Source organism: Leucobacter sp. L43 (genome assembly GCF_016597785.1).
Taxonomy (GTDB): domain Bacteria; phylum Actinomycetota; class Actinomycetes; order Actinomycetales; family Microbacteriaceae; genus Leucobacter; species Leucobacter alluvii.
Genome location: NZ_JAENJG010000003.1, coordinates 1 through 461,373, shown reverse-complemented (window position 1 = coordinate 461,373; position 461,373 = coordinate 1). Strand labels below are relative to the sequence as shown.

General features: G+C 67.9%; 404 protein-coding genes, 6 tRNA genes, 1 other RNA gene, 1 pseudogene and 1 riboswitch (1 of these 413 only partly in view). Of the genes and pseudogenes, 161 read left to right on the top strand and 251 right to left on the bottom strand.

Annotated features, from left to right (window positions below; translation table 11 throughout):
• A protein-coding gene (gene deoC, locus JE033_RS14085; protein ID WP_370567981.1) for a deoxyribose-phosphate aldolase crosses the window boundary here: on the bottom strand, nt 1-619 show its 5' portion. 83 nt of this gene lie to the left of the window's left edge; only the first 619 of its 702 coding nucleotides appear in the window; the start codon lies at nt 617-619; its stop codon lies off the left edge, out of view.
• A 152-nt stretch (nt 620-771) separates the two neighbouring features.
• On the opposite strand from deoC, the gene JE033_RS14080 reads away from it, so the two are divergent.
• The 3 genes from JE033_RS14080 (at nt 772) to nhaA (JE033_RS14075) (ending at nt 4,313) form a co-directional block, all read left to right on the top strand.
• Complete coding sequence (locus JE033_RS14080) at nt 772-2,676, top strand: glycosyltransferase (protein WP_200332456.1); 1,905 nt, start codon at nt 772-774, stop codon at nt 2,674-2,676.
• Between the two features lie 77 nt (nt 2,677-2,753).
• Nucleotides 2,754-2,885 (top strand): hypothetical protein, encoded by a 132-nt coding sequence (locus JE033_RS14835; protein WP_255537064.1) that lies wholly within the window; start codon nt 2,754-2,756, stop codon nt 2,883-2,885.
• A gap of 96 nt (nt 2,886-2,981) precedes the next feature.
• The gene (nhaA, locus tag JE033_RS14075; protein WP_200332455.1) at nt 2,982-4,313 is read left to right on the top strand and encodes a Na+/H+ antiporter NhaA; all 1,332 of its coding nucleotides are present in this window, start codon (nt 2,982-2,984) and stop codon (nt 4,311-4,313) included.
• Here the strand turns inward: nhaA (JE033_RS14075) and glf are convergent.
• The gene (glf, locus tag JE033_RS14070) at nt 4,310-5,449 is read right to left on the bottom strand and encodes a UDP-galactopyranose mutase (protein ID WP_200332454.1); all 1,140 of its coding nucleotides are present in this window, start codon (nt 5,447-5,449) and stop codon (nt 4,310-4,312) included. The two genes, nhaA (JE033_RS14075) and glf, sit on opposite strands and share 4 nt — an antisense overlap.
• 71 nt (nt 5,450-5,520) lie before the next feature.
• Between glf and JE033_RS14065 the strand changes: the two genes are divergently transcribed.
• Together JE033_RS14065 and JE033_RS14060 are read left to right on the top strand one after the other, a co-directional pair.
• Complete coding sequence (locus JE033_RS14065; RefSeq protein ID WP_200332449.1) at nt 5,521-7,203, top strand: trans-aconitate 2-methyltransferase; 1,683 nt, start codon at nt 5,521-5,523, stop codon at nt 7,201-7,203.
• Nucleotides 7,200-7,415: a hypothetical protein gene (locus JE033_RS14060; protein WP_200332447.1), complete on the top strand. Its 216-nt coding sequence runs from the start codon at nt 7,200-7,202 to the stop codon at nt 7,413-7,415. The genes JE033_RS14065 and JE033_RS14060 overlap by 4 nt, the downstream gene beginning before the upstream one ends.
• 31 nt (nt 7,416-7,446) lie before the next feature.
• On the opposite strand, the gene JE033_RS14055 is transcribed toward JE033_RS14060, so the two are convergent.
• The 5 genes from JE033_RS14055 to JE033_RS14035 form a co-directional block, all read right to left on the bottom strand.
• Entirely contained in the window at nt 7,447-8,400 is a 954-nt protein-coding gene (locus tag JE033_RS14055) for a Gfo/Idh/MocA family protein (RefSeq protein WP_200332445.1), read from the bottom strand.
• An 84-nt stretch (nt 8,401-8,484) separates the two neighbouring features.
• Entirely contained in the window at nt 8,485-9,792 is a 1,308-nt protein-coding gene (locus tag JE033_RS14050) for a glycosyltransferase (protein ID WP_200332443.1), read from the bottom strand.
• Nucleotides 9,789-10,997, bottom strand: coding sequence for a glycosyltransferase family 4 protein (locus JE033_RS14045; protein WP_200332441.1), 1,209 nt, complete (start codon nt 10,995-10,997; stop codon nt 9,789-9,791). Before JE033_RS14045 ends, JE033_RS14050 begins: the two co-directional genes overlap by 4 nt.
• A gap of 40 nt (nt 10,998-11,037) precedes the next feature.
• Nucleotides 11,038-12,225: a hypothetical protein gene (locus JE033_RS14040; RefSeq protein WP_200332440.1), complete on the bottom strand. Its 1,188-nt coding sequence runs from the start codon at nt 12,223-12,225 to the stop codon at nt 11,038-11,040.
• A complete protein-coding gene (locus tag JE033_RS14035; RefSeq protein ID WP_200332438.1) occupies nt 12,222-13,490 on the bottom strand; it encodes a hypothetical protein in 1,269 nt (422 codons plus the stop codon). Before JE033_RS14035 ends, JE033_RS14040 begins: the two co-directional genes overlap by 4 nt.
• A 113-nt stretch (nt 13,491-13,603) precedes the next feature.
• On the opposite strand from JE033_RS14035, the gene JE033_RS14030 reads away from it, so the two are divergent.
• The gene (locus tag JE033_RS14030) at nt 13,604-14,689 is read left to right on the top strand and encodes a glycosyltransferase (protein WP_200332436.1); all 1,086 of its coding nucleotides are present in this window, start codon (nt 13,604-13,606) and stop codon (nt 14,687-14,689) included.
• A gap of 31 nt (nt 14,690-14,720) precedes the next feature.
• Here the strand turns inward: JE033_RS14030 and map are convergent, their stop codons facing one another.
• Entirely contained in the window at nt 14,721-15,494 is a 774-nt protein-coding gene (gene map / locus JE033_RS14025) for a type I methionyl aminopeptidase (protein ID WP_200332434.1), read from the bottom strand.
• Between the two features lie 158 nt (nt 15,495-15,652).
• Between map and JE033_RS14020 the strand changes: the two genes are divergently transcribed.
• Nucleotides 15,653-16,468 (top strand): siderophore-interacting protein, encoded by an 816-nt coding sequence (locus JE033_RS14020; protein ID WP_370567980.1) that lies wholly within the window; start codon nt 15,653-15,655, stop codon nt 16,466-16,468.
• A gap of 27 nt (nt 16,469-16,495) precedes the next feature.
• Here the strand turns inward: JE033_RS14020 and JE033_RS14015 are convergent, their stop codons facing one another.
• Both JE033_RS14015 and JE033_RS14010 read right to left on the bottom strand, forming a co-directional pair.
• Nucleotides 16,496-18,331 carry an ABC transporter ATP-binding protein gene (locus JE033_RS14015; protein ID WP_200332430.1) on the bottom strand — a complete coding sequence of 612 codons (1,836 nt, stop codon included), beginning with the start codon at nt 18,329-18,331 and terminating at the stop codon, nt 16,496-16,498.
• 39 nt (nt 18,332-18,370) lie between these two features.
• Nucleotides 18,371-19,483 (bottom strand): DegT/DnrJ/EryC1/StrS aminotransferase family protein, encoded by a 1,113-nt coding sequence (locus JE033_RS14010; RefSeq protein WP_200332428.1) that lies wholly within the window; start codon nt 19,481-19,483, stop codon nt 18,371-18,373.
• Between the two features lie 171 nt (nt 19,484-19,654).
• Here JE033_RS14010 and JE033_RS14005 point away from each other — a divergent pair, with 171 nt between their 5' ends.
• Genes JE033_RS14005 through JE033_RS14980 form a run of 7 tightly spaced genes read left to right on the top strand, consistent with a single transcriptional unit; the run spans nt 19,655 to nt 29,300 of the window.
• The gene (locus JE033_RS14005; protein WP_370567979.1) at nt 19,655-20,353 is read left to right on the top strand and encodes a glycosyltransferase family 2 protein; all 699 of its coding nucleotides are present in this window, start codon (nt 19,655-19,657) and stop codon (nt 20,351-20,353) included.
• A gap of 6 nt (nt 20,354-20,359) precedes the next feature.
• The gene (locus tag JE033_RS14000) at nt 20,360-20,749 is read left to right on the top strand and encodes a DUF2304 domain-containing protein (protein ID WP_200332426.1); all 390 of its coding nucleotides are present in this window, start codon (nt 20,360-20,362) and stop codon (nt 20,747-20,749) included.
• Nucleotides 20,746-22,743 carry a DUF6541 family protein gene (locus JE033_RS13995; RefSeq protein ID WP_200332424.1) on the top strand — a complete coding sequence of 666 codons (1,998 nt, stop codon included), beginning with the start codon at nt 20,746-20,748 and terminating at the stop codon, nt 22,741-22,743. Before JE033_RS14000 ends, JE033_RS13995 begins: the two co-directional genes overlap by 4 nt.
• Before the next feature lie 30 nt (nt 22,744-22,773).
• A complete protein-coding gene (locus JE033_RS13990; RefSeq protein WP_200332422.1) occupies nt 22,774-23,505 on the top strand; it encodes a DapH/DapD/GlmU-related protein in 732 nt (243 codons plus the stop codon).
• A 40-nt stretch (nt 23,506-23,545) separates the two neighbouring features.
• Nucleotides 23,546-24,412 (top strand): ABC transporter permease, encoded by an 867-nt coding sequence (locus JE033_RS13985; RefSeq protein WP_200332420.1) that lies wholly within the window; start codon nt 23,546-23,548, stop codon nt 24,410-24,412.
• Complete coding sequence (locus tag JE033_RS13980; protein ID WP_234037533.1) at nt 24,396-25,541, top strand: ABC transporter ATP-binding protein; 1,146 nt, start codon at nt 24,396-24,398, stop codon at nt 25,539-25,541. The genes JE033_RS13985 and JE033_RS13980 overlap by 17 nt, the downstream gene beginning before the upstream one ends.
• Complete coding sequence (locus JE033_RS14980) at nt 25,542-29,300, top strand: glycosyltransferase (protein WP_200332418.1); 3,759 nt, start codon at nt 25,542-25,544, stop codon at nt 29,298-29,300.
• A gap of 1 nt (nt 29,301) precedes the next feature.
• Here JE033_RS14980 and JE033_RS13970 read toward each other — a convergent pair whose 3' ends face one another.
• Entirely contained in the window at nt 29,302-30,819 is a 1,518-nt protein-coding gene (locus tag JE033_RS13970; protein WP_200332416.1) for a polysaccharide pyruvyl transferase family protein, read from the bottom strand.
• A gap of 71 nt (nt 30,820-30,890) precedes the next feature.
• Nucleotides 30,891-32,867, bottom strand: a complete 1,977-nt coding sequence (locus JE033_RS13965) for a glycosyltransferase family 2 protein (RefSeq protein WP_200332415.1) — start codon at nt 32,865-32,867, stop codon at nt 30,891-30,893.
• A 109-nt stretch (nt 32,868-32,976) separates the two neighbouring features.
• Between JE033_RS13965 and JE033_RS13960 the strand changes: the two genes are divergently transcribed.
• The gene (locus tag JE033_RS13960; RefSeq protein ID WP_200332414.1) at nt 32,977-34,248 is read left to right on the top strand and encodes a nucleotide sugar dehydrogenase; all 1,272 of its coding nucleotides are present in this window, start codon (nt 32,977-32,979) and stop codon (nt 34,246-34,248) included.
• Between the two features lie 14 nt (nt 34,249-34,262).
• Here the strand turns inward: JE033_RS13960 and JE033_RS13955 are convergent, their stop codons facing one another.
• From JE033_RS13955 to JE033_RS13930, 6 genes are all read right to left on the bottom strand, one after another.
• Nucleotides 34,263-36,845 carry a glycosyltransferase family A protein gene (locus JE033_RS13955; RefSeq protein ID WP_200332413.1) on the bottom strand — a complete coding sequence of 861 codons (2,583 nt, stop codon included), beginning with the start codon at nt 36,843-36,845 and terminating at the stop codon, nt 34,263-34,265.
• Nucleotides 36,842-37,927: a non-hydrolyzing UDP-N-acetylglucosamine 2-epimerase gene (gene wecB / locus JE033_RS13950; protein ID WP_200332412.1), complete on the bottom strand. Its 1,086-nt coding sequence runs from the start codon at nt 37,925-37,927 to the stop codon at nt 36,842-36,844. The genes JE033_RS13955 and wecB overlap by 4 nt, the downstream gene beginning before the upstream one ends.
• An 11-nt stretch (nt 37,928-37,938) precedes the next feature.
• Entirely contained in the window at nt 37,939-40,143 is a 2,205-nt protein-coding gene (locus tag JE033_RS13945; RefSeq protein ID WP_200332411.1) for a hypothetical protein, read from the bottom strand.
• Nucleotides 40,140-40,967: a hypothetical protein gene (locus JE033_RS13940; RefSeq protein WP_200332409.1), complete on the bottom strand. Its 828-nt coding sequence runs from the start codon at nt 40,965-40,967 to the stop codon at nt 40,140-40,142. Before JE033_RS13940 ends, JE033_RS13945 begins: the two co-directional genes overlap by 4 nt.
• Nucleotides 40,964-42,841, bottom strand: coding sequence for a glycosyltransferase family 2 protein (locus JE033_RS13935; protein WP_200332407.1), 1,878 nt, complete (start codon nt 42,839-42,841; stop codon nt 40,964-40,966). Before JE033_RS13935 ends, JE033_RS13940 begins: the two co-directional genes overlap by 4 nt.
• 167 nt (nt 42,842-43,008) lie before the next feature.
• Entirely contained in the window at nt 43,009-46,143 is a 3,135-nt protein-coding gene (locus JE033_RS13930; RefSeq protein WP_200332405.1) for a glycosyltransferase, read from the bottom strand.
• A gap of 211 nt (nt 46,144-46,354) precedes the next feature.
• On the opposite strand from JE033_RS13930, the gene JE033_RS13925 reads away from it, so the two are divergent.
• Entirely contained in the window at nt 46,355-49,000 is a 2,646-nt protein-coding gene (locus tag JE033_RS13925; protein WP_200332403.1) for a CDP-glycerol glycerophosphotransferase family protein, read from the top strand.
• 152 nt (nt 49,001-49,152) lie between these two features.
• Here the strand turns inward: JE033_RS13925 and JE033_RS13920 are convergent, their stop codons facing one another.
• Together JE033_RS13920 and JE033_RS13915 are read right to left on the bottom strand one after the other, a co-directional pair.
• Complete coding sequence (locus JE033_RS13920) at nt 49,153-50,982, bottom strand: S-layer homology domain-containing protein (protein WP_200332401.1); 1,830 nt, start codon at nt 50,980-50,982, stop codon at nt 49,153-49,155.
• Between the two features lie 64 nt (nt 50,983-51,046).
• Nucleotides 51,047-52,132, bottom strand: a complete 1,086-nt coding sequence (locus JE033_RS13915) for an acyltransferase (RefSeq protein ID WP_200332399.1) — start codon at nt 52,130-52,132, stop codon at nt 51,047-51,049.
• Nucleotides 52,133-52,279: 147 nt separating this feature from the next.
• Between JE033_RS13915 and JE033_RS13910 the strand changes: the two genes are divergently transcribed.
• The gene (locus tag JE033_RS13910; protein WP_200332397.1) at nt 52,280-54,418 is read left to right on the top strand and encodes an acyltransferase family protein; all 2,139 of its coding nucleotides are present in this window, start codon (nt 52,280-52,282) and stop codon (nt 54,416-54,418) included.
• A gap of 68 nt (nt 54,419-54,486) precedes the next feature.
• Here the strand turns inward: JE033_RS13910 and JE033_RS13905 are convergent, their stop codons facing one another.
• Nucleotides 54,487-58,113: an FG-GAP-like repeat-containing protein gene (locus JE033_RS13905; RefSeq protein WP_200332395.1), complete on the bottom strand. Its 3,627-nt coding sequence runs from the start codon at nt 58,111-58,113 to the stop codon at nt 54,487-54,489.
• A gap of 110 nt (nt 58,114-58,223) precedes the next feature.
• Nucleotides 58,224-59,066 carry a glycosyltransferase gene (locus tag JE033_RS13900; RefSeq protein WP_090151855.1) on the bottom strand — a complete coding sequence of 281 codons (843 nt, stop codon included), beginning with the start codon at nt 59,064-59,066 and terminating at the stop codon, nt 58,224-58,226.
• Nucleotides 59,067-59,380: 314 nt separating this feature from the next.
• Here JE033_RS13900 and JE033_RS13895 point away from each other — a divergent pair, with 314 nt between their 5' ends.
• Nucleotides 59,381-60,412: a hypothetical protein gene (locus JE033_RS13895; protein WP_200332393.1), complete on the top strand. Its 1,032-nt coding sequence runs from the start codon at nt 59,381-59,383 to the stop codon at nt 60,410-60,412.
• A gap of 62 nt (nt 60,413-60,474) precedes the next feature.
• On the opposite strand, the gene rlmB is transcribed toward JE033_RS13895, so the two are convergent.
• From rlmB to phoU, 3 genes are all read right to left on the bottom strand, one after another.
• On the bottom strand, nt 60,475-61,473 hold the full coding sequence (gene rlmB, locus JE033_RS13890) for a 23S rRNA (guanosine(2251)-2'-O)-methyltransferase RlmB (RefSeq protein WP_090151861.1): 999 nt from the start codon (nt 61,471-61,473) through the stop codon (nt 60,475-60,477).
• On the bottom strand, nt 61,470-62,924 hold the full coding sequence (gene cysS / locus JE033_RS13885) for a cysteine--tRNA ligase (RefSeq protein ID WP_200332391.1): 1,455 nt from the start codon (nt 62,922-62,924) through the stop codon (nt 61,470-61,472). The genes rlmB and cysS overlap by 4 nt, the downstream gene beginning before the upstream one ends.
• A 132-nt stretch (nt 62,925-63,056) precedes the next feature.
• Nucleotides 63,057-63,698 carry a phosphate signaling complex protein PhoU gene (gene phoU, locus JE033_RS13880; RefSeq protein WP_090151867.1) on the bottom strand — a complete coding sequence of 214 codons (642 nt, stop codon included), beginning with the start codon at nt 63,696-63,698 and terminating at the stop codon, nt 63,057-63,059.
• Nucleotides 63,699-63,834: 136 nt separating this feature from the next.
• Here phoU and JE033_RS13875 point away from each other — a divergent pair, with 136 nt between their 5' ends.
• Both JE033_RS13875 and JE033_RS13870 read left to right on the top strand, forming a co-directional pair.
• Nucleotides 63,835-65,088, top strand: a complete 1,254-nt coding sequence (locus tag JE033_RS13875) for a cell wall metabolism sensor histidine kinase WalK (protein ID WP_200332389.1) — start codon at nt 63,835-63,837, stop codon at nt 65,086-65,088.
• Nucleotides 65,088-65,783, top strand: a complete 696-nt coding sequence (locus JE033_RS13870; protein ID WP_090151872.1) for a response regulator transcription factor — start codon at nt 65,088-65,090, stop codon at nt 65,781-65,783. The genes JE033_RS13875 and JE033_RS13870 overlap by 1 nt, the downstream gene beginning before the upstream one ends.
• Before the next feature lie 102 nt (nt 65,784-65,885).
• Here JE033_RS13870 and JE033_RS13865 read toward each other — a convergent pair whose 3' ends face one another.
• Nucleotides 65,886-66,503 carry a DNA modification methylase gene (locus JE033_RS13865; RefSeq protein ID WP_200332387.1) on the bottom strand — a complete coding sequence of 206 codons (618 nt, stop codon included), beginning with the start codon at nt 66,501-66,503 and terminating at the stop codon, nt 65,886-65,888.
• A gap of 163 nt (nt 66,504-66,666) precedes the next feature.
• Here JE033_RS13865 and JE033_RS13860 point away from each other — a divergent pair, with 163 nt between their 5' ends.
• Both JE033_RS13860 and ispD read left to right on the top strand, forming a co-directional pair.
• Nucleotides 66,667-67,152, top strand: a complete 486-nt coding sequence (locus JE033_RS13860; protein WP_200332385.1) for a CarD family transcriptional regulator — start codon at nt 66,667-66,669, stop codon at nt 67,150-67,152.
• A gap of 88 nt (nt 67,153-67,240) precedes the next feature.
• Nucleotides 67,241-68,523 (top strand): annotated as a pseudogene (gene ispD, locus JE033_RS14975) (2-C-methyl-D-erythritol 4-phosphate cytidylyltransferase).
• A gap of 219 nt (nt 68,524-68,742) precedes the next feature.
• Here ispD and purM read toward each other — a convergent pair.
• On the bottom strand, nt 68,743-69,852 hold the full coding sequence (gene purM, locus JE033_RS13845; RefSeq protein ID WP_200332379.1) for a phosphoribosylformylglycinamidine cyclo-ligase: 1,110 nt from the start codon (nt 69,850-69,852) through the stop codon (nt 68,743-68,745).
• 136 nt (nt 69,853-69,988) lie between these two features.
• On the opposite strand from purM, the gene purF reads away from it, so the two are divergent.
• On the top strand, nt 69,989-71,449 hold the full coding sequence (gene purF / locus JE033_RS13840) for an amidophosphoribosyltransferase (protein WP_200332377.1): 1,461 nt from the start codon (nt 69,989-69,991) through the stop codon (nt 71,447-71,449).
• 31 nt (nt 71,450-71,480) lie between these two features.
• On the top strand, nt 71,481-71,936 hold the full coding sequence (locus JE033_RS13835) for a MepB family protein (protein WP_090151885.1): 456 nt from the start codon (nt 71,481-71,483) through the stop codon (nt 71,934-71,936).
• An 80-nt stretch (nt 71,937-72,016) separates the two neighbouring features.
• Here JE033_RS13835 and JE033_RS14970 read toward each other — a convergent pair whose 3' ends face one another.
• The 4 genes from JE033_RS14970 to JE033_RS13815 are packed head-to-tail and all read right to left on the bottom strand — an operon-like array spanning nt 72,017 to nt 73,482.
• The gene (locus JE033_RS14970) at nt 72,017-72,424 is read right to left on the bottom strand and encodes a twin-arginine translocase TatA/TatE family subunit (RefSeq protein WP_200332375.1); all 408 of its coding nucleotides are present in this window, start codon (nt 72,422-72,424) and stop codon (nt 72,017-72,019) included.
• 33 nt (nt 72,425-72,457) lie between these two features.
• On the bottom strand, nt 72,458-72,631 hold the full coding sequence (locus tag JE033_RS13825; RefSeq protein WP_370567978.1) for a twin-arginine translocase TatA/TatE family subunit: 174 nt from the start codon (nt 72,629-72,631) through the stop codon (nt 72,458-72,460).
• Between the two features lie 51 nt (nt 72,632-72,682).
• Nucleotides 72,683-73,096 carry a hypothetical protein gene (locus JE033_RS13820; RefSeq protein WP_200332373.1) on the bottom strand — a complete coding sequence of 138 codons (414 nt, stop codon included), beginning with the start codon at nt 73,094-73,096 and terminating at the stop codon, nt 72,683-72,685.
• Nucleotides 73,093-73,482 (bottom strand): sterol carrier family protein, encoded by a 390-nt coding sequence (locus tag JE033_RS13815; RefSeq protein WP_200332371.1) that lies wholly within the window; start codon nt 73,480-73,482, stop codon nt 73,093-73,095. Before JE033_RS13815 ends, JE033_RS13820 begins: the two co-directional genes overlap by 4 nt.
• 37 nt (nt 73,483-73,519) lie before the next feature.
• On the opposite strand from JE033_RS13815, the gene purD reads away from it, so the two are divergent.
• On the top strand, nt 73,520-74,773 hold the full coding sequence (gene purD / locus JE033_RS13810; protein ID WP_200332369.1) for a phosphoribosylamine--glycine ligase: 1,254 nt from the start codon (nt 73,520-73,522) through the stop codon (nt 74,771-74,773).
• Nucleotides 74,774-74,889: 116 nt separating this feature from the next.
• Here purD and JE033_RS13805 read toward each other — a convergent pair whose 3' ends face one another.
• A complete protein-coding gene (locus tag JE033_RS13805) occupies nt 74,890-75,738 on the bottom strand; it encodes an SRPBCC domain-containing protein (RefSeq protein ID WP_200332367.1) in 849 nt (282 codons plus the stop codon).
• A 226-nt stretch (nt 75,739-75,964) separates the two neighbouring features.
• On the opposite strand from JE033_RS13805, the gene JE033_RS13800 reads away from it, so the two are divergent.
• The 3 genes from JE033_RS13800 to purQ all read left to right on the top strand — a co-directional run bounded on the left by JE033_RS13800 (nt 75,965) and on the right by purQ (nt 78,008).
• Entirely contained in the window at nt 75,965-76,885 is a 921-nt protein-coding gene (locus JE033_RS13800) for a phosphoribosylaminoimidazolesuccinocarboxamide synthase (protein ID WP_200332365.1), read from the top strand.
• Nucleotides 76,886-76,986: 101 nt separating this feature from the next.
• The gene (gene purS, locus JE033_RS13795) at nt 76,987-77,304 is read left to right on the top strand and encodes a phosphoribosylformylglycinamidine synthase subunit PurS (RefSeq protein ID WP_200332363.1); all 318 of its coding nucleotides are present in this window, start codon (nt 76,987-76,989) and stop codon (nt 77,302-77,304) included.
• Complete coding sequence (gene purQ / locus JE033_RS13790) at nt 77,301-78,008, top strand: phosphoribosylformylglycinamidine synthase subunit PurQ (protein ID WP_090151905.1); 708 nt, start codon at nt 77,301-77,303, stop codon at nt 78,006-78,008. Before purS ends, purQ begins: the two co-directional genes overlap by 4 nt.
• Before the next feature lie 42 nt (nt 78,009-78,050).
• Here the strand turns inward: purQ and JE033_RS13785 are convergent, their stop codons facing one another.
• From JE033_RS13785 to hemE, 7 genes are all read right to left on the bottom strand, one after another.
• Complete coding sequence (locus JE033_RS13785; protein WP_200332361.1) at nt 78,051-78,623, bottom strand: GNAT family N-acetyltransferase; 573 nt, start codon at nt 78,621-78,623, stop codon at nt 78,051-78,053.
• A gap of 98 nt (nt 78,624-78,721) precedes the next feature.
• Nucleotides 78,722-80,077 (bottom strand): glutamate-1-semialdehyde 2,1-aminomutase, encoded by a 1,356-nt coding sequence (locus JE033_RS13780; RefSeq protein ID WP_200332359.1) that lies wholly within the window; start codon nt 80,075-80,077, stop codon nt 78,722-78,724.
• 89 nt (nt 80,078-80,166) lie between these two features.
• On the bottom strand, nt 80,167-81,153 hold the full coding sequence (hemB, locus tag JE033_RS13775) for a porphobilinogen synthase (protein WP_200332357.1): 987 nt from the start codon (nt 81,151-81,153) through the stop codon (nt 80,167-80,169).
• The gene (locus JE033_RS13770; protein WP_200332355.1) at nt 81,150-81,989 is read right to left on the bottom strand and encodes a uroporphyrinogen-III synthase; all 840 of its coding nucleotides are present in this window, start codon (nt 81,987-81,989) and stop codon (nt 81,150-81,152) included. The genes hemB and JE033_RS13770 overlap by 4 nt, the downstream gene beginning before the upstream one ends.
• Nucleotides 81,986-83,011 carry a hydroxymethylbilane synthase gene (gene hemC / locus JE033_RS13765; protein WP_090151921.1) on the bottom strand — a complete coding sequence of 342 codons (1,026 nt, stop codon included), beginning with the start codon at nt 83,009-83,011 and terminating at the stop codon, nt 81,986-81,988. The genes JE033_RS13770 and hemC overlap by 4 nt, the downstream gene beginning before the upstream one ends.
• 25 nt (nt 83,012-83,036) lie before the next feature.
• The gene (gene hemG, locus JE033_RS13760) at nt 83,037-84,458 is read right to left on the bottom strand and encodes a protoporphyrinogen oxidase (RefSeq protein WP_200332353.1); all 1,422 of its coding nucleotides are present in this window, start codon (nt 84,456-84,458) and stop codon (nt 83,037-83,039) included.
• Nucleotides 84,448-85,560 (bottom strand): uroporphyrinogen decarboxylase, encoded by a 1,113-nt coding sequence (gene hemE / locus JE033_RS13755; RefSeq protein ID WP_200332351.1) that lies wholly within the window; start codon nt 85,558-85,560, stop codon nt 84,448-84,450. The genes hemG and hemE overlap by 11 nt, the downstream gene beginning before the upstream one ends.
• Nucleotides 85,561-85,674: 114 nt before the next feature.
• Here hemE and JE033_RS13750 point away from each other — a divergent pair, with 114 nt between their 5' ends.
• The gene (locus JE033_RS13750; protein WP_200332349.1) at nt 85,675-86,946 is read left to right on the top strand and encodes a glutamyl-tRNA reductase; all 1,272 of its coding nucleotides are present in this window, start codon (nt 85,675-85,677) and stop codon (nt 86,944-86,946) included.
• A 70-nt stretch (nt 86,947-87,016) separates the two neighbouring features.
• On the opposite strand, the gene JE033_RS13745 is transcribed toward JE033_RS13750, so the two are convergent.
• The 5 genes from JE033_RS13745 to JE033_RS13725 all read right to left on the bottom strand — a co-directional run bounded on the left by JE033_RS13745 (nt 87,017) and on the right by JE033_RS13725 (nt 92,282).
• Nucleotides 87,017-87,778, bottom strand: coding sequence for an ABC transporter ATP-binding protein (locus JE033_RS13745; protein WP_200332347.1), 762 nt, complete (start codon nt 87,776-87,778; stop codon nt 87,017-87,019).
• Nucleotides 87,779-87,818: 40 nt separating this feature from the next.
• Complete coding sequence (locus JE033_RS13740) at nt 87,819-88,847, bottom strand: iron chelate uptake ABC transporter family permease subunit (protein WP_200332345.1); 1,029 nt, start codon at nt 88,845-88,847, stop codon at nt 87,819-87,821.
• Nucleotides 88,840-89,862, bottom strand: coding sequence for an ABC transporter permease (locus tag JE033_RS13735; RefSeq protein WP_200332343.1), 1,023 nt, complete (start codon nt 89,860-89,862; stop codon nt 88,840-88,842). Before JE033_RS13735 ends, JE033_RS13740 begins: the two co-directional genes overlap by 8 nt.
• Nucleotides 89,859-90,851: an ABC transporter substrate-binding protein gene (locus JE033_RS13730; RefSeq protein WP_200332341.1), complete on the bottom strand. Its 993-nt coding sequence runs from the start codon at nt 90,849-90,851 to the stop codon at nt 89,859-89,861. Before JE033_RS13730 ends, JE033_RS13735 begins: the two co-directional genes overlap by 4 nt.
• 354 nt (nt 90,852-91,205) lie before the next feature.
• Nucleotides 91,206-92,282: a hypothetical protein gene (locus tag JE033_RS13725; RefSeq protein ID WP_200332339.1), complete on the bottom strand. Its 1,077-nt coding sequence runs from the start codon at nt 92,280-92,282 to the stop codon at nt 91,206-91,208.
• Between the two features lie 188 nt (nt 92,283-92,470).
• Here JE033_RS13725 and purL point away from each other — a divergent pair, with 188 nt between their 5' ends.
• Nucleotides 92,471-94,801 carry a phosphoribosylformylglycinamidine synthase subunit PurL gene (gene purL, locus JE033_RS13720; protein ID WP_200332337.1) on the top strand — a complete coding sequence of 777 codons (2,331 nt, stop codon included), beginning with the start codon at nt 92,471-92,473 and terminating at the stop codon, nt 94,799-94,801.
• A gap of 295 nt (nt 94,802-95,096) precedes the next feature.
• On the opposite strand, the gene tmk is transcribed toward purL, so the two are convergent.
• The 7 genes from tmk to JE033_RS13685 form a co-directional block, all read right to left on the bottom strand.
• Nucleotides 95,097-95,729, bottom strand: a complete 633-nt coding sequence (gene tmk / locus JE033_RS13715; RefSeq protein ID WP_200332335.1) for a dTMP kinase — start codon at nt 95,727-95,729, stop codon at nt 95,097-95,099.
• Nucleotides 95,730-95,765: 36 nt separating this feature from the next.
• Complete coding sequence (topA, locus tag JE033_RS13710) at nt 95,766-98,612, bottom strand: type I DNA topoisomerase (RefSeq protein WP_200332333.1); 2,847 nt, start codon at nt 98,610-98,612, stop codon at nt 95,766-95,768.
• A gap of 179 nt (nt 98,613-98,791) precedes the next feature.
• Entirely contained in the window at nt 98,792-99,592 is an 801-nt protein-coding gene (locus JE033_RS13705; RefSeq protein WP_200332331.1) for a M23 family metallopeptidase, read from the bottom strand.
• Nucleotides 99,589-99,945 (bottom strand): TadE/TadG family type IV pilus assembly protein, encoded by a 357-nt coding sequence (locus tag JE033_RS13700; protein WP_090151959.1) that lies wholly within the window; start codon nt 99,943-99,945, stop codon nt 99,589-99,591. The genes JE033_RS13705 and JE033_RS13700 overlap by 4 nt, the downstream gene beginning before the upstream one ends.
• A complete protein-coding gene (locus JE033_RS14715; RefSeq protein ID WP_234037531.1) occupies nt 99,945-100,244 on the bottom strand; it encodes a DUF4244 domain-containing protein in 300 nt (99 codons plus the stop codon). The genes JE033_RS13700 and JE033_RS14715 overlap by 1 nt, the downstream gene beginning before the upstream one ends.
• A 158-nt stretch (nt 100,245-100,402) precedes the next feature.
• On the bottom strand, nt 100,403-101,365 hold the full coding sequence (locus tag JE033_RS13690) for a type II secretion system F family protein (protein ID WP_370567977.1): 963 nt from the start codon (nt 101,363-101,365) through the stop codon (nt 100,403-100,405).
• Nucleotides 101,366-101,368: 3 nt separating this feature from the next.
• Entirely contained in the window at nt 101,369-102,337 is a 969-nt protein-coding gene (locus tag JE033_RS13685) for an ATPase, T2SS/T4P/T4SS family (RefSeq protein ID WP_346058044.1), read from the bottom strand.
• A 268-nt stretch (nt 102,338-102,605) separates the two neighbouring features.
• Between JE033_RS13685 and acs the strand changes: the two genes are divergently transcribed.
• Nucleotides 102,606-104,594: an acetate--CoA ligase gene (gene acs / locus JE033_RS13680; protein ID WP_200332327.1), complete on the top strand. Its 1,989-nt coding sequence runs from the start codon at nt 102,606-102,608 to the stop codon at nt 104,592-104,594.
• Nucleotides 104,595-104,708: 114 nt separating this feature from the next.
• On the opposite strand, the gene JE033_RS13675 is transcribed toward acs, so the two are convergent.
• Together JE033_RS13675 and JE033_RS13670 are read right to left on the bottom strand one after the other, a co-directional pair.
• Nucleotides 104,709-105,185, bottom strand: a complete 477-nt coding sequence (locus JE033_RS13675; protein ID WP_090151968.1) for a RidA family protein — start codon at nt 105,183-105,185, stop codon at nt 104,709-104,711.
• 1 nt (nt 105,186) lies between these two features.
• Nucleotides 105,187-105,360: a DUF4177 domain-containing protein gene (locus tag JE033_RS13670; protein WP_141653254.1), complete on the bottom strand. Its 174-nt coding sequence runs from the start codon at nt 105,358-105,360 to the stop codon at nt 105,187-105,189.
• A gap of 111 nt (nt 105,361-105,471) precedes the next feature.
• Between JE033_RS13670 and JE033_RS13665 the strand changes: the two genes are divergently transcribed.
• Together JE033_RS13665 and JE033_RS13660 are read left to right on the top strand one after the other, a co-directional pair.
• The gene (locus tag JE033_RS13665) at nt 105,472-108,126 is read left to right on the top strand and encodes a transglycosylase domain-containing protein (protein WP_234037529.1); all 2,655 of its coding nucleotides are present in this window, start codon (nt 105,472-105,474) and stop codon (nt 108,124-108,126) included.
• Between the two features lie 8 nt (nt 108,127-108,134).
• Nucleotides 108,135-109,073 carry a metallophosphoesterase gene (locus tag JE033_RS13660; protein WP_200332326.1) on the top strand — a complete coding sequence of 313 codons (939 nt, stop codon included), beginning with the start codon at nt 108,135-108,137 and terminating at the stop codon, nt 109,071-109,073.
• Between the two features lie 92 nt (nt 109,074-109,165).
• On the opposite strand, the gene JE033_RS13655 is transcribed toward JE033_RS13660, so the two are convergent.
• The 11 genes from JE033_RS13655 to JE033_RS13605 form a co-directional block, all read right to left on the bottom strand.
• Nucleotides 109,166-110,224: an aspartate-semialdehyde dehydrogenase gene (locus tag JE033_RS13655; protein ID WP_090151976.1), complete on the bottom strand. Its 1,059-nt coding sequence runs from the start codon at nt 110,222-110,224 to the stop codon at nt 109,166-109,168.
• Between the two features lie 39 nt (nt 110,225-110,263).
• Nucleotides 110,264-111,541, bottom strand: coding sequence for an aspartate kinase (locus tag JE033_RS13650; protein WP_200332325.1), 1,278 nt, complete (start codon nt 111,539-111,541; stop codon nt 110,264-110,266).
• Nucleotides 111,542-111,611: 70 nt separating this feature from the next.
• Entirely contained in the window at nt 111,612-112,208 is a 597-nt protein-coding gene (gene recR / locus JE033_RS13645) for a recombination mediator RecR (RefSeq protein ID WP_200332324.1), read from the bottom strand.
• 76 nt (nt 112,209-112,284) lie between these two features.
• The gene (locus JE033_RS13640; protein ID WP_370567976.1) at nt 112,285-115,176 is read right to left on the bottom strand and encodes a DNA polymerase III subunit gamma and tau; all 2,892 of its coding nucleotides are present in this window, start codon (nt 115,174-115,176) and stop codon (nt 112,285-112,287) included.
• 47 nt (nt 115,177-115,223) lie between these two features.
• Nucleotides 115,224-116,696 carry an NAD(P)/FAD-dependent oxidoreductase gene (locus tag JE033_RS13635; protein WP_200332323.1) on the bottom strand — a complete coding sequence of 491 codons (1,473 nt, stop codon included), beginning with the start codon at nt 116,694-116,696 and terminating at the stop codon, nt 115,224-115,226.
• A gap of 76 nt (nt 116,697-116,772) precedes the next feature.
• Nucleotides 116,773-116,869, bottom strand: an RNA gene (ffs, locus tag JE033_RS13630) — signal recognition particle sRNA small type.
• Nucleotides 116,870-116,954: 85 nt separating this feature from the next.
• Entirely contained in the window at nt 116,955-118,991 is a 2,037-nt protein-coding gene (locus tag JE033_RS13625; protein WP_200332322.1) for an ABC transporter ATP-binding protein, read from the bottom strand.
• The gene (locus JE033_RS13620; RefSeq protein WP_200332321.1) at nt 118,991-120,727 is read right to left on the bottom strand and encodes an ABC transporter ATP-binding protein; all 1,737 of its coding nucleotides are present in this window, start codon (nt 120,725-120,727) and stop codon (nt 118,991-118,993) included. Before JE033_RS13620 ends, JE033_RS13625 begins: the two co-directional genes overlap by 1 nt.
• A gap of 228 nt (nt 120,728-120,955) precedes the next feature.
• The gene (rplL, locus tag JE033_RS13615; RefSeq protein ID WP_010154996.1) at nt 120,956-121,333 is read right to left on the bottom strand and encodes a 50S ribosomal protein L7/L12; all 378 of its coding nucleotides are present in this window, start codon (nt 121,331-121,333) and stop codon (nt 120,956-120,958) included.
• 77 nt (nt 121,334-121,410) lie between these two features.
• Complete coding sequence (gene rplJ / locus JE033_RS13610; protein ID WP_058593907.1) at nt 121,411-121,920, bottom strand: 50S ribosomal protein L10; 510 nt, start codon at nt 121,918-121,920, stop codon at nt 121,411-121,413.
• 435 nt (nt 121,921-122,355) lie between these two features.
• Entirely contained in the window at nt 122,356-123,078 is a 723-nt protein-coding gene (locus tag JE033_RS13605) for a response regulator transcription factor (protein ID WP_234037528.1), read from the bottom strand.
• Between the two features lie 427 nt (nt 123,079-123,505).
• On the opposite strand from JE033_RS13605, the gene JE033_RS13600 reads away from it, so the two are divergent.
• Nucleotides 123,506-124,036 carry a YqaJ viral recombinase family protein gene (locus tag JE033_RS13600; protein ID WP_234037590.1) on the top strand — a complete coding sequence of 177 codons (531 nt, stop codon included), beginning with the start codon at nt 123,506-123,508 and terminating at the stop codon, nt 124,034-124,036.
• A 24-nt stretch (nt 124,037-124,060) separates the two neighbouring features.
• Here the strand turns inward: JE033_RS13600 and JE033_RS13595 are convergent, their stop codons facing one another.
• The 7 genes from JE033_RS13595 to JE033_RS13565 form a co-directional block, all read right to left on the bottom strand.
• Nucleotides 124,061-124,657, bottom strand: coding sequence for a PH domain-containing protein (locus JE033_RS13595; RefSeq protein WP_200332319.1), 597 nt, complete (start codon nt 124,655-124,657; stop codon nt 124,061-124,063).
• A gap of 41 nt (nt 124,658-124,698) precedes the next feature.
• Complete coding sequence (locus JE033_RS13590) at nt 124,699-126,390, bottom strand: flotillin family protein (protein WP_200332317.1); 1,692 nt, start codon at nt 126,388-126,390, stop codon at nt 124,699-124,701.
• The gene (locus JE033_RS13585; RefSeq protein ID WP_370567975.1) at nt 126,390-126,992 is read right to left on the bottom strand and encodes a hypothetical protein; all 603 of its coding nucleotides are present in this window, start codon (nt 126,990-126,992) and stop codon (nt 126,390-126,392) included. The genes JE033_RS13590 and JE033_RS13585 overlap by 1 nt, the downstream gene beginning before the upstream one ends.
• Before the next feature lie 77 nt (nt 126,993-127,069).
• Complete coding sequence (locus tag JE033_RS13580; RefSeq protein ID WP_200332315.1) at nt 127,070-129,634, bottom strand: ATP-binding cassette domain-containing protein; 2,565 nt, start codon at nt 129,632-129,634, stop codon at nt 127,070-127,072.
• The gene (locus JE033_RS13575; RefSeq protein ID WP_370567974.1) at nt 129,631-130,677 is read right to left on the bottom strand and encodes an ABC transporter permease; all 1,047 of its coding nucleotides are present in this window, start codon (nt 130,675-130,677) and stop codon (nt 129,631-129,633) included. The genes JE033_RS13580 and JE033_RS13575 overlap by 4 nt, the downstream gene beginning before the upstream one ends.
• Before the next feature lie 27 nt (nt 130,678-130,704).
• The gene (locus JE033_RS13570) at nt 130,705-132,378 is read right to left on the bottom strand and encodes an ABC transporter substrate-binding protein (protein ID WP_370567973.1); all 1,674 of its coding nucleotides are present in this window, start codon (nt 132,376-132,378) and stop codon (nt 130,705-130,707) included.
• Complete coding sequence (locus tag JE033_RS13565; RefSeq protein WP_200332313.1) at nt 132,375-133,592, bottom strand: amidohydrolase family protein; 1,218 nt, start codon at nt 133,590-133,592, stop codon at nt 132,375-132,377. Before JE033_RS13565 ends, JE033_RS13570 begins: the two co-directional genes overlap by 4 nt.
• A gap of 271 nt (nt 133,593-133,863) precedes the next feature.
• On the opposite strand from JE033_RS13565, the gene JE033_RS13560 reads away from it, so the two are divergent.
• Complete coding sequence (locus JE033_RS13560) at nt 133,864-134,232, top strand: DUF2568 domain-containing protein (RefSeq protein WP_200332311.1); 369 nt, start codon at nt 133,864-133,866, stop codon at nt 134,230-134,232.
• Nucleotides 134,233-134,330: 98 nt separating this feature from the next.
• Nucleotides 134,331-135,401 carry an LLM class flavin-dependent oxidoreductase gene (locus JE033_RS13555; protein WP_200332309.1) on the top strand — a complete coding sequence of 357 codons (1,071 nt, stop codon included), beginning with the start codon at nt 134,331-134,333 and terminating at the stop codon, nt 135,399-135,401.
• Nucleotide 135,402: 1 nt separating this feature from the next.
• Here the strand turns inward: JE033_RS13555 and JE033_RS13550 are convergent, their stop codons facing one another.
• The gene (locus JE033_RS13550; RefSeq protein WP_200332307.1) at nt 135,403-136,434 is read right to left on the bottom strand and encodes a LacI family DNA-binding transcriptional regulator; all 1,032 of its coding nucleotides are present in this window, start codon (nt 136,432-136,434) and stop codon (nt 135,403-135,405) included.
• A gap of 159 nt (nt 136,435-136,593) precedes the next feature.
• Between JE033_RS13550 and JE033_RS13545 the strand changes: the two genes are divergently transcribed.
• Nucleotides 136,594-137,856: a sugar MFS transporter gene (locus JE033_RS13545; protein WP_200332305.1), complete on the top strand. Its 1,263-nt coding sequence runs from the start codon at nt 136,594-136,596 to the stop codon at nt 137,854-137,856.
• Between the two features lie 13 nt (nt 137,857-137,869).
• A complete protein-coding gene (locus tag JE033_RS13540; protein WP_200332303.1) occupies nt 137,870-139,525 on the top strand; it encodes an amidohydrolase in 1,656 nt (551 codons plus the stop codon).
• A gap of 157 nt (nt 139,526-139,682) precedes the next feature.
• Here the strand turns inward: JE033_RS13540 and JE033_RS13535 are convergent, their stop codons facing one another.
• Genes JE033_RS13535 through JE033_RS13505 form a run of 7 tightly spaced genes read right to left on the bottom strand, consistent with a single transcriptional unit; the run spans nt 139,683 to nt 147,020 of the window.
• Nucleotides 139,683-140,789: a C45 family peptidase gene (locus tag JE033_RS13535; protein WP_200332301.1), complete on the bottom strand. Its 1,107-nt coding sequence runs from the start codon at nt 140,787-140,789 to the stop codon at nt 139,683-139,685.
• 10 nt (nt 140,790-140,799) lie between these two features.
• Nucleotides 140,800-141,873, bottom strand: a complete 1,074-nt coding sequence (locus tag JE033_RS13530) for an endo-type 6-aminohexanoate oligomer hydrolase (RefSeq protein WP_200332299.1) — start codon at nt 141,871-141,873, stop codon at nt 140,800-140,802.
• Complete coding sequence (locus JE033_RS13525) at nt 141,870-142,643, bottom strand: ABC transporter ATP-binding protein (RefSeq protein ID WP_090152053.1); 774 nt, start codon at nt 142,641-142,643, stop codon at nt 141,870-141,872. Before JE033_RS13525 ends, JE033_RS13530 begins: the two co-directional genes overlap by 4 nt.
• Nucleotides 142,640-143,518: an ABC transporter ATP-binding protein gene (locus JE033_RS13520; RefSeq protein ID WP_234037527.1), complete on the bottom strand. Its 879-nt coding sequence runs from the start codon at nt 143,516-143,518 to the stop codon at nt 142,640-142,642. The genes JE033_RS13525 and JE033_RS13520 overlap by 4 nt, the downstream gene beginning before the upstream one ends.
• Nucleotides 143,515-144,387, bottom strand: coding sequence for an ABC transporter permease (locus JE033_RS13515; protein ID WP_090152056.1), 873 nt, complete (start codon nt 144,385-144,387; stop codon nt 143,515-143,517). The genes JE033_RS13520 and JE033_RS13515 overlap by 4 nt, the downstream gene beginning before the upstream one ends.
• Nucleotides 144,384-145,355 carry an ABC transporter permease gene (locus tag JE033_RS13510; protein WP_090152059.1) on the bottom strand — a complete coding sequence of 324 codons (972 nt, stop codon included), beginning with the start codon at nt 145,353-145,355 and terminating at the stop codon, nt 144,384-144,386. Before JE033_RS13510 ends, JE033_RS13515 begins: the two co-directional genes overlap by 4 nt.
• A 12-nt stretch (nt 145,356-145,367) precedes the next feature.
• Entirely contained in the window at nt 145,368-147,020 is a 1,653-nt protein-coding gene (locus JE033_RS13505) for an ABC transporter substrate-binding protein (protein ID WP_200332297.1), read from the bottom strand.
• 211 nt (nt 147,021-147,231) lie between these two features.
• Between JE033_RS13505 and JE033_RS13500 the strand changes: the two genes are divergently transcribed.
• Nucleotides 147,232-148,251: a LacI family DNA-binding transcriptional regulator gene (locus JE033_RS13500; RefSeq protein WP_200332295.1), complete on the top strand. Its 1,020-nt coding sequence runs from the start codon at nt 147,232-147,234 to the stop codon at nt 148,249-148,251.
• 49 nt (nt 148,252-148,300) lie between these two features.
• Here JE033_RS13500 and JE033_RS13495 read toward each other — a convergent pair whose 3' ends face one another.
• The 7 genes from JE033_RS13495 to JE033_RS13465 all read right to left on the bottom strand — a co-directional run bounded on the left by JE033_RS13495 (nt 148,301) and on the right by JE033_RS13465 (nt 155,719).
• Complete coding sequence (locus JE033_RS13495) at nt 148,301-148,957, bottom strand: FMN-binding negative transcriptional regulator (protein WP_200332293.1); 657 nt, start codon at nt 148,955-148,957, stop codon at nt 148,301-148,303.
• A 312-nt stretch (nt 148,958-149,269) separates the two neighbouring features.
• Nucleotides 149,270-150,334: a C45 family peptidase gene (locus tag JE033_RS13490; RefSeq protein ID WP_200332291.1), complete on the bottom strand. Its 1,065-nt coding sequence runs from the start codon at nt 150,332-150,334 to the stop codon at nt 149,270-149,272.
• 68 nt (nt 150,335-150,402) lie between these two features.
• Nucleotides 150,403-151,278 (bottom strand): ABC transporter ATP-binding protein, encoded by an 876-nt coding sequence (locus JE033_RS13485; RefSeq protein ID WP_090152125.1) that lies wholly within the window; start codon nt 151,276-151,278, stop codon nt 150,403-150,405.
• Nucleotides 151,275-152,120 (bottom strand): ABC transporter ATP-binding protein, encoded by an 846-nt coding sequence (locus tag JE033_RS13480; RefSeq protein WP_200332289.1) that lies wholly within the window; start codon nt 152,118-152,120, stop codon nt 151,275-151,277. The genes JE033_RS13485 and JE033_RS13480 overlap by 4 nt, the downstream gene beginning before the upstream one ends.
• Nucleotides 152,120-153,055 (bottom strand): ABC transporter permease, encoded by a 936-nt coding sequence (locus JE033_RS13475; RefSeq protein WP_090152131.1) that lies wholly within the window; start codon nt 153,053-153,055, stop codon nt 152,120-152,122. The genes JE033_RS13480 and JE033_RS13475 overlap by 1 nt, the downstream gene beginning before the upstream one ends.
• The gene (locus tag JE033_RS13470; RefSeq protein WP_090152134.1) at nt 153,052-154,002 is read right to left on the bottom strand and encodes an ABC transporter permease; all 951 of its coding nucleotides are present in this window, start codon (nt 154,000-154,002) and stop codon (nt 153,052-153,054) included. Before JE033_RS13470 ends, JE033_RS13475 begins: the two co-directional genes overlap by 4 nt.
• Before the next feature lie 28 nt (nt 154,003-154,030).
• Entirely contained in the window at nt 154,031-155,719 is a 1,689-nt protein-coding gene (locus JE033_RS13465; protein WP_234037525.1) for an ABC transporter substrate-binding protein, read from the bottom strand.
• 202 nt (nt 155,720-155,921) lie between these two features.
• On the opposite strand from JE033_RS13465, the gene JE033_RS14965 reads away from it, so the two are divergent.
• Nucleotides 155,922-156,917, top strand: coding sequence for a LacI family DNA-binding transcriptional regulator (locus JE033_RS14965; RefSeq protein WP_336661791.1), 996 nt, complete (start codon nt 155,922-155,924; stop codon nt 156,915-156,917).
• Nucleotides 156,918-157,132: 215 nt separating this feature from the next.
• On the opposite strand, the gene JE033_RS13455 is transcribed toward JE033_RS14965, so the two are convergent.
• A complete protein-coding gene (locus tag JE033_RS13455) occupies nt 157,133-158,347 on the bottom strand; it encodes an NADP-dependent isocitrate dehydrogenase (protein ID WP_200332285.1) in 1,215 nt (404 codons plus the stop codon).
• Between the two features lie 264 nt (nt 158,348-158,611).
• On the opposite strand from JE033_RS13455, the gene JE033_RS13450 reads away from it, so the two are divergent.
• From JE033_RS13450 to JE033_RS13430, 5 genes are all read left to right on the top strand, one after another.
• On the top strand, nt 158,612-159,694 hold the full coding sequence (locus JE033_RS13450) for an ABC transporter ATP-binding protein (protein WP_090152476.1): 1,083 nt from the start codon (nt 158,612-158,614) through the stop codon (nt 159,692-159,694).
• 170 nt (nt 159,695-159,864) lie between these two features.
• The gene (locus tag JE033_RS13445; RefSeq protein ID WP_200332283.1) at nt 159,865-160,317 is read left to right on the top strand and encodes a GNAT family N-acetyltransferase; all 453 of its coding nucleotides are present in this window, start codon (nt 159,865-159,867) and stop codon (nt 160,315-160,317) included.
• Between the two features lie 3 nt (nt 160,318-160,320).
• Nucleotides 160,321-161,229, top strand: a complete 909-nt coding sequence (gene rarD / locus JE033_RS13440; protein ID WP_200332281.1) for an EamA family transporter RarD — start codon at nt 160,321-160,323, stop codon at nt 161,227-161,229.
• A 19-nt stretch (nt 161,230-161,248) separates the two neighbouring features.
• Nucleotides 161,249-161,563 carry a metal-sensitive transcriptional regulator gene (locus JE033_RS13435; protein ID WP_090152154.1) on the top strand — a complete coding sequence of 105 codons (315 nt, stop codon included), beginning with the start codon at nt 161,249-161,251 and terminating at the stop codon, nt 161,561-161,563.
• A 59-nt stretch (nt 161,564-161,622) separates the two neighbouring features.
• Nucleotides 161,623-162,261 (top strand): chlorite dismutase family protein, encoded by a 639-nt coding sequence (locus tag JE033_RS13430; RefSeq protein ID WP_200332279.1) that lies wholly within the window; start codon nt 161,623-161,625, stop codon nt 162,259-162,261.
• A gap of 30 nt (nt 162,262-162,291) precedes the next feature.
• Here the strand turns inward: JE033_RS13430 and ccsB are convergent, their stop codons facing one another.
• From ccsB to JE033_RS13385, 9 genes are all read right to left on the bottom strand, one after another.
• Nucleotides 162,292-163,233: a c-type cytochrome biogenesis protein CcsB gene (gene ccsB, locus JE033_RS13425; RefSeq protein ID WP_200332606.1), complete on the bottom strand. Its 942-nt coding sequence runs from the start codon at nt 163,231-163,233 to the stop codon at nt 162,292-162,294.
• A gap of 108 nt (nt 163,234-163,341) precedes the next feature.
• On the bottom strand, nt 163,342-164,334 hold the full coding sequence (locus JE033_RS13420; protein WP_090152161.1) for an SRPBCC family protein: 993 nt from the start codon (nt 164,332-164,334) through the stop codon (nt 163,342-163,344).
• Nucleotides 164,335-164,391: 57 nt separating this feature from the next.
• Entirely contained in the window at nt 164,392-164,772 is a 381-nt protein-coding gene (locus JE033_RS13415) for a helix-turn-helix transcriptional regulator (RefSeq protein WP_090152164.1), read from the bottom strand.
• 67 nt (nt 164,773-164,839) lie between these two features.
• Nucleotides 164,840-165,487, bottom strand: coding sequence for a DedA family protein (locus JE033_RS13410; RefSeq protein ID WP_090152167.1), 648 nt, complete (start codon nt 165,485-165,487; stop codon nt 164,840-164,842).
• 17 nt (nt 165,488-165,504) lie between these two features.
• Nucleotides 165,505-166,230 (bottom strand): VTT domain-containing protein, encoded by a 726-nt coding sequence (locus JE033_RS13405; RefSeq protein ID WP_200332277.1) that lies wholly within the window; start codon nt 166,228-166,230, stop codon nt 165,505-165,507.
• Nucleotides 166,231-166,345: 115 nt separating this feature from the next.
• Entirely contained in the window at nt 166,346-167,221 is an 876-nt protein-coding gene (locus tag JE033_RS13400) for a bifunctional methylenetetrahydrofolate dehydrogenase/methenyltetrahydrofolate cyclohydrolase (RefSeq protein ID WP_200332275.1), read from the bottom strand.
• Nucleotides 167,222-167,224: 3 nt separating this feature from the next.
• On the bottom strand, nt 167,225-168,508 hold the full coding sequence (gene glyA, locus JE033_RS13395) for a serine hydroxymethyltransferase (protein WP_200332273.1): 1,284 nt from the start codon (nt 168,506-168,508) through the stop codon (nt 167,225-167,227).
• Nucleotides 168,509-168,723: 215 nt separating this feature from the next.
• On the bottom strand, nt 168,724-168,927 hold the full coding sequence (locus tag JE033_RS13390) for a YbdD/YjiX family protein (RefSeq protein ID WP_346058274.1): 204 nt from the start codon (nt 168,925-168,927) through the stop codon (nt 168,724-168,726).
• Nucleotides 168,928-171,198 (bottom strand): carbon starvation CstA family protein, encoded by a 2,271-nt coding sequence (locus JE033_RS13385; RefSeq protein ID WP_200332271.1) that lies wholly within the window; start codon nt 171,196-171,198, stop codon nt 168,928-168,930.
• Between the two features lie 125 nt (nt 171,199-171,323).
• Between JE033_RS13385 and purU the strand changes: the two genes are divergently transcribed.
• Nucleotides 171,324-172,211, top strand: coding sequence for a formyltetrahydrofolate deformylase (gene purU / locus JE033_RS13380; protein ID WP_200332270.1), 888 nt, complete (start codon nt 171,324-171,326; stop codon nt 172,209-172,211).
• On the opposite strand, the gene JE033_RS13375 is transcribed toward purU, so the two are convergent.
• Nucleotides 172,208-172,912 carry a TetR/AcrR family transcriptional regulator gene (locus tag JE033_RS13375; protein WP_200332269.1) on the bottom strand — a complete coding sequence of 235 codons (705 nt, stop codon included), beginning with the start codon at nt 172,910-172,912 and terminating at the stop codon, nt 172,208-172,210. The two genes, purU and JE033_RS13375, sit on opposite strands and share 4 nt — an antisense overlap.
• Nucleotides 172,913-173,073: 161 nt before the next feature.
• Here JE033_RS13375 and JE033_RS13370 point away from each other — a divergent pair, with 161 nt between their 5' ends.
• Nucleotides 173,074-174,720 (top strand): amidohydrolase, encoded by a 1,647-nt coding sequence (locus tag JE033_RS13370; protein ID WP_200332268.1) that lies wholly within the window; start codon nt 173,074-173,076, stop codon nt 174,718-174,720.
• 38 nt (nt 174,721-174,758) lie between these two features.
• Entirely contained in the window at nt 174,759-176,171 is a 1,413-nt protein-coding gene (locus JE033_RS13365; protein ID WP_090152193.1) for an APC family permease, read from the top strand.
• 97 nt (nt 176,172-176,268) lie between these two features.
• Here the strand turns inward: JE033_RS13365 and JE033_RS13360 are convergent, their stop codons facing one another.
• Nucleotides 176,269-176,949, bottom strand: coding sequence for a TetR/AcrR family transcriptional regulator (locus JE033_RS13360; protein ID WP_370567972.1), 681 nt, complete (start codon nt 176,947-176,949; stop codon nt 176,269-176,271).
• Nucleotides 176,950-177,125: 176 nt separating this feature from the next.
• Here JE033_RS13360 and JE033_RS13355 point away from each other — a divergent pair, with 176 nt between their 5' ends.
• Nucleotides 177,126-178,559, top strand: coding sequence for an APC family permease (locus JE033_RS13355; RefSeq protein ID WP_200332266.1), 1,434 nt, complete (start codon nt 177,126-177,128; stop codon nt 178,557-178,559).
• Between the two features lie 73 nt (nt 178,560-178,632).
• The gene (locus tag JE033_RS13350) at nt 178,633-180,300 is read left to right on the top strand and encodes an amidohydrolase (protein ID WP_200332265.1); all 1,668 of its coding nucleotides are present in this window, start codon (nt 178,633-178,635) and stop codon (nt 180,298-180,300) included.
• 15 nt (nt 180,301-180,315) lie between these two features.
• Here the strand turns inward: JE033_RS13350 and JE033_RS13345 are convergent, their stop codons facing one another.
• Nucleotides 180,316-181,194, bottom strand: a complete 879-nt coding sequence (locus JE033_RS13345) for a biotin--[acetyl-CoA-carboxylase] ligase (RefSeq protein WP_200332264.1) — start codon at nt 181,192-181,194, stop codon at nt 180,316-180,318.
• A gap of 65 nt (nt 181,195-181,259) precedes the next feature.
• Between JE033_RS13345 and JE033_RS13340 the strand changes: the two genes are divergently transcribed.
• From JE033_RS13340 to JE033_RS13315, 6 genes are all read left to right on the top strand, one after another.
• Nucleotides 181,260-183,293 (top strand): TPM domain-containing protein, encoded by a 2,034-nt coding sequence (locus tag JE033_RS13340; protein ID WP_200332263.1) that lies wholly within the window; start codon nt 181,260-181,262, stop codon nt 183,291-183,293.
• A gap of 64 nt (nt 183,294-183,357) precedes the next feature.
• Entirely contained in the window at nt 183,358-184,092 is a 735-nt protein-coding gene (locus JE033_RS13335; RefSeq protein WP_090152208.1) for a PspA/IM30 family protein, read from the top strand.
• Between the two features lie 94 nt (nt 184,093-184,186).
• The gene (locus JE033_RS13330) at nt 184,187-185,524 is read left to right on the top strand and encodes a hypothetical protein (protein ID WP_200332262.1); all 1,338 of its coding nucleotides are present in this window, start codon (nt 184,187-184,189) and stop codon (nt 185,522-185,524) included.
• A gap of 85 nt (nt 185,525-185,609) precedes the next feature.
• Nucleotides 185,610-187,202, top strand: coding sequence for an acyl-CoA carboxylase subunit beta (locus JE033_RS13325; RefSeq protein WP_090152492.1), 1,593 nt, complete (start codon nt 185,610-185,612; stop codon nt 187,200-187,202).
• The gene (locus JE033_RS13320; RefSeq protein WP_370567971.1) at nt 187,199-187,555 is read left to right on the top strand and encodes an acyl-CoA carboxylase epsilon subunit; all 357 of its coding nucleotides are present in this window, start codon (nt 187,199-187,201) and stop codon (nt 187,553-187,555) included. The genes JE033_RS13325 and JE033_RS13320 overlap by 4 nt, the downstream gene beginning before the upstream one ends.
• Nucleotides 187,556-187,594: 39 nt before the next feature.
• Nucleotides 187,595-188,281: a CoA pyrophosphatase gene (locus JE033_RS13315; RefSeq protein ID WP_200332260.1), complete on the top strand. Its 687-nt coding sequence runs from the start codon at nt 187,595-187,597 to the stop codon at nt 188,279-188,281.
• A gap of 29 nt (nt 188,282-188,310) precedes the next feature.
• Here JE033_RS13315 and JE033_RS13310 read toward each other — a convergent pair whose 3' ends face one another.
• Entirely contained in the window at nt 188,311-188,949 is a 639-nt protein-coding gene (locus JE033_RS13310) for a class II aldolase/adducin family protein (protein ID WP_200332258.1), read from the bottom strand.
• The gene (locus JE033_RS13305) at nt 188,942-190,561 is read right to left on the bottom strand and encodes a deoxyguanosinetriphosphate triphosphohydrolase family protein (RefSeq protein WP_200332256.1); all 1,620 of its coding nucleotides are present in this window, start codon (nt 190,559-190,561) and stop codon (nt 188,942-188,944) included. The genes JE033_RS13310 and JE033_RS13305 overlap by 8 nt, the downstream gene beginning before the upstream one ends.
• Before the next feature lie 61 nt (nt 190,562-190,622).
• Between JE033_RS13305 and JE033_RS13300 the strand changes: the two genes are divergently transcribed.
• The 3 genes from JE033_RS13300 to JE033_RS13290 all read left to right on the top strand — a co-directional run bounded on the left by JE033_RS13300 (nt 190,623) and on the right by JE033_RS13290 (nt 193,102).
• Nucleotides 190,623-191,231 carry a hypothetical protein gene (locus tag JE033_RS13300; RefSeq protein WP_234037523.1) on the top strand — a complete coding sequence of 203 codons (609 nt, stop codon included), beginning with the start codon at nt 190,623-190,625 and terminating at the stop codon, nt 191,229-191,231.
• Nucleotides 191,232-191,265: 34 nt separating this feature from the next.
• A complete protein-coding gene (locus JE033_RS13295; RefSeq protein WP_200332254.1) occupies nt 191,266-192,222 on the top strand; it encodes a diacylglycerol kinase family protein in 957 nt (318 codons plus the stop codon).
• A 148-nt stretch (nt 192,223-192,370) separates the two neighbouring features.
• Nucleotides 192,371-193,102, top strand: coding sequence for a YceI family protein (locus tag JE033_RS13290; RefSeq protein WP_200332252.1), 732 nt, complete (start codon nt 192,371-192,373; stop codon nt 193,100-193,102).
• 20 nt (nt 193,103-193,122) lie between these two features.
• Here JE033_RS13290 and JE033_RS13285 read toward each other — a convergent pair whose 3' ends face one another.
• Nucleotides 193,123-194,316, bottom strand: a complete 1,194-nt coding sequence (locus tag JE033_RS13285) for a RimK family alpha-L-glutamate ligase (protein ID WP_090152235.1) — start codon at nt 194,314-194,316, stop codon at nt 193,123-193,125.
• Nucleotides 194,317-194,341: 25 nt separating this feature from the next.
• Between JE033_RS13285 and JE033_RS13280 the strand changes: the two genes are divergently transcribed.
• Nucleotides 194,342-194,821, top strand: a complete 480-nt coding sequence (locus tag JE033_RS13280) for a RimK/LysX family protein (RefSeq protein ID WP_090152239.1) — start codon at nt 194,342-194,344, stop codon at nt 194,819-194,821.
• A gap of 55 nt (nt 194,822-194,876) precedes the next feature.
• Nucleotides 194,877-195,974, top strand: a complete 1,098-nt coding sequence (locus JE033_RS13275; RefSeq protein WP_200332250.1) for an N-formylglutamate amidohydrolase — start codon at nt 194,877-194,879, stop codon at nt 195,972-195,974.
• Here JE033_RS13275 and JE033_RS13270 read toward each other — a convergent pair.
• Complete coding sequence (locus JE033_RS13270; RefSeq protein ID WP_200332248.1) at nt 195,971-196,393, bottom strand: META domain-containing protein; 423 nt, start codon at nt 196,391-196,393, stop codon at nt 195,971-195,973. The two genes, JE033_RS13275 and JE033_RS13270, sit on opposite strands and share 4 nt — an antisense overlap.
• 300 nt (nt 196,394-196,693) lie before the next feature.
• Here JE033_RS13270 and JE033_RS13265 point away from each other — a divergent pair, with 300 nt between their 5' ends.
• The 3 genes from JE033_RS13265 to JE033_RS13255 all read left to right on the top strand — a co-directional run bounded on the left by JE033_RS13265 (nt 196,694) and on the right by JE033_RS13255 (nt 201,752).
• Nucleotides 196,694-198,838: a hypothetical protein gene (locus tag JE033_RS13265; protein WP_200332246.1), complete on the top strand. Its 2,145-nt coding sequence runs from the start codon at nt 196,694-196,696 to the stop codon at nt 198,836-198,838.
• 191 nt (nt 198,839-199,029) lie between these two features.
• A complete protein-coding gene (locus tag JE033_RS13260; protein WP_200332244.1) occupies nt 199,030-200,388 on the top strand; it encodes a MalY/PatB family protein in 1,359 nt (452 codons plus the stop codon).
• Nucleotides 200,385-201,752, top strand: a complete 1,368-nt coding sequence (locus JE033_RS13255; protein ID WP_200332242.1) for an O-acetylhomoserine aminocarboxypropyltransferase/cysteine synthase family protein — start codon at nt 200,385-200,387, stop codon at nt 201,750-201,752. Before JE033_RS13260 ends, JE033_RS13255 begins: the two co-directional genes overlap by 4 nt.
• Nucleotides 201,753-201,755: 3 nt before the next feature.
• On the opposite strand, the gene panB is transcribed toward JE033_RS13255, so the two are convergent.
• From panB to JE033_RS13225, 6 genes are read right to left on the bottom strand one after another with little or no spacing between them, the layout of a single operon-like run.
• Nucleotides 201,756-202,601 (bottom strand): 3-methyl-2-oxobutanoate hydroxymethyltransferase, encoded by an 846-nt coding sequence (gene panB, locus JE033_RS13250; RefSeq protein ID WP_200332240.1) that lies wholly within the window; start codon nt 202,599-202,601, stop codon nt 201,756-201,758.
• Between the two features lies 1 nt (nt 202,602).
• A complete protein-coding gene (gene panC, locus JE033_RS13245) occupies nt 202,603-203,475 on the bottom strand; it encodes a pantoate--beta-alanine ligase (RefSeq protein WP_200332238.1) in 873 nt (290 codons plus the stop codon).
• Nucleotides 203,472-204,197: a DUF2520 domain-containing protein gene (locus tag JE033_RS13240; protein ID WP_200332236.1), complete on the bottom strand. Its 726-nt coding sequence runs from the start codon at nt 204,195-204,197 to the stop codon at nt 203,472-203,474. The genes panC and JE033_RS13240 overlap by 4 nt, the downstream gene beginning before the upstream one ends.
• A gap of 6 nt (nt 204,198-204,203) precedes the next feature.
• On the bottom strand, nt 204,204-205,394 hold the full coding sequence (locus JE033_RS13235) for a UDP-N-acetylmuramate dehydrogenase (RefSeq protein WP_090152278.1): 1,191 nt from the start codon (nt 205,392-205,394) through the stop codon (nt 204,204-204,206).
• Nucleotides 205,394-205,819: a MaoC/PaaZ C-terminal domain-containing protein gene (locus JE033_RS13230; protein WP_200332234.1), complete on the bottom strand. Its 426-nt coding sequence runs from the start codon at nt 205,817-205,819 to the stop codon at nt 205,394-205,396. The genes JE033_RS13235 and JE033_RS13230 overlap by 1 nt, the downstream gene beginning before the upstream one ends.
• A complete protein-coding gene (locus tag JE033_RS13225; RefSeq protein ID WP_336661816.1) occupies nt 205,816-206,271 on the bottom strand; it encodes a MaoC family dehydratase N-terminal domain-containing protein in 456 nt (151 codons plus the stop codon). The genes JE033_RS13230 and JE033_RS13225 overlap by 4 nt, the downstream gene beginning before the upstream one ends.
• 121 nt (nt 206,272-206,392) lie before the next feature.
• On the opposite strand from JE033_RS13225, the gene JE033_RS13220 reads away from it, so the two are divergent.
• Nucleotides 206,393-208,159 (top strand): biotin carboxylase N-terminal domain-containing protein, encoded by a 1,767-nt coding sequence (locus JE033_RS13220; RefSeq protein ID WP_200332232.1) that lies wholly within the window; start codon nt 206,393-206,395, stop codon nt 208,157-208,159.
• Between the two features lie 71 nt (nt 208,160-208,230).
• Complete coding sequence (locus tag JE033_RS13215; protein ID WP_200332230.1) at nt 208,231-209,220, top strand: LLM class flavin-dependent oxidoreductase; 990 nt, start codon at nt 208,231-208,233, stop codon at nt 209,218-209,220.
• Between the two features lie 182 nt (nt 209,221-209,402).
• Here JE033_RS13215 and JE033_RS13210 read toward each other — a convergent pair whose 3' ends face one another.
• The 5 genes from JE033_RS13210 to JE033_RS13190 all read right to left on the bottom strand — a co-directional run bounded on the left by JE033_RS13210 (nt 209,403) and on the right by JE033_RS13190 (nt 214,715).
• Nucleotides 209,403-210,518, bottom strand: coding sequence for an FUSC family protein (locus JE033_RS13210; RefSeq protein WP_200332228.1), 1,116 nt, complete (start codon nt 210,516-210,518; stop codon nt 209,403-209,405).
• Between the two features lie 95 nt (nt 210,519-210,613).
• The gene (locus JE033_RS13205; RefSeq protein WP_200332226.1) at nt 210,614-210,919 is read right to left on the bottom strand and encodes a biopolymer transporter Tol; all 306 of its coding nucleotides are present in this window, start codon (nt 210,917-210,919) and stop codon (nt 210,614-210,616) included.
• 33 nt (nt 210,920-210,952) lie between these two features.
• Complete coding sequence (locus JE033_RS13200; RefSeq protein WP_090152308.1) at nt 210,953-212,482, bottom strand: MFS transporter; 1,530 nt, start codon at nt 212,480-212,482, stop codon at nt 210,953-210,955.
• 70 nt (nt 212,483-212,552) lie between these two features.
• Nucleotides 212,553-213,050 carry a MarR family winged helix-turn-helix transcriptional regulator gene (locus JE033_RS13195; protein WP_090152502.1) on the bottom strand — a complete coding sequence of 166 codons (498 nt, stop codon included), beginning with the start codon at nt 213,048-213,050 and terminating at the stop codon, nt 212,553-212,555.
• Nucleotides 213,051-213,140: 90 nt separating this feature from the next.
• Nucleotides 213,141-214,715 (bottom strand): SDR family oxidoreductase, encoded by a 1,575-nt coding sequence (locus JE033_RS13190; RefSeq protein ID WP_200332600.1) that lies wholly within the window; start codon nt 214,713-214,715, stop codon nt 213,141-213,143.
• 1,059 nt (nt 214,716-215,774) lie between these two features.
• Between JE033_RS13190 and JE033_RS13185 the strand changes: the two genes are divergently transcribed.
• The 3 genes from JE033_RS13185 (at nt 215,775) to JE033_RS13175 (ending at nt 217,098) form a co-directional block, all read left to right on the top strand.
• A complete protein-coding gene (locus tag JE033_RS13185) occupies nt 215,775-216,014 on the top strand; it encodes a hypothetical protein (RefSeq protein ID WP_200332224.1) in 240 nt (79 codons plus the stop codon).
• A gap of 1 nt (nt 216,015) precedes the next feature.
• Nucleotides 216,016-216,480, top strand: a complete 465-nt coding sequence (locus tag JE033_RS13180; RefSeq protein WP_200332222.1) for a BLUF domain-containing protein — start codon at nt 216,016-216,018, stop codon at nt 216,478-216,480.
• 123 nt (nt 216,481-216,603) lie between these two features.
• Entirely contained in the window at nt 216,604-217,098 is a 495-nt protein-coding gene (locus tag JE033_RS13175) for a MarR family transcriptional regulator (protein WP_090152316.1), read from the top strand.
• A 29-nt stretch (nt 217,099-217,127) separates the two neighbouring features.
• Here the strand turns inward: JE033_RS13175 and JE033_RS13170 are convergent, their stop codons facing one another.
• Entirely contained in the window at nt 217,128-217,346 is a 219-nt protein-coding gene (locus JE033_RS13170; protein ID WP_090152320.1) for a hypothetical protein, read from the bottom strand.
• Between the two features lie 307 nt (nt 217,347-217,653).
• Nucleotides 217,654-218,913 carry a ferrochelatase gene (locus JE033_RS13165; RefSeq protein ID WP_234037522.1) on the bottom strand — a complete coding sequence of 420 codons (1,260 nt, stop codon included), beginning with the start codon at nt 218,911-218,913 and terminating at the stop codon, nt 217,654-217,656.
• A gap of 207 nt (nt 218,914-219,120) precedes the next feature.
• Between JE033_RS13165 and JE033_RS13160 the strand changes: the two genes are divergently transcribed.
• A complete protein-coding gene (locus JE033_RS13160; RefSeq protein ID WP_200332220.1) occupies nt 219,121-219,294 on the top strand; it encodes a CsbD family protein in 174 nt (57 codons plus the stop codon).
• Nucleotides 219,295-219,384: 90 nt separating this feature from the next.
• On the opposite strand, the gene JE033_RS13155 is transcribed toward JE033_RS13160, so the two are convergent.
• The 3 genes from JE033_RS13155 to JE033_RS13145 form a co-directional block, all read right to left on the bottom strand.
• Complete coding sequence (locus JE033_RS13155) at nt 219,385-220,779, bottom strand: aldehyde dehydrogenase family protein (RefSeq protein WP_200332218.1); 1,395 nt, start codon at nt 220,777-220,779, stop codon at nt 219,385-219,387.
• A gap of 86 nt (nt 220,780-220,865) precedes the next feature.
• Nucleotides 220,866-222,671: a thiamine pyrophosphate-requiring protein gene (locus JE033_RS13150; RefSeq protein ID WP_200332216.1), complete on the bottom strand. Its 1,806-nt coding sequence runs from the start codon at nt 222,669-222,671 to the stop codon at nt 220,866-220,868.
• 47 nt (nt 222,672-222,718) lie between these two features.
• Nucleotides 222,719-223,852: a Vms1/Ankzf1 family peptidyl-tRNA hydrolase gene (locus tag JE033_RS13145; RefSeq protein WP_200332214.1), complete on the bottom strand. Its 1,134-nt coding sequence runs from the start codon at nt 223,850-223,852 to the stop codon at nt 222,719-222,721.
• A gap of 230 nt (nt 223,853-224,082) precedes the next feature.
• Here JE033_RS13145 and JE033_RS13140 point away from each other — a divergent pair, with 230 nt between their 5' ends.
• Nucleotides 224,083-224,241: a hypothetical protein gene (locus JE033_RS13140; RefSeq protein ID WP_200332212.1), complete on the top strand. Its 159-nt coding sequence runs from the start codon at nt 224,083-224,085 to the stop codon at nt 224,239-224,241.
• Between the two features lie 32 nt (nt 224,242-224,273).
• Here the strand turns inward: JE033_RS13140 and JE033_RS13135 are convergent, their stop codons facing one another.
• Both JE033_RS13135 and JE033_RS13130 read right to left on the bottom strand, forming a co-directional pair.
• Nucleotides 224,274-226,652, bottom strand: a complete 2,379-nt coding sequence (locus JE033_RS13135; RefSeq protein ID WP_370567970.1) for a glycoside hydrolase family 65 protein — start codon at nt 226,650-226,652, stop codon at nt 224,274-224,276.
• Nucleotides 226,649-227,611 (bottom strand): TIGR03885 family FMN-dependent LLM class oxidoreductase, encoded by a 963-nt coding sequence (locus JE033_RS13130; protein ID WP_200332208.1) that lies wholly within the window; start codon nt 227,609-227,611, stop codon nt 226,649-226,651. Before JE033_RS13130 ends, JE033_RS13135 begins: the two co-directional genes overlap by 4 nt.
• A 393-nt stretch (nt 227,612-228,004) precedes the next feature.
• On the opposite strand from JE033_RS13130, the gene JE033_RS13125 reads away from it, so the two are divergent.
• Together JE033_RS13125 and JE033_RS13120 are read left to right on the top strand one after the other, a co-directional pair.
• Nucleotides 228,005-228,670 carry a DUF6766 family protein gene (locus JE033_RS13125; RefSeq protein ID WP_370567969.1) on the top strand — a complete coding sequence of 222 codons (666 nt, stop codon included), beginning with the start codon at nt 228,005-228,007 and terminating at the stop codon, nt 228,668-228,670.
• 56 nt (nt 228,671-228,726) lie between these two features.
• On the top strand, nt 228,727-229,191 hold the full coding sequence (locus JE033_RS13120) for an SRPBCC family protein (RefSeq protein WP_200332206.1): 465 nt from the start codon (nt 228,727-228,729) through the stop codon (nt 229,189-229,191).
• 12 nt (nt 229,192-229,203) lie between these two features.
• On the opposite strand, the gene JE033_RS13115 is transcribed toward JE033_RS13120, so the two are convergent.
• The 5 genes from JE033_RS13115 to JE033_RS13095 all read right to left on the bottom strand — a co-directional run bounded on the left by JE033_RS13115 (nt 229,204) and on the right by JE033_RS13095 (nt 237,755).
• On the bottom strand, nt 229,204-229,725 hold the full coding sequence (locus JE033_RS13115; RefSeq protein ID WP_200332204.1) for a DUF4190 domain-containing protein: 522 nt from the start codon (nt 229,723-229,725) through the stop codon (nt 229,204-229,206).
• Nucleotides 229,726-229,751: 26 nt separating this feature from the next.
• Nucleotides 229,752-230,483 (bottom strand): hypothetical protein, encoded by a 732-nt coding sequence (locus JE033_RS13110; protein WP_200332202.1) that lies wholly within the window; start codon nt 230,481-230,483, stop codon nt 229,752-229,754.
• A 34-nt stretch (nt 230,484-230,517) separates the two neighbouring features.
• Nucleotides 230,518-231,192 carry a DUF4190 domain-containing protein gene (locus JE033_RS13105; RefSeq protein ID WP_200332200.1) on the bottom strand — a complete coding sequence of 225 codons (675 nt, stop codon included), beginning with the start codon at nt 231,190-231,192 and terminating at the stop codon, nt 230,518-230,520.
• A 34-nt stretch (nt 231,193-231,226) separates the two neighbouring features.
• Entirely contained in the window at nt 231,227-232,006 is a 780-nt protein-coding gene (locus JE033_RS13100) for a hypothetical protein (RefSeq protein ID WP_200332198.1), read from the bottom strand.
• A 382-nt stretch (nt 232,007-232,388) separates the two neighbouring features.
• Nucleotides 232,389-237,755, bottom strand: a complete 5,367-nt coding sequence (locus tag JE033_RS13095) for an SdrD B-like domain-containing protein (protein WP_200332196.1) — start codon at nt 237,753-237,755, stop codon at nt 232,389-232,391.
• 693 nt (nt 237,756-238,448) lie between these two features.
• Between JE033_RS13095 and JE033_RS13090 the strand changes: the two genes are divergently transcribed.
• The 7 genes from JE033_RS13090 (at nt 238,449) to JE033_RS13060 (ending at nt 244,770) form a co-directional block, all read left to right on the top strand.
• Nucleotides 238,449-240,446, top strand: a complete 1,998-nt coding sequence (locus JE033_RS13090) for an LPXTG cell wall anchor domain-containing protein (RefSeq protein WP_200332195.1) — start codon at nt 238,449-238,451, stop codon at nt 240,444-240,446.
• Between the two features lie 68 nt (nt 240,447-240,514).
• Entirely contained in the window at nt 240,515-241,957 is a 1,443-nt protein-coding gene (locus JE033_RS13085; RefSeq protein WP_200332194.1) for a SpaH/EbpB family LPXTG-anchored major pilin, read from the top strand.
• Nucleotides 241,958-242,109: 152 nt separating this feature from the next.
• Nucleotides 242,110-242,985, top strand: coding sequence for a class C sortase (locus JE033_RS13080; protein ID WP_200332193.1), 876 nt, complete (start codon nt 242,110-242,112; stop codon nt 242,983-242,985).
• Nucleotides 242,982-243,155, top strand: a complete 174-nt coding sequence (locus JE033_RS13075; RefSeq protein ID WP_200332192.1) for a hypothetical protein — start codon at nt 242,982-242,984, stop codon at nt 243,153-243,155. The genes JE033_RS13080 and JE033_RS13075 overlap by 4 nt, the downstream gene beginning before the upstream one ends.
• 93 nt (nt 243,156-243,248) lie before the next feature.
• Nucleotides 243,249-243,578, top strand: a complete 330-nt coding sequence (locus tag JE033_RS13070; RefSeq protein WP_200332191.1) for a hypothetical protein — start codon at nt 243,249-243,251, stop codon at nt 243,576-243,578.
• A 328-nt stretch (nt 243,579-243,906) separates the two neighbouring features.
• A complete protein-coding gene (locus JE033_RS13065; protein ID WP_200332190.1) occupies nt 243,907-244,449 on the top strand; it encodes a hypothetical protein in 543 nt (180 codons plus the stop codon).
• Between the two features lie 90 nt (nt 244,450-244,539).
• On the top strand, nt 244,540-244,770 hold the full coding sequence (locus JE033_RS13060) for a hypothetical protein (RefSeq protein WP_200332188.1): 231 nt from the start codon (nt 244,540-244,542) through the stop codon (nt 244,768-244,770).
• Between the two features lie 74 nt (nt 244,771-244,844).
• Here JE033_RS13060 and JE033_RS13055 read toward each other — a convergent pair.
• Together JE033_RS13055 and JE033_RS13050 are read right to left on the bottom strand one after the other, a co-directional pair.
• A tRNA-Met gene (locus tag JE033_RS13055) sits at nt 244,845-244,918 on the bottom strand.
• Between the two features lie 35 nt (nt 244,919-244,953).
• A tRNA-Thr gene (locus tag JE033_RS13050) sits at nt 244,954-245,025 on the bottom strand.
• 130 nt (nt 245,026-245,155) lie between these two features.
• On the opposite strand from JE033_RS13050, the gene JE033_RS13045 reads away from it, so the two are divergent.
• Nucleotides 245,156-245,647, top strand: a complete 492-nt coding sequence (locus JE033_RS13045; RefSeq protein ID WP_370567968.1) for a hypothetical protein — start codon at nt 245,156-245,158, stop codon at nt 245,645-245,647.
• Here the strand turns inward: JE033_RS13045 and JE033_RS13040 are convergent.
• The 7 genes from JE033_RS13040 to lysA all read right to left on the bottom strand — a co-directional run bounded on the left by JE033_RS13040 (nt 245,632) and on the right by lysA (nt 253,498).
• The gene (locus tag JE033_RS13040; protein WP_200332186.1) at nt 245,632-246,948 is read right to left on the bottom strand and encodes a dipeptidase; all 1,317 of its coding nucleotides are present in this window, start codon (nt 246,946-246,948) and stop codon (nt 245,632-245,634) included. The genes JE033_RS13045 and JE033_RS13040 overlap by 16 nt on opposite strands.
• Nucleotides 246,945-247,727: an ABC transporter ATP-binding protein gene (locus JE033_RS13035; protein ID WP_370567967.1), complete on the bottom strand. Its 783-nt coding sequence runs from the start codon at nt 247,725-247,727 to the stop codon at nt 246,945-246,947. Before JE033_RS13035 ends, JE033_RS13040 begins: the two co-directional genes overlap by 4 nt.
• The gene (locus JE033_RS13030) at nt 247,724-248,536 is read right to left on the bottom strand and encodes an ABC transporter ATP-binding protein (protein ID WP_200332184.1); all 813 of its coding nucleotides are present in this window, start codon (nt 248,534-248,536) and stop codon (nt 247,724-247,726) included. The genes JE033_RS13035 and JE033_RS13030 overlap by 4 nt, the downstream gene beginning before the upstream one ends.
• Nucleotides 248,533-249,408: an ABC transporter permease gene (locus tag JE033_RS13025; protein WP_200332182.1), complete on the bottom strand. Its 876-nt coding sequence runs from the start codon at nt 249,406-249,408 to the stop codon at nt 248,533-248,535. Before JE033_RS13025 ends, JE033_RS13030 begins: the two co-directional genes overlap by 4 nt.
• Nucleotides 249,405-250,478: an ABC transporter permease gene (locus JE033_RS13020; RefSeq protein WP_200332180.1), complete on the bottom strand. Its 1,074-nt coding sequence runs from the start codon at nt 250,476-250,478 to the stop codon at nt 249,405-249,407. The genes JE033_RS13025 and JE033_RS13020 overlap by 4 nt, the downstream gene beginning before the upstream one ends.
• 58 nt (nt 250,479-250,536) lie before the next feature.
• Nucleotides 250,537-252,108 carry an ABC transporter substrate-binding protein gene (locus tag JE033_RS13015; RefSeq protein WP_200332178.1) on the bottom strand — a complete coding sequence of 524 codons (1,572 nt, stop codon included), beginning with the start codon at nt 252,106-252,108 and terminating at the stop codon, nt 250,537-250,539.
• A 76-nt stretch (nt 252,109-252,184) separates the two neighbouring features.
• Nucleotides 252,185-253,498: a diaminopimelate decarboxylase gene (lysA, locus tag JE033_RS13010; RefSeq protein WP_200332176.1), complete on the bottom strand. Its 1,314-nt coding sequence runs from the start codon at nt 253,496-253,498 to the stop codon at nt 252,185-252,187.
• A gap of 87 nt (nt 253,499-253,585) precedes the next feature.
• Between lysA and JE033_RS13005 the strand changes: the two genes are divergently transcribed.
• Nucleotides 253,586-255,232 (top strand): CdaR family transcriptional regulator, encoded by a 1,647-nt coding sequence (locus JE033_RS13005; protein ID WP_200332174.1) that lies wholly within the window; start codon nt 253,586-253,588, stop codon nt 255,230-255,232.
• Nucleotides 255,233-255,305: 73 nt separating this feature from the next.
• On the opposite strand, the gene JE033_RS13000 is transcribed toward JE033_RS13005, so the two are convergent.
• From JE033_RS13000 to JE033_RS12985, 4 genes are all read right to left on the bottom strand, one after another.
• A complete protein-coding gene (locus JE033_RS13000) occupies nt 255,306-256,151 on the bottom strand; it encodes a sugar phosphate isomerase/epimerase family protein (RefSeq protein ID WP_200332171.1) in 846 nt (281 codons plus the stop codon).
• An 11-nt stretch (nt 256,152-256,162) separates the two neighbouring features.
• Nucleotides 256,163-257,047, bottom strand: a complete 885-nt coding sequence (locus JE033_RS12995; protein ID WP_090152389.1) for a carbohydrate ABC transporter permease — start codon at nt 257,045-257,047, stop codon at nt 256,163-256,165.
• On the bottom strand, nt 257,044-257,931 hold the full coding sequence (locus tag JE033_RS12990) for a carbohydrate ABC transporter permease (protein WP_090152392.1): 888 nt from the start codon (nt 257,929-257,931) through the stop codon (nt 257,044-257,046). Before JE033_RS12990 ends, JE033_RS12995 begins: the two co-directional genes overlap by 4 nt.
• A 69-nt stretch (nt 257,932-258,000) precedes the next feature.
• Complete coding sequence (locus tag JE033_RS12985; protein WP_090152516.1) at nt 258,001-259,323, bottom strand: ABC transporter substrate-binding protein; 1,323 nt, start codon at nt 259,321-259,323, stop codon at nt 258,001-258,003.
• Nucleotides 259,324-259,620: 297 nt separating this feature from the next.
• Here JE033_RS12985 and JE033_RS12980 point away from each other — a divergent pair, with 297 nt between their 5' ends.
• From JE033_RS12980 to JE033_RS12970, 3 genes are all read left to right on the top strand, one after another.
• On the top strand, nt 259,621-260,616 hold the full coding sequence (locus JE033_RS12980) for an SIS domain-containing protein (protein ID WP_090152394.1): 996 nt from the start codon (nt 259,621-259,623) through the stop codon (nt 260,614-260,616).
• Between the two features lie 112 nt (nt 260,617-260,728).
• Nucleotides 260,729-261,649, top strand: a complete 921-nt coding sequence (locus JE033_RS12975) for a PfkB family carbohydrate kinase (protein WP_200332169.1) — start codon at nt 260,729-260,731, stop codon at nt 261,647-261,649.
• A gap of 31 nt (nt 261,650-261,680) precedes the next feature.
• Nucleotides 261,681-262,781, top strand: a complete 1,101-nt coding sequence (locus JE033_RS12970) for a LacI family DNA-binding transcriptional regulator (protein ID WP_090152400.1) — start codon at nt 261,681-261,683, stop codon at nt 262,779-262,781.
• 37 nt (nt 262,782-262,818) lie between these two features.
• Here the strand turns inward: JE033_RS12970 and JE033_RS12965 are convergent, their stop codons facing one another.
• The gene (locus JE033_RS12965; protein WP_234037519.1) at nt 262,819-263,562 is read right to left on the bottom strand and encodes a GntR family transcriptional regulator; all 744 of its coding nucleotides are present in this window, start codon (nt 263,560-263,562) and stop codon (nt 262,819-262,821) included.
• A gap of 166 nt (nt 263,563-263,728) precedes the next feature.
• Here JE033_RS12965 and JE033_RS12960 point away from each other — a divergent pair, with 166 nt between their 5' ends.
• On the top strand, nt 263,729-264,745 hold the full coding sequence (locus JE033_RS12960; protein ID WP_200332165.1) for an SIS domain-containing protein: 1,017 nt from the start codon (nt 263,729-263,731) through the stop codon (nt 264,743-264,745).
• Between the two features lie 71 nt (nt 264,746-264,816).
• Here JE033_RS12960 and JE033_RS12955 read toward each other — a convergent pair whose 3' ends face one another.
• Nucleotides 264,817-266,172, bottom strand: coding sequence for a nucleobase:cation symporter-2 family protein (locus JE033_RS12955; RefSeq protein WP_200332163.1), 1,356 nt, complete (start codon nt 266,170-266,172; stop codon nt 264,817-264,819).
• Between the two features lie 160 nt (nt 266,173-266,332).
• On the opposite strand from JE033_RS12955, the gene JE033_RS12950 reads away from it, so the two are divergent.
• Both JE033_RS12950 and JE033_RS12945 read left to right on the top strand, forming a co-directional pair.
• The gene (locus tag JE033_RS12950; RefSeq protein WP_200332161.1) at nt 266,333-268,456 is read left to right on the top strand and encodes a glycosyltransferase; all 2,124 of its coding nucleotides are present in this window, start codon (nt 266,333-266,335) and stop codon (nt 268,454-268,456) included.
• Entirely contained in the window at nt 268,453-269,757 is a 1,305-nt protein-coding gene (locus tag JE033_RS12945; protein WP_200332159.1) for a glycosyltransferase, read from the top strand. The genes JE033_RS12950 and JE033_RS12945 overlap by 4 nt, the downstream gene beginning before the upstream one ends.
• A 117-nt stretch (nt 269,758-269,874) precedes the next feature.
• Here the strand turns inward: JE033_RS12945 and JE033_RS12940 are convergent, their stop codons facing one another.
• The 4 genes from JE033_RS12940 to serS all read right to left on the bottom strand — a co-directional run bounded on the left by JE033_RS12940 (nt 269,875) and on the right by serS (nt 274,144).
• Nucleotides 269,875-271,491, bottom strand: a complete 1,617-nt coding sequence (locus tag JE033_RS12940) for a molybdopterin-dependent oxidoreductase (protein ID WP_200332157.1) — start codon at nt 271,489-271,491, stop codon at nt 269,875-269,877.
• Nucleotides 271,492-271,848: 357 nt separating this feature from the next.
• Nucleotides 271,849-271,939, bottom strand: a tRNA-Ser gene (locus JE033_RS12935).
• 56 nt (nt 271,940-271,995) lie between these two features.
• The gene (locus tag JE033_RS12930) at nt 271,996-272,868 is read right to left on the bottom strand and encodes an HAD family hydrolase (protein ID WP_090152417.1); all 873 of its coding nucleotides are present in this window, start codon (nt 272,866-272,868) and stop codon (nt 271,996-271,998) included.
• Between the two features lie 4 nt (nt 272,869-272,872).
• Nucleotides 272,873-274,144 (bottom strand): serine--tRNA ligase, encoded by a 1,272-nt coding sequence (gene serS / locus JE033_RS12925; protein ID WP_200332155.1) that lies wholly within the window; start codon nt 274,142-274,144, stop codon nt 272,873-272,875.
• A gap of 58 nt (nt 274,145-274,202) precedes the next feature.
• Here serS and JE033_RS12920 point away from each other — a divergent pair, with 58 nt between their 5' ends.
• The gene (locus tag JE033_RS12920) at nt 274,203-275,201 is read left to right on the top strand and encodes a diacylglycerol kinase family protein (RefSeq protein WP_200332153.1); all 999 of its coding nucleotides are present in this window, start codon (nt 274,203-274,205) and stop codon (nt 275,199-275,201) included.
• A gap of 3 nt (nt 275,202-275,204) precedes the next feature.
• Here JE033_RS12920 and pheA read toward each other — a convergent pair whose 3' ends face one another.
• The 7 genes from pheA to JE033_RS12885 form a co-directional block, all read right to left on the bottom strand.
• A complete protein-coding gene (gene pheA, locus JE033_RS12915) occupies nt 275,205-276,164 on the bottom strand; it encodes a prephenate dehydratase (protein WP_090152428.1) in 960 nt (319 codons plus the stop codon).
• A gap of 19 nt (nt 276,165-276,183) precedes the next feature.
• On the bottom strand, nt 276,184-277,824 hold the full coding sequence (gene pgm, locus JE033_RS12910) for a phosphoglucomutase (alpha-D-glucose-1,6-bisphosphate-dependent) (RefSeq protein ID WP_200332150.1): 1,641 nt from the start codon (nt 277,822-277,824) through the stop codon (nt 276,184-276,186).
• A gap of 64 nt (nt 277,825-277,888) precedes the next feature.
• Complete coding sequence (locus JE033_RS12905; RefSeq protein ID WP_200332148.1) at nt 277,889-278,272, bottom strand: RidA family protein; 384 nt, start codon at nt 278,270-278,272, stop codon at nt 277,889-277,891.
• Nucleotides 278,269-279,267 carry a dipeptidase gene (locus JE033_RS12900; RefSeq protein WP_090152439.1) on the bottom strand — a complete coding sequence of 333 codons (999 nt, stop codon included), beginning with the start codon at nt 279,265-279,267 and terminating at the stop codon, nt 278,269-278,271. Before JE033_RS12900 ends, JE033_RS12905 begins: the two co-directional genes overlap by 4 nt.
• On the bottom strand, nt 279,264-279,992 hold the full coding sequence (locus tag JE033_RS12895; RefSeq protein ID WP_200332146.1) for a hypothetical protein: 729 nt from the start codon (nt 279,990-279,992) through the stop codon (nt 279,264-279,266). The genes JE033_RS12900 and JE033_RS12895 overlap by 4 nt, the downstream gene beginning before the upstream one ends.
• Nucleotides 279,989-281,704 carry a hypothetical protein gene (locus JE033_RS12890; RefSeq protein ID WP_200332144.1) on the bottom strand — a complete coding sequence of 572 codons (1,716 nt, stop codon included), beginning with the start codon at nt 281,702-281,704 and terminating at the stop codon, nt 279,989-279,991. The genes JE033_RS12895 and JE033_RS12890 overlap by 4 nt, the downstream gene beginning before the upstream one ends.
• Nucleotides 281,705-281,730: 26 nt before the next feature.
• Complete coding sequence (locus JE033_RS12885; protein ID WP_090152449.1) at nt 281,731-282,489, bottom strand: IclR family transcriptional regulator; 759 nt, start codon at nt 282,487-282,489, stop codon at nt 281,731-281,733.
• A gap of 317 nt (nt 282,490-282,806) precedes the next feature.
• On the opposite strand from JE033_RS12885, the gene JE033_RS12880 reads away from it, so the two are divergent.
• From JE033_RS12880 to JE033_RS12855, 6 genes are all read left to right on the top strand, one after another.
• Nucleotides 282,807-284,408, top strand: a complete 1,602-nt coding sequence (locus JE033_RS12880; protein WP_090152454.1) for an ABC transporter substrate-binding protein — start codon at nt 282,807-282,809, stop codon at nt 284,406-284,408.
• Nucleotides 284,409-284,427: 19 nt separating this feature from the next.
• The gene (locus JE033_RS14960) at nt 284,428-285,510 is read left to right on the top strand and encodes an ABC transporter permease (RefSeq protein WP_370567966.1); all 1,083 of its coding nucleotides are present in this window, start codon (nt 284,428-284,430) and stop codon (nt 285,508-285,510) included.
• A complete protein-coding gene (locus JE033_RS12870) occupies nt 285,507-286,388 on the top strand; it encodes an ABC transporter permease (RefSeq protein WP_090152457.1) in 882 nt (293 codons plus the stop codon). Before JE033_RS14960 ends, JE033_RS12870 begins: the two co-directional genes overlap by 4 nt.
• The gene (locus JE033_RS12865; protein ID WP_090152460.1) at nt 286,385-287,191 is read left to right on the top strand and encodes an ABC transporter ATP-binding protein; all 807 of its coding nucleotides are present in this window, start codon (nt 286,385-286,387) and stop codon (nt 287,189-287,191) included. The genes JE033_RS12870 and JE033_RS12865 overlap by 4 nt, the downstream gene beginning before the upstream one ends.
• On the top strand, nt 287,188-288,018 hold the full coding sequence (locus JE033_RS12860; RefSeq protein WP_090152463.1) for an ABC transporter ATP-binding protein: 831 nt from the start codon (nt 287,188-287,190) through the stop codon (nt 288,016-288,018). Before JE033_RS12865 ends, JE033_RS12860 begins: the two co-directional genes overlap by 4 nt.
• A gap of 109 nt (nt 288,019-288,127) precedes the next feature.
• A complete protein-coding gene (locus JE033_RS12855; RefSeq protein WP_090152527.1) occupies nt 288,128-288,916 on the top strand; it encodes an HAD-IIA family hydrolase in 789 nt (262 codons plus the stop codon).
• 323 nt (nt 288,917-289,239) lie between these two features.
• Here JE033_RS12855 and soxR read toward each other — a convergent pair whose 3' ends face one another.
• Nucleotides 289,240-289,761 carry a redox-sensitive transcriptional activator SoxR gene (gene soxR / locus JE033_RS12850; RefSeq protein WP_200332142.1) on the bottom strand — a complete coding sequence of 174 codons (522 nt, stop codon included), beginning with the start codon at nt 289,759-289,761 and terminating at the stop codon, nt 289,240-289,242.
• A gap of 74 nt (nt 289,762-289,835) precedes the next feature.
• On the opposite strand from soxR, the gene JE033_RS12845 reads away from it, so the two are divergent.
• Nucleotides 289,836-291,302: an MFS transporter gene (locus JE033_RS12845; protein ID WP_200332141.1), complete on the top strand. Its 1,467-nt coding sequence runs from the start codon at nt 289,836-289,838 to the stop codon at nt 291,300-291,302.
• 137 nt (nt 291,303-291,439) lie between these two features.
• Here the strand turns inward: JE033_RS12845 and JE033_RS12840 are convergent, their stop codons facing one another.
• From JE033_RS12840 to JE033_RS12830, 3 genes are all read right to left on the bottom strand, one after another.
• Complete coding sequence (locus tag JE033_RS12840; protein WP_090152535.1) at nt 291,440-292,216, bottom strand: sulfite exporter TauE/SafE family protein; 777 nt, start codon at nt 292,214-292,216, stop codon at nt 291,440-291,442.
• 77 nt (nt 292,217-292,293) lie between these two features.
• Nucleotides 292,294-293,841 carry a gamma-glutamyltransferase family protein gene (locus tag JE033_RS12835; RefSeq protein WP_200332140.1) on the bottom strand — a complete coding sequence of 516 codons (1,548 nt, stop codon included), beginning with the start codon at nt 293,839-293,841 and terminating at the stop codon, nt 292,294-292,296.
• A complete protein-coding gene (locus JE033_RS12830; RefSeq protein WP_200332139.1) occupies nt 293,838-294,563 on the bottom strand; it encodes a FadR/GntR family transcriptional regulator in 726 nt (241 codons plus the stop codon). The genes JE033_RS12835 and JE033_RS12830 overlap by 4 nt, the downstream gene beginning before the upstream one ends.
• A gap of 253 nt (nt 294,564-294,816) precedes the next feature.
• Between JE033_RS12830 and JE033_RS12825 the strand changes: the two genes are divergently transcribed.
• Genes JE033_RS12825 through JE033_RS12815 form a run of 3 tightly spaced genes read left to right on the top strand, consistent with a single transcriptional unit; the run spans nt 294,817 to nt 297,410 of the window.
• Complete coding sequence (locus JE033_RS12825; protein ID WP_176698411.1) at nt 294,817-295,710, top strand: ABC transporter substrate-binding protein; 894 nt, start codon at nt 294,817-294,819, stop codon at nt 295,708-295,710.
• 60 nt (nt 295,711-295,770) lie between these two features.
• A complete protein-coding gene (locus JE033_RS12820) occupies nt 295,771-296,607 on the top strand; it encodes an amino acid ABC transporter permease (protein WP_090152548.1) in 837 nt (278 codons plus the stop codon).
• A complete protein-coding gene (locus JE033_RS12815; RefSeq protein ID WP_090152551.1) occupies nt 296,604-297,410 on the top strand; it encodes an amino acid ABC transporter ATP-binding protein in 807 nt (268 codons plus the stop codon). The genes JE033_RS12820 and JE033_RS12815 overlap by 4 nt, the downstream gene beginning before the upstream one ends.
• An 89-nt stretch (nt 297,411-297,499) precedes the next feature.
• Here the strand turns inward: JE033_RS12815 and pyrE are convergent, their stop codons facing one another.
• The gene (gene pyrE / locus JE033_RS12810; protein WP_200332138.1) at nt 297,500-298,054 is read right to left on the bottom strand and encodes an orotate phosphoribosyltransferase; all 555 of its coding nucleotides are present in this window, start codon (nt 298,052-298,054) and stop codon (nt 297,500-297,502) included.
• A 109-nt stretch (nt 298,055-298,163) separates the two neighbouring features.
• Between pyrE and JE033_RS12805 the strand changes: the two genes are divergently transcribed.
• Nucleotides 298,164-298,991, top strand: coding sequence for a Sir2 family NAD-dependent protein deacetylase (locus JE033_RS12805; protein WP_200332137.1), 828 nt, complete (start codon nt 298,164-298,166; stop codon nt 298,989-298,991).
• A gap of 22 nt (nt 298,992-299,013) precedes the next feature.
• Here the strand turns inward: JE033_RS12805 and JE033_RS12800 are convergent, their stop codons facing one another.
• From JE033_RS12800 to JE033_RS12790, 3 genes are all read right to left on the bottom strand, one after another.
• The gene (locus tag JE033_RS12800; protein ID WP_090152562.1) at nt 299,014-300,414 is read right to left on the bottom strand and encodes an FAD-dependent oxidoreductase; all 1,401 of its coding nucleotides are present in this window, start codon (nt 300,412-300,414) and stop codon (nt 299,014-299,016) included.
• A gap of 89 nt (nt 300,415-300,503) precedes the next feature.
• Complete coding sequence (locus JE033_RS12795; protein ID WP_176698417.1) at nt 300,504-301,517, bottom strand: polyprenyl synthetase family protein; 1,014 nt, start codon at nt 301,515-301,517, stop codon at nt 300,504-300,506.
• A 41-nt stretch (nt 301,518-301,558) separates the two neighbouring features.
• A complete protein-coding gene (locus JE033_RS12790; RefSeq protein WP_370567965.1) occupies nt 301,559-302,629 on the bottom strand; it encodes a class I SAM-dependent methyltransferase in 1,071 nt (356 codons plus the stop codon).
• A 97-nt stretch (nt 302,630-302,726) separates the two neighbouring features.
• Between JE033_RS12790 and JE033_RS12785 the strand changes: the two genes are divergently transcribed.
• Nucleotides 302,727-304,013: an isochorismate synthase gene (locus JE033_RS12785; RefSeq protein ID WP_200332136.1), complete on the top strand. Its 1,287-nt coding sequence runs from the start codon at nt 302,727-302,729 to the stop codon at nt 304,011-304,013.
• Nucleotides 304,014-304,082: 69 nt separating this feature from the next.
• Here the strand turns inward: JE033_RS12785 and JE033_RS12780 are convergent, their stop codons facing one another.
• From JE033_RS12780 to JE033_RS12770, 3 genes are all read right to left on the bottom strand, one after another.
• Nucleotides 304,083-304,955, bottom strand: coding sequence for a PPK2 family polyphosphate kinase (locus JE033_RS12780; protein ID WP_090152570.1), 873 nt, complete (start codon nt 304,953-304,955; stop codon nt 304,083-304,085).
• A 61-nt stretch (nt 304,956-305,016) separates the two neighbouring features.
• Nucleotides 305,017-306,807, bottom strand: a complete 1,791-nt coding sequence (menD, locus tag JE033_RS12775) for a 2-succinyl-5-enolpyruvyl-6-hydroxy-3-cyclohexene-1-carboxylic-acid synthase (protein WP_200332135.1) — start codon at nt 306,805-306,807, stop codon at nt 305,017-305,019.
• Nucleotides 306,804-307,403 (bottom strand): PLD nuclease N-terminal domain-containing protein, encoded by a 600-nt coding sequence (locus JE033_RS12770; RefSeq protein ID WP_200332134.1) that lies wholly within the window; start codon nt 307,401-307,403, stop codon nt 306,804-306,806. Before JE033_RS12770 ends, menD begins: the two co-directional genes overlap by 4 nt.
• Before the next feature lie 85 nt (nt 307,404-307,488).
• On the opposite strand from JE033_RS12770, the gene JE033_RS12765 reads away from it, so the two are divergent.
• On the top strand, nt 307,489-307,839 hold the full coding sequence (locus JE033_RS12765; protein ID WP_370567964.1) for a DUF4229 domain-containing protein: 351 nt from the start codon (nt 307,489-307,491) through the stop codon (nt 307,837-307,839).
• A 110-nt stretch (nt 307,840-307,949) separates the two neighbouring features.
• Here JE033_RS12765 and JE033_RS12760 read toward each other — a convergent pair whose 3' ends face one another.
• From JE033_RS12760 to JE033_RS12740, 5 genes are all read right to left on the bottom strand, one after another.
• Nucleotides 307,950-309,779 (bottom strand): ABC transporter ATP-binding protein, encoded by a 1,830-nt coding sequence (locus JE033_RS12760; RefSeq protein WP_200332130.1) that lies wholly within the window; start codon nt 309,777-309,779, stop codon nt 307,950-307,952.
• Entirely contained in the window at nt 309,776-311,689 is a 1,914-nt protein-coding gene (locus JE033_RS12755; protein WP_200332128.1) for an ABC transporter ATP-binding protein, read from the bottom strand. The genes JE033_RS12760 and JE033_RS12755 overlap by 4 nt, the downstream gene beginning before the upstream one ends.
• Nucleotides 311,690-311,984: 295 nt before the next feature.
• Complete coding sequence (locus JE033_RS12750; RefSeq protein WP_200332126.1) at nt 311,985-312,941, bottom strand: 1,4-dihydroxy-2-naphthoate polyprenyltransferase; 957 nt, start codon at nt 312,939-312,941, stop codon at nt 311,985-311,987.
• The gene (locus JE033_RS12745) at nt 312,938-314,260 is read right to left on the bottom strand and encodes an AMP-binding protein (RefSeq protein ID WP_370567963.1); all 1,323 of its coding nucleotides are present in this window, start codon (nt 314,258-314,260) and stop codon (nt 312,938-312,940) included. Before JE033_RS12745 ends, JE033_RS12750 begins: the two co-directional genes overlap by 4 nt.
• 382 nt (nt 314,261-314,642) lie before the next feature.
• Nucleotides 314,643-315,557, bottom strand: a complete 915-nt coding sequence (locus JE033_RS12740) for a 1,4-dihydroxy-2-naphthoyl-CoA synthase (RefSeq protein ID WP_090152593.1) — start codon at nt 315,555-315,557, stop codon at nt 314,643-314,645.
• Between the two features lie 60 nt (nt 315,558-315,617).
• On the opposite strand from JE033_RS12740, the gene JE033_RS12735 reads away from it, so the two are divergent.
• Nucleotides 315,618-316,652 carry an o-succinylbenzoate synthase gene (locus tag JE033_RS12735; protein WP_200332124.1) on the top strand — a complete coding sequence of 345 codons (1,035 nt, stop codon included), beginning with the start codon at nt 315,618-315,620 and terminating at the stop codon, nt 316,650-316,652.
• An 18-nt stretch (nt 316,653-316,670) separates the two neighbouring features.
• Here JE033_RS12735 and JE033_RS12730 read toward each other — a convergent pair whose 3' ends face one another.
• From JE033_RS12730 to JE033_RS12715, 4 genes are all read right to left on the bottom strand, one after another.
• Nucleotides 316,671-317,870 carry a cobalamin-independent methionine synthase II family protein gene (locus JE033_RS12730; protein ID WP_090152602.1) on the bottom strand — a complete coding sequence of 400 codons (1,200 nt, stop codon included), beginning with the start codon at nt 317,868-317,870 and terminating at the stop codon, nt 316,671-316,673.
• A gap of 112 nt (nt 317,871-317,982) precedes the next feature.
• Nucleotides 317,983-319,716: an AMP-binding protein gene (locus JE033_RS12725; protein ID WP_200332122.1), complete on the bottom strand. Its 1,734-nt coding sequence runs from the start codon at nt 319,714-319,716 to the stop codon at nt 317,983-317,985.
• Nucleotides 319,717-319,721: 5 nt separating this feature from the next.
• Nucleotides 319,722-322,823: a hypothetical protein gene (locus JE033_RS12720; protein WP_200332121.1), complete on the bottom strand. Its 3,102-nt coding sequence runs from the start codon at nt 322,821-322,823 to the stop codon at nt 319,722-319,724.
• Nucleotides 322,824-322,859: 36 nt separating this feature from the next.
• A complete protein-coding gene (locus JE033_RS12715) occupies nt 322,860-323,387 on the bottom strand; it encodes an adenine phosphoribosyltransferase (RefSeq protein WP_176698412.1) in 528 nt (175 codons plus the stop codon).
• A 113-nt stretch (nt 323,388-323,500) separates the two neighbouring features.
• Here JE033_RS12715 and JE033_RS12710 point away from each other — a divergent pair.
• Nucleotides 323,501-323,577, top strand: a tRNA-Arg gene (locus JE033_RS12710).
• Between the two features lie 151 nt (nt 323,578-323,728).
• Here JE033_RS12710 and JE033_RS12705 read toward each other — a convergent pair.
• Complete coding sequence (locus tag JE033_RS12705; protein ID WP_200332120.1) at nt 323,729-324,916, bottom strand: MFS transporter; 1,188 nt, start codon at nt 324,914-324,916, stop codon at nt 323,729-323,731.
• A gap of 56 nt (nt 324,917-324,972) precedes the next feature.
• Here JE033_RS12705 and JE033_RS12700 point away from each other — a divergent pair, with 56 nt between their 5' ends.
• Nucleotides 324,973-325,536: a TetR/AcrR family transcriptional regulator gene (locus JE033_RS12700; protein WP_200332119.1), complete on the top strand. Its 564-nt coding sequence runs from the start codon at nt 324,973-324,975 to the stop codon at nt 325,534-325,536.
• Nucleotides 325,537-325,539: 3 nt separating this feature from the next.
• Here the strand turns inward: JE033_RS12700 and JE033_RS12695 are convergent, their stop codons facing one another.
• Nucleotides 325,540-326,013 carry a small multi-drug export protein gene (locus JE033_RS12695; protein WP_090152629.1) on the bottom strand — a complete coding sequence of 158 codons (474 nt, stop codon included), beginning with the start codon at nt 326,011-326,013 and terminating at the stop codon, nt 325,540-325,542.
• A gap of 215 nt (nt 326,014-326,228) precedes the next feature.
• Here JE033_RS12695 and JE033_RS12690 point away from each other — a divergent pair, with 215 nt between their 5' ends.
• The 3 genes from JE033_RS12690 to JE033_RS12680 all read left to right on the top strand — a co-directional run bounded on the left by JE033_RS12690 (nt 326,229) and on the right by JE033_RS12680 (nt 328,373).
• Nucleotides 326,229-327,425, top strand: a complete 1,197-nt coding sequence (locus JE033_RS12690; protein WP_200332118.1) for a sensor histidine kinase — start codon at nt 326,229-326,231, stop codon at nt 327,423-327,425.
• The gene (locus JE033_RS12685) at nt 327,422-328,036 is read left to right on the top strand and encodes a DNA-binding response regulator (protein ID WP_200332117.1); all 615 of its coding nucleotides are present in this window, start codon (nt 327,422-327,424) and stop codon (nt 328,034-328,036) included. Before JE033_RS12690 ends, JE033_RS12685 begins: the two co-directional genes overlap by 4 nt.
• Before the next feature lie 121 nt (nt 328,037-328,157).
• On the top strand, nt 328,158-328,373 hold the full coding sequence (locus JE033_RS12680) for a hypothetical protein (protein WP_090152640.1): 216 nt from the start codon (nt 328,158-328,160) through the stop codon (nt 328,371-328,373).
• A gap of 84 nt (nt 328,374-328,457) precedes the next feature.
• Here the strand turns inward: JE033_RS12680 and JE033_RS12675 are convergent, their stop codons facing one another.
• Both JE033_RS12675 and JE033_RS12670 read right to left on the bottom strand, forming a co-directional pair.
• Nucleotides 328,458-329,252, bottom strand: coding sequence for an SDR family NAD(P)-dependent oxidoreductase (locus tag JE033_RS12675; protein ID WP_200332116.1), 795 nt, complete (start codon nt 329,250-329,252; stop codon nt 328,458-328,460).
• 53 nt (nt 329,253-329,305) lie between these two features.
• Entirely contained in the window at nt 329,306-330,703 is a 1,398-nt protein-coding gene (locus JE033_RS12670) for a TrkH family potassium uptake protein (protein ID WP_370567962.1), read from the bottom strand.
• A 230-nt stretch (nt 330,704-330,933) separates the two neighbouring features.
• Here JE033_RS12670 and nhaA (JE033_RS12665) point away from each other — a divergent pair, with 230 nt between their 5' ends.
• A complete protein-coding gene (gene nhaA, locus JE033_RS12665) occupies nt 330,934-332,322 on the top strand; it encodes a Na+/H+ antiporter NhaA (RefSeq protein ID WP_200332112.1) in 1,389 nt (462 codons plus the stop codon).
• On the opposite strand, the gene JE033_RS12660 is transcribed toward nhaA (JE033_RS12665), so the two are convergent.
• Genes JE033_RS12660 through JE033_RS12645 form a run of 4 tightly spaced genes read right to left on the bottom strand, consistent with a single transcriptional unit; the run spans nt 332,319 to nt 334,603 of the window.
• Nucleotides 332,319-333,077 (bottom strand): alpha/beta hydrolase, encoded by a 759-nt coding sequence (locus JE033_RS12660; RefSeq protein WP_200332110.1) that lies wholly within the window; start codon nt 333,075-333,077, stop codon nt 332,319-332,321. The two genes, nhaA (JE033_RS12665) and JE033_RS12660, sit on opposite strands and share 4 nt — an antisense overlap.
• Entirely contained in the window at nt 333,077-333,877 is an 801-nt protein-coding gene (locus JE033_RS12655) for a nitroreductase family protein (RefSeq protein ID WP_200332108.1), read from the bottom strand. Before JE033_RS12655 ends, JE033_RS12660 begins: the two co-directional genes overlap by 1 nt.
• Before the next feature lie 47 nt (nt 333,878-333,924).
• Nucleotides 333,925-334,263 carry a hypothetical protein gene (locus tag JE033_RS12650; protein ID WP_200332106.1) on the bottom strand — a complete coding sequence of 113 codons (339 nt, stop codon included), beginning with the start codon at nt 334,261-334,263 and terminating at the stop codon, nt 333,925-333,927.
• 10 nt (nt 334,264-334,273) lie between these two features.
• On the bottom strand, nt 334,274-334,603 hold the full coding sequence (locus JE033_RS12645; RefSeq protein WP_090152662.1) for a hypothetical protein: 330 nt from the start codon (nt 334,601-334,603) through the stop codon (nt 334,274-334,276).
• A 154-nt stretch (nt 334,604-334,757) separates the two neighbouring features.
• Here JE033_RS12645 and JE033_RS12640 point away from each other — a divergent pair, with 154 nt between their 5' ends.
• Nucleotides 334,758-335,117: a hypothetical protein gene (locus tag JE033_RS12640; RefSeq protein ID WP_200332104.1), complete on the top strand. Its 360-nt coding sequence runs from the start codon at nt 334,758-334,760 to the stop codon at nt 335,115-335,117.
• Between the two features lie 38 nt (nt 335,118-335,155).
• Here JE033_RS12640 and JE033_RS12635 read toward each other — a convergent pair whose 3' ends face one another.
• From JE033_RS12635 to JE033_RS12625, 3 genes are read right to left on the bottom strand one after another with little or no spacing between them, the layout of a single operon-like run.
• Nucleotides 335,156-336,034, bottom strand: coding sequence for an SMP-30/gluconolactonase/LRE family protein (locus JE033_RS12635; RefSeq protein WP_234037518.1), 879 nt, complete (start codon nt 336,032-336,034; stop codon nt 335,156-335,158).
• Nucleotides 336,034-336,930: an SDR family oxidoreductase gene (locus JE033_RS12630; protein ID WP_090152673.1), complete on the bottom strand. Its 897-nt coding sequence runs from the start codon at nt 336,928-336,930 to the stop codon at nt 336,034-336,036. The genes JE033_RS12635 and JE033_RS12630 overlap by 1 nt, the downstream gene beginning before the upstream one ends.
• A 55-nt stretch (nt 336,931-336,985) precedes the next feature.
• Complete coding sequence (locus JE033_RS12625; protein WP_200332100.1) at nt 336,986-338,785, bottom strand: glycoside hydrolase family 15 protein; 1,800 nt, start codon at nt 338,783-338,785, stop codon at nt 336,986-336,988.
• 113 nt (nt 338,786-338,898) lie between these two features.
• On the opposite strand from JE033_RS12625, the gene JE033_RS12620 reads away from it, so the two are divergent.
• The 6 genes from JE033_RS12620 to JE033_RS12595 all read left to right on the top strand — a co-directional run bounded on the left by JE033_RS12620 (nt 338,899) and on the right by JE033_RS12595 (nt 342,840).
• Nucleotides 338,899-339,405, top strand: a complete 507-nt coding sequence (locus JE033_RS12620; protein WP_200332098.1) for a metallophosphoesterase — start codon at nt 338,899-338,901, stop codon at nt 339,403-339,405.
• A gap of 125 nt (nt 339,406-339,530) precedes the next feature.
• The gene (locus JE033_RS12615) at nt 339,531-340,382 is read left to right on the top strand and encodes a hypothetical protein (protein ID WP_200332096.1); all 852 of its coding nucleotides are present in this window, start codon (nt 339,531-339,533) and stop codon (nt 340,380-340,382) included.
• On the top strand, nt 340,360-340,773 hold the full coding sequence (locus tag JE033_RS12610) for a phage holin family protein (RefSeq protein ID WP_200332094.1): 414 nt from the start codon (nt 340,360-340,362) through the stop codon (nt 340,771-340,773). The genes JE033_RS12615 and JE033_RS12610 overlap by 23 nt, the downstream gene beginning before the upstream one ends.
• The gene (locus JE033_RS12605) at nt 340,770-341,345 is read left to right on the top strand and encodes a DUF3618 domain-containing protein (RefSeq protein ID WP_200332092.1); all 576 of its coding nucleotides are present in this window, start codon (nt 340,770-340,772) and stop codon (nt 341,343-341,345) included. Before JE033_RS12610 ends, JE033_RS12605 begins: the two co-directional genes overlap by 4 nt.
• Before the next feature lie 232 nt (nt 341,346-341,577).
• On the top strand, nt 341,578-342,129 hold the full coding sequence (locus JE033_RS12600; RefSeq protein ID WP_200332090.1) for a TspO/MBR family protein: 552 nt from the start codon (nt 341,578-341,580) through the stop codon (nt 342,127-342,129).
• Between the two features lie 207 nt (nt 342,130-342,336).
• The gene (locus tag JE033_RS12595; protein ID WP_090152699.1) at nt 342,337-342,840 is read left to right on the top strand and encodes a CarD family transcriptional regulator; all 504 of its coding nucleotides are present in this window, start codon (nt 342,337-342,339) and stop codon (nt 342,838-342,840) included.
• 136 nt (nt 342,841-342,976) lie between these two features.
• Here JE033_RS12595 and JE033_RS12590 read toward each other — a convergent pair whose 3' ends face one another.
• Nucleotides 342,977-343,846: an SDR family oxidoreductase gene (locus tag JE033_RS12590; RefSeq protein ID WP_200332088.1), complete on the bottom strand. Its 870-nt coding sequence runs from the start codon at nt 343,844-343,846 to the stop codon at nt 342,977-342,979.
• A 97-nt stretch (nt 343,847-343,943) separates the two neighbouring features.
• On the opposite strand from JE033_RS12590, the gene JE033_RS12585 reads away from it, so the two are divergent.
• Nucleotides 343,944-344,324, top strand: a complete 381-nt coding sequence (locus JE033_RS12585; RefSeq protein ID WP_090152704.1) for a helix-turn-helix domain-containing protein — start codon at nt 343,944-343,946, stop codon at nt 344,322-344,324.
• Between the two features lie 38 nt (nt 344,325-344,362).
• Here JE033_RS12585 and JE033_RS12580 read toward each other — a convergent pair whose 3' ends face one another.
• From JE033_RS12580 to aztA, 4 genes are all read right to left on the bottom strand, one after another.
• Entirely contained in the window at nt 344,363-345,202 is an 840-nt protein-coding gene (locus tag JE033_RS12580) for an aldo/keto reductase (RefSeq protein ID WP_200332086.1), read from the bottom strand.
• 252 nt (nt 345,203-345,454) lie between these two features.
• Nucleotides 345,455-345,910 carry a DoxX family protein gene (locus JE033_RS12575; RefSeq protein ID WP_090152714.1) on the bottom strand — a complete coding sequence of 152 codons (456 nt, stop codon included), beginning with the start codon at nt 345,908-345,910 and terminating at the stop codon, nt 345,455-345,457.
• 348 nt (nt 345,911-346,258) lie between these two features.
• Nucleotides 346,259-347,392: an alanine racemase gene (gene alr, locus JE033_RS12570; protein ID WP_336661884.1), complete on the bottom strand. Its 1,134-nt coding sequence runs from the start codon at nt 347,390-347,392 to the stop codon at nt 346,259-346,261.
• Between the two features lie 87 nt (nt 347,393-347,479).
• Nucleotides 347,480-348,139 carry a zinc ABC transporter ATP-binding protein AztA gene (aztA, locus tag JE033_RS12565; protein WP_200332084.1) on the bottom strand — a complete coding sequence of 220 codons (660 nt, stop codon included), beginning with the start codon at nt 348,137-348,139 and terminating at the stop codon, nt 347,480-347,482.
• 55 nt (nt 348,140-348,194) lie between these two features.
• Here aztA and aztB point away from each other — a divergent pair, with 55 nt between their 5' ends.
• From aztB to aztD, 4 genes are all read left to right on the top strand, one after another.
• On the top strand, nt 348,195-349,049 hold the full coding sequence (aztB, locus tag JE033_RS12560) for a zinc ABC transporter permease AztB (protein WP_336661886.1): 855 nt from the start codon (nt 348,195-348,197) through the stop codon (nt 349,047-349,049).
• Between the two features lie 8 nt (nt 349,050-349,057).
• On the top strand, nt 349,058-350,335 hold the full coding sequence (locus JE033_RS12555) for an ABC transporter (RefSeq protein ID WP_200332080.1): 1,278 nt from the start codon (nt 349,058-349,060) through the stop codon (nt 350,333-350,335).
• Between the two features lie 68 nt (nt 350,336-350,403).
• Nucleotides 350,404-351,321, top strand: a complete 918-nt coding sequence (aztC, locus tag JE033_RS12550; RefSeq protein ID WP_200332584.1) for a zinc ABC transporter substrate-binding protein AztC — start codon at nt 350,404-350,406, stop codon at nt 351,319-351,321.
• A gap of 29 nt (nt 351,322-351,350) precedes the next feature.
• Nucleotides 351,351-352,577, top strand: a complete 1,227-nt coding sequence (aztD, locus tag JE033_RS12545) for a zinc metallochaperone AztD (protein WP_200332078.1) — start codon at nt 351,351-351,353, stop codon at nt 352,575-352,577.
• Nucleotides 352,578-352,653: 76 nt separating this feature from the next.
• Here aztD and JE033_RS12540 read toward each other — a convergent pair whose 3' ends face one another.
• Entirely contained in the window at nt 352,654-353,292 is a 639-nt protein-coding gene (locus JE033_RS12540) for a MarR family transcriptional regulator (protein ID WP_090152727.1), read from the bottom strand.
• A 35-nt stretch (nt 353,293-353,327) separates the two neighbouring features.
• Between JE033_RS12540 and JE033_RS12535 the strand changes: the two genes are divergently transcribed.
• From JE033_RS12535 to JE033_RS12500, 8 genes are all read left to right on the top strand, one after another.
• The gene (locus JE033_RS12535; protein ID WP_370567961.1) at nt 353,328-354,467 is read left to right on the top strand and encodes a polyprenyl synthetase family protein; all 1,140 of its coding nucleotides are present in this window, start codon (nt 353,328-353,330) and stop codon (nt 354,465-354,467) included.
• A 38-nt stretch (nt 354,468-354,505) separates the two neighbouring features.
• Nucleotides 354,506-355,357, top strand: a complete 852-nt coding sequence (locus JE033_RS12530; RefSeq protein ID WP_090152821.1) for a squalene/phytoene synthase family protein — start codon at nt 354,506-354,508, stop codon at nt 355,355-355,357.
• Nucleotides 355,354-357,012, top strand: coding sequence for a phytoene desaturase family protein (gene crtI / locus JE033_RS12525; protein ID WP_200332076.1), 1,659 nt, complete (start codon nt 355,354-355,356; stop codon nt 357,010-357,012). Before JE033_RS12530 ends, crtI begins: the two co-directional genes overlap by 4 nt.
• 1 nt (nt 357,013) lies before the next feature.
• Nucleotides 357,014-357,379 (top strand): lycopene cyclase domain-containing protein, encoded by a 366-nt coding sequence (locus JE033_RS12520; RefSeq protein WP_200332074.1) that lies wholly within the window; start codon nt 357,014-357,016, stop codon nt 357,377-357,379.
• The gene (locus tag JE033_RS12515) at nt 357,376-357,720 is read left to right on the top strand and encodes a lycopene cyclase domain-containing protein (protein WP_090152735.1); all 345 of its coding nucleotides are present in this window, start codon (nt 357,376-357,378) and stop codon (nt 357,718-357,720) included. The genes JE033_RS12520 and JE033_RS12515 overlap by 4 nt, the downstream gene beginning before the upstream one ends.
• Nucleotides 357,707-358,603, top strand: coding sequence for a prenyltransferase (locus tag JE033_RS12510; protein WP_200332072.1), 897 nt, complete (start codon nt 357,707-357,709; stop codon nt 358,601-358,603). The genes JE033_RS12515 and JE033_RS12510 overlap by 14 nt, the downstream gene beginning before the upstream one ends.
• Before the next feature lie 157 nt (nt 358,604-358,760).
• Nucleotides 358,761-359,954, top strand: a complete 1,194-nt coding sequence (locus tag JE033_RS12505; RefSeq protein ID WP_200332070.1) for a glutamate--cysteine ligase — start codon at nt 358,761-358,763, stop codon at nt 359,952-359,954.
• An 84-nt stretch (nt 359,955-360,038) separates the two neighbouring features.
• Nucleotides 360,039-360,389 carry a hypothetical protein gene (locus JE033_RS12500; RefSeq protein ID WP_200332068.1) on the top strand — a complete coding sequence of 117 codons (351 nt, stop codon included), beginning with the start codon at nt 360,039-360,041 and terminating at the stop codon, nt 360,387-360,389.
• Here the strand turns inward: JE033_RS12500 and JE033_RS12495 are convergent.
• The gene (locus tag JE033_RS12495) at nt 360,354-361,025 is read right to left on the bottom strand and encodes a GntR family transcriptional regulator (RefSeq protein WP_200332066.1); all 672 of its coding nucleotides are present in this window, start codon (nt 361,023-361,025) and stop codon (nt 360,354-360,356) included. The genes JE033_RS12500 and JE033_RS12495 overlap by 36 nt on opposite strands.
• Nucleotides 361,026-361,082: 57 nt before the next feature.
• Between JE033_RS12495 and JE033_RS12490 the strand changes: the two genes are divergently transcribed.
• The gene (locus JE033_RS12490; protein ID WP_200332064.1) at nt 361,083-362,321 is read left to right on the top strand and encodes an MFS transporter; all 1,239 of its coding nucleotides are present in this window, start codon (nt 361,083-361,085) and stop codon (nt 362,319-362,321) included.
• Nucleotides 362,322-362,459: 138 nt separating this feature from the next.
• Nucleotides 362,460-362,795, top strand: coding sequence for a hypothetical protein (locus JE033_RS12485; protein WP_090152757.1), 336 nt, complete (start codon nt 362,460-362,462; stop codon nt 362,793-362,795).
• Here the strand turns inward: JE033_RS12485 and JE033_RS12480 are convergent, their stop codons facing one another.
• From JE033_RS12480 to phnD, 9 genes are all read right to left on the bottom strand, one after another.
• Complete coding sequence (locus JE033_RS12480; RefSeq protein ID WP_200332062.1) at nt 362,796-363,305, bottom strand: DUF6328 family protein; 510 nt, start codon at nt 363,303-363,305, stop codon at nt 362,796-362,798.
• Between the two features lie 46 nt (nt 363,306-363,351).
• Nucleotides 363,352-364,107 carry an alpha/beta fold hydrolase gene (locus JE033_RS12475; protein WP_370567960.1) on the bottom strand — a complete coding sequence of 252 codons (756 nt, stop codon included), beginning with the start codon at nt 364,105-364,107 and terminating at the stop codon, nt 363,352-363,354.
• On the bottom strand, nt 364,104-365,084 hold the full coding sequence (locus JE033_RS12470; protein WP_200332060.1) for a diacylglycerol kinase family protein: 981 nt from the start codon (nt 365,082-365,084) through the stop codon (nt 364,104-364,106). The genes JE033_RS12475 and JE033_RS12470 overlap by 4 nt, the downstream gene beginning before the upstream one ends.
• 66 nt (nt 365,085-365,150) lie before the next feature.
• The gene (locus JE033_RS12465; protein ID WP_370567959.1) at nt 365,151-366,203 is read right to left on the bottom strand and encodes an alcohol dehydrogenase catalytic domain-containing protein; all 1,053 of its coding nucleotides are present in this window, start codon (nt 366,201-366,203) and stop codon (nt 365,151-365,153) included.
• Nucleotides 366,204-366,289: 86 nt separating this feature from the next.
• Nucleotides 366,290-367,021, bottom strand: coding sequence for a phosphonatase-like hydrolase (locus JE033_RS12460; RefSeq protein ID WP_090152775.1), 732 nt, complete (start codon nt 367,019-367,021; stop codon nt 366,290-366,292).
• Complete coding sequence (locus JE033_RS12455; protein WP_200332056.1) at nt 367,018-368,184, bottom strand: TIGR03364 family FAD-dependent oxidoreductase; 1,167 nt, start codon at nt 368,182-368,184, stop codon at nt 367,018-367,020. The genes JE033_RS12460 and JE033_RS12455 overlap by 4 nt, the downstream gene beginning before the upstream one ends.
• On the bottom strand, nt 368,181-369,920 hold the full coding sequence (locus JE033_RS12450) for an ABC transporter permease (protein WP_200332054.1): 1,740 nt from the start codon (nt 369,918-369,920) through the stop codon (nt 368,181-368,183). Before JE033_RS12450 ends, JE033_RS12455 begins: the two co-directional genes overlap by 4 nt.
• Nucleotides 369,917-370,774, bottom strand: a complete 858-nt coding sequence (gene phnC, locus JE033_RS12445) for a phosphonate ABC transporter ATP-binding protein (RefSeq protein WP_090152782.1) — start codon at nt 370,772-370,774, stop codon at nt 369,917-369,919. The genes JE033_RS12450 and phnC overlap by 4 nt, the downstream gene beginning before the upstream one ends.
• 35 nt (nt 370,775-370,809) lie before the next feature.
• Nucleotides 370,810-371,742, bottom strand: coding sequence for a phosphate/phosphite/phosphonate ABC transporter substrate-binding protein (gene phnD, locus JE033_RS12440; protein ID WP_200332052.1), 933 nt, complete (start codon nt 371,740-371,742; stop codon nt 370,810-370,812).
• Nucleotides 371,743-371,921: 179 nt separating this feature from the next.
• Between phnD and JE033_RS12435 the strand changes: the two genes are divergently transcribed.
• The gene (locus JE033_RS12435) at nt 371,922-372,680 is read left to right on the top strand and encodes a GntR family transcriptional regulator (protein WP_370567958.1); all 759 of its coding nucleotides are present in this window, start codon (nt 371,922-371,924) and stop codon (nt 372,678-372,680) included.
• A 14-nt stretch (nt 372,681-372,694) separates the two neighbouring features.
• Here the strand turns inward: JE033_RS12435 and JE033_RS12430 are convergent, their stop codons facing one another.
• The 3 genes from JE033_RS12430 to JE033_RS12420 form a co-directional block, all read right to left on the bottom strand.
• Nucleotides 372,695-373,660: an EamA family transporter gene (locus JE033_RS12430; protein WP_200332050.1), complete on the bottom strand. Its 966-nt coding sequence runs from the start codon at nt 373,658-373,660 to the stop codon at nt 372,695-372,697.
• Between the two features lie 220 nt (nt 373,661-373,880).
• Nucleotides 373,881-374,528, bottom strand: coding sequence for a PRC and DUF2382 domain-containing protein (locus JE033_RS12425; RefSeq protein WP_200332048.1), 648 nt, complete (start codon nt 374,526-374,528; stop codon nt 373,881-373,883).
• Between the two features lie 45 nt (nt 374,529-374,573).
• A complete protein-coding gene (locus tag JE033_RS12420; RefSeq protein WP_234037516.1) occupies nt 374,574-375,209 on the bottom strand; it encodes a hypothetical protein in 636 nt (211 codons plus the stop codon).
• A gap of 711 nt (nt 375,210-375,920) precedes the next feature.
• On the opposite strand from JE033_RS12420, the gene JE033_RS12415 reads away from it, so the two are divergent.
• Nucleotides 375,921-376,397 carry a hypothetical protein gene (locus JE033_RS12415; protein WP_200332045.1) on the top strand — a complete coding sequence of 159 codons (477 nt, stop codon included), beginning with the start codon at nt 375,921-375,923 and terminating at the stop codon, nt 376,395-376,397.
• A 6-nt stretch (nt 376,398-376,403) separates the two neighbouring features.
• On the opposite strand, the gene JE033_RS12410 is transcribed toward JE033_RS12415, so the two are convergent.
• From JE033_RS12410 to JE033_RS12400, 3 genes are all read right to left on the bottom strand, one after another.
• The gene (locus JE033_RS12410) at nt 376,404-376,664 is read right to left on the bottom strand and encodes a hypothetical protein (RefSeq protein WP_200332043.1); all 261 of its coding nucleotides are present in this window, start codon (nt 376,662-376,664) and stop codon (nt 376,404-376,406) included.
• A gap of 224 nt (nt 376,665-376,888) precedes the next feature.
• Nucleotides 376,889-377,914, bottom strand: a complete 1,026-nt coding sequence (locus tag JE033_RS12405) for a Gfo/Idh/MocA family oxidoreductase (RefSeq protein ID WP_200332041.1) — start codon at nt 377,912-377,914, stop codon at nt 376,889-376,891.
• A 256-nt stretch (nt 377,915-378,170) separates the two neighbouring features.
• Nucleotides 378,171-379,043, bottom strand: a complete 873-nt coding sequence (locus tag JE033_RS12400; RefSeq protein WP_200332039.1) for an Lrp/AsnC family transcriptional regulator — start codon at nt 379,041-379,043, stop codon at nt 378,171-378,173.
• Between the two features lie 196 nt (nt 379,044-379,239).
• Here JE033_RS12400 and JE033_RS12395 point away from each other — a divergent pair, with 196 nt between their 5' ends.
• Genes JE033_RS12395 through JE033_RS12380 form a run of 4 tightly spaced genes read left to right on the top strand, consistent with a single transcriptional unit; the run spans nt 379,240 to nt 382,512 of the window.
• On the top strand, nt 379,240-380,439 hold the full coding sequence (locus tag JE033_RS12395) for a sugar MFS transporter (protein ID WP_200332037.1): 1,200 nt from the start codon (nt 379,240-379,242) through the stop codon (nt 380,437-380,439).
• Nucleotides 380,436-381,266 carry a hypothetical protein gene (locus JE033_RS12390; RefSeq protein ID WP_200332035.1) on the top strand — a complete coding sequence of 277 codons (831 nt, stop codon included), beginning with the start codon at nt 380,436-380,438 and terminating at the stop codon, nt 381,264-381,266. The genes JE033_RS12395 and JE033_RS12390 overlap by 4 nt, the downstream gene beginning before the upstream one ends.
• Nucleotides 381,263-382,150, top strand: coding sequence for a hypothetical protein (locus tag JE033_RS12385; protein WP_200332033.1), 888 nt, complete (start codon nt 381,263-381,265; stop codon nt 382,148-382,150). The genes JE033_RS12390 and JE033_RS12385 overlap by 4 nt, the downstream gene beginning before the upstream one ends.
• Nucleotides 382,147-382,512, top strand: a complete 366-nt coding sequence (locus tag JE033_RS12380) for a cupin domain-containing protein (protein WP_200332031.1) — start codon at nt 382,147-382,149, stop codon at nt 382,510-382,512. Before JE033_RS12385 ends, JE033_RS12380 begins: the two co-directional genes overlap by 4 nt.
• 108 nt (nt 382,513-382,620) lie before the next feature.
• Here JE033_RS12380 and JE033_RS12375 read toward each other — a convergent pair whose 3' ends face one another.
• From JE033_RS12375 to JE033_RS12335, 9 genes are all read right to left on the bottom strand, one after another.
• Nucleotides 382,621-383,052 (bottom strand): GNAT family N-acetyltransferase, encoded by a 432-nt coding sequence (locus JE033_RS12375; protein ID WP_200332029.1) that lies wholly within the window; start codon nt 383,050-383,052, stop codon nt 382,621-382,623.
• Nucleotides 383,053-383,214: 162 nt separating this feature from the next.
• Nucleotides 383,215-383,913 carry a hypothetical protein gene (locus JE033_RS12370; protein ID WP_234037515.1) on the bottom strand — a complete coding sequence of 233 codons (699 nt, stop codon included), beginning with the start codon at nt 383,911-383,913 and terminating at the stop codon, nt 383,215-383,217.
• A 192-nt stretch (nt 383,914-384,105) separates the two neighbouring features.
• On the bottom strand, nt 384,106-384,285 hold the full coding sequence (locus tag JE033_RS12365; RefSeq protein WP_200332027.1) for a hypothetical protein: 180 nt from the start codon (nt 384,283-384,285) through the stop codon (nt 384,106-384,108).
• Between the two features lie 44 nt (nt 384,286-384,329).
• Nucleotides 384,330-384,659 carry a hypothetical protein gene (locus JE033_RS12360; protein ID WP_200332025.1) on the bottom strand — a complete coding sequence of 110 codons (330 nt, stop codon included), beginning with the start codon at nt 384,657-384,659 and terminating at the stop codon, nt 384,330-384,332.
• Nucleotides 384,660-384,755: 96 nt separating this feature from the next.
• Nucleotides 384,756-385,100, bottom strand: a complete 345-nt coding sequence (locus JE033_RS12355) for an ATP-dependent DNA ligase (RefSeq protein ID WP_200332023.1) — start codon at nt 385,098-385,100, stop codon at nt 384,756-384,758.
• A gap of 373 nt (nt 385,101-385,473) precedes the next feature.
• Nucleotides 385,474-385,564 (bottom strand) — tRNA-Ser (locus JE033_RS12350).
• A 61-nt stretch (nt 385,565-385,625) separates the two neighbouring features.
• Nucleotides 385,626-386,957, bottom strand: coding sequence for an LCP family protein (locus tag JE033_RS12345; RefSeq protein ID WP_200332021.1), 1,332 nt, complete (start codon nt 386,955-386,957; stop codon nt 385,626-385,628).
• 167 nt (nt 386,958-387,124) lie between these two features.
• Entirely contained in the window at nt 387,125-388,711 is a 1,587-nt protein-coding gene (locus JE033_RS12340) for a hypothetical protein (RefSeq protein ID WP_200332019.1), read from the bottom strand.
• Nucleotides 388,712-388,825: 114 nt separating this feature from the next.
• On the bottom strand, nt 388,826-391,510 hold the full coding sequence (locus JE033_RS12335; protein WP_200332017.1) for a LuxR family transcriptional regulator: 2,685 nt from the start codon (nt 391,508-391,510) through the stop codon (nt 388,826-388,828).
• Between the two features lie 95 nt (nt 391,511-391,605).
• Here JE033_RS12335 and JE033_RS12330 point away from each other — a divergent pair, with 95 nt between their 5' ends.
• The 9 genes from JE033_RS12330 (at nt 391,606) to JE033_RS12290 (ending at nt 402,871) form a co-directional block, all read left to right on the top strand.
• Nucleotides 391,606-392,484, top strand: coding sequence for an exodeoxyribonuclease III (locus tag JE033_RS12330; protein WP_200332015.1), 879 nt, complete (start codon nt 391,606-391,608; stop codon nt 392,482-392,484).
• Nucleotides 392,485-392,567: 83 nt separating this feature from the next.
• Nucleotides 392,568-393,425, top strand: a complete 858-nt coding sequence (locus tag JE033_RS12325) for an exodeoxyribonuclease III (protein ID WP_090152847.1) — start codon at nt 392,568-392,570, stop codon at nt 393,423-393,425.
• A 93-nt stretch (nt 393,426-393,518) separates the two neighbouring features.
• A complete protein-coding gene (gene trpS, locus JE033_RS12320) occupies nt 393,519-394,526 on the top strand; it encodes a tryptophan--tRNA ligase (protein ID WP_200332013.1) in 1,008 nt (335 codons plus the stop codon).
• A 32-nt stretch (nt 394,527-394,558) separates the two neighbouring features.
• Complete coding sequence (locus JE033_RS12315; RefSeq protein WP_200332011.1) at nt 394,559-396,715, top strand: bifunctional lysylphosphatidylglycerol flippase/synthetase MprF; 2,157 nt, start codon at nt 394,559-394,561, stop codon at nt 396,713-396,715.
• A gap of 136 nt (nt 396,716-396,851) precedes the next feature.
• Nucleotides 396,852-396,992, top strand: a riboswitch (FMN riboswitch).
• A gap of 59 nt (nt 396,993-397,051) precedes the next feature.
• Entirely contained in the window at nt 397,052-398,212 is a 1,161-nt protein-coding gene (ribD, locus tag JE033_RS12310; RefSeq protein WP_200332009.1) for a bifunctional diaminohydroxyphosphoribosylaminopyrimidine deaminase/5-amino-6-(5-phosphoribosylamino)uracil reductase RibD, read from the top strand.
• The gene (locus JE033_RS12305; RefSeq protein WP_090152861.1) at nt 398,212-398,877 is read left to right on the top strand and encodes a riboflavin synthase; all 666 of its coding nucleotides are present in this window, start codon (nt 398,212-398,214) and stop codon (nt 398,875-398,877) included. Before ribD ends, JE033_RS12305 begins: the two co-directional genes overlap by 1 nt.
• Nucleotides 398,874-400,184, top strand: a complete 1,311-nt coding sequence (ribA, locus tag JE033_RS12300) for a GTP cyclohydrolase II (RefSeq protein ID WP_234037514.1) — start codon at nt 398,874-398,876, stop codon at nt 400,182-400,184. Before JE033_RS12305 ends, ribA begins: the two co-directional genes overlap by 4 nt.
• A gap of 60 nt (nt 400,185-400,244) precedes the next feature.
• Complete coding sequence (gene ribH / locus JE033_RS12295) at nt 400,245-400,733, top strand: 6,7-dimethyl-8-ribityllumazine synthase (RefSeq protein ID WP_090152869.1); 489 nt, start codon at nt 400,245-400,247, stop codon at nt 400,731-400,733.
• A 164-nt stretch (nt 400,734-400,897) separates the two neighbouring features.
• The gene (locus JE033_RS12290; protein WP_200332007.1) at nt 400,898-402,871 is read left to right on the top strand and encodes an ABC transporter ATP-binding protein; all 1,974 of its coding nucleotides are present in this window, start codon (nt 400,898-400,900) and stop codon (nt 402,869-402,871) included.
• Between the two features lie 21 nt (nt 402,872-402,892).
• Here the strand turns inward: JE033_RS12290 and JE033_RS12285 are convergent, their stop codons facing one another.
• Entirely contained in the window at nt 402,893-404,020 is a 1,128-nt protein-coding gene (locus tag JE033_RS12285; protein ID WP_200332005.1) for an acyltransferase family protein, read from the bottom strand.
• A 40-nt stretch (nt 404,021-404,060) separates the two neighbouring features.
• On the opposite strand from JE033_RS12285, the gene JE033_RS12280 reads away from it, so the two are divergent.
• Nucleotides 404,061-404,669 carry an SOS response-associated peptidase family protein gene (locus tag JE033_RS12280; RefSeq protein ID WP_200332003.1) on the top strand — a complete coding sequence of 203 codons (609 nt, stop codon included), beginning with the start codon at nt 404,061-404,063 and terminating at the stop codon, nt 404,667-404,669.
• Nucleotides 404,670-404,716: 47 nt separating this feature from the next.
• Here JE033_RS12280 and JE033_RS12275 read toward each other — a convergent pair.
• The 4 genes from JE033_RS12275 to JE033_RS12260 all read right to left on the bottom strand — a co-directional run bounded on the left by JE033_RS12275 (nt 404,717) and on the right by JE033_RS12260 (nt 408,548).
• Nucleotides 404,717-404,791, bottom strand: a tRNA-Thr gene (locus JE033_RS12275).
• 71 nt (nt 404,792-404,862) lie between these two features.
• Entirely contained in the window at nt 404,863-406,464 is a 1,602-nt protein-coding gene (locus JE033_RS12270) for an alpha/beta hydrolase (RefSeq protein WP_200332001.1), read from the bottom strand.
• Nucleotides 406,461-407,630 carry a DNA polymerase III subunit delta' gene (locus tag JE033_RS12265; protein WP_200331999.1) on the bottom strand — a complete coding sequence of 390 codons (1,170 nt, stop codon included), beginning with the start codon at nt 407,628-407,630 and terminating at the stop codon, nt 406,461-406,463. Before JE033_RS12265 ends, JE033_RS12270 begins: the two co-directional genes overlap by 4 nt.
• 294 nt (nt 407,631-407,924) lie before the next feature.
• Nucleotides 407,925-408,548, bottom strand: a complete 624-nt coding sequence (locus tag JE033_RS12260; RefSeq protein WP_090152886.1) for a YigZ family protein — start codon at nt 408,546-408,548, stop codon at nt 407,925-407,927.
• A 52-nt stretch (nt 408,549-408,600) separates the two neighbouring features.
• Between JE033_RS12260 and JE033_RS12255 the strand changes: the two genes are divergently transcribed.
• A complete protein-coding gene (locus JE033_RS12255) occupies nt 408,601-408,981 on the top strand; it encodes an RNA-binding S4 domain-containing protein (protein WP_090152888.1) in 381 nt (126 codons plus the stop codon).
• Here JE033_RS12255 and JE033_RS12250 read toward each other — a convergent pair.
• Nucleotides 408,978-420,881, bottom strand: coding sequence for an isopeptide-forming domain-containing fimbrial protein (locus tag JE033_RS12250; protein ID WP_200331997.1), 11,904 nt, complete (start codon nt 420,879-420,881; stop codon nt 408,978-408,980). The two genes, JE033_RS12255 and JE033_RS12250, sit on opposite strands and share 4 nt — an antisense overlap.
• A 238-nt stretch (nt 420,882-421,119) precedes the next feature.
• Between JE033_RS12250 and JE033_RS12245 the strand changes: the two genes are divergently transcribed.
• Entirely contained in the window at nt 421,120-422,067 is a 948-nt protein-coding gene (locus tag JE033_RS12245; RefSeq protein ID WP_200331995.1) for a 3-methyladenine DNA glycosylase, read from the top strand.
• On the opposite strand, the gene JE033_RS12240 is transcribed toward JE033_RS12245, so the two are convergent.
• Together JE033_RS12240 and JE033_RS12235 are read right to left on the bottom strand one after the other, a co-directional pair.
• Nucleotides 422,064-423,113 carry an Rv2578c family radical SAM protein gene (locus JE033_RS12240; RefSeq protein WP_200331993.1) on the bottom strand — a complete coding sequence of 350 codons (1,050 nt, stop codon included), beginning with the start codon at nt 423,111-423,113 and terminating at the stop codon, nt 422,064-422,066. The genes JE033_RS12245 and JE033_RS12240 overlap by 4 nt on opposite strands.
• Before the next feature lie 54 nt (nt 423,114-423,167).
• Nucleotides 423,168-424,100, bottom strand: coding sequence for a helix-turn-helix domain-containing protein (locus JE033_RS12235; protein WP_200331991.1), 933 nt, complete (start codon nt 424,098-424,100; stop codon nt 423,168-423,170).
• Nucleotides 424,101-424,313: 213 nt separating this feature from the next.
• On the opposite strand from JE033_RS12235, the gene fdhA reads away from it, so the two are divergent.
• On the top strand, nt 424,314-425,525 hold the full coding sequence (fdhA, locus tag JE033_RS12230) for a formaldehyde dehydrogenase, glutathione-independent (RefSeq protein ID WP_200331989.1): 1,212 nt from the start codon (nt 424,314-424,316) through the stop codon (nt 425,523-425,525).
• A 74-nt stretch (nt 425,526-425,599) separates the two neighbouring features.
• Here fdhA and JE033_RS12225 read toward each other — a convergent pair whose 3' ends face one another.
• The 5 genes from JE033_RS12225 to JE033_RS12205 form a co-directional block, all read right to left on the bottom strand.
• On the bottom strand, nt 425,600-425,902 hold the full coding sequence (locus JE033_RS12225) for a chorismate mutase (protein WP_090152909.1): 303 nt from the start codon (nt 425,900-425,902) through the stop codon (nt 425,600-425,602).
• 12 nt (nt 425,903-425,914) lie between these two features.
• Complete coding sequence (locus tag JE033_RS12220) at nt 425,915-427,201, bottom strand: adenylosuccinate synthase (RefSeq protein ID WP_090152914.1); 1,287 nt, start codon at nt 427,199-427,201, stop codon at nt 425,915-425,917.
• Between the two features lie 106 nt (nt 427,202-427,307).
• The gene (locus tag JE033_RS12215; RefSeq protein WP_090152918.1) at nt 427,308-427,724 is read right to left on the bottom strand and encodes a DUF3151 domain-containing protein; all 417 of its coding nucleotides are present in this window, start codon (nt 427,722-427,724) and stop codon (nt 427,308-427,310) included.
• Nucleotides 427,725-427,763: 39 nt separating this feature from the next.
• Entirely contained in the window at nt 427,764-428,531 is a 768-nt protein-coding gene (locus JE033_RS12210; RefSeq protein ID WP_200331987.1) for a hypothetical protein, read from the bottom strand.
• Between the two features lie 40 nt (nt 428,532-428,571).
• Nucleotides 428,572-429,060, bottom strand: coding sequence for a YajQ family cyclic di-GMP-binding protein (locus JE033_RS12205; RefSeq protein ID WP_090153057.1), 489 nt, complete (start codon nt 429,058-429,060; stop codon nt 428,572-428,574).
• A gap of 206 nt (nt 429,061-429,266) precedes the next feature.
• Here JE033_RS12205 and JE033_RS12200 point away from each other — a divergent pair, with 206 nt between their 5' ends.
• Nucleotides 429,267-430,643: a dicarboxylate/amino acid:cation symporter gene (locus JE033_RS12200; RefSeq protein WP_090152930.1), complete on the top strand. Its 1,377-nt coding sequence runs from the start codon at nt 429,267-429,269 to the stop codon at nt 430,641-430,643.
• Between the two features lie 112 nt (nt 430,644-430,755).
• Here JE033_RS12200 and JE033_RS12195 read toward each other — a convergent pair whose 3' ends face one another.
• The 3 genes from JE033_RS12195 to JE033_RS12185 are packed head-to-tail and all read right to left on the bottom strand — an operon-like array spanning nt 430,756 to nt 432,733.
• Entirely contained in the window at nt 430,756-431,466 is a 711-nt protein-coding gene (locus JE033_RS12195; RefSeq protein ID WP_090152933.1) for a hypothetical protein, read from the bottom strand.
• Nucleotides 431,463-432,377, bottom strand: coding sequence for an ABC transporter ATP-binding protein (locus tag JE033_RS12190; protein ID WP_090152937.1), 915 nt, complete (start codon nt 432,375-432,377; stop codon nt 431,463-431,465). The genes JE033_RS12195 and JE033_RS12190 overlap by 4 nt, the downstream gene beginning before the upstream one ends.
• Nucleotides 432,374-432,733, bottom strand: a complete 360-nt coding sequence (locus tag JE033_RS12185; RefSeq protein WP_090152940.1) for a GntR family transcriptional regulator — start codon at nt 432,731-432,733, stop codon at nt 432,374-432,376. The genes JE033_RS12190 and JE033_RS12185 overlap by 4 nt, the downstream gene beginning before the upstream one ends.
• Before the next feature lie 199 nt (nt 432,734-432,932).
• On the opposite strand from JE033_RS12185, the gene JE033_RS12180 reads away from it, so the two are divergent.
• Nucleotides 432,933-433,751, top strand: coding sequence for a siderophore-interacting protein (locus JE033_RS12180; protein WP_200331983.1), 819 nt, complete (start codon nt 432,933-432,935; stop codon nt 433,749-433,751).
• Between the two features lie 206 nt (nt 433,752-433,957).
• Here the strand turns inward: JE033_RS12180 and JE033_RS12175 are convergent, their stop codons facing one another.
• The 4 genes from JE033_RS12175 to JE033_RS12160 all read right to left on the bottom strand — a co-directional run bounded on the left by JE033_RS12175 (nt 433,958) and on the right by JE033_RS12160 (nt 437,858).
• Nucleotides 433,958-434,596, bottom strand: coding sequence for a response regulator transcription factor (locus tag JE033_RS12175; RefSeq protein WP_090152945.1), 639 nt, complete (start codon nt 434,594-434,596; stop codon nt 433,958-433,960).
• Nucleotides 434,596-435,867 (bottom strand): sensor histidine kinase, encoded by a 1,272-nt coding sequence (locus JE033_RS12170; protein WP_200331981.1) that lies wholly within the window; start codon nt 435,865-435,867, stop codon nt 434,596-434,598. The genes JE033_RS12175 and JE033_RS12170 overlap by 1 nt, the downstream gene beginning before the upstream one ends.
• A gap of 186 nt (nt 435,868-436,053) precedes the next feature.
• Nucleotides 436,054-436,977 (bottom strand): ABC transporter permease, encoded by a 924-nt coding sequence (locus tag JE033_RS12165; RefSeq protein WP_200331979.1) that lies wholly within the window; start codon nt 436,975-436,977, stop codon nt 436,054-436,056.
• Nucleotides 436,974-437,858 carry an ABC transporter ATP-binding protein gene (locus JE033_RS12160; protein WP_090152954.1) on the bottom strand — a complete coding sequence of 295 codons (885 nt, stop codon included), beginning with the start codon at nt 437,856-437,858 and terminating at the stop codon, nt 436,974-436,976. Before JE033_RS12160 ends, JE033_RS12165 begins: the two co-directional genes overlap by 4 nt.
• 138 nt (nt 437,859-437,996) lie before the next feature.
• On the opposite strand from JE033_RS12160, the gene JE033_RS12155 reads away from it, so the two are divergent.
• A complete protein-coding gene (locus JE033_RS12155; RefSeq protein WP_200331977.1) occupies nt 437,997-439,067 on the top strand; it encodes a low specificity L-threonine aldolase in 1,071 nt (356 codons plus the stop codon).
• A gap of 22 nt (nt 439,068-439,089) precedes the next feature.
• On the opposite strand, the gene codB is transcribed toward JE033_RS12155, so the two are convergent.
• From codB to JE033_RS12130, 5 genes are all read right to left on the bottom strand, one after another.
• Nucleotides 439,090-440,379 (bottom strand): cytosine permease, encoded by a 1,290-nt coding sequence (gene codB, locus JE033_RS12150; protein ID WP_200331975.1) that lies wholly within the window; start codon nt 440,377-440,379, stop codon nt 439,090-439,092.
• Nucleotides 440,376-440,882 (bottom strand): nucleoside deaminase, encoded by a 507-nt coding sequence (locus JE033_RS12145; protein WP_090152965.1) that lies wholly within the window; start codon nt 440,880-440,882, stop codon nt 440,376-440,378. The genes codB and JE033_RS12145 overlap by 4 nt, the downstream gene beginning before the upstream one ends.
• A gap of 157 nt (nt 440,883-441,039) precedes the next feature.
• Nucleotides 441,040-442,578 (bottom strand): tripartite tricarboxylate transporter permease, encoded by a 1,539-nt coding sequence (locus tag JE033_RS12140; protein ID WP_200331973.1) that lies wholly within the window; start codon nt 442,576-442,578, stop codon nt 441,040-441,042.
• 2 nt (nt 442,579-442,580) lie between these two features.
• Complete coding sequence (locus JE033_RS12135; protein ID WP_200331971.1) at nt 442,581-443,237, bottom strand: tripartite tricarboxylate transporter TctB family protein; 657 nt, start codon at nt 443,235-443,237, stop codon at nt 442,581-442,583.
• On the bottom strand, nt 443,234-444,235 hold the full coding sequence (locus JE033_RS12130) for a tripartite tricarboxylate transporter substrate binding protein (protein ID WP_200331969.1): 1,002 nt from the start codon (nt 444,233-444,235) through the stop codon (nt 443,234-443,236). The genes JE033_RS12135 and JE033_RS12130 overlap by 4 nt, the downstream gene beginning before the upstream one ends.
• Before the next feature lie 202 nt (nt 444,236-444,437).
• Here JE033_RS12130 and JE033_RS12125 point away from each other — a divergent pair, with 202 nt between their 5' ends.
• Complete coding sequence (locus JE033_RS12125) at nt 444,438-445,673, top strand: ATP-binding protein (RefSeq protein ID WP_200331967.1); 1,236 nt, start codon at nt 444,438-444,440, stop codon at nt 445,671-445,673.
• On the top strand, nt 445,670-446,416 hold the full coding sequence (locus JE033_RS12120; protein WP_200331965.1) for a response regulator: 747 nt from the start codon (nt 445,670-445,672) through the stop codon (nt 446,414-446,416). Before JE033_RS12125 ends, JE033_RS12120 begins: the two co-directional genes overlap by 4 nt.
• A gap of 20 nt (nt 446,417-446,436) precedes the next feature.
• Here JE033_RS12120 and JE033_RS12115 read toward each other — a convergent pair whose 3' ends face one another.
• Nucleotides 446,437-447,054 carry a LysE/ArgO family amino acid transporter gene (locus tag JE033_RS12115; RefSeq protein WP_090152989.1) on the bottom strand — a complete coding sequence of 206 codons (618 nt, stop codon included), beginning with the start codon at nt 447,052-447,054 and terminating at the stop codon, nt 446,437-446,439.
• 87 nt (nt 447,055-447,141) lie between these two features.
• Here JE033_RS12115 and JE033_RS12110 point away from each other — a divergent pair, with 87 nt between their 5' ends.
• The 3 genes from JE033_RS12110 (at nt 447,142) to JE033_RS12100 (ending at nt 449,730) form a co-directional block, all read left to right on the top strand.
• On the top strand, nt 447,142-448,023 hold the full coding sequence (locus tag JE033_RS12110; protein WP_200331963.1) for a LysR family transcriptional regulator ArgP: 882 nt from the start codon (nt 447,142-447,144) through the stop codon (nt 448,021-448,023).
• 44 nt (nt 448,024-448,067) lie between these two features.
• Nucleotides 448,068-449,051: an AEC family transporter gene (locus tag JE033_RS12105; RefSeq protein WP_200331959.1), complete on the top strand. Its 984-nt coding sequence runs from the start codon at nt 448,068-448,070 to the stop codon at nt 449,049-449,051.
• A 103-nt stretch (nt 449,052-449,154) separates the two neighbouring features.
• Nucleotides 449,155-449,730, top strand: a complete 576-nt coding sequence (locus JE033_RS12100) for a nitroreductase family protein (protein WP_200331957.1) — start codon at nt 449,155-449,157, stop codon at nt 449,728-449,730.
• Between the two features lie 87 nt (nt 449,731-449,817).
• Here JE033_RS12100 and JE033_RS12095 read toward each other — a convergent pair whose 3' ends face one another.
• The 9 genes from JE033_RS12095 to JE033_RS12055 all read right to left on the bottom strand — a co-directional run bounded on the left by JE033_RS12095 (nt 449,818) and on the right by JE033_RS12055 (nt 457,437).
• A complete protein-coding gene (locus JE033_RS12095; RefSeq protein ID WP_090153001.1) occupies nt 449,818-450,237 on the bottom strand; it encodes a hypothetical protein in 420 nt (139 codons plus the stop codon).
• 3 nt (nt 450,238-450,240) lie between these two features.
• Nucleotides 450,241-451,032: a uroporphyrinogen-III synthase gene (locus JE033_RS12090; protein ID WP_090153005.1), complete on the bottom strand. Its 792-nt coding sequence runs from the start codon at nt 451,030-451,032 to the stop codon at nt 450,241-450,243.
• Nucleotides 451,033-451,201: 169 nt separating this feature from the next.
• Nucleotides 451,202-451,462: a DUF3618 domain-containing protein gene (locus JE033_RS12085; protein WP_090153010.1), complete on the bottom strand. Its 261-nt coding sequence runs from the start codon at nt 451,460-451,462 to the stop codon at nt 451,202-451,204.
• Nucleotides 451,459-451,923, bottom strand: coding sequence for a phage holin family protein (locus JE033_RS12080; RefSeq protein ID WP_200331955.1), 465 nt, complete (start codon nt 451,921-451,923; stop codon nt 451,459-451,461). The genes JE033_RS12085 and JE033_RS12080 overlap by 4 nt, the downstream gene beginning before the upstream one ends.
• A complete protein-coding gene (locus tag JE033_RS12075) occupies nt 451,920-452,357 on the bottom strand; it encodes a YtxH domain-containing protein (protein WP_090153019.1) in 438 nt (145 codons plus the stop codon). Before JE033_RS12075 ends, JE033_RS12080 begins: the two co-directional genes overlap by 4 nt.
• A gap of 116 nt (nt 452,358-452,473) precedes the next feature.
• Nucleotides 452,474-454,003 (bottom strand): hypothetical protein, encoded by a 1,530-nt coding sequence (locus tag JE033_RS12070; protein WP_200331953.1) that lies wholly within the window; start codon nt 454,001-454,003, stop codon nt 452,474-452,476.
• Nucleotides 453,996-455,162 carry a CPBP family intramembrane glutamic endopeptidase gene (locus JE033_RS12065; RefSeq protein ID WP_200331951.1) on the bottom strand — a complete coding sequence of 389 codons (1,167 nt, stop codon included), beginning with the start codon at nt 455,160-455,162 and terminating at the stop codon, nt 453,996-453,998. The genes JE033_RS12070 and JE033_RS12065 overlap by 8 nt, the downstream gene beginning before the upstream one ends.
• Nucleotides 455,163-455,446: 284 nt before the next feature.
• A complete protein-coding gene (locus JE033_RS12060) occupies nt 455,447-456,832 on the bottom strand; it encodes a glycine--tRNA ligase (RefSeq protein WP_090153028.1) in 1,386 nt (461 codons plus the stop codon).
• A 134-nt stretch (nt 456,833-456,966) separates the two neighbouring features.
• Complete coding sequence (locus tag JE033_RS12055; protein WP_141653265.1) at nt 456,967-457,437, bottom strand: hypothetical protein; 471 nt, start codon at nt 457,435-457,437, stop codon at nt 456,967-456,969.
• A gap of 150 nt (nt 457,438-457,587) precedes the next feature.
• Here JE033_RS12055 and JE033_RS12050 point away from each other — a divergent pair, with 150 nt between their 5' ends.
• Nucleotides 457,588-458,517 (top strand): LysR family transcriptional regulator, encoded by a 930-nt coding sequence (locus JE033_RS12050; RefSeq protein WP_200331949.1) that lies wholly within the window; start codon nt 457,588-457,590, stop codon nt 458,515-458,517.
• A 31-nt stretch (nt 458,518-458,548) separates the two neighbouring features.
• On the opposite strand, the gene JE033_RS12045 is transcribed toward JE033_RS12050, so the two are convergent.
• Complete coding sequence (locus JE033_RS12045) at nt 458,549-459,490, bottom strand: 2-hydroxyacid dehydrogenase (protein ID WP_200331947.1); 942 nt, start codon at nt 459,488-459,490, stop codon at nt 458,549-458,551.
• Between the two features lie 73 nt (nt 459,491-459,563).
• Here JE033_RS12045 and JE033_RS12040 point away from each other — a divergent pair, with 73 nt between their 5' ends.
• On the top strand, nt 459,564-460,376 hold the full coding sequence (locus tag JE033_RS12040; protein ID WP_200331945.1) for an endo alpha-1,4 polygalactosaminidase: 813 nt from the start codon (nt 459,564-459,566) through the stop codon (nt 460,374-460,376).
• Nucleotides 460,377-460,511: 135 nt separating this feature from the next.
• Nucleotides 460,512-460,889 carry a hypothetical protein gene (locus JE033_RS12035; RefSeq protein ID WP_200331943.1) on the top strand — a complete coding sequence of 126 codons (378 nt, stop codon included), beginning with the start codon at nt 460,512-460,514 and terminating at the stop codon, nt 460,887-460,889.
• Nucleotides 460,890-460,905: 16 nt separating this feature from the next.
• Here JE033_RS12035 and JE033_RS12030 read toward each other — a convergent pair whose 3' ends face one another.
• The gene (locus tag JE033_RS12030) at nt 460,906-461,172 is read right to left on the bottom strand and encodes a helix-turn-helix transcriptional regulator (RefSeq protein WP_200331941.1); all 267 of its coding nucleotides are present in this window, start codon (nt 461,170-461,172) and stop codon (nt 460,906-460,908) included.
• Nucleotides 461,173-461,373 lie beyond the last annotated feature (201 nt).

Genomic DNA, 461,373 nt, shown 5'->3' with positions numbered 1-461,373 from the left:
TCGCTTCCGCGTCCTCGCGGTTGCGGATGCCGCCCGACGCCTTGATCGCCACGCGATCCCCCACCGCTCGCCGCATCACCTCGACGGCGTGCACGGTCGCCCCGCCTGCCGGATGGAAGCCGGTCGACGTCTTGACGAAATCCGCACCGGCGGCCTCCGCGGCGCCGCAGACCGCGGTGATGGTGTCATCGTCGAGTGCCGCCGACTCGATGATCACCTTCAGCACCGTCGGTGCAGGCACCGCCGCGCGGACGGCACGAATGTCGGCCTCGACCGCGGCGATCCGGCCGTCGATGGCCGCTCCGAAGTCGATCACCATGTCGATCTCGTCGGCGCCCTGGGCTACGGCAAGCGCGGCCTCGGCGGCTTTCACGGATGACGCGTGCTTCCCGCTCGGAAATCCGCACACCGCGGTCACTTTCAGGTCGCTTCCATCCGGCAGGGTCAGGGGAAGCTCGCTCGGGGAGACGCACACACTGTAGACGCCGAGCTCGGCTGCTTCGGCGACGGTCCGCTCGACATCCGCGCGGCGCCCCTCGGGCTTCAAGAACGTGTGATCGATCGTGCGGGCCAGCTCGGAAGTCGAGCGAGAAGCGGGGGCGAGATCGGGTGCGGCCACGGGGTGCTCCAGTTCGAGACGAGGATCAGCGCCCCGGAACGGGGGCGCTCCCTGCCACTCTATGACGCGACGGCTCAACCCGGCTCTCATCTCCTCGCCAGTAGACTGATCCGGTATTCTGCCCGCCGCACGCCCAGAGAGGCTCGTTCCCGATGCCGACCATCCTGCAGAACGTCGTGTTCCCCGTTGCCAAAGACCCAGACGTGCTGCCGCTCTACGCGGACGCCGAGACCTGGACCACGGTGCGGAACCGGCCCGTCCGGCTGAGCGAGAACGCGCACATCGACAACGTGATCTCGCGCGAGAGCATGCGCGTGCGCTCCGGCAATCGCGTCTCGTTCGCCAGCTACTTCAACGCCTTCCCGGCCGCGTACTGGCAGCGCTGGACCGTGGTCGATCGGGTGCAGCTCGAGCTGCGCACCCAGGGGCCCGGCACGATCATCGTCTACCGCTCGAACGCGTCAGGCGTGCAGCAGCGCGTCGATTCGCGGGCCGTGACGGGCGACGCCACCTCCGCCTTCGATCTTCCGCTGCGATCCTTCAGCGATGGCGGCTGGTACTGGTTCGATCTCATCGCGAGCACCGAAGACCTCGAGCTTCAGGGCGGTCGCTGGTCGACGGAGGCGCAGCCGGTCGAGACGGGCAAGCTCAGCCTCGGGATGACCACGTACAACAAGCCCGACTACTGCGTCGGCACGCTCCGCAACGTCGCCGAGAACCCGGGGTTGCTGGAGGGCATCGACCGCATCTTCCTCGTCGATCAGGGCACGCAGAAGGTGCGCGACGAAGCCGGCTTCGACGATGTCGCTGCAGCGCTCGGCGAGAAGCTGCAGGTCATCGAACAGGGCAACCTCGGCGGCTCGGGCGGTTTCGCTCGTTCCATGTCGGAGACGCTCGAACGCGAGGATACCGACTTCCTGCTCCTGCTCGACGACGATGTGGAGTTCGAGGCTGAGAGCGCACTGCGCGCACTGCAGTTCGGCCGCTTCAGCCGCACTCCCGTGATCGTCGGCGGGCACATGTTCGATCTGCTCGACAAGCCCGTGCTGCACGCATGGGCCGAGGTGGTGCGGCCCGGCCCGTTCATGTGGGGCCCGTCGTTCGAGCAGCAGCACCGCCACGACTTCCGCAAGCGCAATCTGCGCCAGACGCCGTGGATGCACGCGCGTCTCGACGCCGACTACAACGGCTGGTGGATGTGCATGATCCCGAAGAAGATCATCGCCGAGATCGGTCTGTCCCTTCCCGTCTTCATCAAGTGGGACGACGCCGAGTACGGCCTCCGCGCCCGCGACGCCGGTTACCGCACGGTGTCGATGCCCGGTGTCGCGCTCTGGCACGTCTCCTGGATCGACAAAGACGACTCGCAGGACTGGCAGGCCTTCTTCCACACGCGCAATCGCATCATCGCCGGGCTGCTCCACTCCGACCAGCCGAAGAGCGGGGCGCTCATGCGCAACAGCGGACGGCAGGACATCAAGAAGCTGCTCAACATGCAGTACTACGCGACGCAGCTCGCCGTCGACGGCATGCGCGCGGTGCTGCGGGGCCCGAAGAGCCTCCATGAGGATCTGGCGCGCGTCATGCCGGCAGCACGCGCTCGGGCCGCCGATTTCCCCGAGACGCACGTGTACCGCCCGGGCGATCCCGACACCCCGTACGCACGCGGTGGGCGTGCGCTCCCGATGCTGGAGAAGCCCACCGACTATCCGACCGGGCTCCGGTTGGCCGCGTTCACCGCTCGCATGCTGCCGCAGCACTGGCGCCGCACGGTGAACGAGACCGACGCACGCACCCCCGAACTCGAGTACGCGAAGAGCGATGCCCTGTGGTGGCGGATTCCGCATCACACGAGCGTCATCATCGGCTCGGCCGACGGGAGCGGCAAGATGTGGTACCGCCACGATCGCGAGAAGTTCCGTCGCCTCCTGAAGGAGTCGCGAACGCTCGCTCGGGAGATCGAGCAGAACTGGGATCGGCTCTCCGCCGAATACCGGGCCGCGCTTCCCGAGATCACCTCGCCGGAGGCGTGGAAGCGCACCTTCGACGGCCGCTGAGCGGTTCGCGTTCGGCGGGCGTGCGCACGCGAATGCAACGCCCACCCGTCGGCCCGCAGTTTGATATCCTGGGAGGGATGACTTCCCAGGGGCTCCCGCGAACCTTCACTCCGATGGAGTGGATGTTGTCGCACCCCGGCACCAACGGATACGTCTCCTCCTGGGGAGCGATGCTCTCGGGCACCACTCCCACATTCGTCGCAGCCTGAACGGCGCGCGGTCGACGTGGTCTGCACCGCAGACCTCGACGTCGCGTTCTGCCGTTCAGAAACGGTCCAGACTGCGAACGAACCAACGGAGACGCTGTGGAATCCACGCCCCCAACACACGATCAGACCGTACCCCGCTACGGAACCTTCTCCGAAGCTCGCAGGATCACGACGATCCTGCGCAAGGAGACCGTCGGAGGCGTCCTGCTCGTCTGCGCAGCCGCCATCGCCATCATCTGGGCGAACTCGCCCGCCGCCGATTCCTACTTCGCCCTCCGCGATTGGGAGATCGGCTACGAGCCGTGGCACTTGCGGCTCAGCCTGGGCGCTTGGGCAGCAGACGGGCTGCTCGCCGTCTTCTTCTTCTTGGTCGGGTTGGAGCTCAAGCGGGAATTCGTCGCCGGCGATCTCAAGCACTTCCGCACGGCGATGCTGCCGATCGCGGCCGCAATCGGCGGCGTCGTCGTTCCCGCCGGCATCTACGCGGCGATCGTCTGGCAGAACCCGGAACTCCGGGCCGGCTGGGCGATACCCACCGCGACCGACATCGCGTTCGCCGTGGCGGTGCTCGCGATCATCGGCTCGAAACTTCCGGCCGCACTGCGCATCTTCCTGCTGACGCTCGCGGTCGTCGATGATCTACTCGCCATCAGCATCATCGCGATCTTCTACACCGACACGATCGCCGTCGCGCCGCTGCTCTTCGCGCTGCTCGCGATCGCCGTCTACGGGGTGATCGCGCAGGTCTTCCGCGGGTTCTTCAGCACGCGGCCGTTCGCCGCGTGGGTCGTGCTGCTGCCGATCGGCGTCACCGCGTGGGCGCTCATGCACGCCTCCGGCATCCACGCGACGATCGCCGGGGTACTGCTCGGCTTCACCATTCCCGTGCTGCACGCGCGGAAGCACGAGCAGCGCTCCACCCCGGGTCTCGCCGAGGGCTTCGAGCATCGGTTCCGCCCGATCTCGGCGGGGTTCGCGGTGCCCGTCTTCGCGTTCTTCGCGGCGGGAGTCTCAGTCGGCGGCTGGGACGGGGTGCGAGCAGCAGCCCTCAATCCCGTCACGTTCGGCATCGTCGCGGCCCTCGTGCTCGGAAAGCCCATCGGCATTCTCGTCACCACCTGGTTGGTGACGAAGGTCACGCGCACGGCGCTCGACCCAGCACTTCGTTGGATCGACATCGCGGGAGTCGGACTCCTCGCCGGCATCGGCTTCACCGTGTCGCTGCTCGTCGCCGAGCTCAGCTTCGAGGCGGGTTCGGTCGCCCATGACACGGCCAAGGTGGCGATCCTCGCAGCGTCGGTCGTCGCCGCAGCACTCGCGGCCGTGCTCCTCGGCGTGCGCAACCGCCACTACGGGCGCGTACAGCGCCGCGATCGGATCGATGCGGACCGCGACGGCGTGCCCGACGTGTATCAGGAGAGCGTTTAGAGCACGTCCGCGAGCTTGTTGTTGTACATGGTGAGGGCCGAACCGATCGCCATGTGCATGTCGAGGTACTGGTACGTGCCGAGTCGGCCGCCGAAGAGCACGCCGTTCTCGCCTTCGGTGAGCTGACGGTACTTGAGGAGGCGATCCCGATCCTCCGGGGTGTTGACCGGGTAGTAGGGCTCGTCTTCGCGCGTCGCGAAGCGCGAGAACTCGCGCAAGATGACGGTCTTGTCGGTCGGGTATTCGCGCTCGGGGTGGAAGTGGCGGAACTCGTGGATGCGCGTGTACGGAACGTCCGCTCCCGCGTAGTTCATGACGCTCGTCCCCTGGAAGTCGCCGACGGGCAGCACCTCCTGCTCGAAGTCGAGCGTGCGCCACCCGAGCTCGCCTTCGGCGTAGTCGAAGTAGCGGTCGACCGGGCCCGTGTACACGACGGGAACGGTGCCGACGACGGCCCGCTTGTTCAACGGCTGGCTCTCGTCGAAGAAATCGGTGTTGAGGCGCACCTCGATGTTCGGGTGATCGGCCATGCGCTCGAGCCATGCCGTGTAGCCGTCGGTGGGCAGGCCCTCGTGCGTGTCGTTGAAGTAGCGGTTGTCGTAGGTGTACCGCACCGGCAGGCGGCTGATGATCTCGGCCGGCAGGTCGGTCGTCGGCGTCTGCCACTGCTTCGCGGTGTAGTCGCGGATGAACGCCTCGTAGAGCGGTCGGCCGATGAGCGAGATGCCCTTCTCCTCGAGATTCTGAGCCGACTTCGTGTCGAACTCCTCCGCCTGCTTGGCGATGACCTCGCGCGCCTGCTGCGGGCCGTACGCTGCGCGGAAGAACTGGTTGATGGTGCCGAGGTTGATCGGCAGCGGGTACACCTCGTCTTTGAAGTTCGAGTAGACCTTGTGCACGTAGTTCGTGAACGTGGTGAAGCGGTTGACGTACTCCCACACCGTCTCGTTCGAGGTGTGGAAGAGATGCGCGCCGTATCGGTGGACCTCGATGCCGGTCTCCGGCTCCGCCTCCGAGTAGGCGTTGCCGCCGATGTGCGAGCGGCGATCGATCACCACGACTCGCTTGCCGGCGCTCGCAGCGCGCTCGGCGATGGTGAGTCCGAAGAAACCTGATCCGACGACAAGAAGATCCATGGTCTCTAGCTTAGAGGCTGGGCGCCGCACCCCCGGCGCTAGACTGGGCGAACCGCATGACTCTGCCGCATATGAACTCACGATCCACGTCTCGACATCTCGTCTTGGAAGCGCTTCCCGAGCGCACGGTGTCCGTCGACGTCAGATTCGACGATGCGCGCATCTGGTCGATCGATGTGCGCGGGCTCGAGACACCCGCCGAGATCGACTGGCCGGAGACGCTCCGCCCGCATCTGACGGGCAGCACCCGCCTGAGCGTGCACGATTCGGCCAGCGGGTCGTGTCTCGAAGCAGCCGAGATCGCCTTCGACGAGGCCGAGCATCGCACTACGGTGGTCGACGAGTCGGGCACACCGCTCGTCGTCAACAAGTGGGGGCGTCTGGGCGTCGCGCTCGATGCGATGGGTGAGGACGTTCAAGCGCTCATCGTCGAGCGCTCCGCCGTGCTCGTCGAGCAGTTGCAGCAGCAGGGGCTCCGACCCTTCGTCGTCGGCGGCACCCTGCTCGGCGCTGTGCGATCCGGCGCGCTGCTCCCCCACGACGATGACGCCGACATCGCATACCTCTCGGAGCATACGCACCCAGTCGATGTCTCCGTCGAAGCGTTTCGCGTGGGACGCGCACTCGCGGATCTGGGGTACGAGATCAAGCGTCACAGCGCGACGCACATGCAACTGCTCTTCAGGGACGCGGATCACGGCGAGGTCGTGCACTACATCGACGTGTTCGCCGCGTTCTTCACGGAGGACGGGCTCATCAACCAGCCGTTCCACGTGCGCGGCGAGATGTGCATGGATCAGATGCTCCCGTTCGGCAGGGTGTCGATCAACGGCGCCGATTTTCCCGCCCCCGCCGACACCGATCGCTGGCTCACCATCAACTACGACGCGAACTGGCGCACGCCGATCCCGGGGTACGTGCTCGAGACGCCCGAGCCGACGCGGCGCCGGTTCGACAGCTGGTTCGGCTCCTTCAACTTCCATCGCGATTTCTGGGATGCGCACTATGCGTCGGCGTCGAGCGGCCACGCGAACGCGCCCGTCGACGCCGCTCACGAGGCTGCCCACGACGCGTCCGAGGCGCAGTGGGCGAAGGGCCGCGAGTGGCTTCTCGAGGCATTGCGCAGCGAGGCTTCGCCGGTCGTACTCGATCTCGGCTGCGGCAGTGGGGCGTTGACCCGCGCGCTGCAGGTGACCCATCCCGACGCACGTGTGGTGGGACTCGATTACGCGACCGAAGCGCTCCGTCGCGCGAGCGGGTTCGCCGGCGATCCGCCGGAGCCGACGTACGAGCACATCAATCTCTACCGGGCGCGGTCGCTCGGCATCACCGCCGAACTCGACATCCGAGGGTCGTTCGACGTCGTCGCGAACCACGTGCTCGATGAGATCGGGCATCACGGGCGCGGATACGCGTGGCGCCTCATGCGCATGGCGCTGCACTCCGGAGGCCAGGCCGCGTTCACCTTCCATGCGCGCCACGCACGCGACGTGACCTTCGAGGATCCCACCGGCTGGCATCTCGAAGAGACCCAGCTCGCGGATGAGGCCGCAGCGTACGGTCTCCGCCTCGTCTTCGACCCGATCCACGAACCGCTGCCCGAGCTGCCCGAGGGCGTCGTCGACACGATGCCGCTCGCGCGCGCGGAGACGTTCAGACGCCGCTCTCGTCGACCCGTCGGGGCGACCGTGCTGTTCGATTCGACCAGCGCCACGCCTGCATCGACCGAACCGATCTCTGGAGAACACGAATGAATGAACCGAATGCGGCACGACGCGCGCTCGGACGCGCTCGTCGCGTGCTCGGCACTCCGCATGACGCGATCGCGCGCCTCGAGGCCGAATTGCAGGCCGAGCGCGAACGCGTCTCCCGCCTGGAGTCCGAGATCGACGAACTGCGCCGCGACAGCCTGCGCGTCGCGGAGTTGATCGACCTCGCGGAGCGCGCGTTCACGCCCAAGCCGTGACGGGCCGGACTCCCGCCGCGCGAAGACTGCGCTAGCGCTGCCGGAGTGCCTCGGCGATGATGCGATGCGCCGGCAGGATGCTGCGCCGCTCGTCATCCATGTCGACGCGTCCCTCGACGAGGTCGACGAAGTGATCGAACTGCGCCGCGAGCGGCTCGGCGCCCGACACCTCCGGCACCTCCATCTCGGTCATCTGCTTGAAGCCGGCGTGCCCGATGGTGCTCTCGATGTTCGCGTGCCGGTACTTCGTCACGCCGCGCAGGAGCAGGTCGACCTCGACCATGGAGTCGAGCGACTGGATGGTCAGGCGTCGCACCTTGCGCTGGCCGATGCGGCTCGCGGAGGCGGATGCGATGCCGTTGCCCGGGAAGCGCAGGGTGAGATCGATGACGTCCTCGGCGTTCTCGAGCGACTCCGGGTGGAAGTACCCGAGCTCGGCGTTGACGCGCTCCGGCGACTGCGATCCGAACATGCGCGAGATGAGGTCGGCGTCGTGCACGAGGAGATCCCAGGCGACGCCCGTCTTGATGCGCGACCAGTACGGTGAGTGGCGCTCGGCGCGCACGTACACGGGCTCTTCGATGAGCGACTGCGCCGCGATCACCCCGGCGTTGAACCGCTCGAGAAACCCGCACTGGACCGGAACGCCGCGCTGTTCAGCGGTCGCCAGGATCTCTTCGGTCTGCTCGAGAGAGGGGCAGATCGGCTTCTCGATGAGCACGGGCAGCCCGGCGTCGAGGATCTCGCGCGCGATGTCGTAGTGGTACTCCGTCGATGCTGCCACGACCACGGCGTCGGCGTGCTTCAGCGCCGGCTCCGCCGAGGCGTACCATTCTCCGCCGAACGCGTCGGTCGCCGCGCGTCCGTTCGCCTCGAACGGATCGACGATTCCGACGAGGTTCGCTCGACTGGAGTTCGCGATGATGCGCGCGTGATTGCGTCCCATCGATCCAGCACCGAAGAGTACGACGTTCGGTTGTGCCACAGTGTTCCTCCACGTGTCTGCTCCACTTGCCCGCGCGACGGATGCCCACGAGAGCCGCGGCCCCTGGCCGCCATGCACTTCAGTCTAAACGTGCCGACCCGGCCCGGAGTCATGCCCGTGCTCAGCAGCGACATCGATCCATGCCGAGAGCAGTGTCTGAGCGCTGAATCCGCCCGAGTGCACCCTCCGCACGAAGCGCTCGCCCTCGGCTGCGAGCGCCCGGCTCCCGGTGCGGTCTGCAACGATCTCGCGCAGCACCGATTCGAGCGTGTCGGGCGTCGCCTCCGTGATGGGAAGCTCCGTCCCCGTCGCGGCGCGCACCGCCTCGCGCACCTGCGGGAGCACGTGACCGACCACGACGCGGCCCGCGGCGAGCGCCTCGCAGGCGGCGACGCCGTAGGAGCCGATCCTGAATTGATCGAGCACGATGTCGGCCTCGCCCACGCGTGCGGGCATCTCATCCGCGGCGACGCCCGAGACGCGACGGTACTCGACGAGGCCCTCATCGTGCAGGCGCTGCATCACCGGTTCGATCAGGTGCGTCCCCTTGGTCGCTGCCGAGCTCGGCACATGCAGCACGACGGGGCGGGCCCGTTCGAGCGGGGCGTGCCGCGCACTCCACCGCTCGACGTCGATCACCACGGGGCACCACACGCCGGCAGGCGCATCGAGCAGGAGGTCCGGCGTCGAGACGAACAGCGGAAGCCCGAGCGCTTCGATGAGCGCTGCGTTCCGATCCGCATCCGCCTGCAGCATCGCGTCCTGCCGCTCGTCCTTTCCGTACGGCGACCACGGGGTCAGACTGCGATGGCGCTCAGGCGAGCGCAGATCCGTGCCGTGCGAGAGCAGGGCGACGGAGACTCCGGCGAGCTGCAGGGCGCGCACCTCCCTGGCCACATCCCAGTTGAGCAGTCCCCCGAACAGGGAGCGCTCCGCCTCGATGAGGACGTGGGTGAAGCGCCGCACCGCAGCGAGCTCCGCGGTCTGCCAGGGTCGCGAGAGATTCTGCACGGGAAGCGGCACGTCGCGGTCGGCGGGGAATCCGAAGCCTCCTGGCAGTTGCACCGAGAGGTTCCTCGCACCGACGTCGGTGCGCTCCGCTTCGAGCGCGCGCGCCCAGAGGTATCCCTGACCGGAGTAGTTCGTCGGGGCGATGTACACCCGCACCGGCCGCTCGGGGACTTCGGTCACCGGTGGGCGATGCGTCGCGCGAGTGCCGCCCAGCGCGAATGCGATGAGCCGCGAGACCGGTCGGCCGGGCCGCTTCGCGACGCCCTCCATCAGGGAGACGACCCATCGAGGCAGCCGTGCGCGCCGGGCCATGAGCCCGTCGATCACTGTGCCGACGATTCGCCGAGGAATCGCGGTCACCCCCGCCCGGTGCTCGCTCAAGCCCGACGCTCCCGCACTCGCGCGGGAAGCACGGCTTCGGCGCAGTCGGCGACCTGCGCGGCGACGCGGTCGATCGAGAACGCATCGGAGGCCCACGCGCTGAGCTCCTGGCGCTCGGCATCGTTCAGCGGATCGCGCGCCGCATCTGCCAGCAGCTGCGTCGTCGCCTCGACGTCGTATCCAACGGCCGACCCCACCGGGTGCGAGGCGCGGTGCCGTTCGATGAAGTCGACCGTCGGGCCCTCGCCGGCGAACACGACCGGGCATCCCGACGCGAGCGACGCGTAGACCTTGGTCGTGAAGGCGTAATCGTATCCCTGCCGGGGCTTCAGGCTCGCCAGGGAGGCGACCGCACCCGAGAGCACGTGCGAGAGCTCCTCGCCGCCGACCGGCGCGAAGAACTCCACTCCCGTGACGCCCAGATCGGCGATGCGGCGCTCGAGCGCCGCGCGCTGCGACCCGTTGCCGTAGAACAGCAACCGGTAGCCGGGCCGTTCCTCCGAGAACCGCGCGAAGGCATCGATGAAGATCTCGGCTCCGTGCCACTCCGAATACGACCCGGCGTAGACGAAGTAGGGCGCCACCGCCGCAGAACGCGCACCCCGGAAGGTGAACGCTCCGGTGTCGACGCCGAAGCCAACGGGAGTGGCGGGCGTCTCGATCCCGATCTCGCGCATGCGCGAGACGAGGCCGGGTGAGATCGCGAACGCGGCCGATGCTCCCCGCATCGCGAAGCGCTCGACCCCGCGCAGCACGCGCAGCACGACGCGAGAGGAGGTCGCCTGGCTCGCGGCATCCGACCAGAGGTCTGCCGCGTCGTACACGTACGGACGACGCAGGATCGCCGCCGCGACACGCATCGCCGCGCCGGTCGTGGGCGGGGGTTCGACGATGTACAGGTCTGCGCGGCGCGCGAGGAGGAGCCGGAAGAACAGCGGAATGTCGAAGCTCATGTACTGGACGTATCCGCGCACGTAGCCGGCCGCATCGCGCAGCACCGGGAAGCGGCGCACGCTGACTCCCGCCGGATCCTGCCCGGCGGCGGCGGCACGGCCGGCTCGCGGTGCTCGGGTGGTCAGCACTTCGACCTCTGCGCCGCGCCGTGCGAACTCGCGAGCGATCGCCTCGAGCATGAACGATGCCGCGGCGGGCTCCGGCGCGAAGATGCGACTCGCGATGACGACGCGCAACGGCGACTGAGGCATGGGGGCTCCCTGGGATGGTGGATAGCGTGGCCGGCGCGGCTCACTCATTCGGCGTCAGTCCGAGGAGCTCGCGCTCGAGCACGATGCGCGAGGCCGAACCGTCGTGCACGAGGTCGACGAATGCCGGGCCGCGGGCGGCCTCAGCGCGGTACCGCTCACGATGCTGCACCACGTCGCGCAGGACCGATTCGAGGGAGTCGATGTCTGCTTCGACGATCGGCAATTCGAGGCCCGTGCCCTCGCGCACCGCCTCGCGGGCGTACTCCCCGATATGGGAGATCACGAGACGGCCGGCCGCCATCGCCTCGCAGGCTGCGACGCCGTAGTCGCCGAGACGGAACTGGTCGAGCACGACGTCTCCCGAAGCGAACATCGCAGGCATCTCGGCCTGCGAGAGGCCGGTCACCGTGACGTATTCGATGATGCCCTCGTCATGGAGCCGGCGCAGGAGCGGTTCGATCTCCGCCGTTCCTTTGACCAGCGGGTTCGAGGGGATGTGCAGCACGCGCAGCCGCTCGCGCTCGAGCACCGGCGCCTCCGTGCGCCACGGATCGGGGTCGATGACGACGGGCAGCAGATGCGCGTAGGGGACGTCGAGCATGAGGCCGGGGGTCGAGACGAATGTGGGCCCCGCGACGTCGTCGAGCAGCTGCCGATTCGCCGCCACGACCTGTTCGAGACGTTCGACGGGCACCCAGTCGTCATTGACGAACGGCGACCACGGCTCATGTTCGCGGTGGCGGCTCGGCAGACGGATGTCGTTGCCGTGGCTCACGGCTCCGACGATCAGGCCCCGCGCACGGAGCTCGCGCACCTGGCGCCGCACGTCGCCGTTCCACATTCCTCCGAGCGGCGGGAACTCGGCCTCGATGAGCACGTGCGTGAAGTCGCGGGCGAGCGCCTCGAGCAGGCGGCGCTGCCACACGCGGTCGTGCGTGACGGTGCGCCACGGCACCGAGTAGTCGGCCGGGTACCCGAAGGGGTTGATCTCGGCGTACACCAGGTTCTTCGCGTCGACTCGCTCATCGCGCATCGCCGCGCGACCCCAACGATACCCCTGGCCGGCGTAATTCGCGGGTGAGATGAACACGCGGGCCTCGCACCGCGTGTCCGCGCTCGGAACCGGCGGCATCGGAGCGCGCCGCACGCGGTCCACGGTCATCGCGATGCCGTCTTGCACGACCTTCGGCACGAGCTTCCAGAGCTTCTCGATCGCGGGGTGCATCATTCGCCTTCCTGCACAGGGCGCTGGGTGGTGCCTGGCGCGATCCAGTGCCGCATCAGCACCGCCGCGCTCTCGGCACCGCTGTGCCAGCGCTGCACGAACTCGGGGCCCTCGGCGCCGGCTCGGGCGAGGGCAGCGGGATCCTTCGCCACGTCGCGGAGCACCGCCTCGAGTGTGTCCGGGGTCGCCTCCACGATCGGGAGGTCGAGACTCGCGTCCTCCCGCACCCGCCCTCGCACCTGGGGGGCGATGTGACCGATCACGAGCTTGCCTGCGGCCATCGCCTCGCACGCTGCGACGCCGTACGACCCGAGCCTGAACTGGTCGAGCACCACGTCGGCGGACGCATACACCTCCGGCATCTCGGCCGACGGCACACCTCGTACTTCGCGGTACTCGATGACCCCCTCGGCCTCGAGACGACGCAGCATCGGTTCGATGAGCTGGGTCCCCTTGATGAGCGAGACACTCGGAGCGTGGATCACGCGAAGCCTGGCGCCCGCAGGTCTGCGCTCCGGAGCGGCGACGGCCCAGCGGCGCGCGTCCACGACGACCGGGCACCATGCGGCCTCGGGCAGATCGAGCAGCAGATCCGGCGTCGACACGAAGAGCGGGCGCCGACTGGCGCGGAGCATCGCGATGTTCCGCCGGGTCACGCGTTCGAGACGGCGGGAGTAGAGATCGGGATCCGTGTAGGGCGACCACGGCTCGCGCTCGGCGTGCGCGCTCGGCACCCGGATGTCGGTGCCGTGCGCCATGCACGCGGTGTCGACGCCCGCCGCCGACAGCCAAGCGATCTCGCGCGCGAAATCGCGCCCCATGAGCCGCCCGAACAGCGGTTCCTCCGCTTCGACGAGCACGTGGCTGAAGCGCCGCACCGCGTCGCGCTGCGCCCGCTGCCACCCGCGGTCGTTGTGATAGGTGGCCACGGGTACGACGAGGTCCGATGGGAAGGCGAAACCGCCCGGCACGTCGATCGCCATCGTCGCGGTCGATGCCGATGGGAGCGCTTCGCGCACCGCGCGGGTCCATTCCGTCGACTGATTCGAATAGTTGACCGGAGCGATCAGCACACGCGGATCGCCGGTCCCGGGCACTGAGACGCCGGGGCGATCCTTCGCACGAGGAATTCCGAGGCGCAGCGCTGCGATTCGGCCGGGAATGCTCATGGGGTGATCGGCGACGAAGTCGATCACCGCATTCAGCCACCTGGGGTAGTCGTTACGACGCTGCGGCAGCAGCCGCGCGAGAAGGGCGGATCGCGCCATACGTGCACGCGCTCCCTTCACGATTACGGGCGGCCGGTCGACCGGACGGATGGTCGGCACCAGTGTAGCCGAGGAGGATCGGGGCGACGGGGTGCGCCCGGTAGCATCGAAGCATGACCGAGCCGCTCGTCGACCTCACCATCGCCGTCCACTCCGCGACTCGTCCCATCGCGCGCGCCGTCGCATCGGTGATCGATCACACCGCGGCCGATGTGCGCGTGAACGTGGTCGCGCACAACATCGACCCCGAGATCATCCGCACCAACCTCGGCGAGTACGCGCAGCATCCCGACGTGCGGCTCCTCGAACTTCGCGATGGCATCCCCTCGCCGGCCGGCCCGATGAACTACGGCTTCGCCCAGTCGTCGGCGCCCTACATCTCGGTCATGGGATCGGACGACGAACTCGCGCCCGGTGCGCTCGATTCGTGGCTCGCCGTCGCGCAGCGCACGGGAGCGGAGGCGGTGCTCGCGCGCATTCAGCTCGACACCGGGCGAACGGACCCGTATCCCCCGGTGCGGGGCGGTCGACGCACGGAGCGCCTGCACCCTCGCAGAGATCGACTCGCGTATCGCAGCGCGCCGCTCGGACTGATCGACCGGCGCCGGTTCGGCGACCTCCGCCTGACGGAGGGCCTGCCCTCCGGGGAGGACCTGACCTACTCGCTGACCGTCTGGTACACGGCCGAGACGCTCGCCTACGATCTCGACGGTCCCGCCTATGTGATCAATGCCGATGCCGGTGACCGCGTCACGTTCGCCCCGCGTCCGGTCGCCCAGGATTTCGCGTTCCTCGACGAACTCGAATCACTCCCCTGGTTCGCGCAGTCGTCGCGAGCCGATCGCCTCGCGATCGTCGTGAAGCTCATCCGCATTCACATGTTCGATGCGATTCTCGCCCGGGCGCGCACGCAAGACGACCTCGATGCGAATCGTTCGGACCTGATCGGCCTGCTCAGGCGATTCGAGCGGCTCGCGCCGGGCGTGCGCAAGCTGCTCGCACGTACCGACCGCGCCGTGTTCACCGAGCTCGCGTCGCCGCACAGCTCACCGGCGAGCATCGCACTGGCACTCGACAAGCGGCACGTCTATCGGTCCATTCCGACGTTGCTGCCGCGCAACCCCTTCCGCGCACTGCAGCAGCAGGCCCCGTTCCGCACGCTGTTCTCGGGCTTCCGCATCATGAACGGCGCGCGCTGACCCCGGCTGGGACCGAAGCCGTGCGCCTGAGCTAGCGCGGGGGCAGCGTCAGAATCTCGGCGCCGTCGGCGGTGATCGCGATGGTGTGCTCCGAGTGGGCCGTCCGCGCGCCCGTGGCGCTTCGCAGGGTCCAGCCGTCGGCGTCGACGGCCAGGCGGTCGGTGTCGGCCATCACCCACGGTTCGACGGCGAGCAGCAGGCCCTCGCGGAGCCGGTACCCGCGCCCGGCGCGCCCGTTGTTCGCCACGTGCGGCTCCTGGTGCATCGTGGAGCCGATGCCGTGGCCGCCGAACTCCATGTTGATCGAGTACCCGGCGCCCTTGAGCACGGCGCCGATCGCGTGCGAGATGTCGCCGATGCGTGCATCGGGCTTCGCGACGGCGATGCCGGCGCGAAGCGCCTCCTCGGTCGCCGCAATCATGGCGACGTCGGCGGGATCACGGGTCTCGCCCACGATGAAGCTGATCGCGGAATCGGCGGCGATGCCGTCCACGGTGACGGCGAGGTCGAGGGTGAGCAGATCGCCGTCCGCGAGTGCGTAGTCGTGCGGCATGCCGTGCAGCACGGCGTCGTTGACCGCGGTGCAGACGTAGTGCCCGAACGGACCGTTGCCGAACGACGGCGCGTAATCGATGTAGCAGGAGACCCCGCCGCCTTCGCGGATCATCTCCCCCGTCATCCGGTCGAGCTCGAGCAGGTTGGTGCCGACTCGAGCGCGCTCGCGGAGCGTCTGGAGGATGGTACCGACGAGTGCGCCGGCGCGGCGAGCGCGGCGCAATTGGTCTTCGTTCAGAATCTCGATCATCGGTGCCCATCGTACTCGCCGTACGATCGGCATCAGCCCAGATTCGACCGCCGAGATTCGTCTGATGATGCTAGAGGCGGAGGGTCCGTCAGCGATACGGTAAGGGGGTGAATGAAACCGCTGCCCGCCGCCGCCCGGGCCCCGCAAGAGTCCTGACCGTGGAGCGGACGGAGCGCATCAGCCCGCATCTCGTGCGCGTGCATCTCGGAGGAGACGATTTCGCAGCGTTCATCGGCGAAGCCGATCCTGAGCGGATCGCGAAGACCGACAAGTACGTGAAGCTGCTCTTCGCGAAACCCGAGCTCGGGCTCGAGCCGCCGTACGATCTCGAAGCGCTGCGCCAACGCCTCCCGCTCGAGGATCTCCCGGTGCGGCGCACCTACACGATCCGCTCCATCGATCCCGCGACGGGCACGCTCGCGATCGACTTCGTCGTGCACGGCGACGCAGGCATCGCCGGCCCGTGGGCCGCCGCCGCACAGCCGGGCGAGCTGGTCACGTTCTCCGGTCCGGGCGGGCAGTTCGCGCCCTCCACGGACCCGCACCTGCCGCGTCTGTACTTCGCCGACGAGTCGGCGCTGCCAGCAGTCGCCGCCGCGCTCGAAGAGACACCCGCCAGTGCGCACGGACTCGTACTCATCGAGGTCGGCAGCGCCGCCGACGAGATCGAGCTGCGTCGCCCTGTCGGCATCGAGGTTCGCTGGCTCCACCGCGACCGAAGCGACGGGCCCCCGGCACTCCACGGCTCCCTCCTCGTCGAGGCCGCCCGCGCCCTCCCCGTGCCCGACGTGCTTCCCGAGGTCTTCGCGCACGGTGAGCGCGGCGCGATGCAGCAGCTGCGTCGGCTGCTGCACGACGAGTGGGGCATCGAGCGTCGTGCCCTGTCGCTCTCGGCCTACTGGGCCGTCGGCCGGGCCGAAGACGGCTTCCAGGCCGAGAAGCGCGAACCCGTCGGCCAGATCTTTCCGGAGTAGCTCGACCGGCGGGTTCGCGGCGACCCGTCAGATGGACGGGGTGACGGCCGACGTTGCAGGCGGATCGTTGCTCAGCAGGCTCGCCAGTCCCGCGAGGGCGACCTGCTCGCCGAATGCCGGATGCTGGCTCGCCACGTCGCGGAAGCTTCCCTGGGCCACGATCACGCCGTCGTCGAGATAGCAGATGCGGTCGTAGTCCTTGATCGTCGAGAGCCGGTGGGCCACCGAGATCAGGGTGACTTCGCCCTGCAGCGCGCGGATGGCCTTCGTGACCTCGTCCTCGGTCTTCGTGTCGAGCGAGCTGGTCGCCTCGTCGAGCACGAGCACGAGCGGGTCAGTGTAGAGGGCGCGGGCGATGCCGAGCCGCTGCTGCTGACCGCCCGAGAGCGACACCCCGCGCTCGCCGATGCGCTCATCGATGCCGCCTGCGCGTGTCGAGATCAGCGAGCCGAGCTGAGCGCGCTCGAGCGCGTGCATGACGCGATCCCGGTCGATGTCCTCTCCCCAGGTCAGCGCGACGTTCTGAGCGATGGTTCCGTCGAACAGCGCGACGCGCTGCGGCACGTACCCGACGCGTCCGCGCCACTGGCGCAGTACCGACTGCATCGAGGCGCCGTCGATCTCGATCGTTCCCCGCGAGGGCTGGCTGAGTCCGAGCAGCAGGTCGATGAGCGTCGACTTGCCCGCCCCGGATGGCCCGACGATACCGACCGAGCTGCCGAGCGGCACATCGAGGGACATGCCCCTGATCACGTCTTCTTCAGCGCTCGGATACCTGAACCGCACGTCGTCGAGGCGGAGCAGCCGCGGGTTCTCTGCGAGTGCCGCGGTGTCGGCCGGCGTCTGCGAGGTCTGCACATCGCGCTCGGATGCGATGAGGTCGCCGACGACGTCACGGGCACCGGGGAGGCTCGCGGTGGCCTGCACGATGCCGCCCTGCACCGCGGTCAGCGCGGGGATCAGACGGAACCCGGTCGTCGCGAACAGCGCGACCGATGAGAGCGCGCCCTGCACTCCGCCCTGGAAGAAGTACGCACTCACGCCGATGAGGGCGATGCCCCCGAGCAGCGCCATCTCGAATGCGAAACCGGGCAGCACCCCGAGGAACGAACCGTTCGCACGCGCGCGCGTTCCGTGCCGCCGGTTGTCGGTCACCAGATCTGCGACCTCGCCGAGGCGGTTGCGCAGGCTGAGCTCCTTGAGCGCGTCGATCATCTCGGTCATCAGGTTCGCGACCCGGTAGCTGTAGTCGCGGTTGACCTGGCCGGCCTCGAGCGAGCGGTTCGTGACGACGAAGTGCACGAGCAGCATGACGAGCGAGAGGTAGACGAAGGCGATGACCGAGGTCGCGGGGTCGGAGACCACGAGCACCCCGAGCACGAGCACGAAGGTGAAGAACGCGCTCGGCACGCGCATGAGCGGCAGCACGAAGCCGGCCATCGCGTTGGCGATGCCCGCGTCGGCGATGCGCGTGATCTCGGCGACGGTGCGCTTCGATCGCTCTTCCCAGCTCGCACCGATGTAGGCGCGGAACAGGCGATCGCCGACCTCGAGCTCGTATCGCGCGAACCGACGTGTGGCGAACCACTGCAGGATCACGTTGAGCAGCGACTTCAGCATCATGAGCGCGAGCGCGATGAGGATGAGCACGGGCGCCGCCTCGACGCCGATCTCGCCGACGAGCGGAATGGTCACCGCGTTGCCCGCGAGCATCGGCCCGATCGACAGTGCGAGGATCGCCATGCCGATGGCGTCGAGCGTCGTGATGAGGCTCGTGGCGACGATGTAGCCAACGAAGTAGCGCTGCGCGCCTTGCGGAAGCAGCGGGAGGAGCTGCCTGAGGGTGATCCAGATCTGTTTCATGATGCTGTCGGGTGACCCGCGTGCGCGGGCGAGCCCGGCCTAGGCTCCGGCTCGCAGTACCGCGGTGACGCCCGCGATGATGCGCGCGAGGTCCCCCTCGGTGAGCGACGGATGCACGGGCAGCGACAGCACCTCGGTCGCAGCGCGCTCGGTCTCGGGCAGGTGCAGGTCTGGGGCGAAATGCGCGAGTGACGGCAGGCGGTGGTTCGGGATCGGGTAGTACACCCCTGAACCGATCTGGTGCTCCTCCTTGAGCGCGTCGCGCAGGCGATCGCGCTCAGCGGCGTCGACGCGGATCGTGTACTGGTGATAGACGTGCACGGCCTCGTCGGCCACGATCGGCGTAGTGACGCCCGCCACCCCGGCCAGGCCCTCGTTCAGCGTCGCGGCATTCGCCTGGCGCTGCGCGGTCCACCCGTCGACCTTGGTGAGCTGCACGCGACCGATCGCCGCGTGCACGTCGGTCATGCGCGCGTTGAAACCGATGACCTCGTTGGCGTACTGCGTCTCCATGCCCTGATTGCGCAGCAGGCGGACGCCGCGCGCGAGCTCCTCGGTCGCGCAGGTGACCATGCCGCCCTCTCCCGACGTCATGTTCTTCGTGGGGTACAGGCTGAACATGGCGAAGTCGCCGAGCGTGCCCACCTGACGCCCGTTCCATGATGCGCCGTGGGCCTGCGCGGCGTCCTCGTAGATCGCGAGGCCGTGCTCGCGGGCGATCGCCTCGATCGCATCGACGAGGAAGGGGTGCCCGTAGAGGTGCACGGGCATGATGCCCTTGGTGCGCGGAGTGATCGACGCGCGCACCGATTCGGGGTCGAGCGTGAACGAACTCGGCTCGATGTCGGCGAAGACGGGGGTGGCCCCGGTGAGCGCCACCGAGTTGCCGGTCGCTGCGAAGGTGAAGGAGGGGACGATGACCTCGTCGCCAGGGCCGACGCCCGCGGCGAGCAGTCCGAGGTGCTGACCCGCGGTACCCGAGTTCACTGCCACCGTGGGCCGGCCGGCCGCGAAGTGCGCGCCGAACTCCTGCTCGAACGTGGCGACCTCGGGGCCTTGCGCGATCATGCCCGAGCGCAGCACCCGATCGACCGCTTCACGCTCCTCATCTCCGATGAGGGGCTTGGCAGCAGGGATGAACTCAGTCGACATATATGCAGTACCTTTCGCGCACGGGATGCGGATCGTCAGCTGCCAGGATACCGCCCGGATCGCCGTTCGGCTGAGAGGGCCTCACGGGCACGGTGCCGAAACCGGGGCGACACCGCGGCTCTGCGGCCCGTTTCACCCAGTATTCGGGCAGCGGTCTGTCAGAATGGACGCATGATGCCCGACCCTGCGGCTCCTCGGGAGTCCGCCAACGCCGACACCTGGGTCGTGATCCCACTCTTCAACGAGGCGACCGTCATCGGCGGAGTCATCGCCGAGCTCCTGCCCGTGTTCCCGAATGTCGTGTGCATCGACGACGGTTCGAGGGACGGTTCCGGAAGCGTCGCTCGCGCTGCGGGCTCGCACGTCGTGAAGCACCCGATCAATCTCGGGCAGGGCGCGGCGCTGCAGACCGGATTCGCGTATGCGCTCGAGCGCGGCGCACGGTACGTGGTGACCTTCGACGCCGACGGCCAGCATCGAGTGGTGGACGCCGCAGCGATGCTCGAGGTCGCTCGAGCGGAGGATCTCGCGATCGTCTTCGGCTCCCGCTTCCTCGACGACCGCACCAACCCCGGGGTGCTGAAAAAGCTCGTGCTGAAGACCGCGGTGTGGGTGACGAACATCACGACCCGTACCCGGTTGACGGACGCGCATAACGGCCTCCGCGTCATCCGTGCGGATGCGGTGTCGCGCATCAATCTGCGCCAGGACCGGATGGCCCACGGCACCGAGATCGTCGTGCAGCTCGGAAAGACCGGGCTGCCCTATGCCGAGTTCCCGGTCGAAGTGATCTACACGGACTACTCCAAGGCCAAGGGGCAGTCGCTGCTCAACTCCGTGAACATTCTCGTGGACCTCATCATCCGTTAGGCACCCGTGACACTCTTCCAAGTTCTCCTCATCCTGTTCGTCATCGCCGCGGCGAGCCTCGCCGTGCGGTTCCTTCCCGGCGAGCGGTCGCTGGCGCTCAAGCGCATCTTCGCGATCCTCTTCGTCGCGGCGGCAGCAGCGGCCATCATCTTCCCCGGGATGCTGACCGCGGTCGCGAATTTCTTCGGCATCGGACGAGGCACCGACCTCCTGCTCTACCTCTTCATCGTCGCGATGCTCATCTTCGCCGTGGCGGTCGTCCGGGCGAAAGCGCGCAGCGACGCCCGCGTTTCAGAGCTCGCGCGCGCGGTCGCGCTGATGGAGGCACGCATTCTCGAGGGCCGCTCGCGATCCGGGGGCGATCGGGATGCCTCTGATGGGGCGCCGCGCGCATGATGGCCTGGCTGAGCTTCGCGATCCCTGTCGCGACGACCCTCGCGATCATCGCGGTGACGGGACTCCCGGTTGCGTGGGCGCTTCGGCTGCGCGGATTCACCGTCGCCGTCGTCGCCGTGCCGGCGTCGTTCGCGGTGCTGGCCCTCTCGAGCATCGTCGCGCAGCTCATCGGCGTGCCGTGGTCGATCCTCCCGGCATTCGCGCTCACCGCGGTGCTCGCGCTGGTGCTTCTCGCGCTGCGACGCTGGATCGCGCGGGACGTCACCCCGCAGACGCTCCGACCGCGGGCCCTGCACGTGCGGCACGACCTCTGGGTATCCCTCGGCGCGGCCGCGATCGGCGGCATCGTGCTCGCGATCGCGCTGGTGGCCGCGATCAAGCAGCCGACCGCCATCTCGCAGACGTTCGACGCGAATTTCCATCTCAACGCCGTGCGCTACATCCTCGACGGCGGTTCGGCCTCGCCCGTGTCGATGGATCTCACGTCGCCCGGGTCGCCGGTGTTCTACCCGACGCTCTGGCACGCCCTCGTCGCCCTCGTGGTGCAGCTCAGCGGCGTCGGCATCCCCGTCGCGACGAACGCAGTGCTCTTCATCGTCGTGTGCGTCGTCTGGCCGATCGGGATCGTGGCCTTCGGACGCGCGATCGCCGGCCCGAGCGTGGCGACGACGGTCGTCTCGGGAGCCGTGGCCGCGGCATTCCCGAACTTCCCGCTCTTCCTCGTGGGCTACGGGGTGCTGTACCCCAACATCCTCGCGCTGATCCTGATGCCGTTCGTGCTGGTGGCCGGACTGCAACTGTTGAATCTCGGACCGGCTCGACGTGCGCAGCCGCTGACTCCCGCGACCCGCTGGCTGCTGTTCCTCGGAGCGCTGGGAGCCGCCGTGCTCGCGCATCCGAGCGTCATCCACGTGCTCCTCGTCTGGGGCGCGTTCCCGGTGCTCTTCGCCGTGCTGCGCGCACTGCGCGGGCGACCTGTTCCGGGAGACGGCGGGATCGTCGTCATGCCGAAGACCCCGCGCGCCCTGCGCTCCGTCCTCGCGCTCGTCGGCGCCGGAGTCTTCGCGGTGACCGTCGTGGCAGCGTGGATCGTGGGACGCACGACCGACAACGCCTGGCAGGGCTTCTTCAAGGTGCACGACGCGCTCCTGCAACTCATCGGCGGCACGCCGCACATCCAGGGCCACGCCTGGGTCGTCGCCCTTCTCGTGCTGCTGGGAGCCGTCCTCGCCTGGCGCTACCGCTCGCTGCGATGGGCGGTGGGGAGCGCCGCGACCCTCGCCGCGTTCTACGTGATCGCCGATGGTTTTCCCACCTCGGAGTGGCGAACGTTCTTCGTAGGGCCCTGGTACAACGATTCCCGTCGTCTCGCCGCTCTCGTGCCGTTCGGCGCGCTGCCGCTCATGGTGCTCGGCGCGCGTGCGGCCTGGGCCATGCTCCGGCCGTCGTTCCTGCGTGCGGCGCGGATGTCATCGACCCGGCCCGGTCGCACGTATCGCTCACTCACGGCGTTCGCGCTCATCTTCCTCGTCGCCGTGGGGCACGCCGGCACCTTCCGCATCCAGCAGATCGTCACCGAATCGTACGATCAGGAGGCGGCGATGCTCGTGAACGACGACGAACTCGCGCTCATCGACCGGCTCGATGACGAAGTGCCGGACGGCGAAGTCATCGCGAACAATCCGTTGAATGGCAGCTCGCTCACCTACGCACTCGCGGACCGCGCTGTGACGTTCCCGCACTCCGGCGGCAATTACGATCCGCGGGACTACGAGTTCGTCAACGCCCTCGTGCCAGACCCCGAGCTCGCCTGCAGCCTGTCTCAGGAGCTCGACATCTCGTACGTGCTCGATTTCGGCACCGCATTCGTGATCCCCGACCCCGGCCCGCGCGGCGTGCCGTTCGAAGACATGAAGCACCTCGACCGATCACCGATCCTCACGGAAGTCGACAGCGAGGGTGACGCGGTGCTCTACCGCGTCACCGGCTGCTGACCGCACCCACTGAACTCCCGAAGGAGATCCATGAACGACATCAGCCCGCTCGCCTACATCGGCGAGGGAGTGGAACTCGGAGCGAACGTGCGCATCGGCCCCGGAGCGGTGCTGCTCGGCCCCTGCACGGTGGAGGACGACGTCTGGATCGGGCCGGGCGCTCAGATCGGCGCACCGCCCGAGATGTCGAGCCTGCCGCAGAACGCGGCTTGGACCGGGGACCTCCAGCATGCCGGAGTGCGCATCAAGGCGGGCGCTGTGATCCGCGAGAACGCCGTGATCCACCAGGGCACCTATCGCGAGACGAGCGTCGGCGCCCGCAGCTGGGTGCTGAACCGCGCCTACCTCGCGCACGATGTGGTGCTCGGCGACGAGGCGACGGTCTCGGCGGGTGTGTCGATCGGCGGGCACTGCGTCATCGGCGACCGCGTCAACATCGGCATGAACGCGGTCGTGCATCAGCGACGCGTCATCGCCGCCGGTGCGATGGTCGGCATGGGCACGCCCGTGACTCGAGACGTCCCCCCGTTCGCGAAGGTGTACGGCACGCCGCCGCGCCTCACCGGCGTCAACGCCGTTGGCATCGAGCGCGCAGGGCATGATGCGGCTCTCGCCGCAGTGCTGCTCGCGCACTATCGCTCGGGGGATCTCCTCACCGGCGGCGGCTGGATCTCCGACGCGTTCGGCACGCTCCGCGATGACGTCGCCTGGTGGCGCGATCAGGGCGAACTGCGTCCCGTAGGCGTGGTGGATGGCCTGTGACCGGGCGGTCCCCCAGACTGACGAAGTAGAATAAACGTTTGTGACTTACCAAAGTGCGCTCACTGACCCGGAGTTCGATACTCCGGGGAAGAGCAAGGGATTGTGGGATGTCTTCCGGCATCGCTACCTGCTGTCGCTCCTGCTGAAGAAGAGCGTCACCACCCGTTACTACGGATCCGCGCTCGGCTGGATCTGGTCGTACGTGCAGACCATCGCGCACTTCCTGATGTACTACGTCGTCATCGGCATCGTGCTGGGAATGCACAAGGACATCCAGTACTTCCCGGTGTACCTCTTCTGCGGACTCATCACGGTGAACCTGTTCAGCGAAGTGCTCAGAAACACCACGAGCTCGATCACCGACAACGCCTCGCTCGTGAAGAAGATCTACCTTCCCCGCGAACTCTTCCCTGTGGCTGCGGTGGGGGGCGCGATCACGCACTTCCTTCCGCAGGCCGGAGTGCTGCTGATCATCTGCATCGTTCTCGGATGGACCATCACAGTGATGCAGGTCGTGGCGTTCGTGCTGGGCCTGGTCGTCGTGATCGTCTTCGCGCTCGGACTCGGTCTCTTCTTCGGTGCGCTGAACGTCGCGTACCGCGATGCGCACAACGTGGTCGGCCTGATCCTGATGTTCGCCACCTGGGCCTCGCCCGTGCTCTACATGTCGTCGATGATCCGCGACATCGCCCCGAACTGGGTCTACACGATCTACATGCTCAATCCGGTCACCGCCACCGTCGAGCTGTTCCACAACGTCTTCTGGCTACCCATCGCGCCCGGCTCCGACCGCCCGAGCGGCCTGATGCTGAATGCGCTCATCGCCCTCGGCATCGCGCTCGTGACACTCGTGATCGGCCAGCTCACGTTCCGAAAGATGGAGGGGACTTTTGCCCAGTACCTCTGACTCCCTCGCCACGACTCCCGTGGCCGCAAAGCCCGCGATCGTCATCAATGACATCAGCAAGACGTTCAAGATCCGTCACGCGACATCCGTGAAGGAGACGTTCGTCGCCGCGCTGCAGCGCAAGGAGACGTCGTCGAAGTTCACGGCGATCGACGGCTTGTCCCTCGAAGTTCCGGAGGGGCAGTCGATCGCCCTTATGGGGCGCAACGGCTCCGGCAAATCGACGACCTTGAAGATGCTCTCCGGCGTGCTGAGACCCGACACCGGTTGGATACGCACACGGGGCAGGCTCGCGGGGCTCCTCGAAGTGGGCGCCGGCTTCAACCCGAACCTCACGGGCCGCGACAACGTCTATCTGAACGCGGCGATTCTCGGGATGAGCCGCGAAGAGACGGAAGCCCGGTTCGACGACATTCTCGAGTTCTCGGAGATCGGCGAGTTCATCGATACCGAGGTGAAGTTCTACTCGTCCGGCATGTACTCGCGGCTCGGCTTCTCCGTCGCCGTGCATACCGAACTCGACATCCTGCTGGTGGACGAGATTCTCTCCGTCGGCGATGCGGCATTCCGTGAGAAGTGCATCGAGCGCATGCAGCTGCTGCGGCAGCAGGGGAAGACCATGTTCGTGGTGAGCCACAGCGCGGGTCAGGTCAAGCAGCTCTGCGAACGCGGCGTGGTACTGCAGCGCGGCAAGGTGATCTTCGACGGGCCCATCGACGAGGCGATCGCCTTCGTGACGCCGGGCTCCGGAAAGCTGCCCGATGGTCCAGTGAGCTACTCGGTGCGCGGCCAGATCAAGACCGTGTTCGAACGGGATCGGAGCAAGTTCGGCCGCCCGTTGCACAACGCCCAGGAAGTCGCGGAGAACGGCGGCGGTTCGTACCAGCGTTTCCAGAACGGACTCATCACGCAGAGCACCGCCCTGAAGCAGACGCACGGGTTGCTCCCCGGCTCCTTCTTGAACGCGTATCTCGACAACGACGGCCCCGAGGGGCCGTGGGGATTCCTCGCGGGAGAGGCGAAGGGTCGGCTTCGCGACGGCGGCAAGCGCACGTTGCAGTTCCAGCACGGCGTCGCCACCTATACGAAGGAGCTCGGGGTGCAGTTCACCCCGAGTACACTTTCGTAGGTGAAACTCGCACGCGCGCTCCCGGCTCCGATTCAACGGGGGCTCGGGCTCGCCTTCGGCCGGGAGCAACCGTGGCGCCGCAGCTTCCTCGTGCTGCGCGCCCTGCAATCACGAGATGCCACTTCATCCCTCGCGGTCAGAGCACGCGACCGGTTCGAAGCCCAGCTCTCGCGCTACCCCGACGCCGTCGTGCCGTACCTCGACTACCTGGCTGAACGGCTTCCCGTCGATCAGGTGAAGCAGTACGCCCAGGCCCTGGCGGCACGGCCGGGCACTCGAGCCGGCGTGCTCGTCGAAGTCGCGAAATTCCACTACCTGCGCAACTCGCTGTCCGTCGGCGACGGCCTGATCGAGCGCGCGAAGGAGCTCGAGCCGGGCCTCGCGCGCATCTACGACGAAGAGGCCTGGAATCAGCGAGCTCGTGGCAACGTGCACCGCGAGTTGCACGCGGTCGAGAAATCGATCGAACTCGCCGACGACGAGGCCGCACGACTGCAGTGGCGCGGGTGGCGCATCGAGGTCCTGGTGCGGCTCGACCGTCTCGAGGAGGCGTGGGAGGAGTTCAGCTCCTTCCCCGCACTGGACGCTGGCGATGAACGACTGCTGACGGCAGCCTACTGCGCCCGTCAGCTCGGGATGCACCGTGACGTCGAACGGCTGTACACGCAATTCGCTCCTGCAGACGACGGCTTCGACACCTTCGCGGTGGCGTCCCTGCAGTTCGAGAAGTACCAGCACGCCGACGAGGTAGCGGCGTTGCTGCCAACGCTCGACGAGCACTCCGAGACCCGACTGCTCGACATGAGTTTCCGCGCCAGGGTGCAGCTCGGCGAACTCGATACCGGGATCGCTCACGCGCAGATCGCCATGCTGCGAGACGACTGCCCGCGGGCCATGAAGTCGCACCTCGGGCAGCTCCTCGAACTGCTCGACCGACCGGAAGAGGCGATCGTCGCCTATCTGAGCGCTCGCCCGAAACAGCGGTCTCTACTGCACCGCTTCCGTCTTGCGAGCCTCCTCGCCGAGCGCGACCACGCGAAAGCCGCGGTGACCAGCTATCTCGAGGACCTGGAACTCGCTGACGATCTTCCCACCGACGGCCTCGCTCGCGAGGTCGACCCGCAGCTCGCCGAGCTCGTCAACCAGTACAACCGGCGCCTCGTGCTCCCGCTGCGTGTAGAGCACCTCGAGCAGATCGCGGCGCGCGCGAGCAGTCGCAAGCTCCGCTGGCAGGCGCTCATGCGTCTCGCGGCGCAGTGCGCAGTGAGCGAGGAATGGGATCGCGCCTGGACCGCGATCTGCACCGCGCAGTACAAGCGCCTCCCGTCGATCCAATTGACACTGCCCCAGTGGAGCGATCTCGGCTCGTCGCGCAACATGTACTACCACGAGTGCACGGAAACGGAACCGCTGCAACGGCGCACCGTGCTGTACGAGTCCTCGCTGGGCGGATCCACCTCGTGCAATCCGCTCGCGATCTGCCTCGAACTTCTCACCGACCCCGATCACGCCGATCTGCTCCACGTGTGGAGCATCGAGTCCGATGCGGTAGTCCACCCGGCTCTGCGGGACCGGCCGAACGTCGTGTTCGTGCGCAAGGGCTCTTCTGGCCACTTCCGATACCTCGCGAGCGCCGGTGCGGTCATCAACAACTCGACGCTCGAATACAACTTCACGAAGCGTGATGGGCAGCGCTACCTCAACACCTGGCACGGCGTGCCGTGGAAGACGATGGGGCGCGACAACCGGTCTGAACCCTTCGCCTATGGGAACATCGCCCGCAACTTCTTGCACGCGGACTTCGTGCTCGGACCCGACCAGCATACGCTCGACGTGCTCTCACGCGGCCACGACGTCGACGAGCTCGTTCCCCAGGTCTTCGTGCGCTCGGGGTATCCCCGCAACGATCTCTCGGTGAACCTTCCCGAGGAGTCGCGCCACGCGATCCGCACCGAATTGGGCGCGCGCGATGGCGAGCACCTCGTGGTCTACATGCCGACCTGGAAGGGCACCTTCGCCGAACGCGACGCCGAGGTGCAGTCGGTCATCGAGACGGCTCGCGGCCTCGCAGCGCCCGGCTTCCGAGTCGCCGTCCGTGCGCATCACTACGTCAGCTCCGCCTTCCGCACGACACCGCCGGGTAATTTCGCCTTCGTTCCGGCGCAAATCGACACGAACGAGCTCATCGGCGCTGTAGACGCCGTCGTCACGGACTTCTCGAGCGTGCTCTTCGATGCGGCTGCGGTGGGAGTTCCCGTGGTCACGCTCACCGATGACATCGAGGCCTACACCGCCGAGCGCGGCCTGTACTTCTCAGCCGATGACGTGCCAGGGGCGAACGCTCGCTCGACGGCCGAGGCGCGCGCTGAGCTCCAGCGCGCCGTCCGTGATCCAGCAGCCTTTACGGCCTCGTACGCCGCGCAGACGGAGCGTTTCAGCTCGCCTGAGACGGGAACATCCGCACGCCGCGCGGTCGAACTCCTGTTCGGCGAGCCCCGGCCAGAGGCCCCCGAACGCGCTCAACGTCATCGTTCCGTACTCATCTCGACGGGCGGTCTCCCACCCAATGGCATCACCCGTTCGGTACGCAGCCTGATCGCGGCCCTCGAATCCTCGGAGTACACCCCCTACCTCATTCCGAACCGCAACGCGCTCGAAGGCGCAGAGTCAGAGACGCTCGCCGATGTGCGGGCCTACGCGAAAGTGCTCCCGATGGTCTCCCTCTTCGCGGGCACCCGCATGGAACGCGAGGCGCTGCAGTTCTTCTCCACGCGCCGATACGTCGACTACCCGCTCGTCAAGCGCTTCGTCCGCGCGAGCCAGCAACGCGAAGCGCGCCGTCTCTTCGGCGCCACGGCGTTCCACGCCGCGGTCGAGTTCAGCGCGTACGACGCGAAGAACATCGCTCTGATCGGTTACGGCGTGCGCGTGGACGGAGGCCGACGCGGCATCATCTTCCACAACGAGATGTGGAAGGAAGTCGAGAACAAGTACCCGCGTCTGCGTCCGGGGCTGCTCTCCATGGACGAGATGGACTTCTACGCCTCGGTGAGCGACGGTGTGCGCGACTACAACTCCCGCACCATGCACGAACACCTCGGGGTGCCCGTCGAAAAGCACATCACCATCGAGAACACCATCAACGTGGACGAGATCCGTCAGTTGGCGCAGATTCCCCTCGACGCCGAGGATGTGGCCTGGTACGGCACGGAGGGCGCGCACGCCTGCGTCATCGCGCGACTCTCGCACGAGAAGAACCACGCGGAGCTGTTCCACGCGCTCGCCGAGAGCCGCGACCGGCTCAGCCGCCCGGTGAAGCTCACCTGCCTCGGAGACGGCCCGCTGCGCCTCGAGCTGCAGGAGCTCGTCACCCGACTCGGTATCGACGATCTCGTTCGCATGCGGGGACTCGTGCCGAACCCTCAAGCGCATCTGCAGGCCGCGGGCGCCCTCGTGCTCCCATCGCTGCACGAGGGACAACCGCTCGTGCTGCTCGAAGCGCTCACGGTCGGCACCCCCGTCGTGGCGACCGACACTCCGGGGTCACGGTCGGCGCTCCACGACGGCGCATTCGGGCCGCTCGTACCGATCTCGCGCGAGGGGCTCATCGATGCGCTGCATCGCGTCGCCGACGGCCGATTGAACGGGTCGCGCGAGTTCGATGCCGAGTCCTTCACACGGCACTCATTGCGCATGTTCATCGAAGCCATCGACCCGGGTGCGCTCGACTGCGGCTCGGCGCGCCCGGCGCACCCCTAGTTCAGGTTCTCCCGCTCGCGATCTTCCGACGCACTGCATCCCGCAATCCCGCGCCGGGCGGCCGCTGCCGATGCCGCACCTCGGCGACGGTGCGACGCAGATGCGCGAGCTCCTCTTCGAGCCGCTCCAGCCGGAAATCGGTGTCGCAATTGTGCTGACGCTGCTGCTCATCATCCATCAGGGCGTTCAGCCGATCCAGGTGGGTCAACTCCTGAGCCCCGCGCGCCAGGGCCAGCGACTCCTGCATTCGCGAGTCGCCCCAGTGCACGGGAGTCGGGGCAGCGACATCGGCATACGCGACGGAACGCCCTTCGTGCATGCTCGCACTCAACTCGTCCCACCACCGCTGCTGGTGCTCGCGACCTGCCGTTCCAGCCGCGCGCAAGTGCTCGCGGAACTCGGGGAGCCGGGTGCGCAGCGCCTCGATCAGATCCGGTGCGAAACTGGATCTCCAGTGCTCGAACGGGATCGCGAAGTCTTCCATCCCGACATTCGCGAGCGCGCCGCGCATACGGATCGCCGAATAGTAGCTGGTGACGATGCCGAGCGCCGGCACTCCGAGCGCCGCGCCGAAGATGAGCGGGTGATACCGCGTCGATACCGAGAACTCGGCGTTCGCCGTGACGGACAGGAGCGCTCGCGCAGGCAGCAACGGTACGGCACGGAGACGCCCGGAACGCGAGAAGTCGACGATGCGGGTGTGCCCGTACACATCGTCTTCGACGCCGAGTGCGTTCGACACTTCGAACGTGCTCATGTGCGGCAGCAGCAGCACATCGACGTCCAGTTGCGCCGAGAGCTGATCGAGGATCGCCGCGAGTTCGCGATAGTAATCGTCGGCGTGCAGCGCGGTGGTCTTCGCGTGGAACGTGAAGCTCGCCACCGCGTATCGGCCGGCTGTGGGCAGATCGACGGACACGGGGCCGGGTTCGAGGAGAAGAGCGTCGTCGAGCGTTTGGATGATGCGGGCGTCGGTGCCGCAGAGCCCGCGCATGAGCGCGGCCGAGCTGCGTTCCCTCACCCCGAAGACCCGAGCGTAGCGGGCGATCTCGGCGACGAGAGCACGCTCGGCGTCCCGCAGGTGGGGGCCGACGGTCTGGCTCGTCACATAGAGCGGAACACCGAGCTGCTCGGCAATGCGTTTCACGGCGACCCGCTCGAAGACATGGTGGATGCCGATCGAGTTGAGATTGCCGCCGCCCGCGATCACGACGGCGTCGGCCGCGCGCAAGGCGTCGAGCGTGCGGCGCGTTCCGCACGGATCGGCCGCTCGGCCGGCCGCCGCCGACACGAGGTCGTCGAGCAGTCGTTCCTGTTCCGTCCGCGACAGCCCCCGGAACCCGAGTCGCGGGACCGCGGCGACGCCGTAGAAGCGCTGCGTGATCTCCGGGTCCCCGGCGATACAGGTCACCGTGTCACCGCGAGCGCGCAGCTGATCGAGCACGACCTCTGACATGGCTTCGTCACCGAGGTGATAGCGGCCTTCCCAGGCGAGATCACCGACGACGACGACCTGCATGACCCTCCCATGTTCGACCTGTATGCATGCGACCTTCGCAGCCTAACGAGACGATGTGAACGGGGAGAGAACTACGATTCGCCGGGAGATGAACCTGGTGCGGTGAGCGCGGATACCTCGCTTCGGGCGAAGCGGTAGTCCCCGCCATGCGCGATAAGCAGCCGCTGAGCACCGACTGATGCGACCACGACGTGATCGATTCGGGCCGGGTTCAGCACGCGGTAGTCCCGATCCTCGATCGTCTCCGCTACGTAGACCGACCGCCAGTTCGCCTCGAGCAGATCGTCGGGGAACGGGACGCGGGTGACGACCTCGAGCCGATCACTCACGTACGCGTCGGCGTGCTTCATCAGTACGAAGTGCTCGCGGCTGCCCCTGCCGACACGGTGCCGCACAAGGCCGTGCAAGCGCCGAAGCGGATGGCGCACCGGTTCGCCGACACTCCAGGTTGGAGCGGTGGCGGAAGCACGGATCCGATGCGCGATCTCGCGCACGCGCGCCTCGTCGCACGGTCCGCGAAGGTCGACGACGCACACTCCGTCCAGCCGTACGCCACTGCCGAGCAGACGGCTCACGCGAAGCGGAACCGAATAACTCGTCCGGCGGAGCAGGCGCTGCAGGCGTCGACCCGCGTGGCGGACCGGCGAGACGGGCGACGGTTGATGCTGCCGGGTCACTCCCCCGCCGGCCGGGACGAGATCGAGACGCTGGCGTATCTCCTCCTCACCGACTGGTTCTCCCGCGAACATCAGTCCGGCGTCGGAGAATGCCGAGACCCGCACCTCATCGGGCCGGTGCGAACGCACCAGCAGCACATGCTGGTCCACCCAGTACTCACCGAGAAACTCGACGCCGCGAACCTTGCAGTCGATGAGCTCGCCGCCGTGCACGTCATACGTGCTCGTGCTGTCTCCCGACGGAGCGTACAGGGCGACGCGGAGCGTGCTTCTGCTCGCGAAGAGCAGCTGCACTGGCGTACGCATACGATGATCTCCGAGCGGCCGTTCGCCTTCGAGCGCCGCGGCGAGCCAAGCCATCCGAATCTCGGTGGGGATCGCGACGAGGCTGAAGCGCTCGATGTGCGCCGCCCCGATTCTGCCGAGGTTCGCCCGGAGCGCGGCAGCGATCTCACGGAGCACGGTCCGATCCGTGTCGTACACCGGAGAATCGCGTTGCAGATTCCGGCGGAACAGATACGACGTGAAATAGAGCAGCGTATTGGCGAGCCACCTGGGGCAGTCGGGCCCTGCGGCTTCGAGCAGCGCCCGATGCGTGACACCGAACACGATGCGAAAGCGCTCGATATTGCGCTCCTGCGTCTTCACGATCGACGAGTCGTCGGCGCGGCGTTGGTAGAAGTACTCGGCGCCCGGGACGAGCACGTACTGCGCTCCGGTCGCGAGCAGGTACCGCATGATGAAATCGGCGTCGGAGGCCGTGGGAAGACCTTCGTGCATCCTCAGACCCAGCTCGGTGATCCTTCGCCGGTCGAAGAAGACGACGCCGCCGAGCGTGTGGATATCTTCGGGATCGTCCTCGAGATCGACGAGACGCACTCCATCGCTGCGGTACTTCCCATCGAGCGGATGCCGAACCGACGCTCCAGCCGGATCGAGCAGACGAATGCGGCCGACGAACATGCGGGCATCCGGGTGGGCGGCCCGAGCCGCCTCGATCGACGCGAGGTAGTGCCGGGACAGCCGGTCGTCGGGGTCCGGCGACGACACCCAGGTTCCGCGCGCGTGATCAAGTCCCGTGTTCCTGGCGGATGCCACCCCGCCGTTCTCCTGGACGATGATGCGCACCGCGAAGTCGGTGACGACCGACCACGATCGCACGACGTCTTCCGACCGCTCGGGGCAGCCGTCGATCACGAATATGAGCTCGTAGCCGCCATGATCCACGGCCTGCTCGTCGAGCGATGCGAGAAATTCAGGCAGGTACTGCTCGACGCGGTAGCAGGCCACGACGAGCGACGTGTGCGGTCGGCGGGCGTTCTCAGAGCTGTCGTCGAAGTTCGAATACGCCCGTGGCGCTGCAGTCGTCACCGCGCCTCCTCTCGCTTCCACCTATCGCTCGAGTTCAATCTAGCAAGGGGCAACAAACGTCTATCTTCCGTTCATCGGTCGTTTTTGTGGCATACCTAGGCTGACGCGAGTGAGCAACTCTCAGGCACCCAAACTCGTCGTCATCGGCCAGGGCTACGTCGGCCTGCCCCTCTCCGTTCGCGCGGTGGAGGCCGGGTACGACGTCGTCGGCATCGATTTCGATCAGCGTCGTATCGATGCGTTGAACCGTGGCGAATCCTACGTCGAAGACATCTCCGACGCGTCGCTGGCAGCCGCCGGCCAGACCGGCCGGTACCGTGCGACCACCGATTACGCGGAGGCCGTCGGGTTCGACTTCGCTGTGGTGACGGTGCCGACACCGTTGAAGGACTCGATGCCGGATCTCAGCTTCATCGAGAGCTCCGGCGCATCGCTGGCCGAGCACATCACGCCGGGCGCGACGGTCGTGCTCGAATCCACAACGTATCCAGGAACCACGCAGGAGTTGCTCGTGCCGATCCTCGAACAGGGTTCGGGCTTGCGCGCCGGGCAGGACTTCCATGTCGGATACAGCCCGGAGCGCATTGACCCGGGAAACCAGAAGTTCACCTTCCGAACGACCCCGAAGATCGTTTCGGGGATCGACGACCGGTCTCTCGACAAAGTGGACGGGCTCTTCTCCACTCTCGTCGATCGCACCGTGGCGGTGAGCTCACCGCGCGAGGCCGAGATGGCCAAACTGCTCGAGAACACCTTCCGTCACGTCAACATCGCGCTCGTCAATGAGCTCGCCGTATTCGCGCACGAACTCGGCGTCAACGTGTGGGAGTCGATCGACGCCGCCTCGACGAAACCCTTCGGGTACATGAAGTTCACCCCCGGCCCGGGAGTGGGCGGTCACTGCCTGCCGATCGACCCGAGCTACCTCTCGTGGAAAGTGCGGACCGAACTCGGGCGCAACTTCCGCTTCGTCGAACTGGCGAATGATGTCAATGAGCACATGCCCGACCACGTCGTGCAGCGCGCGATGCACATCTTGAACGATCACGGCAAAGCGCTTCGAGGATCGAAGGTGCTACTGATCGGAGTCGCGTACAAGAAGGACTCGGGTGACTCGCGTGAATCGCCCGCGCTCCGCGTGATCGAACTGCTGAAGAGCTACGGCGCCGAGGTGCTCGGCGTCGACAGCCACGTCGAGGCGCACCGCTGGCCCGCCGACGCTACGCGCGTCGATCTCACGGCGGAGACCATCGCGGGAGCGGACATGGCGATCGTGGTGACCGATCACTCCGACATCGACCTTCGGCTGCTCGTGGACACGGGGCTTCCCGTGTTCGACACCCGCAACAGCCTGCGGGGCGCCAACATTCACCGCCTCTAGCTCAGCCGCATCATTCAGAGCACCGGCAGAAGCGCTCTCGCATCATGCGCGTCGAGCGTTCGCCCGATCGCTTCCCGGTGCCCGGCGAGAGCGCCCGGGCTCTCCATCAGGAGCTGCAGCGTGCTCCGGATCTCTTCGGTTCCGCCGGGCAGTATCGTGGCGCCGTAGACATCTCGATAACGCTGGGGGGCGACGACGACGGATCCCGCGCGGAACGCCTGCCAGACGAGGTCGTGCCGGAGCGCGGCGCGGCGGTCGAAGGGGTCGATCACGAGTATCGTCGACCGGCTGATGACCTCGGCGGCAGGCGAAGCGGCTCCCTCGAGCAGTACACGACGCCCTGCCCCGCCGAGGTGCTCGACCAACCACCGCTCATGCAGTCGCGGCATGTCGGGCAGTCCGGCGTTGACCAAGCCGATCGTGACCATCTCAGATCGGGACGCCTCCGTTGACACCCCGGCCCCGTGCTGGTCGGCGCGTACGAATACCGCGCGGTTCGCCTCATTCCCGACGGTCAGCACCTCGGCCTCCGAGAGGCCAGCACCGACCACCCACTCCGGCGACACGTCGAAGGCGCGATGCGCAGCACCGGTGAGCAGCGCGCGATCGACGAACGCCGCGCGTCTCCCTTCGAGATTGACCGGATGCTCGACCACGACGAGGAGGCGCTCGACCGTGAGCCCGATCTCCGTTCGATCTGGAAGCAGCAGCAGATACTCGGGGTCGGTCACCACCAGCGTGTGCACGTGGCGGGTCTCGGCCCACGCGACCCACTCGGCGGCGCCGTCTTCGACCAGCTGCCAGGTTTCGTGCCGCACCGATTCATGCCGATGCGACGAGTGGCGGGGGTGTGCCCCGTTCACCAGTCCGATGGGGCCGGACATCGCTCCGGCCAGGTGTCGAAGCGCCCCCGCCCAGTCGTCGAACCGCTCGACGGCCGGCGCCCAGTCCCGCAGCACTGCGAGCCGCAGCGGTCCGCCTGCGGGAGTCCCGCGCAGGCGAGCGGGCGCGGCGAAGGCCGGCGCACCGTCGATCTCAACCCGAAGCGATCGTTCGTGCGCCACCGCATCCGCGTGCCATCCTCGAAACTGCTTCCGATACGCCACCCGGTCGCCCGAGTGCCAATTGCCGGGCTTGAAGTCCCCGCGCGAGAGCGACCCCGGCGTCAGCTGGGTGAGACCCAGATGCGCCGGCAGTTCGACAATGCTCCGCTCCGGCATCATCGCCCGCATGCGGTCCATGTACTCCGTGTCCCCGGCCTTGCGCACATCATCGTAGTAACCGATCAGGTCGACGACCTCTCGCCGCCGGAAGAGCAGTGACGAGGTGTTCATACGCTCCGGGGTGAAGCCGATCAGCGTCGCCTTCCCATCAACAGTGAGTCTCACAGCTCGGGAGAGCGTCGCAATGACCTCGGGGCGATCCCGGAACGGACGGAGCTGGGCTTCGATACGCCTGGGGTGCGCGAGATCGTCGGCATCGACCACCGTGACGAACTCGCCTGTCGCGGCGCGCAGCCCCGCGTTTCGCGCGCGGTAGGCACCTCCATTCGCTTCACGCCGGATCACTCGCACGCGGGGGTCCGACGCTGCTGCCTGCGAGATGTACTCCCGACCATGCTCCGAAGCGTCGTCGATGATCACGATCTCCAGATCCCGCCACGACTGCCGCGTCAACGATTCGATCGTTCGGAGGTATGAGGCAGAGGGGTTGAATGTGGGCACGATGACAGTCACAGAACCGAGACCCGTCTCAACCGATGCTGCGACTTCAGGCGCGCGCAATCCGGCGAACAGGGTCTGCCCCTTCAGCGGGTCGAAGCACCACGCCTCCACTTCCGACCGCTGCGTGATCTCGTCGAATCGGGTGCGCCACTCCGCGCTCCCCGGATCGGCGACGAGGTCGAGCCGGGCCGCCCACAGCGCTTCCGGGTACACGGCTTCGAATGCGGCGAGCCGTTCGACGAGGCCGCGATCCCGCGTCGCGACGGCGGCCTGGAATGCCCAGGAGAGCTGCGGCTGTGCCCCGAACGCGTCCGTTTCTCCCAAGTCGAGTGCGAGATGCGTCGCCGCCCGCGCTGCGTCGGTGCGCTCAGGCGAATCCTCGAGCATCATCGCGAGGTACGCCCCAGCGAGGATCTCCTTGATCCACCATCCGTCGGGGAGCGGACCGAGTTGCTTGCCGAGCAATGCGCGCTGCAGACCCGACCAGTCCAGCTGCCCCCGAGATGCCCGACGGGCGAGGAGATCGACGGCGGCGCTCGATCGGTAGCGTGCGCCGAGTCGGAGCAGCACCCAGGGTGATCGGCGCAGGATCGCGGCATACCCGTAACGGTCGAGCGCGCCGATGCGCGTGCGCGGTGCGAGAGAGGCAGCCAGTTCGCGCTGTGCTTCGCGCACACGTGCGCGCCTTCGACGCCAGATCCATACTCCCGCAGCGACGCCGACGCACACGGCCGCGGCGCCGAGCGCTACGGCTGCGACCGGCGATCCCAGAAGGGCGGCGACGATCGCGCCGCAGACGAGCACTCCGAGCAGGGCGATGCCGATGCGGCGCTTCGGGAGTCGCGCAGCGAGTGCGCCCAGTCGCCGCCTCATGCCACCTGCTCGCCGATGATGCGGGCGATCCGGCGACCTGCGTGCCCATCCCAGAGCGGCGGCGTGCGTCGGTGCGCGTGCTCAGCCGATGCGAGGCGCTCGCGAAGCGTGCTCGCCACGGTCTCGGCGGTCACCAGCGTGTTCGTGCCGTCGGAGATGGTGACGGGGCGTTCGGTATTCGGGCGCAGGGTGAGGCACGGAACGCCGAGCATCGTCGTCTCCTCCTGCACTCCGCCCGAGTCGGTGATGACCGCGCGGGAACCGCGCACGAGCCCCATGAATTCGAGGTATCCCTGCGGATCGATCACGTGGATGCCGGGCTCCGCGAGGATTCCCGTTGCAGCGAATGCACGGGCGCCGCGGGGGTGCATGGGCAGCACGATCGGGGCGATCGCTGCGCACTCGACGAGCGCATCGACGAGACCTGTGAGCGACGCAGGATCGTCCACATTCGCGGGCCGGTGCAGCGTGGCGACGAGGTATGGATCGGTCGCGCGCAAGCCGATACCCGAGAGCACGGCGCCCGCGTCGAACCGGTCTGCGCTCGAGAGCAGGGTATCGATCATCGGGTTCCCGACGAAGAAGATCTTCTCCTCTGGCACGCCTTCGCGTCCGAGGTGCGCATTCGCGTCGGCGCTCGTGGTGAACAGCAGGTCGGAGACCGAATCCGTGAGGATCCGGTTGATCTCCTCAGGCATGCCACGATCGAAACTGCGCAGTCCGGCCTCCACGTGAGCGAGCCTGATACCGAGCTTCGATGCGACCAGCGCGGCCGCCAAGGTGGAATTGACATCGCCGTACACGACGACGAGTTCCGGAGCGTGCTCCATGAACACGGCTTCCAGTGCGACCATGATCGCGGCGGTCTGCTGCGCGTGCGACCCCGATCCGACCCCGAGTGACATGTCGGGCTTCCGCAGATGCAGTTGCCGGAAGAAGATCTCTGAGAGCTTGTCGTCGTAGTGCTGCCCCGTGTGCACGAGCATCTGGTCCATGCCCAGTTCGTCGAGTGCGCGCATCACGGGTGCGGCCTTCGGGAAATTGGGTCGGGCACCGGTGATGTGGATGATGCGAGCTGACATGCGAACGCCTTTCAATTCTCGACGAGTGTGCGGAAGAGTCGTGTCCAGCGCACGTGCACCGTTTCGACGTCGTATCGAGCGACGAACGCCTTGGCCGCATCGGCCTGCGTCTGCCAGCTCCCGCTCTCGACCGTGTCGATGATGTGCCGGGCGATACGTCCGGGATCGTCTTCGAAGACATGAGCTGGCGGGTAGGAGCCCGACGCTCCCTCCCAGTTCCAGAGCACCGGCACAGCGCCCGATGCCATTCCCTCGGCAACAGCCTGGTGCGATCCCTCATCGGTGGAGGGCGAGAGCACCCAGCCCACCCGGCGGAACCAGTTCGCCATATCGGGTCCGAAACGATCGTGCAGCACGCCGCCGAAGAGTTCGCCCGGCTGCGTGATCTGCGCGAAGAGGTCTTGGTAATACACCCGGAAGAAGCCGCTCTTCTCGAAGTCCCGGTACGAACTCGGGAGGCGACCGCGCAGATGCAAGGTGTACCGCTCGTCGTGAGCGCGAAGCTCGCGGAGCAGTGCGAATGCACGGTCAGGTCGCTTTCGGATCGGCACGATCCCCGCCATACCGATCTGGAACCGGGCGTCTGCGACTTTGGGGCGATCGAAATCCAGCGCATCGATGGAGTTGGGAATGAGGTGCACGCGCGAGGGATCGATCTCGGTGCCTGCGATCATCCGTTCGCCGATGTGCGGAGCGATCACCACGAAGGCGTCGATGGCGTCGACGTCGAACCGTGCCGGCCAGTCGCCGAACATCTCGAAGCGATGCATGCGCACGATGAGTTTCTGATGCTCCAGCTTGTGCTTCGAATACCAGACGGCGTTGTTCGTCGCCCATTCGCAGAAGATCATGTCGGCGGTCGCGATCGTCTCCGTGTCGAGGGAGCCACGACCGGCTTTCGGCCCCTCCCACTTGTCGAAGAGCAGCTCGATGCTCGGGTCCCGGCTCCAGAAGTCGATCAGTTCCCCGAGGAACTTGAAGTCGTGACCCGCGATGAGGAGTCTCGTCCGGGCTCTCCGTTCCCCGAACACGGAGTGCCGGGAGAACACTCGAGTGATCGATTCGCGCAACTTCTCAGCCCTGACGGTGAAGCTGTAGGCGCGCACGGCGGCCTGCGCTTGACGTCGCCCGATCTCGAGCAGCGCACGGTCGACGTCGAGCCTCTCGAGCGTCGGCAGCACGTCGTCGCCTTCGATGAAGAGCGGGTAGTCCGCGCCGAGCAGTGCCTCATGCGACGAGTTGCGGCGAAGTAGCGGCGGCGTACCCGCCGCCGCGTACTCCAGCACTTTCGTGGAGAGCTGGCTGCTCATATCGACACTGATGTCTCGCCAGCTGAGCCCGCACGCAGCCTCTGACACCCGGCGCACACTCTCCTCCCGGCCGACTGCGCCGAGCCAGGTGACGTCGTCCGTCCCCTCCAGGGCCGCACGCATGCGACCCACCCACTCGGCATCCACCGGGGTGCTCATGAATTTGTCGCCCATGAACACGACGTCGAGCGCCATTCCGCGCTCCCGCGCTCGTGCGGGAAGCTGCGCCATTTCGAGCGTCTTCCATTCGTACTTGAACTTGCCTGAATAGACGAGTTCGAGCGGCACGGAGGGGTCGGAGAAGGGTTTCGGCTCGAGCGGCAAGAACGCCGCGTCGGGAATCATCGGGTGCATCAGCGCGGTCTTGCCCGCGATCTGCGGGAACTCGGCTTCGAGGAAGGAGCGCGCCTCTTCCGTCTGCACGAAGAAGATGCGCGATTGCGCGGCGACGTCGGCGATCTGCTCGCGCATGCGCGGTGTCATGTCTGCGAGGTTCTCGGGGATGTTCGTGAGGTAGGGGCACAGCCGCCCGCGGAGTGCCTGGATGTCGAGGAACGCGAGGTTCAACTGCAGGTCTCGCACGATGACGAGATCGCATTTGGTGCTGCGCACGTACCGGCGCGCCCGCTCGGCGACCTGCTTGTACGACAGCAAACCGTTTCTCGATTCGACCTCTTCGATCTCCGGCTCGAGGATGGTGAGTCCGGGGATGCGCACCAGATCCTGTGTGAGGCGCGATTCGCGATCCTCGATGCGCCCGCGCAGTTGCACGGCGACGTCGAAGCCGGCGAGCGTGAGTACTTCGGCGAGTGAGACCAGTTGCACGACAGCGCCATCGATGAAGTTCGGGTCGACGGCGCTGCAGAGCAGCACGCTGAGCCGTCGGGATTCTGTCGTGGCGTTCACAGGGTTCCTGCTCCATTTCGGTGTGCTGCGAGCGCGCCGTGCAATTGATGCAACTCGCGGAGAATGGCCGGGGCCGGGGCGCCTTCCACCGTTTCAGGGGTGTCGCCCGAGATGACCAGATGGAAGAAGCTGCGCACCGTCGCGGTGTTCACCCCGACCGGCATGTCTGCGTGATCGAAGAAGACGAGCAGGGCGCCGCTGCCATCGGCCCACAGCTTCAGTCGTTCGAGTTCCTGCACGAGCCACGTTCCCGCCGCATCGATCGCACGGTTCCACGGAGCCTCCGAGAAGACCGCCGAATCGCACAGCACGATCGTGGCGTTCGCATCTGCCGCCTGGCCCGCGAGCACACCGGGGACGAGCTGCACATCGCTCGCCCAAGCGGCCGGCAGCGCCGCGTCATAGCGCTCCCGGTTCCCGAACACCGCAACGGCGCCGGACGTGCGGGGTGCCTCGCTGCCGCGCGTCGCACTCGGCCCGAACAGCAGGCGTTCCTGCTCGCGGTGCGACGTGGAGACGGGTTGGCGGATCCCGGCTGCGCGACCGATGAGGATCGCTGGTTCATCCGCCGACTCGTGCGATGCGCCGACCTGCCCGGCATCGAGGCGATGCGTCAGGTGGTGCAGCGCATCGAGCATCGCGGCATCCTTCGCTTCGAGTCGGCGCCAGACGGCGGCGAGCGCAAGGGCCATCACCCCGATGGCAGTCGCCGTCACGAGCAGCGCCGGCCACGGCAGACCGAGGAGTTGCATCAGGAGTGCCGCGGTGAGCAGCACCGCCTCGGTTCCGATGAACGCCAGTACGGCGATCTTTCGTTTCGTCACGTTGCGCTCTCTTGTTCGTTCCAGTCGGGGGTTACGCCGAAGTGCCGCACGCAGATCGCTGCGAGTTCATCTCGCGCCAGACTGGCCTCGCGAGTGTCCGCACCCGACGCGGTCGGGGGCATCAGAATGCTCACCGCCGCCACGCGTGCGCCGACGTGGGCGGCAGCTGGCAGGGCGAGCAGGTAGGCCGGATCGGCGACGATGAGCCTCTCGATGTCGGCATCGCGCGCCCACGGCAGCCACTCCGCCGATCCCGATTCGATCCAGTCCCACGTCGACGCCGCCACCAGGTCGCGAGCCGGTCGGCTGAGCCGCGGATGAACGCCGTGCAGGAGCGCCACCGGCCCGCCCGCGAGCTCGGGCACGCGCGCGAGCAATGCAGCGCGTTCGAGCCCGCGTGCGGCTTCGGCCCAGTCCTGCAGCACTGCGAACTCGAATCGAGTGCACGGCGCTTCTCCGAGGTACGCGGCGGGCGCCACGAAGCTGCGCTCAGCAGCGATCGCCCGCACGAACGCGTCGGGATCCCGCGCGTTCTCCAGCTGTCGGTGCCAGCCGCGATACTGCTGCAAGTACGCCACCCGGTCCCCCGCGAGCCAGACGTATCGGATGTCGTTGCGCGAGAGGGAACCGGCAGTGAGCTGCACCATGCTGAGGTGTTTTCTCACCCGGATCACGGCCTGCTCGCCGAAGCGCGCGAGCAACCGGCCCAGGAACTCGACATCACCGCTCTTGCGCACATCGTCGAAACGACCGAGCGCTGCCATCACCTCAGCGCGCCGAAACAAGAATGCAGAGTAATTGCGCCGGGCCGTGTAGAAGCCGAACATCGTGAGCTCGCCGTTGCCGAACATGCGAATGCCCGCGATACCGGTCGCGACCGCCTCCGGGTGTGCCAACAACGGCGCGACCTGCAACTCGATGCGGCGCGAATGCGAGATGTCGTCGGCGTCGAGCACCGTCACGAACTCGCCCGTTGCAGCAGCGAACCCCGCGTTCCGCGCTGTGTACGCCCCCGAGTTCTGCTCCATCCGGATTACCCGCACGCGCTCGTCGAGGTGTGCGACGGCCTCGATGTGCTCGCGTCCAGCGATCGAAGCATCGTCGACGACGAGGATCTCGAGGCGCTGCCAGGATTGCCGCACGAGCGATTCGACCGTGTTCACGAGCCCCGTGTCGGGGTTGTAGGTGGGAACGACCACAGTCACGAGCGGTTGCTCGTGCGCCGCCACGCTGCATCCGATCACGTGGGGCGCGTGAATCGCGCCGAACATGGCGGTTGCTCCGGAGACCTCGTCGGCGCCCGCCTCGAGTTCCCAGGGCTCCAGCCCGTCCCGGATGAACGGTTCGTTAATAACGCGCCACCAGCGTGTGATAGCCCCCTCACTGAGGCCCGGTGCTTCATCGCCCAGCTCGGCCCACTCCGCTCGGGCGGCGTCGGCGCGGGCGGCCCAGGTGACGCTCGAGAGCGCAGAGGCGGACGGTTCGAGCGTCGCGACGAGTGCTTCATCACGGGCGAGAACAGCGGCTTGGAAGGCGAGCATCCGCAGTTCGGGGGGCCACACGTCGACATCCACGACTCGAAGCGCGCCCCTGAGATCGCGAGCCGCCCCCGTGAACGACTCAGGCGACCCCTCGATCACACAGCGCAACAGCGACGCAGCGACCCTGAGGCCCGCATCGTCGTCGCCCGCAGCGCGCCGCTCGAGCGATTCGCGCAGATCCGTGGAGAGCATTTTCGCTCCGATGGCGATCCACTCCAGCGGGGCGCGGTCGATGTCCGCGAGATACGCGTCGATCGATGCCGGTTGCGAGGGCCTGCTCCGGTCTGCTGCATCCAGCGGTGGCGTTCCTTGCCGTCGCTTCGATTTCTGCACGTCACTCCCGAATTCACCATGCAGCAATCCGCTGCCGCCACGATTATCGCGGCTCGCGCACCACGCGCATCGGGAGCCGCATTCATCGGAGGCACGATCGGGGGCCGTCAGCGCACCGGCGTGAATTTCGAGTGAACAGTTGCTATCGCATGAGACCGTTGCCGCAGCTAGCGGTCTCGCATCCGGCGGAGCTTGCCCCGCACGCGGTCGCGCAATGCGGCACCGGGTGGACGCAGCCGGTGCCGCACCTCGGCGAGCAAGGCGCGCACCTCGGCCAGCTCACGACGGAGCGCATCCGCTTCGCTCCGGGCGTCTCGCGCCTCGCGTTCGAGTTCTTTCAGCTGCTTCGCGTGACGCTCGACCGTGAAGAGATTGTTCATGCGGTACATGTTCGTCCCTTCCTGAGCGACCTGCGCGACCGCGAGCAGCTCTGCATTCCGCTCGTCCGTCCACTCGAACGCGTCGGTCGGCGCAACGTCGACTCGGAGCACATCCCCCGTTCCAGAGATGCTTCCCGCGATGCCATCCCACCAACGGTTCTGATAGGAACGCTGGCGCTCCCCCGCCGCCCGGCTGTGCGCTGCGAACGCGTCACGCCGCTCGGAGAGCGCTCCGAGCACTCGGCGGCCGAACAGCGACCAGTGCTCGAACGGGATCGCGAACGACTCCATACCGACGTGCGCCAGAGCCCCGCGCATCCTGAGGGCGGAGTAGAAGCTCGTCACCACGCCGATCGCGGGCACCCCGAGGGCGGCCCCGAAGACCACCGGGTGATATCGCGATGAAATGGTGAAGGCGGCATCGGCAGTGACGCTGAAGAGCTCTCGGGCCGAGATGAGCGGCAGCGACCGAACCCGACCGGAAGTCGTGTACGAGACGATCCGTTCGTGACCGAACTGATCGTTGTCGACACCCGCCTGCGCTTCGACGCCCAGTACGCCCATGTGCGGGACCAGCACGACCTCGATGTCGTTGGTCGCCACGACGTCGTCGAGCATGCTCGCCAGCTCCCGGTAGTATTCTTCCCGCGAGAGGCCGGTCGAGAATGCGTGATAGGTGAAACTGCCTACCGCGTACGCCGCCGGAAGGTCGAAGCGGCCGAGGAGCTCCGCGCGATCCTCGCTCGCATCGAGCAGCATGGCATCGTCGACCGTCTGCACGATCGTTCCAAGCCCATCGCAGAGCTCGCGCAGCAGCGCCGTCGTCGCCCGCTCCCGCGCCCCGAACACGGTGGCGTACTGGGCGATCTCGCGAACGAGCTCGCGGTGTTCCGGGAGCAGGTGCGGGCCAACCGTCTGACTGGTCACGTAGAGCGGCACCCCGGCCTGCTCGGCGATGCGTTTCAGCATCAACCGCTCATAGATGTGATGCACACCGCTCGAGTTGATATTGCCGCCCCCGGCGATGACCACCGCGTCGGCCGACTTCACCGCTGCGATGGTCTGAGCGTCGCGCTCGGCTGCGGTCGCTCTTCCGAGCGCCGACTGCTGAATCGCGTGGGCTCGCTCGTCGCGCGCCTGGCTCGTGCGACACGTCGCGAATCCGAAGACCGGAACCGCCGGCACCCCGTAGAACGCGCTCGACAGTTCGGGATCGCCGGCGACGAGCGTGACTTCGAGCCCCCGGGCCTGGAGCTGCGCGATCGCCGCCTCGGTCATCGCTTCGTCGCCGAGGTGGTATCTGCCGCGCCAGCTCACGTCACCGATCACGACGACCCGCTTCGGTGAGGGCTCGATCGCGCCTGTGAACACGAATCTCGCCGCCGCGCGCGGCTCAGCGACGAGCGCCCAGACGGAGCTCTTCCCCGCGTCGGCATCCGGCACCGATGTCTCAGCGGGGAGCTCGCTCTGCACCGGCCCGACGTTCTCAGACCCGTCAGCCGCTACTGCGCTGAGAGTGAGCATCCGCGGCTCCCCATCGTGCGGAGCGAGCTGCTCGGGGAGCGGCACCTCGGCATGCCATGAGACCCCTTCCGGCGTCGGCGTCACCACGACCGGGACTGAGAGGTCGACGCTGCCCGAGTCGGTGGCGATGCGCAGCGACGCGGAGGACCGCGGATCTGCGAGCACACCGAGTGGATCGGTCGCGATTCCGCTCAACCGCATCACGCCGTTCGCCGGCTGCACCTCCGTCAGCAGATACAGGTAGTCGAAAGCGGCGTGCGGCTTCAGCTTCGGCGCACGATCCGAAATGTCTGAGATCGCTCGCGCGAGCGGCGTACCGCTGGGCCGCGAATCCCGGTCGCGAGGCGCCCAGAACGTCTCGTCGCCAGCGGTGTAAATGCGCCCGGCGAGCGCTCCGCCGGCTTTGCCGCGCAGCACATCGCGCACTGCGGCGACGTCGCCTTCCAGTGCCGCGGCATACAGCGCGCGGTCGCCGAGGAAGCCGCGACGATACGCATCGAGCGGCGTCATCTCCAGCCGCGGCCGGATCGTCTCGAGTACCCACTCCCCCCATGCGTCGTCCGCCTCGCGAAGATCGTTGAGGTAGAACCTCAGGTGGTGGGTGAGCACTTTCCCTGCGAACTCGCGCTGCACGGCTTCGCCCGACCCGGCGAATGCCTGCTCGGCGAGCACGAGCGACTGCAGCCGATCCTCCAGATTGCGGCGCGTGTGCCGTTGATTGGTGATCGACTCGCGTTCGTCACGCGGATAGACATTCCACTCGTAGACCTCGTCGGGAATCAGTGCGATACCGCGCGCCTGCGCCAGCGTCTCTGCCGAGAACACGACATCCTCGTAGAAAATGCCCTGGGGAAAGCGTGCGTCGATGCGTTCGAGAAAGCTGCGCCGGTACAGCTTGTTCGTCGTCAGAGTGTCGTGCACGAGTTGCGGATAGGCCTCAAGAGCGTCGACGAAACGATCTGTCGCGTGCAGCTCGGGGAACCAGGGCTGGCGACGTGAGTCCTCCGCAAGGAGCACCCTGACGAGCTGAGCCGAGACCAAGTCCGCATTCGTCGCTCGGGCCTTCGTGAGCAGGGCTGCGCACGCGCCCGGCACCAGCGCGTCATCCGATCCGAGGAACATGATGTAGTCGCCTCGGGCACGGTCGAGACCGTCGTTGAGCGGGGCGCCCGGAGCGCCGGCGTTCTCATCTCGGCGGTGATACGTCACGCGCGGATCCGAACCCGCGAGCGCTGCCGCGACCTCGGGAGTGGCATCCGTCGAATGATCATCCGAGATGATGACCTCGAGAGACACTCCGGCCTGAGCCAGGACCGACTCCACCGCGTTCGCGAGATGAGGAGCATCGTTGTAGACCACGACGATGACAGAAATGTCGGGTACGTGCTCGTTGTCCATCGCAGCTCCTCAACCGATCACACACCGAGGCAGCCCTGTTCGAGCCCTCGGAATCTCTCCCCCACGATACTGGGGTGGTGCCGGTTCTCGGGCAGAGGTTGACCGGACGATGCTGTAGTCAAGTCGACGCCCCGCTGATACACCTCTTGTACACGTTACAATTTTCGAGGATCACCAACGACCACTCACCAGCATCGGGGAACAGCGCCACATGGAACATGGATCACTGGAATCAGTGCGAGTGACGAGCAATCGATCCCAGCCCGACCAAGGCCCGTTTCTGTCACTCATCGTTCCTTGTTACAGAGTTAGCGAGTACCTGCCCGATTTTCTCCTGTCGTTGGATGAACAGGCTCAAGACGCTGACGACCTTGAGGTCATCTTCGTTGTCGACGGTTGCCCGGAAGACTCCGAGGCGATACTCCGTGAGTGGGCAGAACGCTCTCCAATTCTTTCCACCATCTCCATCACTGAAAACGGTGGAGTAAGTAGAGCAAGGAACCACGGTCTCGGGCTCGCAAGAGGAGATTGGGTATCTTTCCCCGATCCGGACGACGAACTGGCTCCGTCATATCTGGAGGAAGTGCGCCGAGCGATTGCTCAGAACAACGACGTGACTCTCGTCGCGACGCGCCTCGTGCAATGCAACGCTCAGAAGACACGAGTGCTCAACCATCCTCTTGATTTTCGCTACGCCAATGGTTCTCGAGTCGTCGACCTGAATGAAAGTACCGATTTCCTTCAGATTGCCGTGCATACGGCGTTCTTCCGACGAGAAGTCTTGTCAAATTCCGGCGTCTCTTTTGATCCGAGACTGAAAGTTCTCGAAGACGGTAAGTTTGTCGCCGAGTATCTGCTTGCGGCGCGTTCGACTTCAGTGTTCGTTTGTAGCGAAGCGCATTATTACTACAAGGTGCGACGAGACGGCACTTCAGCTCTGCAGAAGTCGGCGCAGAATCTCTTCGAGCGCTATGTTTCTACTCTCGAGTACGCCCATCTAGCATTACTGCAAGACCTGCGGTCACCAGACTGCCCATTCTGGCTCGCAAACATTCTGCTGTACGACCTGTACTGGCTCTTCGCGCAGTATCAGCACATGCATTCGACGCTGTACTCGATATCGGCGGAGTCACAACGAGAACTGTCGGACCTCGCGTCCGCTTCGCTCAAGAAAATCGGACTCACGAATATTCGATCGTTCCGTGCGGTAAATACCCCTCTGGATATTCGGGCCGCTTGGGAAGCTCGAGCAGCAGATGGGGTTACTTCAAAGGCTGCAATCCTACGACGCTACGATCCTGTGCGACAGCTGCAGAAGATCGTGTTCCATTCTTCGCAGGTGAACGAGTCTTTCTCCGTCGTTCGAGGCGAATCAGATGTCTTTACCCCCTACCGTAAAGCCCGGGAGATTCTGTTCTTCGACGAAGTGTGGGTGTTCGAACACATTGTTTGGGCCGACGTGTCGAACGACGTCGACTCACTCGAGCCTCTTCGCCTCGTTTCGAAGAACGAAACATCCGACTTCTTGTTTGACGGCGTCGCACTTGAAGCTCGAATTACCGGTCGCGCGTTAGGGAAAGTACCGCCCGGACGAGGACCGCAGCCTGTCATCTCTGGCTTGACGCCGAGAAAACCGAAGCGCAGCAACGGAGCTCGTTTTAGACAGTTCCGCGCTCGACTCCCTTATGTACTCGCGTTCCGAGTGAGCCGGTTTTCCGGCCAAGCGCGAGCATTCCGTAACGCCTGGGTCCTGATGGACCGGGATGTGCAGGCCAACGACAATGGAGAAGCGCTCTATCGGTACCTCATGGAGAACCGCCCAGATATAAATGCCTGGTTCGTGATAAACCGAGATTCACCAGACTGGAAGCGGCTCAAGAGGGATGGTTTCAAACTCGCGGCCTACCGGTCTAAGAAGCACTTCAGCCTCATGAAACACGCGAGAGTTCTGGCGTCGTCGATGCTCGATGAACACATTGTCACTCCTTTCCCCAGGAAGTACCTTCCGCAAACGTGGATCTTCTCATTCCTCCAACATGGTGTCACCCACAATTCCGTGCACCGCTGGCTCAATCTGAAGAAGATCGATCACATTGTGACATCCACAGTGGCCGAACATGAGTTCATAGCTGGTTCCCCGTCCCCGTTCTCACTGTCTGAGCGTGAAACCGTTCTTTCTGGAATGCCCAGACACGACCGACTCTTCAAGCTCTCCGAGGCCGCAAAGCGCTCGACCGAAACGACAAAGACGGTCGTTGTGATGCCCACGTGGCGCAAATACTTGGCACCTCTACTGAACTCCGATGACGGGTTGCAGGGTTTCCACGAGTCGAGATTCGTTACCGAATGGTCCGCGATGTTCAACAGCTCCGTGGTCCGGGACCTCATTCGCCGCGAGGAGGTTCGTTTCGTGCTCCTCCCTCACCCCGGAATTGACGAGCATTGGAAGGATCTGAAGATCCCGAATGAGATGGATCGCATCTCTTACGTGGGGGATGACATTCAGTCGGTCCTCGCGAGCGCATCCCTCGTGATCACGGACTACTCCTCCCAGGCTTTCGAAGGCGCATTTGCTGAAGCTCCAACGCTCTACTTCCAGTTTGACCGGGAAGAGTTCTACTCAGGGGGACATATCGGGTCAGAAGGATACTTTGATCACGCACGCGATGGCTTTGGCCCAGTAAGCCTAGATCTCCACAGCCTCGAAGCGGACCTCGTCTCCATGCTCGACCATTCTCACCCGAGTTTCGCGGACTATAAACGCCGCATTAGCGCTCTCTACCCTTTGCGCGATGGTAACGCGAGCAAGCGGGTCGTTGCTGCGATCGAAGAGCGTCTGCAACCCATCAAGCGCTGAGTCGAGCATCACAGTCCGACAGCCCAGACCGGAACCAATTGTTCAACGCGCTAGATGTTCGCGTGGGACTTCCGGATGTGCCGCAAAGCTACGCGGCGCGCCGCCCGGGCCGCCATCCTTGCGGCCGCCCGGGCGAAGTATCCCGTTTTCGCCTAGTGCTCGAGCCGGTAGATGAAGGCAGCCATCGCTTCGCGCGTCACGGAGTTCTTCGGTGCGTAGATGCGCGTGCCGCCCTGGTTGATTCCGGTCGTGTACCCGCGGGCGTACATCCAAGTGATCTCGTTGTAGAACTTGTCGCCGCGACGCATATCGGCGAACGGGGACTTCGCCGGTCCGGTGTACTTGCCGCCTTGGAGTCTATAAATGAACGCCGCCATCGCCTCTCGCGAGACTTGTGACTTCGGCGCGTAGATCCGTTGCGATCCCTGTTTGATGCCCGTCGAGTACCCCTTGGCGTACATCCAGGTGATCTCTCGGTAGAACTTGTCCCCGGGCTTCATATCGGCGAACGGAGACTTCGCGGGTGCCTTGTAGTTCGCACCTTCAAGGCGGTAGAGGAACGCCGCCATGGCCTCGCGGGTCACCGCGCCCTTCGGGCTGTACACAGTACGCCCGTCCGACGTCTTGATACCGGTACTCAGACCGGTCGCCGCCATCCATTCGATCTCCGTGTAGAACTTGGAGCCCGGCGGCACGTCCGGGAAGGCGGAGTTCGGCGAGCCGAACCACGACTTGTAGAACTGATAGAAGTTGCGATTGCCGTAGCTTGAGCAGGAGTCGCCCTCACCCCAGCCCGCATTCAGAGCGGCCTGGTTGGGCCGGTATGGGGTGTAGATGTAGAGCGCTGCAGTCGCATAATTCTCGATGTAGACGCGCGACGTTCCGCACCCGGCGTTCGGATGCCATTGGATCGTATTCGTCGCGTACGGGCGGTAGTTGTAGCTCGTCGGGTGCGCCTTGTAGACCTTCAGCTGCCAGGCGGCGCGGTACACCTGCTGCGGAAACCCCGTCTGGCTGGGATCGCAGTTCGCCGAGTTGTTCGGCCCGGAGTCCGGGCACGCGTACCCCATCGCATAGTTGAACTGGCGGATCGTCGGCCAGGTGTCGGTGATGAGGCTCTGCTCCTTCTCGAGCATCACCAGCAGCACGCGGGGGCTGATCCCGCACGCCTGTGAGACCTTCGCGATGATCGCGCCGGAAGACTCCTGGCTTCCGCCTCGATACGCCTTGCAGTACGCATTCGCCGCACGATTCGCGGTCGTCCACTTCGCCCCGTTCAAGCAGGACCACGCGAGCGTCGTATTGCCCCAGGGCGAACCCGGTGCTCGCCCCGGGTCGCCGATCGTGCAGCGCCCGATCTTCTGATTCAAGAATGTCTGGATCTGGGATCCCGACATCGAACCGCCGTTGTAGAAGTTCTGATCGGAGATGATGTAACCGGCGTTGAACCCGCTCGACAGCGACCTCGTGGAGAGAGATCGGCTGGAGCGCTCGGCGCCGAGGCTCTCATCGATCGCCTCTTCCGGGAGCTCCTCGACGTCGTCATCCGTTGCCTCTTCCTCGGGCGGCGTCGTCGGCGATGGGCCACTCGCATCCCCCTCGGCTGCAGCTTCCGCTCCGGCATCGACGCCGCCGTCCACCTGACCCGAAGCATCCGCACCACCTGCGTCGGCATCAGCTTCGCTTCCAGCATCTGCGCCGTCGCTCGAAGCCCCGCCTTGCGCAGTGCCCGCGCCCTCCGCGTTCTGAGCGGCACCCTCCGCGTCGGCGTCGGCCGTGGAGTTCGCTTCGGCGGTCGAGGTCGCCCCCTCGCTGCTCGCGCTCGATTCCGCCTCGGCCTGCGCTCCGGCATCTGAGCCGCCACTCGTGTCTGCGGCAGCCTCAACGGCGACGGGAGGTGACGTGGGGTCGGGTGCCGTGAAAGCCGGTCCGCCCTGTCCGATGAGCCCGAGGCTCAATCCCAGCACCAACGCACACTTCATCAACATATGTTCGACCCCGACATTCCTCTACTGTAAAGCGTCGGTCGCGAACTCAACAGGTTTCTCATGATGTCGCGTCGAACGAGCGCTGCAATCCGCGCCGCAGCCTCGGGCGTATCGGGCGCTCCACCCAGCGCTCGATGACGATCGCGAGCAGAAAGCTCACCGCGAACGCCGCGCCAACCGCTGCCCACTTTCCTGCCACCGGGTTCACGATTCCGATCATCCACCAGCCCCAGTACTCGTGCACCAGGTAGAGCGGATACGTGAGCGCCCCGGCATAGGTCATCCATGACCACCCGCGATGCTGCAACGGAGTCAACGTTACGGCAGCGACCAACCCGAAGATCCCGAGCACGAGAACGACTCCGACGTTCTCCGACAGCTGCACTCCGGTGTACTTCTGTGCTGAACCGAGTACGTCGAAGGTCACGGTCTGATGCGCGGCCAGACATACGTTGAAGAGCAGCAGCATCCACCGCAGGAGACTGTTCCCGCGGGAGTGCAGCAGGTAGAGGAGCATTCCGCCCGCGAACAGGGGCGCATACGCGGGAGAGAGCAGACTCGACAGGAACGCCGAATCCGAGGCATGAGCCAGAGCGCCGATCAGCGGCCAGAGAAAAGCGAACCAGTACACCTTCGCCTCGGTGAGCCGCACGCTGATCAGCAGCGCGATCATGATGTAGAACAGCAGCTCGATCCAGAGCGTCCAGTACACCCCATCGATATGCCGCACGCCGAAGGCCTTCTGCACCATGGTGAGGTTGACCAGAAACTCGGTGGCCGACACCTTGCGTTCGAACTGCGGCGCGATGACGACGAAGAGCAGTGTGGTCAGAATGACGCCCGCCCAGTATGCGGGGAACAGACGCGCCACACGGGCTGAGACGAACTGCCCCACGGTTCGTCCCTCAGCTGAGAGCAGGATCACGAAGCCGCTGATCACGAAGAACAGTTGGACTCCGAGAAACCCGTACGCCGTGAACTGAGAAACGAACTGGAACTTCTCCGACGGGACAGCGTCCCATTGATCGTTGAAGCGAGCGGTGTAGTGGTACAGCATGACCGCAACGGCGGCGCAGAGCCTCAGCAGATCCAAGAGGAGAAACCGGGGGCGACTCGCCACCGGGGCAACGGGAACGCTCGACATTCCACCCATAGTACTTCTGACTCAGACGAGAAACGGACGGCGCCGACCTTCGGCCACGAGCTACGAGGCGGAACCGCCCCTCCCCCGCCTTCCGGTAGTGTTGCGGTGCGAAACGAAGCCGACAACACGAATAGCGGTGCACTCACCATGACAGCGCAGGCCCCGCCCCAGCAGAAGCCGGGCCGGCTCGATACTCCGCGATATCGCGACGACATCGACGGTCTTCGCGCCGTCGCCGTGCTGCTCGTCGTCGTGTACCACGTCTGGCTCGGCCGGGTCTCGGGCGGGGTCGACGCGTTCCTGATGATCTCGGCGTTCCTGCTCACCGGCTCGCTGATGCGTCGGCTGGAGACGACGGGCCGAGTGCGGGTGGTGACGCAGTGGGTCCGCAACTTCAAGCGCATGCTCCCGGCGGCGGCGATCACGATCATCGCGACCGTGCTCGTCGGCCTCCTCGTGCTGCCGACGTCGGCTCACGACTCCCTCTGGCAGCACGCGCGAGCGTCAGTGCTCTACTTCGAGAACTGGTTGCTCGCCGCTGAATCCGTCGACTACTACGCCGATACGTCGCTCGCGAGCCCACTGCAGCACTTCTGGTCGCTGTCGGTGCAGGGCCAGGTCTTCATCGTCTGGCCGGTGCTATTTCTGCTCATCGCAGTGATCGCGCGGGTGCTGCGCGGCCGCGTCCGACCCCGGGTCGTCGCCTTCTCGGTATTCGGCCTCGTATTCGCCGCTTCGCTCACCTACTCGGTGATCACGACCGCGACCGAGCAGGCCTTCGCGTATTTCAACACCGGTGCGCGGCTCTGGGAGTTCGCGCTCGGCTCGATCCTCGCGCTCGTGCTGCACCGCCTCCACTTCGGAGTCATCGTTCGCGCCGTCCTCGGCTGGGCTGGCCTCGCCGCGCTCGTCGCGTGCGGCATGGTGCTCGACGTGCAATCGGGTTTCCCCGGCTATCTCGCGCTTTGGCCGGTCCTGAGCGTAGCTGCGGTGATCGTTTCCGGCAACGGTGAGGATCGGCGCTACGGTCCGGCGATGTTCCTCGAAACCGGCCCCGTGCTCGCACTCGGCAAGAGCTCGTACGCGCTGTACCTGGTGCACTGGCCGATCCTCGTCTTCGTGCTCGTCGCCCGTCAGGGAGAGCCGCTGAATTTCGTCGAGGGCTTGATCATCATCCTGCTCTCCATCGGCCTGGCGAACGTGCTCACACGGCTGGTCGACGCCCCGCTCCGTCGCATCGCGTGGCTCGATCGCTCGAATTGGCGGGGCATCGGGGTCATCGCGGTCTCGGTCGCCCTCGTCCTCGGGCCGGTGACGGGCCTGCAGGTGCAGGCAGAGCGCGCCGCCGCCGCCGAGCTCAGGGCGCTGGAGCAGGCGACGGAACGAGCACTCACCCTGCGCAATCCCGGCGCGGCCGTGCTGTTCGACAGTTGGGCGGACACCGACGCCGCAGGTGCGCAGACGGTCACCGCTCCCCGCCGCCCGCTCCCCGCAGAACTCAAGTATCAGTGGGGCACGCTCGCGCACGACTGCTCCGACGGCAGCCTGGTGCCGCTCCCCGACAGCGTCGAGGTCTGCTTCGACAATGGCGTTGACGCCTCCGAGGCGGAACGCACCGTCGTCGTCATCGGCAACTCCCACGCGCAGCAGATGCTCGAGCCGATCGAGCAGATCGCCGACGAGCAGAATTGGCAGGCGATCTCATTCCTCTACGCCGCGTGCGCGTTCGGCCTCCGAGACGTCGATGAGAGCCGAGGGATCTTCTACAGCCAGGAGTGCCGGGATTGGAACGAGGACGTGCTCGACGTCATCGAAGACCTCGACCCCGACGTCGTGATCACCATCGGAACAGAGACGGCCCCGGCCGACACGGACAGCCCGGCGAACGCTGGCAAGCGGGAGCGAACCCTCGACGGAGCGGAGCGCTCACTGGAACGACTCGATGAGGCCGGCATCCCCGTCGTACTGATCCGCGACAATCCGCGCTTCGCTTTCGACTCCTACCAGTGCGCCGAGCAGGCCGAGCGCCTCGCGGTGGACTGCTCCGTCACTCAGCGTCAAGCACTGGCCGCCACCAACCCCGCCGAGTCGCTGGTGGGCGCGAATGTCGCCACGATCGACCTCAGCGAGTACTACTGCCCGGATCGCACCTGCCCCGCGGTGATCGGCAACGTCAACGTGTACACCGACGACAATCACCTCAGTCTCGTCTACGCCGCCTCGCTCGCCCCAGTGCTCGGCCAGCAACTCCTCGACGCGCTCGACGGATTCAGCCGCTGGCGATAACGCCCGCGTGCGACGGCGCCGATAGGAGGCGTCGCGATTACCCGCGCTCGAGCCTGCAGAAACGGCGGCTACGGACGCGTCTCGAGACGGTACAGGAACGCGGCCATGGCCTCGCGCGAAACACCGGCCTGGTCCTTGTACAGCGGCTTCCCGCTCGGCTGGCGCGTGCCCGTGGAGAGGCCGGAGCTGTGCATCCAGGCGATCTCGCGATAGAACTTGTGGGACGGCGCGACGTCGGCGAACGGCGACACCGACGGCGCCGAGACGCCCTTCGGGGACTCCAGCCGGTACAAGAACGCCGCCATGGCTTCGCGTGACACCGACGACTGGGGTGCGAATGCACGACCTGATCCGGATCGGATGCCGGTCGAGAGACCCGAACCGTACATCCACGCGATCTCACGGTAGAACTTGTGCGAGGTGGGCACGTCGATGAACGGCGAGGTCTTCGGGGCCGCGTACGTCTTCGGAGCGCTGAGCCTGAAGAGGAAGGCCGCCATCGCCTCACGCGAGACTTCGTCGTTCGCCAAGTACTTCGGTTTGCCGGTCGCCTGCTTCACACCGGTGGACATGCCGGACGTGTGCATCCAGGCGATCTCGCGGTAGAACTTGTGCGTGGTCGACACATCGGCGAAGGGCGAGGCGGGCGGCAGCGGAGGCGTGCCGGGCACCTTGATCATCGACGACGTGCGCACCGCGGTCGTGTAACCGTGCTTCTTCCCGGTCACCGAGACGGAGATCCGCCTGCCGATGTCTCCGTTCGAGAGCTTGTACGTCGCCTGTGTCGCCCCGGAGATCGGATTGCCGTTGCGGTTCCACTGGTACGCCAGCTGCACCGGGCTCGGCCCCCAGGCGCCGGTGTCGGCGCGAAGGCTCGAGCCGGACTTCGCCGTTCCCGCCACCTTCGGCGTGATCGCCGTGAGTTGTCCGGGCGCTACGGTGGTTGCCGACGAAGCGGTCACCGACCGGGCATACCCGAACTTGCTGCTCGTCACTCTGAACGCGATCTGCTTGCCAGCATCGTCGGGCGTGAGCGTGTAGGTGAGCGACGTCGCCTGCGGGATCGCAGTGCCGTTCCGCAGCCACTGGTGCTTCTGCTGCACCGGTTTCGGTTGCGCAGCGGGAACCTTCGCACTGAGCTTCTCGCCGACCCGCGCCGTCCCGCCGACGCTCGGGCCGGCGCCCACGCTCAGGCGCCTCACGCTGACCGCACGAGGGTGGGCCGAGACAGACCAACCTCCCGCCGACTGGCCCATGCTCTGCAACTGCAACTTCGACGGCGCGAACCCGGATCCCGTGCTGAGTGAGACCCGCAGTCCGCCGGTGTCGAAGGCGACGACGTCGGCCTTGCCGTCGCCGTTGACGTCCGCGAGCATGCGCGGCTGCTTGTCGGAGCTCCAGGAGGACGACGCGAATTCACCCGTCCACTGCTGGATCGCTCCGAAACTCGAGCCCGTGTTGAGCGACACGACCACCTCATTTTGCGCGAAACCCACGAGATCCGGTCGGCCATCCCCGTTGACGTCCGCGAAGACCCTGGCGTTCCGTCCTGTGAGCCACGACGCGCTGATCCCGTACCCGCTTCGCCAGAGCACCGGCGACTTCAGACCGCTTCCCGTGTTCACCGAAACGTAGACGCCGTCACCTGCGAACCCGACCACATCAGGGCGCCCGTCGCCGTTCACGTCCACGAGCGTTCTCGGCGTCTGGCTCGGCGACCAGCCCGTCTGGCTCCCGAAGTACGTGCTCCACCGCTGGGCCGTCGCGAAACCGTTGCCGGCACTCAGGGCGACAAACACCCCGCCATCGTTGATGCCGACGACGTCAGCGCGGCCGTCGCCGTTCATGTCTTCGAGCCATCGCGGGTTCTCGTCGACCGCCCACCCCTTGTCGGTGCCGAAGCCCGCGTACCATCGCGAAGCCGGCTTGAAGCCCTTCCCGGTGCCCACCGCGACGTACACGCCATCGGTCGCGAACCCGACCACGTCGGGGATGCCGTCGCCCGTGACATCGGCCAGGGTTCGCGGATGCGCCTTCACCGACCATCCGGCTGCCGTGCCGAACCCGGCGAGCCACACCTTGGGTGTCGAGAAGCCCGAACCCGTGCTCGTCGACACGGTGACGCCCGCCTTCGCGAAGCCGACCACGTCGGCCTTGCCGTCGCCGTTCACGTCGACGAGGGTGCGCGGGTGCGCCGCCGTGTTCCAACCGTCCGCTGTGCCGAACCCGGCGACCCAGAGCTTGTCCGGCGCAAAGCCCGTTGCCGTGCGTGCGGAGACGTAGACGCCCTTCCCGCCGAAGCCGACAGCATCGGGCAGGCCGTCGCCCGTGACATCGGAGTTCCACGGAAGCAACTGCTGCGAATCGTCGAGGCCATCGCCGTCCAGGTCGGGCATCATCACCGCTGCGGTGGCGCTCGATTTCGCCGCCGAGGGTCGGTAGCGCGCTCGGGTGCCCGTCACCTCCACGGAGATCTTCGCGCCGTGGTCGGCGATCTTCGGGCGATACGTCTTGCTGGTCGCTCCCCCGATCACCGCACCATTGCGCAGCCACCGGTACGTGTAACTCGTCGCAGCCGGTGACCATCCCGATGCCGAGGCGGTGAGGGTGCCGTTGACCATCGGCACCCCGCTGATCGTCGCCTTCCCCGTCTTCGAGAACGGCGTGTACAGGTCTTTGATGTGGATGTAGCCCTGGAACTGTCTCGGGTGCACGACTCGCATGTTGTACGAGCCGCCCCAGCCGTAGTTGTACTCTTCGATCACGATGTTGCCGTCGCTCAGCACGTCGGCCACCCAGGCCACGTGACCGAATTCGGAGGCGTCGCGATAGTACGCGCCGCTCCACGCGACCGCACCCACTTCGGGGGTCGTGTCGACCGGGATGCCGACCTTTCGCGCGGAATCTCCCCACTCGCCCGCGTTGCCCCAGGCCCACAGGCCCATGTACTGATTCGAGAACGGCACTCCGTTCGCCGAATTCAGGCGCCACGCGACGAACGAGGTGCACTGCCGGTAGGCGAAGTTCCACTCGTCCCAGATGTAGCGCGGATCGTTCGGCCAGGGAAGGTTGCGGTACTTCGCCGGATAGTTGTCGCCGATCAGCGCGCGTGCCGAGAGGCTGTGCGCATCGAGTGAGGTCTCTCGTTCCATCGCCGGGTGATCCTCCGGCCACGGGGAGTCGGAGGCGATGCCGCCGTTCGCGCCACGGGGGCCCTCTCCATCCGCTTGCGCGCCCACTGCCTCATCGGCGCTGTCAGCGCCCGCCGTGCGGCTTCCGTCCGCGCCGACGCCCGATGCCGTCGCGTCGGCGTTCGCACCGATGCCCGCGGTCGCGTCCGCGGCAGCACCCGTTTCCGCGTCACCCGCCGCGGCAGCATCGGCGTCGCTCGTCGCGCCAGCACCCGCACCGGGTCCTCCGTCGGAGCCCCCCGCAGCACTGACATCGGCTGCGGAGGCATCACCAGCAGCATCGGCTGCGGTCTCGCCCTCGGGCGGGGTCTGCGTGGTCGGATCGACGTCGACCGAGGCGTCGGCCTCGGTGCGTGCGGCCCCCGTCCCAACCGCCTCGGCGGGGGCCGCCGGGGTCACCGCGGGCAGCGAGAGCATCATGGCTGCGGCGAGTGCCAACACCGAGGTGCGCCGAAACCGCGCGATGCGCGTCGCGCGCTGTGCAGACCGAACGGCACTCCCCATCGTCGCCTCCTGACGAGAGGCGCACCGCCTAGGCCGCCCCAGCGCCGGGACCCCACCCGGCAGGAGATAAATGTAGCATCCGCTGCATGCAGGGCATCACCCCGAAATCGTTACGCGCGATCCCCGGGAAGCCCTCGGCTGATCAGGCGCCTGAACAGCACGCGCTTCACTCCCGCGGGCAGCAGGCGGTACGCGCCCTTCATCGCGACGTTGCGCGCGTACTGCGGCACGGTCACGAAGCCCATGCGCAACAGCTCCCGCTGCAACTTCCACTCGGTGCGGGCTTCGCGCCATCCGCCGCGGCGCGCGAACGAGCCGGAGCCGACGCGATACCGCAGCAGCGGCTCCGCGATGTTCTCGACGCGCGCCCCCGAGTCGATGAGGCGCACACCGAGCCAATAGTCTTCCATTCGCCCGAAGGGCTCGTACCGACCGATCCGCTCCAGCGCCGAGACGCGGTACATCATCGTCGGGTGGTTGAACGGGTTGTGGGTGCGCGCGTGCTCCCGGATGCGGGCGGCACCGACGGGCGGGGTGCGGACGGAGGCCGGGCGATCCGGATCGGACTCGAACTCCGCCATCCCCGTGCCCACCAGGTCGAATCCCGCCTCGATCAGCTCCCACTGCCGGGCGAAGCGCTCGGGCACGGAGACGTCGTCGGCGTCCATGCGGGCGATGACCGGATGACTGACGGCGTCGAGCCCGCGATTGAGCGCTTCGGCAAGGCCGAGGTTCTCGGGGAGGCGCACGAGCCGAACGGGAATGGGGCTCTCGGCCGCGATGCGGTCGAGTTCGGCCGCGAGCGCGTCGGGCACCGGCCCGTCTTGCACGATCACGGCCTCGGCCGGACTCAGCGTCTGCTCCCCCACCGAGCTTCGGAACGCGGTTCGCACGAATGCGGGATCGTCACCGGCGTACACCGGGAGGAGCAGGGAGAAATCGGCGGTCGGCACGACGCCAGCCTAGCGCGCGGCGTTCACCGGGCCCCTGGCCCCGGGCCCTGCCCCTTGCTCCTCCTGCTCCCCTTGCCCCCTTCCCTCCACCCCCGTGAGCGGTCAGTAAGGTGCACCAAACCCGCGGATCGTGCACTTTACTGACCGCTCACGCGGGGCGCGGGTGCACGGGCTCCGACAACCGCACGGGAAGGGAAGGGCAGGGCAGCGCGTTTGCTTCGCTCACAGGGGCCCGCGAACGCCTTGGGCGCCGGGTTCTTCAGAGATCGAGCACCACTCCTGATTGAGCGAACACCGAACGACAGACTGAATGCATGGCACGGCCCCACGCACCGCTTCCCGAGTGTTTGGGGGCGACGTTCACCACCTCGGAAGCGCGCGCTGCCGGTGTCTCGTCGCGGCGTCTGGCCGGTCCCGATATCGAACGAGTCGTGCGCGGCGTGTACCGCCGCATCGACTTCGGTGCGGGCGATGCATCAGACCTCCATCCTGCGGAGCGCTGGCGCCAGCTGCAGTTCACGAAAGCTTGCGCAATGTTGAGGGCGCTTTCCCACGGCCAGTACTTCAGTCACGCCACCGCAGCCGTGATCCTCGGGCTGCCCGTGCCGCACCGTGCGGACAACGACATCGATGCGGCCTGCAGCGCCGACCGATGGGTGTCGCGGGCCCCCGGGGTGCGCAGTCATCGTCTCGCGCCGGGCCTCGTGCGCGTGGGTATCGCTCGCGGCCTTCCGACTGCGTCGCCCGCAGACGTCTGGGCAATGCTCGGCGACGAGCTTTCGCTCCCCGACCTCGTCGCCCTCGGCGACGCCGTGATCCGCCGCCCGCGCATTCCCGGAACGCAGCGGCTCGAGCGCGCACCGCTCGCGACGCTCGCCGACCTCGAGGCGGTGATCACCGCGATGCGCCGCCGCGGCAACACGGCACTGCGCCAGGCGCTTCCGCTCCTGGTCACCGGCAGCGCCTCAGCCCCCGAGAGCCACCTGCGCCTCAAGCTGCACGAGTGGGGCCTGCCGCAACCCGAGCTCGACGTCGACGTGTACAACGCGGCCGGTCGCCTACTCGGCGCCAGCGAACTCGCGTATCCGCAGTACAAGATCGCCCTCGAATACGAGGGGTCGCACCATCGCGTGCACGCAGCCCAGTGGAACCGCGATATCGACAAGTACCACGCGTATGAGAGCGCGGGTTGGCGGGCGATCCGAATCACGGGATCGCTGCAGTACGGTCGCGCGCTCGTGCTCCGTTCGCGCGTGGAATCGGCGCTGCGCGACCGCGGTTGGACCCCAATGACGCGCGACCGGTCAGTAACGTGCACCAAACCCGCGAATAGTGCACGTTACTGACCGCTCACCGGAGGCACGAGGCGCCCGGGTGAAAGTGACCGCTCACGGGGGCGCGACGCGGCTTACGCTCCGGCGCGCTCGGCGCGGAGACGAGCGATCTCGTAGAGCGAGACGCTCGCGGCGATGCCCGCGTTCAACGATTCAGTTGCCGACGAGATCGGGATCGACACGACCGCGTCGCACGTCTCGGTGACCAGACGGGAGAGCCCCTTGCCTTCGCTGCCGACCACGACGACGACCGGGCGATCCGCCAGCTCGAGACCGGGCAGCGACACCTCGCCGTCACCGTCGAGCCCGACGACGAACACGCCCTGCTTCTTGAACTCCTTGAGCGTCTGCGTCAGGTTCGACGCCATCGCGACGGGCACGCGCGCTGCCGCGCCCGCCGACGTCTTCCACGCCGCCGAGTTCAGACTCGCCGAACGCCGCTGCGGCACGATGACCGCGTGTCCGCCGAACGCGGCGACCGAACGAATGATGGCACCGAGGTTGCGGGGGTCGGTCACACCGTCGAGGGCGACGAACAGCGGTGTCTCGCCGCGATCGATCACCTCGTCGAGCACCTCCATCGGGTGCGCGTGCTCCAGCGGCGGCACCTTGAGCACGACGCCCTGATGCACGGTGTCGCGCTCGACCATGCGGTCCATCTCGGGGCGCATGATCTCGAGCACGGCGAGGCCGCGGTTCGTCGCGTTGCGCAGGATCTCGCGCATGCGATCGTCCATCTCGACGCGCGCCGCGATGTAGAGCGTGGTGGCAGGAATCTTCGCCCGCAGCGCCTCGAGCACGGCGTTGCGGCCGGTGACGAGTTCGCTCTCGTCCTTCTTGTTGCGGCCACCGCGCTCGGCCGGGCGGCCGGTGCGCTCGGTGTACCGGGCCTTCGCGGCGTCGTAGCGCTCGCGGGCCTTCTTCTCTTTGTACTTGGCGTGGTACTCGCGGTCTTCGGCGCGCGGCGTGGGGCCGCGACCCTCGAGCGCCTGGCGCCCTTGACCACCCGAACCGACGGCCTTGCCGAGGCCCTTCTTGCGTACGGCGCCAGTGCGGCTCTTCTTATTCGTCATGTCAGGCTCCAGCGGGGTCCGTTCGGGGTGTCTTCGAGCGCGATGCCGGCTGACAGCAACCGGTCGCGGATCGCGTCGCTCGTAGCGAAGTCTTTATCGGCGCGCGCCCGGGTGCGCTGTGCGAGGAGGTCATCGACCAGGGTGCCGAGTGCGGACTCGGCGTTGCTCGTGTCGGCGTTGCTCGCAGCCCAGTGCGGGTCGCGCGGATGCAAGCCGAGAACGTCAAGCATACGCGAGACTTCGCCGCCGTGGTGTGTCGCGAGCTGAGCATCGCCCTCCGCCAGCGCCGAGTTGCCGGCGCGCACCGCGTCATGCACTGCGGCGAGGGCCTGCGGGATCGCGAAGTCGTCGAGCATCGCAGCGACGAACGCAGCGGGAAGGCGGTCGGCGGCGCTGCCCGCATCGGAGTCCCCGGTCGTCGTGTCGAAGCCGGGCAGCTCCGCCACCCGCTCGAGGAATCCCTCGATGCGCGAGAACGCCGTTTCGGCTTCGGCGAGTGACGTCTCCGAGAATTCGAGCACCGAGCGATAATGCGCCGAGCCGAGGAAATAGCGCAGCACGATGGGGCGCGCCTGCGCGAGCAGGTCTTCGGCGAACAGCGAGTTGCCGAGCGACTTCGACATCTTCTGGCCGCCCGTGTTCACGAGGCCGTTGTGAATCCAGTGCCGCGCGAAGGGGTGGCCCGCTGCCTGCGACTGCGCGAGCTCGTTCTCGTGGTGCGGGAAGCGCAGGTCGAGCCCGCCGCCGTGGATGTCGAACTCCTCACCCAGGTAGCGCGTCGCCATCGCCGAGCACTCAATGTGCCAGCCCGGCCGTCCGAAACCCCACGGCGACGGCCACGCCGCCGTCAGCGGTTCGCCGTCGTGGTGCGCCTTCCACAGCGCGAAGTCGCGGGGGTCGCGCTTGCCGACCGGCTCGGAGTCTGCGGCGTCCTCCATCTGATCGCGCTGCTGCCGTGTGAGGGCGCCGTAGTCGGGCCAACTCGCCGTGTCGAAGTAGACGCTCGCAGAGCCGTCCGCTGCCGCGTATGCGTGACCGCGCTCGATCAGCAGCTCGATGAGCTCGACCATCTCGCGAATGTTGGCCGTCGCGCGCGGTTCGTAGGTGGGTGCCTGCACGCCGATCGCGTCGTACGCAGCGGAGAAGACCCGCTCGACGCGGTAGGCCAGCGCCCACCACTCCTCGCTCGAGCCCTGCTCCGCCTGTGCGAGCCGCGCATTGTCGAGAATCTTGTCGTCGATGTCGGTGACGTTGCGTATGAGGGTGACGTCGTGCCCGGTCGCAGCGAACCACCGCCGCATCTGGTCGTAGACCAGTGCGCTGCGGAGGTGCCCGATGTGGGGCGCGGACTGCACGGTCGGGCCGCACACGTAGAGACCGACCCTGCCGGCTTCGAGCGGGATGAAGTCGACGATCGCCTGCGCGCGCGAGTCGTAGATGCGTTGAGTCACGGGTATCAGCCTACCGCCGGTGCTCCCGAGCGGCCCGCTGCCGTCGCACGGCAGCCGTGTGCTGGGCCCGCCGTAGAAGCGACTGCGCCCCGCCCGGCGCAGAGCCGAACGGGGCACGGATGATAACGGGTCTCAGTCGAGCGAGCCGCTGATGAAGTACTGGATCTGACGTGCGATACCGACGGCATGATCGCCGAAGCGCTCGTGATACCGGCTCGCGAGCGTCGAATCGACCACGTTCGCCGGGGTCTCGGCGAGGTTGTCGCTGAGCACCTTCTCGAACACCTTCGCGTGGAGCTCGTCGAGATCATCGTCCAGGTCGCGCACCTCGGCGATAATGCGGGGCTCCTGCGTGCGCAGCAGATCGACGATCTTCCTCGCCATCTCCACATCGAGCGCTCCCATGCGGGCGAACGTCTTGGTGAGCCCCGCGGGGATCGCGCTCTCGGGGTACCGGTAGCGGGCGAGCTGGGCGATGTGCTGCGCCAGGTCGGCCATGCGCTCGAGCGACGCACTCATGCGCAACGACCCCACCATCAGGCGCAGATCGGAGGCGACCGGCTGCTGGCGGGCCAGGATGTCGATGGTCAGCTGATCGAGCTCGGCGGCCAGGATCTCGATCTCGTCGACGCGGTCGATGACCTTCTCGGCGATCGCGACGTCCGAGCTGCCGAAGGCGGTAGTCGCCTCGGTGATGGCCTGCTCGACCAGTTCGGCGATCAGTACCAGGCGATCTTGCACATCGCGAAGCGACTGCTGAAAGACCTCACGCATGGGGTTTCCTCTCTGTCTGCGCAGACGCGCAACCTCAACCAGTTTGGGCGGGACCGATGAACCACGGCGCACCAACAGGTAAACAACAGTTGAACTCTGGGGTCCCGACTCTGTGCGCGCATCTACGATGAGAGACATGGACCCGACCCTGCTCGTACTCGCTGCGACAGCACTCGGCATACTCATCGGCGTAGGCACCACCCTAGCAATCGTGGGAGCTCGCGCGGCAGGGGTTCGGCGGGCCAAGGAGATGCGACCGGAACTGCCGGAGGTGGCGACCGCGATCCTCGACGAAGTCGACACCTTCGCCGTGATACTCGACTCGGCCCTCGCGCCGGTCTACGTCAACCCGGTCGCCCGCCAGGAGCGGCACCTGAGCGACGACGAGCTGATGGACACCGAGTTCCTCGCTCGCGTGCGCCGGGTGATGTCGTCGGGCATCCCCGACACGCACGATCCCGACCCCAGCGATCCGTCGGACACCGTGCGCATCCACATCGTGCGCCTGCAGCAGCGCTTCGTGGTGATCCTCGCCGAGGACATGGGCGAGGAGCAGCGCGTCAACGCGATGCGCCGCGATTTCATCGCGAACGTGAGTCACGAACTGAAGACGCCGATCGCGGCGATCGGGCTCCTCTCCGAAGCGGTGCAGGAGGCCGCCGACGAGCCGGTGCTGGTGCGAGACTTCGCGAAGAGCCTGGTGAAGGAATCCCGCCGGCTCGGCGAGCTCTCCCGCGACATCATCCAGCTCTCCGAAGCCCAGTCGACGTTGCGTCCGGAGGATCGCGAGTCGGTCTCGTTGATCGACCTCGTGCGCGCGGAGGTCGAGACCCACCGCGCCTTCGCGGAGCAGCACCGGGTCGACCTCGTCATCACGGCGGACAACTCGAAGGACCGCGATGCGGTGATCCTCGGCCGCCCGACCTCGCTCAGCTCGGCCGTCGCCAATCTGCTCAGCAACGCCATTCGGCACTCCCCCGAGGGCGGACGCGTCGGCGTCGGCATGGCACGGGAGAAGAACCGCTTCGTCGTCACGGTGACCGACCAGGGCGAGGGCATCCCGTCAGAGCACCTCCCCCGCATCTTCGAACGCTTCTACCGGGTCGACGGGGCGCGCACCCGCGTCGACGGCGGCACGGGTCTGGGCCTCAGCATCGCGCGGCACACCATGCGGGCGCACGGCGGCGACGTCGACGTGTGGTCGCAGCAGGGCGTCGGATCGAGCTTCACGCTGACCTTCCCGCTGCAGCTCGAGAACGATCCGACGAAGAGCGCGAAGCGCGTCAAGAAGGCGAAGCGCGCGTTCAAGACGGCCGTGCGCGCGAACGAGGCGGCCCGCACCATTCCACCGGTTCCCACGGAGCCGGACCATGAGAAGGGACCACAGTAGTGGCACAACACATCCTGCTCGTCGAAGACGAGGAGTCGATCTCCCGGCCGCTCTCCTTCTTGCTCGAGCGCGAGGGATACCGGGTCACGGTCGTCGACGACGGCGCCGAAGCGGTCACGACCTTCGCAGCCGCACAGCCCGACCTCGTGCTGCTCGACCTGATGCTGCCCAGCCTGCCCGGCACGGAAGTCTGCCGCGCGATCCGCCAGACCTCGCAGGTGCCGGTGATCATGCTCACCGCGAAAGACAGCGAGATCGACATCGTGGTGGGCCTCGAGCTCGGCGCCGACGACTACATCACGAAGCCGTACTCGACCCGCGAGCTGCTCGCCCGCGTGCGGGCGGCGCTGCGGCGCTCGGGATCCGCCGAAGAGGAACGCGTCGACGACTTCGACGCCCTCGTACTCGACGAGCTCGGCGTGCGCCTCGACTCGGAGCGGCACGCGGTCGCCGTGCGCGGCGAGGAGATCTCGATGCCGTTGCGCGAATTCGAACTGCTCGAGATGCTCATGCGTCACGCCGGTCGCGTACTCACCCGCGGTCAGCTCATCGACCGCGTCTGGGGCAGCAACTACTACGGCGACACGAAGACCCTCGACGTGCACATCAAGCGCATCCGCGCCCGGATCGAGGAGGAACCCTCGAAGCCGAAGCTCATCTCCACCGTGCGCGGGGTCGGGTACCGCTTCGGGTAGCCGGCGACGCAGGCGCGCGACGCATGAGAAAGCCCCCGCGATCCTGACGGACCCGGGGGCTTCTTCGAACGACGGCTCGGAGTCGGTCGACTCAGCGCCGGACTACTCGGAGTCGGTCTCCCCGGCGGCGGCTTCCTCGTCGGTCACATCGTCGCCGATCTTCGACTGATCAGCGATCTCGTCGGCCTCGGTGATCTTCTCGCCCACGGTGCTGTCTTCACTCTTGCTCGCGGTGAAGTCTGCCGGGAGTACGTACTTGCGGTACTCCTCGAGCGTGCCGTCCAGCACGGGCACCTTGTAGGGAACCTCAGCGGCGCCCGCGACCTGGAAGTACGCCTCGATCGTCGCGCCGACCTCGAGCCCGTCGATGGACACAAGCACGGGGGTCTCCTCGCCCTCGGGATCACCGAAGAGCGTGTTGCCCGTCGGCACCTCGAAATCGGCGCTCGCCTGCTGCGATCCGGAGCCCATGAACGTGATCGTGAGATCCTGCGGCTCGCCGCTGCGGTTCACCGCACCGAAGACCACGTTGAAGTTGTCGCCCGACTCGTCCGCGACGAGCATGATGTTGCGCACATCGACGGGGCCGGCATCGACGTTCACTCCGTCGCTCGGACCGTAAGGGGTTGCGGTGGCGATCGGAGCGACGAGGCTGCAGCCGGTCGCGCCGAGCACGATGGCCGCCGCAACAGCGACGGTCGAGGCGATCCGAGTCTTCAAGGTGGTCCTCCGAGCCGTATGGTGATCCGCGATGTGCGCGCTGAATCACAAGCGCACAGTTGAGATCATCTTATCGGCGGCATCGCCGGCCTGCAGCTTAGGCTCTCCTAACTTCAGCGGCGCGCTGTGATATTCTGGACCCGGATCGTGAAGGAGCCGTTCGATGCAATTCGAGGTCGGAGAAACCGTCGTGTACCCCCACCACGGTGCTGCGAAAATCATCGATGTCAAGCAGCGCAAGATCGGTGGCCGAGAGCAGACGTTCTTGAAGCTGCGGGTCAGCGAAGACAATCTCACGATCGAGGTTCCCGCGGAGAACTGCGAGCTCGTCGGCGTCCGCGACGTCATCGACCGAGCGGGACTCGAGCGGGTGTTCGACGTCCTTCGCGCTCCCTTCACCGAGGAGCCGACGAACTGGTCGAGGCGCTACAAGGCGAACCTCGAGAAGCTCGCGTCGGGCGACGTGCTCAAGGTGTCGGAGGTGGTGCGCGACCTGTGGCGCCGCGACCGCGACATCCGCGCGCTCTCCGCGGGCGAGAAGCGCATGCTCGCCAAGGCGCGCCAAATTCTCGTCTCCGAGATCGCGCTCGCCGAGAAGACCGACGAGCTGCAGGCCGGTTCGCTCGTCGACGAGGTACTCGCCTCCTAGGCCTCGCCGCCTTCCCTCCGGCCGAGCAGAGCCGAGCCCGTCACCCCGAGCGCTACGCCTCGGGTCTCCTCGCGAGTAGCCTGGGCGCATGAGCAGCTCAGCTTTTCTCACCGAAGCGGACGACGCCGTTCCGCACCCGCTCGCGACACTGGGGGTCGTACTCGTCGGTGCGGGCAGCGGGCAGCGCCTCGGCGCGGCGCAGCCGAAGGCGTTCTTCGAGTTGCACGGCCGCCCGCTGATCGAGTTCGGCATCGGCGTCGTCACCTCGCTTCCGCACGCCGGGCACCTCGTGGTCGTGGTACCGGAGACCCATGCGGCCCAGACGCTCGACCTCGTTGAGCAGGTGCTGCCCGATCGCTCCCGGTGGGAGGTGTCCGTGGTCCCCGGCGGCCGGGAGCGCTACGAATCCGTGCGATTCGGCCTCGACGCGCTGCCCGAATCGATCGACACGGTACTCGTGCACGATGCGGCGCGTCCGTTCGCCAGCGTCGGCCTGTTCGAGCGCGTGATCGCCGAAGTGCGGGCGACGGGAGACGGCATCGTGCCGGCACTCCGCGTCACCGACACCCTGAAGCGGGTCGATGCCGACGGCCTCGTCCACGAGACGGTGGATCGCGATGCGCTCGTCGGGGTGCAGACTCCGCAGGGGTTCCCCCGCGAGGTGCTGGCTGCAGCGTACGCCGATGCCGAGCTGCAGAGCGATCCCCCGACGGATGATGCGGCCGTGGTGCAGCGCGGCGGCGGACGGGTGCGGACGGTGCCGGGCGAGCTGCGCGCTCACAAGCTCACGACGCCCGATGACATCGCGATCCTCGAGCATTTTCTGGCGGCGAACATCGCGGGGTTGGAGACTGAGCAGTGATTCGCGTCGGCACGGGATTCGACGTGCACGCGTACGCCGACGCCGACGCCGAGGCTGCAGCGGACGGCCAGAGCCGCGCCGAACCCGTGCTGCGACTCGCCGGCCTCGATTGGCCGGGCGAGCCGGAGCTCGCAGGCCACAGCGACGGCGACGCGGTCTGCCACGCGGTGGTCGACGCCCTGCTGTCGGCTGCCGGCCTCGGTGATATCGGCGGGCTGGTCGGAGTCGACGAGCCGGGCACGGCCGGGGCGGCGAGCACGGGATTCGTGACGACGGCCCTCGAACAGCTCGCGTCGAAGGGCTGGTCGCCGGTGAACGTGTCCGTGCAGATCGTCGGCAATCGGCCGCGGTTCGCACCACGACGCGACGAGGCCCAGCTCGTGATGTCGGAACTCGTCGGGGCTCCCGTCACCCTCTCCGCAACGACCACCGATCACCTCGGCTTCACGGGCCGTGGCGAGGGCCTCGCGGTCATCGCGACGGCGCTCATCGCACGCGCCGACGCCTGAGCGCGAGCAGGCCGGGAGCCGCGGCCCTGCGCCTCGCTCCCCCGTATGCCTGCCTGCGCGCTTGCCGACCCCCTGCGCGTTGTCGGGCCGGCGAGAGCGCGATTCAGCACCGATGGCTCGCACGACTCAGCACAAAGTGCGCTCTCGAGGGACCGAGCGCACGGGCCGAGCGCGCGAAGCCGCTCGGGGCGCGATGCCACCCGCGCGACGTACGGGACCCTACGCCGCGTACGACCCCACGAGGCGCACTGCGCCGCCCTGCACGCCCTTGGCTCCCTGCTCGAAGCCGGCGAGATCGCGCGAGGATGCGGAGATCGAACCCGCGACCCACACGTCGAGCCCTTCGGCGGCGAGCGCGGCGGCGACATGCTGCGCCGACGCTGCGTCGACCACGGCGAACATGCCGATGCCGAGGTTCCAGGCGCCCTCGACCGACTCGAGCGAGTGCCCGCCGAGGTCGGCGAGATGCCGGAAGACGGGAAGCGGCGACCAGGCACCGCGATCCAACTCGGTCCACATGCCGACGGGCAGCACCCGGGCGAGGTTCGCCGCGATGCCTCCGCCGGTCACGTGGGAGAGGGCGTGGATCGCACCGTCGAGCGCTGGGTCCTCGAGCACGCGCAGCAGCGGCGAGGTGTAGAGCGCTGTCGGCACGAGCAGCGCCTCGCCGTAGCTCGAGCCGAGGTCGGCGCTCGCATCCGTGTACGCGACGCCCTTCGACGCGAGAATGTGGCGCACGAGCGAGAACCCGTTCGAGTGCAGTCCGGAGGCGCCGAGGGCGAGGATCACGTCGCCGTCGGCGACGCGCTCCGGCCCGAGCACGCGATCGGCCTCGACCACGCCGACCGCGGCGCCGGCGACATCGTAGTCGTCCGGTCCGAGCAGCCCGGGGTGCTCCGCGGTCTCACCGCCGACGAGCGCAGTGCCGGTGGCCTCGCAGGCCTCGGCGATCCCGCGCACGATGTCGGCGATGCGCTGCGGCACGACCTTGCCGCAGGCGATGTAGTCGGTCATGGCGAGCGGCTTGGCGCCCACCACGACGATGTCGTCGACGATCATGGCGACGAGGTCCTGCCCGATGGTGTCGTGGATGTCCATGGCCTGGGCGATGGCGACCTTCGTACCCACCCCGTCGGTCGCGCTCGCGAGCAGCGGTCGACGGTACTCCTTCAAGGCAGAGGCGTCGAACAGCCCGGCGAATCCGCCGACGCCCCCGATCACCTCGGGCCCGTGGGTGCGCGTCACCGCGGACTTCATCAGCTCGACGGCCAGGTCGCCGGCAGCGGTATCGACTCCGGACTGGGCATAGATCGACGCGTTTTCGCTCACCCGACCAGCGTACCTTGCGGTGCAGCGCACGGCGATTGGTCGCGCCGATCGATCGCCCGGCTGCGTGTGGGAGACTAGGCGGTGCGTCACCTCGACTCGACGCACCACCCACTTCGCAGGGAGCATTCACTACAGCATGTGCGGCATCGTCGGTATCGTTTCGCCCGAACCCGTCAACCAGCAGATCTACGACAGCCTCCTGCTGCTGCAGCACCGCGGGCAGGATTCGACGGGCATCGCCACGCTCGACGGCGATTTCTTCCACATGGTGAAGGCCAAGGGCCAGGTGCGCGAGGCCTACCGCACCCGCGATATGCGCAGCCTCACGGGCAACGTCGGTCTCGGCCACGTGCGTTACGCGACGCGCGGTTCGGCGGCCGCCGAGGACGAGGCGCAGCCGTTCTACGTCGGCGCCCCCTACGGCATCATCCTCGTGCACAACGGCAACCTCACGAACACCCGCGAGCTCACGGCTGATCTCTACAACGTGGACCGCCGTCACCTCAATACGCACTCCGACACCGAGCTGCTGCTCAACGTGCTGGCGAATGAGCTGCAGTCGACGATCAGCGGGCTCTCGCTCGACGCCGAGCAGGTCTTCGCGGCCGTCTCGCGCGTGCACGAGCGCGTCGAGGGCTCGTACGCGGCGATCGCGCTCATCGCAGGGTACGGGCTCCTCGCGTTCCGCGACCCGTTCGGCATTCGTCCGCTCGTGCTCGGGCGCCGCACCGGCGCGAACGGCAACGACGAGTGGGTCGTCGCCTCTGAGTCGCTGGTGCTCGAATCGGGCGGCTACGAGCGCGTGCGCGATGTCGAACCGGGAGAGGCGATCCTCATCTCCCCAGACGGCACCATGAAGTCGCAGCAGTGCGCCACCCAGACGAAGCTCGTTCCCTGCGCTTTCGAGTACATCTACCTCGCCCGCCCAGACTCCGTGCTCAGCGGCATCTCGGTGTACGAGGCGCGTCTGCGCCTAGGCGACGTGCTCGCCGAGCAGGTGCAGGCTGAACTGCCGGGCGTCGAGATCGATGTCGTCATGCCGATCCCCGACTCCGGCCGACCGAGTGCGATGCAGCTCGCGCAGCGGCTGGGCGTTCCCTATCGCGAGGGCTTCTTCAAGAACCACTACATCGGCCGCACGTTCATCATGCCCGGTCAGGCGGTGCGCAAGCGCAGCGTGCGTCAGAAGCTCAATGCCATGAGTTCGGAGTTCGCCGGCAAGAATGTGCTGCTCGTCGACGACTCGATCGTGCGCGGCACCACGTCGCGCGAGATCGTCGAGATGGCTCGCGCCGCTGGCGCCAAGTCGGTCATCTTCGCTTCGGCGGCGCCCCCCGTGATCTTCCCGCACGTCTACGGCATCAACATGCCGTCGCGGGGCGAGCTGATCGCTCACGGTCGCACGCCCGCCGAGATCGCCGCCGAGCTGAACGCCGATCACCTCGTCTACATGAGCGTCGAGGGCATGAATCGGGCCATTCTCGCGGGGCAGGATCGCGTGACCGAGCTCGAGCAGAGCTGCTTCACCGGCGAGTACATCACGGGCAGCGTCGACGAGGAGTACCTCGCCTGGGTCGAGGCGACGCAGGAGAGCTGAGGATCCGCAGACCTCGGCCCGCTCCCGCATCATGGCGTTCACCGCGTTCGAGCAGTACGTCGCGCACGCATTCGGTTCTGCCGACTGCGTGCGCTCGGTCGTGCCGGAAGAGCAGAACAGTGATTACGAATCGGGGCTCGCCGTCATCGATGACGAGCGCTGGCACATTCGCACCGCGCGGAACACCCCGAAGAAGCCAGGCGCGTTCGTCGCCGTCTGGTCGCGAGACGCGGCTGGCAACACGGTTCCGCTGCCGATGGACGACCCGGCGCGCGGCCTGCTCGTCTTCGTCGCCGATGGGGAGCGCCGCGGCGTCTTCCGCTTCACTGCAGAGCATCTGCGCGGGCTCGGCGTGACGGCGACAGCGCGCCGCCCCGGCAAGCGCGGCTTCCGCGTGTACCCCGCGTGGTGCCGGGATTTGAACGAGCGCGCGACCGCGAGCCAGGCGGCGCAGGCGTCGGCGTTCACCGAACTCCCCGCGATGTGACGGAGCGGCGCGTCCCGCACACATGAAGCACCCCCTGTCCGCGATCGCGGGCAGGGGGTGCTTCGCGCTTCAGCGGGCGTTCAGCGCTTCGGTTCTTCCGGGTCCACGGGGCTCTGCGGCACGGCCGGCGGCGCCTGCGGAGTCACGGGCTGCTCGGGATCGTGAGCGGGGCTCTGCGGGACCGCGGGTGAAGCGGTCGGCTCAGCGGTGCCGGCCGCGTTCGCGGGGCTCTGCGGCACGGCGGGCGCGGCCGGCGGCGTTGCCTGGCGCTCCGGATCGACCGGGCTCTTCGGCACGGCCGGCGATGTCGGTTCTGCGGGAGCAGCGTCGCCCGCTGCGCCGTCGCGATCCGAGCTGACTTCCTTGCGGAGGATCTTCATCGACTGCCCGAGGCTCTTCGCCAGCGCGGGAAGCTTCGGTGCGCCGAACAGCAGCAGCACGATGAAGAGGATGACGATCAACGTCGGTCCCGAGAGATTACCGATCATGGAAAACAGGCTCCGATCGTTGCGGCGAGACGCTTACGAGGCGTCCGTCTTGGTGTTGGAGGGCTGCGCCTCCACTGGCGTTTCAGCGTCGCCGCCGACCTCCTTGCGGAGGATCTTCATGGACTGGCCGAGGCTCCGAGCGAGCGCCGGAAGCTTCGGAGCGCCGAACATCAGGAGGATGATGAAGAGGATGGCAATGAGGTGCACGCCTGTGAGGTTTCCGAGCATGGCTGAGTCTCCGAATCGTAGTTGAGTGGATTATCGCACGTCGGACTGAATGGCGATACCGGTGCCTCGCTGACGCCGCACGGCGAGGCCGAGCAGCAGGGCGACGACCCCACCCAGACAGGCTCCGATCGCGGCGCCGATGAGCGCCATGAACCCGACGACCTGGCCGAGCGTGTACTCGGCGCCCTCTTCGATCGGGAAGAACAGGCACGCGATCATCGCGATGACCGCACCGGCGATGATGCCGCCGATCACGATGCGACCGACGCGCACCGAGCGCTCGAGCGTCACCTCCCGCTCCGTGACCTCGACGACGGGCTCCCGCTCGCCGGGGTCGGTGCCCAGCGGCGCGTCGGAGGATTGCGGTGCGGGCGCGCTCCCCGCTGGTGCAGCGTCGGCTGGCTCCTGCTCTGGGAGACCCGTCGGAAGATCGGACTGACTCATATCTCTAGTGTCTCAGCTTCGACTGGGTGCTCGCGCACGAGCGGGAGCAGGCCGACGAGCGCCGCCCGCGATCCCGATGCGACCACCCGTGCATCGCCGACCGCGGTGCTCCAGTCGAGTTCCCCGCACGCGAGCGCGATCCAGGTCTGCGCGTCGGTCTCGATGACGTTCGGCGGGGTGCCGCGGGTGTGCCGCGGGCCGCTCACGCACTGCGTCGCCCCGTAGGGCGGCACGCGCACCTCGACGGTGTTCCCCGGCGCACGCTCGGCGAGCTCCTCGAGGAGGTAGCGCACGGCGGTCGCCACCTCGTTGCGCGCCGTGCTGCCCGCCCGCACTGCGGCGAGCGCCGCGCGCCCGTCATCGATGGAAATCCTCCGCTTGGCCACGGGTCAAGCCTATCCGCGCTTCGGTAGTCTGGACGGCGTGAAGATCCTCGTCCTGGGCCCGGGTGCCCGCGAACACGCCATCGTCCTCGCTCTCCTCGCCGAGGGCGCCGATCACGAGATCGTCTGCGCGCCCGGGAACGCCGGCATCTCTGCGAGCGGTGTCGAAACCCCGGAGCTGGAGTACAGCGATCCCCGGGCCGTCGCCTCCTTCGTGCAGGATCGCGGATTCGATCTCGTGGTGATCGGCCCTGAGGCGCCGCTCGTCGCCGGAGTGGCGGATCCGCTGCGCGCCGCAGGGGTTCCGGTATTCGGGCCCGACCGGGCCGCTGCGCAACTCGAAGGCTCGAAGGCGTTCGCCAAACGGGTGATGGACGAGGCGCAGGTGCCAACGGGTCGTGCGTCGCGCGTGACGTCGACCGTGGAGGCCGGGGCGGTGCTCGACGAGTACGGCGCTCCGTACGTGGTGAAGGCCGACGGGCTCGCCGCCGGCAAGGGCGTGCTCGTGACCGAGGACCGGGATGCGGCACTGGCGCATGTCGAGACCTGGGCGCCCCGCGGAGAGGTGCTCATCGAGGAGTTCCTCGACGGGCAGGAGGTGTCGCTCTTCTTCTTCGCCGACGGCCACGACGTGCTGCCGCTCAGCCCGGCGCAGGACTACAAGCGCATCTTCGACGGTGACGCGGGGCCGAACACGGGCGGTATGGGCGCCTACTCTCCGCTCCCCTGGGTCGCAGATGACTTCGTCGCGGAGATCACTCGGACGGTCGCACTGCCGACCGTCCGACAGCTCGAGTCCGAGGGAACCCCGTTCGTCGGGCTGCTGTACTGCGGGCTCATCGTCACGCAGCAGGGTGTGCGGGTGATCGAGTTCAACGCGCGCTTCGGCGACCCGGAGACCCAGGTCGTGCTCGCCCGACTCGAGTCGCCGCTCAGCCGGTATCTGCTGGCAGCTGCGAACGGTGCGCTGGCTGCTGAGCCGGAGCCGGTGTTCTCTCCCGACCCAGCGGTCATCGTCGTCGTCGCGAGCGAGGGCTACCCGGGCGACGTGGTGACCGGTCGCTCGATCACCGGCATCGAAGAGGCTGCAGCTCTCGAGGGCGTGCACGTCGTGCACGCGGCGACCGCGCGAACCGATGACGGCGGGTGGATCGCGACGGGTGGACGGGTGCTCGGCGTCGTCGCGCGCGGCGCGGACTTCGCCGAGGCCCGCGATCGGGCGTACGCGGGCGTTTCGCGAATCGCCCTCGCAGGTGGTCAGTCGCGCACGGACATCGCGGCCCGCGTGGTCTGACGCCGGCGATCGGCGGCGCTCCGCATCCTGGGCCCACGCCCGAGACCGGCGCCGCGGCGCGTGCGAGCACGAACGGGCCCGGGATCGTCGATCTCGGGCCCGTTCTGCGAGCCGCGTCAGTTGCCGCGGATCAGGGTGTCGAAGTCGGGCTCGTCGGGCCGCTCAGCGCGGCGCTGCTCCGCCGATGCGTCTCCCTCGTTCGCGGGGATCTCCCCCGCATCGCCGACAGACTCCCCGGGCTGGGCCAGCGCGGCGTCGAGCTGCGCGCGGTCGATCTGAATCGTCTCGTCGAGATCGAGTGGCGCGCCGGATGCTGCGTCGCCTGCTCCAGCGACCACGGCCACTGGGCCGGTCTCGAGCTCGGGGTGGTCGCCCACCGTCGGCTCGGCTTCGAGCTCGATCTCGTCGGCGGCGTCCACCTGATCGACGGGCTCGGCAGCCTCATCGATCTCACCGACGACCTCGGGCTCGACGACCTCGAGCTCGCCCGCACCGGCCGCGGGCGTCTCCCGCTCACCGAATGCACCGGCCGCCTGGGCGGCTTCGAGCGCCGTCACCAGATCGTTCAGCAGCACCTGCCACCCCTCCTGGGAGGCTGCCGCCCGCTCGCTCGCCGCAGGCAGCGCGTCGAACCCCGTCTCGGTCACCGTGATGCCCGTGTCGACCCCCTGCGTGCGCAGGGTGATGAGCACGGCGGTGTCTCGCTCGTCGCCTGCTTCGCGCCAGGTGAAGCCGACGGCGTGGCCCTCGACCCAGACGTCGACGGTGCCGGAGGCGTCGCGGCTGACAGCGGCGTCGCCCTCGCCCTCGGACCACCGCTCGGCGACGGTGCCACCCACATGAGGCTCGAGCTGCAGCTCGGGCCACCACTCCGAGCGGCGATGCTGCTCTGCGAGAAACGTCCAGGCAGCAGCTCGCGCGACGCCCACTCGACTTCGCGCCACCACGGGCCCCAGCGGGATCATAGTTCTCCTCATCTCGCTCGCGCCGGTCATTCCGACCGGCAACCGGAAGCTCAGCGCACGCGCGAGTTTCCGTCTCTCTACAGAGCGTAACCGCACCCCCTGACATCCAGGTTCCAATCGGGTGCCTGTCGTGGTATTGCTGCGGAAATGGGGGTCGTGGGCAGGCATCCTGCCGTCCCGCACCCCACGACACCATGAGCCATTCGCGCAGTGCGAGAATGAACGGGTGACCCTTCTTCCCGCCCCCACCCAGCTCGCCGGTTGGCGCCACATCTATTCCGGCAAGGTGCGCGACCTGTACACCGCCGCAGACGGCTCGGATGCGCACCTCCTCGTCGTCGCGAGCAACCGCGTGAGCGCGTTCGACCACGTTCTCGAGCCGCCGATCCCCGGGAAGGGGGCCCTGCTCACAGCGCTGTCGAACTGGTGGTTCGCGCGCATCGATCTCCCGAACCATCTCGTCGCCGAAGAATCCGACGCCCCGGCGGTGCCGGCGGAAGTCGCCGACCGCGCGATGCTCACCCGCAGGCTCGAGATGTACCCGATCGAGTGCGTCGTGCGCGGAGCTCTCACCGGGTCGGGGTTCGCCGAGTACCAGCGCACCGGAGCGGTGTGCGGCATCGAACTGCCCAGCGGCCTCGACGACGGCGATCTGCTCGACCGCCCGATCTTCACACCCGCCTACAAGGCGCCGCTCGGGGAGCACGACGAGAACATCACGTTCGAGCGCAGCGTCGAGCTCGTCGGGCCGGAGGCCGCGGCCGCCCTGCGCGATGCCTCGCTGCAGATCTTCACCGCAGCACGCGATCTCGCTGCCGGGCGCGGCGTGGTGCTCGCCGATACGAAGTTCGAGTTCGGCCGCGATCCGCTCACGGGATCACTCGTGCTCGCCGATGAAGTACTCACCAGCGACTCGTCGCGGTACTGGGACGCCTCCGCGTATCACGACACGGCGCGTTCCCGGCAGGATCGCCTCGCCTCGTTCGACAAGCAGATCGTGCGCAACTGGCTGTCGGAGCACTGGGACCAGACAGGCGCGCCACCCGCACTGCCCGCTGAGATCGTCGCGAAGACCTATGACCGCTACCGCGAACTGTACGTGCGGCTCACCGGCGGCGAACCCCCCTTCGCGCCCGTCGCGGTCTGAGCAGATCGGGGCCCTGCGCCTCGTACCGCCTTCCGCGCGGGGCTGAGCGTGATCCGTGCGAGAATATGCAGTAGCTTCACCACGAGAAATGGAGATCCCGGGTGCCCACGATTGTCGTTGATGTCATGCCCAAGGCCGAGCTGCTCGACCCGCAGGGTAAGGCCACCACGGGGGCGCTCGCTCGTCTCGGCCACGAGAAGTTCGAGAACGTGCGCATCGGAAAGCGGTTCGAGTTCCAGGTCGCCGGCGAGGTGACCGACGCCGTGCTCGCCGAGGTGCGCCAGGTCGCAGACGACATCCTGTCGAACGGGGTGATCGAAGACGTCGTCGCGATCAGTGTCGACGGCGTGCAGGTCTCCGCCGACGCACCCGCTGCCGACGCACCCGCCGCCGACGCGCTCGCGGGCGAGGCTCGCTGATGCCGCGGATCGGGGTCGTGACCTTCCCCGGTTCCCTCGACGACCGTGACGCGCAGCGCGCGATCCGCCGCGCCGACGGCGAACCCGTCGCGCTCTGGCACGCCGATCACGATCTGCAGGATGTCGAGGCGATCGTGCTTCCGGGCGGCTTCAGCTACGGCGATTACCTGCGCCCCGGCGCGATCGCCGCGGTCTCGCCGATCATGACCGAGGTCGTCGCCGCCGCGAACCGTGGCCTCCCCGTGCTCGGAATCTGCAACGGCTTCCAGGTGCTCGTCGAGTCGCACCTGCTGCCCGGGGGGCTCATTCGCAACGCCCACCAGCAGTTCATCCGCCGCGATCAGAAGCTGATCGTGGAGAACGCTGATACGGCGTGGACGCATCGCTTCCAGCCGGGCGAGGAGATCGTCATCCCGTTGAAGAACGGCGACGGCGGATACATCGCGAACGACGAGACGCTCAAGTACCTCGAGGGCGAAGGTCTCGTCGCCTTCCGCTACGCGGGCGTGAACCCCAACGGGTCGCTCAACGACATCGCCGGGCTCTCGAACGAGCGGGGCAACGTGGTCGGCCTCATGCCGCACCCCGAGCACGCCGTCGAAGCGGGTTTCGGGCCGGATACGCCGGAAGCGATGCGATCCGGCATCGATGGTCTGCGCTTCTTCGAGAGCGCCGTCGAAGCGCTGGTGGCTCGCGCGGCCTGAGCGCGACTCGGCCTCACCCCGCGATGGGGGTCGAGATCCGGGCTATCGCTGCCCTCGCGGTGCCCCGAGAACGACCCCGATCGGGCCGCTCGACGGCGACTCGTCCGAGTGGCCGACGTCGAGGCCGTACGACAGGATGCGCAACGGGCCGATCTCGCGTTCGATGGTGAACTCGCGCTCAGGAATCTGCACGAATCCGAGGCGCTCGTAGAGGCGCTGGGCCGCGACCATCTGCTCACCGGTGTGCAGCACGACCCGGTCGAGCCCTCGCGTCCGCGCCAGATCTGCTGCATACCGCATGATGGCTCTGCCGACGCCTCGCCCGCGAGCGGCTGGCGAGACGCCGAGCAGACGCACGTCGAACTCGTTCTCCTCGGTGTCTTCGATCAGCCGCTCGCCCGGGAGGGGGACCGTGATCGAGCCGAGCAGCTCACCGCTCGCACGGTCGACGGCGACGAGCACCTCGGAGATCTGGTCGCGCCCGGCGACGTCCTCGATTTCAGCGAGGTATTCGTCGTTCAGCGTGTAGTCGCCCTCGTAGGCCGCCCGCACCATCGCGCCCACCGAGGCGTACTCGTCGGGGCTCACGCGCCGGATCGTGATCGTTTCTTGCACCCCGGAAGCCTACTCCTCTCCACGGGGGTGTGCGCTCGGCGCCGGTCGCGCCGGACGAGCACGGCTCAGCGCACGGCTGGGCGCCAGACGAGCACGGCTCAGCGCGCGTCTGCTCCCGAGGCTCCGGCTGCTGCGCGCGCCGCGTCGGGGAGAGCCTCGATGATGCGGGCGAGAGCGACGTCATCATGCGCCGCGGTCACGAACCACGCCTCGAACGCGCTCGGCGGCAGGTTCACCCCGCGCTCGAGCATCGCGTGGAAGAACGCACGATGCGCGCCGACGTGCTGGCGCTGCACCTCGGCGTAACCGCGCGGCGCCGACGGGAAGTCGCCGAAGAGCACGCTGAACAGGGTGCCTGCGCGTTGGACGCGATGCGGCACCCCAGCCTCCTCGAGAGCCGCGGTCACGGCTCCGGTGAGCACGTCCGCGGCGTGCGAGAGCCGAGCGTAGGCGTCGGCGTCGGCATGGCGGAGCGTGGTGAGGCCGGCCGCGACGGCCAGAGGATTGCCCGAGAGCGTGCCCGCCTGATACACCGGTCCGAGCGGCGCGAGCAGCTCCATGAGGTCGGCGCGCCCTCCGAGCGCGGCGAGGGGAAGCCCGCCGCCGACGACTTTGCCGAAGGTCAGGAGGTCGGGTGCGACGCCGGCGGCGACGCGATCCTGCTCGATGCCCCAGAACCCCGATGGTCCGGCGCGGAACCCGGTGAGCACCTCGTCGAGGATCACCAGTGCGCCGTGGGCGTGCGCGAGCCGGATCATCGCCTCGGTGAACCCCGGCATCGGCGGCAGTACGCCCATATTGGCTGCGGCGGACTCGGCGATGATCGCAGCGATGCGATCCCCGTGCTCGGCGAAAGCCGCCTCGAGCGCGGTCAGATCGTTGTAGGGCAGCACGAGCGTCTGCCCGGCGGTCTCGGCTGTGACGCCGGCCGACCCCGGCATCGCGAGAGTCGCGAGCCCGGAGCCCGCCTCCGCGAGCAGTCCGTCGGAGTGCCCGTGGTAGTGCCCGGCGAATTTGATGATGAGCGGACGCTGGGTGGCACCGCGGGCGATGCGGATCGCCGTCATCGTCGCTTCGGTTCCCGTCGAGACGAGGCGCACGCGCTCGATCACGGGCATCCGGGAGATGATCTCTTCCGCGAGCTCGGCCTCCTGAGGAACCGAAGCACCGAACCCGAGGCCGCGTGCGGCAGCCTGCTGCACGGCGTCGACGACCGCGGGGTGCGCGTGCCCGAGAAGCGCCGGCCCCCAGGAGGCCACGAGGTCGACGTACTCGTTGCCGTCCACATCGGTGACGTAGGGGCCAGAGCCGGATACGAGGAATCGCGGCGTGCCCCCGACCGACCCGTAGGCGCGCACCGGCGAGTTCACCCCGCCGGGAATCACGCGAGCGGCACGCTCGGAGAGGGCGGCGCTGCCGGAGGCATCTGGGTGGGGAATCAGGTGTGCGTTCATGGGTTCCATCCTGCGATTCGGGTGCGGTGGGGCGAGCTCAGCATCGGCGGGCGGGCTCGGGAGACTCGGGCGAAGGCCAGCGGGCGGTGTCAGATGCGACGAGCGAGCTCGGTGGCGAAGTACGTGAGCACCGTGTCGGCGCCGGCGCGCTTGATGCTCACCACCGCCTCCTCGATGGCGCGCTCGCGATCGATCCAGCCGTTCGCCGCGGCCGCCTCGATCATCGCAGCCTCCCCCGACACTTGGTAGGCCCACACGGGCACCGGGCTCACGGCCGCGACGTCGGCGAGCACGTCGAGGTAGCTCATCGCGGGCTTCACCATGACGATGTCAGCGCCCTCTGCGAGATCGAGCTCGGCCTCGCGCAGCCCCTCGCGGCGGTTGGCGGGATCCTGCTGGTAGGTGCGCCGGTCGCCCACGAGCTGCGAGTCGACCGCTTCGCGGAACGGTCCGTAGAAGGCGGACGCGTACTTGGCGGAGTAGGCGAGGATCGCCGTGTCCGAGAAGCCGTTCGCGTCGAGGGCGTCGCGGACGGAGGCGACCTGCCCGTCCATCATGCCCGAGAGCCCGAGCAGAGCCGACCCGGCGGCCGCCTGAGCGAGCGCCATGTCCCGGTAGCGCTCGAGCGTCGCGTCGTTGTCGACGACGATCTGGTCGCTGTCGCTCGATGTGACGCGCAGCACCCCGCAGTGGCCGTGGTCGGTGAACTCGTCCAGGCAGAGGTCGGTCTGCACGACGAGGGCGTCGCCCACTTCTTCGGCGACCGCGCGCGTCGCGACGTTCAGAATACCATCGGGGTCGTCGGCCGCGCTGCCGACCGCGTCGCGCACCTCTGGCACGCCGAACAGCATGACTCCACCGACCCCGGCCTCCGCCGCGTCGGCAACGGCTCGGCGCAGGGAGTCGAGAGTGTGCTGGTGGACCCCGGGCATCGAGGAGATGGCCTGCGGCTCGGCGATGCCCTCGCGGACGAAGAGCGGCAGTACCAAGTCAGCGGCATGGAGACGGGTTTCTGCGGTGAGACGGCGCATCGCTCGGCTGGTGCGGAGCCGGCGGGGGCGAACGGTGGGGATCATGCTGGGCTACCTCCGGAGGTACTCGGGAACGATGTGAGCGCGACGCGATCGAGCAGATTCGAGACGGTGTGCGGTTCGGCGACGATATCGGCGACCAGTCCGTGCTCGGCGAGCGCGCGCGCTGATGGGGCGCCGATCGCTGCGAGGCGCACGCCCGGGGGCAGCGGGGCGAAGCGCCGGGCGACCTCGTGCGCTCCCGACCCGCTGAGCACGAGGATCACGTCGATCTCACCTCTGGCGACGCGCTCCTCGATCGCGGTATCCCGGGAGGCCGGCAGCGTGCGATAGGCCGTCACGCGATCGACGCGATGGCCCGCGCCCTGGAGCGCCGTCTCCAACGTGCGATCGGCGAGCTCCGAGACGGGGAGGAGGAACCGCAGGGAGCCGTCGAGCGGGAGTTCGAGCAGCGCGGCTGCGAGACCGACGGCCGAGTAGTCGGCAGGAGGCACGAGATCGGGGTCGAGGCCGTGCGCCCGGAGCGCGTCAGCCGTGGCCGGGCCGACGGCCGCGATGCGGGCCGACGACGCGGCAGGGGTGTCGCTCTGCAGGGCACGGGACCCCGCGGCAGCGAATGCGTCGGCAGCATTCGCGCTCGTCATCAGCAGCCAGTCGTAGTCGCCGCGATTCCATGCGGCCGCGGCATCGCGGAGCGGACCGGAGTCTGCAGGGGGTGCGATGTCGGTGAGCGGGGCGAGCAGCGGCTCCCCGCCCAGGCCCCGAACCTCTGCAGCGTCGCGCTCACCCGCGGCGCCGCCGCGGGTGATGAGCACCCGGACGCCGGCGAGCCCGGCGCGGTCGGCGCGGTCGGCGCGGTCGGCGCGGTCGGCGTCGGTCATGCACGGCCCCCGAGCGGCGCGAGATCGGCCGCTCCTGCCGCGAGCAACTCGGCCGCGACCCGACGCCCGAGTTCGGCCGGCACCTCAGGCACCGGCACCCCGGAGTCCGGCGCGGTCGTGCTCCACGGAAGCGAGGCCTCGGCGGTCAACTGCTCCGATCCGTCGACGCGATACACGACAGCGCGCAGCCGCAGCTCGTCGCCCGTCACTTCGGCGCACGCCCCGATCGGTGCGGCGCAGCCGGCCTCGAGCGTTGCGAGCAAGGACCGCTCGGCGAGCGCCGTCGCCCGGGCCTCGGCGTCGTCGACAGCCGAGAGGGCAGCGATGTACGGCTCGGTCGTCGCGTCGGCCGCGCGCACCTCGATCGCCAGCGCACCTTGTCCGGGGGCTGCCGGAACGTCGGTGAGGGGGAACCGTTCGGTGATGGCGGCGGCGCGGCCGAGGCGATCGAGTCCCGCTGCTGCCAGCACGACGGCGTCAAGGTCGACCCCCACGCGGCCGAGTCGGGTGTCGACGTTGCCGCGCAGGTCGTGCACGTCGATGTCGGAGCGGCGGGCGCGGATCTGCGCGGCGCGGCGCGGCGAACCGGTGCCGACCCGCGCGCCGACCGGCAGGTCGGCGAGGGTGAGACCGTCGCGCGCGCACAGGGCGTCGCGCGCATCGGCGCGAACGGGAACGGCGCCGAGCGAGATGCCCGCGCACGCCCCGGTCGGAAGGTCTTTGAGCGAGTGCACGGCGAGGTCGCACTCACCGGCGAGGAGGGCGTCTCGGAGCGCGCTCACGAAGACGCCGGTGCCGCCGAGCTGCGAGAGCGGTGCGCGCGTGACATCGCCGTGCGTCGTGATGATCACCAGGGCGACATCGAGGCCGGTCGCCGTCGCCATCTGCTCGGCGACCATCGTGGTCTGCGACACGGCGAGGGCACTTCCCCGCGTTCCGACGCGCAGCAGCCCGGGAGCGGGCGCGAGCGGCGCGTCTGACCGGAAGACTCGGCCGGACGGGGAGGGAAGCGATGCGTTCATTTCAGAGGTCTTTCGATTCGATTCGTCAGTGGGAGGCGGCGAGGGCGGCGGCTGCCGCGGTGCGGGCCCCCTGCACGATCGCCGCGAGGCCGGTGCCGCTGACCCAGTCACCGGCGAGCGTCACGCCGGCGGGAGCGGTGAACGGGCGAGCGTCGCGCGATCCCGGGGGGCGGCCCATGCGCCACGTGCACCGCACGAGGTCGACGACGGTGTCGGCGCGGAGATCAACGCCGAGAATGCGTGAGGCGTCGTACCGGGCGATCCCACGCACCTCCGCATCATCGAGCCCGACGGTCTCCGGTGCCGAGCCGGCCCGGCCGTACGAGAGGCGCACGATGTGACGTCCGGGTCCTGCTTCGCGCGCACGCTCGGGCCACTTCGCGGTGACGTGCGTGAGCGCCTTCGCGAGGATCGGAGCCGCTCCGCTCTCGCGGCGCGCACCGGCCCCGACGGCGTCCCGCGCGACGAGCGCACCGGTGCCGCGCGGCGCACGGTCGAGCCTCGGATCATCGATGGCCAGCGCGACGACTTCGATGCGGTCGGTCGCCTGACCTGCGGCACCCGTCTCGCCGACGAGCCGTCGAGCCACGTTCTCCGGCACCGCGAGCACGACACGGTCGGCCGCTGCGAGCACGGCATCGTCATCGCCGAGCACGAGCCACGTGCCGGCACCCGCTGCAGCGGTCTCGCGCGCCTCGATCCTCCGCGCCTTCGTTCCTCGGAGCACGGCGACGCCGCGACGCCGCACGTCGGCTTCGAGCCCGTCGATCAGCTGCGTCATCCCGCCGCGCAGGCCCGCGACCGCTCCGCCCGCCGCTGCCTGGCCGTCTCGCAGTTCACGAGCGGCGGCGATGAGCGTTCCCCGCTTCGCGTAGGCCGCGGCGAGCCCCGGCACGGTGGCCACACCGAGGCGCTCAGGGTCGGCCGAGTACACGCCGAGCGCAACGGGCCGTACGAGGCGATGCAGGGCGCGTGATCCGAGCCGCGCGCGCACGAGCTCGGCGAGCGATCCGGCCTCGCTCCCGACGCTTCGGGGCAGCAGCGGCTCCACGGCTGCCCGCAGTGCGCCCTGCATCCCCAGCGCGCGAACGGTGGCGCGGGAGAGCGGCTGGGCGGGGATCCCGAGGGTCCCGGCGGCCGGCAGCGGGATGGACCGCGCACCGTCGATCACCCAGGAGCCGAGCGGCGCGGGCCGCACGACCTGGTCGGACAGACCGAGTTGGTCGATCAGCTCGGCAACGGTGCCTCCGCGGGTCGCGAACGACTCGGCGCCGATGTCGATCGTCGTTCCGGCGAGCGCGGCGCCCCGGATGCGGCCGCCGAGCCGCTCGGAGCCTTCGATCACGACCACGTCGGCGCCCGCTACGGCGAGCTCGCGCGCCGCAGCCAAGCCGGAGACGCCACCGCCGACGACGGCGATGCGCGGTCGGGGAGAGTCAGGCTCCATGGGCGAACGAGACGATGCGGGTGAGCACATCGGGGTCGGTCTCCGGCGGAACCCCGTGACCGAGATTCAGCACGTGGGCGGGCGCACTGCGGCCCCGGCGCAGCACGTCGGAGACGTGGGCTTCGAGCACGTCGGTCGCAGCACCGAGATACGCGGGATCGATATTGCCCTGCAACGGGAAAGCGCCGCCGAGCCTGCGGTTCGCCTCGTCGAGCGGCGTGCGCCAGTCGACGCCGAGCGCGTCCACGCCGACCTCGGCCAGCTCTTCGAGCAAGTGGCCGGAACCGACGGCGAAGTGGATGATCGGGACGGCGCGCGCCGCGGCCGCGTACCCCTCACCCGCTGCGTAACCGAGCCGGCGCACGGGCTCGAGCGTGCGCCGAGAGGCGGGGGCGACTCGATCGCGGTAGTCGGCAGGCGACAGCGATCCGGCCCACGAATCGAACAGCTGCACGGCGCTCGCGCCCGCCTCGACCTGCGCTTCGAGGAACACGCCGCAGAGGTCGGCGACCCAGTCGAGCAACGACGCCCAGGTCTCGGGGTCGGCGTGCATGAGGGTGCGGGCCCGCAGGTGGTCGCGCGAGGGCCCGCCTTCGACGAGGTACGCGGCCAGGGTGAACGGTGCGCCCGTGAAGCCGATGAGCGGTGTGCTGCCGAGCGCCTCGGCGGTCAGACGCACCGCGTCGCGCACCGGGTCGAGCGCCGCCCGCAGCCGCTCGGGGGTGAACTCCTCGCGCACCCGTGCGACGTCAGCCGCGGTGCGCACCGGATTCGCGAACACGGGCCCCCGGCCGGCGACGAGATCGACGTCCACCCCGACCAGCTTCATCGGCACGACGATGTCACTGAAGAACACCGCGGCGTCGACGCCGTGCCGACGCACGGGCTGCAGCGTGATCTCGCTGGCCAGCTCAGGGGTGAGGCACGCATCGAGCATGCGGTGGTCGGCGCGGATGGCGCGGTACTCGGGCAGCGAGCGACCGGCCTGGCGCATGAACCAGACCGGCGTAGACTCGGGTCGGTCGCCCCTCAGGGCTCGGATCAATGGCGCGTCGCCCGTTCGGCCGTCGACGAGCGGGTGCGAAGCTGGGAGGAAGTTCATCGGTCGAGATGCTAGCTTATAGATCTGATGTGTCACATCTGATGTGTTCAGATTCGAGCGAAATGCCGCGCGAAACAACCACGAATCCCTGATCAGAAAACGTATCGATTATCTATGCTGCTGTGCCTCTCCTTCGATCACCGCGGGTGCTCCTTCCCTCTGCTGGAGCGCCTCACTGCGCGCACCCCGGAGATCACCGAGGCGCTGACCGCGTCGAATGACCTCGACGGCGTCGTGGTGCTGTCGACCTGCAACCGCTTCGAGGTGTACGCGCAGGCCGGGCGGGACACGAGCGAGGCGATGGTCGAACTGATCTCGCAGGTCGCCGGCGTGCCGGTGTCATCGCTCTCCATGGCGGTCGATGTCGAGTTGGATCACCGGGCCGCCGAGCATCTCTTCGCCGTTGCGTCCGGTCTCAAATCAGCGGTCGTCGGCGAGGAGGAGATCGCCGGGCAGGTGCGCCGCGCCCACGTCGACGCTCGCGAGCGCGGCACGGTGACGCATCACCTCGAACGCCTCTTCCAGACGGCCACGCGCACGTCGCGCACCGTCAAGCACCGCACGGAGATCCACTCCCAGGGGCGCTCGCTCGTGCGTCTCGCCCTCCGGCTCGCGGAGAGCCGGGTGCCCGTCTGGCAGGACGCCCGCGTGCTGCTCATCGGCACGGGCGCGTACGCCGGCGCGACGATCGCGGCGCTGCGATCACGGGGCGCCGAACGCATCAGCGTGCACTCCCCCTCCGGCCGGGCGGCAGCGTACGCCGAGCGCCACGACCTCACCCCCGTCGATCCCGCGGAGCTGCGCAGCGCGCTCGACGCCACTGATGTGATCATCGCGTGCAGCCGAACCGAGGAGCCACTGCTCACCGAGGCCGATTTCGCGCCCCTGGGACCGGGCGCGACGGCGACGGCTGGGATCTCGAGGCCGGTCTCGCCGCGCCTCCTCATCGACCTCGGCATGCCTCGCAATATCGACCCGGCCGTCACCCGCATCGACGGCATCGAACTGCTCGATCTCGAAACTGTCGCACGGCACGCTCCGGTGACCGAGCTCGGCACCGAGCACGAGGCCCTCGAGATCGTCCACGATGCTGCGGTCGAGTTCGGCGCATCTCAGGCGGAGCGCGACACCCTGCCGGTACTGCTCGCGCTGCGCGGTCATGTGAACGCGATCTTGGAAGACGAGTTGTGCCGCGCCCGTCGCGCCGGAGACGACGAGGATGATGCGACTGCCGCCGATGTCGAGGCGGCGCTGCGGCGCCTCACCGGCCGCCTGCTGCACGCCCCCACCACGCGCATCCGGTCGCTCGGCCGGGAGGGGCGAGCATCGGAGGCTTCCGAAGCGCTCTCCGCGCTCTTCGGTCTGGAGTCTGCCGAACGCTCCTGACCGCGCTGGGCGGGGGGCGCGCGCTCTCGCGTCGGGTCGCGTCCGGGACGTCACGCCCAGCGTCCGAGCTCTACGGGCGGTAGTACACCGCGATACGCCCCCCGCCGTGCTCGACGACCTCGACGGGAGTGTCGAAGACGCGCTGCAGCACCTCCGGGGTGAAGATCTCGTCGGGCGTACCTGACGCGACCACGCGGCCCTCGGCGAGCGCCACGATCCGATCGGCGTATGCCGCGGCGAAGTTGACATCGTGGATGACGAGCACGACGGTCTTGCCCAGCGCATCGGCCGCGGCTCGCACCTGCGCCATCATCGAGACGGCGTGGCGCATGTCGAGCCCCGTGAGCGGCTCGTCGAGCAGCACGTAGTCCGTGTCCTGGGCGAGCACCATCGCGACGAACGCCCGCTGTCGCTGCCCGCCGGAGAGCTCGTCGATGAAGCGATGCTCCATGGCCGTGAGATCGAGAAATTCGATGGCGGAGGTGATGGCGTGCGCGTCGGCTTCGGTGAGTCGTCCCGCGGAGTGCGGGAAGCGCCCGAAGGTGACGAGTTGCCGCACGGTGAGGCGCGACATGAAGTGGTTCTCCTGGCGCAGAATCGACACCGCGCGCGCGAGTTCGCGCGGTTTCGCAGCGCGCACGTCGAGGTCGCCGATCGTCACCCTGCCGGAGTCGGCGTCGAGCAGTCGCCCGATGATCGTGAGCATGGTCGACTTCCCGGCCCCGTTCGGTCCGATCAGCGCCGTGACTCCGCCGCGTTCGATGGTGAGATCGATGGGGCCGAGCACGCGGTGCCCGGCGTAGTGCTTCTCGACCCCCGTGAGGGCGATCATGCGCGGTCTCCTCTCGGTCGGCGAAGAGTGGGACGGCTCATCATCTGAGCCCCTTTCTCAACAGGATCGCGAGGAACAGGAGACCGCCGGCGAACTCGATGATCACGGTCACCAGCCCCGCGGCGGCGAACACGTGCTTCAGCACGAAGGTGGCGCCCAGCAGCGTGACGAGCGCCACACCGATGGCGAGCGGGAGCGTTTCGGCATGCCGATCCTCCCGGGTGAACTGGTACGCGATCGTCGCCACGAGGAACCCGAAGAACGTCATCGGCCCCACCATCGTCGCCGATATCGATATCAGCACCGCGACGGTCACGAGGATCAGCACGACCTCCTTGCGGTACGCGACCCCGAGCCCGGTCGCCACATCGCGGCCGAGCGCGACGACGTCGAGGAGGCGGCGCCTCCGCCAGATGATCACCAGCAGCACGGCGACGATTGCGCCGGCGATCGGAAGGTAATCGGGGTTTCCCTTGCCGATGCTGCCGAAGAGGCGCGCGCTGAGCACGTCGAATTCACTGGGAGTCAGCAGGCGCTGCATGAACGTCGACAGTGAGCCGAATCCGATGCCGAGCACCACGCCGACGAGCAGCAGCAGGTGGAGGTTCGCCCGCTTCCCCGAGAACAACCACCCGTAGAGCACCGTCGCGAACGCGATCATGAGGAGGCTCTGCGCGATGATCTTCGGGATCCCCTCCATGCCGACCGCCGCCATGCCGAAGACGAACATGAGCGCCGTCTGCGACAGCACGTACAGCGCGTCGAACCCGAGGATCGAGGGGGAGAGGATCCGATTCGCCGTCGCCGTGTGGAAGAGCACGGTCGCGACCGCCTGGCACACCGAGACGAGCGCGATGGTTCCGAGCGACGTGAGCCGGGAGCGCACGATGATCCAGAACCCGTCCGATCCGGGGGCCGCCGGATTGCCGTAGACCAGGATCGCGATGGCGAGCGCGGCCGCCGTCGCACCGACCAGGAGCACCGCGCGGTGCTCGGCGACCCATGCGCGCCGTGAACGGCTGCCGCGCGGCAACCCTGCGAGCCGCGGCTCCCCCACCACGCTACGCATTGCGCTGCCTCAGCAGAATCGTGATGAAGGCCGCCGATCCGACGATGCCGAGCACCATGGAGACGGGCACCTCGAACGGCATGCGCACGGTGCGCCCGATTAAATCGCATACGGTCACGAGTGCGATGCCGCCGAGGCACACCCATGGCAGGTTGCTGCGCACGTGATCGCCGCGGATCATGGCGACGACGTTGGGCACCACGAGGCCGAGGAACGGCAGGAACCCGACGACCACCGTCGTCACTCCCGCCGCCACCGCGACGAGCGCCGTGCCGGCGACCAGCACCACTTCATAGCGCACGCCGACGCTCGTCGCGACATCTTTGCCGAGGCCGGCGACGGTGATGCGGTCGGCGAGGACGAAGACCAGCAGCGTGACGATGGCGACGATCCAGAGCACCTCATACCGTCCGCGCACCACCGCCGTGAAACTGCCCATGAACCAGGTGCCGATCATCTGCAGGAGGTTGAACTGCGCAGCGAGGAATGTCGTCAGTGCGCTCACCACGGCGCCGAGCATGATCCCGATCAGCGGCACCACCAGCGTCGTGCGAATGACGATGCGACGCAGGATCGCCATGAAGACGAGCGTGCCGACGAACGCCGAGAGGCTGGCGATCATCATCCGGCCGACGAGGCCAACCTGGGGCGCGATCAGCACCGTGAGCAGGAGTCCGAGCGCCGCCCATTCGGTGGTGCCGGAGGTCGTCGCGTCGACGAAGCGGTTCTGCGTGAGCATCTGCATCACGAGACCGCTGGTCGCCAGAGCCGCACCGGCCAGCACCAGAGCCAGGGTGCGCGGCACTCGGGTGATCCAGAACATCTCGCCGCCGCGCTCACCGCCCGCGATGTCGTACGCCCCGATGAGCAGCGACGCGACGAGCAGGCCCGTGACGATGAGGATCGCGAGGACCAGCGCGAGGGAGCCCTTCCAGCGCGAACGGCGAGCGGGGCCCGCACCATCGGTGCGGGCCCCGTCCCTGGCTGCTGGCGCAGCCTGCTGCGTCACGCTCATGCGCCCGCGAACGCCTCCTGCAGTTGTTCGTACAGCTCGGTGTACGCCTGGATGTCTTCCGTCAGGTAGAAGTCGGAGTCGAGGTACACGATCTGATCCTGCTCGACGGCCGTCACACCCTGCAGCGCTTCAGAGCCGGCGATCAGCTCATCCGCCGGCACAGCTCCCGGTTCTGGTTCGGCGAATGACGCATCGCGATCCAGCACGACGATCCAGTCGGGGTTCGCCGCTGCGATCGCCTCGACGCTGATGTCGTCGCCGTGCGACGTGTCCTCCGCCTGCTGCTCGATCGCGGGCTTCAGGCCGAGAGCCGAGAACACGGGCCCCACGCTGCGGCCGGTGACGGGAGCGGCGAACTCGATCTTTCCCCCCGAGGTGATGAGCCCGATCACGGAGTCGGTGCCGTTGTAGGCCTGCTTCGCATCGGCGATCGACTGGTCGAGCTCGGACGTGATCTCTGCGGCCTCGTCCTCTCGATCGAAGATCTGCCCGAGAATCTCGGTCTCGCGCTTGAGCTCCTCCATCGGGTCCTCACCGTCGCGCGGTGCGATCTCGATGACGGCTGCGTCGGGATTCTGCTCGACGATCGTGTCGTACGACTCGGAGAAGCGGTAGCCGCCGATGATGAGGTCGGGCTGAGCGGCGACGATGGCTTCGAGGTCCGGCTCGCGATGCGTCCCGACGTCTGCCACCTCGGCGTCGTCCGTGTAGTCGGGCCACGCGGTGCCCATGATGCCCTTCGGAGCCGCGACCAGTGGAACGTCCCACTCATCGAGGGTCTCGAACACGTGGTTGTCGAGCGCGACGACGCGCTCGGGGTTCACGGGGACCTCGACCTCGCCGTGGTTGTCGGTGATGGTCACCGTGGTCTCGGCCGGCGCGGCCTGCTCCTCGTTCGCCTCCGCGCCGGGGGCGCACGCCGACAGCGTGAACGCAGCGGTCAGGGCAAGGGCTGCGAAGCTCGCGCCGCGCAACATCTGGGTGGACACGATGGCTGCTCTTTTCGTCTCGGGTCTCATCGATCTGCGCCGACGACTGCATCGGATCGCAGCGGCCGCGCACGTTCTCGCGGCCCCGAGTTAGCCTAGCCAACGTTTCATCTGATGTTCAAGCCGAAGGGGTTCGCCTCAGCCGATCAGATCGGCATCGCCCCCGGTCAGACGGGTGTTATGGATTTCAATTCTTGAGCCTCCGGAGGGAGCCGAGCGAGTGCATCCCGTGCATGACGGACCACTGCTCCCTGTGCAGTAGGCACTCGATCTCATCGAAGCCCACTGCCCAGGGAGCAGTGAAGAACGGCCCGGAATGAACTCCGGATTGCCGCAGCCCTGTCTCGCGGGCGGTTACCTCGCCTGGGGCGGACGAGGCGCGCCCGGCACCGAGAAGTCGGGCTGGCCGTCTGGGCCGGCCGGAATCGGGCGGCCGTCGTCGAAGGTCGGCCAGGGCAGCAGCTCGGATTGGCCGCTCGGCTGCGCCTGGGGCTGCTGCAGCTGGGACTGCTGCTGCAACTGATGCTGCTGCTGCATCTGGGCTTGTTGCTGCTGCATCTGGGCTTGCTGCTGCGCCTGGGAGTTCTGCTGCTGCGCTCGCTGCTGCTGCGCGCGCCCGTGGGGCTGCTGCGCGATGTACGGCGCCGGCGCGCCCTGGCGCATGCTGCCGCGAGCGGCTCGAGCCGCATCACGCTCATCCGCGCCGAAGAACCAGCGGAGCAGCAGGGTGATCGACAGGCCGAGCGCGGTCAGGATCAGGATCGCGGTCGCGATCTTCCAGTACATATCCGGCACATTGAGCTCGAATGCCTCGATGCCGACCGGCGCGGTGAACAGAATGCCCGAGAGCACCGCGAGCACGCTCGTCACGAAGGCGAACCGCGTGATCGTCTCGGAGCGCTCGGCTCCGACCCGCAGCAGAAGCTGCGCGCAGAGGATGACCAGTCGCGTGACGAGAATCACGAAGAACGACTTCCAGAAGATCTCCCAGAGCAAGGAGTACGGGTTGTAAGGCGTCATCCAGATGACGATCATCAGCAGGCCGAGGATGTAGGCGTTCGCGATGAGGGCGACCGGCGCGTACCACTCGGACTTCTGCTCCCGCCGCGTGTCGAGCGCCGTGAAGATGACGAAGACCGCGAACAGCGCGAACGTCGAGAAGACGCGCTCGAATTTGCCCTCGAAGTCACCGATGAACAGCAACGAGATCGAGGCGATGGTCAGACCGGCGAGCAGAATGATGCTGACCTTCAAGAAGGTCGAGAGCTTGCGCTGCTGATTCGCCGCCCCGGAGGCCGGGCCCGCCGCGGGCCGTGCGGCCTGCCGCGACGCCTGGCGCGCTCCGTCCGGCGTGTACGACGGGGCCTGCGCATGATCGCTCGGCTGCGGAACGGGCGTCTGGCCTGCTGCGTGAGTATTCGGATCGCTCATGGCGTTCAGTCTCCCCTGATCTGCTGACAATCTCCACCCTAGACTGTCAGCCCTGCGGGCTCGGGAATGCTCCCGCGACGAGGGAGCAGTACGGGACGAGCCGGGTGACGCGACCACGTAGACTGAACCCCGTACGTTCGGCGCTCCCGTGCGCCGAAACCACCCCCGATCCACGGAGCACATCGAGCGTGACAGACATCGACGCCACCCAGAGCGGCCCCCGCCCCGACACGGTCGCCGATGCGATCGCGACGCCCGAGAAGGAGCAGCCGTACGGCGCACTCGGGTTGAAGCCCGACGAGTACGACCGCATCCGCGAGATCCTCGGCCGGCGCCCCACCTCCGGCGAGCTCGCCATGTACTCGGTGATGTGGTCGGAGCACTGCTCGTACAAGTCGTCGAAGATCTACCTCCGGCAGTTCGGCCAGAAGGTCAACGACAAGATGCGCGAGCGTCTGCTCGTCGGCATGGGTGAGAATGCCGGCGTCATCGACATCGGCGAGGGCTGGGCAGTGACCTTCAAGGTCGAGAGCCACAACCACCCCTCGTACATCGAGCCGTTCCAGGGAGCCGCGACCGGCGTCGGCGGCATCATCCGCGACATCATCTCGATGGGGGCTCGCCCCGTCGCGGTCATGGATCAGCTGCGCTTCGGCGCGATCGATGACCCGGATACGGCACGCGTCGTGCACGGCGTCGTCTCGGGCATCTCGTCGTACGCCAACTGCCTCGGCCTCCCGAACCTGGGCGGCGAGACGGTCTTCGACAGCGTCTACCAGGCGAACCCGCTCGTCAACGCGCTCGGCGTCGGCGTACTGCGCCACGAGGATCTGCACCTCGCGAACGCCTCCGGCGCCGGCAACAAGGTCGTGCTCTTCGGCGCTCGCACGGGTGGCGACGGCATCGGCGGGGCGTCGATCCTCGCCTCCGACAGCTTCAGCGAGGGCGGGCCGACCAAGCGCCCGGCCGTGCAGGTCGGTGATCCGTTCGCCGAGAAGGTGCTCATCGAGTGCTGCCTCGAGCTCTTCCGCGATGAGCTCGTCGAGGGGATTCAGGATCTCGGCGCCGCTGGCATCTCGTGCGCGACCTCCGAGCTCGCGGCGAACGGCGACGGCGGCATGTTCATCGAGCTCGACAGCGTGCTGCTGCGCGATCCGTCGCTCACGGCCGAGGAGATCCTCATGTCGGAGAGCCAGGAGCGCATGATGGCGGTCGTGCACCCCGACAAGCTCGACGCGTTCCTCGCCGTGACCGCGAAGTGGGACGTCGAGACGAGCGTGCTCGGCGAGGTCACCGACACCGGCCGCCTCGTCATCAACTGGCGCGGTGAGGAGATCGTCAACGTCGATCCTTCGACTGTGGCCGTCGACGGCCCCGTCTACGAGCGCCCCGTCGATTACCCCGCATGGATCGATGCGCTGCAGGCTTCCGGCGTCAACGCCTCTGGCCTGGCGCGTTCGGACTCCGGCGATGACCTGCGCTCGCAGATGATCGCCGTCGCCGCATCGCCCAACCAGGCCGATGTCTCGTGGGTGACGAACCAGTACGACAAGTACGTGCTCGGCAACACGGCGCTCGCGTTCCCCGACGGCGCAGGCATGATCCGCGTCGATGAGGAGAGCGGCCTCGGCGTGGCCATCGCCACCGATGCGAACGGCCGTTACTGCCAGCTCGACCCGTACGTCGGCTCGCAGCTCGCGCTCGCCGAGGCGTACCGCAACGTCGCCACGTCCGGCGCCGTTCCCACCGCCGTCACCGACTGCCTGAACTTCGGCAGCCCCGAGAACCCCGAGGTCATGTGGCAGTTCTCACGCTCGGTCGAAGGACTCTCGGATGCGTGCCTCGCTCTCGAGGTGCCCGTCACCGGCGGCAACGTCTCGCTCTACAACCAGACCGGCGACACCCCGATCTATCCGACGCCCGTCGTCGGCGTGCTCGGCATCATCGATGACGTCGCGCGCCGCGTGCCCAGCGGATGGCAGGATCAGGGCGAGCACCTCTACCTGCTCGGCACCACCCGCGACGAGCTCGACGGGTCGGCCTGGGCCGAGACCGTGCACGATCACCTCGGCGGCCGCCCGCCGATCGCTTCCCTGGCCGAGGAGCGCGCGCTCGCCGAGCTTCTGCACGCGGGCGCACAGGGCGGACTCATCTCCGGGGCGGTGGATCTTTCGGAGGGCGGCCTCGCTCAGGCACTCACCGATGGCGCGCTTCGCTTCGGCGTCGGTGCCCGTGTGTGGATCGAGGAGATCATGTCGCGCGACGACGTCGATGCCACCGCTGCCCTCTTCTCGGAATCTCAGGCACGCGTGCTCGTCGCGGTGCCGCACGAGGAAGAGGTGAAGTTCCGCGGGCTCTGCTCGGGCCGCGATTTCCCGGTGCTGCGCATCGGTGTCACGGACGGCGCGGGGGCGGATGCCGCGATCGAGGTGCAGGATCGCTTCACCCTGCCGCTCTCCGAGCTCGGCGCCGCTTCTCGCGCCACCCTTCCCGATCGTTTTGGCGCGGTCATCGGCTGAACGCATCGCGTTCGGCAGGCGACCGCGGTGGCGCTGCAGCGCCAGCCCACGGAGCGAAGCGCGGGGTGGCGGTCATCGGCTGAACGCATCGCGTTCGGCCGGCGACCGCGGTGGCGCTACAGCGCCAGCCCACGGAGCGAAGCTCGGGGCGGCGGTCATCGGCTGAATGCACCGCGTTCGGCCGGCGACCGCGGTGGCCAGGGTGCGGATGGCTTCGGTGGGAGATCGCGCTTCGGTGAGACGTTTTCTTTGGAAATCTGCTCACCGAAGCGCGATCTCTTACCGGTGAAGCGGTTCAGCGCGTGAGGAACCCGGAGACGCGTCCCACGATGCGCGTGTGGATCTCATCGACGGGCAGTGCAGCGTCGATGGTGAAGAAGCGGTGCGGGTCCGCCTTCGCGAGCGCACGGAAGCCGTCGCGCACCGCCGTATGGAACTCCACTGCTTCTGACTCGAGGCGGTCGCTGCTCCCACCGCGGTCGCGGCGGCGGCCGGAGCTGGTCTCGGGGTCGAGGTCGAGCAGAATCGTCAGGTCCGGCCAAAGTCCCCCGGTCGCCCACTCGCTGATGCGGCGCACCTCGTCGACGTCGAGCACGCGCCCCGCCCCCTGGTACGCCAGGGAGGAGTCGATGTACCGGTCCTGCACCACCACTGCGTCCCGCTCGAGGGCGGGGCGCACGACCTTTGCGACGTGCTGGGCGCGGTCTGCGGCGTAGAGCAGGGCTTCAGTGCGCACGTCGACCTCTCCGATCTCGTCGCCTCCGTGCAACAGGAGGCGACGCACTTCGGTTCCGAGACGAGTGCCGCCCGGCTCACGGGTGCGGACGACTTCGAGCCCGCGGCCCTCGAGCCACTGCTCGAGCAACTCCGCCTGCGTCGTCTTCCCCGCGCCGTCGCCGCCTTCGAGGGTGATGAAGGTTCCGCTCATGTGCTCCTCCGCGACCGCACGCGGCCGCACTCGTCGTTATGCCTGGGACTCTGCGGCAGCTCGGTTCGCGGCTCGGGTCGCCGCCGCCTTCTTCGCAGCTGCCGACCGCGCCGGGTCCACTGCCTTCGCGCCCGAAGCGGACTTCTTCGCTGCAGGCTTCTTCGTCGCCGGCTTCTTCGCTGCAGGCTTTTTCGCCGCCGCCTTCTTCGCCGCGGGCTTCCGCGCGGGAGCCTTCTTCTTCGCGGGGCCCTTCGCGCGCTTGATCGCCAGGAGCTCGACGGCGCGGGCGAAATCGATCTCGTCCACGCTGTCACCGCGCGGGATCGTCGCGTTCGTCTCACCGTCGGTGACGTACGGACCGAAACGGCCGTCCTTGACCTTGATCGGCTTGCCGCTCACGGGGTCGGCATCGAATTCCTTCAGCGCGCTCGACGCGCGCTTGGCGCCGTACTTGGGCTGAGCGAACAACTCCTGGGCTCCGGCGAGATCGATCGAGAAGATCGCATCCTCGCTCGGAAGCGATCGCGTGTCGCTTCCCTTCTTCAGGTACGGGCCGTAGCGCCCGTTCTGCGCGGTGATCTCAGCCTCGGACTCGGGGTCCACTCCGACGACACGGGGAAGGTCGAGCAGCGCGACCGCGCTGTCAAGCTCGATCGTGGCGGGGTCCATGCTCTTGAACAGGGACGCCGTGCGGGGTTTCTGGCCCTTCGGCAGTTCCTCGCCCTCATCGGGGAGCTCGGTGACGTAGGGACCGAAGCGTCCGTTCTTCGCGACGATGCGCTTCGAAGTCTGCGGGTGGAGACCGACGACGCGATCCTCGGCCGGTTCGGCGTCGGCGAGCTCGTGGGCTCTGGCAGGCGTCAGTTCATCGGGCGCGAGGCCGTCGGGGATGTTGACGCTGCGCGGCTTCACCACGCCGTCTTCATCGACCTCGCACTTGTCGTCGAAGACCTCGAGGTACGGGCCGTACTTGCCGTTGCGGAGCGAGATCTCATCATCGATCTTGATCGTGTTGATCGCACGCGCGTCGATCTCGCCCAGGTTGTCGACGACGCCGCGCAGGCCGGGGTGCGCGTCGGTGCCGAAGTAGAATTCGCCGAGCCATTTGCCGCGATCCGCCTCGCCCGAAGCGATGCGGTCGAGGTCGTTCTCCATCTCGGCTGTGAAGTCGTAGTCGACGAGCTCGCTGAAGTGCTCTTCCAGGAGTCGTACGACGGAGAAGGCGATCCAGCTGGGAACGAGCGCCTGCCCCTTTTTCGTGACGTAACCGCGATCCATGATCGTGCTGATGATCGCGGCGTACGTCGACGGACGGCCGATGCCGAGTTCTTCGAGTCGCTTGGTGAGGCTGGCCTCCGTGTAGCGCGGCGGCGGGCTCGTCTCGTGGCCCTTCGCGGTCGGCTCTTCGATGCCGAGCCCCTGACCCGAGGACAACTGCGGGAGCTTCGCATTCTGATCGCCGGACTTGTCGCCGCGGTTCTCATCGCGGCCTTCCTCGTATGCGAGGAGGAATCCGGGGAAGGTAATGACGGTGCCACTGGTGGTGAATTCCGCAGCGGTCGGTGCAGCGCTTCCGGCCTCCGACACCTGTGCCGAGAGGGTCACGGTGTCGGTGGAGCCCTTGGCGTCTGCCATCTGGCTGGCAACCGTGCGTTTCCAGATCAACTCGTACAACGCGAATTCGCCCTGCGTGAGCTTCCCCTTGAGAGAGCTCGGACGCTGGAACACTTCACCGGCCGGCCGGATCGCCTCGTGCGCCTCCTGGGCGCCCTTCGACTTGCCCGTGTACACGCGCGGCTTCTCGGGCAGCGTCTGCGCGCCGTACAGTTCCGCAGCCTGCGACCGGGCCGCCTGCACTGCCTGCTTCGAGAGCGAGGGCGAGTCGGTACGCATGTACGTGATGTAGCCGTTCTCATACAGCGACTGCGCGAACGACATCGTCTGCCGTGAGCTGTAGCGGAGCTTGCGAGAGGCCTCCTGCTGCAGCGTCGACGTGGTGAACGGCGCTGCAGGGCGACGCGTGTGCGGCTTCGTCTCGACGGAGACGACTTCTCCCCTGGCGTCCGCAGCGAGCAGGGATGCGAGGCGCTCGGCACGCTCCTGCTCCAGCGGAATGACCCCCGCCTTCGACGCACGAGCCGTCAGGTTGCCGTCGTCGCCGAAGTCGCCGCCGGTGGCGACGCGCTGGGCGTCGAGCCGTACGAGCCTGGCTTGGAACGCCGTGGTGTCGGTAGCGCTGTCGTCGGGTCGGAAGGTCGCGGTGAGGTCCCAGTACTCGGCAGCGCGGAACGCCTGGCGCTCGCGCTCGCGGTCGACGACGAGTCGCGTCGCCGCCGACTGCACTCGGCCTGCGGAGAGCTTGGGCGCGACCTTGCGCCAGAGCACCGGAGAGATGTCGTACCCGTACAGGCGATCGAGGATGCGTCGCGTCTCCTGCGCATCGACCAGCGCCGTGTCGAGGTCGCGCGTGTTCTGCTTGGCCTGTTCGATGGCGTCCTGCGTGATCTCGTGGAACACCATGCGATGCACCGGCACCTTGGGCTGGAGCACCTCGAGGAGGTGCCACGCGATGGCCTCGCCCTCGCGGTCCTCATCAGTTGCGAGCCACAGCTCGTCGGCACCCTTCAGCGCGCGCTTCAGCTCGGAGACCGTTTTGCGCTTGTTGTCGTTGACGACGTAGTACGGGGCGAAGTCGTTCTCGACATCGACCGCGAACTTCCCGAATGCGCCCTTCTTGAGCTCCGCGGGCAGGGCCGATGGCTCGGCGAGATCACGAACGTGTCCGACCGATGCAATGACCTCGTAGTCGTCTCCGAGGTAGCCGCCGATGGTCTTCGCCTTGGTCGGTGACTCGACGATGACGAGTTTCTTCGTACCCTTCACGGGTCTCCTTCGTTGCTTCACGCAGTGTAGGGCTGCTCCGCCAGGACCGGCTGAGGGTTCTGCTCCGACACGATACACATTCTGGCGTGAGAATCCACCTGCGGGATTCCACGCATGTTCTCTCTTCATTATGTCCGTCGCCGGCCGAAGTACCCGCATCGGAGTTTCTGCGCACTGCATCAACGGATCTCAGGGCCACCGATATAGAGGTATGGATTCACGTCGGGAAACGCGTTCGACGGGGTGGTCGACAGCGTGAAGTGCGAGTGCGGCCCCGACGTGCATCCGCTCATACCTGCGAGGGCCACCGGTTGTCCGGCTCGCACTGCAGTGCCCGGCGATAGCCCGAACGCGTCGGTCGATCCGGGGGCCACGTGATTGTGGGAACTGAAGAGCACTTCCCCCCGATAGCTGTGTCTGATGATGATCGTGTGATTCGGGCCATGCCACCACGAGGGTTCGGCGACGCACTTCTCGGGCGGCCCGTCGCTGTCCGTTCCGGCTGCGACGACGACGCCGTCGTAGGGAGCGTAGAGCGGTGACCCTTCAACCGCGCGGAGATCAATGGAGTAACCATCGTGGAACCCCTGCGTGATGCCCGGCTCCGAGCTGGGCCACGCCCAGCCATTTGCGCCAACCGCACCTCCCGGCATCGCGGAACTCGGCGGTGGACCAGCGTGCGCCGAAGCGGCGACGGCCCCGAGCGGCCCGTCCGCCACCACCTTCACGCGGGCGTCGGCGAGGGCGGGATCGAGCTCGCAGGACACGAGTTCGCTGCTCATCGCACTCGTGACAGCCCCCGCCAGGTCACAGGGGTCTCCCGCGAGAAACCCGGCGGCCGAGTCGGCTGCGGCGAGCGCTGCCGCGTCAGCGGCCCCTGCTGCACGATGGGAGGCTTCGAGGTGCGACGACGCCGCGATGATCGGTACGCCGAGACATATCGCAGCGGCTGCGCAGACGAGGGTCGCCGGTGCGCTCATGAGGTCGCTCCCTCACCGATTCGGGCGGCGCACGAGCGCGATTCGACCGCGATGCGGGCGAGGGGTCCCCCACCCGGGCGCGACCGAAGCGTGACGCAGTGCAGCACGCCGTCTTCCACACGTTCGATCTCCACTCGATCACCGAGCGAATCCAGATGTTTCTGGGCGAGCTCGGCATCACCGCGGGCCTCTGATCTCGCGATCTCAGCCGACGCCGATACGAGGGTGATGCGATGCGCCGCCACGTAGATGCCGCCGATCACGAGCCCGAGTACGGCGAGCACTGCGGGCACGACGATCGCGAATTCCGCCGTGACCGTGCCGCGTTCGTCGTGCCGCAGCGCCGCGAGCATCAGGACCCTGCGCCGAGGGCGTTCTCGACGAGTTCCACGAGCATCGCTCGGATCTCGCTCGACCGCATGATGGCAACCAGCAGACCGGCGAATGCTACGGCGGCCATGATGACAATCGCGTACTCCGCTGTCACGGCGCCGCGCTCATCGTCGGCGAGCGCGCGCATCTCGCCAACGAACGCCCGCCCGCGTCGTCGGCCTCCGCGACGGACGCGCTGCAGACGTGTGCGGCGGCGCTCGGGCCCGCCTTCCACGGATGTCGCACCTCGGTCGGATACGAGTTGGAGTGTGGGCTGCATCGGGAACCTCCTTGACCTCGCACGGCCCCGGCGATCGCCGGTGCATCCATCCTCACGGGAGAGGCTCGGCCCGACGCGGCCCGACGAACGATCTGTGGAGAACCCGAACGCCGATGCGATCGCCCTCCCCTGTGGAGTACGAACACCGTCGGGAAGCATCAGACAGCCCCGAACATGGACAGCACCACCGGCAGCACGCCGAGCACGATGAAGGCGGGCAGCACGCAGACCCCCAGGGGCACCAGCACGCGCACGCCGAGGCGTTCCGCCTCCCGTTCCAGTCGCGCAGCTGAGGCCACGCGCTCTGCATCCGCGTGTTCGAGCAGCAGCGGGCGCATCGGAACACCGGCGGCTTCCGCAGCGGCGATCGTCGACAGCAGCGGGCTCCCGGAACAGAAGTCGTCGAAGGCGATCCACTCGGCCCCGTACTGGTCCACGCGATCCACCACGTGTCTCAGTGCCACGGAAGGAGGGGCGCCGCCTCCCAGCGCGACCCAGAGCAGTTCGAACGGCAGACCGGCGATGTGATCGTCACTCGCGGTTCGATGCTGCATGGCGCGAGACCAGTGCACGCCGATGCCGAGCAGACCGATGCCGATCGCCGCGATCGCCGCCCCCATCCCGCTGAACAGCACCGGTATCGGATCGAATCCGAGCAGCAGGCCGAGCAGCAGCGCGAGGATCGGCAGGGCCGCCACCATGCGCACCGTCGCCCGCGGACCCGCCAGGAGCACGGAACGTCGTTCCCGCAACTGGTCGAGTTCGCGCAGCGCATACGCGATGCGTTGGAGCGCGGGGGCGAGCGGAGCACCGCATGCTTCGGCGAGGCGCCAGGCGACTGCCAGCACGCGCCATTCCGGATCGGGGGTCGCCGCGAGCGCGGAGGCGACCGGGACTCCGTCTGCCACACGGGCGGCGATGATTCCCGTGGCAGAGGCCGGCTCTGCATCGGCGGCGATCACCGCGAACGTCCGACCGGGCGGCACTCCCCCGCGAAGGAGCGCCGCTGCTCGTTCCGCGACGACCGTCGCCTCATTCCGTTGATGCGCGGTGACGCTCGAAGCCGTGCCCGAAGCCGAAGCGATTCGTGACCGGGCGAGGGACCGGAGTCGCTTCCACACGCGCTACGCCACCACCCTTCGCACTCCGAGCAACCGGTCACCGGTGAGCTCGAGACCGCCGATGGCGCGCACCCGAGGGCCGAGAGCACCCCGTTCGACGTGGACGATCGCGTGCAGTGCACTGACGGCCTGTCGAGCGAGCGCTTCCGGCGTCCATCCCGCGAGCGCACCCAGCGCTTCGAGGCGCGAGGGCACTTCTTCCAGACGGCTCGCGTGGAGGGTTCCGGCGCCGCCGTCGTGGCCGGTGTTCAGTGCCGCCAAGAGCGTCGAGATCTCGGCACCGCGGCACTCGCCGAGCACGATGCGGTCGGGCCGCATGCGCAACGCTTCCCGCAGCAGCCGATCGACCGAGACCTCCCCGACCCCTTCGGCGCTCGCCTGACGCGTTTCGAGAGACACGGCGTGCGGATGCCTCAACCGCAGCTCCGCCACGTCCTCGATCGTGAGGATGCGCTCGTGCGGTGGGGCGAGATCCAGCAGTGCGGCCAGCACCGTCGTCTTTCCGCTTCCAGTGCCTCCGGTGATCAGAATGTTGCTGCGGTCGATGATCACCCGGCGCAGCATCTCTGCCGTGCTCGTCGCGCAGAGGCCTCCCGCGACGAGTTCATCGAACCGAGGGGGCGAGATGCGGGGCAGCCGAATCGATACGGCCGCGCCCTCAACGGCGATCGGGGGCAGTACTGCGTGCACTCGAATGCCATCACCCAGCCTTACGTCGGCGCAGGGGTGCAGCTCGTCGAGGTGGCGCCCGCCAGCAGCAATCAGCCCGGTCGCCAACCCGTGCGCCGCTTCAGGATCGGCCTGCCAATCCGGCACCTCCTGCAGCGCTCCGCATCGGTCCAGCCACAGTCGAGCAGCGCCGCCGCGCACCTGCACGATGAGATCTCGCAGATCGGGGTCATCCAGCAGGGGCAGCAGGCCGCCGAACGAACGCTTCGCAGCGCGACTGAGCGCCGCAGATCGTGTCGACACCGAGGACCGTGGGTCGGGCGGCCGTGGGTGATCCGGAATCTCAGCAGGGGGCATGAGCCCATACCAGCAGGGTTCGCCACGGCCAGACCACTCGCCCGAGCATCTGTGCGCAGTCGCGGCATCACCGTCGCGGGCTCACCGATGTGAGCGGAGATAGACGAAAGGTATAGCCTGGTTCTGCGTTTTCGGGATGGTACGGATCCCGTACGCGACTGAGGGGCCGGGAGCGAGCGATCGCCCCGGGAATCGATCGAAGATAAGGGCGTCAATGAGCGATCAGACCGGCAGTATTGAAAGCCACCACCTCCCCGAGGGAGCAACAGCGGAGACGTATGCTCCGAGTCCGGAGTTCCGCGAGCAGGCCAATGTCACCGACCCGTCCGTCTACTGGAAGGCCGCGCAGGATCCCGAGGGGTACTGGGCGGAGCAGGCCCAGAACCTGCAGTGGACGAAGCCGTTCAGCGAGGTGCTCGACTGGACGAACCCGCCGTTCGCGAAGTGGTTCCAGGACGGCGAGCTGAACGTCGCGGCGAACTGCCTCGATCGCCACGTGGCAGCGGGCAACGGCGACCGCGTCGCGCTCCACTTCGAGGGCGAACCGGGCGACACGCGCACCCTCACGTACGCCGAGCTCACGCACGAGGTGAAGCGCGCCGCGAACATGCTCACCAGCCTCGGCGTCGCCGCGGGCGACCGTGTGGCCATCTACATGCCGATGATCCCGGAGACGGTGATCGCCATGCTCGCCGTCGCGCGCCTCGGCGCAGCGCACTCGGTGGTCTTCGGAGGCTTCAGCGCTGAAAGTCTGCGCGCTCGCATCGACGACGCTGAGGCGCGCCTCGTGATCACGGCCGATGGCGGATGGCGCAAGGGACGCGTGTCTGCGCTGAAGCCGACCGTGGACGATGCGCTCGCGCTGAACGGCGGAGGCAGCACCGTCTCTCGCGTGCTCGTCGTCGAACGCGCGGGCAACGACGTCGCCTTCGATGAGGATCGCGACCTCTGGTGGCACCGCGAGATCACCGCATTCGACGGCGAGCACGAAGCACAGGGCTTCCCCGCCGAGAACCCGCTCTTCATCCTGTACACCTCGGGAACCACGGGCAAGCCCAAGGGCATCCTGCACACCTCGGGCGGATATCTCACCCAGGTGTCGACCACCCACCGCGACGTCTTCGATCTGAAGCCCGACACCGACGTGTACTGGTGCACAGCCGACATCGGATGGATCACCGGTCACAGCTACGTGGTCTACGGTCCCCTCGCGAACGGCGCGACCCAGGTGATCTACGAGGGCACCCCGGAGACGCCTGATTGGGGCCGTTGGTGGTCGATCATTCAGAAGTACGGTGTGACGATCTTCTACACCGCGCCCACGGCCATTCGCGCCTGCATGAAGGTCGGGCGCCAGGTTCCGGAGCAGTACGACCTCTCGTCGATCCGGGTGCTCGGTTCGGTCGGCGAGCCCATCAACCCCGAGGCGTGGCGCTGGTACCGCGAGGTCATCGGCGCGGGCACCGCCCCCATCGTCGATACGTGGTGGCAGACGGAGACTGGCGCGATCATGATCTCGCCGCTGCCGGGCCTCACGCATTTGAAGCCGGGCAGCGCGCAGGTGCCGCAGCCAGGGATCTCGGTGACGGTGGTCGGCGAGGATGGCGACCCCGTCGAGAACGGGCAGGGCGGCCTGCTTGTCGTTCAGCGCCCCTGGCCGTCAATGGTGCGCACGATCTGGGGCGACGATCAGCGCTTCATCGACACCTACTGGGCGAAGTTCGGCGACCGCTACTTCGCGGGCGACGGCGCCCGTCTCGACGAGGACGGCGACGTCTGGCTGCTCGGACGCGTGGACGACGTGATGAACGTGTCGGGCCACCGACTCTCGACCGCGGAGATCGAGTCGGCGCTGGTCGAGCACCACGCGGTCGCCGAATCGGCGGTCGTCGGGGCGGATGACGAGACGACGGGACAGGCCGTCGTCGCCTTCGTCATTCTGAAGTCGCAGCAGAGCATCCTGTCGCTCGATGACGCCGAGCCCGAGCTGAAGAAGCACGTTGCAGCCCAGATCGGTGCGATCGCGCGGCCGCGCCAGATCTTCATCGTCTCCGAACTGCCGAAGACACGGTCGGGCAAGATCATGCGGCGGCTGCTCAAGGACGCGGCAGAAGGCCGAGAGGTCGGCGACACGACGACGCTCGCCGACACGTCGGTGATGCAGACGATCTCGGATCGCGTGCGCAGCGAACGCGGCGACTGAGCCGCACGTTACCGAACCGCCGGCGACACACGACCGAGGCCGGGAACCCGCTTCAGGGCTCCCGGCCTCGGTCGTATCGCACGTGCGCGGGCTCGCTGCTCGGAGCGCGCGGTGTCAGTCCTCGATCTTGAACACGAATTCGATCTCGACGGGCGCGTCGAGCGGGAGGACGGCGACGCCGACGGCTGAACGCACGTGGATGCCGAGATCGCCGAAGACGCGACCCAGGAACATCGAGGCGCCATTCGCGACGGCGGGCTGACCCGTGAACGACGGATCGGATGCGATGAAGGCAGTGACCTTCACGACCTGAGAGATCTTGTCGAGCGACCCGATGACGCCTCGAGCGGCGGCGAGGGCGTTCAACGCGCAGAGCTGCGCGAGCTCTTCCGCTCGCTCGGGCGACACGAGTCCTGCTCCCAGACCCACTTTGCCCGTCTCGGGCAGAGCACCGTTCACGAACGGGAGCTGGCCGGCCGTGTACACGTAGTTGCCGTCACGCAGTGCGGGCACGTACGCGGCGACCGCCGCTGCGACCTCGGGGATCTCGTATCCCAGTTCGCGCAGCCGGTCCTCGATCACAGATGCCATGTCAGGCCTTCCTCTTCTTCATGTATGCGACGTTGCCGCCGGCCGGGCCCTCGATGATCTGCACGAGCTCCCACCCCTGCGCACCCCAGTTGTTCAGAATCTGCGCCTCGTTGTGCAGCAGCAGCGGCGTCACGAAGTACTCCCAGGTCGGGGCGGCTTCGGCGGATTCACTCACGTGCGGATCTCCCTCGGTAGACGGTGTGCAGCGCATGCCGGCGACCGGCATCGCCGCGACGCGGACGGGCGCGTTGCTGTTTTGTCAGCTACGTCGCTTACCCTTAATTCTATGACCCGTCAGACATCTCAGTCTTCGCGCGTGCGCTCGCAGAAACCTCGCACCGCAGGAGGGGCCCTCGCCGGGCTCCTCGGCGCGCTCGCCATGAGCGTGATCGCCGGTGTTCTCGTCACCGCAGCTGTGACGCCGGTGGTCGCTCTGAGCGGCACGGCCACGAAATCCGCAGTCGGCATCTTCGAGAGCCTGCCCGACCATCTGGACCCGGGCAAGCTCGCCGAGCCCTCCACGATATACGCGACGGGCGCCGACACGACCGTGTACGAGATCGCGACCTTCTACGATCAGGATCGCGAGACGGTCAAGTGGGACCAGATCTCGCAGTTCGTCAAGGACGCGGCCGTCGCCGAGGAGGACCCGCGCTTCTACACGCACGGCGGCGTCGACGTGCTCGCGACGGCTCGCGCCGTGCTGCAGAACGCGGCGGGGCAGAACCTCTCGGGCGCTTCGACGATCACGATGCAGTACGTGCGCAACGTGCTCATTCAGGAGGCCATCGCGATTCCCGACAAGGAAGCGCAGAAGGAGGCCTACGAGGACGCGATGCGCCAGGACGTGGACCGCAAGCTCAAGGAGATGAAGTACGCGATCTCCATCGAGAAGAAGTACCCGAAGGATGAGATTCTGCTCGGGTACCTGAATATTGCGCTCTTCGGCCGTCAGATCTACGGCATCGAATCGGCCGCGAAGTACTACTACGGCAAGTCGTCGGCCGACCTGTCGCTCGCCGAGTCGGCGAGCCTCGTCGCGATCGTGAACAACCCATCGGAACTCCAGATCGACGTTCCAGAGAACATTCCGGCAAACACCGAGCGCCGCGACAAGATTCTCGGCAGCATGCTCAATCACGGCAAGATCACGCAGGCCCAGTACGACGAAGCTGTCGCAACGGAGGTCACGGGCGATCACATCACCCCACGAGTCGCCGGTTGCAACGTCGCCGAGCAGAACTTCGGGCTCGGTCATTTCTGCGACTACGTGCAGCGGTACATCAAGGCGGACCCGAACTTCGGCGATACCCCCACCGAGCGCGAGTTCAACTTCAGCCGCGGCGGGTACAAGATCTACACGACGATCGATCTCGACATGCAGGCGGCGGGCACGGCGGCGACGCAGGCGACTGTTCCTTCGCTCATGGACGGGATCGACGTCGGCTCAGCCTCGAGCAGCGTGGAGGTGGGCACCGGCAAGGTGCGCTCCATGGTGCAGAACAAACCCTTCAATAACGCACAGGACTTCCTGGACTCGAACCCTGGCTACACGACGGTGAACTTCAACACCGACGAGGAGCTGGGCGGCTCGAGTGGCTTCCAAGTCGGGTCGACGTTCAAGCCCATCACGCTCGCCGAGTGGATTCGAACCGGGCACTCGGTGCGCGACATCGTCAATGTGAACAGCCGCAAGGGCGTGCCGTATCAGTCGTTCGCCGCCTCGTGCATGCCCGACGGCGTCTACAGCTACGGATCGTTCGATTTCTCGAATGACAACGAGGGCATTCGCGGGAACCAGTCGGTACTCACGACCATCGCGAACTCCATCAACGGCGGCATCGTCTCGATGCAGCAGAAGATGGACCTCTGCGGCACATTCGAGACGGCCCAGGCGCTCGGAATTCACCGCGCCTCGGATCAGCCGATGAACCCCGACACCGGCCTGCCGAACAATCCGACATTGAACGGCAATCCGCGGGATCTCTCGATGGTGCCGTCGAACGTGTACGCGGGCGTCGACGAGATCGCACCGATCACGATGGCTGCAGCGTACGGTGCGTTCGCCGGCGACGGGACCGTCTGCACGCCGGTTCCCATCGAGCAGATTCTTGACGACGACGGCAACCAGGTACCGTTCACGAAGAGCGAGTGCTCACAAGCCATCGCCCCAGAAGTGGCGGCTGGCGTCGCATTCGCCCTCCAGAACGCGGTGACGGCTGGTCTTGCTGACCATGCACGATCAGCCATTGGGGTCCCCCACCTTGCCAAGACAGGCACCACGGATGACGTTGTGGACAACTGGACGGTCGGCGCTAGTACGAAGGTCGCTACGGCGACCTGGGTCGGCAATGCCGGGCCCGTGCAAATGGCCGATGGCTCCTGGAGCCGCGTTTCCACGATGGGGTTCGGGAACCTCATGTACGCGGATCAGACGATCTGGCCCGCGATCATGAATGCGGCCGACGCCAGGTACGGCGGAGACGCCTTCCCAGAGCCCTCGGCTGCAGCGATTCGCCAGACGATGGTCTCCGTTCCCGACGTGAAGGGGAAGTCGATCGAGGAGGCCACGAGCATGCTGGAGCAGCTTGGGTTCGCGGTGAATGACGGCGGCGAGGTCGACTCGACCGAGGCCGAGGGCCTCGCGGCGCGCACCGACCCCGCGGCGGGATCGTCTGTGGGGCTGGGTTCGGGCATCTCGCTCTACCGCAGCAACGGCAAGGCGTCGAAAATCCCGGACGGGCTCGTGGGTCAGACGGGCAACAACGCAAAGTCCGCACTGAATAGCGCAGGGTTCGACAACGTCGAGTTCGCCTGCGGCACCGGCAGCGATTCCAAACCGAAATCGAACAAGGTGCTCTCGGCCAGCCCCGAAAGCGGCGCCGAGGTCAACCGTGGTGACACGGTGACGCTGGCGCTCGCCTGCGGCAAGAAGGACTGACCTTGGCAATGCATCCCGCACGTTCGACGGCGGCCGTTCTCGGAGCGGCCGCCGTCGGCGTACTGACCTGGTCCACGCTCATCGAGCGACGACTGTTCACGGTGCGACGCCATACGCTGCCCGTACTGCCGGACTCCCGCACTCCGATCCGGGTACTGCAGCTCTCAGACCTGCATCTGGCCCCATGGCAAGCGCAAAAGGTCGACTGGGTGCGCTCCCTCGCGGAGCTGCGCCCCGACCTGGTCGTGCTGACCGGAGATCTCATGGGCCATCGCGAAGCGCTCCCGGCGCTGCTGCATGCGTTGCGGCCGCTCGTCGAGCAGACGCCCACGGTGTTCGTTCACGGCTCGAACGACTACTACGGTCCGCTCTTCAAGAACCCCGTCAAGTACCTGCTCGAGCCGAGCAGGCGGAGCACGCGCACCCCTGATCTCGACAACGGTGCGATCACCCGCGGGCTGGCCGAGCTGGGCGCGATCGACCTCAACAACGACGCGGTTCGGCTCTCCATTCGCGGCAGCAGCGTCGAGCTGTTCGGCCTGAACGACCCGCACATTCGCTACGACGACGCAGATCGTATGCGCGCGGCCGCCGCAGCGTTGACGCAGAACGAGGGCGCAGCCGTCGACGCCGACCACCCGGCCCCGGTGCGCCTCGGCGTCGTGCACGCGCCCTATCAGGAGTCCCTGGGCGCGCTTCTGACGGCCGGATCGGACCTGATCCTAGCCGGGCATACGCACGGCGGCCAAGTGCGCGTACCCGGCGTCGGGGCGCTCACAGCGAATTGCGACCTCCCGACCGAGCAAGCACGCGGCCTGAGCGTCTGGTTCGACGCGCACCGCGCCGCGTTCCTGAACGTCAGTGCGGGGCTGGGCAACTCGATCTACGCGCCGGTGCGTTTCGCCTGCCGCCCTGAGGCATCGCTGATCACACTCGAATCGCGGTAGGTCGGAGAACGCACTCCAGCCTCGAGACAAACATCAGGCCCCGGTCGTCGACGTGAACGACCGGGGCCTGATGCTGTACTGGCGGCTCGCCCCTACTCGGCCCGCCGCGCCGCGATGATCTCAGCGATCTGCACCGCGTTCAGCGCTGCACCCTTGCGCAGATTGTCGTTCGAGATGAACAGCGTCAGGCCGCGGCCCTCGGGAGCGGACTGGTCAGCGCGAATGCGCCCGACGAGCGAGGGATCCTTGCCCGCCGCCTCGAGGGGCGTCGGGACGTCGGTGAGTTCGACGCCGGGAGCTGCTGCGAGCACCTCACGAGCACGATCCGCCGAGATCTCGCGAGCGAATTCGGCGCTGATCGACAACGAGTGCCCGGTGAAGACCGGCACGCGCACGCACGTTCCGGCGACTCGCAGCTCGGGGAGCTCGAGGATCTTCCGGCTCTCGTTGCGCAGCTTCTTCTCTTCGTCGGTCTCACCTTCGCCGTCTTCGACGATGGAGCCCGCGAGCGGCAGTACGTTGAATGCGATCGTCTTGGTGTAGACCTCGGGAGCCGGGAAGTCCACGGCGCCCCCGTCATGTACGAGCTGCTCGAGCTCGCCCGACTCGACGGCTGCAACGGCCTGACCGGCCAGCTCACGGGCTCCGACGAGCCCTGAGCCCGACACGGCCTGGAACGTCGTGACGATGAGCCGTTCGAGCCCGGCCTCGGAGTCGAGTGCCTTCATCACCGGCATCGCTGCCATCGTGGTGCAGTTCGGGTTCGCGATGATCCCCTTCCGCGCCTCGTCGATCGCGTGCGGGTTGACCTCGCTCACCACGAGGGGAACGTCCGGGTCGAGTCGCCACGCACTCGAATTGTCGATGACCGTCGCACCCGCTGCGGCGAACTCCGGCGAGTACTGCTTCGAAGCGGCGCCACCGGCGGAGAAGAGCGCGATGTCGATGCCGCTCTTGTCCGCTGTCGCGACGTCCTCGACGACGATGCTCTCGCCGCGGAATTCGAGCGTCGAGCCCGCCGAGCGCGCGCTGGAGAAGAAGCGGATGTTCGCGATCGGGAAGTCCCGCTCGTCGAGCAAACGGCGCATCACTGCGCCCACCTGACCGGTTGCGCCGACGACGGCGATCGAGAGTCCCTGCTGTGCAGCCATGTGTTTCGAGATCCTGTTCTGTGTTTCGCCGTGAAAGAGTTATCGGCCGGTGCCGGCGTAGACCGTGGCTTCGGTCTCGGCGTCGAGGCCGAACGCCGTGTGGAGTACGCGGACCGCCTTATCGAGAAGGTCGGCTCGGGTGACGACCGAGATCCTGATCTCCGAAGTCGAGATCATTTCGATATTGATGTCGGCCTCGTACAGCGCACGGAAGAGCTGCGCGGATACGCCCGTACTCGTGCGCATGCCGGCGCCCACGACTGCGAGCTTGGCGATCTGATCGTCGTACTGCAGACTCTCGAATCCGAGTGCTTCGCGTTCCGCTTCGAGCGACTCGATGACTTTCCGACCGTCGCCGAGCGGGACCGTGAAGGAGATATCGGTGCGGTTCGTTTGCGCCGCCGAGACGTTCTGCACGATCATGTCGATGTTCGCGTGCGTCTTCGCCACGATCTCGAAGATCTGGGCAGCTTTGCCCGGAATGTCCGGCACACCGCCCACGGTGACCTTCGCCTCGCTCTTCTCAGCGGCGATACCAGTGATGATCGGCTCTTCCACCTGATCTCCCTTCGGATGCCCCTTGGCGGGGTCGTAGACGATGGTGCCCGGCTCGTCGGAGAACGAGGAGCGGACGTGCAGCACGACGCCGTGGCGGCGGGCGTACTCGACGGCGCGCAGGTGCAGCACCTTCGCGCCGGACGCCGCGAGTTCGAGCATCTCTTCCGCCGTGATGGCGTCGATCTTCCGCGCGAGCGGCACGACGCGAGGATCGGTCGTGAAGATGCCGTCGACGTCGGTATAGATCTCGCACACATCGGCGCCGAGGGCGGCGGCGAGTGCAACGGCGGTCGTGTCGGATCCGCCGCGCCCCAGCGTGGTGATGTCTCGCGAGTCGCGACTGAATCCTTGGAAGCCTGCGACGATGGCGACGGCGCCCTGGTCGAGGGCCTCGCGCACGCGGCCGGGCGTCACATCGACGATCTTCGCCGAACCGTGCTCGGCGGTGGTGATCATTCCCGCCTGGCTGCCCGTGAAGGAGAGCGCCTCGATGCCCATGCCTTTGATCGTCATCGCGAGCAAGGCCATCGAGATGCGCTCACCGGCGGTGAGCAGCATGTCGAGTTCTCGCGGTGCGGGGATCGGCGTGCACGCCGCTGCGAGCTCGAGCAGTTCATCGGTGGTGTCGCCCATGGCGCTCACGGCGACGACGACCTCGTTGCCCCCGCGACGCGCCTCGACGATGCGCTTCGCGACGCGCTTGATGCTCTCGGCGTCGGCTACGGACGAGCCCCCGAATTTCTGCACGATCAACGCCACGCGGGTTCCTCCTGAATATCCGAGCCGAAAGCTCAGTCTATCGGACCAGAACTTCGGGTGACGTCTCCGGTTACTCCACCTTACGGCGGCCTTCGAAGGCGCGTCCGAGCGTGACTTCATCGGCGAATTCCAGGTCGCCGCCGACGGGAAGCCCCGAGGCCAGACGCGATACCGGCACTTCGATGGAGGTCAGCAGCCGCGACAGGTACGCCGCGGTGGCTTCGCCCTCCAGGTTCGGATCGGTCGCGATGATCACTTCTTGCACGTGGTTCTCGCCGACGCGACGCATCAGTGCGGGGATGCTGAGATCGTCGGGCCCGATGCCGTCGATCGGGCTGATGGCGCCGCCGAGCACGTGATAGAGGCCGCGGAACTGACGCGTGCGCTCGATCGCGACCACGTCTTTCGGCTCTTCGACGACGCAGATGATGCTGTCGTCACGGCGCGGGTCTCGGCAGATCGAGCACCGCTCGTGCTCGGTGATGTTGCCGCACACGTCGCAGAAGCGCACCTTCTCGCGGACCTCGCTGAGCAGTTCGGCGAGCTTGGAGACGTCGAAGTTCTGCGTCTGCAGAATATGGAACGCGATGCGCTGCGCCGACTTCGGACCGATGCCAGGCAGCCGACCGAACTCGTCGATCAGGTCTTGGACGATGCCGTCGTACACGGTGGAGCCTCCTCGGGTTGACGACGTGACGCGCGCCGTTCAGCACACACCCTAGTCGCGACGTTGCATGGGCCGCTCAACGCGGCGGGAGCGGGCGCTCCTCGACGAACCGGGCCCCGAGCACTTCGCGCACCACTGACTCGCCGTACCGTGTGAATGCGGGCCGAGCCGCCGGCGAGGCGGGGGCGGCAGCACTCGGCGCTGAAGCGGGAGCGGGGGCGGGAGCGGGGGCGGGAGCGGGGGCGGGAGGGACGGCTGCGGGCGCCTGGCCGAGCGTAGATGCGACACCTGCCGAAGATGCCGGGGTCGGTGCGTACGGGTCGCCCTCCGCCGAGTCGTCCGGCGCTTCGCCGAGGTCTCCCGCATAGGGGTCGCCGTACTCCGCCGGATCTGCGAACCGTGCGGGCGCCGCATCTGCGTCGACCGCTGCACGCGCGGCCGCAGGCGCTTCTCCCGCTGGGGGCTGTGCCTCGGCTGCGTCCTGCGTCATGGCTGCCTCATCGCGCGTCGCCGCGGCGGCAGAGGCCGACGGTTCGTGCTCAGCGGTGGTCGGAGCATCGTTCGAGTTCGATGCGGGGGTCGGAGCGTCGATCGAGCTCGATGCGGCCGGTGGCGCAGATTCGGGCTGCGGATCTGCCCAGGCGGGAGCAGCGAGAGCCGGACCCAAGCCGCTCAGGCGTGCCGCTGCCCGAACCATCGGGTCGTTCGCGTCTGGGGCGGCGACGGTCACGCCCTGCGGTTCGGAGGAGCGTGTGTCGGATGCGGTATCAGGCGTCTGCCCGGCTGGGTGAGGCTCCTCTGCGTCAGCTGCGGCCTCTGGCTCGCGCGCGGCGCCGTGACCGGCAGCCGCCTCGCCGGCGGTCATGCGCTTCGGCTTGTATTTCACGCTGATGCCAACGGCGGAGAGAATCGTCTCTCGGAGCGGACCGGCTCCGGTCGTCTTGAATGCGGCAAGATCGGATTCCGAGGCGAGGCCGACCGTGAGCACGTCGCCTTCGAGCGCCAGCGGCGCGATCACTCGCACGGCGTTCCATGCATCACGATCGAGCTCGAGCAGTTCCTCGAGCAGATCGGGCCACACCTCCATCAGGTCTTCGTACCCGCCGGAGGTTTCGGCGTCGGACTCCGTCGCGGCCTCGTCAGGGACGGGCCCTTCGGCCGCGGCCGCCTGCTCAGCCGGAGCCGGCGCGGTGTCACCGACGGTGCCACCGACGGTGGCCCCTGCTGCGGGCGCCGCCGGCCGGGGTGCCGGTGCATCGTTGCCGATGCTCTCGATCTGCGCCGAGCTGAGCACTGCCGAGATCGGACGGCCGAATTTCGCTGCGCCCTCATTCGGATGGGGTGCTCCAGCATGCGGTGCTCCAGCATGCGGAGCTCCAGCATGCGGTGCTCCGGCGTGCGGGGTCTCCGGTCGAGCCGGCGCGGCTGGCGGAGTCGCGGTGTCTTCGACTGCAGTCGCCCCCGCAGTCTCAGGATCGGACGCAGGAGCAGGTGACGGCGCAGGAGCAGGAGCAGGTGACGGCGCAGGAGTAGGCGCCTGCGCAGGCGCTGCTGGCCGCTCCGCCTCCCCGCCCTGCGCATCCTGCGACAGGAACTCCCGGATCGATGCTGCCGTCTGCGCGGCATTCGGGGCGCCAGTTGCAGCGTTCGGCGCGGCCGGACCACCCGGAGCCGGCGCCGGCCGAGGCGTTTCCGTCTGCTCAACCGCAGCGCTGCGAGCCGCCGCGAGCGCGGCCATGGGATCGGGCGCCGGCTGGGCCGGCGTGGCGGCGTTCGCGGGAGCAGCACCCGACGGCCGCTCGCCGGTCGGCACCGAGCCGGACTGTGCTGATTGCGCACGCGGCTCAGTGCGCTCCACCGGCTGCGCGGCGTGCACCAGGGCTCGCGCGATCATGAGTTCGAGCTGCAGCCGCGGCGCGGTAGCACCCGCCATCTTGTCGAGGGCAGCGCTCACGACATCGGCGATGCGCGACAGCTCGCCCGGCCCGAAAGCGCGGGCTTGCTCGAACATCCGCGTGAGCTGATCCTGCGGCACGCCGCGGAAGATCGCTGCAGCACCGTCGACGGTCGTGGCATTCACCACGATGAGGTCGCGCAGGCGTTCGAGCAGGTCCTCGACGAAGCGACGCGGATCCTGCCCAGTCTGCACGACACGATCCGTCGCTCGGAATGCTGCGGCGGCATTATGCGCCCCGAATGCGGCGACGGCGTCGTCGAGCAGCTCTGCGTGGGTGAAGCCGAGCAGGCCGGCTGCGCGGTCGGCGGTGACGAGCGGAGTCTCGGACCCCGCGATGAGCTGGTCGAGAATCGACAGCGTATCGCGCACCGATCCGCCGCCCGCTCGCACGACGAGGGGAAGCACGCCGGGCTCGACCTGCACGCCTTCGCTGTCGCAGAGCGACTGCACGTAGTCGATGAGGGTGCCGGGTGCGATGAGGCGGAACGGATAGTGATGGGTGCGCGAGCGGATCGTGCCGATGACCTTGTCTGGCTCGGTCGTCGCGAACACGAACTTCACGTGCGGCGGCGGCTCCTCGACGATCTTGAGCAGCGCGTTGAACCCGCCGGGCGTCACCATGTGCGCCTCGTCGATGATGAAGATCTTGAACCGATCGCGCGCCGGGGCGAAGACCGCGCGTTCGCGCAGGTCCCTGGCATCATCGACGCCGCCGTGGCTCGCGGCATCGATCTCGACGACATCGAGCGAACCGCCACCGTCGCGGCTGAGTTCGACGCAGCTCGGGCAGACCCCGCACGGCGTATCAGTGGGCCCCTCGGCGCAGTTCAGGCACCGTGCAAGAATGCGGGCCGAGGTCGTCTTGCCGCAGCCCCGCGGGCCGCTGAACAAATAGGCGTGCCCGATGCGACCGGTGCGCAGGGCCGTCATCAACGGTTCGGTGACCTGCGACTGCCCGATCATCTCGGAGAAAGCTTCTGGCCGATATCGGCGATAGAGTGCGGCAACCACGACACCATGCTACCGGCGGCCGCCGACATTCTGGCCGGGGCCGAGGGCTACCGGAGGCTCAGGTCAGGCGCTTCGAGCCCGTACTCGTGGCGCAGCGCCGATTTCGCCGCGTACCAGCCGCACAACCCGTGCACGCCGGGGCCCGGAGGCGTCGATGACGATGCGAGGTAGATGCCGCGGCCCGGAGTACGCCAAGGGTCGACCGAGAGGGTCGGCCGCGCGATCAGCTGCGGCAGCGTGATGGCTCCCGCGCTGAAATCGCCGCCGTGGTAATTGCGGTTGTAGCGCGACATCTCGTCCGCGGTCGTCACGCGCACAGCGCGGATCCGGTCGCGGAACCCGGGAGCGAAGCGCTCGATCTGCCGGATCACCGGCTCGCCCATGTCGACCGTCGACCCGCTCGGCACGTGCGTGTACGTCCATACGGCGTTCACTCCTGGAGCATTGCGGCCGACATCGAACTCCTCGGTCTGCGCGAGCAGCACATAGGGGTGAGCGGGGTGCCCGCCCGAGGCGACGACGCGTTCCGACGCTGCGAGCTCCGGTCTGCTGCCGCCGACGTGCACCGTGGGCGCCTGCGCCACGCGCGGGTCGCTCCACGGGATCGGTCCGTCGAGCACGAAGTCGACCTTCGTCGCAGCGTCGCCGTAGGAGAAGCGACGCAGGGCGCGCCGGTACCGCGATGGGAGCTCTGATCCTGCGATCCGCTCGAGCCCGCGCGCCGACGTGTCGAAGACGCGAACCCGGAACGACGAGAGCTCGCGGACGTCATCGACCGGGTGCGCCGTCTCGATGCGCCCTCCGTGCGCGAGCAGATCAGCCGCGAGTGCGTCGGTGATGGCGCGGGATCCCCCCACCGGCACCGGCCACCCCACTGTGTGGGCGAGCGCGCCGAGCACGAGCCCGACGCCCGCTGTCGCGAGGTTCGGGAGCCTGCCGATGCTGTGCGCGGCGACACCGGAGAGCAGGGCCGGGGCAGCGGCCTCGCGGAATCGCGCATTCCACAGCGGCGTGCCCTGTTCGAGCGCGCGAAGACCGGTGAGCAGCGCGGCGATCGGATGCGCTGGCCACCGCAGCATGCCACCCCCCAGCGTGAAGTCGAGCACTCCGGGGAGATGCTGCAGGAGCGGTCGGTAGAAGCGGCCGTAGTTCGCGCCGTCGCGCCCCAGCTCGGCGATCGTGCGGTCGAGGTCGTGGTACGCGATCGCCGCGCGATCCGTCCCGCCCCCGGCTCGGCCGTCGAGCGGATTCGCGTAGGAGGCAGCCGGAACCACGAACTCCATGCGTCGTTCGATCTCGAAGGCCCGGAAGAACCCCGTCGCGAGCGCCATGGGGTGGATGGCGGAGCACACGTCGTGCAGCACCCCTGGCTCCACGAGTTCAGTGGTGCGCGTGCCACCGCCGATCGTCTCGGCAGCTTCGAACACCGTCACCGGAACACCCGCACGCGCGAGCGTTACAGCGGCGGCGAGCCCATTCGGGCCCGCACCGATGACGGCCGCTCCCCCAGAAGACTGCATAGTCCGATCGTACTCTTCGTATGCGCTCCCACGCCGAAACGCCGAGTCGGACCGGCTTCCGAGGGCGGCGTGGGAATGAAAATACTCCCCACGCACCCGCCAGAGCCCAGGTACCCTTGCTTCGTTTCCGACCTGGGGGAGTTCCCTGAGATAGCGCCACGTGGGGAGCCAGACCAGTCTACCCGACGTTGAGCCCCGTTCGGTACGCGGCCAGCACCGCGCCGGGCAGCGCTCCCACCGAACCCGGCAGGAGCGCCGCTACGCCTGCGCGTCGCCCGCCGGCTGCGCCTCGGCCGCCAGCACCTCTTCGGCATGCGCCTCGGCGTCCTCGCCCGCGAACTGCGCCTGATACAGCGCGTAGTACGCTCCGCGACGGGCGAGCAGCTCATCGTGCGACCCCTGCTCGACGATGCTGCCGCGCTCCATCATGAGAATGGTGTCGGCGTCGCGAATCGTCGACAGCCGATGGGCGATCACGAACGAGGTGCGATCGGCGCGCAACGCACTCATGGCCTGCTGCACGAGCACCTCCGTGCGCGTGTCGACGGACGAGGTCGCCTCGTCGAGGATCAGCAGCGACGGATTCGCGATGAAGGCCCGAGCGATGGTGAGGAGCTGTCGCTCCCCCGCCGACAGCGACGACGCGTTCTCCGAGATCACCGTGTCGTACCCATCGGGCAACTGCCGCAGGAACCGATCGACCATCGTCGCCTCAGCGGCTGCGACGACCTCGTCGTCGGTCGCATCGAGTCGCCCGTACCGGATGTTCTCGCGGATCGACCCTTCGAAGAGCCACGCGTCTTGCAGCACCATGCCGACCTGGCCTCGCAGCTCCGCGCGTGACAGATGGGTGATGTCGATGCCGTCGAGCAGGATGCGCCCACGATCCAGCTCGTAGAAGCGCATCACGAGATTCACGAGCGTCGTCTTGCCCGCGCCGGTCGGCCCGACGATGGCGACCGTGTGGCCCGGGCTCGCCTCGAGCGACAACCCCTCGATCAGCGGCTGATTCGGTTCGTAGCTGAAGGCGACGTCCTCGAACTGCACGTGACCGCTCGTGCGCTCGGGCAAGCGCTCCGAAGCCGTATCCGCGTCCTGCTCATCGGCGTCGAGCAGCTCGAACGTGCGCTCGGCGGATGCGACGCCGGACTGCAGCATGTTCGCCATCCCCGCCATTTCGGCGATGGGCTGGGAGAACTCCCGCGAGTACTGGATGAATGCCGTCACATCGCCGAGCGTCATCTGCCCGCCGGTCACCCGGAGCGCGCCCACCACGGCGATGAGCACGTAGCTCAGGTACTGCACGAACTGCATCGCCGGCATGATGGTGCCGGAGAGCGCCTGGGCCCGGTACGCGGCGCCGAAGAGCCCCTCGTTGCGCCGGTCGAACTCCTCGAGCATCTCGGCATCGCGGTTGAAGATGCGCACCAGCTCGTGGCCCGTGAACGACTCCTCGATGTGACCGTTCAGGTCGCCCGTGTGCTTCCACTGCGCGACGAAGAGCTTCTGCGCGCGCACCCCGACGACTCCGGCGATGATGCCCGACAGCGGGAGGGCGATCAGCGCGATCAGCGCCAACTGCCAGGAGACGATGAACATCATCGCCGTGATGCCGATCACCATCAGCAGCGATTGCACCAGCTGCGACAAGGCCTGCTGCAGCGCCTGCTGGATGTTGTCGACATCGTTCGTCACCCGCGAGAGCACGTCGCCGCGCTGACGGCCGTCGAAGTAGCTGAGCGGCAGACGATTGATCTTCGCCTCGATGTCGGCGCGCAGCTGGTAGACGACCTTCATGACGAGGCGGTTCAAGATGAACCCCTGCAGCCACATGAGCACCGATGCGACGAGGTACATGCCGAGCACGGTCAGGATCAGGCGACCGAGCAGATCGAAGTCGATCCCTTCGCCCGGCACGATCTGCGCGCCGGCCAGCACGTCCGCGAACTGCTCGTTGCCGGATGCGCGCGCGGCGTCGACGGCCTGGTCCAGCGTGATGCCAGCGGGCAGCTGCTTGCCGAGAATGCCGTTGAAGATCACGTCCATGGCCTGGCCGAGGATCTTCGGCGCGATCACGGTCAGCACCACCGAGCCGATCACGAGCAGCACGACGAGCGAGAACTGCCATTTGTGCGGCGCGAGCAACCCGACGAGGCGCTTCGCCGACGGCCAGAAGTGCTTCGCCTTCTTGACGGGCTGACTGCCCGTCCAGTCGTCGTTATCGGGCTGGTAGTCGTCGGGCAGTTCGAGGTCTTCGGTGCTCTGAGCCTCGGCTGAAGATTGCTTCCGGGCCATTACGCCGCCTCCGTCGCTTCGAGTTGAGACCGGACGATCTCGCGGTACACCTCACTGGTGTCGAGCAGCTCCGCGTGAGTGCCCCGATCGACGATCTCGCCGGCCTCCACCACGAGAATCTGATCGGCTTCCGTGATCGTGGAGACGCGCTGGGCGACGATGATCGTCGTAGCTCCGGCGGTCGCGTGCGGAAGCGCAGCCCGCAGTCTCGCGTCGGTCGCGACGTCGAGCGCCGAGAACGAATCGTCGAACAGGTACACCCGCGGCTTCGCCACCAGCGCGCGGGCGATCGACAGTCGCTGCCGTTGTCCGCCGGAGACGCTCGTGCCGCCCTGCGACACGGGCTCGTCGAGCCCGAGCTCTTTCTCGCGCACGAAATCGTCGCCCTGCGCGATGCGCAGCGCCTCCCACAGTTCTTCGTCGCTCGCATCGGCCCGCCCGAAGCGGAGGTTCGACGCGATCGTGCCGGAGAACAAGTATGGGCGTTGCGGAACGAGGCTCACCGCTTGGGCCAGCTGCGCGCGAGTGAGCGCATCGACGGGCGCTCCATCGATCGTGATCGAGCCTTCCTGCGGATCGTAGAGGCGGAGCAGCAGGTTGAGCAGCACCGTCTTCCCCGCGCCGGTCGACCCGATGACCGCCGTCGTCTTCCCGGCTTCGGCGACGAAGCTCGCGCCCGTGATGACCGGCTTCTCCGCACCGGGGAACCCGAAGGTGACCCGATCGAACTCGATGCGACCGGCCGCGGGCGTCGGCACCGCCTCCTCAGACGGGAACGACAGCGTCGAACGCGTGTCGAGCAGCTCACGAATGCGCTCTGCGCAGACGACCGCGCGCGGGATCATCATCGTCATGAAGACACCCATCATCACCGCCATCAGGATCTGCAGCAGGTACTGCAGGAATGCGGTCAGCGACCCGACCTGGACGAGGCCGTCGTCGACGCGATGCCCGCCGAACCACAGCACCGCGGCAGTGGCGAAGTGCAGCACCATCATGATGACGGGGAACATCAGCACGAAGACGTTGCCGACCTTGACCGAGACCTCGGTGATGTCACGGTTCGCCCGCTCGTAGCGATCCGCTTCGAAGTTCTCTCGCACGAACGCGCGGACCACGCGGATCCCCATGATCTGCTCGCGCAGCACCCCGTTGATCGTGTCGACCCGCGTCTGCATCGTGCGGAACAGCGGCAGCAGGATCCAGACGAGGAACCCGACGATGACGGCGAGGATCGCCACTGACGCCCAGACGAGCCACGACATCCCCGCGTCTTCGCGAAGCGCCATGATGATGCCGCCGACCGCCATGATCGGCGCCGTGACCATGAAGTTGAGCGTCATGAGCACCAGCATCTGGATCTGCTGCACATCGTTCGTACCGCGCGTGATCAGCGTGCCCGCCCCGAATTTGGTGGCTTCGAGCGTGCTCAGCGAGTCGACCTTGCGATACACCTCGCGTCGCAGATCTCGCCCCACACCCATCGAGGTGCGCGCGCCGAAGTACACGGCGGTCACCGCTGTCGCGACCTGAGCGAGCGATACCAGCAGCATCGTGCCACCGGTGTTCCAGATGAAGCCCGTGTCTCCGCGTGCGATGCCCTGATCGATGATCTGGGCGTTCAGGCTCGGCAGCCAGAGAGCGGCGATCGTCGACAGCAGCTGGAGCCCGAGCACGGCGGCGATGAAGGGCCAGTACTGCTTCGCGTGGCGGAACGTCAAGGCGATGAGAGCCACGGGGATCCTTTCTCCAAGTGTCGCGGGGCGGGGACGCGCCCGAAGCGTGGGCGCCGAGCCTGCGCGGCCGGAACACGGTACTCACTCTGCGACGGCTGTACCAGCAGTCGTACCGACGACGGGGCGACACCCGTGCCGGGTGGAAAAACAAGTGGGGGCAGGTCCACCTTACGGCGAACCCACCCCCACAGGAAACAAGACTCAGCGACTGAGCCCCATCACCGCTCGTTAGACGAGCTTGACGCCAGCGCCAGCCTCTTCGAGCTTTGCCTTCGCTTCTTCAGCGGCTTCCTTCTTCGCGCCCTCGAGCACGTTCTTGGGAGCCTCTTCAACGAGCGACTTCGCCTCGCCGAGACCCAGGCCGGTCAGCTCGCGCACGACCTTGATGACCTGGATCTTCTTGTCGCCAGCCGACTCGAGGACGACGTCGAACTCGTCCTTCTCCTCGACGGCCTCAGCAGCGGCAGCCGGAGCAGCAGCAACGGCAACCGGAGCAGCAGCGGAGACGTCGAAGGTCTCCTCGAATGCCTTGACGAACTCGGAGAGCTCGATGAGGGTGAGCTCCTTGAACTGCTCGAGCAGCTCTTCGGTGGAAAGCTTAGCCATAATGTTTCTCCTTGATGTGTGCCCTCACGCGAAGCGTGCGGGCGGGGTTGTATAACCGATCCGGCGTGAGCCGAGTCTTACGCGTCCTGCTTCTCCTGCAGCGCGCCGAAGCCGCGTGCGGCCTTGGCGGGCAGGGCGGCGAACAGCTGTGCAGCACCGACCAGAGCAGCCTGCATGGCGCCGGCAGCCTTGGCCAGCAGCACCTCGCGGCTCTCGAGATCGGCAAGCTTGCCTACCTCAGCGGCGGTCATGGCGTTGCCATCGAAGTAGCCCGCCTTCACCACCAAAAGAGGGTGTGCCTTGGCGAAGTCACGCAGCGACTTTGCGACCGCGACGGTGTCACCGTGCACGAAGGCGAGAGCCGAAGGACCGGCGAGCTCGTCATCGAATGCGGTGATCCCGGCGTTGTTGGCCGCAATCTTCGTCAGCGTGTTCTTCGCCACAGCGTACGTCGCGTGCTCGCGGATGCTGTCGCGGAGTTCCCGCAGTTCAGCAACCGAAAGACCGCGGTACTCAGTCAGCAGAACGGCGTTCGACTCTTCAAACTTCTGCTGAAGATCGGTAACCGTAGCGTCCTTCGTAGCCATGGCGCTCCCTAGCTTGTCGTACCCGCGCGGCGGATGCCGCTCGGGGGCCGCGCCGCTCGAAGCGATTCGCTCGGAAATTCACCGAAACGAAAAGAAGCTCCGGCGCGCATGCACGGAGCTTCATAAGATCGGGATCGAGATCCCGTACTCAAGGAGTTCTGCACCTGCGCAGGTCTCCGCTCTCGCGGACGTTCCGGAATCCTCGCGGATCCTACCGGCGGTCTTGGGCCAGGGGAGACTCTACCATCACAGAGGAGGGAACGCAAAAGGCGGGAGCGAGCCGCGGCGATGCCGCGCCGCGGGCTGCGCAAGAGCGATGCTCTTGCGATGCTCAAGCCGCGGGCCCCCGCATGTAGCCCGCCACTCCTCGCTGCGCTCCGTGAGCCGCGGCGATGCCGCGCCGCAGGCTGCGCAAGAGCGATGCTCTTGCGATGCTCAAGCCGCGGGCTTGAGCATGTAGCCCGCGCCACGCACCGTGTGGAGCATCGGCACGCGGCCGGCATCGATCTTCTTGCGGAGATAAGAGATGTAGAGCTCGACCACGGTCGACTTCCCCGTGAAGTCGTACGCCCAGACCCGATCCAGAATCTGCGCCTTCGAGAGCACCCGATTCGGGTTGCGCATGAGATAGCGCAGCAGCTCGAACTCCGTGTTGGTCACCGTGATCGGCTCACCGGCTCGCTCCACCTCGTAACTGTCTTCGTTGAGCGTGAGATCCCCGACACGCAGCACGGGGTCGGGATGCTGCGCGAGCGTGAGCTGAGAACGGCGCACGAGGCCGCGGAGGCGAGCGATGAGCTCCTCCAGGCTGAAGGGCTTGACGACGTAATCGTCGCCCCCGGCAGTGAGCCCGTTGACGCGGTCCTCCACGGAATCGAGCGCTGTCAGGAAGAGCACCGGGAACATCTCCCCGGCCGAGCGGAGTCGGGCGAGCAACTGCATGCCGTCGAGGTCTGGCAGCATGATGTCGAACACAGCGACATCCGGATTGAACGAGGAGATCTTCTCGAGCGCTTCCCGGCCCGTCGCAGCGGTCTCGACCTGCCAGCCCTCGTACCGGAGCGCCATGGCCACGAGCTGCGTGATCGAGTCCTCGTCGTCGACGACCAGGGCGCGGATCTTGCCTCCGTCGGCACGCTGCAGCGATGATGATTCCATTCCTCGGAACGCTCCTCTCAGCCGATATGATCGCGCGCTCCCGAATTGAACGCGCGTCGCAAGCGGTTGGCTTCGTCTTCCCGATTCGCGGCACCCCTGCGCGGAGTGCGGCGAAATGTTGCGGGCTTCAGAATACTTACCTCACCTGCGTTTTCGCCTGCTTCAAACCTCTAGAACCAGTGTTTTTCCATGTGCCACCTATGCGAATGCTGCGTCTGCACCGGGTCACCGGCCGGTTCCCCGGACGCGGTTGCGCCGAGGCACGGCCCCCGCATTGGGCGCTCGCGATCCCGCGATTCGCGCACTGCGCGAGCTGCTGCCGGACCGCGCGTTGCGCGCCGCGGAGAGCGAGCCGTGAGAAACTGAAGGGGTGTTCGCCCCAGCTCCCGTTCATCTCCAGCGCATCGTGACCGATGGGTCCGATCGCATGGCGTGGATGCGAGCCCGCGCCCGCGGCATCACCGCGACCGACGTCGCGAAGCTGTCGACCTCGCGCTCGATCGCCGCCGCCGCGCACGAGAAACTGCACGGCAGTCGTTTCATGGGGAACGTCTACACCGAGCACGGGAAGCTCCGCGAGCCCGAGATCGCATCCTGGGTGCTGCGCGAGTACGAGATCGAACCGAGCCAGGCGCTCTTCCACGCGGAGACCGATCTCAGGCATCTCGCGACACCCGACGGGCTCGCATTCCGCGGCACGGGCGCGATCGAACTGGCGGAGATCAAGACCACGAACAAGGAATGGCGTTCCATCCCCCGCAATTACCTGCGCCAGGTGTGGTGGCAGCAGTACGTGCTGGGCGCGGAGCGCACGCTCATGGTCTGGGAGCGGCACGAGAATTTCGTGCCAGTGGGCGATCCCGAGTGCCGATGGGTCGATCGCGACGAGAATGAGATCGAGCGCCTCGTGAAGCTGGCGGGCGAGCTGATCGACGTGCTCATCGCCCGGACGACCTGACCCGGCACCGAGCACGCTGCGTGTTCACGCCTCAAGGTTCGTGAAGGCCACGTTCGAGGTGGGCCGGAACTCTCCCATTCGGCGCTCGACGCGCGTCGCGTGGGCGTAGTTGCGCTCGACGAGTTCCTGCAGGGCATCCGCCGCCGCCGACACTCCAGGCACATCGGGGATCGTCGTGCGCTCCGGGCCGATGAACAGGTCGACGTCTCCCGCCCCGAGGAGCCGTTGCAGCAGCGAGCGACGGGTGCGCACCTCGCGGATGCGCACGAACGAGACCTCGCTGCGATGGCGCGAGAAGACGCCGTGCCGCTGAATCACCCGCCGCGTGGTCACCGTCGTTCGATACGTCAGCCACCGGAGCACGGGGAAGACGCCGAGCAGCAGCGCGAGCACGACTGCTCCCACTCCCGCCAGCAGATTCATCCAGCCTTCGGCGAAGGCGCCGACCCAGTAGCCCGCTCCGCTCGAGAGAGCGACGAGCACCAGTACCGGCAGCACGAGTCTGCGTCCGTGCCGCCGGAACCGGAGGAGCACGACCTCGGGCTGACCGTAATCCGCGGGCGCAGGGCCGAGCACGGACTCGACCTCCGACGTCAGCGATTGCGGGTTGCGTGAGGGCATGCCCCTATTCTGCACCGTTCAGCCTGGAGCTCCGGCGGGGCCTACTGGGATCCCCCGCCGAACGGGTTCGTCTGGTCGCCGGCGGCAGCGGCACGCTCTGCAGCAGCAGCAGCAGCTGTGCGCGCCGCATCATTCGCCGCCTGCGCTGCGCTGTCCGCCGCGTCCGCCGCTGCATCCGCCGTTGCAGACGCCGCGCTGGTCGCACTCCCCGCGACCCGGCGAGAGCTCTCCGACAGATCGGACTGCCGGAACGATTCAGAGGATCCGGAATCGAATCGATCCCCGGCGCGGCGATCGCCGTGATCGCCACGGCCGCCCTCCGACGCATCCCGCGACGCGCGGCCGGCGGCCGCACCCGCGGCGCTTCCCGAGACCGCCCCGTTCAGCATGCCGGCGAGGTCGATGCCGACCGTGTCCTTCGCCATCTCGAGGAGGCCCTTGATATTGCCCATGGCCTCCCCGGCGACCTTCGACGTTCCGTCGGCCGACACGACGGTCATGTGCTCGATCGCGCCGATGGCGCGCGCGTACTCCGCCGCGATCTCGGGCAGCAGGTGGATGAGTTCCTGGGCGAGCACCGCCTGGGACTGCGTCTCGAGTGCGCGGGCGCGCGCGTCGATCGCCGTCGCTTCCGCGGTACCCTTCGCTTCGAGTGCCGCAGCCTCGGCGCGACCCTCGGCTTCGAGCGCTTCTGCGGCGGCGATACGCGCCACGCGGCTCGCCATGCCCTCGCGCTCGACGGCCTTCGCGCGACCTTCGGCCGCTGACACGGATGCGGCGGCTTCAGCCTTCGCGAGGGCCTCGACGCGGTACGCCTCTGCCTCGGCGACCGCGCGCACGTCGGCGTTCAGTCGCTCGGTCTTCAGCGAGACCTCTTTCTGAGCGGTGATCTGCTGCTGCTCGACGATCGCCTGCTGCTGGATCGCCTGCTCGAGCGGCTCGGCGGCCGATGCCTGCGCGGTGGCTTTATCGGTCTCGACCTGGATCTCGGCCTGACGCAGCTTCAGCTCGCGGTTGCGGTCGAGCAGCACGCGCTCGGCGCCGATCTTCGCCTCCTGCGACGCCTGGTACGCGATGGTCTCGGCGATGTCGGCGGCCTGGCGCACCTTGGCCGCCTCAGGACGGCCGATGTTCGAGATGTAATCCGCGCCGTCGCGGATCTCCTGGATCTGCAGCGTGTCGACGACGAGGCCCTGCTTCGTCAGGGCTTCCTCCGCCGCTTCGAGCACGCTCTGCGCGACGACAGCGCGGTCGCGAATGATCTGCAGTACCGTGAGGCCGCCGATGATGGAGCGGAGCGAACCCGACAGCACCTCCTGCGTCGACTCGTCGATCTCATCGGAGTTCGACAGGAATCGCTGGGCGGCGGCCCGGATCATCTCCTGCGTTCCGCCGACCTTGACGACGGCGACGGCCTGGGCCTGCATCGTGATGCCGTCGGTGGTCTGGGCCTCCGTGGTGATCGAGAGTCGGCGCGAGCGCAGGGAGATCGTGAACGACTTCTGCACGAACGGGACGACGAAGACACCGCCGCCGGTCACGACCTTCTGACCGGAGAGGTCGCGGCCGCGGTTGCCGGCAGCGTCGACGACCTCCTTGCCCTTGCCGCCGGTCACGATGATCGCCTCATCCGGTTTCGCGATCCGGTATCGCTTGATGATGACGAGCGCGATCAGCACGAGTGCGATCACCGCACCGAATATGCCGATGATCGCCGGGCTTGCGAGGAACATTACGTCTCCGTTCGGGGTAACGGTTGGGCGTGGGATTCAGGGAGTACGGGTTCGACGCGCACCGAGGTCGAGGTCACGACCTGCACGATGCGCACCTGCGCGCCTCGGGGCACGGGAGCCTCGGCGGACGCTGAGAGGGAGATTCGCTCGCCGTGCCGCGTGACCGCGACCTCGCCGAGTCCGTTCGCCGGGATTGCGAGGACGACGGCGCCGGTGGATCCGACCAGGTCGGTGCCGCTGACGGCGGTATTCGACTCTGCCCCTCTGATGGCTCGCGAGAGCCACCACGCGGCTGCGGCTCCGAGCAGGCCGGAGAGCGCGCCCACGATCGTCGCGACGGGGGTCGACATGCCGGCGCCGACGCTCGCGAACGACGCGAACCCGAAGATCGCGGTGAATGCTGCGATGGTCGTGAGACTCAGCGGCCCGTCGCCGAAGTCGAAGGCATCGAAGATGCCGTCGAGCAGGAGCGAGATCAGCAGCAGCACGCCGCCGACCACACCGATGATGAGGAAGATTCCGCCATCGAACAGGGAGCCGTCGAACACGCGCTCGATCCAGTTCATGATGCCGTCCATGGCCGCCCCCTCGATGGCTGTCACTGGCAGCGTACCAAGCGCCCGCTGCCAGCGCGCAACGGTCGAGCATCCTCAGGGGTGCGCTAGGGGATCCAGATCGTTCAGAGCCGCACGACCGAGGTGAGCAGCGCTCGGCCGTAATCCGTTCCGGGATCCGTGAAGAAGGCGCGGTCGCCGGATTCCACGACCGCACCATCGCGCATCACGAGCACCCGATCGCAGAGTTCGTGCACGACCGCGAGATCGTGCGAGACGAAGACGATGCCGAGTCCGAGATCGTCGCGCAGCCTCTGCAGCAGTTCGATCACACGGGCTTGAGAGGTCGTGTCGAGCGCTGAGGTCGGCTCGTCGGCCACCAGCACCTGCGGGTCGGCGGCGAGCGCGCGGGCGATCGCGACGCGCTGGCGCTGACCACCCGACAGCCGGTCGGGCGTGGCGCCGGCGAGGCTTGGATCGAGCCCGACCTGACGCAGCAGTTCCGCGATCCGAACCGCCCGAGCAGGCGCGAGACCGCGCGATCCCGCCTCGCGCGCGGTGCCGGCGCGTCGCAGTCGCAGCACCTCGTCGAGCGCGCTGCCGATCGTGCGACGCGGCGTCAGCGACGAGTAGGGATCCTGGGGCACGAGTTGGATCCGCCGCCGCTCCGACCGACCGCGTCGCGTGCCGAGCGCGACCCCGTCGAGCCGCACCTCGCCTGTGGAGAGCGTGGCTTGACCGGCGATGGCGCGCGCGAGCGTCGTCTTGCCCGAGCCCGACTCCCCAACGACTCCGAGCACTTCGCCGGCACTCAGGCGCAACGAGACACCGGACACGGCGCTGACCGCTCCGAAGTTCACGGCGGCGTCGCGCACTTCGAGGAGTGAGGGGCGCGCGTCGACGCCGAGCGCGTGCTGGGCCTGCGCTTCGCCGGGTCTCGAGGCGGGATCCGGATGCTCGGCGGGAGCCTGGCGTGCGGCGAGCCTCGGGAGCGCCGGGACCGCCGCGAGCAGCGCGCGGGTCTCCGCCGCGCTCGGCGCGGCGACCAGGGCGGCGACGGCGCCGGACTCGACGATCTCGCCCCGCGCCATGACGACGACCCGCTCGCACATCGCCGCCACCACCGCGAGATCATGCGAAACGAACACGAGCGTGAGCCCGCGCTCCACGCGCAGCTCGCGCAGGAGGAGCAGCACGTCGCGCTGCACGGTCACGTCGAGTGCCGTCGTCGGCTCGTCGCAGAGCAGCACATCGGGCGACCCGGCGAGCGCGAGTGCGATCACCACCCGCTGCCGCTGACCCCCCGAGAGCTGATGCGGATAGGAGCTGGCGATGCGCACCGTGTCGACGAGACGCACCTGAGCCAGGAGGTCGTGCACACGTTCGTCTGCGGCACGCGCGCCGAGACCCGGATCTGCGGCGCGCACGGCGGCGCGCACTTGCCTGCCGACTCGGGTCAACGGATCGAGCGCGGTGAGCGGTTCTTGGAACACCATGCCGACCGAGCCGCCGACCGCGATGCTCCCGGAGGCGATGCGGAGTCCGCGCGGCATCAGGCCGAGCACGGCGCGCAGAGTGAGGCTCTTGCCCGAGCCGGATTCGCCAACGATGCCGAGAGCCTCACCCGCCCGCAGCTCGAGGTCGATACCGGCGCGCTCCCCGACGAGCACGGCGCCGCTCGTCGTCGCGATGCGCAGTCCGCGGATGCTCACGGTCCCGCGCTCGGGCGCGACGTGCTCGCGCGGCCGGCGACGCGGATGCTCCCAGCGACGCGGATGCTCCCGGCTGAGCGAACGCTCGCGGCGGCGCGCACCGGGAGTGCCGGTGAGGGAGGGCGACACCAGGGAAACCCGGCTGCGCGGTGCGCCCACGCGCATCAGATCGCCGATGCCGTCGCCCAGCAGTGAGAGCGCGATGCCGGTGAGCACCACCGCGCACCCGGGGAGGGCCGCCAGCCACCAGTGCGTCGTCACGAATTGCTGAGCATCGGCGATCATGGTGCCCCAGTCGGGCGTCGGCGGTCGGATCCCGAGACCGAGATACCCGAGGGTCACGATGGCGACCATGATGAGCACGATCTCAGAGGCGAGCAGCACGATGGCCTGCGGCAGCACGTTCGGCAGCACGTGGCGGAGCAGCACGCGCGCGTGGGAGAGGCCGCCTCCCCGGGCGCTCCGCACCCAGCCGGCGTCGCGCATGGAGGCCGTCATCGCCCGGAGCACGCGCGCGTACCCGACCCAGCCGACGAGGGCGAATGCGACGACGATGCCTCCGGCGCCCGCCCCCAGGGCGAAGACGAGCGCGATCACGATGATGTAGAACGGAAAAGCGATGACGGTATCGGTGACGCGCGATGCCACCCAATCCACTGCGCCCCCGGAGTAACCGGAGATGAGACCGACGGCCACGCCGATCGCGAACGGGGCGAGCGAGGCGAGCACGGCGATTCCGAGGTCGATCCGCGCAGCGTAGAGCATGCGGGAGAGCACATCGCGGCCGAGCTGGTCCGTGCCGAACCAGTGCTCCGCCGAGGGCGGCAGCAGCCCCTGCGTGAGATGCTGTTCCGTCGGCGAGTACGGCGCCAGGGCGGGCGCGGCGAGCGCGATGATCAGCAACAGACCGGTGAGGATCACGCCGACGACGAGCGCCGGCGACCGGCTGGCGCCGCGTGCGGCGCTCGGATCCCTCATCGCTCGTCCTCCGTCGGGTCGGGTGCGAGTGCGGCCTCCCCGGAGGGCAGGAGCCGCGCATTCGATCCCGCACCGCCGATGGGACTTCGCGCGTCGCCGACCCGCAAGCGGGGATCCAGCGCGCTCGACAGCACCTCCGCGAGCGTCGTGATCAGTACGACGACGACCGCGCAGTAGAGGGCGATCCCCTGCACGACGGGGAAATCGCGCGTGCTGATCGACTGGAAGAGGAGCGAGCCGAGGCCATTGATGCCGAAGACCCGTTCGACGACCAGCGTTCCTCCGATGAGATACGCCGTGTTCACGCTGAGCAGGGTCAGCGTGGGAAGCGAAGCGCTGCGCATCACGTGGTGCCACACGATCCGCCGCTCTGGGATGCGCGCCGCCCGCAGCGTCGTGACGAACTCCGCTTCGAGCACATCGATGAGCTGGGCACGGAGCGACCTGATGAGCGGCGGCGCCATGCCGAGCGCGACGGCGAGCGCGGGCAGGAACAGACTGCGGAGCGGCTCGGCCGGCCCCGACCCGACGCCCCCGACGGGGAACCAGCCGAGCTGCACGGCGAAGACGATGATCAGGAGGAGTCCGACCCAGAACAGCGGCATTCCCATGCCGATGGCGGGGAGGATCCGCACGAGGTGATCCGCCAGGCCGTCGCGGCGCAGCGCGGCGACGAGCGACAGCGGCACGGCGATGAGCACGGCGAGCAGGAGTGCGAGGGCCACGATGCCAGCGCTCACGGGCGCTTTGTCCAGGATGAGCTCCCGCGTCGACACCCCGGTGACCAGCGAGGCGCCCGTATCGAAGTGGAACACCACCTGCCCGAGGAAATCGGTGAACTGCTGCCACAGCGGCAGATCGAGGCCGAGCTGCGCGCGCAGCGCGGCAACGGACTCAGGCGTCGCACGCTCGCCGAGGATCATGGCCGCGGGGTCGCCGGGAACGAGGCGCAGGAGGAAGAAGGTCGCGACGACGACCCCCAGCATCACCGGCACGATCCGGACGACGACGCGCCCCGCGGCCTGCACTCCCCGTTTCACCACGATCCCACTGTATGGCGTCGCCTCCGGCTACTCGGCGCCGCCGGCGAGCCACGCGTCCTCGAAGCGCACACTGCCGTTCGGAAGCACGGTGAAGCCGTGCACGTCGTCGCGCGTCGCCTTCAGGTTCGCCGGGAAGAACAGCGGGATGTAGGGCACCTCATCGGCGAGGGTCTGCTGGATCTCCTGATAGATCTCCGTGCGCTCCTCACCCTCGGGAGTCGTTCGTCCCTGCCGCATGAGTTCGGTGACCCGCTCGTTCGAGTAGTGCGTCCAGTACGACTTGCTGAACCCGTCGGGGTCGGCCTGGAAGGTGATGAACCCGTTGGGGTCGGGGGCGTCGGACTGCCCGCTGTTGAGCATGAAGTCGAAGTCGTACGCGAAGAAGCGCTCGCGGAAGGCGGCGATGTCGATCTGCTCGATCTCGACGTCGACGTCGATCTGCGCAAGGGATTCCTGCACGATCTGCGCGATCTGCGCGCGTTGCGAGTCACCGCTCGCGAGCAGCAGCGTGACGGAGAACCCGTCAGGATACGGCGACTTCGCGAGCTCCTCCCGTGCGGCATCGAGGTCGAAACCGAGCGGCCGCACCGTCTCGTTGGCCGAGTCCGTGATGGTCGGCGGCAGCAGCGCGTTGGCCACCTCTGCCGTACCGAACGTGGTCGCCTGCGTGATGCCTTCGCGATCCAGCGCGAGCGCGACGGCGCGGCGCACGTGCTCATCCGCGAACTGCTCCCGCTGGGTGTTGAAGAAGACCTGCTCCGTCGACCATCCGCTCGTCTGCGACAGCACCATGCCGTCACCGCTCTCGACCTGCGCCGCATTCGCCGCAGGCACGTCGTCGATCGCATCGAGCTGACCGGCCGCGAGCTGCTGCTGCAGTTGCGTGTCATCGGCCACGAGCTTGTACACGAGGGAGTCGACGTAGGGCTTGCCCTCCTGCCAGTAGTGCTCGTTCTTCGCGAAGGCGAGGTCCCCGTTCGGATCCCACGTCTCGACCACGAACGGGCCGGTACCGATCGGACCCTCGAAGAACTCCTCCTCGCTCGCGCCCCCGAAGTCCTGCGGGAAGATGCCGTTCGAGAAGCTCGCGAGCTCCGAGAGGAACGGGGTGTAGCGTTCGCTCAGCGTGATGACCACGTCGCGCTCGCCCGATTCGGTGATGGCTTCGATCGGAGCTTCCAGCGGCAACGGCCCGCCCACCTCGATATGCCGCTCGAGCGAGAAGACGACGTCGGCGGGAGAGACCTCCGTGCCGTCTGAGAACGCGAGTCCGTCGCGCAGCGTGAAGGTGTAGGTGAGCCCGTCTGCGGACTCCGCGTATTCCGCGAGCCACGGAACGATCTCGCCGTCCGAGTCGAAGCTGACGAGCGGCTCGAAGATCTTGTCGATCGCGAACGCGTTGTTCGCGGTGATCTGCTGATTCAGATCGAGATCGGTCACCGAGGCGACCCGCCCGAACTCGAGCGTGCCACCGCTCACCGGATCACCGGCCTCGCCGGAGCCGGCACCGCTCGACAATCCTCCCGCGCACGCGCTCAGCAGCAGTGCTGCGGAGAGCGCGAGAGCTGCGGTCGCAGTGCGACGGCCGGCGCGTCGGCTCGGGCGGGGGGCGTGCTGGCCGGCGCGGGGCTGAATGGCGCCGGGCTCAGTGGCGCCGGGCTCAGTGGCACCGGGCGTGCGGAGACGGAGGGCGGGGGTCACAGGTGGTCCTCTCGAGGATGGGGTGGGAAATCGGGGCGCCGCGGATCGATCAGCCGCCCTTCGAGCAGCACGCCGACGATCGACGCGGGGTCGGACAGGGCACCGGGTTCGCGGGGATCGCGGGCCAGCAGCACGGCGTCTGCGACCGCTCCCGGCGCGATCACTCCGAACGGCGGAGGGTGACTCGGCGCGTCGGGATCCTTCGCACGCGCGAGCAGTGCCGCTCCGGAAGACGTCGCCGCGACCAGCCCCTCCCTGACGCTGAGTCCGGCTTCGACCAGCGCATCGAACTCGACTCGGTTGGTGCCGTGCTGCTCAGGAGTGCCGAAGTCGGTGCCCAGCGCGATCGCCACGCCCTGGTCTCGGGCGATGCGCACCGCGTCGGGGTGCGCAGCCACCGCCGCGTCGACTCGGGCCGCGAGCCCTGCGGGGAGCTTCCCCGCGGCGATCATCTGCTGCACGAGGCGGTAGATGCGCAGCGTGGGCACGAACGCCGTACCCGACTGAGCGGCGCGACTGGCCTGCTCGACGGTCAGGTAGATGCCGTGCTCGATGCTCGCCGCTCCCGACTCGATGGCGAAGTCGATGGCGTCCCCGCCCCACGCGTGGACCATGACGCCGGCCCCGGCCGATGCCGCTCTGCGAGCGGCGCTCGCGAACTCGGTCGCCGAGAAGTGCGACTGGAGGGACGCGCCCGCCGGTGATCCCACTCCATCGGTGGCGACGATTTTGACCCAGGCCGCTCCCGCCTGGAGCACCTCCTCCACCGCACGGTCGATCCCCCCGGCAGCATCGGCTCGCGCCCGGTCGATGAGCGCCACCGAGCATGCGATTCTGGGCCTGGACTCGGCCGGGATGCGCTCACGTGTCGTGGTCGCGAGCCCCCCGGCGTCGCGTACGCTCGTGAAGCCGGCGCGCAGCGTGCGACGGAGCGCGTCTGCCGTCGCCCGGTGCGCCTCCTCCTCCGTGAACTGCGCGCGGTCCGCCGCGTCGAAGGCGTGCCACGCGGCATGCAGATGGGCGTCGACGAGGCCGGGCATGATCCAGCGGGCCTCAGTGGGAATGCGCGGCGCCGCCGCCGCGCCGAGAGCTCCGGACTGCGCCGCGTTGGCGGGGTCGCCGATTGCCGTGAAGCGTCCCCCGTGCCAGGACACCCGTTGCGGCTCCGAGAAGTCGCCGTGGGCGTCCATGACGCGCAACGTCGCTGTCGTCATGGTGCTCCTTCAACTGTGATGTCGGTGGGCGGTGCTGGGAATGTGTGCGGCGCGGGAGCGTGGTCTATCTCATCACCATATGGAAGCACCCGGAGGTGAACCACTTCCCGACCCAGGCGCTGGACCACGTCGCCCACCGAGCGCCGCCCCTCCCCTCTTCTCTGCGAGCGAGGTCACTCTTCGTGCGTGTTGTGAGCGCGACACGCACGAAGAGTGACCCCGCTCCCACGGGAGGGGGACGCAGGCGGCGGGCGGCGGGTAGACTGGTTCGGTGATCAGTAGTTCTTCGACACCCGCCCCGCACGCTGCGAGCCCCGCGCTGCTGCTTGCGCGCGGTCTCTTCCACCTCGCAGCGATCGTGATCGTCACCGTGTGGGGCTTCCTCGCCTGGCCGCTGCCGTTCCCCGGCATCTTCACGGGCCTCGGACTCTTCGTACTCGCGGTACTGCTCTGGGCGCTCTTCCTCTCGCCGAAGCCGGTACTGCGCGTCGATCGCTTCGCGCAGGCGCTGTTCGAGCTCTGCCTCATCGCCGCGGCCGTCGCCGCTCTGCTCGCGCTCGGCGTGTTCTGGGTGTGGCCGGCCGCGTTCGGCGTCGCCGCTGCGACCGTCGGCTTCATCGTGTCGAGCCGCCGCGCGTAGCAGCGCTGGGCCACGCGCAGGCACCCTGAGTCACGCGTAGTCGCACTTACGGATGCGGCATCCGGAATAGCCAGCGCGCTGACGGTGTTCTCACCGGCATGACCCCGCTTCGCGCCGTCGCCGGCGCTACCCCCGATCAGCTCATCCTCGGCCTCGATACGTTCGGTGACGTGACATTCGACGACGCGGGCGGGCGGAAGTCGCACGCGCAGGTGCTCCGAGACGTCATCGAGCAGGCCGTTCTCGCCGACCGCCTCGGCGTCGACGCGATCACGCTCGGCGAGCATCACCGGGACGATTTCGCCCTCACGTCGCCCGAGATCGTGCTCGCCGCCATCGCCGGTCGCACCGAGCGCATCCTGTTGGGCACCGGAGTGACCGTCCTCTCGAGCGACGACCCGGTGCGCGTGTACGAACGATTCGCCACCCTCGACGCTGTGAGCTCGGGTCGCGCTGAGGCGGTGCTCGGCCGGGGATCCTTCATCGAGTCATTCGCGCTCTTCGGCTACGATCTGAACGATTACGATGCGCTCTTCTCGGAGAAGCTCGACCTCTTCGCGCGGCTCCGCGAGGAGGGCCCGGTGACCTGGTCGGGGCAGCATCGCGCAGCGCTCGTCGACCAGCACGTCTACCCGAAGACCGAGCAGCCCGAGGGCGTGCGGGCGTGGGTGGGGGTGGGCGGCAGCCCCGAGTCGGTCGTGCGCTCGGTGCAGATGGGCATCCCCATGATGCTCGCGATCATCGGAGGCGACCCGTCTCGCTTCGCCCCGTTCGCGAATCTGTATCGCAAGGCCCAGCGCGAACTCGGTCGCGCAGCCATGCCGCTCGGAGTCCACTCCCCCGGACACATCGCCGAGTCGGACGCCGAGGCGCAGGAGCAGCTGTGGCCGCATTTCGAGAAGAATCGCAACCGCATCGGCGCCGAGCGCGGCTGGCCGAACACCACGCGCGCAGAATTCGAGCGCGAGGCCGACAGGGGCTCGCTGTACGTCGGGTCCCCCGAGACCGTGGCTCAGCGCATCGCGGCCACGGTGCGAAGTCTCGCCGCCGATCGGTTCGACCTGAAGTACGCCAACGGCACGATGCCGCACGCGTTGCTCATGCGCAGCATCGAGCTCTACGCGACCGAGGTGATGCCGCGCGTGCGGGAGCTGCTCGGCGCGTCGTGATCTAGGCGGGGCGGATCACGCGGGCGTCGTGCACCTCGCGTGTTCCGCGTGCCACGCGCCCGTCGAGCACCCCGAGCAGCAACCGCACCGCTGATCGGCCGTACTCGCGCGCACGGAGGTCGACTCCCGCCACTCCGGGAGCGCCCGGTTCCGCGGCCATCGTGGCCATCACGAGTCGCGATCCCGGAGCTCCGCCGCCGTCGCGCTCGACGCCGCCCGCCCTCTTCGCCCCGCCCGGACGACCGCTGCGGCCGGCGGACTGCGCGGCGAGTGCTCGGAGCACGAGGCCCTGCGCCACCCAGACGATGCCGTCGGAGCCCGAGGCGACGGCGCGGCGCATCGTCTCGGCGAGTTCCGTCTCGTCGGGGTCGAGGACTGATCGGAGCAGCACCGGCCGCGCGTCGTTCGCCGCGCACCAGGAGCGATACCCCTCCGCGACATCGTGCGCCCACGCCGGTTCGCGGTCGGCGGGGAGCGCCACCAGTGCCGGCGCCGTCGCCCCCGCCTCGGCCAAGCCGTCGAGCACTTCGGCGACGAGCGCCCGATGATCGGCGGCGATCCACGCCGAGATCCGCTGCCGCTCCGGGCCGAGGTACTCCCCGACGGTCACCACCGGGACGTCTCCGATGCGCTCGAGCAGTCGCGGGAACGCGGACGGCGTGGGATCGACCACGATCACGCCGTCCATGCTGGGTCTCCGCGCGGCACCTGGCACGGTGTCCGCGAGCAGCAGCAGGTCGCTTCCCGCCTCGGCCGCGGCGTCGGCGGCGCCGAATGCGAGTTCCATGTAGAACGACAGTTCCCTCACATCGTGCGGAACGCCCAGTCCGATGGCGCCGTTCCGGCCGCCGCGCAGGCGCTGCGCGGCTCGATTGGAGACGTACCCCATCGCGGCGGCCTCCGCGAGCACGCGGTCCCTCGTCGCCTCTGAGACGCGGCCGCTGCCGTGCAGCGCCGCCGATACGGCGGTCTTCGAGATGCCCAAGGCGCGTGCGATGTCGACGATCGTGACCCCGGATCCCTCACTCGCCATAGCCTCAGTGTACGGTCCGCGCACCGGCCCGGCGACGCGTACGAGTTGCGGGTACGACTCGCGCGACGTATATTTGCAGGCGTTGCGGGAACGTTCCCGCACTTGTGAGCGCCGTCGGCGTCCGCCGCGCTCACCCCGATCACGCGACGAAGGAGTCCCATGTCGAACACCTCTCCCCCGAATCCCGCCGCAAGCAGTCTCGCCGCACTCACGGGCAGGGTCGTCTTCGGGTTCGTCGGCACCTGGGTGTTCGCACTCATGGCCGCGAACCTCGTGCCCGTGCTCATCGCGGCGATGGTGCAAGACCTCGGTGTCGACATCGCGGCAGCCGGCGCGCTCGCGACGGGCATGACCGCCGGATCCGCGCTCGCCATGTTCGTGACGAACCGCTTCATCGCCCGCGCCGACCGACCGAAGCTCGGACGGGTCGGCCTCCTGCTGATGATCGTCGGATACGGGCTTCCCGCCGCGATCCTCACCACTCCGACCGTGATGATCGGACTGATCGTCGGCGGCATCGGCGCAGGCATCATGATCGCGACCGGCACCGCCGCGGCGTCATCGACCCGCAACCCCGATCGCACGGTGACCACGATCATGGTGATCAACCGCCTCGGCGCGGCCGCGCTGCTCGCCATCGCCCCGATCTTCCACAACGACCTGCGCACCGTGCTCATCGTGATCGCTGCGCTCGGGGTCATCGGACTGCTGCTCGCCGGCGGCCTGCCCAATCTGCCGGCGAGCGCACTCGACGCGACCGGCGCCATCGACACGGGCGACGGCCGGATGCGCACCACCATCGGAGCCGCCGCTCTGGTCTTCGCCGTCTCCATCCTGCTCTGGTCACTGACCGAAGACATGGTCTACTCGATGACGAGCGTGCTCGCGCAGCAATCCGACATCAGCCCCGAGACGAACAGCTCGCTGCTCGCCGGGAAGGTGCTCGGCGGTCTCGTCGGAGCGCTGCTCGCACCCCTCGCACTGCGCTGGCTCGGACGCAGCTGGTCGTTCGCCCTCATCATCGCGGTCAGCACCGTCACCAAGTTCATCATGGTGACGAGCACGACCCCGCTCGCGTACACCGTCGCGATCCTCATCTGGGGCGTCATGTACGGCGCGATCCTCGTGCTGTTCACCGGTCTCGCCGCCATCATGGACGTGACCGGCCGCACCGGAGTGCTCGTGTCGGGCTTCTACCTCGCCGGCGTCGCATTCGGCCCCCTGGTGGGCGGCCAGCTCGTCGGGCTGCTCACCCCGCTGCAGTACGCGATCACCGTGTCGATTCCCAGCGTGGTGTTCGCCGCCGCGCTCTTCGTCATCGCGCGCCGCAGCCGCAAATTCGAGCAGGGCAACACCACTGCCGTGCCCGTCGTTCAAGCAGCGGCCGCGCACCCCGACACCGCGCCCGTCCAGCAGCACTGACCCGGAGACCAGCATGACCCACTCAGCCTCCTCCCCTGCGGCGACCGCCGAACCCTTCGAAATCGCCGACCGCGTGATCGCCGTGGACCGCATCCGCACCTTCGCGGACGCGGCGGCCTCCCACCCGGCAGACCCCGACGCCGTGGCGATCCGTGACGGCCGTATCATCGCCGTGGGCTCGCGAGACGATTTGGCGATCCACGTCGGCGACCGCACCGTCATCGACGAGCACCCCGGTGCGACGCTGGTGCCCGGCCTCGTCGACGGCCACACGCACATCGTGTTCGGGCTCGAACTGACGCGAGGCGTGCAGCTCACCGATCTCACGCTCGCAGAGGCGCAGGATCGCATCGCCGCTGCCGCTGCCGAGGCCGCTCCCGGCACGTGGATCTTCGGGTGGGGAACCGACCCGAACATCTTCACCGAGACAGGATTCACCGGAAAGCTGTTCGATGACGCCGCCGCCGGGCATCCCGCGTTCCTCCGCCTGCGCGACGCTCACTCGGCCGTGATCAACAGCGCTGGCATCGCTGCCGTCGGCCTCACCGGGCGCGAGACGTTCCCCGACGAGTCGGCGGTCGGCGTGGACGAGCAGGGCGCCCCCACCGGGTACCTGCTGGAGCTCGCCGCGATGGACCTCGTGCTGGCGCACATCCCGAGCGAGGGCACCGACGAACTCGCCGACCGGCTCGGCGTCGTGCTCGACGGGATGGCGGCGAGCGGCATCACCGGTACGCACGTCATGGACTTCCACCCGGGCAGCCGGGAGGTGCTCGAAACGCTCGAGTCGCGCGGCGACCTGCCGATCCGGTTGCGATTCTCACCGATGGTGCCGCCCGGATCGACCACGGCGACGCTGGAGCAGATCGCGGCACTGCAGGGTCTGCACGGACGCAGGTGGCGCGTGGAAGGCGTCAAGTTCATGATCGACGGCACCGTCGACAACGGGTCGGCCTGGCTGCACGAGCCCGACTGCTACGGCCAGGGGCGCCGCTCCATCTGGACCGACCCGGCAGCGTACCGGGAGGCGCTCGGGTTCTTCGCGGAGCGGGGGATCGCCACGGCGACGCACGCGATCGGCGATCAGGGCGTGGCATTCGTGCTCGACGCGATCGAATCGCTCGGAGCGGTCGCCCGCCGGGCTGCGCACCGCATCGAGCACATCGAGACGATCCCCGACGGCACAGTGCCGCGCTTCGCCGAGCTCGGCGTGGCCGCCAGCATGCAGCCCATCCACGGCACGCGCCACACGCGGGCGGACCGCACCGACAACTGGTCGGTGCGACTCGGCGAGGAGCGCGCGTCGCACGGGTGGCGGTGCCGCGACATCCGAGACTCGGGGGCGGTGCTGGCGCTCGGCAGCGACTGGCCGGTCACCCCGTACGACCCGCGTGTGATGATGGCAGAGGCGATCCTCCGCGCCCCGATTGCCCGGCCCGAACTCGCCCCGATTCAGCCGGAGCAGGCACTCACCGCGACGCAGGCGCTCGAGGGGTACACCTCCCACGCGGCCCGCGCGATCGGGGTCGTCGACGAGGGCGAGGTGCGGCCAGGCGCCCGCGCGGCGTTCACCGTATTCTCCGCAGACCCGCTCTCGGTCTCAGCGCAGGAGCTCGCCACCATCGGCGTCGTCGCGACGTACGTCGACGGGGTGCCCGTGGTGCGCTGAACCGCGCGCGGCGGGCGCCGCGCTCGCCCGTGGAAGATTCGGCTTCGGTGAGGAGCTCGGTGCGCGAAGCGCCTCACCGAAGCCGAATCTCTCACCGAAGCCGGGCCGGCGAAACCCCAGCGGCGAAGCCGCCGCTCATTTGGTGAGCGTCAGGCGGTCAGCCGAATCGGCTCGCGCCGTGCTCCGCCATCGCGACGGGTGAGCCCGGGTAGTACTCGAGCCGGCCCGCCGCGAGGTCGAAGCCGACCGTGAGCAGCGTCGACCACTGCTCGTGCAGCGGCTCGGAGGGGTCGGGCCGGAAGCAGATGGGAGCGAACGCGCCCGCCTCACCCGCCATCGCCCGAGCGCGCTGCTCGATGGGGAGCCCAGCCATGTGCGGCCGCTGTGCGACGACGTGGTCGAAGCGCGCGTAGGTCGTCGAGGTGTCGGGCGTCGCCTCCCCCGGCACCTGGGACGGGGCGAGGAAGTTGTTCGTGTGCGCGAGCCACCCCTGCTCGTCGGGGCGCACCGCAGCGAGCCCGTCCGACGAGATCTCGAAGCATGCAGCGCGGTGCTCGGCGTCCGCCCCGGCGACGACGGTGAGCACCGTCGACGCACTGGCCGGCGCCGATGCGATGATGGCCTCCGCCGCATCGACGGAGGTCGCCTCGTCGAGCACGCGCCGGGCGATCGCGTGCACCGGCACTCCCCCGACACCGCGATCGCTCGCGTGATGCAGGATGTTGAAGTGGACGCCGACGCCAGCGTCATTGACGCCGATCTTGCCGAGCACGCCGAACTCGGTGAACAGCGTGACGCGCCCCACCCTCGTGGAAGCCGACGCCCCCGCAGGGGCATCCGGCGTGTACGACATGACGAGCCCCGCGCGGCACAGGTACTCGTGCCAGTCCCAGGTCTGGATGCTCTCCGGCAGACGAGGGCCGCGCGGCGCGAAGACCGCGGTCGAGCACTCCCCCTCGGCGTCGGGTTCGACGACGGCGAGCACCTCGGTTCGGGCGTTCAGCGCGGCCAGCTGCCAGAGCGGAACCTCAGCGGCGAGCGCGGTCGCCTCGAGCTCGACGGCGAGGTGGGGAGCCCAGGCGCGCAACGCGTCGAAGCAGCTGTCTGCGATCTCGCGCACGCGATCCTCAGTGAGTCCGCGCACCCCGAAGAAGTCGAGGTAGCCGCCGACGGTCTCGCGGATCTCGGCGCCGAAGCGCGCACCGATCTCGGTGCCGCGCGCTCGCGGTCCGACTCCTGCAACGGTCGTCGTGATGATGTCCATTCGTCCCCCGCTACTTCGCCGCTTCGAGCAGCGCGTCCCACATGACTTCGGAGGCGATTGCTCCGAGCGCGGTGGCATTGACCGAGAGCCGGCCTCGTGATGAGCCGGGACTGATGGGGAGGTCGATCTCATCGGTCGTCACGGCGAACAGGGTGTCGCCATCCATGTCGGTGTGGAAGGGCTGGATACCCCGGTGCATCGAGCTGTGCACCTGCTTCGCGAACTGGTTCAGCTCGACGGTGCTCATCTTCACGTTCGTGATGAGCGCGCTGATGGTCGTATTGCCCGATTGCGTCTCTGCCGCCCGGTGCTCGGCGAACGCTTCGGCGTAGTCGAAGACGGGATGGCGGCGCTCTCCCGTAGCCGCATCGTAATTTCCCCGGACCACGCGCCCGGCGCGATCGAGGATGACTCCGACGGGATTCGGCACCACGACCGCGAGGATGCGCACATCCCCGATCTGCCTGAATGCGGCGCCCTGACCGGTGATCTCCGTGCGCTCCCAATCCACCTTCCCGGAAGAGGCGCTCATTCCTGCGCCGGCGCGGCCCTGCGCGAACTCGCCCTCGACCGCGAAGTCGAACGCGGCGCGGCCGAGCTTCCGGTCGGGGTAGACGGATGTGGAGCGCGCTGAGAAGTCGTAGATGATCGCCGACGAGACGAGCTGCAGGTCGGCGAACCCGGTGCGGTTCTCGAAGCGCTCGAGCAGCGCATCGCTGACACCGGCTCCTGCCTCCAACCCGTACACGGAGCCACCGGCGAGGCAGATGGCGTGATTGAAGTCGTAGCCGCCAGCGAGCCCGACTGCGCCGCCGCGCGCGTCGACCGCGGTGCGTGCGCCTGCCGGCAGGTGGATCACGGTCGCCCCGGTCGGCCCCTCCGCGTAATGCGCCGAACCGATGCGCACACCGGGGAAGTCGAAGCGCAGCCGTTCGCGTCCATCACTCCGTTGCGGCACGAGGTCGAAGTCGCCGTTGCCCGGTCCGCCGAAGACGGGTGCGCCGGCGAGGCGCGGTGCTGGGTCGATCACGGCGCCGGAGTCGATCTCTGCGAGCGCGTGCGGTTCGTGGGATGAGGGGTTCACAGGGACTCCAGGAGTTGTTGCGAGTAGGGATGGGCCGGGGCGTCGAAGAAGTGCTCGGTGGGCGCGGTTTCGACGAGATCGCCTCGAAACAGCACGGCGACCCGGTCCGCCACGCGCTGCACCGCACCGAGATCGTGCGAGATGAAGAGCGCGCCGAAGCGGTGCTCCTGCTGGAGTTCGCGAATCAGTGACAGGATCTGCAACTGCACCGCGACGTCGAGCGCGCTGACCGCTTCATCGAACACGATGAAGCGGGGTTCCGTGATGAGTGCGCGTGCGACCGAGACTCGCTGCCGTTGCCCGCCCGAGAGTTCGTGGGGGTAGCGTTCGGCGAACCCTGGGTTCAGCCCGACATGCTCGAGCATCTCGCCCACTCTCGCCCGCTGCTGCTCGCGCGAGAGATCTCGTCTCGCGACGGTGAGCGGTTCGCGCACGGATTCGCCCACCCGTCGCCGTGGGTTGAGCGACCAGTGGGGGTGCTGGAGAACCGCTTGGATCTTGCCGGCCGTGGCTTTCCGCGACCGACTGAGTGGTCGGCCGAGCAGACGCACCTCGCCGCTGTCGGGCGCGCGCAGTCCGAGCGCTACGGCGGCCGTCGTGGTCTTGCCCGACCCGGATTCGCCGACGAGGCCGAGGGTCTCGCCGGGAGCGACGTCGAGCGTGACGCCGTTCATCGCTCGCACCGTGCGTCGTTTCGCGCCGGCGCCACTCGTGAACGAGACGCTCACATCGCGCATCTCGAGTACCGCGTTCGTCTCCGTCGCCGTCATGAGATCTCCTCCGAATGGTGCGACGTCGCACGACTGGTGCTGGATGCGGCCCGCGCGCGATCCGGCGTTGTGCCGACCGGTCCCTTGCGCGCCGGGATCGCCGCCACGAGGGCGCGCGTGTACTCGGCCTCTGGCGCGTCGAGCACCCGTGCGGTCGGTCCGGTCTCGACGATCCGGCCGCGGTGCATCACCACGACTCGATCGCACCACTTGCGCACAGCCCCGAGGTCGTGGCTGATCCAGATGAGACTCGCGCCTGAGCGCCGCACGAAGTCGACGATCAGTTCGAGGATCTCGTCGCGCACCTGGGCGTCGAGCGACGCGGTCGGCTCGTCGGCGATGAGGATGCGCGGTTCGCGAGCGATGGTGAGCGCGATCGCGATGCGCTGAGCCATGCCGCCAGAGACCTCGTGCGGGAACAGGCGAAGCACGCGCTCGGGTTCGAGAATCTTCACGCTCCCGAGCAGCGCCGTGAGCGAGGCCGCGTCCGTCGGTCGCCCCAGCGGGGCGAGTGCGAGCTCGAGCTGGCGCCGAATGCGCATCGTCGGGTTGAGGGAAGCGATCGGATCCTGCGGGATGAAGCCGAGCGATTCACGGCGTATCCGCCTCACATCGTCGGGGGCGAGCGATGCCAGGTCGTGCCCGAGCACGCGCACCTCGCCCGCGGTGATGCGGCACGCGCGAGGCAGCATGCGCCCGATGGCGTGGGAGATCGTCGTCTTGCCCGATCCGGATTCCCCGACGATCGCGACGAGCTCGCCGGGCGCGATGTCGAGCGAGACGTCTTCGAGGGCGCGGGTCACTCCGAGCCGCGAACGGTACTCCGCGCTGAGGGTCGAGATCGAGACGAATGGCTCGGGTGCGTCCGCGTTCATACCAGACTCCTTGTCTCGCGCGGGTCGAGGCGATCCCGCAGGGTGTCGCCCACGAGATTGATGGCGAGGATCGCCAGCACCAGCACGACGGCGGGTGCGAACAGCAGCCAGGGCGCCTGCACCATGTAGCTCGACCCCTCCTGGATCAGCAGCCCCAGCGATGACTGCGGCAGCTGCACGCCGTACCCGAGGAAACTCAAGCCGCCTTCGACCAGGATGCCGACTGACAGCGCGTAGGTGCCCTGCACGGCGATCGTGCCGCTGATGTTGGGCAGCACGTGACGGAAGAGGATCACCGGGCCGGAGACGCCGCTGATCTTGGCGGTCGTCACGAAGTCTCGCTTCGCGACCGCCAGGGAAGCTGCACTCACCATCCGCGTCATCAGCGGCACGGTCACCAGGACGATGCTCGCAAGAGCAGCAACCTGGCCAGGGCCGACGACCGCCGCGATGAGAATGGCGAGCACGATCGACGGGAACGAGTAGAGCACGTCGACGAAGCGCATGACGCCCTCGCGCGTCCACCCTCCCAGGTACCCGGCGACCATGCCGAGCACGATGCTGATCACCGCGGTGCAGAGCACGGCCACTGCGGAGAGCACGAGCGTGGTGCCGATGCCTTCGAGCAGCCGGGCGAGCACCGAGCGGCCAAGCGCATCGGTGCCGAGCAGTGCCGCCGCTGAGGGCGGACTGAGCCGGGGGCCGACGATCTTGGCGGGGTCGCCGGCGAACGGCACGATCGCGGCGACGACGGCGATGCCGACGATCGCGGTCAGCGTCGCCACTGCGCCGACGAAGAGCCCGTCTCTGGCGGGGCGCGTGCTCGCCGGCCGCTTGCGGCGGACGAGCGGGAGCGAATACGTGGTCATGATCCTGCCTTCCCGGTGACTGCGACACGAGGGTCGAGCGCGCTCGTGATCAGATCGAGCACGAGGCTCACCACGATGAATACGGCCGCGGCGAAGAGCACCGATGCCTGCACGACGGCGAAGTCGCGGCGGTCGAGGCCGGTCACCATGAAGGAGCCGAGGCCGGGGATGTTGAAGATGGTCTCGACGATCACGGCACCGCCGAGCAGGTAAGCGGTGATGGTGGCGAGGAGGGTGAGGATGGGGATGCCGGCATTGCGCATCACATGGTGGCGAACGATGTGCCACGGCGTCTCACCTCGGGCGACCGCGGCGGCGATGTGCGGCTCGACGAGCACGTTCATCACGGCGTCGCGCGTGGTGCGGGCCGCGGCCGCGACGCAGAACACCGAGAGCACGACGGCCGGGAGCAGGAGCGCCTGGAACGTCGGCCCGAATCCCGAGCCGATGCGTGAGAAGCCGCCGACCTGAATGCCGAGCGCCAATCGGGAGAAGACGAAGACGACCACGCTGCCGAGCACGAACTCCGGCACGCTGATGCCGAGGCCCGACACGATGCGACCGACGGCACCGCCCTGTTTCGCGCCTGCGCGCACCCCGGTCCACACTCCGAGAGGGATGCCGATCACGACCGTGATGATGAGGGCCATGACGGTCAGCAGGGCGGTCACCGGGATCCGCGCGCCGAGTTCGGCGCTGACCGGGCTCTGGGTGACGAACGAGGTCCCCAGGTCGCCGGAGACGATCTGGCCGATCCAGGAGAAGTACTGGATGATGAGGGGCTGATCGAGGCCGTAGGCCGCGGCGAGTGCCGCCCGCTCCTCCGGCGAGGCGAGCGGGCCGAGAATGATGTCCTCGTAGCTTCCCGGCATCAGTCTCACCGCGGTGAAGATCAGGATCGACACACCGAGCAGGGTGATGAGCGCACTCATCACCCGCCCGGCCGACCAGCGGAGTTGTTGCAGCATGCCCGTCCTTCGTTACTCGGAAGCCGTGTCGGGAAGGCGGTACGCGGTGATGTCCCGGAAGATGTCGCCGTAGCCCTCGTTGCTCTGAATCGTCGGGCTCACCGCTCCGGCGTCGTACCCGACGATCGATGGACGGTGCACGAGCGGCACGATCTCGGAGTACTCATCCGCAGTCGCGCACAGTTCCGTGAGCACTTCGGCTCGTTCATCGGGGTCGGTGACTTCCGCTCCTTCAGCGATGAGCGCGTTGAGGTCGTCATGCTGACCGGTGAATCCGAGGTTGAAGCCGGCCTGCTCGGGATTCCACCACTTCGTCACCATCGACGGGTCGACGTACCCCGCGAACCAGCCCAGCGACAGATCGAAGTCGCCCGGTTGTGCGGTGAAGACGCGAGCATTGTACGTCGCGGTGTCGAATTGCTCGATGTTGACGGTGACGTCGATCTCGGCGAGCTGCTGCTGCACGAGCTGGGCGATCTGACCCATGACCGGCTCCGAGGTGTAGACGACCATGTCGAGCGTGACGTCGCCGGCGCCCGACTCCTCGATGAGCTTCTGCGCGTCTTCGACACTGGCCTGTTCCGACGGGAGTGCGTCCACGGCGCACGCCCCTGGCAGGTTCGACGGGGTCGCGCCCGTCGGAGTCGTCTCACCTGCGAAGACGATATCGGCGATCGCTTGACGATCGATCGCCGTGTTGATGGCGAACCGCACGTCTTGATCCTGCAGCGGTGAGCCTTCGACCTGGGAATTCACGTTGACGTAGTAGAAGTCGCTCTGCGTCTGATTGACGACCTGCACGTCGCCGGCATCGGCGAGCTGGGTGAGCGCGTCAATGCTGCCGAAGTTCGCAAGACCCGCGCTGCCCTCTCGCAGTGCGGCCTGACGCGTGGTCTCCTGATCGACGATCTGCAGCTCCAGCGTCTGGACGGCGAGGTCGTCGCCTCCGCGCCAATCGGCATTGGCCGTGAACGTCCACGATTCATCCTGCCGATGCGCGTCGACGACGTACGGTCCGGTGCCGAGCATCGTCGTTGCGAGGTCGAGGCTGCCGTCGTTCACCTCCTGCATGGGCAGGATCGCGGCAGGGGTGTTGGCGAGCGCCGCGAGGAACGGCGCGTAGGGGCTGCTGAGTCGCACCGTCACCTGATCGTCGCCCGTGGCCTCGATGGACTCGATCGGCCCCATCTGCCCCGACCAGACGCTCATGCTGTCGACCTGGCGCTGCAGGCTGCCGACGACATCGTCGACGGTCACGGCCCGCCCGTTCGAGAAGGTCGCGGTCGTGTCGATGGTGAACACGTACGTGGTGTCGTCGGGCTGCTCCCAGGCGGTGGCAAGCTCGGGCTGGATCTCGAAGTTCTCGTCGGTGGTGACGAGCGTCTCGTAGACGAGGCCCATGATGCTCCATGAGCGGGCGGTCTGCGCTGTTGCCGGGTCGAGACCGTCGGCTTCGCTCGTGTCGTAGTCGAGCTGCACGGTGAGCGCGCCCTGCCCGTCGAGCGCCGAGTCGGCGACCGCCAAGAAGCCGGGAGCCGCCTCCTCCTGCGCTACGGCTGGGCCGCTCGAAGGCGGCGCTGCACAAGAGCTGAGCACGCACGCGAGCCCGAGTGCGAGTGCGGCGCCGGATGCGGTCCTGACGCGCGTTCGTGAGAGTTTCAACACCGTAGTGACTCCTTCGACAGACTGTGGTGAGTGGGGTTCGCAGCGTGACGAGTCCCGCGGCTCCGCTTCGGTGCGGAATGCCCTGAGTCATCAAGCTAGCTTCACAAATCGTTTTATGCAATGACGTAACCGAATTGTCATCAAACGATGCATGTATCGATTTATGCCCGCGATTGCCACTAGGGTCGTTCACAGGATGCGAGGAGGACGAATGGCCGGTCACCGCAACGTCACCATCAAGGACGTCGCCGCTCGAGCTGGCGTATCGATCACGGCGGTGTCGCACGCCCTCAACGAAAAGGGAACACTCTCCGAGGAGACTCGTGCGCGCATCCGGGAGATCGCCACCGCGATGGGCTACCAGGCCGACGCGCTCGCGCGCGGTCTCCGCCGTTCGCAGATCGGCGTCATCGGCATCGTGCTCCGACCGCTCGACGCGCTCGCGAACTACAGCCCGCCCGGCGTCGATTACTTCCTCCGCTTCGCCGGTGCCGCCGCGGTGAGCGCGCTCGACCACGGCCTCAGCCTGATGCAGGTGGCCGATCTCGTGAAGGGGCCGGTGACACCACTGGCGTTCTCACTCGACGGCTATGTCGTCACGGACCCCGTGCGCGACGACCCCGTCGTGGATCTCCTCGAGAGCCGGTCAATCCCCTACGTCACCCTCGGGCGCGACCCCGGCAAGCCCGAGGCATCGAACTGGGTCGCCTCCGACGACGCTGCCGCAACACGCACCGCGCTCGATCACCTGGCAGAAGGCGGCGCCCGCAGCATCGCTTTCGTCGGGGGCACCGACGACAACTCGTGGAACGCCGATGCCGAATCGGCGTACCTGCAGTGGTGCTCGGAACACGGCGCCACCCCGCGCCATTTCCGCAGCCCGGAGGGGCTCGGCGAGGCCGGGGGGCGGGACCTCGTTCCGCAGCTCCTCGCGAACGGCGTGCCCGATGCCATCTACTCGCTGACGGGGCGCCATGCCGCCGGAATCCAGGAGGCGATGCGAGAGCGCGGTTACGTCGCCCCCGAGCACTACCTCCTCGCCTGCGGCACGGATGCAGCGCAGACGCGAACCGCCGAGCCGCCGATCACCGCGATCGACCTGAGGCCCGAAGTGCTCGCGAGGGAGACGGTCGAGCTTCTGGCGCGAATCACGCGCGGCCAGGCCCCGGAAGGGCGGCGCCTCGTCGCCTCCGAACTCATCGTGCGGAGGTCGTCGCAACGCGCGGAGTGAGGCAGGACCAGGCGCGGTCAGCCCAGTGCAGTGCGCCGCCTGCTGTGCCTCATTCTCGCGCCCGGTGCGGGCAGTCGATCCCGACCTGCTCCATCAGCTCGGCGACGTCGGGGTGCAGGTGATCCCCCTCGAGCAAGTCGTGCCGCACGCGGCCGTGCACGTCCGCCGGCATGTCTTGGCTGAGCTTGAACATCGCCGTTTCGCTCTCGATGTCGATCGTGAACGACACCACCCCGTCGAGGATCTTCTCGAACACATGCCTCGATTCCGTGGGGTCCCACGGCTCTCCCCGCGCGCCCTCGAGCTGCGCGACGGTTTGCTCCACGACGGCGAGATTCGCCTCCGCCGCTTCGAGCACGGTGACGCGGCCGGTCAGGTGCACCGTCGCATAGTCGAGCGTCGGCACGGCCGGGGTGAACTCGTAGACGCTGGGCGACACATACGCGTGGGACGACGCGAAGACGAGCAGCGCATCAGGCTGCTCAGCGAATTGCCGCCAGTGCGCATTCGCCGTCCCCATGTGCCCCCAGAGGCGCGTGCCGACCAGAGTCTCCCCCGGCTCGACCTCCGGTGGGAAGACGATGGGGACGTGGGTCGCGACGGGCGCCCCACCGGTCGACGTCGCGAGCACGGCGAAGGGGTGATCCCTCACGAACTCGACGATGGCGCGACCTGACGGAGCGACGTAACTCGGATACGTGTGCATGAGGGACTCCTTGCGGCGTGAGCGGCGCTGCGCATCACATCGGACGCGGTGCGTACGGTCAGCCTAGGCAAGTAAAACGTTTTATGCCAGTGGCGCGCTGCATGCAGCAGTGTGCTGCATGCCCATGCCAGTGCCAGCCGGCGCCCGCGGCATCGGTGCGGGATCCAGCTTCGGTGAGGAGTTCTGCGAGCGAACTGTCTCACCGAAGCCGAATCGCTCACCGAAGCTGCGGCGACCCGCTGCGGCGACCCGAAGCTGCGGCGACCCGCTGCGGCGATCCCAAGCTGCGGCCGCGCAGAGCGGCCGCGCCCGTCAGACGGTCAGCACGCGCCATTCCCCGGCTTCACTGGCCTGCGGCATGCCGTCGAAGATCCGGATCGTCCGGACGTCGGGGTCGGTGACGATCGTCGCGAGCGTGCCCCACCGATCGCCGTACTCCTTCGACATGTCGGGAATGCAGGTGAGCGGCGGCTGACCGGGTTCGGAGCGCAGCAGGCGCACGAGCTCGGTCGACGACTCCGGCACGCCAGCGGCCAGCCGCTCGCGCACGAGGTCGAGCCGCTCGGTCGAATCGGGTTCGTAGATCTCGCTCTTCTGCGCCATCAGCGGCTCAGCGTGCTGGAAGTGGTTCGTTCGCTGCACCGACCCCTCGACTTCCGTGATCTCGAAGATCCCGACCGGGCTGATCTCGAGCGAGACCGCGCGCGCGGCGTCGAGCATGGTGAAGGCCGACGACGATCCGATCGGCGCCGAGCGCACCAGCGCAACCGCCTCATCGACGGAGGCGCACTCCGACAGCACCGTGCTCGACAGCAGATGCATGGGGATGCCATCCGGTCCGTCGCTCGCGTGACCGAGGATGTTGAAGTGCAGTGCCAGCCCGGCCTCGTTCACGCCGATCTTCGACAGGATCCCCTGTTCGGTGAGACCGGCATACCGCAGCCCGTGCCCCGTCACGGTGTGCGTGTGCCAGTACGCGTCGAGTTCGACGTGCCAGTCCCAGGTCTGCACGCCGAGCCGGTGGTCCCCGAGGCGGGCCGTGACCGTCGAGCACTCGCTCGCGCCTCGGGCGCCGAGTGCGATTAGCTCGGTGCGGGCGTTCAGTGCGACGACGTGCTCGAACGGCACACCGGCTCCGTCAGCGACACCCCTGAGCTGCTCGAGCAGCTCGGGGCGCCACGAATCCACCGCCGCCACCACGCGAGAGACGCCATCGCGTTCCATCTCCTCGGAGACGCCCAGGATGCGGAAGAGTTCGGCGTACTTCGCGTAAGCCGTCGGCAGCGAGCCGCGGAGTGCTGAGCCGCGGCTCACCCCGAGTTCATGGGCGGTCGCACCCGTGACGTCGAGGTGCAGGCGATCGGTCTGTGTAGTCATGCAGCAGTGCTTTCTGTGGAGGGTCGGGCGAGTGCCCGCGGAGCGTGAGGGCGACGTCGTCGCCGGTGTCACGGCGTGCGATCAGCCCCGCCGATGAGAGCGTCGCGAAGCCCACGACGCGGCTTCCAGCCGGGGCGGGGCGCCGAGGCGAGGAGGAGGCGGGTGTACGGATCCGTGGGGCGGTCGAGAATGTCGGAGACGGTGCCGCGCTCGATGATGCGCCCGGTGCGCATCACCACGACGTCGTCGGCGATGTCGCGCACGACCGAGAGATCGTGGGTGATGAACAGGTACGACAGGCCGTGCTCGCTCCGCAGCCGTTTCAGCAGATCCAGCACTTGCGCCTGCACCGACACGTCGAGCGCGGAGACGGCTTCGTCGAGCACGAGCACCTCCGGCTCGGCCGCGAGGGCCCGCGCGATCGCGACGCGCTGCTTCTGCCCGCCGGAGAGGGCTTCCGGCTTGGCGTCGGCGTGACGCTCGGTGAGACCGACCTCCGCGAAGAGCTCGAGCAGACGTGCGCGGCGCCCGGCCCGGTCGAGATCGGGGCGGTGCGCCTGCAGCATCTCGTTGATCGTCGCCGCGACGGGCAGGGAGCGGTTGAGCGACCCCTGCGGGTCCTGGAAGACCATCTGCACGAGTTTGGCGCGCTCGTGCAGCGCCCGCCGCGAGGTGGTGGGCCGCACGGGCGTCCCTGCGATTCGCACCTCTCCGGCGTCCGCCGTCTCGAGCCCGACGATCACGCGCGCCAGGGTCGACTTCCCGGAACCCGATTCGCCGACGACCGCGAGGCAGGTGCCGGCTCGCAGCGCGCACGAGACATCGTCGAGCGCGGTGACGCTCGCGGTGCGGCTGAGGTGGAAGGTGCGCTCGAGGTGCTCGACCTCGATGATGGGGGCTGCATCGCCCCGCGTCGCCGACTGGGCAGGGGACGTCTCGGTCATGCGCGATCCTCCGTGTTCGTCAGTGGGCCGGTGCCGGGAGCCTGCTGCGGAGCCCCATCGGGGTACAGCTGCGGCCGCGCCGACATGAGCGTCCTCGTGTACTCCGTCTTCGGCCGATCCCGGATCTCCTCAGGAGTGCCGATCTCGAGGATCTCGCCGTCCTTCATCACCGCGAGCCGGTCGCAGATCGCCGCCGCGAGGTCGAGATCGTGGGTGACGTAGATCATCGAGAGCCCGTGCTCGCGGCGCTTCTCATCGAGGATCGCGACGACCTCGGCCTGGGTGGTGACGTCGAGAGCGGTGGTCGGCTCATCGGCGAGCAGCAGCTTCGGGTCGCCCGACATGGCTCCCGCGATCACGACGCGCTGCAGCATGCCGCCCGAGAGCTGATGCGGATAGGAACGCAGCACGCGCTCCGTGTCATCGATGCCGACCTGGCGCAGCAGCTCCGCCGCACGCGTTCGCGCCTGTGCGGCGGGAAGCGAACGGGCGTCGCTCATGCCCTCGATCAGGAAGCGGCCGACCGGCAGCACGGGGTTCAGCGATCCGTGCGGATTCTGCGAGATCAGGGCGAGATCATTGGCGCGGATCCGGCGGAGTTCTTCGCCGCCCGAGCCGAGCAGGTCGGTGCCATCGAGCTCGATGGAGCCTTCGACGCGCGCGCTCGAGGGTTCGATGCCGAGAATGCACTTCAGGGTCATCGACTTGCCCGAGCCCGATTCACCGACGAGGCCGAGCGCTTCGCCCGAGCCGAGGGTGAAGGAGTTGCCGTGCAGAATCTCGGTGGCCTGACCCGAATCCGGGTCGGTGACCGTGAGTACGAGTGAATCGACCTGCAGCATCAGCGGATCCTTCCTGCGGCACGACGTCCGCCGAGTTGCTCACCGACGTAGCCGAACGCCGCCACGGTGATGACGATGGCGAGGCCTGCGAAGATGCTCTGCTCCCAGAACCCCTGCTGCAGCGAAGCCTGACCGTTGGAGACCATGAGCCCCCAGTCGGGAGTCGGCGGTTGCACGCCGAGCCCGAGGAAGGAGAGCGCCGCGAGTTCGATCATCGCGTACCCGAAGTTGATGGTCATGCCGGTCAGAATCTGCGTGCGCACGTTGGGCAGGATGTGGCGAACGGTGATGAGAAAGCCCGAGATCCCCTGCAGGCGCGCCGAGGCGACGTAGGGCAGATTGCGCTCGCGAAGCGCCACCGAGCGGATCACGCGCGCCGAGTACGGGACGAACCCGATCGCGAGCGCCAGGGAGGCGGTGAGGATCGACGGCCCGAAGATGGCAACGGCGAGGATCGCGAGCAGCATGTTGGGGAACGCGAACAGGATGTCGAGGATGCGGCTGATGAAGGCGTCCACTTTTCCGCCGAACCAGACCGCCGTGAGTGCGAGCAGGGTCGCGAGCACCGCGGTGACGATCGTGACGATGGTCGGGCCGATGAGGCTCGTGCGGGCGCCCCAGATGATCCGGGAGAGGATGTCGCGGCCCGACTGGTCGGTGCCGAGCAGGTGCGCGAGGCTCCACGCCTCATGGCGGGCCGTGACGGCGCCGGCGTACGGATCGTAGGGGGCGATGATCGGAGCGAGGATCGCCATGAGCACCACCAGCGCGATGACGATGAGGCTGCCGACGCCGACCGGCCCGAGGCGGCGCCTCAGCAGACGCCAGCCCGACACGGGCACGTCGCCCCGGTGCTTGCGGAGCAGCTGCACCGCGATGGTGTTCTGCGAGCGAGTGCCGGTGCCGGGCTCGCTCGCGGGCTTCTGGGATGTCATCGTGTCGTCACTCCCTTGCTGAGACGGACTCGGGGATCGATCACGGAGTACAGCAGATCGACGATGAGGTTGACGATGCCGAATGCGAGCACCATGACCAGCGCGATCGCCTGCACCACCGCGAAATCCTTCTTCTGAACGGAGTTCACGAGCAGCGATCCGATGCCGTCGAGCGTGAACGCGTACTCGATCACGAAGGCGCTGGCGAGCAGCCCCGCGACCTGCGTGCCGATGACGGTCGTCACCGGCAGCATCGAGTTCCGGATGGTGTGCCGCCACAGCACCAGCTGCTTCGGCACTCCGCGCGCGATCGCCATGATCACGTGCTCGGATCCCTGCTCCTCCCGCACCGCGGTTCGCGTGATCCTCGCGACCACGGCGATGCCGGGGAACGCGAGCGCGATTGCGGGGAGCGTCAGGTGCCAGAGCCGATCGAGGAATCCCTCGCCGGAGCCCGAGACGGGGAACCAGCCGAGATTGGATCCGAAGATGAACATGAGCACCAGTGCGGCGAAGAACGTGGGGACGGCGAACCCGAGGTTCGATCCGAACACGACGATCTTCTCGAACACGCCTGAACGGGTCGCGGCGAGCACGCCGAGGCCGATCCCGAACACGATGATGAGCAGGGCCGCGAAACCGGCGAGGTACAGCGTCGTCGGGATGCGGGTCGCGACGAGCGTCGTGACGTCTTGCTGAGTGACCAGCGAGCGCCCCAGGTTGCCCTGGAGCACATCGATCAGCCAATGCCAGTACCTGAGAAGGAAGGGATCGTCCAGGCCGTACTGCGCACGGATCGAGGCGAGCACCTCAGGGCTCACCGTTCGCCCCTGCACGAGGAACTGCTCGGGGCTTCCCGGAGCCAGGTACATGCCTGAGAACACGATGAAGCTCGAGACGATCAGCACGGCGAGCAGCGCGCCGAGCCGTTTGAACACGTAGACCATGGACGATCCCTTCCTGCTGGTACTCGGCTCAGGCGGTGGCGCCGAGGTCAGCGGCCCACGGGTAGTAGAGGTACACGAACGACGCAGGAGCACCGGTGATGCTCTCGTCCATGTACATGCGCACCGCGAGGTCGTTGATCGGCACCCACGGCTGCTCCTGCATGATCAGAGCCTCCGCTTCGACCGTCAGCTTCGCCCGCTCGGCATCGTCGCTCTCGCCGATGGCCGCGTCGAGCGCCGCATCGACGGCGGGATCGGAGAAGCCGGAGTAGTTCTGATCGCTGCCGGTCTTGGCGACGCTGATGAGATGCAGCAGCGGATCGGGTGCGCTCAGGTAGTTGGTGGTGACGAACCCGTCGTACCCCGCTCGCGCCTCCGGATCGGAGAAGAAGGCGCCGAACTGGGCGCTGGGCACTCCGGTCGGTTCCAGCGTGATGCCGAGTTCTTTCGCGCCGTTCGCCATCTCGTTCAGGATGTCGGCGTAGAAGCTGCGCTCGCTCGGGTAGGCGATCTTGATCGGCTGGGTCAGGTCGACCTCCGCGTCCTCCAGCTCGGCCTTCGCGGCCTCGATGTCGAAGCTCAGGTCCGGGAGCTGCTCGTCGCGCAGGTCGGCGATGCCGGGCGACGTCTCCTCGACCGCGTCCCACGGCGACTGCGGCACGACCGAGCGCGCCGGTGTTCCCGTGCCCTCGTAGACGGTGTCGGCGATCGCCTGACGATCCGTGGCGCGAGTCAGCGCCCGACGCACCGCTGGGTCGCCGAAGACGCCCTCGCCGGTGGAGATGATCGCCATGTTCTGCATGCCCTGGCCGGCGTACAGCTCGCCGGTCTCGCTCGATCCCAGCTGATTCAGGGCGGGCAGCGGCACGTCATAGGAGCCCTGGATCTCGCCGGTGCTCAGGCCGTTCGCGATGGCGGTCGGGTCGACGACGAAGCCGATGCTGACCTCTTTCGCCATCGCTTTTCCGTCGGCATCCCAGTAGTCGTCGTAGCGCTCGAGCGTGATCGACTGCCCCTGCTTCCAGTTGCCCGGCGTGAACTTCAGGGGGCCGGTGCACATCACGCCGGCTTCAGGGTTTCCGTAGTTCTCACCCGCGGCCTCGCGCTGCGCCTGCTGCACGACGACGCCGATGATCGTGCTGAGCGATGACGGCAGCGTGTAATCGGGGGTCTGGAGCGTGATCGTGACCTCGTTCTCACCCGTGGCAGCGACCTCGGCGATATTGGCGACCACACCACCGCCCCAGTAGCTGCCCTCGGCGGGATCGAGGTGGCGCTTGATCGAGTACACGACGTCGTCGACCGTCATCGGCGTGCCGTCCCAGAACGTCACGTCGTCGCGGATGCCGAAGACCCAGGTCTTCCCGTCATCGGTGTTGGACTCGGTCGCGAGGTTCGGCTGCACCGAGAAGTCCGGCTGCATCTCGAAGAGCGGCTCGCAGAGGTTCGACACGATCGTGTTCTCGGGATAGTTGAAGGCCTTGACCGGGTCGAGGCTGGCGAGCTCACCGTAGGTCGAGTTCCAGGCGACGGTGTCGGCTTCCGCGGTGGCCTCCGGCGTGGTCTGCAGCAGCTCCGTGTCTTCCGACGGTGTCGCGGCGTCACCTCCGCGGCTTCCGGTCGCGCAGCCCGCGAGGGCGAGGCCCCCGACGGCAAGCAGGGCGATAGACGCCCGAATCGGTGCGAATTTCACGTTGTTCTCCATTCGAAGTTTCATCGTTGAAGCTCCTCATCCCGACACCCGCCGAGCGAAGACCCATCGGCGATGCTAGCACCCAAAACGGTTTGTGAAAAACGGTTTGGTTGTCACGTTTCGGTGACGGATCGGCCGAGGGCCGCCTGGGAATCGCTCCGCCCGCCCACAGCCGACCGGCTATTCTGACGAGGTGCAAGCGAGCGGGCGACCAACCATCAAAGACGTGGCGAAAGCCGCCGGCGTCTCGCCCACCACCGTCTCGCACGCCCTGAACGGCAAGGGCGTCGTGCGGCAGGAGACGGCCGACCGCATCGCCCTCGTCGCGGGACAGATCGGATATCGGCCGAGTCCGATCGCCCGAGGGCTGCAGAACTCCCGCCTCGGGCTGCTCGCACTCGTGATTCGGCCACTGCGATCGCTCGACACCTTCCTCCCGGAAGGCGTCGACTACTTCCTCAGGATGGCCGGCGCGGCCTCACTCGCGGCGATGGAGCGCGGCTACAGCATGATGCTCGTCGACGACCCCACCCGCCCCGGAGCGCCGCTGAGCGCCACCGCAGCAGACGCGTACATCGTGTCGGAGCCCTTCGCGAACGACCCGGTGCTCACGATGCTCTCCGAACGCCACATCCCGTTCGTCTCCGTCGGCTCCGACCCCGCGCGGCGCGGCCAGTTCATCGAGCTCGCGACGCGCGACTGGGAGGAGACGGAGCTCGCACTCGACCACCTCGCAGAGGCGGGTGCCGAACGCGTCGCGCTGCTCACCGGCACCGATCAGAACGCCTGGAACCGGGAGTCGGAAGAGGCCTACCTCGCCTGGTGCGAGCGTCGGGGCCAGACACCCGACATCGCAGCGTTCCCCGAAGCGGAGGGCGAGCGCATCGGAGAGGCCGCGATCGAACGGTTCTTCGGCGCGGCGACCGGAACCCGCCCCGACGGGCTCTTCTGCCTGACCGGCCGCCACGCCGCCGGACTGAATGCCGCTGCGCACCGCCACGGGATCCGCGTGCCGGAGGACCTGCTGCTCGCCGCGGGCTCCGGAGCGCTGCAGAACCGCATCTCACAGCCCAGCGTCACCACGCTCGACCTCCACCCGGAGGGGATCGCGGCGCGAGCCGTCGAAGTCGCCGTGCACCTCGCCGAGGGCACGCCGCTCGCGGTGCCGCTCGAAGTGCCTCGAGCCACGCTCGACGTGCGCGAGTCGACGATGCGGGGCTGAGGCCGCCGCCCATCGCGGTGCCGCCCATCGCGATGCCGCCCGTCGCGGTGCCGCCGTGTGAGATTCGGCTTCGGTGAGTCGTACAGCCGGGCTCAGCTCTCACCGAAGCCGAATCTCTCACCGAAGCCGCACCCGCTCATCCCGGGCACACGAAAACGGGGACCGGCGCCGAAGCACCGATCCCCATTTCACCGCGCGCATTCGCGCCGAACGCACTAGGCCAGACGGGCAGCCAGGTTCTCGTCGATCGAAGCGAGGAACTCCTCGGTCGTCTGGTAGCCCTGATCCGGGCCGACGAGCAGCGCAAGGTCTTTCGTCATCTTGCCCGACTCGACCGTCTTGATGACGACGTCTTCGAGGGTCTCGGAGAAGGCGATCAGCGCCTGGTTCTGATCGAGCTTGCCGCGGTGCGCGAGGCCGCGCGTCCAGGCGAAGATCGAGGCGATGGGGTTGGTCGACGTCGGCTTGCCCTGCTGGTGCTGACGGAAGTGGCGAGTGACGGTGCCGTGGGCGGCCTCCGCCTCCACCGTCTGACCGTCGGGGGTCATCAGCACGGAGGTCATGAGTCCGAGCGAGCCGAAGCCCTGCGCCACGGTGTCCGACTGCACGTCGCCGTCGTAGTTCTTGCAGGCCCAGACGTAGCCGCCCTCCCACTTCATGGCCGAGGCGACCATGTCGTCGATGAGTCGGTGCTCGTAGGTGAGGCCGCGCTCTTCGAACTGCTCCTTGAACTCGGCGTCGAAGACCTCCTGGAAGATGTCCTTGAACTGGCCGTCGTAGGCCTTGAGGATGGTGTTCTTCGTGGAGAGGTACACCGGGTAGTCGCGTGAGAGACCGTACTTGAACGATGCGCGAGCGAAGTCGCGGATCGAGTCGTTGAAGTTGTACTGGCCCTGGATCACGCCGCCGTTCTCGGGCAGGGTGACGACCTCGAACTGCTGCGGCTCGGAGCCGTCGGCGGGCTCGTAGGTCAGTGTGACCTTGCCCGGGCCGGCCTTGAAGTCGGTCGCCTTGTACTGGTCGCCGTGCGCGTGGCGGCCGATGATGATCGGCTTGTTCCAGCCGGGCACCAAGCGGGGAATGTTCGAGATGATGATGGGTTCGCGGAAGACGACGCCGCCGAGGATGTTGCGGATCGTGCCGTTCGGGCTGCGCCACATCTTCTTCAGGCCGAACTCTTCGACGCGGGCCTCATCGGGCGTGATCGTCGCGCACTTGACGCCGACGCCGTGCTTCTTGATGGCATTGGCCGCGTCGATCGTCACCTGGTCGTCGGTGGCGTCGCGGTGCTCCATGCCCAGGTCGTAGTACTCGAGCGTGACGTCGAGGTACGGGTGGATGAGGCGGTCCTTGATGAACTGCCAGATGATGCGGGTCATCTCGTCGCCGTCGAGTTCGACGACCGTGCCTTCAACCTTGATCTTCGCCAACGCTTCTCCCGTTTTTCGTCGTATATGAGCCGGGATTCATTCTACCCGAGTCCGTTTGAGTATCTCGACATCGAGATATATTCGCCCCGATGCCGCCCCGTTGCGGCCCTCCTGCCGCCGCACGTCGCGTGCGCCTCACCCGTAGCGCCTGGCCCCATCGCTCCCCTAATGTGGGTCTCACCCGAACCGGGTACCGACGGCGATGCAGCCGTCTTCCACTGCAACGGATCGTCCGGCACGTGCCTGCCGGCAGAGGAGTTCATCATGGCAACAGTTACGTTCGACAACGTCACCCGGGTCTACCCGGGTGCTTCGCGCCCATCGGTCGATGCGCTCGACCTCGACATCGGGGACGGTGAGTTCCTCGTGCTGGTCGGCCCATCGGGTTGCGGCAAATCCACCACGCTGCGCATGCTGGCCGGGCTGGAGGAGATCGACGGCGGTCACATCCTCATCGGCGAGCGCGACGTCACCGACGTTCCCCCGAAGGATCGCGATATCGCGATGGTCTTCCAGAACTACGCGCTGTACCCCCACATGACGGTCGCCGACAACATGGGCTTCGCCCTCAAGATCGCCGGCGTCTCGAAGACGGAGCGCGAGGAGCGCGTGCGCGAGGCCGCTCGGATGCTCGACCTCGAGGAGTTCCTCGACCGCAAGCCGAAGGCGCTCTCGGGCGGCCAGCGGCAGCGCGTCGCGATGGGCCGCGCCATCGTGCGCCAGCCTCAGGTCTTCCTGATGGATGAACCGCTCTCGAACCTCGACGCGAAGCTGCGCGTGCAGACCCGCACGCAGATCGCGTCCCTGCAGCGCCGGCTCGGCGTGACCACGGTCTACGTGACGCACGATCAGACCGAGGCGCTCACCATGGGCGATCGCATCGCTGTGCTCAAAGAGGGTGTGCTGCAGCAGATCGGCACTCCGCGCGACCTGTACGAGACCCCGAACAACGTGTTCGTGGCCGGCTTCATCGGGTCGCCCGCGATGAATCTGCTGCCTGCGACGATCACGGGCGACGCGGCGCGATCCGGATCGCTCGACATTCCCCTGGAACCCTCCATCCGCAGCGCCGCGGCGAGCGGGGCGCTCACCATCGGCATGCGGCCGGAAGATCTGACGGTCGTGCCGGAGGGAGACGCCGGGATACGGGTGGAGGTCGATCTCGTCGAGGAGCTCGGCGCCGACGGCTACCTGTACGGGCACGCCGACGTCGACGGAGTGCGCACCGAGGTCGTGTCGCGGGTCGACGGGCGCGTGCACCCGGAGGCCGGCGAGACCGTCACTCTCGCCCCCAACCCCTCGCGAGTGCACGTATTCGACGGGGAGTCGGGCGCTCGCCTCTCCTGACGCTCGTGCCCGCTTCCGGATCGGGGTCGATCTCCGGGCACTCGCCGACCCGGCGACGCCCCGAAACCGACCCCGATCCGCGTCGGGCCCGCCGCCGGCGCCGCGGAGCGGCCGCCGAAGATCCTGCACCTTCTCCTTGCGCGAACGGCGCGAGGCGCTAGCCTTGATTCATGAGCGACCTGAGACTCGAAGAGCTTTCCGCAGCGACCATCGTCGCGGTGAATACGCTGGGCTTGAAGCGGGGCCAGGAGCAGTTCATCACGCCCGTCTCCTACGCGGCGGCAGCGGCGGTCACGCCCGCGCACACGGCGTGGCAGCGCGTCGTCCTGCGCGATGACGAGGTCGTCGGGTTCATCCACGGCAACTTCGATCCCGACGCCTCCCAGGAGGAGTTCAAGGCAGCGCTCTGGCGCATCAACGTCGACGCCGAGGAGCAGGGAACGGGCGTCGGCACCTTCGCCGTCAAGGCGCTCATCGAAGAGGCTCGGCGCCGCGGGTTCGAGCGCGTCACCGTGCTCTGGGAGCGCGGCGAGGAGGGACCGGAGGGGTTCTTCCTGCACATCGGCTTCGCCCCGATCGGCGAGACGCCGTACGGCGAGGTCATCGGCGCAATCGATCTCTAAGGAGTGACCGGCTCGCTGAGCCGCGACTCGAGAGGGGCGATCGTTTCGGTCGCCTCTTCTGTGCTGTTCGCGGGAATCTACTTCGTCACGCCGCTGCTCGCCCCGGCCCCGGCTGAGGCGATCTGGGCGCTGCGCACACTCTGCGCGATTCCCATCATCGCCCTCGCGCTCCTCGCCGCACGGCAGTGGCATCTCGTGGCCGAGCTCGGCCGCAGACTCCGGCGCACGCCGCTGCTCGTGCTCGGAGTGATCGCATGCGGCGCGCTGATCGCCGTTCAGCTCTGGGTGTTCACCTGGGCACCGCTGCACGGGCGCGGCCTGCAGGTCGCCCTCGGGTACTTCCTCCTCCCCCTGATGCTCGTGCTCGTCGGCAAGTTCTTGTACCGCGATCGCCTGCTGTGGTGGCAGTGGGCTGCCGCGGGCATCGCCGCGATCGGCGTCGGCTTCGAGCTCGTGCGCGCCGGCGGCGTCTCCTGGGAGACGCTGCTCGTCGCCGTGGGCTACCCCGTGTACTTCGTGCTCAGGAGGGCACTCGGTTTCGCGCACCTGGGCGGTATGTTCTGGGAGTTCCTCGCGATGACACCGATCGCCGCGATCCTGCTGGCGCGCGAGCTCGTCACGGGCACGTCCCTCGCCGTCAACCCGAATCTCCTCTGGTTGGGACCCGTCTTCGGCATCGGCACCGGCATCGCGCTCGTCTGCTACATCCTCGCCTCTCGACTGCTGACGATCAGCGTGTTCGGGCTGCTCAGCTACCTCGAGCCGGCACTCCTCGTCGTCGCATCGATGCTCAACGGGGAGCGCATCGCGTCTGAGGAGTATCCGCTCTACCTCGCCATCTGGGCGGCCGTGCTCGTGCTGATCGGCGGGGGTGTCGTCGGGTTGCTGCGCCGTCGGCGAACGGACGGCTGAACCCGGGTACAGTTCTCGCATGAGCGAAGTCATGGATGCTGCCTGCGCTGAGCACACGCACGGCTACATCGAGCACAAAGACGAACTGTTGAAGCGGCTGCGCCGCGCCGAGGGCCAGGTGCGCGGCGTCCAGCGCATGGTGCAGGAGGACGAGTACTGCATCGACATCCTCACGCAGGTCTCGGCGGCGACGAAGGCCCTGGAGCGCGTGGCGCTCGAGCTCCTGGACGATCACCTGCGTCACTGCGTCGCGTCTGCCGCTGCGGAGGGCGGAGCAGTGGCCGCCGAGAAGCTGCATGAGGCTTCGGCTGCGATCGCCCGGCTGGTGCGCTGACCATCGCGGCCGAGCCGCCGCCCCTTGCATCCCTCGCCTCCGGCCACCACGATGGAGGCATGAGCGAACTCGGAATCGATCCCGCAGCCATCCCTTCTGACGCGCTGGAGAGCGGCGTGCCTGAGACCACGTTCTCGCTCTTCGCGGCGTTCCGCGTGAGTTCGTCGCACCCGGTCGTGCTCGACGGTCGTGACGTGCCCGGCATCGTCCGCGAGCTCGAAGACGTGTCGCGGGAGATCGATGATGAGGGCGTCGTCGTCCGCGGCTGGTACGACGTCAGCGGAGTGCGCTCAGACGCCGACGTGCTCGTCTGGCTGCAGGGGGCCGCACCCGAGGATCTGCAGTGGTCCCTGCGTCAGTTGCGGCGCACGGCGATCGTGCAGCCCCTCATTCGCACCTGGAGCACTCTCGGCGTCGTCGTCGATGCTGCCGCAGCCGATGAGTCGCCGAAGCAGTGGCTCTCCGTGAGCGGGGCGAGCGACCGGCCTGGCCTGGCCGGCGCCTCGGCGGCCGTCTCGGTTCAGTCGGCTGCCACCTGCGGCATCGGCGACACCGACTGGATCGTGACCCGCGAGGCCGACGAGCTCGTCTGGATCGTCGACCATCTGCGCGACGCGGGCGACCGCTCGGGCGTCACCGGCGGCACGATCGCGGGCCGCCTCATCGATCCGGCGGAAATGGTCGAGGTGCTGCAGTAGCCCATCGGCGCACCGCCGCTGGTCTCCCGCTTACAGGCCCGAGTAGGCGTGCAGCCCCTTGAAGAAGACGTTGACGATCGTGAAGTTGAAGATGACCGCCGTGTAGGCGATGACCGACAGCCATGCTGATCGCGTTCCTCGCCAGCCGCGCGTCGCGCGGGCGTGGATGTACCCCGCGTAGAGCACCCAGATGACGAAGGTCCAGACTTCCTTCGTGTCCCAGCCCCAGTAACGGCTCCACGCGGCTTCCGCCCAGATCGAGCCGGCGATGAGCGTGAACGTCCAGAAGACGAACCCGATGATCGCCAGGCGGTAGGCCAGATCTTCCAGGCGCACGGCTGCGGGGAAGGTGGAGAGGAACCGCATGGTCGGCGTGGCGCCCTGCGCGTCGCGCGCTTCGCGTCGGGCTTGGAGCAGCTGCAGCACCGACAGTCCGAACGACAGGGTGAGGAACCCGACTGCGAGCACGGCGACGAGAATGTGGATCACGAGCCAGTACGAGTCGAGCGCCGGCTGCAGCGGGACGATCGCGACGTAGAAGTTCACCTTCGTGACGCCGAGGAACAGGATCGTCATGCCCGTGATCAGCGCGCCGAGGAAGCGCAGGTCGACGAAGAACTGCACGACCAGGAAGATCAGTACGATCGCGCAGGTCGCGGTCAGCGCGAACTCGTACATGTTCGCCCACGGAACGCGCTCCGCCCCGATGCCGCGCAGCACGGTCGCTCCGAGGTGCAGCAGGAACCCGAGGACGGTGAGCGAGAACCCGATGCGCAGCGAGCGTGATCGCCGAGGCTTGATCACGGTACCGATGGCGCGGCTCGGCGGCGCCGTCCGCACCATCGTCACGACGCCGCCGCCGGCCGTCGCCGCCTCAGCGTCGGCGACCGGCGTACGGACCGCTGCGGCGTCACCGCTGCGGTTCGCGAGATCCACCGCGTAGAACACGAATGCGATGGCGTAGACGATCATCGCCGAGTACAGGGCGATGGTCGAGTAGTTTTCCAGTTCCGTCAGCAGCACAGTCCCCTAGAGTAGCCGCTCCCGCTGTGAACGGGGCCCGTCGAGCCCGTCGTTCGCTCAGCCTGCGAGCACGACCTGCTCGAGACGCTGGTAGCCCGTCTCCATGCCCTCGGCCATGCCGGTGGCGAGCACCGCCTCGCGCACGGTCGCGTCCGGGTACGTGATGACGTAGGCGAGCAGTGTGCCGCCGTCGACGGGAACGAGCGTCATCTCATTCAGGGTCTCGGGGCTGCCAGAGCCCTCGGGATCCTGCGGCGAGATCATCCGCTCCGTCGTCACGAGCCGATGCGGTGCGGCTGATTCGACGACGACCCCGGCGAAGCCGAAACGTTCACCGCTCTCGTCGTTCTGCCATTCGGTGCGCAGGCGCTGGCCGACTTCGGCGCCGTACTCGCAGACGGGCATGCTCCAGCCGTCGGGCCCCAGTTGCCAGCGCTGCAAGAGGGAGGGGTCGACGTGTGCCTGCCACACCTGCTCGACCGACCCGCGGATGATGCGGGAGACCCGCGCCTGCGTCTCACCCAGCAGCTGCACTTCGGTCTCGCGCCCGGCGGCGAACGATCGGAGGTCCTCGACGACCGCGTCGATCTGCCCCATCGCAGCGCGCATGCCCTCTTCCATTCCCATCGCCTTGAGCTGTTCGAGCGCTTCGAGCGAACCGAATCGGGAGACGGTGGTGAGTCTGGAGCCGAGGGCCGACTCGGTGAAGGCGAACTCCATGCGCACGGTGGGGAACTCGGTGTTCGGCGTGCCGTCGTCGTTCGCGAAGCCGTCTCGCACCGCGAACGAGTGCGGTGCGTCGACGGACTCCCATTCCCAGTATCCGCAGCTCCGGTCTCCGTCGGGGCCCGTCATGATGTAGTTGCTCACGCCGCCCGCGACCGCGTCGTGGCGGGTGAACGTCGAGGGGTACTCGGGCGGCCCCCAGAAGCGTTCGATCTGCCTGGGATCGACGTAGGCGTCCCAGAGGCGGCGCACCGGGACGGTGAAATCGGCGACCACGGTGAGGGTGTACGCCTCGGTATCGGTCGTGACGGAGGTGATGGGCATGATGTCGACCTTTCTTCGCGTGCCGGGATCGCTGCGTCGGTGCAGCGCCGGCGTGGGTTACTCGGGGCGTTCGGAGAGGAACGCGTCGAGCCGATCGATGCGCGAGCGCCAGATCTGCTCGAAGTGGCCCAGGAGTTCCTGGACCCGACGGATGGTCTCGGGGTTGCCGCAGATGATGCGCTCCCTTCCCTTGGGGGTTCGTGCGACGAGATCCGCTGCTTCGAGCACGCTGACGTGCTTCTGCACCGCCGCGAACGACATGTCGTAGTCGGCCGCCAGCTCGGAGATCGAGGCCTCTGCGGTCAGGGTGCGTCGCACGATGTCGCGCCGTGTCGCGTCGGCGAGGGCGCGGAAGACGCGGTTCACCTGCTCGTCCGTCAGCCCGAGCGCGGGCTCGGCGCTGGCGTCAGCGGACTGGGGCGAGATTTGTGCAACCATTTGGTTGTACTTTAAGGCAGGATCAGCGCGCCGTCAACCGGCGAATGCCGCTCGTTCGCCGAGCGCTCTACGAGGCCCGCTTGCGGCGCGCGTTGCGCACCAGTCGGGCGATCACGAACCACAGGAAGAGCGCGACGATGATCACGATGATGGCGTCGGAGAGCACGCCGCTCCACTGCTCGAGTATCGGCTTGATCGCCGGCCCGAACGCGTACCCCAGTCCGATCCAGATCCCGTTCCAGACACCGGATCCGAGCAGCGTGTACATGCTGAACTTCGCGATCGACATGCGCTCGATGCCCGCGGGAATGGAGATGAAGGATCTGACGAGAGGGACGCAGCGGCCGAGGAGCACCGCCGTGCCTCCCCACCGCGAGAAGAACACTTCCGCACGATCGAAGTCGTCGTGGTCCATGAGCGGGATCTTGCCGACGACCCGACGGGTCCGGTCCCGGCCGAAGGCGGCGCCGATCGCGTACCAGACCCAGGCGCCCACCAGAGCCCCGAGTGTGGCCATCGCCCACGCGAACCAGAAATTCAGCCGCCCCTCGTACGCGAGAAAGCCGGCGCCGGGAAGCAGCGCCTCCGAGGGAATCGGCGGAATGAACGTCTCGAGGAAGACGGCGAGCCCGACCCCCCACTCGCCGATGCGCTCCATCAGCGTCAGGATCCAGCCGATGAGGCCCTCGTACTCGCTGCCCGGGTGCGTATTCATCTGTCTGCGCGCCCTCTTCAGACGATCTCGTCGCCGTCGCGCGAGAGGGGCGCGGCGACCGGAGCCCCGCGCTTCGCACGCCAGTGCGAGAGGGCGCGGAAGAGTTCGATGAGGATCGGGATGCCCGGGATCAGCACGAGGACGATGATGAATACCTCGCTGTACTCGCGCACGAAGGGGATCTGCCCGAGGAAGAACCCGAGGAGGGTCACCCCGACGCCCCAGAGCAGGGCGCCGATCGCGTTGTAGAGGACGAAGTGGCGGTACTCCATCTTGCCGACGCCGGCAGCAGCCGGCACGAATGCGCGGAAGATCGGGAGGAAGCGCGCGATGATGATCGCCTTCGGACCGTGCTTCTCGAAGAACGCGTGCGTGCGCGCGACGTTCTCGGGGTTGAAGAGGCGGCTCTTCTCCCGGTTGAAGACCGCAGGTCCCAGCTTCCGCCCGATCATGAAGCCCATCTGGTCGCCGGCGAAGGCGAAGGCGAAGAGGAGGGCGCACGTGATCCCGATCGGCACATCGATGATGCCCGTCGCGCTGAAGAGCCCGACCGTGAAGAGGAGCGAATCACCGGGGAGGAACGCCAGCACGAGCACGCCCGTTTCCAGGAACACGAAGGCGCACGCGAGCACCAGCGCGATCCACCCACCGGCCTCCAGCAGGGTCTCCGGATCGAGCCAGTCGATGCCGAGCAGCGCAGGGACGGTCGCGATCATGGAGAGTGCGGTGGTCGTCGATGTCACGTGCAGAGCTCAACTTTCGTCGGGATGGGCGGCGGGCACGACGCACACCAGTATGCCGCGCCCGCCTGAAAGTTCGGCATCCCCAACGGGCGGCGCAGAACTTGCAGCACTGGAGTCAGCCGCGCTCAGCCATCTCCACGACGTTCTGCAGCAGAAGCGCACGCGTCATCGGCCCGACGCCGCCCGGATTCGGTGAGACCCACGCCGCGACCTCGGCGACCGAGGGATCGACGTCTCCGACGACACGGCTCTTCCCCGTCACCGGATCGGTCTTGCGCGATACTCCGACGTCGAGCACGATCGCGCCGGGCTTCACATGCTCCGCGCGCACGATGCCCTCGGAGCCGGCCGCAGCGACGATCACGTCGGCCTGCTGCAGGATGCTGCCGAGATCCTGCGTTCCCGTGTGCGTCAGTGTCACCGTCGCGTTGTACTCGCGACGCGTGAGCAGCGGACCGATCGGTCGCCCGACGGTCACACCCCGGCCCACCACCACCACGTGCTTGCCCGCCCATGAGATGCCGTTGCGCTCCACGAGTTCGATCACACCGCGCGGAGTGCACGGCAGCGGCGACGCGATCGGTCGGTTCGCGTTGAGCACGAGCCGCCCGAGGTTCGTCGGGTGCAGTCCGTCGGCGTCCTTGTCGGGATCGATGCGCTCGAGGATCCGATCGGTGTCGATGTGCTTCGGCAGCGGGAGCTGGACGATGTAGCCGGTGCACGCCGGGTCGGCGTTCAGCTCATCGAGCACGGCCTCGAGCTCCTCCTGCGTCACCGACTCCGGGAGGTCGCGCTTGATCGACGCGATGCCGACCTCGGCGCAGTCCCGGTGCTTGCCGGCGACGTACCACTGCGATCCGGGGTCGTCACCGACGAGCACCGTCGCGAGCCCGGGCACGATTCCGCGCTCGCGCAACGCCGACACGCGGCCCGTGAGCTCCTGCTTGATCGCCGAGGCAGCTGCCTTCCCGTCCAGGAGTTCAGCGGCCATCGGTTACCACTCCTCGAGACCGGGGTACAGCGGGAACGCGTCGGCGAGCGCCGTGACGCGGGCCGAGAGCGCATCGACGTCGCCCGACTGCTGCAGCGTCAGTGCGATGATGTCGGCGACCTCGGCGAACTCGGCGTCGCCGAATCCGCGGGTCGCGAGCGCGGGCGTGCCGATCCGCAGGCCCGACGTGACCATGGGCGGGCGAGGATCGAAGGGAACGGCGTTGCGGTTGACCGTGATGCCGACCGAGTGCAGCGCATCCTCCGCCTGCTGCCCGTCGAGCGACGAGTCGCGCAGGTCGGCGAGCACGAGGTGCACGTCAGTGCCGCCCGTCAGCACATCGACGCCGGCTCCGCGCGCGGCCTCGGTCGTCAGCGCCTCGGCCACGAGCTTCGCTCCCGAGAGGGTGCGCACCTGGCGGTCGGCGAACTCCTCCGTCGCGGCGAGCTTGAACGCGGTCGCCTTCGCGGCGATCACGTGCATGAGCGGCCCGCCCTGCTGCCCTGGGAAGACGTTCGAGTTCAGCTTCTTGTGCAGGTCGAGATCGTTGGTGAGGATGAAACCAGAACGGGGCCCGCCGATGGTCTTGTGCACGGTCGACGAGACGACGTGCGCGTGCGGCACCGGGTTCGGGTAGAGGCCTGCAGCGACGAGACCCGCGAAGTGCGCCATGTCGACCCAGAGGGTGGCTCCCACCTCGTCGGCGATCTCGCGGAACTTCGCGAAATCGAGCGTGCGGGGGTAGGCGGACCACCCGGCGATGATCACCTTGGGCCGGTGCTCGAGCGCCTGCTGGCGCACGACATCCATGTCGATGAGGAACGTGTCGGGGTCGACTCCGTAGGAGGCGACCTTGTAGAGCTTGCCGGAGAAGTTCAGCTTCATGCCGTGCGTGAGGTGCCCGCCGTGCGACAGCTCGAGACCGAGGATCGTGTCGCCCGGCTCGGCGATCGCGGAGAGCACGGCGGCATTGGCGGACGCGCCGGAGTGAGGCTGCACATTGGCGTATGACGCGCCGAAGAGCGACTTGGCGCGCTCGCGCGCCAGGTCCTCGGCGACGTCGACGAACTCGCAGCCGCCGTAGTAGCGGCGGCCCGGGTACCCCTCTGCGTACTTGTTCGTGAGCACGGAACCCTGCGATTCGAGCACGGCGCGAGGCACGAAGTTCTCACTGGCGATCATCTCCAGCGTGGAACGCTGGCGGTTGAGCTCGTTCTTGAGGACCTCGGCGATCTCAGGATCGACGACTTCGAGCGGCTCGTTGAAAAAGGCTGACTGGGTGGTCATGCAATGCTCCTCGGTGGTGATTCGCGCGCGAGCGCGGCAACATTTCCGGATCCGACCCAGGCGAGCGGCCGTCCCATGCAAGCAGTGTGTCGTTTCCCGATGGTGACCATCTGTACGCCAGTCGCGACGGGCTCAGCTTAGCAAGCCGCGACGGCGGCGGCGAGCGGTCGAGCCTCGCCCGCTCGCCGTATCGCGGTGCGCCGCCGGCTCGTCGGTCAGCAGCAGCGCGCGCCGGGGTTCCGATCCTGCTCGGCGTAGTGCTCGCGCCAGAAGGTACGCACGTCGGGCACCGGCGCGTCAGGGTGCGCGACGCGAAGATGCGCGACGTAGCGCTCGTACTTGGCGTCGCCGAAGAGCTCGCGGCAGAACCAGCGCAGACGCGCCCCGCCTGCCCCGATCGCGCGCACGAGCCGACGCACTCAGTGCCCCCTCGCGCGCGCCGCATGCGGCTGGTCGTCGGCCCATCGGCGCTCGAGCCTGCGCTCGTTCGGAGTCGCCAGTATGCCGGCAGGAGCATAGGTGCGGGATGCGACCGGCGGATCGCTCGTATCGACGGCCTCCGGGCTTCGGTGCGAGCGGAGTACCGCCAGTACGGCGGCGATGATGACGATGATCGCGAGCGTGACGAACAGGATCGAGAGCGTCCCCTGGATCGCGGTGTTGCGCACGACGGCGCTCATCGCCTCGACTCCCTCTGCCGTGCCGTGCGACGTCTCCCCTGCGGCGAGCGCCTCGCGGAATGCGACGTGATTCGCCCAGTAGCCGATCGCCGGATTGGGCGAGAAGATCTTGAACGCCGAGGCCGTGATCGTGACGACGGCGGTGAGGGCGAGCGGCACGACGACCACCCAGAGGTACTTGAAGTTCTTCTGCGCCGCGACGATGGCCATGACGACGGCGAGGGCGATGGCCGCGAGCAGCTGGTTGGCGATCCCGAAGAGCGGGAAGAGCGTGTTGATGCCCCCCAGCGGGTCGGTGACTCCCATGATCAGGATCGATCCCCATGCCGCGACCATGATCGCGGTCGTGATCCACACCCCGGGACGCCACGAGTTGTCGCCGAACTTCGGCGCGACGTTGCCGATCGAGTCCTGCAGCATGAAGCGGGCGACTCGCGTGCCGGCGTCGACGGCGGTCAGGATGAAGAGGGCCTCGAACATGATCGCGAAGTGGTACCAGAAGCCCATCATGGCCGTGCCGCCGATGAGATCTTTCATGATGTTCGCCAGGCCGAGCGCGAGGGTCGGGGCGCCGCCGGTGCGCGAGACGATGCTCTCCTCGCCGACAGCGGCGGCCATGTCGGTGAGCTGCTGCGCTGAGACGTCGACTCCGGCGAGGCCGAGACCCATGACGAAGTCGACCGCGCCCTGCACGGTGCCGCCCGTTGCTGCTGCGGATCCGTTCATGGCGTAGTAGATGCCCTGATCGAGCGTCACTGCGGCGACCAGCGCCATCAGCGCCACGAATGATTCCATGAGCATGCCGCCGTACCCGATGACGCGGGTCTGCCGTTCCTTCTGCACGAGTTTGGGGGTCGTGCCGCTCGCGATGAGCGCGTGGAATCCGGAGAGGGCGCCGCACGCGATCGTGACGAAGAGGAACGGGAAGATGCTGCCGGTCACGACCGGAGCGGTGTCCGTGAAGGCGAACTGGCTGAGCGCCGGGGCCTCGACGTTCGGCATGACGAGGATCACCGCCGCGGCGAGCAGCAGGATCACGCCGATCTTCATGAAGGTCGAGAGATAGTCGCGCGGCGCGAGCAGCAACCAGACCGGCAGCACGGCCGCGATGAAGCCGTAGATGATGATGCACCAGGCGAGCGTCGTCTTGTCCAGGGTGAACAGGGCCGCGCCCCACTCGGTCTCGGCCACCCATCCGCCGGAGATGATGGCGGCCATCAGCAGCACGAACCCGATGATCGACACTTCCGTGATGCGCCCCGGGCGCAGGTAGCGCAGATACACCCCCATGAAGAGCGCGATGGGGATGGTGAGCCCGACGGAGAAGACGCCCCACGGGCTCTCGGCCAGCGCGTTGACGACGACGAGCGCGAGAATCGCGACGATGATCACCATGATGACGAGGGTCGCGAGAATCGCCGCCGTCCCGCCGATCCGGCCGAGCTGGTCGCGGGCCATCTGCCCCAGGGAGCGGCCTCCGCGGCGCATGGAGAAGTACAGCACCAGGTAGTCCTGCACGGCGCCTGCGACGATCACGCCGACGACGATCCAGATCGTTCCGGGAAGAAAGCCCCACTGCGCCGCGAGGATGGGACCGACGAGCGGCCCGGCGCCGGCGATCGCGGCGAAGTGGTGGCCGTAGAGCACGCGCCGGTCGGTGACGACGTAGTCGCTGCCGTTCGCCCGGTACTCCGCGGGTGTCGCACGGCGGTCGTCCGGTCTCGCGATCTTCCACTCGATGAACTTCGAGTAGAAGCGGTATCCGATGAGATAGGTGCAGACGCCCGCGAACACGAACCAGATGGCGTTCACCGTCTCGCCTCGCGCCAGGGCGAGCATGGTCCAGCCCACCGCTCCCAGGATGCCGACCGCGATCCAGATCGCGATCTTCAGACCGCGGTGCCTGCCCGCGTCCTCCGCGCGCTCGTCATCGCTGAGCGCGACCGGCGGAAGGCCGGGGTCCTGCTCGAAGATCGGGTCAGACGATTCGCCGGTACGTAGCTGCGACATCGATTCACTCCTTTGCGCTGATGCTCGCCGCCCGGTTGATGCTCTGCGCGCAACTCCGGGCGCCGCCCCCTGGCGTCACTGTAGCAAAATTGGGCCGATACGGCGCACGCACTACCCTGGAGACCGTGACTACGCTCTTCGCACCTCCCACCGCTTCCGACACCCAGTGGGTCCTGACCCTCTCCTGCATCGACGGACCCGGGATCGTGCACTCGATCAGCGGCGCCATCGTGGCAGCCGGCGGCAACATCGTGGAGAGCCAGCAATTCGCCTCGGCGGATACCGGCCGCTTCTTCATGCGGCTGCAGGTGGAGGCCGTCGCCCAGCCGGAGACGTTCGATGAGCGGTTCGCCGCTGCGCTCGCCCCGGTCACGGAGCGCTACCACATGACCTGGCGCCTGGATCGTGCGGACCGACCGGTGCGCACGCTGATCCTCGCCTCGACGGCGACGCACTGCGTGAACGACCTGCTCTACCGTCGCCGCGCCGGCCAGCTCGCCATCGACGTCCCCCTCGTGCTCTCGAATCACGAGACGGTGCGCGACATCGCGGAGTTCTACGACGTGCCGTTCGAGCACCGCACCATCGCCGGCGGCGACGACAAGGCGGCGTTCGAAGCGCGCGTCTTGGAGGCGGTCGCCGAGCTCGACATCGAGCTCGTCGTGCTCGCGCGGTACATGCAGATCCTCTCGCCCGAGCTCTGCGCCGCGCTCGAAGGACGCGCGATCAACATCCACCATTCCTTCCTGCCGGGGTTCAAGGGCGCGAACCCCTACAAGCAGGCGCACCAGCGGGGCGTGAAGCTCATCGGGGCGACAGCGCACTTCGTCACGACCGATCTCGATGAGGGGCCCATCATCGAGCAGGACACGATCCGCGTGGATCACGGCTACACGGTGCGGTCGCTGACGCAGTTGGGCCAGGACGTGGAGGCGCGCGTACTGCGCCACGCCGTGCGCTCCTACGCCGAGAACCGCGTGCTCGTCGACGGCGATCGCACGATCATCTTCTAGGAGCGTCGCCGATCGTCGTTCTTCTGCGCTGCGAGAGCGGCGTACTCGGCGCGGAGGCCGGCGAGCATCGCACGCAGGCCGATGCCGAACGCGTCGTCGGCCGGGCTGGTCCCGGAGGCCTCGAGCGCCTCGCTTCGCGCGCGGTAGACCGCTGAGAAGGCCGGCACGTCGCCCCGCCGCCCCGGATCGAGCATGGCCGGGTCCGCCGCGAGATCGAGCGCCGCCCCGAGGATGAAGCACTCGAAGGCCACGATCACCGAGAGCGCCCGCTCCTGCGGCCATCCAGCGCGCACCAGGCCGGCCGCGACCGCGTCGTACATGAACGACGTGCTCGAATCGGGGTCGAGTGGTTGCACGGCGAGCAGCGCGATCGTCGGCGGGTGCGACGCGAAGGCGAGCCGATACCCGAGCGCCCACTGCTCGAGCGCCGCATCCCAAGGCAGCTCGGCGAACGGGGCGGTGGGGATCCGTTCGCTCACCAGGTCGCGCACGCCCGCGATGAGTTCGGCTTGACCGGCGACGTGGTTGTAGAGCGATGAGGGCCGCACACCGAGCTCAGCCGCGATCGCCCGCATTCCCGCACCCTCGACTCCGTGCCGGTCGATGAGGCGGAGTGCCGTCTCGTGGATCAGCCGAGGCGACAGCACGTTCTGCTTGGGCCGGCCGGCTCGCCGCCGCTTCGCAGACTCCTCGCTGGCCATGCCACTCCTTCGTGCTCGTCGATACGGATTGCGCAACGAATCCGTGCGTTCGCTCGCTCTGCCGGAGAATCCGTACTATTCTCGACCCGCCGGTAAACGAACCCCGTTCGTTTACCACTCTAGACCTCCCGCCCTCCGGCACCGAGCAGCAAGGATGCAGCATGAGTGAAGCCTCGCACGTCACCGTCTTCGTGAACGGAACCGTCATCGTCGATCCGATGGGGGGCGCGGACCGTGCGACGAGCGACGCGATCGCCTTCCGGTCGGGCAGAGTCGCAGCGATCGGGGAAGACGCGCGGGCGCTCACCGCTGAGGCGACGACCGTGATCGATCTCGCCGGGGGCGCGCTCGTGCCCGGCATCGGAGACGGCCACGCTCACCCCGTCCTGGGCGGCGTCGAGGCGCTCGGTCCGCAGGTGCGGCAAGCCGCCGACCTCGCAGGCATCGTCTCCGCCGTCGCAGCATGGAAGGCCGAGAACCCCGACGCCGAGTGGATCGTGGGTGCGAGCTATGACGCGACCTTCTCCGAAGGCGGTCTGTTCGACGCCCGCTGGCTCGACGAGGTCACCGGGAGCACCCCCACCATCCTGCGCGCCTGGGATTACCACACCGCGTGGGTGAACAGTGCGGCGCTGGCCGCCGGCGGCATCACCGCCGACACCCCCGACCCGGAGCTCGGCCGCATCGTGCGCGGGGCCGATGGCGCACCGCTTGGAACCCTGCAGGAGGCGGCGGCCAACGATTTCATCGCGGACGTGGTGCCCCCGTTCGCGTTGGATCAGCGGCTCGAAGCGCTCGAACGGGCGACCCGGGGTTACGCGGAGCAGGGCACCACCTGGATTCAGGACGCCTGGGTGGAGCCGGCCGACCTCGAGCTCTACCTCGAAGCGGCGCAGCAGGAACGGTTGCACACGCGCGTCAACCTCGCATTCCGCGCCGACCCGGCGCGCTGGCGCGAGCAGGTCGCCGAGTTCGTCACGAACCGCAACCGCGTCAGGTCGCTGGACCACCCGCGACTGAGCGGAGAGACGGTGAAGCTCTTCCTCGACGGGGTCATCGAGAGCCACACCGCCGCACTCATCCAGCCATACGCCGACCGGCCCGATGATCGCGGGCTGCCGAACTGGAGCGACGCCGAGCTCGCCGAGGCCGTGCGCGCATTCGACGCGGAGGGGTTCCAACTGCACCTCCACGCGATCGGCGACGCCGCGAACCGCAGCGCGCTCGATGCGCTCGCGCACGCCCGCGCGACGAACCCCGCCAGGGAGCGCGCCGACGTCATCGCTCACGTCGCGCTGCTCGATCCCGCCGACGTCCAGCGCTTCGCCGAACTCGGGGTCATCGCGAACTTCGAACCGTACTGGGCGCAGTGCGACGCGGTGATGCGCGACCTCACGATCCCGCATCTCGGCCACTCCCGCGAAGGATGGCAGTACCTCATCGGGTCGGTGCATCGCAGCGGAGCCACTGTCACGTTCGGCAGCGACTGGCCGGTGACGACCCGCGACTGGCGGCCGGCGCTCTCCACCGCCATCACCCGCCACAGCCACACCGAGCCCGACGCCGACGCCTGGCTGCCGGAGGAGCGCATCAGCGCCGCGGCCGCGCTCGGCGCCTACACCACCGGCATCGCGCGGCAGGCCCTCGCGAATGATCGCGGCACCCTCGAGGTGGGCCGCGTCGCCGACGCCGCCTGGCTCTCGGCCGACCCGTTGACCATCGCCCCGGAGGCGATCGCCGAGATCGTCGTCAACGGCACCTGGCTCGCCGGCGACACCACCTTCCTGAGCACTTCCATCACCACCTGACCCGTTCCTCGACGTTGCACGAATCAAAGGAGACCATCGTGAGCGACACCCAGTCCAAGCCCCGATTGCAGCGGGCACTCGGCCTCACCGGCCTGACCCTCTTCGGGGTCACCTACATGACGGTCATCACCGTCTTCACGACCTACGGCATCGTCAATCAGGTCACCGATGGGCACCTCCCCGCGGCCTACGTCGTCGCGGTCATCACCATGCTCTTCACGGCGGCGAGCTACGGGGCGATGGTGCGCAAGTATCCCGTCGCGGGATCGGCGTACACCTATTCGCAGCAGTCCTTCGGGGGCGCGGCCGGGTTCCTGACCGGTTGGGTCATGCTGCTCGACTACCTCTTCATCCCGATGATCAACTTCATGCTCATCGGCATCTACATGAACACCCAGTTCCCGGCCATTCCGATCTGGGTCTTCACCCTCGTCGCGCTGGTGCTCGTGCTGGTCTTCAACATTCTGGGCATCACGCTCGTGAACAAGGTCAACTTCGTCATCATCGCCCTCTCCGTGGTGCTCGTGGTCGTCTTCGTCGCGCTCGCATTCAAGCAGTACCTCGGCGGCGACCAGTCGGTCGGCCTCATCGACCCCTTCACCTTCGGTGAGGGCGGCATCGGCGCGATCGCGTCGGGAGCCGCGATCCTCGCGCTCTCCTTCCTCGGTTTCGACGCGGTGTCGACACTGTCTGAGGAGGCGAAGAACCCGCGCCGCGACATCCCTCGCGCGATCCTGCTCGCGACGATGCTCGGCGGCTTCTTCTTCATCCTCGTCTCGTGGGCCGGCGCCCTGGCGTTCAACCCCGAGTGGTCGACCCTCAGCAGCGCTCAGATCGACGCTGCGGGAACGACCGTGATGGACAGCTTCGGCACGAGCTGGTTCACGTCGTTCTTCGTCGCCATCTACGTGGTGGGCGCCTTCGGTTCGGGTATGACCGGCCAGGTGTCGGTGTCGCGCATCCTCTACGCGATGGGCCGCGACGGCATGCTGCCGAAGCCGCTCTCGCGACTGCACTCCCGCTTCGGCACTCCCGTGATCGCCGCGGTGGTCGTGTCGGTATTCGCGCTCTCCGCGCTCTTCCTCTCGCTCGACACCGTCGCGTTCATGATCAGCTTCGGCGCCCTCGCGGCGTTCGCGATGGTCAACCTCTCGGTCATCCGCACCTACCTCTTCCCGAAGCACGGCAAGCGACCGGAGGGCGCCTGGGCCCTGATCCGGTACGGCGTCATGCCGCTTATCGGGTTCGCGCTCACGATCTGGCTCTGGAGCTCGCTCGAGGCCCTCACCTGGCTCGTCGGCGGGATCTGGCTGGCCGTCGGCGTTGTCATCATCGCGCTCGTCACCGGCGGCTTCCGCCGGCCCGTGCCGAAGATGGACTTCTCGGAGAGCGATCCGAGCACCGAGCAGATCGATCAGTTGGCGGAGGACTACCCGCTCGACCCGCGATAGTCACCGCGGCCGCGCGCACAGCGGCCCCCGCCCGCACGGGTGGGGGCCGCTGTGCGTCTATGCGTGCGCTCGCGCTCGCGCAGTGGCTCCGCGCTGTTCAGCGCGGAGCCAGCTGGGCCTCCCGTTCGCGCTGCTCGGATCGGAGGCCGCGCAGCAGCAGCTCGAGACCGGCGGCGAAGGCCTGATCCGCGGGCCCGGTGCCCGTGTCCGAGCCCTGCCGATCGCGCTCCTCGTACGCCGCAGTGAAGTTCGGAACGTCGTCGCGGTCGCGCGCGTGCATCATGTCGGGTGCGGCAGCCGCATCGAGCGCGGAGCCGAGGATGAAGGACTCGAAGGCGACGAGGATGTTGAGGGCAGCCGCCCGGCTCCACCCCTCCGAGGTCAGCAGCGCGACGATGCGATCGTACGAGGCGAATACGTGCGAGCCGGGGTCGAACGGCATGACGGCGAGCAGTGCGATCGTCGGAGGGTGCGCGGCGAACGCGTCTCGATACGATCTCGCCCAAGCGGCGAGGGCCACGTCCCAGGGCTCGTGCTCCAGTTCGCGCTGCGACACCCGGCCCGCGATCACCTCGCGGATGCCGCGGAAGACGTCTTCTTTGTTCTCCACGTGGTTGTAGAGCGCTGAGGGTCGCACCCCGAGCTCGCGCGCCAGGTCGCGCATGCCGAAGCCCTCGCCGTGCTCGTCGAGCAGATCGAGCGCGGTCTCCACGATCCTGACCCGCGAGAGCACCTGCTCGCTCGGGCGCCCCACGCGTCGCCGCACTGACTCAGTCACGCGCATCACTCCTTCGCTGACGCTTCGCGGCGCGAACCGATGCACTCGACTCGCGCTCCCGACGATCTCCGTCTAGTCTAGTCACGTCAAAAAGAACCTTGTTCATTTTGGTGGTCGTTCCGCAGACGGAATCGGCGCACGGCACCGGCACCAGCCGCCACATCACAGGAGATTCAGTGAGCGAAGCAACCGGGGCGCATCTCAAGCGCACTCTTGGCCCCATCACCCTCACACTGTTCGGGCTTTCGTACATGGCGGTCGGCACCGTCTTCACGACCTACGGCATCGTGAACCAGCTCACCGAGGGCCACCTCGTCGATTCCTACATCGTCGCCCTCGTCGTCATGCTGTTCACCGCGGCGAGCTACGCGGCGATGGTGCGCCGCTACCCCGTCGCCGGATCCGCCTACACGTATTCGCAGCAGTCCTTCGGGGGCACGACCGGCTTCCTCACGGGCTGGGTGCTCATGCTCGACTACCTCTTCATCCCGATGATCAACTTCCTGATTCTCGGGCTCTACGCCAGCACCCAGTTCCCGAGCGTCCCGACGTGGGTGTTCACGCTCGCCGCGCTGATCGCCGTGTTCGTCTTCAACGTGCTCGGCATCTCGCTGGTCGGCAAGATCAACACGGTGATCGTCGTCGTCTCGCTCGCCGCCGTCATCGTCTTCGCGATCCTCGCCATCAAGGCAGCGATCAACGACCCGAACGCGCCGTCACTGCTCGAACCCTTCATCCCCGGCTCCGTCGGCTACAGCCCGATCTTCACGGGCGCCGCCATCCTCGCGCTCTCGTTCCTCGGCTTCGACGCCGTGTCGACCCTGTCCGAAGAAGCGAAGAACCCGCGCCGCGACATCCCCCGCGCCATCATGCTCACGACCATCATCGGCGGCCTGATCTTCATCGTCGTCTCGTACGTCGGCGCACGCGCGTACTACCTCGACGATTGGAGCACCGCGTCGACCGAGCTGCTCGACGCGGCCGGTGCCGTGCTCTTCAGCCACGTGGGCGGCGAAGTGCTCGCAGCCATCTTCGTGATCATCACCGTCGCCGGCTGCTTCGGCTCCGGCCTCGCCGGCCAGGTCGCCGTGTCGCGCATCCTCTACTCGATGGGCCGCGACGGCATCCTCCCGAAACCGCTCGGCATCCTCTCGAAGCGCTTCGGCACCCCGATCGTCGCCGCGACCACCGTCTCGATCGTCGCCCTCGCGAGCCTCTTCGTCAGCCTCGACCAGGCGGCGTTCATGATCAGCTTCGGCGCGCTCGCCGCATTCGCCATGGTCAACCTCTCCGTCATCCGCACCTACCTCTTCCCGAAGGGCGGCCGCACCGAGCCCGTCTCGGCGTGGGGCTGGTTCCGGTACGGCGTGATCCCGCTCGTCGGATTCGGGCTCACCATCTGGCTGTGGACCTCGCTCGAGGGCCTCACCTGGATCGTCGGCGGCATCTGGATGCTCATCGGCGTCGTCATTCTGGCGCTGAAGACCGGCTTCTTCCGCAAGCCCGTGCCGAAGCTGAACTTCTCTGAGGAGATCCCGTCGACCGAAGCGATCGACGCCCTCTCGGCGGAGTACCCGCTCGACGCGGCAGAGGCGCGCTCAGAGCGCTAGCCCGTGCAGGGGGCGCCGCACGAGCGCGGCGCCCCAGATCCCCCCATTCACCACCTGACCTCCGGAGGCCACCGTGACGACCACCCTGTACCGCAACGCCGTCGTCTTCACCGCCGATCCCACCCCCGAGCAGCCCACCCCGATCGCCCAGGCCTTCGCCGTCGAGCACGGACGGTTCATCGCCGTCGGGTCGATCGACGATGTGCGCACGGCCGTCGGAGGGGTCGCTGGCGGCGCCGGATCGCGGGAGGTCGTCGAGGTGGACCTCGAGGGGCGATTCGTCGCTCCCGGCGTCATCGATTCCCACACCCACCTCGTCGGGTTCGGCGAGTCGCTCGCCCGCGTGCAGCTACGCGACTGCGCCTCGCTCGCCGAGATGCACGAACGCCTGGTCGCTGCGCGAGCCGCCGACCCGGCCGGGGCGAGAGTGCTCGGCAGCGGCTGGCTGTTCGACGCGATCGGCGACGGCATGCCGACCGCCGAGATGCTCGATCGGGTGCTGCCCGATGTGCCCGTGTATCTCGACGCCAACGACTTCCACTCGGTCTGGGTGAACAGTGCGGCGCTCCGAGAGATGGGCATCACGCGCGACACCGCGAATCCCGTCGGCGGCGAGATCGTGCGAGACGCCGCGGGCGATGCGACGGGCTTGCTGCTGGAGACCGCCGGTACGCAATACGCCTCGGCATTCCTGCTCTCCCAGACGACTGAAGCCGATGTCGTCGCCGCGCTCGATCGCGCGTTCGCGACCTATCTCGAGGCCGGCGTGACCGGAGCGACCGAGATGTCGCTGAATGCGGCGGAGGTCGACGGGCTGCGCGCCATCATCGACCGGGACGGCCGTCTCCCCTTCCCCATCACCGCCCACTGGATCCTCGAGCCGACGGGTGACGCGGCGCGCGACGTGGCAGGCGCAGCGCGCATCGCGACGCTCCGGGATGAGATCGCCGCGAGCAGTGCGGCCGACTGGCTGCGGGTAGCTGGAGTGAAGTTCATCATGGACGGCGTCATCGACGCGTGCACGGCCACGATGCTCGCGCCCTACGCGAACGGCAGCAACGCGGAGCCGATCTGGACAGCTGAGCGCATCCTCCCCGTCGCCGAGGCCGCCGATCGAGCCGGCCTGCAGATCGCCATGCACGCGATCGGCGATCGCACCAGTCAGATCGCCCTCGATGTGGTCGAGCACTGCGTGCGCATGAACGGGCCCCGCGCTCGTCGCCACCGGATCGAGCACCTCGAGAGCGTCGCGGACGACACCATCATCCGCATGGGCGAGCTCGGCGTCATCGCGTCGATGCAGCCGGTGCACTGCGATCCCGCCGTACTCGACAATTGGAAGGCGCAGCTCGGCGACGAACGCCAGGAACTCGGGTTCCCCTGGCACAAGTTCCGCGCGGCGAACGTTGCGATCACCCTCGGCACCGATGCGCCGACGGCGCCGCACGAGGCGATTCCCAACCTCTACATCGCGCTCACCGGCGCTTCAGCGCTCGATCCCGAACGGGCCCCGTACCACCCGGAGCGCACCTTCAGCCCAGCGGACGCGCTGACGGCGATCACCGCAGGCGGTGCGTTCGCCGGCGAGATGGATGCGACGACGGGCCGAATCCGACCGGGCCTCGGCGCCAATTTCATCGTGCTCGACGTGAACCCGCTCGAAGCGGCACCCGAGGCGCTGCTCTCCTCGCGCGTTCGCAGCACCACGGTGCTCGGCGAGGAGCTCTACCGGGCGGCGTGACGCGGCGCGACGCCGTCACCTGAGGTGCTCGACGTCGCCAGCAGACACGGTGAGTTCGCCACCGGTGGGCAGATCGACGACGAGTGACCCGTCGGCGGCGAGCGCCCGGGCGCGCCCGTCCACGATCCGGTCACCGGGCAGGTGCACCCGCACCTCGGTGCCGATCGTGAGCGAGTGGCGGGCGATCCGCGCCCGTGCGGCCCCCGGGTCGTCGGCGGCGAGGCGCACGAGCCGGAGCAGTTCTCCGGCGTACTCGGAGAGCACGCGGTCTGCGAGATCCCGGCCCGCGGCGTCGGCGAGACTCTCAGCGCCGCCCGTGTCGGCGCCCGCTGCGAGCAGCGAGGTCGCGCGGTCGGTGGGCAGCTCCCACTCGGGGATCAGCAGATTGATGCCAGTGCCGACGATGACGGTGTGCCCGCCGGTCGTGTCGCCCGGCAGCAGTTCGCACAGGATCCCGCAGAGCTTCTTGCCCGGCCTCCCGGCGATCGCGTCCTCCTCATCGCGCACGTGCACGTCGTTCGGCCACTTCACCCCGACGCGCTTCGCCTCGCCGCCTGCGGCCTCGGCAGCTGCCGTGAAGCACGGCTGCAGCGCGGTGACGATGGCGGAGCCGGCGAGCAGGGGAAGCCAGCTCACCCTCAGTCCGCTCGCTCCGAATCCGCGCACCAGCAACGAGGCCGCGATCGAGGTGTTCGGCGGAGTCACCCACCCGCGGTCGAGACGACCCCGGCCAGCGGTCTGATCACTCGTGGCCACCAACGTGCCGTGCGGAATGCCGTCAGCGTCTCGACCCGTCTCAGTCACCACGAGAGCACGGAGCTCGGCGTTCGTGGAGGGCGAGGTCTCTGCCCATCTGACGTCGGGCAGTGCCGCACGCGTGCGAAGGAGCTCCATGAGCTTTACGTTAGCGCTTGGAAAACAATTGGACCCGGATGCCGAGGCACGAATACACTCCGATTGTGGAGCACTCAGGCTTGTCCCCCCGTCCGCATCCTCACCGGCCGCGCATCGGGCGCTGGTGGGCGAGCGCGCTGATGGGCGCCGGACTGCTCGCGCTCGGCGCGTCGAGCGCTGCTGCTGTCGCTCCCGGCTCCCTCGGCACCGAGTACGTGACCGACGCCGTCGACGTGCTCGACCCCGCTGAGGAGCAGACCGCGAACGCTCGTCTCGCCGCCGCCTTCGACGAGACGGGGCTCGACCTCTTCGTGGTGTTCGTCGACGAGTTCACCGATCCGGCTGACAGGATCGCGTGGGCCGACGAGACCGCGCAGCGCAACGGTCTCGGAGATACGCAGTATCTGCTCGCGGTCGCGACCGAGGGCCGCCAGTACTACATCTCCTCGCCGGAGAACGGGGCGCTGAGCAACGACGCGCTCGACAGCATCGAGCAGCAGCTGCTTCCCGAGCTCCGCGACGAGGACTGGGCGGGCACGATCGCCGCCGCCGCCGACCAGCTTGAAGCGGAGCAGGCGGCTCCCGGCCGCAACACCGCGGTCGCCGTCGGGATCGGCGCCGGAGTGCTGGGTCTCGGTGGAGCCGCCTACGGCATCACGCGCGTCGTGCGCAAGCGCCGCACCGAGGAGGCAGCCGAGCAGGAGCTCGCGGAGCTCGAGCGCGTCTCGGGCTCCGCGCTGGTCGCCGCCGACGATGCCGTGAAGAGCAGTGCGCAAGAGCTCGAGTTCGCCCGCGCTCAGTTCGGAGATGCCGCGGTCGCGGCCTATGCCGAATCGATCGAGTCGGTGCGAGCCCGCCTGCTCGAAGCCTTCGCGCTGCGTCAGCAACTCGACGACGCCACTCCGGACACCGACGCTCAGCGGCGGGAATGGCTGGAACGGGTCATCGAGCTCTGCGCCTCCGTCGACGACGAGCTCGACGCGCAGGCTGAATCGTTCGAGCGGCTGCGCGCGATCGAGCAGAACGCTCCGGCTGCGCTCGCCGCTGCGGCGGCACGCCGGGAACAGGCGGCCGCGCAGGCGGCGCAGACCGCTGCCGAGGTCGCCAGCCTCACGGCGACGTTCGCCCCGGAAGAGCTCGCCGCCCTCGAAGGCGCCCCCCAGCAGGCGGAGGCACTGCTCGCCTTCGCCGCGGAGCGGGAGAACGCCGCGGCCTCCTCGCTCAGCGCCACGCCACCGGAATCCGGCGCTGCCGCCGTGTCGATCCGCGAGGCAGAGGCAGCGATCGCGCAGGCGGAGACGATCCACCAGTCCATCGCGGCGCGCGGCCCGGAACTCGCGGGCGTCGAAGCGCGATGCGCCGAATTGATCAGCGAGTTGGAGGCCGACATCGCTGGGGCCCAGTCCGTCCCGGATGCGGATGGCGCCGTCGCGGCGACGATCGCTGCGACGCAGGGGCGCATCGCCGAAGCACGGGACGATCTCTCGGGCGGCGGGCGCCGACCGTCGCGCGCCGTCGCCGCCCTCGAGGCCGCGAACGCGCACATCGACGGCGTCGTGCAGTCCGCCCAGCAGGCGGCGCGCGCTCGACAACTCCTCGACGCGCAGCTCATCCAGGCCGATGGCGACGTGCGCCAGGCCGAGGCATTCATCGAGGCGCGTCGCGGAGCGGTCGGCTCGATCGCACGCACCCGGGCCTCCGAAGCACGGGCAGCGCTCTCCCGTGCCGGGGCCGCGCGCGGCGCCGACCCCGCCACTGCGCTGTCAGATGCGCAACGCGCGAGCCAGCTGGCCCACCAGTCGCTCTCCGCCGCTCAATCCGACGTCTCCGGCTTCGGGTACGGAGGCAGAAGCCGGTCAGCATCGGGCGACCTCGCCGCCGTCCTCGGAGGGATTCTCGGCAGCGGCGGGGGCTCCAGCTACGGCGGCTCGGGCGGAGGCTTCTGGGGCAGCGGCTCCGGCAGCTCCTGGGGCAGCGGTTCCTCCCGCCGCTCGGGCGGAACCTCGCGACGCTCGAGCGGATCGTCTCGGCGCTCGGGCGGATCCTCGCGCCGCTCCCGCGGCGGCCGGTCGGGTCGCAGCGGCGGGGGCCGCTTCTAACTCGGCGCTTCCCCAGTACTGATCCCTACACTCAATCCAAACCGCTCCGCCGAAAGGAACTCACATGTCGAAGCAGTCCATCCTCGGGCGCATCACCACACTTGTCCGCGCAAACGTCAATTCGATGCTCGACTCGGCCGAAGACCCCGAGAAGATGATCGACCAGCTGATCCGCGATTTCTCGACCAACATCTCAGACGCCGAGACGGCCATCGCGGAGACCATCGGCAACCTCCGACTGCTCGAGCAGGATTACGACGAGGACGTGCGCACCGCTCGCGAGTGGGAGCGCAAGGCGATCGCGGCGAGTTCGAAGGCCGACGAGCTGCGCTCCGCCGGGAACTCCGTCGACGCCGACAAGTTCGACAACCTCGCGAAGGTCGCGCTCCAGCGCCAGATCACCGAGGAGAACGAGGCTCGTGCCGCGGAACCCACCATCGCCGCGCAGCGCGAGGTCACTGCGAAGCTGAAGGACGGCCTCAACGGGATGCGAGTGAAGCTGCAGCAGCTGCAGACCAAGCGCTCTGAACTCGTCGCACGCGCCAAGACCGCAGAGGCGCAGAACCGCGTCGCCGACGCCGTGAAGTCGATCGACGTGCTCGACCCCACGAGCGATCTCGGCCGGTTCGAGGACAAGATCCGCCGTCAGGAGGCGCTCGCACGCGGCAAGCAGGAGATCGCGGCGTCGACGCTCGATTCGCAGTTCAACGAACTCGAGAACTTCGAAGCCGTCACCGAGGTCGAAGCGCGGCTCGCCGCACTGAAGGCCGGCCGCACGCCGCAGGCGCTCGAGCAGTAACCACGGAGAACCGAGCGGAGCGGACCGAGGCGGGTTCGCTCCGCTCTTCCATCGAACCGCAGTAAGCCATCGCACGAAGCAGACAGGACACACCGTGGCATTTTGGGGACGCCGAGACCGCGAGTCGCAGGAACGACAGCACGCCTCCGACGCGCAGCAATCGCAGCGCGCCCGCAGTGCGATCGTCGCCGCCGACGAGCGGATCCGCGCGACGAGCGACGAACTGGCATTCGCCACCGCGGAGCTCGGCGAAGACGCCACCGCCGAGTTGCGGGCCGGCCTCGACTCCGTGCGCGAGCACCTGAGCGAGGCGTTCCAGCTGCATCAGCTCAACCACGATCACATCCCCGATACGCCCGACGAGGTGCGCACCCGCAACGCGCGCATTCTGCAGCTGTGCGAATGGGCCGAGTCGGTGCTCGACGAGCGCACGACGGCGCTGCAGGCGAGAGTGGAGCGCGCCCGCCGCGCGCCGGAGATGGTGGAGCGCGTGCGCGCCGACGCCGCGGCCCTGCGCGCGCGGGTGCCGGACGCGCAGCGCGCTGCCGCCCGATTGGCCGAGCGCTACAGCCCGTCAGCGCTGCAGCGCGTGCGTCTGCACTCGGAGGACGTGGAGCAGCTGCTCGACTTCGCCGAGCACTCCGCCGATCTCTCGGATCGTCGCCGCACGGCCGGCGCACTCGCCGACGCGAACCTCGCGCTCGAGACCGCGACCGAGACCGTGCGCCGGGCGGCCTCCATTCTCGACGGCGTCGACAGCTTCGAGATCGAGGCGCTGCGCGCGCAGAACACGCTCGCCGACGTCATCGACGACTCGCGGGGCGACATCGCCTCGGCCCGCACCGAACCCCGCAATGAGACGGTGGACGCTGCGATCGAGCGGCTCGAGCAGGCGCTCGCGGAGGTGAGCACGGGCCGCCAGCGCGACCCCTTCGCCGACCTCGCCCTCGTCTCATCGGCCAACTCCGCGCTCGACGCCGCTCGTGCGCGCGCGGCGACGCCAGTGCCGTCGGCCGCGCAGGTGCAGCACGGGGTCTCGGCAGCGGACCACGCCATCGGCATCGCCGCCAGCCTGATCGAGGGACACCGCGGCTGGATCGGCGCCGACGCCCGCACACGGCTCGCGGAGGCGCGTCGCCACCGCAGCGAGATCGCTGCACTGCCGGTCTCCGAAGACACCCGCGAGCAGGTGCTGCAGCTCGCACGCCGCGCCTCCGATCTCGCCGACGAGTCGCTGCGGCTGGCCCAGCGCGACATCGACTCGTCACGACCCGACGACGACGACTGGGGTTGGGGCGGCGGAGGCGGAGGCGGCCAGTGGGGCGGCGGAGGTCGCGGTCGCGGCGGCGCGGGCGGCGGCGGTGGCGGCATGCTCGGACCGGTGATCGGCGGCGTACTGCTCGGCGGGCTGCTCGGCGATATCTTCGACTGATTCGTAGGTATCGCACCAAGGAGTTTCGATTCCGTTGGAGAGGTTCGGAGGGTCAGGGGTGGTGCTCCGCGCTAGGCTGGCAGGCGTGACTGCAGAGAACATCGCACCCGCGACGACCGCCGACCGCATCGCGGATCATCGCCGCAAGTACCAGGAAGCCGTGGGTGACCGCGATGCAGCCGCCGCGGCGAAGCAGCATGCGCGTGGAAAGATGACCGCGCGCGAGCGCATCGCGGCCCTCCTCGATGCCGGCTCGTTCGTCGAGTTCGACAAGTTCGTCAAGCACCGCTCGCAGGGCTTCGGCATGGAGCAGTCCCACCCGTTCGGCGACTCCGTCGTCACCGGCGCGGGAACGATCCACGGCCGCCAGGTCGTCGTGTACTCGCAGGACTTCACCACCTTCGGCGGATCGCTCGGCGAGGTCGCCGGAGAGAAGATCGTGAAAGCCATGGAGTTCGCGCTGAAGACCGGCGCTCCCGTGCTCGGCATTCTCGATTCCGGTGGCGCGCGCATCCAGGAGGGCGTCGTCGCGCTCTCCAAGTACGCGAGCATCTTCCGGCTCAACACCATGTGCTCGGGAGTGATCCCGCAGATCTCCATCGTGATGGGCCCGTCGGCCGGAGGCGCCGTGTACTCCCCCGCGCTCACCGACTTCGTCATCATGGTCGACAAGACGAGCCACATGTTCGTCACCGGCCCCGACGTCATCAAGACCGTCACCGGCGAGGAGGTCGGCTTCGAAGAGCTCGGCGGCGCGCTCACGCACAACAAGACGAGCGGCGTCTCCCACTATCTCGCGAGCGATGAGCACGACGCGCTCGACTACGCCCGTGCGCTCATCAGCTACCTCCCCGACAACAACCTGGCCGAAGCGCCGATCTACGACACCGACACCGCGCTCGAGATCACCGACGCAGACCGTCGGCTCAACACGCTGATCCCCGACAGCGCGAACCAGCCCTACGACATGCAGACGGTCATCAGCGCGATTCTCGACGGCGGCGACTTCCTCGAAGTCCAGCCGCTGTTCGCCCCGAACATGCTCATCGGCTTCGGTCGCGTGGAGGGCCGAACCGTCGGCATCGTCGCGAACCAGCCGAACCAGATGGCGGGCACGCTCAACATCGATGCGAGCGAGAAGGCGGCGCGCTTCGTGCGCTTCTGCGACGCATTCTCCATTCCGATCCTCACGCTCGTCGACGTGCCCGGCTACCTGCCCGGCACCGACCAGGAGTTCCAGGGCGTCATCCGTCGCGGCGCCAAGCTGCTCTACGCCTACGCCGAGGCGACGGTGCCGCTCGTCACCATCATCACGCGCAAAGCGTACGGCGGCGCGTACATCGTGATGGGGTCGAAGCAGATGGGGGCCGACTTCAACATCGCCTGGCCCACCGCCGAGATCGCCGTGATGGGCGGCGCGGGAGCGGTGAACATCCTCTACCGCAAGGAACTCGCAGCGGCCGCCGAACGCGGCGACGACGTCGAGGCGTTGCGCGCCGAGCTCACCGCGAAGTACACCGCCGATGTGACGTCGCCCTTCCTCGCCGCAGAACGCGGCGAGCTCGACAACGTGCTCGAGCCCGCCGGAAGCCGCCTCGCCGTGATCAAGGCCCTGCGCGGGCTTCGCGGCAAGCGCACCGAGCAGCCGGCGAAGAAGCACGGCAACATCCCGCTGTGAGCGGGCCGTCTCCGAGCACGAGCACCGAGAGCGAGCACCACGTGGCCAAGCACGCTGCACCGCCCACCGACGTCGAGACCGACATCGACCGGCCGATCCTGCCCCCTGATGCCTCCGAGCGCGATGCGGCGAAACGGGATGCGGCGCTCGACGACGTGCTCCGCGGCGACGACATCCGCTTCGTCACCGGTAAGGTCGACGAGACGGAGCGCGCTGCGGTGATCGCTGTGCTCACGCAGGTGCGGGCTGAGGAGTCCGACCAGGTGAAGCGCGTCGCCCGACGCGACCGTGAGCCCTGGGCGCGCTCCCAGCGCGTACCGGACAGCATCTACGACCTGCTCGCCGACGCCTGACCGTCCGCGAGCCGAGCGGGCGGTTGTAGGGTGACGGGTATGCCGCGAACCGTTGCCGACGCCGAAGGCGAGCTCCGTGCGCTCCTCAGCCGCCGCGTCGCCGTCTCGTACGAACCGCAGGCCCCACGCACCGAGCGGCCGCTCCGACGGTCGGCGGTGCTGATCCTGTTCGGTGCCCTCGACCGTCGCCCCGCCGAGCGCGGCGCCCGCACGGTGCCGCCGGAGCTCGACGTGCTGCTGACCCGCCGCGCCGACAGCATGCGGCATCACGCGGGCCAGATCGCGTTTCCGGGCGGAGGCGCTGAGGCTCAGGACCGCGATGCCTCAGAAACCGCCCTTCGGGAGGCCGCGGAGGAGACGGGGATCGATCCATCGGGAGTAGAAGTGCTGGGATCGCTCCAGCCCGTGCACATCCCGGTGAGCAACAATCTCGTCACTCCGGTCGTGGGGTGGTGGCGCCGTGCGAGCGCCGTCGCCGCCGACCATGCGGAGTCGGTGGAGGTGTTCCGAGCTCCCGTCGCCGAGATGCTCGACCCGGCCGCACGCGGCACATCGGTGCTGCAGCACGGCGCTTCCACGTATCGGGGCGCAGCGTTCGCCCTCGGCCCGCACCTCGGTGGGCACCTCGTGTGGGGGTTCACCGGGATGACCCTCGCGAGCCTCTTCGACGAGCTCGGGTGGGCGGAGCCGTGGGACCCCCGGCAGGAGTTCCCGGTCGCCCCGTAGCCGCCGGCCCCGCCGAGCCCGGCTCCCGGTCAGGCGTGCGTCGCCCCGTCCTCGGGGAACGCGGTGATGGTGTCGCCGAGCTGCACGGCCAGGGCGGTCGCCTGCGCGGCGTCCTCGAGGTTGAGCGCCCTGCGGTACGCCATCTGCACGGTGTCAGCGACGACCGAGCATCCGTGATGCTGCATCACGACGCAGTTGTGATCGCGCAGGGCCTCGGCTGCCGTGTCGGCGAGTTCGTCGGTGCCGTTGTGGTAGAACGGGACGACGGCGATCTCGCCGAGGTAGTAGGCGTGATCGAGGGTGAGCCGCCGGATGGGAGTGCCGACGCTGGCCAGCACCACAGCCGTTCGCGGGTGCAGGTGCAGCACGCACTCTGCGTCGGGCCGCGCCAGGTACGCCCGGTGATGCAACTTCCACTCGCTCGACGGGCGCGGCCCGCCAAGCGCTGCGTCCCCCGACTCGGAGGCATCGAGCGAGAGCACCGCGAAGTCTGCGGGGGTCAAGCGATCGAGCCAGGTGCCCGACGCGGTGACGACGAATTCCCGATCCGAGATGCGCGCTGAGAGGTTGCCGGCACTCGCGAGCACCAGCCCCCGCCCGACGGCGTCGCGGCCGACTTCGATCAGTTCCTCGACGAGTCGGTCCCGATCCCGCAACGGCTCACTCACTGGTGACTCCTCCGGTCAACGCACGATAGGTGGTCACGGCTTGCTGGTCGCTGAGCGAGGCGACATAGTCGAGGATCGCGCGACTGCGCCCCTGTCGCCGCATGCCGGCGTCGCTCGTGTCGCCCATCAGCAGCTCGGGTCGGTCGCGGCGCACGGCGAACCCCGCCTCGGTGGCCTCGTCGGCCCATTCGAGGAGGCGGCGGGGCGCACGACCGGCGTCATCGGGGTCCGCGAGCCAGGCGTCGAACCCGATGGCGAGCTGCTCGACCACCTTCGCCCGCCCGCGCTGCGGCTGCGCCAGTTCCGGCCGCTCGAGCACGAAATGCGCGTGGACGAATTTGAGCACCATCACCTCGTGCCAGGCCTGCGTGTTGAGCCGCACGTGGCCGCTCCGCACATGGGGAGACTCCTCGACGACGATCGAGGTCCGCAGGTGGTCGATCCAGCGTCGGGTGAAGTCGGAGACGGATCGCTCGCTGTCGATGCCGCCGTCGTAGGGGGCGGCGAGGAGGGTCTGCCCCACCTCTTCGCTCACTCGGCGCACCGCGGCGCGGAATGCGTCGCGATCCGCGATCCAGCTGTCTTTCGCGTGCAGCCTGCGCCACAGCAGTTCCAGCGAGCGCCCCGGCGTGCGCCACTCCGCCGCCACAGCGTCATCCGCTTCGGTCGCGAGCGCCCCCGCGTGATCGAGCCAGGCGCGGAATTCGCCTGCGACCGACGATTGCTGCAGCACGCCCGCCCGGGTGAAGTCGTCGAGGTCGTGCACGGCGTAGGCGATGTCGTCGGCGAGATCCATCACGGCGCACTCGACCGTCTGCACACCGTCGGCGATGCGCCCGAACGGAGCGAGAGCGGTCTCCATCTCCGCGACGTCGAGCGCGTACACCGAGAATTTCTCGGCACCACCCGCGACATCGACCCCGACGCCGCGGGGTCGATCCGGCGCCGGTCGCGTGCTCGTGGAGACCCCGACCCATGCCCCGCGCGTCCAGGGGTACTTCAGGGTCGCCGCTCGCGTCGCCGCGGTGAGGTTGAGCCCGGGGAAGTCGCGCCCGAGGGTGTCGAGCTGCGTGAGGATGCGGAAGCTCTGGGCATTCCCCTCGAACCCCTCGGCCAGGCCGAGGCGCTCCCGGGCGACACGATCGAGCACGCGTTCGCCGAGGTGCCCGAACGGCGGGTGCCCGAGGTCGTGGGCGTGAGCCGCGGACTGCGCGACGATCGTGTCGCAGCCGCCGAGGCGCGTGATGATCGCCCCGATCGCGTCGTCCTCCCCGCGGTTGCCGCGCATGAACTCGGTGTGCTGCGCGGCGCGGCCCGCGAGCTGCGCCGCGATCACCCGCGCCACCGCGCTCACCTTGAGCGAATGCGTGAGCCGGTTGTGCATCACGGGGCCGACCCCCGTCTGGGGCACGACCTGCGTCACATCGGAGAGGCGGGCGAAGTACGACGAGAAGCGGATGCGCTCGAGGTCGACCCGGTACTCCTGCGGTTCGACCGACAGCCCCTCGACGTCGGCGGGCCACTGCGAATCGGCGATTCCGGCCGGGCGGTGCTGCGACGAGACGTGCTCCACATAGCGCCGGTGTTCGCGCCCGCCCCCCACTCCCTGCATACCCCTTATTCAAGCATGCGCCGCGCCACTACACTGATCGCAACGGCGAAAGGGGTCTTCCATGAGCGATGCAGCCGGATCCTCAGACGTCGCTCCGAACGAGTCCGGGGCATCGGCGACGGGGTCGAACCGCACCCGCGCCGAGAGCATTCCCGGCATCGAGCGGGCGACCGGGCGCGAGTGGAGCGCCTGGGTGACCCTGTTCGAAGCGCAAGGTGCCCCCACGCTGCAGCACCCTGCGATCGCGAAGATCGCTCGCGCAGCGCTGACCGACGAACTGCGCAATCCCGACTGGTGGGCGCAGGCCATCGCCATCGCGTACGAGCAGCACGCCGGCCTGCGCGTGCCGGGGCAGTCGTCCTCGGGAACGTTCCGCGTGAGCGCGAGTCGCACCCTGCCGTTCGATCGGGATGCGGCGATCGAGGCGTGGCGCACGGCGCACGGCGCACGCGTCGAACATCTCGGGCACGCGGTGATCGATGCGCGGGCGTCGCGCACCGAGAAGCGCAGTTTCTGGCGGTTCGGCCTCGAGGGCGCTGGCAGGGTTGAGGTGTCCGCGTCTCCGAAGGGCGAGAAGGTGACCCTCGCGATCAGCCAGGACGGCCTCGCGGACGGTGAGCGCATCGAAGTATGGCGCGCTCATTGGAAGTCGCTGCTCGCGGCGCTCTGATCGCACCGCCCAATGGGGAATGAGGGAGTGCAGTATGTCTGCTGAACGCATCGGCATCGTGTGGAACCCATCGAAGGTCGCGGAGCACGAGATCCGTGCCGCCTGGGAAGCGGCGGTCTCCCGCGTGAGCGGACCAGCACCCGAGGCCCTGTGGTTCGAGACCGATCCGGAAGACGCCGGACTCGGTGCGACCGCATCGGCTCTCGAGCAGGGGTGCGATGTCGTGATCGCCGCCGGCGGAGACGGCACGATCCGAGCGGTGGCGGAGGCACTGGGCGATTCGGGATCATCGAGCGCACAGCTGGGCGTCGTCCCTCTCGGTACCGGCAACCTGCTCGCCCGCAACCTGGGCATCCCGCTCGCGAATCCGCGCGCAGCGTTCGCGCGGGTGCTCACACAGCATGCGTCTCCCCTCGACCTCGGACGCGTGACGTTCACGAACGCCGCCGGTGTCGAGGAACGACACGGCTTCGTCGTGATGGTGGGATTCGGCATCGACGCGCAGATGATCGTCGAGACGGACGACGAGCTCAAGGCGACGGCCGGCTGGCTGGCCTACGTGGAGTCGCTCGGCCGAGCGGCGTCGGGCGCGGAGGTCGTGGAGTTCTCGCTCCAGCTCGATGATGCGCCGGCCGAGACGGTCGCCGCGCACACGCTGCTCATCGCCAATTGCGGATCGATTCAGGGCGGCATCACACTCCTTCCGGATGCGCGCCCCGACGACGGCGACCTCGATCTGCTCGTGCTGCGCGCCGATGGCGTGGCCGCGTGGCTCGAGACGATGCACAACCTCGTCTGGCACAACGGCCTGAAGCGGATGCTCACGCGATCTGAGACGGCGGAGAGCGCCGACGCGATCGAGCATCTCACGGCCAGATCCGTCTCGGTCGCGTTGCCGCTGCCACTCGCCTTCGAGGTCGACGGAGACGAAGTGGGCGAGGTCACGGCGTTCACCGTGGAGATCCTGCCCGGAGCCCTGCGCCTGCGCTGAGCGCAGGCGCAGGCGGGAGAGAAACCGGGGGTTCCCAGCTTCTTCACCGGGTTCCCCGGGGGTGCTCCTGGGACGCGCTGCCATGGTTGAGGTCCATCGAACGCAGCGCACGGGCAGCCCCCACCCGCTCCAGGCCACAGGAGACACTGTGAAGAAGTCCCAGAAAATCCTCATCGGCGTCGGCGCGGGAGTCATCGTGCTGGCCGCGGTCGCGGTCATCGCCGGACCGACGATCTATCGAGACCTGATCGCAGCCCCCGCCGCCGATGCTCCATCTCTGGCGTCGGATGAGGCCGACGGCGGCTCCGGGAACACGGATGATGCGGTCGCGGAGCTCGACCCCCGGTTCCTCGTCGGCGACTGGAACGTCGCAGAAGACTCGGAGGCCGGATACCGCGTGGACGAGGTGCTCAACGGCACCGACGTCACGGTGACCGGGCGCACCGATGACGTGACGGGCTCATTCACCATCGGCGACACCGGGCTCACGCTCGAGGCAGCCGACCTCACCGTCGACGTCGCCACCATCGCGACCGACAACAGCAACCGCGACCAGTACTTCCGCAGCGAGGCGCTGCGGACCGACGAGTTTCCAGAGGCGACGTTCGTGCTGAGCGAGCCGGTGACGCTCGACGGCGCTCCGGCCCTGGGCGATGTCGTGCAGACGGAGGCGACGGGTGAGCTGACCATCGCCGGCGAGACGCAGACCGTCACCGCTGAGATCGAGGTGCGCAGCGACGGAGAGACCGCCGAGATCGCGGGCTCGATCCCCATCACCTTCTCGGACTTCGGCGTCGAAGCACCGAATCTCGGATTCGTGTCGGTGGAAGACAGCGGCGCGGTCGAGTTCCAGCTGACCGCCGTACCAGCGCAGCGGTAGCCGGTGCCGCTGCTCGCCGGCTACCCGTCGGCGAGTTCGCGCGCGGCCTTCGACAGCTTGCGCACGCGCGTCCGGCGACGCCGACGCTCGGGGAGCATCGATCGCATCTCCTCGAGCTTCCCGAAGCAGAGCAGTCGGTCTTCGGCTTCGAGCACGAGGCTCTTGCGAGGATTCGGGATCACCTGCACGCCCCGGTGCAGCGTCAGCACCGTGACGTCGCGATCCCAGAGGCCGAGTTCGCCGAGCGTCTTCCCGACATATTCCGAGCCGTGCATGGTCAACTCGGCGACCCCGTACGCGGTCGAAACGCTGAGGCGCTGCCGCAGATCGATCTCGGGGAAGTTCACCTGGTTGGCGATGAAGTCGATGATCGCACCGGCGATGTCGAGACCGGTCGCGCTCTCGATCCCCTGCAGGCCCGGCGAGGAGTTGACCTCCATGACGAGCGGCCCCTCGTCGCCCTCGAGCATGTCGACCCCGGCAACGCGCAGACCCATGATCTGCGCCGCGCGCACGGCCGTCTGCTCGTACACCGCGTCGAGCTCGACAGGCTCGACGGTGCCGCCGCGGTGCACGTTCGACCGGAACTCGTCTCCACCCGCGGTGCGCCGCATCGCAGCGACCACGCGATCGCCGATCACGAGAGCGCGCACGTCGCGACCGCGACTCTCCGACACGAAACGCTGGATGAGCACGTTCTGCCTGGTCGAGTGCAGCGTTTCGATGATGGCTTCGGCAACCTTCACCTGCGGGGCGAGAATCACGCCGATCCCCTGCGTGCCCTCGAGCAGTTTGATCACGACCGGCGCGCCGCCGACGCTCTCGATCGCGGGCCGCACGTCCGCACGATTGCGCACGAACGCCGTGGCCGGCATCTCGATGTTGTGGCGGGACAGAATCTGATTCGCCCGCAGCTTGTCCCGCGCATTCGCAATGCCGTTCGAGGTGTTCGGCGTGTACACGTCCATCTGCTCGAACTGCCGCACGACGGCCGTGCCGAAGTAACTGATCGAGCTGCCGATGCGCGGCAGTATGGCGTCGTAGTCGCTGAGCTGCTTGCCGCGGTAGAGGAGGTCGGGCGCCTCGCCCGCGAGGTCGATCGCAAAACGCAGGGTGTTGAGCACGCGCACGGTGTGCCCGCGCTCGAGAGCCGCGGACTGCAGGCGCTGGGTGGAGTACGCCTGCGGGGCGCGCGAAAGAATCGCGAGTTTCATCGTGATTTCCTGCCAAGATAGATGCGTGACCGTACCCGACCATTCAAGCACTCTCACGGGGTGGCGTGAATGGGTGAAGCTCATCGGAATCGGCGTGCCGTGGATCAAAGCGAAGATCGATACCGGAGCCCAGACATCGGCGATGCACGCGACCGAGATCACCGAGTTCGAACGTTCGGGCGCGTCGTGGGTGCGTTTCCTCGTGCAGCCCTGGCAGGTGACGGATGACGACGCGGTCGAGGTGGAGCTGCCGGTGCACGACCGCCGCACCGTGCGCAGCTCGTCGGGGCATGCTCAGCTGCGCCCCGTCGTACTCATGACAATCACGCTCGCCGGCCGCAGGATCAAGGCTGAGGTGACCCTGACCGATCGCGAGGAAATGGGCTTCCGCATGCTCATCGGCCGCGAAGCGCTCCGACAGGGGTTCGTCGTCGATTCGTCGGCCTCATTCCTCGGCGGCAAGCCGCCCCGGGACACTCGACGCCGCAATCGCGGGAAAGCCTGAAGCCGCGGCGCCGAGCGCCGGGGCTTGCCGCCTGCGAGACCACTACGCTGGTGCCATGGACGCGCATGATGTCGATCTGATCCCTGCCGGCACGGCGTTCTCGCCGGCCGACATCATCCACTACGCCGATCCCGACATGCGGGATCTGGCGCAGGCGATCTCGGACGCCGATGTGCTCGTGACCGCTCCGCATGCCGGCGCCGCGATTCCGGAGGAGCTCGCCGGCTTCCTCTCACCTGACCTCACCCGTCGCCTGCAGTACGACTTCTCGGACATCGCGACAGCGGCCGTGGTCAAGCGGTGGGCCGAGATCGACCCGCGCATCGTCGCCGTCATCAATCCGCATCCGCGGCTCGTGCGCGACCCGAACCGAGTGCAGCCGTCCGATCTGCGCGCCGACGTGCGGGAAGCCTTCGATCGCGTGCGCGCGGCGGGCCCTCGTCGGGACGCCGACCTCACGGGGGTCGGTGCGGTGCGGCCCGTCACCTATTCGTCCTTCCCCATTCTCTCCGCCCTTCGGAGTGACGTCGAACTCGCACGGCTCGTCGAGACGCTCTCGCACGTCGCGTCGCAGGGGCTCGACGTGTACGAGGCCACGCGCGAAGAGCTCACCGATCTCTTCATCACGAAGGTGCTCGCGCAGGGCGGCGCGTTCACGCGTCTGTCGTTCCACGATTCGATGCACGCGCCCATGCGCGCAGACGGCGCCCTCAACGACGATCCGGCGGTGCAGGCCGAGATGCCCGCCGTCGTGGCGCTGTCGAACCACGGCGACGAGGCCGGCGAGCAATGCGGTGCTGCCGATCCCGTGACGATGGCACCCGTCGAGCTGCGACGTCTCGCCGAGGCGCACCGCCGGGAATTCGAGGTCGCCGAGCCGGAAGCCGTGACCCTCAACCGGCCGTACCGCGGCAGTCACGAGATTCTCGACGCCGCCGAGCGCTTCGCCCGCGTCTCCGCCGAGACGGGACCCGCCGACGCTTCATTCGCCGCAGTGCAGGCCGAGTTCTCCCGCGCGTACGTGCTCGGCCCGAGTGCGTTGGAGGAGCTCTCCGAGCCGGGTGAGGCATGGGTGGAGGAGGATCACGAGCGCATCGAGTTCCTCGCGTATGCCTGCAAGCGAGCGTGGGACGCGTTCCGCGACCGGAGCTAGCTCTCTCGCTGCAGGGTGCCGATCTCGGCCCCCGAGTCGTTGAACACCTGGAGCTCGTCGCCCGAGACCTGAACCTCGCTCACGGCTCGCAGCCAGTCATCGACCCCCAGACACGCCTTCAGCGTCGAGGCGAAGCTCTCGATGAGCACGCGATCGCCCTCGACCTTGTAGGTGGAGTTGATGCCGTTGCACCCGTCCGTGCCCGAGACCTTCCCGGCGTCGTCGAAGGTCAGCGTCGGCTTGCCCTTCTCATCGGAGGTCCACGTGCCCACCACATCTGACTGCGCAACCATCTCGTCGTCCCCCGCTCCCGAATCCGTGCCTGCACCGCCGCCGTTCAGCGCTGCGCATCCCGCCAGAAGCGCGATCGCGCCGGTCATCGCGAAGACACCGGCCGCCGTCCACATGCGTCGCTTCATCGCTCTCCCCCGCTTCGACCACGTTGCTTCCGTACCTATAGCGGTATCGTAACGACGCGAGATGCGCACTCCATCCGAAATTCTCGAATCGGACGGGCATCTGGGTTTTATAACGAATTGGTACACCACCCAGAGGTCTCGCCCCTTGCATGGTGCAAATTATCAGGTTACGTTTACTCCGGCCCCTGGTGTCGGACCAGGGTGCTCGCGCAGGGGTAACGCGCGTGCATCCGACCGACTTCCACGTTAAACCTGCTCCAGTGGCCTCTTTTGACCATTCGAACACATTGGGGAACACACGTGACGAAACGTCGTCCAGTCGCGCTAGGCGCGGCAATCACGATCGGTTTCGGGAGCCTCTTCTTCGCATCGCCTGCGTTCGCGAACGAAGTGAAGCAGCCCGCGGACCAGCAGGCGCAAGAAGTGCCCGCCGAGAAGACGGAACTCGAGACAAAGGTGATCGAGTCAGCGGCCGCATTTAAGGCTGCCACCGGCGAAACTCCGGTCGCAGCTGGCGAGAACTCGGCCGACGGCCTGGTCATCCTCGCGGACAAGGCAGCGAAGACCGACAAGGTGCTGGATTACGCTGAAGCGATCCGCAACGGTGAGGTCTCCGGCGTCTCCCAGATCCTCTTCGCCGACGAGGCCGTCGCCTTCGCAGAGACCGACGTGGTGGGTGGCGCAGGATACCTGTACGAGACCAACGAGGGAGGCTTTGCCTGCTCCGTTGGCTTCCCCGCATGGTCGCCCGAGGGCGATCCCGCTGTGATCAGCGCGGGTCACTGCACCGCGGACGGCGCCGCGGGCGAGACCATGCTCAGCAAGCCTTCCACGGATCCCGCGAACGGCGGTACCGGTGGCGACGTGAGCACGGCCGGCGCGCTTGGCGATTTCGGGTTCTACCGCTTCGGCGGCGAGAACAGCCCCGAGGGCGCTGAGAACGATCCTGCGTCGACGGACGTATCGGTAATCGACGTTACGAACTCCGCCTTGACGACTGTTCCTGAGGTCACCAACTGGACCTCCGCCGACAGCGATGACCTGTCGCAGTCCACGGTCTCCGTCCGCGGAATCGCCGATCCTGTTTCAGGAGCGGTAGCGAAGTCCGGCCGCACGACCGGTTACACCGAAGGCAACACGCTCGTGACGCTTGAAGACGAGAATGGTCAGCCCGCAACCGGCGAGATCCTTGACGGCTACGTCCGTATCGACGGTCGCTGGGTGCACGGCTTCCTCAGCTCCACCGAAGCAGCTCCCGGCGATTCGGGCGGCGCAGTGATGCAGGGTGAGAATGCGGTCGGCGTCGTCAGCGGCGGCCCGGAGACCGGCGAATGGCTCTGGTCGACGCGCCTGCAGGATGCGCTTGAGTACACCGGCGGTTACGAAGTCGCACTCGACATCGACGAGCCGGTCGTCAAGACCGACGTCTCGAACGGCGTGGCCGGTGGCAGCGACATCGTCGTGACCGTCCCGAGCAACGCCAAGGAGCTCTCGGTTGGCCAGGGCCAGTCGGGCGACGTCATCCCCGTCGAGGGCACTGAGGTCTCGTTTACCGCTCCCAACGAGCCGGGCAACTACTCCTACACGCTGGTCGCCCAGAATGGCAAGAGCAAGTCTGACAGCGTCGAGCTGAACTTCGAGGTCGTCCTCGCAGCTCCAGTGGTCGACAACATCACCTCTGAGGGAACCGATGTCACGCTGACCGGTACCGGCGTTCCCGGCGCTGAGCTTGCGATCACGGTGACCCCCGAGGCTGACGGCGCCGAGCCCGTCTCGCTCACCGGCACGGTGAAGGAAGACGGCACGTGGTCGGTTCCCACAGAGCTCGAATACGGCAACTACACCGTTTCCGCAACGCAGACGTTCGAGGGCGAGACCTCGGCTGCCGGCACTGGCACCGTCTCCGTCGTTCCTGCGGCCCCCTCGATCACCTCGATCGAGCCCGGCACCACCTTTGAGGCCGCCGATGCTCCCTCCTCGATCTCGGGAACCGGCATTGAAGGCGCGGAGGTCGTCGTGAAGCTCAACGGCGAAGTTGTCGAAGAGCCCGCAGAGGGCCAGGCATCCGCGCTCGCAGCTGTAGCCGGTGACGGCACCTGGACGATCGACCTGGGTGCGCAGCTCTCCGCCGGTACCTACACCGTTGAGGCCACGCAGGCGATCAACGGAGCGACCTCGAGCGCAACGAGCCTCGTCTTCAACGTGGCCGCTGCACCTGTCACCCCGGTCGCACCTGTTGACCCGGGCACCCCGGGCGCACCGGCTGATCCCTCCAACCCGGCTGCCCCGGGCGGACAGGGTGGCACCGGCGGAGCAGAGCTCGTCAACACCGGTACCGGCTTCTCGATGCTGCCCTTCGGGCTCGCAGCACTCGGCATGCTGATCCTCGGCGGCGGCGCGATCGTCTTCACCCAGCGTCGTCTGCAGGCCACCGCCGCGGAGTAATCCGCGCATCGGCTGACGCAGTCGCGCAGTACAGCGGGCCTCGATCTTCGGATCGGGGCCCGCTGTCGTGTTTCCACCGGGCGACCGCACGGCTTCAGGTCAGTGGAAGCACCCATGACGTCTCGCGGGTAGATGACGGCCCGTTACTTCGCGGTTCGCGCCCGGAAGCGGCTCCGCGAGACGATGGGGGCATGAACGACGCAGACTGTGCACCGAGCCCGACTGCCGTCGACCCGTCGGTGCCCCCGTCAACCGAGGCCACTGCCGATCCTGCAGGCGTCCCCTTCGCGGCACTCGATCCTCGCCTCCTCCGCGAGCAGCGCACGAGCCTCAAATGGACGCGTTTCGCCCCGGACGTGCTGCCGCTCTTCGTCGCCGAGATGGATTTCGCGATCGCGCCCGAGATTCAGCGAGCGATGATCGAACGCGTGCAGGCATCCGATCTGGGGTACGTGGACGGCGCAGGCGCGCTTGCTCCGGCATTCACCGCATTCGCCCTGGACCGCTGGGGCTGGCATATTCCGGACGAGCATGTGCATCTCGCCACCGATGTCGCGACGGCCGTCGTCGAGGCCCTGCGCGTCGGGCGCCCGGCCGGTGGTCGTCTCGCGATCTCGACGCCCACCTACCCCGGGTTCTTCGAAATGCTGGAGGAGGTGCCGTTCGAGGTCGTCGAGGTGCCGCTCACGGGAGATGCAGGCGCGGGGACCGATGCCCCAGGCCGCGCCACGAGCGGCTCGGCCGTGCTCGCCCCGCCGGTGCGTCTCGACCTCGCGGCGATCGAGCGCGCCTTCGCAAGCGATCCTGGGATCGACGCCTTCATCCTCTGCAACCCGCACAACCCCCACGGCCTCGTGCATACGCAGGCGGACCTGGCTGAGCTCGCTCGTCTCGCCGCCGCGCATGACGTGTTCGTGGTCTCCGATGAGATTCATGCCCCGCTGACCTTCCCCGGCGCGCGCTTCACCCCGTTCGCTCCGCTCGCGGCCGAGGCTGGAGCACTCTCCGTCTCGACCCTCTCGGCGAGCAAGGGCTGGAATCTCGCGGGCGCGAAGTGCGCGGTGCTCGTCGCCGCCGATGCGTCCGCCAACGAGCTGCTTCGCCGGCTGCCTCCTGAAACCGTCACGCGTGTGAGCATTCTGGGGTTGCACGCGAACGCGGCCGCATTCACCGCGGGGCGAGAGTGGCTCGATCGCGCCATCGCACAGGTCCAGGCGAATGTCGCGCTGCTGACGGACCTCGTCTCACGGCGCCTCCCCGGCGTGCGTCTCGTCGCCCCCGAAGCGGGGTACCTCGTCTGGCTCGATCTGCGGGGGGCCGGGCTGGGTTCGAACCCGTACAGCCGGATCCTGCACGACGCTCGCGTCGCCCTGAACGACGGCGCCGCCTTCGGTGCTGGTGGGGCCGGTTACGCCCGCATCAACGTGGCGTGCGCGCCGCAGACCATCCATGCGGCGGTGGATCGCATCGCGTCGATCCTGCCGCCCTTCGACGGCGGGGCCTCACCGGAGTCCCGCTCGCCCAATCTCGATCTGGAGGAATCCCGATGAGTGAATCAGCCAACGACACCGCCCAGCCGGTCACGGATTGGGAGGGCTACTCCTTCGACACGCGGCAGGTGCACGCCGGGGAGTACCCCGACCGCAACACCGGTCTTCGCGTGCCCCCCATCGCCATGTCCGCAGGGTACGTCTTCGACGACTTCGACGATCAGGTCGACCGGTTCGCCGGACGATCGATCGACCCCATCTATTCGCGCCAGGGGAACCCGACGAATGCGGTCGCCGAGGAGCGCCTCGCGTCGCTCGAGGGCGGAACGGGTTCGGTGGCCGTCTCGAGCGGGCAGGCAGCCATCTCTTCTGCGCTCTTCGCGCTGGCGCAGCACGGCGACCACATCGTCTCGACAGCGTCCATCTACGGCGGCACGCGCATCCTGTTCGGGCGCAGTTTCAAACGGTTCGGCATCGAATTCGATTACGTCTGGGACGCGGATGACGACGCGGAATGGGAGCGCGCGATCAGGCCGACCACGAAGGCGATCTTCACGGAGACGATTCCGAACCCGCGCAACGACGTCACCGACCTTCGACGCATCGCAGAGATCGCGGCCCGCTACAACCTGCCGGTGGTCGTCGACAACACGGTCGGCACGCCAGCGCTCATCCGCCCGTTCGAGCACGGTGCCGACATCGTCGTGCACTCGACCACCAAGTTCCTCACCGGGCACGGCGCCGCCGTCGGCGGTGCCGTGGTCGACGGGGGCCGCTTCGACTGGGCGGCGGCCGAACGGGATGGGCGCGCGTACCCGCTCATCACGGCCGCGCCCCGGCCGGGTCTCGGGTCCATGCTCGACCGGTTCGGCACGGGCGCGTATGCACGCGCCGTTCGCGAAGCCGTCGTGAACGACATCGGCCCCTCTCTGTCGCCCTTCAACGGCTTCCTGCTCCACCAGGGCATGGAGACGCTGTCGCTGCGCATGGAGCGGCACGTCGACTCGTCGCTCTCCATCGCCGCGTGGCTCGAGCAGCAGCCGGAGGTCGAGTCGGTCGACTACGCCGGTCTCCCCTCGAACGCATTGCACGGGCTCGCGCTGCGAGACTACGACGGCCGCACCGGCTCCGTCTTCGGGGTCACTGTGCGCGGCGGCATCGACGGCGCCCGCGCGTTCGTCAACGGTCTGCGCGTCTTCTCGCGCATGACGGGCATCGGCGACACCCGGTCCATGGTGATCCATCCGCTGTCCTCGACCCACGCGACGTTCCCGCAGGAGATCAATGATCGGCTGGGCATCACTCCGGGTCTGCTGCGCCTCTCGATCGGTCTCGAAGCGGTCGACGACTTGAAGCGCGACCTTCGCGCCGGGCTGGATCGCGTCGCCGCACTCGCGACGCCCGCGGTCTCTCTCGCGGGCTGATCGTCACACGCCGAGTTCGACGCGCGCCGCGGCGAGCGCTTCGTCCGTGGCGGCGTAACGGTGCTCGGGCGCCGGGAACGCGCCGGAGCGCACGTCGGCCGCGTACGCCTCGATGGCGGCGGCGGAATCATCGCCGATGCTGGCGTACCGCTTGACGAACTTCGCGGCCCGACCCTCGGTGATGCCGAGCAGGTCGTGCGCCACGAGCACCTGGCCGTCGGCGTCGCCGGCCCCGATGCCGATGATCGGGATGCTCAGATGCTCCCGCAGGAGCGCCGTGATCTCCGCCGGCACCGCCTCGATCACCAGGCAGAACGCTCCGGCCTCCTGCACGCCGCGCGCCTCGCGCACGAGTCGCGTCGCGGTCGCCTCGGTGCGCCCCTGAGCGCGGAGCCCCCCGAGGGCCGTCGCCGTCTGCGGGGTCAGGCCCAGGTGGGCGACCACGGGGATGCCTGCGGCGACGATCGCGCGAATCCGACTCAAGCGCGGCTCAGAGCCGCCCTCGAGCTTGACAGCGTCAGCTCCGGCCTCCTTCACGAACCGCACGGCCGTGTCGACGGCCTGCGCGTCGGAGACCTCGGTCGAGCCGAATGGAACGTCGCAGACGAGGAACGCCGTTTCGGTGCCGCGACGCACCGCTCGTGCGAGCACCAGCATCTCGTCGGTGGTCACCGGCACGGTCGAGCCGTACCCGAGTACCACTTGAGCCGCAGAATCGCCGACGAGCACCATGTCGACCCCGGCACGCTCCGCGGCGCGCGCTCCCGGGAAGTCGTAGGCGGTCACCATCACGATCGGCTCGCCGGCCGCGCGCTTCTGTGCGAGCGCGGGAATCGTCACCTGTGGCATGTCAGTGCTCCTCGATCACATCGGGCGGGGTCAGCAGGGTGTTGTCGATGAGCCTCACCGCACCGACTCGTGCCGCGATCGCGCAGAGCACGGGCCCGGCGATCTCTGCGACGGGCACGAACGAGTCGGCGTCGACGAACGCCACGTACTCGGGGGCGATGCCGCCGGCGGTGAGCACGGCGACGACTCGCGCGTGCACGTGCTCGACCCGAGTCTCCCCCAGCGCGAACGCCGTTTCGGCTGCTTCGAGCGCGCGCGGGATCGCTGCGGCCTGCGCTCGTTCCTCGGCGCTGAGGCGCACATTGCGGCTCGACATCGCCAGGCCGTCGGCGTCGCGCACCGTCAGGCACGCGACGATCTCGGTGGGGATGCTCAGATCGGCGACCATGCGGCGCACAACCATCACCTGCTGAGCGTCCTTCTGCCCGAAATAGGCGGAGTCGGCGTCGACGGCCAGCAGCAGCTTCGACACGACGGTCGCGACGCCGTCGAAGTGCTCGGGCCCTCGGCCCGCGGCTTCGAGCGTCTGCGTCAGCGGTCCGCCCACATGCACGGTCGTCGCGAAGCCGTCCGGGTACAGCTCGGACGGCTCCGGCGCGAAGAGGATGTCGACTCCGGCGGCCTCGGCGAGTGCCGCGTCCGCGGCCTCCTGACGCGGGTACCGCTCGAGGTCGGAGAGTTCCGTGAACTGCTTCGGGTTGACGAAGATCGACATCACGACGAGATCGCTGCCGTGCTGAGCGGCGCGCACGAGCGAGAGGTGACCGTCGTGCAGCGCCCCCATGGTCGGAACGAGCCCGACACGGGCGACTCCGTCCGTGCGCGCCAGTCGCACCGCTGCACGCACTCCGCTCACGCTGCGTACGATCTTCATTCGGCCTCCTCCGCCGGCGCAGCGGGCTGATCAAGCAGTCGCCGGCTCGCGTCCACCATCGCATCGTACAGGGCGACACTCGCCGGATCGCGCTCCCCGATCGCCGCGCGTTGCAGCGCAAGCGTCTCGTTATCGCCGCGGACGACCGGGCCGGTGAGCGCTTCCGCTGGCCCGAGTCGCGCCCAGTTCGCCAGCGACCGTTCGGCGAGCGGGATCAGCGCTTCCCGCGGAACGCCGGCCGTCGCCGCAACCCGCTCCGCAGTCGCCGCGAGCACGACGAGGAAATTCGCCGCGATCGAGGCGGACGCGTGATACGCCGCGCGATCCTCGTCGCGCACGCGGAACACTCGCAACCCGAGCAGGCGAGCGACCTCGGCCGCGGTGTCGACAGCGCGCTCCGTCGATCCGTCGATCGCCGCCCACGCCCCTTCGAATCGCGTGCGTGCACCGGCAGCTGAGAGCAACGGGTGCACGCTGCAGGCTTCATGCCCGACCAGAGGTGCGAGCGTCGTGATCCCCGACAAGTGGCCGACGATCGGCCCCGGCGCGATCATCGCCGACGCTTCGGCGATCGCAGCATCCGGAACGGCGAGGAGCACGAGATCTGCACCCGCCCCGTCGGCGCCTCGACCGCCGATCGGAAGCATCGCGGCTCCGGCCGCTCGCAGGGCGCCATCGATCGCTCGGCCCATGCGGCCACCGCCGACGACCTGAATGCGCATCGCCGCCTACAGCTCGAGACCGTACAGGTTCGGCTCGGGGGCCAGGATCACCCCGAACTCCTGCTGCACCCGCTGCACGACGAAGCGCGCGAGCTCGGCGACGTCGCCCGCACTCGCCCCGCCCTGATTCGTGATCGCGAGGGTGTGCTTCGACGATATCGCGGCACCGGATCCCGGCAGCCGGAACCCCCGCCGCACCCCGGCACGGTCGATGAGCCAAGCGGCCGAGAGCTTCACCATGCGCTCCGGCGGCGGCGGCGGAACGCGCACGGGCAGCCCGGCCTCGAGCTCGGCGAACGTCGTGATCGCGTCTTCGGGCTCGGGCACCGGCTGCGGAAACCTCGGAGCGCTCTCCGGCAGCTCGCGCGCGAAATGCTCGGAGACGATCGGGTTGGTGAAGAAGGAGCCGCAACTCCAGGTGTCGTGATCAGCGGCGTCGAGCACCATCCCCTTCGATGCCCGCAGCCGCAGCACGGAATCGCGCAGATCCCGGATCGGCACGCGTTCGCCGAGTTCGACGCCGAGCGCACTCGCGAGCTGCTCGTAAGCGATGGGCTCGGAGAGCACCTCTGGTGCCGCGTGCGCGCGCCGGCCCGGAGATTCCTCCCCCACGCTCAACACGATGTCGATCGACAGAACGACGCCTTCGAGCCCCTGCTTGATCGCCGAGTCGCGATAGGCCAGGCCGAGCGCGTCGGCCGGGATCCGGCGGGCGTGCCCGCGCTCGCGGTCGAGGAACTCGATCGAGTGGAGCACGTCCGAGAGCTCCTGGCCGTACGCTCCGATGTTCTGCACCGGCGCGGCTCCCGCCAGACCGGGGATGCCCGAGAGAGCCTCGACACCCGACCAGCCGTTGTCGACGCAGGCGGCGACGAGGTGGTCCCAGTCGTGCCCGGCCTGCACGCGCAACCGGATCTTGCCTTCGGGGAGCGCGTCGTCCGCGACGGGTGCGATCCCGTTCGTGCGCACGAGCAGCACGGTCCCGGCAAAGCCGTCATCATGCATCACCGTATTCGAGCCGCCGCCGAGCAGCATCCACGGCTCATCCGTATCCCAGAGGCCCTGCGCATAGGCGACGAGCTCATCAACGGCGTGCGCCACGAGCACGCGCTCTGCCGGCCCGCCCACGCGCATCGTCGTGAGCTCCGAGAACGGGGTGCCATCACCCGCGGGCTCCGGTCCGATCTCGGGAAGCATCACGCGAACGCCGCCACGAGCTGCGCCTTGCCGAGCACGGTCGCCCCGTCGAACGTCACCCGGAGGTCGATCCGCGCGGTGCGCGCATCGGCGTCCACCGCGCCGACCGTCGCGGTCACCGTGACACGGGCGCCGTCGACGGCATCCACGGGCACAGGACGAGTGAATCGGGACTGGAAGTCGCGCACGCTACCGCTCGTGCCGAGCCAATCGGTCGCGACCGAACCCGCGATCCCCATGGTCAGCATGCCGTGCGCCAGCACGCCGGGAAGTCCGACCGAGACTGCGATGTCGTCGCGGTAATGGATCGGGTTGAAATCTCCCGAGGCTCCCGCGTAGCGGACCAGGCGATCACGCGTCAGCTCGAACTCTCGCTCGGCGACGACGTCGCCGGTCGACAGGGATGCGAAATCAGGCGCGGTCATGCGGTCTCCTCCTCAGCAGCACGTACGACGAGCGTCGAGGTCGCCGTGACCACGTGCTCACCCGCAGCATCGACGACATCGCTCGATGCAGTCACCATCGAGTGACCGCCGAGCTGCTTCACGGCGGCGATCGTCAACGTCGCCGTCAGTTCATCTCCGGCGACGATGGGCCGCGTGTAGGTGAACCGCTGGTCGCCGTGGACGACGCGCGAGAAGTCGACGCCGGCTGCATCATCGGCGAGGAGCTGGGCGAGCGTCGCCTCCTGCACCACGACCGCGAAGGTCGGCGGTGCGACGACATCGGCGTACCCGGCAGCACGAGCCGCCTCTGCATCATGGTGCAGCGGCGACGCACTGCACACGGCGCGCGCGAACTCGCGCACCTTCTCGCGCCCCACGAGATAGGGAGCGGTCGACGGATACACCCGGCCTGCGATCTCTGGATTCACCACGGTGCAAGTGTACCGAGCGGTGCTTCTGACGCGCATACAGGCTGATTCCGGTAACGAATCACGAAAAGGTTTGTGCGATATATCCAAGGCTCCGCCCCGGCCCTCGAATAGGCTGTACCTCATGTCGCGCATCCGTAAAGTGCTCATCGCCAACCGCGGTGAGATCGCCGTCCGTATCATTCGAGCTGCTGCTGACAGCGGAATCGCTTCGGTGGCGGTGTACGCGGATCAAGATCGGGACGCGATGCACGCGCAGCTCGCCGACGAAGCGTACGCGCTGGGCGGCACCACGAGCAGCGAGACGTACCTCGTCATCGAGAAGATCCTCGGCATCGCACGGCGTTCCGGCGCCGATGCGGTGCACCCCGGGTACGGCTTCCTCGCAGAGAACGCCGATTTCGCGCGCGCCGTCATGGATGCGGGCATGACCTGGATCGGGCCGGGCCCCGACGCGATCGAGCGTCTCGGCGACAAGGTCTCGGCACGCCACGTCGCGGAGAAGGTCGGCGCACCGCTCGCCGCCGGCACGAGCGACCCGGTGCAGAACGCCGACGAGGTGCTCGCCTTCGCCGACGAGGTCGGTCTCCCGATCGCGATCAAGGCGGCGTTCGGCGGAGGCGGCCGTGGTCTGAAGGTCGCATACGAACGAGACGAGGTCGCAGAGCTCTTCGAGTCGGCGACCCGTGAAGCCGTGGCCGCCTTCGGTCGCGGCGAGTGCTTCGTCGAGAAGTACCTCGAGAAGCCGCGCCACGTCGAGACGCAGTGCCTCGCCGATCAGCACGGCAACGTCGTCGTCGTCTCCACCCGCGACTGCTCGCTGCAGCGTCGGCACCAGAAGCTCGTCGAAGAGGCGCCCGCCCCCTTCCTCACCGATGACCAGAACGCCCAGCTCTACGCGGCGTCGAAGGCGATCCTCGCGGAGGTCGGGTACGTCGGCGCGGGCACCTGCGAGTTCCTCGTCGCGAAAGACGGCACGGTCTCCTTCCTCGAGGTCAATACGCGCCTTCAGGTCGAGCATCCCGTTTCCGAGGAGGTCACCGGGATCGACCTCGTGCGCGAGCAGTTCCGCATCGCTGAGGGCGGCACCATCGACTACGCCGACCCTGAACCCCGCGGTCATTCCTTCGAGTACCGGCTGAACGGCGAGGATCCCGGGAACGGATTCCTCCCCGCCCCCGGACCGGTCGCACTGTTCAAGCCGGCCGCCGGGCCGGGCGTGCGCATCGACACGGGCGTCGCGTCGGGCGACGTCGTCTCCGGTGCCTTCGATTCGATGCTGGGCAAGCTGATCGTCACCGGCGCGACCCGCGAGGAAGCGCTGGAGCGCTCTCGCCGCGCGCTCGACGAATTCGAGATCCAGGGCCTGCCAACGGTGCTGCCGTTCCACCGCAAGATCGTGCGCGATCCCGCGTTCACCGCGCCCGACGGCACGTTCGGTGTCTACACCCTCTGGATCGAGCGCGAGTTCGAGAACGACATCGAGCCCTGGGAGGGCGAGGTGCCCCCGATCGGTCAGGACGCGAAGCGCCGCAGCGTCACCGTCGAGGTCGAGGGCCGCCGTGTCGAGGTCACGATGCCCGCCACGCTGCTGCCCCTCGTCGACCAGGAGGTCACGCGCGGGCCCGCACCCCGCCGCGCCAAGGGAGCCGGCATCGCCGCTTCGGCCGGCGACGGCGTCGCTGCGCCGATGCAGGCCACCGTCGTGAAGGTGACCGTCGCAGACGGCCAGGAGGTCGCAGAGGGCGATCTGCTCCTCGTACTCGAGGCCATGAAGATGGAGCAGTCGATCTACGCGCACCGTTCGGGCGTCGTCGCGGGCGTCGACGCGCCGGTCGGCCAGACAGTCTCGAACGGTCACCTGCTGCTGTCGATCATCGACCCCGCCTGAGTTCAGCTGACGGCGTACGCCTGAGGCCGCCGCCGAGGAATAGGCGCTGATCGAGCGGGGTTGCACTCACCATGACTGCAACCCCGCTTTCGATTCTGGATCTGGCGACTGTCGAAGCGGACGGTACGATCGCCGACGCATTCCGGCACTCCGTCGACGTCGCACGACTGGCGGAAGCCAGCGGATACCGCCGCATCTGGTACGCCGAGCATCACAACATGCCGTCCATCGCTTCGAGCGCGACGTCCGTGCTGATCGCCCACATCGCGTCGCAGACCGCGTCGATCGGCCTCGGCGCGGGCGGCGTCATGCTCCCGAATCACTCCCCGCTCGTCATCGCCGAGCAGTTCGGCACACTCGCCGAGCTCCACCCCGGGCGCATTCATCTTGGCCTCGGTCGCGCCCCCGGAACGGACGGTGCGACATTCCGCGCGCTCCGCCGCACCTACGAGGCGGCGGAGAGCTTTCCGAGCGACGTCGCGGAGCTGCAGCGGTACCTCTCGGACGAGCTGCCGCGCAATGCGGTGAACGCATACCCCGGGCGCGGAACGCGGGTACCGTTGACGATCCTCGGATCCAGCCTGTTCGGCGCGAGTCTTGCCGCGCAGTACGGCCTCCCCTACTCGTTCGCATCGCACTTCGCGCCGCAGGCGCTGAAAGCGGCAATCGAGCACTACCGCTCCCAGTACGTGCCCAGCGAGGCCCACCCCGAACCCTACGCGAGCGCGGGCATCAACGTGGTGGCGGCCGACACCGACACCGCAGCGGAATCCCTGTTCGCACGGGCCGAGGTCGATCGTGTGCGGCGCTTCCTGTCGCGCGGCCGTGAACGAGAGCTCACCTTCGACGAGGCGTCGCAGCTGATCGAGACGCCCGCCGGGCGGGAGATCCGCGGCATGATGCAGTACACCGCCATCGGCGGCCCCACTCGCGTGCACGAGGAACTCGAGGCGTTCGCGAAGTTCGCCGATGTCGACGAACTCGTCACGGTGCACATCGCGCCGACCCGGGCCGAGCAGCTCGAGTCCGTGCGCATCGCCGCAATCGCGTCGCAGGCCTAGGCCGGCCGGCTCGGCTCGGTTCTCCCGAGCCGCCCGCTCCGTCCGAGCCGGGTCACTTGGGGAGGGTGTCGCCCCGTCGACCTGGCGCAACACACTCCCCAAGTGACCCGGCTGCGGTGGGGATTGCCGCGGAGGTGCAGAAGCGCGGAGGCACAGCAGCGCTGCCGATCGGCGGCCCGGCCTCACTCCGCCGCGGCGCTCGACTCCTCGATGCGCTCGTCGATGCGCCCCAGCATGCTGCGGAGCGCGAAGACGATGGTGCCGAAGCCTGACTCGGTCTCGGCCCGCTCGAACACCTCGCCGACATCCTGCACTGCGGCGGAGTACGCCTCCCGCGCCTCATCGACATCCACCGACGTGTTCCACGCGCGGATGTACTCCGCGAGTGCGCTCAGCGCTCGACCGAGCGAATCGATCGCCTCGTCGGGAATCGTCACAGCCACGGGCTGATGCCAGATCGCACCCCCGAGCGCGTCTGAGATATCGGCGAGCCTGAGCCCGACGTAGCGCAGCGCCTCGATATCGGCGTCATCGCTCGACGCGTCGAACCGCCGCCAGATGTTGCGCGGATTACCGCGACCGCTCTCCTTCGCCTCCCGCACCATCTCCTCCGCGTCGTCGACGGAGCGCTGACGACGGCGGGCGTCGTCGAGCCAGTCGGCGCGATCCGGCGGCCACGCCGTCGTGAGCACCGTTGCGAGATCTTCCGCTGCGGCGGCGAAATCGCTCTTCAAGTCGGCGATGCGCGATCGGGCGTATCCGTACATGAGCGGCGGGATGAACACGAGATTGACGACGGTGCCGACGAACAAGCCGATCCCGAACTGCGCGACGTACCCCGCGACGTAGGAGTCGGGGTCGCCCGCGCCGATGATCACGACGAACACCGCGGCGATAGCGACGTACGATCGGCCCTCGCCCAGCTTGCGCACGCCCGCGATGAGCATGCCGAGGCCGGCGGCGACGGGCGCGCGCACGTACCAGGGACTGCCGGTCGCGACGAGCACCCATCCGATGCCCAACCCGATGACGATGCCGGTGATGAGCTCGACGCTCGTGCGCACCGAGCTCACGATGGTCGGCGCCACCCCGAGCAGCGCGCCCAGCGGGGCGTAGTACGCGTACTCGTTCAGTTCGCCCGGGAGCAGCCGCCCGATCAGCCAGGCGGCTGTCACACCGATCGCGGCTTTGAGCGCGAGGAGGAGGCGAAAGCGCGTGAAGATCGGTCGCGCGGTGTTCAGCCCGCGGCGCAGCACGACCGCCACGCGCGAGGTCTCGGTTCGCTCACCATTCGGCACAGGATGAGCATGCCCGGGCGGGGGCGGTCGCAGACACCCCCTTGGTCACCGTGGACGGACGTGCTAGCCCCCGTTCCGCCGTCATGCTCCCGTCGTCAGTCCTCCCGCAGGCGTCGCAGCCGATCCTCCGCTCGCGAGACGCGGTCGCCCTCGTCCATCTCCCACCATGCGGTGCCGCGTTCTCCGAGTCCCTCCTTGGCGAGCTGCACGCGGTCCCTGAGGGCCGCGCGCCCTGCGTCGTCGGGGGCGGTGCGAATGCGTGAGCGCGCGCTGCCCAATTCCGACTTCAGCGGCGCTGTGAGGCGTTCGGGCAGTGCCGGGTCCATGGCTCGCCATCGGCGTCCGCCGACGATGATGTACCGACCGTCTGGGGTGCGCTCTGGTCCGCTGGTTGCGTTCATGGTTTCGAAGCGGGATCGCGTGCGGCCGGATCGCTACGCCTGGTCCGAGGTTCTCTCCGGGAACAACTCGTCGAGGTCGAGATCCGGGTTCGTGTCCTGTCCTTCCACGAGTGCAGCCGCTTCTGCATCGGTGCCGACGCTGGGCATGGCGCCGGGAAGCGGGCGCCGTGCGGATTCCTTCAGCAGAGCGACGGCGACGAAGCCCGCGATCGAGGTGCCGATCACGTAGAACGCCGGTGCGAGCGCCGACCCGCTGAGCTGCACGAGCGATTCCATGATCACCGGCGCGGTCCCCGCGAAGAGTGCGACGGAGAGGTTGTACGAGATGCCCATTCCGCCGTATCGCGATGAGGTCGGGAAGAGCGCGGGCAGCGAAGACGCAAGATTGGCGACGTAGAAGGTCACGGGCACGGCGAGCAGGGCGAGCCCGAGAAGCGTCGACCACGTCTCGCCGTGCATCATGAAGAGGAAGGCCGGAACGGCGAGGACGATCGCGGTGCTCGAGCCGATGAAGAGCACCTTGCGCCGACCGATCCGGTCGGAGAGCCTGCCGGTGAGCGGGATGCACAGCGCCATTCCCACGAGCACGGGCAGCGTCAGGAGATTGCCGTGCACTTCGTCGTAGCCGAGGGTCTGGGTGAGGTAGGTCGGCATGTACGACGTGAGCGCGTACCCGACGGTGTTCGCGGCGGCGACGAGCACGAACGCGGTGAGCAGCTCGCGCCAGTACGCGCGGACCAGCGCGAGCACGCTCTTCGGGGCTTCCGGCGATGCCTCGGCGGATTCCGTGGCGCGCTCCGCCGCGTCGCGCGCCTCCTTGAACGCTGGCGTGTCTTCGATCTTGAGGCGGAAGTAGATCGCGATCAGGCCGAGCGGCAGCGCCACGAGGAACGGGATGCGCCAGGCGAAGCCTTCCATGGCCTCTGCCGAGACGGTCAGCTGCAGGATGGAGACGAACGCGGCGCCGATCGCGAAGCCCAGGTACGAACCCATGTCGAGCAGCGAGGCGTAGAAGCCGCGCGTCCGATCGGGTGCGTACTCGGTGATGAAGGTCGTGGCCCCGGCGTATTCGCCGCCGGTCGAGAATCCCTGCGCGAGCTTCAGCACGATGAGGAGGATGGGGGCGAAGACGCCGATGACCGAGTAATCGGGCAGGACGCCGATGAGGAAGGTCGCGGCCGCCATCATGATGAGCGTGAACGCCAGCACCTTCTGCCGCCCCATCCGGTCGCCGAGCTGGCCGAGCACGACGCCGCCGAGCGGGCGGGCGACGAAGGTGACGGCGAAGACGCCGAGGGAGAAGAGCGCCTGCGCCCCTCCCGAGGCGTCGGGGAGGAACACGCGACCGATGATGACCGCGAGGTACCCGTAGATCCCGATGTCGTACCACTCCATGAGGTTGCCGACGACCGTCCCGGCGATCGCGCGCTTGAGCATGGGGCGATCGACGACGTGGACATCGTCGACGGTGAGCCGCCTGGGTTCAGCGCTCTTCGCCTGGAAGCGAGCGAGCCATCCTCGCCAGAAGGCTCCGGCGCCGTTCGACTCGGGTGGAATGTGCATGCGCTGCTCCTTCGGTTTCCGCATCGATGGAAGGCGAATGCGAGACCACGGTGATGGAAGGGTAGAGAGGTCAGTCGAGTTCGTCGAGCGCTCGGGTCAATCGTTCGAGCACCCGCGCCGCCGTGCCGGCATCCGCGTCGTCGATCTCCTCGATCTCGGAGACGAGCGCGGCGTGGTGACGCATGAAGATCGCCTCGACGTTGGAGATCGCCGTCGCGGTGGGCCGCAGGTAGTGGGCACGACGATCGCTGGGGTGCTCGACCCGCGCGACGAGGTGCCGCTTCACGAGTCGATCGACCACGTTGGTCACGTTCGCGCTCGACGTGCCGAGCATGCCGATGAGGTCTTTCGGCCCGAGGTTTCGCTCGTCCCTCGTCGCCTGCACGAGGTATCGGAGCGCACGCAGGTCGAGATCGGAGAGACCCGAGAGCCCGAGCGCGCTGGCTTCTTGGCGCTGCTCCGCCCGGCGCATCCGCAGCAGCGCGGCCGAGAGCGCCCGTCCGGCTTCCGAGGCGGGCTCGGGCGCGTACAGGTGCTCCGATTCGTTCAAGATGATGTTCTGCGGCATCGTCACCCCTCCAGCAGGCGCCACTCCATTTCGATACTCAGCATATTACACAAGTTATATGCAGTCTAATTGCTGAATCAAAAGGTCGTCTCAGCTATCAGCGCCACGACTGCGCTCCTCCTCCGCCAGACCGACGATGCGCGCCACCATGCCGCTGAAGATCAATCCATGGAAGGGCAGCATTGCGAGCCAGTACAGCCGGCCCGCGAGTCCGCGCGGGAAGAACACCGCGCGTTGCCGATACACGGAACCGCGGCCCGTCGGCTCGACGGACAGTTCGAGCCACGCCAGCCCGGGAACCCGCATCTCTGCACGGAGTCGCAGCAGACGGCCGGGCTCGATCGACTCGACGCGCCACACATCGACGGCGTCGCCGACGACCAGCCGGGTGCGCGAGCGCCGCCCGCGCTGGAGCCCCACACCCCCGGTGATGCGGTCGTACCAGCCGCGCAGCGCCCAGAGCCGCGGTGACGAGTACCAGCCGGTCTCACCGCCGATCTGCGTGATCACCGACCACACCGCATCGGGGGACGCCGTCGACTCGCGCTCGCGCTGATCGGTGAAGACGGTGCGCCCCGCCCACTCGGGGTCGCTCGGCAAAGGCTCGCTCGGTGCAGCGACGCGAGCGTCGACCCAGCTCGTCTCGACCCCGTCGACTTCGATCCGGCCGAGCGCGAGCCGCACGGCTTCGCGATAGGGAGTCAGGCCGTGCTCCGGTTGCGGCAGGATCGCATCGACGTCGTGGTTCTGCATGACGCAGCGATGCTGCAACGACTCGACGAGCGGCCGGGCGATCGACGTCGGCACCGGCGTCACCAACCCCACCCAGTGCGAGGCGAGCCGGGGGGTCAGCACCGGCAGGGATGCGATTCCTCGCTGCGGCAGACCCGCCTCGACGGCATACCCGTTCATCATCTGCCCGTACCTGAGCACGTCTGGCCCGCCGATGTCGAGCGCTCGATTGACGTTGTGCTCCACCCGTGCCGCGGCGAGCAGGTAGTGCAGCACATCCCGCACCGCGATCGGCTGGATGAAGTTGCGCACCCATTTCGGGGCCGGCATGTACGGGAGCACCTCCGTGAGATGGCGCACCATCTCGAACGATGCGGATCCCGATCCGATCACGACCCCGGCTTGCAGTTCGAGCGTCGGCACTCCCGAGGCGAGCAGAATCTCTCCCACCTCTGTGCGAGACGCGAGATGGGGAGAGAGCCGCACCCCCTCGGGGTGCAGGCCCCCGAGGTAGACGATGCGCGAAACCTCGGCCTCGCGCGCCCGTGCGGCGACGTTCTCGGCGATCTCGCGATCCTTCTCGGCGAACTCCGCCCCACTCGACATCGAGTGCACCAGGTACACGATGATGTCGACGTCGCGCACCGCCCTGGCCATCGCCTCGGCGTCGCCCGCGTCGCCGACCTCGATCTCCGTCTCCTCCGACCACGGGTAGGCGCGGATGCGCTCTTCCGAGCGAGAGAGCGTGCGCACGCGATATCCCGCATTCAGCAGACGCGGCATGAGCCGCCCGCCGAGATACCCGGTCGCTCCGAGCACGAGCACTCGCGGCATCTCCCCATCGGGGCGAGGGATCGCACGAAGCACTTCTTCCTGCCCGGTCGGGGCGCTGAGGCCCTCTTCGCCCCCTGAACGATCTGCGCTGCTCTTCATCCGCTCCCCCACATCATCGGCCGAGACGGTACCCGTCTCGCGCTCCATCCCATGATCCGCGACTTCCCGCACGACCGCGATGGTCTTGACATTGTCGAGGACGCGAAAGTGCCCTCCCGTGTCGATCGGCACGTTGCGCGCTCCCGCGAGTTCACTGCCCTCGGGAATGTGGGGGTCGAACCGGGCGTACACCGAGACGATGCGCGCATTCACCTCAGGAGCCTCGGCGAGGAGCACGATGGTCGGGTCGACAGGGGAGAACGCACGCAGGGTGCGGCTGAGCAGGTATCGCGCGTACCGGGATCCGCCGAACGGAGCGGCGACGGCCACCATGGACCGAACCCGGTCGGCGTGCCGCCCGAACGCCATCACATGCTTGCCGATGAGCCCGCCCTTGCTGTGCGCCAGGAGCACGACGTCGGCCAGACCGGCCGCGGCGAGATACTCGTCCACGATTCGCGCCCCCTCGGCGACCGGAACACGGTTGTTGCGCAACGGGTCGAGCACGTGCACGGGGTGCCCGTCGCGATGCAGCCGTCGGATCAGCGGCAGCATGAACCGCCAGGGCTCGTACACGCCGGGAATCACGACGACCGGCGATTCCGAGCCGTTCAGGAAATCGCGCGGACCCGAGCGATCCCAGAGCGCGCGAGCCTGCCGGCGCACCGCGTAGACATAATCCGCGGCCCACCAGGCCAGGCGCCGCACGGTGCTGAAGCGGCGCTCGGCCGGGGCGCTCGTCGACGCGCGAGGCGCTGTGGCTGGCGGCGCGTTCGTGTTCGTCGTTTCCCCCCGAGATCGTCATCGCACCGCGGCCCGAGGTCACTTGGTCGCCGTGGCAGTACGTTCCTGCTCGCGTGCGACGGTATCGCGCTCAGGCCCGCGTGACAAGCGCCATGCCTCCCACATCGCGGCCGACACGGGGGCATGGCGCGACCCATCCTGTCGGCCGTGGTACGCGCGCGATAAGATTACTGCGGGCGACTCGCGTCGCCCCCTCGCTGTGGCCCATCGCGTTCTGTGCGACTTTGTGTCGATGGCTTTTTTGAAAGGTACGCAATGAACGTCAGTACGAGCAGCCTCGCGGGAGCGATCACGTGGGCGAGAATCGAAGACGATTTCTTCGTCGGGAGCAGGGACGGCGAGTTCCTCGGCTTCATCGATATCGAGGAATCCGGCAAGTACGTGGTCTGCAACCAGTTCTCTCGTCCGGTCGGGCAGTACTCGGAGCTCGACAGCGCGATGGCCGCGCTGAGCGACGCATCGCTCGCCGCTCTCGAACAGACAGGAGTCGCCTGATATGCAGACCAACATCGCATCCACCGAAACGCGCACCGAGACGCTCAAGTCGCTCGTCTATTCGAGCGTCGCCGTCGCCCCCTTCAGCGATGCCGAACTCGACGCCCTGCTGCTGCAGGCGCGTGCGCGCAACGAGGCACTGGGTGTGACTGGCATGCTCTCGTACCGCGGTGGCAGCTTCATCCAGTTCCTCGAAGGCTCCGAGGAGCACGTCGCGGAACTCATGGCCGATATCGAGGCCGACCCGCGTCACACGGACGTGCGCATTCTCATCGACGAGCGCATCTCGGAGCGGCAGTTCTCCAGTTGGACCATGGGGTATCAGCGCATGCGCACGACCGAGACACCCGTTCCCACGGGGTTCCGCGATACGTTCACGGACCTCGAGCAGGGCGCAGATGACGTGATCACCGCTCGCGCGGCGCGCGAGCTCACATTCTGGTTCAAAGTTCGATCCGCTCGCTGACCAGTCGGAAAGCCGCTGTCGCAGGCGACCGGAAGCTCGTAGGCACTGGAATAGTCGTATTCTGTACTAAAACCTGACTTAAAATGGTCAGGGGACCAAGAATACGCGCGTGAAGGAAGTGTCGTGAAGAGCATCATCAGCAGCGAAGAGGAGCATCTGTACTCCACGGAGCCCATCACGGACTCCGCGCGCGCGCTCATCACCGCGATGCAGCAGTTGCGAGGCGCCCAGCAGCGCCAGGAGGCCCGGTCGCTCGATCAGTCGGGATTGCACAGTCAGGACCTGCGCGCGCTGCGATACATCGTGCAGGCCGACCGCAGCGGGCAGCCGATCAGCCCGAAGGATCTGATCACCATGCTCAAGACGTCGAGCGCGAATGTGACCAACGTCATCGACCGCCTCGTGAAGAAGTCGCTGGTCACGCGTGATCCGCACCCGACCGACCGGCGCGCGCGGTTCTTGAAGCCGACCGGGGTCGCGATCAATGAGGTCGATGCCGCGTTCGAAGAGCATCATGCCGCACTGATCGCCGCCGCGAACGGCATTCCGCAGAAGGACGTGGATACCACGATTCGCGTGCTCGGCGAACTCACCGCCGCACTGAACGACGTCGCGTGACCGCTGAGGCCGGGGGTGTCCGGCCCGAGCTACCGATCGAGGAGCCGCGGTCGCCGACCCGCCCGGCGGTCGAAGTGACTGCGCACCTCGAAGTGCGCCCGCACGGCATCAGCCATCTGCTCATCGAGCACCCAGGGCTGGTGGCTCGGATGATCGGGGTAGCGAAGGCGCAGAAACTTGCGCACGCGATGCCCGGGATGCACTCCTGGGGTGTGGCCGAGTTCATCAGCCAGTTCGCTCGGGCTCATCGGGTACTGCAACGCTGGTCTCCCCTCGGGCGCACGGCTCACTGAGGCTGAGCCGGTGCGCCATTGATCGGTCGCCGCGCACCCGTTCGAGGGGTCCGCGGATCAAAGTCGCCGTCACCGACTCCACCGGTAGCGTGCCAGGAGATCACAGTTCGGTCACGCGGCGCGCCGCGAAAGGTAAGAAGTTGACTTTAATTCTTTCTTAAACCAAATCCAATTTTCGCGAGGGGCCACGCTCTCCCGCGAGTGTCGAGCCGCCGCTGCATCCGCGAACACGCGAGCGCAACGGCGGCTCAGATCACCGCGCTTAGGGCTGCAACCCTGCGATCGCCGGCTTGAAGCCGAGCCGCGGGTTCTCGCAGCACCCCGGGCGGCAGACGTCGAACCACGGACCGATCGACGTGGCGTTCGCACGCTCCTCGACCGGCCGCCCCTCGATGCGCTCCTGCACCAGATCGACGAGGGCTTCGACGAACGCGGCGTGCACCCCCGGAGTGGGCACGCGCGTGACCCAGAGCCCGCGCTCGGTCGCCGTCTCCGTCGCCTCCTCGTCGAGATCCCACATCACCTCCATGTGATCGCTGACAAACCCGAGCGGCACGATGACCACAGCCGTGCGGCCCTCGAGTGCAGTGATCGCGTCGTTGATGTCGGGCTCGAGCCACGGCTGCGACGGCGGGCCGGAACGGGACTGATACACCAACTGCCACGAGAACTCCGGGGCGGCCTGAGCGATGATCTCGGCGGCTGCGGCCAGGTGCTGCGCGGCGTACCCTCCGCCATCAGAGTCAGGGAAGAGACCGGCGCCGGACAGCTCGGCGTCAGCGGTCGGAATGCTGTGCGTCGCGAACATGATCTCGACCTGATCCCCGCGGTTCCCTGCGGCGAGCGCCTGCTCGACACCCGCTCGCACGCCCTCGATGAACGGCTGCAGAAAGCCCGGATGGGAGAAGAACTGCCGCACCTTGTCGATGCGGAGCGTCTCCTGCAGGCCAGCACTCTCGAGCGCATCCGCCCAGTCCTCCCGGTACTGACGGCACGACGAGTACGAGGAGTACGCGCTCGTCGGGATCGCCAGCATCGTGCGCACACCGTCCGCGGCGGCTGCTGCGAGCGCCTCATCGAGATACGGCGCCCAGTTGCGGTTGCCCCAGTACACGGGCAGGTCGATACCCGCGACGCTCAGTGCCGAGCGCAGCTCCGTGAGCAACTCCCGGTTGTGATCGTTGATCGGGCTCACGCCGCCGAAGTGCCGGTAATGGTGCGCCACCTCTTCCAGACGCTCATCCGGGATTCCGCGGCCGCGTGTGACGTTGCGCAGGAAGGGCAGCACGTCGTCCTGACCCTCCGGCCCGCCAAATCCCGAGAGCAGGATCGCGTCATAGGCGAACGGCACGGTGGTGTGCTCTGGCCCGTCCTTCGTCGCAGAGGTCGCACTCGGCACGCGTGCGCCCGGGTCGAGATGCACCCGAGTCGCTGCGGGCGGCTTCGTCTCCCGGCGACCCGTAGGCCGGTAACCCGTCTCCCCTGGAGCGCTCTCGGTCAACGATGCGTCACTACTGTCCATCACGGTTCCTCCCATCACACCTGCTCCAATCAGCATAGATCTGATCTATGAGCATGCTTGCCAGGCTTCTCGGCAACAGGCGCCGGTCACGAGATCGACGCCACTCAGCAAATGAGAAAGAAACTGTGTTACAAAGTGAGTGTTGGAACGCGGTGGTGCCATCGCACGCGGGCTTCGGCTCGAACCAACCGACGAAAGGGGATCATCATGGGACTCGACGACAAGATCAAGAACGCAGCTGAAGACCTCGGCGGCAAGGCGAAGGAAGCCGCCGGCAAGGCGACGGGCAACGAGAAGCTCGAAGCTGAAGGGCGCGCCGATCAGGCGAAGGCCGACATGAAGCAGGCCGCCGAAAAGGCGAAGGACGCCTTCAAGAACTGATTCTCGGGAGTACGCAGGTGGTGCGCGGAACGCGAGTTCCGCGCACCACCTGCGCGTGAGGCCCTCCTTCGAGCGGCTGCCCGCACCCGGCTACTCGGGCACTGATTCGAGATGCACGACCTTCACCGTCGACATCTCGTCCAGCAGTTCCGGCCCGTACCCGAACCCGGCACCGCTGCGGCCGCGAGGCTGGGCGGCCCCTCCGGGTGCGCCGCCGAAGACGTTGTTGATCTTCACGGTACCCACCGCCAAGCGATCGATCGCGGCGTGCGCGTGAGCCAGACTCGGCGTCAGCACCGATGCCGAGAGACCGTACTCGTCTGCTGCGGCACGCTCGAGCGCCTCCGCGAAATCATCGACGACCATGACCGGAGCGACGGGGCCGAACGTCTCCTCCCGCATCACGGCCATCTCGGGTGCGCACGCTTCGAGCACCGTGGCGGGATACCGACTCCCCGGCCCCTCCGGCACCACACCGCCGACGCGCGCTCGCGCCCCGCGATCCATCGCCGAGCGCACCTGCTCATGCACCTCGTCCCGCATCCGATCGTCGACGAGCGGAGGAACACGCTCTTCGGCGTCCCATCGCTGCGCCTCGGCGGCGAGCGCATCGATGAAGTCGGCCGCGATGTCGCGATGGACGAAGATGCGTTCGACAGAGGTGCAGATCTGTCCGGCGTTGGTGAACGCCCCGATCGCCGCCTGCTCGGCAGCCCACTGCACGGGAACGCCGGAATCGACGATCAAGGCGTCGTTTCCGCCGTTCTCACGCACCAGGTGGGCTCCGGTGAGCGCGACGCTCCGCGCGATCCGCTCACCGGCATGCGTGGATCCCACGTGAGCGACGAGGTCCACGTCTGCAGAGCCGACGAGCACCTCGCCCTCTCGGGCGCCGCCGGTGACGGTCGAGAGCACGCCGTGCGGGAAGTGCTCGGCGAGAATCTCACCCAGCAGCACTCCCAGGTGCGGGCAGCGCTCGCTCGGCTTGTGGACGACGGTGTTCCCCATCGCGAGCGCGGCTCCGAGCAGACCGGCGCTCACCGCGACCGGGTCGTTCCACGGCGTCACGATCGCCGCGACCCCGCGGGGCTCTGGGCGCATCATGTCGAGCGACGTGCCAGAGCCCAAGAGGCTCTTCCCCCGGTGCACGGGTGCCAGTTCGGAGTACTGCAGCAAGGTGTCCACAGCTGCCCGCACTCCGCCGAGCGCGCCTTCGAGATCCTTCCCCGTCTCTCGGCGGTGGAGCTCGGCGACCTCCGCCTCACGTTCTGCCAGCGCGCGACCGGCTGCGCGAAGCGCCTGTCCTCGCTCGCCCGCTGAGGTTCCCCGCCATGCGGGAAACGCCTCCCGCGCACGCTGAATGGTCTCGCGGATCTCAGCCTCCCCGGTCTTGGCGATACTGCCGACGCTCGTGCCGTCTGCCGGATTCGTGATGTGCAGTTCGCTCTCGGCGGCTGCGTTCGTGTCGCTCTGATGCACGCGCATCCCTTCGGTACTTGGATCAGTGTTTGGTGGGGAGTTCTCGGTGGTCTCTGCCGCAAGCGGGCTGTGCGCTGTGGCCAGCGCGGGCCTCACTGCTCAGCGGCTGCGGCAATGTGCTCGTACGCTTCGAGGAGACGAAGCGCCTCGGTGCCGCGAGCGCCTTCGGCATCGAGGCCGGCCCGAACCGACGACAGCTTCTCCTCCGCCCCCGGGAACGGCGGCAGGAGCGGAACGTGCTGGGACACTGCCGCTTCGATGACGACCGGGCGCTGCGCCTGAAACGCCTCGTCCAGCGCAGATCCGAGCTGCTCGGGGGCTTCCACTCGGATCCCCTCCAGCCCGAGCAGCTTCGCGTACTCGGCGTAGGCGAACTCGGGCAGCTCCTGGGACGGAACGAAGCGCGGCTGCGCCCCCATCTCGCGTTGCTCCCAGCTCACCTCTGCGAGATCTCGGTTGTTGAGCACCAGCACGATGAACTGCGGGTTCTCCCAGCTCTGCCATCGCTGCGCGACGGTGATCAGCTCAGCGTTTCCGAGCATCTGCATCGCGCCGTCGCCGGCCAGTACGGCGGCAGGCCGACTGGAGTCGGCTTCCTTCGCAGCGACGCCGTACGGTACGCCGCAGCCCATGCTGGCCAGCGTGCTCGACAGGTGCGCCGGCACCTCGCCCGAGAGCGGGATCTGCCGCGCGTAGTGGTAGACGCAGCTGCCGACGTCGCAGGCCAGGCGCATCGGCGGCGCGAGGCGCGACCCGAACTCCCGCACCGCGAGCTCCGGGTTGATGGGAGGAGCCGGCACCTCGGAGCGCAGTCGCGCCGTCTCGCGCCACTGCGTCACGCTGCCTTCGACCTCGTCGCGCCACGGCGTCCGGTCGCGCGGCCTCACTCGAGCAAGCAGCACCTCGAGGGTTTCGCCGGCATCGCCGACGAGACCCACTTCGACCGGGTATCGGTTGCCGAGCACGGCTGCGTCGACGTCGATCTGCACCGCCCGAGCGCTGCCGGGGGCGGGGTAGAACTCCGTCCACGGGTCATTCGAGCCGACGATCACCAGGGTGTCGCAGTGCTGCAGTGCGAAGGCCGACGCGTCGGAGCCGAGGTGCCCCATCGTTCCGGCCACGAGCGGGTGCGACTCGTCGACGTACGGCTTCCCGAGCAGACTCGTGGTGACGGCCGCTCCGAGGTGATCTGCGAGGCGGAGCAGCTCCGACTGCGCATGCGCGACTCCCCGCCCGGCGAGGATCGTGATGCGCTCCCCCGCTTCGAGCACGTTCACGGCGGCATCCAGATCCGCCGCGAGCGGGCGCGGCGTTCCTCGCGTGGAGAGCGGCGCGGTCACCAGGTGGCCGTGCTCCTGTCCGAGGTCGGGGGCGGGGGCCTCCTGCACGTCGTGGGGAAGGATCACCACGGTCGGCTGCGATCGGGCCCGCGCCGACCGGAAAGCGCGGTCGATCGCGAGGTAGATCTGCTCGGGAGAGCTCACGAGCTGCACGAACGGCGCGGCGACATCGTGGAAGAGGGTTTGGAGGTCCACCTCCTGCTGGTAATCCGATCCGAGCACGCTGCGGTGCTGCTGCGCGACCAGGGCGACGACGGGAACGCTGTCGAGCTTCGCGTCGTAGAGCCCGTTGAGCAAGTGGATCGCCCCGGGGCCCTGCGTCGACGTGACCACTCCGACTCCGCCGGAGTATTTGGCGTCGCCGACGGCCATGAATGCCGCGCTCTCCTCGTGCCGGGCTTGGATGAACCGCGGCGCTCCGTCACTCCGATCGAGCGCTCCGAGGAGCGGGTTGTTCCCGTCGCCCGAGTAGCCGTACAGTCGCTCGACTCCCCAGGCCGACAAGCGCTCGACGATCGCGTCTGCGACGGTGCCGCGTTCTTCCTCTGACTGTCCCATTACCGTTCCCTCCGTATTCGACGTGCTCGTCCCACCGCGGCGCAGCCCTACCAGCGCAGCAGCGCGAACGGCGGGCGCGGCTCGCGGGCTTCCCTGGCCGCGTCATCGGCCTCGGGTTCGTCTTCGATGATCCGAATCTGGGCATCGGTGAGCACCGCGGCCCGCGCGAGCGCTTCGGCGACAGGCACTCGCGCGATCTCGTGCGCCGCCGCGAACGCACCGCTCTCGGAGGCGACCCACGGCTCCGCATCCAAGACGCAGAGCGTCGCGGCCGAATCCTCGGTCGGACCCGGGATCAGACGCGCGTCGAGGAAGAGCTGCGCGACCTGAGCCTGCTGCAGCGCGGCGACGACCGCTTCCACGCCTTCCGCTCGGAGGCGCCCGCCTTCGGCGTGGGATGCGTCGATCGCTCCCGCCGTCTCCTCCGCGATGACGCGATCGAGCGCGGTCTCGATCGCCTCCGTCAACGCCGCATCATCCGCGCCGTCTGCTCGGGTGTTCGCGTCGACTTCGACGACGAGCGCCGAACTGTCGGGTGACAGCTGATCGCGCAGCAGCTGACGCGCCCGCACGTCGCCGGAGAGCGCGATGAATGCCGGCGACGCCTGCCGCGTCAATCGCTCGACGACCTCCGCCACTTCTGACTGGGTGTGCTTCCAGATCTCCTCCGAGTGGCGTTGCCAACGCGGCTGAGACCATCCACCTGCCTGCACCTTCGGGAGGGAATCGGTGCGCCCCTCAACGCTCTCAGCCGATTCGACGCCGCGCTGCCCGGCGGTCTCGAGGCGCACATCGGCTCCGTCGCGAGCGGTCTCCACGACGAGATAGCGAAGCATCGTGCCTCGGTGCCGGATGAGCGGGACGAGCAGGGGAAGGCTCCCGTGCGCGAAAACCTCCGGGCCGCGGCGGGGCCCCGCGAACGCTTCGCGGATCACGATGCTCCCGTCGCGCGCGAGGAGAAACAGCGTCGTCGGGTCGACCGCTCCGGTGCGGTCGCGAAGCACTTCGCGGATCGCCTCCACATCTGCGTCGGGCGCGCCGGCGGTCGCCACTCCGCGCAGCGTCCGCTCCTCGCGGGCCTCTGCTACGACCTGGGGCTCATCGCTGGTTCCGTCGGTGTACACCGTCGTCCACGGCCCAGGCGCCTGCGCTGCGTCCCGAAGTTCTCGTCCTGCGGTCATCACATCTCCTCTCGGTGATCGAAAGGCCTCGGCATCGAAGCTCCACTTCTAACCTGGGGCGTCGGGGTCGTCTTCGCGACGGCCTTGAAGCAATGCCGGAGTCCCCCTAAACTCCCCCATCACCGGCTCATGAGGCCGCCGCACGAGGCGGCGGCCAGACTCCGCTGATGCAGCCGGTCAGGATCCGCGCCGGCAGGCGCACCGATCCGCACCGAGAGAAAGGGAATCCGATGGAAGACCAGAATCCAGAAGTGATCCGTGACAGCGCGGACAAGGCCGAAGAGGACGTCGAGACCACTCAGGAGAGCGACACTCCCCAGCAGTCGGAATCCGAGCGCGCCGAGGAAGACGGGGGGCAGCAGGTGCTCCCGGAGACCGACCTCGGATAGCCGGACCGAAGCGCCGCCCCGCCCAGAGGATCTCACTGCTCAGTGAATGCGCGGCTCGCCGGTCGCGGTGATCGTCCTCTGGGCGACGCGGGTGCGTCTCCCGGCGTCGAGTGATCCGGCGTCGGGAGGCGCACGTCGCGACCCGGTTCGAGCTGCGCCTCGTCACCGAAATGCCGGATGCGGAGCGGTGGCCCCTCGCGCAGACGATACGTCGTCGCGTCCGGGGTGATATCCAGTTCGATCACGGAGCCGTGGAGGCGCACCGCGAAACTGAGACGGCTGAGGCGCGCAGGCAGCCGCGGGCTCAAGCTCGGCGCTGCAGCGCTGTCGCGGAGGCCCCCGAATCCGCACACGAGCGCCGTCCATACGCCTGCGAGCGCCGCGACATGGAGGCCCTGGTCCGTGTTCTCGTGGAGGTCGTCGAGGTCGAGGGTCGCGACCTCCGCGAGATAGTCGTACGCGAGGTCGAGGTGACCGAGTTCTGCGGCCACCACGGCTTGAGCGGCAGCGGAGAGCGAGGAGTCACGCACGGTGAGCGCCTCGTAGTAGGCGAAGGCGCGATCCTTCTCCTCGCGCGAGAAGTGCTCGTGCGCGAAGAACAGCGCGAGTACGAGGTCCGCCTGCTTGACCACCTGCTTGCGGTAGAGATCGAAATACGGGAAGTGATCGTGCAGCGAGTACTGCTCGGGATGCGTCGACTCGAAGTCCCAGCGCTCGAGATCCGTGTACCCGGCCGATTGCGGATGCACCTCGCGCTGGGCATCGAACGGGATGTGCATCGCATCTGCCGCAGCATCCCAGGCGGCGACCTCGTCGTCCGCGATGCCGAGGCGGCGTGCGACGTCGGGGTGCGCCCGTGCCGCCGACACGGCTCCCCGCAGATTCACCTGAGCCATCAGGTTCGTGTAGACGTTGTCGTTCATGACGGCTGAGTACTCGTCCGGGCCGGTCACGCCGTCGATGTGGAAGGCGCCCTGGCCATCGGTACGGCCGAGCGAGAGCCAGAGCCGCGCGGTCTCGGCGAGCATCTCCACCCCGCACTCGCGTTCGAAGTCGATGTCGCCCGTGGCGCGCACATACTGCACGACGGCGGCCGCGATGTCGGCGTTGATGTGGAACGCCGCGGTGCTGGCCGGCCAGTACCCCGAGCTCTCACGCCCATCGATCGTGCGCCAGGCGAACGACGCCCCCCGCAGATGCAGCAGCTTGGCGCGCTCGCGTGCGTGGTCGAGCGTTGCGTACCGCCAGCGGAGCGCCTGCTCGGCAGCGCCGGGCATGGTGGAGATGAGCACCGGAAGCACGAACGCTTCGAAGTCCCAGAACGTGTGCCCCTCGTACCCCGACCCGGTGAGCCCTTTGCCCGGGATCGAGCGCAGCTCCAACCGCGCCGAGGCTTGGTACATCTGGAACAGGGCGAAGCGCACCGCCTGCTGCAGCCGTGGCTCGCCTTCGACGCGAACGTCGGCGCCCCTCCAGAACTCGTCGAGGCGCTGCCTCTGGCTCTCCAGCAGGCCGTCCCAGCCCAGGCGCACGGCGCCCGCGACGGCTGCACCCACCTGTTCCTGCAGTGTGGCGTCGGATGCTCTCGCGGACCATTCGTGGCCGACGAATTTGACGAACTCCAGCGTCTCTCCCGCACCCAGTGAGGCTCGGATCGTCGTCCGCGCAACATCGCCCTCGGCGTGAGAGCGCAGGGTCGCTCCGACACCCCCGGCCGTCCGTCCGCCGCAGAGCACGTGATCCATGGAGGTCGCGACCGTCAATCCGCTCTCCCTGGTGCGGTGCACGACGGTGGCACAAGTACCGGCGACCGCACTGGAGCGGCCGATGAGCGGCTGGGCGAGCAGATCCTTCACACGAGGATCGCCATGATCGGTCGGGAGCGGTTCGTTGGCCAGCACTTCGGATTCCACCGTGATGTCGACGGGCGATTCCAACGCCCGAACGGAGTACCGCACCGCCGCGATGGATCGGTGTTCGAACGAGACCATTCGCGTGGAGCGGATCTCGACGGCTTCGCCCGCCGGCGTCGTCCAGGTCAGACTCCTGCTCAGCGTCCCGTCCCGGAAATCGAGGCGTCGCACGTGGTCGTCGACCGTTCCGTGTCGCACGGTGAACGGCTCCCCATTCACCGTGAGCCGGATGATCTGCCCGTTCGGCACGTTGATGACGCTTTGGCCGGTCTCCGGGTACCCGTAGCCGTCTTCTGCATAGGGCATCGGATGCTCTTCGAAGACGCCGTTGAGGTAGCTGCCAGCGACACCGCGAGGGTCGCCCTCGTCGAGGTTCCCGCGCCACCCGACGTGGCCGTTGGACAATCCGAAGATCGTCTCCTCGTGCGCGAGGTACCCCGCGTCGATCCCGCCGGTGCTGAGGCCCCACGGGTCCACGTCGAACTTCGGTGCCGTCACAGGATCCTCCTCAATTCGGGCAGCAACTCGGTCTCGCATCGCCTCAGGAACGTCAGCTGATCGCGCCCCACGTGATGCAGGTACACGTGATCGAAACCGGCGGCGAGCTGCGCGATGCGATCGGCCATGTCGATCGCCGAATCGGAGATCACCACTGCGTCTTCGAGCGCCCCGTCCGACAATCGGGCGACGGCCTCGTAGTCCTCGGGATCCTCCAGATCCCACATGAGCTCGCTCGAGACGATGCTGTGCGCCCACTGCTCCTCGGCGTCGCGCATCGCCTCCTCCGCGGTCTCGCCCAGACTGACATGCACCTGCAGCCGGGCACTCCCCTCAGCGTTCCCTGCTCGAAATCGTTCGAGGATGCCCTGCGTCTCCGCTGGCGTCGACGCCACCGTGATCAGCCCGTCCGCCCACCCTGCCGCCCACTGCGCCGTTTCGGCGCTCGCCGCAGCGCCGAGCAGCGGCACACGTTCGTCCGGGCGACTCCACACCCTGGCGTTGTGCACGTGGGTGAGGTCGCCGCGAACACTCACCCGTTCCCCGTCGAGCAGTCGTCGGATCACGTCGTGGCACTCCCGCAACCGGTCCTGGCGCGCAGACTTCACGGGCCATTCTTCGCCGGTGACATGCTCATTGAGCGCCTCGCCGCTGCCCAGCGCTGCCCAGAAGCGGCCCGGGAACATCTCGGCGAGGGTTGCGATCGCCTGGGCGACGATCACCGGATGGTACCGCTGTCCGGGCGCGTTCACGACGCCGAAGGTCAGGTCGGTCGTCGCCATCGCCGCTCCCAACCAGCTCCACGCGAACCCTGATTCGCCCTGCTGTCGTGTCCAAGGCGCGAGATGATCCGAGCACATCGCCGCTTCGAATCCGGCTTGCTCGGCGAGGCGAACCGTCTCCAGCAGCTCTCTCGGAGAGTGCTGCTCGTGCGACGCGTGGTAGCCGATCACTGCCATCTGTCAGACCCCTTTCCGGCCGGGCACGGGCTCGGTCGCTCGCGCCCGTGCGCACGACTGCGCACTGTTGAGACACGAGGCTACTGACGCCCGCCGGTGTGCATCAACGGCTTGCGCCCGGCCCACCCGATTCCCTATGCGGCGGTTCCGGGTATTGCCACTGCTGCCGCGACCCCGTCAATCCCCCTGCACCCGGCTCGTCGGTGCGTCACGCTCAGATCAGAGAAGCAGGGGGCGAGGAGAGAAGGTGAGGACGCTGTGCGGCAGCATGAGCGAGACAACAGAATCTCCCAGGCGGTTCCGTTCTGGGCGTGGATGACGATCGTGGTCGTCGGCCTCGTCGTCATGATCGCACTGCCGCTGATGGGGCGGTGAGGCGTGATGCGGGTGTTCATGCGGAATACACGACTCAGCCTCGTGTTCCTGATCATCTTCTTGCTGACGCTCATCGGGCAGTCCGTCGTGGGGTTTCTCTACAACAACGAGGAGCTCGCCCAGCACGGCCAACCGGAGATCGGCTACTTCGAGTTCGTGACCACCTCGGCGTTCCTCGTGGACGTCGCGGAGAACTGGCAGTCGGAGTTCCTGCAGTTCTTCCTCTTCATTCTGGCGACGATCTGGTTCATCCAGAAAGGGTCGCCGGAATCGAAGAAGCCTGGTGACGAAGGGCTCGGCTCGGATGAGGATCAGCTCGTCGGAAGTCATGCGCGGCGCGATTCTCCGCGCTGGGCCCGCGCGCACGGTGTGCGACTGTGGATCTATTCCAACTCCCTCCTGCTCACCATGGGTGCTGTGTTCGTGCTCTCCTGGTTCGCCCAGTCGCTGGCCGGGCACATCGTGGCGAACGATGAGAACATGCAGCACGGTCTTCCGCCCGAGAGCTGGGGCGCATACGTCGTCTCAGCGGAGTTCTGGAACCGTACGCTCCAGAACTGGCAGTCCGAGTTCCTTGCAGTGGGGGCGATGGTGGCGTTCTCGATCTACCTGCGTCAGCGCGGGTCCAGCGAGTCGAAGCCGGTGGGCATGCCGCACCACACGAGCAGCGAGGAGTCGCAATAGGGGGCTCGCGATGAGCACCCCTCGCGGGGAATGCACTCCCTCCTAGACTGGCGACCATGTCTGCACCGCTCAACTTCGTCGACTCTATTCACATCGCAGCGGATCCCCTCACCGTGTACGGCGTGGTGTCTGACGTGACGCGCACCGGCGAGTGGTCGCCGACCTGCCGTGAGTGCTGGTGGGATGAGGATCACGGTCCGCGCCCGGGCGCCTGGTTCACCGGGCTCAACGTCACGTCCGAGCGGGAGTGGAAGACCCGCAGCCAGGTCGTCGTCGCCGACCCCGGGGTCGCGTTCGGCTGGAGCGTCGGCCCGGGCCGTGTCGTATGGACCTACCGCATGGAACCGTCGGGTGACGGGACCCTGCTCAGCGAATCATGGGAGTTCACGCCGGAGGGGCAGGCGTACTTCGCCGAGCGGTTCGGTGAGCATGCCGCAGAACAGGTGGCGGTGCGCAGCGCGGCGGCGCGCGAGGACATCCCCGCGACGCTCGCCGCGCTCAAGCGCATCATCGAGCAGTAGGCCAGCCGCAGTTCAGGAGGTGAGGCCGGAGTCGAGGCGCCCGTCGTTCTGCCCGAACTCCTCGTACTCCGACCCTAGGGGTGATTCCCAGTAGAGATCCGAGCACGCTTCGTCGTCTCCCGCCTCGCACGCATCCCAGAGACGATCGAGGTGCGCGTCGTCACCGTAGGTGTAGGCGTGGCTGCTGCCCCGAGGTTCGGGCTCGTCCGGGGTCGCGTACAGTGTCGGCGCCGACCCGGCAGCCCCAATGAGCACGAACATGAACAGGGCCCACAGCAGCGCGATCGCGGTACCGACCGAGCCGATGATGATCGCCGTGATGGCGAGCCCGCGTCCGCTCTCCCGTGTTCGCTTGATCTGGCCCAGGGAGATCGCACCGAGGATGATTCCGGTGAACGACAGCAGGAATGAGCCGATGAACGCGATGATCGAGAGCGTGTTCGTGCGCGGCGGATATGGGTGCACCGTTGGCGGGGCGTACCGCAGCGGCTGCTCGTGTGCGTTCGTGTTCGATGGTGAGATTGGATGGGTCATGGACTCTCCTGGTGGGGCAGAACCGCTCACGGGTGCGTGATGGTGAACGTCTGGCTTTCTTCGAGCACCGGGTTGTCGTGGTCGAGGCCGTCCTCGGTCTCCGGCGTCAGAGTGATTGCCACCTCGTAGGGGGTGTCGAGGTAGGGCACCACGCGTGCGTTGGAGAAGGAATGACCCGCCTCCAGCTCGCTGATATCGGAGTGCGAGTTCCAATCGATGGAGCTGTAGAAGGCGCCCAGGCTGTCTCGCCAGTCCACTGCGCTTTCCACCTCGTGCAGGCCCATGAACGGCCACCCGTCGTTGTCGATCGACATGCGCAGCCCCGAATCGCCGATCGGGAGGGTCGCGTCGGTGACGTTCGTGATGACCGCGTTGAGCACCACGACAGGGGAACCCGCGGGAACGAGTGATTCGCCGGTATCGGGGTGCTCGACGCCGTCGTCTTCTGGGGCCTCGCCGAATGCCGTGGCGTAGAGGTCGACACGTACGCTGTCGTTTTCGTAGGTCGTGAGCAGTTCGCCATCAGTGTTGATCGGCTTCGACCAGCCCGCCGGGGTGACGTCGGAGTCGGTCTTCTCGGTTTCGGCTTTTTCCGGGACCTTCGGCTCGACCTTCTGCTTCGCGTCTTCCGTCGTCGTCACGTCGCCGGTCGAGGGCGCGACGCCCTCGGTGGCGTCGGGCGCACACCCGGCGAGAGCGATGACGAGCCCGGCGCTCGCTGCGACGAGGGCTATGGGGCGGAGCGTGTGCTTCTTCATGCGTGTTCCTTACGTTGTACAGGTGTCAGTAGTGTCAGAGAACGTCATCGCCGTAGGCGGAGCACATGACGTACTCATCCGTGAGCGCAAGCGTGAAGTCGTCGGCGAGCTGATCGTCGATGTCAGCGCTTCCCGATTCGAGCAGGCTCGCCACGCCGGCGTACGTTGCGGCATTGGAGCTCTCGGATTCACTGAGAAAGCGAAGCGCCGCGAGAGCTTCGCTGTCGGCGTGAGCGGCGGAGACGTCGATTTCGAGGAGTTCATCGACCGCGTCGCAGACGTTCTCGAAGTGCGGTGACGCGAATTCGTTCTCGAGTTCATCCGGCGGAACGATTTCCACGGTGTCGCCGGCGATCGGGTCAAAGTCGCGCTGAATGTCGTAGGCCTTCTCGAATCCTCCGTTGAGCAGCAGGGACGTCGTCACAATCGTCGCGATGATGGCGGCGACCACGTTGACGTAGCCGATGATCGTGCCTGCGAGCGCGAACCCTCGACCGCGCTTCGGCTGCTTCTTGAGCTGCCGCAGGGCGATGTGCCCGCAGATGATCCCGGCGAGTCCGACGAAGAATGAGGCGATGAAGGCGACGATCGCCAGTGGATTGAATGAGGTGTCGGCGCCCTGGGATGCGCTCCCGGGGGCGAATGCCACCGTTTCGGATTCGACTGTGCTCTGGGCGGCGAGAGGCTCGCCGGAAGAGGGGGAGGTCATGTCAGTTCTTCCTGTGCGTGGGTGTGGAGATGTTTCAAAGCATGGCGTGGGAGCGAGAACCGCTGTGCGGCCGCGCCTGCACGGGCGTTCCGTCGATGTACCTCGGCCAGGCGAGCACGGCATTGGCGGGCAGTGCGGCGAAGTCGGGGGTGCCGCTCGAGGTCGCGCGCAACGGAGTGCCATCGTGCAGTGTGGGCCACATCAGCGGCAGCCGATGCGACGCCACTGGTTGGGGCGCCCGGGGGCTGTCCCGGGGCTCGCGCGAACTCATCACGACTCCGGTGAGGAGTAGCGCGACCATGCCGAATGCTGAGAGCAACGCGGTTGCCGCCCATATCCTGCCGTAGAGGTCGAGCTCGAGCAGATGCTTCCCCCACGTGTGCAGCGAAATCGTCAGCAGCACCGCGGCAGCGGCTCCGGTGACACCGGTGAGGGCTCCGGTGAAGACTGTCAGCGGGGTGTTCCATTTGCGGAGCATCACTCGAATGAGGTCGACATACAGAAGCACCAGCCTCACGAAGACGAGCGTCGCGGGATGGGCGAACCACACGATCATGGGCCCGCCGATGTCTTCGGCCCAGATGTCTGTCACCCAGAACGCAAGCAGAAAGACACTGGAGCAGTACGAGATCGTTCTGAACCATGGCGGGCGCCACTTGCCGATCAGCGTGTCGATCCAGACCAGTCCGGTGAACACCGCCACCGCGAGCACGGAGTCGAACGCCCGCTCGAACCCGGACTCCCCATCGATGAGCATCGCCACCACGGAGTAGACCGCGCAGGTGAGCACTGCCACGAGCAGCAGGGAGGACACGAAACGGCCCGCGGGCCTCGCGGCTCGTGTGGCGTTCTCGAGCGAAGGCGCATCCGCGGTTGTGTGTTCAGGTATCGGCGTGCCTGCAGGCGTCGTCGTGTGCTCGGGCGCAGAGATGGGAGGTGTCGTCACGGGTATCGTCGGGGCCTGTTCGTCGTTCCGGAAGCATGAAGAGCGCGGCGTGGTACCTGGCACAGCAACCCGTTCGCGCTCGCATAACGGTACGTCGGTCACAACGGCGATCCCGTGGTTCCGTCGACGAACCCGCAGATGAGAGGATGAATTGCGGTAGGTGAAACGCGATTCCGTGCACAGGCTCCTCCGAGATACAGCAATCGAGGCCCGGCGCGTTCGGTAAACGCTCCGGGCCTCGAGTTGCCGCTCATTCCATGCGCTGCCGCATTCGACGAACGGCGAGGATGACGCCGCCTCCGATCAGGAGCGCTGCCGCCAGGCTGACGCCGATCCAGGGCAGCGGCCCGCCCGTGATCGAGAGCCACGGTCCCTCGCCCGGATCTTCGGCGCCCCCCGCTGCGACGGGGTGTACGGTGGCGCACTCGCGATCCGGGTCGCACGCCGCACGGGTGTCGATACTGGTGACCGAGTTGGCAAGGGTGCTGTTGCCTCGCCCATGGGCGGTGACGCTGTACGTCACGGTGACGCGATCCTCGGGTGCGAGATCTCCGGTCCAGTGCAGCACGCCGTCCGCAACATCGACTGTTCCGCTGCTGGCTGTCGCATCGTCGTTGTAGCTCGCGTCGTCGAGCACGTCGGCCAGATCGTCACTCACGGTCGCGTCTCGCACACGCCCCTCACCACGGTGTTCGATGGTGAGTGTGTATGTAACGGATGCACCTGCTTGAATCTCAGTACCAGAGGCCGGGTCCGACGCCTTGGAGTAGACGAACATTCCGGCCCCGAGCGTGAGTACGGTTTGGCAGCCGGTGTCCGTTGCGCATGCGCCGCGACCGTCGGTGGCTGCGACGGCGTTCCGTATGACGTCATCGCCCCCGCCCGTAACGGTGACGGAATACGTGATATCCACCTGTTCACCGCTTGCGAGGTTGCCGGTCCACCTCAGCACGCCGCCTTCGACGCTCACCTCTCCAGCGGTTGCGGCGGCGTCCGCGTTGTACTCGGCGTCGTCGAGCACGGCAGCGAGGTCGTCGACGATCCCGGCGCCCGCGACCGCTCCGCCGCCGTTGTGCTGCATCGACAGGGTGTACGTGATGCGATCCCCCACCGAGACCTCAGACCCCGATGCGGGATCGCTGGTCTTCGAGAACGTGTAGGCGCCGGGGAGGATGTCGAGCGCGGACTCGCACCCGACGCTGTCGTCGCACTGACCCCGCTCGTCGCCCGACGTCGCCGCATTGCGCACGGAGAGATCTCCATCGCCCGTGATCGTCACCGAGTAGGTGATCGTCACTGCTTCCGCAGCGCTGAGGTTACCGGACCATGTCAGCACACCATCGACGTACGTCACGCTTCCAGCCGAAGGTTCGACGTCTTCGTTGTACTCCGCGTCGTCGAGCACGTCGGAGAGATCGTCGGTGATCGTGGCATTGCGCACGTCACCGGCTCCGTTGTGCCGAACCGTGAGGGTGTACGTGACGGTGTCTCCGACCAGAACGCTCGAACCGGACTCGGGGTCGGAGGTCTTCGCGTAGGTGAAGGCGCCGACGCCAACGGGTGCCACATTCTCCGAGTCTTCGTCGGTGACGGTGTTGCCCCGTGGGCTTTCACCGCTGACGCTCGCCGTGTTCGCGATGAGTCCGCCGTCATCGCTGAGGTCTGCAGCGGTGACGGTGTATTGCGCGGTCCAGACCACGCGTTGGCCGGGCTCGAGCGCCTCGGGGGTGCCGGTGGACTGATCCTCATCGATCACCAGAGGACCGTTGAGGGTGATGTCGTCGCCCTGCGGGTTCGTGAAGGATTCCTCCTGCAGTGCGATTTCTTCGAGCGTCGTCTCTCCGGTGTTCGTCGCGGTGAAGGTGTACGTGATGGTCTCGTCGGCGTCGACGCCGTTCTGCGGGTCCGCCGTCTTGACGAGTTCGATGGCCGAGCGAGAGATGCCCGCATCGATCGTCGCGTCGGACATTCCCGGCGTGATGATCACCGGTACCGTCACACCATCTCCGTCAGCGTTCGAATCGAGCGCGGGGTCGTCGCCCGCTTCGGTGATCGTGAATTCATACCCGTTCTCTTCGAGGGCCTCGGGCATATCGAAGGAGACCGTGTACCCATCGGCGTCTGAGGCGCGCAGATCAGCGAACTCGTACCACCCGTCGGCGTCGGTCGACGTCGTCGCGATGACGGCGTTTCCGAGGTCATCGGTACCGCTCAGTGAGACATCCGCTCCAGGGACACCGGTTTCATCCTCGTCGTGTATCCCGTTGCCGTTGGCGTCGAACCAGAAGTAGTCGCCGATGGAGGATCCGACCACGTTGGTCGTCGCGAAGATCGGGCCGAGCTCGCGGATCGATCCCACCGCTCCGTCGTCGGTCTTGAGCACGGCCTCGCCGCGAAGCACATTGATGTAGCGGTCGCCCGGAGCGTTGCCGCGCGGGGTCATGACGACGGTCGAGGAGAAGTTCGATGCGCCGTTGAAGGCTCCGTCGACCTTCCATCTGAGTGCGGTCACGGCGCTCAGATCGGCGGGTCCGCTGTCTCCCCACTCCGCCCAGTTGTCGGGGTTCACCACGTGCGGTGCGCCGTCGGGGTTCGTGCCGCCGACCGAGTTGCTCGCGTGGTCGGGGTCGATGGACAGTTCACTCGCCGGGGTCGTCGAGTAGTAGACCGTCACGCCCGCCGGGATTTCGACGGATCGAAGGTCGAGCGTGCCGGAGAAGTCGGATGCGGGCTGCCCGTCGTCGGGCTCGGTGTCGACGCCACTGGCGGGAAGGATGTCGACGAGGTCGAGGTTGAAGACGTTCGCCTCGGGCCCGATGTTGGCTCCGCCGATCGTCCACGAGATGTCCTCGGTATTCGCGGCGCCGGTGTTGTTGACCTGCACCTGGGGAGTCGCGGGAGTCTTCTCGATCTTCACCCCGGCCGGGTTGATGATGCGAATCGTCTGGCTGTCCGTGCGCAGACTCTCATCGGAATTGTCGCCGACGGCGGAGATTCGCGCCCGGTTCACGTACTCCCCGGGTGCGGAGAGACTGCTGATGCGAACCGTGTACTCGACGGGATCGATCATCTCGTCGGTGCTGCGGGGGCCGAGATCCCAGCGCACGTAGTTCTCCTCGGCAGCGCACTCGAGTGCCCCCTCCACGGGCGCGGTCGTGTACGAGTAATTGGAGTCGAGCAGGATCTGGGAATCCGGCATGCAGTCTTCGATCCAGAGGTTGCTCGTGCTGCCGGTGGTTTCACCGGCGAGGATGTACGGCTGGATCCGGAACCGTCGTCCCTGCCCGGCCGTGGTCTCGGTGTTGCCCGAGGTCCAGTTGCCGTCATTGCCCAGAATCTCCTTGTTGATCGAGGAGTTCAGGCTCGACACGATGTGCCGGTCGCCTTGATCCCCGCTGTTCGTCGCGGGATCGTAGGTGCTCGTCGCCCACGGGCGCTGCGAGATCTGCTCGAGCGTTTCGTTGCCGGTGACATTCGTCGTGGAGTACCAGTCGACGAAGTTCGGAACGATATCGCCGGGTTCGAGATCGTCAGCGGCGGTCAGCCCGATGGATACGCCATAGCGCGTGGTGACGGCGTGATCGAGCGGCATCACCGCCATCCACCGCACCTGATTCACGGCGGTGTAGACGCCCTCGGCGGCCTTCTCGGGGTCGTTGCCAGGCACATCCGCAGGATCGGCGAACCACTCGCCCTGGCCGCAGTTGCCGCCGGCGGTGCCCGTGGAGCCGTTGGAGTACTGCGCCGTGAGCTCGGGTATGGCGCTGGCGCCCGGGGCCAACCAACCATCGCCGGCATCAGCCCCGCTCACCCATACGGGTGCGCCGTTCGACGGAATCGTCTGCGCGAATCCGCCCTCGGGCGTTGCCTGACTCCCCGGCCAGTTCCGCGCCTTGAGATGCAGCTTCGTTCCGTCCCAGTAGTCACAGCCGGCCATGAGCCGCTCCGATTCCTGGTCAACGATCGGTGCCGGGGAGTAGAAATTCATGCTGATGGTGTCGCCCCCCGGGAAGAGCTGCCCGTCGCCGTTGTCTCGACCCGTGGTCCCCGGAGGGCCCTGGAAGAAGTAGGGCCGGTAGTCGGCGGCCGACATGTTGCCTGCGGCACCCGGCACCCCTGCGAAGTACTTCTCCTGGCCGACCCCTGCCGTGATGCTGAGCTCGACCGTGCGAGTGTTGTTCGCCTGGTCGTCCCACGCCGCGTCGTTCTGGTTTCCGGCGATGTCGCGGACGTTGAAGTCGGTGAACGTGTTGGTGACGTTCAACTTCCAAGCACTGGCGCCGGTCTGTGTGCCGTAGTCCCGAATCACGGAGTTCGGCACTTCGAAGCGCAGAATGCCAGATGCTACGGCGGCACGGTCTGCCGGGATGGCGATCCCTCGAACGCCTTCCGACGGATAGGTCCAGGCGGTCGTGTCGGGGTTGTCGAAGGTGACGGCGATGTCGGTGCCCGGTCCGCCTGCCTGCGTGCAGCTCATCGTGCCGCTGTCGCGCACGGAGTTGTGCGGTTCTCCTTCACGGTCGCCCGTGCCGATTCTGGCCCAGGGAGTGTCGTCGTACGCGATCGTGGGGGCATAGCAGTCGCGCAGTCGCGCGCCGTTTTTCTCGAGGTCGTCGACGGAGACGCCGTAGAGCGACTCCGGGGAGACATCGTCGACGAGCGAGATCTGCGTGGCAGGGCTGGCACCCGCACCCGCGAAGGGGAGGGAGACGTTGATGGGGAACGCGAACAGGCGGCATGCGATGGTCCTGTCCCACGAGCATTCACGGGCGCCTGCGGAAACGGTGCTCGAATTGGGAGTGGCGCGGTACGCGTTCTTCGAGACGTCGTATCGGGGCGCGGCGACGACGCTCGCGGTCGCCTCAGCCGTGACTGCGGCGACCTGGTCGGAGCGAATCGCGGCGACGGCCGTGAGGGAGGTTCCGGCAGGCACTTCGGGGCGCACCCGGATTTCGAAGGGGAAGTCGAAGGTGGTTTCCGGGCCGACGAACTCGGGAGTGAGCTTGCAGGTCAGGGTCTGGGCCGGCAGCGATTCCCACGATGAAGCGGTGATCGGCGCCGCCGGCTCGGGGAGCGTCTGCGGATCGAGCGAGCTGCCCGACGCGTCGCAGTACTGAGGCAGGGAGACGAACTGGGCGCCCTGCGGTGCATTGACTTGGACAACCACGTCCGTTTGCGCTTCGGTACCGTGCTGCGTGGCTTTTGCGGTGACCGTCCAGATGTCATTGGTGCGAATGAGGTCATTCGTGGTACTCCCGTCGAGGGGATCATTCACGGCATCGTCGACGCCCGTCTTGCTCTGCAGAGCAATCTCGAGGGTTTCATTGGCGAACGGCGCGATGTCATCGAGTGGCGCCGCCGATTCCGGTTCCTGTGATCGCTGTGGCTCCTGAGGCTCCTGAGGCTCCTGAGATTCCTGTGCCCCCTGCGACTCCTCGACGTCCGATTCGGGCGTCTCGACCGCGGGGGGCTCCGTGACGACGGTATCGTCTGCGGGGCCCTCGAGCGCCGCTACGGGCGCTGTACCGATGCCGGTCAGGCCGAGGGCGAGCGCCGCGACGGCGGCCGTCAGCGCAGCGAGTCGTGCATGGGTTCGTAAGGTTCGCCGCTCCGACATGTCGCGGTACTCCGTTTCACTTGGTGTGAGTCTGTGGTGGACGCGTGAAGACACTCCGGGGCCAGACAGTCGAGTCAACTGCCGTGCTCACGCTCGCGAGCGGGCTCAAGGTTCGGGTCTCAGAGGTTCCGACCATGGAGTACCGCCCCATCTCAACTGGAGGTGTCGAGCCTCGGCGGCCTGCGGCGCTCAGGAGCGCAATGCGCGGGTCAGGCTGCCTGACACCGTGATGCGCCCAGTGTAGATTTCGATTTCGCCGCCGACTAGGGCGACTTTGGCCTCGCAACAGTAAGCAGATCAGCTGGGGTGGACTCACTCGCTGCGGATGTTCAGTAGTCGATTTGCTCCATTTACGTAGCACTCTGCGTCTGATTCAGTATCCATTGAATGGTGATCCAATTGACGCCGAAGCACGAGGGTTTCCGTTCCGCAAACACTGCGTTCACGCGCATCATCTACTGACTGTGCGATCACAGGGAGCCGCCTCAGGCGAATCTCCCTGCAAGCCGCGACCCGCCCTACTTCAAACGCCCTCGCACGAGCGCAATTCCGCACTTCGCGCACTGAACCGCGCAGCCAAGGACCACAAACCGCGAATGTGGACCATGCGTCACAGCATCCTTGATGATTGTGCAACCGATCATCTCCCCTTCACCCCGCCAGTTCCCCCTCCTATTCAGGCGGAGGTCCGCGATGAAGAACACTGCCACGCGAGGCAAGCGCCTCTCGCAGCTCGTGGCAGCGATCGCCTTCGCAGCGCTCGCACTCCCCGCGCTCGCGCCACCGCCTCCGGCGCACGCGGCAGAGACGATGACCAGTTGCTCCACGGCTGACCCGGGCTCAGGCAAGTACGCGGAGACCCTCTGCTGGATCGACTTCTCAGGGTACGACCACTACCAGGCGATCAGCTCCGAGGGGCAGAGGATGTCACTGCCCCTGCCCGGAGGCTGGAGCGCGTCGTTCGTATTGAAGACCACCGGGCATCCTTTGCACGCGACCCCGTTTCCAACCGACATCAATGCGTACTTCGGAAACGAGAACTACACCGGAGTGGCCGGATCCGCTGCACTCCTGCAGGACGATTGGAACCCCTTAGAGAAGGTCGATCCAATCGAATCGACCATCGCCATTGAGAACGTGGTGGTGAGTGACGCCTCGGGCACGCCAGTGCAGGGTTATTCGCTGGTGAGTGCGGATGCGGAGACCACCGACCAGCAACCTGATACGGGCAAGAAGGAGACGATCACCTGGAGGTCGAGTGATCCCATCTACGCGATCTCGGGTGACGGTGACGCGCTGGGGAACGCGTGCGGCGGCGAGCTCATTTTTGACGACCCGTACACCGTGATCTGCGATGGCGGGGATACGAAGGTCGAACTTCGTACGGGCGCCGCCATCGTGGCATCAGCCGCCTCCGAACGGATGACGCAGACGTTCTACGCCGAACGGGGTGTGGAAGCCGGCGCGTTCGGGTTCTTGATCTCTCAGGTGGAGCTGAGCAAGCAAGTGGAATCGCGCTACGGCGATGACAACTTCACGGTCAACGTCAGCAACGCCGATGGCAACGCAATCCCCGCGACCGCGGAAACGGGGCCGACGGGCGCTTTTGCGACCACCGGGCGTCAGAACATCCCGGTGAAGCTGGGCGGTTCTCCCGCGGATTTCAGCGAAACGAGTACCGGGCGCCTCGAGAACTACAGCGCCTCATGGGCCTGCACTCGAAATGGACAGGAAGACACGACGCTTCCGGTCGGCACCAGCGGGGGCTACGCACAATCCATCCACGTCGGTCTCGGTGATCTCGTCTCGTGCACCATCACCAACGCTGTGAAACCCGCGGGCATCGAGCTCGAGAAGTTCGTGGACCGGATTACGGACGTGAACGCGAATGAGCTCCACGACATCGGTGACCTCATTCATTACTCGTTCAGAGTCACCAACACTGGAGAAATTCCGGTCAGAAACGTTCTCGTAAACGACGCCATGCTCGCCGAAAGCGGGATCGAAGTGAGTTGCCCCATCAGGGCACTCCAGCCGGGCGAGCAACTCCGTTGCATCGCCACGAGCGGGTACGCCGTCACACAGGATGACCAGGAAGCCGGTCGCGTTGCGAACACCGCAATCGCGACTGCTTCGCCCGATGGCATCCCGAACGACATCGAGTCCAATGAGGCGAGCACGGACACCCCGCTGACGGCTGCGCAGCCGGCGATCGAACTCACGAAAGAGGTCGACCAGTCGACCGCCGCAGTCGGTGACACGGTCAACTACACCTTCACCGTGACGAATACCGGGAATGTTCCTCTATGGCGGGCCCAGATCACAGAAACAGACTTCACCGGGAGCGGTGAAATGAGCACGATCACCTGCCCGCCAGGCGGGTTCTGGCCTGGCGAGAGCGTGCGGTGCACGGCGACGTACACGATCACGATGGACGATGCTTTCGCGGGCCGGGTCACGAATACCGCAGTCGCAAACGCCTCGACGAGCCCGTCGGGGGCACCCGAAGTGACGTCCCCCGAAGACTCCGCTGAACTCGAGGTTCCGCCGAACACTTCCTCGTTCCAGCCCAAGCTTCCGATGACTGGAGCGAGCGCAGAGACCATCGTGCTGATCATCGGTGCCACCGCAGTGCTCGGCTTGCTCGCAGCCGCATGGTGGATGACCCGTACGAGGCGACGGAGCGAATAGGACTGTTCCGCACCATCGTGCCCAACCCCACTTTTACACCCCAACGAAACAGGAAAGGTAACAAGACCATGCGAGGATCACACCTCAAGCGAAGCCTCCTCGGCGTCGCTGCTGCGCTGGTCGCAGTCTCGACTCTCGGTCTCGGCGCCGCTACGGCGAACGCGGCCCCGGGCAACGTCGACCCCGACCGCATCGGTTCGATCACGGTGAACAAGTTCACCCAACCCGATAACCCGGGCTCCGTGCCCGGCGACGGGAGCAAGCTCGACAAGCTTCCGGCCGGCGCCCTCCCCATTGAGAACGTTGAGTTCTCGGTCACCCCGGTCACCGGCCTGGATCTCAGCGTGCCCGCGAACTGGGAGGGGCTCGGCGAGATGACGGTCGACGCGGCCCGCGCACTCGGTACGGGCTCGGCGACGACCGCGACCACCGCGGCGGACGGCGCGCTCACGTTCTCCGGTCTTCCCGTCGGGCTCTACATCATCGAAGAGACGGACATCTCGGGCGGCCTGATCGACGGCGAACCGGCGAACATCACCGCACCCGCGGCTCCCTACCTCGTGGCCCTGCCCACGGTGATCAACGATCAGTGGGTATACGACGTGCACACCTACCCGAAGAATTCGACCAACGCCGTTGAGAAGCAGCTCATCGACCCCGGAACGCCGGATTACGCCAAGACGCACCGGGCGTGGAGCATCACTGCGACGGCACCGAAGCTCGGCCAGGGCGACGTGCTCAAGGCACTCGCGCTCTCCGACACGCTGGACGCCCGACTGAGCTTCGAGTCGATCGCTGATGTGACCTACGCAAGCGCCGCACTCGTCGAAGGCACCGACTACACCGTCGAGGCGCAGGGTCAGAAGGTCACGCTCTCGCTCACCGCGGCCGGACTTGCGCGCGTAGCCGACGACTCGGGCCAGCCACTCGCCTACACGATCCACACGAAGGTCCTCGACCTCGGCGATGACGGCGTCATCACGAACGATGTCGAGTACTACACCAACCTCAATGACATTGAGAAGCTGATCGAGTCGGACCCCGCGGTCAGCGAGTTCGGCAGCATCCGCATCGACAAGGCCGATGGCGCAAACAGTCAGGCACTTGCCGGCGCGAAGTTCAGCGTCTACGCCACCGAGTCTGACGCGCGCAACAAGACGAACGCGCTCGTGAACGATGCGGGTGAGACCGTCTTCACCACTGACGACAATGGTTCGACGCTCATCCCGAGCCTCGCCACTGACTCGGCCACGCATCAGCGCGACTACTGGGTCGCTGAGATCGAGGCCCCGGCAGGGTACGTACTGCTCGCTGACCCCATCAAGGTCACGGTGAAGACGGCGGGCACTGCCACCCCGACGGTGCAGGTGGTGGAAAACCAGAAGGCGATCCTCCCGAACCTGCCCATCACCGGTGGAGCCGGAACCGCGATGCTCACGCTCGCCGGCCTCCTCGTGCTCGGCGGCACGGCCTTTGCGGCGACGCGCATGAAGCGCAAGGCGACGGCGTAACCGCACCCGTCTCGTTGGTGGGCGATCGGAAGCACGGCTTCCGGTCGCCCACCAACGCGTTCACATCTCTCAGCAGACACGGAATGTTCACCATGCAGCAGCGCAGTATCCGGACGAAAGCAAAGGATACGGGGATACCGACCCGCTCCCGCGTGGTCTTAGTCGTTCTCGTTCACCTCGGGCTGTTGCTCCTGCTGTACCCGCAGATCGCTGCGTGGTTCTCCCAGGGAAACCAATCCGCAGTGGGAACCGATTACTCCCACACGGTGTCAGGGTTGCCCGACGCGCTACGGCAAGAAACGCTTCGTTCAGCACGCGAATACAACGAGCACCTCGGCTACAGCGGAGCCTACGATCCGTTCACGATGTCGGTCGACGACATCGAATCAGACATGTACCGCACGTATATGCAACAACTCGAGGGCCTGCCGACCGGCGTCATGGCCCGAATTCGCATTCCCGAAATCGATGTCGATCTCCCCGTTCTCCACGGCACGACGGACTCCGCCCTCCTCCAGGGCGTCGGTCATCTCTTCGGCACGGCGCTTCCCGTCGGCGGGCCGAGCACGCACAGCGTGCTGACCGGGCACTCCGGACTCGCAAAAGCGGCGCTCTTCACCGATCTTCATAAGCTCGACGAGGGCGACCAGTTCTACATCGACGTGTACGGCGAGACTCTCGCCTATCAGGTCACGAGCACCGAGGCGGTGCTCCCCACGGAAACCGAATCGCTCGCTGTGGAGCCGGGCGAAGACTTCATCACTCTCGTCACGTGCACCCCCGTCGGCATCAACTCGCACCGCCTCCTCGTGCACGCGGAGCGACTCACTCCGACACCGCCGGCTGCGGACCCCGCTCAGAGCCCCGAGCTTCCCGGGTTCCCTTGGTGGGCCGTGATCCTCGGGGCGACCGTTGTCGCGAGCAGCGCCTACATCGCGCTCGGCGCCAGGGCCCAGCGTCGCGCTCGACGGGGCGACGAATCAGACCTGAAGACACGCTCGATCAGCACGGAAGAGGCACTCGCATGACACACTTCGCCGCCTGGCACTCCCTGTTGCAGCACTCCCAAGATGCTCCCGAACTCGTGGAGCGCGGCGTGGACGCCGGTCTCCCCGCCTACGTGTTCACCGCCCTCGGTGCGTTCGTCCTCATCGGCGCATTGCTTCTGTGGTGGCTCATTCGACGCTCCCAGCGGTGACCCCACGGTGACCCAACGTCGACAGCCTTCCGCCGGATCGGGTTATAGGCTCGGGATCGGGGGTGGAGATAAAACCGAAAGGACTCCATACCAATGGGAAAACTGTTGCACGACGGCAATGAATACGAATTCGAAGACCGCTTGCTCGCGCATCTGAAGTTCGTCATCGGACAGAAATTTAAGAAGCAGGAGTGCTTCTTTCTCAGTTGGGACATACCATCGGTGCGCGGGAACAGCCTCGTCTCCGTGTGGCTCAGCCCGTACATTCCGGTCACCTTCCACTTCTCCGGCAGCCGGGAGCCGCAGATGAGCAAGGCATGGGTTCACGCTCTGAACGCTCTCTCTCACGGGTCTCGCGGCCTCGTCGCAATGAGTGAAGAAGCAGCGGAGCAATACGTCAAGAAGAATCCCGATCTCATGTGAGTGATTCGCCCTTCGAGGACGGGCCCGCACGGTGCCGGCTCGTCCTCGGTGGGGCTGGCACAGATGCATGACTACCGGTCGCGCGCGCAGAACGCACCCAATTCCAGCGAGCAGATACGGCTTTCGTGCAGGCCAGCACGCAAACGCGCGATGACGCCGCTGCGTCGACGGGGACGAGTGCTGTACTTATCGGCGGCACGCATGAGCGTCGGTCTGCCGTATCCGGGGCACGATCAGCGCTCGCCGAAGCCGGACGCGCTCGCACTGCATACACGCGTGGTGGACCGTCAACCGAACCATTGCACGAATACGTCGAGAGTTAGATCGCATGCTGATAGAGAGCTGCCCCGAAGGGGAGACCGCGCGTCGGAGTGCAGCGGATGATCTCGTCGATACCGAGTCGTTCGCTCCACCCTGGACCGACTCGTCTCGCGTGCTCTTCCAGGGCGCCTTCGACCGACTGTGGGAACTGCGTTGCAGGTCCATTCTCGAAACCGTCATCGACCTTCGTGCACTCGAACCACTCGTGCTGCTTCCCGACGACATCCAGCTCGACCACTACGGGAGCCTGTACGAGACGATCTACGGCGATGCCGCCCTCGATGTACTGGCTTCACTCACCACGGGCGAAACAGAAAGTGCCCGTGGCCGTTTCCTCTTCATCGATCTCGAGCCCGTCATGCTTCCGCTCTGCACAGAGTTCGACGTCGCCCTGCACCGACTGCTGCACACTGGGAGGCCTGGCCTCCCGATGATCGGCGTCGCCACGTCGCGTCCGGAGTGCATCGCCATCACCGGCTTCGATCACCTCACCGACCAGACGATGCCGTGGCGCGACAGCGGCACGGCCCGTTCTTCGACTGCGTGCTGACCGGGATGCCGAGTGCGCGGCCCCCAGGGGTCTGCGTCTTCTCGAATGCAACCCCAACCCCATCCCCTGCCCCGAGACTGGAGTGCCTTCGTGACCGCCATCATCGCTGCTGCCGTGTACTGGGTTCCCTGGCTCGGATGCCTCTTAGCCGTCGCCATCGGAGCGACCATCGGCATCCGACTCCTGGTGAAGCAGAACACCGAGCTCTCCAACGTGGTGAAGTCGATTGCGGCTACGAACGACCAGATGCTCTACCGTCTCGAATACGTGGACGCGCGCCTCGCTGAACTGGAAGCCGGTCCCCCGGCCGAGGCGAAATAACCGGAGCACGTCGGCCACCTCCTCCGGGAACCAAGAAACCCCCTCCGAAGAGGGGGTTTCTCAGAGACTCTCTGTAGCTGAGGCGGGGCTCGATCCCGCGACCTCACGATTATGAGTCGTGCGCTCTAACCAGCTGAGCTACTCAGCCAAACTGGCCCGCACGAGTGCGAGCCAGAGAGTCAGAGCCCCGACCGGGATTTGAACCCGGGACCCCTTCCTTACCATGGAAGTGCTCTACCACTGAGCTATCGGGGCGTGGCCACCGTGCGATGACAACCGTTAGAGAATAGCACTGTTCGCGGCACAAAGTGAAATCTGGTTGGCTAGTACTGCGCACCCGGGCGGGTCTTCTGCCGGAGGTGCTGAGCACAGGTGAGGAGCAGGCGTGCGGAGCTCGGTCGTAGTCGTCGTCGGAGTGGTATTGGCGCTGTGGATGGCGGCCGGCCGCTGGCTGTTCGGCATCGGTGGCAGCCTGACCTGGTGGTACCTCCCGACGATCGGGTTGGTGTTCGTCTGGTTGCAGGTGTGGCAGGCGCGCCGGCTACGCGTGACCGCATCCCGCGGGCGTCGCACGAGCCGGAGCACGATCGTCACGCTGATCCTCGCGTGGGTCTGCGCGATCGGTTTCGGCCTGACCGTTCCTGACCGCGTCGGCGGCGGCCTCGTCTCCATCCTCAGCCTCGCAGGGGGTTCCGCGTTCTCGGCGGAGATGTCGCTCGCGCTCTGCAACCCGTTCGGCATCCTGGCGTTCACGCTCGCGATCGCCTCGCTCGCATTCGCGTATGCGGATGCCCGTGACCCGAAGCCGGAGGAGGACGAGCACCTGGACGAGCACCCGGGTGGCGGCACGGCCATGATGGCTCACCCGCTGGCGTGATCGATGCGCTCATGGTGGAAGTCGCCGCCTGACGGCCACATCGGCTCCGTGGCCAGGTCTTCTACCTCGCGCATCACGCGAAGAATGTTCTCACCAGCGAGCTTGGCGAGGTCCGATTCCGACCATCGTCGGCGCATCAGCTCCCCGAACAGCCGTGGATAACTACTGACATTCTCGAGCCCCTCGGGGAAGACTCGAGACCCGTCGTAGTCCCCGCTCACCCCGAGGTGCGCGATCCCGAGCTGTTCACGGGCGGCATCGAAATGATCGGCGACCTGCTGCAAGGTGGCGGCCGGCATGGGATTGCTGGCGTACCAGCTCGCCAGCAGCCTTCGCTGCTGCTCCGAGATCGGAGATTCCTTGGATCGCAGGTCCCGCACATTTCGAGCAAGCGTGTCGACGTGCGTTTCGGCGGGCTTCGGAGCACTGGGGAACAACGGCTTCGTTCCGAGCACGTACTCCTCGTTATCCGGTTCGATCTCGAGCTGCAAGCAGCGTGCGCGTCGTTCGGCGTCCCACTCGGCGACCTGTGCGGATACGAACTCCGGCACGAAGGTCAGTTGCAGCACGCCGCCGTTCCCGACCAGCGCGGAGAGCACGACGTCCGAGACGTTCCTCGGGTGATCCGTGAGGCGCCGAAGCGACGAATGCGAGAAGATGACCGGGGCCTCCGTGACCCCGATCGTCTCGAGCTGCGTCGATTCGGCCGTGTGCGAAAGATCGACGATGAGACCGATCCGGTTCATCTCCCGAATGATCGCCTCCCCGTGCACATCCAGACCGGAATGCGGGTGCAGCCCGGTCGCGGACGCGGCCCACTCCGTGTCGTCGTTGTGGGTCAAGGTGATGTATCTGACGCCCAGCCGGGCGAACATCCGCAGCGTTCCGAGCGACCCGGCGATCGAATGCCCGCCCTCGATACCGATCAGCGAGGCGACCCTTCCGCGTTCGAACTGGGCGACGGCTTCGTCGGCGGTGAAAGCGATGCCCAACTTGTCGGGATAGCGGTCGACGAGGCGGTACACCGCGTCGATCTGCTCCAGTGTCGCGACCACCGCATTCGGCTCCGCGAGGTATGACGGAACCCAGACCGACCAGAACTGCCCCCCGATGCGACCACGACTGAGCCTCACCAGATCGGTGTGCGTATCGATACGTTCTTCATCGAGGCCGTCGACCGAGTATCCGCTGACCTTGCGCAGCATCGAAGGCAGGTCGTTGTGGCCATCGATCAGCATATGCCGCGAGAGGAAGCTGTCCGGCTCGACCATGACGTCGACGCCGTGTGCGAGGCCAGTCACCCGGGAAGCCTGCCCATTCCATCGACCGCGGGAATGGCGGCGAGGAGCTTCTGGGTGTAGGGCTCCTGCGGATCGTTCCAGATCTCGGCCACGGGTCCGCGCTCGACGATTCGACCTCGTTCCATGACGGCGATGCTGTCTGCAACGACTCTCACCACCGCGAGATCGTGTGAGATGAACAGCAGAGCCGCGTCGCTCTCCAGAGCCAGTCGCCGCATCAGCAGAGCGATCTTCGACTGGAGCGACGCGTCGAGCGAGGCGATCGGCTCGTCACCGATGAGCAACTCCGGCCCAGCTGCGATCGCCCGAGCGATCGCGATCCGCTGCCGCTGGCCGCCGGAGAACTCGTGCGGAAACTTCTCCCCGGCCGCGCGGTCGAGCTCCACCTCAGTGAGCAGCTCAGCCACCGTCCACCGGGCACTCCCGGTGATGGCCCTGAGGCCGTCTTCGATCTGACTGCTCACGGTGCGTCGAGGGTTGAGAGACGCATAGGGATTCTGGAAGACCATCTGAATTCCCATGAGTTCACGAGGTCTGCGCCGGTTCTTCAAACGACGAACCGTCGTCCCATCGAATCGGATGCGACCTGAAGTGGGCGTCTCGAGCCCGCAGATCGCGCGCGCGAGCGTCGACTTACCGCACCCCGATTCGCCGACGAGCCCGAGCACCTGACCGCGTTCGAGTTCGAAGGAGACATCGTTCGTCGCGATCAGCTTTCCGAGACCCGGTCGCCGGTACGTGACCGTGACATTCTCGACCGAGAGCAGTGATGAGCTCACAACGACTCCAATCCTGTAGTTGTGGCGACGCGCGTCGGCGCTGCCGCCGGCAGCGAATCGATGAGCGACCGCGTATACGGTTCCTTCGGGTCGGTGATGACCTGGTGGCACGTGCCCGATTCCACGACCTCTCCTCGGCGCATCACAATCAGGGAGTCGGCGACAGCCGACATCACTCCGAGATCGTGACTCACCAGCAGAATCGCGAGACCGTATTCGTCGCAGAGCTCGCGCAGCAGGCGCAGGATCCCCGCCTGAACGGTCACGTCGAGTGCCGTCGTCGGCTCATCCGCGATGAGCACCTGAGGCCGGCAGATCATCGCGATCGCGATCGCGATCCGTTGCAGCTGCCCGCCTGAGAACTCGTGCGGGTACTTTCTGAGTGCCGCGGCCGGTTCGGGAACGTGGAGCGAGGCGAGCAGGTCGATCGCTCGGCTGCGGGCTGCCTGACGCGTCATGCGCTCGTGGAAGCGGAGGTGATCGGTCAGCTGATGCTCGATTCGCAGCATCGGGTGCAATGACGCGGTCGGATCCTGAAAGATCATGGCGATGTCGGTGCCCCGATGGGCATTCATCGCCCGTTCGGAGAGGCCGATCAGGTTGCGGCCCGCGAATTCGACCGTGCCACCGCGCTCAGCCCCCTTGGGTTGGAGCCCGCAGATCGAGAGCCCGGTCATCGTTTTGCCTGAGCCTGACTCACCGGCGAGGCCGGTGATCTGCCCGCTCGGCACATCGAAACTGATTCCCGAGACGATCGGAGTACCTCCGATTCGCAGTGTCAGATCCCGTATCTGCAATCCGCTACTCACAGTCGACCTCCCTTGATCTGCTTCGCCGTCGACGGATCGAGCGAGTCCCGCAACGAGTCACCGAACAGGTTGAAGGCGACGACGACGGTGAGGATCGCGAGGCCGGGATACAGCGAGATCCACCATGCCGAGAAGTGGTGCACGCCCTCGGAGACGGCGGCCCCCCAGTCGGGAAGCGGCGGAACCGCTCCAAGACCCAAGAAGGAAAGACCCGCGAGCTCGAGGATGGCGGTGCCGACGTTGAGCGCTCCGAGCACGAAGAGCGGAGATGCCACGTTCGGCATCACATCTCGTCGGAGCGAGGTGAACGGCCCCGCGCCGAGCATGCGCCCCGCGATGACGTAATCATGCTTCCTCGCGACGATCACGAGGGATCGGGCGACCCTGGCATAACTCGGCCACGAGACGAACACCAGAGCGATGAAGGCGTTCGTCAGGCTCGGCCCCAGCGCTGCGGCGATGACCATGGCGAGGATGATCGAGGGGAAGGCGAAGACGATGTCCGTGATCCGCATCAAGATCTCGTCCACGGCTCTGCCGAAGTACCCGGCGACCGCTCCGACGATCGTTCCGATGATCATCGAGGTCACGACGATCATGAAGGCGAGGGGCAATGACGTGCGCGCGCCGTACAGCACGCGCGACAGCACGTCACGGCCGACGGCGTCGGTGCCCATCAGGTTCGTATCGTTCGGCGGTTGCAGGCGTTCGAAGTCGTCGGCCAGCGGGTCGAATGGCGCTAGCCATGGAGCGGTCGCCGCGATGAGAAGCCATACCAGCACGATCCCTGCGCCGATGTACCCGAGCGGTGAACGCAGGGCAGTGGGCACGCGCAGGCGCGATGCTCGTTTCGGTGCTGCTGCGATCGTCATGTTGTCCTCGCTCTGGGGTCGACGAAGCCGTAGACGATGTCGACGACGAGATTGACGCAGATGTAGGTGATGCCGACGAGCAGACCGACGCCCATGACTACGGGAAGATCGAGTTTCGTCGCCGCGTTGTACGCGAGTTCGCCGATGCCGTGCCAGGCGAACACCTGCTCGGTGAGCACTGCGCCGGCGAGCAACGACCCGAAGGCGATGCCGACGACCGCGATGATCGGCACGAGCGCGCCACGGAGCACGTATCGGAAGATGACCACACGAGGCGGCAGCCCTTTCGCGCTCGCGGCCTTGACGTAATCCATGTTGAGCACCTCCAGCACGGACGACCTCGCGAACCTCGTGAGCAAACCGATCACCCCGAGCGCCAGAACGGAAGCGGGCATCACCAGGTGCAATACGGCATCGCCGAACGTCGTCCAGTTCCCCACGAGTAGGGCGTCGATCGTGTAGAAGCCGGTCACGCGGGGTGGTGGCATGGTGAGCGGCGACAACCGGCCCGAGCCCGGCAGGATGCGGAGCTGGAAGAAGAAGAAGAAGTACACGATGATCGCCAACCAGAAGGTCGGCACCGAGATCCCGATGAGGCTGACGACACGGATGAGGTGGTCCGTCGCCCTCCCGCGACGCAGTGCCGCCCACAGACCGAGCGCAACGCCGATGACGATCGCGACGATGATCGAAGCGGCTGCGAGTTCGGCGGTCGCCGGGAATGCCGAGACCAGTTCCTTCGCGACCGGCGCCTTGGTCTGCGTCGACGTGCCGAGATCCCCCTGGAAGAGGTTCGACATATACGTGAGATATTGCACCGGAAGCGGTTGATCGAGTCCCATGTCTTCGCGGAACTGCTCCACGATCTCCGGATTGCCCGAGGCTTGCTCGCCGAGCGCGGCCTGTACCGGATCCCCGGGAACGAGGTTCGCCAATGAGAATGTCACCAGCGTCACCCCGATCGCGAGGATGACAGCCATGCCGATCCGCAACGCGATGTACCTCACGAGCGGAGGAAGTGCCCACCGGCGACTCCGCAGTTGATCATCGCGCGCAGACAGGGTGATCATGACCTCAGTCGGCGGTGCCTGCGCCAGTGGCCCAACGTCCTCGGCGTCCAATACGGGTCTAGGCATAGCGGATGCTTGACAGATCGATCGTCCAGACGAGGTTCGAGTCGACCGACGCGATGGCCGGATCGGCCACGATGTGCAGCGCGGGCTGCAGCAGCGGGATGAACGGCCCCTCCTCGTTCAGTGCGACCTGGAGGTTCTGGAAGGCCTCGCCGCGCTCGTCCTCGCCCGACGCCGCGACTGCTGCTGCGCGCAGGTCGTCGATGTTCTGCGATGCCCCGGCCTGCCACATGGCGCGTGATCCGACGTTCTCACCGGGCAGGAAGACGAAGTAGTTCGAAGGATCCGGGAAATCGGCTCCCCATGACCAGATCCCCATCTCCTCTTTGCCGTTGCGGTAGTTGTCGAGTTCAGTCGCTTCGGGTGCCGGCGCCAGTGCGACGTCGACGCCGAGGGCCTTCAGGTCGGACTGCACGCTGAGCGCGATCGGCTCGAGAGCGATGCCGGCGACCGTCGTGTCGTTCGCGTAGTGCAGGGTTACCGTTTCGCCGGCATATCCCGATTCCCCGAGCAGCGCTTTCGCAGCATCGAGATCGAGGCTGTTCCCGTCTTCCGCGGGCAGGGAGCCCAGCAGGCTCGTCGGCACCAGGCCGCCGGGACGCTCGGCCCCATCCCCGCCCAGCGCGAGGATCTTGTCGTAATCGATCGCCGACTTCACGGCTGCCGTGAACTTCGGATCGGAGGTCACTGCGCTCACCGCGGGGTCCTGATTCAACATCATGTACGCCGTGTAACGCGACGAAGCCGTTTCAATGTTGAGCTCATCGGGATTCAGCTCCGCGATCTGATCCGGGTTCAGGTCGATGGCGATCTGGGATTCGCCGGACTGCACGTTCAGCTTCTGCGTCTCGCCGCTCACGTTGCGGAGCACAATGCGCGAGGTTTCCGATGCTTCGCCGCCGAACTCGGGGTTCGCCGTCAGCACGATCTGGGACGTCGCGTCGAAGCTCTCGAGCACGAAGGGCCCGGATCCCGCGGAAGTCTCGTTGAGGAACGACTCGGCGGTGTCCTCGCTGTCGGCGGATCCGCCGTTCTCCTGAAGCACCTTGGAATTGACGATGCCGAGACTCGGGTTGGGGAGCAGATAGACGAGCGTCGGATTGGCTTCGGCAGAGGTGAGCGTCAGTGTGGTGTCTGAGGTCTTCTCGACCTCGACGCCGTCGAGCATGAACGAGGGGTTGCCCGCGATCTCTTTGACACGATTGAGCGAGAAGACGACGTCGTCAACAGTGACGGGAGAGCCATCTGAGAATGTGGAGTCGCCCTTCATCGTGAGGGTCACGACCCGATCCTCGTCGGAGAGCTCGTAGCTCGCGAGCCCGTCGACGGGCACAGATACGTCGTCGCCATCGAAGGTCAGGAGCGTTTCGTAGAGCACATGATTGACGATGGAGCCGGTGGGCTCGAATGAACGCGCCGGGTCGAGCGTCTTGATGTCGAACGACGCGTCCACGACGACCGACTTCCCTTCCTCCCCAGCTCCGGACTCAGCGGCGCTCGAGCACGCGATCAACGTGCTCGAGAGGACGAGGGCTGCGGCAGCAGCCGCTATGCGGGTGGGTTTCATCGGGTTACCTCGTGTTCATCGGCGGTGCGGAACTTCAGTGTTCGGAAGCCAGGGATGCTGGGGGTCTGTGGCGCTGTCACGCCGCCGAGATCGAGGGCGCGTGCAACGCGAGCAGATCCTCGTAGGTTTCACGTCGCGTTACGAGCCGCGCCGTGCCGTCGTGTACGAACACGATGGCCGGACGGAGCGCTCCGTTGTAGTTGTTCGTCATCGAGTACGAATAGGCTCCAGTCGAGGCGAGTACGACGAGATCTCCGACCCGCGCCGCCGGCATGGGCGCTCCATCGACGAGCAGGTCTCCCGACTCGCATTGCCGGCCCACCAGCTGCACGGTCTCGGTCCAGGCCTCGCCGAGTCGATCAGCCAGCAGCGCTTCATACCGCTGCCCGGTCAGCGCGATATCAAGCTGATCCGCCATCCCCCCGTCGACGGCCACGAACGTCTTGACAGCCCGCTTGACGGAGAGGATGCGGTAGAGCGTGACTCCGGCACGGGCGACGATGGATCGCCCCGGCTCGATCATCAACTTCGCGTCGGCCGGCAGCTTCGCCTTCGCCTCCGCAACCACCGCATCGAGGTAGGCCTCGACGGTCGGCGCCTCTTCGGCGTACGTGTATTTCACTCCGAGCCCGCCCCCGACGTTGTAGATCGGAAAGCGACCGATGCGCGACACGCGGTCCACGGACTCCGCGAACTCGGCGGTATTCAGAATCTGCGACCCGATGTGCAGATGGATTCCTTCAAACTCCATCAGCGGATGACGCTGCATCCGGGCCACGACGCGCTCGAGCTCCCCCAACGGGACCCCGAACTTCGAGTTCTCACCGCCCGTCGCCTGAGAGGCGTGCGTCTCGGCCTCGACGCCCGGGATGACTCTCAGGAGGAGCCGTTGCGGCTGCGTGAGGAGACGGTCGAGACGATCCAACTCGTCTTCGTTGTCGACGATGATCGTGCCGACGCCGGAGGAGAGCGCAAGTTCCAGTTCTGCTTCACTCTTCGCGTTGCCGTGCATGTAGATGCGTTGTGGATCGACGCCTCCGGCGAGTGCCAGCTGCAGCTCACCGCCGCCGGCGACATCGATCGCGAGCCCCTCCTCGTGCGCGACGCGGTACATCTCGACAATCGGCAACGACTTCGACGCGAAGAGCACCTCGGAATTCGGCCAGCGAGCAGTCAGGCCATCCGCGAGCCTGCGCATCTGGCGCCGCAGGCCGCTCTCATCGATCACGTGCAGGGGGGTGCCGTATCGTTCGGCCAGTTCAGCCACTGCGACCCCGCCGACGACGAGCCGACCAGTATCGTCGCTCCCCGCTTCTTCGGGAAGAATGCTCCACAGCTCTCCGAGTCGCGTTCCCGACGGGTCGGTCTTCTCCACTGCGCTGCGCGTCATCCGTGTGTGTCTCCTTCACCGTACTGAAGGCCAACTCTAGGAGCTGACACCCGCTGTGGCTGTAGAGAATTCCTATAGATTTAACTCATGAGTACATCGATTTCTCTAAGTCGTTCAGCGCACACCACGACGCTGGGTGAGATTCTCACCGAACTCGGGTCGCGCACCGTGAGCATCCTCGGGCCCGACGCCGGCGAGCGACTCGTGCGAGGCACCGATTTCTACGATGCCTACGAGGAGCTCGGCGAAGATCCAGACACACTGCTCCTCGCCCCCTCCGCGACCGGACTCCCCGTCGCCCGTCTCGCATCGCTCGCCGAACGCGCATCGCTCCTCCGGTACGCGGCCATTGCGGTGAAGTGCCACGACGACGACGTCCCGACATACGCGGCAATCGCCGAGACGAGCGGCATACCGATCCTGCGCGTGAGCGAACGGATCGGCTGGCGGCTCTTCGACGCGCTGCTCTCCCAGCTCCTGGGCGAGCGACGCCACGAGGAGAAGACCGTTCGCGATCGTGGCGCCGAACCGCTCTTCACCCTGGCGAACGATCTTGCCGATTTCTTCGGCGGCTCGGTGGCGATCGAAGATCTGGGACGCAGGATCATCGCGTACTCGTCCGTACCCGGCCAGGTCATCGACACCCTTCGAACTCAGGGGATCCTGACCCGTCGCGTGCCGGCATCACCGTTCAACGACGACCAGTACCGCACGGTACTGCGTTCGGCTGAGCCCATCAAATACCCCCAGCTCGACGATGAGGAGCCCCGCGTAGCCATTGCCATCCGGGCCGGATCACTGCCCCTCGGGACGATCTGGGCGATCGATGCGTCGGGAGAAGGTCCTCTCGATGAGGAGCAGACCGGTCGCATTCGCAGCGCAGCAGTCGTGGCCGCGGAGTACATGCTGGACGACAGCCGCGTGCGCCGGGCGACTCAGATTCCCCGTGAGGACCGCATGCGTACACTGCTGGACGGCCGCGAGGTGATGGGCTCAGAGCTCGCCGAACTGGGGATCCATGAGGAGCGGGGAGCGACGCTCCTCGTCTTCGCTCCCGTCCGAAACGACTTGGCCTTCGTACCCGCACAACTGCGATCGACGGTGCAGCGCCACCTCGCCCTGCATCACCCGGAGGTCGTCTCGGTCGCCCACGACGGACGGGTCTACGCGCTCGTCGCGAACGACTCATCGGAACTCGCCACGTCGCTCGCCGCCCCGTTGCTTCCCATCATCGACCGCCTCATCGGCCCCGGAACCCGCGTCGCGACTCCGGGAGTCGCCTACCGGTCCGGTGAGGTGACGCTGCTGAAACGCCTTGCCGATCAGCTGTTCGAGACGGCGACTCAGCATCCGGAGCTCGCCGGGGAGCGCCTGCTCACCGTCGGAGCGATGCGCCCGTTTCTCGTGCTCGAACGCGCTGCGGCGCTCTTCGCCGAGCACCGCGAGCTGCGTTCGGACACGCTGGAACGGCTCGAAGCGGAGGATCCCCTGGTCGCGGAGACACTTCTGGCATGGTGCAGCAGCTTCGGGAATGTCGCCCGCGCAGCTCGCTCGCTCGCGGTGCACGAGAATACCGTCCGCTACCGCCTGAACCGAGCGGAGGAGAAGTACGGGCTCGACCTCGGGCACGCCGACACCTTGCTCATCGCGTGGTTGCAGCTCCGCTCGCCCGTGGGGCGCCATCTGCACGCGGTCGCCCGTCGACTCGATGTCGGCGCCCCTCCCTCTCGCTGAGCACGAGGGTTCCCGTCGACCGTGCACCGAGAAACGCAGCTCAACCCCTCGGAGTCGAGAGGAATCCTCGCTGTCAGCGCGAAGACGCGGTCAGTGCAGCCTCGATCGCCGTGAGCGACCGGGCGAGCGCGGGCCGGGGGTCGATCGCGTAGCTTCCGTCCCCGAACAGTTCCACGGTCATCCACCCCGAGTAGCCGTGCCGGTCGAGGGCCGCCAGAATGCCCTCGAGCGGAAGCTCGCCGTCGCGCCAGGCGAGGTGCCCAGTCGGCGTGCCGTCGATGAGGTGCACGTGACGCACACGGTCTGCGAGCAGCGCGAAGTATCCGTCCACCGTGTCTCCCGCCGCCGCCATCGCCACGGTGTCGAGCGCGACGCCGAGGTTCGCAGCGCCCACGTCTTCGAGCGCTCGAGCGGCGTCTTGAGCGGTGTTCACGAGGTTCGACTCCACCCGCTGCAACGGCTCGAGGAGGCACTCGAGTCCGAGCGTCTGCGCGTATGCGGCGATCTCCCCGAGTGCATCGATCGATCGCCGCCACGCCGATTCTCGAGCCTCGCTCTCGAACCCGCGGCCGGGGGTGAGAAAGAGCTTCGGTGCGCCGAGCTCGACGGCCAACTCGGCCGCACGTCGGAACGTTGCAACGCTCGTCGCACGCATCCGGGGATCAGGGGATGCGATGTTCACGGGATACATCACCTGCTCGGGCGTGAAGCAGACGATCTCGAGACCGCGCGATGCCGCAGCACGACGCATCGCCCGAGCATCGGCGTCACTCATCCACGGCACGTGCAACTGCGGTGCGACGCCCCACAGCTCGACGCCGGTGCGGCCGAGAGCCGCAAGATCGTCGAGGCACTGGTCGAGCGGGTGGTGCTGATACGAGAAATTGGATCCACTGACCTGCGTGAGCGCGAGCGACACGATGCGTCTCCTTACTTTCCGACCCCGTCCGCGAGGCCCTTCACGAAATAGCGCTGGCAGGCGAGAAACAGCACGACGACCGGCACGGCCGCGATGACCATCCCGGCGAAGACCACCGGGTAATCGGTGCCGTGCTTGCTCATCAGGCTCGTCAGCCCCACCGGCAGCGTCTGCGCGCCGACGCTGCTGGTGAAGACCATCGCGAAGAGGTATTCGTTCCATGCGAAAAGCACGTGCAGCAGCACCGTGGAGACGAGAATGGGTTTGCACATCGGCAGAATGATCCGCCAGAACGTCGTCCAGCGGCTCGCACCATCGATCTGCGCGGCCTCGTCGACCTCCATCGGCAAGTCGATCATGTAAGAACGGATCAAGAACGTCGTGAAGGGAATGCGGAAGGCGGTGTAGAGCACCATGAGCGCCCAGAAGGTGTTGTAGAGCCCGAGCGCCTGGAACATCTTGACGAGCGGTACCAGTGCGACGGCGGGGGCGAGCATGAGCCCGCCGAGAATGATGCCCGACCAGAATGCGCTGAACGGGATCTTCACGCGAGTGAGCCCGTATGCGGCCCAGGCGCTCACGAGCACCGTCGTGACCGTCGAGACGACCGTGACGAGCAGGCTCGTGGTGAGAAAGTCGCTCACGCCGCGATTCCAGGCGTTCGCGTAGTTCTCCCAGCTCCACTGCTGCGGCAGGGCGAACGGATTGCCGAACAGCTCGGTGTTGGTCTTGAAGCCATTGAAGATCATCCACAGCAGCGGGTAGATGACGATCACCGCGAGGCCGATCAAGAAAGACCAGGCGAAGACACGACCGATGATCCCGAGAAAACCCGCTCTGCCGATGCGAGCTCGCTGCGGTCGCACCGTCAGCAGTACTGCCGTCTCGGTACTCATACCTCGACCCTCCGTTTCCGTGTGTACCAGAGCTGTGCGAGGCCGATCCCGAGCGATAGCAGGAAGATCACGACGGCGATCGCCGCCGCGTACCCGAAGTCGTTCCTCACGAACCCGTTGCGGTACAGCCATGTGCCGAGCACCTGCGTCGAGTTGTTGGGTCCGCCACTCGTCATCACCATGACCTCGTTGAACACCTGGAATGCGCCCGAGATGGTGACGATCATCATGAGCCCCGACATCTCGCGAACGAGCGGGAGGGTGATGGTGAAGAACCGCCGGAACGGGCCGACGCCATCGATCTGCGCCGCCTCGTAGAGTTCGGTCGGGATCCGCTGGATCGCGACGGTGAAGAGCAGGGCGGAGTATCCGAATCCCTGCCACTGGCTCATCGCGATGATCCCGAACATCGCCGTGCTCTCCTGCCCGAGCCAGGGTTGCGCGAGGGCGTCGAGGCCGAAGAACCCGAGGGCGCTGTTGAGCATGCCGATGTTCGGCTCGTAGATGAAGTAGAAGAGCAGGCCCGAGACCGTGATCGAGATGGCCGATGGGATGAAGTAGATCACCCTCAGTGCGTTGCGCACCCGGGCATTCCTGACGCTCTCCACCATGGAGGCGATGACCAGCGCACCACCGACCTGGAAGATGATCGAGGCGGCAGCGTAGAGCAGGTTGTTGCCGAGCGAGCGCCAGAAGATCGGATCGTGCAGCAGCTTCTCGAAGTTCTTCGCTCCGACGAACTCCTGCGTTCCCGAGTAGATATCCCACTCGCCGGTCGCAAAACCGAAGTTCTGCACGAGGGGAAGATAGACGAAGGCGATGAGGATGAGAATCGCGGGGGCCAGCCACAGCAGCCCTCTGAGCGATGCGAGGCGCTTTTGCATGTCAGTCACCTATCCGTTCAGGATCCGGCGGGGCGGCCGAGCTGCAGCACTCGACCGCCCCGAGCAGGATCACTGCGCCATCGAATTCGCGTTCTGCACGCTCGCGAGGATCTCATCGGGTGACGTATCACCGCTGATCAGCGCCTCACCGCCCGCGAGCCACGCGTCGGCCACTTCCGGAACGGTGACGGTGTCGAGCCAGACCACGAGCTGCGAGGCATCATTGACCTGCTCGATCCCGCTGAAGACCGCTGCGCTCGAGGTCTCCTCGGTCACCGCTCCGATGACGGTACTCGGCTGACCGTAGGGCGGAGATGAGAGCGTCTGGGCGTTGGCCTGGTCGGTAGCGAACTTCATGAAGTCCACGGCGAGCGGAGCACGAGGAGACTTCGCGTTGATGAGGTAGCCCTCGGGCGACCCTTGGATGGCGTCGGTGTCGCCCTTCGCCCCCTCGGGAACCGGCAGCTTGAAGATGCCGAAGTTCTCGGGAGTGAGTGCTGCGCCCTCGGCCGTAACCGTGTCGAATTCGAGGATCTCCTGGTAGTACATGGCCGCTCGGCCCCCGGAGAGGGCCTCCTGCGCGGTGGTGTACAGCACCCCGTTGGTTCCCCTGCCGGAGTCCGTGCACTCCGTGACCAGCTGATCGAACTGCTCGAGCGACTCGACGTAGCCCGGGTCGCTCCACTCGGCCGTCGCGGGGTCGAAATCGGCGTGCAGGGTGTCGGAGGGCACGTTGTACCCGAACAGCTGCTGCAGGTAGTGCAGGGCGGGCCAGCCGTCCTTGTTTCCGAACGCGATCGGCTCGTACCCGGCCTCGCGCAGGGGCCCGCAGGTATCGATGAGCTCCTCGAACGTCGTCGGCACCTCCACGCCGGCCTGCTCGAATGCCTCGACGTTGTAGCCCATGAACTTGCCATTGTTGTAGAGCGGTACGCCGAAGTACTTGTCATCGAACTTGAAGGCGTCGAGCGAGGCTTCGCCGAACTGCCCGCCCCACTCCGTTCCGGGCGCGATCACTTCGCTGAGGTCTGCGGCGAGCCCGCCCTCCACGAAGTTCTGAGCCCATGTGCCCGCCCACGTGAAGTAGATATCGGGGAGCGCCCCCGAAGCCGTCAGCGTCTTCGTCTTGTCCTTGACCGACTGATCCGTCTCCTGGATGAACTCGAACTCCACGTCCGGGTGCTGCTTCTGGTATTCCTCGGCGACGTCGAGAAAGTACGGCTCGAGTGGTTCGCCGGCGAACTTGGTGAGGACGCTGAGCGTGCCAGAGTACTCAGGCTCGGCCGTGACGTCGACGGCTTCACCGCCGCCACCGCCGCCCCCGGTGCATCCGCTGAGCGCGATCGCCGCCGCGGCGGCCATCACCATGACCGATGTTGTCTTCCGATGCATATTCATGCCCTCCTCGTTGAGAGCGCCGCTGGTGCGCGACGGCCCGCCAGGTGTATTGAACGGCGTCGGCAAGTTTTCGTCCGGCGTACTGATACCGGTCCCACCTGCCTGAAAAGTATTGTGACCGAATGGCGGCGGCACCGCAAGCCCCGATGACGCGAGTACTCGGTATTTTCGGGCATGAAGCCGCGTGTTACCGGAAATGTGTTGACGAGGTTCGATTCGCCGTGGCACGATACTCGAACGTGATACCGGTATCAGGCCGGGTCAAGGAAGCGTCACGAAAGGAACGTCACCATGCTCGGTTTCAACGAGGAAGAACTGCGTGAGCAGCTCAGCAGTGCGGTCGCCCTCCGCCCGCAGATCGAATCACTCGTCGATCAGCTGCAGAACATCGACAACGTGCTCCTCATCGGCTCCGGAGGCACCTACGCCCAGATGTGGCCCTACGAGTACCTGGCCCGCCGCCACTCCAAGCTCCCCGTGCGCGCCGCCATCTCCCGTGAGCTCATCGAATCGGGCGACGCCTGGCTCGGCACCGGCACGCTCGCGGTCTTCGCCTCGGCATCGGGCACCACCGAGGACGTGCTGCTGGCGATCGACTACGTGAAGAGCAAGGGAGCGACCACGGTCGCGTTCACCGGCATCGGAGACTCCCCGATCGCGCAGAACGTCGATCATGCGCTGGTCTGCGCGCCCAAGACCTGGCCGTTCGATCCGCAGCTGCTGCTCCTCGTGGGCCGCATCATGCACGTTCGGGGCGAATTCGACGGATACCCGTCGCTCGCAGACGAGCTCGTGCACCTGCCCGACGCCGTGATCGAGGCCGCCAAGGCGACGGAGGAGAAGGCCAGGGCATTCGCGGAGGCGCACAAGGACTCCGACTACTACTTCCTCATCGGCGGCGGCCCGCTCTGGGGGCTCACCTACCTCTACTCGATGTGCGTGCTCGAAGAGATGCAGTGGCTCCACACCACGCGCGTGAATGCTGCGGAGTTCTTCCACGGCTCGCTCGAGCTGCTCGAAGAGGACACGCCGGTGCTCATCTTCCAGGGAGAAGACGAGACGCGTCCCCTCACCGATCGCGCCGAGGCATTCGCGAAGCGGATCTCGAAGGACGTCACCGTACTCGACAACCGCGATTATGAACTCGCCGGCTTCAGCCAGGAGAATCGGGCGCTCATCGCGCCGATCGTGCTCGACATCGCCGTCGGGCGCTTCAGCAAGCATCTCGAGCGAGTTCGGGATCACTCGCTCGACCTCCGCCGCTACTACCGCGTCATGGACTACTGACCCGGATTCCCACCCGGGCCTGCGCAAACCTCGCCGCGCAGGCCCGGGTCACCCCTCCCCTACGTGCGCGACGCCCGTTCCGCACGACTATCGCGCTTGAGAGGAACGCTCAGTGAAGATCCTCGGATTCGGCGACAACATCGTCGACCGCTTTCTCGATCGCCGTCTCGACTACCCAGGCGGCAACGCCGTCAACGTCGCCGTGTACGCTCGTCGCCTGGGCGCGAGCGCCGGGTATCTCGGAGTCTTCGGCGACGATCCCCTCGCACGCTTTCTGCAGGCCGCGCTCTCGAACGCGGGTGTGGACCATTCCCGCTCCATCGTGCGTCACGGCGAGACCGGCATCGCCACCCTGAATGTGATCGACGGCGAGCGCGTCTTCCTCGAATGGAACGACGGCGGCGTCACCGTGCGGGAGCCCATCGATCTGAATGAGGGCCGGTCTGAGTATGCGGCAACCTTCGACCTCGTGCACTCCAGCGTGTATTCGCGCACCGAACCCGAACTTCCGCGTCTGCGCCAGACCCCCGCGCTCGTGAGCTTCGACTTCTCCTCTGAACCGGAGTTTCGCACGAACGCGTACATCTCCCGTGTCGCGCCGCACATCGACCTCGCGCTCGTCTCGTGCTCCGATCAGAGCGTCGCGCAGACGCACCAGTTGCTCGACCGACTGATCTCGGCCGGCGCCGGCATCGCCCTCGCCACTCGCGGCACCGACGGGGCGATCGTGACGGATGGAACGCAGCGCGTCTCGGCGCCCGCCGCCATCATCAGCGATCCGGCGACCATCGTCGACACCATGGGCTGCGGGGACGCATTCGTGACCGGATTCATGGTGGAGCTGCTCGAACGCGGGTGGAGCCGTCAACACGCGCCGAGCCACGACGCGCTGCGCGCCGGCCTCGACGCCGGGAACGCATCATCACGCGCGCAGTGCTTCGTCGAGTCGGCGTTCGGCGGAGGCCGGGCGATCCCCGACGAGGAACTGCAGCGCTACGCTTCGACCGGCGACGCCGTTCGCAGCGGCCCCTAAACTGGAGTCTTCGGCATCGAGGAGGTAGACCGTGGGCAAGCCTCGCCCTTCCGCCCCGACGATTTCAGAAGTCGCAGCCGCCGCCGGCGTCGGACGGGCCACCGCAGCGCGCACACTGGGCGGGTACGGCTATGTCAGCGCCGAGATGCGAGACCGCGTGCTCGCCGCGGCCGATGCCCTGGGGTATCGCACCAATCAGCTCGCACGAAGCGTCTCCACCGGCGTCAGTCACACGATCGGCGTGGTCGTCGCCGACATCTCGAATCCGTTCTTCGGCGGCGTCGCGCTCGGCATATCCGAGGTGGCGAGCGCGCGCGGGTTCGACGCGCTGGTGCTGAGCACCGCGGAGCACCTCGAAGAAGAGATCAACGCCGTCAACGTACTCGTGGACAAACGGGTCGACGGCATCATCCTGTCCTCTGCGGCGTGCGCCGCCGATTCAACGGCGCACCTCCAGCTGCCGAACGAGCAGGGCATCCCACTCGTGCTCCTCGACCGACTGATCCCGGGGCTCGACCTCGACGCCGTCGTCATCGACAATCGCGCTGCCGCTCGGCATGCGACGACGGAGCTGATCGCTGCGGGACACTCGCGCATCGGCTTCATCTGGGGCCCGCCCGTGCCCGAGCGGATCGAGTACCGTCGAGAGCTCGTCGAGGCCGCCGGCCGCAATCTCTGGTCGGACGGCGAGCGACTCACCGGGTACCTCGACGCCCTCGACGATGCAGCGATTCCGCTCGACCTCGACCACATCATGCTCGGCGAGAAGACTGAGATGAGAGCGTACGAGGCGGTGACCCGCATGCTCGCACTCGATGCAGCGCCCACCGCGTTCTTCTGCACCGAGACCGATGCGCTGACCGGCACTCTGCACGCACTCCGAGATGCCGGCCTCGCGATCCCGAGCCAGGTCTCGATCGTCGGGTTCGATGACAGCTCGTGGGCTGCGGTGATGAACCCTCCGCTCACGATGGTGCGTCAGCCGATGCTCGAACTCGGCCGCCAGGCCGCCGAATTGCTGCTCAGCCGCATCGACTCGGGAGCGGGCGATGCCGAGCCGCCGATGCAGCGCGAGCTCGAGACGGAGTTCATCGAGCGGGAGTCGGTCGCCCCCGCTCCCACGCACAGCTGAACAGCTGAACAGCTGAACAGCTCGAGGGTCAGCGCGACTATCGCTGGCGCAGCACGGTGAACGATATCTCGCTCCCGCGATGGTAGTCCTTCGCGTGCAGCACGCGGCGCCCGGAGATGCTGAGTCCCACCTCGGTGACCAGCAGCCACGGCCCCATGCCGGAGAGATTGAACTGCGCTTCCCAGTCGGCCGGCAGTTCCACCGCTGAGAGGGTCGCGAGCGCGGTCTGCACGTACTCCCCGTGCGCGGCGAGGGCCGCGGTCAACGAACCGCCCCAGTCCCGATGCTCGATCGGACCGGGGAGGAGCTCTCTGGGTACGATGTTCTCGCTCACCACGAGCGGGCGGTCGTCTCCGAAGCGAATCCTCACGAGCCGGATCACACGCGTGCCGACCTCGACTTCGAGGGCAGCGGCCGCTTCGGCGTCCGCCTCCGCTTCAGAGACGCTCAGCACGGCACTCGTCACGCGGTAGCCGCGTGCGGTGAGCACCTCGGTGATGCTCTCGTACTTCGTCACCGGCCGCTCGACGCGCAGTCCGCCGGAGGCGGAGAGAAAGCGCCCCTGCCCCTGCACCGCGACGACGATGCCGCTCTGCTCGAGCTGACGAAATGCCTCCCGCACCGTGGAGCGGGACGTCTTCAGGCGGTCGGTCAGGGCCGCCTCGGTCGGGAGACGCTCGCCCGGCCGAAGGGCGAGCTCGTCGATGAGCGCGGTGATCTGCGATCGAGTGCGGTCGACGGCACTCTCCCGAGCCCCGCTTCCCGCGGTCGTGTCGGACAAGGCTCCTCCTCTGACAGAACATGCTCGGCGGCCCAGTGGTGCGCCGCGCATCTCCGCTTCAGCTTAACGAGATTGCGCATCGCATGGAGAACGCGGAGCTTGCGCGGATGTTGTTGCACTTCTAGATTAGTTGTCAGACAACTATTCTCGTCAACAGACAGGAGCAATGATGCTGAAGTTCGATCCCGAGTCCTATCTCGCCGTGCAGCGCGGAGCCGTCGCGCTCGCCCCCGAGATCCGCACCGCCGTGCGCGCCTGGCTCGAAGACGGAGGCAGGAATCTGTTCTTCATGGGTGCAGGTGGAGTGAACTTCCTCATGCTGCCGGCGGCTCGCCTCCTGCAGACCCGATCCACCCTGCCGGTGCACATCGAGATGAGCGCCGAGATCGTGCACTCCGGCAGTGCGCACCTCGGTCCCGGATCACTCGCCGTCTTCCCCTCGGTCTCAGGCACCACGAAGGAGGCGGTAGCCGCGCTTCGATTCGCCCAGTCGCGCGGCGCGACGATTCTGAGCCTCACCTCTCACCCGTCCACCCCGATCGCGGAACTCGCCGACATCGCATTCTCCAACGCCTGCGCCGATCCGACCTCGAGCGAGAACTTCCACCTGCAGTCGCTGCTGCTCGCACTCGCCATCATGGATGCCCGGGGCGAACTCGAAGACTACGACGCCGTCGTGGCAGAGCTGCGCCGACTCCCCGATCTCCTGGTCGCGGCGAAGCAGGCCTTCGAGGCGCGCGCCGAAGCGCTCGCGATCGAGATCGCCGACGAGCAGCATCACATCATGACGAGCGCGGGCGGTTCCTGGTTCGAGGCGATGTACTACGGCATGTGCATTCTCGAAGAGATGCAGTGGATCTGGACCCGCCCCGTGCACGCGTCCGACTTCTTCCACGGCACCCTGGAACTTCTGGAGTCAGACACGAGCGTGTTCATCCTCAAGGGCGAGGACGAGCAACGACCATTGACGGATCGAGTCGAGTGCTTCGCACGCACGGTGACCGAACGCGTCAGAGTCATCGACACGCTCGATTTCAAACTCCCCGGGCTCAGTCCGCGCGTGCGGGCGCTCGTCTCACCGATCGTGCTCGCCGCCGTGCTCGAACGCCTGAGCACGCACTTGGAGCGCGTGCGCGGCCACGACCTCACGATCCGCAGGTACTACAAGAAGGGAGACTTCTGAGCGGCACCACCACCGTGCCGAACCCGAGGGTTGCAGCCGCAGCACTCAGCGCACGCAGCCGCAGCAGCCGGTCAGGCGATCGTCGGCGCCGCCTCGGACTCGACGGGACGGCGCTTTCGCCCGATCTCGTTGAACAGCAGGTTCAGCAGTACCGCGGCGATCGCGGCCGAGCTGATCCCCGAGTGGAAGATCGTGCTGAACCAGGAGGGGAACTGATCGAAGAAGTCGGGTGCGACGACCGGGATGCACCCGATGGCGAGTGATGCCGCGACGATCAAGAAGTTGAAGTTGTTCTCGTACTGCACCTTGCTCAAGGTGCGGATGCCCGACGCGGCGACCGTGCCGAAGAGCAGAATGCCCGCCCCGCCGAGTACGGCCATCGGCAGGGTGGCGACGACGCGGCCGAGCACGGGCAGCAGGCCGAGAACGAGCAGGATCCCGCCTCCCGTCGCGACGACGAATCGGCTTTTCACGCCGGTGATCGCGACGAGCCCGACGTTCTGGGCGAACGCGCTCTGCGTGAACGTGTTGAAGACGGGGGCGACGACGCTCGACAGCATGTCGGCGCGGAGTCCGTCCGCGATGCGACGCGAGTCGACTTTCGATCCGGTGATCTGCCCGACGGCGAGAATGTCGGCCGTCGTCTCGGTGAGGATCACGAGCACGACGATGACCATCGAGATGATTCCGCTGATCTCGAAGACGGGCAGCCCGAAGGCGAAGGGCTGCGGAATCGCGAAGATCGCTCCGTCACCGACCGACGAGAAGTCGGTCTTGCCCGCGATGAAGGCGATGACCGTGCCCAGCACGAGGGCGAGCAGGATCGCCATCCGGTTGATACCGAAGGCTCGCACGCGAGAGAGCACGAGCGCGATGAGCAGCGTGGCCCCGGCGAGCGCGATGTTCCCCACACTGCCGTAGTCGTCGGCGGTCGCCGATCCTCCCATCGCCCAGCGCGCCGCGACGGGAATGAGGGAGATGCCGATCGTGGTGATCACGACGCCGGTGACCACGGGCGGGAAGAACCGCACGATCCTCGCGAAGAAGGGTGCGATCAGGAGGCCGATGGCCGCGGCGCCGAGTACCGCTCCGAACACCGCTGGCATGCCGCCGCCGCCGCCGACGATGGCGACGAGAGTCGCGACCGAGGCGAAGGAGGTGCCCTGCACGAGCGGGAGCTGGCTGCCGAAGAACGGGAGGCCGATGGTCTGCAGGATCGTCGCGAGCCCTCCGATGAAGAGGCAGCTCGCGATGAGCACGCCGATCTCCGTGCTCGACAGGCCCGCGGCGGTGCCGATGATGAGCGGTGGGGCGATGATGCCGCCGTACATGCTCAGCACGTGCTGCATGCCGTGGGCGAGGTTCTTCGTCCAGTGCAGTCGTTCGTCCTCGGGACGAGGAGCTCTGCGGGAGATTCGCGTATTCACAGCCGATGACTCAACTCTCGGTAGAGACTGATGCAGAGACGGAGCCGATGCCGCTTCCTTACCCGTCAGATGATGACCTACCGCGACAATAGCTTAGAATTTGTGTAAAACACATCTAAGCTTAAAATCTAAGCAATTATCGACAGGACGTGGGTGCGGCATGACAGTGGAATCGCTGCTGCGAACGATGCGCGAAACGGGCAGTCTCACCCAGGTGCTCATGGCGTCCGAACGGCTCTCCGACGCGGCGCGAGACGAGCCGACGTCCGTCGATGCCCTGACCGCGGCGATCGAGGGCGAAGATCAGGCCGTCGCAATCGCGGCATTGCACGCCGTCGCGCACATCGAGCACGACGAGCCCGACCCCCACGGAGCTGCCGGTGCGGCCGACACGGTACTGGCAGAAGCACTGCGCGATCCTCGAGCGTTCCTGCGCGCGCACGCAGCCTGGGGCGCCGCGCGGCGGCGCCCGCACCTCCCCTCCATCGCCCCGCTCGTCGCCCTGCTGACTGCGGGAGGTCTGGACGGCATGCTCGCTCAACGAGCGCTGGAGGCCTGGCGCATCGACGCGAGCGACGTCATCGTCGACCATCTGACCGTCGCACTCCAGACGCGATCGGACGCACCCGTGCGGCGCCGGTTGACGGAAACCCTCGGGCTCATGAGCGGCCCGGGCGCGATCGCAGCACTCGAGAGCATCGCACTCGATACCGACGAGGCCGACGCAGTGCGCGAAGCCGCACGAGACGCGCTTGACGACGCCCGACGAGGCGACGCCGCTCCTCGCGCAACCACACCCGTGGACCCGGGCGCAGACGAAGCGCTGACCGTCGCCCAGCTCTTCCTCGGCGCCGACATCGACTCCGGCCTGCGCACCGTGGGGAGCGGCAACAACGGGGGCATCGCCACACTCCTGGTCCGGCTCGGCGATGCGCTCCTGGCCGGCAGCGATGCGGGTGCAGAAGCGCACTCCGAGAGCCCCGCCATCGGCCGTGTACTCACGATCTCCCGAGGCGGTGACGCGACGGCCGACGGCGACGCGAAGGCGGCCCCGGACGGTCACGCCTACTCGCAGATCGGGCTCCCCGTCGCCGTCACGCGCGCCGAAGACGCTTGGTCGAACTACATCGCCGCGCGACGCGGCATCGCCCGGGCACTGGCCGCGCACGGCACCGTCCACGCGATCCACCTGCGCATGGCCGACGTGGGAACGCTCGCGGCATGGGATGTCGCTCGTGCAGCCGGGATACCGGTGATCTTCACCGCTGCGCCCGACCCTCACGCGCTCATCGAATCATTGGAGCTCGCAGGCACCCTCACACGCGAGAACTTCGGAGATCACGACGCGCGGGATCGCTACTGGTTCCGAGCCCAACTCGTCCGAGAGCTCGCGGAAGCCGCCGCGCACACCGTGCTCATGCCGCGCGAGCACCTGCAGGCCGACCTGCAGCGTCTCGTCGGAATCGACATCGACGACCCCGCACAGTACACGCCCGTCGCCGAGGGGATCGACGTGTCCGTCATCGACGCCGCCGTTGCCGAGGCCCGCGAGGCCGCGGCGGGTGCGCCTGCCGGCACCGCACTGCGGGAGCTCACCGGCCTGCTCGAGGAGCTTCCGCCGCACCGCCGCGGCCTCCCACTCCTCATCAGTGTGGGGCGCCTGCACCGCGTCAAGGGCATGTCGACGATCGTCGACGCCTGGGCCGACCCCGCACTGCAGGAGCGTTGCAACCTGCTGATCGTGGGAGGCAACCTCGCGCGTCCATCAGCCGACGAAGCCGACCAGCTCGCGCTGATCGACACCGTGGTGGACCCGCAGGCGCGCGCAGCGCGCGGCCTGCTCATCGTAGGGCACCGCCCGAATCAGGTCGCCGCCCAGTGGATCGCCGCCGCCCGCTTCGGCATTCCGGGACTCGCCGCGCCGCACGGCGTGTACGTCTGCGGCAGCATGAAGGAGGAATTCGGTCTGGCGATCCTCGAGGCCATGGCCGCAGGGCTCTTCGTCATCGCCCCGCGCCGCGGCGGCCCGGCGACGTACATCGAGCCGAGACGCACCGGGATCCTCGTTGACACGACGGACGCCGGGTGCCTGCGAGCCGCGATCGTGGAGGGACTCGGCCTGGCTGCGGAGCGCCCCGACGATCGCGCCGCCGCATCGCGCACGCTCGTATCCGACCGATTCTCCATTCACACGATGGCCCGCACGCTCGCGGGCATCTACGCAACAGCTCATCGACGTCGCACTGCTGCTGGGCTCCCCAGAGACTTGGAAACGAACGCATGACCCTCCTCATCATCAGTCCCGACTACGCATCGCACCTGTACCCCCTGGCAGCCATCGGCCAGGCCTGGCGGGATCACGGGCACCGCGTCGTCGTCGCCACAGGCCCGGCGACGGCGCCCATCGTGCGGTCATTCGACTACGAGCACGTGCCGCTGAGTCTCGGCAAGGGATCCAACCCCGGAACGATTCGCGCCGAGCAGCAGCCGAAAGGTGAGGACGACGTGCTGCGCGGCTTCTTCGATGCGACCCGCGCCGGGATGATCGAGACGCTCGCCTTCCAGGCGCGTGCGCGGCTGCACGACCTCATGTGGCAGCCCGTCCAAACCGCGCGCCGTGTGCTCGACATCGTCGCGGAGGTGCAGCCCGACGAGATCGTGGTGGATCACCTCGCATTCAGCGCGCGACTCGCCCTGCGATCGGCCGGCATCGACTCCATCGACATGGTGCTGGGGCACCCGACGGCGCTGCCGCTGCCCGCGTTTGGTGAGCTCTACGGATACCCGTCGGCGTGGCCTCGGGCGTTCTCGCCGAGCGCGCACGAACTCGATGCGCTTCGCGAACTCTGCTCCCGTGTCAGCGCGTCGTTCACCGCTGAGTGGAACCACGCGCTCGCGGAATTGGATCCTGCACTGCCCCCCTCGCACGAGGCGTTCGCCGAGCACGGCGACTTCTTGGTCTTCAACTATCCGGCAGAGCTCGTGCCCGAGGAGCGCCGCGAGATACTGCCGCCGCACACCTTCATCGGCTCGTCACTGCGACCAGAAGAGCCCGACGCCGCAGTGCAGCGTTGGCTCGATGCGAGCGCCGAGCCCTTCGTGTACGTGAGCTTCGGCAGCTTCCTGTCGGTGCGGAGCGACGTCCTGCGGAAGATCGTCGAAGCGCTGCGCCTGCTCGGCGTGCGGGCGGCGATCGCCCACGGCTCGTCGGATGTCGACTCACTCGGGGAGCTGCCCGCCGACTGGCTCGTGCAGGAGTTCCTGCCGCAGGTGACGCTGCTCGAACGCGCGGCAGGCGCGGTGTCGCACGGCGGCAACAACAGCGTGACCGAGGCCCTCTCGTTCGGCACTCCGCTCGTGGTGCTCCCCTTCTCCACCGACCAGTTCGCCGGCGCCGAAGCGCTCGAGCGGGCCGGGCTCGCCGAGGTGCTCGCACCGAACGAGGCGACCGTGCCCGAGCTGCAAGATACGATCGCGTCGATGCTCACGCGGCGTCCGCCGCGTCGCACGCTCCCCGAGGCGCTTGCCGATAGCCGCCGCAGCGCCGAGGCGGCGTACGGCGCGCGCCAGGTGGTGCGCGCCTAGCGACGTCGTGGCGCCCAGCGACCGTTCAGCCCAGGAGATAGATCCAGACATTCTCCGCGCCCTGCTCCACTGGCTCGACGGCGCGAACAGCAAGAGCTGACGGTGAGGAGGTGACGGTCAGGCGCTGACCGTCAGGAGTACCCGCTGCCAACCGCTCGACCCGTCGGGGGCAATCGGCGTGCGCTCCTCGATCTGGGTCTCGCCGTTCTTGTTGATGGCCCGCACCTCGACGTAATGGGTTCCGGCGGTGGCCTCCCACGGCATCATCCACTGCACCCACGTGTCGGAGTTGATGGGATTCGAGAGGGTGGCGGACTGCCAGTCGCCGTCGTCGATTCGCACCTCGACGCGATCGATGCCGACGGTCTGGGCCCACGCGACGCCCGCAACGGCGACTGTGCCCGCCACGACCGGCTTACCGGTACGAGGCGTGTCGATGCGCGAGGCGAACTTGATGGGCGCTTGCGCGGCGTATCCGCGAGGTGTCCAGTACGCCTCGTCGGCGTCGAACGTCGTGACTTTCAGCTCGGTGACCCACTTGGTCGCCGAGACGTAGCCGTACAGGCCGGGCACGACCATGCGCACGGGGAAGCCGTGCTCAAGGGGCAGGGGCTCGCCGTTCATGGCGACAGCGAAGATCGCGTCGAGCCCGTCGTCGGTGAGCGATTCGAGCGGGGTGGATGCCGTGTAGCCGTCGACGCTGCGCGAGAGCACCATGTCGGCTCCTGCTTGAGGCCCGGCCATCTTCAGGATGTCGCGGATGGGGACGCCCTGCCAGATCGCGTTGCCGACGAGCCCGCCGCCGACCTCGTTCGAGACGCACGTAAGCGTGACCGAATACTCGTCGAGCCCCATGCCGACGAGGTCGTCGAAACTCAGCTCCACCCGCTCGCGGACCATCCCGTCGATCACGAGCCGCCATGTGGTGGGATCGACCGCGGGCACCGTCAAAGCCGTGTCGACGCGGTAGAAGTCGGCGTTGGGGGTGATGAGCGGTGACAGACCATCAACCTCGAACTCGGCACCTTGAGGGATCGTGACGGTCGTCCGCGGCTCAGGCAGCCGCAACTCGCGGCGGGCGGCGTCAATGGAGGCGCTCGTGGCGTTGAGCATGCGAGCCCCGATCCCGACAGCCACGGCCGACAGGCCCACAGCGCCAGTGACGATCAAAAACGACCGGCGGCCGACCTCGCGTGCTGCGGGTGTCTCGGCGTCAGGCGGCCCGGTCCGAGCCGCGGAACCCGCGACAACGTCACCCGACCACACGCGCAGCCGGGTAATGAGCAGGATGAGCACGGCGCAGCCGACTAGGGTTCCCAGGACCGGCGGGGCGGCGGCGAGCACCGATGCACCGGAACGGGTGACGGTCGCGGCAGTCGAGAGCGCTCCGGCGATGACGATAACGACGAGCCCGAACGGGCGCGCGAAGAACTGCAGGATGCCGCCGATCGCGGCGGCGACGGCGACCGCCAGGCCGAGACTGCAGAGCAGAACGACCTTGTCGGCTTCGCCGAAGGTCGCGATTGCGAACTCTTTGATGGGTTGCGGCACGATGTCGATCACGAACGACCCGACCGCGAGGATCGGGCTGCTCTCAGGGGCGACGAGCAGAGTGACGAGTTCGGCGACGGCGAGGAACGCCGCAGCGCTCACAATGCCGGCGAGCGCGCTCCAAAGGGCCCAGACCCCGCGGCGGTTCTTCGACTTGGTCGTTGGTGCCGTCGATTTCGCCATCATCGTCGCCTCTCGATCGGCAGATCATTTTTGCCCTGCACAGTGTGTTCGTCGCCGAGCACGCAACGGATGGAATTTCCGCCGCGCACGTTATTCCAAGAACGCACCGACCAGGCGAGAGGGGACGCTGCGCGGTGCACCCTCGCCGTGACGGCACGTTCTCAGCGTCGGATGTCGCTCGGACTCCAGAGGCTGCTCACGAGTCGATACCCGCGCGCACCCAACGACGTCGACCATCTGACGCCCTCTTCGTGAGCATCCCGGACCACTTTTTCGTCGCCTTGGACGCCGCCATCGCGGAGTAGTCCCTGAAGCGAGAATCCTCCCGACCGGAACTCGGTCGGGAGGATTCACTGGTGGCGGAGGGTAGGGGATTTGAACCCCTGACTGGGGGTTACCCAGTGCTTGTTTTCAAGACAAGTTCCTTCGGCCGCTCGGACAACCCTCCGCGAACGAGCTTAGCAAACGGGGCGCGGCCAGAATGACGGCGAAGCGCGCCGCGAGCTATCGGATCACGGGGAAGCGATCGCGCAGCGCGGCGAGCAGACCGACCTCGTCGATCGTGCCGGTGACGCGACTGGCGACTGCCCGCACATCGTCGACGGCCTGGCCCATGGCGACCGCGTCACCGCGCTTCGCAGCCCACTGCAGCATCTCGATGTCGTTGCGCCCGTCACCCGCCGCGAAGACGCGCGATCCGTCGATCCCCAGGTGCGAGGCGACGACCTCGAGCGCGCTCGCCTTGGTGACCCCGTGGGGGGCGATGTCGAGCCACGACGTGCTGCCGACCGCGTACGACACGTGCGTCAGCCCGAGCGTGTTCACCACGTCGAGGAACTCCTCGAGCCGATGGTCGGGCGAGACGACGACGACGCGCGACGCCTGCACGCCGAGCAGCTGCTCGAACGGCACCCGCCGCTGCCGCGACGGCAGCGTGCCCGTGGGGATGTCGTCGGTGTACAGGAATCCGCCGTCTGCGAGTTCCACCGCGAAACGCGCCGTCACGAGCTGCGTGCGGATCTTCCGCAGGGCATCGCTCGGGTCGAAGGCTTCGACGAACTCGCGTCGGTACGCCCGGTGGGCGAGCGGGTCGCGACGCAGCGTCACCGCGCCGTTCGCCGAGACCACCCACTCGGGGCGGATCCCGAGCCGCTCGACGATGGGCAGCGTCGCGTCGACCGAGCGCCCGGTCGCGATGACGACCTCATGCCCCATCTCATGGAGGGCGAGGATCGCGTCGGCCAGGTCGGGGTCGATGTGGCCGCCGGCGGAATCGTCCCCAGCGCCCGCGCCGAACCCGTGGTTGAGCACGGTCCCGTCGATGTCGAGCGCGATGAGGTGCCGTTCATCGGCGGAGATGCGAGGCGCGGCACTCATCGGCTCACACCCCCGCGATCGGTGTGAGCACGTCGAGTCCGCCGAGGTACGGGCGGAGCGCCTCCGGCACGATGACGCTGCCGTCGGCCTGCTGGTGCGTTTCGAGGATCGCGACGATCCATCGCGTGGTGGCGAGCGTACCGTTCAGCGTCGCCACCGCAGCGGTCTTGCCGCTTTCCGTGCGGTAGCGGGTCGACAGCCGGCGCGACTGGTACGTGGTGCAGTTGCTCGTCGAGGTGAGCTCCCGGTACGCGTCTTGCGTCGGCACCCATGCCTCGATGTCGAACTTGCGCGCAGCGCTCGAGCCCAGATCACCTGCGGCGACGTCGATCACGCGGTAGTGCAGGCCGAGCGCCTGGAGGATCTCCTCCTGCCAGCCCACGAGCCGATCATGCTCAGCTTCCGCCTCTGCGGGGTCGGCGTAGACGAACATCTCCAGCTTGTTGAACTGGTGCACGCGCAGGATCCCGCGCGTATCCTTGCCGTGCGAACCGGCCTCGCTGCGGTAGCACGTCGACCACCCGGCGTACCGGATCGGGCCGGCAGAGACGTCGATGATCTCGTCGGAGTGGTAGCCGGCCAGTGCGACCTCGCTCGTGCCGGTGAGGTACAGATCCTGCGCGGGAAGGTGGTACACCTCGTCCGCGTGCTCCCCCAGGAATCCGGTGCCCTGCATGATCTCGGGCTTGACCAGCGTCGGGGTGATGAGCGGCGTGAATCCGTGCTGCAGGGCGCGATCGAGGGCCATGTTCATGAGCGCCAGTTCGAGCCGTGCGCCGACGCCGCGCAAGAAGTAGAAGCGCGCGCCCGACACCTTGGCGCCGCGCTCCATGTCGATCGCCCCGAGCATCTCGCCCAGTTCGAGGTGGTCGCGCGGTGCGAAGTCGAAGGTCGGCTGCTCGCCCACCTCGCGCAGCGTGACGAAGTTCTCCTCGCCGCCCGCCGGCACGCCGTCGATGACCAGGTTCTCGATGCGCAGCGAGATCGCATCGAATTCGGCTTCCGCCGCCTTCGCGCGGGCGTCGGCCGCCTTGACCGAAGCGGCGAGCTGCTGGGCCTGCTGAATCAGTGCCGGCTTCTCGTCTTTGGAGGCCGCCTTCACGCTCTTGCCGAACTCGTTCTGCTCGGCGCGCAGCGTCTCGAACTCTCCGAGCGCGGCTCGGCGAGTCGCGTCGGCGGCGAGCGCCTCATCTACCACCGCCTCGTCGTTTCCTCGAGCGCGCTGCGAGCGCTTCACGGCTTCGGGATCGTTGCGGAGGAGGACTGGATCGATCACGCGCTCCAGCTTACCCGCGCCCAGCATCAGAACTGCTGCCCGCCGTTACGCTGGACGCATGCCAGATACCCGCTCGCACCACATTCCGTGGGCGGCGGTCGTGTATCAGCCGTTCAAGACCGACCTCTCGGCACTGCGAGCGGCCGTCGCGCAGCAGGAGCAGGCCTCCGGGTGGGGTGCAGCCCGGTGGTACGAGACCAGCGCGGAGGATGCGGGCGTCTCGGCGGCTCGCCGCGCGGTCGACGACGGCGCGAATGTCGTGCTCGCGAGCGGCGGCGACGGAACGATTCGGGCAGTGGCCGAAGCGCTCAGGGGCAGCGGGGTTCCGGTCGCCGTCGTCCCGCAGGGCACGGGCAACCTGCTCGCGAGGAATCTCGGCGCCCCGCTGAATCGCCTCGACGATGTCGTGCGTGCCGCGTTCACCGGGCGCAACCGACCGATCGACCTCGGCATCGTGCGCATCGTGCGAGAGGACGAGTCGGAGAGCGAGCACGTCTTCCTCGTGCTCGCCGGGATGGGCCTCGACGCGCGCGCCATCTCGGCGACCAAGTCAACCTTGAAGAAGCGGCTCGGGTGGCTGGCCTACGTCGACGCCGGCGTGCGTACCATGATCTCCGACCGACCGCTGCAGATCCACTACTCCATCGACCGTTCGCCGGTGCGGCCGTTGTCGGTCTACACGGTGATGATCGGCAACTGCGGGTTGATGCCGGGAGGCGTGCTGCTGATCCCCGACGCCCAGCTCGACGACGGCAAGCTCGACGTCGTCGCCCTCCACCCGCTCGGCGCGTTCTCGTGGCTGCGCATCTGGCGCAAGATCGGATGGGAGAACGGGGTGCTGCGCCGCTCGCGCACGGGGCGGAAGATCATCGATCTCGTGCGCGACACGCGGAGCGTCTCGTACTTGCGCGCCGAACGCTATGCGCTCGCGGTGGCGAAGCCGGAGCCCGTGCAGCTCGACGGCGACGATTTCGGGTTCGCGCTCACCGTGAGCGGCGAGGTGGACCCGGGATCGCTCATCGTGCGCGTGCTGCCCGAGTGGCAGGCGCGCGCGTAGGCGTCACGCCTCGCCGTCGCGCGTGCCCTCGATCACGCCGCGCAGCCAATCCCGCGCATCCCGGAACGTGTCGTCGTCGTGCAGGTCGCGGATGGTCGCCGCTACCCGGTCGGCGCGCGGGTACGAACCCAAGAACGAGACCTTCGGGCTGAAGCGCTTCACGCCGAGCAGCGCGTCGGCGACGCGCTCATCCTTGACGTGCCCTTCAGCGTCGATCACGAAGCGGTACCGGCCCATGCGATCCCCGATCGGACGCGATGCGAGCAGCGTGAGGTTCACGCCGCGCGCTGCGAACTGCTCGAGCAGATCGAGCAGAGCGCCCGGCCGATCCTCCGGCAGTTCCACCATGAGCGACGTCTTGTCGGCTCCGGTGGGCTCCCCCACCGGCACGCTGCGGCTCACGAGCACGAAGCGCGTCACCGCGTCGGGGTTCTCGGCGATGCCCTCCGCGAGCACCTCGACGTCGTAGTGCGCCTCGATGCCGGGCGGCGCGATCGCGGCGTCGACGCCCTTCGTCGGGTCGAAGAGGTCGGCGGCGGCCTGCACGTTCGACGTCGCCACCAGGTGGCGATGCGTGGGCGCCGCTCCGTCGAGCCATGCGCGGCACTGCCCGTACGCGACCGGGTGCCCGGCGACGACGCTGACATCGGAGAGCGCGGTTCCCGGCCTCGCCACGAGCACGAAGCGCACCGGCACGAGGTATTCGCCGATGATGCGGAGGCCGGGGATCGTGGCGAGCGCATCCTGCGCGACGGTGACTCCGCCGTCGATCGAGTTCTCGATGGCGATCATCGCCGCGTCGCTGGCGCCCGTGACGACATCGTTCAGCGCCTCGCCGAGGTTGTCGACCGGGTTCCAGACCTGCCCCTCGGCCTCCGGCACCTGCCGCAGCGCCGCCTCGGTGAACGTTCCAGCCGGCCCCAGGTAGGAGTACCGGCGGGGGGCTGCTGAGGCGTGCGACATGCCTCTTAGCGTACCGGCGTCAGTCGGAGAGCACGCGCCTGACCAGCGCCTGCGCGGCTGCCTGCACCTCCGCGAGATGCTCGGCGCCGCGGAAGGACTCCGCGTAGATCTTCATGACGTCCTCGGTGCCGGAGGGTCGGGCGGCGAACCACGCGTGCTCCGTCTGCACTGTGAGCCCCCCGATCGGCGCACCGTTGCCGGGAGCCTCGGTGAGGATCGCCGTGATGCGATCCCCCGCGAGCTCGGTGTCGGTGACGTCGTCGGGCGATAGCGCACCGAGCCGGGCCTTCTGCTCGGGAGTCGCCGCCGCGTCGACGCGCGCGTATGCCGGTTCGCCGAACTGCGCAGTGAGTTCTCGGTAGCGCTCTGACGGGGACTGCCCCGTGACCGCCTGGATCTCGGCGGCGAGCAGTGCGAGCAGGATGCCGTCTTTGTCGGTGCTCCACGCGCTGCCGTCGAAGCAGAGGAATGAGGCGCCAGCACTCTCCTCGCCGCCGAAGACGACGCTCCCGTCGGCGAGCCCCGGCACGAACCATTTGAAGCCGACCGGAACCTCGAGCAGGTCGCGGCCCTGGGCGGCGACGACGCGATCGATGATGCCGGAGGAGACCAGCGTCTTGCCGATGCCCGCCTCGGCAGACCAGCCGGGGCGGTGCCCGAGCAGGTAGTCGATGGCGACGGCGAGGTAGTGGTTGGGGTTCATCAAGCCGTCGCTCGTGACGATGCCGTGACGGTCGGCATCCGCATCGTTGCCCGCGATGATGGCGAACGGGCCGCGGTGCTCGTCGACCGTCGACATGACGTGGGCCGACGACGGATCCATGCGGATCTTGCCGTCCCAGTCGAGATGCATGAAGCCCCACTGCGGGTCGACGCCCGGGCCGAGCACGGTGAGCTCGATGCCGAGTCGATCGCGGATCGCCGCCCAGTAGGCCACGCTCGCCCCGCCCAGCGGGTGCACGGCGAGCGGCACCTTCGCGGCGCGGATCGCGTCGAGGTCGATCGCCTCGCCGAGGGTGTCGACGTAGGCGTTCACGAAGTCGTACCGCTCGACGGCGGCGACCGCTCCCGCGTCCGCGCGCGCGATGTCGGCGCCGGCCTCGAGCAACTCGTTCGCCCGAGCTGCGATCCAACCGGTCGCGTCGCTGTCCGCCGGGCCGCCGTGGGGCGGGTTGTATTTGAACCCGCCGTCGCTCGGCGGGTTGTGGCTGGGGGTGACCACGATGCCGTCGGCTCGGCCGGCGTCATCGGCGTCGCGACCGCGGTTGTGGCGCAGGATCGCATGGCTCAGCGCTGGTGTCGGCACGAAGGCCGCGTCGCCGTCGCCCGCGGCGGCGATCACGCGCACGCCGGCCGCGAGCAGCACCTCGATGGCGGTGCGCTGGGCGGGCGCCGAGAGCGCGTGGGTGTCTGCGCCGATGAACAGCGGGCCGTCGATGCCCTGCGCGGCTCGGTACTCCGCGATCGCCGCGCTGATCGCAGCGATGTGCGCCTCGTTGAAGGAGGCGGCGAGCGCCGAGCCGCGGTGACCGGACGTGCCGAACACGACGCGCTGCGCCGGGTTCGCGGGATCAGGGACGATCTCCGTGTACGCCGCGAGCAGCGCGTCGACGTCGATCAGGTCTTCGGGGCGGGCGGGCGTGCCGGCTCGTTCGTGCATGCTTCCAGTGTGCCAGGCGCCCGGCTGGCGCGGGGCGGGCTTGACGCGCGCCCGCCCCGCAGTATCAGACCCGCGGCACTGCAGCGACGGCGGTGAGCTCGACCAGCATGGTCGGCCTGGCGAGCTCCGCCACGCCCACGGCGCAGCGCACCGGCACTCGGGAGCCGAACCGCCGGGCGTACACGTCGTTGAACGCCGCCCGGTTCTCGGCCAGATCGCGCAGGTAGATGGTCAGGTGCGCGATGTCGGCCAGCCCGACTCCGACTTCGCCGAGGTCGGCCTCGAGCGCGTCGATCACGGCCTCCGACTGAGCGGTGATCCCCTCGACGAGCTCCCCCGACGCGTCGAGAGGGATGACGGTCGTGTACGCCGTATCCCCGATCACGGTGACGCTCGACGAGAGCGCACCGTTCGACTCTGCCGGGACGCGCCGCACGCCCGCGCTCACGCGAGTGCTCCGGCCGCCGGCGCGAATCCGTCGTCGTAGAGCCGCTTCCAGTTGCCGAAGAACACCTGCCCGGCTTCTTCAGCGGTGAGCAGGCCGCGCTCGACGAGGCGATCGCGCACCTCCCCGAACTTGTGGAAATCGAAGTTGTCGATCCACGCCGCCGGCGGTGGGGCGATGTCGGGCCGGGATGCGCCGTGCTGCACCTTGCGACTCCAACGCCCGTTGCGCATCCAGGCCAGGTTGTTCTCGGGGGCGTTCGGATCGAGGTCGGACCCGTAGGCGACGTGATCGACGCCGAGCAGCTCGACGTGCTTCGCGATCAGCTCCGCCGAACCGTCGAGCGTCGCCGCGTACTCCCCCGCGATGTTGTTGTACGTGCACACGCCCAGGACGCCGCCACGGGCGACCAGCGCCCGCAGCACGTCGTCCCCCTTGTTGCGCGCGTGATCGTAGATCGAGCGCGCGTTCGCGTGGTTGATCGCGACCGGCCGCTCCGATGCCTCGATCGCCTCGAGCGAGGTGCGCTCGCCGACGTGCGACAGGTCGACGATCATGCCGACCCGGTTCATCTCACCCACGACCTCGTGCCCGAAGCGCGAGAGCCCGGTATCCACCGGTTCGTAGCACGACGATCCGATCGCGTTCTGGATGTTGTACGTCAGCTGCACGACGCGCACGCCGAGGTTCCAGAAGTGCTCGATGAAGCCGATGCGCTCGTTGAAGAGCGATGCGTTCTGCGTGCCGAGCACGATCGCGACCCGATCCGACGCGACCGCCTCATCGATATCGGCGCCGCTCCGAGCGATGAGCGCGACGTCGCCGTGCTCGCGCACGACGTCGTTCCACCCGGTGAGCGCATCCATCGTCTCGAGCGCGTCCTCCCAGAACGAGGCGGTGATCGTCACCGCCCGCACCCCGCCGTCCCGCAGTTGTTCGAGCACCTCTCGGTCGTAGCGGCCGCACTGCAACCCGTCGATTACCGGAGCGCCGCTCATGCGAGCACCGCCCGCTCCGCATCGTCCTCGCCGCGGCGCAGGTGCAGGTACGTCTCCTCGCTGACCTCGCCGAGGAGGTTGCCGTCCTCGTCGTACAGCTGCGATCCCGCATGGCGTCGAGACACCTCGGAGTCCGGAGTGAGGGCCTCGTTGGACTCGTGGAAGAGCCGCCAGAACTGATCGGCGTCCATGACGTAGCCCTCGAGCAGAATTCGGCGCATCGCGGGCCCTGCTGCAGATTCGGCCGGTCGCACCGGAGTCCGCGAGGTCCGCGTCGGGGTGAGGATCGCGCGGTCCGTGCCGGCGCCCTCGCCGCCCGCCTCGGGCTCGATGCCGAATGCCACACCGCGCACAGCGGCGTACTCGCCGAGAGCTGCGGCGATCCCGACGCCAGGGGTGTTGACGACCTCGACGCGCGCCGCGCCGTCGACGACCGCGAGGGACAGCTCGTCGACGAGCGCCGGAGCGAGCAGGATCGCGGGCGTGCCGTGCCCGTCGAGCACGACGGTGTCGCCGTCGCGGCTGACGTCGAAGCTCGTGCGCGCGCCGTCGTACTGGTCGCGCACCCGCTCCATCTCGGAGACCGCGTCGACCCCTTCGGCTTGAGCGGCCATGATGGCATCGCGGATGGCGTTGACCGCGTACCCTGGGCAGGATCGGGCGTGCAGGTAGCGCCCCACCATGTGGCGCATCTCTCGGGCGGAGGCCAGCATCTCGGTGGTCATCGTGCAGCTCCGATCGTGGTCACGGGCATCTGGGGGTAGCGGGTCTCGAGTTCGAGCCCCTCGTTCAGGTCGGCCGCAGTGGGGGCGCCGAGATAGATGAGACCGAGCACGTTGCGGTCATCGCCCTCGTCGACGGTGCGCAGCAGGCCGTGCACCGCAGAATTCATGAAGCGCACGATCGAGACCGGCACGAAGTCGTCGCCCAGCATGTTCATGTGCGGCGAGTGATAGCGGAAATCTCGCAGCGACTGGATGCGCTCCACGGTGGCGCGCAGCTCAGGGTGCTCGCGCAGCAGCTCGCCGACCTTCTCGCCGCTGGATGCCCGCAGTGCGGCATCGAGCGCCTGCACGTCGCCCGGCAGATCCAGAGCCCAGTTGCGGCCTCCATCGACCTCAGCGGCCGGCCCCCGCCGCGGCTCCTCCGCGTCAGCCGACTTGTACCAAACGAACTGCCGCGCGCCTGGAGCCTGCATGTCGACTTCCAATGCCCAGGAGTAATCCCGGTCGATGATCGCGCGCAGCTCGATCAGGGGCATATCCGCCTCAGCGACGAACTGCTCGGAGCGGATCCCGCCCTCGATCGCTTCCACGATGCGCTCGTACGGGAGCAGTTCGAGGAGGTTCGCAGCGACCAGCTCCCACGCTTCGTCCCGGATCACGCCGTCGAGACGGGTGAGCAGCTCGGCGCCGGTCGTCGCGCCTCGCGCGAGGAGCTCGTCGAGCACTTCGATCGCCTGCTCCAGCTGCTCCGAGACTCGGTGCGGGTCATCGAAGCGCGCGTAGACGTAGGGATCGACCCGGGTGAACTCCGCCGCTCGCTGCAGCAGCTCCCGGTACTGCTCGGTCGCGTCGGCGCCCCGCGGCAGCGGCAGCTGCGTGGCCTCGGCGAGGAGCGTCTGCCGCTGCTCCAGCCACGTGCCGACGAGCATGGGGTGCGTGTTCACGAAGAACAGCAGCCCGAGCGCCGATCCGTTGCCGATGCCGATCATGCGACGCACCTCGCGGTCGAGCACGACCGCCTGCGCGTTGCGGTGCTTCGCCATCGTCTCGACGAGATCGGAGGCGAACTCGCGCATGATGAACGCGGAGAGCAGCTGCGCGTGCAGCGGCAATCGCAGGGGATGGTCGTGTTCGAGTGTGAGGAACGACCGCGTGAGGAAGGTGCCGTTGCCGTCCAGGCCGGTGTTCCGCATCAGGTACCCGACCTCCCAGAGCGCCCGGGTGTCGGGCTGCCGCCCCTCTGACAGCGCCTGGACCGCGTGATCGAAGGCGCGGAAGCTCCGGTTCGATCGCGCCCAGGTCAGCGTGCCGGGCACGGCCCGTCCCGCGTAGAGCTTCGGCAGTTCGGCGCGGGTGTGCGCGCGGTCTGCAGGAGTGGTCGGCCCCTCGATGAGCGCGCCCATCATGTCCCAGTTCTGACCGGTGATGCGACCGGTGCGGCCGTCGAGCGTCGGCTCGAAGCTGAAGATCACGAAGTCGAAGATCTTCCCGCCGCCGGCGTGCACGCGGTAGAGCGCCTCGCCGTCTGCGCGCTCGTCGATGTCGAGGTGCACGAGTTCGAAGGTCCACGATTCGCGCTGCATCTTCTCCAGCAGACTACGCCCCGCCGAGATTCGACTCGCGGGCAGCGACTGCAGCCGGGATGGCTGCAGCAGCAGATCGGGATCGAGAATCCGGCGAGGGACCTCGACGATCGGGGGCGTAGTGGACATCGGCACTCCTTCGTGATGTGGGTGAGTCAGGTGAGCAGGATTCCCGCGCTCTGCACGGTCAGGTCTTCGATCGCTCGCGCCCCCGCTTCGAGGGTGGATATCACGTGATCGGGTTTGGTACGGCCGTGCGGCCAGTGCGCCGAGAGCGCGAATCGCACGCGTCCTGAGGTGCGACCGACCGGAACGGCGACGATCTCGATCGGATCGAATTCGTCGTCGACGAGCATGGCGTATCCGGCGCCGCGCACTTTGGCGCACTCGGCAGGGGTGGGCAGCTCGACCTTCGCCCGGCGCAGACGATCCAGATCGTCGTCCGGCAGGTAGCTGGCGAGCACGGATCCGAGCGCGCTGCCCGCGATGCCGAAGCGCTGACCGTGCTCCAGCGACACGTGCACGTTGCGCGGGGGCAGGCCGCGGCCGACGATGGTGACCGAGTCGCCGTCGAGCGTGCCGAGCGACGTACCCTCGCCGAGTTCGCTCGCGAGTCGGGTGAGCTCCTCTGCGATGCGCTGGTCGACGCTGGCGTGCCGCAGTGCGGCCTGGGCGACGCGCACCGGTGCGAATGTCAGCGAATACGCGCCCTGGGAGTCGGTCTGCAGCCACCCTGCCGCCACCAGGGTCACCAGTTGGCGGTGCACCATCGATCGCGACCCGCCGACGCGCCGCGCGATCTCGGAGACGCCGAACGGCGCACTCGTCTTCGCGATCTCCTCGAGCAGGCGCAGCATCTTGAGATTCGAGGTGAGCGGCGCGGTGCCGCTCGTCCCCGGAACGATCTCAGACATGTTTTCTCCATTCGTCCGTCATTACATAGTTGACAGAGCCGCGCATTGAATGACACGAAACTAGCCAGACATCGTCGGTTCGTCAACCCAAATATTTTGCCGACGTGAACGTGCCCATTTCGCATGAGACGAGCGACTCCGAGGAAAATCGCCTCTTGACGGCGCGGTCACGACCGGTAATATCGCTCTCACTGCTTCGTAAAATGGAAGCAGCTGTCACGATATAGTTGACACTAGTTTGGACGACGAGGTCTGACAAGCCCTCCCGACGAATCGGTGCAGCTCGAGGCAACCCCGACACCGAAAGGAATCGCGTCATGGCATCGAAGCCAATGCGAAAAGCAGTGGGGGCATGCGCCCTCCTGCTGACCGGAGCGCTCGCCGTCACCGGCTGCTCGAGCAGCGCGCAAGACAGCGGAGGCGCTTCGACGGAGAAGTCCGGAACGCTCGTGATCGACCAGGCGTTCACCGCCCAATCGATCGATCCGGCCACCATCTTCCAGGTCACCGACGCGATCACGGGAAGCGGCATCTACCAGACGCTCTTCACCTACATCGACAACGTCGCAGAACCTGAGCCGCTGCTCGCCGAGTCCATCACGGGCAACGACGCGGCAACCGAGTTCACCGTCACCCTGCGCGAGGACGCGACCTTCGCGAACGGCAACCCGGTGACCGCAGCCGACGTCGTCTTCTCGCTGAACCGCCTCAAGCACCTCGCAGCCAGCCCGGCCTACCGGATGGAGGGCATCACGGTCACCGAGGTCGACGAGCGGACCGTGCAGATCACCACGGAGAATCCGGCTCCCTACATCGAGCACACCCTCACCGCCCCGCCCCTCGCCATCGTGGACGACGAAGCAGTGCGCGCCGCGGGCGGCACCGATGCGGAAGACGCGGCGGACACGGATACAGCAGGGCAGTTCTTCACGCAGCCCGGCAACGGCGCCGGAAGCGGGCCCTATGCGCTCGAGAGCTACGACACGAATGCGCAGATCGTACTCGTGAAGAACGAGGACTACTGGGGCGAAGCGCCGGCCTACGACCGCATCGTGATCCGGAACGTCAACAACGCCCAGCAGCAGAAGGCGAACCTCGAAGGCGGAGACAGCCAGATCGCCCTCGACATCCCCGGGCGCATCGCCGAGGGCATGGAATCGGACGCACTGCAGGTGCAGTCGTCGTCTTCGCCGGAGGTGCTCTACCTCGCCCTCTCGCAGAAGGAGGGCGCGGCCACCGCGGATCCCGACGTCGTCGAAGCCATCAAGACCGGCATCGACTACGAAGCACTCCGCACACTCGTGGGGGCCGGCGCGAAAGAGGCGACGGGCATCATCCCATCCATGATGATCGGAGCCCTGCCCGAGGGTGAAGGGCCGAAGTCCGATCCCGATGCCGCGAAGAAGCTCCTCGCCGATGCAGGCAAGACCGGCACCGAGATCTCGCTCGACTACGCGAACGACTACACGCGTCTCGCGGGAATCGACTACAACATCCTCGCCCAGGGCCTGCAGACGCAGCTCGAGGCCATCGGCCTCAAGGTGACGCTGAACCCGACGCCGACCTCCACCTCGCTGCAGCGATACGTCGACGGGGAGACGGAGATGGCGCTGTGGTCATGGCCGCCGGACACCGCCGACGCCTCCGACGAGCTCGTCTTCGCTCCGGGCGGCCTCATCGGAGAGCGCGTGCACTGGCCGGCGGACGCCGCCCCTGAAACAGCCGAGCTCGCCGAGGCGGCGCGCGTCGCCACGGGCGATGACCGGGAGGCCGCCTTCACCGAGTGGAACGCCTCGATGAACGAGGAGGCGCCCTTCGCCTTCCTGCTCGAACCGTCCTTCTTCCTCGTCGCCTCGAACAGCGTCGAGCACGTGAGCCACGACCCGCTCGCGGCGATCAACCTGTCGCAGATCGACTAGGCGCGCGGGGATACGCATCGTGACTCACACCCTTTCCGAGACCGGGGCGGACGTCCAGACGCCCGCCCCGGCGACGGGCGGCGGCGGGTACTTCCGCTTCGTGCTCCGCCGCCTCGGCACCTCCCTCGTCACCCTGTTCGGCATCACGCTCGTCTCCTTCGGGCTCGGCGTGCTGGTGCCGCTCCGGCCCGAGACGGCAAACCTCAGCCAGCAGGCGCTCTCCAACCCCGAGGCGGTGGCCGCGTTCCGAGCGAAATTCGGACTCGACCTCCCGATCTGGGAGCAGTACCTGCGCTATCTCGGCGGGCTCTTCCAGGGCGACCTCGGAATTTCGCAGCAGACCGGTCAGCCCATCGCGACGGACCTCGCCAAGTACGCACCGGCAACGCTCGAACTCGTGCTGTGGGCAACCGTGCTCTCCGTGCTCATCGGGGTCTCGCTCGGCATCGTCGCAGCATACGCCCGCAACCGCTGGCCGGATCACCTCGCACGCGTCGTGTCGCTCATCGGCGTCAGTCTGCCGACCTACTGGCTCGCGCTCATCGGCTCGACGTTCTTCTTCCGCCAGCTCGGCTGGCTTCCCGGCAGCGGGCGACTCGACGCAGCCTCGACGCCGCCACCGCGCGTGACCGGGTTCATGACGATCGACACGCTCCTCGCAGGAGACGTGACCGCGTGGGCGTCTGCCGTCGCGCACCTCATCCTGCCAGCGACCATCCTCGCGCTCTCGAACCTCGGCATGGTGCTTCGCTTCACCCGCAGCGCGGTGCTCGACGGGCTCAACACCGACGCGGTGAAAGCTGCCCGAGTGAAGGGGCTGCCCGGGCGGCGCGTACTCATCCGCTACGCCGTGCGCAGCGCGTCGAGCCCGATCATCACCGTCACGGCGCTCTCCTTCGGCTTCCTCCTCGCCGCCACCGTCTACGTGGAGCAGATCTTCGCCTGGGGCGGGCTCGGCCAGTACGCCTACCGCTCGGCGACGAACCTCGACGTCACCGCCATCACCGGAATCTCCGTGGTGATCGCCGTGATCTTCCTCGCCGTGAACTTCATCGCCGACCTGCTCGCGTCGGCCTTCGACCCGAGGATCCGACTCCAATGACCCGCACCGATGTCATCTCAATGATCGCCGCCCCAGAGCGCTCGCGACGCCGAGTGCCCGCCTGGCTCCGCACGCCCTCCGTGATCGCGGCGAGCGCGGTGCTCCTCGCCTGGCTCGCCGTGATCCTGATTCCCGCGTTGACGCCCTTCGACCCACTGGCAACGGTGGGCCCAGCGCTCGCGCCGCCCGACGCGACCGCGCTCCTCGGAACCGACGCACTCGGGCGCGACAACTTCAGCCGTACCCTCGCAGCAGCGCGCACCTCGATTCCGAACGGTCTCATGATCGTTGCGGCGGCCGCCCTCATCGGCACCGCAATCGGCCTCATCGCGGGGTTCTTCGGAGGATGGATCGACGAGATCCTCATGCGCGTCGCCGACCTGGTGTTCGCGTTCCCCGGAATCATCCTCGCGATGGCCATCGCAGCGGCGCTCGGGCCGAGCGTGCAGAACGCCGTCATCGCCGCAGCGATCAGCTGGTGGCCGGCGTACGCCCGGGCCGTGCGCTCCATCGTGCTCGCCCTGCGCGAGTCCGAGTTCGTGCTCTCCAACCGACTCTCAGGGGTCGGGCCCCTGCGCTCCATCATCGTCGATCTGCTCCCGGCGGTCAGCGGCTCCGTGCTCGTGCTGGCGATGCTCGACATCGGCTCCGCGATCCTCTTCCTCGCCGGTCTCTCATTCCTCGGACTCGGAGCGGTCCCGCCGACCCCGGAATGGGGATCGATGATCTCGGGCGCCGTGCAGTACTTCGACCAATGGTGGCTCGCCGTAGCGCCAGGACTCGCGATCGTGACGGTCGTGCTGGCGTTCAACATCATCGGCGACGCGATTCGCGACAACCTCGAACCCCGCCTGAACGAGAACGGATCCGGATCATGACCCTCCTGCACGTTGACCAGCTCACGGTCGGGCGCGCCAGCGGTGCCGGGGCGCCACTCGTCGACGGAGTCTCATTCACCGTCGAGGCCGGCGAAGTCGTCGGCGTGGTCGGCGAGAGCGGATCGGGCAAGACCCTGACCGGCCTCGCACTGCTCGGCCTGCTCCCCGACGGCCTCGTCGCCGACGGCTCGATCCGCTTCGACGGCCGCGAGCTCCTCACCCAATCGAAGCGGGAGTGGGAGCGCACCCGCGGCACCGAGATCGCGATGGTGCTCCAAGATCCGTCATCGAGCCTGCACCCCATGCTGAAACTCGGCGAACAGCTCACAGACCACATGCGGCAGCACCTCGGCCTCTCGAAGCCCGCAGCTGAAGCACGTGCGATCGAGCTGATGGAGCGCGTCCACCTGCGCGAACCGAAGCGGCTGCTCGGCCAGTACCCGCACCAGCTCTCGGGCGGCATGAAGCAGCGCGTCTCCATCGCGATCGCACTCGCCTGCGACCCGAAGCTGCTCATCGCCGACGAACCGACGACGGCGCTCGACGCGAACATTCGCACCGGCATCATCGCGCTGCTCAACGAACTGCGGCGCGAATCCGGTATGGGCATCATCTTCGTCACGCACGACCTCGCGATGCTGAGCACGATCGCGGACCGCCTGAACGTGTTCCGCACCGGCGAGATCGTCGAATCCGGCGACTCCGATCAGGTCTTCCGCTCCCCGCAACATCCCTACACCCGCGTGCTGCTCGACGCGGTGCCGAAGGTGCCCTGGCCCCTGCCCGAGGAGGTACTCTCATGACCGACCGCTCACCGCTCGCAGAGCCGCCGACGGAGCCACTCATCGAGGTCGCCGACGCGGTCGTGAGCTACCGGGTCAAGGGCAAAGGACGCTTCGTCGCAGTCCACGGCGTCGACCTCGAGGTGCACCCCGGCGAGATCGTCGGCATCGTGGGCGAGAGCGGCTGCGGCAAGTCCTCACTCGCACGGGCCCTCGTCGGCATCAACAAGCTCTCAGGAGGCAGCATCCGCTTCAAGGGCGAACCGGTGACGCCGCTCCCGATTCGTCGGCGCCCCGCGCGACTCGTCCCGCTGCAGATGGTGTTCCAGGATCCGTACGCATCGCTGAACCCGCGTCGGCGCATCACGCAGCAACTCGAAGAGGTGTGGAACTCCGCCGCGCGTGCCCGCGGAGAGCGTCGTACGGCGGAGGAACGCCTCGCAGACATCACCGATGTGCTCGAGCGCGTCGGTCTCGACCCGGCGCTGCGCACCCGCTACCCGCACGCACTCTCCGGAGGGCAGCGGCAGCGCATCGCCATCGCGAAAGCACTGCTCGCCAAACCGAACGTGATCGTCGCAGACGAGCCGATCTCAGCGCTCGACGCCTCGTCGCAGAAGCACGTCGGCGACCTGCTGCGCCGCCTCGTCGACGACCTGCAGATCGGAATGGTCATCATCTCGCACGACCTCGCCGTCGTCGCGACCATCGCCGATCGCACCGCCGTCATGCGCGCCGGCGTCTTCGTCGAGCAGGGGCCGACGGAGCGCGTGTGGACGGCCCCCGAGCACCCGTACACGCGGGAACTGCTCGGCGCGGTGCCGGCCCTCGTCGGACGCGAGGGGTAGCGCTCGGCGATCCTGCACTCCCTCTTGCTATCGGGGAGGGCGGGCCGGGAGCGGGAGCGGGCGTGCGCCGCGAAACTGCCCGTTCACACGTGCGAGATACGCTGTGGGCATGACTCAGAACGAACCGCACCCTCGCCGCGCTGAGATCGAATGCTGGCTCACCGATATGGATGGCGTGCTGGTGCACGAGAACCGCGCCATCCCCGGCGCTGCCGACCTCATCCAGCACTGGCGTGAGCACGAGATCCCGTATCTCGTGCTCACGAACAACTCCATCTTCACCGCCCGCGACCTCAGCGCCCGCCTCGCCGCCTCCGGGATCACGGTGCCGGAGGACCGCATCTGGACGAGTGCGCTCGCCACCGCCGCCTTCCTGAAGCAGCAGCAGCCCGGCGGCTCGGCGTTCGTGATCGGCGAGGCCGGGATCCTGACCGCCCTGCACGATGCCGGCTACGTGATGACCGAATCGGACCCCGACTTCGTGGTCGTCGGCGAGACCCGCAATTACTCGTTCGAGGCGATCACGAAGGCGATCCGGCTCATCATCAAGGGTGCTCGCTTCATCTCGACCAACCCCGACGCGACCGGGCCGAGCCAGGAGGGCCCGCTGCCCGCGACGGGAGCGATCAACGCGCTCATCACGAAAGCGACCGGCAAGCACCCGTACATCATCGGCAAGCCGAACCCGATGATGTTCCGCTCGGCGCTCAACCAGATCGGCGCGCACTCCCACAACACCGGCATGATCGGCGACCGAATGGACACCGACGTCGTGGCGGGCATCGAAGCGGGACTGCACACGGTACTCGTCATGACCGGAATCTCGGATCGCACGGAGATCGAGCGCTTCCCGTTCCGCCCGGACGAGGTGCTGGGCTCGGTCGCCGACCTGCTGTAGCCCGCCCCCTTTCTCTTCTCCCCCTCCCCCTCCCCCTGTGCGAGCGGGGTCACTCTTCGTGCGTGTCGGCGGCGCAACACGCACGGAGAGTGACCCCGCTGCAGTGGGCAGTGGCGCCCCGGCCGAGCCCAGCCCGACCCAGCCCACCCAGCCCGACCCAGCCCCAGCGAGGCGGGTCACTTGGGGAGCGTGTCGGAGTTGTGGTCGGCCGCGACACCCTCCCCAAGTGACCCGGCTACCGGCCGGGCGGGCGGGCAGGCCGGCGGCTACCGGGCGGGCGGGCGGCTACCGGCCGGGCCGGCGGCTACCGGCCGGCCGGGCGGCTACGCCGCCGGCGGGGCCCCGGCGGCGGGTGCGACAGGATCGAGCGAGTTCGGGTCGATCTCGGGGAGCAGGCGCGGGCCCGGTCCGTCGACAGACAGCGCGTCTCCGGGATTGAAGACCCGACAGGTGCCGAGTGACAGGCATCCGCAACCGATGCAGCCCGTGAGTTCGCGCTCCATGCGTTCGATCTCGAGCCTGCGCGCTTCGAGCTTGCCGCGCCAGTGCTCGCTGATGCGCTCCCAATCGCGTCGACTCGGCATGCGGTCCGCCGGCAGGCTGGCGAGTTCCTCTGCGACTTCGGCGAGCGGCACCCCCATGCGAGCCGCCACCCGGATGATCGCGATGCGGCGCAGCACGTGTCGTGCGTAGCGGCGCTGGTTGCCCGCGGTCCGCACGCTGCTGATGAGGCCCTCGCGCTCGTAGAAGTGGAGCGCTGAGACGGCTACTCCCGTGCGCGCGGCCACCTCGCCGACGGAGAGCAGGTCGGTCGGCGCACGCATCACGGGCTCGGATTCAGGCATCTTCCCTCCCACCAGCAGTCGACACCGCATCGACCACTTGACCTCAACCTTAGTTCAGGTTTTACGGTACAGGAATGCCGAATCACACCACTGACCTCCCGATCATCGCAACCGATGCCGCCGCCCAGGGGCGCGGCCGCCTCCGCAGCGGGCGACCGCCGAGGCCGGGGAGTTGGAGCGAGTTGTTCAGCCCAGGCTACCTCCCGGCCGCCCTCGTTCTCGCGGGCGGCGTCGCACTGTACGCGACGAACGTCTACGTGACGGCCGCGCTTCTGCCGTCCGCGGTGGACGAATTCGGGGGCGCTCAGTACTTCGCGTGGGCAGCGACCGCGTTTCTCACCGCCTCAGTCATCTCATCGATGCTCGTGACGCGCACCGTCGCCCGCTCGGGTGCGGCGAGAGCGTACGTCGGGGCGTTCGCGGTGTTCGCCCTGGGCACGCTCATCGACATGCTCGCACCATCCATGGAGCTGCTGCTCGTCGGGCGCACCGTGCAGGGCCTCGGCGGCGGCCTGCTCGCGGGCCTCGGGTACGCGGTGATCCGCACGGCGCTGCCCGAGCGGCTGTGGACACGAGCTGCGGGCCTCGTCTCCGCGATGTGGGGCGTCGGCAATCTTCTCGGGCCGGCCCTCGGAGGGCTCTTCGCGCAGATCGGACTCTGGCGCGGGGCGTTCGCGACGATGGCTCTGCTCGCCCTCGTTCTCGCCTGGGTGTCGCGCAACGCGGTTCCGGGTGGCGCCGAGCAGACGGGGGAGGTTCCGTCGGTGCCGGTGCTCTCGCTCGCGCTCCTCGCATCGACGGCGGCCGCGTTCAGCGTCGCATCGGTGCTGCCCCGCGGTGCGAGCACGGTCGCGTGCCTGGCGGCCGCAGTGCTCCTGCTGTTCGCCTTCGTGCTCCGCGAACGATTCGGCGCGACGACGGTGCTGCCGAAGCTCACGTACCGACGCGGCAATGCGCTGAAGTGGGTGTATCTCGCGCTCGGGCTCTTGAGCGCCGGGGCGATGACCGAGGCCTTCATTCCGCTGTTCGGCCAGGAACTCGCCGGCCTGCCACCGCTCCTCGCCGGCTTCCTCGGTGCGTCGCTCTCCGTCGGGTGGACCGCCGCGCAACTCTGCAGCGTCAACATCGAGTCGCAGCGCGGCCGAAACGCGGTCATGCTGCTCGGCCCGGCGATCCTCGCCGCCGGTCTCTTCGGCTACGCAGCTCTCGTCACTCCTGAAGCCGGCGCCTGGCTCGTCGTGGCCTGGGCGGCTGTGCTGTTCGCAGCCGGAAGTGGCATCGGCATGGCATTCCCCCATCTCAGCGTCGCGGCGATGCGCAGCACCGATGACCCGGTCGAAGGCGGGAAGGCGGCGGCCGGTGTCAGCACCACGCAGCTCATCGCCAACGCCGTATCGTCGTCCGTCGTCGGCATGCTCGTCGTGACTGGCGGCCCGACCGCGACGGGTTCGGCTCAGACGATGGCCGTCGGGATCGGGATCGTCGCCGTGCTCGGTGCGGCGTGCGCTCTCCAGGCGATTCGCGGACGCGCCACGCGATGAGACGGGCGCTCTTCGGGCGCTTTTCGGGCGGCGAGCGGGGTCACTCTTCGTGCGTGTCGGCGGTGCAACACGCACGAGGAGTGACCCCGCTGCCATGAGGGCGCAGGGGGGGGGGGGCGATGCCGGGCGCCGGGGCGCTACTTCTTCTTGCGGAGCTTGCGCACCAGCATCTGGATGAGGATGAAGACGAGGTAGATCGAGAAGGCCACATTGCCCCAGAAGGGGTCGATCAGCACGGCGAAGAGATTGCCGACCGGTACGAAGACGCACGCGCCGAGCCCCACGATCGCCGCAGCGCGCAGGTCGACGTTCTGCCTGCGGAAGTTGCCGATGGTGCCCGAGATCGATCCGGGAATCATCATGAAGAGCGAGGTGCCCTTCGCGATGAGGTCGCTCGAGCTGAAGAAGAACATGAGCACGGGCACGACGACGACGCCGCCGCCGACGCCGAGCAGGCCCGACAGCACACCCGTGATGAAGCCGGTCACGATGAGCATGATCACCGTCAACACGGAGATCTCGATCTCGTCACCGCGCTGCGGCACGACGAACCAGAGGCTCACGATCACGATCGCGAGGAAGCCCATGAACCCCCACTGGATCGCGCCGACCGGCAGTTTCGCGAGCAGCGCGGCGCCCAGCTGCGCCCCGGCAACGATGCCGACGGCGAGGCAGGCGCCGGCGATCCAGTCGACGTGGCCCTGCAGCCCGTAGGTCGTCGCACCGACGATCGCGGTGGGCAGGATCGCCGCGACCGACGTTCCGGCCGAGAGCTTCTGGGGCATGCTCAACCAGAGCGCGAGTGCGGGCACGATGATGGTGCCGCCGCCGATACCGAAGAGCCCGGACAGAATGCCGCCGGCGATGCCGACGAGGAGGAGCGGGAGGAATCCGGGGCGGACAATCTGGTTCATGTGCTGCTTTCTCGCTGAAGCTGGTGCTGAGAGTTCGTGTGGGACGCGCGCGTTCGAGTGCATGCCGGCTGGTCGTTTCAGACGACGATCGCGGAGCCGTCGGATCGCGGATCGCTCGCGGCGTCGACGCCGTCGGCCCCGTGGACGCCCTCCTGCGCGAGTCGGATCAGATTCGAGTGGCCGAGATCCTCGTCGACGGGAGGCACGACCTTCAGTGGGAATCCGGCCTCGGCGAGCGCTTCGTGCACCGCGGCGGGCACGTCCTCTTCGATCGTAACGCGCACGACCCCGTCGGCGCCGGGTTCGTCGACGATCCAGCGCGGCGCGTGCGTCGCCTCCTCCGGGGTCGCACCGGCGAGGGACCGCACCAGCAGCTGCGTATGGATCTGCGGTTGCGCCGACCCGCCCATCGTCGCGGGCACCCATGCGAGTTCGTCGCCTCGGAGCACGAGCACGGGCATGAGCGTGTGACGCGGCCGCTTGCCGGGGCCGAACGCGTTCGGGTGCGCGGGGTCGAGCGAGAACGACGTCCCGCGATTCTGGAAGAGAATGCCCGTCTCCGGCTCGAGCACGGCAGCGCCGAATCCGAAGTACACGGAGTTGATGAGGGAGATGGCCCAGCCGTCGGCGCTCACGGCGCTGAGCCCGACCGTGTCGCCGCTCGGTTTGGCCTCCCGCACGGGCGGGTGCGCGGGGGCCTCCGCGTCGATCAGGTCGTTCCCCGTCGCGCCGCCGAAGCGCGGGTCGGCGAGGGACGCCGCTCGCACGGCGTTGCTCGCGCGGAACGAGCGGGCGAGTTCGCCGGCACCGCGCCCGAGCGGATCCTCGATGCCCGCCTCGATGTCTCGGAGCGCGCGCAGGAGCATGAAGCCTGAGGTGTTGGGCGGGCCCGTGAGCACGCGGTGCGCTCGGAACGATCCTTCGAGCGGCTCGCCCCACTCCGCGGAGTACGCGGCGGTGTCGGCGAGGGTGATGCGTGAACCGAGCTTCTGCAGGCCGGCGACCCATCGCTCGGCGAGCTCGCCTTCGTAGAACGCGGCGGATCCGCCGGCTGCGAGCGCCCGCAACGATGCGGCGAGCGCCGGTTGCACGAACGGGGCGCCTTCGACGAGCGGCAGCCCCTGATCGAAGAACACTCCGCGGCACCCCTCGTCGAGCTCCAGCACCTCGCGGTTCTCGACGATCGCGGCGGCGACCGACCGGGCGGTGGGCACGCCCGCCTCGGCGTGCCGGGTCGCCGCTTCGAGGTGCTGCTCCCATCGACGTGTGGCGCCGTACTCGTGCAGGGCGTTCCAGCCGCAGATGCCGCCGGGCACCGTGACGGTGTCGATGCCGCGCACTGGGAGCAAATCGCCGTAGCGCTCCCGCAGCACGTCGATCGACTGGCCGGCCGGAGCGGTGCCCGTCGCGTTCAAGAACCGCACCTCGCCCTCGGGGTTGCGCACGAGCGCCACGAGATCTCCGCCGAGTGCGACGTTGTTCGGGTAGACCACGCAGAGGGTGGCTGCTGCCGCGATCGCCGCGTCGATGGCGTTGCCGCCGGCCCGCAGCACCGCGGCACCGGCTTCCGTCGCCAGGTGGTGTGAGGTCGAGATGGCGCCGCGAGCGGCAGATGCGGTCGTCATACGGGGAGTTCCTCCTGGGTCGTCGCGGCGTGCGCGATCTGGTTGCTGATGTCGAGCACGTGAGCGCGCGCTTCGTCTTCGGCGAGCGCTGCGTCGCCTGCGGCGATCGCTTCGAAGATGCGTCGGTGGGCGATGCTCGAAGCCTGGCGTCGTGCCCGCGTCTGATAGCGGCTCGCCCGGCTCGGCGCGATGCGCTGCGCGATCTGCTCGTTGATGAGTTCGAGGAGCGGGTTGTGGGCGTACTGCGCGATGGCCTGGTGGAATGCGCGGTCGAGCTCGGCGTAGCGCTCTTTCGTGACGTCGACCTCCATGGCCTCCACGAGTTCGCGCAGCTGCGCGATGTCGCGGTCGGTCGCGCGCGTGGCGGTGATGCGGGCGATCGGCGGTTCGACGATGGCGCGCAGCTCCATGATGTCGTGCAGTTCCGGGCGCAGCGCGGCGAGCCCTCCGAGCGCCCCATCCGCGATATCGGCGCGTTCGCCCGGTCCGAGGACGATCGTGCCCCGACCCGGGCGGCGGTCGATGAGGCCGCGGTTCTCGAGTTCACGCAGCGCTTCGCGGATCGAGACGCGCGAGACGCCGAAGTGATCGGCGAGTTCGCGCTCGGGTGGAAGGCGCTCCCCCGGGGCGAGTTTTCCGTCGAGGATGAGTCGCTCGATGTCGACCGAGAGCCGATCCGGCAGCGACAGCGTCGTCGCCCGACCGATGTCGTTCCAGTCCACGTGTGCCTCCATCGTGCTCGCGGGATGCGGTCTGCGTCCTCGTGATGCTATCCGACCCCGCGATGGGGCCGGTTGTGTTTCAGTTGCATTTCGGCTCGGCCTGCCCGTTGACGTGGGAGCCGAACCCGGGGTATGTTCCATTCAGTTCATCGGTTGGTCTGACCAACTGCTGATCGAGCATACACCCGAACGAATCGGAGTATGCAATGTTTCTCCCGGCACCAGCCGGGGTCCACCGAACGGAGAAATCATCGTGGCTTTCCCCCCATCCGCGCGGCGCATCGCTCCCGCGCTGGCACTCACCGCGGCCGCCGGCCTCATGCTGTCGCTCGCCGCGTGCACCGTGACCTCGAACGACGCCGGCGACGCAGGCGGCTCCGGCGACACGAGCTCCGCGGAAGCGACCCTCGCACCCCCGACCATCATCAAGGAGGGCACGCTCACCGTCTGCACCGGCGATAGCGCACCCAACATCTTCTACGACGAGAACAACGAGCTGCAGGGCGTCGAGATCGACATCGCGAACGCGCTCGCCGACAAGCTCGGCGTGAGCACCACGCTCGGCGAGTACTCGTTCGCCGGCCTCATCCCCGCGTTGCAGGCGAAGCAGTGCGACGTCATCATGGGCTCGCTCTACATCAAGCCGGAGCGCGAGGAGATCGCGAACTTCGTTCCCTACCTCTACTCGGGCACGGCCGTCGCGGTGAGCAAGGACAACCCGAAGGACGTCACCGGGTTCGACGACTCGCTCTGCGGCACCAAGGTCGTCGGCATCACGGGCGCGACGGGCGCCGCATCCGCCCAGGAGAAGTCTGACGAGTGCGTCGCCGATGGCAAGGAGCCGATCGCGATCACCCTCGTCGACGAGGCGACCGGCGCGCTGCAGCAGGTGCTCGCCGACCAGGCCGACGCCTTCATCGACACCACCGAGATCATGAGCTACTACGAGCAGCAGTCCGACGGCGACCTCGTCGCGGTCGGCGAGCCCTTCGGCAAGATCCGCATCGGCGCGGCCACGCTCAAAGACAACACCGAGCTGAACGACGCGCTCGACGAGGCCTTCGCGGCCATGATCGACGACGGCACCTACACCGACATCCTCGCCGAGTGGGGCGTCGAGAGCAACGACATCACCCAGCCCGAGTAACCCGATGTCTGCGGCGGCCCAGCCGGCCGCCGCAGACATCGGCAACAGGAAAGACACTTCATGAAATTCGACTGGGACTACTTCTGGCAGAGCCTCTTCACGCCGAGCGAGAGCTTCCTCAACGGACTCGCGCTCACCATCGTGATCTCGATCGCCGCGATGGCGCTCGCACTGGTGCTGGGCCTGCTCATCGCGCTCATGGGCCGAAGCCGCTTCGTGCCGCTCCGCATCTTCGCGAGCCTCTACATCTGGATCGTGCGCGGCACCCCGCTGCTCGTCCAACTCGTCATCATCTACACCGGTTTCGCCGCGGCGAACCTGTTCAGATTCGAAGATCTGAACCTGACCATGCAGCTCCAGGACGTCACAGTCGGCTTCCTCATCAAGGGAGCCGTGCAAGCGGCGATCGTCGCGCTCATGCTCAATGAGAGCGCGTACATCTCGGAGATCGTGCGCGGCGGGCTCGAGTCGATCGAGAAGGGTCAGACCGAAGCGGCGCTGTCGCTCGGCATGACTCCCCTCGCCTCGATGCGGTGGATCATCGTGCCCCAGGCGATCCGCGTCATGGTGCCGCCGCTCGGCAACTCCTTCAACGGCCTGATGAAGAGCACTTCGATCCTCTCCATCATCGGCGTCGCCGAGATGTTCCAGGTGGGCAGCTCGATGAGCGCTGCAACGTTCAAGGTCTTCGAGATCTACATCGTCGTCGCGCTGTACTACCTGCTCCTCACGACGGTGTGGACGGTCATCCAGACCATGATCGAGAACTGGTTGAACGCGAAGGCCGGCCTGCCGAAGGCGGAGTCGATCTGGAAGCGCCTGTTCGGCTTCCGCAGCAAGCGCGATCGCGTCGCACCGAAGAGCCCGATCGCCGACCTGGAAGGAGTCGCGGCATGAACGCGCTCAGCGAGTACACCGCCCCCGTCTCCGTATCGGACGGGCCGATCGTTCGCACCGTCGACATCAACAAGTGGTTCGGCGACCGGCACATTCTGACGGATGTGTCGCTCGAGATCGAACGCGGCGAAGTGGTCGTGCTCGTCGGGCCGTCCGGCGCCGGCAAGACGACCTTCCTGCGCACCCTCAACCGGCTCGAACCGATCGACAGCGGCGAGATCTACGTCGACGGGCAGCGCATCGGCGAGCGCGTGAACGAGAACGGCAAGGTCACCGAGATCTCGGCGAAGGCCTTAGCCGCGCAGCGCGCCGACATCGGCTTCGTCTTCCAGCACTTCAACCTGTTTCCGCACATGACAGTGCTCGAGAACATCTGGCATTCGCCGGTGCGGGTGAAGGGCGAGAAGAAGGCCGAAGCGATCGCCTACGCACGGGAACTGCTCGACCGCGTCGGGCTCTCCGACAAGGCCGACGTGCGGCCGCGCTCCCTCTCGGGCGGGCAGCAGCAGCGCGTCGCGATCGCTCGGGCGCTCGCAATGCGCCCGGCTCTCATGCTGTTTGACGAGCCAACGAGCGCGCTCGACCCCGAGATGGTGGGAGAGGTCTTGCAGGTGATGCAGGATCTCGCGAAGGCGGGCATGACGATGATCATCGTGAGCCACGAGATGGGCTTCACCCGCGAGGTGGCGGATCGCCTCATCGTCATGGATGCGGGAGCCATCATCGAGCAGGGCGACCCCGAGCTGGTCTTCTCGAATCCGAAGCAGGAGCGCACGCGGCAGTTCCTGTCGAAGGTGCTCTGAGCCCGACTGAAGCGGCGACGGCCTCCGATCCCCTGGCGGGTTCGGAGGCCGTCGCCGTCTCGGCGCGTGCAGCGCACGGGCCGCGCGCGCTACTGCGTGTCGAGCCCGAGGTCGTCGAGGCCGATCGCGTAGCGGTACTCGAATCCCGCTGCCTCGATGCGCGCCTTGGCAGGCGCCTGGCGATCCACCACGACCGCGACCGCCGCGATCTCGGCGCCCACCTTCTGCAGCGCCTCGATCGCCTGCAAGGGGGATCCGCCCGTCGTCGACGTGTCCTCGACCACGACCACGCGCTTGCCTGCGAGGTCGGGGCCCTCGACCTGGCGGCCGCGGCCGTGGTCCTTCGGCTCCTTGCGCACTACGAACGAGTCGTACACCTTGCCCTGCGCGACGCCCTGGTGCATGATCGCCGAAGCGATCGGGTCAGCGCCCATCGTGAGCCCGCCGACCGCGACGACGCCGTCGATATCCTCGATGAGGTCGAGCATGACCTGCCCGATGAGCGGCGCCGCACGGTGGTCGAGGCTCAGCTTGCGCAGATCGATGTAGTAGGTTGCCTGCTTGCCACTGGTGAGCGTGAAGTCGCCGTGGAAGACGGCTTCGCTCGTGATGAGGTCGATGAGCTGTTCGCGCGCGCTGGTCATGAAGCCGATTCTACCGGCGGAGAAGCGCGTGCCTCGCGTGCGCCATCGGCGGAAGCCCCTGACCTCGCGCGCCTGCGTGCGCTAGCGTGAATGCCGGAAGAGGAGGCACATGGCGCATTCGATCGCACTCGAGCGGCTCGCGGGACTCTTCGAAGCCGCACCGCTCGCGGTGCTCACGGGCGCCGGCATCAGCACGGACTCGGGCATTCCCGATTATCGCGGTGCTGGTGCTCCCCCGCGCACGCCGATGAGCATCTCGCAGTTCATGGAGGACCCGGCCTACCGCCGCCGCTTCTGGGCCGGCGCGAGAGTCGGCGCGCTGCGAGCTGCGGGTGTCGCACCCAATGCCGGTCACCTCGCTCTGGCGCGCTTCGAAGCGGCCCGGCTGACGAACGGCGTCATCACGCAGAACGTCGACAACCTGCATCGACGGGCAGGATCCCGAAGCGTCGTCGAGCTGCACGGCAACGGGAGCGTGATCAGGTGCGTTGAGCACGACCATCGCTTCACCCGCGATCAGGTGCTCGGCTGGTTCGATGAGCTCAACCCGGGATTCGCCGCGCGCAATGCGGCGGCCGAGATCGCACCGGATGGTGATGCGATCGTGAGCGGCACCGACTCCGTCGAAGCCCCGACGTGCCCGGAGTGCGGGTCGATCCTCCGCCCCGACGTCGTCTACTTCGGCGAGCTCGTACCGAAACCCGTGTTCGAGACCGCCGAGTCACTGGTCGCCTCCGCAGGCGGCCTCGTGCTCATCGGAACCTCGCTCGCGGTGAACACCGGCATCCGTCTCGTGCATCGCGCGCAGCTGCGGGACATCCCGATCGCCGTCATCAACCGCGGGCCGACCGCGATCGATGCGCGCGAGTCGGTCACGGTGCGCATCGACGCCGGGGCGGCCGAGACCCTCGAGCAGCTCGAGCAGATCCTGCGCTGACGACGCGCCGCCCGCGCCTCAGCTACTCGCCGCGGGAGATGCGCGTCATCTCGTCTCGGGGCACGACCTTGACGCGCGCGCGACCGTGCGGCTCTCCGAGTCCGAGTTCGTGCGCGTCGAGGCGGTGCCAGCCCTCGATCGTCGTGTACGGCACGCCTCGCGCTTCGAGGAGCGCTGGAATGGCCTGCGGCTCAGACTCCTCCGGAGTCCAGAGGTTGTCGCGATCCTCGAGCAGGCACTCGAGCGTTTCCATCGCGTCGGACTTGGTGTGCCCGATGAGGCCGACCGGGCCGCGCTTGATCCAACCGGTGGCGTAGACGCCGGGAATCTGCTGCCCTTCGAGGTCGAGTACGCGCCCCTGCGTGTTCGGGATCACGCCCTTCGCATCGTCGAACGGGATCTCGTCGAGCGGGGAGCCGAAGTACCCGACCGCGCGGTAGATGGACTGGATCGGCACGATCTCGAACTCGCCGGTGTCGACGATGCCGCCCTGCCCGTCGGGAGCTGTGCGCTCGACTTTCAGCCCCGCGACGCGGCCGTCCTCGACCACGACCTCAACGGGCTTCGACCAGAAGTGCAGGTGCAGGCGACGCGAAGCGGGCGCCACTTCGCCTGCCTCGCGTGCGCGCTGCTCGTCGCGCCACTTGTCCATGATGCGAGTCATCACGATGACCTGTTTGTTCTTCATGAGCGTCTCGTCGGCGAACGCGTCGTCGTGCGAGAAGTCGCGCTCGTCGATCACCATGTCGACGTCGCGCACCTCGCCGAGCTCGCGCAGCTCGAGGGGCGTGAACTTCACGTACTTCGGGCCGCGCCGGCCGAAGAGGTGCAGTTCTTCGATGGGGTTCGCTTCGAGGCCCTCGTGCACGTTCTGCGGAATCTCGGTGGGAAGCAGGTCTTCGGCGTGCTTGATGAGCATGCGGGAGACGTCGAGCGCGACGTTGCCGTTGCCGATGACGCCCACCGACTTCGCTTCGAGCGGCCAGGTGCGAGGAACGTCGGGGTGGCCGTCGAACCAGCTCACGAAATCGGCGGCCCCGTACGAGCCCGCCGCATCGATGCCGGGAATATCGAGCGCCGCGTCGCGGATCGCGCCGGTCGAGAAGATCACCGCGTGGTAGTGCCGTTTGAGGTCTTCGAGCTTCAGATCCTGCCCGTAGCGGACGTTGCCGAAGTAGCGAATCGAGTCTTCGCCGGTCTCCCCTGAGCTCGCGCGATCGAGCACGTCGCGCAATGCGGTGATGATCCCCTTGATGCGCGGGTGGTCGGGTGAGACTCCGTAGCGCACCAGCCCGTACGGCGCGGGAAGCTGCTCGAAGAGGTCGATCTCGACCGCGAAATCGCGCTCCGCCTTCAGCAGCAGGTCAGCGGCGTAGATACCCGCAGGTCCCGCTCCTACGATCGCCAGTCGCATCTTGCTCATCGCTCGGTTCTTCCTTCCATTCCCCTGACGGTATTCTCCGCGGGGAGTCGAGAATTGAGGTGTTCGTAGGGCGCCGCAGCGCGCCGATGTCAGCCTTCGCGGTTGACGATCGAGTCGGCCATGCGCTCGAGCGCGCGCTTCACCGAGGACTTCGGCAGCGCATCGAGCGCGCGAACGGCATCTGCGGCCCAGCGGTGCGCGGTGGCCTCGGTCTCACGGGTGACGGCGTGCGTCTGCAGTGCCTGCACCTCGGGATCGAGCAACGCCGGATCCGCGCCGCCCCGAATCTCGGCGACGCCCGCCTCGATGCGTGCGAGCAGCGCCGCATCTTCAGCATTGCCGGCCGCCGCGCTGTCTTGCAGCAGCAGATACGGCAGCGTGACGACGCCGGCACGCAGGTCGGTGCCGGCGCGCTTGCCCGTCTGCTCCTTCTTCGGCGACAGGTCGATGACGTCGTCGATGAGCTGGAAGGCGACGCCGATGCGCTCGCCGTACTCCGTGACCGGATCTGCGAACTCCGCCGGAGCCTCGCCGAACATCACGCCCATGCGCGCGGCCGTCGAGATGAGCGCGCCGGTCTTGTCTGCGAGCACTTGGATGTAGTGCCCCTTCGGATCATCGCCCTCCTGCGGGCCGACCGTTTCGTGCAGCTGCCCCAGGCAGAGCCGCTCGAAGGTGCGGGCCTGCAGCAGGATCGCCTCCTCGCCCATTCCGGAGACGAGCGATGACGCGCGCGCGAAGAGCAGATCTCCGGCGAGGATCGCGACCGAGTTCGACCACACCGTCTGCGCCGCGTCGACACCGCGACGGAGCTTCGCATCGTCCATGACGTCATCGTGGTAGAGCGACGCGAGATGGGTCATCTCGACGGCCTCCGCCGCGCGACGAACCAGCTCGTTCGGTCCGGAGCCGAGCTCGCTCGTCAGCAGCGTGAGCATGGGGCGGATCCGCTTGCCTCCGGCACCCATCAGGTATCGCGCCGGTGCGTCGGCGACCGGTGAGGCGAAGCGAAGGTGCTCGAGAAGTTCGGATTCGACGAGCTCGAGCTGCTGCTGGATCTCCTTAGCGTGACGACGGTCGGCCGCCCCGCGGAACAGGCGCATCGGCAGCGCCTGGGTTGCCGTGTCTTCGGCGATGGGACGACTCACGGGGTGTCTCCAGGTCGAGGGGCGGTCTCGCCTGCGGCTTCTGTCGAGGCTTGCGGCTGCGGAGCAGCGGGCTTCGGCGCGGCCGGTTTCGGCGCAGTCGGCTTCTTCGCGGCCGCAGGCTTCGCGGCAGCCGGCTTCTTCGCGGCCGAAGGCTTCGCGGCCGCAGGCTTCGCGGCCGCAGGCTTCGCGGCCGCGGATTTCGCAGCAGCTGGCTTCGCGGCAGCGCCTGGCTTCGCAGCAGCGGCCGCCTTCGCGGCAGCAGGCTTCGCTGCAGCGGGCTTCTTCGCGGCAGCCGGCTTGGCAGCAGCCGGCTTCTTCGCGGCAGCCGGCTTGGCAGCAGCGGGCCGCTTCGGCGCTTCACGCGGAACGAAGCCGCGATGCAGCGCGACGATGCCGAACGTGAGGTTGCGGTAGGCGACGCGTTCGAACCCCGCCTCGCGCATCCACGCAGCGAGTTCACCCTGGTCGGGCCACGCTTCGATCGATTCGTTCAGATAGCGGTAGGCGGCGGCGGCATCGCGATTGATGGCCCCGGCGATGCGGGGCAGCACGTGCCGACCGTAGAAGGCGTACGGCCCCCGCACGACGGCGGCGGGCGGCGTCGAGAACTCGGCGATGACCACTCGCCCGCCGGGCTTCACCACACGACGCATCTCACGCAGTGCCGCCTTCGGGTCGTTCACGTTGCGCAGCCCATACGAAATGGTGGCTGCATCGAATTCGTCGTTTGCGAACGGCAACTGCGTCGCGTCGGCCCATTGGAACTCGATGAGGTCGTTGCCGGCATGCCGTCTGCGCCCCTCGGCGAGCATCCCCTCGGAGAAGTCCGCGGCGACGACGTGCGCCCCGTGCGCGGCGATGGCAGCCGACGATGTTCCGGTGCCGGCCGCGAGGTCGAGCACCCGCATCCCCTTGCGCGGTGCGATCGCTTTGGTCGTCGCCACGCGCCACAACCTGTCGTTGCCGACCGTGAGCACGTCGTTGATCAGGTCGTATCGCGGCGAGACCTCATCGAACATTGCGGAGACGTCTGCTGCGTGCTTGGTCGCGGTATCGGGGCGGGTCACCCCTCCATCGTATCCCGAACGGCTATGCAACTCCTGGAGCAGTGCTGGCGGCAGCGCTCGAGCCAGTGCGCCCAGGAGGGAGGAGTAGATTGGCACTGTGACGAGCACTCCCCCGGCGCCCCGCCTGCGCGCGACGACCCGGCCTCTGGAGCACGCCCCCGATCTCATCTCGCTCGCCGACCCGAACGCCCCGATGATCTGGACGCGAGGGGATCGCGGCTGCGTGGGGGTCGGCGAGGTGCTGCGCCTGTCGTTCTCCGGACCGCACCGGTTCACCGATGCTGCTGCCGCATGGCGCCGGATCGCTGAGACGGCGATCGTCGACGACTCCGTCCGCATGCCCGGCTCGGGCCTCATCGCGCTGGGAACGTTCGCGTTCGCCGACGAGAGCTCTGCCGAGAGTGTGCTCATCGTGCCGCGTCTGCTGGTCGCCCGTCACCGCGGGCAGGCCTGGATCACGGAGATCGCCGCCGTCGATGCTGATCCTGCACCGCTCGCCGTACCCGATGCTCCGGCGAGCCGCGCGTGGGAGGGCGTCCGCTTCGGAGATCGCGCGCTCGCCACCGGTGGAGACTCGGTGGCGTCATACCTCGCGGGCGTGCGCGAAGCGGGAGCTCGCATCGAGCGCGGCGAGTTCGAGAAGATCGTCATCGCCCGCCAGCTGGAGGGGGCGCTGCCCGGGGCCTCCGACCTGCGGGTGCCCCTCACCCGCCTCGCCGAGCACTACCTCGATTGCTGGACCTTCGCCGTCGACGGACTCATCGGCGCGAGCCCAGAGACGCTCATCAGGTCGACGAGCGGCGCCGTCTCGGCGCGCGTGCTCGCGGGGACCAGGGGCCGCCACTCCGAGGACGCCGCGCGAGACGCCCGCGCCAGGGACGAACTCCTGACGAGCGCGAAAGAGCAGCACGAGCACGCATTCGCAGTGCAGAGCGTCGTCACCGCACTGTCCCCCCACGTGCGCGACCTGCGCACCAGCGAGGAGCCCTTTCCGCTGCGACTGCCGAACGTCTGGCATCTCGCGACCGACCTCGGAGCGGCGCTCGGCGAGCAGAGCTCGTCGATCGAGCTCGTCGGCGCGCTGCACCCGACCGCCGCAGTCGCGGGCACTCCGACAGCGACCGCTGTCGCAGCGATCGCCGAACTGGAGCCCTTCGACCGCGGCCGCTACTCGGGCGCGGTCGGCTGGATCGACGCCGATGGCGATGGAGAATGGGTCATCGCGCTCCGCTGCGCGCAACTCGGAGCGCCCGATGCGCAGACCGGAGCGCGGGCCGTGGTGGCGAGTGCCGGCGGAGGCATCGTCGCCGGGTCCGATCCCGACCACGAGCTCGGGGAAACCGTGTCGAAGTTCCGCCCCATCACGGAGGCGTTCGCGCGCTGACGGCGTCCGGCACTGCCGTCTCCAACCTGTGGTGAGCAGGCCGGCGGGGACGGGCGGGCCCGGGATCCGCTACGCGGGCCAGCGCATGTCGAGCGAGTCGACCACGCGCTGCCGCTCGGCGGCGACGTCGAACTCCGGCTCCGGCCAATGCGGGCTGAGCTTCGCGAGCTCCGCTGTCACAATGCGCTGCACCGCGACGCGCGCGTACCACTTGGCGTTGGCGGGTACGACGTACCAGGGCGCCGTCTCCGAGTGGGTCCGCTCGATCGCGGTCTGGAACGCCTCCATGTACGCGGGCCAGTGCAACCGCTCATCGACGTCCCCGGGATTGTACTTCCAGTGCTTCTCGGGGTCGTCCAGCCGCGAGATGAGCCGCTCCGCCTGCTCCTCCGGCGAGATGTGCAACATGATCTTCACGATGCGCACGCCCTCAGCCGTGATCCTCGATTCGAATTCGTTGATGGCACCGTATCGCCGCTCGATCTCTTCGGGCGGCGCGAAACCGCGCACCTTCTGGATGAGCACGTCCTCGTAGTGCGAACGATCGAACACCCCGATCACGCCCGGCTCCGGCACCCGGCGCTCGACGCGCCAGAGGAAGTCGTGCGCACGCTCCTCAGCGCTCGGCGACTTGAAGGCGGTCAATGCGAGCCCGTAGGGCTCGGTCTGCCCGAAGACGTGGTTGACGATGCCGCCCTTGCCGGCAGCATCCATCGCCTGGAGCACGACGAGCAAGCGATCCTTCGCCCCCAAGCGGCTCTGCGCGAAGAGCTTCTCCTGCAGCACACGCAACTCCTGAGCGGCTCGCTCGAGCTCCTGATATCCCTCGCGCTTGCGCGCATCCGTGCCCGGAGTGGCCGAAGGATCGACCTCGCTCAACTGGAAGCCGGGCCGCACGCGCAGCAGCTCTCCCACTTCATCGGTCCAGAACGCCTGCGTCATGGTGTCTCCTTCTGTGTTCGTCGCTGTCCACTGTAGGGGCGCACCGACTCGCCGGGTCGCGTCACTCGGCCAGCGGAATCTCCACGATGCTCGGCCCGGTGACCGGCTCGGTGAGCAGCCGCTCGAGCTCACTGCGTGTGGCGACCCGGCGGTAGGCCCACTCATACGCTGCGGCCAGGGAAGCGATATCGACGCGCTGCGGGGTGCGCATCACCCGCGCGAATGCGTCGGCGTCCGCGGTCTCGGCGACCTCCAGACCGTCGAAGATCGTTCCGCCGCCGTCGTTCGCCACGAAGACCTGGATGCGCGGACGGGGCTCCCCCTCGAGCAGCAGGAGCGATCCGGCATCGTGCAGCAGCGCGAGGTCCCCGATGAGCACCCGCGTCGTCCCGGCCGCTCGAGCCGGATCATCGGCGAGCTGACTCGTCACCGCGATGCCGAGCGCCGTCGCGACGGTGCCGTCGATGCCGGCGAGACCGCGGTTCGCGTGCACGCCCACGCGTCGGGCGGGCGCGAGCGCGTCGAGCACGCGCACCAGACGCGACGCCGCGATGACCAGCCGATCGTGGGGCCACGTGCCGCGCCACACGCTCTCGACGAGCAGCTCGCGCGAGACCGGCTCGCGCATGATGGCGACCTCCGTGCGGGCGTAGGCGTTGCGCTCCTTGTAGCCCGGCGCGAGCGCTGCCTCGAGGTCGGGCTCGTGCACGGTGGAGCGCTCGCGCTGCAGCGCGCGGTCCGCGACGACCCAGGCCCCGAGCCAGCCTCGCAGGGCGCGGGCATCATGCTCGGGTGCGACGCGTGCGGCCGACACCACTCGAGCACCGCGGCTGGGATCGACGTACTCGGCACCGGATCTGTGGTGCGGATCGATCACGACCACGTCGACGTCGTCGCGACGCAGCAGCTGAGGAATCTGACGCGTGAGGGTCGGGTGTCCGAACACGATCGCGCGCTCCGTGAGGCCGCCGATCTGCGGGTCGTCGATCAGCGTGGCGTAGGCGGCGATGGTCTCGCGCCCGAATCGCGCTCCGCTCACCACCTCGGCGAGCAGCGGCAGGCCCGCGGCCTGCGCGAAGGCCTCGGCCTCGGGGCCCGCGCCCGCTCCGGCGATCACGACCGCGAGCGCATCCCCAGCGTGCTCGTAGACATCTGCATCGTCCGCGATCGGCCCCGACTCGTCCGGCTCCGGGTGCTGCGCCGCTCGTTCTGCGGCCTCGCGGGCGGCCGCTTCGAAGCCCGCGACGATCATGCGCTCGAACCCTGCGGTCCCGGAGAGCGGGTCCCTGAACGAGAGATTCAGCTGCACCGGCCCGGCGGGCTTTCCGCCGGAAGCACCGAGAGCCGCGGCGAGGCCCCGGGTCACGAGCGTCGCCGGATCGCGCAGGGCATCGCGCACGAGGTCGCCGTCGACGAATTCGGGGGCCGGCACATCGACCGACCAGCGAGCGAATGCGTCGAAGAGGCCCGCCTGGTGCGTCGCCTGGTTGCTGCGGATGCCGCGCAACTCCTCGGGGCGGTCCGCGGTGAGCAGCAGCATCGGCACGCGGGCCTCGTGCGCCTCGAGCACCGCCGGCATGAGGTTCGCGACCGCCGTCCCGCTCGTCACGACGATCGGTGCCGGCATGCCCGTTTCACGTGCAACCCCCAACGCGAAGAACCCGGCCGATCTCTCGTCGAGCTTCACGTGGAGCCGCAGCGCATCGGCGTGCTGCGCCGCCGCACCAGCCAGAGCGAGCGCCTGAGAACGCGACCCGGGGCACACCACGAGATCGCGCACGCCGCGACGGACGAGTTCGGCGAGCAGTTCGACTGCGAAGACGGAGGCTGCTGCCAGCTGCGCCGAGCTCACGGCTTGGAGTCGCCGTCGGAACGCGTTCCCGGCTCGTCCGTACTCCGGGGCTTCGGCGATTCCTCCGTGGGTACCGCGTCAGGAACAGCGGGCGGAGCATCGGCATCAGCGTCGGCATCGAACTCGGCTTCGGCATCGGCTTCGTTCACGATCGGCGCTCCCGCTTCCGCGGGGGATGTGCGCGCTGCAGCGGCATCGGAAGACGCAGCATCGCCGGTGCGATCCGGCGTCTCCGCACCATCGCCACCGCGGGCGAGCGTCGGCTCCTCCCCGGGAAACGTCTCGTCGTCGAGTTCGCGCAAGCGGTCTTCGAGATCCCGCATGTGCGCATCGAGGTCGGTGCTCGAAAGACTCGTGCCCGAGAAGCGCGGGTCATCGTCGGGTGCAGGCCGTCGCGTCGCCTGCGCCTGGGCGGACCCCTTGCCGATGAAGAACCAGAGCAGCGCGCCGATCACCGGCAGCACCGCGATGATGACGATCCACACCGGCTTGTTCATTCCGCGCGCACGCGATCCCTCGGTCATCGCCGCGTCGACCAGCGCATACAGCGTCAGTGCTACGGCGATGACGACCCCGATTATCACGAACCGCACCATACCCTTAATCGTACTCGCAAGCGTTCGCGAAACCCTGGGCCTTGCGCGGAGCCTCGCTTCAGGTGCCGCGGGTACACTCGTGCGGGTGAACAACCCGCGCACCGCCTGGATCGTGTACATCGTACTTCGTCTGCTCTTCTTCGCAGTGCCGTTCACCGTGCTCTTCCTCATCGGCCTGCAGCCGTGGATCGCAGCCGTCTTCGCCGCCCTGATCGGGGTCGCCCTCTCGGTCATCTTCCTCGCCCGCCCACGGTCGACGGCCTCCGAGAGCATCTACGACTGGCGCAATCGAGACCGCACACCCGACGACATCGTCGAGGACGAGGCCGTCGAAGCGCGCGAGACGCCGAGCGAGACCGCTCGGCCGGGCCCTTCCGCCGGACCGGACGCGTCCGGCACCGGCACTGGCACTGGCACCGCATCGAACTCGCGTTGAACCCGCTTCGGTACGAGATTCGGCGTCGGTGAGCCACGTTCCGCGCGAATGATCTCACCGAAGCCGAATCCCACACCGAGTACCGGCGCGGCGGCGCACTCGGAGCAGCGCTACACCTGGGTCGCCTCCCACCCCGCGTAGAGCTGCGCATACCGTCCGCCGAGCTCCACCAGTTCCGCGGGCGACCCGTCCTCGACGATGCGGCCGCTCTCCATGACGAGCACCCGGTCGGCGATCGCCACGGTCGACAGCCGGTGGGCGATGATGATCGCCGTGCGATCGGCGAGCAGACGCTGCAGCGCGTGCTGCACCAGTCGCTCGCTCGGCAAGTCGAGCGAGGCGGTCGCCTCATCGAGGATGAGCACCGTCGGATCGGCGAGGAACGCGCGTGCGAACGAGATCAGCTGGCGCTGCCCGGCCGACACGCGCCCGCCGCGCTTGTTCACGTCCGTCTCGTACCCGTCGGGGAGGGATTCGATGAATCCTTCCGCACCCACGGCGCGTGCTGCCGCCCGAATCTCGGCCGCCGACGCGTCCGGTTTGCCGAGCGCGATGTTCTCGGCGACCGTTCCGCTGAAGAGATACGCCTCCTGAGTCACCATCAGGATGGCGCGACGCAGATCGGCGGTATCGAGTTCGCGCAGGTCGACGCCGTCGAGTCGCACCGCCCCGCCAGTCGGATCGTAGAATCGCGCGACGAGCTTCGCGAGCGTCGACTTTCCGGCACCCGTCGTTCCGACGAGCGCGACCGTCTGGCCGGCCGGAATCTCGAGGTCGCAGTCCGCGAGCACCGTGCGGGCTCCACCGCGGTCGCCCCCGTAGGCGAAATCGACGTGATCGAAGCCGAGCTCGCCGCGCGGGCGCTCGAGGCGCACGGGCGCGGCGGGATCCTGCACCGTCGGTTCCTCCTCGAGCACGCCCGAGACCTTCTCGAGCGCCGCCGTCGCCGACTGATAGGAGTTGAGGAACATCGCGACTTCTTCCAACGGCCCGAAGAAGTTGCGCACGTAGAGCACGGCGGCGATGAGCACGCCGATCGCGAGCTCGCCGCCCGTCACGCGGAGCGCGCCCCAGAGCAGCACCACCGCGACCGTGACGTTCGCGAGCAGGATGAGCCCGGGATCGAGCACCCCGAAGAGCCGCAGCACGCGCAGGTTCGCGCGACGGTACTCGTCGGAGACGGCGCCGAAGTCGGCATCGCCGCGGCGCTCGCGCCGGAAGGCCTGCACCGCCCGGATCCCCGTCATCGTCTCCACGAACTGCACGATCAGGCGCGCGCTCGCGACGCGCGTCGAACGGAACCCCTTCTGCGACTCCACGACGAACCAGCGCATGAGGATCGCGAGCGGGATCCCCATGAAGAGCAGCACCAGGCCGCTCTTCCAATCCAGCAGGAAGAGCATCACCATCGTGAACGTTCCGATGAGCACCGCGTCGACGAGTTCGTTGAGGCTGCCGTCGAGCAGCTCCTGAATCGATTCGAGATCGCTCGTCTGCCTCGAGATGATGCGACCCGATGTATACCCCTCGTGGAATTCGAGGCTCAACCGCTGGGTATGCCGGAAGATGCGCGTGCGCAGCTCGATCATGACCGCCTGCGTCAGGCGTGCGATGAGCACGACGTACCAGCCGACGAGCAGCGAGCCGATCGCGCCGGTCACCAGGAAAGCGAGCGCAACCCCGACGGCCGGCACCCAGTCCCCGGCGTCCAGTGCGGCCGGCAGCGCCGTGTCGATTCCATAGGCGATCAGTGTCGGACCCACCGCACGCATCGCGGATGAGATGATCACGACGATGGCCGTCAGTGCGATGAGGCGCCGGAGCGGCCGCAGAATCGAACCGAGCAGACGCAACGAGCGGCGGCGGATCGCGCGACTCTCCTCGCGGGTATACGAATCGCGATCCTCGCCGCTCGTTCCCTGCACGCTCGCGAGGCTCATGAGCGAACCTCCTCGGTGTCGGTGTCGGTGTCAGCGTCAGCGTCAGCGGTTGCGGTGTCGGTCGGATCGGTCTCGGTCCGACCGGTCTCCGCCGTGTCGGCGAGGGCGTCCCGCTCGATCCCGGCGATCAGGCTGCGGTACTGGGCGCTCGTGCGCAGGAGTTCGGAATGGGTGCCGACGGCATCGATACGACCGTCGAGCATGACCGCGACGCGGTCGGCCAGCGCCACCGTCGACGGACGATGCGCGACGATGAGCGCGGTCGTGTCGGCGAGCACGCGTCGCAGAGCCGCCTCGACGAGCGCCTCGGTGTCGACATCGAGCGCCGAGAGCGGATCATCGAGCACCAGCACATCGGGGGCCGCCGCCACGACCCGGGCGAGCGCGAGCCGCTGGCGCTGACCGCCGGAGAGGCTGAGCCCCTCCTCCCCCACCTCGGTGTCGAGGCCGCGGGGGAGATCGGCGACGAACCCCGCCTGCGCAACGGCGAGCGCATCCTGCAGCACCCGATCCGCCTCGGCGCTGCCGAGAGCGAGATCATGGCGACCGAGCAGCACGTTCTCGCGCACCGTGGCCGAGAACAGGATCGGCTCTTCGAACGCCACGCCGATCCGGCGACGCAAGTCGTCGAGCGCCAGATCGCGCACGTCGATCCCGTCGAGCGTGATCGCCCCGCCCGTCACGTCGTACAGCCGCGTCGGCAGCGTCGTGAGGGTCGTCTTGCCGCTCCCCGTCGCACCGACGATCGCGAGCGTCTCGCCCGGACGCAGCGCGAGGTCGAGCCCGTCGAGGAGGTCGACCTCTTCGGCACCCGCGTCGGGATACCGGAAATGCACGTCGCGGAATACGAGTTCGCCGCGCGCCTGGGTGATCGTCTGCGGGCGCTCGGGCTCCCGCACGGTCTGCTCGGCGTCGAACACCTCGAACACCCGGTCGGTCGCGGTGCGCGTGTCGATCAAGAAGGCGAACAGGAAGCCGAGCGAGCCCATCGGCCACCGCAGCGCCGCCGCCATCGCGAAGAACGCCACGAGCTCCCCCGTCGAGAGCAGGTCGTGCGCAGCGAGCCAGACGCCTGTGATGAAGCACGCACCCATGGCGAAGATCGGCACGAGCTCGTACCAGAACCAGAGTCCGCCGACCTCCCGCGCCTTGCGCATCTCCGTCTCGCGCAGCGTCTCAGCCCGACGCGTGAACTGCGAGAGCGCATGGCCGCCCCGGCCGAAGGCCTTGAGCACGCGAATGCCGTGCACGCTCTCCTCCACAGCGGTCGCGAGATCACCCGTCTGATCCTGGCTGCGCCGCGACAGCACGCCGTAGCGCTGCTCGAAGCGGTAGCCGACGACCCAGATCGGGATCGAACACGCGACGAAGACGACGCCGAGCGCCCAATGCCAGCGGAAGAGCAGCCCCATACCGATCACGATCGTCAGCACGTTGATGAGCAGCAGGATCAACCCGAACGCCAACCACCGGCGGATCGAGCTGATGTCCTGCATCATGCGGCTGAGCAGCTGGCCCGACTGCCACCGGTCGTGGAAGGCGACGGGCAAGCGCTGCAGTCGCTCGAAGAAGGACTGACGCACCGCGTACTCGATCGCAGCGGACGGGCCGAGCACGAGACGCCGGCGCATGAACACGAGCAGCGCTTCGAGGACGCCGAGCAGCAGCACGGCCAGGGTCGCCCAGGCGATGAGGATGCGGTCGCCGGACGCGATGGGACCGTCCACCGCCCATTCCAGCACGAGCGGAACGACGAGGCTCGCGAGTGCGGCGCCCAGACCGAGGAACGCGCCGGTGATCAGTTTCGGGAGTGCGGGACGGGCGAACGGGAGCAGACGCGCGAGCGCGCGCGCCGTGGAGACGCGAGCGGGATCGCTCGGTGTGTGCTGAGTCGCAGCGAGGTGGTTCATGATGCCTGACGTGTGCCGGCGCCTGGACGCGGTCGCCCAAGGGCTGGCCGCGCGCGGCGCGAGAGGAAATGCTGAGGTGGAAGCGGAGAAGGGGCGGCCCGCGATCGGAGCCGCGTCGACCTACTGCCCTGGCTTCGGAGTGCCCGGGAGTCGCGGCGCCGACGGCTGGGTGATGATTGCCATGGTGCGCTCCTCTCCGGGGTCAGGGTTTCCGAACCTCAGCCTAGCCAGGCTGCGCGCTCGAGCACAAGGATCGCGTCGAACGCTCGGCGATCCTGCGCCGGATCACTCGGCGTCAGAACGCGAAGGCGATTCCGAGCAGCACACCGTAGGCGAGCGCGGCGAGACTCGTGAGCTGCAGGACGAGGATGAGCTCCCGCGCCGTCTTGGCGGTGAGTGTGATGATCGAAGCCGGAATGGCGAGGAGGAGCACGAACCAGACGAGGATCATGCCCGGCTGCGCGAGCGCGTAGAACGCCGGCACCGCGAACGGCAGCAGCACGCAGACGACGTAGAGGATGCGAGACGCGCGGTCGCCGATGCGAACCGCGAGCGTGCGCTTGCCCGCCAGGCGATCCGTCGGAATATCGCGGATGTTGTTCACCACGAGCACGGCCACCGCGAACAGGCCGACGCCGGCGCCCGCGACCCAGGGCTCCTGCACGTCGATGTCCGTCTGCAGCCACACCGTGCCGACCGTCGCGACGATCCCGAAGAAGACGAAGACGACGATCTCCCCCAGCCCCGCGTACCCGTAGGGGCGCTTGCCCCCCGTGTAGAACCAGGCGGCGACGATGGCCACCGCGCCCAGAGCGAGGAACCACCAGCGCTCACTGAGCACCACTGCGACGAGGCCCGCGACCGCGGCGAGCGCGAAGAACGTCAGCGCGACGGCCAGCACCCGCTTCGGGTTGACGAGCCCCGACCCGGTGAGCCGAGCGGGGCCGACTCGAAACTCGTCCGTACCCCGGATACCGTCGGAATAGTCGTTCGCGTAGTTCACCCCGATCTGCAGGAACACGGCGACGGCGAGCGCGAGCAGACTCAGTGTGAGCGAGAACTCCTGCACCATGTGCGCGATGCCGCTGCCCGCAGCCACCGGCGCCACGGCGAGCGGCAGGGTGCGCAACCGTGCTCCGCCCACCCAGTTGCGCCAGGTGATCCGCGGCGGCGCCCCCGCTGCGGCCTGCCGCTCAGCAGCGGCCCGAGCCGCGGGATTGCCCGATCGTCGACGGTCGTGTGCCTGGTTCACGTCTGATCCTTCTCTCCGTGCGCATCGCCCTGCGCATCTCCGTGCGCTTCGCCGTGCGCACGCATTTCGTGCGCGTGGGCGGCATCGCCGCGCCGCACCTCGCTGAAACTCGAGCGCAGTCGCCCCATCCATTCGCCGATCGCGGCGTAGTCGGGCTTCCCGCCAGGAAGCCGCGGAATCGCGTCCACCTCCGTCACCCATTCGGGCACGGCCGCAGGGCCGAGCGACGCGCGCAGCACCTCCTGCACGCGCTCGAAAGCGGCGCGTTCGTCGGGGGCGCTCTCCACGCCGGAGCCCGTGCCTGCGCCCGGGACCACATCGACGACGAGCGACACCCGCTCCCCCCACTCGGGATGCGGGGCGCCGAGTGCCACGGCGTGCTCCCACCCCGACTGCTCGCGCACCACGCGCTCGACCTCGTCGAGGGACACGTTGACGCCGCCCGAAATGATGACCCGATCGAGACGGCCGGTGACCGTCAGCATGCCGCCGAGCAGCTCACCCGAGTCGCCCGTGCGATACCAGCGCACCGGCACCCCGTCACGCCCCGCCTCGGTGATGAAGGCGCGATCCGTGAGCTCCTGGTCTCCGACGTAACCCAGCGCGAGGGCGCTGCCGGCGAGCTGCACCTCGCCGGCGCGAATGCGCACACGGGTGTCGCCGATCTCGACACCGTCGTACACGCACCCGCCCGCCGTCTCCGACATCCCGTAGCTGCGCGTCAAGGCGATGCCCAGCGCGTGCGCACGGCTGCGGAGCGACACGCTCACGGACTGCCCGCCGACGAGCACCGCATCGAAACGGCGCAGCACATCGGCGGCCGAGCGATCCTGCTCGACGTGATCGATCAGTCGCGCGAGCTGCACCGGCACCAGCGAGACGTAGCGACGATCGGCGTCGAGGGTCTCCGCCTGCTCGAGAAAGGCGGCTGGCTCGAAGCGGCCGTCGAAGAAGACGGGCGGCGTACCGGCGAGATCGCTGCGCACCAGCATCTGCAGGCCCGAGATGAGGTGCGTCGGCAGCGCCACCAGCCACTGCCCGTGCCCGCCGAGCCGCTCGGCCGTCGCCTCGGCGCTCGCGCGCAGGGCCTCGGCGGAGAGCGCGACCGCCTTCGGAGTGCCCGACGACCCGGACGTGCGCACGACGACAGCTGTACCCTCGGGCAGATCCTGCTGCTGCAGTGCGACGAACGCGTCGGGGTCGGCACCGGGAGCGACCGGCACGACCGGCGCCCCGCCGCGCAACGCATCGGCGAGACCGGCGGTCAGCCAAGCACGATCTTCGGTCGGGATCGCACGGAGTCTGTGGGGCGCAGTCACCCGACCAGGGTACTCCGCGCAGCCCTGCTGTGCGCATCCCCGGCGAGCGGGCGCGGCGGACGGGCGGCCGCGTGGCCGCGTGGCCGCCGTCGCCGGCCCCACGCCAGCCCACCCACGCCAGCCACATGCGAGCCCAGGCCACCCACATGCGAGCGGGGTCACTGTTCGTGCGTGTCGCGGGCCTGACACGCACGAACAGTGACCCCGCTCCGGTGGCGACAGTGAGCGCAGCGGTGCCGCAGCGGTGCAGCAGCACCCGTCGTGGTGCCGCCAGCTCGAGGCGGGTCACTGTGAGAGTGTGTCTGGGTCCACCGAGGTGCGACACGCTCCGAAATCGACCCGGCTCGGGTGAGCGCAGCGGTGCAGCAGCGGACCGCGGCGCTCAGTAGTGGTAGGGGAAGGGGCTCCAGTCGGGCTCGCGCTTCTCCAGGAACGAATCGCGGCCCTCGACCGCCTCATCGGTGCCGTAGGCGAGGCGGGTGGTCTCCCCCGCGAAGAGCTGCTGCCCGACGATGCCGTCGTCGACGGCGTTCATCGCGTACTTGAGCATACGGATCGCGGTCGGCGATTTACCGAGGATCGTGCGCGCCCAGGCGATGCCGGTGCGTTCGAGCTCCGCGTGCGTCACTACCTCGTTGACGGCGCCGATCTCTCGCGCGCGCTCGGCGGAGTACTCCTCGGCGAGGAAGAAGATCTCCCGTGCGAACTTCTGGCCGACCTGCTTCGCGAAGTAGGCGCTGCCGTAACCGGCATCGAACGAGCCGACGTCTGCGTCGGTCTGCTTGAACTTCGCGTGCTCCCGGCTCGCGATGGTGAGATCGCAGACCACGTTGAGCGAGTGGCCGCCGCCGGCCGCCCAGCCCGGGACGAGTGCGATGACGACCTTCGGCATGAATCGGATCAGCCGCTGCACCTCGAGAATGTGCAGCCGCCCGGCGCGCGCCGCGGCCTCCGGCCCCACCTCGGTCTCGTCATCCGAGTACTTGTACCCATCGCGGCCACGAATGCGCTGGTCGCCGCCCGAGCAGAACGCCCAGCCGCCGTCTTTGGGGCTCGGCCCGTTTCCGGTGAGCAGCACGACCCCGACCTTCGGGTTCACTCGCGCACGCTCCAGCGCATCGGCGAGCTCGTCCACGGTGCGCGGGCGGAAGGCGTTGCGCACCTCGGGCCGGTCGAACGCCACGCGCGCGATGCGGCCGTCGAGGCTGAGGTGGGAGGTGATGTCGGAGTAGTGCTGAGCCCCGGGGGCGATCTCCCACTCGGCGGGGTCGAAGAGCTCGGATACCTGCTGCGTCATGCCCCTAGCCTAGGGCGCGGAAGCGCGACGAACCCCGCCAGGGCGTGACAGGATCGAGGCATGACCGACACCCGCAGCGCCGCGCCCGCCGCCCCTCCGCTGGCCGAAGTGCTCGCGGCCGCGCACGTGGTCTCGATTCCGACGCGTACGCGGTTCCGCGGCATCGCCGTGCGCGAGGCGATGATCTTCGATGCTCCGCTGGGCGCGAGCGAGTTCTCGCCGTTTCTCGAGTACGACGACGCAGAGGCCGCTCCGTGGCTCGCGGCGGCCCTCGACTTCGGATGGGCGCCGCAGCCGGAGGCGCTCCGCGAGCGGATCGAGGTGAACGCCACGGTGCCGGCGGTGGGCGCGCACGAGGTACCCGCCGTGCTCGCCCGCTTCCCCGGCTGCACGACCGCGAAGGTGAAGGTCGCCGAACGCGGGCAGTCGCTCGCCGATGACGTCGCCCGGGTGCGAGCGGTGCGCGAAGCGCTCGGGCCGGCGGGGCTCGTCCGCGTGGATGCGAACGGCGGTTGGAGTGCGGACGACGCTGTCGCCGCCCTCGCGGCACTCGCAGACTTCGACCTCGATTACGCTGAGCAGCCGAGCGCGAGCGTCGACGAGCTCGTCGAGGTGCGTTCGAGGCTGCGCGCGTCGGGCGTTTCAGTGCGCATCGCGGCCGACGAGAGTGTGCGGAAGGCCGAGGATCCGCTCGCGGTCGCCCGAGCCGGAGCCGCAGATCTGCTGATCGTCAAGGCCCAGCCTCTCGGCGGCGTGCGCCGCGCGCGGTCGCTCGTGATCGAGGCTGGGTTGCCCGTCGTGGTGTCGAGCGCTCTCGACACGTCGGCCGGCATCGCGATGGGACTGCATCTGGCTGCCGCCCTCCCCGAGGGGATGCTCGCGGGCGCGTGCGGTCTGGGCACTGTCGCGCTGCTCGACGGCGATGTGACGGCGTCGCCCCTGGTGCCGCTCGACGGTGCGATCGAGGTGCGGCGGCCCGACCTCGACCCCGCGTTGCTCGAGCGCTATCGAGCGGCTCCGGATCGCGAGGAGTGGTGGCGGCAGCGCGCGTCTCGCGCTTACGCGCTGCTGCGATCCCGACGCGACCAGCGCTAGGCGGGCGCCGGGCCCGCCTCAGACGAGCTTCGCCGCGCGGCGCGCGCCCTCGCCCAGCGCCTCGAGCTTGGCCCAGGCGATCTGCGGGTGCACGCGGCCGCCGAGGCCGCAGTCGGTCGCGGCGATGACGCGATCCGCTCCCACGACGTTGGCGAAGCGCTGGATGCGCTGCGCGACGAGATCGGGGTGCTCGACGAGGTTCGTCGAGTGACCGACGACGCCCGGGACGAGGATCAGGTCGTCTGGAATGATGCTCTTGTTCTCCTCCCACACGGCCCACTCGTGCTCGTGGCGCGCGTTCGCCGCCTCGAAGGAGATCTGTCCGACGTTCGCTCCGAGCACGGTCTTGAGGATGTGCTTCAGCTCGATGTCGGTGGTGTGCGGGCCGTGCCACGATCCCCAGCACAAATGCAGGCGCACCTGCTCCTTCGGCAGCCCCTTGATGGCCTCATTGATCGCGTCGATGCGGATCTGCGTGAACGCGAGGTAGTCCTCGACCGAGGGCTCCGGATTGATCTGATCCCAGTTCTCGGCGAGTGAGGGGTCGTCGAGCTGCACGATCAGCCCGGCGTCGGTGATCGCCCGGTACTCCTCGCTCAGCGCCGCGATCCAGGCATCGATGTGCTCCTGCTCAGAGGCGTAGAAGTCGTTCTGAATGCGCGCGGCCGATCCCGGTGCGATCGCCGTGATGAACCCCTGCTCGCCCGGCTGCAGCGCCGCTCGGAGGTTGCGGGTGTCGGTCGCGACGAGCTCCTGCCCGGTGTAGGTGATCGCGTCGGTCGTGGTGGGGAACGGCGTCGCGTTCGTGCCCACGTTGATCTCGGCCTGGTAGGCCTCGGAGAAGCGCACCCAGTCGCGGCGATCCGGGAACGACGTCAGCTGGATGTTTCCGGGCGTCGAGCGCACCGGTTCCTGGGTGAAGATGTTGCGCTCGGTGATCGTGAGGCCCGAGGTGCGCTGGAACGAGTACGTCCACCATGCGCCGTAGTCGACGGCGTTCGACATCGCCTTGCCGAACTCGCCGTCGCCGGGCTGCGTGATGCCGAGGTCTCGCTGGCGTGCGACGACGTCGCGCACGGCCTCGGTCACGAGCGCGTCGAACTCGGGCGTCGACTGCAGCGTCAGGCCGTCATCGGCAAAGGTGCGTGCGGCGTTCGCCTCGATGAGCGCCTGCGTGCGGGGCAGGCTGCCTGCGGTGGTGGTTTCGATCTGCGTCATACCTCGAAACTATCCGGCAGGACCCCTCATACGGCAATCGCGTGACGCCGCATGACGGCGGATCAGCCGGCTGGGTGGTCGTCCGGTCGGGGTCGCCGATCCTGCGCACCGCTCAGCCCTTGAGCCCCGGGAAGTCCTCCTCGCGCCATTCGCTCGCAATGCGTTCGCCCGCCGCATGGGCAGCCTCCTCGCGCTGGCGCAGCTCGATGCGACGGATCTTGCCAGAGGTGGTCTTCGGCAGCTCGAAGAACTCGACGCGCCGTACCCGCATGTAGGGCGGCAGTGCGCCGCGTGCGTGGGAGAGGATCTCGCGTGCGGCTGCCTCATCGGCGGTGACACCGGCTGCGAGCGAGACGTACGCCTTGGTCACGTTCAGTCGCGTGCCGTCCGGCGCTCCGACCACGGCGGCTTCGGCGACGAAGGCGTGCTCGATGAGCGCGCTCTCCACTTCGAAGGGCGACACCTTGAAATCGCTGGACTTGAAGATGTCGTCGGTGCGGCCGACGAAGGTGAGCACGCCGTGCTCGTCGCGCTGGGCCACATCGCCGGTATGGAAGAGGCCTCCTCGGGTCGCGCGCGCCGTCGCTTCCGGATCGCCGTAGTATCCCGGCATCAGGTTGACGGGGCGCTCGGGGTCCAGGCGCAGACAGATCTCGCCCTCTTGCGCCTCCTCGCCGGTCGCAGGATCGATGAGCACTGCCGAGACTCCGGGGAGCGGCCGCCCCATCGCGCCGGGCACGATCGGATCTCCGGGAAGGTTGCCGATGAGCGCCGTCGTCTCGGTCTGACCGTACCCGTCGCGGATCTCGAGCCCCCACCACTCGCGGATGCGCGCGATGACTTCGGGGTTCAGCGGCTCGCCTGCCGAGACGATCTCGCGCAGCGCGCGCGGCTTCCTCGACAGTTTGCTCTGGATGAGCATGCGCCACACGGTGGGCGGAGCGCAGAAGGTGTTGACCCCCGCGCGGTCGAGCTCGGAGACGAGGAATTCCGCGTCGAAGCGGGCGTAATTCGCGACGAAGATGGTCGCGCCGACGTGCCAGGGGCCGAAGAAGCTCGACCATGCATGCTTCGCCCAGCCCGGGGCGCTGATGACCAGGTGGGTGTCGCCGGGGCGCACCCCGAGCCAGGACAGCGTCGTGAGATGCCCGAGGGGATAGCTCGTGTGGGAGTGCACCACGATCTTCGGCAGGCTCGTCGTGCCGGAGGTGAAGTACAGGAGCGCCGGGTCATCGCTCGTCGTCGTCTTCGCGATCGGAGCGAGTGATGCCGCGGACGACTCCTCGTACCGCGCCCAGTCGTAGAGCCGCGCGCGGTGATCGGCGGGTGCCGCATCGAATCCCACCCCGATGCCACGGTAGTCGCCGGGGACCTCGCCGAATTTCATCGCATCCTCGGCGGCGGCGAACACCCATCGCACCGTGCCGCGCTCGACGCGATCCACGAGCTCGTGCGGCCCGAGCACGACCGAGGTGGGCAGGAGCACGACGCCGAGCTTCATTGCGGCGAGCATGATCTCCCACAGCTCGACCCGGTTGCCGAGCATGAGCATCGCGACGTCGCCGGGCTTGGCGCCGATGCGGCGCAGCCAGTTCGCGACTTGATCGGAGCGCTGCTTCAGCTGCGCGAACGTCCGCTTCAGCTCGCTTCCGTCGGCTTCGGCGATCCACAGGGCGGTGGTGTCGTTGCCCTCGGCGATCACGTCGAAGATGTCGTGCGCCCAGTTGAAATCCGGTCCGACGTCGGGCCACTCGAATTCGGTGCGTTGGCGCTGCGGCTCTCCTGCGAGCGCGAGCAGCTGATCCCGTGCGGCGAGGAATGAGGCCGTGGCGTCGTTTTCGGTCATGCTCCCTATTGTCCCTTCTTCCGAGTGCCGGATCCCGTTCGCCGCGCCACCATCGCGCCCTGGGCGATGACCGCGGTGAGCATCACCGCGCCGAGCGCGATGGCTCCGCCACCCCTGACGTCGCTGCCCGCCATCGGCAGCACGACCCAGCAGAACGTGATGCACTGCGCGAGCGCTAGGATGGGAAGGGTGAGCCAGGCGGTCGTCCGCAGACTGGCGCTGGCAGGGCGCCGCACGCGGGTCGCGAAGACGATCACGCCGGCCGAGGCCACGACGACGATGCCCAGGAGCCCGAAGACCGCGACGAACGGCAGGTTGAGGCCGCGCTCGGAGCGTTCGAGGGCCCCGTCGTCGACGCCGCCGAACGTATCCGGGTGAAATCGCAGGAGCACCCCGAGATCGTCGTCCAGGTCGAGTGCGTACTGGTCGAGTGTGCGGTTGAGGTCCGCGTCGACCGTCCATTCGCCAGCTGGTGTGCCCGCGGCGAGGTCCTCGGCGACGCGCGATTCGACGGTGTCCGCGTCGATCTCGACGACGAGGGCCCCGTCGTCGCGCACCCGCTCGGATCCGATGCGCAGCTCTGAGTGCGTGCGATCCTCGAAGTCGGCCTCGTCGGAGTAGTGGCTCTGCTGCGTCACCCAGGGCTTGGCAGCGTTGCCGTCTTCGAGCGGCGAGCGGTCTTCATCCGAATCGGTGGTGATCCAACCGGCGTCGGTGAGGTTCCCGACGAGATCGGGGTGCACTGCGAGCTGGATTCGGAGCGGCCGAACGGGGAGCTTCGCCCCGGAGTAGTCGCCCGGTTCCGCGGAGTACTCGTCTTCCCAGAACGACAACCACGCCGCCCAGCGCACCTCCTGGACAGCATCGTCCCCGGCGGCGGCGTCGACCGCTGCGTGTTCGAGCGAGTAGGCGATCTCGATCTCGTGCTCCCCAGAACGCACGTCGGGAAAACGGGTGAGCATCGCGAGGCTGCTCGTCTCCGATTGCGGCAGTTCGGTGTAGGGCGCGGCCTCCCCGTCGATCGTGACCGATTCGAGTTCGAAGCCGAGCGACTGCCCGAGGCGTTCCGTCGGCCATTCCTTCGCGATCTGCGGCACTTTCGAAGCCGAGTCGTCGAAGACCACGTCAAGCCGCTCGACGACGTCGAGGCGCGCTCCGCCGTCGTCGCCGCGTCGCAACTCGGCTTCGATGTCGAACCCGGAGACCTCGGTGTACAGCGTGCCGGGGAGGTCGTTCGACCAGGTGACGAAGTCGATATCGGTGCGGTACGGCGCCGGCTGCGTGGATACGGTGACGATCGAGCCCGCGAGCACCACGATCGATGCGAACAGTGCGAGAAGCGCGGGCGCACCCACGAAATGCTCGGTGCGCCATCCGCGTGAGATTGCGCGATCGCCGGTCTCTGCTCCCGCGTGCTCCGCGATCTTCCGACCGGCGCGGCGGGGGCGCTCGAACAGCAGGGCGTAGGGCAGCAGCGGGTCGTCGAGCGGTCCGCGGTCGAGCAGCCGGGTAGCCCGCGCCCACACGTCGATGCCTTTCAGCTGCTGCATCGCGAGTGCGCCGGCTCGCGTGAGGGGGCGGGGGCGGGAGACTGCGACGTTCGACATGATCGCCAGCACGGTCGAGACGAGCACGAATACGGCCGGCCACCAGACGACTGCGAGGATCACCTGGTGCGAGAGCTGACGCAGCACCCCCCACTGCAGCAGCATGATGGCGATGGGGGCGACGGTGAAGAAATCGCGCACGTAGCTGTCGGGCACCCATCGAAGCCCGGCCCGCACGGCGGCTCGGCTCGATCCCCACGACCGCGTGCGCCGCAGCACCGTCGGAGTGTTTCCGAGGCTGCCCGCCCGACGGCCCGCCCGGGCGAGACGCCGGAGCCATTCCGCTCGTCGAGACGACCGCGGCCGGGGAGGGTGCTCGAGCGCAGTGAGGAGCTCGACGTGCCGTCTCTGCCCCATGAGCTCCGCGGCGAGCATGGGCGAGAGCCGTTCCGGGGGCTCGTTTCTCGGGAGGTACCACGGGTCGCCGGCGCTGTCGGCCCACACCACGCGCCGAGCGGCGAACGCGAAGAGCGTGAGCACGACGAGCACGGCCATCGGGAGCAGCGGCCCGTACGTCTGCACCCAGAAGAGCGTCGTCGTCTGCGGTTGCGTGAACGTGCCGGGTGCGAACTGGGCGCTGACCGAGAGGTCCGCGTTCGGCGGCAGCGCGTCATCGTTCGAGAAGGCGTACCGCACCCCGGCGGCGTCCTCCCCCTCGGGGGTCAACCACTCGGTGCCGCTGATGAGCAACCAGCCGATGTAGGCCCGCGGGGCCCGCACCAGAGCCTCGTCGATCTCGCGGGCGAGCGTCACGGATACGTCGATGCCTTTCGTCGCCTGCGGCCACGTCGGGGCGAAGAGCGGCCAGTCGAAACGATCGACGCGTTCCGCGGTCGCCTCGTCGACATCCCTCGTGACGAGGTCGTGCAGGTCGTATGTGAGCGCGATCTCCCGTGTACCGGAAAGCGCTTCGCCGTCGCTGCGGGTGAGCCGCACCTCCGTGGTGGTCGGCTCGTGTTGCACGTCGATCTCGGCTTCGGCGCCGTCGATCGTCGCACTCGTCAATGAGAAGCGCACGTCGTGTCCGTGGTACTCGGTCAGAACGGTGCGCGCCACGCTCGATTCGGGGCCGTTGCGGAATTCGGCGTCGAAGCGCTCGCTCACCTGCGCGACGAAGCCTCCTGCTGCGTCGCGGTCGATGACGTAGTCCACCTCGGCGTCTCGCGCGACCCAGTCGACGTCGTCGATCTCGGCTGATGCGATGACGTCATCGAAGTCGAGCGGCTCATTGATGATGGGGCCGACCAGCAGGAAGACTCCGACGAGGGCTACGAGAACCCAGAAGAACCGGATCGCGTTCCGCAGCGCGGTGTCGCCGCGAGCGCGCAGGCGCGACTCGACGAGCTGCAGCACGTTCGCGAGCCACCGGAACACGGGCGTGTGCTCGGGGAGCGGATCAGGGATCCTCCCGGACGTGAGCAGCTCAGGGTCGCTTCCCGCGAGATCGAAGAAGTCGGGGGCGGGCAGCCGCTGCCCGCTGCGCTTCGATGACCGACTCATACTGCAAGCATCAGGCGAACCGCGGACATCGCGGCGTCAGCTCCGGAAGACCGTGTGCAGCGAGGCATCGGCGACGGTCTCGCGCCCGCCGAGGCCATCGATCTCGAAGAGCACCGACGTGCCTGCGGCGACGTAGCCGAGCCGCTCGACGAGTTCGTGGGCGGCCGCGAGCGTCCCGCCGGTGGCGAGAACGTCGTCGATCAATAGCACGCGGGTGCCCGGCGCGAAATCGTCGTGCGCTTCGACCTCTGCGGTGCCGTACTCCAGCTTGTAGCCGACGCTCGCCGCAGGACGGGGGAGCTTGCCCGCCTTTCGAATCGGCATGAGGCCGGTGCCGCTGGCGTACGCCGCGGCACTCGCGAGCAGAAACCCGCGCGCTTCGAGGCCCGCTACGACGTCGAACGAACCGTTGAACGGTTCGATGAGGGCGTCGACCGTCGCGCGCAGCGCGCCAGCATCGCCGAGCAGCGGCGTGATGTCGCGGAAGAGGATGCCGGGCGACGGATAGTTGGCGATCTCGCGGATCAGTGCTTCCGCGCGGGCGAGTTCTGGGCTCAGTGACACGGGTTCCAGGGTACCGCTCGCTCGCGACACGCGCGGCGCCATTGTGCGAAGGGGGCGTGATTTTCGTTTTTCGATCGTCTCGTGTAGTCTCTTTCGAGTTGGGAAACCAACGGGCGCCCCTAGCTCAGCTGGATAGAGCATCTGACTACGGATCAGAAGGTCAGGGGTTCGAATCCCTTGGGGCGCACCAGTTCACGCAGAACCCCCGTCGCGAAAGCGGCGGGGGTTCTGTCGTTTCGAGGCGGAGCACCGATTTCAGCTGGAGCCCGCGTACCGCCTCGTGACGTTCCTGACGATCACCGTACCGGCCGCAGGAGCCGTCGCTGCGATCGCTCGAGCCGTTACCTGGTTCGAACTCGCCGCGCCTGCCGTTCATAGCCGAGCACGCCTGCCGCGCACGCCGCTGCGGCCGCGACGCCGAACGACGCCGGGTACCCCGCTTCCGCGACGAGGGCACCGACGACGGCCGCCCCCGCCGCCTGGCCGATCATGAACACGACGAAGAGCACGGCGGTGCCCGTAGCAGCGCGCGAACCATCGATCTGCGTAGTCCACTCGATCAGGGCGCCGGTCGCGGTCACGTATCCCCAACCGAACACGGCGCACACCGCTCCCGCAAGCAGAGGAGAGCCGGAGGACACTCCGAGAGCGGCTGTGGAGACTGCGGCCGGGATCGTGGAGACTGCCCAGAGGCTGCGCGGCCGCAGCCTCCGCACGAGCGGCGCCGTGAGGATCACTGCCGTCCCGCCGACACCGAGCAGCACCCACGCGAGCAATGAGACACCTGCAGAGGCGCCGGCATCGATGAGCGCAGTTCGCCCGTAGTTCCAGACCGCTGCAGCTCCGAAGCCGAAGGCGGCAGCGGCCAGGAGTGCTGCGCGATGAGACGCCCACCAGGCCGCGGGCGGCAACCGGAGCGCGGACCGCGCTTCCACGGCTTCCGACGCTTGCTCCCGACCCAACCAGAGCACCGCGATGGTCGCGAGCGCCGTCACTCCGCCGGCGATCACCCAGGCGAGCCGCCAGTCGGGCGCGAGCGACCACGCGATGCAGCCCGCTGCGACGAGGCCGGGGCCGGTCCCCGCGTTGACGACCGATTGCATCGTCGCCCGGTCGCCGGGGGACGCGGCCCGATGAATGATGCGCACGAGCCCGGGAGACGCGCACCCTGCACCGGCCGAACTCACGATCGCGCACGCGCTGAAGATTCCGACGTCGTGCGTCAACGCGATGCCGATCGATCCGCCGCCCGCGGTGAGACCGGCCGCGAGCACCAGCGCGCGCGGAAAGCGGTCCCCGACGAGGAACCCGGCGCAGGCGGCGAGCCCGTAGACCACGGATGCCCCGGCCGAGATCAACCCGAGGGTCGCGATGCCGAGACCGAACTCACGGCTCATCTCGGGGAGGTGGAGGCCGAACGCGAGTCTGACGAGGCCGTAGGTCGCGGCGATCACCGCGGTGCCCGCGACGACGAGTGCCCACATCTGCGGCGTGGCTCGCCGTGAACGAGTTCGCTGCTGCGCCGACATGCGCACCCCCAAAACGATAACGTGCGTTTCACTTATCGCTAGCCTAGAGTATTCCCATGGGGCTCAGGTCGAGTACGGAAGCGCGAATTCTCGACGCCGCCGAAGATCTGTTCTTCTCGCAGGGGATCTTCTCGACCCCGATCGACGCCATCACGGCGCGCGCCGGAGTCTCCCCCGCGACGCTGTATCGCGGATACGCCAGCAAAGACGCACTCCTCGCGGCCGTGCTCGAGCGACGCCAGAACGCCTGGATCGAATCCTGGGATGAGGCGATCGCGAGAGCTTCGACCGATGAGCAGCGTCTGCTCGCGATCTTCGAGGCGCTCGACGCGTTTCGCGAACAGCCCCGCGGCTCGCGCTGGTGCGCGTTTCTCGGAGCATCGGCCGAATACGCGTCGGCTCCTCCCGAAGTGGCTGCGGCGATCCGCGCAGACACCGACGCCATGCGGTATCGCTTGACGCGACTCGCCGAACCGGTGTCGGCGCAGGACGCGCCCGCACTGGCGGAGCAACTGCTCCTCATCGTCAGCGGCGATCTCGCCATGCGCTTGCGCGCGCCCGATCACACCACGGGCACTGCTCGCGCGATCGCCGCATCGTTGATCCCTCAGCGCGCCTAAGAGCTATGCGAGCACGGCCACGCCGAGCGCCGCGAGCACGCCGAACACGACGCCCCAGATGATGATCGAGATGATCTGCCAGAAGATGACCTGGTTCTTCGGAGCCCCGAACGAGACCATCGCCGCCGACGTGATCTGACTCGGCAGGAACACCTGGCCGAGCAAGCTGACCCCGGGCACCCCGTAGCGCTCGAACCGCTGCTTGAGCTTCTCGCGTCGCGGCGTCAGCGGCTTCGCGTCCTTGCCTTTCGTCGCGCTGGCACGGACCCCGTGCGCGGTGAGCACGAAGACGAGCATCGAGATCGCGTTTCCGACGACCGCTGCTGCAACCGCGATCACCGGATGAATACCGACGATGACCCCGATCGCGGAACCGAAGTAGGACTCGACGAACGGAATCGCCGCGATGACCAGTACGCCGAGCCACTGCAGCGGCTCCGGGAGCGAGGCGGCGAATTCCTGGAGAGTGGTGATCATGGGGACCTTTCACGTCGGGAGAGGATCAGCCCCGCCGTCGGTCGTGAGGGCGCTGCTGATGAGGTACGTCCATCGTTTCCCACTCGTCTTCGGAGCCGTAGTGCCCCCGTGTCATCGGTCGGCATGCACATCCGCACCACTTCGGCATGACATGTGTCACGCGACGGCGCACGCCGGGCCCGATCGCCCGAGATGCTCGTAGTCTGGTCAACGCTATGATTTCAGCTGACATGCACCGGGCTCCCGGCGCCGGTGTGACCGCGACGTGGAACTACACGCTCGGCTCCATCGTGTTCTTGTTCGTCGTCATCGACGCGATCATCGCGTTCGACTACCTCGCCGACTTCGCGGCGACGCGCGATCCTCTCGTGCTCGCGCTCCTGATCACGAGCGTCCTCGCCGCGGCCGCTCGGATCCGCTACTGCTGGTTTCTCCGCGATGATGCGCCCGACACGCGACCGCACCGCGGGTGGACCGTCGCACTCTTCCTGCCCCCCGCGATCTCGTGGGCCCTCGCCTTCGCCTCTCCCGAGTTGGCGGTCTACGCCGCGGCGCAGCTCTGGTTCTCCGGCGTCCTGTTCGCGGCCGTGCTCTCGGGCGGGCGCCGATGGGGGGCCACCGGCCTGGCGCTGGCTCTGGCCGCGATCCCGCTCCTCGTTCACATCAGCCGGGGATCGGCGATCCTGCAGCACTCACTGGATATCTCGAGCGGATTCGTGCTCCTCTACGGCGCTCTGCTCCCCTTCATGCTGTTCACCAGCCTGTGGATGTGGCGGATCATCCGGCGGCTGGACGAGGCCCGGTCTCTCGCGGCGACGCTCGCCGTCACCCGAGAACGACTGCGCTTCGCCGCAGACCTTCACGACATTCAAGGTCACCATCTGCAAGTCATCGCGTTGCAGGCCGAACTCGCCGAACGCACGCTCGGCCGCGACGCAGCTCGCACCGCCGAGCAGCTCACCGAGATCCGCCTCACCGCCAAGCACGCCATGGAGGAGACGCGAGCGCTCGTCGCCGGACTCCGGGACGTCGACCTCCCGGATGAACTCGAGAACGCTCGCGACGTGCTGACCCTCTCGGGAGCGGAATGCACGCTGGACATCGCGAGGAGCCCGGAGGACCCAGCCGCTCAGCGCGCGCTGGCCTTCGCGGTGCGCGAGGCCACGACCAACATCCTCCGGCACAGCGTCGCCTCCCGCGCGACCATCGCTCTCGCGCCTCAGCGAGACGGATTCGCGCTCGCGATCACCAACGACGGCGTGGAAATCACGCATGATGCGAATGCTGGCTCCGGGCTCGCTGGGCTGCGCGACCGCATCATGGCCGTCGGCGGCACGCTGACCGCGTCGCACGACGACGAAGCGGGGCGTTTCGAGCTCACGGTATGGGTCCCGGGCGGAGGAGCACGATGACAGAACCGATCCGGCTGCTCATCGCCGACGACGAGCAGCTCATCAGAAGCGCACTCGAAGCGCTTCTCGAACTCGAACCGGATATCGAGGTCGTCACGGGCGCCGACGACGGCGCAACAGCCGCTGCGCTCGCGATCGAGCTGCGGCCCGATGTGTGCCTGCTCGACCTCGAGATGCCCGGCACCGATGGCATCGAGGCTGCAACGCTCATCGCGGCAGGCGCTCCCAGTACGCGCATCATCATCGTCACGCGACACGCGAGGCCGGGCGTGCTCCGGCGTGCACTCGCCGCGAAGATCGTCGGATTCGTGCCGAAGTCGACGCCCGCCGGTGAACTCGCGCAGGTCATTCGCGACGTGGCTGCAGGCAAGCGCTACATCGATCCGGAGATCGCGGCCGCCGCGCTCTCGGCCGAGCACTGCCCGCTCACGGATCGCGAACTCGACGTGCTGCGCGCCACCCGCGTCCACTCGAACGTGCGCGACATCGCCGAAGCGCTGTTCCTCTCACCCGGCACGGTGCGCAACTACCTCTCCGCGGCGATGACGAAACTCGGAATGGGAAATCGCCAAGAGGCGGCTGAACACGCCTGGCAACAGGGGTGGATCTGACTCCTACGCACAGTTCGAGGCCGCAGTGCCAGGGGCTTGCACGTCGCCACGCATTCTTCGACGATGGAACCACTGCGCGGCGGACTCGTTCGCCGCAATGTGCGAACAGGAAGGAGCACTCATGACCGGTCGCGCCGATGACGAACAGGTGAATGAGCAGGTACCCGGATCCGAGGAGTCGCAGGACATCACGGAGAACGCGGAGAATGCGGAGTCACGCGAGGATATCGCGGAGCACCCGGGTTCGACCGAGGTGTCGCACGAGCACGCGGACGCCGTGGCAGACGAATGGGGCGAGGATTCCTTCCCCGGAAGCGACCCGCCCGCGCACTACTGATCCGATGAACGCAGAGGGCCGGCGGATTCCGCCGGCCCTCCGTCGTCCCGGCGAAGCGCCCACGGGCGAAGCGGGCAGGTCGTCCTACTCCCGAGACGCCCCGCCGCGATCCTCCATGATCGAATTGCCGCCGTCGACGACGATGACCTGGCCGGTCACGTACGAGGCATCTGCCCGGGCGAGCCAGGCGATGGCACTCGCGACCTCCTCGGGCCGCCCCGATCGTCCCACCGGCGTCGCTTCTCCCATGCGGAGCTCGTGAGGCGTGGACGACCCGGTGTCGATCCACCCGGGCGCCACAGCGTTCACCGTCACCCCCTGCTCGGCGAGGTCGATGGCGGCGGCCCGTGTCAGACCGACGGCGCCGGCTTTCGCCGCGTGATACGCGATGTCGCCCGCGTAGGCCGTCACCGGCCCGGAGAGCGAGGCGACGTTGATGATCCGGCCGGCGCCGCTGCGCACCAGGGGCGGGGTCGCCGCGCGCGTGACGAACAGCATGGTGTCGAGATTGCGGCGGAGCGCCGCGTCCCACTGCGCGTTCGAGATGTCTCGAATGCCCGCCGGCTGCTCCGGATCACTGACCGAGGTCATGCCCGCGTTGTTCACGAGCACATCGAGTCGACCGAAGGCCTCGAGCACCTCGGCGACCGCACGATCCGCCTCCGCCGCATCGGTGAGGTCGGCGATCACAGTCACCACCTCGTGCCCGAGAGCGCGGAGCTCCGCCGCGCGCTCCTCGATGCGGTCGGACGTTGCGGCGATACCGAGCCGGTGACCCGCCTCCGCGAGCGCCCGAGCCGCCGCGAAACCGATTCCGCGGTCGCTTCCCGCGCCCGTGATGAGCGCAACACGAGCCTCCGATGAACGCACGGCTGTCATGGTGCACCTCTTTCTGCTGGGGAACTCGCCACAGCCCGTTTTCGAATACCGCCTCACCCGATGACCGGGCGCTCCTCAGGGTAGGAGAACATCTCGCGGCGTTGCCGAACGGCGAGCCCGGAGGCGAGTGCGATCGGCCCGATGCGACCGACCAGCATCAGCGCGGACAGCACGTACTTGCCGAATGAATCGACTTCCGCGGAGATTCCAACTGAAAGACCGCACGTCGCGAATGCCGATATCACTTCGAACAGGATGCGGTCGAGGCGCGCATCGGTGACCGTCGTCAGGAGCCCGGTCGCGAGTAGGACGAGCGTTGCGCCGAGAAAGATGACGCTGATCGCGAGCCTCATGGCACTGTTCGGAATCTTGCGCCCGAGCGCATTCGTGTTCTCGGTGCCGCGCGCTTCGGCGAGGATCGCCAGAAACAACACGGCCAGAGTCGTCACTTTGATCCCGCCCGCCGTCGATCCGGAGCCTCCGCCGACGAACATGAGCGCATCGCTGAGCAGCATCGTCGTCGACGTCGCGGCCTGCATGTCGACGACGGAGAATCCCCCCGATCGCAGCATGGTCGACGCGAAAAACGCGTGCCCGATCTTGCTCAGCGGAGTTTCCTGACCGACCGTGGCCTCGTTGGACCACTCGAAGCCCGCCCAGCACACCGCCCCGAGAATCAAGAGGACGGTGGTCGTGATCAATGTCAGCTTCGTATGCAGTGTCCAGCGCTTTCGCGCCCATTTCGCGCGGATCAGGTTCAGGAAGACCGGGAACCCGAAGCTCCCGACGAATACTCCCACAGCGAGCGGGACGAGAATCCAGGGGTTGTCGCTGAAGCCGGCCAGCCCCCCGACGTGCGGCGAGAACCCGGCATTTCCGAACGCGGAGATCGCGTAGAACGCTCCGAACCACACCCCTTTTGCAAAGGACTGCTCCTCGACGCTGAACGCGGGTACCAGCGCGAGCATGAGGACAGCCTCGACGATGAAGGTCGTGGTGACGACGGTGCGCAGCAGATGGCGAACGTCGCCGAGACCGGAAGTGCCGATCGTCTCCTTCGCGAACACGCGACCGCTCACGCCGAGACTGCGCGTCACCATCATCATGAGCAGCAGTGCGATGGTGACGACGCCGAGCCCGCCTGCTTGGATGGCGACGAGGATCACGACCTGTCCGAATCCGGACCAATGCTCGCCGGTGGGAACCGTGGTGAGCCCCGTGACGGTCAGCGCGGAGACCGCGGTGAAGACGGCGTCGGCGAGCGGCGTGACGATGTTCTTCGCGCTCGAGATCGGGAGCATCAGAGCCGCACTGAAGATGAGCACTGCCGCGGAGAAGATCAGCATCGCCATGCGGGCCGGGGCATGACCAGCGAGGTGCCTCGCGCGGGCCCCCGCCTGGCGCACGAAGCCTGTCACCGCGGTCACCTCTCCCCGCGATGCTTCGTGCACGGACGGTCCTTCCGCTCGTTCTGCGCCCGGATTCGGGGAACCAGATGAGAGCAGCCCCCGACACAACGCACCCGACTCTACTCGCGAACTGCCAGCACTGTCAGATCCGAGGCGCGCTGAGTTTGGAGCGTCACGCGTGCCCCGCCGGTATGCTTGAAGCCCGTTCTCCTCGCTGGGGCGAGAGGAACCGCATGCCGTGCGCATCCGTCGACCATTTCAGAGAAAGCACTATGGCGCAGTCACCACCGCAGACCGGATCGACGTTCCCCGAGTACGGGAGCTACCGCGAAGCCGGGCGTATCACGACACTGCTGCGCAAGGAGACGGTGGGCGGCATGCTGCTCGTCGTCGCTGCGATCGTCGCGATCATCTGGGCCAACTCGCCGTGGTCTGACGCGTACGTCGCACTGCGCGATTTCGAGTTCGGCTACGAGCCGTGGCATCTGAAGCTGAGCCTCGGCACCTGGGCAGCAGACGGATTGCTCGCCATCTTCTTCTTCCTCGTCGGGCTCGAGCTCAAACGAGAGTTCGTCGCCGGAGATCTGCGGAGCTTCCGCTCCGCAGTCGTACCGATCGTGGCCGCCGCCGGCGGCGTGCTCGTTCCCGCCCTGATCTACACCGCGGTCGCTGCACAGCGACCCGAACTGCATCACGGCTGGGCGATTCCCACCGCCACCGACATCGCGTTCGCGGTGGCGGTGCTCGCGATCATCGGCTCGCACCTGCCGCCGGCGCTCCGCATCTTCCTCCTCACGCTCGCGGTCGTCGACGATCTGCTCGCGATCAGCATCATCGCGGTCTTCTACACCGACCACATCGAGGTCGTTCCCCTCGTTCTCGCCGTCGCCGTGATCCTGGTCTACGGCATGCTCGCGCAGCGATTCCGGGTGTTCTTCAGTCGCCATGCGTCCGCGGCGTGGTGCATCCTCCTGCCCGTCGGCGCGGTCGCCTGGGCGCTGATGCACGCCTCCGGCATCCACGCGACCATCGCCGGCGTGCTGCTCGGCTTCGCGATCCCCGTGCTGCACCGGAAGGGAGCGCGCGACGACCGCTCCTCCGCCCCGGGCCTCGCCGAGGAGTTCGAGCACCGCTTCCGACCGATCTCCGCCGGGTTCGCCGTTCCCGTGTTCGCGTTCTTCGCCGCCGGGGTCTCGCTCGGCGGCGCCGACGGACTCCGTGAGGCGTTCACGCATCCGCTCACCTTCGCCATCATGGCGGCGCTCGTGATCGGCAAGCCGATCGGCATTCTCGCATCGACCTGGCTGACGACGAAGGTGCTGCGCGCCCGGCTCGACCCGGATCTCCGGTGGATCGACATGGTCGGCGTCGGGCTCCTCGCCGGAATCGGGTTCACGGTGTCGCTGCTCATCGCGGAGCTCACCTTCGCGCCGGGCACCGAGGAGCACGACATCGCGAAGGTCGCCATTCTCAGCGCATCCGTGGTCGCGGCCGTGCTCGCCTCGCTGCTCCTCGGTTCTCGCAATCGCAGGTACCGGCGCATGGCGCTGCGCGATGCGGTCGACGAGGACGGCGACGGGATCCCCGACGTGTACCAGCGGAACCGCGAGGATCGGGCGCCCGAGACGGATGGCCGCGCTGACGCCGCGTCAGATCGTTAACCTCCGAGGAAACCGACGAGAGCCTCGGTGATCTCGGCGCGCGCCCGGTCGTCGGAGATCGTCGGCGTTCCATCTCCGGGCTGCTCGCCGTACGCGCCGAACTGCGCGTGCACGGCCCCTGCGATCGCCTCGAAGCGGGTGCCATCCGGCAAGTCCACGGCCGACGCCTCGATCTTCTCCGGCGTCGCGAGCCCGTCATTCGTCGCCGAGAGCGACAGCACGTCGACATCATCGCGACCGGCGAGGGCGTCGTCTGCGCAGTACGACGCGAACAGCACGAGAGCTGTGACGTCCTCCGGCTCGGATTCCGCGAACATGCAGGCCTTGACGCCGCCCATGCTGTGGCCGCCGACCGCCCACGTCTCGATCTCCGGGGCGAGACTCGTGAAATCGCTCAACGGGCGCGTCTCGAACAGGGGCAGGTTCAAGAACGATTGCACGATGACCACCGTCTGGCCTGCAGCCACCGTCTCACGGAAGGTCGCCTGGTACGCCTCGGGTTCGACTTTCGCCCCGGCGAAGAAGACGAGGCCGCTCGTCTCGGCACCCTGCGACGGACTCATCACGATCGCCCCGTCTCGCTCGGTCACCGTGACGCGCTCGTCCTGCGCCACCGATTCGAGCGGGCCTCGCTCCGCTGGATACGTGAGGTTGGCCCAGACCACGAAGGCGACGACGGCGAGCACGAGCAGCGCACCGATCGCCGCTCCGCCGATACCGACGATGCGGCGCGCTCGACCCGTTCGCCCGGGCATCAGAGGGTGGCCTCGTCCCAGCCCTGCTGGGGCGTGCGGCACGTCTCCCGGTACACGAACTGCGATGGCGGGCGGCGCTCACGACTCGACCAGTCGATCTTCGGCCGTCGCTGGTCCTGCGGCACGTAGCCGAGCCGATACAGCGCCATCAGTTCGAGGTGATCGGGAACGTCGAGCAGTTTCGTCAATCGCTCCCACTGCTCCGGCGCCTCCATCGGGAACGAGATGAACTGGATGCCCATGCCGAGCTCGACGGTCGTCAGCCAGATGTTCTCGACGGCGGCCCCCATGCTGAACTGGCAGTAGAAGTCTGCGAGCGGGTGAGCCCCGCGCTCCGCCCGATCGAGCATCACGCCGAAGATCAGCGGGGATCCCGCGACCAGCTTGCGATTCTCCTCGCCGAGCGTCTGCGGCACCCTGAGCATCCGCATCATCGCGAGCCCCGAGGCCGTGAACACCGCGCGCGTGAACGGGCGCAGAGGTGCGGGCAGCTTGTCGAAGTACATGCCGGAGCGATGCTCGGCCATCTCCTCCGCACTGAATCGGAAGTGTCGCTTGTAGCGGGTGAAGAACGATCCCTCGCCGATGACCGAGGTCATCGACTCTCCGCTCACCCGCGCGATCGTCTCGATGGTGTCGCGATCCTCGATCACCACGAAGCGCCAGGGCTGACTGTTGAACTGCGACGGCGCGGTGGCCGCGGCCGCGATCAGCAGACGCTGATGCTCCTCTGAGACCGGATCCGGGAGGAACGGTCCGTTCGTCGTTCTCCGATTGAACAGCACATCGCGAAACTCCATGCTCGCCTTCCTCTCACTCCTTCCTGGACCCTACACGCGGTGCAGTGTCAGAAGGCGGCGACCGCCCAGAGCAGCAGCGCAATCGCGAAGCACGGTGCGGCCACCAATCCGATGATGATGTGCGTACTGGGACGGCGGCGCACCGGTCTCCCCACGAAGGGCAGCGTCAGGAGTGGCACCAGCGCGACGATGAGAGCGGCGCCTCGAGCACCGTGCTCTGGGAACGAGGTCGCCGCGGCTATCGCGGTGAGCGCGAGCGCGACGAGGAAGACGCGACCGTGCCATGAGCGCGGCACACTGCGGCCGCGCAGGCTCGCCGTGCCGATGCAGACGTTGCCGGAATACGCGAGACATGCGAGCAGCGTCCACGGCACCTCCGCAACCATCAGCGTGCCGTCACATCAGGTCGGGATTCTTCTTCGCGTAGGCCTCCGCCTCTTCCTCACTGATGACGATCAGCCCACGCGGGGTGTTGGAAAGCGCATTCAGCGCCTTCAACCAGGTCATGTTGAGTTCGGGGCGCTTACTGCCGGAGAAGCGGAAGGCGACCGTGACGTACGGCGAGAGCCACACCGATACGCGTCCGCTGCCCTGGTCCGGAGTGCGCGACCAACTGAGGAAGAAGCTCTCCTGCTTCACCAGTTTCTGCCCGATGACCGTCTTCAAATGCGTGAGGAGACGATCCTCGAACTCGTAATCATTGCCGCCATGAATCAGAAAACCCATGCAAGCAGCATGGCACATCCGGACGGATTCGGGCAGGATCGATTTCGTTTTACCCGCAGTGCTGCGGCCTCCGCTCGACTCCCGCGTATACCCGCCCCTCCCCCGAAAACACAACCGTCTAATCAACACCGCGAATGCATGCGAGAGTCTCACCATGAGAACGATCACCTACGCTGGAGAAACCGTCACCACCACTGACGACGTCGCCGAGGCGCTGGTCAAACTCACGGCCGCCGTCGCGAAGAACGGACGTGCCGAGGCGGTGAGGATCCCGATCGTGACCGACGATCACGATCGGGTGGGCACCGCCGACCTCGTCATCGGAGTCGGCAACGACGTGCTCTCGCTCCCCGCCAAGTGGGAGGGAGAGGAGCAGCCGGACTTCTCAGAGCACGCCGAAGAACTGCGCACGCATCCCAGCTTCCCGCAGCTGGTGACCGGAGGCCCGCTCCTCGATGAAGAGATGCGAGCCCCCGACTGGGATTACGAGTTCGACGGCTTCGATCGATCCTGACGCGCCGGTCACGCGGTGGGCTCTCCCCGCGAGAGCGCTTATACCGAGCCGAACGCGTGCACCGGCCTTCCATGCGCTCCCCCGTCGAACATGTAGATGGCTCCTGAACCCGGAGCGGCCCGCAACTGCGCTTCGGTGAGGTTCTCGCGCGCAGTGCCGACGAGGGCCCGACCGAGACCCGGTCCGGCGAAGGCGACCGAGGTGACATTCGGCACAGGAATCGCGACCTCCTCGATCAGTTCTCCCGCTTCCGACCACCGCGCCACCACGCCCTCGCCGTAGAGCGCATTCCAGAACGTCCCGTCCGCGGCGAGCGCGAGGCCGTCACTCGGACGGCCCGACACGAATGGCTCGAGCTCCCCGAGGAGGCCATCCGGGCCGTACGAGCCGCGGTAGACCGTCTCGGTCGAGGTATCCGTCACGTACATGGTGCGCCCGTCGTCCGACCATTCCATGCCGTTCGTGATGCCGAAACCGCCCCGGAGTACCGTGACCGCGCCATCCGGCGCGACAGACCAGAGATCCGCATCCGGGGTCTCACCGATGACGCTCATCCCGCCGACCACGAAACGTCCGAACGGATCGACCTTTCCCTCGTTCAGACGCATCCCGTCGCGACGGTGCCGCAGCCGCGCCAACTCGCGAACCACTGCTCCGTCGGCGTCGAGCAGCACGACGGAGTCCCGGAGCGATGCGACATACCCCTCGTCGGGGCCGGGTTGCACCGCCGAGAGCGGTGGAGGCAAATGGACCACGCGATCCTCACTGCCATCCACCGACCCGTCGAGGCGTCCGCGATGCAGCAGTCCAGCCACGATGTCGACCCACACGACCTCCTCGGTACGGGCATCCCACCAAATGCTCTCGACGAGAATTCCGGGCGTCGAGCGGAACACCTGCATCTCGCGCTCGCTCATCACGGAGTCGGCATGCCGCCGTTGACGTTGAGCGTCTCCCCCGCGACATAGCTCGACTCCGCCGAAGCGAGGAAGACGTATGCGGGCGCGAGCTCTGCAGGCTGGCCCATCCTGCCGAACGGGGTCTCTGCGCCGAACTCCTCGATCTTCTCCTGCGGCTGGCCGTCGCTCGGCTGCAGCGGCGTCCAGATCGGCCCCGGCGCGACCGCGTTGACGCGAATGCCCTTGGGGGCGAGCTGAGCCGCGAGCCCCTTCGTGAATGCGTTGATCGTCGCCTTCGTCGACGCGTAGTCGACGAGGATCGCAGCCGGCGAGTACGCCTGGATCGACGTGGTGTTGATGATGGTCGACCCGGGAGCAAGATGAGGCAGGGCCGCCTTCGTGATCCAGAACATCGCGTACACATTCGTCTTGAACGTGTCGTCGAACTGCTCATCGCTGAGGTCGGCGAGTGATTCCTGGAACACCTGCTTGCCGCCGTTGTTCACCAGGATGTCGAGCCCGCCGAGCTGGGACACCGCATCGGCGACGAGCGTGCGGCAGTACTCGGCATCGCGCAGGTCTCCGGGCAGCGTCGCCACCGTGACTCCGGCGTCGCGGAGGATGCCTGCGATGCGCTGCGCATCGGTCTCCTCCTCCGGCAAGTAGGAGATCGCGACGTCGGCGCCCTCGCGCGCGAAGGCGATGGCGGTCGCCGCACCGATTCCCGAATCACCACCGGTGATGAGGGCTTTGCGGCCCTGCAGGCGGCCGGTTCCGCGGTAGCTCTCCTCGCCGAGATCGGCCTTCGGGGTGAGGTCGGCGTCGAGGCCCGGTTCGGGCATGTGCTGCTTCTGCGGCTTGATATCCGCGTACAGTTCCGCAGGGTTGACGAAGGTGTACTGGTCACGTGACATGGTGTTTCCTTTCACTCGTGTTTCCTGTTGGGGGTGCGTGCGCCCGGTGCGACCGTCAGCGGCCGTCGAGCATGTCTGGTGGCACGACATCATGAATCGTCATCGCCGCTCCGAGAAAGGCGAGGTGGCTGAGCGCCTGCGGCGTATTGCCCCACGCGGCCCCCGTCTCGGCATCGATCATCTCTGCGTAGATGCCCACGTCGTTGGCATGCTCGACGAGGGCCTCCATCAGCTCGAGGGCTTCGGCGTGGCGGCCGACGCAGGCGAGTGCCTCGACGCGCCAGAAGGCGCACGCCACGAACGTGTGCTCCTCGCGCTCGGCGCCGCTGTAGCGGTAAAGCAATGGGCCGGCCCCGAGTTCGTCGGACAACGCATCGATGGTCGACGACATGCGCTCGCCGCGGTCGAAGCCGGTCGGGGCGTGCAGCAGCACGGATGCATCCAATTCGTTCCCTCCCGCGTAGAAGAGATACGAGCCGCGCTCCTCAGACCAGCCGTGCGCATCGATCCAGGCGCGGATGCGGTCTCGCTCCGCCCGCCATCGGCTGGCGTTCCCCGGGATAGCCGCAGCCTCGACGAGCGCGACAGCGTCGTCGAGCGCCTTCCAGCAGCCCATCTTCGAGGAGATGTAGTGCCGCTCCACTGCGAGCTCCCACATTCCCGCATCCGGATTGCGCCACAGATCGCAGGTGCGGTCGGCGATGCCAGCGAGCATGCGAGCCGTCGCCACGTCGAGTACGTTCCCGGCATCGACGTAGGTTCGGCAGATCGCGATGAGGTCGCCGTACACGCCGAGCTGCAGTTGCTCGCTGGCGGGATTGCCCGAGACGACCGGACCGATTCCTCGCCATCCGGCCACATGATGCTCCTGAGGGCCCGCCACGAGATCACCGTCGAGCGTGTACATCACCTGCAGCTCCGGGCCGTGCTTGCGAATGGTCTGCAGCATCCAGGAGAGCGCAGCCTGGGTCTCCTCTCGAAGCCCGAACCGCACCAGCGAGTGGGCCGTGTACGCGAGGTCGCGCACCCAGGCGAAGCGATAGTCCCAGTTCTTGCCACCCTCGGGGTTCTCGGGCAGCGATGTCGTCGCTGCCGCAGCGATGGCTCCTGTCGGACTGTAGATCAGGAGTTTCAGCGCAAGCGCGTTCCGCTGCATCAGCTCGGCGTAGGGGCCGTCGTAGGAGAACACGTGCGACCAATGCCGCCAGTTCTCGATGGTCCGATCGATCCCAGCGTCGACGTTCTCAGGTTTCGGAAAGTGCAACGGCTCGTCATGCGTCGCGGCGATCGCGATGAGATGCCGCGACCCCGCCCGTGCGGTGAACCCGCCTTCGAGCTCCGGCCCCCGAGCACCGTCGGAGTCGGGCTCGCCCGGGCCATGCTCGAGACCGACGACGGTGAAGGCGGTCGCGCCGCTGCGCACCACATGCCCATGAGCGGTCGCCTCGATCCACGGCGCCGCGGTCTGCAACGACGTGCCAGGGTGCACGGCCCAGCGCACGGGCACTTCTCCCTCGATACCCGTCACCCGACGCGCGAGCTCCGCCCACGGGAGACGGCCCGAGACGCCGACGAGCAGGGCATCGGTGACGCGCACGCTTCCCGACTCGGCGACGAACGTCGTCTCGAGCACGTTGGTGCCGGGCACGTATCGACGCTCGGTCCGGTACTCCGTCTCGGGGAGGTCTGGCGCAACCTCGAAGTACCCGCCCGTGTCGGCGTCGAGAAGGTGCGCGAACACCGGAACATTCGTGAGGTTCGGCAGGGGAAGCCAGTCGATCCGCCCGTTCGAGCCGACCAGGGCGACCGTGCGGCCGTCGCCGATCGGTGCATATGACTCAATCGGGCGCGCCATGTGAGCCCGCCGAGGCGATCGCGATCCGGAATGCCATGCGCCCATCGTCGAATGCGGTGCGGGATCACGGCAGAGCCTTGCGTCCGGCCCGTCTCCCGCGATAAGAGTGTGGCATGCCCACCCGTCTGCTCATCATCGCCGATACCCACCTGCCGAAACGGGCGAAGCGAATGCCAGGGGCGGTGCTCGCGGCTGCGGCGACGGCCGACCTTGTGCTGCACGCGGGCGACTGGGTGGATGCCGCGACCCTCGACCTGCTGCAGGCCTCCTCTCGTTCGCTCGTCGGCGTATGGGGCAACAACGACGGCCCGGAGTTGCGCGCGCGGCTTCCCGAGGTCGCGCACATCCGCGTCGAGGAGCTCGACATCGCGATGGTGCACGAGACCGGTGCCGCAGCGGGGCGCGAGCAACGGGCGGACACCGCATTCCCCGACGCCGACGTGCTGGTCTTCGGCCATTCGCACATTCCTTGGGACACGGTCTCACCCGGCGGCTTGCGCCTGCTCAACCCGGGTTCCCCGACCGATCGTCGCCGCCAGCCGCAGTGCACCATGATGCTCGCCGACGTCGACGGCGCGGATCTCTCCGTCGAGCTGATCCCCGTGGATCGCGACGCCTGACTCACTCTCCCTGATTACGCGCGGATGGCACATGATCGGCACTCGTGCAAGGCCCGTCCCCTCTCGAATTCCTTCGACTACAAACGGTGTCACACCGGCAACGATCCGGCGTGGAAGGAGAGAACATGTCCCATGAGAATGAGCTCCTCGGGAGCGGAAACGCGAATCCGAATCGCACACCATCATCCGGCACGGTCGACACCGCCAAGGAGGAGGCCGGCGAACTCGCCCACACGGTGCAGGAGGGTGCGAGCAACGTCGCCCACACCGCGAAGGACGAGATCGGCAACGTCGCTGAGGAAGCATCGATGCAGTTGCACGAGCTCGTCGCGCAGACGACTCGCGAGCTCAACGACGAAGCCTCCAAGCAGCAGTCGCGGCTCGCCTCCGGCCTGCAGCGCGCCGGCGACGATCTCGAAGCAATGGCTTCGAGCGCTTCGGGCGGCGGTGTCGCACCCGATCTCGTGCGCCAGACCTCTGAGAAGGTCGCGCGCATCGGCGACTGGCTCGACAGCCACGAACCGCGCGAAGTCGTCAGCGAGGTCAAGGCGTTCGCGCGCCGACGGCCGGGCGCCTTCATCGGTATCGCCGCGGTCGCAGGCGTCGTCGCGGGGCGCCTCACCCGCGCTCTCGCTGCGAATGCGCACGAGCAGTCCTCGTCCGAGTCGAGCGCTCCCGCGGGCGGGACGACTCCGGCGCGCCCCGTAACCAGTCCCAGCACCAGCACGTCTGCTCCGGGTTCGAGCCCGGCTGCACCCGTATCGCGCCCCGTCGCTCCCGCTGCACCTCCGGCAGCGCCCCCGGCCCCGGTCGCGCCGGCATCTGGTCAGCCAGCACCCCCTGCTCCGGTCGCGCCGGAATCTCCCCTTCCAGGAGTGGGCCCCGGCGCCCCGGGAACCGCGCCGGGTGCGCCCGGAGCCTCTCGCCACGGCGACGTCACGGGAGGAGGCGCAGATGGCCGACCCAACCCCCTCTGAAGAACGGGCAGCGAACGAATCGCTCGGTGACCTGCTGAGCGAGGTGACCGGAGATCTCTCGACGCTCATGCGCCAGGAGCTCGCACTCGCGAAAGCCGAGCTCCGCGAATCGGCGAAGAACACCGGCCGCGGAGCAGGCATGCTGGGCGGCGCGGCGTACGCCGGGAGCATGGTGGTGCTCTTCCTCTCGATCGCGCTCTGGGCAGCGCTCGCGACCCTGGTCGGCGGCGGGTGGTCGGGCGTCATCGTGGCCGCGGTCTGGGCGGTGATCGCCGCCGTACTGTTCGTCATCGGCAAGGCGCAGCTCAAGAAAGTCAAGGGCGCGCCGCAGACGATGGAAACCCTGCAGGAATTCATTCCGACACTCAAGAGAAATGAGGAGAACTTATGAACGAGTCACCGGATGCCATCCGAGCCGATATCGAGCGCACGCGCCGTTCCCTGGGCCAAGACACCGACGCCCTGGTCGACAAGGTCACTCCCGGCAAGATCGTGGACCGCCAGAAGGACAAGGTGCGCACGAAATTCGGATCCATCAAGGAGCGCGTGATGGGCGCCGCGGACGATGCGAGCGGCACCGCATCGGGAGTCGCAGGTCGAGCCGGGGATGCCGCCCATGACGCCGCACACACGGTCAAGGCGAAGGCCGAGGGGAACCCTCTCGCCGTCGGGCTCATCGCATTCGGCGTCGGGCTGGTCGCGGCGTCGCTGATCCCGAGCACTGACAAGGAGAAGGAACTGTCGCAGACGCTCCGCGAAGAGGCCCAGCCCCTCGTCGACGAGGCCACGGCTGCGGCGAAGTCGGTCGCATCGAACCTGCAGGACCCCGCCACGGAGGCCGCTGAGGCCGTGAAGTCGACGGCGACGGAGGCTGCCGAACACGTGAAGAGCGAAGCCACCTCGGCGACCGGAGACGTGCAGTCGCGCGCGGGCGAGGCGCGCGAGAACCTCTCCAACCAGTAGGGGCCGGTGCCGGCGAGTCGTCCGGCGTCGACGGATCGCCCGCTTCGGCGGGCGCCTCGTCGGCGCCGGACACTGGCGTGCACGGCCCGGTGCCCGCCCCCGCCGCCGCCGGGCCTCCGTTCGTCGACGCCCGCTCCGATCGCAACCCCCTGGCGCTCCTCGGTCTGGATGGGCAGAGTGGAGCGCACGTGGCCGAGGCGGCCATGCGATCAGCGAAGGGGGCGTCGCTCATATGGATGCGCAGGTAGACGAAGATGTCATCGCCCGGGCGAAGGGACCGACGACGTTGCGCCAGGTGCTTGTCGCCGTCATCTTCCTGGTCATCGTGGCCGCAGTGGCCTTCGGCGGTTCCATCGCTTCCACTGGCAACGTCGACGGGTGGTACGCCGATGCGGAGAAGGTGCCGTGGGATCCGCCGAACGCCGTATTCGGGCCCGTGTGGACGGCGCTGTACGCCCTCATCGCACTCGCGGGCTTCCTGATCTGGCGCCCGGGTTTCCGCATGGGCGGGCCGAACGCCGCCCGTTCCACCCTCTCGCTCTTCGTTCTGCAGCTGGTGCTCAATGCTCTGTGGACCCCGGTGTTCTTCGCCGGATATCCCGTTTTCGGCGAAGCAGCCTGGTGGATCGCCGCCGTCATCATCATCGCTCTGATCGTCGTGGTCATCGCACTCGCCGTGTCGGCTGCGAAGTGGTCGCGGGTCGCCAGCCTCATCATGGTGCCCTACCTCCTGTGGCTGTGCTTCGCGAGCACGCTGAACATCGGCATCATCGTCCTCAACTGAAGCGGGGGCGTCGTCTCCCTGAGAAGATCGGGGCATCATACTGCCTCCGATTGGGCAAATCCGCCGGAATCGGCTAAAATTAGTAGGAAGTGCAAGTTCGGGGGCACAGCGGACCGCATATCGCGGCGTCCAGTCCCTTCGCACTCGTCGAGACCGTGAGGCATCCAGCCCGCGCGTCCGCACACGACATTGCCTGAGGAGATCACTATGCAGCAGTCTCACGTCGTGGGACATACCCTCGTGTACCCGCACCACGGTGCGGTTACGATCACTGCGATCGAGGTGAAGAAGATCGGCGGCGTCGAGCGCACCTGGCTGACGCTGCAGCCCCTGCTCAACGAGCTCTCCATTCAGATCCCCGCGGATCAGCTGAACGAGATCGGCGTGCGCGAACTCATCGATCGCGATGGCATCGAGTCGCTCATCCAGATCCTTCAGGAGGAGTTCACCGAGGAGCCAGGCAACTGGTCGCGGCGCTTCAAGGCCAATGGCGAGAAGCTCGCTTCCGGCAGTGTGCACCGCGTCGGCGAGGTCGTTCGTGACCTGTGGCGCCGCAGCCAGGGCGCAAAGCTCTCCACGGGCGAGAAGGCGATGTACCAGCGGGCAAGCGGCATCCTCGTCACGGAGTTCGCGCTCGCCCGGGGCATCTCGGAGACTGACGCATACGAAGAGGTCGAGAAGATTCTCGCCGGCGAGAAGATCGCCGTCTGAGTTCCCCCTCCCGCAGAACGGGCCGCGCACGAAGACTCGTGCGCGGCCCGTTCTGCGTGGTGAGGAGCTTCGGCCGCGGCTGACGTCGAGTGGTGCCTTCGGCAAACCAGTGGCTGCCGCCGGAAGACGGTGACGGTCAGGCGGCGGCGTTCGCGACTCGCGCTGCGCGAAGCACTTCGACGAGCGAGGTAGTCGGGCGGCCGATCAACTCGGTGAGCGTCGGATCCTCGACATCGAGATCCCCCGCCGCGATGCCAGCGTCGAGCCCCTCGAGGAAGCCGATCGTCCCCGCATCCAGTCCGGCGCGTTCGAGCGCCGCGCGGAATTCGACAGCTGACACGTCGTGGTGCACGACCTCGCGACCCACCGCTTCGCCGATCGCCGCAGCGATCTCGTCGTACGTGACGGGTTCGCCCGCGAGCTCGTACACCTTGCCGACGTGCGCGTCATCGGCGAGCACGACCGCTGCCGCTGCCGCGTAGTCAGCACGAGCAGCCGCTGAGACGCGACCCCCGTGCGTGGCGGAGAGCAGCACGCCCGTCGCCTCGGCCTGGTCGAGGTTCGCCACGTAGTTCTCCGCGTACCAGTCGTTGCGGAGAATCGTGGCGGGGAGACCCGACTCCGCGATGGCGCGCTCCGTAGCGAGGTGCTCCGGCGCCAGCGCCAGGGAACTGCGCTCGACGTTCGCGAGGCTCGTGTACACGAGATGCTTGACGCCCGCGCGGGCCGCCGCCTCGATGACGGCGAGGTGCTGAGCCGTGCGCTTGCCGACCTCGCTCCCCGAGATGAGCAGTACGCGGTCGACGCCGGCGAACGCTCCCTCGACGGACGAGGTGTCGTCGTAGTCGAGCGGCACGACTGTGACGCCGCGCTCCGCGAGGTCAGCGGCCTTCGCGGGCGTGCGCGCACCGGCGACGATCTGCGCAGGGGCGATGCCGCGAGCGAGCAGTGCATCGATGACGAGGTGGCCGAGGGCGCCGGTGGCGCCGGTGACGAGAATGGTCATGGGGTTCCTTTCGGGAGGGGTTCGAGGAGTGCAGCGGTCTTCGACGGCCGCACATTCCCGAACGCGGGTACCCACTTTCCGGTAAGGTACTCCCCAAATGGTAAGTTATGCGGAATTGCGCGAAACCGGAGCCTTCGCTCCGGCGTGCTCGACGCGCGTGGTCCTCGATCACGTCATGAGTCGCTGGGGCGTGCTCGTGCTCTGCACGCTCTCAGACGGCACTCATCGCTGGGGAGAGCTGCGCCGTGAGGTCGAGGGCATCAGCGAGAAGATGCTCGCTTCGACCCTGCGCCAACTCGTCGCGGATGGCATCGTCCACCGGGAGTCACTGCCGACGGTGCCGCCGCACGTCGAGTACTGCCTCACCGAGCGCGGCCGCGACCTGATGGACCGCATGCTCCCGCTCATCGAATGGATCGCGGTGCGAGCCGATGACATCGTCGGCGTCGCATCGCGTGCCACGCCGAACGCCCGCTGATCCCGCACTCAGAGACCACCGGGTGGGCGACGGAATGGCTACATCTCTTCGTGAGTTCGGGGATCCGCACCGAACAATCGGCCGTCGGAGCGCCCGAGCGCGGTGATGGCCGACACCTCGGCCTCGTCCAGCACCACGTCGACAGCCGCGAGATTCTCCCGCTGCCGCTCCAGGTGCTGCGACCGCGGGATTGAGACGACGCCCCTCGCCGCATGCCACGCCAACACGACCTGCACCGGGGTGCACTCATGCGACTGCGCCAGCTCACGGATGACGGGTTCGCTGAGGATCGCCCCCGCGCGCCCGATCGGGCTCCACGCCTCCGTGATGATTCCGAGCTCGCGATGCGCTTCGACCGCTTCCACCTGCGGGAAGTACGGGTGCACCTCCAGCTGGTTCACGACGGGACGCACGCCGGTCTCCCCCTCGATGCGTTCGAGGTGTTCGAGGAGGAAGTTCGACACGCCGATCTGATCGACCACTCCCCGCTCGCGAGCGTCGATGAGACCCTGCCAGGCGTCGACGTACTGCGCCTGCGACGGATTCGGCCAGTGGATGAGATGCAGACCGATCGCATCGACGCCGATACGGGAGCGGCTCTCCTCGATGCTCGTCCGATTCGCGGGCGCCTCATGATGCCGGCCGGGCAGCTTGGACGTGACGATCACCCCGGCACCGGAGTCACCGGCGAGGCGCACACCGCGGCCGACGGAGCCCTCGTTCTCGTAGTTGACGGCGGTATCGAGCAGACGGTAGCCGGCACGCACCGCTGCCGCGACCGATTCAGCCCCAGCGTCGCCGTTCAGTCGATAGGTTCCGAGCCCGATGGGCGGGAGGACGAACCCGTTGTGCGCGGTGAACGGTGCGTACTCTGCCATGTTGCTCCTCCATTGGTCGCCGACTCGCGTACCTCCTGTCTAGCACGCCACGCTCGGCGCGGCCTGCCTCTCCCCGCCCCAATCTGCGAGCGGGGTCACTCTTCGTGCGTGTCGGGGATGCAACACGCACGAAGAGTGACCCCGCTCGGTGGGTGGGTGGGTGGGTGGGGTGAAGGTGGGTGGGTGGGGTGACGGTGGTGGGTGGGGTGGGTGGGGTGGGTGGGGTGGGGTGGGGTGGGGTGCCGCGTCGCGTCAGGCGAGCCAGGCCGGCGCGCGACCGCGCAGGAGCGGGCGGTCGAGGGAGAGCGATCCGGCGCCCGTGAGCGCGATCCCGAGCGCCGCCGCACCGAGCACCGCGACGAATTCGTAACCACCCTCGGCGACCCAGAATCCGGCCGCCGCGTGCACGAGCACGAGCGCCACGACCATGTCGATGGCGAGCAACAGGGCGACGAGCCGAGTCAGCAGCCCCAGAATCAGCAGGATCCCGCCGGCGAATTCGAGCACGGCGACCAGCGGCGCGGTGATCTCGGGAAGCGGAGCGCCCATCGCGCCGAACGATTCGACCGTGCCCGGGATCGTGAATTCGAAGAGCTTCTGCGCGCCGTGCATCAGGAAGACCGCGCCGAGCGCGAGGCGGATGATCAGCAGGCCCCACGCCGTCGAGGCGGTCGGGGTGGAGGCGTGTGGCGAACGGGTGCGGGGCATGTGTGTCTCGCTTTCATGGCATTGGTTCATTCGGCCGTTGGGGCCGGGCGCCAGGTTAGGAGATGCGGAGAGTATGAATCTGAGGAGTTGCGAACTCTGCGGTTTTGAGACGTCCGCATCTGGTATTCGTACCGGCGGGCCGGGTCAGCGCCGTCCGGCCTCCCGCGCCGCCCGGGCTCCCGCGCCGCCCGGGCCGCCGCGAGCCGGGTCACTTGCGGAGGGTGTCGCGAAGCGAAACCGGCCGACACGCGCCGAAAGTGACCCCGCTCGCACAGGGACGGCAGCGCAGCAGCGCAGGGACGGCAGCGCAGCGCAGGGACGGCAGCAGCGCAGCAGCGCAGCGGCGGGTCAGGCCGAGTGGATGTAGCTGCGCGGCACGCGCGAACCGATGCTGGTGAGGATCTCCCACGGGATCGTCTGAGCGGCGTGCGCCCATTCCCGCGCGTTCGGGCGCCACCCCTCCGCCGGACCGAAGAGCACGACCTCGTCCCCCTCGGCGACACCCGAAGCATCCGGCCCGAGATCGACGACGAACTGGTCCATGCAGACGCGTCCCACGCTCGGGAATCGGCGCTCTCCGATGGCGACGTCGAACTTGCCCGACATGATGCGCGGCACCCCGTCGGCGTAGCCGAGCGGCACGAGCCCGAGTGTGGTGTCTCGCTCGGCGGTCCAGGTGTGGCCGTACGAGACGCCATCGCCGGCGTGCACGCGCTTCATCAGCGCGAGCGGAGCCTTCAACGTCATCGCGGGCGTCAGCGACGTGTCGGGGTTCTCGAACGGGGTGTACCCGTACATCGCGAGTCCCGGGCGCAGAGCATCCAGGTGCAGGTCTGGACGGGCGAGTGCGGTGCCCGAATTGCCGAGGTGCATCTGCTCGACGGGAATGCCGTGCCGGTCGAACGAGGCCCGGGCGGCCAGCAGTCGCTCGAGTTGCACGCTGTTCTGCGGATGATCGGGTACATCGGCGTGCGAGAGGTGGCTGAAGAGGCCGTGCACGCGCACGGCGCCTTCCGCCCGAAGGCGCCCCAGCTGACGCAGCACCTCCGGCAGCTCGGCCTCGGTCACGCCGTTGCGGCTGAGCCCGGTGTCGACCTTGACGTGGACCTCCACGGGCCGGCCGATCTCGCGGGCGGCGGCGGCGATCGCGTCGAGCTGGCTGCGCGAGTTCACGCCGAGACGCACGTCTTGCGCGATGGCTTCGGCGTATCCGCTCGTCGACAACCAGCTCAGTATCGGGGCGGTGACCCCACCGGCGCGGAGCGCCAGGGCCTCGGAGATCGTGGCCACGCCCAGCGACCCTGCGCCGGCCGCGATGGCGGCGTGCGCCACCGGAAGTGCCCCGTGCCCGTATCCGTCGGCTTTGACGACTGCCATGAGCTCGGCGGAGGGCGCGAGCGCGGCGAGCACCCGGATATTCGACGCGATCGCGTCGAGGTCGACTTCGGCTACGGGTTCGGTGATCATCTGAGCGGCAACCACCCTTCCTTGGTTCGCCGCCACGTACGGAACGCAGCGTACCCACCAGTCTAGGCCGCGCGCGCAGTGCAACCTGCGCGCACCCCTCTGCTACGCCACGCGCACCCCGTGATCAAGTCGCACGATACGGTCGGCATTTGCGATCGCCGCGTCGTCGTGGGTCACGCACGCGACGGTGGCCCCGCGATTCGCTTCTTCGACGAGAATCGTCTGCGTGCGTGCGCGGCTCGCGGCGTCGAGGCCGGATGCCGGCTCGTCGAGGAGGAAGATCCGAGCCCGGCGTGCGATGCCCTGGGCGAGGAGCACCCGTTGGCGCTGCCCGCCGGAGAGCGCGGTGAACGGCCGCTCGGCGAGGTCGGCGAGGGCGACTCGCTCGAGCGCATCGACGACCCGGTCCCGCCGCTCGCTTCGGGCGAGTCGCCGCCGCTCCCAGGTGCCCATGGCGACCACCTCGCGAACGGTGACGGGGAGCGCGTCGGGTGCGGCGATGCGCTGCACGACGAGCGCGATGGATCCGGATCGCTCGACGCGGCCGCTCGACGGGGTGCGCACTCCCGCCAGCACTTCGAGCAGCGTGGATTTGCCCGCGCCGTTCGATCCAGCGATGACGGTGACGCTGCCGGGTTCGAGCTCGATGTCGATGCCTCGGAGCACCGGGGTGGTGTCGAACGAGAAGTGGATGCCGGTGGCGCGGAGACCGGCCGGCGGAGCGGCCGCGCGGGAGGTGCGCGGGTCCGTGAGAAGTGACATGCCTCAAGCCTAACTGATTTTGATAATGATTCTCGTTTATGAATATGATGAACGCGTGCTGCCACTTCTCGAACCCTTCACCGCCGACTTCGTGCTCCGCGCGCTCGTCGGCGGCGCCCTCGTCGCAGTCGTCTGCGGCGTCGTCGGCACCTGGGTCGTGATTCGCGGCATGGCCTTTCTCGGCGAAGCGCTCGGACACGGGATGCTGCCGGGCGTCGCCCTCGCGACCGTGCTCGGTCTGCCGACCCTGGCCGGGGCCGCTGTGAGCGCCGTCGCGATGAGCGTGCTCATCGGATGGGTGCAACGCCGCGGGCGCCTCTCGTACGACACCAGCATCGGCCTGCTCTTCGTCGCCATGCTCTCTCTCGGCATCATCATCGTGTCGCACTCCCGCAGTTTCGCCACGGATGCGACGGTGATGCTCTTCGGCGACATTCTCGCCATCACCCCCGCCGATCTCTGGCTGCTCGTCGGAGCCGCCGCGATCACGATCGCGGTCGCCGCCGGGTTCCACCGCCGGTTCGTCGCCGCGGCGTTCGATCAGCGCATCGCTGCAACGCTGCATCTGCGGCCGCAGCTCGCCCAGGTCGTCCTGGTCGGCCTCGTCACGCTCGCAGTCGTCAGCTCCTATCAGGCCGTCGGCTCGTTGCTGGTCGTCGGCCTCCTGCTCGCCCCCGCGGTCGCAGCAGCGCCATGGACCAGCAGCATCGCCACCCGCATGGCGCTCGCCACCGCGATCGGCGTGCTCGCGGTCTTCGCAGGCCTGCTCGCATCGTGGCATCTCGGCACCGCCGCGGGCGCATCGATCGCGGCGGCCGCCATCGCTCTCGCAGCCCTCTCCGGGGTCGGCGTCCGCATGGTCGATGTCGTCCGTCGCGCCCCGCTTCCCCAGATCACCGCACTCTCGTGAAAGGCACGATGTCTCCGCACCCCCTCCGCCCGTCCCGCGCGACTCCTCTGGCCGGAGCCGCCATCCTCGGCCTGCTGCTCGCCGGATGCAGCGCTTCCCCCTCCGATTCGAGTGCGCCAGCAGACGCAGCGTCGTCTGCTGAAACTCCGAGCGACGACACGGGCTCCGGCCACGGCGAGATCGAAGGAGCCGCCGAAGCCTCCGAGCCGCCGCTGCATCTCGTCTCCATCGATACTGCCGGATCGGTCTCGCTGCTCGACCTGCTCGACGGCACCGAGACCGGACTCGACGGCGTCCGCGCTCCGCGCTCGGTCGCCTCTGATGGGCGGTACGCCTTCGTCGCTGACGAGCACGGCGTTGACGTCGTCGACAGCGGCGCCTGGACGTGGGATCACGTCGACCACTTCCACTACTACCGGGCCGACCCGGCTTCTCCCGGAACCGTCGAGGGCTCCGGCGTCGCGTCGATCGCCACCGGCATGCTCTCGACCGCCGGCGGCACCGGCGTGTTCTTCCCCGACTCGGGTGAGGCGGTGCTGCTCGACAACGGAGCCCTCTCGAAGGGTGAGATCAACGAGACGCTGCGCCTCGAGGTCGCGCCGCACGACGGACTCATCGCCCCGCTCGGCGAGGGAGCCCTCGTCACCGAGGCTGACGGCAATGGGTGGATCGAGCGTGTGCGCGCCGTCGATGCCGCGGGTGACGAGATCGACTCCATCGCGTGCACCGAGGCCTCTGGCACGATCACCACGCGGCTCGCGCTCGTGGTGGGTTGCGCCGACGGGGCTGTGCTCGCGACTTCCGTGGCAGGCGAGACCGCATTGACGAAGGTGGCGTACCCCGCTGACGCGAGCGGTGACGCCCCTCCCGCGACGGAGTTCTCCGCCCGAAAGGGCCGCCCCACCGTCGCCGGCCTCGGAGATGGGAGCGGTGTCTGGCTCCTCGATACCCGCGAGCAGTCATGGCGCTGGATCGCGATGCCCGAGCGTCCCGTCGCCGCGTCCGCCGTCGATGATGAGGCGGGTCACGTCGTGACACTGGCTCCCGACGGCCGGGTGCGCGTCTTCGACGCAGATGGGGCGGAGCGCGCGGCGACCGATCCGATCGTCACCGATGCAGTGGGCGGCGGCGGCCAGGTTTCGCTCACCGTCGACGCGCAGCGCGCCTATGTGAACGACCCCGCTACGGGAGCGGTCTTCGAGATCGACTACGCCGACGGCGCACGCGTCGCTCGCACGCTCGAGACCGGGGTCCCGGCTCATTTCGTCGCGGAGGTCGGCCGGTGACCCCGGCGATCGAGGCGTCCGCATCTCGACGCCGCGCTCGGCGGGGAGATCATCGCACGCGGCGGCCGATCCGGCACGCGACTCTCGCGGCTCTCGCGACCGCGGTATTCGCCCTCACGGGCTGCTCAGCAGCGGCCGGATCCGGCGGCCTCGATCAGCCCCAGATCGTGGTCACCACCAACATCCTCGGCGACGTGGTCGGCGAGGTCGTAGGCGATCAGGCCGAGGTGACGACGCTCATGCGCGCGAACGCCGACCCGCATTCCTTCGAGATCTCAGCGCAGGAGGCCGCCATGCTGGGCGACGCCGACCTGATCGTGTCGAGCGGGCTCGGCCTCGAAGAGGGGTTGCAGCAGCACCTCGATCGCGCCGCCGGGGCGGGCGCCCCCCTGCTCGTGGCCGGCGACGCCGTCGAAGCGCTGCCCTACACGAGCGGTGACGCCGCGGGCGCCCCCGATCCGCATTTCTGGACGGACCCCGGCACCATGATCGACGTCGTCGATGCCATCGAGGTCTCCGCGTCGGAGATCGACGGCATCGACCGGACGAAGCTCGCCGAGCACGCGGATGCGTACCGGGAGGAACTGCGCACGCTCGATGCGGAGATGACCTCCGCCTTCGAGGCCATTCCGCAGGAGCGCCGCGCTCTCGTGACGAACCATCACGTGTTCGGATACCTCGCCGAACGCTACGGCTTCCGCGTGGTCGGTGCGGCGATTCCCGGTGGCACGACCCTCGCCGCCCCGAGCGCCGCCGACCTGCGGGAGCTCAGCGATGCCATCACCCGGGCGGGGGTCTCCACGATCTTCGCCGAATCCTCCCAACCCGACCGCTTGGTGCAGGTGCTCGCCAGCGAGGCCGACATCGATGTGCGCGTCGAGGAGCTCTACACGGAGTCGCTCACGGGCCCCGGCGAGGGCGCAGAGACCTACCTCGAGATGATGCGCGCGAACACCGCTCGCATCTCCGAGGGACTGACGAAGTAACACCCACCGAAAGAAAGCAGGACACCACTATGACCCGACGACACCTTCGATACGCCGCTCCCGCGGCGCTGCTCGGGCTCGCGCTGCTCGCAACCGGCTGCTCCTCGAGCACCGCGAACGATTCAGCGGCGGAAGAGTCGCCAGCGAACGCGTCGAGCGAGGATCACGCCCACTCCGACGAGCAGCGCGTCGCCGTCTCGTACGAGGGAGGCATCGCCGTGCTCGACGCCGAGACGCTCGAGCTGGTCGACGAATTCGAGAGCGAGGAGTTCACCCGTCTGAACGCTGCTGGCGATGGCCGCCACGTCTTCGTGACGACGTCGAAGGGGTTCGAGCTGCTCGATACCGCGAAGCCGGCGCTCACCGGCCTGACCGTGGACGCCTCGGCCGCCGGGCACGTCGTGCGCCATGCCGGCAAGACCGTGCTCTTCGACGACGGCACGGGCGAGACGACGATCTTCGACTCCCACGACCTCGCCCACGCGGAGGATGCGCTGCCCGAATCGGTGACGCACACCGCCGAGCACCCGCACCACGGCGTATCGATCGAGCTCGAGGACGGCACGCTCGTGACGACCCTCGGCGATGAGACCACTCGTTCGGGGGCCGTCGCCCTGCACGCGCACGACGACCACTGGGACGAGGTCGCTTCGAACGACCAGTGCCCCGGCATCCACGGCGAGGGGACTGCTGCTGACGAGGCGGTCGTCTTCGGATGCGAGAACGGCGCGCTGCTCTACCAGGACGGCGCGTTCACCAAGCTCGATGCCCCCGATGCCTACGGCCGCATGGGCAACGCATTCGTCTCCGAGACGAGCCCCATCGTCGTGGGCGACTACAAGTCCGACCCCGACGCGGAGGGCTACCTGCTCGGCTCGGTCGCACTCATCGACACCGCCACACAGGAGCTGCAGGTCGTCGATCTGCCGGAGAACGTGCGCTACACCTTCCGCGATGTCACTCGCGGCACCGACGATCTCGCGTACATCCTCTCGACCGACGGCTCCATCCACGTGCTGGATCCGGAGACCGGCGAACTGGTCGACGAGTTCCCCGTGATCGACGCCTGGGAGGGTCCGGCCGAGTGGCAGGATGCGCACCCGGCGATCATCGGCACCGGAGGCGACACGGCGTACGTGACGGAACCGGCGGCGAATTCGGTGCACGCGGTCGACCTGCGCACCGGTGAGATCACCGCCACAGCGGAGCTCGAGCACACGCCGAACGAGTTCGCGGTCGCGCTCGGCGAGCACTGACCCGCACCGACCGCAGCGATGCCGCGGTCGGCGGGAGTGCGCTGAGCAGCGCGCACTCACCCCTGAGGGCGTCGCATCACTCCGATGCGGCGCCCTCAGCCGTCTCTGCGAGCGCTCCGGCTTCGGCCGCCTCCGCCCAGGCGATGCCGCTGACGTCGATCTCCGCGGTCATGTCGCGCAGGAAGCGCTCGACGACCTCGCGCTCGTCGGGAGTGAGGCGCGCGGCGGCGTTGAAGCGGTTCGCCTGCTGCTGACCGACCGTGCGCTTCGCGGCTTCATGGGTCTCGGGCGTGATGCGGATGACGAGTGCTCGCCGATCATCTGGATGCCGCTCTCGCGAGATGTGACCGCCTCGCTCGAGACGATCGAGCAGTTTCGTCGTGGACGCGCTCGATATCCCCAGGTGGGCTGCGATGGCTCCGGGTGTCGGCAGCACCTCGGTGTTGCCTGCGACGATCAAGAAGTGCAGCGCCCGCATGTCGACGCTGCTGAGGCGCATGTACTTGAGCGAAGCAGCCGAGAGTCGTTCCTCCGCTTCTCGCAGTGTTCTGAGCGCCTCCATGAGCCGCGCGATCTGCTGCAGGTCGTCGTGGCTGAGACCGGTCCGGTCGACGAGTTCTGACTTCGGGTCGGAATGGTCCATCCGGTAGAGCGCGGAGGCGTCGCCGACATCGGCCGACACGTCGGTCTCAGCGCTCCGCTTGTTTTTCGTCACACGAGAATATTATCCTGAAGTTGATCACTTTCTAGGTGAGTAATCAAGATTTCTACATGAGCGGGGGCAACGTGGACGAGTTGCGAGAACACCGCGCGGTGCCGGGCACCGCAGCGCCGCTCGACAACGGGGGCCTGGTCTCCCGGTCGATCTCCGAAGTCTTCGCCACCCGCGGACGTTCGGCCGAGGCCTATCACCCCGCGTTCGCGCAGCTCTGGAAGATCTGCGGGGAACGCATCGCCGGCGGCAAGCGCATCCGCCCACGTCTGATGCTCGACATGTTCGCAGCGCTGAGCGACGACGATCTGCCTCCCGCGGCGATCGAGATCGCAGCGGCGATCGAGCTGCTGCACGCCTCGTTCCTGCTGCACGACGACGTGTTCGACGGGGACCTGACCCGCCGTGGCTCCCTGAACCTCGTCGGCCTGCTCGCGCACGATGAACGGCTGCCCCACGACCGACCCTCCCCGCAGCGCCTGCACTGGGCGCGCAGCTGCGGCATTCTCATGGGCGACCTCCTGCTCGCCGAAGTGCATCAGATCTTCGCCAGGGTCGACGTCGAGCCCGCCATGCGCACGCGCCTCCTCGACCTCCTCGCTCACGCGATCACCGAATCCGTGGTCGGAGAGCAGCTCGATATCGGGCTCGAAGACGGCACCGTCGTCGCCGACACCGCGACCGTCCTCGAGATGTGCCGCCTCAAGACGGCGACCTACACGTTCGAACTGCCGCTGCGAGCGGCCGCCATCCTGGCAGGGGCCGACTCCCCCGCAACCGACGCCGCGCTCGCTGCGGCAGGCGCTCACCTCGGGCTCGCGTTCCAGTTGCAGGACGACGTGCTCTCGACCTTCGGCGATCCCGCCGCGCACGGCAAGGATGCGTTCTCGGATCTGCGCGAGGGCAAGGAGACCGCTGTCATCTCGGCGGCGCGGATGACGAGCGCGTGGCCCGAGATCGAGCCGTCGTTCGGCACCGGATCCCTCACGAACGCCGAGGGCGAGCGCCTGAGAGGCCTGCTGCGGGACTGCGGGGCCGAAGCGTTCGTGCGCGGCCTCATCGACGATCAGATGCGCGCACTGCACGAAACGCTCGCCGATCCCGCATCCGGCCTCCCCGACAGCGCGCGGCAGCCTCTCGCGGCGCTGGCCGGTCGACTCGACGGGCGTCGCTCGTGAGGGCCGACACCCCGCTCGACCGGTACACCCGTTCGGCGATGCGCGCCTCCGCCGTCGTGATCCGCAGCTACTCCACCTCGTTCGGCGCCGCGACCCGACTGCTCGGGCGACGGCACCGCGCGCACGTGCGCAATGTCTATGCACTGGTGCGCGTCGCCGATGAACTCGTCGACGGCGTCACCGAAGGGGCCGGGCTCACGCCCGGCGAGCAGGCGGACGCGCTGCAGCGACTCGAAAGCGAGGTCGGGAGAGCGATCGGCTCTGGCTACTCGAGCGACCTCATCGTGCACGCCTTCGCGCGCACCGCGCGGGCCGCTGGGATCGACGCGGCGCTCACCGCCCCGTTCTTCGCCTCGATGCGCGCCGACCTGCCCGCGCCGACCGACACGGCGGAGCTGCGCGGGTTCGATGCCGAGCAGCACGGCGCCTACGTCTATGGCTCGGCCGAAGTCGTCGGTCTCATGTGCCTGCGCATCTTCACCCGGCATCGCTCGCTCGACGCGCTCGAGCAGCACCGCCTCGAACGCGGGGCCCGCAGCCTCGGGGCCGCATTTCAGAACGTCAACTTCTTGCGCGATCTCGCAGATGACACCGACCGCCTCGGCCGCAACTATCTCGGCACGCAGGAGCGTCTCACCGACGCCGATCGGATCGATTGGGTGCGTCGAATCGAAGCGGAGCTCGCCGACGCGCGAGCGGTGCTGCCGCTCCTGCCCAAGGACGCGCGGGCCGCGGTGCGCTCCGCACTGAACCTCTTCGCAGCCCTGAGCCGCCGGATCTCGCGCACGACGATCGATGAGCTGTACGCTCGCAGGGTGCGCGTGCCCGACTGGCAGAAGACCGCGATCATCGTGCGATCCATCGCCCGCACTGCGGGGGAGACTCGATGAGCGCGGCATCCGCACGCCGTCGCGGCTTCGACGCGGCTCCGCGCACCGTCGTCATCGGCGGCGGTATCGCCGGTCTCGCTACGGCGGCGCTCCTGGCCAAGGAGGGCCATGCCGTGACGGTGCTCGAGCGCGGAAACCGCGTCGGCGGCCGTGCTGGCACCGTCTCACGAGACGGCTTCCGGTTCGACACCGGACCCTCCTGGTATCTGATGCCGAGCGTGTTCGATCACTACTTCGAGATGCTCGGCACGACGACGCGGGAGCAGCTCGACCTCCGCCTGCTCGACCCCGGCTACCGCGTCTTCAGTGAGCCGGGCGCCGACGGCAGCGCGCCGGAGCCGATCACGATCCCCGCGGGCCGCGGCGCCGCGCGAGCCGTGTTCGAGCGCCTCGAGCCTGAGAGCGGGCAGGCGTTCGATGCATACCTCGATTCGGCGGCCGAAACCACGGTGATGGCCGAGCGGTACTTCCTCTACAACCCATTCACCCGGCTGCGCACGCTCGGCGTCCCGCCCGTGCTGCGCGCACTGCCCCGGCTGGCACGGCTGCTCGGCACCTCGCTGCGATCCTTCGTGGCGCAGCGCTTCGAGCACCCGGTGCTGCGCCAGGTGCTCGGGTATCCGGCGGTCTTTCTCGGCACGAACCCGAAAGACGCCCCCGCCATGTACCACCTCATGAGCGCCCTCGATCTCGACGAGGGCGTGCGCTACCCGATGGGCGGTTTCCACTTCCTGGTCGAGCGCCTCGCCGCGCTTGCGGAGGAGGCGGGTGCGCGCTTCGTGCTCGGCGCCGACGTGACCGAGATCGAGGTGGGCGCCGGATCCCCTCAGGCCGATCACCCGGCGGCCGGCCGCAGCACCGGCTTCTCGACGTCCGCGCGGGCCGTGCGCTGGCGGGATGCCGACGGCGACGAGCACCGCCTTCCCGCGGACGTCGTGGTCTCCACCGCCGACCTGCACCACACCGAGACGCAGCTGCTGCCGGAGGCCGCTCGCACCTACCCCGAAGACTGGTGGTCGAAGCAGATCAGCGGCCCCGGCGCCGTGCTCGTGCTGCTCGGGGTGCGCGGGGCGCTGCCGGAACTCCCCCATCATTCGCTCTTCTTCGCCCGCGATTGGGAGCGGAACTTCGGCGACATCTTCGACGAGCCGCGGCGGATCCCGGCGCCCGCCTCGTCGTACGTGTGCAAGCCGAGCGAGACCGATCCGAGCGTGGCGCCCGCCGGCCACGAGAACCTCTTCGTGCTCGTGCCCGTGCCGGCCGATCCTGAGATCGGCAGCGGGGGCAGCGACGGCGCAGGTGACGGCGTCGTCGAACGAGTCGCCGATGCTGCGATCGATCAGATCAGTGCGTGGGCGGGTATTCCCGACCTGCGCGAGCGCATCGTCGTGCGCGAGACGATCGGCCCGCGCGATTTCGTCGACGACTACCACTCGTGGAGCGGCGGCATGCTGGGGCCGGCGCACGTGCTGCGCCAGAGCGCGCTGTTCCGCGCCCAGAACCAGTCGAAGCGCGTCGACAACCTCTACTACGCCGGGGCGACGACCGCTCCGGGCGTCGGCATCCCGATGTGCCTGATCAGCGCCGAACTCGTGCTCAAGCGCATCCGAGGCGATCACTCAGCCGGCCCGCTGCCGACCCCGGAGCGATCCTGACGTGGGAATCATCTACCTCGCATCCCTGCTCGGAGCGAGTGGCTGCATGCTGCTGCTCGATGCGCGCTTCCGGCTCTTCTTCTGGCGCGACTGGCGCGCCGCGACCATCGTCACCGCCGTCGGCGTGCTGTTCCTGCTCGCCTGGGATCTCGTCGGCATTGTGACGGGCGTCTTCCAGATGGGCGCGAGCCCGGGCATGACGGGCATGCTCATCGCGCACGAGCTTCCGATCGAGGAGCCCGTCTTCCTGGCCTTCCTCGTGCTGTGCACCATGGTGACGTTCACCGGCGCCGTGCGCATCATCGAACGGCGAACGAGCCGGGCGGGCCGCGCGGGCCAGGGTGAAACCATCGGGGAGGATCGATGACCTACCTCCTCATCAGCATCCCGTTTCTCGCCGCAGCGCTCCTCGGAGCGCTCGCGCTGACGCCCTGGCGCGAACCGGCCGTCGCGCGACGCCAATGGGCGGCGACCGGCATCGCGATCGTCGTGCTCGCGATCCTCACCGCCGTCTTCGACTCACTCATGATCGCCGCCGATCTCTTCTCGTACGGCCACGGGCGCACGCTCGGCCCGACCGTCGGCCTCGTCCCCGTGGAAGACTTCAGCTACCCGGTGACCGTGGCGCTGCTCGCCCCGGCGCTCTGGACCCGGCTCACCACGCGGAAACGCGTCGCAGGAGAGGACCCGACCGATGCACGCGCGTGAGCACTCCGGCTGGAACGCACAGCTGCTGAGGCAGGCATTCGTCGCATCTCGACCTGTGAGCTGGATCAACACGGCGTACCCCTTCGCGGCCGCGATGCTGCTCACCACCCGCGAGGTCGACTGGGTGCTCATCGTGGGAGCGATCTACTACCTGATTCCGTACAACCTCGCCATGTACGGCATCAATGACGTCTTCGATTACGCCTCCGACATCAACAACCCCAGAAAGGGCGGGATCGAGGGCGCTCTGCTCGCTCCGAAGTACCACCGGCCGATGCTGTGGCTCGCCGCTCTGACGAATATCCCGTTCCTCGTGGTGCTCGCCATCGCCGGCGGGCCCGGATCATGGCTCGCCCTCGCGGTGAGCACATTCGCGGTCCTCGCCTACTCCGCGCCGGTGCTGCGATTCAAAGAACGACCGTTCATCGACTCCGCGACATCGAGCACCCACTTCGTGAGCCCCGCGATCGTCGGGCTCACGGCGGCCGGCGCGCACTTCACCCCGGAGCTCTGGCTGATCCTGCTCGCCTTCTTCTGCTGGGGCATGGCCGCGCACGCCTTCGGCGCCGTGCAAGACGTCGTGCCCGACCGGGAGGCCGATATCGGGTCGATCGCTACCGTGCTCGGCGCGGCAGCGACCGTGCGAGTCGCGCTCGCACTGTGGGCGCTCGCGGGAGTGCTGATGCTCTTCACACCGTTCCCCGGACCGCTCGCAGCAATCGTCGCGGTTCCGTATCTCGCGAACTGCGCGCCGTACGCCCGCATCAGCGACGCCGGCTCCGGGCGCACCAATCGTGCCTGGCGCCGCTTCATCTGGCTGAACTACGCCTCGGGGGCGCTCGTCACGATGATTCTCATCGTCTGGTGGTTGCGCACCGCGTAGCACTCGGTCTCACCGCTGCTCCCGTTCGCAACATTTCGTGCCCTAAGAACCTCGTTACGTCAAGGGCTTATCGGGAAACGGCGCGCACTCGTACGCTGATGCATGCAGGAGCCGCACTGCGGGGTCCCCTGCCGCGGCAGTTCAGAAGGAGTTTGGCATGCGCTTCCCATCGGATCACAGCCGCGAACCGGAAGCCCTCCGCACCGTCGGCGTCGAGGAGGAGTTGCTGCTCGTCGACCCGCGCACCGGCCGGCCGGCCCCGGCGATCGAACTCGTTCTCGCCGCCGCCGCTTCTGACGACGTCGCCGCCCTCGTTCCCGAGGCGGCGGGCGTCACGCATCTCGAGCGCGAGAGCAAGCGCGAGCAGATCGAAGTCATCTCGGTGCCGCATACCTCGCTCTCCGACCTCGCACGGAGCATCATGGCGGGGCGCACGCTCGCCGACGCGGCCGCTCAGCAGCTCGGCTTGCGCGCGGCGGCGATGGCGACCAGCGCGACGGCGGGGCCGACGCAGCTCACCGTCTCCGGTCGCTACAGCGCGATGGAAGAGCGATTCCAGGGCATGATGCGCGAGCAGCTGACCTGCGGCCTGCACGTGCATGTCGGCGTGAGCGACGACTCCGAGGGCGTCGCCGTGCTCGATCGCATTCGGCCCTGGCTGCCGCTCGTCCTCGCGCTGAGCGCGAACTCCCCCATGTGGAACGGCGCGGACAGCGGCTACGCGAGCCAGCGGTACCAGGTGTGGAGCCGATGGCCGACGGCGGGGCCGTACGACACCTTCGGGTCTCCCGCGGACTACCACCGCACGGTCGACGAGCTGCTCGCCACCGACGTGCTCGTCGACGAGGGAATGATCTACTTCGACGCGCGCCTCAGCCCGCGCTACCCGACCGTCGAGATCCGCGTCGCCGATGTCTGCCTGGAGGCCACGCATTCCGTTGCGATCGCCGGGATCATCCGCGCCCTCGTCACGACCGCCGCGCACGAGTGGCGCTCGGGCTTCTCGCCCGACCCGTTGCCGACCCCCGTGCTGCGCCTCGCAATGTGGTCGGCGAGCCGGCACGGTGTCACGGGTCCGCTCCTGAACCCGATCCTCGGCAAGCCGAGCGCCCCCGACGTCGCGATCGACGCGCTCCTCGCGCACATCGCTCCGGCCCTCTCGGCGTCCGGAGATCTCGATCGCGTGTCGCGCATGGTCGCCGACGTCTTCGCGAACGGGACCGGTGCGGAGCGGCAGCTTCGCGCACTGCACGCCCGTCGCAGCGCCCGGGCGCTCGTGGAGGAGGCGATCGAGCAGACGCACCGCTCGATCGGCCCCTCATCATCGGTGCTCGATCCACTGCCCATCTGAGCCGATCGACGATGTCGCTGCGTGCACCGGCATCGATCCGTCCGACCGCATCTCGCACCGCATCCATCTCCAAAGGAGTTCACCGTGATAGAGCCGCATCGCGCTCGGCCGACCCAGCCCTCGGCGGGACCCGTCGCAGCAGCCACGGCGGTTTCACTGTCGTCGACGGCTCGTTCGCAACCCGTGATTCCGGTGCACGCGGACGCGGAGCCGCCGCAGCAGCACCCGCTGCGGCTCGCGAGTCTCGCCGCGCTCTTCGGTCTGAGCCGCCGCCGGTCGGTTCCCGCGAATTCGGCACTCCCCGATGATGACCCGTACATCGCCTACCTGCGGTGGGCGTCGAAGAGTGCCGCGGCAACCGCGGACCGCTCGATCCCCCGCGACCGCCTCGGCCGGAGTTCAGCTCTCGACGATAGCGAAACCGCGGCCGCGTAGCCGGGAGCGCTCCTCGGCGAGATAGTCCACGAGCCGGACTCGTGTGGCCTGCGTGTGAGCGGCGATGAGCGTCGCCGCCCGGTCGGCGTCTCGTGCCTGCACGGCGCCCAGAATCTCACGATGGCCGTCGCGCACCTGGGCTCGGGACGCCGCGGTGCGCACGACGAGCCATCGCGGGCGAGCAAGCCGCGTGAGCGTCGACGTGACGGCGTCGAGCAAGAAGGGGTTGCCGCTCAGCTGGGCGAGCGATTGGTGGAATCCGCTCCCCTCGCGCAGGCTCGTCGCCTGGTCGTCGAGTTCTCCCGGCGCGATGAGCGACTCCTCCAGTGCGCGCAGTTCGGCGTCGCTCGCACGCTCCACCACCAGGCGCACGACGCCGACCTCGAGGAGCTCCCGGTACTCCATGACCGCGCGCACCTCGGTCACGTCGATCGGGGCGACGCGCCAGCCACGACCCTCGCGCCCGGTGAGCCCTTCCGCTTCCAGCCGGATCAGCGCGGCGCGAATCGGGGTGCGCGATGCGCCGAGAGCCTGCTCGAGCCCCCGCTCCGAGAGCCGTTCGCCGGGCATGACGTCGAATTCGAGGATCGCCGTTCGCAGAGCTTCGTACGCCCCGGATTCAGAGCTCGTCACCATGCCGCCAGTATGACATACCGAATTGGTATACCATTCGGGTACACCAGAGGGGGCAGAATGAGTCACGAGTCGGCGAGATCGAGCGACGCAGTACCCGCGCGGGCCTGGGCCGTGCTCGTGCTCGGTCTCCTCGCGCAGGCTGCCGGCACCATGCTGGTCAGCGCACCCGTCTACCTCATCCCGCTGCTGCACCTCGAGTTGGGGTTGCCTCTCGCCGCGGTCGGGATGCTCACCGCTGCTCCGACGCTCGGCATGGTGCTCACCCTCGTGCTCTGGGGCGCAGCGGCGGATCGCTTCGGCGAGCGCTGGGTGATCGCAGGCGGGCTCGGACTCACGGCGGCGGCGGCGGGCGCTGCGGCCGTGACTGCCGCGCTGACCAGCGACCTCATCCCGCTCGGCATCGCGCTCTTCTGCGGAGGCGCGGCCGCCGCGAGCACCAACGCGGCAAGCGGCAGAGTCGTCGTCGGTTGGTTTCCGCGTCACCGGCGCGGACTCGCCATGGGCGTGCGTCAGATGTCTCAGCCCCTCGGTGTCGCAGCTGCCGCGGTCGCCGTGCCTCCCATCGCGTCGGCGCTGCAGACCGCAGGCGTCTTCCTCGTGCTCAGCGCCGTGCTCAGCGTCATCACCGTCGCGTGCGCCATCGGCATCCGCAACCCGCCGAGACCGAGCCTCACCGGCGCCGCCAGGAGCGAGCCGGCACGCCATTCGAATCCGTACCGAGCGAGCGGGTTCCTCGCGCGAATCCATGGAGTCTCCGTACTGCTCGTCGTGCCTCAGTTCGCCCTCGCGACCTTCGGCATGGTGTGGCTGATCTCGGGGATCGGATGGAACGCCACTGCTGCAGGTCTCCTCATGGGCGGCGCTCAGTTCATCGGCGCCCTCGGCCGCATCGTGATCGGCGGCCTGAGCGACCGCGTCGGCGATCGCGTGCGCGTACTGCGCTGGGTCGCCATCGGCGGCGTGATCGTCATGGTGCTCCTCGCCCTCATCGGCTTCACCCACGAAGCGATCCCGGGAGGGTTCGCCATCGGCGGCATCGTGCTCGTGCTCGCCACCGTGGTGAGCGTGGCCGACAACGGCCTGGCGTACACCTCCGTCGCCGAGGCGGCGGGCAGCGCTTGGGCCGGACGCGCCCTGGGTGTGCAGAACACCGGTCAGTTCATCGCCGCATCGGCCGTGGGTCCAGGTATCGGAGCGGCGATCGCATTGCTCGGCTACCCGCTCGTGTTCGGCATCATCGCGCTCGCCCCGCTGATCGCCATCCCGCTGATCCCGCAAGAGGATCGGCACGGGTAAGGCGATCCGCCGCGCATCGCGCGCAGCTTCGGCGCGGCGCCGCCGCGATCCTCGCGCGTTACCAGTCACATCTGCCGACGACAACCCCGCTCCGCGAAGCGGCGGCCTACCGTAGCGTCGAGAACCAAGGAGGTCATCATGACATCGAAAGACGCATCACACCCGACCGCAGCATCGCCCGACTCCGTCGAGGAATCGGTGCCGGAGGCCATGGACCGGGTCGGCCAGACCGGCCCCGACGCTGCAGACCCACCGCGCGCCGGCGCAGACGATCCACTCGACAGCACGAACGGCAAGCCCAACAGCGACGCGCAGCTCGACGGCGAGACCTCGAACCCGGCGTCCGATGAGGAACTCGACGACGACGAGGGCGCCGATGCCTTCGAGACCCAGCAGGAAGCGGATCGCAACAGCCGAGACGAGGGCGGCGAGCGAGACGACCTGGATCACATCACGGTCGACACCCCCGACTGATCACTCATCATCGCCCGGCCCGCGAGGGTCGGGCGTGCTGCCGCGCCGGAACGAGATGCGCGGCAGCACGGCCCACACGCCGACGACGACGACACCGCCGATCGCCAGCGTGATGAGCCCCGCGGAGCGCCCGACGGCGAAGTCGAACACCAGCGCCGTGACGCCCGCTGCGAGCAGTGCGAGTACGACGAGGTCGGCTGAGAGCAGACGCCCGCCGAGCCGCACGATGTCTGGCTTGCGCCCTTTCCCGAAGAACGTGCGGTGCAACGTGACCGGAGCGAGACCCAGCACGGCGGCGATGCCGGCGAGCGCCACGAGCACCAGGTACAGGGTGAGCTGAAACCGATCGAGATCCTGAAACCTCGGCTGGAACGCGAGCGCCAGCAGAAAGCCGCCGAGGATCTGCGTGCCCGTCTGCGCGACGCGCAACTCCTGGAGTATCTCGTTCCAGTTTCGGTCGGCGCGCTCGTTCGTCGACTCGGAGCGGCCGTCGCCGTTCAGATCGGTCATACGCCGACTGTACGGCCTCGCGGGGCTCGGCAGCCAGCCCTCCGGTTCACGCGAATTCCCGGATCGCGGCAGCCACCTCACGAGGAGCGGTGTGCTGCACCGCGTGACGATGACGGGCGAAGGTCACGGAACCCGATCGGGTCGCACGGTCGCGGAGCAGCCGGGACCATCGCGCACCCGCCACGACGTCTTGGCCGCCTCGGACGACGAGTGCCGGGACGCGCACTTCAGCAATCCGTTCCTCGAGGCGGTACCGCACCATGTACCGCGCCTGTCGCAAGAAATAGCGGGGCCCGCAACGGAGGTACGCCGTGAGGACGAGCCCGTTCACCGACGGTGTCTCCCTCAGGGCGTCCACCACCAAGGCCCGGAATTGCGCCAGCACCGATCGGTGCTCCCGATCCACCACCGGCCCGATGAGCACCACCGCGCGCACCAGATCGGGTCGCAGCCGCGCGACCTCCGTGACCCACTGGGCGCCCATGGAGTGTCCGATCATCACGAACGGCGGCCCGCCCACTCCCTCCAGAACCCGGCCGAGCGCATTCGCCATCTCACCGACGTCGGGCGCCGACGCAGGCTTCGGAGCGCTGCCGAACCCCGGGAGGTCGATCGACCACACGTCAGCGCTTCGCGCGAGTTCGCGATGCAACCGCGAGAGGTAGTGATGCGAGGTGCCGATGCCATGTACGAGAACGTACCGGGAATCGGGGGAAGCGGCGGAAGCATGAGGTGCTCGCGTCGCGAACACGCCGAAGCTCAGGCCGCCAACGCGAATGCGGCTCCCTCGCGACGCATTCACTGGGCGTCGGCAGGAACTCGGATCTGCAGAGCCCCGGGTTCGATCCACGCGTTGAACGCTGTGGCTTTGCCGAAGCCGTCACCATCGAGCTCGATCTCCTCCGGGCGTGAGAGACGAGCGACAAAGCGCTTGCCCGTGCGGTAGCTGAGGTCGCCGTCGTCCTTCTGCTTCCCGGTGAGTGCTCTGCCCGAACGAGTGCGGCGGATGACGCCGTTCACCCACGCCACTTTCGCCCATACCCTGATCCAACCGAGAAGCCCGCCGGGGCGAATGAGGAGGATATCGAACTGACCGTCGTCCACGACCGCGTCCGGCAGGAGAAGGATATTCGCCGGCAGAGACCCGCAGTTTCCGATGATCACCGTATGCGCGACGGCCCGTTTCGTCCGCCCATCGTCGAGACGGAAGCGGAAGTGCAGCTCGTTCGGGTCCCTGAGCGACTTGACGATCGCACCGAGATACGCCAGCCAGCCGGCCTTCGCCTTGAGGTCGTCATCCGTGTTCTCGATCATTTTCGCATCGATGCCCATACCCGCCATCACGACGAAGACGTGCTGGTCTCTCGTCGCGTCCGGCCGCTCGATGTCGATCACGCCCAGATCGATGGGCCGATCCCTCCCGGTGAACGCCGAGGTGACGGATCCCGGCATGTCGTTGAGCGTCAGCTTGAGGTTGCGAGCGAGCAGATTGCCCGTGCCGGAGGGGAGCAGGGCGAGCGGGATCCGCGATCCGCGAAGTCCCTCCGCGACCGCGCGCACCGTCCCATCACCACCGGCGGCGATCACGAGGTCGACATCAGCTCGCCTCGCTTCTTCGACCATGCCCTGGCCGGCATCGTCCGCCGTGGTCTCCAACCAGACCGGCTCGTTCCAGCCGGCATCTGCAGCCGCTCGCTGCACTTCATCCCGAAGCACGTCGAGGTCGACCTTGATCGGGTTGTAGATGACGGCAGCAGTCTTCAGATGGGTATCGACCATTTGCTCATCGTACGATCTCGGGGCGCTGAGGCGCCAACCTCATCGTGGGGTTGACAGGCCGCCGGATCACGCCGGAAGCGACCCCGCCGCGCCTGCGCCGGGCCGCACCCCCACTCGCGCTTCGCGCTGCTCGCCGGCGCGCGACACGGCATCGTCGATGCGTTCAAGGTCGAACACCGCGCCGACGAGCTCCTCGAACGGGAAGTCGCGCCCGTGCTGCACGAGGAAATCGATCGCCGCCGCGAGATCCTGCTGCGCGTAATTGTGCACGCCAGAGATCGTGATCAGGCCGCGCACCACTCGTTCCGGCACGACGGGCACCGGCTCGGTCGGGAACACGCTGCCGACCCAGACGACCGCTCCACCGACCGCGACGGCCTCGAGGCCGGCTGCAACGGCCGCGGGGGCGCCTGAAGCGTCGATCACGATGTCAAAGGCCCCGGGATCGATGGAGTCGCATGTCGGATCGAGTGCGTGCTCGGCGCCGAATCGACGTGCGAGACGGCGCCGTGCTTCATCTGGGTCGGAGACCGTCACCGACGCCCCCTGCACCGTCGCCATCGCCGTCACCGCCAATCCGATCAGCCCGCCTCCCGTGACCAGCACTGCCGCTCCCGGCGCCTCTGCGCGTCGCGCGAGCGGCACCGTGCGCAGTGCGACCCGAAGCGCCGCGCACGCCGTCGCGATCCCGCACCCGGCTGGCGCGAGCACTGCTGCCGGTGTCTCGGCCGGCACCCGCGCTATCGCCGTGCCCGCGAGCAGGTGCACGTGCGTGGCGAATCCACCGCTGAGCTCCCAACGATTCGACGCGGCTTCCGCCCCGAACCGCTCGTGACCGTACTTGCGCAGTGCCCGGCATTTCTGCGTCATCCCGCGGAGGCATCGGTTGCAGTCCCCGCAGTGCACGGTGAGCGACCAGACGACGCGATCACCCGCCGACAGCGGCGATCCGTCGAGCGCACGCGCGCCGTGCCCGACGCGTTCGACGCGACCGACTGCTTCGTGCCCGAGCACGAGGGGCACCGGTTCCTCGCGATGTCCGAGCACCGTGTGCACGTCTGAGCCGCAAATGGTCGCCAGCTCGACCCGCACCAGCGCCTCTCCCGCACCGAGTACCACATCCGCGATCTCCCTGTGCTCGTGAGGTCTTCCGGGCCCAGTGAAGACCATGGCCGTCGCAGCGGTTCGAGACGCAGCGCCCCGCATCAGCGACCCGGTGCGCCGGAGACGGGCTCGGACAGGATCGCGGCCCGCAGGCCGGTCACGTCGTCGAGCACGATGTGAGCGCCCGCGGCCTCGAGTGCCGCGCGGTCATGCGCTCCGCTGAGCACTCCCGCGACGAAGCCGGCCCCCGCGCGCCGCCCCGACCGCACATCGCTCGTCGTGTCGCCGATCACCGCAACACGGTCCACGGCTTCGGTTTCTGTGCGCATGAGTGCGGTGAGCACCAGGTCGGGAGCCGGGCGCCCGCGGCCCGCGTCCACCGGTGAAAGCGCGAGGTCGATGAGGTGCTCCCATCCGAGGCCCTCGAGAATCGCGTCGCGCGTGGCCGGGGCGAAGCCGGTCGTCAGCGCGACGGTGAGGCCCGCCTCCCGCAGCTCGCCGATCACCTCGGCTGCTCCGGGAATCTCCTCCACGCCCTGCTCGACGACGAGTTCTCCGTATGCCGTCTCGAACGCTGCATTCGCCGCCTCCGCCAGCGCGAGATCGCCTCCTGAGAGGTGCGTGAAGACATCGATCTTCGACTGCCCCATCGTGTGCCGCACGTACCCGAGCGCCTCGTCCCAAGGCATCCGCGAGGCGACCCCGGTGCGCTCGTTGGCGCGGGTGAACGCTTGCTCGACGACTCCGTCATCGCGCACCGTCGTGCCCGCCATGTCGAGCACCACGAGTTCGATCGGTGCGGAGTGTGTCGGGCGGGGGGAGATAGTGGTCATCGGAGATCCTGTTCGTGAGTGACTGCGGGGAGGGGAAGACCGGTGGCGGCGGCGACCGCCTGTTCTGCGAATCCGAGGCCGCAGGTCATGCCGATGCCCGTGGTGACGGCGATCGCATGCGCACCGGGTGCGATCTCGCGGCTCAGGAATTCTCGGGCCGCACTCGCGTAGACGCCCTGCCACCGCTCGATGACACGAGGTGCTGAGATCCCGAAGATCACCTGCGCCTCGTCGAGGATCGCCTGCTGCGCATCCTCGGATTGGAACGGCGATGCGACCGAATCGCGCACGTGCGTGTCGCCGAGCAGCAGACTCCCGTCGGGCAGCTGCGTATACATCTGGTTCAGGTCGATCGCGGCGAGATCCGGTCGCTCCGCGTGCAGGCGTTCCCGCACGGGTGCCGCTTCGGCAAGCCGAGCGAATCGCCCGTACCGTACGAGCGACCACCCGGTGAGCAGCGGTGCATCGAGGGGGCGGGCCAGGGCGGCTTGCACGCGCATCATGTCGAGCGCGCACCGTTCGACGCCGGCTTCGTGCGCGAGATCAGGGAGCAGATGGTCCAGGTCGTGCCCCACCGCGACGATGATCGCAGGAGCATCGACGCCGCCGCGAGACGTCTCGACTCGACCGCTCGACACGGCAGTCGCGCTCGTCCGCATGCGGAACTCGACCCCCTGCGATTCGAGGTGGCGCGCAATCCGTTCCGCCGCCACTCGCGGGTTGGTCTGCAGATCGACCTCGACCCGCGCGCCACCGACGGCGATGCCCGGAGCGAGAGGCGAGGCGGCCTCGATCTCACGGGCGTCGAGCAGGCGAATTCCGCCGTCGACCGCAGCGGCCTCCAGCAGACGCAACTCATCGGCGTGACGCGCCACGATCAGCGTCCCGGACTCCCGCATCCAGAAATCCGCTTCTCGCGCCAACTGCAGCCAGAGCGCGCGGCCCGCATCGGCGTACGCGCTGGCCTCACCCTCCTGGGCGCCGATGCACAGGTGTCCGAAGTTGCGAACCGAGGCGCCCGCGATGCGCGCACCGCGCTCGATCACGACCACGCGCAACCCCCGCCGCAGCGCCGCATACGCTGCCCCGAGCCCGACGATGCCGGATCCGACGATCGCAACGTCGAATGCGTCAGACGAACGTTGTCCCGGATTGCGGTTCATCGCAGCGCCTTCCTCATCCACATCGCGAGCCCCTCGACGAGAAGCACGACCACCAAGATCATGAGCACGATCGACCCGACCAGCTGATAGTTCGAGCCCTGCCCTGCGTTCAGCAGGTAGTAGCCGACACCGCCTCCGCCCACGATCCCGAGCAGCGTGGCTGCACGAACATTCGTATCGAGCAAGTAGAAGGTGTGCCCGATCAGCGCTTGCGCCCCCTGCGGAACCGTCGCACCGAAGTACATCTGCAACCGGGTCGCGCCCGTGGCGGTGAGCGCGCGCTCCGGACCGCGCGGCACCTCCTCGAGTGAATCGGCGATGAGCTTGCCGAGGAGACCGATGCCTCCGAACGCGAGGGCGATGGTGCCGGCCTGCGCACCGAGACCGGTGATGACGATGAGCACGATGGCGAGAATGAGCTCCGGAACGCCGCGGATTCCGACGAGCAGGAACCGGAAACCGGACCGCGTGGCCGGGTTCGGTGCCACGTTCCGCGCCGCGAGCGAACCGATCACGATCGAGGCCATGCAGGTGAGCAGCGTCGCAGCGAGCGCGATCTCGACCGTTTCCACCATTGCCGTGAAAATGGTCTCGAACCCGTAGTTGCCGAAGTTCGGCGGCCAGAACGATGCGGCGACCGCGGGCACCTTGGCCCAGAACGTCACGAAGTCGCCCCAGTTGATGCCGCTCACGACCACTCCGGCCACGACGGCGGCGAGCGCGAGCCATGCGCCGATCGCAGTGCGCACCCGCACGCTCCCCCACGGGCGGCGCATCGCCGCGTCGACGGACGCGAAACCGGTCCGCGCGCCGGGGGCGGCCCCGCCGCGACGCCCGCCGCGTGCACGCGCCAGCAGCTTCACGAACACGCCCTTGCCGGCGCGCTCGCCGAGCATGCCCACTCTGACTGCGCTCGAGATCATCTCCATGGCGACACACAGCACGAAGATGACGAGGGCGATGCCGAGGCCGAGGCCGTAGTTGAGCGACTTGAACGCGTACGACATCTCGAGCCCGAGGCCGGCGACGCCGACGTATCCCAACACGACGGAGCCGCGCATGTTGATGTCGTTGCGGTGCAGCACGGTGGCGACCCACGAGGGCATGACCTGGGGCAGGATCCCCGCGCTGAACTCCTGGAGCTTCGATCCGCCCGCGGCGCGAATCGCGAGACGCGGACCCTCATCGATCTGCTCGATGGCATCGGCGAAGAGCTTGGAGATCATGCCGATCGAGTGGATGCCGATGGCGAGAATGCCCGGGAGCGAGCCGAGCGAGAAGAGCAGCACGAAGACCATCGCGAGCACGACGTCGGGCAGCGCACGAGTGAACACTCCGATGAAGCGCGCGAGTGCTCGCCATCCCCGGCCCGGCGTCGTGTTCTCAGCCGCCAAGTAGGCGACCGGCACGGACAGTACGGCCGCGAGCACGGTGCCCGTGAGCACGAGCCCGACGGTCAGCACCGTCAGCTGCAGCAGGTCGGCGGGTTCCGGGAACTGCAGGCCGCCAACGCGTGCGAAGAAGCGCTCGGCGTTGGAGGCGCTCTCGATCATTCCCGGAACCGATATGTCGACGCGCATCAGTGCGACGAATGCGACGACGACGAGGATCCCGAGCGAGATCCCGGCCGCCGCCCGCTGCGGATCCCGGCGCTGCCCGGGTGCCCGCGAAGCCAGGTCGGCCCTCCGGTCGCCGGCCTCCGGCTCGGCGTTTCTCTCGGGCAGGAGCAGCGTCATCGAACCAGCTCCGGCTGTTCCACGGCTGACACGGCTCCGCCGGCACCCGGAGCGCTGAGCTCGCGCTCGACGGCTTCGAGTTCGGCGGTCGATGTCGCGACGCGACCGTAGATCTCCATCACTTCCGCGCGACTGAGCCCCTCGGCCGGAAGGTCGAGCACCCGTGAGCCGTGGCGGAGCCCGACGATGCGATCCGCCCACGAGATCGCGAGGTCGACCTGGTGCAGGCTGCAGACGACGGTGAGCCCGTCCGCCGCGGCGATCTCCCGGATCAGCGCCATGACTTGAGCGCTCGATTCCGGATCGAGCGACGCGACGGGTTCGTCTGCGAGCAGCACCTCGGGGTTCTGCATGAGCGCCCGCGCGATAGCCACGCGCTGCTGCTGGCCTCCGGAAAGGGTGTCGGCTCGCTGATACGCGCGATCGAGCAGTCCCACCCGATCGAGGTGTGTGAGGGCACGGTGCTTCAGCTCGCGCGGGTAGCTGAAGAGTCCGAGTCGCGGGCCGCGAAGCGCGCCGAGCGCCCCGGTGAGCACGTTCTCGAGCACGGTGAGCGGGCCGACGAGCTCGAACTGCTGGAAGATGAAGCCGACGCGGCTCCGCAAGCCGCGCAGCCGGCGACCCCGCATCTGCGGAACCGACTCGCCGAGCACTTCGACGGATCCGGCACTCGGCGTCTCCAGCCCGTTGATGTGCCTGAGCAGGGTCGATTTGCCCGAGCCTGAGAGGCCGAGCAGCACGACGATCTCCCCGCGATCGACCCGCAGGTCGACCGCGTCAAGCGCCAGGGTGTCGTCGTAGCGCTTCGTCAGTCCGCTCAGGCGAAGCACGGGGGCGTTGGGGTTCTCGTTCATGTCGACGGCCTCTCAGGGGTGGGGGTGGGCCGGGCTTACGCCTGGCACTGCTCCGCGTCGGTCTCCTTGCAGATGTCGCGGATCGTGTCGTAGTACGCGTCGTCGACCGGCTCGGTCGAGTAGAACGTTGCGCGGAACGCGTCGCTGTCGGCGCTTTCGATCCCCGACTCGATGATCTCGTCGATCGTGACTTCGCTCAGAATGCCGGTGAGCTGGGTTTGCAGCTCCTCGGGCAGGGAGTTCGACATCACGATCGGCGCACCCGGCACCATCGTCTCGTCGACGACCTTCACGGCGTCGGATTTCTCGACCTCGCTGTCTTCGGCGAACCCGACCTCGCACTCCACGGCCTCGCCGACCTTCTGCACGCTCACGTCGTGCTTGCCGGCGAACACCGGCGTGACGTCGGTCTTCGGGTCGATATCCGCTTCGAGCAGGTTGTAGCTCGGGAAGAGGTAGCCGGAGGTCGAAGAAGGATCGACGAAGCACACCTTCTTGCCCGCGAACTCGTCGATCGAGCTGATGTCGCTGTCGACCGGCACGATCGCCTGGGAGTAGTAGCCCGGCTCTTGGCCGTTCTCCGTGACGATCGACGAGATCGGGGTGAGCTCCGCGCCGTTGTTCGTGGCGGTGACGTACGTGAACCCCGAGAACGAGGCGACGTCGATCTTGCCTGCGATGGCGCTTTCGATGAGTGCCGCATAGTCGGTCGACTCGTGGTACTCGACCGTCTTCCCGGTCTCCTGGGCGATGTAGTCCATCAGCGGCTGATAGTTGGTCTCGGTGTCGACCGAGTCGGGCACGACCCCGAAGACCAGGGTGTCGGACTCCGATGCGAAGGTTCCGGCAGCGTTCGCTTCGCCGCCGCCTTCTGCTGCGTCGGCCGATCCGGCGCAGGAGGCGAGGCCGAGGCCGAGGAATGCAACTGCTGCCAGTGCGGCGGTCGATTTGAGAGCGCGGAGCTTCATGTGTGCCTTTCACAGTGGTGGGGAACGAACCGCGACCACCATCGCACCTCGAAGGAGCAAAAATGTACCTATCTCGCGAGGGTTCAACCGTTGTTCACGCTCAGGGGCGCAAAGTTGAACACTCCGTGACCGAATGCTGCCCGCACGCAGAGAAGGAGATGCAGCGGTAATCTGCCTATGTGACTCAAGTTATCTACATGCGGATCGCCGAGGCCCTCCGCGATCGGATCGTCTCCGGGCAGCTCGCCCCGGGCGCCGACGTGCCGACGGAGGCGGATCTCGCAACCGAATGGGGTACCTCCCGCGGCCCGGTGCGCAATGCGCTCGCCCTGCTGAGGGCTGAAGGGCTCATCGAAACGGGCCGGGGACGACCCGCACGGGTGTCCGTCCACGAGTCGACCCAGCGCCTCGACGTGCAGGTGCCGTTCACCCGGTGGGCGGAGGAGTCGGGGGCGGTACCCGGCGCGGTCACGCAGCAGTTCTCCCGCAAGCGCGCCTCGGCGCGCACTGCGGCCCGCTTCGGGATCGAACCGGGCGACCCCGTGGTCGAGGTGGTTCGGTTGCGCCTGCTCGACGGCAAACCGAGCATGCTCGAACGACTCGTCTACATCGACGACGTCGGGAGAGTGCTGTTCGCCCACGACCTCGACCGCATCTCGATCACGGAGCTCCTCACCGCGAACGGCTTCCTCCAGGGCGGGGTGGAGCACGAGATCGATGCGATCGCCGCCGATCAGCTCGACAGCGAGCTCCTCGGCGTCGCCGAGGGCTCGCCGATCCTGCGCCTGCATCGCGTGTCGCACGACGCCGACGGCCGCATCATCGAGGTCTCCGACGACCACTACCGCAGCGATATCGTGCGCTTCACCTTCGGGGCGCCGGGAGCCGCGGCACGATCCGTGCACGGCGGGCAGTTCCTGCGCGGTTTGCAGAGCTGACAGTCCGCGGCGGGCTACGGCAGGCTGAGCAGCGCGATACCGCCGACCACCACGACGGAAGCGGCGATGCGCGCGACGGGGCGGTGCTCGCGGAAGACGAGCGCCCCGAAGAGGCTGACGAGCACCACGCTCACCTCGCGCACCGGCGCGACGAGGGCGACCGGGGCGATCGTGATGGCCGTCAGCACCAAGATGTACGAGAGCGGCGAGAGCACCCCGAATGCCAGGAGCCTCCCCCACTGCGCGCGAAGCGTCGGCAGCAGTTCGGCGCGGCGGCGCCACGCGGCGATCGTGAAGAGCGGGATCTCGAGCGCCGTGCATCCCACCATGAACGCCACCGGTGAGAGCTGCCACTCTCGGAGCGCATGAGCATCCCAGATCGTGTACGCAGCGATCGCGACACCGGTGGCGAGGCCGGCGGCGATGCCGGGATCCCAACCTCTGCGACCGACTGCACGATCGACGGCGCGGTGGTGACGATCGGGTCGGCCACCGGCATCGAACTTCTCGACCCCGGGGGACCTCGGCTGGACGGGTCGCCCGATGATGCCGATGGCGACGATGCCGCCGACCACGACGAGCACTCCCACGAGCGCGAGCGGCGCCGGCCGCTCACCCAGCAGAGCGACCGCGATGATGACCGTGAGCAGCGGCCCGGTCCCCCGCGCGGTCGCGTACACCGTCGAGAGATCCCCGACCGCATATCCGCGCTGCAACACGAACATGTAGCCGACGTGCAGCACCGCGGAGACACCGGCGCCGAGTGCGAATCCGGCCCAGTCGGGCGCACCGCCCGCTCCGTACCCCGAAGCCCCGACACCGCCGGTGAGGGGAATCACGCCGACCCAGAGGACCGCCCCGAAGACCGACCCCCACCAGAGAAAGGGCACCCCGATGCGACTCGCGCCGTGCGCGATGATGTTCCATGCGGCGTGGGCGACGGCCGCGGCCAGTACGAGCGCGAATGCGGTTTCAGACATGCGGAACCTTCCGCTCGCCGGGTTCGGGCAGGCGAGCGTGGTTCCTCCGGGCTTTTGTCCTGTCAGATGACGCAGAATCGCGGGAACCTGCGTGGCGCCGCTCGGACCAGACGAACCGCACCTCCGTGCGGCCCCGGAACCCTAGGCGCTATCGCTCTCCACTCTACGTCGGTGCGGCTGCGGTGCTGCGCTCGATCGACCGGCGTTCATCGAGCATTCATCATCTATGGGTTCCCCGGTGCAGGTCGTCCGTTCCGGTCTCCTCGTGCGCACTCGTCTCGGAGACGTCCGGGCGCTCTGATCCGGTTTCCGATCCGAGCGAGTCCGCCGCGGGCACACGCTCCACTCGGATCTCCTCGTGACGCACGGGAACAGTGATGGTCTGCTGCTCGGTGATCACGTATTTGCGCAACCGAACGCGGCTCCTGGAAGCGTCATTCTCAGACCGGTTCCGGCGCGCTTCCTGCTGCGCCCCCCGATCCTCGGTACTCCCCGGCGCCTGACTCCCACCGGGAGCCTGGGCGTCGTCTGCTGCAGTGTGATCGTGCTCGTTCCCCGTCTTCCCGCGGTAGTAGTCCCACAGTCGATCGTGCTCGTCGTCGGAGAGCGCGCCGTCCGCATCGATCCTGGGCGCGTCCTTCACCGTGGCCTTGTCGTACGCCACGCTCAGGGAGTCTCCGTCGAAACTCGCGTCGCGCAGTGGGACGAATGACTCGGATGTTCCGAAGAGGCCGGTCGCGACGCTCACGAACAGTGGCTGCTGATCGTCTTGGTCGACGAACACCTGCTTGACGCTGCCGATCTTGTCGCCGTCGACGTCGAAGACGTTCGCGTCGAACATGCCGTTGATGGAGGTGGAATCGATCATAAGTGCATTCCTCTCATTCAGTGGTGCATCGGTGACGTGCTGACCTCATCGTCCGAGACCGATATGGTCGACCTTCCGGTGGTATCGCATCCCCGAGATGCCGCCGAGGATTGCTCCGCCCAGACTGACGACGACGAGCACAACCGCGGTGATGATGCCGGTGGCCGTCAGAGTGCCCTCATCGATCGGAATGCGGGGAAACCCGTTGAGATTTCCGAGGACGTTGAACTGGGAACCGGCGATCGCCGTGAGTATTGCGACGAGAATCGCGATGACGATGGCCCACACCCACACGGCGACGCCCTGTTTCGCGCCGGAGAATCGGGCCATGCGTCCGGCGACGTACCCGCCGCAGAAGTAGGCCACGAAGAGGATCACGGCGAGCACAATCGCTCCGATGATCCCGACCGTGTCAGCGTTCGAGGTGAGATCCTCGGCAGCCGCCTGCGCATCCCCGTCCGCAGCCCCGAGCCCGACTCCTGCGCCGACAGCGCTGAGAATCGCGGTCAGCAGAACTGCGGTTCCCATCGCGGTGAGCCAGCCGAAGAAGGCGGAACCCCACTTGATTCCCCCGAATTGCTGCTTCTCCCGATCGAGAACCTCTTCTCGGCGGGTCGGGCCTCGCTCCGCCGCAACAGCAGCGTGGTCTCCCGAAGATTCAGAATTGTGCTCAGTGTTCATTTCCGTGCTCCTGCCCTCGTCGTCAGTGCGGGATCGAGCCTCTCCGTGTGGGGGCCTGGCACCAGGTTCCCCCGACTTTCCTCTCCGCGCGCGGGGGTTGACCTCTGGCAATGCGGTGAGAAAATGCCCCAAGCCGTCCCATCATTCATCTCTCACTCCGATGGGACGGCCGAAGCCCGTACCGTGACTATTCCCTTACGACGCGGATCGTCTCGATGGACGGGTCACCCGGATCGGGAAGACGACCAATCCCTGGCGATGACCGGGCGGGGTGAATCCGTACCGATGGCGGTGGCGCTGATCCGCCAGGGCTGCCAGAACCGAGCGTGTTGTTGATCCATGCGCCTACTCTCCGCATGAACTTCCAGCCTCGGCGCCCCCGTGACACTGACGCGAGTCTCGGTGTGCATCGTGTGGCCACGAGACCAACATCTCGGTGTGCTCTTGTACGAAGCAGTGAGACATCGTAGTTTTCGGGCTATGGCCTCACCCCTCCAGGAAACATCGAGCAGCACAAGTTCCGCATATCGCTCGAGTCTCTCAGCCCGGCAGTTGCTCGGGGCTTCGTCGATCGCTTGCAGCGGCCTGCTCTTCGCACTCTTCCCCATCCTGCGCCCCTGGTCGGATACAACCGAAACTGCGGCTGGCCTTGCAGAAGCCTTCACGTCACCCTGGTGGATTGCATCTCATCTTGTTGGCGCACTCGCCCTCGTGCTGCTCCCGTTCGGCGCCATTCCCATTCGAGATGCGCACCTCGCGTCGCCCGGAGCGGCAGCTGCACGCGCGACCCTCCCGCTGCTCTGCGCGGGCGTCGGGCTGACGCTCCTCTACTACGGTGCCGAAACGTTCGCACTACCCGCAGTCGCCGGAGACGCGTCGACAATTCTCGAACGCTCAGCGTCGATTCGCTTCGGAGCGGTGCAGGTCACCCTGCTCGGCGTCGGACTCCTCTGCATTGCGGCGGGAGCGATCACGCTCGCCATCGCTGTGTGGCGGGGACGGATCCTTCCACGATCCTCCGCTGTGCCCCTCGCCGCAATGATCGCACTCTATCTCCCCCAGTTCTTCGCGCCGCCGCCAGTCCGGGTCGCCCATGGCATCTTCACCGCGATCGCTGCACTCTGGCTCGCAGGGTCGCTGTGGCGCGCGAGAGCATCTAGCCCCAGTGACGCACCGGCCAGCGTTTGACACCAGTCACGCCTGCGCCCTCCGGGTCTTGCGCTCCGTGATATCGGTCAGCGACAGCTCGTTCGGCGTGTCAGCGGCGAACACGTGACGCGTTCTGCCGTCCGCGTCGACGACGGTGTAACCGTACGGCTTGCGCAGCATCGGATCCACAGCCGAGTCTTCTGAGAGATCGACGGAAACATCTTCGGTCCCTCGTGCGTCGAGTTCCTTGTGCCTCGTCATGCACTGGGCGCAGCTGGGGATGGTGTAAACGGTGATGGTGTTCATGGTGCGCCTCCTGCGACCCAGACTCGGTACCCCGCGCTGTTCGCCGAAGGCTTCGCTCCAGAAACGGGGCATAGCCCGAGAAGAAGAGAGCCGCCCTCCGTGCAGGCTCCTCATGTCACACGACGTTCGCTCTGATCTATGAAGGGTGAACGTGAAGGGGTTACTCAACGTGCTGATCGCGATCGGCATGGTCACCGCAAAAGCCGTCCCTCCTGAAGCGCTGGTTATTCGATCGTGATCGGTGCGCGCTGTTCCACTGACGCGATGGAGGCTAGCGCGATTTCGAGCGCTGCGCGTGCGTCGCGTCCGGTAGGAATCGAGCCATAGAGATCGGCTTCTGACGGAAGAGCACGAGTGGCATCGGCGAACGCCCGCAGTTCCTCGACGTAGGCGTCATGAAAGAGCTCGACGTTGAGTCGTGAGGTCGGCGACTGAGCGCCTGCGCAGGTGTAGTACCTCATGCTTGAGGCGTGCACATCACCCGCCGTCACCATGCCTGCGGATCCAAACACCTCTCCGCGTACGTCGTACCCGTATGCGGCTGAGAAGTTCGCTTCTGCCGTGGCAATCGCCCCGTTGTCGTAGCGGATCGTGACGACTGCCGTGTCCAGGAGCCCTGCTTCCTTGAATTCTGGCGCTACGAGTGCATCGGCGACCGCGTAGACCTCGATTGGTCGCGCTCCGGCGTTGAACCAGTTCAGCGCGTCGAAGTCGTGAATGAGTGTTTCGAGAAAGATCGTCCACGGTTTGACCGCGCCGGGATTGGCAAGACCGGGATCGCGCGTGACCGATCGAAGCAGTTGAGGTGTCCCCACTCCCCCGTTTTCGATAACCTCGTGAGCGGCGGCGAAGTCCTGTGCGAAGCGTCGATTGAACCCGACTTGCAGATGAACGCCCGCGTGACTCGCGGCAGTGATCGCCCGATACGCGTCATGCAATGTGAGAGCCATCGGCTTCTCCACGAAAACAGCCTTCCCTGCTTCCGCCGCCGCGACGACAAGATCCGTGTGAGTGAAGGCTGGTGACGCGATCACGACTCCGTCAATGTCGTCATCCGCGATGAGCTGCAGCGGATCGAGGAACACTCGACCAGTGCCGAGCGGGTGAGCGACTCGTTCGGCCGCGCCGGGTCGTGGGTCTGCAACAGCGGCGAGTGTCGCCCCTGGGACCCTCAGTGCGATGCTCTGAGCATGAAAAGCACCCATCCATCCCGAGCCGATGAGGCCGATGCGCGCGATGTCGTTGGTCATCTGTGACTCCCGGAAGCATGTATGCGGTAGCCGTCGTCGGCGACGGCTATTGAGCTAGCGACCACCCTAGCGACGAAAACTGGCACGTGCCAAGCTTTGTTCGGACATTTGCTCAGTTTTCCCCCGCTCGAAGCGCTGGGAAGGGCGGCTTCGTCCTCGCCAGGCGTATGGGATACACAGTGGAACGGAGCGGCACCAGAGCTCTGGAGCTTGATTCGCCTCACAAACAGCCGGCTCGGACACGACACTGCTCTGTTCATTGCACCTCACGCAGTATTTCGAGGTGCACCCATGTCTCGAGACTCGCTACCTCGGGTCGTGAATGCACGCTATCGAGCTGAGCTCTCAATTCTGCAAGACTCCGCGAGGATACGGTGGCGATTATGTCAAAGCGTCCGATGCCGGTCGCGACGAATTCGATCGAGGTGAGGCGCGCGATCGCCTGGGCCGTCGTCTCGGGGTCCCCGTACACATTCAGACCGACCCCCATGGCGACGTTGCGAGACGCCGCTCCACGCTTCACCAGTGCGCCGATTTTGATGAGTCCATCGTCGAATAATCGACGAACACGGGCGAAAACGGCTCCGCTGGTGAGGTTGACGCGCTCCCCCAGCTCGCGATATGTGAGACGGCCATCCTCCTGCAAAAGTGCAATGAGAGCTTCGTCAATGGCGTCGATACTCAGGTCTGCATCGAGCACGGGTACTGGTAGCGAGGCGAAACGAAACACGCGATCGTAAATCACCGTACTTACCGCTTCGACGCCGGGGGTGCCTCGGATTTGAGTCAGTGCTTCTTGGAGCTCGCGTCGCGTGCCCGCGTGGAGTTCAGCGATGACGCTGAAGAGCCCGCCGATGGTCGAGATGAAGTGCGCTTGCGGCATGCCCTTCAATACGTCGAGCACCGGCTCGACGAGTTTGACTGCCCAAATCGAGACGTGAGCTCGATACTCTTTCCGGCCCAGTTCCGGGTTTTCGACAGCAGCTATTCGCACCTCCCCCGATGACTGCAAGCGCCGCACAGTAGCGCGTGCCACGGCGGGAGTGATTCCGGCGCGCTGGGCGATACCCGAGTAGCTCTCTCGCCCGTTTTCGCGCAGAACATTCAGAACGCGGTCTTCGATTTCCAACTTTCATCACCTCTTCCGCCTTGCGACGAAAAATTAGAACACGAACGGCAAAATTAAACCTTTTTCGAACGAGCTGATCATATAACGCACTTTGTTCAGTTCGGCGAGACTGATTTTGCACGAGTCCATTTGACGCATCACGGTGGGAAACGTACCTTGAAGCCGTCCAGCAACCTGATCCGCGCAAGGAATCTCAATGAAGCGATTACTCAACCGCCGCACTTTCATAGCGTTTATCGGCGCATACGTCGTCGCATACTTCAGCATCGACTTTGTCCCATTGGTGCTCAATGACCTCACGATTTCTCGAGGGCTTTCGATCTCCGAGGCCGGGTTCGTGGTCACGTTCCTCACGCTCGCCATGGCGATCACGAGTGCTGTCAGCGTGAAATTTGTTGCCCGGTCCCGACGCGCGCCAATTGCACGAATCGGACTTCTCGTGGCTGGAGTGGCTTTCGCGGCCGCCGCGTTTGCCCCCTCGGCGGTGCTGATCGCTGCATGTTTCGCACTCGCCGGCACGGGTGTCGGGGCAAGTATCGCCGCAGCCTCCGCGGCGCTTGCTGCAACAGCCGATCCGGATGCTGCAACTACAACAGTCACGTTCATCAACCGTGCTGGTGCCGGTCTCATCATCACGCTGCTGCCCTTTCTCGGCAGTGACCTCGCCATCACACTCGGAGCACTCTCCGTGCTGATGTTGATCTCTTCCGCTTTGGTGTCCGGACTTCCGGAGTCACCAGTGCACGATCTCAATACGATCCAGATCTCGACGTTGGACCACGAGCGTCCTTGGATTGCAGCAGCACTCCTGATCGGGGTTGGAGCATTTATATGGTGCCTTTCAGAGGACATGGTCTACGCGATCGCCGCGACCGTTGCCATCGATGCTGCAGGAGTACCTGAACCACAGGTCGGTCTCGTGCTTTCAGCTTCAATGGTTGGAGGCATTGTGGGCACGTTATTCAGCCAGCCATTGCAGCGACTCCTCAAGCGGCGAAATGCGCTCGTGTTGACAATCCTTATCGGCTCGGCCAGTAAGATCCTGACGCTCACCGCCACTTCTCCGGCGATGTTCGCAACCGCGATGTTCATCTGGGGTACTGCATACGCGATGACACTGATCTACATCATCGGTTTCGCCGCCTCCATTGATGCGACAGGACGAACGAGCACTCTTGTTTCGTCGTTGTACCTCGCGGGTTTTCCGTTATCACCGCTGGTGGGCGGATGGCTTGCAGAGCACGTGACTGCCTTCGAATTTTCGCTGTGCGCGGCCATCCCGAGCACGCTGGTGGCACTCCTCTACCTCAGCACCGGCAATCGCATCATGAACAGCGCACACAGCCCAACAGACCATCCATCAATCGAGCACGCCGAGGAGAACGTACGACCATGACATCGATCCATGAGGGGATCACGATCACCTCCCCCGACCCAGAACGGACCGCACTGGGCCTTTCGGTGTTCGGGCTGGTGCCCTACTCCGGCACAGAAGAACTGATGCTCCGTGGCGCGGGCAACGGGCCGAGCGTCATGATCAGGCAAGGACAGCCAACCGTTCCGACTTCAGCCGTGTTCTACGGGGTCGATCTATACTCCAGCAACGCCGAGCTATCGGCAGACCTTGCAGAGCGTGCGGGGTGGCTTGCCCGGAGGCCCTCGGCGTATTGGGCGAGCGGACGTCCGATCATCGAATCGCGAATTCACCGAGAAGACGACGCCCTCACGGTGTTCGCAGCCCAAACAGATCCAGCACTCGCACTCAAGACGCGTCTTGATGACCACCCAGAAGAACTGCACAGCGATATCGTCACGACCGTCTGGTTCGTGGAAGAGGCCGCAGTCGCTGGTGAGGTGGAGTTCTGGACGAAGGCAATGGGGCTGCATCTTTTTGAAGAACCCGCGTGGTATGACGCTCGATCGATGGCGCAACTCTTCGATCTCCCAGAACCGCGTCGAGTAGGCGGAGTACTGTTCGCGGACGACGCCGGGACTCATCTCCTAGAGTTCCTCTACCTCGAGGGCGCAGGGATTCTCGAACCCAACGCGTCTGGCGTCACAGGATGGCAGTCCATCCACTTCATTCGCGAACAGATGCCCGACCTCATGGATGCTCGTCTCATCGGGAAGGATGCTGCCGAGCGAGACCTTTGGGAAAGCCCAGGAGGTGTGAGATTCACTGTCGAAGAGGCCGGGAATGACGCAGGGACGGATACTGCATGAGCATCTCAGCAATTTCAGAGATCGTTCTCCGATCCGAGGATCCACTCAAGACCGCCGCTTTCCTCACCAGTTTCGGCACTGCCGTGGAGTGGCTGCCACCAATTCCACTGGACCAGGCGCGCCGCTGGTATGGGGCCGATCGCGAGCTCCAGCAGTTGCGAGTTGCGACGCCGGCAACGAGAGGCGCGGTCCGGGTTCTCGAGTCCATCACCCCTCTTCGCAGGCTCCGGCCGTTCACCGAAGGCGGATATGGAATCGACTTCTACACCAGTGATGTTCAATTTGCGTCACACACGGTCGCTCGGCGAGGACACCTCCCGGCGCCGCCGCTCGCCTGGTTTGAAGAGAAAGAAGAACTTATCGAAGCTCGGCTCGAGGATCCGACTGGCACGTACGCTGTCTTCCTACCTCAGATGGATCAGGTAAGCCGTCTACATCCCTCACTGATCGATATCACCCCGAACCGCCTGTACTCGGAACTCTGTATGACCTCGTGGATCATCAAACGGGAAGACCGTGAAGCGGAGCGTGACTTCTGGGGCGAACAGCTCGGGCTGCGCTCCGTCATCGACACTGACATGGACGCCACTGATATGGGCACCCTTATGGGACACGTACCCGCCCCACTGCATTCCATGCAGTTCGCACTCGACGGCTCACCGTGCCTCATTGACCTGCTGAGCTACGAGCTCGGGCAAGTGACTAGCGCAGATCCACAGACCAGTGCAATCAGCGCGATCGTGCTCGACACTTCACCTGATATGGCAGCGAAGATCAGCGGCGGCGAGGTTCCCGAGGAAGCGAATCGTGGCCGCGGTCGCGAAAAAGTGGTTCGGACGCAATCTCCGTCTGGCATCCCCCTCGAACTCTGGAGTACACGATGACCGCATCTTTCCCCATCGCACTCACGCATGGAACAGGCCGGAAGAACACGCCGGAGCTCAGCGACTATGACGATGTGTCTGAGCAATGGAAGGAAACAGAATTCCTCGCTGACACTGACCCAAACCATGTGCTTGCCGGTGCATGGGAAGGCGAACCCGGATGGGTCCGGTTCGACAGTTGGCCGTACACCGAGATCTGCTTCATTCAGTCCGGCCGCGTAGAGGTTGAGGACGCTACGGGGCGAAAGGAGGCCTTCGGGGCAGGCGACGCATTCCTTATTCCAGTCGGGTTCGCCGGGATTTGGAGGACCCTTGAGCCCACTCAGAAGATCTTCGTCGGCGTGCCAGTGTCCAATCCGTAAGATTTGGGGCTGTCCGTGAGCATGGGCAGCCCCGCACCGATACCGCGCGACCCGCCCCTTACTGCGATCATTGCACCCCTCCGGAGCTGTGGCTCGGTCGGCTTCGACTCACGATGCAGACAGATCCTTACTGAACGTCAGGGCGGTAGTGGTCCACCCGAGCTTCCGGTAAACGGCGTGAGCGTCTTCGCGGTTCATCCGAGAACTCAAGCTGGCTTGAGCGGCACCGTGCTCCCGCGCCCAGTCTTCGAAGACTGACACAAGTCGCCGCGCGATGCCCTGACCACGTGCGCGTTTGTCGACCACGAGCGCTGAGAGTCGCGCTACGAACCCGTCTCGTTCAATGCGCCGACTGAGATCTCCAACCAATAAGCCCACGGTTCTTACGTCGCCCTCCGCGATCCAGCATCCGACACGCGAATCCGAGAGGAGAGACGCGACGCGCTGACGGATCGCTTCTTCGGTGGACGGATAACCGAGCTGATCGAGAAGTGGAACGAGAGCCGCGGAGTCTTCGATCTGGAGCTGGCGAACAATCATCCACCGAGCTTAGTAGACCTCTAGTCCGCGTTCGTGAGGAGTGATCATCGATGGTCGCTGGCAGGTGATCGCGGGCGAGGTATTCCTAGCGGAGCAAACGGACCAGCTCACGCGCCTTCGGATTCGGCATCGATGCATCCGTGACCGCCCGTTCACGCGACGCTAATCCATACCTTCGAGCAATTCGGAGAGGTTGTTCGGCGTCGCGCCGGAAGCCTCGGCGAGTTCGCCGAAGCGCGCATCAGAGGCCGTGTTCGCGGCATCGCCCGCGTCCGTGAAGAGCGAAAGGTACTCTGCGTCGCCCCCGGTCTCCTCGACCGACTGCACACGGATCAGCCAACACGTTGCGTCCGGCGTGAAGCCCGCATGAACGTCCCACGCGATTGCGAGCGCACCGATGCAGACGGTATTGGCATCGAGGAGTTCGTTGACCGTAGCGTCCTCGTGCACGAGCGCCAACTCGAAGAGATCGGCCATCGTGTGCGTGGGTGAGATGCTCGCGTCGTTGGAGAGGAACTCGTCCGCGACCTCGCGGTGCTCTTCGCAGAGGAACCGTGCGGCGAGCCAAGTGATGGCCGGATCCTCGAGTTCCGATGCGGCAGCCGCGTCGTCCGCCCGCTTGCAGGCGTCGAGCCCCATGCCCACCACGGTCTCTCGCATCGTCGGGTCGGCATCGTCCCACGCCGTCGGTTCGACGGAAGCCCAGGAGGACGAGGGATCGAGGCTTGCGACCATCGGGGCCATCAGCATGACATTGTCGAAGAACTGCTGCTGAGCTGCAGCATCACCACGCTTGTCCGAGGCACTGGACTCAGCGGCAGCGCCCGGAGCACTGTCGTCGGTCGTGAAACTCGGGAGCAATCCGCATCCGCTCAGCACCAAGGATCCAGCAATCGCTGCACTGGCAGCCAGCGCTGACCATGTCCGCTGTGATCGTGAATTCGACACTGCGACGTTCCTCACTCTTCGGCGATCCGTGGCATGGAGAACCTCGGACATTGCTCCGGGTTATTGCCTGCACTCTATCGCGGCCGGAATCACGGGTCGCGAGGATCACGAGACGACGGTGATCGAATCGGTCATTCCTGGCGCTGAGATGCGAAACGTTCCGCGCGCAAGCTGCTGAGTGATTCGGGAGAGGTCAAGCCCCATCGTGGACTGCGTCCACCGTTTGAGAATGTTGCTGTCGTCCCGGATCTCCGTGTACCCCATACCTGTGACTGGGATCGACACAGCCGCCCCTCTCAGAACCACGGGAGGGGCGGCTTTCTTCCGCGTCAGATCACGTCCGGGTTCTGCTTGGCGAAGCGCTCTGCCTCTTCCTCGGAGATCGCGATCAGGCCGCGCGGGGTGTACGCGAGCGCGTTGAGCGCGCGTATCCACACCTTGCTGAGCTCTGCCTCCTTGCTCCCCGAGAAGTGGAACGCCACAGTGCCGTATGGAGACATCCAGAGAGACACTCGTCCGTCTCCTTGATCATGCGGCTTGTGCCAGCTGAGAAAGAAGCTCTCCTGCTTCTTGAGCTTCTGCCCGATGACGAACTTCAGGTGCGCTAACAACCTGTCTTCGAATTCGTACTGCTGTCCGCCGTGTATGAAGTTCCCCATATTCGGCAGTCTGTCAGTCAAAACAAACGGCGGTAGAGGTTGCTTTCCACCGCAGAGTGTGCAGCCTCGAAAATCAGCTGTGGCTGCGTCTTTGGATCACATGTCGCCCGGGTAATGGGTCGTGTTCGGTGCTTCGGCGATCGCCAGCGAGCCGTCCTCTTCGGTGACTACCAGGCCGGTACTCGAGTTCGCCGATTCACCCAGACGTTCCAGCCATTCCTTGTTGACGTCGGGCATGACATGCTCCATGAACGTGAAGGTGAGTGGTATCTGAGGTGAGAGCCAGATCGATGTGCGTCCATCGCCACTGCTCTGGCCAGCCTTCCAGGACATCAAGAAGCTCTCTTCGCGCATCAGCTTCTGCACGATGACGATCTGCATGTGTGTCAGCAACTCGTCGTTGAAATGCGTGGTGATCCCGTCGTAGCGAATAGAGCCCATGGTGGTCGTCCTTCCGTTGACGTTGTTCGACCACTCGGGTGCGAGTAAGCCAGACCTCCAGGAAAGCACGCCCGCCGCTCGTAGGCACAGACCTTGACAGTTGGAGGAAGCTGCCCGAAACGACGAAAACGCCCCTGCGGCATCCGGAACGGCGCCTCAGGAGCGAGGAAGTACGCGGATGGTTCCCAATGGCTCAACATCCCGCCCTCGAGACTCAGGTGGCGCAGAAATGCAACCGGCTCTCGAGGCGTTCCATTGTGATCTCGTTGCGGGCATCGACGCCCGTCACATGAGCGGGAATGCGCCGACAAACAAAAGGCCCCTGAGATCCGCATGTTTCCAGGGAATCTCAGGGGCTTTCGTATTGTTCAATTGGCGGAGACGGGGGGATTTGAACCCCCGGTCGAGTTAACCCCGACCCTTCATTAGCAGTGAAGTCCATTCGGCCGCTCTGGCACGTCTCCATACACGAACAACGTCATCCACTCTACCCGAACGAACGGGCGCGGTGGAAATCGATCGGGCTCAGTACGCGGTGCGACCGAGGGAGCAGACCGACTTGTCCGCCCGCACGCCGGTCACGTTGTCGGGCAGCGGGGTCTCCCCCGCGCCGCCCCCTGTCGCCGGGTCCGTCGGTTCAGCAGCCGGGTCAGCAGCCGGGTCCTCGACTGCCGGGTCCGGGATCGGCTCGCCCGTATTCGGGTCGATCGCGGGCGCCTCTTCCGTCGCCGGAGTCTCGGCTCCCGTCTCGGGTACGGTGCCGTCGTCGGCCCCTTCGACCTCGACGCCTTCACCGACGCCGTTCACCGCGAACGGCTGGCCGCTCTTGATGACCTCGAACAGCGCGTTACCGCTCGTGTAGTCGGGCGTGAGCCGGCCCGACTCGTAGGGGTGGTCGAACGATGGGTACTGCACGAAGTTGATGTTCTGCAGGTCGATGTCTTTCACCGTGTTCGCGACCTGCTGCATGAACTGCACGCTCGCCATGTTCTTCGACATGGTCATGTTCTCGACCGCAGCCTTCGCGAGCCCGTACACCTTCACCGGATCGGAGAGCGTGTCGGCGCTCTTCATCTTCTGCACGAGCGCAGACATGAAGACCTGCTGGTTGCTGATGCGACTGGTATCGCCGCCGTTGCCGACGCCGTGGCGGGTGCGCAAGAACTGCAGCGCCTCGAGCCCCACGAGAGTGTTCTCACCGGCGGGGAGGTCGAGATCGGTGTGCTCGTCGACGATCGGCTGCGCGAGGCAGACCTCGACGCCGCCGATCGCGTTCGAGACGCCGATGACGCCGTCGAACGTGATCAGCGCAGCGTTCGGAATCTCCATGCCGGTGAGTTCAGACACCGTCTCGGCGACGCAGGGCAATCCTCCGTTTGCGAGGGTCGAGTTGAGCTGCTGCTCGCTCATCGCCGAGAAGTAGTCGGGTTCGCCGTTCGGTCCGGGGCAGCTCGGAATCGGCAGCATGAGGTCTCGCGGGAAGCTGACGACCGTCGCATTCTTGTGGTCGGCAGACACATGCAGCATCATCGTGACGTCGTTGAGCTCGCCCTCTTCGCCGTCGTCGATCTCCTGGCCGGCCCGTGAATCGGAGCCCACGAGCAGAATCGTGAGGGGCCCGTCGATCGTGGCATCGCCCACGCCCACAGCGGTCGACTCGTTGCCGAGCTCGACCGTGTCGATGTCTTGCACCAGGCCCCAGACGGCGTACGAGACGGTCGCGACACCGCTGAGCACCACGACGATTGCAGTGGTGAGCAGCACGCGGAGCGCGTTGCCCCATGCGCTCGAACGACGGAGCTTGCCATGTCGCACGAACGAGTGCCGTTCGAGTGCTCCAGCAGGTTTCTGTGTCATTCAGCTTCCCAGGATCGCGCGGGCAGCGCTGATCGCGCCCGACATAACGATTCAATGTACATGGTGGCACTGGGTGTGCCCTTGGAAACTCAGCTGAGCATGCCGGTGCACGACGCGCTGGAGGCATCGGGGGAGATCCCCGATGCCTCCAGTGCGTCGTGTCGCGACTACGAGCGACGAGTACGCGTCAGCGATACCATCAGCCCACTCCCGACGATCAGCGCGAGGGCTGCCGCTCCCAGCAGGGCGGCGTCACCGGACGCTCCCGTCACTGCGAGCAACGGCTGCTGCTGCGTCACGTGCATCGGCGCCGCGGGTGCGGGCTGATGCGTCATCGACGGGACGGTCGGTGGCTGGACGAGGCTCGGCTCGACCGGCACGGCCGGTGGTGCAGGCGGCGCAGGCGGTGCAGGCGGTGCAGGCGGCTCCGGCGGGGTCACCGGAGTCACCGGCTCGCACCGCTCGAGGACCACGGAGCCCGAAGCGACGGTCATGCCGCCCCTCAGCAGTTCCACGGTGTAGGTTCCTGTTCCACTGAGCGGCAGTGCGTAGCTTCCGTTTCCGTCCACCGGCACAGAGGCTGTCTCACCCGATCCGCCGCTGATCTGCAGGAGGTACCCGCCCTCGTCGGCCAGTGCTGCGCCGTCCTCCGGCGGGACGAGTCCGCTGACGATCACTGAGATCGTGCCCGGCAGCTCCGCGTCGACCTCGACGCAGGCGAGGTCCGGCACCTCGATGACAGGCTTATCGGTTCCGCGCGGGTCGGGGCACCGAGCAATGACGAAGCTCGCTGAACCGGCGACGGTGTCGCCGTTCCCGATGGTGACGGAGTAGCTGCCGACACCGCTGACGGGAACCGCGTACACGCCGTTCCCGGTCACGTCGACCGAGCTGCTCCCGTTGGCTCCACCGGTCACGGTCAGCGTCCAGCTGCCCGCTTCGGTGAGGCCGGAGACCGTGACGGCGACGGTCTCGGGCAGCGGGGCATCGATTGCGACGCAGGCAATGGGATCGATGGTGAGCACGGGCGAACCCGGATCGGGATCAGGATCGACCGGCTTGCAGCCGTTCGCCCAGATCGCTTGACCGGCTGCATCCCAGTTCTGGCCGCCGTATGACATCTCCGAGCCGTGCTCGTTGTAGGTGAACGGGGGGATGATGTCGCGGCCGCCCTGGTGGCCGACGTGTCCGCTGGCCGTGCCGTTCGCGTTCACGGTGTGGGAGACGTACGGGTTCTTCTCCGAGCCGGTGGCGTGGCACAGCGCGACCTTGTTATGCGGGTTCTCGCTGCCGTTGCCGGTCTTCGTCTTGGCGTCCTCCGCTGGAGCGGGCTCGGGTGCCGCCGCGGGTGCGACCGGCTCTGCGGCAGGTTCGACCACGGGTTCCACCACCGGCTCGACGACCGGCTCGACGACCGGCTCCACCACCGGCTCAACGACCGGCTCCAACACCGGCTCAACGACGGGCTCGACCACCGGTTCGACGACAGGCTCCACCACCGGCTCCACCACCGGCTCTGGAACGGGTACCGCGGCGGGCTGCGCGATCTGTGGTTCCGGCTCCGTCACCGCGCCGGCATCGGCGGCGGAAACCTCGACGGTGCCGTCGACCGGGGAGAGCGGTTCTGCCGCGACGGCAGCGCCGATACCGGGGCCGAGCGTCAGCGCAACGGCGCCGACGAGAGCAATCAACCAGCGACTGCGTTGCAGACGGGGTGCGGCTCCATCGCCGTTGCCCCGAATCGATGTATGCATGATTCGTCTCGCTTCTCAGGTGCGCATGGCACTTGAGAATTCCCCCGGGCCGCGCGACTTCGGTCAACCTGATCGCAGGCTACGTGCGCGATTTCCGGGGCGGATCCGGGGGAATTACGTACTTTTCGCGGGCGCCATCACGGAGCGATTCCGTGCCACCCACTCGCGCAGTTCATCGCGGTTCTCGACCCCGATCTTGCCGAAGGCGTGCGAGAGATGCGTCTCGACGGTGCGGGCGGAGATGGAGAGTCGCTCGGCGATGAATCGGCTCGAGTATCCGAGCGCAGCGAGCAGCACGACTTCGCGTTCGCGGGGCGTCAACCCACCGGCTGGGGGGAGCGGAAGCCAGACTCCGAGATCTGCGAGCAACCGGATCTCGGGTTCGTCCTGCCCGGCGGATTGCTGCTCGGCAGCGGTGCCCGCTCGTGAGCGAGTACCGCCTCCGGCCGCTGATCCGGCCCCGTCCGCGCGAGCGAGCCGCTGCATGTGGGAGACGAGCGCCGCCCCGAGGGGACCATCGACACGGGACGCCAGGTGCCGCGCATGCTCGAGTTCATCGGATGTCGCACTGCGGGACTCGAATGCGCGCGCGTGCCGTGCGAGCAGTTCGATGTACGGCAGGTGCTCCTGCGCAGCCCACTCGGCGATGTCGGCCGCGCCGGTGACCGCGTTCGGATCCCGCAGCCATTGTCGGGCGCGGAGCGCGAGCATCCGTCGGTGTCCGCTGAGCGCCATCGCTACCCCGCGTTCCGGCGACTCCGATGCGGCGAGCGCGCGCAGTGCGGGGTCGCGTTCCCCCAGCACCGCGAGAGCCAGTGCGATGGCGGCCTGAACAAGCGGCGCGAGGGAGTACGGGTCGCTCGCGCCGAGGCGATCCGCCAGTCGATCACCGCTCGCGGCCGCCTCGGTCCATCGCCCCTCCTGCACCGCGAGCAGCATCGCACCGACCTCGACGAGCCCGGAGTAGTGCGCTTCCGCGTGCGCATCTGCCGACGCTTGACCGGAGAGCTCCTCGTACACGCGCCGCGCGCTCTCGCGGCTGCCGCTGACCCAGTAGCCCAGCAAGGTGCAGAAACCGTGGATGTCGACCAGATCGCTCCGAGAACGAGGCCCGAGGCGGCTCAGCGCCTGCGCATGCTCGGCGCTCGCCACGGCGTCCTCGAACGCGCCGCGCTGCTCCAGGATGAGGGAGGCCATCGCACGACCGGGGGATCTGGCCCACTCGATGCCGAGATCCGGCGAGAGTTCGAGCGGCGGGCATGCGTCCGCCGCCTCGCGCAGCCGGCCGGTGTAGGCGAGCACGTGCACGCGGGTGCTCCCGAGCATCGCCATGGCGGCGTCGTTCGACGCTCGCACCTCGAGTGCGTCGAGATCGCGGAGCACGGCGTCCAGATCGCCGCCGTCTCTCACCCGTTCCCGTGCGACGGTGGTCGCGAGCCCGATCTCCAGCGTCGCTGGCATCTCATCGCGGCGCTGGGCGTCGTCGAGCAGTTCCTCGATGCGGTCGAGCGTGCCGCGTCGGGAGGGTTCGTCGCCGAGCAGCCGAGCGATGCGCACGGCTCGAAGCGCAGCGCTTCCGGCCTGCGCCCCGTCGGCATCCGTGTGCGCGGCGATGACGCGCGCGAGACGCAGCAGCAGACGCGGGTCGCCGCCCGTGGCCATGGATTCGAATGCGCGCCAGATCCAGGCGAACGGCACGTTCCGGCCCGCGGCCGTGCCGAACACAACGAGCCGGATGAGTCGCTCGGTGTCGAGCACCGGGTCGACGCCAGCGCGATCCTCATCGAGCAGGGTGAAGATGCGGTCGTCGAGTTCGATGCGCCGCACCGGCGATATGCCTGCCCGCAACGATGCGGCGAGCAATGGATGCCCGAGCGTGAGCGAGGGGGTGCCCGAGCGCGACTGCGTGACGACGAGGCCGCGTTCGAAGAGCGCCGTGAGCGCGCCCGCATCGACGCTGCGCAGCAGCGCCGTCTCGATGATGGGCTCCGCCTGCGCGATGAACTCCAGCGCCCGCCATTCCTCGTCGGTGCACGAGTCGGCGAGCAGGTGGGCGTACTCCCCCGTCACGACGTCGTGCAGCCGTGCCGCCCACGCCGTGCCGTGGCTGCGGCGGAGCTCCCCGCTCCGGTCTGCGGCGAGCGCGAGCACCGCGAGCGCGTACCCGTTGCCGCCCGAGACCGTGTGCCACCGGCGGAGCGTATCGGGGTCGATGCGGTCGACGCCGAGCATGGTGCAGAGAAACAGAGCGCTCTCTTCGAGGTCGAGGGGTCCGACGGTGAGGCGACGCACCTGCGGCCCGCTGCCCACGCGCTCGATCGCACTCGACAGCTGACGCGCGGTGGCGATGATGCGCAACGCGCGGGTGCGCGCGAGTTCGGTGAGGATGCGCAGATCCTGCGGGGAGTACTCGTCGATGTCAGGCGCGACGAGGATCACGGGCGCCGCCGGATCCGCGCGCCCGATGGTGGCGCGCACCTCTTCGACTCGGTCGGCGGGCGAGGCGTCTCCGAGCGCGTGCTCCCCCGCAGACTGAGACGCATCCGCGGCGAAAACGGAGGCGATGCCGCTCGCAGGGCGCGGGGGCCGCGGCAGCACGTGCACCGAGACGACGCCCGGATGCTCGTGGGCGAGCGCCAGCGCGGCCTGTTCCGCGAGGTATCCCTTGCCGTTCCCCGCTTCTCCGAGCAGCAGCGTGACCGAACCCTCGGCGCGCGCGGTTTCGACGACGTCTCGGAGCCTGCGTCGTGGAACCGCGATGCGCTCCCCGACCGGACCGCCCTGCCCCCGCGCCGCCATGACGCTCCCTCCGCGCCCCGAATCCTCGCGGGCCTTGCCCAGAGTCTGACTCGGGAAGCGGAGTTGCGCAAGCGCCCAGCGGTAGGCTGATTCGCATGCGCATCGCCACCTGGAACGTCAATTCGATCCGCACTCGTTTCGGCCGCGTGGTCGACTGGCTCGTGCGAGAAGACATCGACGTGCTGGCGATGCAGGAGATCAAGTGCCGCCCCGAGCAGTTTCCGATCGCCGCGTTCGAGCAGGCCGGCTACTCGGTCGAGATCCACGGGCTCAACCAGTGGAACGGCGTGGCGATCGCGAGCCGTCACGAGATGACGGACGTGGCGCGAGAGTTCGACGGAATGCCCGGGTTCGGCAAGCCGGTGAAGGGCCAGGAGGCCGTGCAGGGCTTCGGCCCGAACGAGCTGCCGCACGAGGCCCGTGCGCTGGGCGTCACGGTGGGCGACCTGCGCCTGTGGAGTCTCTACGTGCCCAACGGCCGCTCGCTCGACGATCCGCACTTCGCCTACAAGCTGGCGTGGCTCGAGGCGCTCCGCGAAGACACGCGCGCCTGGCTCGATGAGGATCCGCAGCTGCCGCTCGCACTCATGGGCGATTGGAACATCGCGCCGCTCGAGACGGACATGGCCGATCCCTCGTTCCGTCCGGGAGCCTCCACGCACGTCTCCCCGGAGGAGCGCTCCATGTTCGCCTCCTTCGAAACGCTCCTCACCGACGTCGTGCGCCCGATCGTGCCGGAGGGCTACACCTTCTGGGACTATCAGGCCGGCAAGTTCCCGAAGAACCAGGGCATGCGCATCGACTTCATCATGGGATCGCCCGCGTTCGCCGACGCCGTGACCGGCGCGTCGATCGAACGCGACGAACGCAAGGGCGATGCGCCCAGCGACCACGTTCCGGTCGTCTGCGACATCGACGTCGATCTGCTCGGCGGCACCTTCGACGACGACAACGACCGCCCGATGGTGTTCTGACGCGTTCGGCGCCTCACGGCCCGGCCGGGTCGAATACCGGCGGCTCTCGATGCTGCCGCCGCTCCCGACGTAGACTGGCGGGTATGGCTGAAACCTTGCGCGTCGCATCCGTCAACGTCAACGGCATCCGGGCCGCATTCCGGAAGGGCATGGGCGAGTGGCTCGATGCCCGCGGTGTCGATGTGCTCGCGCTGCAAGAAGTACGGGCGGACGATGCCCACCTGACAGAGCTCCTCGGCGACGAATGGCACTTCATCCACGACCCCTGCCAGATCAAGGGCCGCGCCGGAGTCGCGATCGCGAGCCGCGTGCCCGCGACCGCGCACCGCGTCGGACTCGGGGCGCTCGCCGCTCAGGAGCAGATCCAGTCGTCGGGTCGGTGGCTCGAGGCCGACTTCGATCTCGGCGGCACCCCCCTCACGGTGGTCAGCAACTACACGCACTCCGGCGAGGTGGAGACCCCGCGCCAGGAGGCGAAGTGGGCCTTCCTCGACGCGATGGGACAGCGCATGCACGAACTCGCGGCAGAGCGCGAACTCGTCGCGATCGTGGGCGATTTCAATGTCGGGCACCGCGAACTCGACATCAAGAACTGGAAGGGCAACGTGAAGCGCGCCGGCTTCCTCCCCCGAGAGCGCGCCTACTTCGACCGCTTCTTCGGCGCTGCGGGCGAGCCCGTCGTCGGCGTCGACGGCACCGACGGCGTCGGCTACGGCTGGGTCGATGTGGGGCGCCGCTTCCACGGCGAGGTCGATGGGCCGTACACCTGGTGGTCGAACCGCGGGCAGGCGTTCGACAACGACACGGGCTGGCGCATCGACTACCAGGTCGTCACGCCGGCGCTCGCCGAGCGCGTCGAGTCGTACACGGTCGATCGCGCCGCGTCGTACGACGCGCGATGGTCGGATCACGCAGCAGTCGTCGTCGACTACCGCGTCTGACGCGCGGCGCGAGCACCTCCGGCCGATCCGGCCCTGGCACGCGCCTCTTCCATCCCCACCCACGCTTCGCAGCATCTCCCGCAAGGAACTCCCATGAGTGCACACTCCAAGCCCGTCCTCTTCTCCGGCATGCAGCCCTCGAGCGATTCGCTGCAGCTCGGCAACTACATCGGCGCGCTGAGCCAGTGGACCCAGATGCAGGAGGACTTCGACGCGTTCTTCTGCGTCGTGAACCTGCACGCCATCACGGTCCCCCAGGACCCGGCAGAGCTGATCGCCCGCACCCGACGCACCGCGGCCCAGTACATCGCCGCCGGCATCGACCCGGAGAAATCGACGCTGTTCGTGCAGTCGCAGGTCTCGGCGCACGCGGAGCTCGCCTGGGTGCTGAACACAGTGACCGGGTTCGGCGAGGCCAGCCGCATGACGCAGTTCAAGGACAAGTCGCAGAAGAACGGCGCCGACGCCGCCTCGGTCGGGCTGTTCACGTACCCCGTGCTGATGGCCGCCGACATCCTGCTCTACCAGGCCGAGAGCGTGCCCGTCGGTGAGGATCAGCGCCAGCACGTCGAGCTGACGCGCGATCTCGCGAACCGCTTCAACTCGCGATTCGGCGACACGTTCGTGGTTCCCGAGGCCCAGATCCCGAAGGGCACCGCGAAGATCTACGACCTGCAGGAGCCCACCGCCAAGATGTCGAAATCGGCGGAGTCGGAGGCGGGCCTCATCAAGGTGCTCGACCCCGCGAACGTCACGAAGAAGAAGATCATGCGAGCGGTGACCGACGCCGATGGCGAGATCCGTTTCGACCGCGAGGCGAAGCCGGGCGTCGCGAATCTGCTGACGATCTACTCGGTGCTGAGCGGGCGCCCGATCGCGTCACTCGAGCAGGAATACGCAGGCCGCGGCTACGGCGACCTCAAGAAGGGCCTCGTCGAGGTCGTGGAGGAGAGCCTCGCGCCCGTGCGCACGCGCACCGAGGAGTTGCTCGCCGACCCGGCTGAGCTCGACCGGCTGCTCGGTCGCGCTGCGGAACGGGCCAATGAAGTGGCGAATCGCACCCTCGACCTCGTCTACGAACGCATCGGCCTCATTCGCTAGCCGCCTCGCAGTCCGCTCTTTAGACTGAGCCCATGACTGCCCCCGTGGTGCCGAAGAGCGCCGACGAGCCCGTTGCACGCACTCGATCACGCGTGGGGCACGTGCTTCGCAGGACGCCGTTCACCGCGTCGTTCATCGTGGCTCTCCTGGCCGTCGGGCTCGCCACCGGGACCCTCTGGAGACCGACCGCGGAGCAGAGCTGGTATTCGCAGGTCGCCACGGGCATCCCGTCGTTCGCCGACGGTCGCTGGTGGACGCTGCTGACATCTCCGTTCTTCGTCGATCACCCGCTCGTCTACCTGACGCTGCTCCCCCTCGTCGTAGTCGGGCTCGGCTGGGCGGAGTGGCGATTCGGGTCGTTGCGGACGGTGGCGATCGCACTCGGCGGCCACATCGTCGGAGTGCTCGGCGCGGCCGGGATCCTCCTCCTCGTCTCGTCGACCGGGTGGCACTGGGCCGTACGACTCACCGAATCCGTCGATGTCGGGCCGTCGTGCGCGGCGTTCACCGCCCTCGTGTTCGCCATCGCCACGCTCCCCGCCCCCTGGCGCCTGCGCGCGCGCATCGCGATCGGGCTGTGGGTGGGCATCTCCGTGCTCTACCTCGGCGAGCTCTACGATCTCGAGCACGCCGTCGCGATGACCGCCGGCCTCGCGGTGAGCGGATGGCTGCCGGCCTTCCGGCACCCCGCGGGGCGCCCCACCCAGCGCGAGTGGCGCCTGATCGGGCTCTCCGGACTGGTCGCCGTCGGCGTCATTCAGGTGTTCGATCTCATCGTCCCCTTCAACGGGCCGCTGGGCGAGAACCACCCGACGGCGTCGCTGATCGACGTGGCGATCGACGTGATCGTGATCGCGCTCGTCGCGAACGGCATTCGAAAGGGCTACCGGGTCGCCTGGATCGGCGCGCTCGTGCTCGGCGGGTTCAACCTGCTGACCGCGGCGCTCGGGTTCGCTCTGCTCCCCGCGCTCGTCGACACGGGAGCGCTGGATTCACCGCGGCAGGTCTTCGCGCTGCTGCTCGCTCCGGCGTTGCTCTGGGCCGCGATCCTCGTCTTCCTGGTCATCGGTCGAGGTGCGTTCCGCGTCAGATTGCGCCAGTCGCGACGCGTGCTGCCCGCAGCGGCGCTCACTCGCGACGAGCTCGTGCACCGGCTCGAGCGCTTCGGGGGAGGCACGATCTCCTGGATGTCGACGTGGGAGGCGAATCAGCGGATCGCGAGCGGCACCGGTGCGATCGCCTACCAGTCGCACGCGGAGGTCGCCATCATGCTCGGCGATCCGATCGTCCCGGAGGGCGGCCACGCCGACGCCCTGGAGCAGTTCGCGCACGCCACCCAGCAGGCCGGCCTCATACCGTGCGCGTTCTCGGCCGGCGGAGTCTCGGCCGCGGCGAAGCCCGATGGGTGGCGTTCGGTCATCGTCGCCGAGGACACGATCGTCGATCTGCCCGGGCTCGCGTTCACGGGCAAGGCCTGGGGCGCGGTGCGCACCGCCATCAACCGCGCCGGCCGCGAGGATATCTCGTTCCGCATGGTGCGTCTCGCTGAGCAGCCGTGGAACGTACTGGCGCAGGTGCGTGCGATCTCCGAGCAGTGGACCGGCGACAAGGGCCTGCCCGAGATGCGTTTCACACTGGGCACGGTCGAAGAGGCGCTGGATCCGGCGGTCTACGTCGGCCTCGCCGTCGATGCGGGCGGCAACCTGCACGGGATCACCTCGTGGCTCCCGGTCTACGGGCCCGCGGCGGCGCGCGACGACGGCTCGGGCGAGACCGAGCCGCGCATCGTGGGCTGGACGCTCGACCTCATGCGACGCCGCGACGGCGGCTTCGGACCGGTCATGGAATTTCTCATCGCCTCGTCGGCACTGCATTTCTCGGAGGCGGGCTACGAGTTCGTCTCGCTTTCAGGGGCGCCGCTTGTGCGACCCGAGGACGCGCAGGCGGGGCCCGTCGATCAGGTGCTCGACCAGCTGGGCGCGCTCATCGAGCCGCTCTACGGGTTCAAGTCGCTGCACCGCTTCAAGCAGAAATTCAACCCGCGCTCCGAGCCGCTGTACCTGCTCTACCGCGACGAGGGCGATCTGCCCCGCATCGGCATCGCACTCACGCGCGCCTATCTGCCGGACGCGTCGATGCGCGACCTCGTCTCGTCCGCGGTCGGCATCTCGTCGCACGGCGCATCCTGATCGCGTCCCTCGACCCCGTCGCGAAACGCTGCTGAGAGCTGGCGCGGAACACTGCGGAGCGTTGCGGAGTGTTGCGCCCCGGGCGAAATATCCGCCATCGAGTGCGCGCTGGATCGTGCGGGCGACTACGATGAGGATCGTGTTCCGGGGTCGGTGTGATTCCGAACCGGCGGTGAGAGTCCGCGAGCGTCGCTCCAGCGATGTTGAACCGGTGGAACTCCGGTACCGACGGTGATGGACGCCACGTGCGTTCGAGTCCGGATGAGAGGAACGCGTGAGTCACGGACGTCCGTGGACCCTTGCGCACCCGGCACTGAGTGAAACGGTGGACCGGGGATGCTCGAGCAGAGCCTCATCGAGGATGGGATGCGCCGCGGTTTCGCCATCGCACGGCGCGGGCCCTCCGACACCCCGAATCCCCAGGTCGGCTGCGTACTGCTCGACCGGGCGGGCCGCGTCGTCGCCGAGGGCTGGCACTGCGGCGCCGGCACTCCGCACGCGGAGGTCGACGCGATCTCCCGGCTCCCGGGCGAGTGGCGCGATCGGGCAGGAGAACTCACCGCGGTCGTCACCCTCGAGCCCTGCAACCACACCGGTCGCACCGGCCCGTGCGCCGCAGCGCTGATCGCCGCTGGTGTCGGGGCCGTCGCGTACGCGCTCTCCGATCCGGGCCAGGAGTCGTCCGGCGGAGCTGACACGCTGCGCGCGGCAGGCGTCGAGGTGCACGGCGACGTGCTCGCTTCAGAGGCTCGCGAGTTGCTCCGCACGTGGCTCGCGAAGCAGGATCCCGCGGCCGCACCGCGTGCGGCGGCTCGACGTCCCCCCGCCGACGCCTCCGCGCGCCCGCAGGTCATCGTCAAGTGGGCGCAGACCCTCGACGGCCGCGCAGCCGCGAGCGACGGGTCGAGCCAGTGGATCACGGGAGCCGAGGCTCGCGCAGACGTGCATCGCCGACGCGCGGCAGCCGACGCGATCCTCATCGGCACCGGCACGCTCCTCGCCGACGATCCGGCGCTCACCGCCCGTGCCGCCTCGGGCGACCTGCTCGTACCCGCGGTCGAGCAGCCGATTCCGGTCGTGCTCGGGCGCCGTTCCATTCCGGACGGCGCCCGTGTTCGCGCCCACCCAGCGCTGGCAGCCAACGGCCTGACCGAGCCGCTGCACTACAGCGGCACCGATCTCGTCGCCGACCTCGCCTCGCTCGCCGCGCGGGGCGTGCGCAGCGTCTTCGTCGAGGGCGGACCCGCGGTGGCGAGCGCGCTCATCGCGGCGGGCCTCGCCGACGAGGTACTCGTGTACGTCGCTCCCGCGCTGCTCGGAGGCGGGCGGCTGGCGATCGGCGACCTCGGGATCCCGAGCATGTCGGGCATCCAGCGCCTCGCCGACGCTCGTCTGGAGCCCCTCGGCGACGACGTACTCGTGACCGCCGCGCTCCCCGCACTCCACTCCGCGCCCCTCATCCCCCGAGCTCCCGGCTCCGCCACGGAAGGATCCTGATGTTCACTGGACTCATCGAAGAAATCGGCGAGGTCGTCTCGGTCGAACCCGTCGACGATTCACTGCGACTCGTCATCGCCGGGCCGCTCGTCACGAGCGACGCCGCCCACGGGGCATCCATCGCAGTGTCGGGCGTATGCCTCACCGTGATCGATCGCGGCACCACGGAGGACGGCCGCGGCACCTTCACCGCCGACGTCATGGCCCAGTCGATCGCGATGTCGACCATCGGCGACCTCGCTGCCGGCGCCCGCGTCAATCTGGAGCGCGCGGTGCGCGTCGACACCCGCCTCGGCGGCCACATCGTCCAGGGGCACGTCGACGGTACCGCCACCCTCATCTCCGCGACGCCCCACGAGGCCTGGCGGGTGCTCCGGTTCTCGCTCGACCGAGCGCTCGCTCCACTGCTCGTCGACAAGGGATCGGTCACGCTCTCCGGGGTATCCCTCACCGTCTCGGCGATCGCCCCCGAATCGGAGCCGGAGCAGTGGTTCGAGGTCTCCCTCATCCCCGAGACGCTCACCGCGACGATCCTCGGGGACCTCGAACCCGGCGACCGCGTCAACGTGGAAACCGACATCCTCGCCCGTCACGTCGCCCGCATGCTGCGCCTCGGCGTCACCGATGCATCAGCCCATCCGAACACCGAAGGAACCCGCGCATGAGCACCACCGACCCCGCGGCCACCCCGCGCGCCGCAGCCCCCCGCACCCCCGGGATCTCGACGATCGAATCGGCCATCGAGGCGATCCGCGCCGGCCGGCCGGTGATCGTCGCCGACAACGAGGATCGCGAGAACGAAGGCGACATCATCATCTCGGCCGAGCTCGCGAGCTCCGAGTGGATCGCGTGGACGGTGCGCTGGTCGTCCGGTCTCCTCTGCGCCCCCATGACCAACGCGATCGCCGACGAGCTCGATCTGCCCATGATGGTCTCACGCAACGAGGACGTGCGGGGCACCGCGTACACGGTCACCGTCGACGCGGCCAACGGCGTCACCACCGGCATCAGCGCGAGCGACCGCGCCACCACGCTCCGCGCGCTCGCGAACCCCGAGGCGAAGCCGACCGACGTGCGCCGCCCCGGCCACGTGCTGCCGTTGCGAGCGGTCGACGGCGGGGTGCGCGCCCGCGACGGGCACACCGAAGCCGGCGTCGAGCTCATGCAGCTGGCGGGCCTGCGGCCGGTCGCGGCCATCGCCGAGATCGTCGCGGACGACGGCGAGATGATGCGCCTGCCGGAGCTCATCACCCTCGGCAACCGCGAGGGCGTGCCGGTCATCACGATCGAGCAGCTCATCGCGTACCTCAACGCCCACGATCCCGAGGGCGCTCCCGCGGTGCAGCAGCAACGCCGCGGCGTGAGCCTGCGCGCCGACACGCTGCTGCCGACCGAGCACGGCGAGTTCCGCGCGATGGCCTACCGCGACCGGCGAGCCGGCATCGACCACATCGCGCTCGTCGCGCCGCTGCCCGACGGCTCACTGCCCTCGGGCGAGACCCTCGTGCGCGTGCACTCCGAGTGCATCACCGGCGAGGCGTTCGGCTCCCTGAAGTGCGAGTGCGGCCCGCAGCTCGACGCCTCGCTCGACCGCGTGCACGAGACCGGCGGCGTGGTCGTCTACCTGCGGGGGCAGGAGGGTCGCGGCATCGGCCTGGCCAACAAGCTGCGCGCCTACCAGCTGCAGGAGCAGGGCGTCGACACGCTCGACGCCAACCTGCAGCTCGGGTTCCCCGCCGACGCCCGCGACTACACGGCTGCGGCGGAGATCCTCGCAGACCTCGGCATCGACCGGGTACGCCTCCTCACGAACAATCCCGAGAAGGTCTCGCAGCTCGAAGCGCACGGCATCGCCGTGACCGAGCGCGTGCCGCTGCTCGTCGGCGTCACGGAGGAGAACCTCGCGTACCTCGCGGTCAAGCGCGACCGCATGGGCCATCAGCTGCCCGAGAACGTGCGGGACGCCCAGTAGGCGGCGATCCAGCGCTCGATCACCAACCCCACCCACACCCCCGATTCGAAGGAGCACATCATGAGCGGAGCCGGAGCCCCGGATCTCACCGTCGACGCCACCGGCCTGCGGGTCGCCATCATCGCCGGCAGCTGGCACGCCGAGATCATGGAGCACCTCGTCGCTGGCGCCCAGCATTCGATCTCGGCAGCCGGAGCCGAGCACGAGACCTTCACCGTGGCCGGCGGGTTCGAGCTGCCGCTCGCGGCCCAGGTCGCCCTGGCGCCTCGTGAGGCGGGGGGCGGCGGGTTCGACGCTGCCGTGTGCCTGGGCATCGTCATTCGCGGCGGCACCCCGCACTTCGAGTACATCAGCTCCGCGGTCACGGACGGCTTGACGCGCGTGCAGCTCGACGCGGGAAAGCCGATCGGGTTCGGCGTGCTGACCACCGACACGGAGCAGCAGGCGCTCGACCGTTCCGGCCGCCCGGGCGCTCCAGAGTCGAAGGGTCGCGAGGCCGCCGAGGCCGCACTGCACCTCGCGGTCGCCCTCCGCCGCATCTCGGCGTAGCCGCGTCCTCACCCACTCTCTGCGAGCGGGGTCACTCTTCGTGCGTGTCACCATCCCAACACGCACGAAGAGTGACCCGGCTCGCAAAGAAAGGGGGAGGTGGGGGCCGCAAAGGGGGGCGTCGCTCGGCGCTGCCGATCAGCGCGACGGCGTAGGCTGGGCGGGTGACCCGGCCAGCAGCATCAGCAGAACATTCCGCCGCAGACGACACCGTATCGGCCGGCAGCGCGACGACCACCGCCGCACCCCGCGGGCCGCGGGCCTCGTTGCGGGAGCTGCTCCCCTACCTCTTCGAGCAGCGCCGCCTGCTCGTCGTCGCCCTGGTGCTCGGCCTCGTCGCCGCGGTCGCCTCGCTCGTGCAGCCGCCCCTGCTCGGGCAGATCATCACCCGCGTCCAAGAGGGCCTGCCCCTGGTCGGCCTGCTCGGCCTGCTCTCCGCGATCGTCGTGGTCGGTGCCGTGCTCAGCGGCCTGCAGCACTACGTACTGCAGCGCATGGGCGAGGGCGTGGTGCTCACGAGTCGGAAGCGCCTGATCGCCAAGATCCTCCATCTGCCGATCGCGCAGTTCGATCGCCGCCGCACCGGCGATCTCGTCTCACGCGTCGGCAGCGACACCACGCTGCTGCGCGCGGTGCTGACGCAGGGCCTCGTCGAGGCGGCCAGCGGCATCCTCATCTTCGTCGGCGCCCTCGTCGGCATGCTCGTGATCGACCCGGCGCTGTTCGGGATCACCTTCAGCGTGATCGTCGTAGCGCTCGTGGTGGTCGTCGCAGTCTCCTCCCGGATCCGCCCGGCGGTCGCTCGCGCGCAGGAGAAGGTCGGCGACCTCGCCGCGCAGGTCGACCGGTCCATCTCGTCGATCCGCACCATCAGGGCGGCGGGGGCCGCCGAACGCGAGCAGGCCGCGACGGAGCGCGACGCGACCGAGGCGTATCTGCTCGGCATCAAGGTCGCTCGCATCTCGGCTTTCATCGTGCCCGTGTCGTTCCTCGCACTGCAGCTCTCGTTCCTGATCGTGCTCGGGCTCGGCGGGTTCCGGGTCGCCACGGGAGCGATCACCATCGCCCAGCTCGTCACGTTCATCATCTTCCTGTTCTTGATGGTGACGCCGCTCGCCCAAGCGTTCGGGGCGATCTCGGCCGTCAACCAGGCACTCGGAGCGCTCGGCCGCATCCAGGAGATCGCGAGCCTGGAGACCGAGGCGGAGCGCGACGTCGCCCGTTCCCCGCTCGGCCGCCTCGTGCCGCTCGCCGAGGTCCGCGACGACGGCGCGCCTGCGATCGAGCTCGCCGATGTGCGCTTCACCTACCGTTCGGCCGCACCTGAGCGCGCCGACGCGCGCGAGCTCGTGCGCGGAGGCCGAGGTGCGCGCCGCGACGCTGAGGCCGCTCCCGCTGCACTCATCGAGACCGAGGTGCTGCGGGGGGTGAGCTTCACGGTGCCCCGCGGGTCGCGGGTCGCTCTCGTCGGCCCGTCCGGTGCCGGCAAATCGACGATCCTCGGGTTGATCGAGCGCTTCTATGACCCCGAAGCGGGAACCGTCGCACTGCACGGCGCCGATGTGCGCACGCTCGATCGGGGCGAGCTGCGCCGTCAGATGGGGTACGTCGAACAGGATGCGCCCGTGCTCGCGGGAACGCTGCGCGAGAACCTGCTGCTGGCTGCACCCGAGGCGAGCGACGCTGCTTGTGAGCGCGTGCTGCGCGCCGTCAACCTGGGCGGCCTGCTCGAGCGCGGAGGCGCGTGGAAGACGGGGGATGCGAGTGCTGCCCTCGCCACTGCGCTCGACATGCCCGTCGGCGAGAACGGCGTGATGCTCTCGGGCGGTGAGAAGCAGCGACTCGCGATCGCGCGCGCCCTGCTCACGGCTCCGCCGATCCTGCTGCTCGACGAGTCGACCGCCAGCCTCGACGGTGTGAATGAGCGCCTCATGCGGGAGGCGCTCGACGCGGTCTCGACGGGGCGCACCCTCGTCGTGATCGCGCATCGACTGTCGACGGTCGTCGACTCGGACAAGATCGTGGTGCTCGACGAGGGACGCGTCATCGGCGAGGGCACGCACGAGCAGCTCATCGCGAGCACCCCGCTGTATCGCGAGCTCGCGCAGCATCAGCTGCTCGTGCCCGAAGATCGCTGAGCGACGCCTGCAGCTGCGGCGTCAGGGACCGCCGCGATCAGCGTCTTGACGCGCGCTCCCGAACAGCCAGTCGACATTCGGCGTCAGTATCCAGCGGAAGGCGCGTTCGACGGGCGCGAGAGCGAGCACCGCCGCGAGCGAAACGGCTCCGGCGATCAGGATCACGACGCCGGACGCGCCGAGGCCGCCGATCGTATCGATCACCCCGGTCTGGCGCAGCGCCCAGACGATGGGCCCGTGCAGGAGGTAGACGGAGAGGGTGCGCGCGCCCCAGTCGGTGATGACGAGCCGGCGACGCGGGGTCACCCCGAGGACCGCGAACGTCATCGCTGCCGCGATCACGAACAGCGCCGCGGTGACGGCGACTCCCCCCAGTGAGGTTTCGAGCCAGTGGTGCGGCGCCCAATCACCGATCGGCGCTTCGGAGAAGCGCGCGCCGTAGCCGTCGCGCCAGGTCAGCCAATCATCGACGCGCCACCACGACCGCAGGCCGGGCACTGCGATGAGGATCGCGGCGACGAGCGCCAGGATGCCCCACGACACGGTGCGCACCCACCGGTGGGGCAGCGCGAACCACTGGCCGTTCAGCCATCCCCGGGTTCTCGCGAGCCAGCCGAGGACGAAGAACGGGAGGAACGTGAGCGTGCGGGCCGCAGAGAATTCGGTGCCGATCACCGGGATCACACCGCCGACGAGCGCGATCGCGACCGACACGACCAGCGGGCGACGCAGCTGGGCGAGGTACGGCAGCATGATCCGCATCGTGACGATGCTGACGAGGTACCAGAGCGTCCACGACGGCGAGATCAGGAACGATTCGGCTGGTGTCTCCTCGACGACGGCGAATCCGATCACCGCCCAGATCCCTTCCCAGAGCACCCAGACCACGATGAGCTGCACCGTCGCGCGGATCGTCTTCGACGAGGCGTTCGCGCGAGAGAAGTAGCCGCTCAGCAGGATCAACGCGGGCATGTGGAACAGGTAGAGGTAGGTGTAGACGCCGTAGGCGAGGGCCGTTTCGTGACGAACGGTGGAGATCGTATGGCCGACGACGACGAGCGCGATGAGCGCGAAGCGGGCGTTGTCCCAGAAGGCGACGCGGGGCGCCCCCGCCTGTCGGGCCGCCGATGCCGTCGCCGGAGAACTCATTTCTGTAGCCTAGCGACGCCGCCCGGCGTATTCTGACCGCATGTGCGCTTCTTACGGCCTCGGCGGCTCGCTCCCACTCGATCTCGAGCCGCTCAGCGAAACGGGCAGTGCAGCGCTCATCGATGCGTGGCTGGAGCAGCGGTCGGGCAACGCGAAGATCACCGGCAAGAACGCGCGCAACCTGAATCCGGTGATCACCGCCGATGCGTCGGGCGTGCGCCACGTGCAGCTCGCCTGGTGGTGGCTCTGGCTCGATGCGAGCGGTCCCGTGAAGTTCTCGGCGTTCAACTCTCGCGACGATCGGCTGCTGCGTTCGTGGAAGCGCCCGTTTCAGCACCGTGCGATACTGCCGGCGACCTGGTACGTCGAGAAACAGGGGCGCTTCCGTCTTCCGAGTGACGAGGCGTTCGGGATCGCCGCACTGACGTCGACGGTCACGCTCGAAGACGGCTCGGAGCTCATCAGCTATTCGATGGTGACGCGGGACGCCGTGGGTGAGGCCGCGGAGGTCTGGCCGCGCATGCCGCTCGTGCTGCCCCGCGAGATGCACGACGAGTGGCTGGATCCTGAGCGCCCGGGAGACGCGGCACTCGTCTCAGAGGTGCAGCACGCTTCGGACGGGATCTCGCGCGAGCTGACGAGGCGATGACGCGCCGGCGACCCACGCAGAAGGCCCCCGCCGGAGCGAGGGCCTTGTGGAGCCGACTTCGGGATTTGAACCCGAGACCTGTTCTTTACGAGGGAACTGCTCTACCCCTGAGCTAAGTCGGCGGAGTGCGAGAACGCTCTCGCACACGAGAGATCACTTTAGCACGTTCTGGCACCCGGTTCGCACACGTCGCTCACGAGCACTGCGGGTCGGAGGTCGGCACCGCCCCGGTGAGGAGGTACTCGTCGATCACGCCGTTGATGCAGGCGCTCTCGCCGTAGGCGGTGTGCCCCTCGCCGTTGTAGGTCACGAGCACGCCGCTCTCGAGCTGCTCCGCGAGCGACTCGGCCCAGCGATACGGCGTTGCGGGGTCCCCGGTGGTTCCGACGACGAGAATCGGATCGGCGCCGGCGCCCGTGACGGACCCGCGCTCCGCCGCCGGCTGCTCGGGCCACGCCGCGCAGGCGAGGTCGCCGTAGCCTTGGAACCGTCCGATCGTCGGCGCGATCTCGGCGAGCTCGGCGGCGTCGGCGCGCATCTGATCGCGGTCGACGTCTCCGGCCGGGTAGTCGAGGCAGTTGATCGCAGTGAAGGCCTCGGTGGAGTTGCTCCGATACGTCCCGTTCTCCCGGTCGTAGTAGAAGTCTGCGAGCGTGAGCCCGATGTCTGGATCCCCCTGCGCCACCGACGAGAAGAGCTCGTCGAGGTAGCCCCAGTTGCTCTGCGCGTAGAGCGGAGTGATGATCGCGGTGAGCATCGTCGATGCCGTGAAGGAGCGGCCGTCAGACCCGGTCAGGGGTTTCGCGTCCACCTGGTCGAGCAGTGCGCTGATCTGCGCCATGCCCACGTCGACGGGTCCGTTCAAGGGGCAGTCCTGCCGCGAGATGCAATCGGCGACGTAGGTGCGCAGCGCCGTCTCGAAGCCGCGTGTCTGCTCGCGCACGACGTCGGAGAGGCTGGCCGCGGGGTCGATCGCACCGTCGAGCACCAGGCGGCCCGCACGCTCGGGATAGGCGTCCGCGTAGCGCGCACCGATGTAGGTGCCGTAGGAGTACCCCAGGTAGTTGAGCTTCGGATCGCCGACGATCGCGCGCAGCATGTCGAGGTCTTGCACGGTCTCCGCCGTGCTCACGTGCGCCAGCAGGTCTCCGGTCTCTTGGAGGCAGGCATCCCCGAAGGCCTGCTCGTGCGCGAGCGCCGCCTCCATCCATGCGTCGCTGCCGACGTCGAGGTCGGCCTCGGCTGGGTCGACGCCGAAGAGGTACTCGTCCATTCCGGCGTCGTCGAGACAGGTCACCGGCGACGAGGCCCCCACCCCTCGCGGGTCCCACGCCACGACGTCGTAGGCCTCTTGCACGTCGGGCTGCACGGCGCCGTCGGCGCCGCCCGAGAGGTAGTCGACGCCCGAGGCGCCGGGGCCGCCGGGGTTCACGAAGAGCGTGCCGGCGGCTTCACCCCCGAGCGCCTCCTGTTTCACGAGCCGGAGCACAATGGTCTCCCCCGACGGCTGATTCCAATCGAGCGGGGCGTGCACGACGGCGCATTCGAGGCCGTCCTCGCACCCGACCCATTCGGGTTGCTGCGCGCCGAAGCCGGCCACGGTGCCGTCGGGGAGGGCGGGGAGCTCGGGCTCCGGTGCCGTCGCCTGCTGCAGGAGTGCGGCGATCGGTGCGCAGCCGGTGACGGTGAGGGCCGCGACGGTGGCGAGTGCGGCGAATCCGAGGACGCGACGGGCGCGGGTCGAGCGCGAGTCGCGCTCACGATCATTCGCGAAGCGACGCAACGGGCGGTTCATCGAAGCGCTCCGTTCTCCGACGCCCCGAGCACGAGCATGTCGGCGGTGCTCTGGGTGGCGAAGAGGGCTTCGAGCACCAACCCGGGCGTGATGCCGCGCCCGAGGCGCTCCCGAGCGACCTCCACTGCGGCGACGACGGCGAGCGCGCGCTCCGCGCCCCATCGGTCGGCGAGTTCGGCGATCGCCGGCTCGCGTTCGAGGTTGATCAGCTCCGGTGATGCGCGCAGTGCGGTGAGCAGCACGTCTCTGAAGAGCGAGAGCAGATCGGTGAGGATCCGATCGATGCCGTCGCGCAGGCTTCGCGTCGCGCGGCGCTTCTGGTCCTCTTCGAGCGCGCGGATCTGGCTGCGCATCTGCGGGGGGATCGCCGCCCCGGCGGGGAGGCCGAGGCTGCGCAACGCGTCTTCGCGCTCGCGCTGGTCCAGCTTCTCGGTGAGCGCGGCAGCGTCGGCCTCTGCGATCTTCACGAGCGTCGCCGCGGCGCGCATGCCGTCCCCCAGCGTCTGAACGCTGAGGGCGACGTCGATCGTGCGCTCTCGGCGCGCCAGCGCGTCCGCGTCGCTGGCGAGTCGTCGGGCCATGCCGATGTGGCTCTGCGCGAGCCGCGCCGCCCGTTCCGCGACTCGGGCATCGATGCCATCGCGCTCGTGCAGCAGTCGCGCGATGTCGGCGGCGCCAGGCGTCACGAGGCGCAGCGATCGGGCGCGGGAGCGAATCGTGGGGAGCAGGTCGGCTTCGCTCGGCGCGCAGAGAATCCAAACGGTGCGCTCGGGCGGCTCCTCGAGTGCCTTCAGCAGCACATTGGATGTGCGCTCCGGCATCCGGTCCGCGTCTTCGATCACGATGACCCGGTATCGGCCTGCAGCCGGGGAGTAGTGGGCCGTCGTGACGATATCGCGTGCGGCCTTGATGTCGATGAGGAGCTTCTGCGTCGTGAGGACGCCGAGATCGGGGTGCGTGCGGGCGCGCACCTGGGCGAAGACCGCGTCGCGATCCTGCCCGCGCGCGATCAGGGCCGCGGCGAAGCGGAACGCGAGATTCGAGCGACCGGAACCCGGGGGACCCGTGATGAGCCACGCGTGCGACGGCGTCGTATCGAGGGCTGCGGCGGCGTCGAGGGTGCGCACCGCCTCCGGTTGACCCACGATCTCCGCCCAGTACTCCACCCCGGAATCGTATCGCGCCCCGCCGACACCGCGATGGGTGACCTCCCCTCGGCGATGCGAATCGCTCGACCCGTCCCGCACCCGCACCGCCCGCGTCCCGGCCGAGGGTGAAACCGCGGGTGAATAGTGCGTCGGGCCCTCCCGAAGACCGCACCCCGGGCATATGCTCTTCAGTGGTTGAAGATTCGTTCCCCCGAGTTCAGACCACGCTCCCGAGCCGTGTTTCCCCATATGGCACGGGAGACACGCCCCCGAACCTGTCCCCCAGGATTTCGGGGGCTTTTTCGTGCCCGCTCAGCGGAGATCGACGTACTCGGCGGTTCCCGCTTCCACTGCAGCCGCTCCCGCGCTGAGTTCCGCGGCGAGCGATGCCAGCACGGCGACCTCCTCCTCGGCGACGGAGATTCGCTGCAGCACCCGATCCGTGTACTCCGCTGCTCCCACCGCCCATCCCCGGCGACGCGCCTCGGCCTCGATCTGCGGCGCGATGTCGTACGCGCAGCTCACGGTGACGGATCGCCGCATCGCCCGTCGTTGCCGGCGCGCCCGCTGCGTCGCGATCGCGACACTCGACCGGTAGGCGCGCGTCAGCCCTCCGGCGCCGAGCAGCACGCCGCCGAAGTACCGCGTGACCACGGCTACCACGTCGCTGAGCCCGGCCGATACCAGGGCATCGAGCATCGGGGCTCCAGCTGTGCCGCTCGGCTCGCCGTCGTCGTTCGAGCGCTGCACCCGCCCGTCCGGCCCGAGCACGAACGCGGAGCAGTGGTGCCGTGCGCGCGGGTGCTCTGCGCGCACGCGGGCGATCACCGCGCGCGCCGCGTGCTCGTCCTCCACGCGCTCGAGCCGCACGAGAAATCGTGAGCGGGAGATCTCCTGCTCGGCGTCCACCGGGGCCGCGATCGTCTCGTATTCCATCGCCCTCGCTCCGACCAGGGGCCTCGCTCCCGGCCCGAGTACCATCGAGTCTATGGGCGGTGAAAGCGTACGGGTAGACACGTGGGTCTGGGGGGTGCGCCTCGCGAAGACTCGGAGCCAGGCCACGACTGCGTGCCGCGCCGGCCACGTCCGGGTGAACGGCGCGACAGCGAAGGCGTCGCAGGCGGTGCGGCTCGGAGACGAGGTGCGCGTGCGTCAGCACGGTTTCGACAAGGTCTACCGCGTCACCGGCCTCCCGGTGCGCCGCGGAAGCGCTGATGAGGCGGCGAAGCACTTCGAAGACCTCACGCCGCCTCCGCTCCCCCGAGTGGAGCGGCCGGCTGAGATCGTGCGCGATCGCGGCGCCGGCCGGCCGACGAAGCGCGAACGGCGCGACATCGACCGGCTGCGGGGCCGCGACGGCGAGGGCTAGCCCGCCGCCACCGCTTCCGCCTCACGTCGTCGTCGCACGATCAGCAGCGCTCCCGCCCCGGTGAGCAGCAGGAGCAGCGCCGCCAGTGCGGCGAACGCCGCGGCATCGGCCCCTGTCGTGGGAAGTCCGGCGCCGGCTCCCACCGAGACCGTGGCCGAACTCTCGAGCTGCGCGTGCTCGGTCTGGCTCGTCGGCGTCGTCACCGTCACCGTGTTCGTCACCGACGGGTACGCCGCCTGATCGACGTGCACGACGAGCGTGAACTCCGCCCGTTCACCGACCGCGAGCCCCTGCGGCAGCGTCCAGGTGACGGTCGATCCCGCGACCTCCACGCCGTCGTCGGGCGAGGAGGCGAAGCGCAACCCGTCGGGCAGTGCGTCGGTCACGGTGATCGGGCCGGGATCCAGGGTCGGTCCCTGGTTCTCGACTGCGATGCGGTATTCGCCGAGCTGCCCGACCGTGAAGGTTCCGACGGCGAGCTTCTCGGTCACGAGCGTCGCGACCGGATCCACCACCACTGCGGCGCTCGACACGTCGTTCACCGGGTTCTCGTCGTCTGCGGCCTCGACGGATGCGACGTTCGTCAACCCATCGGTCGAGACCACGGTCTCCGCGACCGCGGCCTGCAGCACGATCTCGACCGTGGCGCCCACGGCAAGATCGTCGCCGTCCGTGACCGGTGTCCAGGTGAGCCGGTCACCGCCCGAACCGGCGGAGACCGAGGGGTCGAGTGCTGCGGAAGCACCACCGACCAGCGACATGCGCGCGCTCCCCTCGACGTACGTCATGCCGATCGGCAGCGCATCGGTGACCGTGATCGGGCCGCGGGCGATGCTCGGGCCCTCGTTCGTGATGAGCAGCCGGTAGTCGACGACGCCGCCGGCGTTCACGCGATCCTGCTCGCTCGTCTTCACGATCGAGAGATCGGCGCTCGCCTGCTCATCGCTCGCGTCCACGGCGGGCGGGCGGTTGATCGCGTTCGCCGCTGACGCCTCGGCGACGTTCACGAGCGGCTCGCTCACGTCGAGCGCCGGATCCGTGCCGTAGGTGACGACGAAGGAGCGCACATGCTCCGGGCCGACCTGCTGCGTGCCAGAGAGCGCGAAGGTGTCCCAGCTCTCGTGCATCGCACCATCGGCGTCGACCCCGCCTGAGGCGCGATCCCAGTCGCCAGACTCGCTCGCGAACGCGGTGTACGTGAGACCGGCGGGTGCCTGATCGACCACGTGCACGTCGCGCGCATCGGCGGGACCATCGTTGCGCACCGTGATGCGGTACGACACATCGGTGCCAGGTACGACCTGCGGCACGGGAGCGAGCGAGGTCGCCGGCACCCATTCGCCGTCGGACTGCACGACGCGCGTCTTCCACAGCGTCAGGGCCGTGCGGTCGCCGGGAGTGATGGAGGCATCGTCCGAGTTGTTCTGGGGATCCGGATCCGTCGTGACTCCTGGCTGCACCTCGGCCGTGTTGACGATCTCCCCACCCGTCCATGCGGCGTCGACCACACCGGTCAGCGAGATGTCGGGCTCGGCCCCCACCAGGAGGGCGGCACCGGTATAGGTCCAGGTGATCGTGTCACCCGCCGTCGCAGAACTCCATCCGCCCGCATTCGAGACACTCGCGCGCCACAGCTCGGTCGAGGGGTCTTGCGCGAGTGCGGAGACGCCCTCCGGAATGGTGTCGGTGACCGTGATGGGCTGCGCGTCCGTGCCGCGCGCCGTCGAGGGCCCGAGGTTGCGGGGCTCGAGACTCCACGTCACCTCGGCGCCCGCCGTGATGTTCTCCGGCGCCGTCGTGACCCGCTTCGACAGTTCGAGATCGGACGAGCCGGTCACTTCGATGAGATCGACGTCTCGGTCGTTGAGGGGGTTGTTGTCATTCGGCCCCTCGACGAGGGCGACGTTCTCGACGCCCTCCGCGGGTGCGAGGTCGGCATCGATCGACACCGCGAACGTCACCGCCGCGGTGTCCCCCGGCGCGAGCACGACCCCGGAGGTCGCGTCGGCCCAGGTGAGCGAGGAGCCCGTCACCGTCGGCTCGAGCGCCACCGCTGCGGCACCGCCCACCGAGATCGACCCCGAACCGGTGATGTAGCTGAAGCCGGTCGGCAACTCGTCGGTCACCGCGACGGGCGCATCGGAGATGCTGGGGCCGTGATTGGTGACGAGCAGGCGGTACTCGGCGGTCTGGCCCGCGATCGCAGCCGTATTTCCAGCTGGAGCGGTGTGCGACTTCTCGATCTGGAGGTCGGCGCTCCGCGTCGAGTCGACGCCTTCCGTGTCATCGGCGTACGAGGGATCGCCCTCCGCATTCCTCCAGTTCACGGCCCCCACTTCCACGGTGTTCACGAACGATTCGCCGTTCGGCATCGCGGGGTCGGTCGTGTAGGTCACGACGAAGGATCGCGCGTTCGCCGAGCCCGCCTGCTGGGTGCCCGAGAGCGAGAAGGTGTCCCAGTCGTCGCTCGTGCCCGTGCTCGACACGCCACCGGAGCCGCGGGACCACTGAGCGGACCCCTCGGACTCGTGCGAGTCGTACCGCAATCCGGTCGGGGCCTCGTCGACCACGCTGATCTCGCGCGCATCGGCGGGACCATCGTTGACGACGGTGACGCGGTAGCTCACGTCATCGCCCGGCAGGAACGTCGGGATCGGATCCTGCGCTGCTGCGTCGACCCACTCGCCGTCGACCAGCACCACGCGGGTCTTGGCGATGCGCAGCGACGTCGCGTCGCCGGGTGCCGCGGTCACGGCGCTCTCGTTGTTGGAATCGCGGGGATCGCGCGTGGCTCCGGGGACGACCTGCGCGATGTTCTCGATCGCGCCGCTCGTCCAGGCCGCGTCGATCACGCCGGTGAGCGAGATGTCGAAGGCACTCCCGTCGAACTCGTCGCCGGAGCCGACCGGATACTCATCGCCCGTGAACGTCCACGTGATGATATCGCCGGCGCGGGCCGGGAACTCGGCGGCACTGCCGCCGCGCTCCACAGCTGCCGCCCAGAGCTCGGTCGACGGGTCGGCGACGCCGTGGATGCCCTCGGGCAGCGTGTCGGTGACCGTGATCGGCGCGTCCTCCTGGCTCACCGAGACCGAGGGTCCGGCATTGCGCGGTGCGAGCTTCCAGGTGATCGGCTCTCCTGCGGTGATGCTCGCCATCGGGGTGGCGAGCTCATCGAGCGTCTTCGCGACCTCGAGGTCGGCCAGCGGCACGACCGTGATCGTATCGTCGTCGCAGAGAGCTGCGGCAGACGTCGAAGCGCCATCGGCCTGCGTCTCAGGAGATGCCGCACACGCCTCGTTCGTCACTGACGTCCGGGTGCCGATATCGACGGTGACGAGCGCCGACAGGCGCAGCTGCGGAGCCGAATCGCCTGGAAGCACCGTTCCCGCATGCTGAGCGACGACGGTGGTCGTGCCATCATCGTTGACCGTCGCGCGCGTCACGCTCCAGCCGTCGCCGCTGGCGCTGCCGTCGACGTAGCTGAGCCCGGCGGGCAACGTATCGGTCACGGTGAGGGCGGTCGACGACGACGGCCCGCTGTTGCGCGCGTCGAAGGTGAACGTCACGGTATCGCCGATCTCGAAGGCGTCTGGATCGGTCGCGACGTGCCGCTTGTCGACGTCGACCTCCGCCGAACGGGAGACCGCGACATCGGCTGCATCCTCGTTGGGGTGCGGATCCACCGCGGGCTCGGGTGTCTCCGACGCGACCGCTGCACGGTTCGTGAGCGTGCCTGCAGCGAGGGTCGGCGCGAACTGCGCCTCGAACTCGATGACGGGAGCGATGCCGCGATCCTCGTCCGATGCCGTGGCTGCCAGGAGACCGCTCGCCAGGGTGAACGTGACCACCTGCGGCGTCCCGGTGTCGGCGTCGGTTGCGCTGACGCTCCACGGCCCGACCGAGGTCAGCGATGCCGGAACGGTGACGCCGAGCGGCAGGGTGTCGGTGACGACCACCGGGCCCACCGCATCGCTCGGGCCGTAGTTGCGCACCTGCAGGCGGTACCGGACCGATTCGCCGGCGAGCACGGTGCCGTCTGCGACGACGTCACCAGCGGGAGCGTCGATCACATCCTTCGCGATGCCGAGGTCGGCTTCGGCGACGACCGTGATGGTGGCCTCGTCGCCATCGGTGCGCGTGCCGGCGCTGTCGCTCCAGGTGAGCGTCGCGGTGTTCTCCAACTCGGTGCCCGCAGAGACCGTGGGTGCGATTGCCGCCGTCACCTGCAGGGTGCTGGTGCCGACCGGAAGGAGTCCGTCGTTCTCGGCGTACTCGCACGTCGCGCTCTGCGCACCCGCGACGGAGGCGTCGCAGTCCCAGCCGGTGCCCGAGATCTCCACGAGCGTCAGCCCTGCGGGCAGTGCGTCGGCGATCCGGGCCGGAGCCGCTGACGGCCCGGCGTTCGTGACCTGCAGCGTGTACGTCGCCTCGCCGCCCGCGACGAAGGTCGCGCTGTCAGCGGTCTTCTCCACGGTCATCGACGCTGACCGCTCGATGTCGACGAGATCTTCGGCGTGGTTGTTCTCGGGATCCGTGTCGTTCGGCGCCGAGACATCGGCGGAGTTCAGCACCGCGGTCTGCGGCGCGAGGTCGGCGTCGACGTGCGCGATGAACGTGATCACCGAGGTAGCGCCCAGGGGCAGATCGGCGCCGGCTGTGGCGTCGGCCCAGGTGAGCACGCTGCCTGCCGAAGTCGGCTCGAGCGCGGCCGCAGCCGCACCGTTGACCGCGACCGTGGCGCTGCCCGCACGGTAGGCGAACCCGTCGGGGAGCGTATCGGTGACGGTGATCGGGGCGTCCGAGTCGCTCGGGCCCTCGTTGGTGACGACCAGCTGGTACGTCACCGAGGCGCCCGCCTGAGCGGCCGCACCGGCTGCCGGTGCCGTGTGCGACTTCTCGATCGACACATCCGCGCGCCGGCTCGATCCCGTGCTGTCCGTCGCCTCCGGCTCGTTGGTCGAGTTGTCCGCTGAGGCGACGACCGTGTTGCTGATGGTGTTCAGCACCGACGGCGCCGAGGTGTACGTCACCACGAACGAGCGCGTCGTCTGCGGGGCCTGAGCGCTCTGCAGCGTGAAAGTGTCGGTGGCAGCCGTATGGCTGTCGCTCCAGACGGTGGCGTCGAGCCCGACGTGGCTCGCGTAGCTCACGCCTGCCGGGCGCGTGTCGACCACGCTGACCGAGCGAGCATCAGCCGGCCCGGTGTTGGCGACATCGACGCGGTAGCTCACCGGCGTACCGGGCACGAACGGCTCATCCGCCGTCGCCGGGCGCCAGGTGCCCTCGTCGTTGACGACGCGCGTCTTGGTCACCCCGAGCGCGGTGCTGTCGTCGGGTGTGACCCTGACCGCTCCGGTGTTGTTGCCAGTGCCGTCGGCGGGCTCCGCCGTCGCACCGGGACTGACCGTCGCCGTGTTCAGCAGCTCACCGGTCTGCGAGGTCAGGATCGTGCCCGACAGCGTCACCTGAGCGGTCGAGCCGAACGGCATCGACGCGCCCTGATAGGTCCAGACGATCTCCGTACCCGCGTCGACGCCGTCCTCGGGAATCGCGCTGCCGTCGGCGAGCGTCGCCTTCCAGTCAGTGTTGCTCGGTGCGGTGACTCCGGTCACGCCGGCTGGCACCGTATCCGAGATGGTGATCGGCTCGCCCTCGGTCGCGACCGAGACCGACGGGCCGAGATTGCGCACGGTGATGGCCCAGGTGATCCCGGAACCGACAACCGGCGTGGCCGTATTGACGACATCCTTCCGGATCGCGAGATCGGCGATCGGCGTCAGCGTCTGCTGCGCAGTCGATGTGTTGTCGCCCTTGCGATTCTCGGACTCGAAGGTGCGGCCGATCACGTTGGCGGTGTTCGTCAGCTGCTCAGCCGACGCAGTCGCTGCGTCATTCGACGCGACGTTCGCCGTGAGCACGATGCGGTCACTGCCGTCGGCCTTCAGGCTCGTCGTCGACAGGCCGACCGACGCCGTGCCGTCACCGCGCTGGGTCAGCACCAGGGGCGTTCCCGAGGCGTCATTCGCGCTGGCGTAGTATCGCGCCGAGAACGCACCGGTCGACACTCCGGCGGGTTGCACGGTGGTATCCGTGAACTCGAACGGGCCGAAGCTGGCGTCCGGTCCCTGATTCTTCACCGTCACCTGCCACTGCGGCTGAGCGTAGCGATTCGCGACGACCTGCTGCCCGGGCACCCAGGTGCCGGTTGCGAGACCGTGGAGGTTCGTCGACTGCGCGCCCGAGTTCGTCACGCCGCCGATCGGCTGCTTCTCGACGATGAGATCGGCATCGCCGAGGAAGGCGCTGTCGGTCGCGTTGGCGCCCGTGTAGCTGCCCGAAGCGCTTCCGGCCGCGTTGCGGCGGTCAGTGGTCACGGCGCTCAGCGTGTTCGTGTGCGGCTTGCTCGTGCCGACTCCCGGTGCCGTGATCGCATCGGGATTCTTCGGCGTCGCCGTGTAGCGGATGGTGATGCTCTGGCCTGGCTGCAGCACGACCGGCGTGGATGCCTCGACCGAGTCGCTGCCGAAGGTCCACGCGAGCGGGCCCGAAGCACCGCCTGAGGGCTGCGTCGCTGCGACCGCAGTGCCGGCGACCGTGATGCTCTGGGTCTCGGTGAAGGCCCAGTTCGCCGGAAGCGTGTCGGTCAGCACCACCTTCTGGGCGGCACCGCCGTTCGCCGCGTTCGTCGCCGTGAGCACCCACTCGAACGGCTCGCCGGCGTACGCGGTCTTCGAGGAGACAGCAGCGGCCTTCGTCAGCGTGACGCGGGGAAGGAGCGGAGTCACCGTCGCCTGCGCGGTCTGCGTCGAGGTGAAGCGCTCGCCGTTCGTGGGGAACGAGTCGTACCCGCTGATGCCTGCGGTGTTGCGCTTGCCGCCCGCGGTCAGGGTCGCTGACGGTGCGAAGATCGCTTCGTAGGTGAGCGCCACGGTGGCGCCCGGTGCGACCGGGCCCGGAATGCTCCAGGTGATCGTGCTGCCGCTCTTCGTGACGGCACCGGCGGGGGCCTCAGCGCCGCCGATCTTGAAGGTCGTCTCGTCGACGACGATGCCGGCCGGAACCTGATCCGTGATGACCGCGTTGAACGCGTCGCTGCGGTTGGCTCCGGTGCCATTGACCGCGCGCACCTCGTAGGTGAAGCGCTGGTCGACCTGGCCGTTCGCGGTGCCCGTGTACGCGCCCGTGGCGCCCGTGCGCTTCACACCCTTCGCGACGGTGAGCTGGGGGCGCAGGATATTCACGTCCGCGTCGCTCTCGAGCGTCTGGAACACCGCGTTCTGCGCGGTGCTCGACTTCCACTTGAAGTTCGCCGTGTTGCCGATCTGCGCGTTGGTGACGAGATCCTTCGTGATGAGGGCCTCGTAGCGCAGCACGATCACTCGAGCCTGATTGCTGCTCGCGATCGCACCCCCGTTTGCCGTGTACGTCCAGGTGCGCGTGTCGCCGGCGGTCGCGGCGACCGACCAGTCCGCGGTCACGTCGTCGGCAGCAGGGCCGGTCTCGAGCGTCACCGACGCGTTCGAGATCGCCTGGCTCGTGTTGAGCCCGATGTCATCGATGCGCACGTCGTAGTAGTTGACGTACGGCTTCAGCTCGACGCGCACCTCGTACTCGGCGGTCGCGCCGATCGGGGCGCTCGCAACGCGGTCGAAGGCCGATCCGGATCCCTTGACCCGCACCTGCTTCGTGATGCCAGCGGTGTCGGCCGTGACGGTCGCCTCGCTCGACGTCGTGAGCTGGCCGCCGCGCTCGTAGTCGACATCGATGGCGGCGGGCAGCGTGTGCCCCTGCACCTCGACCGTGTTCGTGTAGGCCTGACCGGCCCCGGCCTGCGGGTCGAGCTGCGCCTGGTACGTGAGCGTCACGGAGCCCGGAATCTCGCTGAGCTCGGAGATGCTCGCCGCATCCCAGACGATCGTGCCGCCGGTGCCGTCGAGGGCACCGGGCGCCGCGGCGACCGACGACGACGCAACGGATGCGCCGTTGACCGTGAACGACGTCGGAACGACCTTGAGGCCCGCGGGCAGCTCGTCGATGACGACGTTGTCGTAGCTCTTCGGAGCCGAGGCGCCGTTGGAGACCACGATGGTGAAAGTGACGGGCTCGCGGACGTTGACGCCGACCGTCTGGCTCGCGGACTTGGTCACGGCGAGCTTCGGTTCGATGAACTGCACCGGAGCGTCGACGCGCTTCGCGAGCTGCGCCCCGCCTGCCGGGTTGTCGAAGGAGAACGTGGCGCGGTTCTGCAGCGCACCGGGCGCGGCGTCGCCCACCCAGTACGTGGCCTGCGCGCGGAACACCTGATCGCTGCTCGTGCGGTTCGTGTAGGTCGCGGGGAACTCGAGCGCCCCCGACGCGGCGTCGGAGCAGGTGAACCCGGTGAGCGCGCCCGCGCCGCACACGTCAGCGTTCGCCGAAGCGTTGCCCGGCGCGAAGAACTTCGCGCTGCCACCGACGTAGCTCGTTTCGACGGGCCGGCCCGCGGTGTTCAGAAGCGTGCCGCGGTCGGCGAGGCTCGCGTTCGAGACCGTCGAGTTCGCCGGAATCGTCACGGAGTACTCGAACGTTGCGTACTCGCCCTGCACGACGGCGCCGGCGGCGTTGTCGGCGTCGGCGACCTCGGTGCCGCTCGGCGCGACCTGCGTGGAGACGAGTCGCTTCGCCACACTCGCATCGGGCAGGTGGATCTCTGCGGAGTCCCTGGTGTTCTCGTCGCCGAAGCCGACCTCGTCCGCGCTCGGCGTGCGGGTGGTCAGCAGCTGACCGCCGCCCTCCTGCTGGGGCACGACCGTGGTCGGTTCAGCCGACGAGCCGGGGTGCGGAATGTCGTAGCTGACGATCCCCGCTGTGTTCTCGTAACTCTGCGTGAGCTGCGCGGCTGCGCCACCGGAGCCATCGGGAACGTTCAGCGTGTACCCGAGGGTGAGCCCGCGCGTGATCGCGGCGCTCGTGTCGGTCGCGGCAGATGAGCCGGGTACGTCGCTCGAGATGTTCCAGATGACGACGGATCGGCCGGCGTACTCGGAGCTGAGCTGCGGCCCATCGCTCGGCACTGTATCGACTGCCGTCGCCGTGAAATCGCTCGGATCGAGCGCGGTCTCATTCGCGGACTGCGCGCCGCCGTCGTAGAGGCTCGCGGTGAAGCCGCCGCCCGCCACGTCTGCGGCGGTCACGCCCTCCGGCAGCACATCCCAGATCACGTAGCCGTTGGTGGTGTTCTGCGGCGTCGTGACGTCGATGCGGTACGTCACCGAGTCGCCCTGCGCGACGGTCTCGTCGGTGCCCCCCTCGCCGAACGCCCGGTTCGAGCTGCCGTTCGCATGGGTGTTGGTCTTGATGCCCTTCTGCAGCGTCGCGCCCCAGTCGAGATCAATCGTGGCGTCGGAGCGCCGGAAGGTGAGCTCGCCGTCGACGTTCACCTGCTGGTACTTCGCATGGTTCGCCGGGTTGTCGACGTCGTCGGCCGAAGCCGACTGCGCGGTCACAACGCCCTCGAGGTAGACCGTCAGGGAGCTGTCGAGCGGCATGAAGCGGAAGTCGCCGCGCTGCTCGCCCAGGTCCCAGGAGACATGCGATCCGTCGACGCTCGGCTCCGGAATGTACGCCTGCGGGAATCCGCTGTCGGAGCGATCCCGCGGCGTCGTCTCGTCTGCCGAGCCGAGCACGCCGGTGTAGGCGTACTTCGCCTGCACGAAGTCGACGCCCGGCGGCAGGTAGTCCTCGAGCACGGGATTGCGGGTGTCGATTCCCTCGGTGAAGGGCACCTGAATGCGATACCAGACGTGGTCCCCCGGGGAGAACGGCGTCGACGCCTGCTTCTCCCAGGCGGCCGGATCGGACACGCTCGCCTCGAGCGACCGTCCGCGCTCCAGCACCTCCTTCTCGATGCCGGTGAAGTGCGACGAAATGGTCGCCTGCGAGTCGTCGAGCGGATACCGCTCATCGCCGACGCGCTCCAGCAGCGCCGGATCGGCGGCGATGTCGGCGATGGGAGAAGTGGTCCCCGTGATCGACACCCGGTTGGTGAGCCGGTCGCCCGAGCTCGTGCTGCCCTGCGCCCCCGTGTAGTTGGGACGCTGCATGAGCGTGTAGCGCACGTCGGCAGTGCCATTCGCGACAAGCGAATCGATTGCGAACACGACGGTGAACCGGCCCGAGTCTTCGTTGAACTCGATCGACTCCACTGCGGCGTTGTCGACCGTTGCACCCGTTTCGGCGTTCGGGTAGTCGCACGCGGAACTCGGCACGACGTCTTCGCTCCACTCGGCGGCGTCGCTGTAGCTCTGTACCGTGTCGCCTGTCTTGATCGTGAGCTGCGGCTGCTGGGACTGGGCTGGGAAGGCCGGGCAGAGGCCGTTCGGAATCACGTCGGTGAGCCGGACGTTCTGCGCATCGACGTACTCGCTCGCACGCACCTGCAATGCGTAGTCGGCGAGGGCCCCGGTCGTGAAGGCGTCTTCTTCCACGCTCTTGATCACGTGCAGGTCGACGGCTTCCACGCTCTCCGTGTCGGAGTCGGAGGTGGTGCGCAGCGCCGCGTCATCGTTGAAGACCGGGCCGGTGAAGGCTCCCGTTGCGACGGCCGCGTTGGTCAGCGCCTTCGCATTGGCCGGGTCTGCGGCGTCCTCGCTGCCGTGTCGCGTGGACGCACCGGTGTTGTTGTCGAGGTTCGCCCCCTGCACGCCGGTCGCGGGGTCCGGCGCATCGCCCGTCCACATCGCATTCTCGAACAGCGGCACCGCCGCGTAGTACTTCAGCTCGATCGACCCGGAGGTCGCGGGCGCGTCGGGGAAGGACTGCGCGGTTCCACCGGCGAGGTCGTTCAGGTCCCAGGTGATCTTCGTGTAGACGCCGGCCCCTGCGAGCCCGAGAGCGGTGGCCTCGGCTGCCGACAGCTGCACGGTCTCCACGCGCTCTGAGGCGGGAGCGGCGAGCGGGCTCTGAGCTGGAATGCGACGGGGCTGCCCGTCGACGGAGTACTCCCCCGCACCCGCAGCGGAGTTGTCACCACCGGCGATCCCGAGATACTCGAGGCCGGCTGGCAGGTAATCGGTGACCGTCACACCTTCGGTGGCGGCCTGCCCCGTGTTCTCGACCTTGATCGTGTACACGGTCGGGTGGTCGTGCACTCCGCGCAGCAGCTCCCGTTCGGGGCTCGGCTCCGACTTCGTGACGCGCAGTGCGCGCACGTCGGGCTGCGCGAATTTCTCGTCGATACCCGGGTTCGACGTGTGGTCGGTGGTCTTCGCCTTGCTCTCGGAGCCGTCGAACGTCGGCAGACGCGACGGGTCCGTGCTCGTGTACGCGGTCGCGTTGAAGTTGATGGTGCTGCCGACGGGGTACGCCCCCGCGTCGGGGCGCACCTTCACGTTGAGCGCGACCGTGCCGCCCTGCGGCAGATCGTCGATGTTCGCCCACACCCACAGCTGCTGACCCGCGGGCACCGCGCAGCGATTCGCCGGACCCGCAGGGTCGAGCGTCGAGGCGGGAATCAGGCCGCTTGCCGCGCAGCTCTCCGCCGTCGCGGTGCCGGTGCGCGATGCGTTCGGCAGCACCTCGAGCGGGCCGTACACCTTCGACGGCCGCTGCGATCCCGCACCGTCGACGAACGAGACCGACTCGGGCAGCAGCGCCGAGACACCGAGATTGAACTGCTTGCCGCCGTCGGCGTTCGAGATCTCGACCGTGAACGCGGCGTCCTCACCGGCGAGGATGAAGTTCTTCTCTCCCGACCCAGTGCTCGCGACCGACACTTCGGGAGCCCACTCGGCGGCAGCAGCCTGCTGGGCGCCGATGCCGACGGCGACGAGGGATCCCGCGACCACCGCGCCTGCTGCGATGCCTGCGATGAGTGAACGGATACGGCTCCGCTTCGGAGCCGCGATTGCTACCACCATGTCGTCCACTTTTCTTTTTGCGCGCACGTCTGCGCGCCACCCCAACGAAGTTCGCTTCGACGCCCGGTGCACCGTTCGCGTCGACCGGTGGTGCAGGCGCAGAGCGCTCCCCACCACAAACTCGTCAAGCTAAACAGCTGCGGCGCCGGCAACCAGCGACTTCAGCAGAACTTCACCCCCTTTTTCACCCCTGCGCGCTGCAACGCCGCGTGCGGGTTCCGAGCGCTACACTCGCTGGGTGCCGGCTCCCGTTGTTCTCGCGTCATCCGAGTGGTGTGCACGTGCGGCATCCCATGCGAGCCGGGCCCGCGCACTCACCGCCGCACACCTCGACCGCCGGCTCCGGCACGAGCGTCACCCGGTCGAGGATTTCCTCTGGACCTACTACTCCGTGAAGCCGTCCGAGCTCGCGAAGTGGCATCCCGGCGCCGGGGTGCGGCTCGCTGAGGCGCACGATCGCGCCACGTGGAAGTACTACCGCGCGGTCGGCACGGATCCGATCAGTGCTGGCAACGCCGACCGTCGCGTCAGCGCTGCCGAGGTTGATGTGGGTGCGTTCTTCGCGCGCCGCGGCGGCACGGTCGATTACGTGGAGCGGCTGCTGAGCGAGACGCTCTCCCGGCCGCCGCGCTTCGGATGCTTCGGCTTGCACGAGTGGGCGATGGTCTACCGCATGTCGCCAGAGCAACTGCGCCACACCTCGCTCCCCCTCCGCATCGGGCACGCGGCGACCGACCACGTCGTCGAGACGCACCCGATCGGGTGCTCCCATTTCGACGCGTACCGCTTCTTCACCCCCGATGCGGCGCCGCTCAACACGATGCGCCCGACGCGCGAGACGCAGCCGGAGACCGAGCAGTCAGGCTGCCTGCACGCCGGCATGGACGTGTACAAGTGGACGGCGAAGCTCGGGCCCATCGTCCCCGGCGAGGTCCTGCTCGACGCCTTCGTGCTGGCCCGCGATATACGCGAAGTCGACATGCGAGCCTCCCCCTACGATGTGAGCGCGTACGCGGGCATCGACGGACGGCCGCTCGCCGCGGTGGCGATCGAAACCGCAGCTGGGAAGCGCGAGTACGCGCACCTCCAGCGCGGCTTCGCCGAACGCGGCGATGCGCTGCGTCGACGCGTGCTCGACGCGATCGCGGCGGCTCGCGCCGCCGCCGCGCCCGATGCGCAGCGTTAGAAGAGTGTGGGCGCGGGCACGCCGGGGGTCGCCTCCGCCGCCGCGTTCTGCGCGAGCGTGCGCGTGCGCGAAGTGCCCGTGCGCTCGAGGCCGTATCTCGAGATGAGCGGCCTGATGCGTGCGGCGAGTTCCACGCGGTACGCCTGCGGCGCCCGGCTCGATGCGCCCGGGTACAACGATCGGTAGAGCGGCAGCAGCTCACGGTGCTCCCGTTCGAGCCATTCGAGAAACCACGGCTTCACGTGCGATCTCAAGTGCAGTGCTCCGTAGACGACGGATCGCGCCCCGGCATCGCGAATGTCTCTGATCAAGCGCTCGAGCTCGTCCGGTCCATCCGTCAGACCGGGGAGCACGGGCATGATGAAGACGTCGGCCGCGAGGCCCGCGTCCCGGGCGGCCGCGATTGTGTCGAGCCGCGCGCGAGTGGTCGGAGTGCCCGGCTCGATCGACTGCTGCAGTTCGTGGTCGCCGACGGCGATCGACATCGCCAGCTCGACGGGCACCCGTTCACTGGCGTCGACCAGCATCGGCAGGTCCCGCCGAAGCAACGTGCCCTTCGTCAGGATCGACATGGGCGTGCCACTCGCGGCGAGCGCCGAGATGATGCCGGGCATGAGACGGTACCGCCCCTCGGCCCGCTGGTACGGGTCGGTGTTGGTGCCGAGCGCGACGCACTCGCGCCCCCATCCGGGCCTCGCCAGCTCGCGGCCCAGCACCTCGGCCACGTTCACCTTCACGACGATCTGCGCGTCGAAGTCTTTGCCGGTGTCGAAATCGAGATACCGATGCGAGCCGCGGGCGAAGCAGTACACGCACGCGTGCGAGCACCCCCGGTACGGGTTGATGGTCCAGGAGAACGGCATCGACGATTCGCCCGGCACACGATTCAGCGCGCTCTTCGCGAGCACTTCGTGGAACGCCATGCCAGCGTATTCCGGTGATCGCACGGTGCGGAGGTGCCCGGGGACTGCGGCCACCTGAGACATCGACAGACCGGCCAGCGCCCCATCCTCGGGTGCCGCAACCGATTGCCCACTCCACCTCATGCGAGTATTCGAACATATGTTCGAATGGATTGCAAGTGAATCGCCAGCCGATGGCTATTTGTGCGACTCGCCCGCCACGCCGCGGCGCCACTGCGTCGGCGAGCAGCCGTAGCTGCGCGTGAACGCCCGGATGAACGTCGCGGAGTCGGAGTACCCCGATTCTCCGGCGATCGCGCGCACCGTCATGCCGCTGCGAACCCGCTCATCGAGCAGCTCCGTCGCACGACTCAAGCGAACGCGCCGCAGGTACGCCGCCGGCGAGTCCTCCGCTTCGGCGAAGAGCGCGTGCACCTGACGCACCGAGAGGAAGTGATGCGCCGCCAGGCGGTCGACGGTGACACCGGGATCACCGCAGTGCTCTCGCAGCCAGCGCTGCAGCACCGCGAGGCGCGCCCGGCGATCCTCATCGGGCGCCCCCTCCTGCGCGAGGGCTCGCATCACGACAGCGAGCGTGTCGCTCACGGCCCGCGCGATACCCGCCCCCGAGTGGGCGTCGAGCGAGAGCTGCCGCGATTGCAGGCTGAACAGCAGCGCGCGCAGCGCCGCCTGGCCCGGTACCGAAGACTCCATCAACCGCGCGACCGAACTGCCGATCGCGCGGTCGGAAAGCCCCAGCGACTCCCGGGTCAGCTGCAGCACGATGAGATCCTGCCCCTGCGTCGGCACCGACATGCGATACGGCTCCCCGGCATCGACGAACGCCAGCGCACCGGCGCCGAGCCGCGCGCCGCGGCCGCGCTGCGTCAGCGTCCAGGATCCGCGCAGCTGCATCATCACGAGCAGGTGATCGGTGGCGTCGGCGTCGACGAGGGCGCGCGGACGCTCGGCCTCGTGCGCGTCGAACGCCACGCGACTCACCCACATCGACGGAGAGATGCGGCGCTGGGCGATCCGGGCCGAGAAACGGGACCCATCCGCACGGCAGCGGAGCGGGACGAACATGCGACTGGCCAGACGCTGCCACGCTTCGATCCCGTGCACGCTCATCGGCTCCATTGGCATCCCCCGGCGCTTCGACACTGCTTTGCTGCAATCCGCCATCACGCACCCGATCAGCGCCGCTCACTCGCGCAGATACTGCCAATGCTCCTGCAGAGGCGGCACATGCCGACGGGCATTCGGTGCCATACCGTGGTGTTACCGGTGATGCTACACGGTACGCAGCGGCGCAACGCAGCGCCTCGTCAGAATGGAGTCTCCATGTCAGGCAACAGGATCGTCGTCTACAAGGGCCCGGGCGAAGTGGCGGTCGAGAACTTCGACTACCCGACGCTGGAGCTGCCGCAAGAAGTCGCTGAGGGGCTCGGGATCAAGCGATCCGCCCCGCACGCCGTGATTCTCAAGCTCGTCACGACCAACATCTGCGGGAGCGATCAGCACATGGTGCGCGGCCGCACCACGGCGCCCGTCGGCCAGACGCTCGGGCACGAGATCACGGGCGAGGTCGTCGAGGTCGGCGACGACGTGCTCTTCCACAGCGTCGGCGACATCTGCTCCGTGCCGTTCAACATCGCCTGCGGCCGCTGTCGCATGTGCAACGAGGGCCAGACCGGGATCTGCCTGAACGTGAACCCCGCGCGTGCGGGCGCAGCCTACGGGTACGTCGACATGGGCGGCTGGCTCGGCGGTCAGGCCGAGTACGTCATGATCCCTTACGCCGACTTCAATCTTCTGAAGTTCCCCGACCGCGATGAGGCTCTGGAGAAGATCCTCGACCTCACGATGCTCTCCGACATCTTCCCGACCGGGTACCACGGCGCGGTCTCGGCTGGCGTCACCACCGGATCGACCGTCTACGTGGCGGGTGCCGGGCCGGTCGGCCTCGCAGCGGCGTACTCCGCGCAACTGCTCGGCGCCGCGACGGTCATCGTCGGCGACATGAACGCCGACCGCCTGCGGCAGGCCGAGAGCTTCGGCTGCGCCGCGGCAGACCTCTCGAAGGGCGACGCACTCGCCGACATCATCGCCGACATCGTGGGCGAGCCCGAGGTGGACGCCGCCGTCGACGCCGTCGGGTTCGAGGCGCGAGGGCACGGTCATGATGCGGCAGAGGCTCCGGCGACTGTGCTCAACGACGTCATGAGCGTCGCCAGGGCCGGCGCATCGCTCGGCATTCCGGGGCTCTACGTCACGGGCGACCCCGGAGCCGTCGACGAGGCGGCGAAGCACGGGCAGATCGGCGTGCGCCTCGGCCTCGGCTGGGCGAAGTCGCACCGCCTCGTGACGGGCCAGTGCCCGGTGAAGAAGTACAACCGGCAGTTGATGAACTTGATCCTCGCCGACCGCGCGCACATCGCCCAGGCGGTCGGAGCGACGACCATCAGCCTCGATCAGGCTGCCGAGGGCTATGCCCAGTTCGACGCGGGCGCCGCGCAGAAGTTCGTGATCGATCCGCACGGCATGGTGTCGTAGCCCCGAGCGGCGTCAGTGATGCGCGGTGCACGTTCTCATCGACGTGCACCGCGCATCACTGCGTCGGGGCCGACTTACGCGTTGTGCTCGTCGGCGATCTGCGTGTGGTGCTGAATCACCTCGGCGACGACGAAGTTGAACCACTTCTCGGCGAACTCCGGGTCGAGGTGCGCGTCGACGGCGAGCCCTTTGAGTCGGTCGATCTGACGCGATTCCCGCGAGGGATCGGCGGCCGGCATGTCGTGCTCCGCCTTCAACTGCCCGACCTCCTGCGTGCAGCGGAATCGTTCGGCGAGCATGTGCACCAGCGCCGCATCGATGTTGTCGATGCTCGATCGCAGCCGTTCGAGGCGTTCGAGGGGGGTCGGCTCGCTCACGCGGTCCTCCGCCTATCCGAGGAGGTCGTGCAGCACCACGACCTGCTCGCGCTCGGGGCCGACGCCGACGGCCGAGATGCGCGATCCGCTCATGCCCTCGAGCGCGATGATGTAGTCCTGGGCGTTCTTCGGCAGATCCTCGAAGCGACGGGCGCCCGAGATGTCCTCGTTCCAGCCCGGGAACTCCTCGTACACGGGCTTCGCGTGGTGGAAGTCGCTCTGGTTCACCGGCATCTCGTCGTGCCGCACGCCGTTGACGTCGTAGGCCACGCAGACCGGGATCGTCTTGAGGCCGGAGAGCACGTCGAGCTTCGTCAGCACGAAGTCGGTGACGCCGTTGATGCGTGCGGCATAGCGAGCCATGGGCGCGTCGTACCAGCCGCAGCGGCGCGGCCGCCCAGTGGTGGTGCCGAACTCAAACCCCTGCTTGCGCAGGTAGTCGCCGGACTCGTCGAACAGTTCGGTCGGGAAGGGTCCGGCGCCCACGCGCGTGGTGTACGCCTTGACGACGGAGATCACGCGGTCGAGCGCGTGCGGCGGCAGCCCCGAACCGGTGCTCGCGCCGCCGGCCGTCGCATTCGAGGAGGTGACGAACGGGTAGGTGCCGTGGTCGATGTCGAGCATGGTCGCCTGTCCGGCTTCGAACAGCACCGTCTTGTCGTCCTGCATCGCCTCGTGCAGCAGCAGCGCCGTGTCGCACACCATCGGCTCGAGCATCTCGCGATAGCTGAGCAGGTCTTCGACGACCTCGTCGGCGGAGATGGCGCGGCGGTTGTAGATCTTGACGAGCACCTGGTTCTTGAACTCGAGCGCGGCCTCGACCTTCTGCCGCAGAATGCCCTCGTCGAAGATGTCTTGGATGCGGATGCCGACGCGGTTGATCTTGTCGGCGTACGCGGGACCGATGCCGCGACCCGTCGTGCCGATCTGACGCTTTCCGAGGAAGCGCTCCGTCACCTTGTCGAGCGTGCGGTGGTACGCCGTGATGACGTGGGCGTTCGCGCTGACCTTGAGCCGCGAGACATCGACGCCGCGGCCGCCGAGCGCTTCGAGTTCACCGCGGAGCACTTCGAGGTCGACGACGACGCCGTTCGAGATCACCGGGGTCACGCCGGGGGTCAGAATCCCTGACGGGAGCAGGTGGAGCGCGTACTTCTCCGCCCCGACGACGACGGTGTGGCCGGCGTTGTTGCCGCCGTTGAACTTGACGACGTAGTCGACGCGGCTGCCGAGGAGGTCGGTGGCCCGACCCTTCCCCTCGTCGCCCCACTGGGCACCGGTGATGAGCACTGCGGGCATTTCAGCCCCTTCCTTCGGCAACGGCACGTACCGGCCCAGTCTAGCGAAGGGCCGCCGTCTCCCGGCGGAGCCCGCCGTCCGGCGACGGATCGCCGGGGCGGAACGGTCAGCGCTCCCGTTCGATCGCGGCGATCGCCGCCGGGTCGGCGCCGTCGAGGAACTCCGTGAGCCGCTCGACCTCGCTCGTCTCGCCGATGCGCTCGGCCGCGCGTCGCAGCGCGTACAGTGCGCGCAATACCCCGCGATTGGGCTCGTGCGACCACGGGACGGGGCCCGCCCCGCGCCATCCGGCCTTGCGCAGCGCGTCGAGGCCCCGGTGATAGCCGACGCGCGCGAAGGCGTACGCCTCGATCTCGCGCCCCTCGGCGTCGGCTGCGTCGGCGAGCAGCGCCCAGACGAGCGGCGACTCCGGGTGCTCGCGCACGACGGCGTCGAGGTCGCGCTCCGAGTCGAGCGCCTGCGACACCGCGGTGTCGGCAGCCAGGAGAGTGGGTTCTGGTTCGAGCAGATTCGCGCCGATCATCCTGTCAGTGTAGCGATGCGGCTCCGAGGAGACGCCGGTTCACGCCTGCAGCCGCATCGACATGAGGATGCGCTTGAGCGTCGCGTACTCTTCCGACTGCATGAAGGCTTCGGCTTCCGCTCGACTCGCGAATACGCGCCCGCTCGAGGTGCTGTCGACCTGCATCCAGTCGGCGGCGACAACGGAATTCGACGGCGTCGCCCCCGTGCCGCCGAGCAGCCGGTTGTAATACATGCAGCTGTCGCGCGGGGTGAAGTTCGCGAGCGACAGGCTGGCCACGGCGCCGTCTCCGAGGTTCGAGACCCGGTACACGAACCGCGCGTCCGTGGTCGGCGCGCCTGCCTCATCGGTGGGTTCGGGCACGAACCCCGCGATCTCGACCGGCTCCGCGTCGAGCTCCTCGATGTGCAGGGTGGCCATTTCCGGAGTGCATGCACCGCCCAGCCCGGTGACCCGGTTCGAGAAGTAGAGCTGTGCAGCACCGTCCGGGTCCACGATCTGCGCTTGGAAGAACCCCATCTCGTCATAGGCGGAGGGCAGGCGCACCAACGACCACCCGGTGGGCAGCTCGAAGCTCACGGGACCGGCCGCGTCACCTGCGCGATCCCACGGCTCCGGGGTGGGCTCCGGCGGCGTGGTGGGCTCCGGAGTCGGCGCCGGTTCCGATGTCTCGGTCGGAGTGGCGGAGGGATCGGACGTCGACGGAGTGCTCGTCGCTCCGGGCGCAGTCGAGGGCTCGGTCGCGCACCCGGTCAGCAGGATCGCACTGCACAGCACCGCGGCAGCGCAGGTGAGGATCGTTCGCATGCGCTCACCGTAGCGCCGACCGCTCCGTTGACGCGAGTGGTCAGCGGTAATTCACGAACTGCAGAGCGACGTCGATGTCAGCGCCCTTGAGCAGCGCCATCGTCGCCTGCAGGTCATCGCGGCTCTTGGAGGAGACGCGCAACTCGTCGCCCTGGATCTGGGACTTCACGCCCTTCGGGCCCTCGTCGCGGATCAGCTTGTTGAGCTTCTTCGCGGTGGCCTGATCGATGCCTTCCTTCAGCTGCGCGTCGATGCGGTACTCCTTGCCGCTGGCGTAGGGCTCACCGGTGTCGAGCGCCTTCAACGAGAGCCCGCGCTTGATGAACTTCGAGTGCAGCACGTCGAGCACGGCGTTCGCGCGCTCTTCCGTGTTCGCCTTGATCTGCACCTTCTCACCGGAGAGCGAGACGTCGGCGCCGACGCCCTTGAAGTCGTAGCGCTGCTCGACCTCCTTGCGCGCCTGGTTCACCGCGTTCTCGACCTCCATCGAGTCGATCTTGCTCACCACGTCAAACGAAGAATCAGCCATGCCCCCAGCGTACCCGAGGGGCAGCGCCGCCACCCCCTCCCGATCCGGGTCGCACGGGGAGCTACAAAAAGTGATGACACGTATTCGCTGAACGAATGATTTGCTAAGCTGTCTGGGTTCCGCACGCCGCACCGCACTCGAAAGGACTCCTCACCGTGTCTGCAACTCAGGCCGCCCCGCATCGGGCTCGCCGCCTCCCCCGCTGGATGACGTCGTTCGGGTGGCAGATCCTCGCCGCCCTCGTCATCGGCCTCGTGCTCGGCGGCGTCGCCATGTCGCTCGGCCCCGACGCCGAGGACAACCCCAACGGCTTGCACGCCACGCTGGCGACCATCGGCGACAGTTACGTCTCGCTGCTGCGCGCGGCAGTGATCCCGCTCGTCTTCACGGCGATCGTCTCGAGCATCGTCGGGTTGCGCAAGGTGACGAATGCGGCTCGCCTCGCGGGCCAGACTCTACTCTGGTTCGCCATCACCGCGCTGATCGCGGTGACCATCGGCATCGTGCTCGGCGTCACGCTGCAACCCGGCTCGACCGCATCGCAGACCGCGCTGACCCCCGAAGAGCCCGGTTCGGTCGGCACCTGGTGGAACTTCCTCACCGGCCTCGTCCCCGCCAACTTCCTCGGGCTCGGCGTTTCCGGCAGCGTCGATGCCGGCAGCGGCGCGCTCTCTGCGAGTCCGAGCTTCAATGTGCTGCAGGTCATCGTGATCTCGGCCGCCGTGGGCATCGCAGCGCTCAAGATCGGCGAGAAGGCCGAACCGTTCATCGTGCTCACGGAATCAGCGCTCGCGATCATCCAGAAGATCCTGTGGTGGATCATCCGCCTCGCCCCGATCGGCACGATCGGCCTCATCGGCAACGCCGTCGCCGAGTACGGGTGGAACCAGATGGGCACGCTCACGTGGTTCGTCGCGGTGCTGTACCTCGGACTCGCGCTGGTGCTCTTCGTGGTCTACCCGATTCTCGTGAAGTCGCACGGCCTCTCCGTGAAGCAGTACTTCTCAGGAGTGTGGCCGGCCGTGCAGCTCGGCTTCGTGAGCCGCTCGTCCATCGGCACACTGCCGCTCACCCAGCGCGTCACCGAGCGCAACCTCGGCGTGCCGCGCGGCTACGCCTCCTTCGCCGTGCCGCTCGGAGCGACGACCAAGATGGACGGGTGCGCCGCGATCTACCCGGCAGTCGCGGCGATCTTCATCGCGCAGTTCTTCGGCATCGACCTCACGATCGTGCAGTACCTGCTCATCGTCATCGTCTCGGTAGTCGGCTCCGCGGCGACCGCGGGCACGACGGGCGCGACCGTGATGCTGACGCTCACGCTGTCGACGCTCGGGCTTCCGCTCGAGGGCGTCGGGCTGCTTCTCGCAGTCGACCCCATCATCGACATGGGTCGCACGGCCGTGAACGTCGCCGGTCAGGCGCTCGTTCCCGCGATCGTCGCGAAGCGCGAGGGAATCATCGACCTCGATCTGTACAACGCGCCACGTCAGGGGCTCGCATTCGACAACACCGACGTCGAGGAGCACCGCGCGTCGGAGGAGGCGTCGCGAGACGAGCGCGAAGCGACGCTGCGCCGGGGCTGACACTCGGCCCTCCCGAAACGTGCGCTGAGCATCGGAGACGGGCGCCGGTCGGGTTCCGATTCGAACCCGACCGGCGCCCGCTCGGCGTCGTACGGCAGGAGATGCGCGGCCGCTATCGCACCGCTGCGCGCCGCATCGCGAACCAGGTGACGACGAGCGCCAGCACGATCGTGACGATCGCCCCCAGAGCGATGTCTGCCCGGGTGATGCCCATCACGATCTCCGGCAGTTGCGGTGCGAACACCAGGAGGAGAATCGCGAGCACGAGCCCGATGGCCGATCCCACGATCGCCGGGCCCTTCGCCCCGAATCGCACCCAGATCGCACCGAAGAAGCCGCCGATCGTGAGGCAGAAGAGCACTCCGAGAAAGCCGGTGACGGCGAGCACCCACGGGTCGCCGGCGCCGAGCAGATACACGTCGAGCACGTACACCGACATGAACCAGTGGTCCGTGGCGAGTTCGATGCCGAGCAGCAGCACCAGCAGGAGCGCGATGTACGCGGCCTGCAGCACGTTCGAGAGCATCGTGCCGAGGATGAAGTTGCGGCGCGTGGTTCCGAGGGTCAGCGCGAAGGGATAGGTCGTCGCCACGGCCTGCACGCCGTAGTAGACGAGGAATCCGGGCAGCGACCAGACGACGCCGCCGTTCTGCCGCGCTCCGTCGACGTACTCGGCACCGCCAGCACCTCCCGTGGCGCGCTGGATGGCGAGCGCGATGACGATCGAGATCACCATGACCAGTGCGAGGATGACGATCGGAACTGAGACGAAGCTCCCGATCTTGTTCATGTGCAGGCGAGTCACATTGATGATGCGGTTCATGCTGCGCTCCGTTCCATATGCGTGTCCGCCCCGTCGTCCGCGACGGTGTCGCCGAGGCCGTAGGCGGCGACGAGATCTTGCAGTGATACAGGGGCGAGTTCGAGCCCGCCGGCCTCGGCTCGATGCTGCGCCGTCATCGGCGTGTTGACGACCGCTGTTGCGAGGCCGCCGACGCGTCGGCGCGACAGCACCGGCAGTCCTGAGAGGAAGCCGTCGACCTCGCTCGCCTTGCCCGCGACCTGGAAGGCGCTCCCGCGCATCGCATCGACGTCTTCGTGCCGCACGATGCGCCCCTGGTCGATCACGATCACGCGCTCGAGCAGCCGGTCCATCTCATCGATGAGATGGGTGGAGAGCACGACCGTGCGAGGGCGCTCCGCGTAATCGCGCAGCAGCTCGTCGTAGAAGATCGCCCGCGCCGTCGCGTCGAGACCCAGGTAGGGCTCGTCGAAGAAGGTGATGGGCGCCCGGGAGGCGAGTCCGAGCACGATGCCGAGCGCCGACATCTGTCCGCGCGAGTACTTCTTGATGATCGGCTTGGACGGGATGCGGAACGCGTCGATGAGGCGATCCGCGACCTCCTGATTCCAGTTCGGGAACGAGAATCGTGCTGCTCGGGTAGCGAGTTTCAGGGTGTAGTCGTCGGGGTATCGCTGGTTATCGCGCACGAAGCACATCTGCTCGATGGTCTCGGCGCGCTCGAAGGGATCGTGGCCGCCGACCTTGACCGAGCCAGAGCTCGGCCGATCCTGCGCCGTGATCAGCGACATGAGGGTGGTCTTGCCCGCGCCGTTGCGGCCGAGCAGCCCGGTGATGGTGTTCGCGTGCACCTGCACGGTGACGTCGTCGAGCGCGGTGGCGCCGCGGTAGCGCCGCGTGAGCCCGTGCGTCTCAATAGCGATCTGGGTCATTGTTCCGCTTCCTGTTCGATGAGCCGGATGACATCGGAGTGGGTGAGGCCGAGGGCGGCGGCTTCATGGAGCAGCGGCCGCACGAATCGTTCGGTGAGGCCGTGCTGACGCTCCTGAGCGATACGCGCCCTCGCGCCTGCGGCGACGAACATGCCGATGCCGCGTTTCTTGTAGAGGATCCCCTGATCGACGAGCAGGCTGAGCCCTTTGCCCGCCGTCGCGGGGTTGATGCGCATGTGCGCGGCGAGCTCGTTCGTCGAGGGAACCTGCTCGTCCTCGTCGTACGTGCCGCGCAGGATGTCGTCTGCGAGGCGGTCGGCGAGCTGGAGGAAGATCGGACGGTTGTCATCGAACACTCCTCACCTCGTTTCAGTCGGGGTCGCTGACTCGGACGGATTCGCCTCGCAGCTTCCTTGGTTAGTTACTTCACTAATGAACCTACATACCGCCGCCGAGTCTGTCAACGAGCACTTGCGGAGCATTCATCTGATGAACTACCGTTGGGGTGCTCCGGCCGCGTCATGCCGCCGACTCCCGCGAACCGAAGGATCCGCCATGCCCTCCAGCAACATCGTCGTCGCCCACGCGGAGACCGGTCTCGTCACGGCCGAGGTGCTGCGCGCCGATCGCATATCCCCCGGCTTCGTGCGCCTCACCGTCGGCGGCGACGACTTCTCACGCTGGCGTCACCTCGGCTTCGATCAGTGGTTCAGACTCGCCATGCCCGTTGCCGGCGAAGCGACCCGATTCGATCGCATGTCCGATCGATTCGATACTCGCGGGTACCTGAAGTACCTGGCCCTGCCGAAGGCGACGCGGCCCGAGATCCGCAACTACACCGTGCGGGCGTTCCGACCCGAGACGAACGAGATGGACATCGACTTCGTCGCGCACGAATCGGACGATCCGGCGCACGCGGGCGTCGCCGGGCCCTGGGCGACGTCGCTGCCCATCGGCGACCGGGTGGCACTGATCGATCAGGGATGCGGATACCGCGCGGTCGAGGACGCCGATCGCGTCGTGCTGGCGGGCGACGAGAGCGCGCTCCCCGCGGTGCTCGGCATCCTGCGCGACATCGGACCGGAGAGCACGGGCCACGCGATCATCGAGGTGCCCAACGCTGCGGATCGCCAACCGGCCGAGGCCCCGAGCGGCGTCGACGTGCAGTGGATCGTTCGCGAGCCGGGCGCTCACCCCGGATCCGCGGCCCTCGATGCGCTTCGCGAGCTCCCGGCATCGGCCACGGCTGGCCCCGTCTCGGCGTTCGTCGCAGGCGAGCAGCAGCTCGCAACCGGCGGCCGCCGTCACCTCGTCAACGAGTGCGGCGTCGCCAAGCAGGCGGTCGATTTCTGCGGATACTGGCGGCACCGATAGAGCTCTGGAACGGACCGATCCTGGCCTCGAATGACAACGGTGTAATTCTCCACAGTACCGCTACAGTCCTGTGTACAACCATCCCGAGAGCCACTCGGGGAAGCGCGCACCCACCCTCAAGAACGCCGTGATTCCGCCGAAGCATCGACCATCCACAATGTGAATCACACCCGTGTAGTTATCCACAGGCGCAGCGCAGCGCAGCGCTACAGTATCCCGCACTCCATCGCGCGCGTCACCGCTCGCGTGCGATCCGACACGCCCAGCTTCTCGAACGCTCGCAGCAGGTGAGTCTTCACCGTCGACTCGCCGATGAACAGCCGCCCCGCGATCTCCGGGTTGCTCATCCCGTCCCCGACCAACCGCAGGATCTCGACCTCCCGAGGAGTGAGCCGCGGGCCCCGCTCCGCGCGATCCTCAGGGCCGGCGTGAGCCCGAGCGACCAGCTGCGCGGCGATCGACGGCGCGAGCACGGTCTGCCCGGCGGCAACCGCGCGCACACCGGCCGCCAGCTCGTCAGCGGGCGCAGCCTTGACGAGATACCCGTTCGCCCCGGCCTCGATGGCGGCGAGGATCTGATCATCCTCCTCGTACGTCGTGAAGACGAGCACGCGCGGAGGCGACGCCGTGAGGCGGGTGAGTCGACGGGTGGCCTCGACGCCGCCCATTCCCGGCATCCGGAGATCCATGAGCACGACGTCCGGGCGCGCGGCCGACACCAGGTCGAGTGCGGCTTCCCCGGAAGCCGCCTCGCCGACCACCTCGAAATCAGGCTCGGTCGCGAGCAGACCCGCGATACCAGCACGCACGATCGGGTGATCGTCCACGACCAGAATGCGCACCATCAACGAACCCCTTCTCGCTCGTGACCGGGCGCGGCCGCCGCAACGCTCGCCGGCAGTCGCACCTCCAGGCGCGCACCGCACCTCGGCCCCTCGCCGAACCGCACCTCACCCCCCACTCCTCGGATGCGGTCGGCAAGGCCCGACAGGCCGTACCCGCCGACAGAGGCCCCGCCGCCCGCGGCTTCCGGCCCCACCCCGTCGTCATCGACTCGGAGGACGACGGATCCGTCATCACCGCGCACCAGCATCACCGAGATCCTCGTCGCCTGCGCGTGCTTGCGCGCATTCGCCAGGCCCTCCTGAGTCGCCCGCAGCAGCATCACCTGCCGCTCGCGGTCCAGCTGCAACGACTCGAGCTCGCACGTCACCAGCAGCCCCGTATCCTCCCTGAGGCGGGTCACCGTCCGCTCGATCGATGCCTCCAGGCCGCCGTCGCCGAGCGGTTGGGTCGTCGCAACCAGCACCCTCGCCTCCTGCAACGACTCTCGGGCCGCTGAGCGCACCCGTTCGAGCCGATCCCGCGCGGCAGCGGCATCACCTGCGGCGAGCGCGCGATCCACCTGCTCGCTCAGCATCACGAGACCGGTGAGCGTCTGCGTGAGCGTATCGTGCAGGTCGCGCGAGATCCGCTCCCGCTCGGCAGAGGCACCGGCGGCCTCCGAGAGCGCGGCCACTTCGTGCTGCGAGCGCCGCAGCGCCTCCGCGAGTTCGCGGTGACGCTCCCCCTGCGCGTGAATGCCCGTGATCCACGTTCCCATGACCAGCGCGAAGACGAGCGAGAGGGCCGAGACGGCGAACGCACCCCAGAAGCCGCCGGCGCGACCGAAGGGATCACCCGGGCCGACGAAACCGATGCACACCGCCACCGCGAGTGCCGCACTCCACGCGACCGCTTCTCGATAGCGGCGCGCGACCGTCCAGACCAGCGGATACCCGATGGTCTGGAGCGTGGCGTACGAGGTCACCCCGAACGTCGCAACCCCCACCAGCAGCACCAGCCCGACCAGGAAGAGCGCATCGGCAGCGGTCGCAGGCAGATCGCGCACGGCTCGAAGCATCACGCGCCGCCCGACCGCGAGATACCAGATCGCGAGCGCCGCCAGCGGCGCGAAGGTCCAGGCCACCCGATCCGGCGCCGCGGGCGCACCGTCGAACTGCAGCTCGCGACCGCCGACGATGCCCATCGCGACGAGGGTGACCACGACGCCGGCATCCCACCAGCGCAGCGGAAAGCGCCCCGACGCGATCCCCGGTGTCTCCAGCTGACTCATGGCATCACTCTCTCATGACCGCCGCTCACCCCGCGCTCCGCTCCGTGGGCTGCCGCCGTGGGCGGCACCAGCGGCGGTCGCGAATGCTCACGCATTCGCCTATGACCGCCGCTCACCCCGCGCTCCGCTCCGTGGGCTGCCGCCGTGGGCGGCACCAGCGGCGGTCGCGAATGCTCACGCATTCGCCTATGACCGCCGCTGCCATCTGAACGTGAGGAGGCTGAGCGCGAGGCCCGCTGCGAGCCAGGCCGCCAGGTTCAGGGCGACGAGACCGAGATCCCACGACTCCCCGAGCTCCTGCAACTGGAAATGATTGGGCAGGAACACCGAGCGCATCCCCTGCGCCAACCACTTCAACGGGAACAGGCTCGCCACCTGCTGCAACCACTCCGGCAGCATCGAGAACTGCAGGTACACGCCCGAGATGAACTGCAGCAGCAGCACCACCGGCAGGATCACCGCCGTCGCACTGCGCGACGAGCGGGGCAGCGCCGAGAGCGCGACGCCGAGGAGGGCCATCGCGATGATCCCGAGCCCGAACAGCCAGGCCAATCGCCCCCACAGCTCCGGCTCCGTCGGAAGCTCCACCTGGAAGGCGAGCACGGCGAACGCGATGAGCAGCAGCAGCTGAGCAAGGGCGGTCACGAGGATCATGCCGATCTTGCCGATGAAATAGCTCACCGGCGACAGCGGAGTGCCGCCCAAGCGCCGCAACCATCCGTCGCTCCGCTCGCGGGCGATATCGGTGGCGAGATTCTGCACTCCGATGAGGAGCAATCCTGCAGCGGCCATGCCGGGGAGGTAGTAGGCGGCCATCGTCACGCCCCCGGTGCCGTCTGCACGCGCACCGACCTCGCCGGACGTCTGAAAGGCGACCCCGAAGATTCCCAGCATCACGAGCGGGAAGAGGAACGTGAAGAAGACGGCATCGGGCGTGCGGAAGTAACCGCGCAACTCGAATCCGATGTTGTTCCACCCCGAGCGGAGGATCCCGGGGAGCCGGGGTGCGACGCCGTTCGAGTGGGGCCCCGAGTCGTCCGTTCCTGCCGCTCGCGCTGGCCCTGCCACCTGAGCGGGACCCGCCCCCCGTTTCGCATCGTTCGTCGTCATCGTTCCGCTCCGTTCGCGCCGATCAGGTTCAAATAGATGTCTTCGAGTGCCGGGCGTCGCACTTCGAGCTCGGCCGGCCCGGTCGGGATGCCGATCTCTCGCGCCTCGTGCATCAACCGTTCGACGACCACACCGGGCACAGCGGTGCGCTCCTCGTGACGCACCCCCGCGGCGTCGCGCCAGCTGACCACCGGGGTGCGAGCCTCGGCGCCGCCGAGCAATTCGGGCGTCGCCTCAGCGACGATCCTGCCGCCGGAGAGCACGCCAACGCGATCGGCCAGGTACTCCGCCTCGTCGAGATAGTGGGTGGTGAGCAGCACCGCAGCGCCCTCACCCGTCAGGCCGTCGAGCATCGCCCAGAAGTGACGCCTCGCTTCGGGATCGAAACCGGTGGTCGGCTCGTCGAGGAAGACGAGCTCCGGCCGCCCGATGATGCCGAGTGCGACATCGAGCCGCCGCTGCTGTCCGCCCGAGAGCTTCGTCGCCCGCGTCTTCGCCTGCTCCGTGAGCCCGACGAGATCGAGCACCTCGTCGACGCCGCGAGGGTTCGGGTAGAGCGTCGCGAAGTGCGCGATCAGCTCGCGCGGGGTGTAGGGGCCGGCGTCCCCGGTCGACTGCGCCACGATGCCGATCCTCGACTTCCACGCGCGCGGCGCCGAGAGGGGGTGCTCGCCGAGCACCGAGATGTCGCCGCTCGTCGCTCGTCGCACGCCTTCGAGTACCTCGATGGCCGTGCTCTTACCCGCGCCGTTCGGCCCGAGCAGCGCATACGTCTCGCCTCGGGCGATGTCGAGGTCGACGCCGTCGAGCACCCGTCGCGATCCGTACTGCTTCGTGAGCCCGCGCACCGAAACGGCTGCGGAGCTGAGTGTGCTGTTCATGTTTCCAGACTGCCCGTCGCGGCGGCTGACGGGAACGACCGGATGGGCGACCTGATGTCCACCGATCGGAGGACCCGCGCCGGGTTCCGCGTGGGGTCCGCGCTCCCGCTGCGGGCTCGCCGAGCGTAGGCTGGAGCGATGAGCCAGCACGCCGCATCGCCAGAAGCAGCCACCGCGCCAGTCTCCCGCGCGTTCGCCTCCGACAGCTGGTCGGGCGCGCATCCAGAGGTGATCGAGGCGCTCGCGCTCGCGAACACGGGCCACGTCCCCGCGTACGGCGGCGACCCGGTCACGGCCCGCTTCCAAGAGGTGGCTCGGGAGCTGTTCGGCGTCGAGGCGGAGGCGTTTCCCGTCTTCAACGGCACCGGCGCGAACGTGCTCGCGCTGCAGGCCGCACTCCCCCGCTGGGGCGCCGTCATCTGCGCGCGCACCGCGCACATCAATACCGACGAGGCGGGTGCCCCGGAGAAGACCGGCGGTCTCAAGCTCTTCGGCATCGAGACGCCCGACGGCAAGCTCACCCCCGAACTCGTGGCTCGCGAGGCGTGGGGCTTCGGCAGCGAGCACCGGTCTCAGGCGGGCGCGGTGTCGATCTCGCAAGTGACCGAGCTCGGCACGGCCTACACCCCCGATGAGATCCGCGCCCTCGCGGATCAGGCGCACGAACTCGGCTTGGTGCTGCACGTCGACGGATCCCGGCTCGGCAATGCGGCAGCGCACCTCGGCGCGTCGCTGCGCGAGCTCACCACCGACGTCGGCGTCGACCTGCTGAGCCTGGGCGGCACGAAGAACGGCCTGTTGGGTGCGGAGGCCGTCGTCGTGCTGCGGCCGGAAGCTGCTGACGGGATCCGCTATCTGCGCAAGATCGACCTGCAGCTCGCCTCGAAGATGCGCTTCATCTCAGCGCAGCTCGTTGCACTGTACGAGGGCGACCTGTGGCTGCGCTCCGCAACGCGTGCGAACGAACTCGCGCAGCGCCTGGCGTCGGGCGTGCGCGCCCTCGAAGAAACCGTGCCCGGGGTCAGGATCGCCCACCCCGTCGAGTCCAACGCCGTATTCGTCGAGCTGCCCGCAGAGGCCGCAACGCGGGCCCAGTCCGCGTTCGCGTTCGGCGCGTGGCCGACGCAGCCCGGGCTCTACCGCCTGATGTGCGCGTTCGACACGACTGAGGCGGACGTCGACGCACTGCTGACCGCGCTCGCCGGCTGACCCGCTCAGCCCGCGAACGGCTTCAGCCCGCGAACGGCCGCCGGGGCGACAGCCGCGCCAGGGCGAATGACAGCACCAGGGCTGCGACGACGCCGATGATCGGAGGAATCCCGATCCCGAATTCGCCGGCGAACCAGGCGAGCGCGCACGAGATCGCGTAGACGCCCAGGTTGACCCAGTTCGCGCGCGGCAGCGCCTCCCCCTCTGGCATCTGGGTGCGCCGCCACCGTGCGAGGTAATCGCCGATGATGACGCCGCCGAGGGGCGGGATGAATGTGCCGAGCAGCCCGAGGTACTGGGGCAGGTGCTCGTTGACGCCGAAGAGCGCGAGCACGGTGCCGATGATCGAGCCGATGATCACGAACCGGGTCTTGCTGGGCTTCTCGAAGAGCTCGGCACCGGCGACGCCGAATGAGTACGCCGCGTCGGCATTCGACTTCCAGAGGTTGCCGAAGAGCAGGAAGAGCCCCCAGCCGACGAGGCCGAGGTTGAAGAGCACGAGCACGAAGTCGCCTTCGCCGAACGTGATCGCGCCGACCGCGCCGAAGAAGATCATCAGCCCGTTGCCGATCAAGAATCCGATGACGCAGGCGAGCACCGCCTGGCGGCCCGTGCGCCCGAAGCGCGTCCAGTTGGGCGCCTGCGTGCCAGCGGAGACGAACGTTCCGACGACCGTGGTGACGGCGACCGCGATCGGCATCGACATCGACGCATCCGGCTGCACGGCGGCGAGACCGGCCCAGCCGCCCACCTCTTCGAGCGACCGGAACATCACCCAGAACGCGAGGATGAGGATCAGCGGAGTCGAGATCAGCGATACCCAGTACATGCCGCGGTACCCGTAGACGGCGGTCGCGCACATGAGCGCGCTCACCACCACCATGACCGCGGCTTTCGCGGCGAAGCTCTCCCACCCGAACGCCTGCGCGGTGAGCTCGCCGATCGTGCCGATCACGACGCCGTACCAGCCGATCTGCGTGCCTCCGAGCAGGATCGATGCGAGCTTCGAGCCGCGGCTGCCGAGCGTGTACCGGGCCATCACCACCGTGGTGAGTCCGGTGCGCGCACCGATCCATCCGAGCACCGCGACGTATGCGCCGAGCACGGCGGAGCCGAGCAGGATGACGACGAGCAGATCGTTCAGCGCGAACGACTGCCCGAGCGCGGCGCCCGCGAGCATGGTCGGTGTGAAGATGGTGAAGCCGAGCAGCACCACCATGAGCGAGAAGAATCCCTTGCGTGCGTGCTGCGGCACGGGGGTGACCGGGTAGTCCCGGTCGATGACCGTCTCGGTCTCGGGTGCTGCGCTCACTCGCCGACCCGGGCGCCGCCGGCGAGCTCGTCGGTCTCGATGCCGATGTCTTCGGCCCAGATCTCGGGGCGTTCGCGCATCATGCGATCCATCAGGTCGATGCAGGTCGCGTCGTCGGCGATCACGAGTTCCGTGCCGTTGCTCGCGAGCCAGGCCTCGGAGGCTTCGAAGCTGCGGTGCTCGCCGATGACGATGCGCGGGATCTCATACAGGATCGCCGTGCCGGCGCACATGGTGCACGGCGAGAGCGTCGTGTAGAGGGTGCACTCCCGGTAGACGCTCGCCGGGAGGCGACCGGCGCTCTCGAGGCAGTCGGTCTCGCCGTGGCGGATCACGCTTCCCATCTGCACGCGTCGGTTTCGACCGACGGCGAGCACCTCGGGTCCGTCGGCGCCGTGGCGCACGAGGGCGGCGCCGATGGGCACCCCGCCTTCGTCCCAGCCCAGCTGCGCCTGTTCGATGGCGAGGTCGAGATACGTTCGGTCTTGAGCGGAGATCGGCATGACTGCAATCGTATCGCCGTGCGAGCGCTGCGGCGTTCCTCGCGGCGTTCCTGACCCGGCGCCACGTGTTCGGTGAGAGGTCCGGCTTCGGTGGGACGACTCGTCGTCCGAGCGTCCCACCGAAGCCGGACCTCTCACGGAGACCGCGCCCGAGCGCCTAGGCCCCGACCGACTGCCGATCGGCCGCCTCGGCCGCCTTCGCGCGGCGCCGACCGACGATCCGCCCCCGCACCGCGAAGACGAGCACGAGCAGCAGCAGTCCGTACAGCGCCATCGTGATCGGCCCGCTCACCAGCACCGAGAAATCGCCGTTCGCGCTCATCGCGGCGTCGCGCAGGCTCGTCTCCGCGAGCGGCCCGAGCACCATGCCGATGATCAGCGGTGCGATCGGGAAGTCGAGCGCCCGCATCAGGAATCCGACGAATCCGATGCCGAGCAACAGGAACAGGTCGAAGATCGAGCCCGACGTGGCATAGATTCCGAGGGCGCAGAAGACCGTGATTCCGGCATACAGGTACGGCCGCGGGATCAGCAGCAGCTTCGCCCACAGCATCGCGAACGGCAGGTTCAGGATGAGCAGCACGATCATCGCGATGAAGAAACTCGCGAGCAGCACCCACACCAGGTCCGGGGCGCGCTCGAAGAGCAGCGGGCCCGGCTGCAGGCCGTACTGGCGGAAGGCGGCGAGCATGATCGCGGCGGTCGCCGAGATCGGGAGACCGAGTGCGAGCAGGGCGCCCATCGCCATGCCCGTCGTCGAGTTGCCGGCAGCCTCGGGGGCGGCGAGACCGCGGATCGCACCGGAGCCGAAGCGGGGCGTCTTGCGACGCGCGTCGAGCCGCTTCTCGAGACCGTAGGCGAGAAAGGTCGGGATCTCCGAGCCGCCGGCCGGCACCACGCCGAACGGGACGCCGATGACGGTGCCGCGCAGCCACGCCGGCATCGCCTCGCGGAACTCCGCCTTCGACAGCCACGGGCGCCCCTTCGGCTTGATGATCGCCTTGTCGTTCATGTGCCGTTCGAGGCATGCGACGTAGATGACCTCGCCGAGCGCGAGCACCGCGACGGTGACGGTGACCAGCGAGATGCCGTCGAACAGGAACGGCGAGTCGAGGGTGAAGCGCGGTGCGCCAGAGGCGCCGTCGATCCCGATCACCGCGATGCCCAGACCGATGAAGAGCGCTGCGAGTCCCTTCACCGCGTTATCGGTGACCACCGAGGAGGTTGCGACGAACGCGAAGACCGCGAGCGCGAAGAACTCGGCGGGGCCGAAGCTCGAGGAGAAGTCGGCGAGCGCCGGCGCGAGGAACACGACGAGGATCGACGCGATGAACCCGCCGACGAAGGCGCCGATCGCAGCGGTCGCGAGCGCCTGCGCGGCCTTGCCGTTCAACGCCATCTTGTGGCCCTCGAACGTCGAGGCGATCGCCGAGGCCTGGCCCGGCGTGTTCATGAGAATGCCCATCGTCGAGTCCCCGAAGAGCCCGCCGAAGTAGACGCCGGCAAACATGATGAAGGCGGCCGTGGGCTCGAGCGAGAACGTGACCGGCAGCAGCAGCGCCACCGCCATCGACGAGCCGAGGCCCGGCATGACGCCGACGGCGGTGCCGAGGAGGCAGCCGACGAGCACCCAGACGAGGTTCTGCCAGGTGAGGGCTCCGGCGAAGCCCTCTATCAGGAGCTGGAGTGATTCCATGGTCAGAACCCCCCGCCCAGAATGCCTGAGGGCAGCGACATGCCGAGCGCCATGTCGAACGCGATGTAGGCGAGCGAGCTCACGGTGAAGCCCGTCACGAGACTCGCGATCGGCTTCTGAGAGCCGAAGCCGCGTGCGACGCACCAGAAGAGCAGGCCGGCCGCGATGACCCACCCGAGCACGTCGAGCAGGAGGGCGAACGCGGCGAACGATCCGATCACCCAGGCGAGGGACCGCCAGTCGATCTTGACCGCGCGCGCTCCATCACGCGCAGCTCCATCGCCCGTCGCTCCGTCGCGCTCCGCCAGCGCGTCGTGCTCCGAGCTGAGCAGTTCGAAGTCATCGACCTGGCGAGTCGCAGCCGTACGTGCGGCGCTGTCGGCGCGAAGCTGCCTCGCCGCGGCGAGAATGAGCAGGATCGCGAAGAGCACGAGCCCGCCGGCGATGATCGCTGGGAAGAAGCGCGGGCCGGGGAATGCGGTGCCCTCGGGAACGCGCATGGTGAGCATGCCGAAGCCGAGATAGGCGGCGAATGCCAGCAGCAGCACCGGCATGATCAGATGCTTGAGCCGGGCGGTCGTGCGCGGGCTCCCGGTCGAGAAGCGAATCTCCTCGCCGACGACCGCGGACATCGCGGTCGGGTTGCTGGTCGGCGTCATTGCCCCATCTCCTCATACAGGCGAGCGATCCGATCCCGTTCCTCCGCGAGGAACGGGATCGGATCGTCGCCGGTGATCACCTGTTCGGTCCAGTGGTAGCGCTCGACGGCGGCTGCCCACTCGGGCGTCGCCAGCGTGTCAGCGACGAGTTCGCTGAGCCCGGAGGTCTCTTCCTCGGTGAGCCCCGCCGGTGCCGCGAGCATGCGCCAGTTCGCGAGCGTGATGTCGTAGCCCTGCTCGCGCGCCGTCGGGATGTCGATTCCCTCGATGGGCTCCTCGGCGACGATCGCGAGCGCCCGAAGCCTGCCCGACTCGATTTGGTCGATGTTGTCGGGGTAGCCCCCGGTTGCGGCCTGGGCCGTGCCGTTCAGCAGCGCGGCGACGGCCTCGCCGCCGCCGTCCGAGGAGATGTACGTCGTCTCGGTGGGCTCGATCCCCGCGGCGAGCGCGAGATCGGTGACGACGAGCTGATCGAACGAGCCGCCTCCCGTCCACGGAATCGATTTCGGGTCGTCGCGCCAGGCCTCGACGAGGTCGTCCAGAGTCTCATAGGGCGAGTCGGCCGGCACGACGATGACGTCGTACTCCTCGAACACGACGGCGAGGGAGGTGACGTCGTCGAGCGTCGCATCCGAGCCGTACTGGATGGTGGCGGCGAGCAGCCCGGTGCCTCCCACCAGCATCGTGTTCGCCTCCCCCTCGAGCGTCGACAGGTTGCCCAGGGCGATCGTGCCCCCGGCTCCCGGCATGTTGACGACCTGCACATTGGTGCTCAGGCCGTTCGCACGCTGCGCATGCTGCATCTCACGCGCGACCGTGTCCCAGCCGCCACCCGCTGCGGCCGGGGCGACGATGGTCAATGACGAGTGGATGTCGCTGCCGGCCGACGCGGAGCTGATCGATCCGAATGCGGCCACGCCGACGGCGCACGCGGCGATCGCGCCGCCGATGACGCGCAGCACCGTGCGGCGCACGTTTCGTTGCGGTGTATCTGTCATGTTCACTCCTTCGTGCGGACGCCGTTGTGCCGCACTGACGCCTATAAGATGTCAACCATTTCCCGTGCGCGCCCGCTCCACGCGATTTGTGCTCATAAATGCTCACGGTGATCGCGGCGGCGCGATCCGGGGCTCGCACCGCCGCGCGGATCCGGGGCGGGCGAGGAAGCGGAAGGCGACGGTTGTGACAGGAGGTGCTGCGATGCCGCATTGGTCGACGTCGCGCTTCGCGCGGCTCGCGATCCTGCTGCTCCCGACCCTGCTCGTCCTGGCGAGCGTCGGGGTCACCACGAGCATCGCCGTCTCAGTGCAGGAGTCGAGCATTCGCGAGGCCACCGGGGAGCGGGTGCGCGACGTCGCGACCAGCCTGGCGCAGCTGGACCAGGTGCGCTCGGTACTCGAACGCACGGGTGACGACGTCGGCGATGCGACGCGCGAACTGCAGCCACTGGCAGACGTCGTCGAGCAGGCGGCCGGCGTCGACTACCTGGTCATCACCGACGATCGGGGCATCCGGATCACGCACCCCACCCCCGCGCTGCGCGGCGGGCACGTGTCGACCTCGATCGACGACGTGCTCGCCGGGCAGGAGTTCCTGGGCACCGAACGCGGCACCATCGGCACCACGCTGCGAGCGAAGGTACCGGTCCGCGACGATGCCGGCGCTGTGATCGGCTCCCTCTCCGTCGGCATTCTCGAGTCGCGCATATCGGCCGATTTCGAGGGGGCGCTCCGCCAGCTGCTGCCCTGGGCTCTCGGCGCCCTGCTCATCGGCACGCTCGCGAGCTCCGCACTCGCGGCGCTCCTCGAGCGACGATTCCGCCGCCTCGATGCGCTTGCCACGGAGGCGGAGAGCATGCGGCGAACGTCCGCCGCCCTGCGGGAGCAGACCCATGAGTTCCACACGCGACTCCACGTCATCCACGGGCTCGTCTCCCACGGCGATACGACGGAGGCGCTCGCGTACATCGCCAGCGCGGCCCCCATCGACGAGAGCGATGGTCCCGCCGAGGTCCACCACCCGTTGCTGCGCGCGACGCTCGACGCCTTGCGGGCGGAGCTCGGAGGGCTCGGAGCCGTGCTCGAGACGGCCATCGACGTCGAGCGGGATGTCGACGAGGACGTGACCCTGGTGCTGGCGAATCTCTGCCGCAATGCGGGAGAAGCGGGCGCGACTCGGGTGCGCTGCGCACTCATCGAGGCCGACGGCGTGCTGCACGGCGAGGTCGCCGACGACGGACCGGGAATCGCGGCGCCGACCGCTCACCGGGTGTTCGCGCGCGGCTTCTCCTCGAAGGGCGACGCCACGGGGTTCGGGCGCGGCATCGGGCTCGACCTCGTGCGACGCGTCATCGCCGACCGGCGCGGCACCGTGGAGGTCGGGCGATCCGATCTGGGCGGCGCCCGGTTCCGCTTCGAGCTCGAGGCGCGCACATGAGTTCGTCTGATTCGGCCCCCATTCGCGTGCTCGTCGTCGACGACGATGCCGGCGCGCGCAAGCTGCACGGGCACTACGTGTCGCGGGCCCCAGGGTTCGCGGTGACGGCGACGGTCGGCACGGGTCGCGCGGCCGTGCAGCACAGCTTGCGCGGTGACGTGGATCTCGTGCTCCTCGACATGCGTCTGCCCGACGTCAGCGGCATCGAGGTGCTGAACCGATTGCGCACGGTGCGGGAGGCCTCTCCCGACGTACTCGTGATCAGTTCGTCGCGCGATCAGGTGACCGTGCGGCAGGCGCTCGCGGCGCGCGTCATCGGGTATCTGGTCAAGCCGTTCACCGAGCAGGCCCTGCATGCGCGCCTCGCGAGCTACCGAGACGAACGCCGGGATGCCGCAGCCGCCGCGCGGGAGATGACCCTCGGGCAGGGGGAGATCGATCGCCTGCAGTCGACCGGGCGGATCGACCTCCGCGCACCGGCGCGCGCTGAGCGGGATCAGGCCGATGCCGCGTTGCCGAAGGGCATCTCCGAGGTGACCCTGTCGGCGGTGCTCTCCGCGCTCGATCCCGTGGCTCCACTCTCCGCGGTTGAGCTCGCGCAACGGTGCGAGATCTCCCGCGCCACCGCGAGACGCTATCTGGATCATCTGGTCGAGACCGGTGCGATCGACCTCGCGCACCGCTACGGCAAGCGGGGGCGCCCCGAGGTGCTCTACCGCCTGGTGCCGCCGCCCGCCGGTTAGCCCTCTCCCGAGCTCTGGCCTCAGGCGCCGATGCCGCCGAAGGCGATGCGCGCCGCGATCACCAGCATCGTGACAGCCACTACGGAGTCGAGGATGCGCCACGATCGAGGGGTCTCGAAGAAGCGCGTGAGCGCTCGTGCGCCGTACCCGAGGAGGAAGAACCAGCACAGGCTCGCGAGGGCCCCGCCCAGCACGAACCACCAGCGATCCGGATCCCCCTGCGCGTTCCCCAGCGACCCCATCAGCACCATCGTGTCGAGGTACACGTGCGGGTTGAGCAGCGTGATCGCCAGGCAGGCCGTCACGGTCTGCCGCAGTGACGCGGCGTCGGCCTGTCCGGCGACCAGCCCGGCGGGGCGCAGGGCTCGACGCGCCGCCGACCAGGCGTACCAGAGCAGAAAGGCGACGCCGCCCCAGCGCACGATTTCGAGGAGCACCGGTGCGCGTTCGACGACCAGTCCGATCCCGGCGACTCCCAGCAACTCCAGAATCGCGTCGGCGAGTCCGCAGATGAGCACCACGGGAAGCACGTGCTCTCGCCTGATGCCCTGCCGTAAGACGAACGCGTTCTGAGCGCCGATGGCGACGATGAGCGATAGCCCGCTGCCCGCGCCGATGAGAAAAGGAATGATCACCATTCGAACGTACGCTGCGCGGGGGCGGAGGACCTCATTGAACCTGCGTGCATATCCTTCACCATCATGAATTCTGCTTAAGATCTGAGTATGGACTTCCCCGTCGAGCACCTCGCCACGTTCGCTGCGATCCTCGACGAGGGGAGCTTCGAACGCGCGGCGCGGCGCTTGCACATCACGCCATCGGCGATCAGCCAGCGCGTGCGCGCCATGGAGCAGCGGGTCGGAACGGTCCTGCTCCAGCGCACGCGTCCCGTCACCGTCACCGCTGCCGGAGCCGTCGCGCTGCGCGCAGCCCGTCAGGTGCAGCAGATCGCGGTCGATGTCGCTGCGGAGCTCGGCGCTGACGAGGCGACCGGCACGCTGATCCCGATCGTCGTGAACGCCGATTCGCTGGCCACGTGGTTCGTTCCGGCGCTGGCCCGAGCCTCCCGCGAAACCGACGCCGCATTCGAGGTGATGCGCGCGGATGAGACCATCTCCACCGAGCGCTTGCGCAGCGGCGCCGCTATGGCCGCGCTCACCGCGACTTCCACCGCCGTGCCCGGATGCACCTCGACCCGCATCGGCACCGACCGGTACTTCGCCGTAGCGAGCCCAGCCTTCGCAGCGCGTCACTTCGAGGATGGCGTCACCGGGGCCGCGCTCGCCACGGCTCCGCAGCTGGAGTTCGATCGGCACGACGTGTTCCAGCAGCGATTCATCCGCCGAATCACGCGGACCACCGTCGCACCGCCCCGCCACTTCATTCCATCATCGGCCGAGTTCGCGCACGCCATCGAACTCGGCATGGGCTGGGGCATGCTCCCCGAACTGCAGTGCGCAGCCGGGCTCGCCGACGGGCGCCTCGTCGAGCTCGGCGACCGGCCGGTCCTCATGCCGCTCTTCTGGCAGCGCTGGAAACTCGACTCCCCCGTGCTCGACGACCTCTCCCGGATCATCGCCGCAGAGGCAGCGGCGGCGCTCGGGTGAACTCCGGGCCTCCCCCTAGGATGGGAGGGGCCGGGAGGAGCTGAATGTTCGGAGTGCTGCAGGGGTTCGCGCTCATTCTCGGGATCATCGGAGCCGGATACCTCACCGCTCGATTCGGAGTCGTGCAGGGCGACCAGCGCCGCGTGCTGAACAATGTGGCGTTCTTCGTCGCAACCCCGGCGCTGCTGTTCACCGTGCTCCGACAGAGCGACCCGAGCGTCATCCTGTCACCCGTGATCCTCATCACGAGTCTCGCCGCTGTCATCGTCGCGGCCGTCTTCGTCATCGCCTCCCGTCTCTGGTTCAAGCGCGACCTGGCGACGACGACACTCGGCGCTGCCTGCTCGGGATACGTCAACGCGAACAATCTCGGGCTGCCGGTGGCGGTGTACATCCTGGGCGACGCCGCCTACGTGGCGCCGCTGATTCTCGTGCAGCTGCTCTGCTTCGCGCCGACCATTCTGTCGATGCTCGAGGCGACGCGCACCGGCAGACTCGTCGACGGCGCTCCCGAGGCAGAGGCGGCCGCGGCGTCCGCGCCGAGGCCTCGAGGCGCCTTCCAAGGCGCCCTCGCCGCGCTCGGACGCGCGGCCTCCAATCCGATCATCATCGCGTCGGTGCTCGGCCTCATCGTCGCGCTCATCGGCCTCCCCATCCCCGAGATCGTCTCGGCCCCGCTCGAAATGCTCGGCGACGCCGCCATCCCGATGGTCCTGCTGAGCTTCGGCATCTCGCTCTACGGGCAGCGCGCCCTCCAGCGCGGCACCGGCCGCGCCGCGGTCTTCACTGCCTCCGCGCTCAAGCTGCTGCTCATGCCCGTGGTCACCTGGAGCCTCGCAACCGCTTTCGGCCTCGGCGCGCATGAGGTCTTCGTCGCCACGACCATCGCGGCACTGCCGACCGCGCAGAACGTGTACAACTACGCCGCCACCTACCGACGCGGAGAGACGATGGTGCGAGACACCGTTTTCCTCACCACATTCGCGTCGTTGCCGATCATCGCGGGCGTCGCCTGGCTCCTCGGCTGAATCGAGCAGCCGCCACGTTCGCCTTCGAACCGGGAATAGTCCGCGCGCCCCCGCAGTTGCAGTCAGTCGGATACCCCGTTCGCACAACCTGAGGAGCCCCATCGTGAGCCCGCGCACCGCAATCACCAGCGCACCCGTCATCGAATCTCTCGCCGAACGCTGGAGCCCGCGCGCCTTCGACACCACGCACTCGTTCCCTGAGGGCGCTCTCCGCGGTATCCTCGAGGCCGCCCGCTGGGCGCCGAGCGCGAACAACACCCAGCCGTGGCGGTTCATCATCGCACGCAGGGGCGGTGAGATCTTCGCTCGGATCACCGACACCCTGGTCGGGTTCAACCGCGAATGGGCCGTGAACGCTGGCGCACTCATCGTGAACGTCGCGGAGACCACCGACGCCGAGGGCAACGCTCGGCCGTGGGCGGAATACGACCTCGGACAGGCGGTCGCGCACCTCAGCGTGCAAGCGACGTCGGAGGGCCTGCACCTGCATCAGCTCGGCGGGTTCGACCGCGACGCCATCCGCGCCGCATTCGATCTGGAGGATCGTCTCGTGCCGGTCTCGATCAGCGCGATCGGCAAGCTCGGCTCAGCTGACAGCCTTCCCGAAGTGCTCCGCGAACGTGAGCTCGCCCCGCGCACGCGTCTCGATCTCGACTCGCTCGTGCTCGTCCGCGACTGACCCGCTGGCCCCGCGCCTCGGTACCGGGCATCCAGCACCGAGCGGGCGTGCACCGGTTCTCGTCCGGCTTCGCCGCACGCCGGCACCTCAGGCTTCGGTGTCGACCGCGGTCTCGCCGCCATCGAGCCGCAGGGCCTGAATGAGCTCTCCCGCGTGCACCGATGAGACGATCACCCGCGAGAAGTGGTCGAATTCGCCTTGCCAGCCGTGATCCTCTTCGGCGCCCTCGGGGTTCTCGAAGTCGATGACGACCGCTTTCCGGCCTCTGCGCACCAGCACGAAATCCCTGCCGGTGAAATTGCGCCAGGTTCCTGCCGCGAGGCGGCCGGGAATGGCGGCACCGGGAACTCGCACGCCACGCACCCAGACCCACGGGTCGTCCGTGACGATGGCCGATGTGATCGCCGACCGATCGAGCACGATGTCCCGGCGGCGCATCGCGGCGAACCGCTCGGCAGCGGTCATGCGGATCACCACGCGATCGGGGTGCACCTCGACTCGTGCCATCGGTCAGTCCAGCATGTCGCTCTGGTCGATGACCGATTCGACGGTCTCGATGAGCGCGCGCTTGAGCGCGTAGTCGGGGTGCGACGGATCGTCCGCATCTGCGGGGAGTCCGAGCTCCGCAGCGGTCTCGAGCGTGTTCACGCCGACGCACGCCACGATCGTGTCGGAGGGGAGGTCCGGGAACTGCGCCGCGACCTCTTCGGCGATCTTCGCCGAAGCGACGAGCAGCGCGTTGATGCGGCCCGACTCGATGTCCTCTCGGATGTGCACGGATGCGGGCACGCCCACGGTGCGGAACGCGAGCACCTGGGTCACGTCGTGCCCGCGGTCCATGAGCCCCTCGGTGAGCACGGGAATCGCCACATCGGAACGCAGCGTGAGCACCTTCAGCACCGCGTCCGTCTCGATCTCGCTCCACTCCTCGAGCAGCGCATGCGTGCTGTTCTCTTCGCTCGGCGTCCGGGTGATGGGATATCCGGCGTCGGTGAAGGCGACGGCCGTCGCCTCTCCGACCAGAGCGACACTCGTCTCCGGAGGGATCACCGCGTTGTGGTGCTTGAGCACGTCGGCGACTGTTGAGCTCGTCGCCGTCAGCCAGTCGAATGCACCGGCCTCGAGGTCTTTCAGCGCGCTGACGAGCTTGTCTTCTTCGCTCGTGTGCGCGAAGTCGACGAGCGGTGCGATGACCGTGTGCGCACCGCGTTCACGCAGGGCTCTTGAGACCAGATCGCCCCAGGTACCGCCCCGAGGAACGAGCACCCGAAGGCCACTGAGCGGCTTCGCCTCAGCAGACATACACCCCACTCACTCGATACCAATACGAATGGCCATCGCCTGCAGCGCAGAGCTGCATACGGGCCCTTCCCGGAAATCCATTGACCCTATTCTTACCCTGCCACCGCGCCGAAGCAAAACGACGACGGTTCCCGGGGTGAACGAAATAGAACTGTGACCTGCGCGCGAATCAGGAGAAGCGTCGCGCGACCGCCGATGCGATGCCCCAGACAGCGAGGCCCGCCAGCACCGCGACGCCGGCGACTCCTGCCCCGAAGCCTGCCGGGTTGTCCCGCTTCTCCTCGGCGATCCGCACCTTCGCGTCCTCGACGGCGTCGTCGACGCGCTGCGCGTAGTTCAATCGCACCTTGAGTTGTGAGAGCGTGTCGTACAGCTCGGTTCGGGCCTGATCCGCTTCGGCGATGCCGTGGCGCTTCTCTTCGGAGCTCATCGCCAGTTCCCTTCTTCACCGACGCGCGGCATTTCGCGCGCGGAATGGTGCGTCGCGGTCGGTTCTGCGTTCACGCGCACCTCACCGATCGCAGAGAGATCTCCGCCGACGCGGTCGAGCGTCTCCTCCGGCACCGGATTGCCGCGCTTGATCAGCGCGATCCCACCCAGGATCGCGACGGCCGCGAGCAGCAGCAGCGCGGCCGCCACCACCAGTGCCGCCAGCCACCACGGCCAGACGATCGCGAGAGCGGCGATCGCCGCGATGACGAGAGCTTCGAGCATGAAGAACAGGAAGAACAGCGCGACGACGATCGCACCGGCTCCGATCCCTGCGCGCTTGGCCTTCGTGATGATCTCGCGCTTGGCGTTCTGATACTCGATCTTCGCCAGACTGACGATCTGATGCGGCAGGCGGGTCAGCAGCTCGAACGTGCCGGCCTCGTCCTTCCTTCGACTCATGCGTTCCCTCCGTCCGCCTCCGCGGACGCGTTGGTGTCCGCGGAGTCAGCCTGCGCGGAGGTCGACGAGTCACTCGGCGACTTCTTCGGGGTGCTGCTCGGCTGAGCCGGCACCGAGGATGCGTGCTGGGACGACGCGGCATGCTGCGACGAGGCGCTGCGCTGCGGAGCTGCACCAGACTGCGACGACGAGCGGCTCTGCCCCCCGACGAGGGAAGCGAAGGCGTTCTTCCCGGCGCGCAGCGCCGTGTCCTTCACGTTCTCCACGGTTCCCCGGGTCGCGTCGCGCACAGCGTCGACGCCCTGCTGCACTGATGGGGTGTTCCACACCTGCTCTGCGCCACGCTTGATCTGCTCATAGCGCTCGCGTCCGGCACGTGAACCGAGCACGTACCCCACAGCTGCGCCGAGAACGAATGCGATCTTGCCCTTCATGATGCCTCCAGTTCGTGGCGGTTCCTGGTCTTCGCCCAGCCTACTCCCGGTGCGGGTGCGGGTGCAGCGCTTGGGGGCCGCTTCTCCGGCGATTCCCCCATCTCGCGCCGCTGTCGTCACTCAGCGATGCCTGTGAGCCTTCGGCGCAGGTGCACCGACCGCTCTCGAGCCTCAGCGACGGCTGCAGCGAGGTCTCCACTATGCACTGCGGGACCCACCCTCAGGCAAGTGGATTCCGCTGCGACCGGTGAAGTGGTATGGAGCAGCGAGCGGTCGCGTGCCTCGACACTCGCGAACAGAGCCGGCACCATGCGGAGGTCGACCGGCAGGTCGGGATCCATGCGCCGCGCCCCCGAGGCGTCGAGCACATCGCGCAGCATCGTGTCGATCGCGGCGCGAACGTCGGCGAGCGCCTCAGCTCGTGGAGCACCCGCCCCGTCGACGTCTTGAGCGGGCCCTGCGAAGCGGATCCGCCACGTCGAGGCCTCGGAATCGCCGAGCGCGCTCTCCCAGGCGACGCTCCACAGCTCGCCGTTCGGCGCGGCAACCGTCTCGAGTGCCGCACGACGGCCTCCCGCTGCGCGAGCGGCCGGGACGAAGTCAGGTGCCGTCACGTCGAGTTCCGCGACCCATCGCATCGATGACGCCTCCGGGACTTGCCCCTCGGCGGGCACGCCGGTCAACCCGACCGCGCGGTCGCCCATCACGACGGCGCTCGCCGGGATCCGCACGCCCGCTTCCTCGATCAGCCACTCGGTCGCTCCGCCGCGATCACTGTCGGCGCCGGGGGCAGAGGCGTCACCGGCGCCCGGAGCGTCACCGGCGTGTGATTCGTCACAGGCCGCGGCCCCGATGCTGCGGACGCCGACGACGGGCGCACCAGCCACTTCGGCTCCGTACAGCGCGAGTCGCTCGAGCAGAGCTTCGCGGAGCGCTTCCCAGCCGGCACTGGGTCGCACGCGGGTTTCACGTGCAACATGCCGTTCTGCGTACGCGAGCGCTGCACCGCAGAGCGACCCGGCTGTGGTGACATCTTCATTGAGCCCTGGGGCAGCGATCGCCACGTCGACTTGATCGGCGCTCACGCCGTACTTCGCTCGCGCGATGGGGTCCACCAGCCGGTCGAACGCGCTCTTCCCGAGCCGCGATCGTACGAGGCGACCGAGCGAGCGCGTCTTGCCGATCGTCAGCACGGGGCGCACGCGATCGAGAAATGCACGCGCGGCACCGCGACGCCCCAGCACCGCGAGGCTCTCTCGAGACAGCGGCACCGCGGGAATCCCCAGGACCGCGGGCGTTGGCTGCATCGTCCATGCTCGGTCTGCGCCGCGCAACAGCACCGGCACCGGCGCCTCGCTGATCGGCCGAGCACCGGTCAACGGTGCGCTGCCCGGCGAAAGGGGCGACGCCACATGGTCGAGGAACGCCCGCAGCGTTCCGTCTGGATCCGTGACTTCATCGGGCGAGAACCCGGCTCTAGCCTCGTCAGCTCGGTCGGCACCGCCACCATCGGCAGCTCCAGCGGCGAACGCCGCGCCACCGGACGTCGCGGCGCGACCGATGCGCACGCTGAGGCCCACCTCCGCGAATTCGAGAGCCGCCGCCAGCTCCACTGGGCCCTCGCCGATGACATAGACGTCAACCATGCTGCTGCGGACCCTGCGGCGCCCCACCGCCGATCATCGGCGCTCCGCCCGCGAGAGCCGGCTCCGTCACCGGCACCTGCACGAGATCGATGCGCGAGCGGCCGTACCCGTGCTTGCGGAAGATGCGCAGCACGAGCCAGATGAACAGGGCATATCCGACCAGCGAACCGATGAACGACCCCGGGCCTCCGGTCGCCTCGACCTGCGCGGTTTCGCCGCCGACGGCGAAGGTCATGAAGCCGAAGGCGATGAGGTTGTTCACGATGTGAATGGCGATGGCCGCCTCCAGACCACCGGTGCGCCAGGTCACCCAGCCGGCGACGAGCCCGAGGGCGCCCACTGCGAGGAGGCCCCAGATGTCGTAGATATGGGCGAGCGCGAAACCGACCGAGGGAATGATGATCCCGAACCACGGGCTCTTCAGCCACGATCCGAGCACCTGCATGAACAGACCGCGGAAGACGACTTCCTCAGCCGTCGCCTGCAGCGGAACGAGCAGCACGACCAGAATCAGAGACGTCCAGGCTGCCGTCCAGTCGAAGTCCGCTCCCGAAGACGACGTCTCCGCGGTCTCCGTCAACGAAGCGGGGTCCATCGCGATCTCGAGCGCGATTCCAGCGACGTTCATCACGATGACGGCGAGCAGTGCCGCGAGCGAGAGGCGGCCGAGCAAACCCCACCGAATGCGGCCGGCCACCGACCAGATGCGCCCGGTGGGGCGCATGCCGAGGGTCAGCATCGCGAGGATCACCGAAGGAATCATGATGATGATCGACACCAGGGAGAACAACACCGATAGTGGCACCTGGGTGTCGATCAAGGCGCCTTCACCCGACATGATGCCGTCGAAGTACGTGGGATCCAACATCAGCACCGGGACGAACGCGAAGCCCACGACGAGGGAGAAAATACCGAAGTAAACGGCGGAGAGCAGCAACAGCAGCAGCGGCTTCCACCAGCGGTAATTCGCGACGCCACGGAGCAGGCGATGATATTCCAGGGGTTCCGTCTCCACGGTCTGCAGCACCGCCTGCGGGCGCACCCAGCCCCACTCAGGTGCTGGACCGCCCTGCTGCGCACCCGGCGCGCCGGGCTGCTGCGGGGCGGGGAACTCAGGGCGCTCGGGAAGCTCGGGAGGCTCGGATCCAGTGCTCGTCATGATCCCTATCCTCTCACCCGCCACCCGCAGACGCCTGAGGCGTGTCGTCGGCCCTCGACACCGAATCCCTGCGCGCGCGCCGAACCCCTATCGAACGAACGTGTTTCCGATAGGGGCTCGGCCTGGCGACCGAGGGCTTGGCCCGAGAACGCTCCATGGGCTGACGCTCCGCGTCACCGGAGCCGACCGAAACGCGTTGCGTTTAGCTAGGCTCCCACCCTTCGCTGCGCTCCATGGGCTGACGCTCCGCGTCACCGGAGCCGACCGAAACGCGTTGCGTTTCGCTAGGCTCCGCGCAAGCGTTCGGCGAGGAAGGCGTGCAGCTCTGCGCGCGGCACGCGCACCTGCTCCATGGTGTCGCGCTCGCGCACGGTCACCGCGTTATCGTCCAGCGAGTCGAAGTCCACCGTCACGCAGAACGGCGTGCCGATCTCGTCCTGCCGCCGGTAGCGACGCCCGATGGCCCCCGAATCGTCGAAGTCCACGTTCCAGTCATCGCGAAGCTCCTGCGCGATCTCCCGCGCGAGCGGCGACAGCGCCTCGTTGCGGCTCAGCGGAAGGACCGCCGCCTTGATGGGCGCGAGACGCGGATCGAGCGCGAGCAGCGTGCGCTTATCGGTGCCGCCCTTCGCGTTCGCGACCTCCTCCTCACGATACGCATCGACGAGGAAGGCCATGAGCGAGCGGGTGAGGCCGGCTGCTGGTTCGATCACGTACGGCGTGTACCGCTCGTTCTTCGTCTGGTCGAAGAAGTTGAGATCCTTGCCCGAGTGCTTCGAGTGCGTCGAGAGATCGAAGTCGGTGCGATTCGCGATGCCTTCGAGCTCGCCCCATTCTCCGCCGGTGAATCCGAAGCGGTACTCGATGTCGGCGGTGCGCTTCGAATAGTGGGAGAGCTTCTCCTTCGGGTGCTCGAAGAACCGCAGGTTCTCGGGGTCGATGCCGAGGCCGACGTACCACGCCATGCGCTCGTTCATCCAGTATTCCTGCCACTCCTCGTCCGTGCCTGGCTCGACGAAGAACTCCATCTCCATCTGCTCGAACTCGCGCGTGCGGAAGATGAAGTTGCCCGGCGTGATCTCGTTGCGGAAGCTCTTGCCGATCTGTCCGATGCCGAACGGCGGCTTCATGCGCGCTGCCTGGAGCACGTTCGCGAAGTTCACGAAGATCCCCTGCGCGGTCTCAGGGCGGAGGTAGTGCATGCCGGCCTCGTCGTCGACCGGGCCGAGATAGGTCTTGAGCAGACCGGAGAATGCACGAGGCTCCGTCCACTGCCCACGGGTGCCGCAGTTCGTGCAGACGATCTCCGCGAGCCCGTCCTTCGGAGCACGCCCCTTCTTCTCCTCGAAGGCCTCGATGAGGTGGTCTTCGCGATAGCGCTTATGGCAGTGCAGGCACTCGATCAGCGGGTCGCTGAAGACCTCGACGTGCCCTGAAGCCTCCCACACCTGCTTCGGAAGGATGACGCTCGAGTCGATGCCGACGACATCGTCTCGCTTCTGCACCATGGCTTTCCACCACTGGCGCTTGATGTTCTCCTTCAACGCGGTGCCCAAGGGGCCGTAATCCCACGCGGAGCGCGATCCGCCGTAGATCTCACCCGCTTGGAAGACGAAGCCGCGGTGGCGGGCGAGGGCGATGACCTTATCGAGGCGGGACTGCTCAGCCATAATTCTGTATCACTCCAAGGTGCAAGCGGGGATCTTGGCGCCGATGCGCTCGTGACGCAACGGCAGAGACGCCCAGTCTACCGACCGATGCCGCTCATCCCGACGGTGCCTGTCGAGAGGTGAGCTGCTGCCCGCTACGCTGCGAGCGCGGCGGGCTGCGTCTGGCTCGCAGTGAGCTTCGAAGGAGTCTCGGCGGTGTCGGCGCGCGGCAGCCACGGGAGGCTGATGGGCGCCGCCACGGTGTTGCTGGGATCCCAGGGCGATTGCGGGAGCGGCAGCACCGGGAGGGGCACCGTCATCGCCAGCGTCGCCGCCGACGCGGAGGGTGACCCGGGCACGTCTTCCGCGCACATCGGCGCCGGCCTGCGCCTGAACGTCGCGAGCAGGCCGTAGGCGCCCATGAGACCCCACACGATGTTCGACGCGAACGAGGGCCACGCCCCGTATGCGAGCGCGCCGCCCGCGGCGAGCAGTCCGCCGACGGTGTTCAACGTGAGATAGGCCCGCGTCGACGGCGACCAGGTACCGCGCAGCATCAGCACGTACGCCACGAATGTGCCGAGGGTCCCCACCCAGCCCAGTACGCTCCCGATCAACGTTTCCAACGCCGCCCACCTCCCACTCGTTTTCAGACACGCCTCAGGAACCCCGACCGATGCCCCCACCGGCCCGACGCGCCGACTCGTCAATTTTCGAACGCTCCGCGATCCAGCACAATCGAATCTTTCGTCATGCCGGATGTAGAATTTCTGAATATGAGAATTGCGGTTTCCCGACTGCCCTTCCTGCTCCAGATCGCGCGCAGCGGCGGGGTTCTGGCCGCCGCGGAGGCGTTGAGCCTCACGCCGTCGGCGGTGTCTCAGCAGCTCGCGAGGCTTGAGGCGGAGGTGGGTGTGCCGCTGGTCGTGCGGAGCCCCCGAGGCGTCACGCTGACCGCTGCCGGTCGCGAGCTCGTCGAACTCGCCGAGAACGTCGAACGCGAGGTCAACGAGGCCGCCCTTCGCGTCGGAGCGGCAAGCGAAATGCCGAGCGGCACCGTGCGGTTCGGCGCGTTTCAGAGCTTCCTGAGCGGCGTGATCGCACCTGCGCTCCCCCGGTGGCGCACGGAACTCGCCGGCGTCCACCTCGAGGCCGTGGAAGGCGACCTCCCCGATCTCCTGCGGGGCCTCCGCACCGCCGCCTTCGATCTCGTCGCCATCGAGCGCGACGAATCGATACCGCCACCGCCCCTCGGTCCAGGCGTGCGCGAGGTCGCACTCCTCGATGACCCGTGGGTGCTCGTCGCCCCGGCGGGAACGCAGGCGACGATGGGCGTGATCGCGTTGGATCAGCTGCGGCTCCCCTGGCTCGAGGTCGACCGCAGTTCAGGCGTGCATCACGCGGCTCAGCGGGTACGCGAGCGGCTCAGATCCTCGACGACCTCTCCGCACCGGTACGCGAGCCATCAGTCGGCGCTCGCCCTCATCGCCGCCGGAGAGGGCGTCGCTCTCCTTCCCCAGCTCGCCCTGCAGGAGTTCACGTTGACAGGGGTCGAGACTCACGAGCTCCCCGGACTCGGCACGCGCCAGATCTCTCTGCGCTATCGCGTCGGGCGCAAACCCGATCCCGCTGTGGGAGCCGCCATCGAGTTCTTCCAGCTGCTGACGGCGCCCCGCGAAACCGCTTCGGATCACCAGCACCGCTGAGGGATCCGCGCCCCGGGTCGCTCGGGCGAATTCAGCCCCAGGTCCCGAGAACGAGGTTCTCCGGAGCCTCGCCGCGCTGCAAGTGGGCGATCTGACGGCGAATCAGCGCCGACATGCGCGGGAGCATTGCGCTCGAGTCTCCCCCCACGTGGGGGGTGATCAGCACGTTGGGAGCCTTCCAGAGCGGGTGCCCAGCGGGAAGGGGCTCGGGATCCGTGACGTCGAGCGCTGCACGCAATCGACCCGATTGCAACTCGGCGACGAGCGCGTCCGTGTCGACGACCGGGCCGCGCGCCACGTTCACGATCAGGGCCCCATCGGGCAATGCCGCGAGCGCTGCACCGTCGAGCAAGCCCCGCGTACCGTCGGTCAACGGCACCGCGAGCATGACGATCTCCGCGTCGGCGAGGCACTCGTGCAGCGAGTCGAATCCGCGCACTTCGACGGTGTCGCCGGCCAGATTCTCTTCTCGTCGGGCGGTGCGCGCGAGGCGGGTGATCTCTACTTCGAACCCGGCGAGTCTCGCCTCGATCGCCTTCGACACGCCCCCGTAGCCAATGAGCAGCACGCGACGGTCGGCCAGGCTTGGAAGCGAGCGAAGCTGCCACCGTTCCACATCACTGTCGCGCACGAACTGGGGGATCCCGCGCTGCGCGGCGAGCGCGAGTCCCAGAGCGAGCTCGGCGGTCGAACCCTCGTGCACCGTCGCAGCGTTCGCGAGAGGAAGGCCCTCGGGGAGGTGCTTCGCCACGCCGTTGTACCCGATGGACTGCCACTGGACGAGCCTCGCCTCGACCTCGGAGAGATGCGCGAGCGGGCGGGCGCCTCCCCAGTACGGCGGTACGACGATATCGAATTCGTCGCGCGGCGCCGGTCCGTCGAGGTCCCATCCGCAGAAATCCACTCCGTCGACGTCGCCCACCGCCTCGCGGAGTCCGGGGTCCGATGGCAGAGACACGACGAGGTCACTCATGGCTGCGAGTCTAGCGTCAGCTGTAGCATCGAGAGGCTGCGGCACAGCGCGTGCGGCACCGGGAGGATCAGACATGACGAGTCGCGGGAAGCGAGGCGGACTGGCGCTGGCCTGGTGCATGCTGATGCTGCTCGCCGGCTGCGCGTCCCCGCCCGCCGGCGCCGTGGTCCTCCCTCCCGAGGGCGGAATACCCGACTATCAGCTGGGCGGCGGCTACGAGCCGGCCTCTGAAGTGGAGATCGTCGCTCGGGACCGTCTCGACGAGCCGGATCCGGCTCGGTACTCGATCTGCTACGTGAACGGCTTCCAGACGCAGCCGGGCGAGCGCGGCATCTGGCCAGACGAGGCACTCCTGCGCGCGGGCTCGGAGTTCGTGGCTGACCCGGACTGGCCCGATGAGACACTCCTCGACACGTCGTCGCGTTCATCTCGTGAACGCATCCTCGAGGTCGTATCGCCTTGGATCGACGCATGCGCGCAGGCGGGGTTCGACGCTGTGGAGTTCGACAACCTCGACACGTATACCCGGAGCGATGGAGCGCTCGCGCGCGAGGACAATCTCGCCCTTGCAACCGCCTACGTGCGCGTCGCGCACGATGCCGGGCTTGCCGCGGCTCAGAAGAACTCTGCCGAAGATGCCGAACTGCTGCACCGGCGTGCCGGCTTCGACTTCGCGATCACCGAGGAGTGCGCGGCGTACTCGGAATGCGGACGGTACACGGAGGTGTACGGCGCCGCCGTCATCGACATCGAATACGACGATGCACTGCCGCGGGCGTTCTCCGAGATGTGCGCCGACCCAGAAACGCCGCGTTCCGTCGTCCTGCGGGATCGACAGCTGTCGCGCCCGGGGAGTTCAGCGTACGAGTTCTCGACCTGCCGCTGACGTCGCGACACCCGGCTCAGCGAGTGTCGGAGGCATGAGGCACAATGAACGGTGTAGACCATGCGTCACATGGACCCGCCTGCAGGGCGGCGGGGTGCGGGGGCACGACGACGCGCAAATGAGATGGAGAAGCTCATGGCACCCGACGGCTCCCCCGGTTTCCAACCCTTCGTGATCGCACTGTTCGACGACATCGATCCCGAGGGTGCCACCGTACTGTACGGCGATGATCCCGGGCTCTGGGAATGGCTGACGCGTGCCGAGTCATTCCCGCCGGGCAGCGAGTTCGTGGAGCTCCCGATCCCCGGAACCGATGAGCGCGCGCACGTCACCATCTGGGCGCCGAGCACCGACAAGGCGCAGCACCTCACGAGACTTCCGGGCACGCGACGCCCCCACCCGTCTCTCATCGAACTCGAGCTCGGCCGCACCGATGAATTCGAGTTCCACGCGAAGTACGCGAGACTCCTCCGAGCCATCCCGAGCGAGCGAGTCTTCGAGAGTCGCTGGTGACTCGCGCGAGGAGCAGCTACCGGTTCGCGGCGTCCGCGAGTGCGGATGCGCCCATGTCGAGTGTCACCTGGGTGAACAGCTCGGACAACGGCACCTCCAGGGCACCCGCGATGCGCGCTGCAACGTCGAGAGTCGGATTGCGGCGTCCGCTCTCGATTCCGCTGACGTACGTGCGGTCGAGGCCTGCGTGCAACGCGAATGCCTCTTGAGAGCTCCAGCCGCGAGCGACCCGCAGCTCACGAAGACGGGACCCGAAGGCTTTGCGATGAGCTGGAATCTCCACTCAACCACCTTGCCGGTCGTGCGGACTATGAGTCCACCGATCATGAGTCACACTGTCGGGGCTTTGCGGGCCCTGAAATGGCGAAAGGGTCGTACAGTGTGTGCCGTCTCTGGCTTACACTGTACGACCCTTTCTGTAAAAGGTGTCCGGCGGTGTCCTACTCTCCCACAAGGTCCCCCTTGCAGTACCATCGGCGCAATC

Bases quoted from the DNA above. Each gene is read 5' to 3' on its own strand.
- JE033_RS14080 (WP_200332456.1), top strand. From the start codon at position 772: ATGCCGACCATCCTGCAGAACGTCGTGTTCCCCGTTGCCAAAGACCCA.
- JE033_RS14835 (WP_255537064.1), top strand. From the start codon at position 2,754: ATGACTTCCCAGGGGCTCCCGCGAACCTTCACTCCGATGGAGTGGATG.
- glf (WP_200332454.1), bottom strand. From the start codon at position 5,449: ATGGATCTTCTTGTCGTCGGATCAGGTTTCTTCGGACTCACCATCGCC.
- JE033_RS14065 (WP_200332449.1), top strand. From the start codon at position 5,521: ATGAACTCACGATCCACGTCTCGACATCTCGTCTTGGAAGCGCTTCCC.
- JE033_RS14060 (WP_200332447.1), top strand. From the start codon at position 7,200: ATGAATGAACCGAATGCGGCACGACGCGCGCTCGGACGCGCTCGTCGC.
- JE033_RS14045 (WP_200332441.1), bottom strand. From the start codon at position 10,997: ATGCCTCAGTCGCCGTTGCGCGTCGTCATCGCGAGTCGCATCTTCGCG.
- JE033_RS14040 (WP_200332440.1), bottom strand. From the start codon at position 12,225: ATGATGCACCCCGCGATCGAGAAGCTCTGGAAGCTCGTGCCGAAGGTC.
- JE033_RS14035 (WP_200332438.1), bottom strand. From the start codon at position 13,490: ATGGCGCGATCCGCCCTTCTCGCGCGGCTGCTGCCGCAGCGTCGTAAC.
- JE033_RS14030 (WP_200332436.1), top strand. From the start codon at position 13,604: ATGACCGAGCCGCTCGTCGACCTCACCATCGCCGTCCACTCCGCGACT.
- map (WP_200332434.1), bottom strand. From the start codon at position 15,494: ATGATCGAGATTCTGAACGAAGACCAATTGCGCCGCGCTCGCCGCGCC.
- JE033_RS14015 (WP_200332430.1), bottom strand. From the start codon at position 18,331: ATGAAACAGATCTGGATCACCCTCAGGCAGCTCCTCCCGCTGCTTCCG.
- JE033_RS14010 (WP_200332428.1), bottom strand. From the start codon at position 19,483: ATGTCGACTGAGTTCATCCCTGCTGCCAAGCCCCTCATCGGAGATGAG.
- JE033_RS14005 (WP_370567979.1), top strand. From the start codon at position 19,655: ATGATGCCCGACCCTGCGGCTCCTCGGGAGTCCGCCAACGCCGACACC.
- JE033_RS13995 (WP_200332424.1), top strand. From the start codon at position 20,746: ATGATGGCCTGGCTGAGCTTCGCGATCCCTGTCGCGACGACCCTCGCG.
- JE033_RS13990 (WP_200332422.1), top strand. From the start codon at position 22,774: ATGAACGACATCAGCCCGCTCGCCTACATCGGCGAGGGAGTGGAACTC.
- JE033_RS13970 (WP_200332416.1), bottom strand. From the start codon at position 30,819: ATGCAGGTCGTCGTCGTCGGTGATCTCGCCTGGGAAGGCCGCTATCAC.
- JE033_RS13955 (WP_200332413.1), bottom strand. From the start codon at position 36,845: ATGAGGCGGCGACTGGGCGCACTCGCTGCGCGACTCCCGAAGCGCCGC.
- wecB (WP_200332412.1), bottom strand. From the start codon at position 37,927: ATGTCAGCTCGCATCATCCACATCACCGGTGCCCGACCCAATTTCCCG.
- JE033_RS13930 (WP_200332405.1), bottom strand. From the start codon at position 46,143: ATGGACAACGAGCACGTACCCGACATTTCTGTCATCGTCGTGGTCTAC.
- JE033_RS13925 (WP_200332403.1), top strand. From the start codon at position 46,355: ATGGAACATGGATCACTGGAATCAGTGCGAGTGACGAGCAATCGATCC.
- JE033_RS13920 (WP_200332401.1), bottom strand. From the start codon at position 50,982: ATGAAGTGTGCGTTGGTGCTGGGATTGAGCCTCGGGCTCATCGGACAG.
- JE033_RS13915 (WP_200332399.1), bottom strand. From the start codon at position 52,132: ATGTCGAGCGTTCCCGTTGCCCCGGTGGCGAGTCGCCCCCGGTTTCTC.
- JE033_RS13910 (WP_200332397.1), top strand. From the start codon at position 52,280: ATGACAGCGCAGGCCCCGCCCCAGCAGAAGCCGGGCCGGCTCGATACT.
- JE033_RS13905 (WP_200332395.1), bottom strand. From the start codon at position 58,113: ATGGGGAGTGCCGTTCGGTCTGCACAGCGCGCGACGCGCATCGCGCGG.
- JE033_RS13895 (WP_200332393.1), top strand. From the start codon at position 59,381: ATGGCACGGCCCCACGCACCGCTTCCCGAGTGTTTGGGGGCGACGTTC.
- rlmB (WP_090151861.1), bottom strand. From the start codon at position 61,473: ATGACGAATAAGAAGAGCCGCACTGGCGCCGTACGCAAGAAGGGCCTC.
- phoU (WP_090151867.1), bottom strand. From the start codon at position 63,698: ATGCGTGAGGTCTTTCAGCAGTCGCTTCGCGATGTGCAAGATCGCCTG.
- JE033_RS13875 (WP_200332389.1), top strand. From the start codon at position 63,835: ATGGACCCGACCCTGCTCGTACTCGCTGCGACAGCACTCGGCATACTC.
- JE033_RS13860 (WP_200332385.1), top strand. From the start codon at position 66,667: ATGCAATTCGAGGTCGGAGAAACCGTCGTGTACCCCCACCACGGTGCT.
- purF (WP_200332377.1), top strand. From the start codon at position 69,989: ATGTGCGGCATCGTCGGTATCGTTTCGCCCGAACCCGTCAACCAGCAG.
- JE033_RS13835 (WP_090151885.1), top strand. From the start codon at position 71,481: ATGGCGTTCACCGCGTTCGAGCAGTACGTCGCGCACGCATTCGGTTCT.
- JE033_RS14970 (WP_200332375.1), bottom strand. From the start codon at position 72,424: ATGATCGGTAATCTCTCGGGACCGACGTTGATCGTCATCCTCTTCATC.
- JE033_RS13820 (WP_200332373.1), bottom strand. From the start codon at position 73,096: ATGAGTCAGTCCGATCTTCCGACGGGTCTCCCAGAGCAGGAGCCAGCC.
- JE033_RS13805 (WP_200332367.1), bottom strand. From the start codon at position 75,738: ATGATCCCGCTGGGGCCCGTGGTGGCGCGAAGTCGAGTGGGCGTCGCG.
- JE033_RS13780 (WP_200332359.1), bottom strand. From the start codon at position 80,077: ATGAACGCACACCTGATTCCCCACCCAGATGCCTCCGGCAGCGCCGCC.
- hemB (WP_200332357.1), bottom strand. From the start codon at position 81,153: ATGATCCCCACCGTTCGCCCCCGCCGGCTCCGCACCAGCCGAGCGATG.
- JE033_RS13770 (WP_200332355.1), bottom strand. From the start codon at position 81,989: ATGACCGACGCCGACCGCGCCGACCGCGCCGACCGCGCCGACCGCGCC.
- hemC (WP_090151921.1), bottom strand. From the start codon at position 83,011: ATGAACGCATCGCTTCCCTCCCCGTCCGGCCGAGTCTTCCGGTCAGAC.
- hemG (WP_200332353.1), bottom strand. From the start codon at position 84,458: ATGGAGCCTGACTCTCCCCGACCGCGCATCGCCGTCGTCGGCGGTGGC.
- hemE (WP_200332351.1), bottom strand. From the start codon at position 85,560: ATGAACTTCCTCCCAGCTTCGCACCCGCTCGTCGACGGCCGAACGGGC.
- JE033_RS13750 (WP_200332349.1), top strand. From the start codon at position 85,675: ATGCTGCTGTGCCTCTCCTTCGATCACCGCGGGTGCTCCTTCCCTCTG.
- JE033_RS13745 (WP_200332347.1), bottom strand. From the start codon at position 87,778: ATGATCGCCCTCACGGGGGTCGAGAAGCACTACGCCGGGCACCGCGTG.
- JE033_RS13740 (WP_200332345.1), bottom strand. From the start codon at position 88,847: ATGCGTAGCGTGGTGGGGGAGCCGCGGCTCGCAGGGTTGCCGCGCGGC.
- JE033_RS13735 (WP_200332343.1), bottom strand. From the start codon at position 89,862: ATGAGCGTGACGCAGCAGGCTGCGCCAGCAGCCAGGGACGGGGCCCGC.
- JE033_RS13725 (WP_200332339.1), bottom strand. From the start codon at position 92,282: ATGAGCGATCCGAATACTCACGCAGCAGGCCAGACGCCCGTTCCGCAG.
- tmk (WP_200332335.1), bottom strand. From the start codon at position 95,729: ATGAGCGGAACCTTCATCACCCTCGAAGGCGGCGACGGCGCGGGGAAG.
- JE033_RS13705 (WP_200332331.1), bottom strand. From the start codon at position 99,592: ATGAGCGCACCGGCGACCCTCGTCTGCGCAGCCGCTGCGATATGTCTC.
- JE033_RS13700 (WP_090151959.1), bottom strand. From the start codon at position 99,945: ATGCTCGCGGCGCTGCGGCACGACGAACGCGGCACGGTCACGGCGGAA.
- JE033_RS14715 (WP_234037531.1), bottom strand. From the start codon at position 100,244: ATGCAGCCCACACTCCAACTCGTATCCGACCGAGGTGCGACATCCGTG.
- acs (WP_200332327.1), top strand. From the start codon at position 102,606: ATGAGCGATCAGACCGGCAGTATTGAAAGCCACCACCTCCCCGAGGGA.
- JE033_RS13675 (WP_090151968.1), bottom strand. From the start codon at position 105,185: ATGGCATCTGTGATCGAGGACCGGCTGCGCGAACTGGGATACGAGATC.
- JE033_RS13665 (WP_234037529.1), top strand. From the start codon at position 105,472: ATGACCCGTCAGACATCTCAGTCTTCGCGCGTGCGCTCGCAGAAACCT.
- JE033_RS13660 (WP_200332326.1), top strand. From the start codon at position 108,135: ATGCATCCCGCACGTTCGACGGCGGCCGTTCTCGGAGCGGCCGCCGTC.
- JE033_RS13655 (WP_090151976.1), bottom strand. From the start codon at position 110,224: ATGGCTGCACAGCAGGGACTCTCGATCGCCGTCGTCGGCGCAACCGGT.
- JE033_RS13635 (WP_200332323.1), bottom strand. From the start codon at position 116,696: ATGCAGTCTTCTGGGGGAGCGGCCGTCATCGGTGCGGGCCCGAATGGG.
- JE033_RS13625 (WP_200332322.1), bottom strand. From the start codon at position 118,991: ATGGCCCGGAAGCAATCTTCAGCCGAGGCTCAGAGCACCGAAGACCTC.
- rplL (WP_010154996.1), bottom strand. From the start codon at position 121,333: ATGGCTAAGCTTTCCACCGAAGAGCTGCTCGAGCAGTTCAAGGAGCTC.
- rplJ (WP_058593907.1), bottom strand. From the start codon at position 121,920: ATGGCTACGAAGGACGCTACGGTTACCGATCTTCAGCAGAAGTTTGAA.
- JE033_RS13605 (WP_234037528.1), bottom strand. From the start codon at position 123,078: ATGGAATCATCATCGCTGCAGCGTGCCGACGGAGGCAAGATCCGCGCC.
- JE033_RS13600 (WP_234037590.1), top strand. From the start codon at position 123,506: ATGGCGTGGATGCGAGCCCGCGCCCGCGGCATCACCGCGACCGACGTC.
- JE033_RS13595 (WP_200332319.1), bottom strand. From the start codon at position 124,657: ATGCCCTCACGCAACCCGCAATCGCTGACGTCGGAGGTCGAGTCCGTG.
- JE033_RS13590 (WP_200332317.1), bottom strand. From the start codon at position 126,390: ATGTTCCTCGCAAGCCCGGCGATCATCGGCATATTCGGTGCGGTGATC.
- JE033_RS13580 (WP_200332315.1), bottom strand. From the start codon at position 129,634: ATGAGGGATCCGAGCGCCGCACGCGGCGCCAGCCGGTCGCCGGCGCTC.
- JE033_RS13565 (WP_200332313.1), bottom strand. From the start codon at position 133,592: ATGACGACAGCGACGTTGCGCGTCATGGACGCCCACGGCGACTTCTCG.
- JE033_RS13555 (WP_200332309.1), top strand. From the start codon at position 134,331: ATGACCCCGCTTCGCGCCGTCGCCGGCGCTACCCCCGATCAGCTCATC.
- JE033_RS13550 (WP_200332307.1), bottom strand. From the start codon at position 136,434: ATGGCGAGTGAGGGATCCGGGGTCACGATCGTCGACATCGCACGCGCC.
- JE033_RS13545 (WP_200332305.1), top strand. From the start codon at position 136,594: ATGTCGAACACCTCTCCCCCGAATCCCGCCGCAAGCAGTCTCGCCGCA.
- JE033_RS13540 (WP_200332303.1), top strand. From the start codon at position 137,870: ATGACCCACTCAGCCTCCTCCCCTGCGGCGACCGCCGAACCCTTCGAA.
- JE033_RS13535 (WP_200332301.1), bottom strand. From the start codon at position 140,789: ATGGACATCATCACGACGACCGTTGCAGGAGTCGGACCGCGAGCGCGC.
- JE033_RS13525 (WP_090152053.1), bottom strand. From the start codon at position 142,643: ATGACGGCGACGGAGACGAACGCGGTACTCGAGATGCGCGATGTGAGC.
- JE033_RS13520 (WP_234037527.1), bottom strand. From the start codon at position 143,518: ATGAACGCGGACGCACCCGAGCCATTCGTCTCGATCTCGACCCTCAGC.
- JE033_RS13515 (WP_090152056.1), bottom strand. From the start codon at position 144,387: ATGACCACGTATTCGCTCCCGCTCGTCCGCCGCAAGCGGCCGGCGAGC.
- JE033_RS13510 (WP_090152059.1), bottom strand. From the start codon at position 145,355: ATGCTGCAACAACTCCGCTGGTCGGCCGGGCGGGTGATGAGTGCGCTC.
- JE033_RS13500 (WP_200332295.1), top strand. From the start codon at position 147,232: ATGGCCGGTCACCGCAACGTCACCATCAAGGACGTCGCCGCTCGAGCT.
- JE033_RS13495 (WP_200332293.1), bottom strand. From the start codon at position 148,957: ATGCACACGTATCCGAGTTACGTCGCTCCGTCAGGTCGCGCCATCGTC.
- JE033_RS13490 (WP_200332291.1), bottom strand. From the start codon at position 150,334: ATGACTACACAGACCGATCGCCTGCACCTCGACGTCACGGGTGCGACC.
- JE033_RS13485 (WP_090152125.1), bottom strand. From the start codon at position 151,278: ATGACCGAGACGTCCCCTGCCCAGTCGGCGACGCGGGGCGATGCAGCC.
- JE033_RS13480 (WP_200332289.1), bottom strand. From the start codon at position 152,120: ATGCTGCAGGTCGATTCACTCGTACTCACGGTCACCGACCCGGATTCG.
- JE033_RS13475 (WP_090152131.1), bottom strand. From the start codon at position 153,055: ATGACATCCCAGAAGCCCGCGAGCGAGCCCGGCACCGGCACTCGCTCG.
- JE033_RS13470 (WP_090152134.1), bottom strand. From the start codon at position 154,002: ATGGTCTACGTGTTCAAACGGCTCGGCGCGCTGCTCGCCGTGCTGATC.
- JE033_RS13465 (WP_234037525.1), bottom strand. From the start codon at position 155,719: ATGAAACTTCGAATGGAGAACAACGTGAAATTCGCACCGATTCGGGCG.
- JE033_RS13450 (WP_090152476.1), top strand. From the start codon at position 158,612: ATGGCAACAGTTACGTTCGACAACGTCACCCGGGTCTACCCGGGTGCT.
- JE033_RS13445 (WP_200332283.1), top strand. From the start codon at position 159,865: ATGAGCGACCTGAGACTCGAAGAGCTTTCCGCAGCGACCATCGTCGCG.
- JE033_RS13435 (WP_090152154.1), top strand. From the start codon at position 161,249: ATGAGCGAAGTCATGGATGCTGCCTGCGCTGAGCACACGCACGGCTAC.
- JE033_RS13430 (WP_200332279.1), top strand. From the start codon at position 161,623: ATGAGCGAACTCGGAATCGATCCCGCAGCCATCCCTTCTGACGCGCTG.
- ccsB (WP_200332606.1), bottom strand. From the start codon at position 163,233: ATGATCGTCTACGCCATCGCATTCGTGTTCTACGCGGTGGATCTCGCG.
- JE033_RS13420 (WP_090152161.1), bottom strand. From the start codon at position 164,334: ATGCCCATCACCTCCGTCACGACCGATACCGAGGCGTACACCCTCACC.
- JE033_RS13415 (WP_090152164.1), bottom strand. From the start codon at position 164,772: ATGGTTGCACAAATCTCGCCCCAGTCCGCTGACGCCAGCGCCGAGCCC.
- JE033_RS13410 (WP_090152167.1), bottom strand. From the start codon at position 165,487: ATGAATACGCACCCGGGCAGCGAGTACGAGGGCCTCATCGGCTGGATC.
- JE033_RS13400 (WP_200332275.1), bottom strand. From the start codon at position 167,221: ATGGCCGCTGAACTCCTGGACGGGAAGGCAGCTGCCTCGGCGATCAAG.
- glyA (WP_200332273.1), bottom strand. From the start codon at position 168,508: ATGACCACCCAGTCAGCCTTTTTCAACGAGCCGCTCGAAGTCGTCGAT.
- JE033_RS13385 (WP_200332271.1), bottom strand. From the start codon at position 171,198: ATGTCGCAGCTACGTACCGGCGAATCGTCTGACCCGATCTTCGAGCAG.
- JE033_RS13375 (WP_200332269.1), bottom strand. From the start codon at position 172,912: ATGGCCAGCGAGGAGTCTGCGAAGCGGCGGCGAGCCGGCCGGCCCAAG.
- JE033_RS13370 (WP_200332268.1), top strand. From the start codon at position 173,074: ATGAGTGAAGCCTCGCACGTCACCGTCTTCGTGAACGGAACCGTCATC.
- JE033_RS13345 (WP_200332264.1), bottom strand. From the start codon at position 181,194: ATGGAGCTCCTTCGCACGCGTGCGGCACTGCCCGACGTCAGATGGGCA.
- JE033_RS13335 (WP_090152208.1), top strand. From the start codon at position 183,358: ATGTCGAAGCAGTCCATCCTCGGGCGCATCACCACACTTGTCCGCGCA.
- JE033_RS13315 (WP_200332260.1), top strand. From the start codon at position 187,595: ATGCCGCGAACCGTTGCCGACGCCGAAGGCGAGCTCCGTGCGCTCCTC.
- JE033_RS13305 (WP_200332256.1), bottom strand. From the start codon at position 190,561: ATGCAGGGAGTGGGGGGCGGGCGCGAACACCGGCGCTATGTGGAGCAC.
- JE033_RS13300 (WP_234037523.1), top strand. From the start codon at position 190,623: ATGAGCGATGCAGCCGGATCCTCAGACGTCGCTCCGAACGAGTCCGGG.
- JE033_RS13295 (WP_200332254.1), top strand. From the start codon at position 191,266: ATGTCTGCTGAACGCATCGGCATCGTGTGGAACCCATCGAAGGTCGCG.
- JE033_RS13285 (WP_090152235.1), bottom strand. From the start codon at position 194,316: ATGAAACTCGCGATTCTTTCGCGCGCCCCGCAGGCGTACTCCACCCAG.
- JE033_RS13275 (WP_200332250.1), top strand. From the start codon at position 194,877: ATGGACGCGCATGATGTCGATCTGATCCCTGCCGGCACGGCGTTCTCG.
- JE033_RS13270 (WP_200332248.1), bottom strand. From the start codon at position 196,393: ATGAAGCGACGCATGTGGACGGCGGCCGGTGTCTTCGCGATGACCGGC.
- JE033_RS13260 (WP_200332244.1), top strand. From the start codon at position 199,030: ATGAACGACGCAGACTGTGCACCGAGCCCGACTGCCGTCGACCCGTCG.
- JE033_RS13255 (WP_200332242.1), top strand. From the start codon at position 200,385: ATGAGTGAATCAGCCAACGACACCGCCCAGCCGGTCACGGATTGGGAG.
- panB (WP_200332240.1), bottom strand. From the start codon at position 202,601: ATGCCACAGGTGACGATTCCCGCGCTCGCACAGAAGCGCGCGGCCGGC.
- panC (WP_200332238.1), bottom strand. From the start codon at position 203,475: ATGAAGATCGTACGCAGCGTGAGCGGAGTGCGTGCAGCGGTGCGACTG.
- JE033_RS13240 (WP_200332236.1), bottom strand. From the start codon at position 204,197: ATGCGCATTCAGGTCGTCGGCGGTGGCCGCATGGGCCGAGCGATCGAT.
- JE033_RS13235 (WP_090152278.1), bottom strand. From the start codon at position 205,394: ATGCTTCCCGAGATCGGACCGGAGCCCGCGGGTGATGGCACCCCGTTC.
- JE033_RS13230 (WP_200332234.1), bottom strand. From the start codon at position 205,819: ATGACCGCGCCTGATTTCGCATCCCTGTCGACCGGCGACGTCGTCGCC.
- JE033_RS13220 (WP_200332232.1), top strand. From the start codon at position 206,393: ATGTCGCGCATCCGTAAAGTGCTCATCGCCAACCGCGGTGAGATCGCC.
- JE033_RS13215 (WP_200332230.1), top strand. From the start codon at position 208,231: ATGACTGCAACCCCGCTTTCGATTCTGGATCTGGCGACTGTCGAAGCG.
- JE033_RS13205 (WP_200332226.1), bottom strand. From the start codon at position 210,919: ATGAACGCAACCAGCGGACCAGAGCGCACCCCAGACGGTCGGTACATC.
- JE033_RS13200 (WP_090152308.1), bottom strand. From the start codon at position 212,482: ATGCACATTCCACCCGAGTCGAACGGCGCCGGAGCCTTCTGGCGAGGA.
- JE033_RS13195 (WP_090152502.1), bottom strand. From the start codon at position 213,050: ATGCCGCAGAACATCATCTTGAACGAATCGGAGCACCTGTACGCGCCC.
- JE033_RS13190 (WP_200332600.1), bottom strand. From the start codon at position 214,715: ATGAAGAGCAGCGCAGATCGTTCAGGGGGCGAAGAGGGCCTCAGCGCC.
- JE033_RS13185 (WP_200332224.1), top strand. From the start codon at position 215,775: ATGAACGTCAGTACGAGCAGCCTCGCGGGAGCGATCACGTGGGCGAGA.
- JE033_RS13180 (WP_200332222.1), top strand. From the start codon at position 216,016: ATGCAGACCAACATCGCATCCACCGAAACGCGCACCGAGACGCTCAAG.
- JE033_RS13170 (WP_090152320.1), bottom strand. From the start codon at position 217,346: ATGAGCCCGAGCGAACTGGCTGATGAACTCGGCCACACCCCAGGAGTG.
- JE033_RS13165 (WP_234037522.1), bottom strand. From the start codon at position 218,913: ATGGACAGTAGTGACGCATCGTTGACCGAGAGCGCTCCAGGGGAGACG.
- JE033_RS13160 (WP_200332220.1), top strand. From the start codon at position 219,121: ATGGGACTCGACGACAAGATCAAGAACGCAGCTGAAGACCTCGGCGGC.
- JE033_RS13155 (WP_200332218.1), bottom strand. From the start codon at position 220,779: ATGCGCGTGCATCAGAGCGACACGAACGCAGCCGCCGAGAGCGAACTG.
- JE033_RS13150 (WP_200332216.1), bottom strand. From the start codon at position 222,671: ATGGGACAGTCAGAGGAAGAACGCGGCACCGTCGCAGACGCGATCGTC.
- JE033_RS13145 (WP_200332214.1), bottom strand. From the start codon at position 223,852: ATGACCGCAGGACGAGAACTTCGGGACGCAGCGCAGGCGCCTGGGCCG.
- JE033_RS13140 (WP_200332212.1), top strand. From the start codon at position 224,083: ATGGAAGACCAGAATCCAGAAGTGATCCGTGACAGCGCGGACAAGGCC.
- JE033_RS13130 (WP_200332208.1), bottom strand. From the start codon at position 227,611: ATGGCAGTGATCGGCTACCACGCGTCGCACGAGCAGCACTCTCCGAGA.
- JE033_RS13125 (WP_370567969.1), top strand. From the start codon at position 228,005: ATGCGGAATACACGACTCAGCCTCGTGTTCCTGATCATCTTCTTGCTG.
- JE033_RS13120 (WP_200332206.1), top strand. From the start codon at position 228,727: ATGTCTGCACCGCTCAACTTCGTCGACTCTATTCACATCGCAGCGGAT.
- JE033_RS13115 (WP_200332204.1), bottom strand. From the start codon at position 229,725: ATGACCCATCCAATCTCACCATCGAACACGAACGCACACGAGCAGCCG.
- JE033_RS13110 (WP_200332202.1), bottom strand. From the start codon at position 230,483: ATGAAGAAGCACACGCTCCGCCCCATAGCCCTCGTCGCAGCGAGCGCC.
- JE033_RS13105 (WP_200332200.1), bottom strand. From the start codon at position 231,192: ATGACCTCCCCCTCTTCCGGCGAGCCTCTCGCCGCCCAGAGCACAGTC.
- JE033_RS13095 (WP_200332196.1), bottom strand. From the start codon at position 237,755: ATGTCGGAGCGGCGAACCTTACGAACCCATGCACGACTCGCTGCGCTG.
- JE033_RS13090 (WP_200332195.1), top strand. From the start codon at position 238,449: ATGAAGAACACTGCCACGCGAGGCAAGCGCCTCTCGCAGCTCGTGGCA.
- JE033_RS13085 (WP_200332194.1), top strand. From the start codon at position 240,515: ATGCGAGGATCACACCTCAAGCGAAGCCTCCTCGGCGTCGCTGCTGCG.
- JE033_RS13075 (WP_200332192.1), top strand. From the start codon at position 242,982: ATGACACACTTCGCCGCCTGGCACTCCCTGTTGCAGCACTCCCAAGAT.
- JE033_RS13070 (WP_200332191.1), top strand. From the start codon at position 243,249: ATGGGAAAACTGTTGCACGACGGCAATGAATACGAATTCGAAGACCGC.
- JE033_RS13065 (WP_200332190.1), top strand. From the start codon at position 243,907: ATGCTGATAGAGAGCTGCCCCGAAGGGGAGACCGCGCGTCGGAGTGCA.
- JE033_RS13025 (WP_200332182.1), bottom strand. From the start codon at position 249,408: ATGACGATCGCAGCAGCACCGAAACGAGCATCGCGCCTGCGCGTGCCC.
- JE033_RS13020 (WP_200332180.1), bottom strand. From the start codon at position 250,478: ATGATCACCCTGTCTGCGCGCGATGATCAACTGCGGAGTCGCCGGTGG.
- JE033_RS13015 (WP_200332178.1), bottom strand. From the start codon at position 252,108: ATGAAACCCACCCGCATAGCGGCTGCTGCCGCAGCCCTCGTCCTCTCG.
- lysA (WP_200332176.1), bottom strand. From the start codon at position 253,498: ATGACGCGCAGCGCAGTGGAGAAGACCGACCCGTCGGGAACGCGACTC.
- JE033_RS13005 (WP_200332174.1), top strand. From the start codon at position 253,586: ATGAGTACATCGATTTCTCTAAGTCGTTCAGCGCACACCACGACGCTG.
- JE033_RS12995 (WP_090152389.1), bottom strand. From the start codon at position 257,047: ATGAGTACCGAGACGGCAGTACTGCTGACGGTGCGACCGCAGCGAGCT.
- JE033_RS12990 (WP_090152392.1), bottom strand. From the start codon at position 257,931: ATGCAAAAGCGCCTCGCATCGCTCAGAGGGCTGCTGTGGCTGGCCCCC.
- JE033_RS12985 (WP_090152516.1), bottom strand. From the start codon at position 259,323: ATGCATCGGAAGACAACATCGGTCATGGTGATGGCCGCCGCGGCGGCG.
- JE033_RS12980 (WP_090152394.1), top strand. From the start codon at position 259,621: ATGCTCGGTTTCAACGAGGAAGAACTGCGTGAGCAGCTCAGCAGTGCG.
- JE033_RS12960 (WP_200332165.1), top strand. From the start codon at position 263,729: ATGATGCTGAAGTTCGATCCCGAGTCCTATCTCGCCGTGCAGCGCGGA.
- JE033_RS12950 (WP_200332161.1), top strand. From the start codon at position 266,333: ATGACAGTGGAATCGCTGCTGCGAACGATGCGCGAAACGGGCAGTCTC.
- JE033_RS12945 (WP_200332159.1), top strand. From the start codon at position 268,453: ATGACCCTCCTCATCATCAGTCCCGACTACGCATCGCACCTGTACCCC.
- JE033_RS12940 (WP_200332157.1), bottom strand. From the start codon at position 271,491: ATGGCGAAATCGACGGCACCAACGACCAAGTCGAAGAACCGCCGCGGG.
- JE033_RS12930 (WP_090152417.1), bottom strand. From the start codon at position 272,868: ATGAGTGCCGCGCCTCGCATCTCCGCCGATGAACGGCACCTCATCGCG.
- JE033_RS12920 (WP_200332153.1), top strand. From the start codon at position 274,203: ATGCCAGATACCCGCTCGCACCACATTCCGTGGGCGGCGGTCGTGTAT.
- pheA (WP_090152428.1), bottom strand. From the start codon at position 276,164: ATGTCGCACGCCTCAGCAGCCCCCCGCCGGTACTCCTACCTGGGGCCG.
- pgm (WP_200332150.1), bottom strand. From the start codon at position 277,824: ATGCACGAACGAGCCGGCACGCCCGCCCGCCCCGAAGACCTGATCGAC.
- JE033_RS12900 (WP_090152439.1), bottom strand. From the start codon at position 279,267: ATGAGCGGCGCTCCGGTAATCGACGGGTTGCAGTGCGGCCGCTACGAC.
- JE033_RS12895 (WP_200332146.1), bottom strand. From the start codon at position 279,992: ATGACCACCGAGATGCTGGCCTCCGCCCGAGAGATGCGCCACATGGTG.
- JE033_RS12890 (WP_200332144.1), bottom strand. From the start codon at position 281,704: ATGTCCACTACGCCCCCGATCGTCGAGGTCCCTCGCCGGATTCTCGAT.
- JE033_RS12885 (WP_090152449.1), bottom strand. From the start codon at position 282,489: ATGTCTGAGATCGTTCCGGGGACGAGCGGCACCGCGCCGCTCACCTCG.
- JE033_RS12880 (WP_090152454.1), top strand. From the start codon at position 282,807: ATGGCATCGAAGCCAATGCGAAAAGCAGTGGGGGCATGCGCCCTCCTG.
- JE033_RS12870 (WP_090152457.1), top strand. From the start codon at position 285,507: ATGACCCGCACCGATGTCATCTCAATGATCGCCGCCCCAGAGCGCTCG.
- JE033_RS12865 (WP_090152460.1), top strand. From the start codon at position 286,385: ATGACCCTCCTGCACGTTGACCAGCTCACGGTCGGGCGCGCCAGCGGT.
- JE033_RS12860 (WP_090152463.1), top strand. From the start codon at position 287,188: ATGACCGACCGCTCACCGCTCGCAGAGCCGCCGACGGAGCCACTCATC.
- JE033_RS12855 (WP_090152527.1), top strand. From the start codon at position 288,128: ATGACTCAGAACGAACCGCACCCTCGCCGCGCTGAGATCGAATGCTGG.
- soxR (WP_200332142.1), bottom strand. From the start codon at position 289,761: ATGCCTGAATCCGAGCCCGTGATGCGTGCGCCGACCGACCTGCTCTCC.
- JE033_RS12845 (WP_200332141.1), top strand. From the start codon at position 289,836: ATGCCGAATCACACCACTGACCTCCCGATCATCGCAACCGATGCCGCC.
- JE033_RS12840 (WP_090152535.1), bottom strand. From the start codon at position 292,216: ATGAACCAGATTGTCCGCCCCGGATTCCTCCCGCTCCTCCTCGTCGGC.
- JE033_RS12835 (WP_200332140.1), bottom strand. From the start codon at position 293,841: ATGACGACCGCATCTGCCGCTCGCGGCGCCATCTCGACCTCACACCAC.
- JE033_RS12820 (WP_090152548.1), top strand. From the start codon at position 295,771: ATGAAATTCGACTGGGACTACTTCTGGCAGAGCCTCTTCACGCCGAGC.
- JE033_RS12815 (WP_090152551.1), top strand. From the start codon at position 296,604: ATGAACGCGCTCAGCGAGTACACCGCCCCCGTCTCCGTATCGGACGGG.
- pyrE (WP_200332138.1), bottom strand. From the start codon at position 298,054: ATGACCAGCGCGCGCGAACAGCTCATCGACCTCATCACGAGCGAAGCC.
- JE033_RS12805 (WP_200332137.1), top strand. From the start codon at position 298,164: ATGGCGCATTCGATCGCACTCGAGCGGCTCGCGGGACTCTTCGAAGCC.
- JE033_RS12800 (WP_090152562.1), bottom strand. From the start codon at position 300,414: ATGAGCAAGATGCGACTGGCGATCGTAGGAGCGGGACCTGCGGGTATC.
- JE033_RS12795 (WP_176698417.1), bottom strand. From the start codon at position 301,517: ATGCGCCTGTTCCGCGGGGCGGCCGACCGTCGTCACGCTAAGGAGATC.
- JE033_RS12780 (WP_090152570.1), bottom strand. From the start codon at position 304,955: ATGACGCAGGCGTTCTGGACCGATGAAGTGGGAGAGCTGCTGCGCGTG.
- JE033_RS12770 (WP_200332134.1), bottom strand. From the start codon at position 307,403: ATGGTGCGGTTCGTGATAATCGGGGTCGTCATCGCCGTAGCACTGACG.
- JE033_RS12760 (WP_200332130.1), bottom strand. From the start codon at position 309,779: ATGAGCCTCGCGAGCGTGCAGGGAACGAGCGGCGAGGATCGCGATTCG.
- JE033_RS12755 (WP_200332128.1), bottom strand. From the start codon at position 311,689: ATGAACCACCTCGCTGCGACTCAGCACACACCGAGCGATCCCGCTCGC.
- JE033_RS12740 (WP_090152593.1), bottom strand. From the start codon at position 315,557: ATGACGCAGCAGGTATCCGAGCTCTTCGACCCCGCCGAGTGGGAGATC.
- JE033_RS12735 (WP_200332124.1), top strand. From the start codon at position 315,618: ATGACCGACACCCGCAGCGCCGCGCCCGCCGCCCCTCCGCTGGCCGAA.
- JE033_RS12730 (WP_090152602.1), bottom strand. From the start codon at position 317,870: ATGACGCAGATCGAAACCACCACCGCAGGCAGCCTGCCCCGCACGCAG.
- JE033_RS12725 (WP_200332122.1), bottom strand. From the start codon at position 319,716: ATGACCGAAAACGACGCCACGGCCTCATTCCTCGCCGCACGGGATCAG.
- JE033_RS12720 (WP_200332121.1), bottom strand. From the start codon at position 322,823: ATGAGTCGGTCATCGAAGCGCAGCGGGCAGCGGCTGCCCGCCCCCGAC.
- JE033_RS12705 (WP_200332120.1), bottom strand. From the start codon at position 324,916: ATGTCGGCGCAGCAGCGAACTCGTTCACGGCGAGCCACGCCGCAGATG.
- JE033_RS12700 (WP_200332119.1), top strand. From the start codon at position 324,973: ATGGGGCTCAGGTCGAGTACGGAAGCGCGAATTCTCGACGCCGCCGAA.
- JE033_RS12695 (WP_090152629.1), bottom strand. From the start codon at position 326,013: ATGATCACCACTCTCCAGGAATTCGCCGCCTCGCTCCCGGAGCCGCTG.
- JE033_RS12690 (WP_200332118.1), top strand. From the start codon at position 326,229: ATGATTTCAGCTGACATGCACCGGGCTCCCGGCGCCGGTGTGACCGCG.
- JE033_RS12685 (WP_200332117.1), top strand. From the start codon at position 327,422: ATGACAGAACCGATCCGGCTGCTCATCGCCGACGACGAGCAGCTCATC.
- JE033_RS12680 (WP_090152640.1), top strand. From the start codon at position 328,158: ATGACCGGTCGCGCCGATGACGAACAGGTGAATGAGCAGGTACCCGGA.
- JE033_RS12675 (WP_200332116.1), bottom strand. From the start codon at position 329,252: ATGACAGCCGTGCGTTCATCGGAGGCTCGTGTTGCGCTCATCACGGGC.
- nhaA (WP_200332112.1), top strand. From the start codon at position 330,934: ATGGCGCAGTCACCACCGCAGACCGGATCGACGTTCCCCGAGTACGGG.
- JE033_RS12660 (WP_200332110.1), bottom strand. From the start codon at position 333,077: ATGCCCGGGCGAACGGGTCGAGCGCGCCGCATCGTCGGTATCGGCGGA.
- JE033_RS12655 (WP_200332108.1), bottom strand. From the start codon at position 333,877: ATGGAGTTTCGCGATGTGCTGTTCAATCGGAGAACGACGAACGGACCG.
- JE033_RS12650 (WP_200332106.1), bottom strand. From the start codon at position 334,263: ATGGTTGCGGAGGTGCCGTGGACGCTGCTCGCATGTCTCGCGTATTCC.
- JE033_RS12645 (WP_090152662.1), bottom strand. From the start codon at position 334,603: ATGGGTTTTCTGATTCATGGCGGCAATGATTACGAGTTCGAGGATCGT.
- JE033_RS12640 (WP_200332104.1), top strand. From the start codon at position 334,758: ATGAGAACGATCACCTACGCTGGAGAAACCGTCACCACCACTGACGAC.
- JE033_RS12635 (WP_234037518.1), bottom strand. From the start codon at position 336,034: ATGAGCGAGCGCGAGATGCAGGTGTTCCGCTCGACGCCCGGAATTCTC.
- JE033_RS12630 (WP_090152673.1), bottom strand. From the start codon at position 336,930: ATGTCACGTGACCAGTACACCTTCGTCAACCCTGCGGAACTGTACGCG.
- JE033_RS12625 (WP_200332100.1), bottom strand. From the start codon at position 338,785: ATGGCGCGCCCGATTGAGTCATATGCACCGATCGGCGACGGCCGCACG.
- JE033_RS12620 (WP_200332098.1), top strand. From the start codon at position 338,899: ATGCCCACCCGTCTGCTCATCATCGCCGATACCCACCTGCCGAAACGG.
- JE033_RS12615 (WP_200332096.1), top strand. From the start codon at position 339,531: ATGTCCCATGAGAATGAGCTCCTCGGGAGCGGAAACGCGAATCCGAAT.
- JE033_RS12610 (WP_200332094.1), top strand. From the start codon at position 340,360: ATGGCCGACCCAACCCCCTCTGAAGAACGGGCAGCGAACGAATCGCTC.
- JE033_RS12605 (WP_200332092.1), top strand. From the start codon at position 340,770: ATGAACGAGTCACCGGATGCCATCCGAGCCGATATCGAGCGCACGCGC.
- JE033_RS12600 (WP_200332090.1), top strand. From the start codon at position 341,578: ATGGATGCGCAGGTAGACGAAGATGTCATCGCCCGGGCGAAGGGACCG.
- JE033_RS12595 (WP_090152699.1), top strand. From the start codon at position 342,337: ATGCAGCAGTCTCACGTCGTGGGACATACCCTCGTGTACCCGCACCAC.
- JE033_RS12590 (WP_200332088.1), bottom strand. From the start codon at position 343,846: ATGACCATTCTCGTCACCGGCGCCACCGGCGCCCTCGGCCACCTCGTC.
- JE033_RS12585 (WP_090152704.1), top strand. From the start codon at position 343,944: ATGGTAAGTTATGCGGAATTGCGCGAAACCGGAGCCTTCGCTCCGGCG.
- JE033_RS12580 (WP_200332086.1), bottom strand. From the start codon at position 345,202: ATGGCAGAGTACGCACCGTTCACCGCGCACAACGGGTTCGTCCTCCCG.
- JE033_RS12575 (WP_090152714.1), bottom strand. From the start codon at position 345,910: ATGCCCCGCACCCGTTCGCCACACGCCTCCACCCCGACCGCCTCGACG.
- aztA (WP_200332084.1), bottom strand. From the start codon at position 348,139: ATGTCACTTCTCACGGACCCGCGCACCTCCCGCGCGGCCGCTCCGCCG.
- JE033_RS12555 (WP_200332080.1), top strand. From the start codon at position 349,058: ATGTCTCCGCACCCCCTCCGCCCGTCCCGCGCGACTCCTCTGGCCGGA.
- aztD (WP_200332078.1), top strand. From the start codon at position 351,351: ATGACCCGACGACACCTTCGATACGCCGCTCCCGCGGCGCTGCTCGGG.
- JE033_RS12530 (WP_090152821.1), top strand. From the start codon at position 354,506: ATGCGCGCCTCCGCCGTCGTGATCCGCAGCTACTCCACCTCGTTCGGC.
- crtI (WP_200332076.1), top strand. From the start codon at position 355,354: ATGAGCGCGGCATCCGCACGCCGTCGCGGCTTCGACGCGGCTCCGCGC.
- JE033_RS12515 (WP_090152735.1), top strand. From the start codon at position 357,376: ATGACCTACCTCCTCATCAGCATCCCGTTTCTCGCCGCAGCGCTCCTC.
- JE033_RS12510 (WP_200332072.1), top strand. From the start codon at position 357,707: ATGCACGCGCGTGAGCACTCCGGCTGGAACGCACAGCTGCTGAGGCAG.
- JE033_RS12505 (WP_200332070.1), top strand. From the start codon at position 358,761: ATGCGCTTCCCATCGGATCACAGCCGCGAACCGGAAGCCCTCCGCACC.
- JE033_RS12495 (WP_200332066.1), bottom strand. From the start codon at position 361,025: ATGGTGACGAGCTCTGAATCCGGGGCGTACGAAGCTCTGCGAACGGCG.
- JE033_RS12490 (WP_200332064.1), top strand. From the start codon at position 361,083: ATGAGTCACGAGTCGGCGAGATCGAGCGACGCAGTACCCGCGCGGGCC.
- JE033_RS12485 (WP_090152757.1), top strand. From the start codon at position 362,460: ATGACATCGAAAGACGCATCACACCCGACCGCAGCATCGCCCGACTCC.
- JE033_RS12480 (WP_200332062.1), bottom strand. From the start codon at position 363,305: ATGACCGATCTGAACGGCGACGGCCGCTCCGAGTCGACGAACGAGCGC.
- JE033_RS12470 (WP_200332060.1), bottom strand. From the start codon at position 365,084: ATGGTCGATACCCATCTGAAGACTGCTGCCGTCATCTACAACCCGATC.
- JE033_RS12460 (WP_090152775.1), bottom strand. From the start codon at position 367,021: ATGACCACTATCTCCCCCCGCCCGACACACTCCGCACCGATCGAACTC.
- JE033_RS12455 (WP_200332056.1), bottom strand. From the start codon at position 368,184: ATGAACCGCAATCCGGGACAACGTTCGTCTGACGCATTCGACGTTGCG.
- JE033_RS12450 (WP_200332054.1), bottom strand. From the start codon at position 369,920: ATGACGCTGCTCCTGCCCGAGAGAAACGCCGAGCCGGAGGCCGGCGAC.
- phnC (WP_090152782.1), bottom strand. From the start codon at position 370,774: ATGAACGAGAACCCCAACGCCCCCGTGCTTCGCCTGAGCGGACTGACG.
- phnD (WP_200332052.1), bottom strand. From the start codon at position 371,742: ATGAAGCTCCGCGCTCTCAAATCGACCGCCGCACTGGCAGCAGTTGCA.
- JE033_RS12430 (WP_200332050.1), bottom strand. From the start codon at position 373,660: ATGTCTGAAACCGCATTCGCGCTCGTACTGGCCGCGGCCGTCGCCCAC.
- JE033_RS12425 (WP_200332048.1), bottom strand. From the start codon at position 374,528: ATGATCGATTCCACCTCCATCAACGGCATGTTCGACGCGAACGTCTTC.
- JE033_RS12420 (WP_234037516.1), bottom strand. From the start codon at position 375,209: ATGAACACTGAGCACAATTCTGAATCTTCGGGAGACCACGCTGCTGTT.
- JE033_RS12410 (WP_200332043.1), bottom strand. From the start codon at position 376,664: ATGAACACCATCACCGTTTACACCATCCCCAGCTGCGCCCAGTGCATG.
- JE033_RS12405 (WP_200332041.1), bottom strand. From the start codon at position 377,914: ATGACCAACGACATCGCGCGCATCGGCCTCATCGGCTCGGGATGGATG.
- JE033_RS12395 (WP_200332037.1), top strand. From the start codon at position 379,240: ATGAAGCGATTACTCAACCGCCGCACTTTCATAGCGTTTATCGGCGCA.
- JE033_RS12390 (WP_200332035.1), top strand. From the start codon at position 380,436: ATGACATCGATCCATGAGGGGATCACGATCACCTCCCCCGACCCAGAA.
- JE033_RS12385 (WP_200332033.1), top strand. From the start codon at position 381,263: ATGAGCATCTCAGCAATTTCAGAGATCGTTCTCCGATCCGAGGATCCA.
- JE033_RS12380 (WP_200332031.1), top strand. From the start codon at position 382,147: ATGACCGCATCTTTCCCCATCGCACTCACGCATGGAACAGGCCGGAAG.
- JE033_RS12375 (WP_200332029.1), bottom strand. From the start codon at position 383,052: ATGATTGTTCGCCAGCTCCAGATCGAAGACTCCGCGGCTCTCGTTCCA.
- JE033_RS12360 (WP_200332025.1), bottom strand. From the start codon at position 384,659: ATGGGGAACTTCATACACGGCGGACAGCAGTACGAATTCGAAGACAGG.
- JE033_RS12355 (WP_200332023.1), bottom strand. From the start codon at position 385,100: ATGGGCTCTATTCGCTACGACGGGATCACCACGCATTTCAACGACGAG.
- JE033_RS12345 (WP_200332021.1), bottom strand. From the start codon at position 386,957: ATGACACAGAAACCTGCTGGAGCACTCGAACGGCACTCGTTCGTGCGA.
- JE033_RS12340 (WP_200332019.1), bottom strand. From the start codon at position 388,711: ATGCATACATCGATTCGGGGCAACGGCGATGGAGCCGCACCCCGTCTG.
- JE033_RS12335 (WP_200332017.1), bottom strand. From the start codon at position 391,510: ATGGCGGCGCGGGGGCAGGGCGGTCCGGTCGGGGAGCGCATCGCGGTT.
- JE033_RS12330 (WP_200332015.1), top strand. From the start codon at position 391,606: ATGCGCATCGCCACCTGGAACGTCAATTCGATCCGCACTCGTTTCGGC.
- JE033_RS12325 (WP_090152847.1), top strand. From the start codon at position 392,568: ATGGCTGAAACCTTGCGCGTCGCATCCGTCAACGTCAACGGCATCCGG.
- trpS (WP_200332013.1), top strand. From the start codon at position 393,519: ATGAGTGCACACTCCAAGCCCGTCCTCTTCTCCGGCATGCAGCCCTCG.
- JE033_RS12315 (WP_200332011.1), top strand. From the start codon at position 394,559: ATGACTGCCCCCGTGGTGCCGAAGAGCGCCGACGAGCCCGTTGCACGC.
- ribD (WP_200332009.1), top strand. From the start codon at position 397,052: ATGCTCGAGCAGAGCCTCATCGAGGATGGGATGCGCCGCGGTTTCGCC.
- JE033_RS12305 (WP_090152861.1), top strand. From the start codon at position 398,212: ATGTTCACTGGACTCATCGAAGAAATCGGCGAGGTCGTCTCGGTCGAA.
- ribA (WP_234037514.1), top strand. From the start codon at position 398,874: ATGAGCACCACCGACCCCGCGGCCACCCCGCGCGCCGCAGCCCCCCGC.
- ribH (WP_090152869.1), top strand. From the start codon at position 400,245: ATGAGCGGAGCCGGAGCCCCGGATCTCACCGTCGACGCCACCGGCCTG.
- JE033_RS12285 (WP_200332005.1), bottom strand. From the start codon at position 404,020: ATGAGTTCTCCGGCGACGGCATCGGCGGCCCGACAGGCGGGGGCGCCC.
- JE033_RS12280 (WP_200332003.1), top strand. From the start codon at position 404,061: ATGTGCGCTTCTTACGGCCTCGGCGGCTCGCTCCCACTCGATCTCGAG.
- JE033_RS12270 (WP_200332001.1), bottom strand. From the start codon at position 406,464: ATGAACCGCCCGTTGCGTCGCTTCGCGAATGATCGTGAGCGCGACTCG.
- JE033_RS12260 (WP_090152886.1), bottom strand. From the start codon at position 408,548: ATGGAATACGAGACGATCGCGGCCCCGGTGGACGCCGAGCAGGAGATC.
- JE033_RS12255 (WP_090152888.1), top strand. From the start codon at position 408,601: ATGGGCGGTGAAAGCGTACGGGTAGACACGTGGGTCTGGGGGGTGCGC.
- JE033_RS12250 (WP_200331997.1), bottom strand. From the start codon at position 420,881: ATGGTGGTAGCAATCGCGGCTCCGAAGCGGAGCCGTATCCGTTCACTC.
- JE033_RS12240 (WP_200331993.1), bottom strand. From the start codon at position 423,113: ATGAGGTGGAGTGGGCAATCGGTTGCGGCACCCGAGGATGGGGCGCTG.
- JE033_RS12235 (WP_200331991.1), bottom strand. From the start codon at position 424,100: ATGAGCGTGCACGGGATCGAAGCGTGGCAGCGTCTGGCCAGTCGCATG.
- fdhA (WP_200331989.1), top strand. From the start codon at position 424,314: ATGTCAGGCAACAGGATCGTCGTCTACAAGGGCCCGGGCGAAGTGGCG.
- JE033_RS12220 (WP_090152914.1), bottom strand. From the start codon at position 427,201: ATGCCCGCAGTGCTCATCACCGGTGCCCAGTGGGGCGACGAGGGGAAG.
- JE033_RS12215 (WP_090152918.1), bottom strand. From the start codon at position 427,724: ATGATCGGCGCGAATCTGCTCGAACCAGAACCCACTCTCCTGGCTGCC.
- JE033_RS12210 (WP_200331987.1), bottom strand. From the start codon at position 428,531: ATGCGAACGATCCTCACCTGCGCTGCCGCGGTGCTGTGCAGTGCGATC.
- JE033_RS12205 (WP_090153057.1), bottom strand. From the start codon at position 429,060: ATGGCTGATTCTTCGTTTGACGTGGTGAGCAAGATCGACTCGATGGAG.
- JE033_RS12200 (WP_090152930.1), top strand. From the start codon at position 429,267: ATGACGTCGTTCGGGTGGCAGATCCTCGCCGCCCTCGTCATCGGCCTC.
- JE033_RS12195 (WP_090152933.1), bottom strand. From the start codon at position 431,466: ATGAACCGCATCATCAATGTGACTCGCCTGCACATGAACAAGATCGGG.
- JE033_RS12190 (WP_090152937.1), bottom strand. From the start codon at position 432,377: ATGACCCAGATCGCTATTGAGACGCACGGGCTCACGCGGCGCTACCGC.
- JE033_RS12180 (WP_200331983.1), top strand. From the start codon at position 432,933: ATGCCCTCCAGCAACATCGTCGTCGCCCACGCGGAGACCGGTCTCGTC.
- JE033_RS12175 (WP_090152945.1), bottom strand. From the start codon at position 434,596: ATGGTGCGCATTCTGGTCGTGGACGATCACCCGATCGTGCGTGCTGGT.
- JE033_RS12170 (WP_200331981.1), bottom strand. From the start codon at position 435,867: ATGAGTCAGCTGGAGACACCGGGGATCGCGTCGGGGCGCTTTCCGCTG.
- JE033_RS12165 (WP_200331979.1), bottom strand. From the start codon at position 436,977: ATGACGACGAACGATGCGAAACGGGGGGCGGGTCCCGCTCAGGTGGCA.
- JE033_RS12160 (WP_090152954.1), bottom strand. From the start codon at position 437,858: ATGAACAGCACACTCAGCTCCGCAGCCGTTTCGGTGCGCGGGCTCACG.
- JE033_RS12155 (WP_200331977.1), top strand. From the start codon at position 437,997: ATGAGCCAGCACGCCGCATCGCCAGAAGCAGCCACCGCGCCAGTCTCC.
- JE033_RS12145 (WP_090152965.1), bottom strand. From the start codon at position 440,882: ATGCCGATCTCCGCTCAAGACCGAACGTATCTCGACCTCGCCATCGAA.
- JE033_RS12140 (WP_200331973.1), bottom strand. From the start codon at position 442,578: ATGGAATCACTCCAGCTCCTGATAGAGGGCTTCGCCGGAGCCCTCACC.
- JE033_RS12135 (WP_200331971.1), bottom strand. From the start codon at position 443,237: ATGACGCCGACCAGCAACCCGACCGCGATGTCCGCGGTCGTCGGCGAG.
- JE033_RS12130 (WP_200331969.1), bottom strand. From the start codon at position 444,235: ATGACAGATACACCGCAACGAAACGTGCGCCGCACGGTGCTGCGCGTC.
- JE033_RS12125 (WP_200331967.1), top strand. From the start codon at position 444,438: ATGCCGCATTGGTCGACGTCGCGCTTCGCGCGGCTCGCGATCCTGCTG.
- JE033_RS12120 (WP_200331965.1), top strand. From the start codon at position 445,670: ATGAGTTCGTCTGATTCGGCCCCCATTCGCGTGCTCGTCGTCGACGAC.
- JE033_RS12115 (WP_090152989.1), bottom strand. From the start codon at position 447,054: ATGGTGATCATTCCTTTTCTCATCGGCGCGGGCAGCGGGCTATCGCTC.
- JE033_RS12110 (WP_200331963.1), top strand. From the start codon at position 447,142: ATGGACTTCCCCGTCGAGCACCTCGCCACGTTCGCTGCGATCCTCGAC.
- JE033_RS12105 (WP_200331959.1), top strand. From the start codon at position 448,068: ATGTTCGGAGTGCTGCAGGGGTTCGCGCTCATTCTCGGGATCATCGGA.
- JE033_RS12095 (WP_090153001.1), bottom strand. From the start codon at position 450,237: ATGGCACGAGTCGAGGTGCACCCCGATCGCGTGGTGATCCGCATGACC.
- JE033_RS12090 (WP_090153005.1), bottom strand. From the start codon at position 451,032: ATGTCTGCTGAGGCGAAGCCGCTCAGTGGCCTTCGGGTGCTCGTTCCT.
- JE033_RS12085 (WP_090153010.1), bottom strand. From the start codon at position 451,462: ATGAGCTCCGAAGAGAAGCGCCACGGCATCGCCGAAGCGGATCAGGCC.
- JE033_RS12080 (WP_200331955.1), bottom strand. From the start codon at position 451,923: ATGAGTCGAAGGAAGGACGAGGCCGGCACGTTCGAGCTGCTGACCCGC.
- JE033_RS12075 (WP_090153019.1), bottom strand. From the start codon at position 452,357: ATGAAGGGCAAGATCGCATTCGTTCTCGGCGCAGCTGTGGGGTACGTG.
- JE033_RS12070 (WP_200331953.1), bottom strand. From the start codon at position 454,003: ATGGTTGACGTCTATGTCATCGGCGAGGGCCCAGTGGAGCTGGCGGCG.
- JE033_RS12065 (WP_200331951.1), bottom strand. From the start codon at position 455,162: ATGACGAGCACTGGATCCGAGCCTCCCGAGCTTCCCGAGCGCCCTGAG.
- JE033_RS12060 (WP_090153028.1), bottom strand. From the start codon at position 456,832: ATGGCTGAGCAGTCCCGCCTCGATAAGGTCATCGCCCTCGCCCGCCAC.
- JE033_RS12050 (WP_200331949.1), top strand. From the start codon at position 457,588: ATGAGAATTGCGGTTTCCCGACTGCCCTTCCTGCTCCAGATCGCGCGC.
- JE033_RS12045 (WP_200331947.1), bottom strand. From the start codon at position 459,490: ATGAGTGACCTCGTCGTGTCTCTGCCATCGGACCCCGGACTCCGCGAG.
- JE033_RS12040 (WP_200331945.1), top strand. From the start codon at position 459,564: ATGACGAGTCGCGGGAAGCGAGGCGGACTGGCGCTGGCCTGGTGCATG.
- JE033_RS12035 (WP_200331943.1), top strand. From the start codon at position 460,512: ATGGCACCCGACGGCTCCCCCGGTTTCCAACCCTTCGTGATCGCACTG.